The following is a 392,953-nucleotide window of genomic DNA, read 5'->3' on the forward strand; positions in this document are numbered from 1 at the left end:
ATGCCCATTCCACGCTGGACACTGAAGGCGAAACCGCGACCGAGATCATCGCCCGGTACAATGCGGACTTCACCGATGCCGGCGTCACGCTGGTGACGACGAAGGCGCTGACGGGCGACTGAACCGCCGGCGGTTTGAAGACTGGGAGACTGCCGTGCCAACCCTGACCTTGCCGGCCGAAGGCGGATGCCGCTGCGGACGCGTGCGGCTCAAGATTTCCGCAAAACCGCTTTTGACCATGGCTTGCCATTGCACCGGCTGCCAGCGCATGTCGGCCAGCGCCTATTCACTGAGCGCCGCCATTCCCTCGGACGGCTTCGAAATCATGCAAGGCGAGCCGGTGATCGGCGGGCTGCACGGCACCTCGCGTCAGTACTTCTGCCCGTATTGCATGAGCTGGATCTTCACGCGCCCCGAAGGGCTCGACTGGTTCGTCAATCTGCGTCCGACCATGCTCGACGAGCCCGGCTGGTTCACGCCGTTCATCGAGACATGGACCAGCGAGAAGCTGCCTTGGGCAACCACGCCTGCGGTGCACAGTTACGAGGCGCTGCCGGCCTTTGAGGAATATGAGGGGCTGGTGGCGGAGTTCGGTGAAACCGCAAATCTCCCCCCTTGAGGGGGAGATGGCCGGCAGGCCAGAGGGGGTCGGTGCGACTGGGCTCGACGTCCTTGCTGCAGATGGAAGGTTGGCGCTTCACGCGCGGCGACCCCCTCTGTAGCCTTCGGCGACATCTCCCCCTCGAGGGGGGAGATAAGCCCCGCTAAAAATTTGCATCGAATCGATTGCGCAAACGTTTCGATCATCCTAAGCTCCCTTGAAATCCGCCATCAGAGCGGACGGGAAACGCATAAGGGAGGAGCGCTTGCAGGCGCTGATATGTCTTGCCGACAATGGCTGAAGTGGCGCGGCGCGCCGGTGTGTCGGTGTCGACCGTCTCGCATGTCGTCAACAACACGCGCTTCGTTTCGCTGGAAAAGGCGAGGCTGATCAACGACGCCATCGCCACGATGGGCTATCAGCCCAACGAGCTGGCGCGCTCACTGAAGGCCTCGACCACCAACAGCGTCGGCCTGGCGATCTCGGCGATCTCCAACCCTTATTTCACCGACATCATCTGCGCGGTCGAGGCCGAATGCGCGCGGCTCGGGCTGATGGTCTTCCTGTCGGACACCCAGGAAGATCCCGACCGCGAGCTGCAGGTGGTGCGCGCTTTCCATCAGCGCCGCGTCGACGGCGTCATCCTGGCCCCGTCGGGCTCGCCGCAGCGCGCCATCGATTACCTCGCCGACAAGAAGATGCCATGCGTTCTGATCGACCGTTTCGCCGACGAGCGCTTCGATCAGATCGGCGTCGAGAACGAAACGTCGATGCGCGCGCTGATCGACCATGTCGCCTCCTTCGGCCACAAGCGCATCGGCTATATCGCCGGACAGCCGGGCCTGACGACGACGCGCGAGCGCATCGAGGCGTTCCAGGCTTCGCTCGCCGCCAATGGACTTGAAAGCGTGCCGCGATATCTCTCGGCCGAGAATGTCGACACGGCGGCGGCGACCGCATCCACCCACGCCATCCTGTCGCTGCCGTCGCCACCAACCGCATTGGTCACCGGCAACAACATGACGACGATCGGAGCCGTCCGCGCCATCCGCGAAAAAGGCCTCACCATTCCGGGCGATCTGTCGCTGGCCGGCTTCGACGATTTCGAATGGGCCGATTGTTTCGAGCCGCGCCTGACGCTGGTCGCGCAGCCCTGCACCGAGATAGGCAGGCAGGCCGCGGCCCTGCTCAGCGCCCGCATCGCGGCGACCGCTTCCGCGCCGCGTTCGGTGCGGCTGCAGGCGACTCTGCGGGTGCGCGCCTCCTGCGGGAGGCCGACCCACACGAGGCTAACATGACCGCCCCGCTTCTGGTGATGACGGGCGCCGTCAAACGCTTCGGCGGCGTGCAGGCGCTGCGCGGCGTCGACTTCGACCTGAAGGCCGGCGAAATCCACGCGCTGCTCGGCGAAAACGGCGCCGGCAAGTCGACGCTGATGAACCTTTTGTCGGGCGTCTACACGCCGGACGAAGGCACCATCGAGATCGACGGCAAACCCGTGCGTTTCAACAACCCGCGTGAGGCGCAAGCGGCCGGCATCGCCACCATCTTCCAGGAGCTCGACCTGGTGCCGTCGCTGGATGTCGCGGCCAACCTGTTCCTCGGCCGCGAATTGATGCGTCCGGGCGGCTTCCTCGACGTGCCGGCAATGCGCCGCGAGGCCAAGAAGCGGCTGGAAGCCATCGAGATCGCCATCGATCCGTCCGCCATGGTGGCGGACCTGTCGATCGGCCAGCGCCAGGTGGTGGCGATCGTCAAGGCGCTGTCCTACGCCTCGCGCGTGCTGATCATGGACGAGCCGACGGCCGCACTTACCGTCGGCGAAGTCGAGCGGCTGTTCGACATCATGAGAAAACTCGCAGCCACCGGCGTCGGCATCGTCTATATCTCGCATCGGCTGGAGGAAGTGCCAGGGATTGCCGACCGGGTGACGGTGATGCGCGACGGCCGCGTCGCCGGCATCACCGAGCCGCACGCGCCGCAGGCGGAGCTGGTGCGGCTGCTGGTCGGGCGTCCGCTGGACGAACTCTATCCCCAACGCGCCAAAGCGGCGGGCAAGCCGCTGCTCAGCCTGAGGAACGCCAGCTTCAAGCTCGCCCGCGGCAGCGCCGGCTGGCAGGCGCCGCAAGGTGTTTCGCTCGATGTCCATGAAGGCGAGATCGTCGGCCTGGCCGGCATTATGGGGGCAGGGCGCACCGAACTGCTCTCCGCGCTATACGGCACCGGCCTGTCCGGCCGCTGGGAGGGCGAGGTCGCCATATCGGGCAAGCCGGTGAAACTGGATTCGATCAGTGCTGCCCGCCACGCCGGCATCGCCTTCGTCACCGACGATCGCCGGGGCTCGGGCCTGATGCTGCGCATGGCGGTCGGCCTCAATCTGGTGATGTCGGTCATATCCAGAATCTCGCCGAACTGGCTGGTCTCGCCGCGCCGCCAGGCCGAGGCGGTGAAGGAATCCTTCGGTCAGTTCGACATCCGGCCGAAGAACCCTGATATCGCCGTCGGCGCACTGTCCGGCGGCAACCAGCAGAAGGTGGTGCTGGCAAAAGAAATCCTCGGCAACCCCCGCCTGTTGCTGCTCGACGAGCCGACGCGCGGCGTCGATGTCGGTGCCAAGGGCGAGATCTACCAGCGGCTCAGGGCACTCGCCGCGCAAGGGCTCGGCATTCTGGTGGCGTCCAGCGAGATGCCGGAACTGATCGGTCTGTGCGACCGCATCGTGGTGCTGCGCCAGGGGCGCAATGTGGCGGAATTTTTGGGCGGCGTCGACGAGCACACGGTGCTGGCCGCGGCTAACGGCAGGGAGGCCTGATGTCTCAGGACAACAACCCAGTGGCAGCGAGCCCGGTGATGGCGGCGCCTCAAAAGCATCGCGACCCGCTGGCGCTCATCGTGCGCTTCCAGAGCCTGATCGGCCTGGTGCTGGTGGCGATCGGCGGCATCATCTTCTCGCCGCGCCGCCACGGCGAAATCCTGTTCCTCAACCCCGACAACATCGCCAACATCGTGCGCGCCGTGTCGGAGACCGGCATCATCGCCATCGGCATGACCTTCGTCATCATCACGGCCGGCATCGACCTGTCGGTCGGCGCGGTGCTTGGCCTGTCCAGCGTCGTCACCGCCTCGATGATGATCTCCGGCGGCTTCGGCCTGATCCCCACCATCCTCGCCGTGCTCGCTTTGGGCATCTTCTTCGGCGCCATCCAGGGCACCATCTCCACCCGCTTTCGGCTGGAACCGTTCATCGTCACGCTGGCCGGCCTGCAGGCCGCGCGCGGGCTGGCGCTGGTCGTCTCCGGCAATCAGTACATCAACATTTCCTATGGCGAAGGGCCGGGCCTGGCGCCGCCGGTGTTCGCCGTGCTGGGCGAGCGGCTGTTCAACAACACCGTGCCGGTGGCGACGCTTGTGTTCGTCGTCTTTGCCGCGATCGCCACCATCGTGCTCAACACCACGCGCTTCGGCCGCTATGTCTTTGCCGTCGGCGGCAATGAGCGCGCCGCGCGCATATCCGGCGTGCCGGTGTCGATGGTGAAGATCTCGGTCTACGCCATCACCGGCTTTGCCGCCGCCCTTGCCGGCATCGTCCATGCCGGCCAGTTCAATTTCGGCAGCGCCAATGACGGCATGGGCTATGAGCTGACGGCCATCGCCGCCGTGGTCATCGGCGGCACCAGCCTGTTCGGCGGCGCCGGCTCCATGGTCGGCACCGTTGCCGGCACCATCATGCTGGGCGCGCTCGCCAACATCCTGCAGCTCAACAACATCACGCCCGCCATGCAGCTGCTCGCGACCGCCGCGATCATCGTCCTGGCGGCAGTGCTTCAATCCCTCGTTCGCCGCCGCGAGGGGTTGGGTCGTTAGTGCATGTCGCGCAAAAGGTTTTGCGATGACGACATGCACAAACAAACAAGGAGGAGACGGCAACACGTGAACGTCAAACCAAGGTCTGGCCCCCCGGCCGGACGAGGAGGAGAGTGAGTTATGAAAACGACACTAAGAGGATCGACCCTCAAGGCCGTGCTGCTGGCAGGCGCCGGCCTGTGCATTGCAGGCTCCGCTTACGCCGCCGAGCCGCTGGTGAAAGCCTGCGCCAAGGACGGCCAGTTCGTCATCGGTTTTTCGCAGGCCAACAATGCCGAGCCCTACCGCCAGCACGTCAATGACGAGCTGGAGGCGGCGGCCAAGGAAGTGCCTGGCTTCACGCTGCAGATCGCCGACGGCGCCGGCAACGTCAACACGCAGACCTCGCAGGTCGACAATTTCATCACCCAGAAGGTCGATATCCTTTTGATCTCGCCCTTCGAGGCCGCACCGCTGACGCCGGCGGTGAAGCGCGCCATGGATGCCGGCATCCCGGTCATCGAGCTTGACCGCAAGACGGTCGGCGACCCGGGCAAGGACTACACCGCCTTCATCGGCGGCGACAATTTCAAGATCGCCGAGGAAGCCGGAAAGTACACCGCCAAGACCCTGCTGCCCGATGGCGGCGAGGCGGCCGTGCTGCAAGGCCTGCCGAGCTCGACGCCGGCGGTGGAGCGCCTCAACGGCTTCAAGGAAGGCGTGAAAGGCAACCCGAAGGTCCAGATCGTCGCCGAGCAGGCCGCCGACTGGGTGCCGGACAAGGCGCAGGTCGCCTTCGCCGCCATGCTGCAGGCGCACCCCGACATCAAGGTGCTCTACGCCTCCAATGACATGATGGCCGCCGGCGCGCTGCTCGCCGCCAAGGGCGCGGGCAAGGACGTCAAGATCATCGGCACCGATGGCCTGCCGGGCCCGGCCGGCGGCATCGAAGCCGTGGCCAAGGGCGACTGGGTCGCAACCTTCACCTACCCGACGGGCGCCAAGGAAGCGATCGAGATGTCGAAAAAGATCCTGCTCGATTGCGCCACCGAGGTGGACAAGACGGTGACGGTGGAAACCACCGCGATCACGGCCGAGAATGCCAAGCAGCTGATGGGGAAGTGAGGGGGCTACGCTCAGCACTGAGGTTGAAAGCAAGGCCCCAGGAGGGGCCTTGTTGCGTTGCGGCGAGCTACGGGTGAATGGCCGCTGCCGGCCTTCAGATCAATGCCATCGCTACCCGTAAGCGGACGTTGGTCTGCTTTAAACCGTAAGTTGCGGCTGCGCCGGGGATCGTGATGTTGCCGAATCCGCGCTCGTCGAGATTGCCGGCAGAACGTGATGCGTCGTTAATCACTCAATGTCTGCTGCGATGAACCAATCGTTGATCTCCCGCAATTCCGCACGCGCCTCTTCGAATCTACCCTGTGACCGCAATAGCTTTGCCAGACTATTGGTCGCCTGCAACTCCCAACTCCTAGCGCGCTGCTGCCGCGCAAAGGCAATAGCCTCGCGGAAAGAAGCCTCTGCCGCTCTGTCTCCGACTCCATTTGCAAGTTCGATCTCGCCGCGAATGCGAAGCAAGGCAGCTGTAAAGTAATGCTCGCCAATCTTTTCGGCCTCGCGCAGACCTTTCTCGACGGTCTCTGCCGCTATATCGAATTGTCCAGAGTTAATGAAAGCTTTGGCCAGTAAGCCTAAATAACACGATTTGTCGACTTCCTGATCTTCAAGGTCACTCTCGGTCAATGCCATCATATGGCTTCCCACCAGACTGTCATCGAGGCTTGATGCAGCCAAGCCACCAAAAAAGCGCGCCACCCGTGTCCAGAGGTTGAAACCGTTTTCCTGCGCTAATGGCAGAAGTTCATCCGCCAGCCGAGCGATATCCCTGCTCTCTTCGCGGAAGGCGAACAACACACACCCGTTTCCCAAGCAGGCGGCCAAGCGATAGGCGGATTGCTGCCGAACGGTCGCCTCCGCCTCGAGGTAGAGTTTCAGCGCTTGACGGCGATACCCCAGAATATGCAAGGTCCACGAAAGGTAGATCATGGCCATACTCGGAAAGTCGCTGCCGACCTCGTCTGCACTGCCCTTGTGGCTGAGAGCGCGCTCAAGATATTGCCGAGCCTCCGCCAACTCACCCTGACAGAACAGACTCATGCCCTTAAACTGCAGACCTATAACGAGCGCGTTTAGGTAGCCGCCCTCCTCGCCGACTCGAATTAATTCATCACTGGCCGCGAGGGCCTTACCAAACTGGCCCGAGTTGAAATGGGTACCGAAAAGCCCGTCGAGTGCCCTAATCGTCGCCTCCAGTTCGCCAAGCTTCCCGCTCAGCGCTATGGCCCGCTGATACGCGGCACTGCCTTCGCCCGTCACGTAGCCGAGCGCAGCGTACAGAACGTCGCCCAGTTCCAGTTCGAAGCGAAGCAACCTGCGGCTACGATCGTCGGAGTCAGGCAAGAGTTTCGCTGCTTCAAGCCCTTTCCTGAAGATACGCACTGCGTCAACTTTCGCCCAAGTCTTGGCGGCCTTCAGCCCTGCCTGCAGCCAGTAGTCAGCGGCGCGATCGAACAGACCGGCGTCGGCGAAATGCTCAGCGAGCACTTCGGGATAGGCAAAGCCCGCGTTGGGGTCGCGCAGCTCGATCCATTCGGCAATCGATTTGTGAATCTGTTGCGCACGTTCGTGCAGCATCGTGCCTCTAGCGGCCTGCTGGAGCAGCACGTGGGTGAACGAAAAGCCTGCTCCGGCCGTCCCTCGCTCGGCTACGATCAGCCCTGTGCGCATCAGCTCACCAACCGCAGCGCGCAACTCCGCTTCAGGCCAATCACAAATTTCGCGCAGCATGTCGAAATCGAATTCGCGGCCGATCGCCGCCGCGACCTGCGCGACTTCCTTGGCGGTCCCCAGCCTGTCGAGACGGGCAAGCAACGAGAACTGCAGAGAGTTTGGAATGTTGTTCGTGAGTGACAGACGCTTGGGCTGCGATACGTCTAGGCGCAACCCTGTTTCGACCACGCTTCGAGTAAGCTCTTCGATATAGAGCGGGACGCCTTCACCGCGATCGAGCACCGCTGCTACGTCAGCAGCGAGCGCATTCGGACTAATGTCATGGACAATCGCTTCAGCGTCCGCTCGGCTGAGCGCTTCAAGCCTGATATGGTGCCCGTCAGGGCCGTCGACCCATGGAACGCTTGCGTTGTTCCTGCTCGACACAAGCAAGAGGGCGGGTGTCGAAGCCAGGCTGGCGACGATTTTTTCGAGAAGGTCGCGCGAGGTCGCATCGGCCCATTGCTCATCCTCGAACAAGATCAGGATCGGGGTAGTTCGCGCCAAATAACTGACCAGATCGATGAATGCTTGCTCGGCAATGTTGCGCTGTCGTTCGGCACTTGTCCCTTCAAGCCTGTCCGGCATTGTCGTCGGCATCCCGAGCAGGCCTGAGAAGATCGCCAGCGCGATGTCGCTGGACACCGAGCCTATCGACAATCCGTTGCGGAGCTTTCGAAGCTTTTCTTCCGTTGAGTCACCGTCCTCGATCGTTGCAATCCTCTGCAACTCTGCGAGGAATGGATAAAGGGTGCTGTTCTCAAAGGTCGGAGAACATTGCATGGTCAGTTGCGGAAAGCTGCGCAGACGCTGCTGGATTTCGTTGAGCAACCGGGACTTGCCGATTCCCGACTCCCCCGAGACCAACACTGCATTGCCACGCCTGTCGCGCACGACAGTCTCCCAGTGCTCCATCAGCAGTCGCAATTCGGCGTTGCGGCCGCACAGCTTGGTCATACGCGCCCGCTTTGCAAAGCGGGTCGGCACCATGCGCGCCCTTTGCACCTGCCAAACCTGGACTGGCGCGGCGAATCCCTTCAGCTCATGTTTGCCGAACCCGGTGAAATCAACCGCGCCGCTTGCGGCCTCGAAGGTCGCCGCGTCGACAAGGATCGTATTCGGCTTGGCCAGTACCTGCAGCCGTGCCGCTAGATGCGCGACGTGACCGAAGGCGACGGTGGATACACCGCTCGGTGCGCCGACGAACTCACCCACCACGACTTGGCCGCTCGCGATACCCATCCTCACTTGCAACGGATATCCCAGATTTGCGGAGATGGTGGCCACCGCATCAACGATCTCGAGCGCGGCCAGCACCGCGAACTCGCTGTCGTCCTCACCAGCTGTTGGATAGCCGAAATAGGCCTGAATAGCATCGCCGATGTAACTAGCCGTCACGCCCTTGCGGCGCCGGACGACGCTGCTGCAGGTCTGTAGAAAGCTCTCAATCAGGTGTTGGAAATCCTCGGGATCCAGGCGGTCGGCATATTCGGTTGACCCCACCATGTCGCAGAACAGGATGGTGAGATAACGCCGTTCCGCAACAGGTTTCGCCGGATTGCCGGGCAAAATGGGGCTAGCCAATGGAACCGGCGTGGTCACGCTCCGGGACCCTCCTTAGTGCGGCGACCATGTAGCACCCAGTCATGTTATCGCAAATCCCGGTGCTCACCAGTCGCTTTCGATCGCGTCAGGTGGTTCATTGAGGCTCGCCACACTGAACATCGGCGTAGATCAAATGGTCTGCCTCGCTAAATGCCGCTTGGCTCTGGTCGAAGCAGAACCGTTTGGGCACCAAACGAACTAAGGTGCGTCGGTTGCATTCACCGGGCAGATCGATCTGGAAGGTGCGCGGCGACATCGACGGCGCTGGATCGCTCCATTTCTTGTGACCAGCAAACGAAACGTTCTCGATCCACAAGCTGGAGCCGGCTGAACCGACTGGACCGGAGATAGCCTCGACGCTGATGCCCTTTGCCTGCTCGATGCTTGGATATTCGCCACTTTGCGGCGGATCCCCGTTTGCCGGAATCGTGCCCGCGCTGACTGCCACATTGATCCTGATATCGTCGCGCTCGGGAACACCACCGTAGCTGTTGCGAAAGGTCCAGCTTAAGCGAAGGACACGCGTCCTGACGTCCTCTCCGGGCGGTGGAGGCAAAACCCGAATCTCGGCATCGGCAAGCGAAGAGCCTTCATCCTGCGCTTCTGGCGCCGGGCAGCGCGTGTAGAGTGGGCGGTAGCCACACTCAGGACCGCCGGCTCCCCACAGACAGTCGCTCAGCTTGCGCCAGTCTTCCAAGCTCAATCGAGGCGTTCCTGAGGACAGGTCATTGCCGGACCCCGGCACCATCCAGGGATGGATGCCGCTGCTGCCGATCGCCCAGTCCGTGCGATGTGCTTCTATGCCGGCGTAGACGGTCTGTTCCTCGTGCAGCTCGAGCAATTGGACCCAGGTTGGCGATGTGACCGCCGGTTCGTACCCGACTGCGTCCGCGGCAAAACGGCGGCCGGTGATTTGTGTGGTAAGCGTGTGGCAGCTTGTGCAGTTTCCGGTCGGATCTTCGACCGTCCTGGCTTGGCTAAGTTCATTGGGATAGGTGCCGGTGTAACCGGAGCCGACCACGCGGAACGGCGCGCCCGGCAACCGCGGTCGGCGCGGTAGAAAATCTCCCAGGCTGAAGGCGGTCGATTTGGAATCGCGGGCTGAACGGAAACCGACCCTGCTCTGTTCAATGTGCGGATCTATCACATAGGGGCTTTTGTTGTCATGGCATGCATGGCACGAGATCTGGAACGTCCGGTCATAGATTTTCTCCGCCGCAACCCTTCCGATGTCATCGGAATAGTTGCGCCCGCCTGGCGGAACGAAGGGCTTTGACCAATCGAACTCGCTCCGGTCCTTGCGGCCGTCGAAGAAGATGATTTCTCCGGATTTCCGATTGAACCCGATGGTGCCGAAGACGGAAAATCTCGGATCCGACCGTGTCCAGTAGGGATCGGTGCTGACCTCGTGGCTGATATTGGACTTTCTGCAGAGGAACAGCCATTCCACGTTGCCGCGCACGACCCTTACTGCACGTGAGTTCAGCCCACAGTAGGTTGAGCTGCCAGTTAGCGAAGGCTTGTCGCATCTGGGCAATGTCGCCGTCCATTTCACCACCTCTCCGTTCTCATTGCTGTGCTCGAACTCCAGCGGAGAGCCCGGTTTTGTCGGATTGGGCTTGAGGTCGACGACATTGCCATCAACTTCCAGTGGGATGACCTTCATCTGTGGGCTGCCGCAATCGCCCTCTGGAATAGGACCGAACACCGCCCGCGCTTCATCGCCAGACCTCGTTATGACGTCGGTGCTCTTTGAGGCCGGCGCCCAAAAGATGTCAGGGTTCCATCGCGTAACGGCTTCGGCGAACGCCTTCCCATCGAGTTCAGCGGGAGCGAAAGCGACGCTGCGAGGGCGCAGCGGCTCGAAAGCGGAACTGCGTGGCAATGGTGACGCCGCGCAGTTGCCCGCCTTGCTGCAAATCATGTCGGCCTGATTGGAGCCTTGCCTCTCGCCGGCTCGCGGCGTCGACACGAAAGCTTCATGTCCGATCGTCCCGGACAACAGGAGAAACGCAACGCCGAGGACAGCAGCGATCAGCGCAACAGCACGCATCTCAGCCCAATGGAGCGTGCCAGTGAACCCATGGCCGATCTCTGGGCGTCATCGCTTCTTCGCTGCGACAGAGCCAGCGTCATAGTCAGCGTGGACAGTAAGCGATTGAAATCGCCACATGCCGTCATCGCCCTTTACAACAGACGCGCGGGCATCCGCCGAATAGTCAAGACTCGGTGCCGAAGAGTGGGAGTCCTGCATTGTCACAAGGACTATCGATTTGGTGTTCACCGTCTTGTCGTTAACCACGTCGAACAAGGTGTTGGTCACGAGATGCCGGGTCTGGAGTTTATCGGTTTCCAGTTTCTTAACTATTATTTTCATTTGCACGAGAAGATCATGTGCCGACTCTGGGCCAAGGTCGAGTGTCAGCTCGAGGACACTGCTGCCTGCATCGCAAATCTCATAGTAAGACGATTTAGGTTCCGCAAAGAGGGTGGCGAACGCGGCTGCATTTTTTTCGTCGATCGTCCAGGCGTAGCGGGACAAAAGATCTTGGATTGCCTGACGGTCTTCGGCCGGAGGATTATTATTGACGTTCCAGCCATGAGTAGCCTCTGTTCCACATGAATCAGCCAAAGCAGTGCCGCTGAAAGCAAAACAGAACCCATACGCCAGGGCAAAATACCTCAAAATCGCGCAGACTGTTATTAAGCCTTTCCAACGCTCGCTCATAATGGCCCCCTCGGATGGAGCTTGATGGGAAAGTAGCGGTTCATCTTATACCACGCCAAAAAAGGCGCCAGTGAAAATCGATGTCATTGCAGGCCGGGGATGTCGTATTCCTGAATTTGTGAATTTGTGGTAAGTGGTACTCCCCTGTCTGCAGCAATTTCATTCCTGATTGCCAGATCAGCTGTGGGTGATCCTGGTATGCGTTAGCAAAATAAAAGCTCACGTAGGCGAAACAATAGATTCTAGTCGTGGTTACACAGGAGCAAAAAATGCCAAACATTGTTCGAAATATGGTGTTTCTAATTTCAGCCCTTTTTAGTATAGTTCCTTTGGCGTTTGCGCAGCAGAATCAGGAAATTGAGATAGTTCTGCAATCGCGCCTGACTTCTTTTGGAAACGATACCCCGCTAATTATTGACTTTACTCTCACGAACCGGTCACGCAGCCCGATCAGACTGCTCAGGTGGACCACGCCGATCGACGGCGTCTCGGGCGAGATTTTTTCAGTAGCGAGAGGGTCGCAGCCAATTCAGTATATTGGCCCTTTGGTGAAGCGAGCAGAACCGACCGAGGCTGACTTTATCAATATCGAACCCGGACAATCGATTTCGGTGCCCGTCGATCTGTCATTGTACTACGCCATCTATGAAGCAGGGATCTATGCGGTTACCTATGATACAGAGAGAGTGGGTCTGCTGGTTGGCCCTCAAGGTGCCCTGAGACGCGCCCAGGTTCTGAGCAACGCCGTCACGTTCAGGCTTCTATCCGGTCGAATTCCTCCGGAACGGATACCGCTCTCGGCACCCAAATTCGACCAGTGTGACAGCTCTCAACAGGACGATATTGGCGCTGCGCTGGCTGAAGCAAACAACATAGCCTCGGCTGCCCTGCAGGTTTTGCAGGGCACGCCTTCTGCCCAGCAACCGAATTCCCAACGATATCTGACATGGTTTGGGGCGCATACCGTAGGACTGTACGCGAAGGCCACTGGAAATTTCTCGAAGATTGCGGATGCTCTTGCAAACAAAGCAATATCGTTTGGATGTCACGGCAGCGTCTGCGGACCGGGAGTTTATGCGTATGTGTTCCGTGGTCAACCTTATAATATCTTTGTTTGTCAAAAGTTCTGGTCAGCCGCTCTGAAAGGAACGGATTCAAGATCTGGAACGATTGTACACGAAATTAGTCACTTTGAGGTCGTCGTCTTCACAGACGACTATTCCTCTGGTGGTCAAAATACCGCCAAGCTACTCGCGGTTGAAAACCCCCCGCAAGCCACAGAAAATGCCGATAGTCATGAATACTTTGCGGAGAACAACCCGGATCTTCCGATGTGAGGGACACCCAGGCAACTGATCCAGCGTGGATACGGGTGCCGTATTGCCATCAGAAACGAGAAAAGATCACCGAGGGCCGGAAACATTGCGATCGCATGGTGAATGTCCGCTATCGCTCCCGCACACCGAAAGCGGTCCGGTCGCTCTCGGCCAAAATGCGACATTCAACTTTCGTCTCGTCCTGTCAGGATTTGGCAAGCCGCCCGCCGGCTGGCTCCGAAATGTAGGATCGAAGTCCTGGGCGCGCATGCTAATGCGGACAACACGAACTGGACCGGTTTGGCAGTGATCCACTGCGCGCGCCAAACCCTGGCCGATTCACGGCGCTGCCGTAAACCCGCACTGCTTCTGTTCCATCTCGATCTGCTTGGTGATGCGGATGGCGTTCTGGGCGTAGGCTTCCGTCACCGAGCCGCTGTTGACGGTCTTGTCCTTCAGCGGGCTGACGGCCGCGCAGAGGTGGAAGACATGCTCGGTGTCGGACTTGGCGGCGCCGTTTTCCGGCGCGATCCAGTAGACGATATCCTGGCCATTGGGGTGTGCCGCGTCCTTCGTCGCCGCGGCCACCGTGGTGGAGTCGGTGGCGATCGCCTGCGCCTGGGCGGCGACCTCGGGCGAACAGGCCGTGGTCGGCTGCCCCGCCTTGATCTGTTCCGCGCAGGTGTTCATGTCCTGCGTGTACTGCTCGACCGATGGCGGCTGGTAGCTGACCCCGATCAGCGTCGCCAGCACGGCGAGCACGGCGCCGATACCGCCGGCCACCTTCTTGCTCTTCGGGTCCATGGTCTTGTCGTTGAGGATCAAGAGAACCAGCGGCAGGAAGGCAATCAGCGTGATGATCGCGCCGAGTTGGTTCTGGACAAAGAACCGGAACGTGTCGGATTCGCGGGCCGGGTCCTTCCGGTTGGCCGCCTTCCAGAGCAGGCTGCCGGCGATGGCGAAGATCGCGATCCCGACCAGGATGCCGATCAGCAGCGGCAGGTTGCCCTGGTCGAACTTGTGCTTGTAGAGCAGTACGATCCCGGCGATCTCGCCGCCAATGGCGATGACCCACGACAGCACGGCAAACAGGCGCAGCCGCGTGGCCCCGGACTTCTGGCCCTGCGTTGCCTGCCAGTCCTTGGTAACGTCTACGGTCGGCTTGTTGTCGGTCATGACCAGATCCCCCGGTATCGACACGTTTGCGGGGCGGCGTCAAAGGCGCCCGGCGCAGCGTCATTGATCGAACGTCGCCTGCCCCGGCACGAAAGCGCCACGGCAGACCCCATCCTTATTGCCCATGATGGGATTCGTCCATAGCCGAGGCGGCGGACGAGGATGCGGGCGATGGTGCGGAGGAGGGCAGGGCAATCGCATAAGGCGGCGCCAGCCCCACTCCGTCCGCCGCGGCCATTTCCTCCATGTCCATGGGGAGAGGAACCCAAGCCCATCAAGGCCGCGACCTCGGTGATTGGCATTTCCTCTCCCTCCGCGGAGCGGGGCAATCGCATATGACAGGTTTGCGCTCTACGAATACCCCCACCCTTAATCCCTCCCCACAAGGGGGAGGGAGACTTGGTAGGCGCCGATCGCCGCAAATCGCCTAGGTTCGACGCCAGAAAGGGTGGCTTGCGGCAGCGTTCCCTCCCCCTTGTGGGGAGGGTTAGGGTGGGGGTCCTCTTCGTAAGAACTCATATGTGATCGCCTTGCGCCGACGGAGGGAAGGTGGGTCGCCGAACCCGAGGGAGCGCCATATGCGATCGCCCTGCCATGGGTCGGATCACGCCACCGCGGGAGCGCAACTAATTTGTATACAAATGTTTCTGGCCGGCATCGGTTTGTGAAGCGCTTCACCGTTGCCGCGCAATCGATCGGTTACAGAGGCCGTGCAAGAGCGGGCCTAAGGCAGCGCTTTGCTGCTGCATGGAGGTAACCGATGTTTGAAAGTCTCAGCAGAATTCGCGCTGCCCTGGCGCGCGCCAGCAAGCACAGGAAGACCGTGCGCGCACTGAATGCGCTGCCGACGGAGATCCAGAAAGACATTGGCTGGACGGAGTCGAGGTCGATCGACGAGATAAGGCTGCCGTTCTAGGGCCGCATCCCAGCGTCGCTAATATATCGCTCGCCATCGATTGTTCGGAAGCGTACAGTATAGCATCGTCGGCCACATCAATGGGCGCTGACGCTTGGGAGCGACCATCGCACTCCTGCCCCGACAGGAGGCATTGGAGCCATGGCGGAGCAACCGAGACAGTCCGGTCTGAGCGCCGAGGCGCTCGCGGCCTTGGCGCGGGAAACCGGGGCCTCCGAGCAGCAGATACAAGAGATCGCATCGCTGATCGGCAACGATCGCCCCTCCATCGTGCGCGAAGCGCGCATGGTTGCGGCTGACCGCCCGAAGCGCTGATCCAGGAACAAGCTGCTGGATTGATTGATGGGGCGTCGCCCCTGATTTGTCGGTTTTGTACGAAGTACAATGGCTGAATCCGAGTCAGCTATCGTCCAATGACCGTTTGCATTTGGGCAGGGCGCCGACGGCTGGGAGATGACATGTGCTCTTGCCCTTGGGGAGAGAGCGATGGACCAGTCGGTCAGCAAGGAGAAAAGCGGCCTTTTGCGCCGCATGAACCCGGCCGACTTCGCACTGCTTGCGCCGCATTTGCACCATCGTGTGCTCGATCTCAAAGCCCCGCTCGAAGTGGCGGGCGAGCCGGTCGCCTCGGTCTGCTTCCTGGAAAGCGGCCTGGCCTCGGTGGTGGCGAGGAACCGGCCGGGCCTCGACACCGAGGTCGGCATTATCGGCCATGAAGGCATGTCGGGTTCCGCTTTGGTGATGGGCGCCGACTGGGCGCCCCATGATTGCTACATGCAGATGCCGGGCGAGGCGGTGTGCATCGATTCCGAGCCGTTCAAGGCAGCGCTGCAGAAAAGCCCGACGCTTCGCGCCTTCCTGCTCCGCTATGCCCATTATCTGCACGGCCAGACCAAATCCACGGCGCTGAGCAATGCCCGCGCCAAGCTCGAGGATCGGCTGGCCAGATGGCTCCTGATGTGTGACGACAGGGTGGTCGGCCACCAGATCCAGATCACGCATGAGTTCCTGTCCGTCATGCTCGGCGTCAGGCGTCCCGGCGTCACCATCGGCCTGCAGATCCTAGAAGGGCGCGGCCTGATCCGGTCGCGGCGCGGCGAGATCGTCATTCGCGACCGGGATGGCCTGATCGCCGTCGCCGACGGCTTCTACGGCCAGGCCGAGGCCGAATACGAACGCCTGCTGGGCTGAGCCTGGCACGGGCTGGAAATGGCCGACGCGAATGCCGGTGAAAGCATGTTGCCAGAGCCGCGCCGGCCATTTGCGGCCGTCTGGGGAGAGGCCGCCCGGCAAATCTAGCATCGGCGCAAAAGCGGGCAACGAACCGCAATCGCTTGGTAAAAACCGTACAATCGAATTGTGTTGAACCTTGGTTCCGCAAGAGTATGAATCTGCTGTCGTCGACCATGTACATGGGGCGCTGGCGCCTGAGGCTTCGACAGGCTCGCGCGCCCGATGTGAACGGGGAAACCCGAAATGGCAGAACTGCTTTTCGATGTATCCGCCTTCGATTGCGACATCCTGCGCGCCGCCTTCATCAAATCGGTGATGGAAGACAATGTCCCGGAAAAGCGGTGGCGCGCGCTCGCCGCCTCCCTGGTTCGCGACCTGACCGACCACGAAGACGTCGAGCCGGATCTGCTCGGCTGGATCACGCGCAAGTAGCAATATCCTGACGGTCCGGCGGCTACCCCAGCCACCACCACAGCGCCGCGATCGCCGCAAGCACCGCCGCCACCGACAGCCCCAGCATGATGTAGCTGCCCTTGATGATGTCGCGGATGATCTTCTTGACGCTTTCGCGGTCATTGAGGTTGGGGAAAGGCTCGTTGGGCAGCGCCACGCCGAGGAAGCCGCAGAGCGGCGCCCAGCCATCGCTGACCTTGAACACCAGAAGCTTCTCCGGCGGCACGGCCGCTATCACCTCCTCGGTATAGGCGTTGTAGCGCGCCACCGCCTTGGCGCGGTCGTCCATCACGCCGGCAAGCGTGCGGCCCCAGATCAGCCTGTGCGACATGTCGCCGAATTTGCGGCCGAACGGCGTCAGCCATTCCAGCACCTTGAACTGCCACAATGTCTCGGTGAAGTGGATGGTGTCGATGGTGCTGTCGTACCAGGCCTCGGCGCCGCGCGGATGCAGGGTGAGCAGCACCTTGGCGTCGGGATAGGCGGCCATTAATTCGCGCCACACGCAGCATCCCGGATTGTCGACCGTCGCCTTGTAATTGGCAAAGACTCTGGTCCAGTCGTGCTGGCTGCCGGGCGGGCTGTTGGCCACCTTGCGCCAGAAGTCGAGATGGCCCTTGTTGGCCTTGTTGAGGATGACTTCCTGCATGTGGTAGCTGGGAAAGCCCAGCCTGTTCAGCGCGGCAAAGGTCGACCATGTGCCGGTGCGGCCGAATCCGGCCCCGATGAGTTCAAGCGCCATTTTATCCCCCCTGGTTGAGACCGCTTTTCTTTTTATGCCGGTCCGCTCGGAACGAGGTTGCATCCGCGCCCCTCGGCGCGCAACAATTTTCCCTGTGCAGCGGCCAAAATGTGTTTGCTTTTTCGTCTGGGCCACGCGGAATGACGGTCTGGCTATTCCCGCGGGTGAGGGAGCCTGATAATAGGTCAGCCAGATTGACCTAATTCGCATGGCCGGAACGGTCATGCTGGACCAGATGCCGTATCCCGGGAGGTTGGCTCGTGAGTTTGATGGACCTGTTGGCGTCGCGCGCCTCGCGCATGAAAGCGTCGGAAATCCGCGAGCTGCTCAAACTGCTCGACCAGCCCGACATCATCTCCTTTGCCGGCGGCATCCCCGATCCGGCTTTGTTTCCGGCGCAGGCGATCGCCGATGCTTACGCCTCGGTGCTGGGCGGCGCGGAGGCGAGCGCAGCACTTCAGTATCAGGTCTCCGAAGGCTATCTGCCGCTCAGAAAATGGCTGGCCGGCCAGATGGGCAAGCTTGGCATCGCCTGCGACGAGCACAACATCTTCATCACCTCCGGCTCGCAGCAGGCGCTGGATTATCTGGGCAAGCTGTTCCTGTCGCCCGGCGACACAGCGCTCGTGACGTGGCCGACCTATCTCGGCGCGCTCCAGGCCTTCAACGCCTATGAGCCGCGCTACGACCGGCTGACGCCGGATGGCGGCAACATGACGCCGGCCGCCTACCAGGCGGCGGCTGCTGCTGCAGGCGGCGAAGTGAAATTCGCCTATCTCGTGCCGGATTTCGCCAACCCGACCGGCGAGACGCTGAATCGCCAGCAGCGCGAGGCGGTGCTTGACCTCGCCGGCGAGCTCAACATTGCCGTCATCGAGGACGCCGCGTATCGCGCGCTGCGCTATGACGGCGAGGGCCAGCCGCCGATCCTGGCGCTCGACTGCGAACGCTCAGGCGGCATCGAAAACGCCCGCACGCTCTATTGCGGCTCGTTCTCCAAAATCCTGTCGCCGGGCATGCGCGTCGGCTGGGTCTGCGGGCCGCGCCGCGTCGTCGAGCGGCTGGTGCTGATGAAGCAGGCGTCGGATCTGCACAGCCCGTCGATCAACCAGCTGGTCATGCACCGCGTCTCCGAGGCCGTGTATGACAGCCAGGTGGAAAAGCTGATCGGCGCCTATCGCCAGCGCCGCGACGGCTTGCTTGCAGCGCTCGAAGCGGAAATGCCGGATGGCGTCAGCTGGAGCCGACCGGAAGGCGGCATGTTCGTCTGGCTGACGCTGCCTGAAGGTGCGGACGCCACGGCACTGCTCGCCCGCTCGGTCAAGGAAGCCCGCGTCGCCTTCGTGCCGGGCAACGCATTTTATGCCGACGGTTCGGGACGTAACACGATGCGGATGAGCTTTACGCTGGCTGATGAACGCGCCGTGGGTGAGGGCGTGCCGAGGCTGGCGAAATTGATGGGCTAATCTCCCCCCTCGAGGGGGAGATGTCGCCGAAGGCGACAGAGGGGGTCGCCGCGCGTGGAGCGCTAACCTTCATCAGTCGCAGGAGGTCGCGCCCAGTCGAGCCGACCCCCTCTGGCCTGCCGGCCATCTCCCCCTCAAGGGGGGAGATTAGCTCACTCCGCCACCACCAATTTATCCTGCGTCTTCGTTTCGAAATCGCCGGCGTCGTGGCGCTCGTGCAGTTGCATGGCCGGGTCGCCGAAGGCGCGGTTGACCATGCGGCCGCGTTGCACGGTCGGGCGGGCGTCGATCGCCTTGGCCCAGCGTTGTACGTGCTCGTAGTCCTGCACCGACAGGAATTCGGCGGAATCATTGTACATGCGGCCGAGCGCAAGGCCGCCATACCAGGGCCATACCGCCATGTCGGCGATCGAATAGAAGGCGCCGCCGAGATATTCAGTCTCCGCCAGCCGCCGGTCGAGCACGTCGAGCTGGCGCTTGGTCTCCATGGCGAAGCGGTCGATGGCGTATTCGATTTTTTCGGGCGCATAGGCGTAGAAATGGCCGAAGCCGCCGCCGAGATAGGGCGCCGAACCCATCTGCCAGAACAGCCAGGACAAGGTTTCCGCGCGCGCCGGCTGTTCGGTCGGCAGGAACTCGCCGAACTTTTCCGCGAGATAAAGCAGGATCGAGCCGGACTCGAAGACGCGGACAGGCGTCTTGCCGCTGCGGTCGAGCAGCGCCGGGATCTTGGAGTTGGGGTTGACCTCGACAAAGCCCGAGCCGAACTGGTCGCCATCGTTGATGCGGATCAGCCAGGCGTCGTATTCGGCGCCCTTGTGGCCGAGCGCCAGAAGCTCCTCCAGCATGACAGTCACCTTCACCCCGTTCGGCGTCGCCAGGGAATAGAGCTGCAGCGGATGCTTGCCGACCGGCAGCACCTTGTCATGCGTCGGACCGGCAATAGGCCGGTTGATGCTGGCGAACGTACCGCCATTGGCTTTCTTCCAGCTCCAGACTTTCGGCGGGATGTATTCGGTCATGCGGGGAATTCCTTGGGTTTGGCGGGGCGAAAACGACGGCGCGAGACTGATGGCGGAAAAGTCGGCGGAACGTAGATACTGGAACACATAGGTGCAATTCAGAAAGGTTCAACTTGTGTTGAACTATTATCGATGTCAGCGTTGCCTAAGCCCTTGCGCCCTGTGCAGCGCGGCATACCTATAGAGGATACTGCCCACGCATATCTGCCAGGATGAAAGCATGCCCATCGATCCCGTTTCCCCGCTCTTGCGCTCCGTCGTTGGCGTGCGCGCCATGGTTCCCGACGATGCCTTCACGGCCAATGCCTTGGGCACGCGCCGGGAAGGCAGCGGCGTCGTCATCCGCGGCGACGGGCTGGTGCTCACCATAGGCTATCTCATCACCGAGGCCGAGGAGGTCTGGCTGACCGACCAGGACGGCCGTGTCGTGCCGGCACATGCGCTGGCCTATGACCAGGAGACAGGCTTCGGCCTGGTGCAGGCGCTGGCGCCGCTCGGCCTGCCGGCGGTGGCGCTGGGTGACGCCTCAAAGGCCAAGATCGGCGACCCCGTGGTGTTTGCCGACGGCACCGGCCGCTCGGTCAAGGCACACATCGTCACCAAGCAGGAATTCGCCGGCTATTGGGAATATCTGCTCGACGAGGCGATCTTCATTGCCCCGGCGCATCCGTCCTGGGGCGGCGCGGCGCTCATCGGCCAGGATGGCAGCCTGCTCGGCATCGGTTCGCTGCTTTTGCAGATGAGCCGCAACGGCGAGGTCGCCGACATCAACATGGTCGTGCCGATCAACCTTCTGACCCCGATCCTCGACGATCTGCTGACGCGCGGCCAGGTGGCGAAGCCGCCACGCCCATGGCTCGGCGCCTTCTCGGCCGAGTCGAACGGCGCGGTCGTGGTGATGAGCGTCGCCGAAGGCGGCCCCGCCGCCAAGGCCGGCCTGCGCCAGGGCGACATCATCTCCGACGTGCGCGATAGCGAGGTCGACGGGCTCGCCGATTTCTACCGCAAGCTATGGCAGAATCCGGCGGGTTCGGAGATTCCTCTCAGGGTCGTACGCGGCGGCCGCGAAACCTGGCTCAGGGTAAAATCCGCCGACCGCAACAGTTTCTTGAAGAAACCGCATCTGCAGTAAAAGCCAATCTCCCCCCAAGTGGGGGAGATGCCCGGCAGGGCAGAGGGGGGGCGCGAAGGATCGCGACCTCTCGATCTATTTTCTGACAAGAATCGCGGGATAAACGTGGCTGACACTGGCCGGTGCGTTGGCGGGACAGCGGCCCCCCTGCCGGCCATCTCCCCCACGAGGGGGGAGATTGGCTGCCCCCTCAATCCCCGCATACCCTAAAAGGCGTCCCCGTGTCCCACTCCGCGAAGGGCACGACCTGGCCTTCGACAGACACGATACTGTTCACCTTGCTGTCATCATCCTGCGTCTGCATACTTTTGCCCTTGCCGGTCAGCACGTCGTAGTCGCAGCTGCTGTAGACGACAACGGACTGGTATTTGTAATGGTCATAGGCAACGCCGGCGACGACGAAGGCCTCGTTGCGCCAGGCGATGGTCAGCGTCATGTCGGTCCGCTCGCCGGGGCCGATCAGCCCCGGCAGATAGATCTTGATCGAGCCGTTGGGCAGCAAGGTCAACTCCGGTTCGATGCCGGAGCCCTCATAATGCGGCTGGTCGTAGTCGTTCCATTCGCCGTAGACCTGCTCATGCACGACGCCGGCGGGTTTCAGAAAATTGTACTTTTTGTCCCTCAGGAAGAAATGCATGTCCATGGTATCGTCTTCGGGCTCGGTCTCGACGATCATCGCCAGATCGGCGGCGCCGTCCCCATTGAAGTCGCCGGTCAGCGCGGTGATGATCTTCTGGGTTTCGATGGGTTCGGCGAGCGCCGAGGCCGGCAGCAGAAGGATGAGGCCGAGTAACATCGATCGCATGGCATTTCCCCCGAATTGCAGTCTGCCTTGCCCGGCTCGACCAGCCGGGAAACTGCCATGAGCGCCGGCTTGGGCGCAAGCCGGCTCGCAATAGGCTAGGGGGTATCGACGCCGCTGACGGAAACTGGCATCGACAGCCGATACAGCCGGCCCGGCAACAACGAGGTGATGATGGCGCCGTTCAAGGTCGATCCCGACAAGGTTCATGAATTCCCCGATCCCGACAGTTTTTACGCCTGGCTGCGCGAAAATCATGCCGGCGAGAGCGAGGTCTGGATCAAGGTCCACAAGGTCGGCTCGGGCCTCGCCTCGATCACGCCGAAGCAGGCCATCGACGTGGCGCTGTGCTTCGGCTGGATCGACGCCATACGCAAGCCGCTCGACGACAAGAGCTTTCTGCAGCGCTACACGCCGCGCGGCAAGAAGAGCATCTGGAGCAAGATCAACATCGACAATGTCGCCCGCCTGATCGAGGAGGGCCGCATGACCGAACACGGGCTGAAACAGGTCGAGGCGGCCAAGGCCGACGGACGCTGGGACCGCGCCTATGCCTCAGGCAAGGACATGAAGATCCCTGACGATCTGCAGGCCGCCATCGATGCCGAACCCGCGGCAAAAGAGATGCTGGCAAAGCTTTCCGCCCAGAACCGCTTCGCGCTCGCCTTCCGCACCCACAACATGAAGACGGAGGCGGGGCGCAGGAAGAAGATCGGGGCTTTCGTCGCGATGCTGAAGCGCGGCGAGACGATCTATCCGCAGAAGCGGTGAGGCGACGGCAAGCGGCTGCCATGGTGCGCGCAGCTAAAAACCCGCTTGTGAGGTTCTGCCCTCCCTTGCTCGACATAACCTATTGTTTCTTCGGTATTTTCCACTCGTCGCGCGGGTGATAGCTGCGATAGTGGAAATAACATAACAACATATTGTTTAATAAGAGTTTTCCACTATGCTAACGTGATCCTGGCTTAAGAGTGGAAAACGATGCTGAGAGAGTTGACCGGCGAGCAGCGGCGCCAACTCATAGATACGCAACAGGTCTACGAGGCCTGGCAGCATGCTGATGACCAGCGCCAAAGGCGCTTTGCAGGCAGCATGCGCTGGGTTGAGCGCAGCGGTGCTGAATACCTGCTGCGGAAGGTCCGGCAGGTCGAGAATTCACTCGGGCCGAAAAGCAGCCAGACGGAGAAGGCGTTCGCTGCGTTTTCCGAGGGCAGGGTGCAGAACAAGGATCTGCTGGCAGGTCTGGCCGATCGCCTGAACGGCCTGGCGAAAGTCAATGTGGCAATGGGGTTGGGCAGGGTACCGGCCATCGCCGCACGGATATTGCGGCGGTGCGCCGAAACAGACCTGCTGGGCAAGCAGTTGCTGGTCGTCGGCACGAATGCGCTGTTCGCTTACGAGGCTCTGGCGGGCGTCCAGATCACCAGCGGTCTCACGGCAACCGGGGACATCGACCTGCTCTTCGATTCCCGACGTCGCATCAGCTTCGTGACCGGCGAGAGGGTAAGCCAGTCCGGCCTGATAGGCGTGTTGCGTAAAGTGGACAGGTCCTTCAAGCCGCTCCAGCCCCGGGCCTTCAGGGCAGCGAACCGTGATGGCTATCTGGTCGACCTGATCCGTCCGCAGGCAAGACATGTCCTCAAGAACAACGCCACTACCTCGATTACACAGCTTGCCGACGACCTCGACAGCGCACCCATGGAGGGGCTGCAATGGCTCATCAAAGCCCCGAAGGTGGAGGCTGTGGCGATCGATGAGCGTGGCTATCCCGTAAGCATACCGACGGTCGACCCTCGAATGTTCGCTCTGCACAAGGCTTGGCTGGCCACGCGGCCTGATCGGTCTGCGGTCAAGGCAGTGAGAGATCGTGAACAGGCGGAAGCGGCTGCACGCATTGCCACGGGCTATCTTGCGCTTCCGCTGGACAGCGAGCATCTCAAAGGGCTTCCGGGGGCACTGCTGGACGCTGCCGCCGCAACGCTCTCTCTGCCTGGCCCGAGCGGCTTTTCCGAAGACTCTCCAATTGAGCCCGACTGGTAGCGGCCGCGCTAGCACGCCATGCTACGAAAATAGCATTCTCGCCTCGCGAAATGTGATGCTACGGTTCCCGGCGCACCCAGGGCGGAGGGGTTGCCAAGAGGAGAAGTGGCGGGCGCTGGCCCGGATTTCAGCGAGAACCGGACGGAACTGTTGAACCATTGCAAGGCCGCCGCGTTTTCCAGCGTCGGCCACAAGGGAGGAACCACCTGTGAAAGCATCCTATCTCGTCTCAGCCGCGCTGCTTGCGGCGACTGCGATGCCGGCGGCGGCCGGCGAAATTTCCGACGGCAAGGTCAAGATCGGCATCCTCAACGACCAGTCGGGCGTCTATGCCGATTTCGGCGGCAAATGGTCGGTCGAGGCCGCCAAGATGGCGGTCGAGGATTTTGGCGGCAAGGTGCAGGGCGCGCCGATCGAGATCGTCAACGCCGATCACCAGAACAAGCCCGACATTGCCTCCAACATTGCGCGCCAGTGGTACGACACCGAGCAGGTCGACGCGATCATGGAACTGACGACATCCTCGGTGGCGCTCGCCGTCCAGGGGTTGTCCAAGGAAAAGAAGAAGATCGACATCGTTACCGGAGCGGCATCGGCCGACCTGACCGGCAAGCAATGCTCGCCCTACGGTTTCCACTGGGCTTACGATACCCACTCGCAGGCGGTCGGCACCGGCGGCGCGCTGGTGCAGCAGGGCGGCGACAGCTGGTATTTCATCACCGTCGACTATGCCTTCGGCTATTCGCTGAAGGAGCAGACCTCAAAGGTTGTTGAGGCAAGCGGCGGCAAAGTGCTGGGCGAGGTGCGTTACCCCCTCGGCTCCACCGACTATTCCTCCTTCCTGCTGCAGGCGCAGTCCTCCGGCGCCAAGGTTATCGGCCTTGCCAATGCCGGCCTCGACACCTCCAATACCATCAAGCAGGCGGCCGAGTTCGGCATTGTCGCCGGCGGCCAGCGGCTGGCAGCCCTTCTGTTCACCCTTGCCGAGGTGCACGGCCTCGGCCTGCAGGCGGCGCAGGGCGTGGTGCTCACCGAAGGGTTTTACTGGGACCGCGACGACAAGAGCCGCGACTTCGCCGGGCGCTTCTTCAAGCGCACCAACCGCATGCCCAACATGATCCAGGCCGGCACCTATTCGGCGGTGCTGCAATATCTCAAGGCCATCGACAAGGCCGGCACCGACGAAACCGAGGCGGTCGCCAAGCAACTCCATGAAATGCCCGTCGACGACATCATCAACGCCAACGGCAAGGTACAGGCCGACGGCTCGATGGTGCACGACATGTATCTCTATCAGGTCAAGAAGCCCGAGGAGTCGAAGAAGGACTGGGACTACTACACCTACCTTGCGACCATTCCGGGCGACAAGGCCTTCATCAAGGCTGAAGACAGCGGCTGCCCGCTCGTCACCAAGTGACGCTGGCGCAAGCCGTGGCCGTCCAGCCGGACGGTGCCGAAATCAAGCCGCGGGTGGTGCTCTCCGCCCGCGGCCTGCGGCGCGACTTTGCCGGTTTCGTCGCCGTCAACAATGTCGACCTCGACGTCCATCACGGCCAGATCCATGCGCTGATCGGGCCGAACGGCGCCGGCAAGACGACAATCTTCAACCTCTTGACCAAGTTCCTGCAGCCGAGCAGCGGCAGGATCGAACTGTTGGGCAACGACATCACCCGCACCGCGCCGGCCAGGGTAGCGCGCATGGGTCTCGTCCGCTCGTTCCAGATATCGGCGATCTTTCCGCATCTGAGCGTCCTCGACAATGTCCGCGTCGCACTCCAGCGGCCAGGCGGGCTCGGCTTCCAGTTCTGGCGCTCGCTGGCCGCGCTTGACCAACTGACTCCACGGGCGCGCGAGCTGCTTGACATCGTCGGGCTCGACGATGTCGCGCATCGTCCGGCCGGCGATCTCTCCTATGGGAGGAAGCGCGTGCTCGAGATCGCCACCACGCTGGCGCTCGACCCGAAAGTGCTGCTGCTCGACGAGCCGATGGCCGGCATGGGGCACGAGGATGTCGGCGTCATTTCCGGCATCATCCGCTCGCTGGCAACGGACCGCGCCGTGCTGATGGTCGAGCACAATCTCACCGTCGTCGCCGACCTTTGCGACTGGATCACCGTCATGCAGCGCGGCCAGGTGCTCGCCGCCGGCGACTACGCAACGGTGAGCAACGATGAGCGCGTCAGGGTCGCCTACATGGGGACCGAGCAGGGGGACCGAGCATGAGTGAGCCGCTGCTTGCCGTGCGCGATCTCCATGCCTGGTATGGCGAGGGCCATGCGCTGCATGGCGTCAACCTCGACGTTTTTCGCGGTGAGACGGTGACGCTGCTCGGCCGCAACGGTGTCGGCAAGACCACAACGCTGCGCGCCATTATGGGGCTGGTCCGCAAGCGCAGCGGCAGTGTCACCTTCGACGGCAGCGACCTGATGCGCCTGCCGCTGCATCGTGTTGCCCATCGCGGCATCGGCTTCGTGCCGGAGGAACGCGGCATCTTCGCCACGCTCACCGTCGACGAAAACCTGATCCTGCCGCCGGTTGTGGCCAAGGGCGGCATGAGCGTCGAGGAAATCTTCGGTCTCTTTCCCAACCTCAAGGAGCGCCGCAACAGCCCCGGCACCAAACTCTCCGGCGGCGAACAGCAGATGCTGGCCATCGCCCGCATCCTGCGGACGGGCGTGCAGATGCTGCTGCTCGACGAGCCGACCGAGGGCCTGGCGCCGGTCATCGTCCAGCGCATCGGCGAACTGCTGGCGACCTTGAAAAAGCGCGGCATGACCATCCTGCTCGTCGAGCAGAATTTCCGCTTCGCCGCCCGCATCGCCGACCGCTTCTACCTGATGGAGCACGGCAAGGTGGTGGAGGGTTTTGCCGCAAGCGAGCTTGCCGCTCACACGCAACAGCTGCACGAGGTGTTGGGGGTATGATGACGACAGCCCACGGCAGTACCCCCACCCCGCTGCTGCGCAGCGACCCTCCCCACAAGGGGGAGGGTGGAGGGCCACCGCCCTTCCTCTCCCTTGTGGGGAGGTCGGACCGAAGGTCCGGGTGGGGGTACGTGCCGCACAGACGCATCCCGCTTGCAACACCCTCGGTGACGCCATGACCATGATCTTCGGCATCCCCGTCCAGGCCTTACTCGGCCAGATGCTGGTCGGGCTGATCAACGGCTCCTTCTACGCCATGCTGAGCCTCGGCCTGGCCGTCATCTTCGGCCTGCTGCGGATCATCAATTTCGCCCATGGCGCACTCTATATGCTCGGCGCCTTCATCGGTTACCTGCTGCTCGTCCATCTCGGCATCGGCTACTGGCCGGCGCTGCTCCTGGTTCCGCTCATCGTTGGCGTCTTCGGCATGGCAGTCGAGCGCGTGGCGCTGTCGCGGCTCTACCGCCTGGATCCGCTCTACGGGCTGCTGTTCACCTTCGGACTGGCGCTGGTCATCGAAGGCGTGTTCCGTTTCTACTACGGCGTGTCGGGCAACCCTTATGCCGTTCCGGCGCAGCTTGCCGGCGGCACCAATCTCGGCTTCATGTTCCTGCCCAACTATCGCGGCTGGGTGGTGGTGGCCTCGCTCATTATCTGCATCGGCACCTGGCTCCTGATCGAAAAGACCAGGCTCGGCTCCTATCTGCGCGCCGCGACCGAAAATCCCGAGCTGGTGCAGGCCTTCGGCGTCAACGTGCCGCTGCTGCTGACGCTCACCTATGGGCTGGGCGCGGCCCTTGCAGGCCTGGCCGGCATTCTTGCAGCACCCGTCTACCAGGTCAGTCCGCTGATGGGCTCCGATATCATCATCGTCGTCTTTGCCGTCGTCGTGGTCGGCGGCATGGGTTCGATTCTCGGGGCCATCGTCACCGGCTATATGCTCGGCCTCGCCGAGGGCCTGACCAAGGTGTTCTATCCCGAGGCGTCGAACCTCGTGGTCTTCGTCATCATGGCGATCGTGCTGCTCCTGCGCCCCGCCGGCCTGTTCGGAAGGGACGCCTGAGATGAGCGAGGCAGCCCTTCACGACCAGCGCACCGCCGCCTCCGTGCGGCTTGAGCGGGTATTGCTGGCATTGGCCATACTGGCGCTGATAGCCGCGCCCTTCTTCGTCTATCCGATCTTCCTGATGAAGATGCTGTGCTTCGCGCTGTTTGCCTGCGCCTTCAACCTGCTGCTCGGCTACACCGGGCTGTTGTCCTTCGGCCACGCCACCTTCTACGGCGCCGCCGCCTATTTCTGCGCCTACGCCGTCAAGGCATGGGGCTGGCCGCCCGAGGCCGGCATCCTGCTCGGCACCGCCGGAGCGGCCGTGCTCGGCCTGGTCATGGGCTTCCTCGCCATCCGCCGGCAAGGCATCTATTTCTCGATGATCACGCTGGCGCTGGCGCAGATGTTTTATTTCTTCTGCGTCCAGGCGCCGTTCACCGAAGGCGAGGACGGCATACAGGGCGTGCCGCGCGGGCATCTGTTCGGCATCGTCGATCTCAACGTCACGCTCAACATGTATTTCGTCGTGCTTGCCGTATTCCTCATCGGCGTCTTCGCCGTCTGGCGCATCGTCAACTCGCCCTTCGGCATGATCCTGCGTTCGATCCGCGAGAACGAGAACCGTGCCATCTCGCTGGGCTATTCGGTCGGCCGCTACAAGCTCGCCGCCTTCGTCATGTCGGCAGCCCTTGCCGGGCTTGCCGGCGCCACCAAGGCGATCGTCTTCCAGTTCGCGACGCTGACCGACGTCACCTGGCAGATGTCGGGCGAGGTGATCCTGATGACGCTGCTCGGCGGCATCGGCACCATGGTCGGTCCTGTCGTCGGCGCCGGCCTCGTCGTCGGGCTGGAAAACACGCTCGCCACCTCCGGCTTCCCGGTGACCATCGCCACCGGCCTGATCTTCATGATCTGCGTGCTGGTCTTTCGCCGCGGCATCGTCGGCGAGATTTACGCGCGCTGGCTGGCGCCGGCCAACGGCGAGGCGGGCCGCGATCAATAGGTGATGGTCACCACCACCGTGTCGGTGTAGACGCCGGCCGAGGGCGTCGTCTGCGGCGGCACGCGGCCATAGACGGTGAGCGCCTGGGCCGTACCGGTTCCGGTGCCGGCCACCGTGCTTCCCGGCGTTCCGGCGTCACCCCAGGGCTGCGAGCGCGCCAGATCCTTGTAGAGGCCGTAGGTGACCCTCTCGGCGCCCTTCGACATTTTGCGGGTGGTCGGCGTGCCCCCTGTCGTGCCGCCATTGAGGGAAACCGTGTACGCGGTAGACGGGGTGCAGGTGACCGTAACCTGGCCGGTGGCGTCGACATTGGCGTCGAGCACCCCCTTGGGGCCGAAATCGATGTTCTGGGTGGCGACCAGGCAGTTTGCCGCGACCGTGGCGTTGATGGTGAAGGTCGGACTGGTGCCCAAGTTGCCCGCGCCGGTGTCGCAGCTGCTGCTCAACAGGGTTGTCCGGGAGCGGAACTCGAGTTGCCCGCCCGAAAATGTCGACACATAGGTGCCCGGCGGGACGGTCGCCTGGCCGCCGGGAACCCGCCCATAGAGCGTCAGGGTGTCGGTTGAGTTGCCGAAGAGATTGGGGCTCAGCAGCAGCGGTGGCGGGCGCGAGGCATAGGCCCAGTTATGGGTGCCCCAGACAACGGTCATTGCGGGGTCCGAATAGAGTTGATAGTTGAGGCTGTTGACGCCGCTCGCCATCTGCCGGGCCGCCGCCGAGGTTGCACCGCCGGTGCCGGCGGCAATATGCGGACACACCAGGACCGGCAGCAGCAATGGCAAACTGCCGCTGCAAGTCGCGGTGAAGGTGGCTGTCGATGTCGCCGCGGTGCCCGACAGCGTGTCGATGAGGCCGAAATTCAAACTGGTGACGGTGTAACTGCAGCTTTGCGCGCGGGCGAGCGACGGCAGCAGCATAAGGACAATGATGAACGTTGCGCGCAGCACCTGGCGTCGGATGTTCATTGGCACACCACGTCCCCGATCACCACCTGCCGGCCACGCACCGCCTCGAAGGGAAACTCTGCCCGGCATGAACCGCCGTCCGCGCGCTCGACCTGCACGGAATTCTGCTTGCCGAGGCCCTTGATATAGGCCTGCCCGTCATAGCCGACGACAAAGTCTTCAGTGCCGCCATCGACGCGTCCCGACAGTCCGGCTTCGAGCGGCGTTCCGCTCGAGTCGACCAGCGTCACCAGCGCGGCCTGTGCCGCCTCGGACACGCCGAACTTCAGCACGACGCCGTTGCGGTCGGCTGGGACGACGGTCTCCTTGGTAGCCGGGACATCCGCGTCGACTGGTAGATTCTTGGGGTCGATGGAGACCGTGTTCAGCTCATAGGAGTTGAGCCCGGTGACCAGGATGCGGCCTTTGCTGTCGGTCCTGCCTACCGGCCGGTTTTGATGCAAGACCTCGACATCAGGCGTGCCGACATCGACGACGGCAAAGGCATCGTCGATGCGGTTGGTGGCGAACACCCCGCCGCCTGCGACCGCAATGGCGCCGTCCATCTGGCCGGTCACGCGAAAGTCCTTGTCGAATTGCTGGGCGCCGGCCTCGAAACGCGCAAACGGCGCGCGGTAGCTGACCGCTGCCGAACGATTGGGGACCTCGCCCTCCGAGGTGCGCAGCCGCCAGCCGATGCTGCCGTCCTCGGCCCGCTCCGATTTGGCGAGGTCGGCAGTGACATTGAGGCCGTCAGGGCCTTGCTCGACGCCTGTCGACGCCGAGATCTCGTCGTTGAACGGGATCGAAATCCCGGCAAACACGCCATAGCTGCTGTCGTCGTCGAGATCGGCGAAGGCGGTGGCATAGAGCGTGCTGCGCTTGAAGATCGCCTGACTATAGGAGAGGCCGACGATCTGGCTGGTCTCGCCTTCGGCATCCTTGAGGTGGGTATAGGAGAAGTTGAGGCTGGAGAAGTCGATCGGCATCGGCACGCTGAGCGTCACCTGGTCGACCGCCCGCGGCACGCCGGCGCTGAAACGGGTGAAATCATCGGGATCGAGTATGACCGGCTGTGCCGTCACCGAAGCGAGATCTTCAAAGCCGCCGAATGACCGCTGCATGCGGGCGTTGATCGCCCAGCCGTCATAACCGAACTCGGCCCTGGCATCGACCAGCGACCCGGTGCGTCCGTCATGATGGCTGCCGGCGACGGCCAGCGAAGCTGCGCCATATGCCCCGAGCGGGAAGGCAGCACCTATGCCGCCATTGATCAGATCGGCGCCGCCCTCGGCATGGGCTTCCAATGTCAGCCGGTCGGTCACGCCGTAACGCGCGCTGGCGACCCCCATGACGCGGCCGTCATAATCGTCGGAGGAGATGCCGAAATTGCGCCGCGCCATCCCTGCCTCGACGGAAAAGTCGAGCAGTCCCTGGCGCAGCAGCATGCTGGAGGCATAGAACGGCAAGGTGGCCGTGGTCTCGCGGCCCAGGCTGTCGCGCAGCACCACCTGCGCCTGTCCTGCGCCCGTGAACACCGACAGATTGGTGACCTGGAACGGCCCGGGCTGGATGTCGCCGGAATAGCTGCGCACGTTCTGCGTATAGACCTCGAGCGTCGACGGCACAGCCGCCGTGCCGCCGAAGGAGGGCAGGGGCAGCGTCACCAGGTCCGATCGCAGGTGGAAGTTGCGTTGCGCCTGGATGCCGCCGAGATAGACCGGACGCGTCCACGACAATCCACCGGAGATGAAGTCGCCGGCCCGATAGGTCATCAGCCGGTCGGGGTCGGAATAGCTCCATGTCGTGTTGAGCCGCGTGAAGCCGCCCAGCCTGCCGTCGGAATAGCCGGCGATGAAGGATTGGCTGAGCGTTCCATAGGGGCTGAACACGCGCGCATCGAAGCCGCCGGAAACGCCCTGGAACAGCTCGACGTCCTTGTCGAACAATGTGTTGGAGCTGGCAAACAGCGAATAGTTGAGAACCGCGCCCAAGCCCGATTGCGGCGCCGGCCGGTCCTGCAAGCGCAAGCCGAGATCCACCATGCGCGCCTCGCGGCTGTCATTGGCGGCGGTGACGTAGAGGCGCTGGGCTACCTCATCGATCCGAAACGAAACGTCGGCCAACTGGTCGAGCCTGACCAGGCCGCCGGCGTCGGCTATGTCCTCCGGCGGTTTCAGGCCGACCTCCTTCAGCTCTTGGGGCGCCGCCGCCAGCCCACCATCCGGCATCTCGATAAAATTGCCGACCAGCTTGGTCGAAACGTCGTTGATGAACACCTCGAGATAGAGGCTGCGGCCCGCTGGCAAAACGGAAGCCAGCTGTTCGAGGTTCGTCACGGCCGGAAATTCCTGCGAACGCACCGCCAAGCAAGGTGTGAAAGTCGCAACCGCGACGATGACAGCGACGCTACTTGCCCTTGACGGCAACGTTGGCATCGAAGGGTCCAAGATCGCTCTGTGCCTTCAAAAGCACGGAGCCCGCTGACAGTGATTTGCCGCTGCCGATCGGCCACTGCATGGTCGCGCCGCCCAGGACATAACCGACGAGCCCGTTTCGGTTGCCGAGCTTTTTGCCGTTCTGGGTCAGGGATAGGTTGGACAAGCGGAGACGACTTTCACCGGTATTGCTGGCTGTCAGCACAAGACTGCCGCCCTTGCGCGAAACACTCCAGGCGACTGCCGGCGCGGCCGCATCGGCGTCGCGGAAAAACACCGGCACGGAGTAGCGCAGCGCGAGCGCGACCGTACCGGCCTTCTTGCGCGACGGGTCGGGTAACTCGTCGACGATGACGCGGTAGCTTTCCTCGGCCCGCACCGGCGCCTTGCTGACGCGCACGACGCGAACCACGTATTGGGCATTGGGTCCGAGTTTGGTCGATGGCGGGCTGGCGACGACGTCCGTAGTCGGCGTCAGCGTCTCGATCCCGCCAGACTGGCTCCAGGCGAAGACGCGTATCTGCACATTGATCGGCCGCTTGGGGTCATCGTTGCTGAGGTTGAGAACCGCCGAGGCGTCGGGCGAGATCAGCTCGAGACCTGTCGGCGCCACCCTGAGCGAAGCGGCTTGTGAGAGACCGGCGCACAGCAACAGAACAGCCGTGGCTCCGATGCATGAAAGCATGGATCGCATGATCGTCCTCGTGTTGGTATCGATTGTCAGTACGTTATGGTGATCGCAACGGTGTCGGTGTAGAGGCCCGCCGCCGGTGTCGTCTGCGGTGGAACACGCCCGTAGACCGTCAGCGGCTGAATGGCGCCGTTGCCGGTTCCGCCGACCGTGTCGGTGGGGATCGTGGTGCCCCAAAGCTGCGTCCGGGTGCTTTCCCTGTAGATGGTGTAGTCGATCGTCGCCGACGCCGGCCCGGTCATCTTGCGAACAGCAACCGTTGCGCCCGCGCCCGCTCCGGCGCTCAGACCAACATTGTAGGACTTGCCGGTCGTGCATTGCACGTTGATGGTGCTGGTCTGGTCGACATTCGCATCAATGACACCGTGCGAGCCGAAATCGAGATCGCTCGCCGTCTGCACCTTGCATTCGTCGGTAATCGTGATGCGGACATTCATGCTGCCCGTCGCGGTCGCGGCGATCGCGGGCAGGATGGGAAGCAGCGACGCTCCCGCCAGCAGCGCATATTTCAGCAATCTCATGCGTGTTTCCTCCGTCGGGCAGACCGTTCCTCGCAACACAGTCTTGACCCGGATTTCACTCCTACAGCTCCTCCGTTGCATGCTTCGCAAGACATCAACGATACAGTAATGTCAGAAGCGAACTGTGTAATGATTATTACAACTTAGATTCGGATTACGACAGCGAATAACTTCGGTATGTATCGGGTAATTTTGGTTAATATTTGGTTAACAGAGATGAAATGGACATTTTTCCGAAGTGAAAGTTCGTCTGTCGAAAATTTATTTTGCTTCTCGTGCCGAAAAGGCGAAATATCTGGCAAATCATCTTGATTTTGTAGAGTCTCACCTGTCGTCCTTTGTTATCGATATTTCGCGGCGTGCACCGGCGCCAAGCAGCCATCGCCATAGCCGCGCCGGTAGCTGTTCGCGCCTGTCCAAGCCTTGCGGTCGTGCTGACAGGGCCGCATTCGCCAAAACCGTGTTCCGCCCGGCCCAAGCATGGCCGTCCCGGCTGAGATAAATCCACCGCCGTCGGATCGCGGCGAAACACATGCGAATCGTTCTTGCCACGCTGGCCCGGATTTCCTTCGGCGGCGCATCGGCCGGACGGGAGATGCGCCTGTTGTCCCTTGGAGCCATGATCCACGGCCGGCAGCCGCGCGGACCGGCTGCCAGACGTCAGAAAAGGAAGAACGATGAAGAAGATCTATGAAAAGCCACAGCTCGAAAAGCGCCAGAAGCTGTCGCGTGTGACCGCTGTCGCCGGCCCATCAGTGACCAGTGAGAGCTGACGCCGTCGACCGGCATCGAACCACCAGCGGACAAGGAGAGCAGTCATGGATCAGCATGCGAACCCGTCACCCGGCTTCAGGCGCAATCCGGGCAAGGTGATCACCGTCGAGCCCTTCAACGGGCGTGTCGTCGTGTTTGCAAGCGGCAACATCATCGCTTCCTCGGCAAAAGCCAAAATGGTGACTGAGCCGCCCCATCCCTTCTCCTTCTACATCCCGTTCGAGGACATCGACTTCCGCAAGCTCAGGAAGACGGAGCGGTCGACGCTGTGCCCCTACAAGGGCGACGCCAGCTACTGGAACGTGCTGCCGGCGTGTGAAACCGGCAACGATGCGATGTGGGCCTATGAGCAGCCCTTCGACGAGATGGCCGAGATTCGCGCCCACGGCGCCTTCTATCCCGACCGGGTCGCCATCGACGCCACGCCGCGCTAGCGCGTCATGCCTGTCGCCCAAAAGTGCCCAGCGTTTTTGGAGCCGACGACAGGCATGAACAGAGGAATTTTTCAGATCAGCCAAAGCTGTCCTCACCCGGGGGCGCAGCGGTTTTGCGGCAACGGCATGCCGAAACAAAGACAAAATGTCATGGACGAAAAGCAGAGAGCCATTCTCAACGAAATCCCGCGCCTGCGCCGCTATGCGCGCTCGCTGCTGCGCGACCGCGATTCCGCCGACGATCTCGTCCAGGACTGCCTGGAGCGGGCGCTGCTGCGGCTGGACAACTGGCAGACGGGAGAGAGCCCGCGAAAATGGCTGTTCACGATCATGCATCATCTGTTCATTGACCAGATGCGCAAGGTGAACCGGCGTGGCGAGGCCTCGATGCTGCCGCTGGAGGCCGGCGAGGTGCAGGCCTCTCCCGCCGACCAGCTGGAGAACGTCGCTGCGCGCGAGATCATCGACGCGCTGCAGGCGATCAGCCCCGACCGCCGTGCCGCGCTGACCATGGTCGCCATCGAGGGCTTTTCCTACGCCGAGGCCGCCGAGATGCTCGGCGTGCCGGCCGGCACGCTGATGTCGCGCATTGCCCGCGGACGTGAGGAACTGCGCGGCCTGCTCGAGGACAATGCGCGCCGCCGCGCGATAAGGATCGTCGAACCCGGGCCGGGCCGGGCGGCTCCAATCAGGGCGCCCATGGCATGAGGAATCCCGATCGCTTGATGGCGCAACACGGCAGGATACGATCCGATTGCAGGCCTTGTCCGCACTGTGGGCGCGGCGCACCCGGTAACGGTTTCTTCTCTGCTTGCGTGCATAGTGGCGGCGACGGAGTGAGCGAAACCAGGGCATGGCTGAAGAGAAAATACGCAACGGCGAATTCTGGGCGCTTGCGCTCGAACGCGCTCATCTCGGCGTATGGGACTGGGATATTGTGAGCGGCGACTGTTTCTATTCGCCGACCTGGTCGCACATGCTGGGTTATGAGGATGGCGAGCTTGCCAACAGCGACGACCTCTGGCTGAAGCTGACGCATCCCGACGACCGCCAGCGGGCGCTGGCCAGCGGCGAGCGGCACATTTCCGGCCTGACCGCCTCGATCGAGACCGAGCTGCGCCTCAAGCACAAGGACGGCCACTGGATCTGGGTGCTGGACCGCGGCGGCATTGTCGAGCGTGACGAGACGGGCAAGCCGGTCAGGCTGATGGGCGTGCAGACCGACATCAGCCGGCAGAAAGAGGCGGAAGCCGAACTCGAGCGGGTCAATGTGCGCTTTCGCCTGGCGCTGGCGGCCAGTGGCACCGGCATCTGGCATCACGACATCGACGCCAACAAGAGCTATTGGGACGCCCGCACCAGGGAGATATTCGGCCTGGTCGCCGACACCGACGAGGTGGCTGCCGACCTTTGGCATTCCTATCTGCATCTCGACGACAAGGATGCCGCAGAGCGCGCCCATCTGGCGCCGCTTTCGACCGACGGCGTCGTCGCCGCGCAATACCGCATCGTCAGGCGCGACGGCGAAATCCGCCATGTCGAATCGCTGGTGCGCTTTATCGCGGCGCCCGAGACGGCGGGCCAGATTCTCGGCACCGTGCGCGACATCACCGAGGACAAGAAACGCGAGCGGGAACTCGCCTACGCCGCGCACCACGATGCGCTGACCGGCCTGTTTAACCGCGCCGCCTTCGACCGGCTGCTGGCCGAACACATCGCCATGAAGCGGCTTCTGCCGCTGGCGGTGTTCTATGTCGATCTCGACTACTTCAAGGCGCTCAACGACTTTGCCGGCCACGCCGCCGGCGACCTGGCGCTGAAGGGCGTCGCCGCCGGCATATTGGGTTGCCTGCCGTCAACGGCGCGCGCCGCGCGCCTCGGCGGCGACGAGTTCGCGCTGCTGGTGCCCAATTGCCAATCGGCCAAAGCCGAGGCGCTGGCGGGCGCCATCCTTGCGGCGGTCCGTGACGCCGACCTCGGACTGCCGGCGACCTCGCGAAAGCTCGCGGCCAGCATCGGCATCGCCTTCGTCGAGGACACCACCACCACGGTTGCCGATGCGTTGGCCTGCGCCGACGACGCCTGCTATGCCGCCAAGGCGGCCGGGCGCAATCGCTTCGCGGTGTTTTCGGCCGACGCGGCGTCGGGCTCCGGCGGCCTCAACGCGGCGCGTGTCGCCGCCGACACGGTCGACGCCATGGATGACGGGCAGCTGAAACTGTTCGGCCAGGAGATCCATCTTCTGGGCCAGCCTTGGCAGGAGAGCCGCCATGTCGAGGTGCTGGCGCGGCTTGCCGGGCGCAATGGCAAGCTGATCCCACCCAACGAATTCATTCCCGTCGCCGAGCGCTTCGGCATTGCCTCGCGGCTGGACCGCTGGATCATCAAGACAGCGCTTTCGCAGCATGGCGCGGCGATGCGGTCAGGCGCCATCTTGCTCGGCTTCAACCTGTCGGCGCAGACGCTGAGCGATCCGCTGCTATGGGATTTCGTCGACGCCGTCATCGCCGAGACCGGGGCGCCGCATTCCGGCATCGGTTTCGAGATCACCGAGACCGCGGCCGTCACCAATTTCGACGCCGCCGAGCAGTTCGTGCGCAAGGCGCGCGAGCGGCAATGCCGCGTCAGCCTCGACGATTTCGGCGCCGGCATGAGCTCGTTCGAATATTTGCGGCGCTTTCCGGTCGATCAGATCAAGATCGACGGCTCGTTCATCGAGAATATCGCGGAAAGCCGTTTCGATCGCGAGATCGTCTCGGCCATAGCGGGCATCGCCAAAAGTCTCGGCTGCGCGGTGGTGGCCGAAAAGATCGAGCAGCAGGAAGCGCTCGACATTCTGCGCGGCATGGGCGTGGCCTATGGCCAGGGTTTTCTGCTTCACCGGCCGGAGCCGCTCGAGGCGATCGTCGCGCGGGCCGGCGAACAGTCACCGGCCAGCGGACAGTCGCCGGAAAAGCGCTTCGGCTGACGACTTCTCATCGCCTCGGGCTCGCGCGAGTTGTCCGGCTAACCGGCGTCGGCCTTTTCCTGCTTTCGCTGCGCCGCCTCCTTCTTGCGGCGCAACACCTCATCTGTACCGACAAGGTCCTTCGAGGCGCCGGAAATGGCGGTCGAGACGACGGCGGGCGGATCGCTGGCCGGAAAACTATCTTCGAGCCCTGATTGCAACTGCTCCTCGAGCGTCTGCGGGTTCTCGGAGCGGCCTTCGGCGCGGCGCTCGCCAACGGCTTCGACATCGCTCTTGGTGTCGGGGTGAGCGCGGGCTTCCGATATCGTCGACACCACCAGCTCGATGGCGAACTCTTTCATCGCCTCGGCTTGCGGCCCATCGACATCGGAGTCTTCGATCAAACGGATGAGCGACTTTTCCAGGGCGCCCAGTTCCTTGACGCCCTGACACCGCGCCAGACGCTTGGTGAGCGAACCGATCAGCGCCGGGGCAAAGGTCGAATAGGCAAGCCTGCGTGTGTCGTCGACCTGCTCGGGATGAAGCTTTTGCAAGGACATAGATGCCTCCAGTGAATCAGCCGTGCAGCTTCTGCCGCTGGCCCCTCCTTAGGAAACAGAGGGGAGGGCAAGAGGTTCCATACAGTCCTCGACAGGGTCGACGAGTTCAACTCCACAGCGACGCCATGGTCAGCGACGCTTCGAATATCTGCTCCCTGTTCTCGTTCAGCATCTTGACGGTGATCCGCCGGTGGTCGCCCTCCGGTATCTCGTCGCGCGCCACATCGTGCAATATGCGCAGCGCTTCGGCTCCCGCACGCTCCCGGCTGGGAAAAAGCTGCCCCTCTTCATCAATCTGGGTCTCGGCGTTGTACAAGTCGAAGTAGAACCGTTCCATGTGTGCAAGGATCCCTGCGTGAGAACGCTAAGGCGCATCGCGGTTGAAGGACGCAGGCGACGCGCTTCAGGTCTGTGTTTTTATGCATGTCGTTGTCTCAAAATCGGGGCCATTTTTGAGCGACATGGATTAAATCCCAACCCGCACCCATGGTTCCATGCGACTGTGTCCTGAGCAGATTTCCTGCCAGGAGCCGTCGCCGTGCCGGCCGATTGCAACCGCACCCGATCTCCGGCGTTTGGCTAGGCCACGAATGTCCACGAAATCTCGAACTGGATCCTCGATGCTAGAACCGCTTTATCTCAACCTTGGCCAGCATGACGCTTTGTCCGAGCAGGAAAAGGGGCTGCTGGCCGCCGCCATGACCATCGAAATGGATTTTGCCACCGGTCAGGACATCGTTTCCGAGGGATCGAGGCCAGGCTACAGCACGCTCATCATCGAGGGTCTGGCGGCGCGCTACAAGGTGCTGGAGGATGGCGGCCGCCAGTTCACCTCGTTGCAGGTGCCCGGCGATTTTGTCGATTTGCACGCCTTCCTGCTCAAGACAATGGACCATGGCATTATAGCTTTGTCGCCATGCCGGGTGATCGCCGCCGACCACAGTCGGCTAAGGACGATCACCGAACAGGCGCCTCATCTCAGCCGCTTGCTGTGGCTGGACACGCTCGTCGATGGCGCCATTCACCGGGAATGGATCGTGGCCATGGGCCGGCGGTCCAAGACCTCGCACCTGGCGCATCTTGTGTGCGAGCTGTTCGTCCGGCTCCAAGTGGTCAAGCAGACCAACGGCATGAGTTTCCGGCTTCCCCTGTCGCAGGCGGAACTGGCCGATGTGCTTGGGCTTTCGGTGGTCCACATGAACCGGGTCATCGGCGCGCTGCGCAAGATCGGTGTGATCGGCTGGGCGAATTACATGGTGACCATTCTGGACTGGCAGCAGCTGGTGGAAATCGCCGAGTTCGACCCGACTTATCTCAGCATGAATCGCGAGCCGAGATAGGCCATCCGGCGTTCGCCATGACATCGCCGGCAATCCGTCAGCCGGTCTTTCAACGATGCCCATCCAGCGACGCCAATTCGTCGAGCATGGCAAGGGCGGCACTTGGCTTGGCCGGCTTCAGCAAGCCCTGTTGGGCGGCGGCATTCTGGAAAGCGGCAAAGGCGATGTCCGGGCGGCAAATGCCGTTCAACGCGTCGTCCACCAGCCTGTCGGCCGCCTTGTAGGCCGCCGTCTGCTTGTTCTTCCATGTTCCGCCGAGCGCCCTCCTGGCGTCGGCGATCGACGACACCGTCATCGCGCTGCCGTCCACGAATCTGATCGTCAGGGGCAGAAAACGGCTCATGCGCTCACCATCCAAACCATTCGCGCCTCGCCCGGATCGATCTCATCACTTGCCTCCTTGAAAACGGGATCGCCATAAACGAGGAAATCACAAACTGGTTGCAGCCCGGCGAGCTACATGTTGCTTGCCGGCCAGATCGGCCGATGCGGACGATAAGGCGGCCGCGGCGCCGGCTTCAACGGGATGTCGGCGAGCGAGTTGCGGATCGGCCTGAACAGTATCGGCGAAGACGCGGCGCGGCGGTGCAATACCGCGGCCGACAGTTTGGCAATCAGATTTCGAACGTCCATGGGACACCTCGAGCGCGTTGAGAGTCCCCCCATCGCGATCACCTACCACCTCACGCCCAGCATCCGCATTTAACTTTGATATAGGCCGGACGAATACGCGCCGCGCGCAATGTCTGCCGCCGAGATTCTGCCGATCCTCGGCGGCGGCTGTTGAGGGCGGCGCTAGGCTGGCGGTCACGCATCCCAGCAGCGACGTCGCAGACGCTGCTGCAACCGGATGAATTTTCGTGCATTCTTGTGCATGGCCACAATGCTTCGAACCGACACGCCGGCAAAATGCTGCTCCTATTGCGGTTCGCGAGAGCATGACTACGAGGATTGTCCGAAGCGCAAAGCAGAGGCGGAGCGGCAGTGGGAAGGCCAGCCAAAGCCCGGCGCCGAATCCGAGGCGACGGCCGAAGCCTAGCTTGGCTCGAACAGCTCGATCACGTTGCCGGACGGGTCTTCACAAAGAATCTGTCGCCCGCCCGGACCTTCGACGATCTGGTTGCGGAACCCCACGCCGGCCTCGCCCATCTTAGTCACGATTGACGGCAATTGCTCGACCTCGAGCACGAAGCGGTTCCATCCGCCCGGCTCGGGTGTCCGGCCGTCCGGCATCGGCCTGGCTGCCGACGCCAAGGGACCGGCGAGCCAGAGCGAAAGGTCGCCGCGCGTCAGGATGGCCATCGCCGGACCGAATTGCTGCTTCAGCGCGAAGCCCAGATGACTCGTATAAAACGCGATGGACAGATCGACATCGCGGACCAGATATCGGACGGACACCATTCGCAGGCTCCCTCACAAACGCCCTCCCGAGAGATAGCTGGCGGGACAAGTCGGGGCAAGCCCGCGGCGCACGGTTCGGGCGTCTATGGTGCGATTGCGTGGTCGGCCTGTCTCTCTCTCACGAAGGCCGTCAGCAACTCCATTCCCGCCGGCCAGTCGCCCAGCCCGCTATTGCTGTTGATGTGACCAAGCGGCCCGGCGATGTGCAGTTCGCTGCCCCATTGTGCGGCTTTCTCACGGGCATAACCGTTCGGATCATAGGGATCGTCGGTGCTGGCCACGATCAGCGAGGGGAAGCGAAGCGGCCCGCGCGGCGTCTCGGCGAAGGGAATTCCGTAAGCGGGATAGACCGGCGAGGCCGGGTCGGGAACCGCAACCAGAAACGCCCCGCCGATCCGACGGCTCGACACCGCCTGCCAATGCGCGACCAGCAGGCAGCTGAGACTGTGGGCGATGAGCACCGGCGGGGTCTTTGCCTGTGACACCGCGACGTCCAGCGCCGCCACCCAGTCGTCCAAATCCGGCAGCTCCCAGCTTGCCGGGCTGAAGCGGCGCATCGCCGGGTTGGCCTGCTGCCAGCGTGTCTGCCAGTGGGCCTCGCCCGATCCGCCGCTGCCCGGCAGAATGATGAAGTCGGTCATGGAAAATCCTGTTTCTTCGCCGCAGATGATGCCCTAATTCTAGGTCTTCTCCTTGTTCGCGGAATGAGAGATCATCGGAAAGCGACCAAGAATTCCGATGGATTGAAGGTGTTCATGGGAAACGGCGATTACCGGCCACGGCTCGACCCCACCGACATGGCGATCATCGAGATCATGCAGGAGGACGGCCGCATCGGCATTTCCGAACTCAGCCGCCGCGTCGGCCTGTCCCAGCCCGCGACGTCGGAGCGGGTGAAGCGGCTGGAGGAGCGCGGCATCATCGCCGGCTACCGGGCCGCGATCGATCCCACCGCCCTTGGTCTCGGCACCATGGCCATGATCCGCCTGCGCACCACGCATGAGCACATCCAGACCTGCCTGAAGAAATTCGCGGCCATGCCGGAAGTGGTTGAGGTGCTGCGGGTGACCGGCGAGGATTGTTTTCTGGTCAAGGTGGTCGTCCCGTCGCCGCCCGACCTCGAAAGCATCGTCGACGCCATCGGCCGCTACGGCGCGGTGACGACCAATGTGGTGCTTCGGGCCGAGCCGCCGAAGCGGCTGGGGCGGGAGCTGATGGCGAAGCTCTGAGCGGCCACGCGCGGCAAGAGGATTGCAAGCGCCTCCTTTTGCGAGGTCCGGCTTTGCCGGGAAAGAATTTCGGGGGCTGGTGTAGGATCGGAGGCGTGGCGCCCGTCCTTGGGACGAACCCGTTGCAAACCTTTGGAGAACATCATGGAAGCCGTTCAATCGCCGTGGCAGACCGCGGCCATTCTCATCGCCCGCCTGACCCTGGCCGCCATGTTCGCGATGGGGGCAGCCTTCAAGTTCATGGATATGGGCATGACCGCCGGCTACATCGCCGCCGCCGGCTTTCCCTTCCCGCTGTTTCTGGCCTGGTGCGCCGCGATCCTCGAAACGCTGCTGGTGATCGCCTTGCTGACCGGAGCGTTCTTCACGCCGGCCGCCCTGATCGCCGCCGTCTACGTGGTCTTCCTCGGCTTTGCCTTCCACGGTCCGTCGCACTGGGCCGGCAACCAGGCCGAGTTCGGCGCCTTCATGTCCCATTTCCCGTTCGCCGCCGGCCTGCTGTTCGCCGCCGTCCATGGACCGGGCAGCGTGCTGGCATCGAAGCTCGGCCGAGGGTGAGGCCCCGCGTCGGCAGACCGCCTCACATCTGGTCGTTGTAGGGTTCCTTCATCTGGCCGACCATGCGGGCCAGTTTCGAGAAGGACGGCATGTCCGCCTCCGGCTGGCATTGATTGGCCAGTTCCAGCAGTCGGATCGGAAAGTTGACGGCGTCTCGGTTGGACTCCGACATGCCGTCGGACCGCTCCTCGCCGGTTTCGATAGCCTCGGCCTTGCGCAGCGCAATGTCGATATCCTCGACCGTGAGCAGGCCCTTGCGCACCAGCACCTGATTGATCGAAGCGACGGCCATCAGCAGGCCTTCGAGTTGCAGATTGGCGACGTTCATGGCTGTTGCTCCCATTTGGCTCACGCTCAACGCATGAGCCGCTGTTACGATCCGGACGCGGATGCAAGCGATAGGCGTCGGCCGATGGCCTGCGCTACTCTTCCATCCAGCGGCGGCCATATTCGGCCCACAGCGCCTTGACCTCCCGGCTGCCGAGGCGAGGGGCCGAGCCGTCGCCATAGGCGATCGAAACGCCGCTGATGTCGTAGTGGGGGTGGGCGTCGATGACGAAGCGGATCGCCTCGCCGAGCGGCCTTCTGCCGATGACCGGATCGGCCTGGCCTTGGCCGACGCTGCGAACGCCCGAAACAGTGGCTGGCGCTTGCCGCATCCTGAACACGGATGCCATGGCTGGTTTGTCCATCCCGCTCTCCCCCGAGTTGGAGTGGAATGATTCCATAAGAGCCAGCTAATGACCAGTCGGTCGATGCCTGTAGAAGGCTGCGTCTTGTGATCCGCCGCAAGTGCCGGCGATATGCTGCAGCCGGTTGAAGGACTGTTCAGGCCAGCGGATCCGCCGCCGGCGGCCTGGCGGGAAGGCCGAGCCTTGTCCGCTCGCCGTCGGCAAACTCCTCGGCCGCTTCCTGGGCCATGAACAGATGCTGGGTCACCGTGCCATTCTCGGCAACCAGCACCGCCCATTGGCGGCGGTCGACACGTTCCACGCGAACGTCATTGGGCTCTCCGGCCACCACGATCGTCCTCCAGCAGGCGTACGGCACGGAGGGGGCGTGCCTTTACGCCTTGGTCTTGCTCTTGGCCGGCGCCTTGGCGGCCGGGGCCTCGGGTGTCCTGATGCCGAGCCCGAACTCCTTTGCCAGCTCCGAGCGCTTGGCGGCGTAGCTGGGCGCCGTCATCGGATAGTCACCGGGCAGGTCCCATTTGGCGCGATAGGCTTCCGGCGTCATGCCATGGGCGGAGCCGAGATGACGCCGCAGCGACCTGAACTTCTTGCCATCCTCGAGGCAGTAAATGAAATTCGGCGTTACCGAGCGCTTGCGGTTGACCGCGGGCTCAGGCGCAGGTTGCGGCGGAGCAACGGGATTGTCCACGGCCGCGAGCGCTGCATTGACGCTCTCGATCAACGCCGGCAGGCTATCCGGCGGCACAGAATTGTTGCGCACGAATGCCGCGACGATGTCGGCGGTCAGATTTATATTTCGGATTTTGTCCTCAGACATGGCTTCTTTTGCCCCCTTGATGCCAAAGGGCAAGTTATCAGACAACATCCGCCGACGGCATGGCACTTTAGAACATATGCATATGACTTGACGCCGGATGTGGTAGCGCTAGCATCGCCGAGTCTCCGATCGATGTCGATGTAGGAATTCTTTCCTGACATATCTTGGCCGGTGAGGGCAGCTATGCTATGATTTGTCGATGGTGGTGATTTGCGCCACCAACCCGCCGCCGAGGCGGGTTTTTTGTTTCAGGCCGGCTTGGAAGCGATGATGGCCATTGACGCGAGTTTTCCCTCGCTCAGGCTGGTTATGTAGTTTTTTCGCCGCTGCACGAACTCGGCGCCGAGCACGATCGCATTGGCCTGCTGCTGGGCGGGCGAGGGCACGATGCCGGAATTTGCCCGTTTCAACGCCAGCTCGACGTGATCGCCGGTTTCGTCGATGACGTCGTCGACCTGGAATCCGGCTGAAGCAAACAAGACCTTCAGGGTTTCGCGGTCGACGAGATGGCTGACCGCAGCCGACACCGCCCAAGGCAAGGGATAGTGAGGCTCGCCGTCCGCCAGCACCGCCTCGGTCCAGACAAGCCTGGCCTTCGGCTTCAGCACGCGCCACGCTTGCCCAATGACCGCCGCCTTGTCAGCAATATTCATGCCGACATAGAAGCAGATTGCCGCGTCGAATGTGTCGTCCGCAAAAGGCAGCCTTGTCGCATCGGCCTCATGGAAACGCACTTTGTCGCCGAGGCCGCAGAACTCGGTCAGTCGGCGGGACGCCACGACGAACGCCTGCGTCAGGTCGACGCCGTCGACGCTGCACCCATAGGTCTCGGCAAGGAACCGGGCCGGGCCGCCAATGCCGCTGCCGATGTCCAGAACCCGATCGCCGGCGGAGGGCGCAAGACGCGCGGCATGGTCCTGCGTGGCGATCAGCTCGCGGCCATGAAGCTGATCGAACGGATAGAGTTGTTTGGCTGCGAGGCTGCCGGCCCTGGCGTCCGGCACAGCCGACAGGATGCGCTCGACGATGCCGCCGCTGCCATAGTGACTGGTCACATTGCTCATTGCGCTCTCCGACGAGACGCAGCATCCCATCGATGCTGCCCTTGCGCAATGCGCGGCCGCGCCAAGACGCGGCTTTGACCGAAGTAGGAATTAGTTCCTAATTATATACTTGAGAAAGTATGGGAAAATGTCCTATGATTCGAGCCGACAGGCCGGCACTGATCTGAAAGCGCAAATAGAGGCAGGGACGCGGAGCTAGAAGGTGATATCTTCGCGGACACCGCGAAGCGCATCCTCGACCTCGTTCTCAGTGAACAGACCGAACTTCCTGAACATGAACACAGCCAAAGCCAGCGTTAGTTTGGCGCATGATTCGCTGGTCACATGGATGAAACCCATGGTGACCTCCTTGTGTTCTATGGATTCCATGGCTGGTCGTTCGAAGCGCGACAGATTGAAGGGTTGCTCGAAGAGCGTGCCGCCAATCATGGATGCGGTCCCGTGGATGCACCAGTTTCTATCATCCAGGATTCTGAAGGCAGCGTTCGCAAGCTCCTCAGCCCGTGGAACGGCCCCAGCAAGCTCTGGTATTGCTTTGATCGCCTTTTGGAAGAATCGGATTTTTGCCCGCGCATTCAGGGGCAATGTAGTAACTAGCGAGCTAGCGCCTTTCTCATAAAATAGGATAGAAATGCAGTGGTCGAACCCGTGTTCGGCAGCAGCCCAATTGATGGCTAACTTGCCGATGGCGCGTTCAAAATCTTCTCGCTGGATAGGGTCCAATGAAAGAATCAGCCAACCGTGATAGCGACAAAACCAACGATACACGCTTCAACGAGACGGTACAGCGGATGCTGAAGACGCCGCCCAGATCGCACCATGAAGAAAAGCATAAGACAGACCAGAAGACGCAAAGTCCGAAAATAAGGCCGAAAAGCCTGAATAATTGGACTTTTAGCTTGCACTCCTCATATTGAGGCACCATGCCATATGTTGATTCGCGGGCTATAGCCAATTGGTTCATTAAGCGCGCTAGACGCGATGGCGGTCGCGCGCTTTCAAATATGCAGCTTCAAAAGCTGGTCTATTTTGCCCACGGCTGGAACATGGCTCTTCATCGCCATCCACTTATCCGCGACGAGGTGCAGGCGTGGGAGTTTGGTCCCGTCATCCCCACTCTGTATCGCGCTCTAGCGCCGTGGGGGCCTGATCCGGTTACGCAGCCAATTGACGCCCCACGCGAGAATTTGGAGCCGAACGAGCGAGATGTTTTGGAGCAAGTTTACGCGGCATATGCGGATTATCCGGCGTCAACGCTCTCATCCCTGACCCACCGGCGAGGCACACCTTGGGAGAGGGTCTTTGAGCCCGGCCGTCGCGGCGTTGTAATTCCAGACAATGTGATTGCGGACTATTTCAGTGGACTCGCCGAAAAGCGCTAAGCCAGACGCCGATATGAAGGCCCTGGTAAGGGCCGAGGTGGAGTCGTTGCCCGCAGAGACGGACGAGTCTCAGGCGATTTACGAGCTTGAGAAGGCGCGGCTGGAAAATGAGAAGCTGCGCACGCAAATCGACAGCCTAAAAGAAGGCGTGACTGACCAGCGGGCCGACCGAAATCTCAGGCAGGGGTACGCCGACAAAGCATTCCGCTTCCTAATTGTCTTCTCGGCATTCTCAGGGATTATCCTGATCGCACAGGGAATTCCGAGTTGCCCCTTCAAGCTGGACGATAAGGTCGTCATCACTCTTATTGGATCTACAGCGGTGGCTGTCGTGGGCTTGGTGGGCTGGATCGCTCGGGGCCTGTTCAAAGCCCCGAGCTAGAGCCCTTACTACTTCGAATTGCCATCAACCGGCGCGCCTTCTGCTTAGGCGTGACCGGCTTCACCAATCCGCCGATAGGTAAGGCGCTTGCCTTCGATCATTGCAAGCAACTGGTCGTGGCGTTCGGTGTCAGTCACCTTAAGAGCTGTGCGGCGATTGTAGCGGAAATCAAACTCGGCAAGGTAGCGGTGCAAGTGAGCCTCGCCGCAATGCTGGTAGACGCCAACCATGCCGCGCTTGAACACTGAGAACACGCCTTCAATCGTATTGGAGTGGATCGTCTCTGCGCCTTCGTAGCGTACGTATTCGCCAGCGGCGTGATTGTTCGTCTTGTGCGATGCATGTTCATCGCCAGTGCGCGTGTAGAGCGCGACGAGTCGGTATAGAGCGTCGTGTCGCGAGACACGTTGCGGACCAGCACATCGCGCACGGTAGAGGCCGTGGCGTCGTTCAAATGGAACATACGGGCTTTGCCGCCGCGCTCGACCAGACCAACCACAATGCGCTTATGCGCGCCGCCGCCTTTGCCCTTCTTGGTGAAGGGGCGGCCCTTGCGCTGCTCTGAAACGCGAGGCGTCTCACGCTTGCCGATGTAGGTCTCGTCGGCCTCGACGGTCTTGCCTTCGCCGCCAAGCGGCCCGGAAGACTTCACGTCTTCCTTCCGCGAATGCGGTGCGCCATAAACCAAGCGGTCTTGTAGGTGACGCCGAGCATACGGTGTAGCTGGTGAGCGGACATGCCTTTCTTGGATGAGGCATACAGATGCGAAGCCAGCACCCACTTGTGCAGGCCGATCTTGGAACGCTCGAATACAGTGCCGACCGTGACAGAGAACGGCGCACGGCATTCGTTGCATTTGTAGACACCGGGGCGCGTGGACTTGCCCGCCAGTTTGGCAATGCGCTCAGGATTGGCATTGCCGCAATGAGGGCAGAACGGGCCGTGGGGCCAATGGATAGCCTCCAAATGCTCGCGGGCTTGTCGGCGTCGTGGTAAATGGCGTTGGTCAGATCGAACATTGCGATAACTCCTGGATTCGTTATCGCAAATCCGTCTGGTACGTCCAGTATACAGTTAGGAATTATTTCTTATTGGTATTGACGGGTGAGGGCAGCTTTGCTATGATTTGTCCATGGTGCTGATTTGCGCCACCGACCCGCCCACGAGGCGGGTTTTGTTTTCCTGATGCCCACAACGTGCGGTATCGGATGTCGGCGGGACAGCACCCCCCTCTGGCCTGCCGGACGTTCGTCGTTCGGAAAGCCAAGCAATTGGCTTTCCGTCCGCTGCGCGGACCACTCCTCAACCCCCACACGGGGGGAGATCGGACTGCCGCCTTGCTTTCGCCAATCGTCAGCGCTGCAAATTGGTCGCGACCCCGGAGCTGCCAATCTCCCCCCTTGAGGGGGAGATGTCCGGCAGGACAGAGGGGGGCGTGAAGGAACGCTATCCTCGGTTCATTCTGCCTTATCCGCGAGGCCTCCCTTGTCCAACCGCTATGCCACCATCATCACCGACGATGACGGCCGCGAGGTCGTCAGCGCCATTGGCGTGTTCGAGGGCGCTGCCCCGCAGGCGCGCATCGGCCGCATCGAGCCGGTCGTGCCGGGCGTGCTGATCGGCATGGTTCGCGGTGGCCCTGTCGATGCAGTCGGCGGCTTCGGTTTTCCGCGCGGCGCGCACGACGCAAGGGCGATCGGCCTTGCAAGGGCAAGCCTGAAAGCCGTGCCTGCCGGAAAGCGCCACGCGCCGGCCGCTGATGCAGCCCGCAAGGCCGCCCCAAAACGGTCAGGGCCAAAATCGGCACGGCGCAAGTCCGGCAAGATCAAGCGGGCAAGGCCGGCAAAGCAGGCAGCGACCGCCGAGCCCGCCGGGATCTCGGATCATGGCTGACCGGACGGCGCCGCGTTCTCGTCTTGGCCGCAAGGCGACTGCCGCCGCTGCCAAGCCGAAGCGGACGAAGAAGACGCTTGGCGATGATTTCCTCGACGCGGTTCGCGCCGATTTCCGCGCCCATGGCGCCGGCGTGATTGCCGCGGTCCGGGCCGACAAGCCCGACCAGTATCTGAAGATCGTGCAATCGGTGCTGCCCAAAGATCTGGCCAAGGATTTGCATGTTTCATCTGACAATCTGGAAGCCCTGAGCGATGACGAGATCCGCCGCCGCATCCGTGGCCTCGAAGCCGTCCTCGGGCCGTTTGGCGACCAGCCTGAAGACGCGCCGCCACTATCTGGCGCTGCTGCAGGAACTGGACCGCAGGCGCAGGACTAACCAGCTTGCCGCCTACCGGCCTTATCCCAGGCAGGCGCAGTTTCACGCCGCCGGCGCGCAGAACCGGGAACGTCTGTTCATGGCCGGCAACCAGCTGGGCAAGACCAGGGCCGGCGGCGCCGAATGGGCCATGCATCTCACCGGCCGCTATCCCGCGTGGTGGCAGGGCAAGACCTTCGACACCCCCGTCAGGCTATGGGCTGCCGGCGTGACCGGCGAGGGCACGCGAGACAACCCGCAGCGCGTGCTGGTCGGCCCGCCGCAGCAGCAGGCGGCATGGGGCACCGGCATGATCCCGGCCAACGCCATTTTGCACACGACCATGGGCCGCGGCGCCCCGGGCGCGCTCGACAGCATCGTGGTGCGCTGGTGCGGCGGCGGCGGCGTGCAGGCCGATGAATCGGTGCTGTCGTTCAAGAGCTATGAGAAGGGCCGCGAAAAGTGGCAGGGCGAAACCCTGCACGGCGTCTGGTTCGACGAGGAGCCGCCGCTCGATATCTATTCCGAAGGCCTGACCCGCACCAACGCGACGGGCGGCATCACCATCGTGACGTTCACGCCGCTGCTTGGCATGAGCGATGTGGTGCTGCGGTTTTTGACGGGTGAGGTGCGCGCTCTTCCTCCCCTTGTGGGAGAAGGTGGATCGGCGCGATAGCGCCGAGACGGATGAGGGGTGTTCCAGCGGAGTGAGGCGTCGGCGTTCCCTGGAACACCCCTCATCCGTCACCTTCGGCGACACCTTCTCCCACAAGGGGAGAAGGGAAGACCCGCCGCGCTCCGGCCCAAAAATATCGTGCGCGAACAAAGCCATATCACGGCATCCCGAATCAATCCGGCAGGCCCCATGACCCGTCACGTCACCTTCATGACCATCGATGACGCCGAACATTATTCGCCGGACGAGCGAGCCGCGATCATTGCCGCCTATCCCGAGCATGAACGCGAGGCCAGAGCCAAGGGCATTCCGGTGCTGGGCTCCGGCCGCGTCTTTCCGCTTGCCGAGGAGCTGATCGCCTGCGAGCCGTTCCGGCTGCCGCGCTACTGGCCGCGGATCGGCGCCCTCGATTTCGGCTGGGACCATCCGTCGGCCGCGGTCGAGCTGGCCTGGGATACGGAGGCCGATGTCGTCTATATCTCCAAGGCTGCGCGGGCCTCGCAGCAGACGCCGGCCATGCAGGTACTGGCCCTGAAGCCGTGGGGCGAGTGGCTGCCCTGGGCCTGGCCGCGCGACGGCCGCCGCGAGACGCTGGAAGGGGCGGGCACCGCACTTGCCAGACAATATTCCGCGCATGGGCTGAACATGCTGTCGGGCCACGCCCGCTTCGCCGACGGCTCGGTCTCGGTCGAGGCCGGGCTGATGGAGATGCTCGACCGCATGCAGTCCGGCCGCTTCAAGGTGTTTTCGACGCTGCTGCCCTGGTTCGAGGAATTTCGGCTTTACCATCGCAAGGACGGCAAAGTGGTGAAACTGCGCGACGATTTGATGGCCGCGACGCGCTACCGCAAGCTGACGCTCACCTATGTCAGCGGCGCCGGCACTTTGCCAACGACGGCCAACGGCATCTGGCTGATGTTCGACCGTGCCGGCGACAGAGGCGCCGACGGGACGGGAGTAGGAGATTTTTTGGGGCCTGCGTCTTCCGTGACCGACAACATCGTCAGCTTCGCCGGGACCACGGGTAAGGCGGGGAAGGATAGTGGGATAGCGGTGTCCAGCCTGGCGCCGAAGGCCAGCCCGACATTCACCGGGACGCCAACGGGGCCGACCGCAGCGCCTGGAACGAATACCACGCAGTTGGCTACAACGGGGTTCGTCAAGGCTGGGTTGGATCTGAAACTTGATAGCCGTTCCAACCTTGGTGTCGTCGCGCAGACGATCACCGATTGGAACAACGCCCTGGACAATGGCTGGTATATGGCCTCGGCGGCGGCTAATGCGCCGGACGGCGTAAACTGGTTCCTGGGGTTTGTGGAAGCGCACGGCAGCACTGGCTACCGGACGCAGACGGTGCATGATTTCGTCAACGACACTACGGCGGCAGACCAAAAGCTATGGCGGCGCAGGCAGGCTGGCGGTGCCTGGGGAGGATGGATCAAGCTGCAATGGTCGCAGGCCGAACAGGATGCACGCTATGTCCAATCGTCCACGGCGTTGCTTCAGAAGTTTTATGAAAGCGCGCAGCAGACCATCACGAATGCCGGATCACTGACGCTAACGCATGGACTCGGCGTCAAGCCAAAAAACTACTTTGCCGTGCTGCAATGCACTACGGCAGATGCCGGGTATTCCATTGGAGACGAAGTACTGGCTAATCCGGGCGGCGGTACAGGCAACAAAGGTCTATCGCTGGTCCCGGACGCCACCAACATCAATGTGCGGTTTTCGTCCACCGCTGTTGATATCACCGCCAAAGGCACCGGCGCAGGCACCACAATTACCAACAGTAGCTGGAGGCTCGTCGTGCGAGCGTGGGCCTAATTATTAGCGGCTTCTCTCCTGGCCTGCAGCAGATCCTGCTGAGCGCAGTATTTCTCGTAAGGCGACCCCGTATACCGCGAAATGTATATGTCTACGCTTACCGATACAGGCAAAACAGCCAAAAAGAAGCCGCCTGTCGATAGCAGCCATCCGGCACCGCAACATAGGCGCCAAGAGCGACAAGTGCCACCAGTCCAATTTGCAGGGACTGATACCGGTACAGAAGCCACATCTAAAAAGCCCTTTCCAATTTTGAGGCGACACCATGACAAAATACTTCGTTGACGGCAATGGCGCCTATCTCGGCGGCTTTGATGGTGAAGACCTCGAGCTTCCTGAAAATGGCATCGAAGTGCCTGAAGCCCCGGAAGATGCGCGTCAAATATGGGATGGCTAGGCTTGCAGTGCTGCCCCGGCAGTCCGCCACATTGTGCTGAAATCCATAGTGCAAGCCCGCATCATCGACGGCGGCAAGATGCCGCAGGCCTATGGCATGCTCACCGGCAACCCGATCTATTTCGCCCGCTGGTTCGCTCCGGACGATCCCTCTCTCTACAGCGACGATCCTGATGCTGTGAACTTGGTCCGAGCGCTCGGGCTCGATCCGGCGGTAATCCTCGCCCCTAACCCACAACCCCAAAAGAGGCACAAAATGAACCGCAACTTCGCGCGGGCGCTTGCGCTCGTCCTCAAATCCGAAGGTGGCTGGTCCGACAATCCGGCCGATCCCGGCGGCGCAACCATGAAGGGCGTGACGCTGGCCAATTTCCGCCGCTACGTGAAGGCGGATGCGACGAAGGACGACCTTCGCCATATCACGGATACTCAGGTGGCGACGGTCTATCGCCGCTTCTATTGGGATGCCGCTGCGGGCGCAGAGCTTCCCGGCGGTGTCGACTATGCCGTCTTCGACTTCGCCGTGAACAGTGGGCCGGGCAGGGCGGCTAAATATCTGCAGGCGGCAGTTGGCACCGCACAGGACGGCAGGATCGGCCCGGCCACGCTCAAAGCTGTCGGCGCCAGGCCACCGGGCGCAGCCATCGACGATCTTTGCGATGCCCGCCTGGAATTCCTGCGGCGGCTGCCGACCTGGCCGGTTTTCGGCAAGGGTTGGAGCGATCGCATCCGGTCGGTCCGTTCCCAGGCGCTGTTGATGTCGGCACTACAGCCCGCTCCGGCACCTTTGCCGGGCACCCCGCCCCAGCCATCAGCGCTCTCACCGAAGCCCGGCAGTGCGATGCCGCCGGTGTCTCCCGGCGGGCGCGTCAGCCCCGTCGAACGCCTGCCGTTCTGGCGTGCGCTGCTTCAAATCCTGAAATCGATTTTCGCAAGGAGTTCGACATGATCGCCGTCTTCATCCGCATCGGCTTGCGTTACGGCGCCGGTGTTCTGGTCGTGCGTGGCCTGCTCGGCGCCGACGACGCGGCGGCATTTTCTTCCGACCCCGACATTCAAGCTGGTCTGGAGATCGCCGCCGGTCTCGCCATCGCCTCGGTCACCGAGACTTGGCACTGGCTGGCCCGCAAATCCGGCTGGGAGCACTGACATGGAAGGGTTTCAACAACTGCTCATCGCCTATCTCGAAGCCGCGAAACCCTACGCTATCGGCTTTGCCGCCGGGCTTGTCGCCGGGTGGCTGCTGTGAGCGCGCTCCTCGCCGTCCTGCTTGGCAACAAAGCGCTGCTGGGCTTCCTGGCATCGGTCATCGCCGCCCTTTGCTGGGGCGTTCACCAGCGGCTGGCCGGCGCCAGGGCCGAGCGCGGCAAACTGGCGGCCGCTGAGGCCGCGGCGCGCGCGGTCGCTGAGCAGGTGCAGAACGACGTCGGCGCACTGCCGGCGGACGCTGTTCGAAAGGAGCTGAAATCATGGGCAAGGGACTGATGCTTGCGCTGCTTGTGGCGCTTGCCGGGTGCACGACTGCTTCGGGCGGCTTCTGCGCGATTTCGAGCCCGCTGCGCCTTTCGGCCGAAGCCGCCGACGTCCTGTCGGACGCCGAGGCGAGAGCGCTCCTGGCGCACAACCGCAAGGGACAAAAGCTCTGCGGATGGAGGCCTTAGCCGATGCACGACCTATTCGACATGCTCGGCATCAAGGGGCCGGTCGTCGCCGCCGGGCTAGCCGGCGGCGTGCTGCGAGCACTGTCGCGCCATCGCTACAAGCTGCGCGAGATGATTGCCTCGCCGATCTGCGGGGCGCTGGCGGCTGCGTATCTGACGCTGCCTGCCGTCGCCTGGTTCAGGGCAACCGGCATGCCTATCCCCGATCCGGCCGACGATACCACGACGCTCGCCGCCGCCTTTTTGATCGGCGTCTCGGCCATGTGGATTTCCGACATCGTCTTCGAGGTCATCGTGCGGCGGTTCGGCTCGGCCGGCAACGAGTGATGCACTTGAGATGCTGGAAGAAGCCAGCGACAATGCCTACCTAAGGAGCAATCCAATGGAGGTATGATATGGCGACGTCCACCGAACGTGCAGTCCTTGCCGGCGGCTGTTTCTGGGGCATGCAGGATTTGATCCGGCGCTATCTCGGCGTGATCTCTACCCGCGTCGGCTATAGCGGTGGCGATGTGCCCAACGCCACGTATCGCAACCACGGCAGCCATGCCGAAGCCATCGAGATCGTTTTCGATCCGGCCAGGATCAGCTTTCGCACATTGCTCGAATCCTTTTTCCAGATCCACGATCCGACCACCAGGAACCGCCAGGGCAACGATGTCGGAATGAGCTATCGCTCGGCGATCTTCTACACCAGCGACGAGCAGAAGCGCGTCGCCGAAGACACCATCGCCGATGTCGATGCCTCTGGACTGTGGCCGGGCAAGGTCGTCACCGAGCTTGCGCCGGCGGGCGATTTCTGGGAGGCGGAGCCAGAGCATCAGGACTATCTCGAGAAATACCCCAACGGCTATACCTGCCACTTTGTCAGGCCGGGCTGGAAGCTTCCGGTCCGCGAAAAGGCTGTTTCGTAACGCAGCCGCTATCGTCTGCTTATCTGGCGGTCGAACTATTCTTCCGCGCGATCGGTATGCCGGCCGCCTCGTAGAGGTGGCCGTGCTCGGGCTCCCCATAGACGAACGCGCCGTGGACGGGTTTGCCGTCGACCTCAGAGTCTGAGAACGCGACGGCCTCGATCTTCTTTGTTCCGGTCAGGCTCTGGTTTCGAAGATAGGCGAAGGTTCGCACCGCTTCTCCAACAATTCGATCGAGAAACGGTTTTGGCCGCCTCCCGGGCCGTCGCACTAGGCTTGGAAAGCGCTCTCGTCCCGAAACAAAATGGTGCTGTGCGCAAAGCGCCGGCATGATCTGATAGATTCGGTTGAGCGAGCAGGTCATGAATCCTGGGTGAAAAAGAACGAAGTCGACCTCTCCTCTCAGATGCATGGTCCTGCGCAGCAATCTTTGCGCTGCCGATCTGGAGAGGACATAGCCTGCGGCGCCCGCGTGCAGGCCATAAAGTCTGGCAAGCGAAAACCCATCATCGAGAGCGACTTCCTTGCGTTCGACCCTCACTTTGGCAAAATGCGTTTCCAGCTTGATCACATCGGCATCGCGTGGCACCCATCGATCGGAAGCAAGCAGCGAGCCGGCGCCAGCGCCGAAAACGACGTCGTCTTCGAAAACCGCGCCATATTGATCCGCGCCGTTCGCAACGATCTCCCAACACGAGCGGTGGCTCAGGAAACAGCAAACCTCAGCAGCGCTCAGCGGGCTTTTGGCGACAGAGCAGCAATCGGGGCAATCAATGGCGGAGACACGCTCAAATGGTACTCCGATCCGGCCGAACTCGGACGCGACATGCGCCAGCCGATCGCGACAACGATCAAGATTGATCACCAGACACCTCATCAGCGCCCCCTTTGTCCGGTGATCAGTGAATATCACGTTCCCGTGATTGCAAATTTGCTTACGTGCGGGGCAGTGGGTAGCGGCGTACGTGCCGCCGGTTGATTTCGGAGGTTGGGTGGACATTGACTGCATCCCCGGCGAGGCGCGAGGCTTAACCGTGCGCGGGTAGACGAGTCGAGTCGACCTAGAAGCCGAAGAATTGCCGGCCGATCATGTATCCAAGCGCGACGACCACAAGGGGAAACAGGGCGGGCGCCAGCCGACCAAGAGCGGAGGTCTTTGGCTGTTGCCTGGAGATGGTCGTGGGCGCATTGCCGAGATTCTTGGTCATCCGGCATAGTAGCAAGCGCTGATTAACGATTCCGTAACCCAGTCGAGGCCGCCGAGGCTTTTTGCGTTTCTGGCGCGACCTTGACAATGCCCAGCCCGTGACGCAACTGGGCCGTCTTGAGAGCATTGTGAGGCAAGGTCAATGCGGGTGACGCTCGTTTTGAAGGGCGTAATACCCTGCCGAGGTTACGGTGGGATTCAGCGTCAGGTCGAATGGCTGGCCACGGAGATGGTTCGTCTCGGACACGAAGTCGTGGTGATCGCTGGCCCTGGCTCCAGCCACCCGCTCTTCGAAGTCCGGCACGCTTCGACCGATGCCGAATGCCGGGCAGCCATTCCGCGCGACACGCAAATCGTCCACACCCATAGTTGGCCCGTCGAGGTGCCATTTCCAACGCTGAATACGCAGCGCGGCTTTATGCCGGACCAGCCCATGCCAGTTGCGAACTGGAGCTTTATCAGCGCCAATCATGCCCGCCAGCATGGGCGCGAGACATTCGTCTACAATGGCTTTCCGGTGGACGCCTATCGTTTGTCGGCTGCAAAGGGCGACCGCCTGCTATTTCTCGCCGGCATTGCACGATCAAGCAAAGGCCTCAACCGCGCCGTCGATCTCGCCAAAAAATTCGATTTCGGTCTCGATATCGCCGGTGGCTCGCGTTGGAAACTGCTGGGCCGAAGTCAGACCCGCCGCGAAGGGTTGTTTTTCAAGAGCCTTGGCAGGCGATACCGTTTCCACGGAATCGTTGACGGCGAGCCGAAGCTTCGCCTTCTCGGCGAAGCGCGAGCCTTCCTCAACCCCATCGCCTGGGAGGAGCCGTTCGGCAACGCACCGGTCGAAGCCATGTTGTGCGGCACTCCGGTGCTAACGACGACGCGAGGCGCATTGCCCGAGACGGTCGATGCCGACAGCGGGCGCTTCTTTGAGACCGATGAAGAATTTGCGGCCGCTTTCGAGGCCGTCGCCGACCTTACGCCTCAGCAATGCCGCGAATCGGCCGCGACGAGATTTCCCATCCAAAAAGCGGCGCGCGGCTATCTGGATCTCTATGCCCGCATCCTTGACGGCGAAGCGCTTCCTTGACGACCGGCGATCCAATCCTCTTCGTCGGCTTCCCCGCGGTCGGCGACTTCGTCCGTTGCCATTCCGCCATCCAGATCATTGCCGCGCGATTTCCTGATCGCCCCATAGATGTCGTCACCTCGCCCGTTGCAGCGCCGCTGGCGCGCCTGATGCCGCATGTCAGGAAGGGCTGGGCGCTTGCCAAGCGTCATCAGCGCCCCGGTTTTGGCGAGCGCAGCCGCCTGGTTGGCGAGTTGCGCAAGGAAAATTACCGTACGGCCTATCTGATGACCAGCAGCACCAAGGCGGCGCTGATGGCGTTCATGGCCGGAATAGAGGAGCGCATCGGCTATCCGCAGGAGTTGCAATTCGGCCTCCTCAATCGCTTCCCCGCCGGCTGGTTGGCGCATCTATGGGCCTTCGGACCCCGCAAGACGCGGCTCTTCGAGGAGGTCTGCTCGATTGCCTCGCTTGGCGAAAAGCCGGCTGCGGGCGCAGAGTGGCCGGCGCCCCGGCTTGTGGTCGATCCGGCCGAGTTGGACGATTGGCGCCAGCACAAGAAGATCGATGCCGGGCGACCGGCCCTGGCGCTCTATACTGCCGACATTGAGAATTTCCGCTCATGGCCCGTCGAGCGCTTCATTTCGATCGCCAGAGACCATCATGATCGCGGCTGGGCAATCTGGATTGTAGGCGGACCGCGCGAGCACGCCGGTGCCGCAAAAATCCGCGCCGCCATTCCTGAGGCAATCGACTTCACCTCGACCCCGTCGATTGCTGACGCGATGTGCCAGATCGCTGCGTCAACCATGTTCCTCGGGGTTGATGGCGGGATTTCCCACGCCGCCGCTGCCCTGAACGTCCCATGCGCGCTCATCTACGGGCTGAATCGCCCCTATGTGCATGGGCCCGTAAACAACCATGTTCGCTTTATCGAACCGCCGCTTTCGACGCCCAGCTGGGTCAAGGACACGCGCGGCGTCAGCGAAACTCGGGTGAGGGAGGTTCTGGCTGACCTCTCAGCCGGTATTGCCAACTGACCGGTGGCCTCGCCGGCCCCAAGCGTCTGATCAAACGCTCCGTGGGGGCAACCATCGCCCCGTTTCGGGTTTACCCCTTGGCACTACCCCTTGGCCCTGCGGTTTTCGGGCTTGTGATTGCCGACCCAGTGGGCACGGATGCGGTCGCTGGCTTCAAGGTAGGCCATGTCGATGAGGTAGGTCAGAAGCTTCTCGCCGTCGCCTTCGGCTTTCTGCCGAAGCTCCCGCAGTATCCCTTGCGCGAACTGCAGGTTCTCCATTTTGCTCGGCTGGTCCATCGGTGCCCCCCAATGTCTGCGCATGAACTTTGTGCTGACTATGCTTGCATGAAGATTGCCGTGAAGTGGATATTGCACGTGCGGACCGCGATCCTGCGAAGGCGCTGGCTGCATGAAAGCCGCCCCATCCGGATTCAAGATTCGCTACACTATGTGACGGAAAGAAAATAAACAAAGCGTTCTTTTGTACAAGACAGGAAGATTCCTTCAGTTCACACCACGACATACTTGGACAGCATAGTTGACGTAACGATATTGCGTGGTCTTAAGCTCTCGTTTCCAAACAAAACGTAGCATCGTTGCAACCACAAGACGAATTCCAGCTGACCGGGGACGCTCCGTAGTCAATCGCCGGTTACAAACGGCATGGGTCTCAGCCCAGGGCTTTGGCCAATCCATCGTTCCACGGCAGCGCAGGCCGGATGATCTACCGCCCGCCTTGGCTTGACGCCAAGGCGGGCTTTTTTGCGTTTGGCTTCTACCGGGTGAAATGTTGTCGGACCCGGTCCTGTCGGCATCGGGCGGTTTCGAGAATGAATTTCCTGCCTGCCGGCTGTCTGCGCCGCTCGCGCTAGGCCGACTTGCGTTGCGGCAAGCTAGACGGCGTCTCGACACCGTCAGAAATCGGTTCGGCTGTCCGGTTTGTCGGCTCGTCATCGACTCGGTCGTGCTCGAATTGCCGGGCGGCAGGCAAGCGTTGCAACCAGTGCTCACGGCGATTGACCCAGAGTTCATAGCTGGGCTCCAGCCCTTCGGTGGGCACCTCATCCAGGCTGCCAATCGTCACTTCCACCTCATTCTCACGAACCAAAGGGACCCGGCCGCCGCAGGTGGGACAAAAACTTCTGTCGCCGTAGCTGCTGACGATACCCGTCGTTTCGAACGCCTCGAGCGGCCACACTGCAAACGCCGAAAAAGCCGACCCGCTAGCCTTGCGGCAGTCCTTGCAATGGCAAAGGCCAATCCGAAAGGGATCTCCCGTCACCGAAAACTGGATGCCGCCGCACAGGCAGCTGCCGCTCCGCCTTGTATCATTGGGCATGACCGCTCCTCCATCTGGTTGGGCATCACACCGCTACATCTTGCAGCGCCATGCGCACAATCAATTCACCCGCAGCGCAAGGGTTCCATGTCGCCTCGCGCAATGCATTGTCTGGACCCGGCAGCGCCTGGCTACGACCGCCGCAAGGCTGCTGGATGTGTCAGTTCGGGAAATCGAACACCGGTTCCCGGCACCAATAGACACGGCACTGGCCATCACGTGTCGGAACGGAGGCAGCGACCGGCACCTCCGGCCAGTCGCACTCGTTGCCGTATTGGCGGACATAGCGATCGTAAGTATTCCGGCCGGTCGTCAACACCGCCGAGTGATGGCTCTGGATCAGGCGCTGCGTCTCCTCGCAGGTCATCGAACGCGTGTCGGGTCGGGCGTAGGCCGTGCTTGTTGCTGCAAACAACGCCGTTCCGATGATCCATGCCATTGTTTGGGATGTCATGGCGACCCTTATCCTAAAATATGGCCAGGTATTTCAACAGCGAAATAATGCCGATAATGATGACAACGATCTGCGCGATCTGCCTCGTGCGGCCATCGAGCGGCAGACGCTGGATGAGATAGAGCACCAGGATGATCACCAGGAAGGTGATCAGAATGCCGATAAGTGCCGATGAAGCCATGTCCCTCACTCCGATTGGCCATGTCTGAAAAGAGTACGCAGCGGCAAACGCTCTGACCGTTGATTGGTTCCTGTCGATGCGAAGCCGCCGGCGCAACGTAAAGGCTCCGAAACAGCGTTCCGCGGCCTTTGAAGCTGAACGCCGATCAGGGCCTGTTTGCCGCAATGGTTGTCGTTTGCCATCGGCGACACAGTTCCAGGCAACTTGTTGCTGGCGTCAGGCGGGCTAACGGGAGAACGCCTCGGGTTGACGAGCTTCCGACAAAGACGGCCTGAGTTGCGCTTCGTTGTCGACATTTGCGCGAGCCCTGAGATCCGGCGCCGCCCGGCGGGTGATCGCCTTTTCGCAGGAGAACAATTGCCGTCCCAAGGGGACGACGGGAACCGAAACCTCGCACGTGCATCTCAGCTACCGCGGAACGGGCAAATCGAGCAGGTGGGGAATTTGGGGTAGGGGAATACGTCATCCAAACATGCGGGGATTGGAATCCCTGGAATTTGGGGAACAAGGCGTTGTCTGGACGCTCAAGGCGCCGCTGCGCTCGGTCCAAATCTCTCTCGCGGATTTTTGTCGATTGAAAGAGCGGGTCGCGCCTTAGGACAATCCCAGCAGGGGAGCGGTTTGGCCGCCTGTGGTGTCGGAATTGCCGATGCCAGGCAGTTCGTGCTTATCGTCGGCAAGCGAAGTCAATCTCCCCGCCTCGACGGAGGTCAGTCCGTCCAACTCCATCACCGCGCCGTAGAGTTGGGCCGTCTGCATCACAAGCCGCTCGACATCTTCAAGGGCGACGTTCTCGTCCAGGTTACGCAATCGTATGTCCTCGGCAACCACCGCAATATTGACCATTCCGCGCGAGCGCAGCGCGCCCAGGACCCGTGAATTGAGATCCTCCCGTAGCCGAGCCGAATATCCGTAGCGCATGGAAACCTTCCTTTCAGGAGCCGGTTGTCCCGTCGTGGTCAAGATGCGCCAACGACCTTCAGATGGCAAGAAGAAAATAAAGTATTCTCAAGTAAATCAAGTAGTTAGCAGACTGCGCGGGTTGTGCTATCGGCGTGTCTTCCTCATCGTTGGTCTTGTATGTGAGTCACCCATCAGCCTCTCTTGACGCGCTGCACGGGGACCCCTAGCTATACTGCAATTGAGACACATACTAACTCACCATATTTTTTGGTCTTGACGGTTGGAGGCGCGAATGGCCGAGCTGGAACGACCCGAGCGACTGCAGATCATGCTGACAGCCGAGGAATTGGCTGCCTTGGAAAACTGGCGCTTCGAAAAGCGCATGCCAAGCCGGTCCGCGGCGGTGCGGGAACTGCTGCGGCGCGGCCTGGATGCGGATGGATTCCTGACTGCGGGACAAGGAACTAAGTCTCAGGACTTTGGAATTCTGGGCAGCAGTGTGACTGGCGACGGCCAGTCGGGCGAGTAATTCGACGGCGGTTAGCCAACAATCGCTTTTCTGGAGTGCCGCTACCAATTTATTGCGGTGGCGGAAACGCAAAGCGGGTCTGCTCTCGGCAGGGTACTGGTCTCAGCAGGGTACTCTTGGCGTATGGTTGCAAAGCCCGCTCCGGTTCGCCGGAGCGGGCTTTTTGCGTTTTCCGAACAGGAAATAGTCGCGATCGCTTTCAGATAGGCTCAAGGTTCTCTTCGCACTCCATGCACGCGACGCTGTGACCGGGGCAACTGAGCCGGTGTGTTCCTCCGGGGCAGCAATGGCCGTTCGAGCTCGCCCACCGGGCACAGACAAACACCTTGCGGGTTCCGTGGCATTGTGGACATTCCATCGGGCGGGCCAGCAGAGCCTCGTTTTCCGAGACACGGCATTCCCTCTCAAGAACCTGGACCATCTGAAACCCCACGGCCGAAATATAGCTAAGCTATCCATACCCGGAAAGCTTAAATTAGAATTTAATTACATAAGCCACGAGCCTCCCGAGGGGGAAGTTTCGCGGATGGCAATCTCAGGCCACCGGCAGTCCGCCGCGCGTCTCTCATTCCCAATTTCGGCCGTCTCAAGATCAAGCTCCGGTTGCTCCCGGCATCGGTCGACCCGCGATTTTGCCCACCGATTTTCGCATTCGGATCGTTATAGGCTTTCGCTTTGCTGGAGCGGCGTTAAAGCTGCCCGGCAAATGCCTGAGCGGGAACAGTCCGTTCCTGCGTCGGTTCGTTTGGACAAGGATGTCTGCCAATGACATTGATGGGCGCAGCGGCACTTTTGATCCTTGTCCTGACTTATGCCGGCGTCGCAATCGGGCGTATTCCAGGCCTCCGTCTCGACCGGGCAGGGATCGCCTTGCTGGGGGGTGCGGCGATGATCGCCATCGGCGCACTCAGTATGGAAGATGCCTATCGCGCCATCAATTTCGACACCATTACGCTGCTGCTCGGCATGATGATCGTGGTGGCGCATCTGAAGGTGTCCGGCGCCTTCCGGGCGCTTGGCGCCTACGCTATCGAGCATGCACACGCGCCTTTCGTGCTGCTGGTCATGGTGACGCTGTTGACCGGCGTGCTGTCGGCGTTCCTGGTCAACGACGCCATCTGCCTGGTCATGGCGCCGATCGTCGTCCACGTTACCCGTGTCATCAACCGCAATCCCATTCCCTATCTGATCGCCACCGCCACCGCGTCCAACTGCGGCAGCGTCGCCACCATCACCGGCAACCCGCAGAACATGGTCATCGGCGCGCTGTCGGGAATTTCCTACCCAGCCTTTTCGGCCGCCCTGGCGCCGGTTGCCCTCTTCGGCCTCGTCGCGGTCGTCGTCATCGTGCGCATCGTCTACCGCGCCGAATTCGCCCGCACCGCCGATCTCAACCCGGAAGTCTATCGCGGCCGCATGCTGCCGGGACAGGTGCTGAAGGCGGTGGTTGTCTGCATTGGCCTGGCCATCGCCTTCTTCGCCGGCGTTCCGGTTGCCAAGGCAGCGCTCATCGGCGGCGCCATCCTGCTGCTCACCCGCGCCATCAAGCCGGCACGCATTTACCGCGAGATCGACGGCCCGCTGCTGTTCATGTTCGCCGGCCTGTTCATCGTTGTCGCCGGCGCCGAAAAGACGCTGCTGACGCCCGACATCATCGCCTCGGCCAAGAACCTCGGGCTGGACGACGTCTGGCGTCTATCGGGCTTCACCGCGGTGCTCTCCAACTTCATGAGCAATGTTCCGGCCGTGCTGGCGCTGCGGCCATTCATACCCGGCCTTGAAAACCCCGGGCGTGCCTGGCTGGTGGTGGCGATGAGTTCGACGCTGGCCGGCAACTTCACCTTGCTTGGCTCGGTCGCCAACCTGATCATCGCCGAACAGGCGCGGGCGGCCGGCACGCAGCTGTCCTTCTCAGCCTTCTTCAAGGTCGGCCTGCCGCTGACGCTGCTGACCCTTGCCGTCGGCACGGCATGGCTGGCGGCTGGATTCTAGAGCAATTCCAGGAAAAAGTGTGAAGCGGTTTTTCGGTCCGGAATTGCGTCAAAACAAAGAGATAGCGTGTTTCGCCGTCTCCATTAAACGGTGAACGCTCTAGCGGATAGTCGCCGACCCTGACCTTGCCCGAACCAGCGTTGCAGCTGCATGTCCGGCGGCCTCGACATAGTCGGGGTTGCGGTGGATCAGCATGATCGAGAACGCGCCGTCCATCAAAAGCACGATTTCGCGCGCCAGGGTCCGCGGCTCGTCGACACCGTGGCCTGAGAGTTCGCCGGCCAGCCAGGTCTCGAAATTCTGCTTATGCCGCGCCCCCGCTTTAACGGCCGGGTGTCCGGGCATGGAAGCGAGTTCGGCTGCCGTGCGCAGGAAGCCGCAGCCTCTCCATTTCGGGTGCTTCGCCACGCGTGCCAGATTGGTGAAAATCGCCTCGACCTTGCGCTCGACACCGCCTTCGGCCATCTCGAACCAGCCGGCCATCTGCTTGAGGTTCGGCTGGTCGCGACCGTCGAGATAGGCGGCGATCAGATCGTCCTTGCTCTTGAAGTGATAGTAGAGCGTGCGCTTGGTCAGCCCGGCTTTTTCCGCCACTGCATCGACGCTGACGCGGCCGATCCCCTCGGCATAGAACAGCTTCGTTGCGGCATCGACAATGCGTTTGCGGGTGGGGTTCGGTGCTTCGCTCATAGGGCAAGTATACCGACTAGTGAATATACATACAACCGAAAGCCTGATCCTCTCCGGTCGACAAACACAGGGAAGGAAAAGACATGACCGAGCTTGTGCTCACCGAGGCCCGCGACGGGATCGCCATCCTCACACTTAATCGGCCGGAAAAGCTCAACGCCTTGAACTATGCGCTGATTGATCGCCTGCTTGCGCTCCTCGATGCCGCCGAGACCGACGATGCCATCCGCGCCATCATCCTCACTGGAGCAGGAGCGCGCGCCTTCTCCGCCGGCGCCGACATCCTTGAATTCTCAGGCAGCGTGGCCATCGGCGTCGACGTTGCCCTGCGCGACTTCGTCATGCGCGGACAGCGGCTGACTGCAAGGCTGGAGGCATTCCGCAAGCCCGTCATCGCCGCCGTCAACGGCATCGCCTTCGGCGGCGGCTGCGAGATCACCGAAGCCGTGCCGCTCGCTATCGCCAGCGACCGCGCCTTGTTCGCCAAGCCTGAGATCAACCTTGCAATGCCGCCTGCTTTCGGCGGCACGCAGCGGCTTCCGAGGCTGGCAGGGCGCAAGCGGGCGCTCGAGCTGCTGTTGACCGGCGATTGGTTCCCGCCGCCGCGCGCCCTCGAACTCGGCCTCGTCAATCAGGTGGTGCCGCATGAGGAGCTGATGCCCGCCGCAATTGATCTCGCCCGGCGCGTGACCAGGCATTCTCCTGCAGCAATTGCCTCGATCCTCACAGCAGTGGCGCGCGGCCTGAACCAGAGCATCGCGGATGGCTTGGCTGTCGAGGCCGAGCAGTTCGCCCGCATGGCTCCGACCGCTGATCTGCGCGAAGGGCTGGATGCCTGGATCGCACGCCGCCAGCCGGGCTGTCACGGCTCGTGGACGCACATCACCCGGCCGGATGAAGCCAGGCGAGCCTCAACGCAGCAGGACGGGCTTGCGGACCGCGATCAAGGCGCCGTCACGGCCAGATGACCTTTCATGTTGGGGTGGAAGCGGCAGAAATAGTCGACCGCTTCCGCCTTCTGCAGGGTCAGGCTCGCTGTTGACTTCGGCGGGATCATCACTTCCCAGCCGCCCTTGACGGTAGCCGTGTGGGCGAACACGTCATTGTTCACCCACTTGATCGTGTCGCCGACCTTCGCCTCGACGGTGGTCGGCGAAAAGACAAGCTTGTCGATGGTGACCTGGATGGTTTCGGCCTGCACGGGTGAGGTCCCGAAGACCAGCGCCAGTGCAATCCATAGCAGCCGTTTCGACATGGCCTGGTCCTTACTTCAGCATACCTGCAACATGCTCGGCGTGCTGTTCATGGCCCTGGAAAATCTTCAGGCCGGTCTGCAGCAGGCTCTTCAACTCGGCATTGCTGGCCGATGGGATCAAAAGGGTTTCAAGCGCGCCGTCGACCTGTTTGTGGTAGGCGATCTCGTTGTCGACATAGGCTTTGTCAAAGGCTGCGCCGTCGAGTTTGGCGAGCTTCGCCCGCTCCTCGGCCGCAGCCTTGGTCAGCGCCTGGCTGGTTGCGTTGTCTTCCGGCGTCACCTTCAGCTTCTTTACCAGTTCCAGTGCCTGCGCGTTGACCGCTTCGTGGTCGCGCACCATGTCGTTGGCGAAATCCACGACCTCCTTGGTCTTCGATTTCTTGATCGCCTGCTTGGCGGCTTCCACATCGATGACGCCTGCCGTGTAGGCGATGTGGGCGATCTGCGGGTCCGTCGGCTTGTCGGCGGCTTGTGCGAGCGGGGCAGCGCCAAGCAGCAGCAAGGCAGCGAGGGCGGCGGTGTGTCGGGTAAGCATGGCATCTCCTTCGCCCGGACGCGGGATCGCGCCGGGCCATGTTTTTCAGTTGACGGTCATTGGATGCGCAGCGGCGGCAAACGTTCCCGGGGAAATCGGCCAAATCAGCCGATGATCAGCTCTCCAGGCCGAGCCGCTGCATGACGGCGCTGGTCAGCCTGTCGCAGCGCCGGCCGGCAAACGGGAAGGCGTCGAGCAGCACCGGCCCGATCTGGTCGTCGAGTGCCTTGCGTACCAGGGCGCGGGCGCGGTGTAGCCTTGTCTTGACGGTTTCCGGCCGCACGCCAAGCAGCTCGGCGGTCTCCTCGATACTGAGCCCCTCGATAACCCGCGCCACGAACACCGTCCGATAAACATCGGGCAGGCTGTCGGTCGCCCGTTCCACCAACTCGAGGATCTGCCGCTGCGCCATCGTCCGCTCCGGATCGTCGCTGGGATTGAGGGGGAACTGGATGATTTCGGCTTGCGGGTTTTTCGCCACCGTCCGCCGCCTTTTGCGCAGACGGCCGAGCGCCTCGTTGATGACGATGCGCGACAGCCAGGTGGCCAATGAGGACTCCCCGCGAAAGGCATCGAGATGGGCAAAGGCTCTGACATAGGCCTCCTGGACGATGTCCTCGGCTTCGGCATCGTTGCGCACCACCCCGCGAGCGATGCGATAGAGCCGCTGATTATGGGTCTTCATGATGATGCAGAAGGCGTTGCCCTCGCGTGCCAGCGCGCGGCGCACGAGAAGCATCTCGCTTGAAGCAGCCGTGGGCATTGGTACAGATATAGCAGGCATGGCCAGTTCCTCGATCCAATCCCCGTCCGAAACCTCGATCAAGACATTGGATGACATCGCCGGCAAAAGGTTCCCGGCCATTTTCGCCCGGCTCCGACGGCGCCTAGAATACTGCTTCCGCCAGCGGCTTGTCAGCAGCCTGCACTCGCGCCGTGGCCGCAAGCAGGTCGGTCTGCGTGATCAGGCCAAGGATGCGGCTGTCCCCGTCCACGATGATGACTGCATGGGTGCGGCCGTCGGTGAGCACCGGTAGCAGGGCCATGGCGGGCGTACCGGCGGCGGCGGTCGACGCTGTCGACGTAACGCTTCCGACGGCTTCGTCGGCTCGCGCCAATTCCCTCAATCCAACGGTGCCGACCAACCTGGCGTCCTTGTCGACAACCGGCAGCGTGCGGATATTGTGGTCGAGCAGCAGATGACGCGCCCGATCGGCGGACGCGTGTTCATCGACCGAAATCACGTCGCGGGACATGATGTCCTCGCACAACATGGTTCGGTGTGCGCGCATCGTCGCTTGCAGTTCGACCTGTCGCAGCAGCTGTTCGAGATCGTTGCGGTCGATGTCGAAGGTCTCGTCGAGCGCAGCCAGCGCGGCATCGATGTCCTCGGCCCGGAAGCCGATGCGCTCCTGAGCCGGCGGATCGATGGTTCCGTGCGTGCTTTTCGGGGCAGGGGCCGGCACATGCGGGTAGCTGCGTCGCGACAGCCTGTGGAAAGCATAGCCGAGCGCGACCAGCATCATGGAGTTCAGCGCCACCGGCACGAACGGAAACAGGAAGCCCGCACCGATCACGGCCGGCCCGCCGAGCACGGCGGTCAGTGCGGCGGCTCCGCCCGGCGGATGCAGGCAGCGCGAGAACGACATGGCGGCGATCGCCATCGCCACGGCAATGCCCGTGGCGAGAACGGGCTGATGGACGAAATGGGCCACGATCACGCCGACCAGCGCCGATATTGTATTGCCGCCGATGATCGACCATGGCTGCGCCAGCGGGCTTGCAGGCACCGCAAACAGCAGCACCGCCGACGCCCCCATCGGCGCCACCAGCAGCGGCACATGCGGGCCATTGCCAAGCACCAGCGCGCCGATCGCGCCGGTCAGCGCAATGCCGATCATCGCCCCGATGCAGGCGATGAGGCGCTCGCGCAGCGTCGCGCCGGCGAGAATGGGGACAAAGAGACGAAAGGCCATGGCAAGCTCAGTCCGGCTGGAATTGTGCGCGCAGCGCCTGCAATGGCGTTGGACCGACGATTTTGAAAGTCAAACCGATCCGAAAAAGCGCGCATTGCGGAAATAACATTGCGCTTGGTCGACCCATGAGCGGCTTTGCGACGTCGATCGCCTGCGAAAGTCGCTCGCCAATCCTTTCAACGGGTTGGGCGGACCAGCGGAATCAGCTTCGCAAGTTTGCTGGTGTCATGCCGCAGCGGCCGCTTCCAGCCCGCGCAGGATATCGGCCTTGAGGTCCTCGACATCCTCGAGTCCGATCTGCAGCCGGATCAGCGGGCCGTCATAGGGGCCCTTGGCGACGGTACGGTCGCCGAGGAAGACCGGCACGGCGAGGCTCTCATAGCCGCCCCAGGAATAGCCGAGACCGAAGATTTTCAACGCATCGAGGAAGGCATGCTGCTGTCTCTGGCCGCCGCCTTTGAGCACGATGGAAAAGATGCCGCTAGAGCCGGAAAAATCGCGCTTCCACACCGCGTGGTCGGGGTGGCTGGGAAGCGCCGGGTGCAGCACGCGGGCCACGCCGGGCTGGCCTTCAAGCCAGACGGCAATGGCAAGCGCGCTCTTTTGATGGTGATCCAGCCGAACGCCCATCGTGCGCAGGCCGCGCAGGACTTGGTAGACGTCGTCGGGGCCGGCGCAGCAGCCCATCGTGTAGAACGTCTCGCAAAGCTGCTTCCAGCAGTTGGCATTGGCAGACACTGTGCCCAGCAGCACGTCCGAATGCCCGGCCGGATATTTCGTCGCCGCATGGATCGAGATATCGACGCCGTGGTCGAGCGGACGGAAATAGAGCGGCGTTGCCCAGGTGTTGTCCATCATGACGATGGCGCCCGTTTCATGCGCGGCCTTGGCGATCGCCGGAACGTCCTGCACCTCGAAGGTGTTGGAGGCCGGTGATTCCGTAAACACGACTTTGGTGTTCGGCTTGATTAAGCTGGCGATGCCGGCGCCGGCATGCGGAGCGTAATACTCGACCTCGACACCCAGCCGCTTCAGCATCGTGTCGGCGAAATTGCGGGTCGGATGGTAGACGGAATCGACAATCAGGATGTGATCGCCTGCCGAGAGAAACGCCAGCAACGGGACGGTCACCGCCGCCAGGCCCGACGGCACGATTATGGTGCCGGCGGAGCCTTCCAGCGCGTCGATCGCATGCGCCAACGCATCGGTGGTCGGCGTGCCGCGTGTGCCATAGGTGTATTTCTGGCTGCGCGCCGCCATCGCCGACGCATTGGGATAGAGCACGGTCGAGGCATGCACGATTGGCGGATTGACGAAGCCGAAATAGTCGTGCGGATTGTTGCCCGAATGGGCAAGCCGCGTGTTGATACCCATTTCGTTGCCGTCAGTCGCCATTGCTCTTCGCCTTGTGGTGAAAGCGCTAGCCATAGAGCGGCGGCATTGGCCGTGCAACAGCGGGCGCCCGCCAGGCGGTGCCCTTTGCATAGGCCAATTCCCCCATGAATAGTCTGGAATGCGCGGCGATCCAGAGCCGCGGATTTCATGAGTGGATGTGTATTAGCGTCGACGGACTTTGCCGGTTTTATTTGCGGGGCTTGCTGCTTTCCTGATGCTGTTGTCTGCAATTCAGGCATTTGCGGCAATTGGTTTTCAAAGCTGTCGTGAAACGGTCATTTCCCTTGACCTCACAGAGATAATCGCCTTCGATGCAGTTCGTGAATGGGAGGGGCCGGGCGTCGGTTACGACGCGGGGTTCCGGGAATGAGCCGGATGGGAGCCGGGTTCACGCGGGAAAAGATCAGGATTTGCCTGAGGATCAGGGTTTACCTGAAAACAGAAAAGGGTCTGTGGGTTATGAAACACATTGCAATTGGCATTCTCGGCGCCGCTGCGCTTGGATGGATGGCTTCGGCCGCGTCGGCGAGCACGCTCGACGACGTCAAGGCGAAAGGCTTCATCCAGTGCGGTACCAACACAGGTCTTGCCGGCTTCGCTGCGCCTGACGACAAGGGTGAATGGAAAGGCATCGATGTGGATTTCTGCCGCGCGGTCGCGGCCGCCGTCTTCGGCGACGGCACCAAGGTCAAGTTCACGCCGCTCAGCGCCAAGGAGCGCTTCACCGCACTGCAGTCGGGCGAAGTCGACATCCTGTCGCGCAACACCACCTGGACCATCAATCGCGATACGGCACTTGGCCTGAACTTTGTCGGCGTCACCTATTATGACGGCCAGGGCTTCATGATCAACGCCAAGAAGCTGCCGGGCGTCAATTCGGCGCTGCAGCTTTCGGGTGCGGCAGTCTGCGTGCAGAGCGGCACCACGACCGAGCTCAACCTCGCCGACTACTTCAAGGCGAACAAGATGGAGTACAACCCGGTCGTCTTCGAAAAGCTTGAAGAGGTCAACGCCGCCTACGACGCGGGCCGTTGCGATGTCTACACCACCGACCAGTCGGGTCTCTACGGCATCCGCCTGACGCTCAGCGCGCCGGCAGACCATGTCGTGTTGCCCGAGATCATCTCCAAGGAACCGCTCGGCCCGGCCGTGCGCCAGGGGGACGACCAGTGGTACCACATTGTCAAGTGGACCTATTTCGCGCTGCTGCAGGCAGAGGAACTGGGCATCACCCAGGCCAATGTCGACGAGATGAAGACCTCGGACAACCCGGAGATCAAGCGCGTGCTCGGCCAGGAACCCGAAACCAAGATCGGCACCGATCTCGGCGTTAGCAATGACTGGGTCGTCAACATCGTCAAGGCAGTCGGCAATTACGGTGAGATGTTCGAGCGCAATGTCGGCACCGGCAGCCCGCTGAAGATCGCGCGCGGCATCAATGCGCTGTGGACCAAGGGCGGCCTGCAATACGCGCCACCGATCCGCTGATCGAAATGCGATCCGGAAGGCAGATTGTCTGCCTTCCGGTTTCTCTTTGCAGGGGATGGGCAATGGCGTCGCAGGAAGTCCTACGCGAGGAGCCGAGCCGCGGTTCCTTCATCAACGATCCAAAAGTCCGTGGAGTTGTCTTCCAGGCGGTGGTTGTCGTCTTGCTGGTGGCGAGCGTCTGGTGGATTGTCCACAACGTCATCGACAATCTGCAGCGCCTGCACATTTCTTCCGGGTTCGGCTACCTGAAAAGCCGTGCCGGCTTCGATATCTCAGTCAGCGCCATCCCCTACAACTCGGACGATACCTATGGCAAAGCCATTGTCGTCGGGCTGATCAACACCCTCATCGTCGCCGTTGCCGGCATCATCACCGCAACCATCATCGGCTTCATCGTCGGCATCGGCCGCTTGTCGCACAACTGGCTGATCCGCAAGATCTGCACGGTCTATGTCGAGATTTTCCGCAACATCCCGCCGCTGCTGGTGATCTTCTTCTGGTATTCGGGCGTGCTGGCGGTCTTGCCCGTGGTGCGTGAAAGCATCAACCTGCCATTCGGCTCGTTTCTCAACCAGCGCGGCTTCTATCTTCCTCGTGCAATCTGGGGTGATGGCTCCTGGCTGATCTTTGTCGCCTTGCTTGTCGGCATCGCCATGGCATGGTTCGTCGCCCGCACGGCGCGCCAGCGGCAGATGGCGACCGGTCAGCAGTTTCCCGTATTCTGGACGTCCCTGGCGCTGATCGTCGGCCTGCCGATTCTGGCCTATGCGCTGAGCGGCTTTCCCCTGACCTTCGATTTTCCGAAGCAATCGACCTTCAACCTGGCCGGCGGTTTCCACATCGGGCCGGAATTCCTGTCGCTCTATCTGGCGCTGTCCTGCTACACAGCCTCCTTCATCGCCGAGATCGTGCGTGCCGGCATTCTCGGCGTCTCGAAGGGCCAGTCGGAAGCGGCTGGCGCTCTGGGGCTGCGGCCGGGATCGATCCTGCGGCTAGTCGTCGTGCCGCAAGCCATGCGCATCGTCATCCCGCCGCTGACCAGCCAGTATTTGAACCTGACCAAGAACTCGTCGCTGGCCATCGCTATTGCTTACCCGGACCTGACGGCGACCGCCGGCACAGTGCTCAACCAGACGGGGCAGGCGGTCGAAAACGTGCTGATCATGATGGTCGTCTATCTCGTCATCAGCCTGGTGACGTCGGCGGTCATGAATGTGGTCAACGCCAGGATGGCGCTGGTGGAGAGGTAAGGCCATGCAGGAACATGATACCGCTTGGGTGCGGACCGAAATGGCACTGGCGCAACAGGCGCCGGCCGGCGTGCGGGGGCCTATCGCCTGGGTCCGCAAGAACCTGATCGGTTCGGTGGGCGACACCATCCTGACCGTACTGGGCATCGCACTGGTGGTGATGATCCTGCCGCCAATCATCAACTGGGCCTTCATCAGCGCCCAGTGGGTAGGGTCCGATCGCTCGGTATGCGCCACGGCGGCGCAAGGCGGGGTTCAGCCGGATGGCTGGTCCGGCGCTTGCTGGGCGTTCGTCAACGCCAAGTTCGGCCAATTCATGCTCGGCCGCTATCCTATTGAGGAGCGCTGGCGGCCGATCCTGGTCGCCATACTGTTCGTGGCGCTGCTGGTGCCGCTGCTGATCCCGCGCGTGCCGCGCAAGGGGCTGAACGCGATCCTGCTTTTCCTGGTGCTGCCGATCGTCGCTTTCGTGCTGCTGGTCGGCGGCATGTTCGGCCTGCCGCATGTCGAGACGCAGCTATGGGGCGGCCTGCTGGTGACGCTCAGCCTGGCCTTTGTCGGCATTGCAGTGTCGCTGCCGTTCGGCATCGTGCTGGCGCTTGGTCGGCGCTCGAAGATGCCGATAGTCAAGATGCTGTGCGTCATCTTCATCGAATTCGTTCGCGGCATCCCGCTGATCACCGTTCTGTTCTTTGCCAGCGTCATGCTGCCGCTGTTCCTGCCCCCCGGCGTTTCCTTCGACAAGTTCCTCAGGGCGCTGATCGGCTTCTCGTTGTTTGCCGCCGCCTACATGGCGGAGGTGGTGCGCGGCGGTCTGCAGGCGATCCCCAAGGGCCAGTATGAGGGGGCGGATTCGCTTGGTCTCGGTTACTGGCAGAAGATGAACCTGATCGTGCTGCCGCAAGCGCTGAAGCTGGTCATACCCGGCATCGTCAACACCTTCATCGGCATGTTGAAAGACACAAGCCTGGTTATCATCATCTCGATGTTCGACCTACTCGGTGTCGTCAAGCAGAACTTCTCCGATCCCAACTGGGCGACGCCGCAGACCACCAAGTCCGGCCTGATTTTCGCTGCCTTCGTCTTCTGGCTGTTCTGCTTCGGCATGTCGCGCTATTCGATGTATACGGAACGCCGGCTCGACACCGGCCACAAACGTTGATGCATGTCGCCCAAAAGTGTTTAGCGGTTTTGGGACAACGACATGCATCATAGCTAAAAGACAGAACAAAAAGGGGAACCTGCCATGGTCATAGAAAACGCCGTCAGCGCCGAAGAGATCAAGGTCGATGCCAAGAAGATGCACATCTCGACCACCGATGTCGCAATCGACATCATCGGCATGCACAAATGGTATGGCGAGTTCCATGTGCTGAAGGACATCAACCTCAAAGTGATGCGCGGCGAGCGCATCGTCATCTGCGGTCCTTCGGGCTCGGGCAAATCGACCATGATCCGCTGCATCAACCGGCTGGAAGAGCACCAGAAGGGCAAGATCATCGTCGACGGCAAGGAACTCACCAACGATCTCAAGAAGATCGACGAGGTGCGCCGCGAGGTCGGCATGGTGTTCCAGCACTTCAACCTGTTCCCGCATCTGACCATCCTGGAGAACTGCACGCTGGCGCCGATCTGGGTGCGCAAGACGCCGAAGAAGCAGGCCGAGGAAATCGCCATGCACTTCCTCAAGCGCGTCAAGATCCCCGAACAGGCCAACAAATATCCGGGCCAGCTGTCGGGCGGCCAGCAGCAGCGCGTGGCGATAGCGCGTTCGCTGTGCATGAACCCGCGCATCATGCTGTTCGATGAGCCGACCTCGGCGCTCGATCCCGAAATGATCAAGGAAGTGCTGGAGACGATGGTGGGCCTGGCCGAGGAAGGCATGACCATGCTGTGCGTCACTCACGAAATGGGCTTTGCCCGCAAAGTCGCCAACCGGGTGATCTTCATGGATCAGGGCCAGATCGTCGAACAGAACACGCCGGCCGAGTTCTTCGACCATCCGCGCCACGAGCGCACGAAGCTGTTTCTGTCGCAGATCCTGCACTGAGCATTTTCATGCGAAGCAAAAGAGCCCTGCCGTAATGCGGCCGGGCTCTTTTGCTATCTGGGGTCGGGGTTGATCTTCTCCATTGAAACACAAAGCCGCCGCCGCATGAGAAAAGCCCTGCGTTTCGTGGCCATGCTGATTATCGTGGTCGCGCTCGCTGCCACGCTCGGCACGCTGGTGCCGCGTCCGCTGTGGCCGGCGTCAGCGGCGGGTGAGGGCACGCGCCATATTCTGGTGCTGGAGAATCCGATCCACACCGACATCGCCATTCCCGTCGATGACGAGGTGCGCCGGCGCTTCCATTTCCTGGTCGCTGCCGGCATCCCTGTCGACGCCCCGGAAGTGCGCTACATCGTCTTTGGCTGGGGCGGCCGGGCCTTCTATCTGGAGACGCCGAGCTGGTCGCAGCTGAAGACAGTGCCCGTCCTCAAGGCGCTGACACTGGACGCCTCGGTCATGCATGTCGATATCGCCGGGGCCATCGCCGAGCCGCACCCTGCTGTCACCGGTTTCGACATCGATGAGGAACGTTTTGCAGCGCTGCTCGACTATATCGACGCGAGTTTCCAGCAAGGGCCGAATGGTCCGATCGTCATCGAGAACGCCGCCTATTCCAGCTTCGACCGCTTCTTCGAGGCGAACGGCCATTTCAACGCGCTTGTCGGCTGCAACACCTGGACAGCCGCCGGCCTGCGCACCGCCGGCCTGCGCACCGGCTGGTGGAACCCGCTGCCGGCCTCGCTGGGCTTGTCGATGCGGTTTTATAACTAGCAGTCCTTCATCGCACCGCGACAGTGTTGGATCTTTTGAAGTCAGCGGGACAGCACTCCCCTCTGGCCTGCCGGCCATCTCCCCCGCAAGAGGGAGATCAGCCGTTTTGCCCGCGCTCCTGCTGCAACGCCGGCGATTTTGGCGAAGGCGACGGCGACATCCAATCTCCCCCCTTGCGTGGGAGATGTCCGGCAGGACAGAGGGGAGTGGGAAGGATCGCTACGTCGACGATCTAGACTGCCGAGTGTCCGCTCGCCATCCATAGAGCCAGTCGAGGTCGGCGGCGAGCTTGTCGGGCGAGCGCATGGCCAGGAACAGATTGCGGGCGATCGCCACCGGGCCGGCAGCATGCCAGGCGAGGCGGTTTACGGCCCCACGACGCGCGGCCTTGGCGACACGCGGCCGCCGAAGATTTTCCCAGATTCGAAAACTTCTGGGCAGATCGCCAGGGAAATCGGCGATAGCGTCGGCAAGCGTGATGGCATCCTCGATCGCCATTGCCGCGCCCTGCGCGGCAAACGGCGTCATCGCGTGCGCGGCGTCGCCGATCAGCGCGACGCCCTGCGGGCTCGTCCACCGCTTCTGTTCGACGGTGTGGATCGGAAAGGCCGTCCATGGGCCGGCCAGTGCCACAAGCTTCGTCAGGCCCGGCGCGGTGCCGCGCAGGGCAGCCGTGAGGATCGCGGGATCGGCATGGCCCGACCAACCTTCGGCCATGCGCTCACCCTTGGTGAAGGCGGCGAGATTGAAGGCCTGGCCTTTGCTGACGGGGTAGGCGACCATGTGGAAGCCAGGATGCAGGAACGTGGTGACGCAGTCGGCGGCGCCGATCGCGGCAAAGGCTTCTCCGGCCGCACCGTCGGCTGCGATTGTAGCCCGCCAGGCGAGTTCGCCCGAAAAACGGCTTTTGACGAAGTCCTCGCCTGCGAGTTGCGCCCGGACCGCCGACCAGACGCCGTCGGCGCCGACCAGCAGTTTGCCGCGTGCCTCGATCTCGCGGCCGTCCACTTCGGCGGTCACGGCGACATATTGCGCGTCTTTGACGATGCCGGTCACGCGGGCGCCGGTGATGAGCTCAATCTCTGGCCGTTCGGCCATTTGCCCCAGCAGCGCTGCCTGCAGATCTGCGCGATGGGCGACAAGATAGGGCGACTGCCAGCGCGCTTCGGCGGCGTGCCCGAGCGGTACCCGCGCCAGTTCGCGCAGCGTCCCGGCGTCCTTGAGCACGACCGCTTCCGGCCGCAACGCTGCGGGCAGCAGTCGGTCGAGCACGCCGAGTTTTCCAAGAATGCGTGTTGCGTTGGGCGAAAGCTGGATGCCGGCGCCGGCCGCTTCGAGGTGCTGTGCCTGTTCGATAAGCTTTACCGGATAACCCCGTCCAGCGAAGGCAAGGGCAGCGGTCAGCCCGGCGATGCCGGCCCCGGCGATTATGACCTGCCGGGACCTGATGTCTTCCATCGGGCTTGTCGCGGAAGGATCAGGCGGCCTGGTCGATATAAAGGCAACCAGCCGGCAGCGTTTCCGTCGCCCTCAGCTTCGCCGAATAGCGGTAGAGCGTCGAGCAATACGGGCAGACCTTTTCATTGTCGTCGCCCATGTCGAGGAACACATGTGGGTGGTCGAAGGGCGGGTTGGCGCCGGTGCACATGAATTCCTTGACGCCGATGTCGATTGCCGGATGGCCCGCATCGTTCTGGAAATGGGGAATGGAACCGCCTGCCATCGTCGTCTCCTTGATCTCGTCGAAAAGCATCTGGAACATAACAGGCCTGTTTGCAAGATCGATGAAATGAAACTGTCGCAAAAGCCTGTCAGAGGATACGGTGAGCCGGTTAAGTGCATGTCCCTGAAATCGGAATGGTTTTCGCCGAAGGGCCATGCGTCACAAAAGCGTGTTAGAGGCATGGCACGTCCAGCGGCGCTCCAAGGGACGGTTGGCGGGGAAGAGCAGGAACCATGAACGAACTGAAGCCGGTGCAGAGCGAATTCATCAATGTCGAGGTGGCGAGCCCCGAGGGCGGCAACCCCGATCGGTTCGTCAACCGTGAGTTCTCCTGGCTGCAGTTCAACCGGCGTGTGCTCGAGGAATCACAGAACGAGCACCATCCGCTGCTCGAACGCGTCCGTTTCCTGTCGATTTCGGCCGCCAATCTCGATGAATTCTTCATGGTCCGCGTCGCCGGCCTTGCGGGCCAGGTGCGCGAAGGCATTGCGCTCAAGAGCCCCGACGGCCGCACGCCGGAGCAGCAGCTGGAACAATTGCTGCGCGAGGTCGAGCGGCTGCAGGAGGACCAGCAGAACAGCCTTTCGGCGCTGATGTTGCTGCTCAACAAGGAAGGCATTGAGAGCATCACCCGCGATGCACTGACCAAGGATGAAAAAGTCTGGCTGGAAGACCATTTCCAGGACCAGGTTTTCCCGGTGCTGACTCCACTGTCGATCGACCCGGCGCATCCGTTTCCGTTCATTCCCAATCTCGGCTTCTCGATGGCGCTGCAATTGCGCCATCGCAAGAATGGCGAGGAGATGAGCGCGCTTCTGCGCCTGCCGGTGGCGCTGAAGCGCTTCATCCGCCTGCCCGACCGCAAGCAGCACGTTCGCTTCATCCCACTGGAGGAGGCTGTCGGCCTCTATATCGGCAAGCTGTTCCCCGGCTATGAGGTCAAGGGTTCCGGCACCTTCCGCATCATCCGGGACAGCGATATCGAGGTCGAGGAAGAGTCGGAAGATCTCGTGCGCCTGTTCGAGACGGCGCTGAAGCGGCGCCGCCGCGGTTCGGTCATCCGCATCGAATTCGACAAGTCGATGCCCGGTGAATTGCGCGAGTTCGTCGCCGGCGAGCTTGGCGTCTCTTCGAGCCGCATCAGCGTTCTGACCGGCCCGCTGGCGCTCAGCCAGATTTCCGAGATCGTCGCCGTGCCGCGCGACGACCTGAAGTTCACCCCCTACAATCCGCGCTTTCCCGAGCGCATCCGCGAGCATGGCGGCGATTGTTTCGCGGCCATCCGCGAGAAGGACATCGTCGTCCACCACCCCTATGAATCCTTCGACGTGGTGGTCCAGTTCCTGCGCCAGGCAATGGCCGACCCGGAGGTGGTGGCAATCAAGCAGACGCTCTACCGCACCTCCAACGACAGCCCGATCGTGCGCGCCTTGGTCGACGCGGCCGAGGCCGGCAAGTCGGTGACCGCCCTGGTCGAGCTCAAGGCGCGCTTCGACGAGGAAGCCAACATCCGCTGGGCGCGCGACCTCGAACGCGCCGGCGTCCAGGTCGTGTTCGGCTTCCTCGAACTGAAAACCCATGCGAAAATGTCGCTCGTGGTGCGGCGTGAGGACGGCAAGCTGCGCAACTATGTACATCTCGGCACCGGCAACTACCATCCGGTGACCGCGCGCATCTACACCGACCTGTCCTTCTTCACCACCGATCCGACGATCGCGCGCGATGTCGCCCAGCTGTTCAACTTCATCACCGGCTACGCCGAGCCGACCGATGAGATGCGGATCGCCATCTCGCCGTTTACGCTGCGCAGCCGTATCCTCAAGCACATTGCCGACGAGGTCGCCTACGCGCTGGCTGGCCGTCCGGCGCGCATCTGGATGAAGATGAACGCGCTCGTCGATCCCAACATCATCGACGCGCTCTATGACGCCAGCCGTGCCGGCGTCGAGATCGATCTCGTCGTGCGGGGCATCTGCTGCCTGCGGCCGCAGGTGCCCGGCCTGTCGGAAAACATCAGGGTCAAGTCGATCGTCGGCCGCTTCCTCGAACACAGCCGCATCTACTGCTTCGGCAACGGCCATGGCCTGCCGTCGGACGAGGCGATCGTCTACATCGCCTCGGCCGACTTGATGCCACGCAATCTCGACCGCCGCGTCGAGACTATGGTGCCGATCACTAATCCGACGGTGCATGAACAGATCCTTGGCCAGATCATGCTGGGCAACATCATGGACAACCAGCAAAGTTTCGACGTATTGGCTGACGGAACCTCCCGGCGCGTCGTGCTGGAGGAGGGTGAGGAACCGTTCAACGCGCAGGAATATTTCATGACCAATCCGAGCCTGTCGGGACGGGGTGACGCGCTGAAGTCGCATGCGCCCAAGCGCATCGCGCAGTTCAAGCGTCGCAAGAAGAACACCGGCTGATGATTTCAACGTCCCAAGGCCGGCTGCAGGATCGCCGGCCGCTGTCCATCATCGACATCGGCTCGAACTCGATCCGCCTTGTCGTCTATGAAGGGCTGGCGCGCTCGCCTACCTTGCTGTTTAACGAAAAGATGCTGGCCGGTCTCGGCCGCGGCATCGTTTCGACCGGCAAGCTCGATCCCGAGGCGGTGACGCGCTCGATGGAGGAGTTCCGCCGTTTCCGCGCGCTCTCCGACCAGGCGGGTGCGGAGCACATGTTTGTGCTGGCAACGGCCGCGGCCCGCGAAGCGATCAACGGACCCGACTTCATCCACCGCGCCCAGGATGTGCTCAAGACCGAGATCCGCGTGCTCACTGGCCGGCAGGAGGCGCATTATTCAGCGCTTGGCGTCATTTCGGGCTTCCACCCCGCCAATGGCATTGCCGGCGATCTTGGCGGCGGCAGCCTGGAGCTTATCGACATCAATGGCGAGGCGATCGGCGACGGCATCACGCTGCCGCTGGGTGGCCTGCGGCTGCAGGACATGGCCAGGAATTCGCTCGCCCAGGCGGCAAAGATCACCCGCGACGAACTGGCGCGCGCCAAATTGTTGAAGGGCGGGCTGGGACGGCCCTTTTACGCCGTTGGCGGCACCTGGCGAAACCTTGCCCGGCTGCACATGGAAATGACCAACTACCCGCTTGGCGTCATGCACCACTATGAGATCGGTGTCGAAAGCGCCGCCAATTTCCTGAAGCAGGTGGCGAAAGGCGAGATCGAGAAGGTCAAGGGCATCGAAGGTGTGTCGAAGAACCGCCGTTCGCTGCTGCCCTATGGCGCGGTCGTGCTGCAGGAGATCATGGCGGCGATGCAGCCGTCGAAGATCATCGTCTCGGCATTGGGCGTGCGCGAAGGGTTTCTCTATTCGCTGCTCGACCCTGCCGAGCAGAAGGCCGATCCGCTGGTCTCCGCTTCGGAGGAACTGGCGCGGCTGCGGTCGCGCTCGGTCACCCATGCGCATGAGCTTGTCGAATGGACGGACAAGACCTTTGCCGCCTTCGGCATCGACGAGACGGAGGATGAGGCGCGCTATCGCCACGCTGCCTGTCTGCTGGCCGATATAGGCTGGCGCGCACACCCGGAATATCGCGGCAAGCAGTCGCTCAACATCATTGCCCACGCCTCCTTCATTGGCGTCGATCACCCCGGCCGTGCCTTCCTGGCGCTGGTCGGCCTGTTCCGCCACGAAGGCGTGTTCAACGATGCGGCGCCGGAAATCCGCGGCCTGGCGACGCCGCGCTATCTCGAGCGCGCCCGCATCCTGGCGGCGGTGCTGCGCGTCGTCTATCTGCTGACTGCGGCCATGCCCGGCGTCATGCCGCGGCTGAAATGGGAAAACCGCGGCAATGGCACGTTGGCGCTGGTGCTGCCGGCCTCACTTTCCGATCTTTACGGCGAACGCCCGGCCGGACGGCTGGCGCAACTGGCGCGGATCACCAACCGCCGGCTGGTGCTGGCGGTCGAGGGTGGGCAGAGCGTGTCGGTGAAGTAGGCGCGGCCTGACAGCAAAACCATGTCGTCGTCGAACTCGCGTTCGAGGACCGGCTTCCTCAGTCCGTCGCTGCTTCGCAGCGCCACCTTCCCCTCCGGAGGGAAAGGAAGGGAGCCTCGTTGGAAAGCGTTGGCGGCAATAGGCTCGCGCCCTTCCTCTACCCCGTCGATCGGGGGAGAGGTGGCTCGGCGAAGCCGAGACGGAGTGGGGGTCGACCTGCCTCGGGCATCGATGGTTCAACCGGGACGATATTTGACGATATCAGACCGCGGCGCGGCGCCCGTCGATCGACCAGGCCCCGGCGCCGGCCATGGCTAGCGCCAGGAATCCACCGGCGATAGCAATATCCTTCATCAGCATCTGCTGGTGCAGGAAGGTGAGCATCGGGTCATCGCCGCCCTGGCCGTAGTGGCCGATGGAGCCCGCAACGATGCAGAAAGCGGCAAGAAGTATCGCAACGACCGGCGTCTGAAAGCCGACCAGTATCAAGAGACCGGCAATCAACTCGAACAGCCCGGTGCCCCAGGCGGCAAGCGTCGGCAATGGCATGCCGAGGCCGGCGAAATAGCCGGTCGTCCCGGCAATGTCGGCGAGCGCGTGGTAGCCGGAGGGAACGAGCAGGGCGGCGAGCAGCAGCCGGGAAATCAGAAGCAATGCATCGCGGGGCATGGTGATCTCCGTTGTCTGTCCGCCGGCTGTTTCGAGACCGATCCTAGCAGGGATGGGACGAGCGTGCGCTTGGGCAGACAACGAAAAAGCGGCGTGGAAAATTCCACGCCGCTTTTTTCAGGCTTGGGAAGGGAAAGCTCAGCCGCGCTTGGCATCGATCGAGTAGGCGCCAGGGCCCGAGGAAGCCAGCAGCAGGAAACCGCCGGTGATGGCGACGTTCTTCAGGAAATGGATCATCTGGTTCTGGTCGGCCCAGCCGGTATGGGCGACAAAGGCCGAGGCGATGGTGAAGACCGCGAGCACCCAGGCGGCGATGCGGGTCTGAAAGCCAACGAGCACGGCAAGGCCGCCGAGCAATTCGATCAGGCCGACGACAATGGCCGTTACGGTCGGCACCGGCAGGCCCATGGCGCCGAAATAGCCGGCGGTGCCCGAAATGGCGGTGAGCTTGCCGAAGCCGGAAAGCAGGAAGATGGCGGCGAGCAGGATGCGGCCGAGCAGGATGGTGGTGGAACTGTTGGACGCGATGCCGGCGCCGGCAGCGGAAGTGTTGATGGACATGGTGGCTCTCCGAAAAGGGTTGATGTCCCGTCAGATAGACCAAGCCGACTGTTCACCAAAGCCGCCAGTCCGGCGACACATTGTTCACAGGACGTACATTTCGGGATCGTTCGACCGACGCAAAATTCTTGTCGCGGCCAGCAGCGGCGGGAGCAAATTGTCCCGCCACAAATTCGGATTTCTAGTTGACGCAATCCCCAAGAAGAGGGCTGCGCGCTTCCCGAGGAAACGCAAGGCACTTTCCCTGGAATGGCTTAACCCGGATGCGTCATGTCCTCCGGCCGCACCAGCCGGTCGTAGTCTGCCTCGCTGACCAGCCCAGTGGCCAGTGCTTCCTCGCGCAAGGTGGTGCCCTTCTTGTGCGCGGTCTTGGCGATCTTGGCGGCATTGTCGTACCCGATCGTCGGCGCCAGCGCGGTCACCAGCATCAGCGAGCGGTCGAGCGCGGCTTTGATGTTGTCTTCGCGAGCCTCGATGCCGACGACGCAATTGTCGGTGAAGGAGATCGAGGCGTCGGCCAACAACTGCACCGACTGCAGGAAGTTGTAGGCCATCAGCGGGTTGTAGACGTTGAGCTCGAAATGGCCCTGGCTGCCGGCGAAGGTCAGCGAGGCGTTGTTGCCGAACACCTGCACGCAGACCTGCGTCAGAGCCTCGCATTGGGTCGGGTTGACCTTGCCCGGCATGATCGAGGAACCCGGCTCGTTTTCCGGCAGCGACAGTTCGCCGAGGCCCGAGCGCGGGCCGGAGCCGAGGAAGCGGATGTCGTTGGCGATCTTGAAGAGGGCGGCGGCCGCCGCGTTGATGGCGCCATGCGAGAACACCATGGAATCGTGCGCGGCGAGCGCCTCGAACTTGTTCGGCGCGGTGACGAAGGCAATGCCGGTAATGTCGGCGATGCGCGCCGCCACCTTTTCCGCAAAGCCGACCGGCGCGTTGAGGCCGGTGCCGACGGCGGTGCCGCCCTGCGCCAGTTCCTGCAGGCCGGGCAGCGTCATCTCGATGCGCTTGATCGAAGAGGCCACCTGCGCGGCGTAGCCGGAAAATTCCTGGCCCAGCGTGAGGGGTGTCGCGTCCTGCGTATGGGTGCGGCCGATCTTGATGATGTGGGCGAAGGCCTTCGTCTTGACCTCGAGCGCAGCGTGCAGATGCTTCAGCGCCGGCAGCAGATCGTGCACGATGCGCTCGGCGCACGCGATGTGCATGGCTGTCGGGTAGGTGTCGTTCGACGACTGGCTCATATTGACGTGGTCGTTAGGGTGCACCGGCTTCTTCGAGCCCATGACGCCGCCCAGAAGTTCGATGGCCCGGTTGGAGATCACCTCGTTGGCGTTCATGTTGGACTGCGTGCCCGAGCCGGTCTGCCAGACGACCAGCGGGAAATGATCGTTCAGCTTGCCGTCGATCACCTCTTGCGCCGCCTCGATGATCGCCTTGCCGACTGCCGGATCGAGCCGCTTCAACTCCATATTGGCTTCCGCCGCCGCTCGCTTGACGATGCCGAGCGCACGCACGATCGAGGCCGGCTGCTTTTCCCAGCCTATCCTGAAATTGCCGAGGGAACGCTGCGCCTGCGCGCCCCAGTAACGGTCGGCGGCAACCTCGATGGGGCCGAACGTGTCGGTTTCGGTTCTGGTCCTGGCAGCGGTCACTTGTCTCTCCGACGATCGAATTCGGCAACGGCGTATCGCGTTGCACAATGGCCTTCAAGCAGAGATTGCGGCCGGCAGGCAGTAAATCGGTTGAAGCAGTAGCGCCGCCCTTCGGAATCCTGCACCCTCCACTTTCGTGTGAAGGAAATTGCTCCTCAGTGCGGCTTGATCCCATAAAGTGGACGGAAACTTGCGGATTTAGCTCGATGAGATCATGTCGAGCTGGCGGATTGCTTTACGCAAACTTCCCCCATCAGCAATGCGCAATTCACGTCTACCTACGAGCGACGCTGCCACACAAACTACCATCCGTGCCGGCGTCTCACTGGCAACAGCAGCGATGAGGTAGCTTATGCACTTGTCCTTCTGTTCAGTTTCCGTCCAAAATCCGGCATCGCATCCGGATCGAGCTTCGGATCGCGAAGCCGAGAATTTCAAGTCCACCCTGGGAGCGCCTCCACATGGCCTCGGAGTTTTCCAAGATGCATGGCGGCAAGGTCGAAGCCGTCTCGACGTCGCAAGTGACGCTCTTTGTCCTCCGTATTTTGCTGAAACGCGCCTGATCGCGGACCGTCAGCTCGGAACCTTTTTCCTCCAACGGCGCAGCTTTGTCCTGAGATAGGATCTATAGCCGAACGGAAGTGTTCGCCGTCCGGAAGGCGTGCTTGTCCGCGCCTCCAGACGCTGGCGCACGACGCTCATCAGTCTGCAGAACGCGGGTGTTTCCAATGATTGCACCCGTTTGACGAGATTGTCGGGCAATGGCTTTGAGCGCCAGTCGAAATAAGCCTCGTAGTCTTGCGGCGTTGCGATCAGGTGCTGGAGATAGGCTGCAAGATCGCTGGCGCTGGCGAAGGCACTGGCGTCAATAAAGGAGTGCTCCGGAACGAACTCGTCCACATTGGGAGCGCCAAGGTAGATCGGCACCGTGCCCGCCATGAACGCGTCATAGATTTTCTCGGTGACATAGTCGGCCTCGATCGAGTTCTCCATGGCCAGGCAGAATTTGTGCCGCGCAATGGTTTCGATCTTGGTCTTCGAGCCCAGATCGGGGCCAGAGACCGATCGGTTGTGGCGATATCGGCCATAAGAATCGATCTTGATGTGGCGCGCCAGTTCGTTCGCCAAATCGACACGGCCGCTATAATTCAGGCCGGCCGACTGGAAGAGTGCGACCGGCGCTTCTTCCGTTTTCGGCACGATTGGTCTGGCCAGCGCATCTTTCCACCACACCGCACGCGGAAGGTAGGGTACCCAGACATCGGACCGGGATTCATGCGTCATGATGATATCGAAGTGCCGCATGAATTTGGGGTCGGCAAGTCGCTTGTAGTTTTGGCCGCATTCCATCGACCAGGCGACCCAATATTGACCAGGGTATTTGTAGGCATCGCCAACTTCGCGAAAGTTCGGAATATGGAAGACGACTGCCGCGGCCTCGGAAATCCGTCGTTTGTCCAGTGTCCACCGCCCGGGCATTTCGCACTGTATCGACGCGATATCGACGGGTTTGCTGAAGAACGTTGTGTAGAAGAGGATCAGTGGATCGATAGACGGCATGGCACCACGAATGTCTGAAGCATTGCTCAATCTGCAGACAGACGCGGTATCGGAAGTTTGGTCAAGTGCTCCGCTTGTTCGAGGCCGAGGGCCGTCCAAACGGTCACCCCGCCGTATACCCGCCATCGATCGCGAAAATGCCGCCGCTGGTCCACGCCGCCTCGTCGCTGGCCAGATAGACGGCGATGCCGGCAAGATCGCTGGTCTGGCCGATGCGGCCGAGCGGGTAGCTGCGCTCGACATAGGTTTTCAGCTCGGCTTGCGCTGCCGCCGGCAGGTTGTCGATCGACTTGCGCCGCATGGCGGTGTCGACCGTGCCGGGCGCAATCGCATTGACCCTGATGCCGCGCGGACCAAGCTCGAAGGCCAGCGACTTGGTCAGCGAATTCAGCGCGCCCTTGGACAAGGAATACAGGCTCGACGGCCGCTTCGGGATCATCTTGTCGGCGAAGTAGGACGAGATGTTGATGACGGAGGCGTTGGCGCCGAGATGCGGCAGCAGCCGCTGGGTAAGGAAGAACGCCGCCGTCACATTGAGCGCGAAGGATTGCTGGAATTGGTGCTCGGTGACGGTCTCGAAAGGCACCAGATAAGCGACGCCGGCATTGTTGACGAGGATGTCGAGCGGGCCGGTTGCTTTCGCGCGATCGACCACGGCATCGATGCCGGAAGAGGTCGAGAGATCGGCCGACTGGGTGCCGACGTTGCCCGCCGCCGCAAGTGTCTCGCGGGCGGTCTCGAGCTTGCTGGTGTCGCGGCCGATGATCAGCACGTCGGCGCCCTCGCGCAAGAAAGCTTCCGATATGGCCAGGCCGATGCCGTCCGAGCCGCCGGTCACCAGTGCTCGCTTGCCAGAAAGTCTCATTGAAGGCCAAGTCGCATCGAATGCTCTCGCTGTTGCCCGCGTCACGAAGCAATGCCGATCGGCGAGGGCGGTCAAGCCGCCGGCCTATCGCTCAGTATGAACTTCGGTTGGCCGCGTGCCGATCCGGTTACCGCAGCAGCGACTGCGACGTCGGCGTCAGGCGCAAGGTTTCGGTCCGCCACGTCACATCGGCCGCTTGCCATTGGGGCGAAGCGGCAACTGCGGCTTCGTAACTGGCATGCGCCTCGGGACTGTCGAAACCCGTCACCGCGATAAAGACGTTTTCGCTCAAGCGCACCGGCAGGCGGGGAAAACTGTTTTCAGCGTGCTCGGTGATGAAGGCGCCAAGCAACCGTCCGCCAGCGCCGATAAGGACCGGAACGGCATCCGTTTCGAAATTGCCGGCGAAATCGGCTTCGGCGCCAGACCGCAGATGATGAATCTGGATGACAACAACACCGGTCAAGCCATTGTCTGCGCTTGGCTTTCCATCCGCCGGCATGGCGCCTCGCTGCGAGCCTGACAGATCGAAGCCGGCGCCTGGCCATGCCGGCTTCAAGAGCAGTACATCGTCGGAATCGATCATCGTCGCATTGGCGGCGTCGCGGTGCGCCGTCCACACCGGCCCGTCATAGAAGGCGGTGAGCGCCTGCTTCCGCGCTTCCATGCCATCGAAGCCGCGCAGCCAGACGAACATGTCGGGGCGGTCGAGGTCGCGGAACTGTCCGATGATGGTCATGCCGGCGTGTTCCTGGCCTTCGATGAACCGACTGTCGAAGATGTCGATCAGCGTCTCGCGCCGGCCCGGCTTCAGCGTGTACTGCCGCAACTCGACGACAGGCGAAGCGAGCAGTTTTGCCGCCGCAGGCGCATTCAGGGGTACGGTCATTGTGTCGTCTCCAAAAAACAGGATGATCATCCGGTTTATAAAACAGACCGGTTGTCCTGTTTTGTCAATCTGCTATCGTTGGCAAATGTCAGCAGAGATTGCTCGGGCTCCGAAAGGGCCGCCGCGAAAACGCACCAACGATCCCGAAGGGCTGCGCAACAAGGTGCTCGATATCGCCGAAGCGTCGTTCCAGGCGCGTGGCTATCATGCATCCGCCCTTGGCGAGCTGATGACGACCGCAGGCGTCAGCGGCGGCGCGCTGCATCATCATTTCCCGACGAAGAAGGCGCTCGCTCTGGCGGTGATCGAGGAGCGCGTGGCAGCGGCCCTCGATGAAACCTGGATCAACCCTGTACGGGCGGCAGGCTCGGCGCGCGAAGGCGTGCGCGCGGTGTTCGAGGCGGTGGCGACCGAGCTTGAGCAGCAAGGCTTCGTGCGCGGCTGTCCGCTCAACAATCTGGCGCATGAACTGTCGCTCGCTGACCCGGATTTCCGCGCCGCTCTGGACGATATCTTTGCCGGATGGCGTCAGGCGGTTGCCGACAAGGTGCGAGCCGACCAGCAGTCGGGGAGGGAGCAGGGCACCGACCCCGAGCGCTTTGCGGCACTCGCCATCGCCGCCTATTCCGGCGCCATGTCGATGGCCAAGGCGGCACAGGATGCCAGCGTGCTGCGCGATTGCCTGGCCGAACTTCAGCGCAGCTCAACGCCGCCATTCCCGAGCAGAGCGAAGCGGCGTCGCAGGATCCTGCTGCGGCCGGGAAAACCTTGAGGCCGGAACTGCGCTGTTCTAGTCGGAAAGCGGCTTGATCGTCTCGTAACCGTTCACCGATTCCGCGCTGGTCCCTTCGTCGTAGCGCCGGGCGAGGGACGCATGCAGATCGGGCGCATAAAGCGCGGTGAATGTGTCCAGCGTTTCGCCGGCGCCGTTCTTGAAGGTCTCCGTGACGGCCAGCACGTTGTATTTGCAGCCGCCGACACTGAACGTCTCCTTGCCCTTGACGACCAGGCTCAGCGTCTTGGTGCTCTTCGGCTGCTTGTTCGGCGACAGCTCGACGAATTCGATCGTGCTCTTGGCTCCCGTCTTCAGTGGAAACAGTTTTCGCAGATCGGAAAACGGGATCGTCGCCACCCGTCCGGTATCGCTGTCGCGAAACACTTCGACCAGGCCGGCAAACAGGAACTGTGTCTGCGGCGATTGCGATTCGTAGGTGTTGGCAACGGAGACCATGCCGCCGGCCACCGGCCGAAACTCGCTGCGGACGCCGGGCATTTCCAGAACGAAGCCGGCCTTGGCCGATTTTGCGTCGACACAATCGGCGGCATGCACCGCAGCCGCCGGCAGCAACCCAGCCAGCACCACGCCTATCGAAACGGCTCTCATGAAATCCTCCCCCTCTGCTTGTATTTGCTGCGCGCCAGCATGACCCAAGAAATGCCAGAGCCTCAGTGCCGTGTCGACCTGCCATTCCTGGCAACTGGACGGTGGGGCGCCGGCTGTGCTGAATTTCAGGTCATGAATCGCAAGCTCGTCCTCTCCCGTCGCAATTTCCTCGCACAGGCAGCCGGCCTTACCATGGCTGGCATGCTGCCGCGCGCCGCGCTTGGCCAGACCGGCAAGCGCATCCAGCCCATCGACGCCACCTTTCTGTTCATCGCCGATGTCCATGCCTGCCGCATGTCGAGCGGCCTCAGCCCCAACTGCCTGGAGGAAGGCAAGACCGATGCCGCGCTGTTGCGCAATGTCGCTGTCCTCAATGGCTTGGCCGGCCGGCAATGGCCAGTCGAGATCGATGGCGTTGCAACCCGCCTGCGTTCGGCCGGCAGCCGCATCGATGCGCCGCTCGGCCTCGTTGTCGGCGGCGACATCACCGACGATGGCGGCGGCCAGATCACCGAGCCCAGCGAAGGCACGCAACTGTTGCAGTTCAGCCAGCGCTATCAACAAGGCGTCGGCCCGGACCGCGTGCACATGCCGGTCTATGTCGGCCTCGGCAACCACGATCTCGACCAGAACGGCTCGCCGCCCCATGTCGACTGGTATCGGCGTGAACTGCGCGACTATGTCGAGGTCAACCACCGCCCCGGCGTGTTCTTCAAGCCCCCGGTGCCGGCCACCGAATACGATGTCGACACCGACTGCTATTCCTGGGACTGGGGCGGCCTGCATCTCGTCCAGACCCACCGGTTTGCCGGCGACACCGGCCACGGCGCGGTGAGCAGCCTGCCGTGGCTGAAGCAGGATCTGGCGACCTACGCGGCGGATGGCCGTCCCGTCATCCTGTTCCAGCACTATGGCTGGGACACTTTCTCGGTCGAGCGCTGGGACCCGGCCAAGCGCACCTATGACGATGACGGCGCAGGCGCGCCGCATTGGTGGAGCGAGGCCGACCGCCAGGCGCTGCTGGCGGCGCTGAAGGGCTACAATGTCATCGCCATCTTCCATGGCCATCAGCACGAAGTGCCGATGATCTACAAAAGCGATGGCCTCGACCTGTTCAAGCCGAAGGCCGCCTATATGGGCGGCTTCGCGCTGGTGAGGGTAACCGGGGACAGCATGGACGTAGTGCTGGGCGAGGCGGCCGGCGACCACGGCGAGGTCAAGTTCACCAGCGCCTTCAGCAAGAGCCTCAGCCTCTGACAAGAAAAAGGCGGCCTTGAGCCGCCTTCCTCATTGCCTGCGAGATCGGGTCAGAGCGCCTTTTTGATCTTGTCCTTCACGTCGCCATAGACCTTCTGCACCTTGCCGGCGGTCTTGTCTGCAGTGCCTTCGGCCTGAGTTTGCCTGTTGCCGGTCGCCTTGCCGCCGGCCTCCTTGACCGAGCCCTTGGCCTGCTTGGCCACGCCGGCAACCTGATCCTTGTTCACCATCTTTACATCTCCTAGGATTTCTGGGGATTCCTTCGCAGGAGGCAAACGGGCCGGCTTGGCTTAGGTTCCCTGGGCGGCCGATCATCGTCGCATCTGGTCGCTTATAGGTCGCCGAAACGCTTTGCCGCGTCGTATCGTGTGACTAGTGTGACGAAATTTTGGGGAGACCGCCTTGGCTGAATTTACGCTCATCATCGCCAACAAGTGCTTTTCGTCCTGGTCGCTGAGGCCATGGGTGGCGATGAAGCATCTGGAGATCCCGTTCGAGGAAGGTTTCGTGCGCCTGCGCACGCCCGAGACTTTTGCCGCTCTGGCGAAAGTCTCGCCCACCGGCCTTGTGCCAGTGTTGAATCACAATGGCAGGATTGTCTGGGAAACCCTTGCCATCCTTGAATATCTGGCCGACCTGTTTCCGGAGAAAAAACTTTGGCCGCAGGATATCGGCGCCCGCGCCTTGGCTCGCTCGGTGGCGACCGAGATGCATTCCGGCTTTCGCGAGGTGCGCTATGGCTGGCCGATGAATTTGCGCCGGCCGAAGGGCCACAAGCCGCTCGACGCCGAAGGCGAAATGCAGCGCGCGCGCATCGAAACGATCTGGCGCCAGTGCCGGGAACAATACGGCAAAGGCGGCCCCTTCCTGTTCGGTCATTTCACCGCGGCCGATGCCATGTATGCACCTGTCGTCACCCGCTTCGACACCTATGGCGGCAAGCTCGCGCCCGACACGCGCGCCTACGTCGACGCTGTGTTGGCAACGCCGGCGATGCGGCACTGGTATGCGGAAGCAGCGAAGGAGACTTGGCCGGAACCCGGCCCGGACGAATAGGACCACTAATGACATCACGGTGAGTGACCGATGGCCAGCAATGATGGACCGCGTGAGACTACCGCGCCAACAATCTTCCACTGCCGGCTGATCCCGCCTCGGCCGGACTTCGCCTTCACCCTGACGGAGGAGGAGAGGGAGTTGATGGGCCGGCATGCCGACTATCTGCGCGGCAAGCTTGCCGAGGGCACCATGATCCTGGCCGGGCCGGTCGCCGACCCGGCCGGCCCTTGGGGTCTGCTGATCCTGCGTGTCGGCAGCGAAGCCGAGGCAAGAGCGGTCACCGACGGCGATCCGGTGTCGAGCTCCGGCCACGGTTTCCACTACGATCCTGCCGCTGATCAGCGCGATCCTGTAGGCGAGCGTAAGTTTATGGATGTGAAACGGTTTTCACTTGGGAATTGTGTCAGACAACGGCACATACAAGAACGCCTCTCGCACCGTTTAATGTGCGGGAGGCGTTCTTTTGCCAGCATTACCGAGATTGTTCTCTGAATGCTGACATCACGGAAATGCGCCGGCTTGCGATTGGTTCCGGGGCGTGGAATATTTTTTGGAACGCCTTGCGCTCCGCCACCTCGTCAGTTGAGGCTTATGCCTCAGGCACCCTCAGGTTGAATTTGGGCTCCGGCCAAACCAGAAATTGACTGGGCGCTAAAAGAAGTCTATAAGAAACATGTCGATATTTGTTTGACCGACTTTTGTTATCCGCGCATGATGCGCGCCTTTGACGAACTTCCCCATCAAAAATCGAGACAAAACGCTGTTGTGCAGTCGCACGATGGTGAACGAATATTTGCCAGGGAAAGGGTTCTTCATGGCCACCGGCACAGTGAAATGGTTCAACGCCACCAAAGGTTTTGGTTTTATTCAGCCTGACGACGGCTCCGCCGACGTTTTTGTCCACATCTCGGCCGTAGAGCGCGCCGGCATGCGTGACATCGTCGAGGGCCAGAAGCTCGGCTACGAGATGACCCGCGACAACAAGTCAGGCAAGATGTCCGCCGACCAGTTGAAGGCGGCCTGATAAGGAATTCGGCCTTCCGGTGACCACGGATGTACTGGCACCGATGAAAGGCTGAAAGGAGCGCCTTGCGCATCCAACTGGATGCGCGGCGCTTTCATGGAAGGTCAGGCGGTGCCTGGCCTTTTTCATTTTGTGCGTCGTGCCGCTAAAAGTGCGCCGCACGCCGGCCGGAACGTGCTAAGGGACGCTCCAGCAATCTGAACCGCCCATACTGCCCCGCTGCCGTATTGCTTTGGTCGAAATCGAAGACCGCTCTCGCTCTATCGGCACCAGGCTCCCGACAGGAGAAAGTTTTGACCACTCAATCCAAGACCGCCGACCAGGCCGGCTCGCTGTTCAGCAAGACGCAAACCCAGTCGATGTCACTCAACCGCATCCTGTCCGAGCGTGATGCCGTCAGCGAGGCGCGCGAAGCCAAGACCGCGCGCTTGCGCGAACTGCGCAAGGAAAAGGAAGCCGACGACATGGCAGCGGCCGCAGTCCTTGCGGCGCTGCCAAAGCGGGCAGGCAAACGCTGATGGCCACCAAGCGCGTACCGCCGACGCCGATCGATGCCGATGCGACCATCGCGTCCATGGTCCCGGGCCTGGACAAGCCGGTCGAATATGTCCGCCGTGTGCTGGAAAAGCTCGAGCGCTGCAAGCGCGCGCATGGCGATGCCCAGGTGCGCGTCGGCGTGCGCGGCCGTGCCGAAGCTCCGAACTATCTGGTCGAATATGTCCGCGAGGACAAAAAGACCCAGGAGCGCGTGACCTACCAGGATGCCGCCTATAGCGGCAGCACGCATCGCGAACTGGCGGCGCACCACATTGCCGAGGCGAGGAACTGGTCGCCCGAGGAAATGAACATCACGGCGGTCTCGGCGCTGATCGGCCGCTTGCGCAATCCGCGCGCACCATCATCCCGCTTTTCCGACGAGGACTGACATGGCCATAAAGTTTTCCACCAAGGACCAGCCGGCAGCGCCGGCTGCTGCCACTGCAAAGCAGGCCAAGCCCGCTGCCGCGCCGAAGGCCGCCGAACCGTCGGCAACCGATCTGTTCGAGGCGCCAGCCGCCACGCCCAAGGGCAAGGCAGGCAAGAAGAAATAGCGCCTTGCCGCACCAAGCCGATCGCAATCTCGCAGCGCCTGGGCTGGTCGCGTTGGCCGCCAGGGATATCCGGTCGTCAAAACAGGACGGCCAGCCGGTTTTCGATTGCCAGAGCTGCGGCGCCTGCTGCTCCTACTCGGCCGAATGGCCGCGCTTCTCGACCGAGGACGATGCGCAACTTGACCGGATTCCGGAAAAGTTCGTGTCCGCCGACCTGTCCGGGATGCGCTGCGAGGGCGTCCGCTGTTCGGCGCTTACGGGCGAGATCGGCAAGCACACGGCCTGCGGCATCTACGAGATCCGCCCGGACGTCTGCCACGCCTGCATGCCTGGCGGCGACGATTGCCTGATGGCGCGCAAGGCGCACGGGATGCCAACGATCTAGCCGACGCCCACCTTGCCTCATCCCACATCCCCCGATAGCTTCCACTACGGGCAGGGCGTTGGAGGAACCATGAGCATCGAATTCCTGTTGACGTCGCTGATCGTCGTGGCTTCGCCCGGCACCGGCGTTCTCTACACGCTGAGCGCCGGGCTTTCGCGAGGCGCGCGCGCCTCGATCACTGCTGCATTCGGCTGCACGCTTGGCATCATCCCGCATATGGCCGCCGCCATCACCGGCTTGGCGGCGCTGCTGCACACAAGTGCTGTCGCCTTCGAGACGCTGAAATATCTCGGCGTCGCCTATCTCCTCTACATGGCCTGGAACACGCTGAACGAGAAGGGCGGCCTGAGCGTCGATGAAAACGCGGCACCCCGCTCGGCAGCCAAGGTCATCACCTCCGGTATCCTGATCAACATCCTGAACCCGAAGCTGTCGATCTTCTTCTTTGCCTTCCTGCCGCAATTCGTCAGCACGACCGAACCGAACGCATTTGCCAAGATGCTCGAACTCTCGAGCGTCTTCATGCTACTGACCTTCGTCGTCTTCGTCGCTTACGGCATCTTTGCGGCCTCGATCCGCAGCCATGTCGTGTCGCGGCCGATGGTGCTGACCTGGATGCGCCGCACCTTCGCTGGCGCCTTTGTCATGCTTGGCGCCAAGCTGGCGCTGGCTGATCGATAGAACAGGAGCTGCCAGGCCTCGGCCTACTCTTCGTCGGTTCCGGATCCGGTCCGGATGCCTAGACGCCAGGCCGAGGGCGGAAGGCCGATCATCTTCTTGAAGGCGCGGCTGAACGCTGCCTCGGATTCGTAGCCGATTTCAGCGGCAATGCTGGCCATGTTACTGGTGCCGGCGCTGAGCAGCTCCGAGGCGATCTGCATGCGCCATTTGGCGAGATAATGCATTGGCGGCATGCCGACCAGCCTGGTGAAGCGTTCGGCGAGCACGCTGCGCGACAGCGCGGAGTCCTTCGCCAGCGCCTCCACCGTCCAGTTATGCGCCGGCCGGTCGTGGATCAGCGCCAGTGCCCTCGCCAGGTTTGGATCGCGCAGGCCAGCCAGCCATCCCGTGGTTTGTGGCGGCAGCGATTCCAAGTAACGGCGCAACACGTCGACAAACATCAGTTCGCTCAGTTTGGTGAGCACCGTTTCACTGCCTGCGCGCTTTTGCGCCACCTCCGTGACAGCCAGGTTGATGAACTGGCTGAGCCAGCCGCCATCGCCTTTGGCATCTCCGGCCTTGATCACCGGCGGCAAAGCCTCGAGCAGGGGATTGAATGGCTGTGCATCACAGGCGAGATAGCCGCAAACCAGCCTGGCCGAGGTCGCGCCGTCGCCGGCGCAGTTGATGTAAAACGGCATCCGGCTGGATGTTGCGATGTCGAGAACGTCGGCTGTCGGCGGATCGGCGCGCAGCGCCGGATTGCTGGACATAATATGCGGGTCGCTCCTGGTGAAGACGACGACTTCGCCTGCCTCCAGCGCGATCGCTTCCTGGCCGACGATGCGCGCGAAGCAGCGACCGGCCGTTACCACATGGTAGGAGATCAGATGGTCCGCACCGGGCAGGATCTTCGGCAGGATGGACGATGGCGCCGGCGAGCAGACGGCCCACGGCTCGTGGCCCTCAATGTCAAAAAACGTCGCGCCGGTAAGGCGTACCGTCCTCAACAGGTCAGACAGAGCATCCCCGGCCATTCCGTTTCGTCCCGCACCCGGCTAGCCGGCCAGCCATCCCTTTCGAGTTCCGGACGCGCTGTCAAGCGAGGCAGACGCCGTATCATTCCGTTCGCGGCCAGAACTCCTAAACCTGCACCGGTGCTCAAGCGCTGCCGAGAGTGGGCGCTGAGTGCTGTCGAAACCAACCAGGGACAAATATCATGACGGTACATAAGGGCGGGTGTTTTTGCGGCGCTGTGGAAATCGAAGTGCACGGAGCCGCCGAGGCAATGGGCTATTGCCATTGCGGTTCGTGTCGATCGTGGTCGGCGTCTCCCGTGAACGCATTCACGCTGTGGAAGCCTCAGAACGTCAAGGTCACCGGGGGCGCGGAGTTCCTGTCCGGGTTCGAGAAGACCGAAATGAGCGATCGCCAGTTCTGCACGAAATGCGGTGGTCATCTGATGACCGATCATCCGCCGCTCGGCCTGGTCGATGTCTATGCGGCAACGATACCGGGCGTGAAATTCACGCCTGGGGTTCACGTCAACTACGCTGAGACCGTGCTGCCGATGAAGGATGGGCTGCCCAAGCTCAGGGACTTTCCGGCTGAGCTCGGCGGCTCCGGCATCGCGGTGCCGGAATAAGGCCCGGCCACTGCTCGCCATTTTTGACAACGACAATTCAAGACAGGAGATTGTTCATGGAAATCGCAACATTTCGCGCCACGCAGGAGCCGATCAAGGATCTCTATCGCAGGGATGCGAAGGCCGCGTTCCTCACCTTGAAGGCCAAAGGCGTCGCCGACGCGTCCACCGTGACCTGCAAGGTCGAGACCGGACGCGGGCTGGCGCTTGCCGGCATTCATCCGATGGCCGGGGGCAGCGGCCAGGAACTGTGCTCCGGCGACATGCTGCTGGAGGCGCTGATCGCATGCGCCGGTGTCTCGATGCGCGCGGCGGCGGCCGTGCTCGAAATTCCGATCAGGTCCGCCGAAGTTTCCGCGGAAGGTGACGTCGATCTTCGCGGCACGCTCGGCGTGACTGCGGGTGTTCCAGTCGGCTTCAAGGAAATCCGCTTGCGGTTCGACATCGACACCGACGCTCCCCAAAGTCAGCTCGACCAACTGCTCGAACTCACGGATCGCTATTGCGTGATCTTCCAGACCATCCAGAACAGTCCCAGCACCACGGTGAAGCTGCACCGCGTCATCCAGTGACCAGAAAACCGGCCCGGAAACTCGACTTGAGCGAGATTCCGGGCTGGGAACGGGAGTGCCGGGCAACGCTTCTATCCTTTGACGTAACCCATCGCCTCGACGATCAGCTCGTCCGCGACACGCATCAGGTTGACGCCGCGGATGGAGTTGCCGTCGGCCATGAAGTAGCGCCAGCGGATCGTCGCCCGTTCACCGGCGACGAAGGTTTCCTCGAGGTCGAAGCGCGTGCCGGGCTGGGTGGCGATCGCCGACCATAGGTCAATGCATGCCTCTTTGCCGGCATGGCGGGCGCCGTCCGGCGCCGGCACGGTGTTTTCGATAACGCAATCCTGCGCCACCAACTCGGCAAGCGCGGACGGATCGTGCAACTGGAACACATCGTTGAAGCGACGCATGATCTCGGCCGTCTGGCTAGAGTGGTCGCCCGGATGAATGCTCGTGATGCTGTCCTGGCCCATCTCATACCTCCTGGTTTTCATTGTTCCGTGGCAGTGGTGGCGGCCAGCTCGGCCTTGAGGGTGATGGTTGTAACGCCGGCCAAAGCGCGAGAGACAAAGCAGGTCGTCTTCGCCGTCTCCGCCATACGCTGGAATTCGGCAGGCTGAAGGCCGGGAATCTCTGCTCCGTTTCGAGCTCGATGCGGGTGATCGTCGGCCCGGCGGCGGTCGCGCCGAGATGCACCTTGGCGACGGTGCGGATGGTGCGGGCGACGTGGCCTTCCTGGCCGAGGATGAAGGTCAGCGCCATCGAGAAGCAGCCGGCATGTGCTGCCCCGATCAGCTCTTCGGGATTGGTGCCCGGACCGTCCTCGAACCGCGACGGAAAGGAATAGGCGCCTTCGAAGACGCCGCTGCCAAGCCGCAGACGGCCGCCGCCTTCCTTCAGCGTGCCTTGCCATTCTGCGGAAGCTTCACGGATGGTCATGGTCGTTCTCCTGATTCGGGGTTGAAAAGCGGGCAATTGGGTCAGGCGCAGTCGATGACAACCTTCCCGAACACGTCGCCCTGCTGGAAGTGGCGGTACGCTTCGGGGGCTTCGGCAAAGGGGAAGACCCTGTCGATAACGGGCTTGAGGCGATGCTGCGACACGGCGCGCAGCATGGCCTCAAGATTGCTGCGGCTGCCGACGAACAGGCGGCTGATGGTGGCGAGGCTGCGCTGATAAAGCGCTGCCGGCATCTCGATCGATCTGCCACTGGCGTCCTGCAGCGTCAGCAGCACGATGTGTCCATAAAGCGTGCTGGCAATCAGCGACTGCGCGAAGGTGGCCGGGCCGCCGGTTTCGACGACGAGGTCGACTCCGCCTGTCTGCTCGCGCGCCCAGCCGCCCCATTCCGGTATGTCGGTGCTGGAGACAACGAGGTCGGCGCCCAGCGCCCGCAGCCTGTCGGCCTTCTCCGCGCGCGATGTGATGGCGACAACCCGGCAGCCGAGCAACTTGGCGAACTGCAGAGCAAACAGCGAAACGCCACCCGAACCGATGGTGAGAACCCATTGACCGGGCTTCGGAATCCGGGTCCGGGTCACCGCGTTCCAGGCCGTCACGCCGGCGCAGGTCAGCGTCGCCGCTTCGTGCCAGCTCAGATGATCGGGCAGTCGCGCCGCCCATTGTTCGTCGAGCACGGCAAACTCAGTCAGCATGCCGTCCAGCGTACAGCCGAGCTGGTCGATCAGACCGGCATTGATGCGGCCATCGATCCAGCGGGCGAAGTAGCTGCCGGTGACGCGGTCGCCGACGGCAAAACGGGTAACGGCATCGCCGATTGCGACGACGTCACCGGCGCCGTCGCTCAGCGGCACGATGCCTTGCCGCGGCGGCAACGGATAGGTGCCGCCAAGGATCATCGTGTCGCGCCGATTGAGCGAGGCGGCGCGGACTCGCACCACGATCTCATGCGGTTTCGGTTCCGTCCGCGCCTCCTCGCGCATCGCCAGGGATTCGGTTCCACCAAACCCTTCAAGACGGTAGCTGCGCATGTCACTCTCCTTAATAATATATAGACCGATCTACATATTATATAGACCGATTGTCATATTTTTGGCAAGGCCTATAATGTGTCACTGCTGACAGAGGTTGACATGGCCAACGACACCCGCACCCGCATACTCGAGACCACAGGCCTGTTGCTCAGGCAGCGCGGCTATCACGGCACCTCGCTCAACGACATTCTGGGCGCCAGCGGGGCGCCGCGCGGCTCGCTCTATTTTCATTTCCCGGGCGGCAAGGACCAACTGGTCATCGAGGTGACGCGCAACAGCGTTGCCGACGTCACGAAAAGGCTGGGCGAAGCACTGGCAGCCGAAAGCGATCCTGCAGTGGCCGTCCATCACATCTACCAGTCGGTCGGGCGCATGCTGGAGGACAATGATTTTTCGCTGGGTTGCCCCATCGCGCCGGTGGTGCTGGATTCACCCACCGATGTGCCGGAACTGGCGGAACTCTGCCGATCGGCTTTCGAGCAATGGATCGGCTTGCTGCGACAGGCCTTCGTCAGGGCAGGGGTGCCCGAACGCCGCGCGCACGCTTTGGCGCTGCTGATCGAATCGTCGCTGGAAGGGCTTATGGTGATTGCGCGGGCCACCCGCGACCGTGCACCGGTGCTGGTGGTGGCCGACGAGGTGGCGGCACTTGTCGAGCAGGCGGTGCTTGCAGGCAAGGTTGCGCGGCAGGCGGACAGCGCCGCCTAACCATCCGCTTTCCAAAACAAAAAAGGGCGCCTCTCGGCGCCCTTTCCGTATGCATAAGCCAGATAGCTTGGATTAGAAATCCATGCCGCCACTCAAGCCCGCTTGCGGGCTTGAGCAACTTTAGCTCATGGGCGGCTTTATGGATTCTTAGAAATCCATGCCGCCACTCAAGCCCGCTTGCGGGCTTGAGCAACTTTAGCTCATGGGCGGCTTTATGGATTCTTAGAAATCCATGCCGCCCATGCCGCCCATGCCGCCGCCGCCCATGCCGCCAGGCATGCCGCCGCCAGCCGACTCCTTCTTGGGAGCCTCCGCGATCATGGCTTCGGTGGTGACGAGCAGGCCGGCGACCGAAGCCGCGTCCTGGAGAGCGGTGCGAACGACCTTGACCGGGTCGACGATGCCCATGGCGATCATGTCGCCATACTCGCCGGTCTGGGCGTTGTAGCCGTAGGTCGCGCCCTTGTTGTCGAGGATCTTGCCGGCAACGATCGAAGCTTCAGCACCTGCGTTCGAAGCGATCTGACGGGCCGGAGCCTGCAGTGCACGACGAACGATGTTGATGCCGGCAGCCTGGTCGGCATTGACGCCGGTGACCTTGATGTTGGCCGAAGCGCGCAGCAGTGCGACGCCGCCGCCTGCAACGATGCCTTCTTCCACGGCCGCGCGGGTCGCGTTGAGGGCGTCATCGACGCGGTCCTTCTTTTCCTTGACTTCCACTTCCGTCGCGCCGCCGACACGGATCACCGCAACGCCGCCCGCCAGCTTGGCGAGACGTTCCTGCAGCTTCTCCTTGTCGTAGTCCGACGTGGTCTCTTCGATCTGCTGCTTGATCTGGGCAACGCGGCCCTGGATCTCGGCCTTCTTGCCGGCGCCGTCGACGATGGTGGTGTTCTCCTTGGAGATCGACACCTTCTTGGCGCGGCCGAGCATGTTGAGGCCGACGTTCTCGAGCTTGATGCCGAGGTCTTCCGAGATGACCTGGCCACCGGTGAGGATGGCGATGTCTTCCAGCATGGCCTTGCGGCGATCACCGAAGCCCGGCGCCTTGACGGCGGCGATCTTCAGGCCGCCACGCAGCTTGTTGACGACCAGCGTGGCCAGAGCCTCGCCTTCGACGTCTTCCGAGATGATGAGCAGCGGCTTGGAGGTCTGCACGACGGCTTCGAGAACCGGCAGCATGGCCTGGAGGTTGGAGAGCTTCTTCTCGTGCAGGAGGATGTAGACGTCCTCGAGCTCGGCAACCATCTTGTCGGCGTTGGTGACGAAGTAGGGCGAGAGATAGCCGCGGTCGAACTGCATGCCTTCGACGACTTCCAGCTCGGTCTCGGCGGTCTTGGCTTCTTCAACCGTGATGACCCCTTCATTGCCGACCTTCTGCATCGCTTCGGCGATCATGGCGCCGACCGACTCGTCGCCATTGGCCGAGATCGTGCCGACCTGGGCAACTTCCTCGGAGGTCTTGATCTTCTTGGCAGCCTTGCCGAGAGCCGCGACGACTTCGGTCACGGCCAGGTCGATGCCGCGCTTCAGATCCATCGGGTTCATGCCGGCGGCAACGGCCTTGTGGCCTTCCTGGACGATCGACTGCGCCAGAACGGTCGCGGTCGTGGTGCCGTCGCCGGCGATGTCGTTGGTCTTCGAAGCAACTTCGCGGACCATCTGCGCGCCCATGTTTTCGAACTTGTCTTCAAGCTCGATTTCCTTGGCGACGGTGACGCCGTCCTTGGTGATGCGCGGTGCTCCGAACGACTTGTCGATGACGACGTTGCGGCCCTTGGGGCCGAGCGTGACCTTCACTGCGTCGGCGAGGATGTTGACGCCGCGCAGCATGCGCTCGCGGGCGTCGCGGGAGAATTTTACGTCTTTAGCAGCCATTTTTTAGCTCCTGGCAGGGGGCTTGCGATCAAGCCCGAAATTAGTTGACGGTGAGGCCGATGATCAGCCGATGATGCCCATAATGTCGGATTCCTTCATGATCAGAAGGTCTTCGCCATTGAGCTTGACTTCGGTGCCCGACCACTTGCCGAACAGGATGCGGTCGCCGGCCTTGACGTCCAGCGGGACCAGCTTGCCGGCTTCGTCGCGAGCGCCGGAGCCGACAGCGATGATCTCGCCTTCCTGCGGCTTTTCCTTTGCCGTATCCGGGATGATGATCCCGCCGGCGGTCTTGGATTCGGATTCGACCCGGCGTACGACCACGCGGTCATGAAGCGGGCGGAACTTCGACTTTGCCATTTTTTCTTCCTCGAATGAGAACGGTGAGAGCTGTTCCTCGATCCGGCGGTGCCGGATGTGCGTTAGCACTCTCCTGGGGAGAGTGCTAACGTCGCGCTGAAATAAGCGCGTGGCTTTCGAGAGTCAAGGCGCGCGGGAAGGGGCAATAGCGCGAAATTTATCCAAAGTTGCCTCACGATTCCGGAAAACCCGGCTCGCTGCCTGAACGCAGGCCCGAATGCCGTCCTGTCGATGGGAACTCAATGTCCGAGGCGCAGGCCGATCTCGCGCGTTTCAAAATCCAGCAACAGGCTATTCTTCTCGAAGTAGCGGATGCCGACGATGTTATGCTCAAGCCCGGGAACGATCTCCACCTCGGGATTGTAGGTGGTCTTGAAATTCCAATCGTCCTGTCCGTCGGCTTTTACCAGGACTTTCGTGCCTCGGTTCAGCGACGAATACGGCGCCGAGGCGTCGGTGGGGACCATGATCGTTGAGTTGCCCGTATCGTAAAGCGTTGGCCGGCACGTCGGTTCAAATCCCCATGAGATACAGGCGTCGATCGTGGGAAAATTGTATCGCAAGCTGGCCACTTTCCAGCTTTGCACCCTGAAGTCGTTTTTTACGTCTTTCGGCACGCCAATATGGAGCCCTTCCACTTGCGGGCAGTTGCCGTCCTCGTTTGTGCAGACCTTCCATTTGGCGCCGATCGGCGAGAGGTAATAGCCTTTGTGGAGGCCGGGCCCAAAGTTCACATAGGCAAGCGGAGATTTGATGACCCGGTCTGGTCCGCCTCCGCCAACGGGAGAGATACCGAAAGTGCCTTTGGCCCAAAGCGGGCCACCAACGATTTCGCCGGTACTTCGCCTGACTACTTTGTAGCGGATGAGGAACGGGATTGCAGTGATGGTGGCGACCGGGGATTTCGGCGACCCGAAAGCCACGCGAGCATAGGCAACGTTGCCGTACTCATCGTAAGTTCCATACGTCATCACCGCCTGTTGCGTGGTCACCATGATGCCGTCGATCTGCTGATCCTTCGTGATCTTTATTCCTGTGTCCGAACAGAGTTCGGCCGACAGCACCGATTGGCACTCGATCGTCATTCCGCTCGATCCGGTATCGAGCAGCAAAGGCTGGTTTACTGTGTGATCGCCGAGCGAAAGGATTTTCACATAAAGCATGCGAATGTTCCTTGGCTCTCCGGGATACTCCAATTTGATCAAAGGCACGATCAACGAGTGTGCATCTTCGCATTGGGCCGGTGGCAATGTGGCCCCGAGTGCCGCGGCAATTGCCATCAGGCGTGCAAACCATTGAAAGCGAATCCCCAATGCATCCCTCCCGCAGAGCTGAACTACTGGAGGAAAGTCTAGTTTCCGCATGCCAAAGTAAAGCTCTGAAGCTGGCCGACTCCGCAAATTGCGGCGAACCAAGGCCAGATGGTCATGCCGCCCTAGACTTCGACAGGCTTCGCCCACCGAGTGTCAAGCGGCAACAGCGTGCCGAAGAAATCTACCGGCGCCGCGGCGATTCAAGCACCAGAAGCGGGCATCGTTCCGCCAGCCCATAACCCCCTGTCGGCGCGAGGCGGACACTGTCAAAAAACCGGCTCGCCTCTTCGACCAGCGTCGCCGCCGGGGCGAAACTGTAGACAGTCTGCGAATTCGCATAGACATCGATGGTGCCGATGACCGGCATCTCCCATCCGGTCGTCGCGGCAAGGGCCTCCCGGTCGGCAAACAGCGCATCGAAGGCGTCGAGGATCGCCCGCACCGGAATGGCGCGGTCGGGATCGCCGCCGGCACAAGCCATGGCAATGCGCCATTTGAGTTCGTGGAAGGTCGCGACACCACCGGACAGCGTCAGCGCCCGGACCTCCTGCAGATCGTCCGGCACCTGAGGGCTTGCATAGGCGCGCAATGCAGCCCGCCCACCGGACTTCAGCACACGCGCGATCTCGGCAAGCAGCGCCTGCCGTGCAACCGAGGAGTCCAGCGCCGACAGGCAGCCGTCGCCGATCACCGCCCCGGCGCTTTCGTCGCCCAGCGGCAACTCCAGCCAGTTGCCGATCACCGCCTTGCGTGAGGCGGTATCGCCCGGCCAGATGCCCGATATCATGGCAGTGGACTCGTCGATCGCGAGCATGGTCCTTCCGAGGCCGGCAAGCTCCGGCGTGACCCCGAGCAGCACCACATCGACTGATTGCAGGCTAAGTTCGCGCTCATAGGCGGCGACAGCTTCCGGGGGCGGACACAGCGGCGACCCGAGAAGCCGCCAATGACGGCGAATTGCGTCCCAATGCTCAGTCATGCGGAACGGTTTGGGGAAAGGCTGGACATATTTCCTTCCAGGCTGTTGGTTGCCTTTTGCGAGTTACCTCATGCAGGAAAGGCCATGGCCCGCATTGCCGTCATAACGCATGAATTTGACCGCTTCCAGAGCCGGCGGGGCCTCCTGCTGCGCCAGGACAGCCCCTACATGCTGTTCGACGTCCTGGCGGAACTGAAACGGCGCGGTCACTCCGTGCAGATCATGCGTGGACCCTCGGCAAGTCATAACGCCGATATTGCCGTCCTGCATGTCGACGCGACAGTGACGCCATCGGACTATGTCGACTACGCGCGCGGATTTCCGATTTGTCTCAATCTTGGTGCAACCGACATTTCCAAGCGCCGCATCAGCGGTGCGATCCTCGATGAGGGTGCCAACTGGAGCGGCCAGGTCATCGTCAAGAGCAACCTCAATCATTGGGGGACGCCCGAGGAGCAGCTCAACCGAAAATCCGTTCGCGCCGGCAAGGCAGTGCCTTTCCCGGGCGCGCAGACCTTCGACCGTTATCAGGTGCATGCCTCGCTGGCCGATGTGGCGCCGGAGATTTTCAGGCGTGCCGACCTGATCGTGGAAAAATTCATTCCCGAAATCGAGCCCGACGGGTTTGCGGCGCGGTTCTGGATATTCTGCGGCGATCGGGAGCGCTGCACCCGCTATGTCTCGCCGCAGCGCCTGGTCAAGGGCGACGACACCGTCCGCCGGCAGCCGGTTGCGGTTCCCGACGAACTGCGCGCCTTGCGTCGGAAGCTGGGCTTCGACTATGGCAAATTCGACTTTGTCGTGCATGAGGGCAGGGCCGTGCTGCTCGATGCCAACAAGACCCCAGGTCGCGCCAGGAACCTGTCGAAGATTGTTGCCGCCGGCACCGCCAACCTGGCCGACGGCTTCGAAAACCTCATACACCAGACCGGACGGGGTCGAATCGGACGCTAGAGAAACAGTCCCAACTGCGTATGGATGATCGACCGGTAGTCCTCGATGGTGTGGCGGCTTTCCTCCTGGTCCTGGGTCAGCGCCATGCGCACGACGCCGCCGGCCAGTTGGAAGATCAGGAAAACCATACGGCCGAACTCATTGCGTCGCTCTTGCGCGAGAAAGGGGCCGACATGGTCGCAGAACATCGTCGCCTGGCGCCGGGTTTCGGCGATGTCGAGATTCTTCAGCGCCTTGTCAGCCTGGATGGCGTTTTGCAGGTCCTGAATGGCGGGGTCGCCGGCGACGCGCTCATAGTAGTCGTCGAGCAGCCGGTCGGCCGCCGCGATGACGTCGCCCAGCCCGCCAATGTCGGCAACGATCGCGGCAAGCCGGGCGCGGCTCACTTCGGAGAACCGCTCGTAGAGCATCGCCAGGATCGCCGACTTGTTGGGGAAGTAATGATAGACGGTGGCGATCGGCCCGCCGGCCTGTGCGCCGACTTCCTTCATGGTGACGGCGTCGATGCCTTTCTCGCCGATCAGCCGCATGGTCGTCGACAGGATGGCGTCGATGCGCTCGCGGCTGCGCTCCTGTTTGGGCCTGCGCCTCGGTTCGGTCGTCATCTGCACTGCTTCGTTCATGCCGCCATCCTCTCGATCGCCCAGACCATTCGATCGCCAAGACCATCCCCAGCCTTGTTGGTGCCAAGTCCCGCTACTGATTGACAAACGAATATGATCGAGTATCAGTTTCTAAATGCTGACAGACTGTCAGTTTTTTTGCCGTCAGGCAAGGACGTTGGGAGGCGACCGTGACTTCTGCTGGTAACGCGGATGCCGGGAACGGCGACTGGCTGGTCGGCAACCCCACTGGGGCGCAACTCGCCTCGGCATTGTGGATCGGCTCGGTCGGCCTGCTCATTCTCGGGCTGCAGCCGGTGCTTCTCGGCGCGCTCTACACCGAAGGGCATGTCAGCGGTGACGAACTCGCGCTGGTCGCCACGGCGGAGATGATCGCCATCGGCATCGGATCGGCGGCCATCGCCATGATGCTGTCCGCCCACAATATGCGCTTGAAAAGTGCCGTCCTTCTGCTCTTGCTGGCGCTGGCGAACGGGGCGACCGCCTATGCGCTGACCTCGACCTCGCTGATTGCCGCCCGCGCGGTGGCGGGCCTCGCCGAGGGTGGGCTGGTGGCGGTCGCCACGGAACTGATCGCCCGTTCGCGCCGGGCCGAGCGCATCGGCGGCTTCTTCGTCACCCTTCAGACCCTGGCGCAATGCGCCCTTGCCCTGCTGCTGGCGCTTTACGTCATCCCGGCCGCCGGATCGGCAGGCGGCTTCATCGTCCTTGCCGTCGTCTGCATCGCTTCGGTGGCGGTCGCCTTCATCGTTCCCGATAGCTATGCCGACCTGCCCAAGGAGGAACAGTTCAGCAATGTGCTGAGCGTTCCTTCGCTTGCCGCTTTGCTGTGCGTCTTCTGCTACTTTATGTTCTTCGGCTCGGTCTGGGCGTTTCTCGAGCCGCTTGGCGCACAATACGGCATCGATGGCCGCAGCGTCGGCCTGATCGTCTCGGCCAGCCTGGCATTGCAGGTGCTGGGCGCAATGACGGCTACCGTCTTCGAGGCGCGTATCGACTACCGCTTCGCCATCGTGGCGATCGGCGTGGTCGCCGTCGCCAGTTCCGTGGTGCTCGCCGGCAGCCCCGGCCTGACGGTTTTCTGGGTCGCGGCCTTGATCATGGGCTTCATCCTTCTGTTCATCGTGCCCTATCAGATCCGGCTGGCGATCACCGCCGACGAGACGCGCACGGCCGTGCTTCTGGTGCCGGCGGCCCAGCTTTTCGGTCTGGCGATCGGCCCGGTCGCGGCATCGCTGCTGATCGACGGCAAGGATTTTCGGCCGGTGCCGGAATTTGCCGCCGCCAGTGCTGCGGCCAGCGTCGTGCTGCTCGGCCTGTTCGTCCTGATCGCACGGCGCCGCCGCGCCATCGCCTGAGACACGACCGGGGGAGCATCTCCTCGATACTTGACTAAGTCAAATAAATGACCGATCGTTGATGGGCAGGAGGCTTCCCATGACGATCCATCATCAACCCGGCAAGGAACGCATCGACGCGGTGCGGGCTTTCAACCGCTTCTACACCCGCCAGATAGGTCTGCTCGACGAAGGCCTGCTGAAAAGCGCCTTCTCGCTGACCGAGGCGCGGGTGCTCTACGAACTGGCGCATCGCGATGGCCTGACCGCCAGCGATCTCATCCGCGATCTCGGCCTCGACGCCGGTTATGTCAGCCGGCTCCTGAAGAAGTTCGAGCACCTGCAGCTGATTGCACGCGCGCCGCTGGCGTCGGATGCGCGGCAGTCGTCGATCACGCTGACGCCGGTGGGGCGGCAGGCCTTCGCGCCGCTGAACCGGGCTTCGCACGACCAGGTCGCGGCCTTGCTGGAGCGGCTTCCTGCTGCCGAACAGGACCGGCTGGTCAAGGCCATGCAGACGGTGCAGCAACTCCTGGGCGACAGCCCGGAGTCCAAAGTGCCGTATATGCTGCGCCCCTTGCAGGTCGGCGACATCGGCTGGGTGGTGCGCCGCCAAGGACAGATCTACGCACAGGACTATGGCTGGGACGAAACCTACGAGGCGCTGGTCGCCGAAATCCTCGGCGCCTTCGTAAAATCCTTCGATCCAGAATGGGAACGCAGCTGGATTGCCGAGCGGCAAGAGGAGGTAGTCGGCTCGGTCTTCGTCGTGCGCAAGTCCGACGAGGTGGCAAAATTGCGCCTGCTCTATGTCGAGCCTTCGGCGCGCGGCCTCGGCATCGGCAAACGGCTGGTCGAGGAGTGCATCGGCTTCGCCCGCGCCAGGGGCTACAAGACGCTGACCCTGTGGACCAACGACATTTTGACCGCCGCCCGGCACATCTATGAGAGTGCGGGCTTCAGGCTGGTGGACGAAGAGCGCCATCACGCCTTCGGCAAGGATCTGGTCGGCCAGAACTGGAACCTGGAGCTGTAGCGCCTTTTCACCGGAAGAAGGCAAGATCGCGCGCAAACGCTCTCACACTCTAACCGGAATCCATATCTCCAGCCCGCCATTGCCACTGCGCGGATCGAACTCCGGGCCGTAGCGTTCGAATTCGGGGCCGTCGGCTATATCGTGCCCCGAGGCCGGCAGCCATTTGTTCCAGATCGTGTTGACGGTGCGGCGGATCGTGGAGATGTGCTCGGCATGGGTGAACACGGCGTATTTCTGCGCCGGCACCCGCACCCGCGAAAGCACCTTCGGCAGGTCCGAGAAATCCGAAACTTCGACGCCGGCGATATAGTCGAAATTGCCGGCATCGTCGCCGTTGACGCAGACGCCATAGGCGACGTCGCCGGTCTCGCCCGGAATGTTGCCGATATAGGGACCGAAGCGCTGCCACTGCATCGGAATAGCCGCGCTGGTTTCGCAGCTGTAGCGCTCGCCGAGGCCGGCAATGAGGAAGGGACGGCCGGTCTCGAAGCGCGGCGGCGGCAGTGAGGCGAGGAAGGACTGGTCCATCAGGATCGGCTCCACCAGGTCGAGATTGCTGAGGCTGCCCTGCGCGCGCACCAGTTCCGGCGTCGTGCCGAACTGATCGCGGAAGGCGCGGGTGAAGGCTTCGTGCGAGGCGTAGCCGGCATCGAGCGCGACCGCGAGGATGTCAGGCGCGCCGGAAGCCAGCTTGCGCGCCGCTTCGGTCAGCCGGCGCGCGCGCATATAGCCCATCACCGAACGGCCGGTGGCGGCGCCAAAGGCGCGCGTCACATGAAAGCGCGAGACGCCGCTGCTTTGCGCGACATCCTCAAGCGAGATCGCTTCCGGCAAATGGCTCTCGACAAACCACAGCGCTTTCTCGGTCGGGTTCATGAGTCTCCTCGCATTTGGCCACACCATGCTGCCGGCTTTTTGCGAGGCCAGTTTGATCGAAATTGCGCCTGTCGTAAAATCGAAGGGCGCTGGTCGACTGTGGCAGGTCACCATCGTGGAAAGCCGCTGCTGGGCGGCCTCGGCCTGGCTCGCTGGGACAATATCTGGGCGCGCTGGGTGCGGGCACCATCCTTGCCTATGCCCTGTGGAACCACCGCCGGCTCGATGCCTTCCCCGCCGGCGAAAATGCCGCCGAAAGCCTAGGTGTGCCGGTGGCGGGGACGCGCATGACGACCTTTCTCCTCGCGGCGTTCTCGACGGCAATTCACGTCACGGTCGGGAGGTCATCCGCAACCGTCATTGACAGCGCCGTGACCGCATCTGCATGGCTGCCATCCCTTTTTTTTGGCTCTGGCGCAATGCGGCGCCTTGAATGGTAAGCACGCTTATAATATATACCGCTCATGGTTTCCGACGGCATAGATAGATTGGGCTTTTTGATCCACGACGTGCAGCGCCTCATGCGCAAGCGCTTCGAGGCGCGCGCCAGCGGTCTTGGCCTTTCCTCGGCACAATGGCGGCTTCTGGTTCGCGTCGCCAAGGAGGCCGGTGTCGCCCAGGCTCGCCTCGCCGAACTTCTCGAAATCGAGCCGATCAGCGTTTCGCGCCTCGTCGACCGGATGGAGGAGGGCGGCTGGATCGAACGGCGCTCCGACGCAACTGACCGGCGCGTGCGCATGATCTTCCCGACCGCCAAGGCGAACGCGGCCTATGCCGAGGTCAAAAGCCTTGCCGGCGAAGTTTATGAGGAATCGCTGGTCGGCGTTTCGCCGGACGACCGCCGCGTCCTGATCCGGGCGCTGGACACCATCGTGCAAAACCTGGCGGACGGCGAGACGTCGTCCTTGAAGAGTACGGAAGGGGCAGCAGCATGAACGCGGCAGCCAAGCTAGACGAGAATGTAACCAAGATCGAGACGCCGGCACAGCCGGCTGCCGAAGCGCCCGCGCAGCCGGCCGCGGCACCTGTCGCTGTGGCTCCCCCGGTGCAGCCCGCTCCGGCTCCGGTCAAGAAGCGCCGCCTCGGCCGCCTGCTGCTGATGGTCGCCCTGCCGGCGGCACTGGCCATTGGCGGGGGCTACGTCTGGGTGACCGGCGGCCGCTATCAGGAGACCGAAAACGCCAATTTGCAGCAGGCCAAGGTGTCGATCGCCTCGGACACGGCCGGCCGCATCGTTCAGGTCGGCATCTCGGACAATCAGCAGGTCAAGCAGGGCGATGTGCTGTTTGCCGTCGACCCCGAGCCCTACCGGATCGCGTTGGCGCAGGCCGACGCGGCGGTCGCAGTCGCACGCGTCGGTATCGAACAGCTGCGCGCCGCCTACAGCCAGGCGCTGGCGCAGGAAAAGTCCGATGCCAGCCAGGTCGACTACGCGCAGTCGCAGTATGACCGCGCCGCCGACCTTGCCCAGAAGGGCATCAACGCCAAATCGTCGCTGGACGAGGCCAAGAACGATCTCGACAAGGCCAGGCAGCAACTGGCCGTTGCCGAGCAAGGCATCATCAGCGCCAAGGCGGCTCTCGCCGGCAATCCCGATATCGAGACCGACAAGCATCCGACGGTGATGGCCGCACTCGCCGCGCGCGACAAGGCCGCCTACGATCTGGCGCAGACCACGGTCAAGGCGCCGGCCGACGGCGTCATCAGCCAGGCCTCCTCGTTCAAGGTCGGCCAGTATGTCGGTTCCGGCACGCCGCTGTTTGCGTTGGTCGAGACCGGCGACACCTGGATCGATGCCAATTTCAAGGAAACCCAGCTTACCCACATGAAGCCTGGCCAGAAGGCCGAGATCGTCGTCGACACCTATCCGGGCAGAACTTTCGAGGCCACCGTCAAGGCGATCGGCGCCGGCACCGGCGCGGAGTTTTCGCTGCTGCCAGCTCAAAACGCCACCGGCAACTGGGTCAAGGTCACGCAGCGCATTCCGGTGCGCCTGGAGCTGACCGATGCCGACGCCAAAATGGCGCTGCGCACCGGTATGAGCGCCTCGGTTACGGTGGATACCGGCGTTGCCCGCGGGTTCCCCGCTATCTTCGGCCACGCCACCGCAGGCGAAGCACAATAGACTGTGAATGGACCGTGATCTCGAAAAGCAGGATCACGGCCCGGCAGAACGCCCGCCGCAGGCGAGGTGAAGTTGAGATGACAGGATCGGTCCGACGGCAGGTTGAACGAGGGGTGGATTGGACCGGGCCGCATGGCGGCCTGCCCAGAACCTGGACCACTTCGGCGCCGTCTTCGGACCTTGGCTTTCCGGGCGGCAAGCGCCTGATGTGTCGAGACCTTCGATCGATGTAACCCCCACATCGATAGATCGCGTCCCACCGCGATGAGGGTCTCTTCACCAGAGAAGGCCTCGCCGCCCGGAAACCTAATGTACACGTTTTTGTTACCTGTCGGAAGTTCCGCATCATGACCACACCAGAACCTTTCAAGGAAGTGCCGCATCGCGGCCTGATCACCGTGGCGCTGATGCTGGCGACGGTCATGCAGGCGCTCGACACCACGATCGCCAATGTCGCGCTGCCGACCATGACCGGCGACCTCGGCGCGTCGCCCGACAACATCAACTGGGTGTTGACCTCCTACATCGTTGCCGCCGCCATCATGACGCCGGTGACCGGCTGGCTGGCCGACCGCTTCGGCCGCAAGGAACTGTTCCTGGCGGCGGTTGTCGGCTTCACCGTGTTCTCGATGCTGTGCGGCATTGCCTGGAGCCTGGAGAGCATTGTGTTCTTCCGGCTGATGCAGGGCGTGTTCGGCGCAGCCATCGTGCCGCTGTCGCAGACCTTCCTGCTCGACATCAACCCCAGGGAACGCCACGGCCAGGCGATGGCCATCTGGGGCGCCGGCATCATGCTGGGGCCGATCCTGGGTCCGACGCTGGGCGGTTGGCTGACCGAGAATTTCAACTGGCGCTGGGTGTTCTTCATCAATTTGCCGGTCGGCATCATCGCCTTCCTCGGCATGGCAGCCTATTTGCCGGTCATTGCCCGGCGGATACGCAGCTTCGATTTCTTCGGTTTCGCCATGATTTCGCTCGGCGTCGGCGCACTGCAGCTGCTGCTCGACCGCGGCGGCGAGGTCGACTGGTTTTCCTCGGTCGAAATCTGGATCGAGCTTGCTCTTTCGATCACCGGCTTCTGGGTGTTCATCATCCACACACTGACGGCGGAACGTCCTTTCATCGACCCCAAGATCTTCCTCGACCGCAATTTCGTCACCGGTCTGGCCTTCATCTTCGTCATGGGCGTGCTGATCCTGGCCTCGATGTCGCTGCTGCCGCCGATGCTGTCGACCATCTTCGGCTATCCGACCGTGACCATCGGCGTCGTCCTGGGGCCGCGCGGTGTCGGCACGATGATTTCGATGCTTGTCGTTGGGCGGCTCATGAGCAGGATCGACGCCCGCATCCTCGTCGTCATCGGCTTTCTGCTCACCGCGCAGTCGCTCTACACCATGTCCTCCTTCACGCCGCAGATGGACAATTGGCTGATCCTCAGCTCCGGCGTCATCCAGGGCCTGGGCATGGGCATGGTGTTCGTGCCGCTGTCCACGGTGGCCTTCGCCACGCTCGACGTGCGCTTCCGCACCGACGCCACGGCCCTGTTCAGCCTGGTTCGAAATCTCGGTTCGTCGATCGGTGTGTCGGTGGTGACGGTTCTCATGGTGCGCAACACGCAGGTCAATCACACCGAACTGTCGGCTTTCATCAACCCGTTCAACCCCAATTTGTGGGCGGCCTCGCCGGCGGCAGCAGGCGGCGATCCGACGGCACTTTCGCAGGTGGACCGCATGGTAAACATCCAGGCGATGATGATCTCCTACGTCAACGACTTCAAACTGCTGATGGTGATGACGCTGGTTGCCATTCCGTTTGTCTTCCTGCTGCGCAAGCCGAAGACCGCTCCGGCCGGCGCGGCCGCTCCTGCCGCGCATATGGATTGAGGCGGGCGCCGGTAGCGCTGGCAGCAAGCTGGTTGCCCCTGATGATTTGTCGCTCGGATGATCGTCAAAACCCGCGTGTGCAAAAGAATATCGATAATGAGCCGTTGGAAGTTGATTTGAAATGACATTTGCACCTTTGGTATCTGGTTGCTGACGCCTCCAATTCCGTTACAGTTCATCTTGAATTAGCACATCCGTAACATTGTCAGTCGACTTTCGTCTGGCACGACAGAGGCCCTTTCTTGTTTCAGGTGCCAAACCGGAGGAGGTCTGTTTGGTCACGAAGTCATCCAGAAGATCCGTCGGGGCGCGCGGGCCGGTGGGCGTAGCCGCATTGGCAAGACTGGCTGACGTTTCCTACGATACGCTCGAGGGAGAACTTCGCACGACCATTGCGGGTCTCGAAGGGCAGACCCTGCGCTTCGAGACTGCGATCGAGAATATTTCGCAAGGCATCTGCTTTTTCGATGCCGATGAACGGCTGATCCTGAGCAACCGGCGCTATGCGGAAATCTACCGCATTGCGCCCGAGGAATTGCGGCCTGGCGTGACACTGAGCGAAATAGTCGAACGCCGCGTCGCCGCCGGCACGGCGGCGACGGCTGCCGACACCTATCTCGCAACGGCTCGCTCGATCAATTCGGGCAAGGCTTCGCGGCTGTGGACCGCCAAACTTGTCGATGGTCGCACAATCCAGATCCGTAACCAGCCCATGCCCGATGGCAGTTGGATCGCCACGCATGAGGACATCACTGAACTCCTCGCCAATCGGCAGATCGTCGACGAGCGCATTTCGCTGCAGGCGCTGATCGACTGGGTGCCCGATTATCTCTGGGTCAAGGATACGCAAAGCCGTTTCGTCGTGGTCAACAGCGCCCTTGCGACCGATAGCGGCCGCAACAAGACCAGCGACATGATCGGTTTGACCGATTTTGATCTCCACCCCCCGGAAGTTGCGCGGAAATTTCGCCTGGTCGAGCAGCGCCTGCTCAAGAGCGGACAACCAATGATCGACGCGGAAGAGTTTGTCGTCGATGCGTCGGGGAACGGCAAATGGCTTTCGTCGACGAAGGTGCCGTTGCGCAATCGCCAAAATGAAATCTTCGGCCTGGTTGGCATCGCCCACGACATCACCGCCCGCAAGCAGGCGGATGTCCTTCGCAGCGGGCAGGCGCAGATCCTCGAAATGATTGCCACGAGCGCGCCGCTGGAGGACGTGCTCGACCGCCTCATGCGCTTCGTCGAGGCTCAGTTGAAGGGGATATTCGGTTCCGTCCTGCTGCTCGACAAGGACGGCATTCATTTGCGTCACGGTGCGGCGCCGGGCCTGGCGAAAGCCTATACGAGCGCCATCGATGGGGCGGCCATCGGTCCCAAGGTGGGATCCTGCGGAACCGCCATCTACCGGCGGGAACCGGTCATTGTTACCGATATTCTGCAGGATCCGCTTTGGGACGATTACCGCGAACTGGCGGCACCCCATGGCTATCGTTCGTGCTGGTCAACCCCGATCCTGTCGCATCGGGGCGTCGTGTTGGGCGCCTTTGCCATGTATTCGATGACCGTGCGCGAACCCACCCATGCCGAGACCCGCCTGATCGAATTCACCACACACATTGCCGGCATCGCGATCGAGCGCAAACTGGCGGAAGAACAGATCCACTTCATGGCCAACCATGATGCGCTGACCGGCCTGCCCAATCGCGCTTTGCTGGAGGATCGGCTTTCCCAGGCGGTCCTCTACGCGCAGCGATACAATCGCTGGATGACGGTGGTGTTCATCGATCTCGACAATTTCAAACTGGTGAACGATACGTTTGGCCACAATGCCGGCGACGAACTCCTCAAGACCGTCGCCAGCCGTTTGGTTGGATGCGTGAAGGCCACCGACACCGTCGTGCGGCTTGGCGGCGACGAATTTGTCATCGTCCTGTTCGACCAAACCACCAATGTCGATGTGGTCTCGGAAACCCTGCAGACGATCAGGGATGCGATCGCGGAACCGGTTCTTGTCGGAGAGCATCGGCTGAGAACGACGGCCAGCATCGGCATCGCAAATTACCCGAAGGACGGGACCAGCCCGGATACGCTGTTGGCCAATGCCGACGCCGCCATGTATCGCGCCAAGGAATTCGGCCGCGACAATTTCCAGTTCTATGCCCCGGAGTTCAACTCAACGGCACATGAAAAATTCCTGCTTCAGGAGGAATTGCGAAACGCGCTCGCCCGGTCGGAATTCGCTCTGCATTATCAGCCACAGGTGGATCTGCGATCGGGGCAGGTTTTCGCCGTCGAAGCGCTGGTGCGCTGGAACCACCCGACGCGAGGCCTGGTTTCGCCGGCGATGTTCATCCCGACCGCCGAGGAGACCGGGCTGATCGTGCCGCTCGGCGACTGGATCCTGCACGAAGCCTGCCGGCAGAACAAAGCCTGGCAGCGCGCCGGTCTGTCGCCCGTAACCGTCTGCGTCAACGTGTCGGCGCGGCAGTTCCGGGAGAAGAACCTGATCGACCGCGTCGTCAACGCATTGAAGGAAAGCGGCCTGGAGGCGAGGTATCTCGAGCTCGAAGTGACGGAAAGCCTGATCATGCAGGATTTCGAGCTGGCGGTCGCAACGATGAACGGACTGCAAAAGCTCGGCGTGCAGATATCGATCGACGATTTCGGAACAGGCTATTCCAGTCTCAGCGCTCTCAAGACGTTTCCGGTGGCGCGGCTGAAGATCGACAAGTCCTTCATCAACGATCTCGCGACCGACGAGAACGATCAGGCGGTCACTGGCGCCGTGATTTCCCTGGGGCAGAAGTTGAACCTTCGGGTGCTGGCCGAAGGTGTCGAAACGGAAGACCAGGTCGCCTTCCTGCGCAAGAACAATTGTGACGAGGTGCAGGGCAATTATTTCAGCAAACCCCTGTCGGCTGGCGATATCGGCAAGCTGATCGCGAAAGGCTGACGGCTGGCTCGCGCCTTAACCGCTGGCTGCTATTTTCCGAGCACCAGGCTCCAGTAGCGGATGGCGCTGTCGCGTCCGTCGCGTACATAGGCGAGGCCGAAGCGGCTGAAATCCGGATCGAGCATGTTGCGGCGGTGGCCGGCCGAATGCATCCAGATGTCGAACAGTTTCTGCTGGTCGAAGCGGCCCTCCGCGATGTTCTCGGCGGCGGCGCCCCGCACGCCATTGTCCTTCATCCGCGACGCGAAATCCTTTCCCCAGCCAGTCGTGTGGCTCATGCGTTCGCGTGAGGCCATATAGCCGGCCTGCTGCCGAGCGGCCTGCTCGAGCTGGGCGTCCGGCACCAGCGCCGGCAGTCCGGCCGAAGCTCGGATGCCGGCCAGCGTCGCGGTGGCGGAGGACGAGACACCGGCGCCTTCGCCGGTCGGCACCGAGACCGTGCTGCAAGCAGCGAGGCCGGCCATGGCTGCAAGGCCGATCAGCAGTAGGCGCCTGTTTGGTTTTGGACTTGCTGCGCCAGAGCGGGTTTGCGCGAGCGGGTGATTGGTGGTGCAGATCATTGTCATGCCTGCCTGACTTAGCGGCGATCATGGCTTTTGCCGGGCAGGGCCGCGAAAATCTCAATCGCGGGCCTCCGTGCAGGTTCGGCCGGCCGATTCGAATGGGAAGGTTGGCGGCCGATGTAGTCTCGGCGCGTTGCGTCCGATCAGCGTTGCGCGTCGGTCGCCATTTTAAGCGCCAGCGCGGCGAGCACCGTCCCCATCATCCAGCGCTGGATGACCATCCATAGCGGCCGTCCGGCAAGAAAGGTGGCGATCGAACCGGCCGTTACCGCGATGATGGCATTGACCGTCAGGCTGATCGAGATCTGCGTGGCGCCGAGCACCAGAAGCTGCGACAGCACATGGCCCTTGCCCAGCGAGATGAATTGCGGCAGCAGCGACAGATAAAGCACCGCCACCTTGGGGTTGAGGAGATTGGTCATCAGGCCCATCGCGAACAGCTTGCGCGGCCTGTCCCTCGGCAGTTCGCGCACCTGGAACGGCGAGCGCCCGCCGGGCCGCACCGCTTGCCAGGCGAGCCATAGTAGATAGAGCGCGCCGGCAATGCGCAGTGCGTCGTAGGCAAACGGCACGGCAAGCAGCAGCGCGGTGATGCCCAGCGCAGCCGATACGACATAGAACAGAAAGCCGACCGCCACGCCGCCGAGCGAGATCAGCCCGGCCTTGGGGCCTTGCGACAGCGAGCGCGAGATCAGGTAGATCATGTTCGGCCCGGGCGTCAGCACCATGCCCAGGCAGACCAGCGCGAAGGCGAGATGGTTGGCGGTTTCGGGCACGAGCGATCTCCGGGAAGCGGTGACGATACCCATCACGCGTTTTGACTCACCGCAAGAGCATGATGGCCGGAGCCTTTGCGCCAGCGTCGAAAATGACGAAAGCGGCGAAGCCGCCAATTTCCCCCGCAAGGTGGGGAAGATCAGCAGCTTCAACCCTCAGCTCACCACGCGCAGGTTCGAGAGCTCGTTGGCGATTTCCTTGAAATTGTCGGACAGCGTGGCGCCGGTCGCGTTCCAGAACAGTTTTGCAGGCTTGCTCGGGTTGGTCGGATCCTTGCGGAAGCGCGAGTCCGACGAGCACGTCTTCAGTGCCTCCATCGCGCTCTTGTCGCCGGCGTCGGTCGTCGACATGTCGAGCGCTACCGTCATCACCATGATGTTGGCCGCCTTGGCGTTGTTGCACAGCGTCGCCATCTGCTCGTTAAGGGCGGCGGTGTAGTTGCTCGACGAATAGTTGAGCTGGCCGATGGCGCTCGACGTGCCGCCAAACAGGCGGGTGACCGCAGTGCCGTTGTAGCCGACGCCGGTATAGCCATAGCCGGCATAGGTCGACTTGTTGCCGGCCGGGTCGCTGTTCACCGTCGAATAGGTGTTCTCGCCGTCGGTGAGCACGATGACCACCTTGTCGTTGCCGCGCTCGGTCTCCGGGCGGCCCTCGGTGAAGGGCTCGGTGCTGGAGACGGTGCGCCAGCCCCAGGCCATGCCTTCCGGCACATTGGTGTTGCCGTTGGGGGCCATCAGGTCGATTGCGGCCTTGATCTTGGTCAGCCCGGCGGCGTTGGCGACGTCGGTCAGCGGTGTGATCGGCGTGGTGGTGCAGCTGTAATTCGGACCGGCACCCGTCCCCAGCACCGGCGCGTTCATCGGCCGTGGCTGGAAATATTTGGCCATGTTGGATTGCCTGGTCTTGCCGGTGGTGCTCGCCGGATCGTCGTTCCACCAGCTGTTGGCCGCGCCATAGGTCTTAGGGGCCACCTCGTCGGGGTCCTGCGTTATGTACCAATGATTGCCCGGCTCGTCCGGCGCGAACATCGGCACGAACTCGGTCGCGGGATCGCCGACGCCGGTGCCGGTGTTGTTCGGTCCGCCGGAGGCCGGCGCGTCGGTGACATTATAGGGGTAGGGACGGACCTCGACGCAGCCCTGCCAGCTGGCGAACGGTCCGTATGTGTCGTTGTAGTCGTATTCGTTGTGGCTGTCCGAGCATGTATGATTGGCACGATATTTGTCGCAGACCACGCGTTTGCTGCCGACGATGCGCTCGTGGCTGGTGACCACCTTCATGTCGCGGTAGAGCGAGAAGCGGGTCAGCATCTGCCCCTCCTGCTCACCCCAGCCAGTGCCTTTCTTGTACCAGATGCCGCCGATCTTCTGGGCATATTTGTCGGCTGCGTTAAGCGTCGACCAGGCGAAATTCTCGTTGTGGATGGGCGACAGCCCGTAGGCGTCGATCCATGACGCGTTGTCGTTGCTGGCGCCGACATTGACCGAGGCGGCGAACGGCACCAGGCTGAACTGGACCGGCTTGTCGATCTGCTTGATCATCGCGGCCTGCAACGCAAGCGTGTCGACGAGCTGCTTGGCGGCTTGCTTGAGAAGGTCGATGCGCTTTTGTCCGGCACCCGTGCCCGTGTTCGACATCGACCCCGAATTGTCGAGCACCATGGCCACTTCCAGCGTGTTCTTCAGCCGGACTTGCGAACACACGGAGTACGTGACGTTTTCCGACGTCCTGCCGATCAGCATCGCCGCTGCCGGCAGAAAATAGGGCTTGTAGACCAGGCTGGCGCACAGCTTGACGATGCCGCCGCCGGTCGTGCTGCTGGGCAGCGTAACGCTGAGCGTCGTGTCGGCGGGATCGACGTCGTTGAGGTTTGCCTTGAAGAAGTCGAGCGCATAGGCCCGCAACTGGTCGTCGGTGGCGCCTTCCACCAGCCGGCGCGCGGTGGCGAAGTTGGCGGCGTCGAGTGCGTTGACCACCCTCTGCTTCTCGCTGACCACGCCGGTGTAGTCGACGGCCATGGCCACGCCGCCCATCAGTGGCACCATCGCCACAACGGTCATCAGAGCGTAATTGCCGCGGCGGTCACGCCAGAAGTCACGCCGGAATGTGCGCCAGAGTTCACGCATGTGATGTAAGCGGCCCCGCCTGCGGATTCTTCAATGCCGCCACAGTTTCACAAAACGTTGAAGGATGGGTTTGGGAAACTGCTCGATTGCGCGGATAGCGCTTCACCAGGCGCTAACCAAATGCACGGACACGTGAGCAACGCCGCAACAAAACGCCCCGCCGAGGCGGAGCGCCGTGTTCAAAAGATCGCGCCGATCAGCTGACGATGCGCAGGTTCGACAGTTCGTCGGCGATTTCCTTGAAACTTTGCGACAAGGTGGCGCCGGTCGCGTTCCAGTACAGCTTCGCCGGTTTGCTCGGGTCGGTCGGATCCTTGCGGAAGCGCGAATCCGAGGAGCATTTCTTGAGCGCGTCTATGGCAGTCTTTTCCGCCGGCTTGGTGGTAACCAGGTCAAGCGAGACCGTCATCAAGAGAATGTTCGAATTCTTCGCATTGGTGCAAAGCGTTTGCATCTGCTGGTCAAGCGCGGTTGTGTAGTTGGCCGCCGTATAAGTTGTCTTGGGGACGGTCGTGTTGACGAAAAGGCGGGTCGCGGTTTCCCCCGTTTTCGGGCCGGTATAACCATAGGCGGCGTAGGTCGATCCGTCCTTAGCATAGCTGCTGGTCATGTCGTTTGTGGGGCCGATGCTGTAGGTGTTGGCGCCGTCGGTCAGCACGATGACGACTTTGTCGTTGCCCCTTTCGGTGTTCGGCCGGCCTTCTGTGAATGGCTCGTTGCTCGACACCGTCCGCCAGCCCCAGGCCAGCCCTTCCGGCACGTTGGTGTTGCCGGTCGGCGCCATGGCATTGATGGCGTCCGTCAGGATTTTCTTGCCGGCCGTGGTGGTTATGTCCTGCAACGGCGTGATCGCGGCGGTCGTGCATGCCGCATTGGGTCCATCATCAGAGCCTGCGGCCGCTGCGTCCCAGGGCTTTGTCAGAAAATACTTTCGCATATCCGCTTGGCGTTTGGGGACAGTCAGCGTGTCGGAATAATCGATCCACCAATTGTTGGCGTAACCCCATGTCGATGTGCTGGTGCGAGTTGTGTCGAGCCAGAAATTGCCGGCTTCGTCCGGGGCGAACATCGGCACGAACATGGTGGCGGGCGTGCTCGTGGTCGGCGATGTGTCGTCGTCATTATAGGGATACGGCCTCGCCTCCACGCAGCCCTTCCAGGCTTCGTATTGGGCGGTCACAGAGGTCTTGCAACTGCCGTTCGAGTTCTTTTTCGTACAGCTCGTGGCCTTCATGTCGTTTGCAAAGAGACTGAACCGCGTCGCCGTGGTATTTTGGCCGTATTGCCCGGTGCCCCAGCCACTGCCGCGCTTCCAGTAAGCACTGCCAACCTTTTCAATGTATTTATTCGAGTCATAACCAGATGACGCGTTCTTGTACATGAACTGCCAATCAAAGTTCTCGTGATGGATTGGCGAAATGCCGGTCGTATCCATCCAGGTTGCGTCCTTGTTGGCTGGGCCAACATTGACCGACGCAGAAAACGGGACCAGCGAGAACTGCACCGGCCTGGTGACCTGCCTCATTTGTGCGGCCTGGAGCGCCATCGTATTGACAAGCTCGGTAGCGGCCTTCTTGAGCAAATCTATTCGCGGCTGGCCGGTGCCGGAGCCGTTGATGCTCATGGAGCCGGAATTGTCGAGCACGAGAGACACTTCCAGCGTGTTCTTGAGGCGGATCTCGGAGCACGCGGAGGTTTTGGCATCGGTGGACGTTCTTCCGATCAGCATGGCCGCCACCGGCAGGAAATAGGGGTGGAACGTCAAACTGGCGCACAGCTTCAGCGTGCCGCCACCTGCGTTGTTGTTGGGCAGCGTCACCGTCAGGGCCGTATTGGCCGAGCTGACCTTTCCGAGATTGGCTTCGAAGAAATCCTTCGCATAGGCCTTGACTGCCGTGTCGGTCGCCCCGGTGACGATCTGCTGTGCCGTGGCAATCCCGGCGGCATCCAGCGCGTTCAGCATGTTCTGCTTTTGGCGCAAGAGGTCGGTGTAGTCGATGGCAAGCGCCAGCGCGCCCATCAAGGGCACCATGGTGATCACTGTCATCAAGGCATAGTTGCCGCGTCTGTCGTTCAGAAATCTGCGGATCATGCCTTCAGCACCCCTGCCAGGACCCAATATCGGTCCGAAGATGCCCACAAAATCGTTAAATTTCAGGTTGCTGAAATACATTCAACATCGGCCCATCTTTTCAAGGCTCGTTAACCACTCGGCCCTGGTGATCAGCGATGCGACATTGTTTCGATCGACCGAAGCTCGGAGAAGGGTGGTTCCTGCCCGTTGCAACCCTTTGATCAGCCCGTTGCGCAACAGCCTCGCAAGTGCCGAAAAGCTGGTGACAGGATGAAACGCTTCGGTTAATGCGGGGCCGGTTGCGGCGGACCGTCGGCTGCAGCTCTCGCAATGATCGTCACAGCAGGAAAACGGCATGGCGGATTCGCCTGACATCATCGGCTCGCTCGCGGATTTGTCGGGCGCCTACTCGGCCATCCTGTGCGATGTCTGGGGGGTGATCCACAATGGCGAATGGCATTTTCCGGCGGCTGCCGAAGCGCTCGCCGCCGCGCGTGCGGCGAAGGTCCCGGTCGTCCTGATCACCAATTCGCCGCGCCGCAATGCCGATGTGGTGGCGCAGATGAATGCGATCGGCGTTCCCGCCGCCGCCTACGATCGCGTCGTCACCTCAGGCGATGTGACCCGCGACCTTATCGCCGAAGGCCCGCGAACAATCTTCCATATCGGCGCCGACCGCGACTTCACCCTCTATGACGGCCTCGACGTCGAGCTCGTCGAGGAGTTCGAGGCTTCCGGCGTGGTCTGCACCGGGCTGTTCGACGACGAGGTGGAAACGCCTGAGGACTACGCCGATCTGCTGCGCCGGCTGCGCGCCAGGAACCTGCCTTTCATCTGCGCCAATCCCGACATCGTGGTCGAACGCGGCGAGCGCATGATCTGGTGCGCCGGCGCCTTGGCGCGTGACTATGCCCAGCTTGGCGGTCGCACGCTGATCGCCGGAAAACCCTATGCGCCAGTCTATGACGTAGCGCTGCGGGAGGTTGCCGTGCTTCTCGGCCGCGACGTCGCGCGCTCCGAGGTGCTGGCCATCGGCGACGGCATGATGACCGACGTCAAGGGCGCCGCCGACAACGGCATCGATGTTCTTTACGTCTCAGGCGGCATTCACGCGCGCGACTATGGCGATCCCATGCAGCCGGACCCCGCCAGGCTTGCAGCCTTTCTGCAAAAGCACGGCTACCGGCCGGTCGCCGTCATTCCGAGACTGCGGTAGGATTGCTGCATGAGAGCAGCTTTCGAACACATTTCAGCAACCGCGCCGCTGCCGCCGCATTTGCGCCGCGGCGTGGTGGCGATCGGCAATTTCGACGGCGTCCATCGCGGCCACCAGGCGGTGCTCGATCGCGCGCTTGCCGAAGCCAGGCGGCGCGGCGTGCCGGCGCTGGTGCTGACCTTCGAGCCGCATCCGCGCAAGGTATTCAGGCCCGATATGCCGCTGTTCGTGTTGACGCCGCCGCCGATGAAGGCGCGGCTGTTGTCGCATCTGGGCTTTGCGGCACTCGTCGAACAGCCGTTCACGCGCGCCTTTGCCGGCCTGTCTGCAGAAGCTTTCGTGACCGACGTGCTGGAAAGGAATCTCGGCATCACCCATGCCGTCACCGGCTTCGATTTCCACTTTGGCAAGGACCGGCAAGGCGGCCCGGCCTTTCTGATGGTGGCAGGCGAGCGCCACGGGTTCGGGGTCACCCTGGTCGACGCTTTTCGCGACGAGGGCGCCGAGGTGGTGTCGTCGAGTCGTATCCGCGCGCTGCTCTGCGAGGGCGAGGTGGCCGAAGCCGCCGGCCTGCTCGGCTATCGCTTCACTGTCGAAAGCGAAGTCATCGGTGGCCAGCAACTCGGCCGCACGCTCGGCTTCCCGACAGCCAACATGAGGCTTTCGCTGGAAACGACTCTGAAGGAAGGGATTTATGCCGTCCGCTTTCGCCGCGGCGACGGCACGCTGCATGATGGTGTCGCCAGCTTCGGGCGTCGCCCGACTGTCGACGACAATGGCGCGCCGCTGCTCGAAACCTTCGTCTTCGACTTTGCCGGCGATCTCTATGGTGAGATCTGCGACGTATCGTTCTTCGGCTTTTTGCGCCCCGAGGTGAAGTTCGATGGGCTCGATGGGCTGGTGGCACAAATGAAGCGCGACGAGGCGGAGGCGCGCGCGCTGCTGGCCGGCGTCAGGCCGCTTTCGGATCTGGACGGCGCCATCGCTTTTTGAGCCTTCCGGCCGCTTACCTCTTCAAGCCCCTACTTCTTCAACGCCAGTCCGAGAGCGATGAAGCTCCAGCCCTGGAAGATCAGGTCGATGGCCAGGAACAGGCCGAGCACCCACAGGCTGTTGACCGGCCAGCCCATGGCGATGGTCAGCCCCGCCAGCACGCTGATCAGGCCCGCCGCGACGACCCAGCCCCAGCCCTTTTCCGGTCGGTGGCTATAGCCGACCCAGGCCCTGAGCGCGCCTGAAGCGACCAGCGCCACCGCCAGCAGCAAGGTCAGCACCGTCGAGGCCAGCAGCGGATTGTCGAAGGCAAAGAAACCGGCAACGGCATAAAGCAGGCCGCTGAGCAGCCAATAGAAGAAGCGACTCCAGGTCTTCACGCCGAAGGCATGCACGATCTCGATGATGCCGGCCATCAGCATCAGCCAGCCCACGACATAGACCGAGGCGACGGTGGCGATGAACAGATTGCCGAAGGCAATGCCGCCGAAGATGAGCAGCAGCACGCCGAGCGCGACGAACCACCCCCATTTGTCCCGTGTCCGGCCGATCGCATCTTTCAGGGTATCACCGTGCAGGGTCATGGCTGCATCTCCTCGAAATCGCCTGGCACCTTGCCGGGAGGTTAGCCCCGGCTGTAGGGACGTCCAGCCGATGGCGACGGCTAGCAAACAAAAAAAGCGTCGGTGGCTTGAGGTTCGCGCGTACGTGTCAATTTATGGCAGCCCACCCAGTCACAAGGACGAGGACAAGCGTGACGATCGCTCCAGAGACGTAGACGATCGTTCTGACACTGCCACCCTTGGCGGCATTGCCGCCGCGTAGGTAAACCCCCAGGTGAAGCAGGCGTATCGCCACATGAACCCAGACAATGGTCGCCAACGTGGCCGACCCAACGCCAACCATCATGGCCAGCACCGCCGGGACGACAAAAGGCGCCAGCGCCTCGACCGAGTTCATATGCACGCGGTCGATCCTGTAGAGGAGATTGGCGTCGTCGGCCGGGATCACCGGACCGGAAAGCGCTCCGGCAAATCCCTTGGACGAACCCGAGTAAACCGCCAGCGCGACTGACAAAAGACAGAGGATCAGTACACCGAGGATGCTTAGCCAATAGGGTTCCATAATTGTGCTCCTTCAGGTCACCTTGCTGGCAAAAAGATCTTGGAATCGCCTGAGATACAGCGGCCAGCCTCGATCACCGTCAATCCCAAAGCGCACGCCTTCCCAGCCTTCGCCATGACGTTCGAGATTGCGATGCTCGATCTCGACGCGGGTCCGGCTATTCGTCTCCGCCGTAAACCGGACTTCCCACTCGCTGGTCCTGTCCGGATTGGTCTCGATCTGCCATTGAGGGCTGATATCCCAACTCAGAAGCAGTCGGTTCGGCGGCTCGTAGGCCAGCACCCGTGCCCAGCGGCACTCGCTGCCATCCACACCGCGGTCGTAGACGTGACCGCCAACGCGGGGTTCGAAGATCGTCTCCGCGATCGGCACCGCAAGCAGGTTATGCTCTTTGGGTTTGAAACTGCCGAAGTGCTCGGTGAAGACCTTGAAGGCATGTGCGATCGGAGCCTCGACAAGGATGGAGTGCCTCACGGGCGGTTGATGTGTGCTCATTCCTGCTCCTTCAAGGGCTGTTCGACGACCACTTTGTAGGCCGCCAAGGTCTTGCTCCAGAACCGGTCGAGTTCGGCGCGCAGGCTGGCCAAGCCTTCCGGTTCGACCCGGTAGATGCGTTGCTTGCCTAGCCGTGTGTTGGCCACGAGGCCGGCGTCCTTGAGCACCTTCAGGTGCTGCGAGACCGCCGGCCGGGTGACAGGAAGCGCACGAGCCAATTCCCCGACCGAACAGGGTTGTTCGACCAGCAGTTCGAAGATCGTCCGCCTGGTCGGGTCGCCAAGCGCTGTCCATCTGTTCATGTTAGTCTGCACTAACGCGAATTTAGGCAACCTCGCTATTTCTGCCAACTCGCCACAGGCCCGGCGGCGCCCTGTTCAAATGGGCCACAGCGCAAAAAACAGGGTCGCAGTTGCCGCCACTGCTGTAGATTTTAAGTCAAATTTTACCGAACCGGCGCCATGGCTTTGGCTGCCGGGTGTTCTCTCCGTTTTGTTTCGCGTATGGGGTGATGATGCGTATTGTCTGGACGATTCCGCTGTTTCTCGCCTCGGCGCTGCTCACTGTGTCCACCGCCAATGCGGGCGAGGGTGCCTTCGGCTGGATGTCCGGCGACTGGTACCTGACGCTTGGCGCCACCGGCATGGTCGCGCCGAAATTCGAGGGCTCCAACAGCTATCTGCTCAGCGCATCGCCGATCATCTCGCTGGGCAAGGCCGGCCCGGCCGCGCGCTTTACCTCGCGCAACGACAACATCTCGCTGGCGCTGGTCGACGATGGCGGCGTCCGCGCCGGCCTGACCGGAAAGTTCCTGTTTTCACGCGACAGCAAGGATGAACTCAAGGGCCTCGGCCCGGTGCGCTGGGGCGGTGAGGTCGGCGGCTTCTTCGAATTCTACCCGACGGATTGGTTGCGCGCCCGCGCCGAATTGCGCCACGGCATTCGTGCCCATAATGGCTTTGTCGCCGACATCGCCGCCGATGCCTTCTACGATATCACGCCGACGGTCAGGATTTCGGGAGGCCCGCGCGTGTCCTTTGCCTCATCGAGCTATTTCGACTCCTATTATGGCGTCAACGCCAAGGAGGCTGTGGCCTCGGGCCTGAGCGAATACCATCCTGGCGGCGGCCTGAAATCGACCGGACTCGGCGGCGCCATCACCTGGAAGGTCACCGACCCGATGACCGCCAGCCTGTTCGGCGAATATGCGCGCCTGATAGGCCCGGCCGCCGATTCCAGCCTGGTCAAGGAGCGCGGCGACCGTAACCAGTTCACGGTCGGCGTCTCGACCACCTATCGCTTCGACTTCGCGATGTAAGTGAATCGAACAAGAGACGCTTTATTCCTACGGCTTTCTCCGCTAAAAGCCCGGGAATGACGAGCTTTTCACGCGTTCGCGCGCTGACGATACGAATTACAGGCCCGGTGTTCCGGGCGGCCTGAGCGCCGCCGGAGCCGCCGGGAGTTTTGCGCGCCCCCTCGCGCTTTTCCAATCATGATAGTTCACGCCCGAGCTTTTACGCCCGCCGGGCAATGCATATGGCAGACCAATGACCGACACTGTTGAAACGATCGACTATTCCAAGACGCTTTATCTGCCGCAGACGGATTTCCCGATGCGCGCCGGCTTGCCTGAAAAAGAGCCGCTGCTGGTCAAGCGCTGGCAGGATATGGACCTTTACGCCAAGCTGCGCGAGGCGGCCGCCGGCCGCGAAAAATACGTGCTGCATGACGGCCCGCCCTACGCCAATGGCAACATCCATATCGGCCACGCGCTGAACAAGATCCTCAAGGACGTCATCACCCGTTCGTTCCAGATGCGCGGCTATGACTCCAATTACGTGCCCGGCTGGGACTGCCACGGCCTGCCGATCGAATGGAAGATCGAGGAACAGTACCGCGCCAAGGGCAAGAACAAGGACGAGGTGCCGGTCAACGAGTTCCGCAAGGAATGCCGCGACTTCGCCGCGAACTGGATCACGGTGCAGGGCGGCGAGTTCCAGCGGCTCGGCGTCGTAGGCGATTTCAAGAACCCCTATACGACGATGGCTTTCCACTCGGAGTCGCGCATCGCCGGGGAGTTGTTGAAGTTCGCCATGTCCGGCCAGCTCTATCGCGGCTCCAAGCCGGTGATGTGGAGCGTGGTCGAGCGCACCGCACTGGCCGAGGCCGAGATCGAATACCAGGACTATGAGTCCGACACGATCTGGGTGAAGTTTCCAGTTGTGTCAGGATTTTGGAGCGTTGAGCACTTTGCATCAGACGCTGCACCGTCCATGCGCGTTCCGGAAAGCGTTGCACTTTTGGACAACGCCCACGTCGTCATCTGGACGACAACCCCGTGGACGATCCCCGGCAACCGTGCCGTCAACTATTCGTCACGGATCGGCTACGGCCTTTATGAAGTTACAGCAGCCGAAAATTCGTTCGGTCCACAGCCCGGTGAAAAGCTGATCTTTGCAGATGCGCTTGCCGAAGACTCCTCGGCCAAGGCCAAGGTCACCTTGAATCGGCTTCGCAGCGTTTCGGTCGAAGAGCTTGGAAGCCTTACACTTTCACATCCCTTCAAAGGTCTCGGCGGCGGCTACGAATTCGCCGTGCCGATGCTGGCCGGCGATCATGTCACCGACGACGCCGGCACCGGCTTCGTCCACACCGCGCCCGGCCATGGCCGCGAGGACTTTGATGCCTGGATGGATGCAGCATCGGATTTGCGCGCACGTGGCATCGACCCTGCCATCCCCTTCACTGTAGACGACGCCGGCTTCTTCACCAGAGACGCGCCAGGCTTCGGCCCGGACCGTGAAGGTGGCGCCGCGCGCGTCATCGACGACAACGGCAAGAAGGGCAATGCCAACCAGGCGGTTATCGACGAACTGATCAAGCGCAACGCGCTGTTTGCGCGCGGCCGGCTGAAGCACAGCTATCCGCACTCGTGGCGGTCGAAGAAGCCGATCATCTTCCGCAACACGCCGCAATGGTTCGTCTATATGGACAAGGACCTCGGCGACGGCACGACGCTGCGCAGCCGTGCGCTGAAGGCGATCGATGACACACGCTTCGTGCCGGCGGCCGGCCAGAACCGTATCCGCGCCATGATCGAGGAACGCCCGGATTGGGTCTTGTCGCGCCAGCGCGCCTGGGGCGTGCCGATCGCCGTCTTTGCCGACGAGGACGGCAATGTGCTGAAGGACGAAGCCGTCAACCAGCGCATCATGGACGCATTCGAGAGGGAAGGCGCCGACGCCTGGTTCGCTGCCGGCGCCAAGGAGCGTTTCCTCGGCAATCACGATGCCTCCAAATGGAAGCAGGTGATGGACATCCTTGACGTCTGGTTCGATTCGGGCTCGACGCATGTCTTCACGCTGGAAGACCGTCCGGACCTGAAATGGCCGGCCGACGTCTATCTCGAAGGTTCCGACCAGCACCGCGGCTGGTTCCACTCCTCGCTGCTCGAAAGCTGCGGCACCAGGGGCAGGGCACCTTACGACACCGTCGTCACCCATGGCTTCACCATGGATGAGGAGGGGCGAAAGATGTCGAAATCGCTCGGCAACACCGTCGTGCCGCAAGACGTCATCAAGCAGTCCGGCGCCGACATTCTGCGGCTATGGGTGGTGACGACGGATTATTGGGAAGACCAGCGTCTCGGCAAGAACGTGCTGCAGACCAACATCGACGCCTACCGCAAGCTTCGCAACACCATCCGCTGGATGCTGGGCACGCTCGCCCATGACGATGGCGAGGAGGTGCCGCTGGACAAGATGCCGGAACTGGAGCGGCTGATGCTGCATCGGCTGGCCGAGCTCGATGAGGTCGTGCGCTCGGGCTACGACGCGTTCGAGTTCAAACGCATCACCCGCACTTCGCTCGACTTCATGGTGGTCGAGCTGTCGGCCTTCTATTTCGACATCAGGAAGGACGCGCTCTATTGCGAGGGACCCGCCAGCGTGAAGCGCAAGGCCTCGGTACAAGTGGTGCGCCACCTCTTCGACTGCCTGGTGAAATGGCTGGCGCCGATGCTGCCCTTCACCACGGAAGAAGCCTGGCTCGACCGTCATCCGGATGCTGTCTCGCTGCATCTCGACCAGTTCCCCGACATTCCGGCCGACTGGAAGAACGAGGCACTGGCTGAGAAATGGCGCAAGGTGCGGCAGGTTCGCCGAGTCGTCACCGGCGCGCTCGAGATCGCACGCGCTCAGAAGGTCATCGGTGCCTCGCTGGAAGCCGTGCCGGTCGTGACCCTCGACGATGCCGCGCTTGAAGCCGCGATCGCCGATGTCGACATGGCCGAAATGGCGATCACCAGCGATCTCGTCATCGCCCATGGCAAGGCGCCGGAAGGCGCCTTTGCGCTCGACGACGTCAAGGGTGTCGCGGTGGTGGTCGAAAAGGCCGAGGACCGCGGCTTGGTCAAATGCGCGCGTTCGTGGCGCTATACCGCCGATGTCGGGCAGGACGTGGAATTCCCCGACGTGTCTGCCCGCGATGCCGCCGTCCTGCATGAACTCAAGGCTCTGGGACGTTTGTGACTGCTCATAAGCCGGTGCACAAATGCCACGCCGCGTGGGCGAAAACCGCCCGCGCGTTGCCCTTAACGAGTGGTTGAGGTAAACACGCGAAACTCCGGAAGACAAATTGTCGCCGGAATTCCGTCGCAAGAGCGTGGACGATGGGGACCGGGCCTTTGGCCGGTGACGATCGAGAGGCTGTCTAGAGTGGGACTTTTTGGCATGATCGACAGAACTTCCGTGCGCGTTGCGCTGCTGGCGCCGCTTGTCGCGTCCGGCCTCGCTCTGTCCGGTTGCATGGGCTCGCCTACCTACGGCACCGACAAGACGGCTGGCGAGCAGCTTGCCGGAGACCTTTCCGGCGCCTTCGCGATCACGCCCAAGCACAAGGAACAGATCGACTACAGGCCGCGTCCGGAGCTGGTAAAGCCGGCGCCGGGGCAGAAGGAAGTGCTGCCGCCGCCGCAGGAAAGCATCGAGACGGCGAGCACCGATTGGCCCGAATCGCCCGAGCAGCGCCGCGCCCGCCTGCGTGCCGACGCCACTGCCCACCAGGACGACCCGTCCTATCAGTCGGGGATCGTCGATGACGTGCAGACCGATCCGGCTTCCGTGAAGAAGGCGCTGGCGGATTCGGGCTCCAGCCACCCGCCGGCCTGGTCGCCGAAGGATTCAGACAAGGGCCGCGCCGCCGAGATCCAGCGCCGCACCGCAGAGCAAAAGCAGGGCGACCCCAACACTCGCAGATATCTGAGCGAGCCGCCTCTGGCCTATCGAGCTGCCTCCGACACGGCGCCGCAGGGCGAACTCGGCGAGGATGAATACAAGAAGGAACGCCGCCTCAAGAAGGAAGCGGCCGCCAAGGGCAAGAGCGGCGGGCTCTTCGACTGGCTGCCCTCCTGGTAGGAACCGTCGCCTTCGGTAGCTGAAGGCTCTACGTTTCGCGTCTTTCCCGAAAGAATTCCCTGAGCAGCAGCGCCGCGTCGGCCTCGGCCATGCCCGGATAGATGTCGGGCGTATGGTGGCAGGTCGGCGAGGCGAAGAAGCGCACGCCGTTGACCACCGCGCCGCCCTTCTCGTCGGCCGCGCCGAAATAGAGCCGGCGCAGCCTGGCGAAGGAAATGGCGCCTGCGCACATGGCGCAGGGTTCCAGCGTCACATAGAGGTCGTGGCCGGTCAGCCGCTCGCTGGAGAGCGTTTGGCAGGCCGCGCGGATGGCCAGCATTTCGGCATGCGCCGTCGGATCGGCAAGTTCGCGGGTGCGGTTACCGGCGGATGCCACCACCGTGTCGCCGCTGGCGATGACGGCGCCAACCGGAACTTCTCCGCGCAAGGCGGCGGCTTGCGCCTCTTTCAGCGCCAGCGCCATGAAATCCGGCCGCTTCACGCGGTTTCCATTCCGATTATCTCCTCGCCACTTGGCGGTGATCCTGTTATGGAGCGCGTCAACCCGAATATCGGAACAGATTTTCGGAAATGATCATGCGCCAAATCAAAGTGCTATAGCGTCCTTTGCGCGTCCGAAAGGATGCGCCACGCTGTAGCAGCGCAACAAGGCAAAGGCCACATGGACGACAACGACAAGAAATCTCCGCGCCACAAAGGCCCGGGCAAAAGCGGCCCTGGAGCCGCAGGGCCGCGCCGCGATGGCGCCGCCGGCAAAAGCGGCAAACCCTCCTTCGGGGCCAAGAAACCCTATTCACCGCGAGGCGCCCGGCCCGCAGCGGCTGAGGGCGAGCGGCCCAAGCGCGATTTCAAAAGTGGCGACCGGCCATTCAGCAAAGGTCCGCGTTCCGAAGGCAAGCCCTTCGAAAAGCGCGAGGGACCGCGCAAGCCATATGCACCACGCGGTGACCGGCCGATGGCAGCCGAAGGCGAGCGCAAGCCGTATGAAAAGCGCGAAGGGCCGCGCAAACCCTATGCGCCGCGTGGGGATCGCCCTATGGCGGCCGAGGGTGAACGCAAGCCGTATGAAAAGCGCGAGGGGCCGCGCAAGCCTTATGCACCGCGCGGCGATCGGCCGGTTGCGGCCGATGGCGAGCGGCCAAAGCGCGATTTCAAGGGCGGCGATCGGCCATTCAGCAAGGGGCCGCGTCCCGAAGGCAAGCCTTTCGAAAAACGTGAAGGGCCGCGCAAGCCCTACGCACCGCGTGGCGATCGGCCTGCTTCCGCCGAGGGCGAAAAGCGTTTTGACCGGCCAAAGCGCGATTTTGGCGATCACCCGCAGCGCGACGCCGGAGATCGTCCCAAGCGTGACTTCAGCGATCGCCCCAAGCGCGATTTCGGTGGTGACCGGCCGCAAGCATCTGGCGGCGCCTTCAAGCCGCGCCCGCGTCCGGCAGATGCGGAAGAAGCCGGCGAGCGTATCGCCAAGCGGTTGGCCCGCGCTGGCCTGGCGTCGCGCCGCGACGCCGAAGACCTGATCGCGGCGGGCCGTGTCAAGGTCAACAACCGGGCTTTGACCTCGCCGGCCTTCAACGTCATGCCGGGCGACATCATCCATCTCGACGGCATGGAGATCCCGCCGATCGAGCGCACCCGCCTGTTCCTGTTTCACAAGCCGGCCGGCGTCGTTACCACCAACCGCGACCCCGAGGGCCGCAAGACCGTGTTCGACGTGCTGCCGGCCGAATTGCCGCGGCTGATGACCATCGGCCGCCTCGACATCAACACCGAAGGCCTGCTGCTGCTCACCAATGATGGCGGTCTGTCGCGCGTGCTCGAACTGCCTGCCACTGGCTGGCTGCGCCGTTACCGCGTGCGCGTCCATGGCAAGGTCGAGGAAAGCATGCTCGCAGGCCTGCGTGAAGGCATTGCCGTCGACGGCGTCTTCTACGGCGCCATCGAAGCGACGCTCGACCGTGAGCAAGGCACCAACGCCTGGCTGACGATCGGCCTGCGCGAAGGCAAGAACCGCGAAGTGAAGAACATCCTTGGATCGCTCGGCCTCGACGTGACGCGGCTGATCCGCATCTCCTACGGACCGTTCCAGCTCGACGATCTCGCCGAAGGCCATGTGCTGGAGATCAAGGGCCGCGTCTTGCGCGACCAGCTCGGCGAGCGACTGGTCGAGGAATCCGGCGCCAATTTCGACGCCGAGATCATCAAGCCGTTTTCCAACCAGCCGGTGCGGCGAGAGCGTGACGCGGAGCCGGAACGGCCGAAAGTCACCCGCGAGGGTGACCATCGGCCGATCGGCGAGGGCGGTCTGATCAAGAACCGCAAGCGCCGCGAAGGCAGCCGCGACGAAGCGCTCGGCAAGCTGTCGACCAGTCCCGAAAGGGGCGCGAGGCCGGAAAAGAGCTTTGGCGAACGCGGCCCGAGACCCGAGCGCAGCGAGTTTTCGGACAAGCCGCGCAGCGAGTTTCGCGAAAAGCCGCGCGGCGATTTTGGCGACAAGCCCCGTGGAGGCTTCGGCGACAAGCCGCGCGGCGCCTTTGGTGACAAACCGCGCGGCGGCAAGAAGCCCGAGCGCGAGCAGCGGCCGATCGATCCGCCGGGCCAGCGCAAGGCTAATGTCTGGATGGCGCCGGGCGCGCGTCCGATCGGCAAGGGCAGGGCGGAAGCCGATGCCGCCAAGGCGGCCGAGGCCAAGGCGCGCAAGGCGTCATTCAAGCCGGGCTATGGCAAGCCCGCCTATGGCAAGCCAGGCGGCGCCAAGCCGTTCGGCAAGCCGGGTGGCGAGCGTCCGGATGGCGGTCGGGGCGGCGAGCGGCCACGCAACGGTCCCAAGGGCCCGAGGACCAGATGATGCCGGGACTTAAATGAGATCCGGCCTTAAATGAGACCCGGGCATAAATGAGAATCGTCGGCGGCCAATTTCGCGGGCGTCCGCTGGCGACGCCGCGCGACCATGCCATCCGCCCGACGACCGACCGCGCCCGCGAGGCCGTCTTCAACGTGCTGGCGCACCGCTTTGCCGACAAGCTCGAGGGCGCGCGTGTGCTCGACCTTTTCGCCGGCACCGGCGCTCTCGGCCTCGAAGCGCTGTCGCGCGGGGCTTCCTATGGCGTCTTTATCGAAGAATCGGCCGAAGGGCGCGGCCTGATCCGCACCAATGTCGAAGCTTTTGGCCTTACCGGCCGCACCAAGATCTTCCGCCGCGACGCGACCGCCCTGGGTGAGGCCGGTACGCTTGCGGCATTCGGCCTGGTCTTCGCCGATCCGCCCTATGGCAAGGGCCTTGGCGAGCGCGCCCTGCGCTCGGCCAGGGATGGCGGCTGGCTGCTGCCAGGCGCGCTGTGCGTGGTCGAGGAAGCCGCCTCGGCGCCCTTCGAGATTGGGCCGGAATTCTCGGTGCTTGATGAACGAAACTACGGCGAGACGGTGATCCGGTTCGTCGAGCTTGCGTAAGGGTGGGGCGATCGGCGCCTTCAAAATGACGCACAATTCACTTTGCCTCCCCGGCTAACCTTGCCTATCGTCGCGCGATAACAACCGGAGCCATCAATGACATTTCATACTGAATGGCTGCGGAGAGCCTTGCTCGCCACCGCGCTGACCATGGCCGGCCCGGCCCTGGCCGCGGATGATGGCAAGGTGGCCAACTTCCTGCTCGACAATGGCATGGAGGTGGTGGTCATTCCCGATCATCGCGCCCCCATCGTCACCCATATGGTGTGGTACAAGATCGGCAGCGCCGACGAGCCGCCAGGCAAGTCCGGCATAGCGCACTTCTTCGAACACCTGATGTTCAAGGCCACGACCAACCACGCCGCGGGCGAGTTCGACCGCGCCATATCGGCCATCGGCGGCTCCAACAACGCCTTCACCTCATATGACTACACTGCCTTCCACGAGACGGTGGCGCCCTCGGCACTTGGTGAGATGATGAGCTTCGAGGCCGATCGCATGCGCAACCTCATCTTGACCGACGAGGTCATCAAGACCGAGCGCGACGTGATCCTGGAAGAGCGCCGCTCGCGCATCGACAGCAATCCGCAGGCGGTGCTCGACGAAGAGGTCGACGCGACGCTCTGGCAGAACCAGCCCTACCGCATTCCGGTGATCGGCTGGATGCAGGAGATGGAGCAGTTGAACCGCACCGATGCGGTTGCCTTCTATGACAAATACTACCGCCCCAACAATGCGGTGCTGATCGTGGCCGGCGATGTCGAGCCGGAGGTCGTGAAGGCGCTGGCCGAAAAAACCTATGGCAAGGTCGCGCGGGGTCCCGACCTGCCCCCGCGCATCCGCCCGGTCGAGCCGGAGCAGAACACCAAGCGCACGGTGACGCTCACCGATGGGCGCGTTTCGGTGCCGAGCTTTTCGACGCAATGGGTGGTTCCGTCCTACCACACGGCAAAACCGGGCGAGGCCGAGGCGCTCGACCTGCTGGGAGAGATCCTTGGCGGCGGCAGCCGCAGCCGGCTCTACCAGCAGCTCGTGGTCAAGCAAGGCATCGCATCGGCGACCGGCGCCTTCTTCCAGGGTACGATGCTCGACGCCACCAATTTCACCGTCTATGGCGCGCCGCGCGGCGACGCCAAGCTGAGCGACGTCGAGGCGGCCGTCGAGGCCGAGATCGCCCGCATCGTCAAGGACGGCGTCACCGCGGACGAGCTGGAGAAGGCCAAGGCCCGCTATATCAGGGCCATGATCTTCGCCCGCGACAAGCAGGACGAGATGGCCAATCTCTACGGCGCCGAGCTCGCCACCGGCGGCAACGTCAGGGATATCGAGGAATGGCCGGACCGCATTCGCAAGGTCACCGCCGATGAGATCAAGGCGGTCGCCGCACGCTATCTGCTGCTCGATCGTACGACGACCGGCTATCTCTTGCCGCAGCAACAGGCGGGGAATTGATGATGACGAGATTGAGCGTTAGCGCTGCCCCTCACCTGCCTGCCGGCATCCTCTCCCCCTATAGTGACGGGGAGAGGGTCGCTGTCATCGTCGATTTCGCCAACCATCAGCGTCGTAAGAAGAGCGCCAGCGTCGCGGCGAGACCCCTTCTCCCCGTCACTATACGGGGAGAAGTGCCCGGCAGGGCGATGAGGGGCGGAGCTGACCTTGGCGATCAATGGCCTGATGCGATTGCTCATAGGCGCATCGCGGTTCTCCACGCCCTCGCCACACTGTTCCTCGGCATCTTCTTCCTCATCCTGCCGGCGCTTGCCGCGCACGCGATGGACATCCAACCGGTGACCTCGTCAAAGGGCGTCAATGCCTGGCTGGTCGAGGACCACTCCATTCCGATCATCGCCATCCGCTTCGTCTTCGATGGCGGCTCGACGCAGGATCCGGCGGGGCGGGAAGGGTTGGTCAATCTGATGACCGGCCTGTTCGACGAGGGCGCCGGCGACCTCGACAGCGAGGCCTTCCAGATCAAGCTTGACGATGCCGGCGCAGAGATGGGCTTCGAAGCGGCGCGCGACGGCACCTATGGCGCGATGCGGATGCTGGCCGAGCAGAAGGACGCGGCCTTCGACCTGCTCAGGCTGGCGGTCACCAGCCCGCGCTTCGACCAGGCGCCGATCGACCGCATCCGCGCCCAGATCCTGTCCGGCATCATCGCCAGTGAGCGTGACCCCAACACCGTCGCGCAAACCAAATGGCTGCGCGCGATCTATGGCGAACATCCGTATTCCAGGCCCGACCAGGGCACCAAGGACAGCATCGCCACCATCACGGCAGCGGATCTGGCTGCCTTCCACAAGGCCAATTTCGCCCGCAGCGGCCTGCATGTTGCGGTGGTCGGCGACATAGATGCCGCGACGCTGAAACGGAAGCTCGATGAGGTCTTCGGCGATCTGCCGGAAAAGCAGGTGCTGCAACCGGTTGCCGATACGGAGCTGAAGCTCGGCCAGCAGCTCGAGGTCGACTACGACCTGCCGCAGACCTCGCTGCAGTTTGCCTATCCCGGTGTGAAGCGCGATGCGCCGGATTTCTTCCCCGCCGTGCTGATGAACCAGATTCTCGGCGGCGGCACCTTCACCTCGCGCCTCTATGACGAGGTGCGGGAAAAGCGCGGCCTGGCCTATTCCGTCGATTCCAACCTGGTCGACCACCAGCATTCCAATGCGCTGATCATCACCACCGCGACGCGTTCCGACCGCGCCGCCGAGACGCTCGGGATCGTCAAGGAGGTGGTCAAGAAGATGGCCGAGGAGGGGCCGACCGAGGCCGAACTGGACGCCACCAAGAAATACTTGGTCGGCTCCTATGCCATCAGCAATCTGGATTCTTCCAGCGCCATTGCTGCGACCCTGGTGGAATTGCAGCTCGACAATCTCGGCATCGACTACGTGCAGCGCCGCGCGGCGCTCATCAACGGCGTGACGCTCGATCAGGTCAAGGCAGCGGCGAAGAAGCTGCTGACGCCGGCGCCCGCGATCATGAGCATCGGGCCGAAGCTGGAGGCCAAATGACAGGTCCGACTTTCGGTATCGCCTTTGGCGGCGGCGGCGCGCGCGGCCTCGCCCATATCCACATCGTCGAGGCGCTGGACGAGCTCGGCATCAAGCCCGTGGCCATCGCCGGCTCCTCGATCGGCGCCATCATGGGCGCCGGCATGGCCTCGGGCATGAGCGGCAAGGACATCGAGGACTACGCCCGCTCGATCCTCGGCCGCCGCGCCGAGGTGGCGGCGCGCATGTGGCGCTCGCGTCCCGGCACCATCGCCGAGGCGATGCAGGGCGGCATCCGCGTCAGCCAGTTCAACATAGAGCGCATCTTGAAGGCGTTCCTGCCGGAAGCCATCCCGGAAACCTTCGCCGAGCTGATGATCCCGCTCAAGGTGACGGCGACGGACTATTTCGGTCACAAGCTGGCCGTCTTCGACGAGGGCGACCTGCATTCGGCGCTCGCCGCCTCGGCTGCCATTCCCGCCGTGTTCCGCCCGGTGACGCGCGACGACCGCGTGCTGATCGACGGCGGCATCTACAATCCGGTGCCGTTCGACCTCATCGAAAACGCCGCCGACATCATCATCGCGATCGACGTCGTCGGTGCGCCGAGCGAGGCCGAGCGCAAGCACCCGACCACGGTCGACCTGATGTACGGCGCCACGCAATTGATGATGCAGTCGATCATCGCCCACAAGCTGAACCAGCGCCCCCCCGACATACTGATCCGCCCGCCGGTGTCGAAATACCGCGTGCTCGATTTCATGAAGATCGACACGCTGCTTGCCGAGACGCAGGAGGTCAAGGACGAACTGAAGCGCGAGGTGGAAAGAGTGGTCGAGGCGCGTGCCAAGGGCAAGCGGGGGAAGAAAGTAGGGTGAGCTGCCGATCTCCCCCCTCGAGGGGGAGATGGCCGGCAGGCCAGAGGGGGTCGTCTCGCGTGAAGCTAGACCTCCTACTGTCGATAGGAGGTTGCGTCAGGACGGACCGACCGCCTCTGTCGCCTTCGGCGACATCTCCCCTCACGGGGAGATTACCCCACCAGCGTCTCACACCCTCCCAGCCGCATATTCCAGCGCCACCACGCCATTGCTGAACTGTACGGTCGAGATCGGCTCCAACGCCACCGGCATATCGGGCGGGAACAGCTTCTTGCCCTCCCCGACGGAGCCAGGGTAGCTCAGCAGCCTGACGCGATCGACCAGACCATGGCGCAGCAATTCCCGCGCGACGCTCAGGCTGCCATGCACATAGATGTTGCCGCCGCTGCCTTGCTTCAGCGCCCGAACCGCTTCCGGCAACGCACCCTTCAGCAACTCGGCCGGTTTCCAGTCGAGTGCCTTCGGGCTTGTCGACGCGACATATTTCGGCAGCGCATTGAACCGGTCGGCGAAGTCTCCGGTTTCCTTGGGCCAAGAGCCGGCAAAAATCTCGTAGGTCGTGCGCCCCAGAAGCATGGCCCCGCTGTCGGCAAGCTCGTCCTCCTTGAACCTTTGCATCTCATCGTTCCAGGTCACGCTGGGCAGATTCTCGACCTCGGCGATGCCATCGATGCTGATGAACTCGGTGATAATAAGGTTTCTCATGGCGCTCTCCTTCTTCTGTCAAAGGACGAACCGCGTGAGCCTTTTGCGACCGCTCTGCGAAAAAAATGCGCTTTGTTGAGCAGCTGTCGGGCGCTGGCCCATTCGCGCTTAAAGGGGGGCGCTTCGGACACCATCGACAAACGCCAGAACGACCACGCACGGAGCAAGGCAGTAAACCAGTCTCGCTCTGCGGCCCGTCTTCGTCACAGCGTCGCCTGCGTCGAGATCGACGGTGATGTCCTCATAGCCCAGCACTTCGCGATCAAGCGGGTAGGCGGCCTTGTAGACAGCTTCCTTGGCGGCAAAAAGGATGCGACCGGCAAGATACGGGTCGGTTGCGTCGATCCGGTCAGCGGGGACTGCAACCAGCGCGAAGATGTCGTCGGGCAGGGGCAAAGCGGGCTCGATATCGATGCCGAGCGAGGCGACGTGGGAGAGCGGCGCGACGGCCGCCACGGCTATCTCGTCGTCGTGAGCCAGCGACCCCGTTACTCCATGAGGCCATACCGGTGCGCCGGAGGAGCCGCGGAGGATAGCGACGTCGTTCAAGCCCATATCCGCCAGCAGCTCGTGCGCGATCCACCGCGCCGCGCCACTCGCCCGCCGCATCAGCGGCAGGCGTGACGGGATGGAGCGTGCTTCCTGCGGCAGCAAATGGTTCTCATCGCCTTCGCGGATCGTGCGGCATCCGATCTGAACGCCGGCCGGTGCCATGGCGGCCATCGCCGCCAGCAACTGCGCCGACAGGCTGCCACCGGCATCGAGCGGGCGCGTCATGGCTGGCCGCCCCGCAGAGCGAGGTCGGCGATCATTTCCCCGTCCTCGTCGGGCCCTTCTTCGACGAAACCGGCAGCGCGATAGAGGCGGCGTGCCGCTTCATTCCTAGGTTCGTAGCAGATCGAAACGTGGCTGATGTGGCCGAGCCGCATGATTTCATCCAGCACTTCGCGCAAAGCGGCCTTGCCGTAGCCTTGGCCCTGATGGACGCGATCGATCATGAAGCGGTAGATCCGCGCCTCGTCGTCGTCCTCCGGCGCCTCGTACATCAGGAAACCGACGACGCGATCCCCTGCCATGACGACGCGCGGCCGTGCGTCCCCGTCGGTTTCGGCTTCGTCCAGCGACTCCGCATTGCTGGCGACAAAATCGATCTGATCCGCGGCCAGTTGCAGGGCCGCGACCAAGGCCCGGTTGGCCGCAGTCAGCGAAACGAGACGGACGTCTGCGCCCATCAAGCCGTTGCCTTGACGCTATCCTCCGGCACCGGCTCGACGAAGCGATGCAGCTTGGCCGGGTTGCCCCGCCAGATCGAGTTGGGCTCCAGCTCTTCGCCCTTCATCACGAAGGAGTCCGCGTCGACCATCGAGCCTTTGCCCATCACTACGCCGTAGTGGACAAAGGCGGAAGGTCCGAGCGTGCAACCATCGCCGATGCGGATGAAATCGGACTTGAACGCGCCTTCTTCCAGCGAGTGGGCCTGAATGACGCAGCCCTCGTTGAGCGTGACGTCGTCGCCGATCTCGACCAGCGAGCGCTCGGTCAGGTTGCTGCCGCCATCATAGACCCGGCTGCCGACCTTGACGCCGAGCAGGCGCAGGATCATCGGCCGGAACGGCGTGCCGGCGAACAGGCGCACGATCGGCGAATCCGCCAGCTTCCAGTGGCGTTCGTGGCGCCAGAAGGCGACGTCGTAGATCGTCGTCATCTGCGGCTTCAGCCGGCTAAAGCCAAGGCTTGCCCGCTCGACCAGAATGTAGAACGGAATGGTGATCGCCGAGGTCAAAAGCACAGCGGCGAACAGGGCGACCTCCGCCCATTCCGTATAGTAGTTCAGCGCCCGGTCCCAGATCGCCAGCGTGACGAACAGCATGACCCATTGCGTTGCCAGGAACAAAAGGATGGTCACCAGATTGTGCCGGTTCTTGTGCGGGATGCGCCGGCGCCGGTCGGTCTCGTCGACGCCGGCGATAAGCTCCTTGTCGCGGTTCACCATGCGCGGGATTTCAAAGGCAGGCGAACCGAGAAGGCCGACATTCTGGCGCACCGGCCCGTCGATGGGGATCATCACCTTGGTGCCGAGCAGCACGTTGTCGCCGGTGCGGCCGTCCGGGGGATAATAGATGTTGTTGCCGAGATAGTTGCGTTCGCCGATGCGCGTCGGCTCGAGCCTGAAGGCCGAGGCGGACTTGTGCATGTTGATCATGAACAGCCCGTCCGAGACCATGGTCTCGGTGCCGATCTCGCACAGAAGCGGATTTTCGTGCTGCTGGTTGGAGCCGAAATTGGAGCCGGTCTGCACCACTCTGTTTAGGTTCCAGCCGATGGCGCGCATGTAGTGCACGATGGCCGAGCTGTCGCCGGCCAGGAGCCCGAGCACGCGGGAATTGCTGGCGAATTCGGCGACGGTCTGCAGCCAGTAGCGGAAACCGTAAAGCGTGTAGGTGCGGCCCGGCTTCAAGATGAGGCTGGTCAGGCGCGGCACCAGCGTCGCTGCCAGGAAAGCCGCCGCGATATAGCCGAAAAGCGTGACCGTGGTGCCGATTGCGACAAGGCCGATCGTCTCCTGATAGTCGTCGCCGACATATTCCCAGTAGCTGTGGAACAGGAGCGGCAGCGGGGTGACGAGGCCAAACAGGCCGACCAGCTGCAGCGCTTCATAGAGGAAGCGCCGGACCTGGTAAGGATTGACATTGCGCACCTTGCAATAGTCCGCCGTGGTCGGCACTGCCGGCGATCCATGCCAGTGCTCGCCGTCCGGAATGCTTTGCCCGCGATGCAGCGAGGACGAATGGCCGAGCTGGGCACGGTCGCCGATGCTGGTGTCGATGTCGAGCGTGGAGCCGACGCCGACGAAGGCATCGCGGCCGATGGTAAGCGGTCCGGTATGGATGTAGCCGGCCTCGGCCCTGAAGCCTAGGATCATCGATTCCTTGCGCAAGATGGTGTTGGCGCCGACCGAGATGAGATCCGTGCAGACGGGCACGGACTTCGATTCGATGACGGCGTTTTTCCCGAGTTTGGTGCCGAGCAGCTGCAGATAGAGGCTGTAGAGCGGGCTGCCGCGGAACAGCACGACGGGCGCGGTGCGGATCAATGTCTTGACCACCCAGAAGCGGAAGTAGCGCACGCCCCAGATCGGAAACGCCTCGGCCTTCCACCGGCCGATGAGCACCCATTTCGCAAGGACGGCAAAGCCCGACATGCCGAAGAACACGGCGGCCGAGAGCGCCACGCACCGGATATAGAGCTGCAGCGGATCGTCGAGCGCGTCATACATCCAGTTGAGGCCGTCATTGATCGCCCAGAGCGCCACGTAGCTGTAGAGGCCGTAGAACGAAAGCTGCGCCGCGCCGCAGGTCCAGTAGGCGAAATTCGAGGCCCGGCGGGTGAGGACCGGCTCGTTGGTTGCCGTCGTCATCTCCTCCGCTACCCCCAGATGCAGCGCCAGGCGCGCCACTGTAGGATAGAGATAGATGTCGCGCATCGACGTAGTCGCCCATTCCTTCCTGGTGCGCACGCGCGCACAGAAATGGGCCATCAGCAGCGAGTTGGCGCCGAGATCGTCGAAGAAGTGGTCCTCGATCGACACCGCGTCGAATTTCAGCACCGTGGCCAGCGCTTCCGCCAGGAATCGCTCGTCCTCATTGCCGGGCGGCACCATCGTGCGATCGGCCGAAAGCCGGACGCTCGTCGGCTTCGGCAGTTGGCGCAGGTCTACCTTGTTGGAGACGGTCATCGGGATGGCGGGCAGCTCCTCCAGATAGGCGGGCACCATATAGTCCGGCAGCCGCCGCTTCATCGTCTGGGCGAGATCTCCTCGGGAAATCGCCGCTACGCCGGTTTTAAGCGCGTAATAGGCAACCAGTTCGACGCGGCCGGGCTCGATCTCCCAGGTGGTGACGGCGGCCTGCGCGATCTCGGGCTGGTCGAGCAGCACCGCCTCGATCTCGCCGAGCTCGATGCGATATCCGCGAATCTTCACCTGCGTGTCGATGCGCCCGGCATACTCGATCTCGCCGCTATCGTTGATCCGGCCAAGATCGCCGGTGCGGTAGATGCGCTGCGACGGGTTGTTCGGCAGGCCGACGAAATCGGCGATGAATTTCTGGTCGGTCAGGTCCGGCCTGTTGAGATAGCCGACGGCGAGCCCGATGCCGGCAATGCCGATCTCGCCCAGTTCACCGGGCTCGGCAAGCTGCGGCAGCGAAGCGTCGAGAATGACGATCGAGTAGGTTGGCAGCGGCGCGCCGATGGTCACCGGACGGTCCGGCGTCAGCGCTCCCATCGTCGCGGTGACGGTCGCCTCGGTCGGCCCGTAGGTGTTGAGGATCTGCCGGCCCGGCTTCGACCAGCGCACCACCAGATTGTGGGGGCAGGCCTCGCCGCCCACCAAAAGCGTGCGCAGGCTGGGCACATCCGATGTCATCGATGACAACAATGTCGGGCTGCAGGCCATGCAGGTGATGTCATGGAGGCGCAGGAAATCCGCCAGTTCCTCGCCCACCAGCGGCATCTGGCCAGGTGCCGGCACCACCGTCGCGCCGGCGACGAACGGCACCCAGATCTCTTCGGAGGAAAAGTCGAAGGCAATGGTCATGCCCTGATACACCCGGTCGCCCGGCCGGTAGCCATAGGAGGCGGCGGCGACGTGTATGAAATTGACGAAACTCTGGTGCGTGATGACCACGCCCTTGGGCTTGCCGGTGGTGCCCGAGGTATAGAGGATGTAGCAGATGTCGTCGTTCGCCTGCTGCTTCAGCGGCGCGGGCGACTGTGCTGAGATTTCGGCGGCGGCGCTGTCGATCAGTACATGGGGAACGGGCAGTTGACCGGCGCGCGACGCATAGGCGGCGATGGTGACGATCATGCTGACGGCGGCGTCTTCGATGATCAGCGCCATCCGCTCCTGCGGAAACGCGGTGGCCAGCGGCACGAAGGCAGCCCCCGCCTTCATCACCGCCAGCAACGCCACATAGGTCTCCGCCGAGCGGTCGAGGATGAGCCCGACCCGGTGGCCCGGCCGCACGCCGTGCTTGATCAGCATGCGGGCGAACCGGTTGGCGCGGCTGTTCAGCTCCTGATAGGTCCACACGCGCCCTTCGGAGATCACCGCCGGCAGTGCGGCAAACGTTACGGCGAGCTGCTCGAACACCGTATCGAGCCGCTCACCCGGCTGCCGGGCAAAGTCGGCGCCCGTCAGGACCTGGCCGTTCCTTGCCGGGCCGCGAGCGATCCGTGCCAGCGCATCGATGCCTGGCAGGCCGCCGATCGGTGTTGCCGCGTCGCTGTCCAGTTCGGCGATATCGTAGTCCATGTCCATACTTTCTCGTCCTCGCCGGGCATTGCCCGGCTGTTCATGCCGCCGCTGGAGCAGGCACTGCGCCGCCGCTGCGATTTTGTTGGTGGAGGGCTTCCAAAAAGGAAGTGCCCGGAATCCCGACGGGGAAGCTTATGCCACCCGATCTTTTCGCCGGTTTTTCCGAACTGTTGAATTTTGTTTCTGGAGTGTGTCTGGGCGGGGATTTGCCGGGCCCCGTCGACCCTTGCGGGGCAGGGGTTCAGCCTCAGTGGCGACCCGGAAAGAGACTATGAGCGAACCTCATGCGGACGGCGCCGGCGAACTGTCTACAATGGAGCGTTACGGCGACCCAGCAGCAGAGCGATGCCCAACGCCGGAAGCGTTGCCGCCGCAACGGCGAAGAAGACGAATTGCAGCCCGGTCGACGCGGCGACCAGGCCGAGCGCCGGACTGCCGAAGCCGAGCGCCACGTCGAGGAAGACGGTGTAGAGTCCCATGGCCAGGCCGCGGCTGCGCGACGGAAGACGGCTTACGGCCTCGGCGCCGAGGCCGGGATAGACCAGCGAGTAGCCGAGGCCAGTCAGGCCCGCTCCGATCGCGGCGACAACAGGCCCGGTCGCAAGCCAGATCAGCATCAGCCCTGCCGCCTCGACCACAACGAAGATCACAGCGACGCGTGCGCCCCCAAGCCTGTCGGGCAGGTGGCCGAAGCACAGCCTTGCCACGATCAGCGACGCGGCATAGGCCGTGAACGGAAGCCATACCGGCTGCCAGCCCCGCTCGGCGAAGAGCAGGGCGCCGAAGCCCAGAATAGCACCATAGCCGAGGCTGCTGAAAGCAGCTCCGACGCCAGGAAGCCAGACCGCTTTCGCCACGCTCCTCCATGACTGCGGCACGCTGCCCGCGGCGGCGCCGGTGCCGCGCATCGGCAGGATGGCAAGCAGCGTCGCCAGCGGCAGGAGGATCGTCGCGAGCGCGATCGCGGTGAAACCGCTCGCTGCATAAAGCGCAGATCCGACCGGCGCCCCCAGCGCGAGCGCCGCAAACATCGCCGTGCCCACCCAGGCTATGACTTTTCCGGAGTTCTGTCCGCCCGCAACGGAGAGGCCCCAGGCGACGCCGCCGGTGATGATGAAGCTCTCGGACGCGCCCAGCACCGCCCGTCCGGCGAACAGCGCCGATGCGGACGCTACCGGCCGGTCGAGCAATGCCAGCGAGCCGAGGTAAAATAGCCCGGCAAGGGCAGCGGCAATGAGGCCGACGACGACGGCGCGCTTGCCGCCGCGCCCATCGGCATAGTTGCCAGCCCCGATGCGCGACAGCATCGAGGCGACGAACTGGCTGCCCGTCACCAGTCCCACTGCGAAGGGGCCGAAGCCAAGCTGCTGGTGAAGATGCAGCGGCAGGACGGGTAGCGCCAGGCCGATCAGCAGGAAGCCGGCGAAGACAGCCGCCATGATCGGCGCCAGTTCCGCCATGACGCCATTTCGGCCTGATATCCGCGCCATTTTGGTCAATCGGTAATCCAACTGTTCGGATCAGTAGCGTTCGTAGGTTACGCGCCAGCCTTCGGCCGGGTTGTCAGGCGTGAGGACCAGTTTGTTGCCCGAGACCTCGAATTTGCGTTTCATGCTCTTGCCGACAAGGTTGCGGACCAGGGAGGACTCGATCGTGATGACGAAGGTCTTGTCCTGGTCGTTGATGGCGACCGGCCCGTAATAGGCTTCGTAGCCATTCGCCGTGTAAGGCGTGTCCGGCGCCTTGGGGTCGGGGTTCTGCGCCTGCACAGAGAGGGTGCCGGCCTCGGTGAAGATGACCTGGCCGGAATAGGACACGGGCTTGAGGTTTCCCTCGGCGCCGGCCTCGAGCGAAATCATGCGCCATGCGCCGATGATCGCGGATTCTTGCGAGAAAGCCGGCGTGGCGACCGAAAGCGCAAGCGCAAGCGCGGCAATCTTCAATCTCATAGTCATATGTCGTTGTTCCTTTTCTGAGTTGTGGGTACGCACAGGCGGTCCTCGATCTTTGCTCACACCGAAAGCATGACCTTGATGGCGCGACGCTCGTCCATGGCGCGGTAGCCTTCAGCGACCTCGGCCAGCGGCAGCTTGAGGTCGAAGACCTTGCCGGGCTTGATCCGACCTTGCAGCACACGGTCCATCAGGTCGGGCAGGAAGCGGCGCACCGGCGCCGGGCCGCCCAGCATGCGTTTCTGGCCGAAGAATAGTTTTTGGCCGTCGAAGTTCACGCCATGCGGCACGCCGACATAGCCGATGGTGCCGCCGGGGCGGGAGCAGGCCAGCGCCTGGTCGAAGGATTCTCCCGTGCCGACGCATTCCAGCACGGAGTCCGCGCCGACGCCCTTGGTGAGTTCCTTGATGAGGGCCACGCCTTCCTCGCCGCGCTCAGCAACGATGTCGGTGGCGCCGAAGTCGCGGGCGAGCTTTTGGCGGCTGGCGTGCCGGCTCATGGCGATGATGCGCTCGGCGCCCATTTCCTTGGCCGCAAGCACGCCCATCAGGCCGACCGCACCATCGCCGACCACGACCACCGTCGATCCTTCGCGGACCTCGGCTGCGTCGGCCGCATACCAGCCGGTGCCGAGCACATCGGACACCGCCAGCAGGTCAGGGATGAGGTCGGCCGGCGGCACTTCGGCGGTGGCGACCAGTGTGCCATCGGCCAGGGGCACGCGGGCATAAGGCGCCTGCGCGCCCGACATGAACTCGCGCTGCACACAAGACGACTGGAAGCCGAAGCGGCAATGCGGGCAGGTGTTGTCCGAGAGGCAGAACGACCCGACGACGAACTGGCCGGGGCGGACCGTGCGCACCTCTGCGCCGACCTCGACGACGATGCCGCAATATTCGTGGCCCATATGCATCGGCCCGGCGACCGGCTGCAGCCCGCGATAGGGCCACAGGTCCGAGCCGCAGATGCAGCTTGCCGACAGCTTGATGATGGCGTCCGTCGGCCGCATGATTTTCGGATCGGCGATTTCCTCGCAGCGTATGTCGCCCGGTTTGTGAAGAACGGTTGCAAGCATGTTGGTTCCTTTCGAGGGGAGAAGATCAGGTGCCGTAGTCGGCGTCGCTGACATGTTCCAGCCAGTCCACGACCTTGCCGTCCTTGACCTCCTGGAGGGCGATGTGGGTCATGGCGGTCTGAGGCGACGCGCCGTGCCAGTGCTTTTCGCCGGGCGCGAACCAGACGACGTCGCCCGGATGGATTTCCTCGACCGGGCCACCTTCGCGCTGCACGCGGCCCAGGCCGGAGACGACGATCAGCGTCTGGCCGAGCGGATGCGTGTGCCAGGCGGTGCGGGCGCCGGGCTCGAAGGTCACCTGTGCGCCTTGAACCCGCTCGGCGTCGAAGGGATTGAAGAGCGGATCGATCCGCACCGTTCCGGTGAACCAGTCAGGCGGTCCCTTGCCGGAAGGCCTGGTGCCGGCGCGAAGAATGTCCATGGTGATCTCCTTTGCGTCCTCAAATGCGCTCGATGCGAAGCGGGAATTTGCCGCGAATGTGCAGGGCCTGCTCGCCCTCGTCGAAGCGGCCAAGCCTGATCAGCCCGGGATGGCGGTAGTCGGCGTAGAACATGGCCAGGTTGCCCCAGGGCATGAAATAGCACAGGTCATAGGGCTGCTCGTCGGCGAACGGGCCGCTTCCCTCCTCGGTCAGCTTGCGTGGCAGATAGGCGATCTTCTCGTTATGGGCGTAGTCATCGATCTCGAGGTCGAGCGGCAGCATGGAGAAGAAGTCGCGCGCCGAGGGATTGTCGTAGAGCGTGGCGGTCATGATGCGGCCGTTGAAAACCATCCTGATCTTCATTTCGGTGGGCTCCTGGCTGACGGGAGATTGGCTTTCCTGGCTGGCGGCTGTGCGAGGCAGGGCCGCCACCGCGAGCGCGACGCCGAGCAATGTCCGGCGGCTGAGCGGCGCACGTTCGATCGTCATGGCAAAGACCTCCGGGCCATATGCGCTGCGGCGAGGGCGGCGAGCGCCGATCCGCAGAGCAGCAGCGCGCCCAGAGTGAACGGTGCCCACCAGCCGACCGTATCGAACAGCGTGCCGCCGATCGCCGCGCCGCCGGTGATGGCGAGCTGGATCACGGCTACCTGCAACCCGCCGCCGGCCTCCGCGTCGTTCGGCAACGTTCGGCTGAGCCACGTGCCCCAACCGACCGGCGCGGCCATGCCGAAGAAGCCCCAGGCAACGAGCAGCAGCGCTGTGGGACCCGGGAGTGCACCGAAGGCGATGAGCGCGGCGGCCAGCGCAGCCATGACCAGCGGGATGACGGTGAGGATGCTGAACAGACGCGTGCGCAAGAGCCGGCCGACGCACCATGTGCCGAGCACCCCGGCCAGCCCCATCGCCAGCAGGACCGCCGAGAGGGCGGCGATGTCGAGCCGCGTGACGTTCTCGAGGAAGGGCCGCAGATAGGTGAAGAGCGCGAACTGGCCCATGAACAGCATCATGATCGACGCCATGCCGGTGGCGACGGGAAGACGGCCGAGCAGCGCCAGCGGATTGCCGGCACGATTCCTGCGGCGCGGCGGCAGCGGCGGCAGGCTTGTCCATTGCCAGGCCAGCGCCAGGAGACCAAACGGCACGACGAGGAAGAAAGCGCCGCGCCAGCCGACATAGGCGCCAAGAAAACTGCCCAGCGGCGCGGCGATGGTGGCCGCAATGGCATTGCCGGCGTTCAGCATGGCGAGACCCTTCGGAACCATGTCTTGCGGCACGAGGCGCATGACGATCGCGGTCGACATCGACCAGAACCCGCCGATCGCGATGCCGAGCAGCGCCCGGCCGACCATGAGCAACGCGTAGTTCGGCGCGAAGGTGACAGCCAGACCGGACACGATGAGGAGGAGGGTGAAGCCGGTCACGACCAGTCGGCGGTCGATGTGGCGCGTGAGGCCGGCGACCAGCAGGCTGGTCACGACGGCGAAAGCGCCCGAAATCGAGATCGCCTGTCCCGCCCGGCCCTCGGTGATGCCGAGATCGGCCGCTAGCGGCGACAGCAGGCTGACCGGCATGAATTCCGATGCGATGAGCACGAAAACACATAGCGCCATCGACAACACCGCGCCCCATGCGGCGCGGTTTTCAACAAGCCTTGTGTCGTATGTGGTTTCCATGATTGGCATCCTGGCAAAGCGCCGGACGGATCAGCCGCAAATTCCCGTCGCTGCCAGAAGATATTGCAGGGGAACCCATTTAAGTAGACTAAGCAATCCGCATGGACTTATCTGCTCATGATATGAATGTCCGATGGGAGGTGCCCTATGCAGCGCGATGGCATGAAGGATCTGCTCTGGTTCGTGGCGGTCGCCCGGGAGCGCAGTTTCACCAGGGCGGCGGCAAAGCTCGGAACCTCGCAGTCGACCCTGAGTTCGACAATCAAGGAGCTTGAAGCTCGTCTTGGCGTCCGCCTGCTGACGCGTACGACGCGGAGCGTCTCTCCGACCGAGGCCGGCGAGCGACTTTTCCAATCTCTCGTTCCCCGCTTCGAGGAAATCGAATCCGACCTCGCAAGCCTGGTGGCCTTTCGCGACAAGCCCTCCGGAACGGTCCGCATCACACTGTCCGACCATGCGCTCCAGACGACCGTCTGGCCGAAGCTCCAGCCCTTGCTCAACGACAATCCCGACGTGCGCGTCGAGCTCTACAGCGACAACGGCATGAAGAACATTGTGGAGGAGCGCTTCGACGCAGGTGTGCGGCTCGGCGAGAGCATCGACAGGGATATGATCGCAGTGCGCATCGGGCCGGATTGGAGGCTCGTGGCCGTGGCTTCGCCGGACTATTTTTCCCGCCATCCGGTTCCGACCGCGCCCCAGGACCTGGTTGATCATGACTGCATCAATATGCGGCAGGCGACGTTCGGCGGACTGTATGCCTGGGAATTCGCCAGGGATGGCCGCGACCTTCGTGTGCGGGTGGAAGGCCAACTCACCTTCAATTCGTCCATTCCCATGATCGAGGCTGCGACAAGCGGCTTCGGCATCGCCTATGTCCCGGAAAACCTCGTCAGCCACCACATCGCCGATGGACGCCTCAGGCTCGTGCTTGACGACTGGAGCCCGCCTTTTGCCGGCTATCACCTCTATTATCCGAGCAGGCGACAGCTCTCCCCTGCCATGGCGGTGATCATCGACGCGCTCCGCCATCGCATCTGACCCCGAGACTGTTGTGGATCATGAAGCTGACCTTGCTGAATGGCAGGTTCTGCCCCCAGGCATCCTCAATGCCTGCGATTTGGCCGATCGGCGTTGCCGCGTCGCTGTCCAGTCCGGCGATATCGTAGTCCATGTCCATACTCTCTCGTCCTGGCCGGGCATCGCCCGGCTGTTCATGCCGCCGCTGGAGCAGGCACTGCGCCGCCGCTGCGATTTGACCGTTGTTTGTGGAGGACCGACGCTGCCAAAAAGGGAAGAATCCGGAATCCCGACCGGGAAGCTTATGCCACCCGAACTTTTCGCCGGTTTTTCCGAACTGTTGAATTTTGTTTCTGGAGTGTGTCTGGGGGCGCTCGTCTGACCCGTCCCCTTGTTGGCATTTGGGGGCGTGCTGCGCTCGCGGGAGGGATCAACCCTCGCCAGCGCGCCGAGCCGGAAAATGCGAAGCTCTCTTGACGATGAAAAGGTTCCGTCCTATCTCACGTGAGTAACGTGAGTTAGGTGATGACCATGAGATACCAAATGCTGCGCTCTGATCAGGAGCCCGTGCTTGCAGGAGCCTTGAATGGGAAAATCGCATTCGCGCGCATGATACAGGGCATCGACGTCAATCCAGAGACTGCTGCTCCGCTCTTCCTGGACTTTCGCGATGTACAGGTCGCGACTGCAAGCTACCTTCGCGAGTCCGTATTCTCGTTCAAGTCTTACCTACGGTTGACAGATTCAAAGTTCTACGCAGTCGCAGCAAATGTGAATGAATCAGTTTATGATGAATTTCAGATGGTTGCAGATGCGAAGAATGATGCCATCCTAAGCTGTCAGCTGAGCGAGGACGGCCATGTTTTCGATATTGGCCTTGTTGGCAAACTTGACCCAAAACAACAGATTACATTTGACCTAGTTAATAGACTCCGTGAGGCCGACGCAAACACCTTGAAAGAGCGCTTCGGCGAAACCGAGAAGACCACCGCTTGGAACAACCGACTCGCTGGACTGGCCGCTCGTGGCCTTATCCGCGAGTTTTCAAAGGGACGTGCCAAATATTACCGGCCCGTCGTGGAGGTAGGGAACAATGGGCGTTGAGTTTCTGAGCCGGACAAAGAAAACGATCCGCAAGACCATCGACATCCAGCGGGTGGCTTTGGCGACGCCTCATCTGTTCTCGGCGGTTCCTGGGGAGAAGCCCCAGGTCTATCTTGGAACGATCCGCTCCGGCGTCGCGGTCGCGGCAGGCGAGTCGTTCATCGTGGAATCTAGGAACTCCGGTTCAATCACATTCAGGCGTGGCAACGACACCGTTGGCTCGATGGACAATCCGTCAACGCAGATAGTCTCCTCCATCCAACAGTCAGGAGGGGTTGCTCGCGCGGTTGTTCAGCGCGTCCACACCATCTCAGGCAAAGTGGATGTCACGCTGTGCTGACCCACGCAACCAAGAGTACTGAACTCCAGACGCGCATGCTCACGGACAACCCTTACGCAAATACGATGTGCCTGGGTTGCGGGATCTGCCCGGAGCGACGAGTTTGTGGTGGCCTAAGCTTGGAGGCGCAGATTGTCGATTGCCTGCATCATTGCTGCGGCACGCCCGAGTTCTGCACAAAGGTATGCGCTAACAACACCGTGCTGTTCCCCCAGCAGTCGCGGGAAATCGGAGGTTTCGACCTGAACATCACGCCCCGCGCGCCTATTCGATCCATCACGCTTAAGGGGGATATCGTGGAACTGATCTATCACGGCAGCCGTCGCTCGCAGGCACTGGACGCGGATATCGTGGCGCTGAGGTTGGCGGATGTCGTGGACTTCCGTCGCAAACGGCCCAAGCATTCCAGCGCGGAGCAACTTCGTGAGGCGTTTCGCCTGATGCCGGATTGCAAGATCATCCTGACCGGCGTGGATCACGACAACAGGATTGAGTCCTGGTGGTCGCTCGGTTCCGCCCGTCCGGCGATCATTAGGGGGCTGGTTGCGCTCGGCATCCACATGGTCACCACGCCGAATTTCAGCCTCGTCCTAGATCATCCTCGCTGGGACGATCTTCACGCCATGAAACGTATAGCGCTGGTCTTCGCCGAGTTCCAAGAGAACGGTCTAGCGTGCGCATTGCATCCGAATGGGCGAACTTTTCAGGATTTCGAACGCTGGATGTCCTTCGTCGTCGAGCGTCCAGAGGTGCAGGCGCTTGCTTACGAATTCATCACCGGACCAGATCGGACTGGGCGACGGCAATTTCATCTCGATCGCCTCGCCGAACTCGCCGCCGCTGTAAATCGTCCGCTCGACATCATCATCCGCGGCAACCCACAGGTCATTCCTTTCCTGCGCGGGCATTTCCGCGAGGTCATTTATATCGACACGACGGCCTTTATGAAGACGCAGAAGCGTCGCATCGCCGAAAGAGTCGCGAATAGTGCTCTTGAGTGGGTCCCTTTCAAAACGCTACCCAAAGCCTTCCTCGATCCATTGCTAAGGATCAATCTAGAGGAGCAGGTGGCTTACCTTCGAGCCGCCTACTATAGCCTGCCGCCGCTGGCAGCCAGAGCAGGCTGAGGTGCGCCATAGATAGTCTGACCTTCGAACTGGTTGACGATATTGGGCTGGCCGCCTCAAGTGGACCGGGATGGGCAGCACGAATTCCGCCGCAAACCGGTCACGAGCTTGGTCCTCTACTGGAGCTTTGGCGTCTCGGCTATTTGCCGGACGCCCTTGGTCGATGGCTTGAGGCGCCAGGATTTAGGGAGCAACTCGCAAACGTCATCGCGATGACGGATTGGTTTAGGGCCGACGGACAGCAAGGTGTCATCACGGTTCGTAGTGTCGTCAAGAATGCCATGAATTGGCATGATTTCTCGATCAGGGCCAAAAACGCGGCTACCAGAGTGGGCGTGGGGCAGCAAGAATCCTGGCAACTCGTCGCGAGCCTCGAGGAAATTTACACCAACACCATCGAACACAGCGAACGCGCGGATACGGGCGTGGTCGCGTATGCCGCCCGGCGGGGCAGTTTCGAATATGTGGTATGCGATAATGGGATCGGGGTTCTGCGAAGTCTTCGCAAGAACCCCCTCTATGCCGGAGTGTTGGACTCGTGCACCGCATTGGAACTGGCGCTTAGCGAGGGGATCTCAGCAAAAGCCGAGCAGGGCCGTGGAATGGGTTTTCGTCCCATCTTTGTCGGCCTCGCCAATATTAGCCGAGTAGTGCGTTTCAGGTCCGGCGACGGGGCGCGTATACTGGCGCGCCAAACAGATGGAACACTGCCCTCTACCACCTTGCAGAGGGCTTGGATCGACGGACTCTTCTGTTCGGTCAAGATCGACGCTCAAGCACCAGGAGCACCATAAATGCAGTTCAGGGTGATCTCGGCTTTAGTTGTATTCTTGGGGTCTTACCTACCCTTGAGCCTCATACTTCTCGCACAGGACTTCGAGTACGCTTTTCTAGACCGCCCGCTTTGCTGGAAGGTGTGGGAGAGCGCCTGCTCGATACCGTTGAAAAATCCGGTCTTCGCCATTGGCATTTTTGTGGCCTGCTTAATTTGTTTCGTGCTGACCTTATGGGCACTTGCCGTGGTCAAGCCGAAGGACGAGATCGTCGTGCAGGAAGCAAAACACGTGCCCACCGACCTTATGAACTATACGCTTCCCTATGTCGTTTCTTTTATGAGCATCGACTATCAGGATATTGGGAAGCACATCGGAGTGGTCATCTTCCTAGGGTGGATGTTCTGGATTAGCTACAAGTCCGGCCAGATCATTCTGAATCCTGTGCTGATCGTCTTCGGCTGGAAGCTATACGACATCTCCTATAACCACGCCGCGTCGAAGCAGGTGCATAGCGCCAATGCCCTTGCTCACGGAAACATCAAACCAGGCGCGCGATATCGCCAGATTCCGGTTCAGGACATCCTGGTGATCAAATCCAGCACGGGAGGAGACTGACCATGCCGTTGCCGCAAAGCCTGGCCAATTTCGACATACATAATTCTACGGTTTCGGTGTGGCTCTTCAAGAAGTCCATCGCGCCGGGAGGTGCGCCGCGGTTCACGGGACGTCGCGTCGATACGGACGAAGAGCTCGACAACGCCTTAAAGGTGGCCCTCGCTCAGGCGCGGGACTCGATTCAGGACGTTACTCCCTACACACTCTTGGCGGCGGCGCAGGATGGGATTGCTCTCAGGATCGACGCCTTGGAGACCCACGCCGACGCAATCACTGCGCAGATGGCGGATCCACTTGCCGAAAAGAAAGTGAGATCGTTGAAGGAGGTACAAAACACCAAGTTCTATGTCGTGAAGCTAACCCATGGCGACAGCGCGATCTACGCGGTCCGAAGCACGGATAATTCTTGGCAGTCCAGGCAGGTTCGGAGCGCCATTTCCGTTATATTCAAGGACGAACAACTTGGACTCAATGAAGAGCCAGCCTTCAGCATATCCCGCCATGTTGATTTCTTCATCGCTGGCGAGGACATCATCATGTTGAGCAAGCCATCATTTGAAAAGGTGCTGAGCTACAAGCAGGCTCATGCCGAGGATTTCGTGGCCTTGCAGGCGGAACCGGCTTTCGCCGCCATTTTCTCCGATGTCGCTCCACTCGTGACATTCGTGGGGGAGAACAAAATCCATCTGCGCCGCGCCTGCGTCATCCGCCAGAAGGGCCATTATCTGGATGCGCAGTTTATGCAGCGGCTGCGCGACAATTTCCAGAAGTGCGGACTGAACTTGGTGTTTGGCCAAGACGGCAAGCTGGTCGCGACGCCGGAGACTTGCGCGGATATTGTTCGCGCCTTGCTTGACCACCGGTTGTCGTCAATATTTTCCGAACAGAACTATGACGTGCCCGATGCTACCGCCGTAGCTTGATATCTTGAGCAGGCCAGTCACGGTCGCCATTCCCCGTTCATGATCTGGCGCCTCCCGTGCTTCTGGGCGAAACATCATAACCGGAGCATCGCGGCGCGTAGAAGAGGAGCCGTCCACAAGGCGACATCAGAATATTTGCTCGTCAATGACCGCCTCTGGTGCAAAGCGGCTATCACGATCAACCGGATCGTGTCGCATCCCGCTATACCCTCTTGCCATCCCCAAATTCTCATCCTAGTCTCGTCTGAGAAAACGTTTTCCCAAACTCGCAGCATCCGCCACCCACCCACATCAACACGCCAGAGACCCACAAAGAGAAAACCTTTTCCCAGCCCGAGGACTTACACCCCAACAATGGCCTCCGACACGCCATCACCCGCCAAACAACCCGTCACCCTGCGTGAAGTCGCGGCGATGGCTGGTGTCAGTGTGGCCACGGCCTCGAAGGCGCTGAACGGGCAGGGGCGGATGACCGCCGAGACGCGGCAGCGCATTCGCGAGACGGCGCAGCGGCTCGGCTTTCGCCCCAACAGCCTGGCGCAGAGCCTGCTGCGGCGTCGCTCCTTTACCGTCGGGCTGTTGACCAACGACACCTATGGCCGCTTTTCGCTGCCCGTCATGTCGGGCATTTCCGACGCGCTGGTCGATGCCGGCGTGTCGGTGTTCATGTGCAATGTCGAGGACGATCCGCGGCTGGCGCAGTTGCATGTCGAGGCGATGCTGGACAAGCGCATCGACGGCATAATCGCCAGCGGCAAGCGCATCGACCGCCATTTGCCGGTCGACCTCGCCAATCTCGGCGTGCCCGTCATCTACGCCTTCAGCCAGCCCGATCCCGATGCCATCGCCTTCGTCTCCGACGATGCCGGCGGGGCGCGGCTGGCGGTCGAGCATCTTTGCCGGCTCGGGCGGCGGCGCATCGCCCATGTCAGCGGTCCCGCCAGTTTTGCCGTGGTGAATGAGCGGGCGCAGGCTTTTCGCGATGTGCTGGCCGCGCACGGCCTGCCGGTGAGCGAGCCCTTGCTCGGCTCGTGGTCGGAAGCCTGGGGGCATGAAGCCGTCGGAAAGCTGTTCGACGGCCCAACGCTCTTCAACAAGAAGGGGGAGAAACCCGATGCCGTGTTCTGCGGCAACGACCAGATCGCGCGCGGCGTCATCGATGCGCTGCGCGAGCGCGGCTTAGGCGTGCCTGGCGATGTCGGCGTCATCGGCTTCGACAATTGGGAGATCGTGGCCGAGGCAACCCGCCCGCCGCTGACCTCGGTCGACATGAACCTGGCAGCGCTCGGCCGCGAGGCCGGCCTCACTCTGCTTTCGCTCGTCGGCGGCCAACCCGCCGCGCCGGGCATTCGAAAACTGCCGTGCCGGCTGGTGGTGCGTCAGTCATGCGGCCGTCCGCCGGGCGGCTAGGAGAACGCGCGGCGCGATCTGGGAGAGCGCCGCAACAGGGAGGAGGAGAAAACCATGAGGAGGAAAACCATGAAGACCATGATTACCGGGTTCGCGCTCGCCGCGAGCATCATTGCCTTGCCTGCGATGGCCGCCGATACCGCCAACATCTGGGTGCGCGCCGACGGCTCGAACTTCATGCCGCGCATCGTCGATGCCTTCAACAAGGGCCATGAGAACCAGGTCAAGCTGGACATCATTCCCAATGCCGAGATCATCCCGAAATATGGCGCCGCCGCCGCCGGCGGCACGGCGCCCGACGCGCTGTCGCTCGACCTGATCTACACGCCATCCTTTGCCGCCGCCGGCCAGCTCGAAGACATCACCGACTGGGCGAAATCGCTGCCCTATTTCGCCAGCCTGTCGCCGGCGCATGTCAAGACCGGCACCTACAAGGACCACATTTACGGGCTGCCGTTCTCGGCCGACGCCTCGGTGCTGATCTGGAACAAGAAGCTGTTCAAGCAGGCGGGGCTCGATCCCGACAAGGGGCCGGCCAACTGGGCCGAGATCGAGGCCGATGCCGAAAAGGTCAACGCGCTCGGCGGCGACATCAAGGGCTTCTACTTCTCCGGCAATTGCGGCGGCTGCAATATCTTCACGTTCACGCCGCTGATCTGGGCCTCGGGCGGCGACATCCTCTCCGAGGACGGCTCGAAGGCGACGCTGGACAGCCCGCAGCTGCGCGGCGCCATCGACCTCTACCGCTCGATGGTCAAGAAGGATCTGGTGCCGGCCGGCGCGCAGACCGACACCGGCGCCAACTTCTTTGCCGCCTTCGCCACCGGCAATATAGGCATTTCGCCGTCCGGCGCCTTCGCCATCGGCGCGCTCAACACGCAGTATCCGGATATCGACTATGGCGTCACCTTCCTGCCGGGCAAGGACAGCGGCTGGTCTTCGTTTGCCGGCGGCGACAATTTCGTCGTCACCAAGGGCACCAAGAAGCTCGCCGTGGTGAAGGAGTTTCTCGACTTCGCCTATTCGCTCGAAGGCCAGACCATCCTGGCCAAATACGGCAGCCTGCCGGTGCGCGGCGACATCGCCAAGGAGGCGCTGAAAGATCTCGATCCGCGCTACCAGATCGCCGCCGAAGCCATGGCCAAGGGCCGCACGCCCTATTCCGTGGTGTTCAACGACCTGATCAACTCGGCCAACGGTCCGTGGACGCAGATGATCAACGAGGTCGTCTTCGGCGACGACGTCGATGGCGCCATCGCCAATGCACAAGAGACCATGCAGTCGATCATCGACCAGGCGCAGAAATAAGGACTGGCCGGCGGCGAGGGCGGTGCAACGCCCTTGCCGTCGCGGGTCCTGATCCGGCCGCCCGGTCCGTCTCCCTGGACGGGCGGCCGGCGCTCCTTACCCTCCCCCTTGTGGGGAGGGTCGCTGCGAAGCAGCGGGGTGGGGGAGGTGTGTCCCACCGCCCTACGAGATCCAACGGAAGAGCAGGCATGACCCCTGGCATTCGCAATCATGGCACCGACGCCCTACCTCCCCCTTGCGGCGAGGTCGGACCGCAGGTTCGGGTGGGGGGCCGGCGCCGCACCCCCACCCCGCTGCTGCGCAGCGACCCTCCCCACAAGGGGGAGGGTAAATGACCATCACCACCACCACCCCGCCACGCGCCAGAAAACTCGTCGGCGCCGGCCGCCGGCAGTGGATCGGCCTGCTCTATGTCGCGCCGGCCGTGGCGCTGGTCGTCGTCTTCTTCATCATTCCCCTCGGCATGACCGCCTGGATGTCGCTGCACAACTGGCCGCTGATGGGCGAGCATTTTTATATCGGCTTCGACAATTACCGGGCGATCCTGCGCGACAACCGTTTTTGGAACGCGCTGAGCTTCACCGCCTACTACACCGTGATCGTCACCATCGTGATCTTCGCCGTCGCCTTTCCGCTGGCGCTGTTCATCGAAAAGCCCAGGCGGCTGACCGGCTTTTACCGGACATCCTTCTTCATGCCGGCGGTCGTCGGTTTCGCTTCTGCCAGCCTGCTCTGGTCGTGGCTGCTCAATGTCGATTCCGGCCTGTTCAGCCCGGCCGCCTACGATTTCGGCCTGACGGCGAAAAAGTTCAACCTTCTGGCGACCTTCCAGCCGGCCTTCTGGTCGATCATCGCCATGGTCGTCTGGAAGGTGGCGGGCTTCACCATGATCATCCTGATGACCGGCCTGCAGTCGATCCCGACCGATCTGCAGGAAGCCGCGATGATCGACGGGGCAGGGCCGTTCGCGCGCTTTCGCGCCATCACCCTGCCGCTGATGCGACGCACGCTGGCGCTGGCGCTGATCCTGTCGATCGCCGGTTCGATCCTGGCCTTCGACCAGTTCTACATCATCCTGCGCGGCGGCCCGCGCAACCAGACGCTGACCGCCGTCTACTGGATTTTCAACCAGTCCTTCGTCTCGTTCAAGCTCGGCTATGGCGCGGCGCTGTCGATGATCCTGCTGGCCATATTGGTGGCGCTCAGCCTGGTTCAGCTGTGGCTGCTGCGCAAGCCGGAGGGCATCGACTGATGGCGCAGGCAAGAAGCCGCAGCAGCCGCCGCTGGCTCAGGATCGCCGAGCATTCGACCGGCATGATCGCCTCAGTGCTGTTCATCGCGCCGATCGTCTGGGCCGTGCTGTCGACCTTCAAGCCGGCGCAGGAGGCGCGCCAGCCGCCGCTGCCGCCATGGCCGACGACCGGCTTCTCGGTCGAGAACTACCGCACGCTCGACACCTTTGGCGACGGCCTCTGGCTGCCGGCGCAAAACAGCCTCTATGTCGCCTCGATGACGGTGATCCTGTCGGTGATCGTCAGCGTGCTGGCCGGCTACGGCTTTTCGCGCTTCCGCTTTCCGATGAAGGATGTGCTCTTCATTGTCATCCTGTCGACGATCATGATCCCGTTCCAGTCGATCCTGACGCCGATCTTCCTGGTGCTGACCAAGGTCGGCCTGCACAACACGCTGACCGGCCTGGTCCTGGTCTACGTCACGCTGCAGCTGCCGTTCTCGATCTTCATGATGCGCAACGCCTTCGACGCGGTGCCGCGCGAGATCGAGGAGGCCGCGCGCATGGACGGCGCCAACAACGTCACCATGCTCTTGAAGGTGATGCTGCCTTTGGTCTGGCCCGGCATCGTCACCATCGCGCTGTTCGCCTTCCTCGGCGCCTGGAACGAATTCCTGGCCGCACTCGTGCTGATGACCGACCAGTCCAAATTCACGCTGCCGATCATGATGACCGCACTTCAGTCCGGCCGCTTCGGCGCCATCGACTGGGGCGCCGTGCAGGCGGGCGTCACCGTGATGATGGTGCCGTGCCTGGTGCTCTTCCTGCTGCTGCAGCGCTTCTACATCCGCGGCCTGATGGCCGGCGCGGTGAAATGACCCGCCGTGAAATGACCAATATCCAACGGAGTGACACGATGACCGTCCAACCAACCGCCAAGCCCGGCAAACTCGCCTTCCGCCCGCTGCCGGTGCCGCAGGTCGATGTCCGCGGCTTCTGGGGCGACCGTGTCGATGCCGTGGCGTCGCGCACCGCCGACATCCTCTACGAGCGCTGCGCCGAGGCGCGCATGCTGGAGCAGATCGACCCGGACCGGCCCTCGCCGGGCGTCGTCATTCCGTTCCATTCGCCGTCGCCCGACGAGGCTGCCAGCCCCGGCTTCACCGGCTCGACGGTGACCACGCAGATGTTCTGGGACTCCGATTGGGGCAAGACCATCGAGACCGCGGCCTATTCGCTCTACCGGCGCAAGAACGCGGCACTCGAGAAGAAGATCGATGCCGTCATCGACCTCTACGGCAGACTGCAGCAGGAAGACGGTTATCTCTCCAGCTGGTACCAGCGCATCCAGCCCGGCAAGCGCTGGACCAATCTGCGCGATTGCCACGAGCTCTATTGCGCCGGCCATCTGATCGAAGGCGCGGTCGCCTACTACCAGGCCACCGGCAAGCGCAAGCTGCTGGATATCATGTGCCGCTATGTCGACCATATCGCCGACACCTTCGGTCCGGAGCCGGGCAAGAAGAAGGGCTATTGCGGCCATGAGGAGATCGAGCTGGCGCTGGTCAAGCTGGCGCGGGCGACCGGCGAGCAGAAATACATGGACCTGGCCAGGTATTTCATCGACCAGCGCGGGCAACAGCCGCATTATTTCGACGAGGAGGCGCGTGCGCGCGGCGCCGATCCGAAGGCCTATCATTTCAAGACTTATGAGTACAACCAGTCGCACAAGCCGGTGCGCGAGCAGGACAAGGTCGTCGGCCATGCGGTCAGGGCGATGTACCTCTATTCCGGCATGGCCGACATCGCCACCGAATATGGCGACGACACGCTCAGGGTAGCGCTCGACCGTCTGTGGAACGATCTCACCACCAAAAACCTCTATATCACCGGCGGCCTCGGGCCATCGGCGCACAATGAGGGCTTTACCAGCGACTACGACCTGCCCAACGAAACCGCCTATGCCGAGACCTGTGCCTCGGTCGGCCTGGTGTTCTGGGCCAGCCGCATGCTCGGCATGGGTCCCAACGCCCGCTACGCCGACATGATGGAGCGGGCGCTCTACAACGGCTCGATCTCCGGCCTGTCGCTCGACGGCTCGCTGTTCTTCTACGAGAACCCGTTGGAGAGCCGGGGCAGGCACAATCGCTGGAAATGGCATCGCTGCCCCTGTTGCCCGCCGAATATCGGCCGCATGGTCGCCTCCATCGGCAGCTATTTCTACAGCCTGTCGGACGACGCGCTGGCCGTTCATCTCTACGGCGACAGCACCGCGCGCTTCGACATATCGAACCGGGCGGTCAGTCTGATTCAGACCAGCAATTATCCCTGGGATGGCGCGGTCTCGATCCGGATCGAAGCCGACGCTCCGGTGGAATTCACCTTGCACCTGCGCGTCCCGTCCTGGTGCGGCAAGGCGGCGCTCAAGATCAACGGCGCCGCGGTCGATCTGGACGGCATCACCAGCGACGGCTATGCCGCGATCCGGCGCGAGTGGCGCCAGGGCGACCGGGTCGAACTCGATCTCGAAATGTCGATCGCCCGTCTGTTCGCCAATCCGGAGGTGCGTCAGGACATCGGCCGCGTCGCACTTGCGCGCGGTCCGCTGATCTATTGCGTCGAGGAGACCGACAATGCCGGCCAGTTGCATCGGATCGCTCTGCCGCGAACGGCAACAATCGAGGCGCATGCCGAGCCGAACCTGCTCGGCGGCATCGTCACGCTTTCGGCACTTGCCAGCAAGGAAGCCCAGGAAAACTGGGAAACCGGGCTCTATCGCACCGATCCGCCGGCGGTGAGCGAAACGAAAATCACCGCCGTCCCGTACTTTGCCTGGGACAACCGTGAACCCGGTGAGATGCTGGTCTGGCTGCGGGACGGATGAGTTACAGGCTGACGAACGCCGTCAGCGGCAAATGATCCGACGCAACCCGCGACAGCGGCGTGTCATGGGCTTCCACCGACGAGACCATGCCGTGCCGGTTGGCCATGATCCGGTCGAGCGCCAGCACCGGCAGGCCTGAGGGGAAAGTCGGCACCGCCGCCGGCGTGAAACCAAAGGTGGCGTGCAGCGTCTTGAGCGCCGAGCGGTTGCCCAGCCGCCATTCGTTGAGGTCGCCGAGCAGCAAGGTCGGCCTTTCATCCTGGTTGCTCATGATGTCGAGCACGACGCGGGCCTGCTCCGAACGCGAGCGGCGCAACAGGCCGAGATGCGCGGCGATGACGCGCAGAGTGCGCGTTTCGTCGAGGTCGATCTCGGCAACCAGCGCGCCGCGGGGCTCCAGTCCCGGAAGCTTGATCTGATGGACGTCGCGCACGGTGCCGCGCTTGAACAAAAGCACATTGCCGCGCCAGCCATGGCCCTTGCCGCTTCCGGAAACCGGCACCGGCACAAGCCCGGTTTCGTGTTCGATCCGGGCAAGATCGAGCAGCCCGGCGCGATCGCCGAAGCGGTTGTCGGCCTCCTGCAGCGCGATGACGTCGGGGCCGATCTCGCGGATGACGCGGGCGGTCCGTTCGGGGTCGAACCTGCGGTCGGTGCCGATGCATTTGTGGACGTTGTAGGAGGCGACCACCATCTGGGCGCCTTCAATGTGCTTGCGCGGCGTCGCGTTCGCCTTGCGCGCTTTCCTGCCGCGGATCGACAGGAGCACTGTTTCAGGAAGGCTGCGTCCGTTTATGTCCATAGGCCTGCGTTCAATCTGTCCTGATTCTAAAGATAGGGCGATCCCAGCCATAACAACCGGTCAAAGACCCGGATGACAAATGGCCGCGCTCTTAGGGTTGCGAGTGTGACGGGTTTGGCGGAAGCGATTGCCGCTCCGATGCGCCCCTCGATCTCGGCGGCAAAGCCGGTATCCAGCACCTCCAGGTCGATTTCGAAATTCAGCCGCAGCGACCGGGCGTCGAGGTTGGAGGAGCCGACATAGGCCCAGACGCCATCGACCGACAACAGCTTCGAATGGTCGAACGACCCCTCATGCCGCCAGACGCGGCAATAGTGCTTCAGCACCTGGTCGTACTGCGCCGTCATGGCGCGGCCGACCAGGAAGAGATTGTTGACCGCGGGCACGACGATGTCGATCTCGACGCCGCGCCGGGCCGCCGTGACCAGCGCGCTGACAAATTCCCGGTCCGGCAGGAAATAGGGCGACATGATGCGGATCGATTTGCGGGCGACGGAAAATGCCCCCGTCAGCAATTTATGGTTGGTTTCGATGCTGGCGTCCGGCCCCGACGCCACCGCCCGCACCAGGATCGGCTGACCGGGAGGCGGCGAGGGCTTTGCCACGTGCCAGACCTCGTCCTTGAGGGCCTCGTTGCCGGCAAAACGCCAGTCCTCGGCGGCAACCGCGAACAGGTCGGCCACGACCGGCCCCGTGACCTGGAAATGCGTATCCGCCGAGCTGGCAGTGCCAGCGAATTCAGCCGAGAACCCCTTGCGGATGTTCATGCCTCCGGTGAATGCCACCGCGCCGTCGACGATCAGGATTTTCCTGTGCGTCCTCAAATTCGCATAGGGAAGTCTCAGGCCCATGACGATGTTGCCGTTGAACAGATCGACGGTGACGCCGGCTTCCCGGAGTGTCCCAAGAATGCTGGGCACGGAATAGCGCACGCCCACCGCATCGATCAGCACGCGAACCGTCACACCGCGCCGGACCGCTCCGGCCAGCGATCCGACAAAACGTCGTCCGATCTCGTCATTGTCGAAGATGTAGGTCTCGAGCAGAATGCTGCGCTGTGCACTGTCTATCGCCCGGCACATTGCTGCGTAAGCTTCGTCGCCGGTCCTGAGGATCGTGATCGCGTTTGCCGACGTCAGTGCGCGCCGCGCCACCCTGTCGCCTAGCGTCTTCAGGCCGGCAAAGCGCTGGCCGAATTCGGCTGAAATGAGTGCTTCGAGCGCAATGTCGTGGTCGTGTTTGGCTGTCTCGGCTTCACCGGCGACGGGCCGCATGGCGCTGATGGTGGCGCGGCGGATGCGGTTGATGCCGGCAATGGCATAGATGATCGCGCCAAGGAACGGCGACAAGATCATCACGCCGACCCAGCCGGTGGCGGCGCGCACGTCTTCCTTGGTCATGATCGCGTGGACGATGCCGATGGCGGCCATCAGCATCGGAATGATCACAAGGATCAGAGGCCAGTAGGTCACAAAGGTCTGCCACATCGGCAGGACTATCGAGCCAGCGGCCGCAGAAGGCAATGCAACGGATCAACCAGGACGGAGGCGCTCGCGCCTCAGTCCTTCGCCCGCTCCACATAAGCGCCATCGGCCGTCATCACCACCACGCGGGTGCCCGGCGCGATGTGCGGCGGCACCAGCGTGCGCACGCCGTTGGAAAGCACGGCCGGCTTGTAGGACGAGGACGCCGTCTGGCCTTTGGTCGTCGGCTCCGTCTCGACCACTTCGAAAGTAGCGCGCTGCGGCAGCACCAGGGCTATGGCGATGCCGTTGAACTGCGAGATCTGCACCGCCATGCCTTCGAGCAGGTAGGGCGCCATGTCGCCGACCACGCTTTCCGGCACCGCGACCTGGTCGTAGCTTTCCGGGTTCATGAAGTGATACCCCTCGGCGTCGGCGTAGAGGAAGGTGTGCTCGCGCTCCTCGACATAGGCGCGCTCGACCTGCTCGGTGGTGCGGTAGCGCTCCGAAACCTTCACCCCGTCGGAGATGCGGCGCATGTCGAGCTGGGTGACCGGCGTACCCTTGCCAGGGTGGATGTTTTCGGCAAAGAGGATGACGTAAAGCTTGCCGTCCTTGTCGACGACATTGCCTTTACGGAGCGAACTGGCGATGACCTTCACCACGGTTTTCAATCCTAGACTTCGTTGGCCTGAAACGATCGTTCGGCGCAAATCGGCTGCGAGAGCCGTCGCCGTAGCGCATCTTGGCCCGAACCGCCAGCCCTGTCAGCAATTCCGTTGCCCTGCAAACCCATGACTGGCGCTTCGCCCTGGTGGACGCCGGATGTTCACGCCGACCGCCGGCCGCGGCTGATGGCCCGCAACGCCATAGCTGCCGCAATGCGCGGCTGGTTTGGCGAGCGCGACTTCATCGAGGTCGAGACGGCGGCGTTGCAGATTTCGCCCGGCAACGAGGCGCATCTCTCAGCCTTCGCCACCGAGGCGATCGGCGCCGACGGCGCGCGCCGGCCGCTTTATCTCCACACCTCGCCGGAGTTCGCCTGCAAGAAGCTGCTGGCCGCCGGTGAGCGGCGCATCTTCAGCCTGGGCGCCGTCTGGCGCAACCGCGAGCGCGGCCCCTTGCACCATCCCGAATTCACCATGCTCGAATGGTATCGGGTCGGCGAAACCTATGACAGCCTGATGGCCGATTGCGCCGAACTGCTGAAGCTGGCAGCCGAGCGGGCCGGCGCCAAAACCTTCCGCTTTCGCGGCCGCGAGGCCGATCCGTTTGCCGAGCCGGAACGCGTGAGCGTGGCGGAAGCTTTTGCGCGTTACGCCGGCATCGATCTTCTTGCCACCGTTTCTGCCGATGGCGGCACAGACCGCGCCGCACTTCATGATGCTCTGGTCAAGGCCGGCCTGCGCACGGCCGACGATGACAACTGGGCCGATTTGTTCAGCCGCGTGATGGTCGAGAAGGTCGAACCGATGCTGGGGCAGGGACGGGCCACAATCCTCTATGGCTATCCGATCTCCGAGGCCGCCTTGGCCCGGCCGAGTGCGGAGGACCAACGCGTGGCCGAGCGCTTCGAGCTCTATTGCTGCGGCGTCGAGCTCGCCAATGCTTTTGGCGAACTGACCGATCCGGCCGAGCAGCGCCGGCGCTTTGCCGCCGAGATGGACGAGAAGGAGCGCGTCTATGGCGAGCGCTATCCGCTGGATGAGGATTTTCTCGCCGCCCTCGCCATCATGCCGCAAGCCAGCGGCTCGGCGCTTGGCTTCGACCGGCTGGTGATGCTGGCAACGGGCGCGACGAGGATCGATGACGTGATCTGGACGCCGGTCGCCACTCCTTGACGGAAATCGGCCTCGGTTAAACTCACAAACCGGTCAAGCCGCGCGTCTGTGGCGCCGCCGCGGATGGGCTTTGCGGGCCGCTTGGGCGCTATGCCGCAGCGGGACAATTGCCCGTGCGCCATTGCACAAGCCGCATTGGGACAATAGATGGTGCAGCAGCCGCTACCGCCCGGCGCGGCTTCAGCCAGGACCACGCGCATGACCGATACATCAGAGGCAGCGAAATTGACCGACCGCGTCGCGGCACTGGTCGAGGCTGCCAAGCGGGCCGGCGCCGACGCCGCCGACGCGGTTGCCGTGCGCGGCCGCTCGATCGGCGTGTCGGTGCGGCTGGGAAAGGTCGAGAACACCGAAGCGTCCGAGGGCGACGATGTCTCGCTGCGCGTCTTCGTCGGCAACCGGGTGGCGAGCGTCTCGGCGACGGCGGCATCGGACCCCAAGGCGCTGGCTGAGCGCGCCGTGGCCATGGCCAAAGTCTCGCCCGAGGACCCTTATCAGGGTCTCGCCGATCCGGCTTTGCTGGTCGGCAAGGTGCGCGACCTCGATCTGTTCGACGCCACCGAGGTTTCGGCCGATCAGTTGAAGGAAGCGGCCCTTGCCGCCGAGGAAGCGGCCCTTGCAGTCAAGGGCGTCACCAATTCGGCCGGCAGCGGCGCCAGCGCCGGTCTTGGCGGGCTGGTGCTGGCCACGTCGAACGGCTTCGTCGGCCACTATGTCGCATCGCGCTTTTCGCGTTCGGCCAGCGTTATTGCGGGCGAAGGCACCGGCATGGAGCGCGACTACGAATACTCCTCGAACCAGCATTTTTCCGATCTCGACGCGCCGGAGCTGATCGGCCGCAAGGCCGGCGAGCGCGCCGTGCGCCGCCTCGGCGCCCGCAAGGCGGCGACCGGTCCGGTCAACGTTGTGTTCGATCCGCGCGTCGCGCGCGGCATTGCCGGCCATCTCGCCGGCGCCATCAACGGCGCTTCGGTGGCGCGCAAGACCAGTTTCTTGCGCGAGATGATGGGCAAGCAGGTTGCGTCGGCTGCCATCACCGTCACCGACGAGCCGCTACGGCGTCGCGGCCAGGCCTCGCGCCCGTTCGACGGCGAAGGCGTCGAGGGCGAAAAGCTGTTGATGGTCGAGAACGGCGTGCTGAAGCACTGGTTCCTGTCGACGTCCGCCGCGCGGGAATTGGGGCTGACCACCAACGGACGCGGCGCGCGCAGCGGCTCGTCGGTATCGCCGTCTTCGACCAATCTCGCCATCGAGCCGGGCGACAGGACGCCGGAAGACCTGATCAGGTCGCTGAAATCCGGCTTTTATGTCGCCGAAGTGTTCGGCCAGGGCGTCGACATGGTGACGGGCGAATACAGCCGTGGCGCATCCGGCTTCTGGATCGACAATGGTGAGCTTGCCTATCCGGTGGCCGAGGTGACCATCGCCTCCAATTTGAAGACGATGTTCCTCAACATGGTGCCGGCGAGCGATCTTGACCGCGATTTCGGCACCGCCGCACCGACGCTGCTGATCGAAGGAATGACCCTTGCCGGAGCGTGACCCGGTCATATCGGCCGGGGCCTCGGACAACCTCGATCTGCTGCGCGACGCCGCCCGCGAGGCGGGCGCGATCGCCATGCGCTATTTCGGCAAGAACCCGCAAGTGTGGATGAAGGGCGGCACCTCGCCGGTCAGCGAAGCCGACCACGCGGCGGACGCCTATCTGCGCGAGACCCTGCTTGCGGCGCGGCCGGACTATGGCTGGCTATCAGAGGAAACGACTGACGATCCGGCGCGGCTTCTGGCGCGGCGCACCTTTGTCGTCGACCCCATAGACGGCACCCGCGGCTTCCTCGAAGGTCTGCGCTCGTGGTGCGTCAGCGTCGCGGTGGTCGAGAACGGCCGCACGCTCACCGGTGTGCTCGAATGTCCGGCCAAGGGCGAAACCTATTGGGCGTTGCCTGGCCATGGAGCTTTCTGCAACGGCAAGCCGATTGCCGTGCGCGGCCTGGGTAAGACGGTCGAGATCGGCGGGCTGAAGCAGTTGATCGACCTGATGCCGCCGCAATGGCAGGGCCGGGTGCGGCGGGCGGCGCACATCCCCTCGCTCGCCTACCGGCTGGCGATGGTCGCCAACGGCACGCTCGACGCAACCTTGGTCAAGCCCAACGCGCATGACTGGGATATCGCCGCCGCCGATCTCATCTTGCGCGAGGCTGGCGGCGCCGTGCTCGACGGCCATGGCCGCGCGCCGCTTTATGCCGGGGAGATCATCCGTCACGGCGCGCTGGTCGCCGGCAGCGGGCAGTTGCTGACCGTGCTTGCCGGCGTCATTGCCGATACGGAAGCGTGATCGAAGGTTCCAAAGTCGGCAGCTTTGGGCTAGACCTGTCGCAAACTCACAATATGTGAAGGACCGAAATGGCCGCGGAAGACGGAAAGAAACAGCTTTTGCACCTGGTGTTCGGCGGCGAGCTGAAGAAGCTGGGAGGCACCGAGTTCCGCGATCTCGACGCGCTCGACATCGTTGGCGTTTATCCGGACTATCAAACCGCGCACACCGCGTGGAAGGCCAAGGCGCAAGCCAGCGTGGACAATGCCCATATGCGCTATTTCGTCGTCCATCTGCACCGGCTGCTCGACCCTGAAAGCAAGGCCGCCGGTTGACAGCGATGGAGCATGAAGCGGTGAAAGGGCAGCCCACCGGCGCCGCGGTCCGAAGAAGACGCGGCGGCAGTTCGAAGACATTCTGGCGCAAGATCCGCGAGCCGTTGGCGCAGTCGCGAATCGTCAAGAGCATGATCGTCAGCCTGCTCGCCCAGTTCGTCCGCCTGGTGCGCCTGACCAACCGCGTGGTCGAAGGCTCGGCTAAATTTTCAGGCGGCGACTACGCCGAATTCGAACCCGGCATCATCGCGCTCTGGCATGGCCAGCATCTGCTGACCCCAGCCTATTATCCCAAGGGACGGCCGCTGGTCGCCATGGTCTCGCGCAGCGCCGACGCCGAACTCAACGCGCTGATGATCGAAAAATTCGGCATCGAGGCGGTGCGCGGCTCCGGCGGGCGTGAAAGCACGAAGCATCTCGACAAGGGCGGCGCCAAGGCGCTCATCGCCCTGAAAAAGTCACTCGTCGCCGGCAAGAACGTCGCCATGATCGCCGACATTCCCCACGGCACGCCGCGCGACGCGGGGCTTGGTATCGTTCTGCTGGCACGCCTTTCCGGCCGGCCGATCATGCCTGCCGCCATCGCCACCAGCCGCCGCAAGGTGCTGGAAAGGAGCTGGGACAAGACCACCATCAACCTGCCGTTCGGCCGCTCCTCGATCGTCATCGGAACGCCGGTTTTCGTGCCGGCCAATGCCGACGAGGCCGAGATGGAGCGCAAGCGCCAGGAAGTCACGGCCGCGCTCAATGCCGCAACCGCCGAGGCCTATCGGCTCGTGGACGGCAGGCCATGAGCGTCGGCTGGGCGCGCGCCTTCCTGGCGGCCTACCGCCTTGCCGGTGCAGCCGCCTATCCGCTGATGGGTCCCTATGTCGCCTGGCGCACATCGCAGGGCAAGGAAGACCGCAGCCGCAGCCGTGAGCGCTACGGCGTTGCCGGGCGGCCGCGCCCCGAAGGGCCGGTGATCTGGATCCATGCGGCAAGCGTCGGCGAGACCCTTGCGGTCGTGCCGCTGGTGCAAAGCATCCTCGACTACGGTGTCAACATCGTGCTGACGACGGGAACAGTGACCTCGGCGCAGGTTGCCGACGAACGGCTGGGCGACCGCATCATCCACCAATATGTTCCGCTCGACCTCAAGCCGGCCGTCAGCCGCTTTCTCGATCACTGGCGGCCGGACCTGGCTATCATCGCCGAATCCGAGATATGGCCGATGACGATCCTCGAGCTCGGCGCCCGCCACGTGCCGCAGGTGCTGGTCAACGGCCGGCTCTCCGACCGTTCGTTCAAATCCTGGAAGAAGCGCGCCAACATCGCCGAGGCGCTGTTCGAGAACCTTGCACATGTCGTTGCCCAGTCGGATGTCGACGGCGAACGGTTTCGCGCGCTTGGCGCCCGGCCGGTCACCGTGTCCGGCAACCTCAAGGTCGACACCTTGCCGCCGCCCGTCGACGAACGGGCGCTGGCGACGCTGAAGCGCCAGATCGCCGGCCGCCCGACCTGGGCGGCAATTTCGACCCATGACGGCGAGGAGGTGGTCGCGGCGGAAGTCCACGCCACGCTCTACAAGCGCCACCATGGCCTGCTGACGATCATCGTCCCGCGCCATCCCGACCGCGCCGAAGCGCTGGCCGCACAGATTTCCGGCATGGGCCTGAAGCTGGCGCGGCGCAGCAAGGGCGACCGGATCACCGCCGACAGCGATATCCTGCTCGGCGATACGATCGGCGAGATGGGGCTTTATCTCCGGCTGACGGAAATCGCCTTTGTCGGCCGCTCGCTGACCTCGGAAGGCGGCCAGAATCCGCTGGAGCCGGCCATGCTCGACACCGCTGTGCTGGCCGGCCGCAACGTCCAGAATTTTCGCGAGGCCTATCAGCGCCTGCTCGACAGCGGCGGCGCCAAGCTGGTGCGCGACCGCGACATGCTGGCCGGCGCCGTCAATTTCCTGCTGAGCAATGAAGTTGCGCGCCACGAGATGATGGCGGCCGGTGCCGCCACAGTCGACCAGATGCGCGGTGCGCTGGCGCACACGCTGAAGTCGCTCGAGCCTTATATCCAGCCATTGATCGTCAAGTCGCGCCTGAAGGGCGCCGACGGGCGATAGGTGGCGTCGGAAGCACCACCTTTCTGGTGGGAAGCGCCGGACTGGCGGGTCTTTGCGCTGTCGCCGCTATCAGCCGTCTATGGCATCGTCGCCGGCCGCCGCATGCATCGGGCGGTACGTGAAAAGATCGACGCGCCAGTGCTTTGCGTCGGCAACTTCACCGTCGGCGGCAGCGGCAAGACGCCGGTCGCCATCGCGCTGGCCAAGCAGGCCAGGCGCATGCAGCTCAATCCCGGATTCCTGTCGCGCGGCCATGGCGGCTCGTTTGCGCAGCCGCATGTCGTCGATGCCAGTCACGACGCCGCCAAGCATGTCGGCGACGAGCCGCTGCTTCTGGCCGAGCATGCGCCGGTTGCGGTAAGCCCGAACCGCGCCGCCGGCGCCAAGCTGCTCATGGAAGCCCATGGCTGCGATTTCCTGATCATGGATGACGGTTTTCAGAGCGCGCGCATCCATATTGATTATGCGCTGGTCGTCGTCGACGCCCGCTACGGCATCGGCAATGGCCGCGTCATTCCGGGTGGGCCGCTGCGCGCCAACGTCGTCGACCAACTGGTGTTCACCGATGGGCTGTTGAAGATGGGCGAGGGCACCGCCGCCGACCAGGTCGTGCGCCAGGCGGCGCGCGCCGGCCGGCCGATCTTCGAGGCGCATGCTGAACCGGGCGGCAAGGAGCGGTTCGCCGGCCGGCGGTTCCTCGCCTTTGCCGGCATCGGCCATCCCGAAAAATTCTTCGAGACGCTGCGCGGCACGGGCGCGGAAGTGGCGCTGAGCCGGTCGTTTCCGGACCATCATTTTTATGCCCCCGACGAACTCGCCGAACTGGCGGCAACCGCGCGCCGTGAGGGACTGGGCCTCGTGACCACCGCCAAGGACGCAGCCCGGCTGCGCCATGGCGCAGCCTCGGCTGAATTCCTTGGTCAACTCGACGTGCTGGAGATAGACGCCACGTTCGAGCTCGACAATGTGCCGGAGCGGATCATCGATGAGACGCTGGATGCCTGGAGACAGCGCCGGCTGCGAGGGTAGGGCGCTCCCGCGTTGACACAGGATATTTCTCGCCGCTTATCACAATTATAAGTCAGACCGGCTTCAGCGCGGGGGGTGGAATGGTTAGGTTGCGGGCACTCTTTGTGGGCTTTGTTCTTGTGGCGATGGCGAACCCATCTTCGGCGCAGGCACCCACCGCGACCGACAGCGAATTTCTGGTCTCGGTCACCGAAGCGGACGGTGCTACCCACGTTCGGCCCTCAAACATTGTACCGCTTATCCCCGATAGCGCCTGCTTTGAATGGCGCGTACGTCTGGCGCAAGGCGACAGACTGGTATCGGTCACCGAGGTGTTCGCGCTTCCCGCGGAGCCCAGGCAGTGGGGTGGTATCGACGGAAACGAATACAGCTTGAGCAAGCTATCGGGCGATCGAAGGGTCTCCGAGACCACCATGTTCTACAAACCGCAGGACGGATGGATCTCGCATGGGTGGTGCATGGCCGAGGGTGATCCGATCGGGCCGTATTCCATCAAAGTGCTTGTCGGAGATCGGCTTGTTCATAAATTCGACTTTTCGGTCGAAAACGCGCCGGCATCCTCAAAGCCATAGTCCTGCAGGCGTTCCAGGAAAATCAGATCGACGGTGAGCCTTGCTTTCCGGTGTGCCGATCTAGCCCCGGCTGCGCAGGTCCGGATGCGTTTCGATCTCGCGGCGCAGCGAGGCGGCGGCGCTGACATAGGGCTCCTGCCTGGCGACGCTCCAATATTTGAGCTCGTCCAGCGGAATGCTCTCACCGGTCACAGCGCAGCGCACGAATGCGCCGGGGCTGATGACCTGGAAGTCGCCGTCGAGATAGCGGATCCGGGCTTCCTTGCCGCCAGGGCCTTCGAAGCGGTTCATCATGGGGTGGTGCCAGAGTTCATGCTGATTTCATCGCCATAAATTGCCGGCAAGGTCAAGCTTGACGCAATGCTGAGGCGCTATTGTCGGCTCCAAACCATTCTTATGGGCCCGGCATGGACATTTCATCCGCCCGCCTGACTGCGCTGCTGCGCGAGGCCATGATATTGGCAGCGGTGCCGTCGGCGAAGGCCGATCCGGCGAAAGCAGCACTTATAAAGGCGCTGGTGCAGCCGCCGACGCCATCCGGCGCGCCTTTGCAGCCGGCAGCGGCGCCGGCGCTGCAGGCGCTGTTGTCCGCAGCCACCGCAAAGGGGCAGCAGACGGGTTCTGCCGAGGTCCTGCAAGCCTATCTGGCCCTTGCTGAACCTGGCGTCGAGGCGCCCGACGTTTCCGGGCCAATAGCGGCTGCGATAGGCAAGGCGACGCCAGCCAACGACGATGCACAGCGCGGTCTGCCGCTGCCGTCGGCCAAGGCCGAAGATGGCGCTGCCGCAAAGCCCGCAGGACTGCCCTGGTTTGCGCTTCTCGCACCCGTGGTTTCGCCGCAGCGCCGCGCTGCCACCACCGATATGCCAATGAAGCGGGAGCAGGCGACGTCTGGGCCGAATGATGCGGCCCAGCCGCAAGGCCGACGGCAGACGCGTGTCGGTCTGATGGCGCTGGCAACCGGGTTTCTGGCCGTCGCCATTGTCGGGCTAGCCCTGCTGGTGCTTCGCTGAGCACCGAACGATCGCCGCTATCGCTCGGCTTCGAGGAATGCTTCCATCTTGTCCATCGCCAGCCCCGCCTCGACAGCGATACGGCGTGAAAGTTCGGCGGCAGCCGTGCGTGGCCGCCCCAGCGGCCGGTCGAGCCAGTACGACACCGGGTTCAGCGCCGTGCGCTCGTCAACGGCGACGATGCGGCCTGCCTCCAACTGGTGTCCGGTCAGCGGTGGCCGCGCCAGCGCGATGCCGAGCCCGTAAGCTGCGGCGTCGAGCACCAGATTGTAGTCCTCGAAGCGGCGATCCTGCGGGCGCGGGCGGTAGTCCATCCCTTGCGCGGCAAACCAGGCACGCCACCCCGAAGCGTCGGAATCGTTGATCAGCGGAAATTTGAGCAGCCGGGCCGGGTCGCCGCGACCGATCTCGTGGGCAAGGCCGGGCGCGGCGACGGGAAAGACATGTTCCTCGAACAGCTTCACCGAGATGCGGCCCGGAATGCCGCCGCGGCCGCAGCGGACCGACAGGTCGATGCCTTCATCGGCAAGGTCGGCCTGGCGGATGTCGACGTCGAGGACGATGCGCAGCTTGGTGGGATTGTTCTCCAGCGCCGCCATGCGTGGCATCAGCCACAGCCCGCTGACGGAGGGTATCGAGGTCAGCCGCACCACGGCGGTTCCGCGCGGCTCGACCCAGCGGTCGGAATGGCTGGAGATCAGCGCAAAGGCTTCCGCCGTGCGCAGATGCAGGCGGTTGCCCTCGATGGTCAGCGAGACGCCGCGCGCGCCGCGGTCGAACACTTTCAGGCCCAGCCAGTCTTCCAGCTTGGCGATCTGCCGGCTGACGGCGCCGTGGGTGATGTTGAGCTTCTCGGCCGCGGCCGAAAAGCTCCCCGTTCGCGCCGCCGCATCGAAGGCGCGCAGGGTCTCGAGCGGCACCATTGTGTCTGAGCTGTGATCCACAGTCACAGGTGATCCTCGATTTGATCGTTTGTCAACCGCGCCGAAAAGGCGCTTTCTGCCTTTCAACACTCTGGGAACCCGAGGACAGGCAGATGAGCGCAACGACCAGCACGTCGAATCCGACACAGCGGATGGACACCACGGCGGCCATCGCCGTGGCGTTGACGGTGGTCGGCTGGGCCTCGGCCTTTCCGGCGATCCGTGCCGGCCTCGCCGCTTTCGGGCCGCTGGAACTCGGTGCGCTGCGCTTTGCCATTGCCGCGGTGCCGGCGGCGATCTTTCTTGCCGTCAAGCGCCCGGCGCTGCCGAGGCTCGACGAAGTGTGGCGCCTGGTCTTTGGCGGCGCCATCTTCGTCGCGCTCTACACTGTCATGCTCAATTTCGGCGAACTGACCGTGTCGGCGGGTGCCGCCGGTTTCATCATCAATGTCAGCCCGATCTTCACCGCCATCATGGCAATGGCATTGCTGGGCGAGCGCTTCTCAAGCTGGGCCTGGTTTGGCACGGCGATTTCTTTCGCCGGCATCGGCATCATCGCCGTGGCCGACGGCAATGGCTTGAGTTTCGACACCGGCGCGCTGCTGGTTCTTGGCTCCGCGCTGTGCTCGGCCATCAACACGATCGTCCAGAAGCCGCTCTTTGCCCGCCATCACCCGCTGACCATTTCGGCCTCCAACATGATCCTTGGCGCGCTTTGCCTGGCACCCTTTCTGCCAAGCGGCTTTGCGCAGGCCGCGGCCGCCAACACGGCCGGTATCGGCGCCGTGATCTTTCTTGGCATCGTGCCCAGCCTGATCGCCTATGCCGCATGGGCAACCGCACTGTCGCGCCTCCCGGCAGCGCGCGCGTCGAACTTCCTCTATCTGGTCTCGCCCATGTCGGCCCTGATCGGCTTCTTCTGGCTGGGCGAAGTGCCGACGCTACTTGGTATCCTCGGCGGCGCCCTGGCGCTGGGCGGCGTGATCGTGGTGAATTTAAAGCGTTAAAACAAATGATTTGAGCTGTTTTCGGACTCAAACCGAGAACCGCTTCCATCAGAATGCAGACACCCAGAGGAAGGACAGCTATGGTACGCTGCCTTCACTGGGGGACGGAATGGGAAGACTGTTCATATCGGCAATTTTTTTGCGTTTTGCTGCTGACCGGGAAAGCCGCCGCGGGCTGGTATCAGGTCGAAAACTACGAAGGCTCCATCGGACCTAACCCCGTCCACCTATCGCTGCAGAGATATGACAGTTTCGGCAGCGGGATTACCGTCGAGGGGAGCTATTTCCACGACGCGAAGCAAAGCCCGATAGCGGTGTACGGCAAGATCAGTGGCACCAGCGTCTTCCTTTGCGAGATTGCGGACGACAGGGAGTTCGACCGGGTGCTGGTCATGGGATCGAAAACGCCCGTTGGCACCACCGGATGTCCGTTTTCTCTCGACCTTGGCGAAAGCGGCGCAACAGGGACTTGGAGCAAGGGCTCGGACAAGTTCCCGATCACGCTGAAGAAGGTCGCAAACCTCGACGATACCGGTGAGGCGAAGGTTGACGGCACCGTCGAGATTCCCTTCTGGGCGCAGACAGCAACCCACAGATTTGCCGGGGTCTACGAGAAAGCGGGCTTTCTCGTCTGCATGAATAAGCTGCGGGTCATCGATAAGAAGAAAAAGAAGGTCGTTCAGGCAATCGCTTTCGATGACGACGATTGCGATGCCGGCATGCTGATGACTCCCATCTACATGAATGTTCAAAACAGGTTGGGAGAAGCTTCGAGATAATCTCCGTGAATTTTCGCGGCGGTAGCGCCGGTTACTCAAGGGATTACGTTTTCTCTCATAGGTTCAAGGATTATCGCCTGTTGGTGAATTGAGCGTGTGGCCTGACCTGGCTTGTGCTCACCGCCGCCCAAACAGCCGCTCTATGTCGGCGAGCTTGAGTTCGATATAGGTCGGGCGGCCGTGGTTGCAGGTGCCGGAGCCGGGAGTCGCCTCCATCTGTCGCAGCAGTGCGTTCATCTCCTCGGCCTTGAGCAGCCGGCCGGAGCGCACCGAGCCATGGCAGGCCATGGTGGCGGCGATCTTGTCCAGCCGCTCTTTCAGCGTCTCGACGGTATCGTTGTCGGCGATCTCATCGGCAAGGTCGCGCACCAATTGCTGGACATTGGTTTCGCCGAGCATGGACGGCGTCTCGCGCACCGCCACCGCGCCGGGACCGAAACGCTCAATGCCGAGGCCGAACCGGGCCAGCGTTTCGGAATGCACGGCCAGCCGCTCGGCGTCCTCCTCCGGCAGGTCGACGATCTCCGGCAAGAGCAGCATCTGCGAGGGCACCGCGCGCGAGTGCAGGGCATTCTTCAACGCCTCGTAGACCAGCCGCTCATGCGCCGCGTGCTGGTCGACGATGACAAGCGAATCCCTCGTCTGGGCGACGATGTAGTTCTCGTGGACCTGCGCGCGGGCGGCGCCCAGCGCGGTGCCGAGCAGCGTCTCGGCCGGCTCGGCTGAGCCGGCACGCGTATCGGCGCTGGCGAGCGGACCGGCGTCGAATGCAGCCTGGTCGTTTTCGCGGAAGCCGGCGCCGTCAAATCCCATATCCAGCGGCCGCTGTGGCGAGCGGTCAAAGCCCGAAAAGCCCGAGGCCCGGTAGGCCGCGTCATAACTGCGATGACCGTTGGCAGGACCCGCATGGGCGTATGAGGCGGCTCCCGGCCGGAACGCCGCCATCATTCCGGCGGCACCGCTGGTGGCGGCGCGTATTCCGGCATTGGCCAGAGCCTCGCGGATGGCGCCGACGATCAGCCCGCGCACCAGGCCGGGGTCGCGAAAGCGCACATCGGCCTTGGCCGGGTGGACGTTGACGTCGACGGTCGCCGGATCGAGCGTCAGGAACAGCACGGTCACCGCGTGCCGGTCGCGCGGCAGCACATCGGCGAAAGCGCCGCGAATGGCGCCGGCAATCAGCTTGTCGCGCACCGGACGGCCGTTGACATAGGCATATTGCTGCAGCGCGTTGGCGCGGGTGAAGGACGGGATCGAGACGTGGCCGGTCAGGTGCACGCCGTCCCGGCTGGCGTCGATAGCGATGGAATTGTCGGGAAACTCGGCGCCCATCACCTGGGCGACGCGGCGCAGGCTGCCCTCGGTACTGTCATCGGTCGCCGGCAATTCCAGCGTCGAGCGGTCCGAGCCGGCCAGCGTGAAGCGCACGGCGGGGAAGGCGATGGCGATGCGCTTGACCACGTCGCTGGTGGCCGAGCTTTCGGCCCGCTCGCCCTTCATGAATTTGAGCCGCGCCGGCGTGGCAAAGAACAGGTCGCGCACCTCGACCGTTGTGCCGCGATTGGCCGCCGCCGGTTTGACCGCCGAAACGCGGCCGCCTTCGATGGCGATCTCGGCGGCAGCGACGCCTGCGGTCGTGCGCGAACGGATCGACAGCCGCGCCACCGAACCGATCGACGGCAGCGCCTCGCCACGGAAGCCGAGCGAGCGGATATCATGAATGTTGTCGGCAAGTTTCGAGGTGCAGTGGCGCGCAATGGCCAGCGCCAGTTCCTGTTCGGGGATACCGGAGCCGTCATCGGTGACGCGGATCAGGTTCAGCCCGCCGCCGGCAGTGACGACCTCGACGCGGGAGGCGCCGGCGTCGAGCGCGTTTTCGACCAGTTCCTTCACCACGCTCGCCGGACGCTCGATGACTTCGCCGGCGGCGATCTGGTTGATCATCGTTTCGGAAAGCTGGCGAATGGGCATGGGGGTATTATAGGCGGATTCGAAGGGTGTGCGGAAGGCTTCAATGAATGCCGGACATTGGAGACGCCAGCGGGACAGCACCCCCCTCTGGCCTGCCGGCCATCTCCCCCGCAAGGAGGGAGATCAGATGTCACGACGGCTTTCGCCAATCTCCAATGCTTGAAGGGTGACGCGACATATGAACTGCCAATCTCCCCCCTTGCGGGGGAGATGTCCGGCAGGACAGAGGGGGGTGTGAAGGAACTCCGCGATAGTGACTACGCTGCAACCGATTTCAAGCCTGCGCCGCCAGCCAGTCCCTGACTTTCCGCGCATTCTCGCTCAACTCCCGGTTCTTCGGCCAAACCACATAGAACGCCTTGCCGGTTCTCAGCACATGGTCGGTCACCGGCACCAGCAGCCCCGACGCCAGGAGCCGTTCGGCCAGATGCCGCCAGCCGAGCGCGATGCCCTGGCCCTCCATGACGCCCTGGATCACGAGGCCGTAATCGTTGATGCGCAGGCCGCGCGCGGTGTTGTCGAGCCTGCCGCCCGCAGACTGGAACCATTCGTCCCAGCTAGCCGCCTCGCGGTAGGGCTCCTCGAGGTGGATCAGGCGATGCGTCGCCAGCTCCGCGACGCTCCTTGGCATGCCGAATTTCGCGAGATAGCTGGCGCCAACCACCGGAAAAATCTCCTCGTCGGCCAGCGGCAGCGAATGATAATCGGCCCAGTCGCGCGGTTCGCCGCCGCGAACGGCGAGCGGGATGCCCTCGGCGATGATGTCGAGATCGCGGTCGGCGGTCTGGATGCGCAAGTCGATGCCCGGCAGTTCGTCGCGGAACTGCTGCAGGCGCGGCATCATCCAGAACGAGCCGAAGGCGGTCGACGCCGCCAGCGTGACATGGCCGCCGCTCGCCTGCAGGCGCAGATCCTCGGCCGATTTGCGGATATGCGACAGGCCGAGCGAGACGTCGGCATGGAAGCGTTCGCCCGCTTCTGTCAGGACGACCTGGCGGTGGCGGCGCTGGAACAGCTGCGCGCTAAGCTGTTCCTCCAACCCGCGCACCGCATAAGAGACGGCGGCCTGCGTCATGCCGAGCTCGCGCCCGGCAGCGGTGAAGCTCGACAGCCGGCCCGCCGCCTCGAAGACGATCAGGCTGCCGGCCGAGGGCAGGAGGTGGCGCAGGCTCCGCATAAGCTGAGCTTATACAAGAGATCAGGATTTTCCAGCATCACATCCATATTTCCTCTCGCTAACTTGGTTGGACGGAATGAGGAGGCTCCATGAACGCACCGGCCACTGAACTGACCGAGCAAACCCACCGCCGCGGCGGCGGTCGCCTCGGACGCAAGGCGCTGAGGAGCGCCCCCGTCACCTCGTTCCCGACGCTGGTCCGCGAGATCCCCACCTACCAGATGGTCCCGGACGAGGCGGTGGAACTGATCCACCAGGAGTCACTCGCCATCCTCGAAGAGGTCGGTTGCGAGTTCCGCGACGACGAGGCGATCGCCATGTGGAAGGCGGCGGGCGCCGACGTGTCCGAGACACGCGTCCGCATCGACCGCGGCCTGTTGATGGAACTGGTCGCGAAAGTTCCGTCCGAATTCACCCTCAATGCGCGTAATCCCGAGCGCACCGTGAGCGTCGGCGGCAAGAACTCCATCTTCGCGCCGATGTATGGCGCGCCTTACGTGCGCGACCTCGACAACAACCGGCGTTATGGCACGCTTGAAGACCTCAACAATTTCCACAAGCTCGCCTACATGGCCCCGGCGCTGCATTCGTCGAGTTCGATCATCTGCGAGTCGATGGAGATCGCGGTGCCGAAACGGCATCTGCACATCATCCATTCGGCGCTGAAGCACTCCGACAAGCCGTTCATGGGCATCGTTACTTCCAAAGATCGCGCCGAAGACACGATGGCGATGGCGGGCATCGTCTTTGGCGAAGATTTCGTTCGCGACAATCCGGTGCTGGTGTCGATCACCAACTGCAACTCGCCGCTGGTGTGGGACGCCACCATGCTGGACGCGATGAAGGTCTATGCGCGCAGCAATCAGCCGCTGATCCTGGCGCCCTTTGCGCTGTGCGGCGCATCGACTTCGGCCTCGGCCGTCGGCGCGGTGGCGCAGGTCAATGCCGAAGCATTGGCCGGCGTCGCTTTCACCCAACTGCTGCGCCCGGGTTCGCCGCAAATCTACGGCCAGTTCATGGTGACGGTCGACATGAAGACCGGCGCGCCGATGGGCGGCACACCGGAAGCCGCCCAGATGATGTATCTGATGGGCGCGCTGGCGCGGAAATACAAACTGCCCTGGCGAACCTCCGGCTTCCATGTCGGCTCCAAGCTCAACGACGCCCAGGCCGGCTATGAATCCAACATGCTGATGCATGCCGCCATCCTCGCCGGCGCCAATTATATTTGGCACTCCGCCGGCTGGTTGGAGGCCGGGCTGACCTGCGGCTATTCGAAATTCGCCACCGACTGCGAGCAGCTTGTCGGCTGGTACAAATATGCCGGCGGCCTGCCGTTCGACGACTTCAAGGAGGCCATGGCGGCGATCCGCGAGGTCGGGCCGCAGGGCCATTTCCTCGGCACCCAGCACACGCTCGATCATTACGAGTCGGCATTCTTCATGCCCACCATCATGGATTTCAACTCCTACGAACAATGGAAGGCTGGAGGGGCGAAGGACCACGACACGCGCGGCCGCGAGAAAGCCCGCAACATGCTGGCCGACTATGAAGAGCCGAAACTCGATGAGGGCGTTGCCGAGGGCCTCAGGGACTTTATCGCGCAGCGCGAAGAGAAGCTGCCCGACAGCGTTAGCTAAGAGAACGACGAATGAGTTGATAACGGGCGAAGACCCGATGGGAACCGCAAGGGAGAAAGACATGACACTTTTCAAAAGCAATGGCGATCGCGTGCCAACGGCCATCGAGGCGATGGCGCAAGAGACGCGTGCTGGCCGTATGGACCGGCGCGAGTTTCTTGCATTGGCAAGTGCGTTCGGCGCATCGACGGCGCTGGCCTACGGCATGATCGGCCTTGCCGCGCCGGGACAGGCTTTTGCCGAGGAGCCGAAGAAGGGCGGCACGCTGCACATATCGATGTCGGTCAAGGCCCAAAAAGATCCGCGCACCTATGACTGGGTGGAACTCGCCAACATCTCGCGCTGCTGGCTGGAGCCGCTGGTCCGCTACACCAGGGAATTCACCTTCGAGCCAGTGCTGCTCGAAAGCTGGGACATCAATGACGACGCCACGGAATACACGTTGCATGTGCGCAAGGGCATCACCTGGAACAATGGCGATGCTTTCAACGCCGATGACGTGGTCTTCAATGTTACCCGCTGGTGCGAGAAGAAGGTCGCCGGCAACTCCATGGCCGCTCGCGTCGGCGGGCTGATCGACGAAAAGTCGGGCAAGGCCAGGGAAGGCGCGATCGCCAAGGTCGACGACAATACGGTCAAGCTGACGCTCAGCGCGCCCGACATTTCGCTGATCCCGAACCTCACCGATTATCCCGCGCTCGTCGTCCACCGCAATTTCGACGCCGAAGGCGCCGACCCGGTCAAGAAGCCGATCGGCACGGGCCCGTTCGAACTGGTCTCCTACGATGTCGGCCAGAAGGCGGTGGTCAAGCGTCGTGAAAACGGCAAGTGGTGGGGTGGTGAAGCGCCGCTCGACAGCGTCGAGTTCATCGACTACGGCACCGACTTCAACGCTTCGATCAACGCCTTCGAATCCGGCGAGATAGACCTCAATTTCGAGACGCCGGCCGACTTCATCGACATCCTGGATAAGATGGGGCTGGAGAAGTCCGAGGTTGCGACGGCAACCACGCTGGTTGCCCGCACGAACGTTACCCACAAGCCCTATGACGACCAGCGGGTGCGCAACGCGCTGCAGATGGCGGTCGACAACAATGCGGTGCTGGAACTCGGCTATGCCGGGCGAGGGACGGTCGGTGAAAACCACCATGTCAGCCCTATCCATCCTGAATATTTCGCGCTGCCCAAGAAGACGCGCGACGCGGCCGGCGCCAAGAAACTGATGGCCGACGCTGGGCAGGCCGATTTCGAGCACGAGCTGATCACCGTCGAGGACGATTGGCAGAAGAACACCGGCGACGCGATTGCCGGCCAACTGCGCGACGCCGGCATCAAGGTCAAGCGCACGGTGCTGCCGGGCTCGACCTTCTGGAACGACTGGACGAAATATCCCTATTCGATGACCATCTGGTACATGCGCCCGCTTGGCGTCCAGGTCCTGGCGCTTGGTTATCGCACCGGCGAGGCCTGGAATGAATTGGCCTATTCCAACCCGGACTTCGACGCCAAGCTGAAGCAGGCGCTGTCGCTGATCGATGTGGAGAAGCGGCGTGAGGTGATGAAGGATGTCGAGCAGATCCTGCAGGATTCCGGCGTCATCATTCAACCCTTCTGGCAGAAGCTCTACAGCCACATGAACAAGAAGGTGAAGAACTACGGCGTCCACCAGACCTTCGAGATGGACCTGCAGAACGTCTGGCTTGATGGCTGAGACGGTGCAGCCGGGGCTTCATGAGCCGCAAAAAAACCGATATGCAGGATGTCTGGTATTGCACCTTGCCGCCAAACGTCCGGAGATCCTGCATGAAACCGATAGTGCTTGCCGCTGTCTTTTCGATTGCCTTGCCAGCGACAGTGCTGGCCGGGCCGGCTTCCAACGCCGTCAAGTTCTTTTATGTGCCTGAAGTGAAATTCGAGGGAGACGCAAAGTACCGCGACCGCTTCACCGAGCCGGTGACCAAGCTGTTCGATCTCAACGACCAGGCAACGAAGAACAAGCCCGACGAAGTCGCCTGCCTCGACTTCGATCCCGGCCTTGACGCCCAGGATTTCGACCAGAAGTCGATTGCCAAGACATTGAAGCTGGCCGAGACCGTCAATGGCGATACGGCCGAAGTCACCGCCACCTTCAGCCTTTTTGCGGAAGGCGATGATTCCAAACGCGAAATGCTGTGGTCGCTGAAGAAAATCGACGGCAAATGGAAGGTCGCCGACATTACCTCCAAGACCAGCAGCTGGACGCTGAGCGCGCTGGAATGCATGCCCGACAAAGCGCCGGAGTGATCCCGTGCTCCGCCGTCTTGCCTTGGCGCTGTCGCCCATGTGCGTGCTGTCGGTGGGTATGAGCGCAGCCGCAGCACAAGGCCTGTTGGGCCCGCCGCCAGCCAATGCGCCGGCCGTGACGGCACCGGCCGGCGCAGCACCGCCCGCAAATCCACCCGGGACAGCGGTGGAACCGGCGACACCGCCGGTTGGGTGGCCGCCGGCCGACGCCCCACCGGCCGCACCCATTCTGCCGGGATCCCCGACGGCGGTGGTGCGGCCATTTTACGATCAGGTGGGACTGGAGATCGATCCGGCGCAGCGCAGCCACTTCATCGACCCGGCAAAAACCGTTCTCGACAAGAGCGACGCGTTGCGCACATCCGGGCAGGGAGAATGTCTCGACCCCAACATGGCGCTCGACAATGCCGACTATGACAAGACCGAGATCGATAAGAGCCTGAAGACGCTCGAAGCGATCAATGGCGACCAGGCCAAGGTCATTGTCGCCTTCGTCGTCGCCGGCAATCCACATCGCCTTGAATGGAAGTTCAGGAAGGTCGACGGCGACTGGAAGATATCCGATCTGCTTTCGGTGACCGGTGAATGGGCGCTCAGCCAGTACCAGTGCGAATAATGTTGATTGAGGATCAGCGCCTGCGATCCTTCGCGCCCCTCTCTGTCCTGCCGGACATCTCCCCCACGGGTGGGGAGATCAGCAGTTCCAACGTCTCGCCCGCTCCGCATCATTTGAGATTAGCTAAAGCCGGCGTAGCGGCCAATCTCCCCCCGTGTGGGGGAGATGTCCGGCAGGACAGAGGGGGGCGCTGTCCCGCTAAAGTTCCGCAAAATAGCTTCAGCCCCTTCCGCGATAGGGGGCAACGCCGGTGTCGGGCAACCAGGCGCCTTCGGGCGGAGCGCCGGTCTGCCAGAAGACGTCGATCGGAATGCCGCCGCGCGGATACCAATAGCCGCCTATGCGCAACCACAGCGGCTTCGTTGCCGCCACAATGCGGCGGCCGATCATCACCGTGCAGTCTTCATGGAAAGCGCCATGGTTGCGAAACGAGGTCATGAACAGTTTGAGCGACTTCGATTCCACGAGCGTGGCATCGGGTGCGTAATCGATGACGATATGAGCGAAATCCGGCTGTCCGGTTACCGGGCAGAGCGAGGTGAATTCCGGGCAGGTGAAGCGCACGATCGCCGGCGGTCCGTCGCCGCGCTGGAACGGCACGGTCTCCAGGAACGCGGTTTCCGGGCTCTGTGGCGTCTCGACGTGGGCGCCGAGCTGGGTGAGGGTTTTGGTATCGATCATCGCGGTTTTCCTGGGGATTTTCCGCGCTCATTAGCATCGGATCGAAAAGTGTGCAGCGATTTTCGGATAAATTCGATGCTTAAGACAAGAACTGGAGCAGCGCGCGCTGCTCCGACACAAACTGGAATGGCAGGAAGATGATGACCAGCAACGACCCGCTTCTCCAGCCTTACCAGCTCAAACACCTGACGCTGAAGAACAGGGTGATGTCGACCAGCCACGAGCCGGCCTATTCAGAGGACGGCATGCCGAAACAGCGCTACCGGCTCTACCATGCCGAAAAGGCCAAGGGCGGCATGGCGCTGACCATGACGGCGGGCTCGGCGATCGTCTCGCGCGACAGCCCGGCCGCCTTTGGCAATCTGCATGTCTATGACGACCGCATCGTGCCGTGGCTGGCCGAACTGGCGGACGCCTGCCACGAGCATGACTGCAAGGTGATGATCCAGATCACCCATCTTGGTCGCCGCACCGGCTGGAACAAGGCCGACTGGCTGCCGGTGCTGTCGGCCTCGCCGGTGCGTGAGCCGGCGCACCGCGCGTTTCCGAAAACTATCGAGGACTGGGACATCGAGCGCATCGTGGCCGACTATGCGTCCGCTGCGCAGCGCTGCCAGGCGGCCGGCCTCGACGGCATCGAGTTCGAATCCTACGGCCATCTGATGGACGGCTTCTGGTCGCCGGCCACAAACCATCGCGACGACGAGTTCGGCGGTTCGCTCGACAACCGGCTGCGCTTCACCGACATGGTGCTGGATGCCGTGCGGGCTGCCGTCGGTGAAAAGTTCATCGTCGGCATCCGCATGGTCGCCGATGAGGACTTTGACAAAGGCCTGTCGAAGGCCGAGGGCGTCGAGATCGCGAGACGGCTAGCCAATTCTGGCAAGGTCGATTTCCTGAACATCATCCGCGGCTCGATCGAAAGCGACGCGGCGCTCACCAAGGTTATCCCGGTGACCGGCATGCGCTCTTCGCCGCATCTCGATTTCGCCGGCGAGGTGAGGGCGGCAACGAAGTTCCCGACCTTCCATGCGGCGCGGATTTCCGATGTCGCCACGGCGCGCCACGCCATCGCGACCGGCAAGCTCGACATGGTCGGCATGACCCGCGCCCATATCGCCGACCCGCACATCATCAAGAAGGTCATGGAAGGTCGCGAGCACGAGATCCGGCCTTGCGTCGGCGCCACCTATTGCCTCGATCGTATCTATGAAGGCGGCGAGGCGCTGTGCGTCCACAATGCCGCGACCGGCCGCGAGGCCGAGATTCCGCATATCATCCTGAAGACCGAAGGGCCCAGGCGGAACGTCGTCGTCGTTGGCGCTGGCGCTGGCGGGCTCGAGGCAGCTCGCGTCATGGCCGAACGTGGCCATCATGTCACGGTGCTTGAAGCCTCCGGTCAGGCCGGCGGCCAGGTCCGGCTCGCGACGCAGAACCCGCGCCGCAAGGAACTGATCGGCATCATCGACTGGCGGCTGGCCGAACTCGACCGGCTCGGCGTCGGGATCCGCTACGATACATGGGCCGAGCAGGACGATGTGCTGGCGCTGTCGCCCGATGTGGTGGTGATCGCCACCGGCGGCCTGCCGCAGAACCCGCCGCTGACATCAGGCGACAATCTCGTCACGTCGAGCTGGGACATCATGGCCGGCAGCGTCAAGCCGGCGGAGAACGTGCTGCTCTTCGACGACAATGGCGGCCATCAGGGCATGGGCGCGGCGGAGCTGATCGCCAATGCCGGTTCGAAGCTGGAGCTGGTTTCGCCGGAGCGCTTCTTCGCCCCCGAAATGGGCGGCATGAACCACGTGCCCTATATGCGCGCCTTCCAGGAGAAGGGCGTCACCATCACCATCAACACCAGGCTGCGCTCGGTACGGCGCGAGGGCAACCAGCTGGTCGCCGAACTCGCCTCCGACTTTGCCGACGGCTGGCGCGGCGAGAGGCGGGTCGACCAGGTGGTGGTCGAGCACGGCACGGCGCCGCTCGACGATCTCTATCTCCAGCTGAAACCGCTGTCGAAGAATGGTGGCGCGGTCGACTATGAGCGGCTGGTCGGCGGCGGCGATATTTTTCCTTCACGCAATCCCGAAGGCGGCTTCGTGCTGTTGCGCATCGGCGATGCAGTCGCCTCGCGCAACATCCATGCCGCCATCTATGACGGCATCAGGTTCGGCTTGCGGGTTTGAGCCTACAAGCCGGCCTACGGCTTGTTCCAAAGCTCGATCTCACCCTTCCGGCGGGCGCAACTCGATCGATCAAAGTGATGGGTGGCGCGCAGCCAAACCTCTGTGCGGAGAGCCACCTTGCACATCCGTCCGAACTGCGCGCCGCGTACGCCACCAGCCGAGAGCCAGGCGACGCACGATGCGGAATGGTCTTCAACCGGGAGGCGACGTGCGGCAGGGCTCAAATCATCCTGGCGGTCGCCATGCAAAGCACGGTGAGCACCAGCAGCCAGGCGGCGATGCGCTCGCCGCGGGCCATTTTGGTGCGCAGCGCCGCTTCCGTTGCGACGTCCGCGCCGGCAAGCTGCCGGCTGGTCTTGCGGACGACGACGCTGAGAACGCCGGCAGCGGCGAAGGCGGCCAGGATGCCTAGCGCCAGCACCATTTCCATCGAGCCGAAATAGGCGCCGTGGAAGAAATACCAGAGCAGGGCGCCGGTCACGAACACCATGCCGGCCGAGCCCATTTGCGGTCCGATAAAGCGCTCCGCCCTGATCTCGGGGTCGCGGGCAAGCGTGATGGTGGTGCCGGCCCAGAACACACCGGCCATGACGTGAAGGCCGATAATGACGATGTAGACATATTGCATGACCGCTTCCTCCTTGCCCGCCGCCCGTCCTCGGATCCCTGTCGAATGCAGGATGATACGAACTCGGTAGATCGACACGCATGATAGTTAGGTATCAAATGGTTCGATGTCAATGTATAATGCCGCGTTCCATCGCTCGGCGCCTTGTTCTACTGTCGGCGCATGACTCCCTTTGACCGTCCGCCAATCGGCATGAATCTCGCGCGCACCTCCAAGCTGGTGGCGCAGGCCTTTGACGCCGCTTTGGTCGAGGCCGGCGGCACGCTGCCGGTGTGGCTGACCTTGCTTTCGGTCAAGTCGAGCGAGCTTGCCAACCAGCGCGAACTTGCCGGCATGATCGGCATCCAGGGCGCCACGCTCACCCACCATCTCAACGCCATGGAGGCGCAAGGCTTGCTGACGCGCCGCCGCGATCCGGACAACCGCCGGGTTCATCTGGTCGAGCTGACGCAGGCGGGCGAAACGATGTTCCTGAAGCTGCGGGCGGCGGCTCTCATCTTCGACAAGCGGCTGCGCGCGGGATTGCCGGACGACAGGCTGGCGGAGTTCGCCGAGGTGCTGGCGGCATTGCGGGCGAATGTCGCGCCGGCCAAATGACCGGCACCGGTGGGCAATAGTCTAGGCTAAATTGCCCTGAAGCACCTTCAGCTTGGCTTTCTTCGGGCTGCGCGCCAGCAGCCATTCGCGCGCTTTGTCCTGCGGCATCGGGAAGGCGATGGAATAGCCCTGCACCTGATCGCAGCCGATTGCCATCAGCGAATCGAGTTCGGCTTCGGTTTCCGCGCCCTCGGCGACGATCGAAATGCCGAGACCGCGCGCCAGCTCGGTGATGGCGCGCACGATCTTGGTGTTGTCGCCATTCTCGTTGATGTTCTGGACGAAGCGGCGGTCGATCTTCAGCCGGTCGATCTCGTTGGGATTGACGTGGCTGAGCGAGGCATAGCCGGTGCCGAAATCGTCGAGCTCAAGATGGACGCCGGCAGCGCGGATGTGGCGCAGCTTCGCCGCGATGCCCGTCTTCTCGTCGTCGAGAATGACGGATTCGACGATTTCCAGCGACAGTTTCTGCGGAGCAAGGCCGGCCTTTTCCAGCGTCGCGAACAGGAAGCGGTCGAAGTCGGGTTCGCGCAGCTCGGTGCCGGACACGTTGACGGCAAGCCGGCCGAAAGCGATGCCGGCGCGATCCCATTCGGCTGCTTGCTCGATCGCCTTGGTAAAGACGATGCGGCCGATCTCGGGCATGAAGCCGCATTTTTCGGCGACCGGAATGAACTCGCCCGGCGCAATCATGCCGCGCTCGGCATGCTTCCAGCGCACCAGCGCCTCGATGCCGCTGATGGCGCCGTTGCTCAGCGACACCTGCGGCTGGAAATAGACTTGGAAGGCGTTCTCCGAAATCGCGACCTTGATGTCGTGCTCGAGTTGCTTGCGGTAGTCTAGCTCGCGCCTGAGTTCCTCGGAGAAGAACGAGAAGCTGCCGCCGCCGAGCTTTTTGGCGGAATAGAGCGCGAGGTCGGCGTGGACGAGCAGATCCTCGGCATTGTCGGCGTCGATGGGATAGACGGCAATGCCGGCGCTGGCCCCTGGAAGGATGGTCGTGCCCTGGAAGGTAATCGGCTCGTTGATCTCCTCCAGGATGCGCCGGGCCAGCATGTTGATGTCCTCGGGGCCGCCGGCGCCATTGAGGATCATCACGAATTCGTCGCCGCCAAGGCGCGCGCAGAGATCCGACGCACGGCAGGAATCGCGCATGCGCTGCGCGGTGACGACCAGCACATAGTCGCCGGCGGCGTGGCCGAGTGTGTCGTTGATCTGCTTGAACCGGTCGAGGTCGAGCTGGATGACCGCCAGCCTCTCGCGCCGGCGATGCGCGCCCTTGATCAGCGTTTCGAAGTGGTCGGTCAGGAAGGTGCGGTTGTGCAGGCCGGTCAGCCCGTCATGTACGGCGATGAAGGCCATCGAGTTGCGGGCATCGACAAGCTCGTGCGTCTTGCGCAGGATCGCCTTCGACATCGGCCGGAAGATGAAAAGCGCCACCAGGACGATGACGCCGATGGTGGCGTAGAACAAGGTGCGATGGAGATCGAGGAGCTTTTCCGACCGCTCGTCTGCGAATGCGGCGATGCGTTGGCCGAGCGCGGCATAACCCGACAGCGTCGCATTGGCGACGGAAGCATCGAGATTGACGCGCTCGCCGCCGCCCTTGTAGGCGGCATTGCCGGAGAGCTGGGATTCGAAGGACGAGATCAGCCTTTCGCCATTGGCGACCAGCCCGACCGAGAAATAGTCGAGGTGGAACGGCTTGCCGTAAAGGACGCTCTCGATCGACTTTAGGTCGGACAATGCCGGCGACAGCGGGTCGGCTCCCGTCTGTTTGAGGAGCAGGTCGTAGTTCGCCTCGAACTCGGCGGTCGCCTGTTTCAGCGCGGCAACCAGGGCCGGCTGCTTGTCACGCGCGGCGGAGCCGGTTGCGCTGGTCAAAAAGACGATGCGCTGCGACAGCGCCTTCTGGGTGCTGACGATGTCGAGCAGAGTATGGTTGTGCTGTTGCGCCGCCATCATCTGCTGCAGCAGGATGAAGGAAGCCATCACCATGGCGGCGATGATCAGCAGCGCCAGCCAGTAGCCGCTCTTGATCAGCAGGATGAGTTTGCCCGAGACGGTTTGCGCCGGCTGCTGCGACATATTCTAGGTGACCCCTCGGTCGACGGATTTCTGCCACCGATTCGTGGCAAGAACACCATTGCCTTGAAAGGGTTAACAGGTTTGGAAGCCGGCGGAACTGTTGCTTCCGCAGAAAACGAAAGCTGCTGAAATGGTTATCATGTTCTTTCGCGGCACGGCCGTATTCGCGTGCCTGCTACTCCAGCATGCTGGCCATGCGATCGGATCGCGCCAGGGTTGAGCCCGCCGTGCCACCGAAACGGTCGCTTTTGCGATGGATTTTTAGTGCGCGTAGCGCGACAGTCGCGCCAATCTCAACAGGACTTGATCATGAGCGCGGCATTCCTCTCCCATATCGACAACGAACTGCAAGGGCTGAAATCCGCCGGGCTCTACAAATCCGAGCGGGTGATCACCTCGACCCAGTCGGCTGAGATCGAAGTCGGCGGCGACAAGGTGCTGAACTTCTGCGCCAACAACTATCTCGGCCTCGCCGACAGCGCCGAATTGCGTAACGCAGCCAAAGGCGCGCTGGACCGCTATGGCTACGGCATGGCTTCGGTGCGTTTCATCTGCGGCACGCAGGAAGAGCACAAGCAGCTTGAATCAACGATTTCATCATTCCTCGGCATGGACGACACCATCCTTTACGGCTCCTGCTTCGACGCCAATGGCGGCCTGTTCGAGACACTGCTCGGCGAGGAGGATGCGATCATTTCCGATGCGCTGAACCATGCCTCGATCATCGACGGCGTGCGACTGTCGAAGGCCAAGCGTTTCCGCTACGCCAACAACGACATGGCCGATCTCGAAGCCCGGCTGAAGGAGGCGAAAGACAGCCGCTTCCGGCTGATCGCCACCGACGGCGTGTTCTCCATGGACGGCATCATCGCCAATCTGAAAGGCGTCTGCGACCTCGCCGACAAATACGACGCCATGGTGATGGTCGACGACAGCCATGCCGTCGGCTTCGTCGGCAAAAACGGCCGCGGCTCGGCCGAGCATTGCGGCGTCGAGGGCAGGGTGGACGTCATCACCGGCACGCTCGGCAAGGCGCTGGGCGGCGCGTCGGGCGGCTACACCTCGGGCAAAAGCCAGGTGGTCGACTGGCTGCGCCAGCGCTCGCGGCCCTATCTCTTCTCCAACACGCTGATGCCGGCGATCGCCGGCGCCTCGATCAAGGTGTTCGAGCTGATCCGAAATGGCGACGCCTTGCGCAAGCGCCTCTATGCCAATGCGGCGCGCTTCCGGTCCGAGATGGGCAAGCTCGGCTTCACGTTGGCCGGCGCCGATCACCCGATCATCCCGGTGATGCTGGGCGATGCAAGCCTGGCGCAGGAAATGGGGGTGCGCATGCTGAAGCGCGGCATCTATGTCATCGGCTTTTCGTTCCCGGTGGTGCCGAAAGGCCAAGCGCGCATCCGCACCCAGATGTCGGCGGCGCATTCCACCGCCGACATCGACCGCGCCGTGGCGGCATTCGCGGCGGTCGGCAAGGAATTGGGCGTCATTTCCTGATCGCCAAAAGCGATTCCGGATCAAGGGATTCAAGGGGCAAAAGCATGTCGAACATGATGAAGGCGCTGGTGAAGGCCAAGGCCGAACCGGGCATCTGGATGGAAGAGGTGCCGGTGCCGGAGATCGGCCCCAACGACGTGCTGATCAAGGTAAAGAAGACGGCGATCTGCGGCACCGACGTGCACATCTACAATTGGGACCAGTGGGCGCAGAAGACGGTGCCGGTGCCGATGGTGACCGGCCATGAATTCGTCGGCACGGTTGCCGACTTTGGTGCTGCGGTCACCGAATACAAGGTCGGCCAGCGCGTCTCCGGCGAAGGCCACATCGTTTGCGGCCATTGCCGTAACTGCCGCGCGGGCAGGGGCCATCTGTGCCGCAACACGCTCGGCCTCGGCGTCAACCGTCCCGGCGCCTTCGGTGAGTATCTGGCGGTCCCGCAGCACAATGTCGTGCCCATCCCCGGCGATGTGCCCGACGAGATCGCCGCGATCTTCGATCCCTTGGGCAATGCGGTCCACACCGCTCTGTCCTTCGATCTGGTCGGCGAGGACGTGCTGGTCACCGGCGCCGGTCCGATCGGCATCATGGGCGCGCTGGTGGCGCAATGTGTGGGCGCGCGAAAAGTCGTCATCACCGACATCAACCCGGTGCGGCTGGCGCTGGCCAAAAAGCTCGGCGTCCAGCATGTCGTCGACGCCTCGAAGGAAAAGCTTAGGGATGTCATGCCGGCGCTCGGCATGACCGAAGGTTTTGATGTCGGCCTGGAAATGTCGGGCGCCGCGCCCGCCTTTCGCGACATGATCGACACCATGAACAATGGCGGCAAGATCGCCATTCTGGGCATCGCGCCGACCGGCTTTGAGATCGACTGGAACAAGGTCATCTTCAAGATGCTGCACTTGAAGGGCATTTACGGCCGCGAGATGTTCGAGACTTGGTACAAGATGATCGCCTTGGTGCAAGGCCCGCTGGATGTCAGCGGCCTGATCACGCATCGGATCGGTATCGATGATTTTCAGGCGGGGTTCGATGCGATGAGGAGCGGCAGTTCGGGTAAGGTGGTGATGGATTGGTGAGGGTGCGGCTGAGCGCTATCCGCTGGAAATGTCGGCGCGAGGCACCCCCCTCTGGCCTGCCGGCCATCTCCCCCGCAAGGAGGGAGATTGGCAGCTTTGACGGCTCGCCAACCTCTGCAACATTGGAGATTGGCGAAAGCCTTCGCGACATCTGATCTCCCCCCTTGCGGGGGAGATGTCCGGCAGGACAGAGGGGGGTGTGAAGGATCACGGCGGAGCAGATTCTTTATTCACCCAACGCTCCCTCCAGCGCCGCCACGCCGCTCACAATCGCTGTCCGCTCCTCTGTGCTCAGCCTCTCCAGCAACTCCCGTTCAAACGCCTTCGCCAGCGGCACCATTTCGCCATAGGCCGCCAGCCCCGCCTTCGTCAGCGCCAGATGCTCTACACGTCGATCATTCTCGTCGGTTGTGCGTACCAGCCAGCGTCGCCGCTCGAGCTCGGCCACGGCGCGCGACACCTTGGTCTTGTGCATGGCCGACTGTTCGCCAAGCGCTGTCGCCGTCATGGTGCCGCGCTGTCCGAGCCCTGACAGCGTGCGCCATTCCGGCCGCGTCAGGCCGTGGCGGTCGCGGTAGATTTTTGAAAATTCGCGGCTGACGGCGTCGGCCAGCCGGTAGAGCCGATAGGGCAGGAAGCTTTCGAGTTCGAGGATTTCCATCTGCACCATGGATGCGGCATTCGCCCGTTGATAGTTACATTTTCGATGGTTACAAATGAAACCAGTTTGGTCAACATCGCCGGCAAGCAGCGCTTCGCGGGGCCGGGTTCAGGGAGGATCGGATGAGCTTTTCCTACATGCCGGGCTTCGGCAACGACTTCGAAACCGAGACGCTGCCCGGCTCGCTGCCGCAGGGGCGGAACTCGCCGCAACGGCCGGCTTACGGGCTCTATGCCGAACAGCTCTCGGGCTCGCCCTTCACCGCGCCGCGCGGCACCAATGAGCGCTCCTGGCTCTATCGCATCCGGCCGAGCGTAAAACACACCGGCCGCTTCAAGGCGGTGAGCTATCCCTTGTGGAAGACCGCCCCCAATGTCGGCGACCACGAACTGGCGCTCGGGCAGTATCGCTGGAGCCCGGTGCCGATGCCGAGTGAGCCGACCGACTTCATCGCCGGCATGCGCACCATCACCACTGCCGGAGATGTGCTGGGCCAAAGCGGCATGGCCGCGCATGTCTATGTCGCCAACCGATCGATGGTCGACGATCATTTCTTCAATGCCGATGGCGAGTTGCTGATCGTCCCCCAGGTCGGCACCTTGCGCTTCGTCACCGAGATGGGTGTCATCGAGCTGCGGCCCGGCGAGATCGCCGTGCTGCCGCGCGGGCTGGTGTTCAAGGTCGAGCTCATCGACAAGGAAGTGCGCGGCTATATCTGCGAAAACTACGGCGCCAAGCTGACGCTGCCGGACCGCGGCCCGATCGGCGCCAACTGCCTGGCCAACCCACGCGACTTCAAGACGCCCAGCGCCTGGTTCGAGGAGAAGGAGACGCCGTGCCGGCTGACGGTGAAATGGTGCGGCAATTTCAACGTCACCGAGATCGGCCATTCGCCGCTCGACGTCGTCGCCTGGCACGGCAACTATGCGCCCTACAAATATGATCTGGCGACGTTTTCTCCGGTCGGCGCCATCCTGTTCGACCATCCCGATCCGTCGATCTTCACCGTGCTGACGGCGCCGAGCGGCGAGGAGGGCACCGCCAACATCGACTTCGTCATCTTCCCGCCGCGCTGGCTGGTGGCGGAGGATACGTTCCGCCCGCCCTGGTACCACCGAAACATCATGAGCGAGTTCATGGGCCTGATCCACGGCCAGTACGACGCCAAGGAAGAAGGTTTTGTCCCGGGCGGCATCAGCCTGCACAATCTGATGCTGGCCCACGGCCCAGACGCGCCTGGCTTCGAAAAGGCCTCGCGCTCGGAGCTGAAACCGGTCAAGCTCGACAACACCATGGCCTTCATGTTCGAGACCCGATTCCCGCAAATGCTCACCCGCTACGGCGCCGAGCTTGAAACGAGGCAGGACAATTACATCGATTGCTGGACCGATCTGAAGAAGCGTTTCAACGGCACGCCGGAGGGCGACTGGTCTTGAGATCAGCCCAATGAACGACCGGCTGGTGCTTCTCGGCTCCAAGGGCGGCCCTGCGCTGCGGCCGGGCGGGCCGTGGCCGAGTTCGTCGCTGCTGGAACTGGGCGGGCGAACCATCGTCGTCGATTGCGGGCTCGGCGTCACACGCGGCCTGGTCGATTCCGCCGTCAGCCTGAAGGCGCTCGACCTGGTCTTCATCACCCATCTGCATTCCGACCATGTGCTGGAACTGGGCCCGTTGCTCCACACCGCCTGGACCGCCGGGCTCGCCAGCCCGGTGACGCTGTTCGGACCGCCCGGCACCGGCCAATACTGGCGCCGTTTCTGCCAGGCGATCGAGTTCGACATCGAAATTCGCATCGTCGATGAGGGCAGGCCGGACATTCGCGAAATGGTTTCGATCGTGGAATTCGGCGAGGGCGAGATTTTTGCGCAGCGCGGCCTGAAGGTCTCGGCACTGCGCGTCGACCATCCGCCGGTGACCGACTGTTTCGCGCTGCGCTTCGAGCATGGTGCGAATAGCGTCGTGTTCTCGGCCGACACAGCCTTCTTTCCGCCGCTCGCAGGCTTTGCCCGAAATGCCGACATTCTCGTCCATGAGGCCATGCTGGAAGAAGGCATCGAGCGGCTGGTCGCCAGGACCGGCAATGGCGCGCGGCTGAAAGAGCATCTGCTTGCCAGCCACTCATTTGCCGAGCAGGCAGGCCGCATCGCCAGCGATGCCGGGGTGAAGAGGCTGGTGCTCAACCACCTCATTCCGGCCGATGATCCCGAGATCGGCGAGGCCGACTGGGAGGCTGCTGTTAGGAAATCGTGGGTGGGTGACTTGACGATTGCCCGCGACGGCCTTGTTGTGAACTTAGACGGCGCCAAAGCCGCATCAGGAGAGGAAACCGCATGAAGCTTGCCACATTGAGGGACGGGACGCGCGACGGAAAGCTTGTCGTCGTCTCGCGCGACCTGACGCGCTTCACCGACGCCTCGTTCCTGGCGCGCACGCTGCAGGCCGCACTCGACGACTGGCAGCGGATTTCGCCGCACCTGGCGACGATCGCCGAATCGCTGGAGAACAATGCGGTGCCGTCGGCACGCTTCCATGAGCATGACGCCCAATCGCCGCTGCCGCGCGCCTATCAATGGGCCGATGGTTCAGCCTATGTGAACCATGTCGAGCTGGTGCGCAAAGCCCGCGGCGCCGAGATGCCGGCAAGCTTCTGGACCGATCCGCTGATCTACCAGGGCGGCTCGGATTCCTTTATCGCGCCGCGCGATCCGATCCGCGCGGCGGACGAAGCCTTCGGCATCGACATGGAGGCGGAAGTTGCCGTCATCGTCGACGACGTGCCGATGGGCGCCAGCCTCGACCAGGCGCGCGCCGCCATCCGGCTGGTCATGCTGGTCAATGATGTGACGCTGCGCGCGCTCACCGGACCCGAGCTCGCCAAGGGGTTTGGCTTCTTCCAGTCGAAGCCGTCCTCGGCTTTTTCGCCGGTGGCGGTGACGCCGGACGAACTCGGCGACGCCTGGGATGGCGGCAAGGTCAACCTGCCTCTGCTCGCCGACGTCAACGGCAAGCCGTTCGGCCGTGCCAATGCCGGCGTCGACATGACCTTCGACTTCCCGGCGCTGATTGCCCATGCCGCAAAGACACGGCCGCTGGTTGCCGGCACCATCATCGGTTCCGGCACCGTCTCCAACAAGCTGGATGGCGGGCCGGGCAAACCGGTGGCGGCCGGCGGCGCCGGCTATTCCTGCATCGCTGAACTGCGCATGATCGAGACCATTGAGTCTGGCGAGCCCAAGACGCCGTTCCTACGCTTTGGCGATACGGTGCGTATCGAGATGAAGAATAAAAGCGGAAACTCGATCTTCGGCGCCATCGAGCAGAAGGTCGAGAAGTCCCAGGCATAAGAGGGGGCAATAGTGACGGGAGAGGCGTTCTACCTGCTGGCCGGCGTCTGGGCGCTGGCCATTCTGGTGGTCTTCATCCAGGCGATCCGGCTGAGCTACCGCATCGAGGCGCGCTCGCCCGATCTGACCAACCGCAGTGGCTACCCGCGCAAGTCGATGATGTTCCACACCATCACCAACACCAATGTGGCGCGGGACGAGGAGACGCAGGCGATGCGGCGGCGCATGAACCGGCTGCTGCTGATCGTTGTCGCCGGCTTCGCGGTGATGGCGGCTGGCATTGGCCTGATCAGACGAATGAACGCGTGACCCTGCTAGAGCATTTCAGCCGCATGGCCGGCAACAATCTCTGGTCGAACGACCGGCTCTATCGCGCCGTGCTTGCGCTGAAGCCCGGCGAATTCGAAGCCGAGCGCACAAGCTTCTTCCCGTCGATCAAGGCGACGCTCAACCACATCCTCGCGGTCGATCATCTCTATCTCGATTTTCTCCAAGAAGGCGGCGTCGGTGCGGCCGCTTATGACGACTACGTGCCGTTCGATGTGCCGCAGGCGCTGTTTGCCGCTCAGGTCGCGGCCGACTGGCGCCTGATCGCCTTTTGCGAGAAGCTGTCGGAGGCGGATCTCGACCGTCAGGTCATCACGGACCGGCGCGAGGACGGCATGATCCCCGAAAAGATCGGCGACATTCTCGCCCATGTCTTCCTGCACGACATCCACCATCGCGGCCAGGTTCACGCGATGCTCTCGGGCAGCTCGGTCGCGCCGCCGCAGCTGGACGAGTTTTTGCTCGATTATGATTTGAAGGTGAGGAAAGAAGAGGTCGAGCGGTTGGGCCTCTGACCTTTATCTGGTGTACTCGTTCCATTCAGGGCCGAGTTTGTCGAACGTCAGAAATCCAAATCTTGCCCTTCAGGGCACCTATGCGCGACAACAAGTCTTCTCGAACTGGTGGCACGAGCCGCGCCGCGATCTTGCCGTGATGAGTGATGACTATCTCCTCGCCGGCCTCCGCGCGGCCGACGAGTTCCGTTAGTTTGGCCTTTGCTTCGGTTATGGAGACGTTCACGGCTTGACCCCTTTTATCGAAACTTAGATCAAGGCCCATCGAGCCGCAAACGGGGGTTCAGGCCGCCTTGCCGTCGACCTTGATCACGCCGCGCTTGATCTGGTCCTGCTCGATCGACTCGAACAGCGCGCGGAAATTGCCTTCGCCAAAACCTTCGTCGCCCTTCCTCTGGATGAATTCGAAGAAGATCGGGCCGATCACGGTTTTGGAGAATATCTGCAGCAGGATCTTGGTCATGCCGCCGTCGACCACGCCTTCACCGTCGATCAGGATGCCGTGCTTCTTCATCCGCTCGATCGGCTCGTCATGCCCGTTCACCCTGTTGTACGACATGTCGTAGTAGGTCTCCGGCGGACCGGGCATGAACTTCAGCCCATTGTCGGCAAGCTTGTCGGTGGCGGCGTAGATGTCGTCGGTCCCGACGGCGATATGCTGGATGCCTTCGCCATTGTACTTCTTCAGATACTCGGCGATCTGGCTGGTGTCGTCCTTGGACTCGTTCAGCGGGATACGGATCTTGCCGCAGGGCGAGGTGATGGCGCGGCTGACGAGGCCGGTGATCTTGCCGTCGATGTCGAAGAAATGGATCTGCTTGAAGCCGAACAATTCGCGATAAAAGTCCCACCATTTGTCCATCTGGCCGCGATAGACATTGTGGGTGAGGTGGTCGAGGAAATAGAAGCCGACGCCTTGCGGCCGCGGGTCGCGTTCGCCCAGCCACTCGAACTCGGCATCATAGGCCGGGCCCTTCTTGCCATAGGCTTCGATGAAATAGAGCAGCGAGCCGCCAATGCCGACAACGGCCGGCACGTCGAGCGCCTTGTCGTTGCCGTCGTAGGGCGTGGCGCCTTTCGATACCGCGTGCTCGAACGCATGCTTTGCATCGACCACGCGCCAGGCCATCGAGGCGGCGCAGGGGCCGTGCTTGTCGACGAACTTCATCGCGTGCGAGCCGGGCTCGGCATTGACGACATAGTTGATGTCGCCCTGGCGCCAGACGGTGATGTCTTTCCTGCGGTGCTTGGCCACCGCGACATAGCCCATGCGGGTGAACAGTTCGGCGAGCTTCTGCGGCTCCGCATGCGCGAACTCGACGAACTCGAAACCGTCGGTGCCGGCGGGGTTTTCCTTGCTGATCTTTGCGGGCGGGGCGTCGTGCGGGAAGGGACCCATGGCATTCCTCCAAACGGATGGTGGCCGCATCGGACCACAACATATCAATCATAGCGCGAAGCGGCCGCACGGTGCTTGCATTCAAACGCTTGAAATGATCATCTCGTGCGTAGTTCATGCATGATTGGAGGTGAATCCATGAATGACGTGCGCATCGACCAGTTCGACCGCAAGATAATGGCTCTTTTGCAGGGGGACGCGCGGCTTACCAACAACGATCTGTCCGAGAGGGTGAACCTGTCGGCATCGCAGTGCTCGCGCCGCCGCCAGCGGCTGGAGGAAGACGGCTTCATCAAGGGCTATCGCGCCGTGCTCGACCGCGACAAGCTTGGATTCTCGCTGGTCAACGTCATCTCGGTGACGCTCGCCACCCACAACCGCGACAATGCGCGGCGCTTCGGCGAATTGCTGGCGCGGCTGCCGGAAGTGCAGGAGGCGCACGCGCTGACCGGTGAGATGGACTACATCTTGAAAGTGGTGACCCCCGATCTCAAATCATTGTCGGAATTCGTCAACGGCGTGCTCCTGCCGCACGAATCCGTGCAGCATGTGAAGACGGCGATCGTGTTGGAGACGCTGAAGGAGACCGGCGCGCTGCCGATCTAGTTTGAGAGAGTTTCAGTTGATACGTCGGCGGGACAGCACCCCCCTCTGGCCTGCCGGCCATCTCCCCCGCAAGGAGGGAGATCAGCAGCTTTGTCGATAGCGCTCATCCTGCAACGTCGGCGATTGGCGAAAAGCGAAGGCGACATCCGATCTCCCCCCTTGCGGGGGAGATGATGTCCGGCAGGACAGAGGGGGGGTGAGGGATCGCCAGCGCCTCAGATGCTCACCCCTTGGACTGCTGAATCAGCCCGTAGAGGTTGGTGCAGCGCGCGCCGGAGCGGCAATAAGCAAACACCGGTCCCTCAAGCGCGTCAAGCGCCTCGGCCTGGTCCTCGACATTCTCGGCCGTGATCTGGCCGCTGATCACCGGGATGTAGCGGAAGGCCAGCCCCGCGGCTTCGACCGCCGCCTTGACGCTGTCGGCTGAGGGTTGGCCGGGCTGCTCGTCATCCGGCCGGTTGCAGATCACGCTCTTGAAGCCGGCTTCCTTGATGGCGGCGGCGTCTTCGGGCTGGATCTGGCCCGAGACCGAATAGTCCTCGCTGATTTCGCGATATTCCATGGCTCTCATCCTCGCAATCTGGTTTGGCGCAATGTCTTGCCACTCTCACACGAGGTCGGCAATCCGCGCCGGAAAGAAATCCCTCGGCGCAGATAGACATTTGCGGCCCAAGATCCAACCCAGGCTCAAGAGGTTTCGCGCTGTTGGCCTTGCCCGGAGGCGGCAGCGACTCTAAACAGGCGCACCGACAAACGAAGGAACCATCCCATGAGCATTCGTCGCATCGATGTTGGCCCGCGCATGAGCCAGATCGTCATCCACGGCAACACCGTCTATCTCGCCGGCCAGGTCGGAACGCCCGGCGCCAGCGTTGGCGAACAGACCAGGTCGATCCTCGCATCTATCGACGAACTGCTGGCCAAGGCCGGCACCGACAAGACCAAGATCCTGCAGGCGATCATCTGGCTGGCCGATATGGGCACCTTCGCCGAGATGAACAAGGAATGGGACAAGTGGGTCCCGCAAGGCAACACGCCCGCCCGCGCCACGGGTGAGGCCAAGCTTGCAGGGCCGGAATACACTGTCGAGATTATTGTTACGGCGGCGATTTAGAGCGCGGCGCCTTACCCTCCCCCTCGAGGGGAGGGTCGGCGAGTAGTCGAAGCGAAGCGGAGACTGCGAGACGGGGTGGGGTCGGCGAGGCTGCACCGACCCCACCCCGCGTCACCAGTGCCGCCTTTTGCGGCACTTGCTCCGCGACCCTCCCCTCGAGGGGGAGGGTAATCACCCCTGCGAAGGCCTGAACCTCGCCACCAACGTGTGGCTCTCCGCGGCGTAGGTGAACCTCACCTGCGTCACCGGGTGCTCGGCGCTCCAGGTTCGGCGCTCGACCACCAGGCAGGGCGCGCCGGTTGCGATGTCGAGCGCTTCGGCAATATGTCTGTCTGCCGCGACCGCGCGGATACGGTGCTCTGCCTCGCTCCATGGCACGCGGCCAATCAGCCAAGGGCCGGGGGCGATGTCGAGAAACTCCTCCTCGGCGGCTTCCGCGACGGCGGCGAGATTGATCAGCCGCTGTTCGTGCGCGAACGGCCGCTTGCCGGCAAAATGCCGGCATTCAAGCGCCAGCACCTGTCCGGCTGCGTCCAGTTCCAGCAAGGCGCGATCCTCGGCGCTGCTGCGCCTTTTCTGCCGCGCCAAGCGCTCGTAACGATAAGCCAGGCCAAGCGACTCAACCTCGATCCTGATGTCGTGGATTTCCAGCACCGCGGCCTGCGACTGCGGCTGGCGGACAAAGCTGCCCGAACGGCGGCGGCGCTCGATCAGCCCGGCCTTGGCCAGTTGCGACAGCGCCTTGTTCACCGTCATGCGCGAGCAATTGTATTCGGCCGTCAACTCGTGCTCGAACGGGATGCGGTGACCCGGCGCCCAGGCGCCGGACATTATTTTCTCGCTGATGTCGGACAGGATGCGCTGGTGCAGCGAACCGCCGCCTTCCACCGCCGCTGTCTCTGATATGCTCATGCCGAAAGCGCCGTCATCACATGGCGAAAGCGCTCGGCGATCGTCTCACGCGCTGCATGCCGGCCGCCGCTGACTTGTTTTTTTCCGTGCACCCAGACGCAATCGACCTTGCCGCCATTGGCAAAGATCCAGGCGTCGAGGATCGCATCGCCACTTTTTCCGGCCAGCGAAGGATGGTTTTCGTCGAGGGAGACGAAATCAGCCGCGGCGCCGGCGGCGATCCGCGACGGGCCGGCGCCGAGTGCGGTGCTGCCGCCATCGAGGGCGGCGTCGAACAGAGCCCGCCCGGTCGAGCCGCCGGCCACCGCCAGCACATTGCGGGCGCGGTGTGCGAGGCGCTGCGAATATTCGAGCTGGCGCAATTCATCCGGCAGGCCGATCAGCACGTTGGAATCCGAGCCGACGCCGAAGCGGCCGCCATGTTCGATGAACAGAGGTGCTGAAAAGGTGCCGTCGCCGAGATTGGCCTCGGTGATCGGGCAAAGCCCGGCAATGGCGCCGCTTCTGGCCATGCCGGTTGTCTCAGCCTCGGTCATGTGGGTGGCGTGGATCAGGCACCAACGCTTGTCGATCCCGGCATTGGCGAGCAGCCATTCGACCGGTCGCGCACCCGACCACGCCAGGCAATCCTCGGCCTCCTTCACCTGCTCGGCGACGTGGATGTGGATCGGTCCGTCCGGCGCAATGGCGGCAACAGCGCTGAGTTCCTCCGGCGTCGCGGCGCGCAGGCTGTGCGGGGCGACGCCGACGACAGCCTGATTCAACGCACGAACCGATTCGCGGCTTTTCTCAAGCAAGCGTTCGAACCGATTTACATCGTTGATGAATCGCCGCTGGCCTTCATTGGGCGCAGCGCCGCCGAAGGAGGAATGGGCATAAAACACCGGCAGCAGCGTCAGGCCGATCCCGGTTTCGCCGGCGGCCGCGGCAATACGTTCGGCCATCTCGGCAAGGTTGGCATAGGGTTTTCCGTCGCGATCGTGGTGGAGATAATGAAATTCGCCGACGCGCGAGAATCCGGCCTCCAGCATCTCGACGTAAAGCTGTGCGGCGACCGCCTCGACCTGGTCCGGCGTCATCGACAGCGCAAAGCGGTACATCACCTCGCGCCAGCTCCAGAAGCTGTCGGCGGAGGGACCGCGCAGTTCGGCAAGCCCGGCCATGCCGCGCTGGAAGGCGTGGCTGTGCAGGTTCGGCATGCCGGGGACCAGAATGGCGTGGCGTTCGTCGTCGGCTTGCTGCGAAGAGCCCGGCTCGACTGCCGTGATGCGACTATCGTTCAACGAAATCCGCACCTTGTCGTGCCAGCCATCGGCCAGCAGCGCCTGTTCCGCAAAGATCGCCGTCACGTTTTTCTCCGCGTTCCATGAACAATGCACTTGCAGTGCGTTTCAATATGTATATACATAATCGCCATCCAAGCAACGGAAAAAGATGATGGCGGCACAGAACAAAAGCCGGGCACGGGGCCTTCAGCTTTGGCGCAATGCGCGCCTGGCAACCATGGCCGAAGGCGATGCCGGACTGGGCCTCGTCGAAAAGGGCGCGATCGTCGCCCGTGACGGCGTCATCGTCTATGCCGGTCCGGAAGCCGACATGCCGTCAGCGTTGGCTCAGGGCGGCGAGACTACCGATTGCGAAGGCCGCTGGATCACGCCCGGCCTGATCGACTGCCACACCCATCTCATCCATGCCGGCAACCGTGCCAACGAGTTCGAGATGCGGCTGGCCGGCGCCACCTATGAAGAGGTCGCCAGAGCCGGCGGTGGCATCGTCTCGACGGTCAAAGCCACGCGTGCAGCGCACGAGGATGAATTGGTCCGGCAGAGCCTGCCGCGCCTCGACGCTTTGATTGCCGAGGGCGTGACGACCGTCGAAATCAAGTCGGGCTACGGCCTTAGCCATATGCATGAGAGATGGTCGCTACGTGCGGCGCGGCGGCTGGGCACAATGCGGGATGTGTCCGTGGTCACCACTTTTCTCGGCGCACACACACTACCGCAGAATCTGGGCGATCTTTCCGTGCCGTCGGAGCCCTATCGCGACAAGGACGAATACATCGACAATATCGTCGACAATATTCTGCCCGCCATCGCCGTCGAGGGCCTGGCGGATGCCGTTGATGGGTTCTGCGAAGGCATTGCCTTCTCGCCGGAGCAAATCGCCCGCGTGTTCGACAAGGCCAAGGCGCTTGGCCTGCCGGTAAAGCTCCATGCCGACCAGCTGTCGAACCTGCATGGCGCCGAACTCGCCGCCCGCTATGGCGCGCTGTCGGCCGACCATCTCGAATACACCGATGAAGCAGGTGCCGCAGCCATGGCCAAGGCCGGCACCGTGGCGACGATCCTACCCGGCGCCTACTATTTCATCCGCGAAACCAGGAAGCCGCCGATCGGCCTGTTTCGCCAGCACGGCGTCAAGATGGCGGTCGCCACCGACAACAATCCCGGGACGTCGCCGCTGACCTCGCTGCTTCTGACCATGAACATGGCCGCGACGCTTTTCGGCCTGACCGTCGAGGAGTGCCTGGCCGGCACCACTCGCGAGGCTGCCCGTGCGCTGGGATTGCTCGGCCAGACCGGCACGCTTGAAGCAGGGAAATCCGCCGACCTGGCGATCTGGGACATCGAGCGTCCGGCCGAACTCGTCTACCGCATGGGCTTCAACCCGCTCCATGCCCGCATCTGGAGAGGACAATGACCGAACTTAACCTGAAGCCCGGCAATGCGACGCTGGCCGACTGGCGCGCTATCTATCGTGGCGCCGTGCCGAAGCTCGACGCTGCCTGCCGTCCGAAGATCAAGGCCAGCGCCGAGGCTGTCGCCCGCATCGTCGCCAAGGGTGAGCCGGTCTACGGCATCAACACCGGCTTTGGCAAACTGGCCAGCGTCCGCATTCCGGCCGAGGATCTAGAGACCCTGCAACGCAACATCGTTTTGTCGCATGCCGCCGGCGTCGGCGAGCCGATGCCGGTCGCTGTGGTTCGGTTGATGATGGCGCTGAAGCTGGCCAGCCTGGCGCAGGGCGCGTCGGGCGTGCGGCCGCAAACCATCGAATTGCTGGAAGCGATGCTGGCCAACGACGTCATCCCCGTCGTGCCGGCGCAGGGCTCGGTCGGCGCCTCCGGAGATCTCGCGCCGCTGTCGCACATGACGGCGGTGATGATCGGCGTCGGCGAATGCTTTACACCGCATGGCCGCTTCCCGGCCAAGGTCGCTTTCGTCTCGCACGGCCTGGAGCCCGTGACGCTCGGCGCCAAGGAAGGTCTGGCGCTGCTCAACGGCACGCAGTTTTCCACCGCCTACGCGCTGGCCGCTCTGTTCGAGGCCGAAGTGCTGTATCAGTCGGCGCTGGTCGCCGGGGCGCTGTCGACCGACGCTGCCAAGGGCTCGGATGCACCCTTCGATCCGCGCATCCATCTCCTCAGAAAACACCCGGGCCAGATCGAGACGGCGGCAGCGCTGCGCAATCTGATGTCCGGCAGCGCCATCCGTGAATCGCACCGCGTCGGCGATGAGCGCGTGCAGGATCCGTACTGCCTGCGCTGCCAGCCGCAGGTGATGGGTGCGGCGCTCAGCGTGCTGCGCCAGGCCGCCGATACGCTCGGCACCGAGGCCAATGGCGTCACCGACAATCCGCTGATCTTCGCCGAGGACGATACTGCGCTTTCAGGCGGCAATTTCCACGCCGAGCCGGTGGCTTTCGCCGCCGACATGATCGCGCTTGCCGTCTGCGAGATCGGCTCGCTGTCGGAGCGCCGCATCGCCATGCTGGTAGACCCCGCGCTGTCCGGCATGCCGGCCTTCCTGACGCCGAAGCCCGGCCTGAACTCCGGCTTCATGATCCCGCAGGTGACGGCGGCGGCGCTCGTCTCTGAGAACAAGCAGAAGGCCTATCCGGCAAGTGTCGATTCCATCCCGACCTCGGCCAACCAGGAAGACCATGTCTCGATGGCCGCACACGGCGCTCGCCGGCTGATCGGCATGATCGAAAACGCCACGGCCGTCATCGGCATCGAACTCTTGGCCGCCGCGCAAGGCTGCGATTTCCATGCGCCGCTGGCGTCGAGTGCAGCTCTGGAAGCGGTTCGCAAGCTGGTCCGCGCCGAGGTGCCGCATCTCGACAATGACCGGCATTTCCACCCTGACATGGAAAAAGCCATCGCCATGGTGCGCAGCGGCGCTGCCATCAAGGCTGCGAGCGCGGTGACATTGCCTTCGATCTCGGGAGTCTGACATGACCGACTGGCTGACAGTGACCGAAGGCACGGCACCCCTGTTGGTGTCGATCCCGCACACGGGTATCGATCTCGCCGGCATCGACAATCGGCTGGTCTCGCCCTGGCACGGCCGCCGCGATTGCGACTGGTGGATCGACAATCTCTACGATTTCGCCGCCGGCCTTGGCGCGACGATTGTGCATACGTCGATCTCGCGCACCGTCATCGACGTCAACCGCGATCCTTCCGGCGCCTCGCTCTATCCCGGGCAGACGACAACGACGCTATGCCCGACCGAGACCTTCGACGGCGATCCGCTGTATCTGCCCGGCGCGGAACCGACGCCGTCGGAGATAGACCAACGCCGCATAGCGTATTTCGTGCCTTACCATGAAATGCTGGCGGCCCAGGCCGTCAGGCTGCGCGGCCTGCATGAGAAGGTCGTCATTTACGATTGCCACTCGATCCCGTCGGTGCTGCCGCGCCTGTTCTACGGCACGCTGCCGGTGTTCAATCTCGGCACCAATGACGGCCAGACCGCGGATCCTACGCTGCAGGCGCTGGTTGGCCAGATCATGGCCGAGAGCGGTGAAAGCAATGTCATCAACGGCCGTTTCAAGGGTGGCTGGATCACCCGCTATTTCGGCAATCCGCAAGGCGGCTACCATGCGCTGCAGATGGAACTTGCCGATCGCGGCTATTTGCGCGAGCCCGAGGGCAAGGGCGAACCGGACAATTGGCCGGTGCCTTATGATGCCGAGTTCGCCGCGCCGATGCGCGCCATACTGACGAAAATCCTCCAATCCGCCATTGACTGGGCCGGGCGCTGAGACGCCGCCTTACTCCAAAGGGACAATGATGAATAATCCTCGCCACAACATCCGCGAAGTGCGCGCGCCCCGCGGCGACAAGCTCAACGCCAAATACTGGACGACCGAAGCGCCGCTGCGCATGCTGATGAACAACCTCGATCCCGATGTCGCCGAAAACCCCAATGAGCTCGTCGTCTATGGCGGCATCGGCCGGGCCGCGCGCACCTGGAACGATTTCGACAGCATCGTCGCCTCGTTGAAGACCCTCAATGAAGACGAGACGCTGCTGGTCCAGTCCGGCAAGCCGGTCGGCGTCTTCCGGACGCACACCGATGCGCCGCGCGTGCTGATCGCCAACTCCAACCTGGTGCCGCATTGGGCGACCTGGGACAAATTCAACGAGCTCGATAAAAAAGGCCTGATGATGTACGGCCAGATGACGGCCGGCTCCTGGATCTACATCGGCACGCAAGGCATCGTGCAGGGCACTTATGAGACCTTCGTCGAGGCCGGACGCCAGCACCACAATGGCAATCTTAGGGGCAAATGGATCCTGACCGGTGGCCTCGGCGGCATGGGCGGCGCCCAGCCGCTTGCCGCCGTCATGGCCGGCGCCTGCTGCCTGGCCATCGAATGCAATCCGGACTCGATCGATTTCCGGCTGCGCACCCGCTATGTCGACGACAAGGCCGAGACGCTCGACGAAGCGATGGAAATGATCGAGCGCTGGACCAAGGCCGGCGAGGCGAAGTCGGTCGGCCTGCTCGGCAATGCGGCCGACATCGTGCCGGAAATGTTCAAGCGGGGCATCCGCCCCGACATGGTCACCGACCAGACCTCGGCGCATGACCCGATCAACGGCTATCTGCCCAAGGGCTGGACGATGGCTGAGTGGCGCGAGAAGCGCGTCTCCGATCCCAAGGCTGTCGAGAAGGCCGCCCGCGCCTCGATGCGCGAGCATGTCGAGGCGATGGTGGATTTCTGGAACGCCGGCGTGCCGACGCTCGACTATGGCAACAACATCCGCCAGGTCGCCAAGGACGAAGGCTTCGAGAACGCCTTTGCCTTTCCGGGCTTCGTGCCGGCCTATATAAGGCCGCTGTTCTGCCGGGGCATCGGCCCGTTCCGCTGGGCCGCCCTTTCGGGCGATCCCGAGGACATCTACAAGACCGACGCCAAAGTGCGCGAACTCACCCCCGGCAACACCCATCTGCACAACTGGCTGGACATGGCACGTGAGCGCATCGCCTTTCAGGGCCTGCCGGCGCGCATCTGCTGGGTCGGCCTCGGCGACCGCCACAGGCTGGGGCTCGCCTTCAACGAGATGGTGGCCAGGGGCGAACTCAAGGCGCCCGTCGTCATCGGCCGCGACCACCTTGATTCCGGCTCGGTGGCTTCGCCCAACCGCGAGACGGAAGCGATGAAGGACGGCTCCGACGCCGTCTCCGACTGGCCGCTGCTCAATGCGTTGCTCAACACCGCGTCGGGCGCGACCTGGGTGTCGCTGCATCATGGCGGCGGCGTCGGCATGGGCTTCTCGCAGCATGCCGGCATGGTCATCGTCGCCGACGGCACGCCGGACGCCGCAAGGCGCCTGGAGCGCGTGTTGTGGAACGATCCGGCGACAGGCGTTATGCGCCACGCCGATGCCGGCTACGACATCGCCATCGAGTGCGCGAAGGAGCACCAGCTCAATCTGCCCGGTATTTTAGGCTGATTGGCTTAAATGATGCGCATCCTACGGGCCGCCGACTACCGGGTCATGCCGTGGAAGAATGGCGGCGGCACGACCACCGAGATCGCCGTCTCGCCGGACGGCGCCGGGCTCGACGATTTCGACTGGCGCGTTTCGATGGCGCGAGTCGAGGATAGCGGGCCGTTCTCGGGCTTTGCCGGCGTCGACCGCACGCTGGCCGTGCTGGAAGGCGAGGGGATCGTCCTTGACATTGCTGGCCGGCGGCCGGCCGAAGTGACGGCGGCTTCCGCCCCGCTGTCCTTCCCGGCCGATGTGCCGACCACGGCCGCGCTGATCTCCGGTCCGATCACCGACCTCAACGTCATGACCCGCCGCGGGCGGGCAACGCACTCGGTCCAGCCTCTGATGGTTTCGGTTCCGACCGATATCCGGCCGACCAGCGCTATGACCCTGATCCTGCCGTTCGACGGCGAGGTCGGCCTCAGCGGCCCGACATCGTCTCGTCTTGGACCCCTCGACACGCTGTTGCTCGGTCCGCAGGCAAAACTACGGGTTGAACCGGTACGGCCGACGACCGTGTTCGTCATCCGGATAGCCAGGCTGGGCCAGCCGCACCGCCAGCACAACGATTAACGCCTGTTGCCAAACATGATCGCACGCCGGAGAAATCTGGCGTAAGCTGTTGTCTGGATCACGAAAAAGCCCGAATCCTTCCGTCGTTCCAAGGCGGACGGGAGGGCGGGGGTGCTCGTCCTTGAGTTGTCGAAAGCCCCACTTAAAATGTCGAAGGGATAACGCCTCTGGCGTGGTGCGAAGCAAAACTTTCGGCCAGTGTAATCATGCAACCAATTGCATTTGAATCGGTTTTAGGGACATTGCCGTGGCGGTGGCGCCGCATCGCGTCCCCCATGCGGAATTTTCAATGAATATCCAGACAAATCCTGCCCAAATCGAAAAGTCCAGCGCCGGCTTCCCGGTCATCACCGAAGAGCCGATACGCTCCAATTTCCTGCCCGAAGAGCGGCTGCGCGCGCTGGGCGAAAGCCTCGCCAACGGCGACATCAAGGACCTGTTCGGCCTGACGCCGTTCGATTTCCAGGCCCGCATCCGCGACAGCGCCAAGAAAATCCTCGAAGTCTACCGCTCGACCAATGCCGCCCAGGCCAAGGGCGAAACCATCACGCCTGCCGCGCAATGGCTGCTCGACAACAATTATCTCGTCGAGGAGACCATTTTTCAGGTGAAGCGCGACCTGCCGCGCCGTTTCTACCGGCAGTTGCCGACCCTGGAAGTGGCCGATCGCGCCGCGGTGCCGCGCGCGCTGGCCCTGGCCTGGAGCTATGTCGCCCATTCCGACAGTTCGGTTTCGGCGACCATGTTCAAATCCATCGTCGAGGGTTTTCAGTCGGTCGAGCCGCTCAAGATCGGCGAGCTCTGGGCGCTGCCGTCGCTGCTGCGCTTCGTTTTGATCGAGAATCTGCGCCGCATCGCCGTGCGCGTCGACCGCACCAGGCAGATGCGCCATATCGCCAACGAGGTCGCCGACCGCGTGCTGGCGACCGACGACAATGCAGACCGCCGGAAGATCCTGTCGGGCTACGGCGCGCATGCGCAGGACACCACCTTCGCCACCCAGTTGCTCTACCGCCTGCGCGACGGCTCGCAGAATGCCGGCAGGGCGCTGGAATGGCTGGAGGTCGAGCTCGAGAAAACCGGCTCCGACGCCGAGGAAATCATCATTTCCGAGCATCGCACGCTGTCCAGCGGCAATGTCACCACCGGCAACATCATCCGCGGCCTGCGCCTCATCAACGACGTCGACTGGACGGTGTGGTTCGAGGGCGTCAGCCGCATCGACACGCTGTTGCGCGAGCGCACCGATTTCGCCGCGCTCGATTTCTTTTCGCGCGACCAGTACCGCACGTCAATCGAGCAACTGGCGCGCCGCTCCGACCTGTCCGAATTCCGTGTCGCCGAAAAGGCCATCGAGCTGGCCAGCCATGTCCCCGGCGTCACCGATGCCTCCGGCGTGCCGGATGCATCAGCCGATCCGGCCATGCATACCGATGTCGGCTTCTTCCTGGTCGGCCCGCGCCGGCCGGATCTGGAAGAGGCGATCGGCTACCGGCCGCCCTTCCATGTGACCTTCAAGCGCGCCTTCACCGCCACGGGCTGGCTCGGCATCGTTGTGCCGGTCTTCCTGCTGACGGTGCTGCTGCTGGTTGTCTCCGGCAATGCGCTTGCCCATCTCGGCCTGTCGGTGGAATCCATCACGCTGATGCTGGCGCTGTTTGCGGTGCCTGCCAGCGAAGGCGCGCTCGCCTTCTTCAACACCGTTGTTTCACTGTTCCTGAAGCCGACGCGGCTCGTCGGCTATGATTACAAGCACGGCATTCCAGCGGCATCACGCACCTTGGTCGTGGTGCCGTCGCTGATCGGCTCGCGCGATGATGTCGAGGAAAACATCCGCAACATCGAGGTGCATCACCTCGCCAACACGGCCGAAGAAATCCATTTCGCGCTGCTGTCCGACTGGCCGGATTCCAAGACCGAGATCGACGCCGCCGACATCGAGATCCTGCAATATGCGCGCGACGAGATCGCCAGGCTCAATGCCCGTTATCCCTCGGAAGGCGCGCCGCGTTTCTATATCCTGCATCGCCGCCGGCTCTACAACCAGGCGCAGGGCGCCTGGATGGGCTGGGAGCGTAAGCGCGGCAAGCTGCATGAGCTGAACCTTCTCTTGCGCGGCGACAGCGACACCACCTTCCTGCCGCTCGACGTGCCGCTGCCGGAAAAGGTCGTCTATGTCATGACGCTCGACGCCGACACGCGCACCACGCGCGACGCCGTGTCGTCACTGGTCGGCAAGCTCGCCCATCCGCTCAACCGCCCGCATTTCGACGCGACAAAGCGCGTCGTTACCGCCGGCTACACCATTCTGCAGCCGCGCATCACAGCCTCGCTCACCAGCGGCGACGACGCTTCTTTCTTCCAGCGCGTCTTCTCGTCCAACAGCGGTCTCGATCCTTACGTCTTTGCCGTTTCGGACCTCTACCAGGACGTCTTCAGCGACGGCTCCTTCACCGGCAAGGGCCTTTATCACGTCGACGCTTTCGAGGCGGCGCTGCAGGGCCGCATCGAGGAAAACACCGTCCTCAGCCACGATCTGCTCGAAGGTGCGTTGGCGCGCGCAGCACTTGTCACCGATGTCGAACTGGTCGAGGACTATCCTACCCGCTACTCGGTCGACGCCTCGCGCCACCACCGCTGGGCGCGCGGCGACTGGCAGCTGCTGCGCTTCATCTTCTCGCCGCGTTCCGGCGTGCCGGCGCTGTCGCGCTGGAAGATGGTCGACAATCTGCGCCGCTCGCTGACCCCGATCTTCTGGGTGATGGCGGCGATCGCCGGCTGGACGCTGCTGCCCTTCACGCAGGCCGCGCAGTGGCAGGCGCTGCTGATCCTGTCGCTGTTCATGGCGCCGACCTTCGATGTCGTCAACGCCGTCCTGCCCAAGAGCGGCGACCAGACGCCGCGCGGCCATTTCTCCGCGCTGGCGCACGACACCGTCTTCGGCACGGCCCTTGTGGCGCTGAAAGTGCTGTTGATGGCGCACAATGCCTGGATGATGGGCGACGCCATCGTGCGCACGCTCTACCGCCTGTTCGTCAGCCGCCAGAACCTGCTGGAATGGCGCACCGCGTCGCAGGCGCACAAGGGCGGCGACAACGATATCGGCTCCTATTACAGCATGATGTATGGCGCCGTGATCATCGGCGTCGTCGGTCTCGCTATCCCCGTGCTGGCCGATTCCACCGGTGCCTTCGTCGCCTTCTTCTTCGCTCTGTTCTGGATCGGTTCGCCGGCGGTTGCCTGCTGGATCAGCCGCTCGGCCGAGACCGAGGACCGCCTGCGCATATCGCAGGCCGACATCCACGCGCTGCGCACCGTGGCGCGCCGCACCTGGCATTATTTCGAAACCTTCGTCACGGCCGAGCACCACAATCTGCCGCCCGACAATTTCCAGGAAAGCCCGGCTCCGGTTGTAGCGCCGCGGACGTCGCCGACCAATATCGGCGTCTACCTGCTGTCGGTGGTGTCGGCACGCGATTTCGGCTGGATTGCGCTCTCCGACGCCATCACCCGGATCGACGCCACGATGACGACCATCGAGAGCATGCCGCGCAACCGTGGCCACCTCTTCAACTGGTACGACACGACGACGCTCAAGCCGCTCTATCCGCTTTACATCTCGGCCGTCGACAGCGGCAATCTCGCCGGACATCTGGTCGCGGTGGCGGCTGCCTGCGCCGAATGGGCGGAAGCCCCGTCCGTTCACCTGCAGGGCGATTTCGAAGGCGTCCTCGACACGGTGAGCATCCTTGACGAGAGCCTCGAGGAATTGCCTGACGACCGCCGGCAACTGCGGCCGTTGCGCCAGCGTCTGGCCGATCGCCTCGATGGCATGCGGCGCGCCGTCATGACCATCAAGGCGCAGCCGGAGATGGCCTCGATCCGCACCATTAACCTGGCCGTGCTTGCCGGCGAGATCCGCAAGCTCGCCACCGCCATCCACACCGAGGCCGGATCGCAGCGCAGCGACATTATCGCCGACTGGGCGGCACGGCTGGAAGCGACCTGCGAGGCGCATGTGCATGACTCGCACAGCGACGAAAACGCCGTCGAAGCCTTGCGCGCCAAGCTGCTGGCGCTGCGCGAACGCTGCCGCCGCTATGCCTTCGAGATGGATTTCTCTTTCCTGATGCGTCAGGAGCGCAAACTGCTCTCGATCGGCTACCGGGTCGAGGAGCACCAGCTCGATGAGAGCTGCTACGATCTGCTCGCCTCCGAGGCGCGGCTGACCAGCCTGTTCGCCATCGCCAAGGGTGACCTGCCCACGGAGCATTGGTTCCGGCTTGGAAGGCCGATCGTCGAGATCGGCTTCCAGGGTGCGCTGATGTCCTGGTCGGGCTCGATGTTCGAGTATCTGATGCCGCCACTGGTGATGAAGGAACCGCAGGGCTCGATCCTCAACCAGACCAGCAAGCTGATCATCAAGCGTCAGATCCAGTACGCGCGTTCGAAGAACGTGCCCTGGGGCATTTCGGAAGCGGCCTACAATGCCCGCGACCGCGAACTGACCTACCAGTATACCAATTTCGGCGTGCCCGGACTTGGCCTCAAGCGCGGCCTTGGCCAGAACACGGTGATCGCCCCTTACGCCACGATCCTCGCGGCGCAGTTCACACCGCGCGAATCCGTCCAGAATCTGGCTAGGCTGCGCTCCATCGGCGCTCTCGGCCGGCATGGCTTTTACGACGCCGTCGACTTCACGCCGCAGCGCGTGCCGGAAGGCACCGACCACGCTGTTGTCCTGAACTACATGGCGCATCACTCCGGCATGTCGATCGCCGCCGTTGCCGACGCCATCTTCGAGGGCCGGCTGCGCGACCGCTTCCACAGCGATCCGGTGATCGAGTCTGCCGAACTCCTGCTGCAGGAGAGGGCGCCGCGCGACATCCCGACCGCCACGGTCAGGACCGAAGCCGACGAGCGCTCGAAGGACGAGACCGAGGTCGAGAGCCCGGATTCGCGCATCGTCCTCGACCCGCTGAGGGCGTTGCGCGCCACCAGCGTCATGTCCAATGGCCGCTACTCCGTCATGGTCTCGGCCACCGGTTCCGGTTACAGCCGCTGGGGCGAACTCGCCGTCACCCGTTGGCAGCCCGACCCGACCGAAGACCGGCTCGGCTCCTACATCTTCCTGCGCGACGCCGGCAGCGGCGACTGGTGGTCGGCCACCGCGGAGCCGAAGCAGGCGACCGGCGAGAGAGTGCAGACGCTGTTTTCCGACGACAAGGCGAGCTTCGTCAAAACAGTGGGCTCGCTTCGTTCGGAGGTCGAATGCATCGTCATCTCGGAAGGCAATGGCGAGGGACGGCGCGTCACGCTCTACAACGACGGCGCCACTGACCGGCATATCGAGGTGACCTCCTTTGCCGAGCTGGTGCTGGGCAACGAAGCCTCCGACAATGCCCATCCTGCGTTCTCGAAAATGTTTATCGAGACCGAGATCGCTGCCAATAACGGCGCCATCTTTGCCACCAGGCGCAAGCGCGAGAAGAACGAGCCTGACGTCACCATGGTGCATTTCGTCACCGATCCGTCCGGGTCGGCGCGCGATGCCGAGGCCGAAACCGACCGCCGTGCCTTCATCGGCCGTGGCCGTACCATCGCGGAAGCGGCGGCCTTCGATCCCGGCGCCAAGCTTGGCGGTCACCACGGCTTCACCCTCGATCCGGTAGCGGCCCTGCGCCGCCAGGTGCGGGTGCCGGCCAACAAGAAGATATCGCTGACCTTCTGGACCGCCGTCGGCGCCAACCGCGCCGAACTGGACGAGGCCATCGCCAGGCTCGACCATCCCGAAAGTTTTGCTCGCCAGGCGATGCTTGCCTGGACGCGTTCGCAGGTGCAGACCCGCCATCTTGGTCTCAGCCTGACCGACGCCGCCAACGTGCAGAAGCTGGCGCGCTTCCTGATCTATCCCGATCCGTTCCTGCGCCTGCCCGGCGAATCCATCGCTTCGGGGCTGGGCAAGCAGTCCAGCCTGTGGCCGACCAGCATTTCGGGCGATTTCCCGATCTTCCTGGTCCGCATCGGCGACGTGGCCGACCTCGAAATTGTCGCCCAGGCGCTGCGCTTCCAGGAGTATATGCGCGCCCGCGGCATGATGATCGACTTCGTGGTCGTCAACGAGCAGGCATCGTCCTATGTCCAGGACCTGCAGCGCGCGGTCGAAACGCTGTGCGAAAACAGCCGCCTGCGCGGCAAGGAACTCGGGCCGCGCCAGCACATCTTCGCCGTGCGCCGCGACCTGATGGACGAGGCGACGTACAAGACGCTGCTGGCGGTTGCCCGCGTGGTTCTGCACACGCGCAACGGCACCATCTTCGACCAGATCGAACGCGCCGAGGCGGCAGCCTTGCAAGCACGCGATGGCCTGCAGCCGGCGGCCCCCGCGTCACTGCGCGAGCCGTCTCTGCCGGTGCCGGCGGCGCCTGCATACCATGCCGCGTCCGACAGCAGCGCCGACGGCAGCGGCCTCAGCCAGTGGAACGGCTTCGGCGGTTTCGAAGGCGATGGCCGTCACTATGTCACGCGTCTCACCGGCCGGCGCACGACTCCGCAGCCCTGGATCAACGTCGTCTCGAACGCCTCGTTCGGATTCCATGTCTCGGCCGAAGGCGCTGCCTTCACCTGGAGCCGCAACAGCCGCGATTACCAACTGACGCCATGGTCGAACGATCCGGTCACCAACCGGCCGGGCGAGGGCATCTACATCTACGATCAGGCCAGCGGCAAGGCATTCTCGCCGCTGGCTGCCGTGGTCCGCGATCCCTCGATGACCTATGAGACATGGCACGGCCAGGGCTTCTCGACCTTCCGATCCAAACGCGGCCCGCTGTCAATGGATCTGACGCACGTCGTCGATCCCGTCGATCCAGTGAAGATCACGCGGCTGCGCATCCAGAACTCGGGCTCGGCGCCGGCGCGGCTGCGCATCTATGCCTATGCCGAATGGGTTCTCGGCAGCCATCGCTCGAGCACGGCTGCGACCATCATCCCGTCCAGGGATCCAGCGACCGGCGCGCTTCTGGCGCAAAACCCCTACGGTCTCGATTTCGGCGACCGGGTGGCCTTCCTGGCCGCCACCGGTCCGGTGCATTCGGTGACAGCCGATCGTGGCGAGTTCATCGGCAGGCAGGGCACCAGCGCCTTCCCGCACACTGTCGTCAGCGGCGCCGGCCTGTCGGGCCGCGTCGAGGCCGGCGACGATCCGTGCGCAGCTGTCGCCAGCGACATCGACATCCCTGCCGGCGGCGACGTCACGCTGGTCTGGCTGCTTGGCGACGCCGCTACATCAGCCGAAGCGAGCGCGTTGGTGCAGACCCATTCGGGCAAGGATTTCGACCAGCGGCTGGCCGATAATGAACGCGTCTGGCGCGGCTTCCTCGACACCATCCAGGTCGAGACGCCCGACAAGGCGCTCGACGCCATGGTCAATCACTGGCTGCCCTATCAGAGCCTGGCCTGCCGCATCCGCGCCCGCTCGGCCTTTTATCAGGCAAGCGGCGCCTTCGGCTTCCGCGACCAGCTACAGGACACGCTGGCCCTGCTTGCGCATGATCCGAAACTGGCGCGCAACCAGATCCTCAATGCGGCGCGCCGGCAGTTCCCCGAAGGCGACGTCCAGCATTGGTGGTTGCCGCGCACCGACGCCGGCGTGCGCACTATGATCTCCGACGATGTGGTCTGGCTGGCGCATGCCACCAATCGCTACATCGAGGTGACCGGCGATACAGGGATCCTGAAGGAGCAGCTGCCTTTCATCGACGGGCAGGTGTTGGGCGAGGGCGAGCACGACGCCTTCTTCACGCCGGAAATCTCCAAGACGAGCGCTTCGCTTTACGACCATTGCGCGCGCGCGCTCGACCTTGCGGTCAAGCGCAGCAGCCCGGCCGGGCTGCCGCTGATCCTCGGCGGCGACTGGAACGACGGCATGAACCGCGTCGGCGAAGCCGGCAAGGGGGAGAGTGTCTGGCTCGGCTGGTTCCTTTTGAAGACGCTGGGCGACTTTACCACCGTGGCCAAGGGGCAGGGCGACACCAAGCGGGCGCAGGCCTGGACAAAACACGCCGATGTGCTGAAGCGGGCGCTGGAAAGCACCGCCTGGGACGGCCAGTGGTATCGCCGCGGCAGCTACGATGACGGCACGCCGCTTGGCTCGCACAATTCGGACGAGTGCAAGATCGACTCCATCGCGCAGTCGTGGAGCGTGCTCTCCGGCGAGGGCGACCCCGCGCGCTCGACCACGGCGATGCAGCAGGCGACGAACCTGCTGGTCGACGACAAGCTCAAGATCGTCAAACTGTTTACCCCGGCCTTCCAGAACACGAGAAAGGACCCTGGTTACATCAAGAGTTATCCGCCGGGCGTGCGCGAGAACGGCGGCCAGTACACCCATGCGGCGACCTGGTTCGTGATCGCGCTCGCCGAAATGGGCCGCACCGACGATGCCTATCGCTGCTTCTCGATGCTGAACCCGGTCAACCATGCGCTCGACGATGCATCGGCCGAGCATTATCGCGTCGAGCCGTACGTCGTCGCCGCCGACATCTATTCCGGTGAGGACAAGGGCGGTCGCGGCGGCTGGACCTGGTATACGGGCTCAGCGGGATGGCTCTACCGTGCTGCGGTCGAAGGCATTCTGGGCATTGAGCGGCGGGGCAAGCAGATCACGTTCCGGCCGAAACTGCCCAGCCATTGGGACGGCTATTCTGCCACGCTGAAGATGCTGGGGTCGGAGATCAAGGTTCGCGTCATCCGCGACAAAAAGGCCAAATCCATCTCGCTCGAAGTCAATGGAACCAAGACAAAATCTTCCGGTTTTCAGCCGAAAGCCGGCGACAAGACCGAGGTGGTCGTCAAGATACCCTCGTAAAATCAAAGGCTTCAGGTTATTGACGCGCGCCTTTCGAGGCGCGCGTTTTCTACTTCGGCATGCTCCTGGCGCAGAACGGCGTGCCTTCCCGATAACGGCGGTCCAAGCGTGCAGTGACTAAAAATGTGGCAGGGCCAGCTGCTGCCATGATTTTGCCGCAAGACTGACATTTCACCTTTTATCTCAAACCGTTAGGTGATCACGGCAGATTTCGCAACGTCGTCATCTTTTGTTCGCAGAATGGGAACGGAAGAGGTAGACGGGCATTGTTTTGCGACCCGTTAACCGGTACGTGTCAAGAAATGGTGCGGTGCACAATAATGTTTTGGGCGGAGTAGCTGAAGTGTCACTTCTGCAAATCTACTGGAGAGCGCTGGGTTATCTCGCAGCCGACAGGAAGCGCGTTGCGTTTATCTGCGGTGCGAATGTCGCGCTCGCCATTATCGCCATCCTCGAGCCGATCATGTTCGGCCGGGTAATCGACGCCATCTCCGATAAGGGTTCGGTGTTTTCGACGCTGGCGCTGTGGGCCGGTCTCGGCGCCTTTAACATCGTCGCCTTCGTGCTGGTGGCGCGCGGCGCCGACCGTTTTGCCCACAAGCGGCGCAGCGAGGTGCTGTGCCAGTCGTTCGAGCGCGTGATCACCATGCCGCTCGCCTGGCACCACCAGCGCGGCACCTCCAACGCGCTGCACACGCTGCTGCGCGCCGTCGAGACGCTGTTCAGCCTGTGGCTTGAATTCATGCGCCAGCATCTGTCGACGGCTGTTGCGCTGGCTCTGCTGATTCCGACAGCTATAAGCATGGATCTTCGCATGTCGCTGGTGCTGATGGCGCTGGGCGTTCTCTATGTCGGCATCGGCCGGCTTGTGATGAAGCGCACCAAGGCGGGCCAGGCCGCGGTCGAGCGCCACTACCATCAGGTGTTCGCGCATGTGACCGACTCGGTCAGCAATGTCGCCGTGCTGCAGAGCTACAACCGTCTCGGCCACGAGGCCGATACGCTGCGCCGCTATGTCAAGAACCTGCTCGACGCGCAGAACCCGGTGCTCGACTGGTGGGCGATGGCCAATGCGCTGCACCGCCTGTCGTCGACCATTTCGATGATGGTTGTGCTTTTGATCGGCGCCTATCTGGTCACCCATGGCCAGCTCAAGATCGGCGACGTCATCGCCTTCACCGGCTTTGCCACGCTGCTGATTGCCCGCCTCGACCAGATGTCGGCTTTCGCCAACCAGATTTCCGAAGCCCGCGCCAAGCTCGAGGACTTCTATCACCTCGAGGATTCGGCCGCCGACTCCGCCGAGCCGGACGGCTTGCGCGACCTCACCAACGTCACCGGCCATGTCCGCTTCGAGAATGTCGGCTTCGAGTTTGCCAATTCGCGGCAGGGCGTCGACGACGTCTCCTTCGAGGTCCAGGCCGGGCAGACGGTTGCCATCGTCGGCCCGACCGGCGCCGGCAAGACGACGCTGATCAACCTCTTGCAGCGCGTCTTCTCGCCGTCTCATGGCCGTATCCTGATCGACGGCATCGACACCCGCACGGTGACCCGCAAGTCGCTGCGTCATTCGATCGCCACCGTCTTCCAGGATGCCGGCCTGCTCAACCGCTCGATCGAGGACAACATCCGCGTCGGTCGTGCCGAGGCGACTTATGACGAGGTTCACGCCGCCGCCAACGCGGCTGCCGCGCAGGATTTCATCCTTGCCAAGAGCGCCGGTTACGACACCGTCGTTGGCGAGCGCGGCGGCCAGCTTTCGGGCGGCGAGCGTCAGCGCATCGCCATTGCCCGCGCCGTGCTCAAGGACGCACCGATCCTGGTGCTCGACGAGGCGACGAGCGCGCTCGACGTCGAGACCGAGGACCGCGTCAAGGAAGCCATCGACGAACTGAGGCGCAACCGCACCACCTTCATCATCGCCCACCGCCTGACCACCGTTCGCGACGCCGACCTGGTCGTGTTCATGGACAAGGGCAAGGTGGTCGAGATGGGCGGCTTCGCCGAACTGTCGCTGCGCAATGGCCGTTTCGCCAGCCTGTTGCGCGCCGGCGGCCTGCTCAACGACGAGGAAGTCCGCCGTCTCAGCCGCACGGTGAATATCGAAGCGGCGTAGGCTTTTTTACCTCCCCCATGTGGGGAGGTCGGACCCGTAGGGTCCGGGTGGAGGTAGTGCCCCACCACCCCCACCCCGCTGCTTTGCAGCGACCTCCCCACAAGGGAGAGGGTAAGCACTGCGACAACCGCTCGATTGCCCCGAACGCGCCGCCGGTCTATCTAGACCTTATGAGCGACACCTCCTCACGCCTCGCCGGCTGGACCGACCTCGCCAACCCGACGCGCTTTGTCGGGCTGGCCGACAGGCTGGTGCCGTGGCTGGCGTCGATCGCCGCGATCCTGCTAGCCATCGGTCTCTATATGAGCTTTGCCGCGCCTGAGGATTTCCAGCAGGGCATCACGGTGCGCATCATGTACATCCACGTGCCTTTCGCCTGGCTCGCCATGATGTGCTACACGGTGATGGCGGTCGCCGCGCTCGGTACGCTGGTCTGGCGCCATCCGCTGGCCGACGTCGCGCTGAAATCTGCAGCCCCGATCGGCGCCACCTTCACCGCGCTTGCGCTGGTCACCGGCTCCATCTGGGGCAAGCCGATGTGGGGCACCTGGTGGGTGTGGGATGCCCGCCTGACCTCAGTCTTCATCCTCTTCCTGATGTATCTCGGCATCATCGCGCTGACGCGCGCGCTGGATGACGCCAGCCGTGCCGCCTGGGCCGCCGCCATCATCACGCTGGTCGGCTTCATCAACATCCCGATCATCAAATTCTCGGTCGACTGGTGGAACACGCTGCACCAGCCGGCCTCGGTGTTCCGGCTCGGCGGACCGACGATCGATCCCAGCCTGCTATGGCCGCTGCTGGTGATGGCGCTCGGCTTCACCGTGCTGTTCTTCGCGCTGCACCTGACGGTGATGCGCACCGAGATCCGCCGCCGGCGGGTGATCTCCATGCGCAGGGTGGCGGCAAGGCAGGCCGACTAGCGCGATTTCAAACGGAAGGGACAGCCATGCGCCTGCCGCCAGAAACATTAGCATGCGCTGCTATGTTGCGGTGCGGCAACAAGAATTCTCAAAAGATCGTTCCCGACCTCGCTTTGCTCCTTGATCTCGTTTGCGTTCTTGACAGCTCGGCCGCCAAGCAAGAGTGATATTAGTCACTAGTTGTTGCGAGGGGATTCGACGATGAAACTGTGCCTGCTGGCTGGCGTTTCGACATTTGCATTGGCGCTTGGCTGGAGTTCGGCCTACGCCGCAGACGCGCTTGTCGACGTGCCGAGGGCGGAGGATCTCTGGTACGTCACGCTCTTCGGCGGCGCCAGCTTTGCCAACAATGTGAAGACGGACTACGATAGTGGTCGGTATTCCGTGGATCTTGACAGTGGGTTCGTGATCGGCGGCGCTGTCGGTCGGCGGATCAACGACACGTTCCGCGTGGAAGGCGAACTGTCCTACGCGCGCTACAAGGCAAGCGAGTACAGCTTCAGCTTCCCTCCTGCCGACCAAGGTTCCGGCCCAGCTTCCGGCAATCTGTCGGCCACCTATCTTCTCGCCAACGTCTGGGCCGATGTTGCGCATTTTGGTGATGCCAAACTCTATGTCGGCGGCGGTCTCGGCGCGGCCTATGTTACCGCCGATACTCATTTTGATGGCCACGCCTATGGATACGGGCCTGGCGGCTGGGGTTTCGCCGGCCAGGTGGGCGCCGGTGTTACCTACGCGGTAACGCAGAATGTCGACCTCGATTTCGGTTACCGCTTCAAGGCCGTGACAAGCGTGGATCTAGACGACAATGATGGCGGCGGCACATACGAGAACGCCAAATTGTACTCCCACAATCTCCAGCTTGGCGTTACCCTGAAGTTCTGATTGGTTCGTCGCAGGTCGCGACCGGGATCTGACGGATGCCGCTCTTGCCACGCCGGCAACCCCTGGGTCTGCCGGCAATGATCTCAGCCTCGCTGCCGACCGCCGGTGAGCCGGCGGAAAAGACATTGCAGCGCGGCATCGACCTGCAACGGCGCAAGCGTTTTCGCGAGGCCGAGTTCTGCTACCAGACGGTGCTTCGCACGCAGCCCAAAAATGCCATGGCGCTGAACCTGATGGGCACGCTCGCCATCGAGGCCGAGCATCATGACGCCGCCATTGCCTATATGGAAAGGGCGGTCAAGCTCGAACCGGACAACGCCATCTTCCGCAACAATCTCGGCAATGCCTACAATGTCACCGGCAACGTCGACAAGGCGCGCAGACATCTGAGAAAGGCGATCGAGCTCGACGGAGGGCTCATCGAAGCGCTGTGCAATCTCGGCCGCTCCTATCGTAGCCAGCTCGAGGGCGACATTGCCGAAGGGTTCTATCGCCAGGCGCTGGCTATCGACGGCCAGTCGGTGATGGCACTTGCCGGTATGGGCGATTTGCTCACCGACATTGGCCGGCCGGCCGAGGCGGTCGAATGCTTCAGCAAGGCCCTTGCCATCGACCCGGGCCATGTCGAGGCGCTGGCTGGAATGGCGCTTGCGCGCCGGGCGGTCAAGGACGATCCGACGTTGCCTTTGGTGCTGAAACGCCTGGAATTGCCGACAACCACCGATCGCGAGCGGGTAGTGCTGCACCACGCCGCCGGCAAGATGCTCAACGATCAGCGCGAGTATGGCCCGGCCATCCGCCATTTCGCGAGGGCCAAGGCGATTTCCGGCAATGATTTCGACATCGACCGGCACACCCAGCTTTACGACAGCTTCATCGACACTTTCGACGCTGGCTTCTTCAAGACGCGAGCCAGTTTGGGAAATCCATCCAGGCGCCCGGTCTTCATCGTCGGCATGCCCCGGTCGGGAACGACGCTGACCGAGCAGATATGCGCCAGCCATCGCGATATCTATGGCGCCGGCGAGTTGTCGACCATTCGTTCACTTGCCGGCGAACTTGGGTTCGACAAGCTCGACCCAGCCATTTTCACCAAGGGCATGGCGGCGCTCACTGCGGCCAAGGCCAAGGAGCTTGGATCGAAGTATCTCGACGATCTCAGCAGACGCAACAGCAAGGCGCGGCTTGTCGTCGACAAGATGCCGCATAATTTCGAGCTGCTGGCCTTCATCAGCCTGATCTTGCCGAACGCCCGCATCATCCATTGCCGGCGTGACCCGATGGACAATTGCGCGTCCTGTTTCATGCATAATTTTTCCGAGGCGCACGGCTATAATGCCGATCTGACCAAGCTTGGGCAGTATTACCGGCAGTATGACCGCCTGATGCGCCATTGGGCCAAGGTCATCCCGCTGGATATCCACGACATGCCCTACGAAGAAACGGTCGCCGATTTCGAAAATCGCGCCCGCGGATTGATCGGATTCCTCGGGATCGAGTGGGACGATGCCTGCCTGCGTTTCAACGAGACCGAGCGCACCGTGCGGACGCCGAGCCGCTGGCAGGTGCGCCAGCCGATCTATTCATCCTCGGTCGAGCGCTGGAAGCTGTATGGCGACGCGCTGGATCCGCTGAAGGCGGCGCTGGGTCCGGTTTATCAGTCCTGATTTCAGTTGGCCCGAACGACCTCGCGCTCGACGCGCGCTGGCGTAGATTAGACCTGAGTTGCATCGTGCTTTGGGGCCAAATGAAAGCCGAATGCTTTCATGACCGCCAGTGTGGTTTCCAGCGTAGGATTACCGTTTTCGCTGAGCGAGGTATAAAGATGCTCGCGAGCCAAGCCGGTCTTTCTGGCAATGTTGCTCATCCCCTTGGCGCGGGCAACGACACCGAGGGCGGACGCGACGAATTTGGCGTCTCCGGTTTCCATTGCCTCTGCCAGAAACGCCTCGATTGCCGTATCGGAATCGAGCATTTCGGCGGGATCGAAATCATAGATTTTTTCAACCATTGTCGTCACTCCATTCTACGGCCAGGCGCTTTGCTGTCCGTATGTCGGTTTCTTGTGAACTTTTATCCCCGCCGCACAGGAGCAGGATGACCGTTTCACCGCGCTTGTGAAATAAACGCGATAGCCGGGCCCATAGTGAATGCGCAATTCACTGATGCCTTCACCCACTGGGGCCACGTCGCCGGGATTTCCTACAATCAAACGTTGCAGCCGAACGGCAATTGCCGCCTTGGCTCTTCCGTCTTTCAGCTTTTGGTGCCACCTCCGAAAGGTGGCTGTCTGCTTCAGGATTGCCATGGTGACTAGTAAGTTATAAATTACAATTCGTCAATGTCGAAATAGGGCGAGCCTCCAAAACGAAAAGCCTCACCCCATCCGCCCACGCGCTTCCACCTTCAGCGTTTCCAGCACCTTGTCACCGTCGATCAGATGCACCTGGTCGAACAGGTTGGTCACGACGCAGCAATGATCAGGCACCACGCGCACGCGCTCGCCAATGCGAAGCTTCGCACCATTTCCAAGCGTGACCGTGCCATGTTCCTCGCTCAAGCTGGTGACGCGGGCGCCGGGCATGCCGAGCAGCTCGCCAAAATCGGCGAGCCCCAGCGTGTCGCTGGACAGCGCCTTGCTGCCGCTGTCCAGGATGGCGCGGGCCGGCGTCGGATGGCTGACCACGGTGGCGAGCACCGTCAGCGCACAATCGTCGAGCGTGCCGACGCCTTTGGCGACCTGGTAGCGGTCGAGGTAGATGTAGGTGCCGGGGCGGTATTCGGTCACCACGCTGTCCTCGCCCGAGCGCCACATGTCAGGCGTGCCGCCGCTGGAGATGCGTTCACAGGCGAGACCCGAGGCCGCGAGCGTTTGTTTGGCGCCGGCCAGCCACGATTCAGCCTCGGCGGCGCGGCCGGCCGCGGGGTAGGTCATCAGCCCGCCGAAGGTGAGCCCCTTGGCTTGGTCGATCAACTTCGCCAGTGCCAGCGCCTCGGCGGCGCTTTGCACACCACAACGGCCCATGCCGGTGTCGCATTCGACCAGGACGGGCAGGGGGTGCCCTGCATCGGTGAAGGTGGCGGCGAGCCCCTCCAGCGTTTCGAGGCTGTCGGCCGTCACTGACAGTGTCACACGGCCATGCAGGGCCTTGAGCCGCTCCAGCTTGGCGCGCCCAAGGATGTTGTAGGGCAGGAAAATATCGGTCAGCCCGGCATCGGCCATCACCTCGGCTTCGCCGATCTTCTGGCAGGTGATGCCGACCGCGCCGGCCGCCACCTGCTTCTTCGCCCAATAAGGCAGCTTGTGCGTCTTGATGTGCGGCCTGAGTTTCAGCCCGTGGCGGTCGGCATGCGCCTGCGCTCGTGTGATGTTGGCTTCGGCGCGGGCCGCGTCGATGAGGATCGCCGGCGTGTCGAGGTCGTCTATGCCTTGCATGAATATCACCCTGGGAAATCTGGCTGGACTTATGACCCCGATCCGCATGGATGTCATGGGGCCAGCATGCAGTTTGCGTCGACACCGCAGCGCTGTTCGGCTATGCGCTTCAGATAACTCCAGGGAACGCGACGCGAAGGGATCACGATCATGAAACGCTCCACCGTCAACGACATCATCCGCGATGCAGACGCCTTCATCCGCTCGTTCGGCTACATCATGCCGCCCTTCGCCTACTGGAGCCCGGAAGAGATGAAGGCGCGCAAGGCCGACTCCGCCGCCATTTTCACCTCGCGGCTCGGTTGGGACATCACCGATTACGGCCAGGAAAAATTCGACGAACTCGGCCTGTTCCTGTTCACCGTTCGCAACGGCGTCTACGCCGACATGAAGAAGGGCATGGGCATGCTCTATGCCGAGAAGATCATGATCTCGCGCAAGGATCAGCTGTCGCCGATGCACCGCCACAACATCAAGGCCGAGGACATCATCAACCGCGGCGGCGGCAAGCTCGTGCTGGAACTGTTCATGCACGATCGCGACGGCGGCATCGATCCGAAGGCCGAAGTGACGGTGCCGGTCGACGGCACCATCCACAGGCTGCCGGCAGGCGGGCTCCTGAAGCTCGACCCGGGCCAGAGCGTCACGCTGCTGCCCGGCGTTTGGCACGCCTTCTGGGCCGAGGGCAAGGATGTGCTGATCGGCGAAGTATCGACCGTCAATGACGATCTCACCGACAACGTCTTCCGCGAGCCGATCGGCCGCTTCTCCAACATCGACGAGGATGTCGCGCCGGTGCACCTGCTGGTGTCCGACTATGAGAAGTGGGTGGGGTAGGCGAGGGCCTAATCGCCCCAATTCAGCTGCTGAAAGAACGTCCAGATGCTGATCGTGCTGTCATCCCGATCGCTCGTGCTGTGCAGCGTCAGGACAATATCCACCGTGGGCGGCGCCTTGCTCAAGACTGTGATCAGGCGCGCGCTGCCGTCAGGCACGATACCTATGCCTGACGTCATTTCCCAATTTCCATCGGCTTGCTGAAGTCGGGAAGAAGAATCTCCGAATTGCTTCCTCATCGATGCATCGTTTAGAAACGGTTCGTCGGTGAGTTCTGCAAATTCCTTCCAGGATCCGGAGACTGCCGCCTGAATGGCGCGTTCTATTCTGGCTTTTTCCGCTTCGCTAACTTGAGCCGGCATCCCGAACTCCGATCTACAGCTGATACTTATCTGCCTTGCGGGTGCCGAGCAAAAGCTTCCGCTCAAGCTGTGCCCGCAGCTCGCCGTAATAGGCGGTGAGGAAGGCCCTGGAATCGACCGGCTCGATCGTCATGCCGATCTTGCGTCCGATCGTTTCGGCCACGGCTTTCAGCGCGAAATAGTCGTCGCGGCGCAGCACTTCCTCCAGCTTGTGCAGTTCGGCGATGCCATAGGCATCGAGCTGCGCCTGGGTGAAGCGGAATGCGCGGGTGGTGGTGTCCTGGCGTTGCGACAGGTCTTCGACCAGCGCCAGTTTCGGCGCCTCGACAACCCACGTTCCGGCCAAAAGGTCGCCGATGCGCATGCGGTCGCGGTTGAACAGCGGGAAGAGCGCAAACAGCAGCGTCCACACCAGTCCGAAGATCGTCGTCAGCGTGTCGGCGAGCCCCATCTCGCTGCGGCCGAGGATGATCGACAGCGGCAGGAAGATCTCGATCTCGCGCATCAGGTTGCGGGCAATGACCTGATCGACTGACAGGCCGGCGCCGCTGCGCGACGCCACCCGGATGCCGAGCATCCGTTTGCCGGGCGTGGCGGCGCGGCGGCCGGCTTCGAAGACGATGAAATAGGCGTTGCGCAGGAAGAAGATCAGGATGATCCAGACGATGAACAGCGGCTGCGCGCCTTCGCCTTTGAGGCCGGCCAGCCCGAACAGTGCAACGATCGAGATCACGATCGCCGTGACGATGATGATGACAAAGTCGAGCAGGAAGGCGGCGGCGCGGGTGCCGGCATCGGCGAGCTTGATCCGGAGATCGACCCCTTCCGGCGTGATCAGCGGCCGTATCGTCGAGACGGCAGCGCGCCTAGCGGTCGCCATGCCGCACCACCCTGAACACATAGAAATAGCAAAGCCACAGCGTCAGCATGACGCCGCCAATGGCATAGCGTGTCACGTCGCTGGTGATCACCTGCCTGCCGATGCCTTCGAGCAGGCCGGCAAACAAAAGCATGATCGTCACCCCGACCATGGTGGTGGCGGCCACGCGCCCGGCATCGGCAGCAGCCGTCATCCGCGTCAGTTCGCCGGGGAAGGCGATGCGCGTGCCGATGCGCATGCCGGCGGCGCCCGCCAAGGCGATCGCGAACATCTCGGTGGTGCCATGGATGGACAGCCATCCGCCCAGCTCCAGCCCAAGCCCCTTGGCGACGTAGATCTGGAACATCGCGCCAAGCAGGCAGCCATTCATCAGGATCAAGAGCACGCTCGGCACCGCGAAGGCAAAGCCCAGCGCGAAGGCCAGGATCGCCACCTGGACATTGTGCGTGAACAGATAGGCGGCGAAGCCCGACAGGAAATTGCTGTCGGCGCCGTCATAAAGCACCTGTCGCAGGACTTCGACTGAGGCGTCCGGGTTGCGCCCGCCGGCCAGGCTCGGCGGAATGATGGCGTCGAACCAGCCCTTGTCTTTGGCCACCAGCCAGTAGCCGGCGCCGGCGCCGACAAAGGTCAGGACGACCGACAGCAAGGTCTCGCGCCACAAATCGCGAATGGCATGCGGCCAGTCATGCAGGAAGAAGTCGCCGATGCGCTGCCGCAAGCCGCGACGTGCGCCATAGAGGTAGAAGTAGCCGCGCAGGCAAAGCGCTTCGAGATAGCTGACCAGCGCATTGTCGAGCGACGTCGCCCGCGCCACCGAAAGCGAGGACAGCGCCGAGCGGTAGAGCAGCGGCAGCGACAGCAGTTCGTCTTCCGATAGCGTGCGTGGCGCACGTTTCTCGACCCGGGCAAGCAGCGCCTCGAACGCCTTCCAGTCGGCCTCGCGCTCCGAACGGAAGCTCGCCAGCGACTGGCGCACCGCATCCTTGCCGACCAGCGCGTTCACAACAGATCCTCTCGCTTGAGCTCGAGATAGCGCTCGACCAGCGCCGGCCCGAGCCTCTGATGGTCGGCTTCGATGACATGCGCGCCGAGCAGCCTGAGCCTGCCGATGACGACCTGCCTTTCGCGCAGCAGCCCGCCGGCGACGACGGAGCGCGCCACATCCTCCGGTGCGTCCGGCGGCATGTCGGCCAGTGTCTCCAGTTCGACATCCTTCATCATCATGAACAGCACCAGATGCCGTTCGGTGAGCCGGCCGACGGTGCGCAGCATCAGTTCGGCGCTGATCGGATCGACGAAGTCGGTGAAGATGATCACCAGCGAACGCCGGTCGAGCCGCGCCGCCAGCGTCGTCAGCGCCAGGGTGAAATTGGTCTCTTCGGTGGAATAGTCGATTTCCGCCGCCCGCTTCTGGATCATGGCGAAGCTGGCGGAGCCGCGCACGGCGCCGCTGGAAACGCGCGGCCGCGCGTCGAAGCCGAACAGCGAGACCATGTCACCGCCCTTCAGTGCGATGAACGCCGACAGCAAGGCGGCGGTGACGGCACGGTCCACCTTCGGCACGCCGTCGACGGGCTCGCACATCAGCCGGCCGCTATCGATGGCCAGCACGATGTTGTTGTTCTCCTCGATGCGGAACTCGCGCGCCAGAAGCCTGCCGTGGCGGGCGCTGCGCTTCCAGTCGATCATCCGCCGGCCCATGCCGGGCTGGTAGTCCTTCAGCGCCTCGAACTCGCGGCCCTGGCCGGCGCGGCGTTGCGCATGGCCGTCGGGCAGCGACTGGCGCTGTAGAAGCGTGATTGCCTCGTCGCGGGCGCTGCGGATATCGGGCAGTATCGCGACCTTGTTGTCCATTGGCAGTACGACCTGGTTCCAGACCAAGCCGAACGGCCCGGGCCAGCGCACCCACAAGCGGTCGAACCTGGCAATGCCGCGCCGCAGCGCCTGAAAATTGAGATCGAGCGATGCGCTGCCGGCCTCGGCGGTCCATGCGCCGCCGGTGCCGCCCAGCGGGGCCAGCCGCTCGTCATGGCCGAGGCGCGCCTGCACCGCGCGCGACCGTCCCCTGAGCCCGGCGGTGACATGGACGGTGAACTTGCCGCCGACGCTGACTTGCGGCGGGGCATGGATGCTGGCATCCAGGGAAGCGCGTCCGCGCCCGGCGGCCGCGTCCACGGCCAGGAAAGCAAGCAGCACGCAGATCCACAACAGGCCGAGATACCACAGCGACGGCAGCGCGAGCGCGATCAGGAAGGCCGGTATTGCACCTGCCGCACCTGCCCAGACTAACCGGCCGCTCGGATAGATCAACGTGGCGCTTCCGTCTGGTCGACCAAGTCGGTGACGATCTGCTCGACCAGGCGGCCGTCGATCTGCGCCGCCGGCGACAGGATCACGCGATGGCGCAGCGCCGGCACCGCAAGCGCCTTGACGTCGTCGGGGATGACATAGGCGCGCCCGTCGAGCGCTGCCCGGGCGCGTGCGGCTCTCGCCAGCATGGCGCCCGCACGCGGGCTGGCACCGACTTCCAGATCGGGGCTGGCGCGCGTGGCCCGCACCAGCCTTGCGATATAGTCCACGACGTCGTCGACAAGCGTGACCTCGCCGACGGTCGCCAACGCCTTTTCCAGCGTCTTGCGGTCGGCCTGGGCGGTGATGCCGTATTGCTTGATATCGTGCGAGGCGGTGCCGCCGCCATGGTGGATGATGATCGCCTTTTCCTCTTGCGCGCCGGGGTAGCTCACCCGGTGCTTGAACAGGAAACGGTCGAGCTGGGCCTCGGGCAGGGGATAGACGCCCTGATGCTCGATCGGGTTCTGCGTCGCCACCACCATGAAATTCTGGCCGAGCGCATGGGTGGTGCCGTCGAAGGTGACGGCATGTTCCTGCATCGCCTCCAAAAGGGCGGCCTGGGTCTTGGGCGGCGTGCGGTTGATTTCGTCGGCGAGCAAAAGGTCGCAGAAGATCGGGCCGCGCGTCAGCGTGAATTGCCCGGTCTGGAAATTGTAGATGTTGGAACCGACGATATCGCCGGGCATCAGGTCGGGCGTGAACTGGATACGGCCATAGGCGACCCCCAGCGCCTGGGCAAAGCAGCGCGCCGTCATCGTCTTGGCCGTGCCCGGCGGTCCTTCGAGCAATATATGCCCGCCGGCGAACAATGCCGTCAGCATCAGATCGACCGTATCGTGTTGCCCGGTGATGGCCTTGGCCACCTCTTCCCTGATCTGTGTCGCCAGGGCCTTCACATCATCGACGTTCACCGAGCCTCCTTGCCGTCCAGTCGTGCAGCTTTTCGGCTGCATCATGCATTTGTGTCAGGGTCTTTGCCGCGTTCGCAGCTTGCAGGCGGGTCGTGAAACCGCCGGCTTCGTCCTTGTCGCGGGAATCGAGCCAGCGGTCGAGCGCTTCGCCCTGCAAACCGTGCGGCGCGCCGAGCAGCGCGCCGGCGCGCACGCGTGCCAGTGCTCCATAGCGGTCGCCCAGTTCCTCCAGCCGGCCAGCGCGGCGCAACAGCATCGCCGTGGTATCGACCAGCGCGCGCTTGCCGAAGGCGATGGCGCGCTGATCGGCCCGCGGCGGCCCGAACCGGCCAAGGCCATGCAGGAAGGCAAGTGCCGCCGCCGCCAGGATGGTCAGCGTCAGCGCCAGGAAGGGCGGCTCGACCAGAAGCTTGGCGAGATCGTATTTTCGCCCGACGCCATGCAGCGTCAGGTCGAACATGACGGCACCCTTTTCGGGCTGGAGGAGCTCGATCAGCTTGAGCGCCGCCGCCGCCTTGTCGGGATCTTTCAAGCCAGCGTTATTGATGAGATCGGGGTCCGTCAGAATGTAGAACCGCTCGTCTTCGATCTCGGTCAGCACGGCCTTGCCGTTGCCGGCGGCAATCAGCGGGTGTTCGTCGGCCACCCATTGCAACTGGTCGGGAACGCTGACCACTTGCCCTGAGACGTCGAGTTGCTTGACCGTGGTCTCACCTTCGCCGAGCTTGGCCTTGGCGATGCGGCCGAGCCAGTCGTTGACCACCACATCCGGCAGTCGCTGGATCTTCATCTCCCAGCCCTCATGCTGGAACAGCGGCAAGGTCGCCCATTTGGGCAGAACGAACAGCGTATCCAGGCCCTTTCGAAGCTTGATGATGTTGGCAAGCGCATCCGGGTCGCTGTCGGGTGAAATGGTGACGATCAGCAGCATTTCGGTCTCGAGATCGCTGTCGGACCGCGCCATGTCGGGCGCTTCGCCGGTCAGCTTCAGCCATTGCGCCAGACCGGCATAGCCGATGCCGCTCTTCGACAGCGGGGTTGCGCCACCGACGCTCGGCTGGCGAAAGTCGGGCGCATAGGTGGACAACAGGAAGAAGCCTGCGGCCGCGAGCAGGCTGGCGAAAATGCCCCAGAACAGCGTCCTGCGGCTGAACGGCTCCTGCTGGGCGATGTCGGCTGTCGCGTCACTCACGTCCAGGCATCCCTGAAGACGAATCGCTCATAGGCGCTGCGCGCCTCCTGCCAGCCCTCGGGCCCGACCGGCCGGCGCGCGAACAACGCCGCCTCGACGATGCGCGCGATCTGGGTAAAGGCGCCACGCGCCCGCGTTGGCAGCGACGCCGCTCCCGCGATATCGCGCGCGGTCAGCGACGGGCGCAGGAAGTCGGGCAGGCGGCCGGCAATGTCGGCAACGCTGCGGCGCAGCAGGAGATGCACCGCCTCGTCATACTCGCCCCGGGCGGCCAGCGCATCGGCTTCCGACAGCAGGACCTGCGCGGCGCCAACGTCGGGGTGCCATGTCGCTTCCGCCTCGGTCACGCTCTTTTGGCGCCACCAGGGCAGGCGCCAGGCGACGCCTTTCACCTCAAGGAAAATCAGCAGCAGAATGATTGCGGCACCTGTGATCACGGCCCCCCAGAACAGATAGATCATGTAAGGGCCGAGCTGTGCCAGGAATTCGACCAGCGGCTTTAGCCACTCAGGCGTCTTGGGCTGTACGTAGGCCGGCAGGTCGAACTGGATCGAATCGTCCGACAGCAACTGCTTGTGCAGTTTGGCCAGCCATTCGGCTTGCGCAGCGTCCGGCTGTGCAGCAGTCACCTTTTCGCCCCCATGCAACCTGCGGTTCGCGGGCCGACACTGGCAATACGCCAAGGCAATTGCAAGCGGCGGCAACCGCAAGTATCAATATCGGTGATTTATACTTTCTGATTTTGGGTATCCATTAGTCGGGGGGAATGTAACATGACGTCAATCGCGAGCGAGCGGCCGGAACGGTTCAGCGTCGGCAGGGCTTTCAGCAATACGTTTTCGGTAATCGGACGCAGCTTCGTCCCACTTGCCGCCATCGTCGGCCTTTTTTCGACGCTGCCTGCGCTGCTGTACAACATCTGGAGCTTTAGACAGATTGCAAAGATAGCAGTACCTGGGGCGAGCTTCGAGCAATCGGCTATGGCGGGCTATGGTGCCGTTTCGATGATTGCCGGCCTGGTGCTCCTGATCTTGGCCTTTCTGGCGCAGGCGGCGCTGGTACGAGCGACAATCGAAGATTTGAACGGCAAGCGCCCGTCGATTGGCGATTGCATTCAGATAGCCCTGCGCAGCTTCCTCCCCACGCTCGGAATTGGTCTTGTGATCATCGTGGCAATGTTTCTGGTGGCGATGATATTAACGGTCATCACCATGGCCATCCCCATCGTCGGCGGTGTGATTGCACTTCTGTCGCTCATCCCCATAGCCATGTGGCTGATCAGCATATCGGTGGCTGTGCCCGTCGCAGTTCAGGAAAGGCCTGGCGTCTTCGCCTCGATTTCGCGAAGCAGGGCGCTGACGAAGGGAAGCCGCTGGCGGATATTCGCGCTGTTTCTGGTCCTCGGCATTGTTGCGATAGGGCTACAAGTGGTTTTCACCTTGCTGTTTCAGGCTGCTATTGCGAGCGGCGGGATCAGCACGACCGGTCTCATTGCCGCTGCCATCGGAAGCAGCCTGCTGTCGACAATCGTTTCGGCGGTGATTTCGGTGGCGATTGCCGTCACCTATGTCGAGCTGCGCCAGGTCAGGGAAGGCACCAGCGTCGACGAACTGGCGGAGATCTTCTCGTAACGAAGGTTTTGGCCCGAGAACAGCCAGTCATGTTGGCGCGATTGGCCGGGATCTAGCTCGGGCCGGAAGGGGTAATCGTGGCATCGACGGCGTCGGCGCGGCTTGAGAAGTTCCAGATCGGCAGGGTTTTCAACAACACCTTCGCCGTGATCGACCGCAATCCCGGTCTGATGATTGCTTTGGCGGCGCTTTTCCTGGTCCTCCCAGCAGTTGCGCTCAATCTGTCGACCACTGGAATGGCGGCCCCAACGGCTACATCGCCGCACCTCCACTCGGCGCGAAGTGGGTCATTATGAGCAGCTCGTTCTTATCGCTCGTTTTAAGCCTGATCTATTTCGTTTGCGCGCTGTTGTTCCAGTCCTCGCTGGTGCAAGCGACGGTAGAGGACCTGAACGGCAAGCGCCCGGCGATCGGCGACTGCATCCAGATAGCCTTGCGCAGCATATTCCCGACGCTGGGGGTGGGGCTGATTGTCTTTTTGGCCATGATCCTTGGCCTCATCGTGATGGGCATCGCCGGAATGTTGGTGCCGATCTTCGGAGCGATCATTGCCTTCGTGGTGTTGCTCGTTGCCGGCATCAGGTGGCTGCTCGGCATATCGGTTTCCGTGCCGGTGCTGATGCAGGAGCGGCTTGGCATGTTTGGCGCGATGTCGCGCAGCCGTGCTCTGACAAAGGGCAGCCGCTGGCCGATGTTCGGTGTCTTTCTGATCCTGTGTTTGGCGGCGCTTGCCTTCCAGATGATGTTTGCCTTGCTGATCGGCCTGATTTTCGCTTTCTTCAGCGGCCTCTCGACGGTCGCCCTGATTTTCGGCGCTATCGGAAGCGTCCTTATCGCGACGGTCGTGTCCACGGTGGCATCGGTGGCCATTGCGGTCGCCTATGTTGAACTGCGCCAGGTTAGGGAAGGCAACAGCGTAGACGAACTGGCGGAGATTTTCTCTTAGAAGGCGAAGCCAACTCGGCTGGTCGGGCGGCGGGGATTTCAGTGACAACAGCTTGGCCCCGCCTCCGCGCTCGTCCGACACAGGCACGACGAGGTGATCGCCACATCCCGCGCGAGCTGGACATGGTCGAAGCAGCGTTTGGCCGCACGGTCTGCCTCGTCCTTGCCGTGCTCGTTCCAGGTGAGGTTGTAAAAAGGCCCGGCGGCAGAGGCGATGCCCCAATGCACGAAGGCGCAATCAGGATCTGTCTCCAGCGCCTTCTCGAAGCACTTTATGCCTTCCTCATGGTTGAAGCCGTAGCACCAGTTCAGCCCGATATCGAACCAGCGCTGCGTCTCGGCCGAGGCGGTGGAGATTGGACGGCGATAGGTGCCGAGGTCGAAGTGGTCCATGCGTTCTCGTGCAAAATATCGCGGCCAAAGTGTATCAGGCCTTGAACTCAATCTTGGGGTGCTGACCTAGGTAAAGTGCGAAGCAATCTGTTCGACAGGGTCCTTGTCTGGGCGCACCAAAAGCCAGAAGATCAGCCCTGTAGCGCCACCGAGTATCCCTATGAAGGAGCATGCATAGAGAACTCCGCCGATTCCCAATGGAGGACTCCACTTACTGAGGCCGAAGACAAACGCTGGAACAAAAACTGCCAGAAAGCCAACGACGACGTATACCCAAAAAAACTGCCAGCGCCGTCGGGTCAGGACATAGAAGGCCGGAATTCCTACCACCGCCTCCACAACATAGAAAACAAGGGTTACGAAGATGAAGCCCGACAACGGCCCCGTCTCAGGGTGGTTCGCATGCCAATTGTAGCCGGGCAGGATCGCCGGAATAATGGGTGCAAGAATGAAAGCCCAACGGGCGCGCATGTGTATTCTCCGGAATGACGCGAGCCCACAGCGGCGCCTCGTCGACACACCAGACCGATCCACGGTCGCCGCGTCAAGACAGACACCGTCGTAAATGCTCGGAGTGCGCTGCAGGTATCTACCTGAGCGACATACCGCTCAGGTGCCAGCCGGTATGCGGCGTCCCCGAAGGATCACCCCTCCAGCCACACCTTCTCAAAATGCTGTTCCAGCGACTGGTGCTGTTCGCAGCCTTGCACGCCCTTGCGGTAGGTGCGGTAGACCGAGCGCCAGTAGGGCTGGATGATGATGCCGGCATCGCGCAGATTCTGCTCGATCTTGGCCATGATCTCCTTGCGCTGGGCAGCATCCGGCGTTGCCAGCGCCTTGTCGAGGAGTTCGTCGAACTCTTTGTTGGCGTAAGCGCTTTCGTTCCAGGCGGCGCCCGATTTATAGGCGAGCGCCAGCACCTGGACGCCGAGCGGGCGGCCCAGCCATTCGGTGGTGGAGAAGGGGTATTTGCTCCAGTCGTTCCAGAAGGTCGCCGCCGGCAGCACGGTGCGCTTGATCTTCAGGCCGGCCTCGCGCATCTGCGCGGCGATCGCATCGCCGGTGCTTTTTTGCCATTCGACATCGACCGAGATGAGCTCGAATTCGTGGTCGGCCTTGCCGGCCTCGGCGAGCAGTTTCTTCGCCTGATCCATATCTCGCTTGGCCGGACCGATATCGGCGTACTCCGGATGCATCGGACCGACATGGTGGTTGTCGGCGGGCTTGCCGCGGCCGCCGAGGCCGAGCGCCAGCACGGCGGAATTGTCGACGGCAAGCTGGGCGGCGCGGCGCACCTTGACGTCGTCATAGGGTGCGTTGCCGACATTGAAACGGGCAACGATGGTCGATCCGGTGGCGATCTCGGAATTCAGCAAGCCCATCTGCTCGGTCTGCGACACGGCGTCGGACGCGGTTTCGTGGTCGGTGTCGATCTCACCGGATTCGAACGCCGACAGCATGGCGTTGGGGTCGGAGCCGTAATCGACCCATTTGATGCCATCGAGATGGAAGTCGCCTTTCCACCAGGGCTTGTCCTTGCGCTTCACCTCAGCACTTGTCTCGGCATTCCAGCTGACCAGTTCGCAGGGTCCGGTGGTGATCGCCAGCGCCTTCATCGGATCGTCGCCGCCCTCATAGGAGCGGTGCATGATCAAAGCCGGATAGTCGGCCATACCGGCGATCAGGGAAATGTCGGGCTTCGGCAGATTGAGTTTGACGGTGAAGTCGTCGACCTTCTCGATGCCGCCGTCGACCGGTTTCTTGGTGTCGGCATTGATCAGCGCACCCATGCGCGCGGCGACCGAGTTGCCGGCGACGGAAGCATCGCACCAGCGGGTGAGATTGTGGATGACGTCGTCGGCGTTGAAGGTGTCGCCATTCGACCAGGCGATGCCCTTGCGCACATGCAGCGTCAGCGTCTTGGCGTCGTCGCTGGTTTCCCAGCTTTCGAGCAGCCACGGCTCGAAGGTGAAGTCGCGGTTCCAGCGCACCAGATATTCGTTGCAGTGGCGCGCCACATTGGACATCTCGACACCGTCGAAGGTGCGCGGATCCTTGAAACCCTTGACGTTCATGGCGACGCGCAAGGTGCCGCCGCGCTTCGGCTCCTCTGCCCGGGCGGGCGACGCGCTGAGGCCGCCCAATGCCAGTGCTCCGGCCGCGCTGACGCCGAAGCCGGCCATGATGGCGAGATATTCGCGCCGGTTGACGCCGCCTTTCCTGAAATCATCGGCAACGGGCTTCGCCTGCGGGTGCAAATTGCGGTCGGTCAGCATGAATTTCATCGTTGTTCCCTCTTTTGTCGGGCGCCCCGACGGTCCGCCTCCGCTGGGGGGCGGATGCGATCATCGGGCGCCGTTGCCTGAGCCGGTGATGATAAAGCGGGCCGATCCCGGGAAATGTTCTCATTTCCGCAATTCTTGTGCGCCACTCCGCAGAGGTAGACGGCCAATCTCCCCCCTTGTGGGGGAGATGTCCGGCAGGACAGAGGGGGGCGCTGTCCCGCCATCCCGTCTGCCGACTGGAGTATCTTCACAGATAATCGTTGCGTTGATTTAGGATACTGAAGGGCCGCGATCCTTCGCGCCCCCCTCTGGCCTGCCGGCTTTCGTCGTTCGGAAAGCCAAGCAATTGGCTTTCCATCCGCTAAGCGGACCACTCCTCAACCCCCACGAGGGGGAGATCAGCGCTTCGCCGCCTCAATACGGCCAGTCCTTCTTGCCGAGCACGGCGACGGCGGCGATGGCTGCAAGCGTGCACACGAACGCCTCGCCGGCGCGCGGAACATTTTTGCGGGCGCGCAGAAAACTGTGCACGAGGCGGTTCTCCTCATACCACCAGGCGCGGCCGCCGGCGGCAACGACACGGTCGCGATAGGTCTCGCCGTCCGACGACAGCGGATCGCACTGGGCAGTGATGATGACAGTCGGCGGCAGGCCGGAGAAGTCGTTGTCTTTCAGCGGAGAAAAAGTCGGGTCGTCGGGCGACTGTGCCGGGGCAGCGCGAATGGTGCGGTAGAACGCGATGTCGCGCAGCGTCAGCAACGGTGCCTCGGCATGTTCGACATAGGAGCCGGCACTCTCGTCGCCGCCGAGGCCGGGATAGATCAGCACCTGGCCGGCCGCCCGGCGCAGGTGGCGGCGAGACGCGTGCGCGACCGCGGCGGCAAGGTTGCCGCCGGCGCTTTCGCCGACGAGCACGATCGGCAGGTCCGTTGTCACCGCCGCCCATTCGAACACGGTCAGCGCGTCGTCGAAGGCGGCCGGGTGGGGATGTTCCGGCGCCAACCGGTAGTCGGCCGAGACAACGTCGAAACCGGTGCCGGCGCAGATCTCGGCGCAGATGTCGTCATGGCTGTCGAGCCCGCCAAGCACAAAGCCGCCGCCATGATAGTAGACGATGACGGCGCGCAGGGGCTTGCCCGCCATCCGATAGTAGCGGATCGGGATGGCGTGCCCTGCATCGGCGGCGATGATGCCGCCGCTGGCCGAAACCCCTTTGGGATAACCCTGATGGAAGGCGCGGCACATCGCATCATAGACCGACCTTTGCTCGGCGATCGGAAGTTCGGCGATTTCTGGCGGGAACCAGTCATTGACCAGGTCGATATACTCCCACAGCGCCGGATCGAGCAGGGTGGCGTATTTCCCCCGCCTGGCGATCTTGAGCTTGTGGACCGTGCCCATCTCTCAGAGCTCGCCGTAGAGCCGTTCGGCGTTTTCAAAGGTGAAGCGCAGCGGCACCGAGCCCTCGACCCGCCATGCATCGACGGTGTCGCCCGCCATCAGCCGGCACGCGTCTATCGTGTTGGTGACGGCGCCGCCATAGAGCCGGTTGGCAAGGTTGAGGATGGCGGTCTGGTGCATGGCGGCACTGCCGCTGCCGCAGGCATCCTTGACCAGAAGCACACGAAAGCCGGATGCGACCGCGTCCTTCACGGTGGCGTCGATGCAGGCCTCGGTCCAGACGCCGGCGACGATCAGCCATTCGATGCCGCGCGCCTTGAGTTCGGTTGCGCCAGGTCCGGCGCCGAAGGCGCTGGCCTGCGTCTTGACCAGCATCGTCTCGCCGGCCGCGGGCGCCACCTCATGGCAAATCTCCGTCAGCGGATCGGTCTTGTCGGAAAAGGCAGACTTGCCGTCGGCGTCGAGCGGATGGAACGGACGCGCCTTGGCGGTATCGACGATATAGGCCCAGTGATACAGCGGCACGAAGTTGCGCCGCGCCGCCGCCTGCAGGCGCTGGACGTTGGCAAGCACCTCGCCAAAACCTTCGACCAGATAGCGCTTGTCCTGCCGATGCTCTTCCTGGAGGTCGATGAACGCCGCGGCGACCGTGCCGCGTTTGATCGAGATGGGGCTTTTCATGTGGACGGGCCTGGGTTCGCGACCGCCGCCGCCGTTCTTCTCGCAAGGGCAGCGCAAGCGATGAAGATTGGTCGGCGTCCTCCGAACTTCGTCATCCCAGGGCGAAGCAGCCGCGCAGCGGCGTCGCGGAGACCCTGGGATCCATTCCGTGACGTCGACCGTGGAGTGCAACTGTGCAGGATCTGCACACTTGCGGCGCTCTGGAGTCCATGCCGTGACATTGGCCAAGGAATGCGGCGGAGCAGAACTTGCTCCGTTGCGGCGCGGAGGAGTCCCGGCATGGATCCTAGGGTCTGCGCCGCGTCGCTGCGCTCCTTGCTTCGCCCTAGGATGACGACGGGATTGGCGTTCACGCTGGTTGCCAAGGGATGCGAAACGACCATCAAACCTGCTTCTCCAGAAACTCATCCTCGTAGGGAAAGCGCGACAGAAGCTCGGTGCCGGTGTCGGTGATCAGGATTTCGTCCTCCAGCTTGACGCCCTCGCGGCCGCCTTTCTCGCCGATATAGCTTTCCACGCTCACCACCATGCCGGGCACGACAACACCGTCGCGGCCATAGGTCTCATAGTCCATGGCATGCGCGATGAACGGCGTCTCGCCATGCATGCCCACGCCATGCATCACCGAGGTATAGCGCTGGTCGACGAAACGGTCCGGGATTTTCCACGCTCTTTCGGCGATCTCGCGAAACGCCATGCCAGGTTTGACAATCGAAATGTTGTGCTGAACCTGGTCGTGCGCCATGCGGTAGAGCGATTTCTGATAGCCGGTCGGCTTGCCCGGCCCGCAGCGGAAGGTGCGCGAAAAATCGGAATAATAGCCATAGCAGCCGATCGTATCGGTATCGAGCGCCAGAAGCTCGCCCGGCCGGATCTTGCGGCCGCTGGCCTCGTTGAACCACGGATTGGTGCGCTGTCCCGAGGTGAGGAGCCGCGTCTCGATGAACTCGCCGCCCTGGCGGATCACCTCGCCATACATGATGGCGAACAGCTCATTTTCGGAGACGCCGGGTTTTATCGCCTCGCGCACGGCGTAGACGGCGGCTTCCGCACCCGCCATCGACACCTGCAGGCATTTGACTTCCTCGGGCGTCTTGACCGCCCGCACCGCCAGGATTTCGCCCTGGCAATCCCTGACGTCGCAGCCGCGCTTTTCCAGTGCCAGCGCCTGCAAATGGCTGCAGCGGTCGAGCCCGAGCTTCATCGAGCCGCCGCCGTGCTTCGTCAAAAGCTCGGCGATCTCGTTGGCGAAGGGGCCGGCGGTTTCGTCGTCGCGGCCCGACACCGAAGACCATACCAGCTTGGACGGCCGCGCCTCGTCGATCGTGTCGAGCACCATCGAGACATGGTAGCTCTGCGGGTATTCGAACAGCACGATCGGCCCGTCGGTCGGGATGAAGAAATACCGCGTCGAGTTGCGCAGGAAATAGCCGAACATGTTGCGCGAGCCGGTGGCATAGCGCTGGTTGTAGGGGTCGAACAAAACGACGCCCCCATAGCCCGCCTCGCGCATCCAGCCGCGCAGTTTCGCCAGCCGACCCTTGCGCAGCGCGTCGGCATCGATGAAGGACGGCTCGGTGTCCGACAGCCACATGCCACCGGCCGAGTCAGCCGCGACCGGGTGGCGCATGCGGTCCTTGAAATCCACATCCTCGGTGCTGTCGGGGTCGAAAACGACGATGCTCATTGGGTGCGCCTCCTGAAGGGCTAGACCATAGCCATGCGCCGAAAAATGTCTGTGCGAGAATCCGCAGGTGTCGTGCGAAATGCCGCAAGAAGGGCATGGATACAAAGGGCAATGTTGCGATCCTTCGCGCCCCCCTCTGTCCTGCCGGACATCTCCCCCACAAGGAGGGAGATTAGCAGCTTTCGCGTCCCGCTCGCCCTGCAACGTTGGTGATTGGCGAAAGCCGAGGCGACATCTGATCTCCCCCCGTGTGGGGGAGATGTCCGGCAGGACAGAGGGGGGCGCTGTCCCGCCAGCATCTCACCGCGTTAGCGCGCAGCGCCCTCTAATGCCGCCGCATCGCCTTCGGCGCGTGCCCATGCTCCTCGCGAAACGCTCGGGCAAAACTTGACATGGACGCGAAGCCGCAGGCCAGCGCCACGTCTCGCACCATCAGCGTCGAATGCGCCAGAAGGTCGGCGGCGCGCCGCAGCCTGAGGCGACGGTAGTAGCCGTTGGGCGAAATGCTGAGCTCGGTGCGGAAATTGCGCTCCAGCTTGTCGGAGGAGACACCGAGCCTTGCCGCCAGCTCCGTCATGCCGAGCCGCTCTTCCACCGCATCCTCCATGATGGCGATGGCCGACAGCACCAGTTCGTTCTGGACGCCGGTGCGCAGCCTGAGCGGCATCAGCTTGCGGTCGACGCTCGAACGCAAGGGGCTGTGCACGAACCATTCGGCAACGCCCGCCGCGAGCTCGCCGCCATAATCGTTGGTGATGATCTCCAGCATCATGTCGAGGCTGCCGACGCCACCGGCCGAGGTGAAGCGCTTGCGGTCGATGACGTAGAGATCGCGCCGGAGCTCGATATCCGGGAAGGCCTCGGTGAATGCCGCCTGGCTGGTCCAGTGCAAGGTGCAGGCATGGCCGTCGAGCAGGCCGGCCCTGGCGAGGAAGAAGGCGGCGTCGGCCACCGCGCCTATGTGAGCGCCGGCGCGCAGGCTCTTGCGCATCCAGGCAACCGCATCGTCGGCGACAAGCAGGTCCGCATTGCCGCCCGAGCAGACGACGATGCGATCGACCTTCGGCGCGCCGAACGCTGAGAATCCCGGTTGTATGACAACCCCATTGGATGCCTCGACCGTGCCCTGGTCGGCGCCGACGATCACCCAGCGATAGCATTCGCGCTTGGCCAGCACGTTGGCGGCGCGCAATGGCTCGATCACCGAACTGAACGCCATCATCGGAAAGCCGGGAAAGACCAGAACGGCGAAGGTGAGGGGACCTTCGCTCGCTGCGGGTTGCGCCCGGTCGTGTGTTTGGCTGGCACGGTCGGTATTCACAATTGTGTATTTCCTGGGAGCGTCATTGGTGGCAGACAGGAAATGTAACGGGCTTTTTGGCCCGCCGGCAATGGAGACGACGCCATGTTTGCGGCCCAGACCATCGACAGCACCGACAAGCCGGCCTTCTACCGCGAACTGGCCACCCAGTTGAAGGCGCTGCTGGAAGGCGAGAGCGACTCCGTCGCTAACGCCGCCAACACATCGGCGCTGATCTTCCAGATGGTGCCCGATCTCAACTGGGCCGGCTTCTATTTCCTGGCGTCGGACGAGGAGCTGGTGCTTGGACCGTTCCAGGGCAAGCCGGCCTGCGTGCGCATCGCCGTCGGCAAGGGCGTGTGCGGCACCGCGATCGATCTCGAAATGTCGATGCTGGTCAAGGATGTGCACGAGTTTGCCGGCCACATCGCCTGCGACGCCGACTCGCGCTCGGAACTCGTCGTGCTGCTGAGGGACAGTGACGGCGTCTTCGGCCTGATCGACCTCGACAGCCCGACGCCCGGCCGCTTCGACAAGGACGACCAGGCCGGCATCGAGGCGCTTGCCGCGATCTATGTCGCGGCGAGTTCGTTCGAGGACTAAGCGAACTTCACCAGCATCAGGCTGAAGCCGCCGATGAACAGGAAGGCGCAGAAGGCGAGCGCCAGCGGGCGAAGGCCGCGCGAGCGCAGTTGCGAAATGTTGGCCTGCAGACCCATGGCGGCGAGCCCCATGGTCAGCATGATGGTGGTAGCGAACGCCATGGCCGACTTCACTTCGGCCGGCACGGCAACCAGGCTGTTCAGCGCCACGACGGCGATGAAAGCGGCGACGAACCACGGCATCGGCGGCCGCGCACCGGATTGGTCGCTTGGGCGATCGCCATTGCTCTTGCGGCGCGCCATCAGGCCGAGCGCGATGACCATCGGCGCCAGCAGGGCGACGCGGGTCAGCTTGGCGACGGTGGCGATCTCGCCGGACTGGGCGCCGTTCTGGAAGCCGGCGCCGATGACCTGTGCCACCTCGTGGATCGAGGCGCCGGCCCACAGGCCGAATGCGTGCTGGTCGAGGCCGAGCACCGGCGCCAGCAGCGGAAAGCCGAGCATGGCGACGGTGCCGAACAGCGTGATCGAGGCGACGGCATAAGTGACGTCCTCGTCGCGCGCATCGGTGACGATGTTGGTGGCAACGATCGCCGAAGCGCCGCAGATCGAGGTGCCGGCGGCAATCAGCTGCGCCAGCTTGGCGTCGACGCCGATCAGCCGGCCAAGCGTAATGGTGAAGACGAAGGTCGCTCCAAGGGTCAGCGCCACGATGCCGACGCCGCCGGCGCCGATGGAGACGACCTGGCCAAGCGTCAGCTGGAAGCCGAGCAGCACGACGGCAAAGCGCAGCAGGCGCTTCTGCGAGAATGCAATGCCGGCCTTGGCGTGGGCGGGCGTGCCGAGCACGTTGGAATAGATCATGCCGGCGACGACGGCGAGGATCATCGGGCTGAACAGCGCGAAGCCGGAGACATTATGGGCCGAGAAGGCCACAGCCGTGATCATCGCCACCAGCACGATCCCGGGGATGACGCCATTCCACACGGAACCGAGCCGCTTCCGGCCCACGGCCAGATCGGCGGAAATCATGCTGATCGGAATATCGTTCGCTAGCTGGGCGGCGGAAGACAATGCAATTCTCCACACAAGTACCTCAGGAGAATGTCATTCCAGAATCGATCTTTCCAACGAATTGTTTTTGTTGAAATGATCGGTTTTTGTGAACGTTTAGGGCGGCCGAGGTCAGAATGAGAAAGAGCGGCCGGGCGAAACCTGGAGCCGCCCTAGATCATGATGAATTCCCATCACGATCTAACCCCACTTTTTGGGATCATGCCCTAGTATTTCATCCCAATTCGCGCGGCGATCGTATGGTCCTGGCTGTCGCCGTTGCTGCCGACCGCGGTGCTGTAGTTCAGCCCGAAGGCAATACCGCCGATTTGCGCATCGACGCCGAGCCCGATTGACAAATAGTCGTTGGAAAAGGCATCTGCGTCCAGCGCGTAGGGCGTGGTGCCGATATCGGCATAGCCGAGGCTGACGCGGCTGGAGCCGGCAAAGTCGTGCGTATACTCAAAGCGCGCGCGCGGTGTGAGCAGACCCCAGCTGGTAGGAATGTTGTTCTCGATGCGCAGGCCAAGGGTGCCCGACAGCGTGTCGACGGTCTGCTTGCCGAAGGTCAGATTATAGATGTCGCCACCCGTCTCGGTGAAGCCGTCAAGCGTGGAGTGGGACCCCGACAGACGTCCATAGGGTGATATCAGAGAGTCCGGCCGGCGAAATTCGTAGCCCGCCGTCAGCGACCCGAAGACCTGGCTTCCGTCGCGCGTTCCAGACGCGAAATCGCCGGTATCGGTCACATAGCGCTCACTGTCGAAATTGAGGGCGCCATAGCCGGCAAGGCCATCGACAAAAAAACCTGGCGCCGGGCGGTAGCTGCTATAGGCGGCGACCGAGATGGTATGGGCGCGGCTTTCGGTGCCGTTGCTCCCGACGTCGGTGACGTCATGGCCATAGCCAAACCCGAGACCGGCGGTGAAGGTCGGGGAAAAGCGGTAGTCGGCACCGACGCTCACGCCGACCAGCGTATGGTCGAGCTTGATGGCCCCATCGTCATCTGTGCCGAAATTGACGTAGCCGCTGCTCCAGAAGGCCAGTTCGCCAAATGGGTTCTCGGCCGGCAGTGACGACGTCTGGGTGTCCACGTCCGTGCCAGTTGAAGACTGTCCGGTCTTCATCGGCGACGCGCCGGTCGAAGTCCCGTCCTGCTTTGCGTTGGCGTTGGGCTGAATGCGCTCCGGATTGGGCGCTCCGTAAGTGGACTGCGACGATGCCGTGGCGATTGCGGCGAGCGCCGGATCGTTCGCTGCATTCTGCTGCTGAGCGTATGCGTCGGGATTGTCCGACGATTGCTGGACGGCAACGCTGAGGCCTATCGAATTGTGGCGCTGGTCGCCCTCATTGTGGAGCTGTTCCAGCCTCTGTCCAAATCCCTGGATCTGAATGTCGGCGAAGTGCTTTGCCGCCTCCACCTGTGCCCGAATCAGGCCGATCACTTCCGGATCGCGCGAGGGGTCGGGCCGCGCCGTGACGTTGATGGTCACGGTTGCCGGAGGTGACGTTCCGTCGGCATTCGAGAGCGTGTAGGTCAGGCTGGTTGTGCCGGCAAAGGTGGCTGCCGCGACAAACTGCAGGATATAAGCGCCGCCATCGGGCACAATGGAAGCCGTGCCCGCTTCGCCCGGCGGCGGCGAGGCAATCGTGGCGCTGGTAAACGGCCCATTCGTCGCCCCTTGCGTCAGGTCGAGGGACCCGGTCGTTCCGGCCATCACGTCCAGCGTGTGGTCCTGTGCCGACGGCAAGTAGATCTCGACGGCCACAGTGTAGTCACGTTGGCCCGTAACGCCGTTGCTGTCCGTGGCCCGCACCGTAAAATCGTAATTGGCCGCGACAGTGGGTGTGCCAGCCAGCGTACCTCCAGGCGAGAGCGCGAGGCCGGGAGGCACTGAGCCGGAAATCACGGTGAAGGTGTAGGGTGCGGCGCCGCCATTGGGGCTGCTTGCCGTGATGGTCTGGCTGTACGGCGTGCCAATATGCGCATTCGGCAATGTTGCCGGCGACAGCTCCACCGTGACCGTGGTGCAGGACAGGACAAGATTGGTCACGTCGGCTCCCGCCACCGTGCCCGAGGCCGTCGTAACCGTGCATGTCTGGTCGGCCGGCTTGGCAGTAACCTCAACGCTCCAGTTGGAGCCGGTCAGCAGGCCATCCGCAAAGGCAAAGGTGATATCGCCGACATTCACGTCCCTGGTTTGCGTCCCTGCCGGCGAGCTTGATGTCAATTTCAAACTCACCGTCCCGGTCTGACCGCTCGCTGTGCCGCTGATCACATAGAGCGGCTCATCAAAACAGATCAATGCGGACCCATCGCCGGAATTGACGCCTTCCGCCACCGCAGCCGATTGCAGCGAGCCGGCATCCGATGATCCGCCGCCGCCGCCGCCGCCGGCGCCGTTCCAGTTCTGCTGGCACGAGGTCGTGCCGACGCCTGCGCCGCCACCACCGCCGCCGACAGTAGCCCCGCCACCGCCACCACCAGCATATCCGGCGCCCAGGAAAGACCCTGAGAAATTTCGTGCAGTTCCGCCTTGGCCATTTGCCTGACCGGCCGTGCCAGGAAAACTATCGCACCCAGCGCCGATCGCGCCACCGGCACCTACAGTGCCACCTTCACCGCCGAAGGGGCCAAGGCCGCCCGAAACATCGGTTCCTGCCGAGCCGGATCCCCCGCTCTTGCCACCGGCGCCACCAGCTATCGAATTTGTAGTGTGCCAGCCCCCGTTGCCACCGCCGCCACCGCCGCCAGCAATTGCCAGGCGGGTTCCGCCCAGCCGCAGGTCGGTCGCCCCTCCACCATTGCCGCCGTCGGGAGTACCGCTCGCGCCACCGGGATTGACCGCGAGCGAGCCACGGCCGCCAACGCCGACAGAAAGGATGTCACCCGGCGCGACAGTCAAGGAACCGCTCACCTGGCCGCCGAGCCCGCCGGCGCCGCCTGGGCTCAATGGGCTGCCCCCGATGGTGCCGGCGCCGCTCTTGCCAACCCCGCCTTGCGCTCCCTTGAGGTATACTGTGGCGGAATGGGTGTTGCCAGGAACCGAGATGGACTGGTCGGCGCCAGTAAAGCTAAAAGCATGAGCTGTCTGTGTGGGACTACAAGACTGCCCGAGCGCTGACGTCGTGCCCGCGAGCGCGTAGACGACCGTCATCGCGCCTAACAAACGTGAGATTGTACGCTTTGCCAGCCCTCGATGCATGGCCCCCCCCCGTCAGCCCGTCCAGTGCTTCTCCGCTTATATTATGATGCCAAGACTAGATCAAATAGAAATTTGAACCAGTGGTAGGTTGAATGTCCAACAATATTAGCTGTTGCTGTTTTTTTGTACGCGTACGAGAGCCCTACTCGACGGCAGCAGTTTAGGGCGAGCAACCACCGCGCAAGGTGACGACTGGCGTTGCCTGGCAGTACACTTATGGCCTTGCCGGCGCCGGCCGCTCTGCCGCGCGGGTCAACTCGGAGGCTGGGCCAACGCCAAAATCTTGACAGCGCCGCGCTTCCTGCTCCAGCGTGGCGTCATGTTCGTTTTCTCGTTCGCCATCGCCAAGCGACGCCGTTCCTGCACCACGCAGTGTGGCAAGCTGTTTGCGCGACGAAAAGGACCGGCCCAATAAAATTCCGGTTCGTTCGTTCCAGCCCCGCCCGCGATGTCTGCCGGCGGGGTTTTCATGTCTGGAGCCTTTGCCATGTCCAATTCTTCCATCCTGTTTCGGCCGGCTGAGCCGGCAGACGCGGCCGCCGTCCGGGACATTGTGCGTGCCGCCTATGCCAAATGGGTGCCTCTGATCGGCCGCGAGCCGCTGCCGATGCGCGCCGACTATGACAAGGCGGTCGCCGAACATCCGTTCGATCTCGCCATCGAAAATGGCCGCATCGTCGGCATGATCGAGACCATGCTGGCCGACGATCATCTCTGGATCGAGAATGTCTGCGTCGCGCCAGAGGCGCAGGGCAGGGGAATCGGCCGGCTGCTGCTGGAACGGGCGGAGCAGAAGGCGCTAGAGGCCAGTTGCTTCGAGCTGCGCCTGCTGACCAATGGCGCCTTCATGGCCAATGTGTTGTTGTACAAACGGCATGGCTATACGATCGACCGGGAGGAGCCGTTCATGAACGGCATCACGGTCTATATGAGCAAGAAACTGGGGTAATGGCCGATAACAGGGAGGATCGGATGGCAGTCAGGGTCCGGTTGAAGCCGCTCTCGGGGCGGTATGCCGTTTCGCGCCTCGAAGCAAAAGACAGCATTCCCGGCTGGGCGGACGGGCCGGGCTTCGTCAGCATTACCAGGACCGACGACGAGCTTTCGGTTGTCTGCCTGCAGGATCGGGTGCCGGACGGGGTGAAGCATGACAGGGACTGGGTCGCCCTGAAACTCCAAGGTCCCTTTGCCTTCGACGAAACAGGCATCGTCCTGTCGGTGATAAAACCATTGTCGGAAAACGAACTCGGCATTTTTCTGGTATCCACCTTCGATGGTGACCATCTGCTCGTCAAAGCCAAGGATGAAGCCGCGGCAAGGGGGCTTCTGGTCGCGGCGGGGCACACGCTTCTGTAGCCGTAGGCTCAATCGCCCGCCCTTGCGTTTGACATCGCTCTTGCCCCATCGCTATTCCTGAACCGATACGACGATCCGGCGATCGCCCCCCATCAATTCAGAAATCCCCCGAGGAGAAGCCCGTGTCACACAATCTGCAGTTCTATATCGACGGCGTGTGGGTCGATCCTGTCGTGCCCAGCACACTCGACGTCATCGACCCGTCAAACGAAGATGCTTTCGCGCAGATTTCGCTCGGCTCAAAGGCCGATGTCGACAAGGCGGTTGCGGCCGCCAAGCGCGCCTTTGAGACATTCGGCTTCACTTCGGTCGAGGAGCGCCTGGATATCCTCAACCGCATAATCGAGGTCTACAAGAAGCGCAGCGCCGATCTGGCGCTGGCCGTATCGCGCGAGATGGGCGCGCCGCGCCAGATGGCACTCGACAGCCAGGTCGGCATCGGCCTGGCACATCTGCGGAAGATGGCCGAGGTGCTGAAGTCGTTCGAATTTCGCCAAGTCAAGGGCTCGTCGCTGATCGTCAAGGAGCCGATCGGGGTCGTCGGCCTGATCACGCCGTGGAACTGGCCGCTGAACCAGATCACCTGCAAGGTCGGTCCTGCGCTCGCCGCCGGCTGCACCATGGTGCTGAAGCCCTCGGAAATCGCGCCGCTCGACGCCATCATCTTTGCCGAAATCATCGACGAGGCCGGCGTTCCCAAGGGCGCCTTCAACCTCGTCAATGGCGACGGCCCGGGCGTCGGCCAGGCGCTGTCCAGCCATCCCGATGTCTACATGATGTCGTTCACCGGTTCGACCCGCGCCGGCATCCTGGTTGCCAAGGCGGCCGCCGAGACGGTCAAGCGCGTGCATCAGGAACTCGGCGGCAAGTCGGCCAACATCCTGTTTCCCGATGTCGATCTTGAAAAGGCGGTGAGCAAGGGCGTCGCCGGCTGCTTCAGCAACTCAGGCCAGTCCTGCAACGCGCCAACCCGCATGTTCGTGCCGCGCGACCGCCATGATGAGGCGACCGGCTACGCCAAGACGGCGGCCGAAAAATTGACCGTCGGCCCGGCCGATGCGGCCGGTACCAAGCTCGGCCCGGTGGTCAGCCAGATCCAGTTCGACAAGATCCAGGACCTGATCCAGGCCGGCATAGATGAAGGCGCGACGCTCGTTGCCGGTGGCCCCGGCCGTCCGGCCGAACTCAACCGCGGCTACTATGTCCGCCCGACCGTGTTCGGCGATGTCACATCAGACATGCGCATCGCACGCGAGGAAATCTTCGGACCGGTGCTGGCGATCATGCCGTATGACACAGTGGAAGAGGCGATCGGCACCGCCAACGACACTGTCTATGGGCTGGCGTCCTACATCCAGGCCAAGGACATCCAGAAGGCCCGCGAAGTCGCCGCCCGCATGCGCACCGGCAATGTCTACATCAACTATCCGCAATGGGACGCCGGCCTGCCATTCGGCGGCTACAAGCAATCCGGCAACGGCCGCGAATACGCCGAATACGGGCTGGAGGATTTCCTCGAGATCAAGGGCATCGCCGGCTACGAGGCGGCGGAGTAGGCCTAACCCTTGGGGACCGGCAACCAGCCGGTCTCGAGGCTTCAGCTCTCAAAGGTGCGGCTTCATTCTTCGCGGAAGGCTTTCTGGATCTGATCCGACAGCGGCTTCACCAGATAGGAAAGCATCGTCCGGTCGCCCGTCGGGAAGAACACCTCGGCCGGCATGCCCGGCGCCAGCGCCAGCCCCCGCAGCTTGGCGACCTCGGTTTTCGGAAGCGTCACCCGCGCCACATAGAAGGCTGCCCCGGTACGCTCTTCGATGGTGAGATCCGCCGAGATCCGCGACAGCGTCCCGGTCAGCTCCGGCGTGGTTTGCCGATTGAACGCCGACAGGCGCAAAATCGCATTCTGGCCCATCGTCACCTGGTCGATATCCTGCGGTGCGATATGCGCTTCAACGGTCAGGTCGTCCGTCACCGGTACGATCTGCATCACCTGTTCGCCGGGGGTGATCACCCCGCCGATCGTATGCACGGCCAACTGCAGCACCACGCCATCCTGCGGGCTGCGCAGATCGATGCGCTTCAACTGGTCCTCGGCCGCCACCTTGCGTTCGACGAACTCGGAGATCTTCCCTTGGGTTTCGCGTAAGTCGGTTGCGACCTCGCTGCGAAGGTCCTGGTCGATCTGGATAATCTGCAGTTCGATCTCGGACGCCTTGCCTTTCACCTGGGCAATTCCGGCGGTCAACTGGCCATGCTCGCCTTCGAGCCGCACCGCGTCCCGTTCCAGCGCCGTCATCCGCTCGATCCCTATCAGCTTGCGACGCCAGAGCGACCGCACCCCTTCCAGCTCGATCCCTATCAGCTCGATCTCGCGGCGTTTCGCCTGCCGCTGCTCGGTCAGGCCGGCGGTCTCCTGCGTCAACTGGGCGATCCGTTCGCGCAATTGAGATCGCTGGCCGGATCGCGCCTGGTGCCGGAAATCGAACAGCGATTGTTCTCCGGCCATCGATGCGGCGACACCGGCTTCGTCGCGCCGCGATGTTAAAACGTCCGGAAAGCTGATCGTGTCCTTGCCGTCACGCTCCGCCTCCAGGCGCGCCAACCGTGCATAAAACTCATCCAGACCTTTTGAGACGATCGCCAGATTGGCGCGCGTTGTCGTCTCGTCCAGCCGCACCAGAATATCGCCCGCCTTGACCCGGTCGCCTTCACGCACCCTGATCTCGCCGACCACGCCGCCCGTCGGATGCTGAACCTTCTTTACATTGGAATCGACCACCAGCCGGCCAGCTGCGATCACCGCACCCGACATCTTGGTCACTGCCGCCAGGCCGCCAACACCTCCGACAAGCAGCAGACAGGTAGCAACGCCAGCCACGAGATAGCGGCGGACCTGCCGGTGATGCAAAGCGCTTCTGTCCTCGCTCATGCCGGAACGCCTCGCTCCGTGGCGGCAACGACCTTGAGCGGCGCTGCCGATCGGAAGACCTTGTTCAGCACCTCGTCCTTCGGACCGAAGGCCTGCACATGGCCATTGGCCATCACCAGCACCGTATCGACATTGGCCAGCACACTTGACCGGTGCGCGACGACGATAACGATGCCGCCGCGGTCCCTGATGCCCTGGATCGCTGCGGACAAGGCCACTTCACCCTCCGAGTCGAGATTGGAATTCGGCTCGTCCAGGATGACCAGGAACGGATCGCCATAGAGAGAGCGGGCAAGGGCGACACGCTGCCGTTGCCCCGCCGACAGCGAGGCGCCGGCTTCGCCAACCTTCGTGTCGTAACCGTCGGCCAGATGCACGACGAGATCATGCACGCCGGCGGCCTTGGCTGCCGCAAGCACCATGTCGGATGACGCATCCGGGTCGAAGCGGGCGATGTTCTGCGCAATCGTGCCGTCGAACAACTGCACATCCTGCGGCAGGTAGCCGATATGTTTGCCCAACTCGTCGGCCGGCCACTGGTCAAGCGTCGCTCCGTCCAGCCGCACGGCGCCGCGCGCCGGCAGCCAGACACCTGCAAGCGTACGCACCAGCGATGATTTGCCGGAAGCACTCGGGCCGATGACCCCCAGGCCTGCTCCCTTGGCCAGTGAAAAACTTGCATCCCACACCACCGGCGTGCGTTCGCCCGGCGGCGCGACACTGACATTCTCGACCGCCAGCGCGCTGACAGGCGCGGGCAGGGTCACGCCGGTTGCGCCTTCCGGCAGCGCGGACAGAAGCTGCTTCAGGCGTGCCCAGCTTTGCCGCGCCGAAATGAAACCCTTCCAATGCGCTATCGCCAGTTCGATCGGAGCCAGCGCCCTGCCCATCATGATCGAGCTTGCGATCATGATGCCGCCGGTCGCCTCTTGCTTGATGACCAGATAAGCGCCGATCGCCAGCATTGCCGATTGCAGCATCAACCGCAGGATCTTGGAAATCGTGCCAAGCGTTCCCGCGACATCGCTGGCCGCCGCATGGGCGTTCAGGTACTCGGCATTGACGGCAGACCACCGCTCGGCGATACGCCCGCCAAAACCCATGGCCTGCATGGCTTCGGCATTGCGCCTTGTCGCCTCGGCCAACGTGCTGCGAACGGCCGCGTGCTGTCCGGCGATCCTTGTCGGGCCGCGGGTCCGGAACTCGGCCAGAAGCGTCAGTGCAAACAGGACAACGGCGCCGGCAAGCGCGGTAACGCCGATCCAGAAATGAAAAATGAAACAGATGCCGATATAGAGCGGCATCCATGGCAGGTCGAACAAAGCGGTCGGTCCGGCACTGCCGATAAAGGAGCGGACCTGATCGAGATCCCGTAGGGGTTGCAGCCCGTCGCCGGAAGGCTTGGCGCGCAGCGGCAGGCGCATCAGCGCCGAATAGACCGACGGGCTCAGCTTTGCGTCCAACCCCTGTCCCAGCCGCACCATGAGGCGAGAGCGGATCAGCTCCAGCACTCCCTGAAACACGAACAATGTTCCCGCAAGCACCGCCAGGCCGACCAGCGTCGGCACGCTGCGACCCGGAACGACGCGGTCATAGACTTGCAACATGAAGAACGAGCCGGTCAGGGTCAGCACGTTGACGACCCCGCTCATCAGGACGATGCCCGAAAACGCACGTCGAAAGGACGCCAGGATTCCGACCAGCGTAAGCGGCGTCGATGGCGTCAGCTGCATGCAGGCTCGCAATCAGGATATGGCATCTCGTCCTTCAATAGATAACTGCCTTGAGTGTGACATGGACGGGCAAGCCCGCCTCGAACTGCGCGCTGCCCCGCGCCACCAGCCAGCCGTCCGCACGCTCCAGGCGCACAACGACCTGCAGCGTTGGTGAAGCGGTCGAGCTTGCGGGCAGGGGCAAGGAAAATTCTATCGTCTTTGAGCCGCCCTCGCTCTTGAGGCTGGTTTTGGCGGCGCGGCGTCGCCCACTGTCCTGAATGGCGGGATCCTCAAGATAGATCTCGAGATGACCTTCCGGGATAGCCTTGCCGCCCACAAAGGTGACGGCGCCGCGAATATCTGTTGCGCGAATATCTGGCGCGCGAATATCTGGCGATTGCGCTGCCGCTGCCCCGGTGGCCGCGGCGACTGCCGCAACTCCGGCGGCCATTAACACTGTGCGGCGGTCGGTCATCGCGTCCTCTCCCTTTTCACTGCGCTGGGGTATGCGGGAGGGGAGCCTGACGGCACCCCTCCCGGCAACGCGTTAAATGACGATGAAGTCTGCAGCCGAAAGATCCAGATTTGTGTTCAGGTGTGCAAACTGAACGGCCGCTCCCTGTCCGGAACCATCGGCGTCGTAAGACAATATTCCACTGTCGGTGTCGTAGATGATGCGGTCGTCGGCATCATGAGCAGCGCCGGCTGCGCTCTTGTAGAATGAGCCCAAAGCGAGGGCGCCGTCGCCGCCAACGCTGGCAAAGATGAGGTTGTCCAGCAGGATCGTATCGTCGGCGACCTTGAAGTCCTTGATCCAGTCGATATTGCCGTTCCCGAGTTCTGTCGAGAAGCGGAAATAGTCGTCGCCGGCGCCGCCGGTCAGCGTATCGGCAGCCAGCTCGCCATCCAAAAGGTCGCTGCCGCCGCCGCCGTTTAGCGTATCGGCGCCCGCAACGCCCGGCTGAGCTGGTGCCGGCGGGAATTCGACCGACACGTTCAGCTTGTAAGTCGAGCCCTCCGGCACGGATTCGACCCAGCCATCGCCAGGAGCCGAGTCCGACCATTCGCCCTCCACAATATAGTAGGTTCCGGTTTCCTGAACGATGAAGCTGGTGCTCGAATCGCGGCCGTTGTTGGAGCCGGGGTCGTTGCCGCCATCGTCGTTCTGGGCGACGATATTGCCATCGCTGTCCAGCACCCTGACGATGCTGTCATGGACATTGGGGTCGGCAATGCCATCGATGTCGATGGTGATGATCGTGCCGGCCGCCAGGTTGATGCTGTAATATCCGCCCAAGCCGTTTCCGGTGGCATTGACGGTGGTGTGAAGGGTGGTCGTCGAATCGAAGATGTCGGGGTCGGCGGTCAGCGAGAAGTTGTTCGAGATGTCGAAGGCGGTCGAGACCGAATTGTTGGTCGCGTCCGGTCCGAGCGTGGCGTAGCCGGTGCCCATGCCCGGGCGTGGCGGAGCATCGCCCTGATAGGCGAAATCGCCGAGCAGGGTGTCATCGCCGCCGCCGCCGTCGATCTTGTCGGCGCCGCCCTGGCCGGTCAGCACATTGGCCGCGCCATCGCCGGTCAGGTGATCGTTGAAGCCCGAGCCAGCCAGATTTTCGATCGAGATATAGGTGTCGCCGCCGGATTTGCCGCCACCCAGCTTGAGGTTTTGCCCGCTGGCCGCGTCGGCGTAGTCCGCCGTGTCGCTGCCGGCGCCGCCATTCAATATATCGGCGCCGCCACCGCCGGTCAGCGTGTCGTTGCCGGCGCCGCCGGAAAGTTTGTTGGCCTGGGCGTTGCCGATGAGATGGTCGTCGAAGAACGACCCGACGGCGTTTTCGAAGCCGACCAGGATGTCGTGCCGGATAACGGTGCCGCGCCCGACGATCTGCACCGGGCCATCGCCGTCGCCGCCATTGGCCGTGCCATTGGCGAGGTCGATCGTCACGCCGGCGGAGCTGCCTTCGTAGACGACCGTATCAATGCCGGCGCCGCCATCCAGATAGTCTTGGCCGGCGCCGCCGATGATCGTGTCGTTGCCGGCTTCACCGTACAGGATGTCGCCGTCATTGCCGCCATCCAGTATGTCGTTGCCGCCGCCGCCGTTGAAATAGTCGCCGCCGCCCCGGCCCCAGAAATGATTTGCCGCCGACGTACCGATGAAACGGTCGATGCGGTCATCGGAGCCGATCAGGTTCTCGATGCTGTAGAAGGTGTCGCCCGTGGCGGTTCCGCCGCTGGCCACGTTCGTCTCGAGGTTGACGAGCAGTTGGAAGGGGCTCTCCTTGCTGAAGTCGACCGTGTCGACGCCGGCGCCGCCCCTGAATATATCGACGCCATCCTGGCCGCTCAGCGTATCGTCGCCGTCGCCGCCGTCGAGGATGTCGTTGCCCTGGCCGCCGAGGATCGTGTCGTTGCCGCGGCCGCCATAGAGCGTGTCATTGCCGTCGTCGCTCTCGGTCTGGTCTGGAAGGTCGGCGACATCGATGGTGTTGTTGATGTCGCGGCTGGCGAGCGAGTCGCGGCCGCCGATGATGAGATCATCGCCGCCCTGGCCGAAGATCGTGTCGTCGCCGGCGCCGCCGTCGAGCGTATTGTTGCCATTGTCGCCGAAGATGACGCTGGTCATCGTGTTGTCGCCGATGGTCGGTGCGGTTTCGGTGCCGCCGTCTCCAGGCTGGAGTGTCGACTCGTCGGCGTAGATGATGTGTTCGACGTTGGCGATTTTCCGGATATTCAAGTTCCGGTTCAGCAGAACGACCGTGTCATTCCCGCCATTCGCTTCCTCGCGCACGATGTCGTCGAGGGAATCGACGAAGTAGGTGTCGTCGCCGCCATTGCCGGCCATGCGGTCGCCGCCGCCGCGGCCATCCAGCACGTTGGCTCCGTCATTGCCAATCAGGACGTCATCATAGCTGCTGCCGATGCCGTTCTCGATGTAATAATCGGTGCCATCGGCGTTGTGCCCGGCAAAGATCGACACATTGTTGCTGTGGCCGTTGACGCTGGAGAACTGTCCGGCGCGCAAATCGAGGATCGTGCCGGCCGTCGAGCCGGAGAAGTCGATCGTGTCGGTTCCGCCGGTGTCATGGATGACAAAACCGATATCGTGCTGCATGCCCGAGGAGGTCAGCCGGTAGCCGTCCACGGCACTGCCGAAGCCGTAGACGTTGTCGCCCGTGTTGAGATCGATATGCTGATAGGTGCGCACGCCGTTCTCGTCGACGGTGGAGAAAAAGCGGCGGATGACAGCCTCGATGTCGGCCATCATCGGCGTTGACGCCGACCAGCGGCTGGTTTCACCGACATCGATCCCGTCGAAATAGGACATGACGCTGTATTGCTGACGGTCGTAGGTCCAGGTTGCATTGTTCAGATAATTGATCTGTACGCCGCCGGGGCCGCTGTAATTGTAGAGCCCGGGGTGGTTCAGGCCGAACTCATGACCGAATTCATGGATGAAGGAATCGAAGACATAGCCGCCAATATCCGTCTTGTTGACCTCGGTGTCGTGGAAACGCTGGCCGATGCTGACATAGCGGTCGTTGGAATAGGCGCTGCCGTCGTCCTCTTCGCCCAGTTCGGGGCTGACAACCTGCATCCAGTCCGTTGCGCTGTTGTATGGTGCATTGTCGACGATTTCGAACTTCAAAGGGGTGACACTGGCCCACATCTGCAAGGCGCCGATCGCGGCGGCCTTGTACTCGGGGTGGTCATTGAGCTCAGTGACATTGATCCTCAGCGTTCCCGCCGCGATCGCCGGCGTTATCGACCGGTCCAGCGCTCCAAGGTAGGTGAGGAAGGCCCCGTAATCTTCGCTTTTGCCGTACGGGTTGTCCGGCGTCTGGTCGTTGACCCACCATTGATCGCTGGTTTGGCTTGGGTTCGGCATCCTTGGGACTCCTTGGTCTCGCAGCCGTGGCAATTACGGCTGTATGGTTTAGCAGTTGCCAACCACCGACAAGCATCGTTTGCGCTTGCCGGTCGAGCCCCGTCCCAGTGCCAACAATGCTATTGGAATCTTCACTTGTCTAGCCTCAGTTCGCGCTCGGTACATATGAAGGTTCTTGGGCGCGCTTGTACCGGCGGGTTTTGAGATACTGGTTTGGTGTTAATTGAGCTATCGCTAATCTATGGTCGTACCTCGCCCGTAGGCACGAGGGGCTGAATGCGCAAGCGTGCTTCAGGAACCCGTCCGGCGCGCGAAATGTTCATATGTCACGCGCCAGGGGTCGCTCTCCGCTCGTCTCTCCTCACCGATCCAGTGAAAGCTGGCGGCGGTGATCTCGGTGAACCGCCACCGCGCCTGCAGGCCGCGCGAGTCGGCGCCCATCTGGACGATGTCCTTGCCTTCGGCCCGCCCGATCTGGCGCGAGTAATCCTGGTTGAGCGGATCGCTCCAGATAATGTGCCAGCCACCGATCCCGGGATCGAAGACGCGCAAGGTCGTGCCATACATGGTGGACGGGGCAGGGCGCCTGGGCCTGATCCAGATGTCCTGAATGGCGCGGCCTTCGAGCACCCAGCCAAAGTGACACTCGCCATCCGATTTCTGGATTGTGCCGTCGTTGCGGTGGTGAACCGTCTCCATGTCCCAGCTGCCAATCAACCATCCATAGAGGTCCATGTCTTTCGCCCGGTCGGCTGGCGGACCTTCGGATGCGAGAGCGGTGAGAAACGTCGTCATGATTGTCTCCAGGGCAAGCCTCGCGGAAACGCTGGGCGCCACAACCCTTGCAGCGTTGCGGGCCCGGGTCTTGGGAAAAATTGCTGTAGTGCCGCGGCTGCCGACCTTCCGCGTTCGCGCCATATCGCATCTATGCACCAATGCTAATGTAGCGTCGGCGGGTACCCCAATGCCCGCCTGGCCGGCGCCTCCTCAGGCAATCTCTTGGATGAGCGGCGCCGGCCGCTGGCTTGGGCGCAACCAAACTCCTGCCGGAGAACGCCAGCTGCCCAATCGCGCAGTTCTGGAGAAGCATCGCCCGATTTCATGATCGACACGGCCAGCGCCGCCATGTCTGCAGGCGGCTTGTTGTGCGAGGTCACATAGGTGAAATAGCCGGCCATGATGAAATGACCGGCGGGACGATCTGGAGTGCCGCCAAAGCTATTGCGCGCCAGCGTTTGGGCGGGCCGGGTGCTGGAACGTCATCCTTGTCCACGAAATCGACCATTCTGCTCTGTCCAAAAGCCGGGAGAACACAATCCGAAAGGATGATCTACATTAGTTAAAATGCGGATAAATCCTTATGGGAGATGCTGTCGCTGCCCTAGTCGGTCCCTTCCGGCGGCGCCTCATCTTGCCAGCCGGCCAGCTCCGGCAGGTCGTCCAGCCAGCTTTTCTCCGTCATCAAGATTTCGCCGGCCTGTGGTGCCGCCTCAGTGGCGTTTTGAATAAGCCAGTCCATCCACTTTCGATAAGCGGCTGGGGCCAGTTCGGGCGGCAGCACCTTGGCCTTGGCCAGCATGCGTTTACGGAAGCTGAGCTGCCTGCGCAGTTTGGTCGTCGTGAATTTTGTCGCCTTGCCCTGGTATTCCACTGTCCAGCGCCCATCGCCGTGGCTGGTCAGCCTGTCGATGGCAAAACCGGCATCGACCGGCCTGTCCCGCCAGGGAAGCTCGATGGCGTTCCGCCTCAGATCGAGAGCCCATCGCCTATAGTCCGCCCCGGCACGCTGCGGCGGCAGAACGCCGGCCTGTTCGAGGATTTTCCTGCGAAAGGTAGGCTGCTTCTTGATCTGGCCGGTTGTCAGCTCGATGCGATGCCCACGGAACTCGACATGCCAGCGGATTCTCCCGTTGCCGACATATTTTGCCAGCCTGTCGATGGCGAACTCGTCGTCGGACAACTCCACGCATCCCTGGCGGATGCGTTCGAGGATGTACTGGCTGTCAGTGGGCATGACGTGCCTTGGCTGGGGAACCTGGATTCGAACCAGGACTAACGGAGTCAGAGTCCGTGGGTCTACCGTTAACCTATTCCCCAGCAGGCGCTGTCGCGCTGGTGGGCCGCCGAAGCAGCCGCGCGTGCCTTGTAGCCGCCGCCGGAAAATAGTCAAGCCTAAGCTGCATTTCAATCACAGCGTTTCATAGGGGCAATTACGCCCGGGTGGCGCGCCGCACCCAATGATCCTCAGCTCTCCGTCCGGCTGTATTGCGAATGTTCGAAGAACAGCACCACGCCGAGCGCGATCAGCAGCGGGATGATCAGGTAAAACAGCCGGAACACCAGAAGTGCCGCCAACACGCCGACCGGGTCCATATCAGACAGGCCCGCGAGGAACACGACCTCGAACACGCCGAGCCCGCCCGGCGCATGCGAGATCTGCGCCACCGAGAACGAGACCAGGAACACGCCGAGGATGACGAAAAAGCCGGGATTTCCGGCCGCCGGCAGAGCAAAGAAGATGATCGCCGCTGCTGCCAGAAGCTCGATCGGGCCGATCAGCAATTGCCGCGCCACGATCGGCAGCGCCGGATAGTGCAGCTGGAAGCCGGCGATTTTCAGCGGCTTCAGATGCAGCCAGCTGCCGAAGATGTAGGCGCTGATCAGGATCAGCAAAGCGATGCCGGCGGCGATCGCCAGGCCGTGGTGCGGGGCGCCGGAAAAGCGGTCGATGATCGCAGGCTCGAACACCAGCACCAGGCCGCCGACCAGAATGCTGGAGAGCACGAAGGTGATCCAGCAGATCGCCACCAGAATGCCGACATCCTGGCCGGTCAGCCCCCTGGTGCCATAGGCGCGATAGCGGATCACGGCGCCCGAAAACACCGAGCCGCCAATGTTGTGCGACAGCGCATAGGTGGTGAAGGAGCAGAAGGTGACGAACAGCCACGAGACCTTTTTGCCGATATGCAAGAGCGCTATGTGGTCGTAGCCGGCAAGCGAGGCGTAGGCGACCACCGAGCTCAGCGCCGCCAGCACCCAGCCGCGCGTCGGGATGGCTGATATGCCGTCCCAGACATCGTCGATCGAGATGCCGCGCAACTCATGCCACAGCAACAACAGCGACCCGATGACCGCCGCGACACCGATGACCGGCCACAGATAGCGCTTCCAATTCGTGCCCCCCCAATTCATGGAGTTGTCGTCATGTGTTGCTGCCCATCGCCCAGGCGGGCGTTAAAACGTCCGCGATTCACCAATTCCCCCTCATTTCAGAAATGCCTCATTGAAGCCGGCTATTCAACCGGCAAGGGTGAGCAGCCGGTTCGCCAACGGCGAATTCGTCGTGCCAGTGGCAAGATGAAAAGGCTAGCGAACGCCGGGACGCTGCAAAGCAGCGGGGACGTGGCAGGACGCAGCCGGCAAAATTTGGCCCCTTGCTCTTGGTGATCCGGTCCGGCGCTGCTACTCTGGCGGCAACTTAAAATTTTTAAGCGCCTGCTGCGTCCGGTTTTCCGGTTCGCGCGGCGCCGGAAGGAACTGAAGTGGAAGACCACGACACCGGCGCTGGCGCGCCGGAAGTGGGCGTGTCCAGGGCTTCGCCGCCGTCAGGCGGGCCAAGCCCATCCGCCGGGCGGCCCCGCCAGGCGGGGCCTCAGTCCGGTAACGGACAGGCCGGCGAAGCCCAGCATCAGCGAGGCAAGGCGAGAAAGCGGCGCAAGCGCCGGCGTGGGCGCAAGGTTTTTGCGCGCGACGACAGCCCTCTCGCAACGGCCGAAGCGGTTAGTGCGCCGGCCTCAGTCGGCCCGGCCGCTCCAGCGCCGGTGCCTTTGCCCTCGGCGCCACAATCCCGACCGGAACAGCCAATGCATCGTCCGCCGATGCAGGAACTGCCGGTGTTTGCCGCGCTCGATCTCGGCACCAACAATTGCCGGCTTTTGGTCGCGGTGCCGCAGCGCCATGGCCAGTTCCGCGTCATCGACGCCTTCTCGCGCATCGTCAGGCTGGGCGAGGGGCTGACGGCGAATGGGCACCTGAGCCAGGCGGCGATGGACCGCGCCGTCGAGGCGCTGAAGATCTGCGGCGACAAATTGCGCAACCGCAAGATCCGCAAGGCACGGCTGATCGCCACCGAGGCCTGCCGCACCGCCGACAATGGCGTGGAATTCCTGCAGCGCGTCGAACGAGAGGCGGGGTTGAAGCTGGAAATCATCGATCGCCAGACCGAGGCGCGGCTTGCTGTATCCGGCTGCGGCTCGCTGGTCGAGCGCGACACGCAAGGCGTGGTCCTGTTCGACATCGGCGGCGGCTCGTCCGAAATCGCGCTGATCGACCTCACCGGCCAGCGCTCGCCGCGGCTTGCCAACCACATCGTGTCGTGGACGTCGCTTCCGGTCGGCGTTGTCTCGCTGGCCGAGCGTTTTGGCGGCCGCACGGTGACGCGCGAGATCTTTGCCGCCATGGTCGACGACGTCGCGGTGCGGCTAAAATCCTTTGATGGTCGCGACCGGTTGAGCCACGTGCTGACCAGCCCGAAATTCCATCTGCTGGGCACATCCGGCACGGTGACGACGCTGGCCGGCGTCCATCTCGACCTCGAACGCTACGACCGGCGCCGCGTCGACGGGCTGTGGATGGACCGCGACAGCGTCGACCGCATGGTCGAAAAACTGGTCGGCTGGGATTTCCAGCAGCGCTGCGCCAACCCGTGCATCGGTACGGACCGCGCCGACCTGGTGCTGGCCGGCTGTGCTATCCTGGAAGCCATCCGTGCGGTGTGGCCGTCGGAGCGGCTGCGCGTCGCCGACCGGGGCTTACGCGAAGGGATTTTGAGCGAGCTGATGGCCGATGACGGCGTCTGGCGCAACAGTGGGCGGGGCCGAGCATGATCCGCATTGCTTTGGTGAACGGTCGACCCCCACTCCGTCGAGCTTCGCTCGACACCTCTCCCCCGATCGACGGGGTAGAGGAAGGGCGCGAACTTATGCAGACCAGCGCCTTTCCTCTCCCTCCGGAGGGGGGAGAGGTGGCGCCGCGAAGCGGCGACGGAGTGGGGGAAGCCCTTCGCGAAACGCGAAGCCGCCGAAAAACGGCGGCAACTCGGCGAGTGCAAAAACTCAAACAAGAAAAAAAGTCATGACCAAGAAGCCGGAAAAGCCGGGCTCCGCCAGCATTCGTGTCCTCAAAACGCGGATCAAGAAGAAGTCGGGCCTGAAAGAATCGTCGCGCCGCTGGCTGCAACGCCACATCAACGATCCCTACGTTCAGCGCTCCAAGGCCGATGGCTATCGCTCGCGCGCGGCTTACAAGCTGATCGAGATCGACGACAAGCATCATCTGCTGAAACCCGGCATGAAGGTCATCGACCTCGGTGCGGCCCCCGGCGGCTGGTGCCAGGTGGCGGCCGCGAGGACCAAGTCGACGGCAGAAAATCCGCATGTCATCGGCATCGACTATCTCGAAATGCCCGCCGTGCCCGGCGCGCCGGTGCTGCTGATGGACTTCCTTAACCCCGAGGCGCCGCAAAAGCTCGCCGAAGCGCTGGGCGGCGACCCCGATGTCGTGCTGTCCGACATGGCGGCGCCGACCACCGGCCACAAGCGAACCGACCACATCCGCACCATGCATCTGTGCGAAGTGGCCGCCGATTTCGCGCTGTCGGTGCTGAAGCCGGGCGGGCACTTTCTGGCCAAGACGTTTCAGGGCGGCGCGGAGAACGAGCTGCTGTCGATGCTCAAGAAGAACTTCCGCTCAGTGCATCACGTCAAGCCGCCGGCGTCGCGCGATGAGTCGGTGGAGTTGTATCTGCTGGCGAAGGATTTTAAGGGCAGAGACGGCACGGCGTGAAAGACGCTTCGTAGCGTTCCGTCCCTCTGTCCTGCCGGACATCTCCCCCGCAAGCGGGGAGATTGGCAGTTGCGACCGCCCCCGCCTCGCCGTTCCTTCAAAGTTGCAAGATTGGCGAAAGCCGCGTGATATCCGATCTCCCCCCTTGCGGGGGAGATGGCCGGCAGGCCAGAGGGGGGGTGTGAAGGATCGCCGACGTCGACGATTTTCGTCGCGCCGCCCCTTACTTCCCAGTCGTGCTCACCGGCTCCAGTGTCTTCGGCGTCGTCATCCGGCCATGACCCGACACGGCGTTGCCGGCATCCGGCGCCAGCCGCATGAACGATACCGACGCCGCCGCTGACACTGCCGCCACGATGAAGAAGGCAATGTGGAAATCGCCGAGCATCAGCGGGCCGCCATGGATCGAGGTCGAGACTTCCAGGATGCCGCCGGCCAGCGCCACGCCGAGCGCGATCGACAACTGCTGGAACACCGCCGTGATCGGCGTTGCCTTGCTGGTGTCTTCGGCCGACACCTCGGCATAGGAGAGCGCGTTGACGCCGGTGAAGAACATCGAGCGGATGAAGCCGCCGACCAGCAATATGGCCAGCATCAGCGCGTAAGGCGTCTCCGGCGTGAACAGGCCGTATATGGCGATCGATGCCGCGGCGATCAGCGAGCCCCAGATCAGCACCCGGCGGAACCCCGCAAGCCGGAAGATCAGCGCGGTAACGAATTTCATGCCGATGGCGCCGATAGCCGAGACGAAGGTGATCATGCCCGACTGGAACGGCGTCAGCCCGAAGCCGATCTGGAACATGAGGGGCAACAGGAACGGCACCGCCCCGATGCCGATGCGAAACAGCGAGCCGCCGAGCACCGAGGAGCGGAACACCGGGTTGCGGAACAGTTCCAGCGCCAGCAGCGGGTTCTTGGCGCGCCGCGCATGCAGGAGATAGAGCACGCCGGAAATCAGCCCGACCGCCACGGTGATGAGGCCGGTCGCCGGCGGCAGATAGGGCAGGCTGACCACCGACAGGCCGAAGATGACGCCGGAGGCCGCCAGCCCGCTCAGTACGAAACCGACGAAATCGAGCGGCGGCGTCTCCATCGAGTCGGTTTGCGGCAGGAAGCGCGTCGCCAGCCAGATGCCGATCAGGCCGATCGGCACGTTGATCAGGAAGATCCAATGCCAGGTGAAATAGGTGGTGATGAAGCCGCCGATCGGTGGTCCCACAAGCGGGCCGACCAGCGCCGGCACCGTCAGCCACGACATCGCCGCGACCAGCTCGCTCTTCGGCGTCGCGCGCACCAGGACCAGCCGGCCGACCGGCGTCATCATGGCGCCGCCTATGCCTTGCAGGAAGCGCGAGACGACAAAGGCCGGCAGCGAGTTGGAGACGGCGCAGCAGACCGAGCCGACGATGAACACGCCGATCGCGGCGCGAAAAATGGTCTTGGCGCCGAACCGGTCGGCCATCCAGCCGCTGATCGGAATGAAGATCGCCAGCGCCACCAGATAGGCGGTCAGCGCCAGCTTGAGCGCGATCGGGCTGGTGTGGATGTCGACGGCAATCGCCGGCAGCGATGTCGCGATGACGGTCGAATCCATGTTTTCCATGAACAAGGCGACCGCCAGAATGAGCGGAATGATGCGGTTCAACGAACGCGTCCGAACTGGTCTAAATGTGCCTGCCGGCCAATCCAAACAATGAAAAGGCGGGCAAGCCGATACAAACGGGCGGTTATCACGCCTCAGGCGCGATGTCGCATTAATTTGCTGTCACTTTTGTGCGACCATGGGCGGACAAGAGGCGTCGCTGCGTTTCGCCACATTGAATGAACTTGCGAAAATTGACCGGGTTCACTATGCTGTAGTGAATATAACTACTATATGGACAATGCCATGGAAGAAGCCGTTTCCGCAGCCGACGCCAACCGCAAATTCTCGCTCCTCCTGCGCGGTGTCCGCGAAGGACAGAGCTATGTCGTGACCAGCCATGGGCGCCCCGTGGCGCGGATCGTGCCTGCAGGGCAGCCCGACCCTGCAGCGTCTCGTTCGCGCACAGCGCTGCTGTCGCGCCTCGAACGCCAGCCTGTTGTAGAACCCGGGCGCTGGAGCCGCGACGAGCTTTACGAGGACGAGCGGTGAAGGTCGCGCTCGATACCAACATCCTTGTTTATGCCGAGGGGATCAACGGAGCCGAGAAGCGCGACATCGTTTTCGGCCTGCTGCACGACATTGCGCAAGAGGCAGCCGTCATTCCAGTCCAAGTGCTCGGCGAATTGTTCACCGTTCTCACACGCAAGGCCGGACGATCACGTGCACAAGCGCGCGACGCCCTGTTGAGCTGGCGCGACGCGTTTCCGGTTGTCGGCACGACGCCGGAGGTGATGACGGTCGCGGCTGATCTTGCGACCGATCACCATTTCGGCATCTGGGATGCGACCATCCTGTCTGTTGCCTCGCAAACCGGTTGCCGGCTGCTGCTGTCGGAAGATCTGCAGGACGGCTTCACCTGGGGCGGCGTAACGGTCGTCAATCCTTTCGCGTCACCGCGCCATGTCTTGCTCGATGCCCTGTTGGGCAAGTCCGCCGAATAGGCCACGACCGGCTTTTCATCGGCGCCGCGACGTGTTACCAGCCAGCGCCAATCCTGAAAGGGAAGAAACGAGTCGGCGCTGTCCATTTCGGTCCAGCGCTTTTTTGTATTCTCCCAGCGCTTTTCGTATCCGAGGACTGGCCATGGCAAAAATCATCGAAACGTCCACCGGCGCGCTGGCGCTGACCTTTGACGACGTGCTGTTGCAGCCCGGTCATTCCGAGGTCATGCCCGGTGAGACCGACATCCGCACCCGCATCGCCACCGACATCGACCTCAACGTGCCGATCCTGTCGGCCGCCATGGACACCGTCACCGAGGCGCGGCTCGCCATCGCCATGGCGCAGGCCGGCGGCATCGGCGTCATCCACCGCAATTTCTCGCCGGCCGAACAGGCCGAGCAGGTGCGTCAGGTCAAGAAGTTCGAATCGGGCATGGTCATCAATCCGGTCACCATCGGCCCCGACGCCACGCTCGCCGACGCGCTGGCGCTGATGCGCACCTATTCCATCTCGGGCATTCCGGTTGTCGAGAATGGCGGCACCGGGGGCCAGAAGATCGGCCGCCTGGTCGGCATCCTGACCAACCGCGACGTGCGCTTCGCCTCCGATCCGGGGCAGAAAGTCTACGAATTGATGACCCGTGAGAACCTGATCACGGTCAAGGAGAATGTCGACCAGGACGAGGCCAAGCGGCTGCTGCATCAGCACCGCATCGAAAAGCTCGTCGTCGTGGACAAGTCCGGCAATTGCGTCGGCCTGATCACCGTCAAGGACATCGAGAAGTCGCAGCTCAACCCGCACGCCACCAAGGATGCGCAGGGGCGCCTGCGGGCGGCGGCCGCCACCAGCGTCGGCGATGACGGCTTCGAGCGCGCCGAGCGGTTGATCGATGCCGGTGTCGACCTCCTGGTCATCGACACCGCGCATGGCCATTCGCAGCGCGTGCTCGATGCGGTGACGCGGGCCAAGAAGCTTTCCAATTCCGTCCGCATCCTGGCCGGCAACGTCGCCACCGCCGAAGGCACGCAGGCGCTGATCGACGCCGGCGCCGATGCCGTCAAGGTCGGCATCGGCCCGGGCTCGATCTGCACCACGCGCATCGTCGCCGGCGTCGGCGTGCCGCAGCTTTCGGCGATCATGTCGGCGGTCGAGACGGCGCATAGATCAGGCGTGTCGGTCATCGCCGACGGCGGTATCAAATATTCGGGTGACCTGGCCAAGGCGCTTGCCGCGGGCGCCAGTGCGGCCATGATCGGTTCGCTGCTGGCCGGCACCGACGAAAGCCCGGGCGAGGTCTATCTGCATCAGGGCCGCTCCTTCAAGGCCTATCGCGGCATGGGCTCTGTCGGCGCCATGGCGCGCGGCTCGGCCGATCGCTACTTCCAGGCCGAGGTTCGCGACACGCTGAAACTGGTCCCGGAAGGCATTGAAGGGCAGGTGCCCTACAAGGGACCTGTGTCTGGCGTGCTGCACCAGCTTGCGGGCGGGCTAAAAGCCGCTATGGGTTATGTCGGTGGCCGCGACCTTGCCGATTTTCGCGAACGCGCCACCTTTGTGCGCATATCCAACGCCGGACTTCGTGAAAGCCACGCCCATGACGTCACGATTACCCGCGAAAGCCCGAACTATCCTGGCGGAGCCTGACCGGCAGCCAGAGCGGTACATGCTCTGGCGCCACCAGGCGACGATCGTGCTGCGGCTGGCGCGCCATGCCGGCGCGCTGTGCTTTGCCGCCGCGGCGGTTTTCATCATCATGACGCTGCTGGAATTCTTCTATTTCCGCCGGCTGAGCGGTGGCCTGCCGTCGCTCGACGTGCGCCTTGGCGGGTTCACGCCCGACGAGGGCATGGCCTGGCTGACGGCACTCGGCCGACGCGGCAGCGAGATCATCCTGGTCTGGCACTATTTGACTTTCGACCTTCTCTTCCCGGCGCTGCTGTCGCTGACCATGGTCAGCCTGATCCTGGCAACCGGGCGGCGGCTGAAGAATTTTCGTGCCATGCCGGTGCAGCTTCAGGCGCTGTTCGCGCTGGTCATCGTGCTGCCCTACACATGCGCCGACTATGCCCAGAACATTGCGGTGGCGCGGCTTCTGTCCGATGCGCTGTCGGCCAATCCGGATTCGCTCTCCTTGGCCTCGTCGCTAATCGTCACCAAATTCGCGTTTCTGGCGATACCTGTCGCCGTCATCGCGGTCTTGATCCTTGCCGCCCAGCGGCGTCCACAGGCATGAACCACAGAGCAGGGGCAACGCCATGAGCCAGACCGCGATTTTCTGGCCGATGCTGGCGCAGGTGTTGCTCGTCTATATCGTCTATGTCGTGATGGGCCGGCGCCGCTACGGCGCGGTCAAATCGGGCGAGGCCAAGGTCGGTCAATACAAGGTGCGCACGACCGAGCCCGGGTCGAGCGTCACGGTTGCCAACAATCTCATCAACCAGTTCGAACTGCCGGTGCTGTTCTATGTGCTGTGTCTGGCGCTGCACGCGACCAATGGCGTCAATTATCTGACCCTGGCCTTGATGTGGATTTTCGTGATTTCCCGCTATGGCCACGCCTGGGTCCACCTCACCAGCAACAATCTGCGGTTTCGCAGCCGCGCCTTCTACGTCGGCGCGATCATTCTCTTGCTGGCATGGATCTGGTTCGCGCTGCACCTGCTCGGAGCGGTGTAGGGCAGTTGTTTACCCTCCCCCTTGTGGGGAGGGTCGCTCCGCGCAGCGGAGCGGGGTGGGGGTCTACAAATCGAACACCGCGATCTTGCGCTTGTCAAACTTGATGCCGATTTCGCCGCGCACCAGCTTCAGTGCGGCTTCGCCGAACACGGCGCGTCGCCAGCCCTGCAGGGCCGGCACGTCGGCATCCTCGCCCTCGGCGGCGATGCGGTCGATGTCGTCGCTGGACGCCAGCACTTTCGAGGCGACGCCTTCCTTCTCGGCGACGATCCGCAACAGCACTTTCAACAGCTCGGAGGCGGCATTGGAGCCCTCGGGCGGCTGAAAGCTCTTGGGCAGCTTCGGCATCTCTTCGCGGGGCAAAGCGAGCGCCGTGTTGACCGCGCCGAGCAATGCGGTAGCCGTCGACGAACGCTCCCAGCCTTTCGGCGTCGTGCGCAGCTTGCCAAGGGCTGCCGCATCGCGCGGCGCCTGCTGGGCGACCTCGTATATGGCGTCGTCCTTGAGCACCCGGCCGCGCGGCACGTCACGCTCGCGCGCCTCGCGTTCGCGCCATGCCGCCACCGTCTGCACGATCGCCAGCTCCTGCGGCTTGCGCAGCCGCATCTTCAGCCGCTTCCAGGCGTCTTCGGGGTGCGGATCGTAGGTTTCGCGCGAAGTCAGCACCTCCATTTCCTCGTTCAGCCAATGGGCGCGGTTTTCCCGCTCCAGTTCGGCGCTGAGATGCTTGTAGACGTCGATCAGATGGGTGACGTCGGCCAAGGCATAATCGAGCTGCTTGTCGGACAGCGGCCGGTGGCGCCAGTCGGTGAAACGCGATGACTTGTCGAGCCGTGCGCCGGTGATGCGCTGCACCAGCTGATCGTAGGAGACGCTGTCGCCGAAGCCGCAGACCATGGCCGCGACCTGGGTGTCGAACACCGGATGCGGCACCAGATCGCCGAGATGGACGATGATTTCAATGTCCTGGCGCGCGGCATGGAAAACCTTGACCACCGCCTCATTGGCCATCAGCCGGAAGAACGGGGCGAGGTTGATGTCGGGCGCCAGCGGGTCGATCAGCGCGGTGACGCCGGGCGCCGCCATCTGGATCAGGCACAGAATCGGCCAGAATGTCGTTTCGCGGATGAATTCGGTGTCGACGGTGACGAAATCCGACTTTTCAAAAGCGGCGAGAACGGACTCGAGCTCATTTTGGGTGGTGATGACGTGCATCAAATCGCTTTTTAGTAACGGGTAAGGTTCTCTTTCAATTTCAGCCATGGGCGCTTTCGTCAAGCCGCCCTTCGGTCAAGTATCAGCCGATCCGTCGGAATCGCCATTTCTGCGCGCCAGCCGCGCGAAGACGGTTGATGTGCGCAGCAGCGCCGTGAAGCGGCTGCGCTTGCCCGCCGGCACGCTGCCGCGCACCTGCATGCGGTAGAGAATGACGGCGATGAGGGTAGCGTAGACGACTGCGCTGAAGACAAACAGGGCGCCCGGTCCGAAATGTTGCATCACTGCGGACGCCGCGAAGGGGCCACCAATGGCGCCGAAGGAATAGAACAGCATCAAGGCGGCGTTGATCAGCACGAACTCGCCCTTGTCGGCGCGGTCGTTGGAATGCGCCGCCGACAGCGAATAGAGCGGCATGGCGAAGCTGCCGAAGATGAAGACGATGATCAAATTGAGGGTCGGATCGGCGCCGGCGACGAAGACCAGCGCCAGCGCCGCGAACATGGCGCCGCATGTCGTGGCCAAAAGCACCGCGCGCCGATCCCAGCGGTCGGAGAGGTAGCCCAGCGGATACTGGATGAGGGCGCCGCCGAAGATGCCGACGCTGACGAAGGTGACGACATCGGCCACCGACATGCCGATCTGCTCGGCATAGACCGGCGACAGCGTGCGGAACGCGCTGTTGGTGACGCCGACGCAGATGCAGCCGAAGCAGCCGAGCGGCGAAATCCGCCAGACGCGGGCGAGATCGAGCTTGACGTCTTCCGGCGGCGTCGGGTTGGAGCGGTCACCGAGCGACACCGGAACCAGCGACAGCGTGATCATCATCGACATGATGGCGAAGATGGCAAAGCCGCCGGGGCCGAAGATCGGGATCAGGAACTGCGCGCCGGTTACCGAGCCGATATCGACCATGCGGTAGATGGCGAGCACCCGCGCACGATCCTTGTTTTCGACGCCGGAGTTCAGCCAGGCTTCCATGACGGTGAACAGGCCGGCAAAGCAGAAACCGCCGGCAAAGCGCACCGCGCACCACATCACCGGATCGATCACCAGCACCAGGAGCAGCGTACTGGCCGCGGCGATGGCGGCCAGCGCTGAAAACGTCCGGACATGGCCGACTGCCTTGAGGATGCGGGTGACTGCGAGGCAACCAAGCAGGAAGCCGGCGAAATAGAACGTGCCCATCAGGCCGATGTCGGAGGCCGAAAACCCTTCCTGCGCGCCGCGCAACGCGATCAGCGTGCCCTGCAGCCCGTTGCCGCCAAGCAGGATGCCGGCGGCGATGAGGAGCGGGATCAGCGGGCGGATGGAGGACATACGGAACCGTTGCTTAGGTGGCTCCACAGTTCTGAACCATCGGTGTGGCCAATGCCAGTGGCTTGTCCCGCCGCCAACAGGTGTGTGGCTTCAGGTGCGGCCGTTCAAGCTCCGTCGGCCCTCGCCAAAGCTTCGCTCGCCGGCGCAGGCTTGCCCCGGGCAGCCCTTCGGCCAAGCGAGCCGGCGGTCAGCAGGCTGAGCATGATGAACGGGATGCCGATACCGAAGGCCGAGCGGATGCCCCAATGGTCGGAGACGAAACCGAGCAGCGGCGGGCCGAGCAGGAAGGCGACGAAGGAAATCTGCGACAGCGCCGCGACATTGATCGTCGCGGAGCGGTCCGTCCGCTGGGCTGCCGCCGAGATCGCCAGCGGAAAGAGCACGCTGCTGCCGATGCCCAGCAAGGCAAAGCCCAGCATCGATACGAGCGGGGCAGGCGAGAAGAAGACAAGCAGCACGCCGACCGCCATCGTCGCCAGCAGCACCCGCGCCACGACGCTCGGCGAGTGGCGGTCGACAAAGGAGTCGGCAAAGAAGCGCGTGCTCGCTTGCGAGAATGCAAACAGCGCCACTGTGAAGCCGGCGACGAAAGGGCCCGCATCGAACACGGTGCGCATGTAGATCGCCGACCAGTCGATGCTGGCGCCTTCCATCAGCATCGCCGACAGCGTCACCGCGACGAGGACGAGGATAGGCAGCGTCGGCCGCGCCAGCCTTGGCGCCGTCTCGTCATTGCCGGCGAAGCGGCTCGGCGCCGGTTCGTAACCGCCGAGAAACAGCGCTATTCCTGTCGCCACCATCGGTACGACGATCGCCAGGTGCAGTTGCGGCGATATGCCGAGATGCGCAAGTGCGGCGCCGAACAGGCCGGCGCCGAAAAAGCCGATGCTCCAGAACGAATGCGCCCGGTTCATGATCCGGCGCTTGAGCAGGAATTCGGTTCTGTCGGCCTCGACATTGAGAATGATCTCGACGCTGCCGATCATCAGGCCGACCGGAAACAGCATCAGGAACAGCGCAAGCGGCCCAGGCGCATGCACGGCAATGGCAAAGACAACCGACAAGAGCGGCACCAGCCCGAGCAGCGCGCGGCGGAAGCCGACGCGCTCCAGGATCGGCGCCGCCAGCGTCAGCGCGGTCAAGGTGCCGATGGGCGTCCCGATCAGGCTGAGCCCGAGCGTGCCGTCTCCTATGCCCATGGCATGCTTGATGTCGGGCAGCCGCGGGAAGATTTGGCCCATGGCGAACGAATAGATCGCAAAGCCGGCGTAGACCCGGTGTTGCGGAGCGAGGCGGAGGCCAAAGGTCATGACGATGCTTTCAAGGCAAGAGAGTCGACGGTTGTCACTGTTTGATATCCCTACATCTTGCACAAACATGCAAATCGTGCAAGAACGTGCATGAAGAAAACAGGATCATGCAATGCTGACCGATGAGCGGCATCAAATTATTCGCGATCGCCTGGCCGTCGAGGGAAGGGTGCTGGCCGGCGAGCTGGCAGGCCGCTTCGGCGTTTCGGAAGACACGGTTCGCCGCGACCTCAGGGAGTTGGCCAAGGCCGGGCAGTGCCGCCGCGTCTATGGCGGCGCGGTCGCGGCCGCACCCTTCGCGGCCACGCCGGTCGGCCTGCGCGCCGGCCATGCGGTCGAAGAAAAGACGCGGCTGGCCCGCGCGACCGTGGCACTGCTTTCGCGCGGACAGACCCTGTTCATCGACAGCGGCTCGACCAATGCCGCGATCGCCAGGGCCATCCCGCGCGACATCGATCTGACCGTCGCCACCAATTCGCTCGAAATTGCCTCCGTCCTGTCAGACAACGCTTTGGTCGAACTGATTGTGCTGGGCGGGCGGTTCGACCGCCATCTCGGCGCCTGCGTCGGCGCCGACACGCTTGCCGCTGTCGCGCAACTTGGCGCGGACCTGTTTGTTCTCGGCTCCTGCGGCCTCGATGCGTCGCGCGGCGTCACGGCCTTCGATTCGGCTGAGGCCGAGGTAAAGCGGGCGATGGCCAAGAACAGCGCAGGCATCGTCATCGCTGTAACCAACGACAAGCTAGCCACAGCCGCACCCTACCGGGTCGCCAGGCCAGAGGCGATCCGCCATCTCGTGGTCGAAAAGACCGCGCCGGCCGCAATCCTCGCCGACTTCGAGCGTCAGGGCGCCGAAATCCACTTCGCTTGAACAATGGGCCTGCGCCCGATCGCCCGGCTTGCCTTGACAAATCCGGCCTCCCATGCGCTTTTCGCGCAAATTTTGGACCGTGCTTTGATGCTCGGGCCACAACCCAGCACCCCGGAATTTTGACATGACAATGCATCGTTACCGCAGCCACACCTGTGCCCAGTTGAGAAAGAGCGATGTCGGCTCTTCGGTTCGCCTGTCGGGCTGGGTGCATCGCGTGCGCGATCATGGCGGCCTGCTGTTCATCGATCTGCGCGACCATTACGGCCTGACCCAGATCGTCGCCGATCCGGATTCGCCCGCCTTCAAGGTGGCCGAGACGCTGCGTGGCGAATGGGTGATCCGCGTCGACGGCGAGGTCAAGGCGCGCCTGCCGGACACCACCAACGCCAACCTGCCGACCGGCGAGATCGAGATTTTTGCGCGCGAGATCGAGGTGCTGTCGGCAGCCAAGGAATTGCCGCTGCCGGTGTTCGGCGAGCCCGACTATCCCGAAGACATCCGCCTGAAGTACCGTTTCCTGGACCTGCGCCGCGAGACGCTGCACAGGAACATCGTGGCGCGCACGAAAATCATCGCCGAGATGCGCAAGCGTATGACCGATGTCGGCTTCACCGAATTCTCGACGCCGATCCTGACGGCCTCGTCGCCGGAAGGTGCGCGCGACTTCCTGGTGCCGTCGCGCATCCATCCCGGCACCTTTTACGCGCTGCCGCAGGCGCCGCAGCAGTACAAGCAGCTGATCATGGTTTCGGGCTTCGACCGCTATTTCCAGATCGCGCCCTGCTTCCGCGACGAGGACCCGCGCGCCGACCGTCTGCCCGGCGAATTCTACCAACTCGACCTCGAAATGAGCTTCGTCGAGCAGGACGACGTGCTGTCGACCATGGAACCGGTGATGCGGGGCGTCTTCGAGACTTTCGCCAACGGCAAGCCGGTGACGCAGACATTCCAGCGCATCCCGTACGATGTCGCGATGCGCAAATACGGCTCCGACAAGCCGGACCTGCGCAACCCGATCGAGATGCAGGCCGTCTCCGACCATTTCCGCGATTCCGGCTTCAAGGTCTTCGCCAACATCCTGGCCAACGATCCGAAGGCCGAAGTATGGGGCATTCCGGCCAAGACCGGCGGCAGCCGCGCCTTCTGCGACCGCATGAACTCGTGGGCGCAGGGCGAGGGCCAGCCGGGACTGGGTTACATCTTCTGGCGCAAGGAAGGCGACAAGCTTGAAGGCGCCGGTCCGCTGGCCAAGAACATCGGCGAGGAGCGCACCGAGGCGATCCGTCAGCAGCTCGGCCTTGCCGATGGCGACGCCGCCTTCTTCGTCGCCGGCGATCCGAAGAAGTTCGTCACCTTCGCCGGTGCCGCGCGTACGCGTGCCGGCGAAGAACTGAACCTTGTCGACCGCGAGCGCTTCGAATTGTGCTGGATCGTCGACTTCCCGTTCTTCGAATGGAGCGAGGAGGAGAAGAAGATCGACTTCGCCCACAACCCGTTCTCGATGCCGCAAGGCGGTATCGACGCGCTCAACGGCGACGACCTGCTCGGCATCAAGGCCTTCCAGTACGACATGGTCTGCAACGGCTTCGAGATCGCCTCTGGCGGTATCCGCAACCATTTGCCGGAAACCATGGTCAAGGCGTTCGAGACGGTTGGCCTCGACCGCGCCACGGTGGAAGAACGCTTTGGTGGCCTTTACCGCGCCTTCCAGTATGGCGCCCCGCCGCATGGCGGCATGGCGGCCGGCGTCGACCGTGTCGTCATGCTGCTGGTCGGCGCCAAGAACCTGCGAGAGATCACCATGTTCCCGATGAACCAGCAGGCCTACGATTTGTTGATGAACGCGCCTTCGGAAGCCTCGCCGCAGCAGTTGCGTGATCTGTCGCTGCGTGTCGCGGCAGTGAAGAAGGACTGACGGCAGCGTTGAAGCTGCCCTTTCTCCCCGTCTCTATACGGGGAGAAATGTCCGGCAGGACAATGAGGGGCAGCACGCATGCAGGCGATTGGCGAACGGCCTTAGCAGTTGGCGCCTTCTGACAATCGGTTCAGCATCGAACTACAATTTGCAGGCGTTGGCGCCGCCCCTCATCCGCCTGCCGGCACCTTCTCCCCGTATAGTGACGGGGAGAAGGGGGCGAACTTCGATCAGTCTTCGTTGGCCTTGACGTGGACGCCCAGCGTCTTGGTCAGGTCGGCCGGGTTGGACATGGCGCCGGCCATGATCAGCGCGAACGGCACCGCTGCGGGCGGCTCGGCCGAAATCTCGAGGCTCTTCGGATCGTCGAGATACTTGCTCACCGCGGCCGTCACTTCGGCGGTCAGTTCGGGATTGTTGAGCTGCGCCATGCCGAACGGCACGATCGCCTTGGCCTGGTTGGCGATGTCCTTGCCCGACATGCCCTGCTGCTTGCCGACATACTCAAGCACTTTGCCGGTGAGCGAATCGTCGTCGAAGCGGATCGATGCGCTGTTGAAGGAGAGCTGCTGCAATAGTCCGAGCAGGGCCATGCCTTGCGCCGAATTGTCGGCGCCTTCCGGCTGCGCCGCCATCTTCTTCTGCATCTCCTGCAGCGACTTGACGAAGTCGACCGTGTAGCCGCCGAGGCCGAAGGTCATGCCGAGCGTGCCGGCATTCTCGACCGAGATGTCGTATTTCGACAGGTCCATCTTGCCGTCGCTCGGCTGCCAGGTGCCGCCGATTTCGATATTGCCCGAGATGTTCTGGTAGCCGAGGGCCTCGATGGCTTCCTTGGATTTCGCATCGTCGACCAGGGTCAGGTCGGCGTTGAACTTTTCCGTGGTGGCGGAAAACTCCATCGCCTTGCCGTCGGCCGGCGGCGTGATCTGGACAGCAAGCCCATCCACCGAGAAGGCGGTCTTGTCGGCAACCTTGACCGTCAGGTTTTCGAGTTCGGCCGACTTGTAGATCATCATCGAGCCGAGCGGGCCTGTAGCGCCCTCAGCCGGGATGTTGGCGTCGTGGATGACGAAGGGGGTGAGGTTGAGCGTGACGCCGTCCTTGCTGTGCTGGAAGGCCGAAGTCGTGATGGTCGCGACATCGAAGCCGCCATTGGCTTCGGTCACGCCTTCGAGCTTGACGTCGCCGATCGGCAGCGCCTCCTTTTCGGCCGCCGGTTTGACCGACACGCCCTGCAGCACCATGCTGGAATTGTCGCCGGTAACGCCGGTCCAGGTGATATCGACGCCCTGGACGGCAAGTGCGGCCTTCAGTCGGTCGGCAACCGCCGTGTCTTGCGCAAAGGCGGCATTCAGCGGCAGCGTCAGCAAAAAGGTCGAAAAAGCAAGTTTCTTGAGTGTCGAACGTTGGATTGTCATCGCGAGTTCCCTGAGAGAGTCCTGAAAAAGTGTTTTCTCAATTCTACGCCATCACCATTCCGTGACGAACTGGACGGGAAAAAGGCGCTTTCCCGCAGAGTTGTCGAAAATCACGGCGAAAGGCAAATCGGAGCGGGAGCCTTCGCCCGATGCGGTGAATATGTCATGAAGGTCGGGCTCCCCTGCGTACCGTCTCCTGCCTTAGAGAGGGCGTGTAACAGATTGATGTTGGTTGGCAACAGCACTGCTACCGCTGCTGTTGCACAGGGACGGCAAGGGGGGACATGAAGTCCGTCACATCCATTGTCGGACCTTGAGCCGCCCTCGTCAGCCCAAAGGCTGCAAAGTGCGGATTTCCGCAGCCCCGCCTTGCCGCGAATCACCCGCTCGGCTAGTCCAGCCGCATGGGAAAAAGGATTTTGCCGCCTGAAAATGGCGGCGGTGACCACATCGAACCGGTCGATCTGAAGAAGGCGCTGGAAGAGCGCTATCTCGCCTATGCGCTGTCGACCATCATGCACCGGGCGCTGCCTGACGTGCGCGACGGGCTGAAGCCTGTGCATCGCCGCATCATGCATGCGATGCGGCTGCTCAGGCTCAACCCCGACCAGGGCTTTGCCAAATGCGCCCGCATCGTCGGCGACGTGATGGGCAAGTTCCATCCGCATGGCGACCAGTCGATCTACGACGCGCTGGTGCGCCTGGCGCAGGATTTCTCCATGCGCTATCCCCTCGTCGACGGGCAGGGCAATTTCGGCAATATCGACGGCGATAATGCCGCCGCCATGCGCTATACCGAGGCGCGCATGACCGAGGTGGCGAGCGATTTGCTTGCCGGCATCACCGAGGACGCCGTCGATTTCCGGCCAACCTACAACGAGGAGGACGAGGAGCCCGTAGTGCTTCCCGGCGCCTTCCCGAATCTGCTCGCCAACGGTTCCTCCGGCATTGCGGTTGGCATGGCCACGTCCATCCCGCCGCACAATGCCGCCGAGCTTTGCAACGCAGCGCTGCAGCTGATCGAGCAGCCGGACGCGCCGGTGACAAAGCTGATGGAGTTCGTCCAGGGGCCGGATTTCCCGACCGGCGGCATCATCGTCGACAGCCGCGCATCCATCCTGGAGGCCTATGAGACCGGCCGCGGCGGTTTTCGCGTGCGCGCCAAATGGGGCCAGGAGGATCAGGGCAGGGGCACCTGGAGCATCGTCGTCACTGAAATCCCCTACGGCATCCAGAAGGCCAGGCTGATCGAGAAGATCGCCGAGCTTTTGATCGCGCGCAAATTGCCGCTGGTTGAGGATGTCAGGGATGAAAGCGCCGAGGACGTCCGCATTGTGCTCGTACCGAAGAGCCGTTCGGTCGATCCCGGCATTCTGATGGAATCGCTGTTCAAGCTGACCGAGCTCGAAAGCCGGTTTCCCCTCAACATGAACGTTTTGTCGCGGGGCAAGGTGCCTAACGTCCTGTCGCTGAAGGGCGTGCTGAAGGAGTGGCTCGACCATCGGCGCGATGTGCTGATCCGCCGCTCGAAGCATCGGCTTGGCGAGATCGAGAAGCGGCTGGAAATCCTTGCCGGCTACCTGATCGCCTATCTCAACATCGACGAGGTCATCAGGATCATCCGCGAGGAGGATGAGCCCAAGCAGGTGATGATGGCCCGTTGGTCGCTCACCGACACCCAGGCCGAAGCCATCCTCAACATGCGGCTGCGGGCCCTGCGCAAGCTGGAAGAGTTCGAGATCCGCAAGGAGTTCGACGGTCTCACCACCGAGAAGAAGCAGATCGAGGCATTGCTCGCATCCGACGCCAAGCAATGGTCGACGATCAAATGGGAAGTCACGCAGGTGCGCGACAAGTTCGGCCCCGAGACCGAACTCGGCAAGCGCCGCACCCAGTTCGCCGACGCGCCGGAGCACGATCTGACCGACATCGCGCACGCCATGATCGAGCGCGAGCCGGTCACCGTGGTGGTCTCGGAAAAGGGCTGGCTGCGGGCGATGAAAGGCCATCTGGCCGACCATTCCACGCTCACCTTCAAGGAAGGCGACAGCCTCAAGCTCGCCTTCCATGCCCAGACCACCGACAAGATCCTGGTCTTCACCACCGGCGGAAAATTCTACACCATCGGCGCCGACCGGCTGCCGGGCGGCCGCGGCCATGGCGAACCGATCCGCATCATCGTCGACATGGACAACGACCAGGACATCGTCACCGCCTTCGTCCACGACCCGAAGCGCAAGCTGCTGCTCGTCTCCTACGATGCCAATGGTTTCGTCGTGCCGGAGGAGGAGGTCGTCGCCAATACCCGAAAGGGCAAGCAGGTGATGAACGTCAAGGCGCCCGACGAGGCCAAGGCCTGCGTCCCCGTGTCAGGCGATCATCTCGCCATTGTCGGCGAGAACCGCAAGATGCTGGTGTTTGCGCTCTCCGAAATTCCGGAGATGGGCCGCGGCAAGGGCGTTCGCCTGCAGAAATACAAGGATGGCGGTCTGCTCGACCTGAAACCTTTCACGCTGGAGAGCGGCCTGTCCTGGCAGGATTCCGCTGACCGCACCTTCGTCAGGTCGCGCGAAGAGCTGGCCGAGTGGATCGGCGCGAGAGCGTCGGCCGGACGGATGGTGCCGAAGGGATTCCCGCGGACGGGGAAATTTGGTTGAAGCTGCTGATCTCCCCCCAAGTGGGGGAGATGGCCGGCAGGCCAGAGGGGGGCGCTGTCCCGCCAGCGCATCAAATGGTCATGGCTCGCCACTCGGTCGCAACTCTTGGGTCTTCAATGTCGGGTGCCAGGCTGGCGATCCTTCGCGCCCCCCTCTGTCCTGCCGGACATCTCCCCCACAAGGGGGGAGATTGGCAGCTTCACCAGCCATTTGGACTATCGTCACGATTGCGGCACTATGACAGTCCACAAACGCTGTGTAGGCCGGGGAGAATTGACCGTTTGAAGGAAGCGAAGATCCAGAAGCCGGCACGTCAGCAGCGCCTGTTCGGCCTGTCGACACCGCTCAGAGCCGCCGTCATTCCGCCGCTGTCGGCGGCGCGCTGGCTGTTGGTGCTGATCGTTGCCGCCGGCGTCTATTTCTTCCACGGGTTCCTGTTTCCCGTGCTGGCAGCCCTCGTCATTGCTTTTGCCAGCTGGCCGCTCTACCGCCGGCTGCTTGCCGGTGTCGGAGGCAACCGCACGGTCGCCGCGACGCTCGCCATCCTGTTCATCCTCGCCTTCCTGGTGGTGCCGATAGCGCTTGCCGGCACCTACGCCATCAACGAGGTCCGCGAATGGGTCGGCTGGGCGATCGAAACCAACAGGCACGGTGCGGTCACACCGCACTGGATCACCTCGCTGCCGGTCGTCGGCGAGTGGCTGAACGAACAGTGGATCGACAATTTCGGCCATCCCGGCGGCATCGGCGAGCTGATCCAGCTGGTCAGCGGCGCCAATATCGGCAGCATCTATCGCGGCGTGCTGGCTGCCGGCGGCAGCGCCTTCGGTCTGTTGCTGACGCTGCTGTTCATGATGATCGCGCTGTTCTTCGCCTATCGCGACGGCGCACACTTTGCCGGTCAGATCGACCGCCTCGGCGAACGCATCCTGCCGGCACGCTGGGAGCGGATTTCGCGCGTCGTACCGGCAACGATCTCGTCCACCGTCACCGGCATGACCGTGATCGCCATCGGCGAGGGGCTGGTGCTGGGCATCGCCTACTGGCTGGCCGGGGTGCCGTCGCCGGTGACGCTGGGCGCATTGACCGGCGTGATGGCGCTGATCCCCGGTGGCGCGCCGCTGTCGTTTACGCTTGTGTCGATCTACCTCGCCGCCAGCGGCTCGCCGATGGCGGGTCTGGCGCTGTTCATCTGGGGCGCGGTGGAACTGTTCATCGTCGACAAGACCTTGCGCCCGAAGCTGGTCGGCGGACCGATCAAATTGCCCTTCCTGCCGACCTTTTTCGGCCTGATCGGCGGCGTAAAGACAATGGGCTTTCTCGGCCTGTTCATCGGCCCGGTGCTGATGGCGCTGCTGGTCGCGATCTGGCGCGAATGGCTGCGCGAGGTGGAACTGGCCGAAGACACCGTTCCCGACGCGGCGGCCGAGCTCGAAGGCGGGCCGCCGCAGATCGAGATTGTCGCCGGCCCGGCGAAGAAAAGTCAGGCTGGGTAAGCGACGGCGAGCGCTGCCCGGCGCTTGCGCCCTTCATGCAACTGCCACAGGGAATGGGCAACCAGCGTGACGATCAGGATCACGCCGCCGATCAAGCTGTTGCGCGACGGCGTCTCGGCAAAGATCATCCATATCCAGACCGGCGCCAAAACCGTTTCCAGGAGATAGAACATCGCCACTTCCGGGCCTGAAATGTATTTCGGCCCGTTGGCTAGGCAGAAGAAGGCGAACGGCATGATGACGGCGCCGTTGAAAACGATCCACCATGGCGCCTCCACCTGAAAACCGGTCTTGGAGACCATGAGCGCCGCCAGCCCGAACGGCAGCAGGACGCCGGTCAGCGCGGTGAATCCCATATCCCTGCCGCTGGCGCGTGAAACGGTGATGGCGCAGGCAATCGCCAAGGCCGAACACAGCGCCATCACATCGCCGAACAGATTTCCCGTGCCGACGGAATCGCCGACGATGATCGCGATGCCGACGATCATCAGCGCCATTGCCGCAAGCGTCAGCGGCTGCGGTCGCTCCTTCAGGAACAGCCACGACAGCAGCGCCGAGAACATGGTGGAGAAGGCGAGGATGAAAACCAGATTGGCGGTCGAGGTGTTGTAGACGGCGGTGATGAAGGCGATTGCGCCGAGCCCGTAGAGTGTGGCGACCACGAGCCCCGACCAGCCGGGTATCAGCTGCGGAGCATTCTTGCTGAACGAGCGCCAGATGGCCCATACGATCAGCCCTGCCACGAAGGTGCAGCCGGTGCGCAGCAAAAGGATCGTCCAGGCTTCGCCATGGGCGAGCCGGATCAGGGGAATGTCGATGGTCAGCGCCAGCCCGCCAAGCGCGGTGAGCAGGAGTCCTTTGGTGTGGGCATTGTGAGAGGACATGCAACGGCTTTCGCAATGATTTGAGCAGATGCCGGTCGGCGCAATCGCCCCGCCAACGGGCGGAAGACCAGCATCGTCTCGGCTGAAAATGTTTAGATCAGGATCTGGTAAGAAGAAAAATCAGCGCGTGACCGCTTCGTGGTCGTAGCGTTCCCAGCCCTTCGGGCCGAGATGCTCCTGCGGCATGAAGCGCATTTTATAGTTCATCTTGCGCGAGCCGTTGACCCAGTAGCCGAGATAGACATGGGGCAAGCCCATGGCCCGGGCGCGGGCGATATGGTCGAGGATCATGAAGGTGCCGAGCGAACGGTCCTCGAACTCGGGATTGAAGTAGGAATAGACCATCGACAGGCCATCGGCCATCTTGTCGGTCAGCGCCACGGCGATCAGCTCGCCCTGGCCCTTGCCGGTGATGAATGTGTCGGGGCCGCGGCGCCGGTATTCGATCACCTTGGTGTCGACATGGGTATCCTCGACCATCATGGCGTAGTCGAGCACCGTCATGTCGGACATGCCGCCGCGGCGATGGCGAGCGTCGAGATAGCCGCGAAACAGCGAATACTGCTCGGTCGACGGCTGCGCGTCGTGCATGGCGCCGATCAGATCGGAATTGCGCTGGATCACCCGCTTCATGTTGCGGCTGGCGGTGAACTCCTGCGCCAGGATGCGCACCGAGACGCAGGCGCGGCAGGTCTCGCAGGCGGGACGGTAAGCGATGTTCTGCGAGCGCCGGAAACCGCCTTGCGTCAACAGGTCGTTCATCTCCGGCGCCTTGTCGCCGACCAGATGCGTGAACACCTTGCGTTCGAACTGGCCCTCGAGATACGGGCACGGCGATGGCGCGGTCAGGAAGAACTGCGGCGACTGGGTCGGATGGTGCGTCATCGAACCTTGGGAACACTCCTGCGAATCGCTCTACCTTTGGCTTGGCTGGCGAAAAATTCAACAGGATTGTGAAGGCGGGGTTGAACGGACCCCTTCACATTTGCGCACAAATGCCTGTTGGCGTCGGTTGGACGCCGGTTCAACGGTCGCTGCGGCTGACGACCGTGCCAAGCAGCAGGTCGTGCAGTGTGCGCTTGCGATCGGAAAACAGCGTCACCAGGAGGACGAGCGGCGTCAGGATGACCGTGCTCGCCCAGAACAGCACCGAATGGACAACGGCGGTGAGGCCGTCGATACGGCTGCCGTCGAGACGATCGAGCCGAATGCCCATCATCTTCATGCCTGATGTGGCCTGGTTGCGACCGCCCAGCGTGTTCCAGATGTAGAGAATGGCGACCGCCGGCACGAGGATGGAATACAGCGCCCAGCCAAGACCGAATGTCAAAAGGCCAAGCACGGCCACCAGGATCGCGAACGGAATGGTGAGCAGCGCCACGATGCAATAGTCGATGATGAAGGCCAGGATCCGCCGCGTGCGCACACCGTCATAGGCCCTGACGTCGTCGAGCCTGCTGGTGATGATTTCGCCGTCAAGTACGCGCGCGTTCATGTCATGTCCTCGCAACAGGCGCCACGCTAGGGTGCGCCGCCACTGAAATGGTGAAGACCGCGGGCGGAATCAAGATCGGTTCGTCCATCCGGTCCTGCTCGGCAGTGTGACGCGGTTGAGCCGATTGAATTTGGTGGACGGATGGCGTTAGCTTGCTGCGGCGCAACAAGACGCCGAGGGGACGGGGTTACATGGATTACGACATGCTGGTCATCGGCAGCGGCCCTTCCGGGCGCCGCGCGGCGGTGCAATCGGCCAAGCTCGGCAAATCGGTGCTGGTGGTCGACAGGGGCCGGCGCCTCGGCGGCGTCTCGGTGCACACCGGCACCATCCCGTCGAAGACGCTGCGCGAGACGGTGCTGAACCTGTCCGGCTGGCGCGAGCGGGGCTTTTACGGCCGCGGCTACCGGGTCAAGCAGGACATCTCCATCGCCGACCTGGTCGAGCGGCTGCACAAGACGCTCGACCACGAGGTCGAGGTGCTGCAGCACCAGTTTATGCGCAACGCCGTCAAAAGCGTGCGCGCCATGGCGAAATTCGTCGGCCCAAACAAGGTCAGCCTGACGGCAGACAATGGCGACTACTCGGAGGTTGGTTTCACCAATGCGCTGATCGCGGTCGGCACCAGGCCGCACCGGCCGCGCGACGTGCCTTTCGACAAGATCCGCGTCTTCGACAGCGATGAGATGCTGGAACTCGACCATCTGCCGCGCACGCTGACGGTGATCGGCGCCGGCGTCATCGGCGTTGAATATGCGACGATCTTTTCGGCGCTCGACGTGCCGGTGACGCTGGTGGAGCCGCGCAACACCATCCTCGATTTCGTCGACCGCGAGATCGTCGACGACTTCATCCACCAGATGCGCGACCGCGGCATGACCATTCGCCTCGGCAGTACGGTCAAGGAAATCGTCTCAAAACCCGACTATGCCGAAGTGACGCTCGCCGATGGCCGCACCATCCGCTCCGAGATCGTGCTTTACGCCGCCGGCCGCAGCGGCAATCTCGGCAGCCTCGGCCTCGACGTGGTCGGCATCGAGGCCGATTCCCGGGGCCGCATCAAGGTCGATCCGCAGACCTTCCAGACCAGTGCGCCCAACATCTATGCCACCGGCGACGTCATCGGTTTCCCCAGCCTTGCCTCGACATCGATGGAGCAAGGCAGGGTGGCCGCCTGCCACGCCTTCGGCGTGCAACTGCCACCGCCGCCGGAAACCTTCCCCTATGGCATCTACGCCGTGCCGGAAATCTCCACCGTTGGTCAGTCGGAGGAGCAGGTGCGTGAGAGCGGCGCTGCTTATGAAGTCGGTCTGGCGCGGTTCCGCGAAACCTCGCGCGGCCACATCATGGGCGTCAACTCCGGCTTTCTGAAGCTGCTGTTCTCGGTCGAAACGCGCCGCCTGCTCGGCGCCCACATCGTCGGCGAAGGCGCCACCGAACTGATCCATATCGGCCAGGCGGTGATCAACCTCGGCGGCACGGTTGATTTCTTCGTCAACAACACCTTCAACTATCCGACGCTGGCCGAAGCCTACAAGATCGCCGGGCTCGATGCCTGGAACCGGATGGGACAGGGCTAGGCGACGAGCATCTGCTCAGCCGTTCCGCCGGGCGCCGATGCGGTCTACCAAGGTCTCCTAGCCTGCCTGGCGTGCGACCAATGCTGGTCCCGCAAGCCATTGCCGGACGATGGCGGCATCCGGGTCGCCGATTTCGTGACCTGAAGGCACGATGCGCGCATCGACCTCGGCGCCATGTTTGTTGAGCAGCGTCACCAGTGGCGGCGCAAACGGCCCGTAGGTCTCGTCGGCGGCACCGGCGACAATCAGGACGCGCGTTCCGGTCAGATTGGTTGCCGGCGCATCGTCAAGCACGGGCATTGCTCTCAGCAACGCCGCTTTTCGGACGAGGCCGGAGTTGAGCAGCATCAGGCTGGAAACCAGATTGGCGCCGTTGGAATAGCCGAGGAAAGTCGCCCGGGCGAGGTCGAGCCCGTGGCGCTTTGCGGCCTCGCTTGCGAAGGCGGCAAAGTACGATGTTTCGGCACGGATGCTCGCCTGTTCGAAACTGGTCGGCGTGATCCGCTCGAACCAGCGGAAGCCGTCTTCTTGGCGGATGCGGCCACGCACCGCGACCAGCGTGGCGTTAGGGGCGATCTGCCTCGCAATCGGGACCATCGTCGTTTCGTCGACACCCGATCCGTGCAGTAAAAACAGGCTCTCGCCGCCGGCATTCTCCGGCTTGAGGAGGCGGTAGGGAAAGGCCAGATCCTGGTGCAGAAAGGCGTTCTCGTCGCTATATCGATGCACGCTCATATCTCGTTGTTTTCACGGAGACATTGGTCCTTTGCCAGCTTCAAAACGGAATATTTTCACGCTCCGCCAAATGTGATTGCAACAGGCTCATTTCAGACCGTTTCTGCGCCGATATGCTCCCTGCGGGAGGAATCGAAGCGGTGTGCGCCGATGGTCGCATCCCGGCATGAACAACGCGAGCATCCTTGCTCTCCTTTGAGGCCTTTTGTCGATGACCCTGCCAGTCCCGCCCGATCGCGCCCCGCGTATCGCCGATCGCGCTCCGCGTATCGCCGATCGCGCTCCGCGTATCCCCGATCGCGACACGCGCATTGACGTGTTCCGTGCGCTCGCACTCCTGACCATCTATATCGACCACGTGCCGGGCACCGTCTTCGAAACGCTGACCTACAAGAATTTCGGATTCTCGGACGCGGCGGAAGCCTTCGTGCTGATTTCCGGCATGTCGGTCGCACTCGCCTATGGCAACAAGTTCCAGCCGGGCGGCCGGCTACTGGCGACGTTGAAGATGTGGCGCCGGGCCGGCGTGCTTTACAGCGCCCACATCGTCACCACCATGGTTGTGATGGCGTTATTCTGCGCCGCGGCGGTGTTCGGCCGGCGGCCGGAACTGCTCAAGCTGATCAACATCGAGCCGCTGATGAAGAACACGCCGGAGGTCATGATCGGCATTGTCACGCTCGGCCACCAGCTTGGCTACAACAACATCCTGCCGGTCTATGCGGCGCTGCTGTTGATGGCGCCGCTCTTCCTGCTCTTCGTCAGCTACCGGCCGCTGCCGGCGCTGGTCTTTTCCGGCGCGCTGTGGCTCGTCGCCGGCCTCTGGCAGATCGCGCCGCCGAACTATCCCGAGCCCGGCTTCTGGTTCCTCAACCCGCTGTCCTGGCAATTCCTGTTCAACATCGGCCTTGCCGGCATGCTGCATGTCAGGCGCGGCGGCACAATTCCCGTCAATCGTTGGCTGGTGGGCGCCGCGGCGACCTATGTCGCGGCAGCGGCGGTCTGGGTGCACAGCCCGCTCTGGGGCGAGATAACGTGGTTTAACCTGCCCGTGGTGATCGGCGGCTTCGACAAGACGTTCCTGTCGCTGCCGCGGCTCCTGCACATATTGGCGGTGAGCTATCTGATCGTCGCCCTGCCGGCTTTCTCGAACCTGTTCCGTCTCAGCCCGGACCATCCGCTTGCCCTGCTCGGCAAGCGCTCCTTGCCGGTGTTCCTCGCCGGCACGCTGATCGCCATGGCGGCGCAGGTGATGAAGCTGATCAATCCGGGCGGCTTTGCCTATGACGTCTTGCTGATTTCGGCCGGCATCGCCATGCAATTCGCGCTCGCCTTCTATCTTGAGTGGCTGTCCGGCATCGGCTTGGGCAAAAAGCCGGTTCGCAAAGAAGCGCCAGCCGTTCACCAGACCTTCGGCATGCCCGCGATGCCAAGGCTAAGCCGGTGATCCCACATCAGCCGCCTAGCTAGCAGGCGAGGGGCCGGACGACCCCCGCACCACAAGATCGACCGGCAGCAATTGCCGGTGCTGCGAGCCGTCATTTTCGAGGATCGCCTTGACGGCCAGCCGGCCCATCTCGGCGATCGGCTGGGCGACAGTGGTTAGTGGCGGCTCGGAGTCGGCGCCTTCCGGCACGCCGTCGAAGCCGACGATTGACACATCGCCCGGCACGGCAATGTTACGCTCGCGCAGCCAGTCGAGCGCATGCAGCGCGATCTTGTCCGACATGGCCAGGATTGCCGTCGGCGTCTGCGGCAGCGCGAAAATATGATCGAGGCCGGCCCGCACGCTCGCCTCGTCATTGAGGGTTTCGTAGATTGGCACTTGCGAGACGTCGATGCCGAAGCGGGAGAGCTCGCCGAAATAGCCACGCAGACGGTCGCGTGTGCCCGAGTAGAGGGATGTCGTCTCGACTTGCTCCTGCGTGACGGGACCAAAGCCAGCGTCGGCAGATTCCAGGGCGAGCACGGCAAAGCTGCGATGGCCGAACTCGGCCAGATGGCGCGCCGCCAGACCCGCGCCGGCGACGTTGTCGACGCCGATCGCAGCGACCGCCTCATTTTCCGAATCGAGATCAAGCGCCACGAAAGGCAGTTTGCGTTCGCGCGCCAGTTCGACCAGCCGCGACCCACCCTCGATGCAGAACACGATGAAGCCGTCGACCAGGGCGCTCTGGATGTTCCAGGCGAGCTGCTCGCTGTTGGCGGCCGAGACCAGCGAAATTCCGGCGCCGGTGGCGTCGCAGGCCTGCGAAATGCTGGCCATCATGACGCGGGCAAAGGGATCGTCGAAGAAATAGGACAATGGTTCCGCCGTTGCCACGCCGATGGCGTTGACCTTGCCGGCGCGCAGCAGCCGGCCCTTGGGATCCGGGCCGGCATAGCCCATCGCTTCCGCCGCCGCCTTGACCCGCTCGCGGACCTCTTCGCGCACGATTTCCGGGCGAGCGAACACGTTGGACGCGGTACCGTGCGAGACCCCGGCCGCCTTGGCGATGTCGGCAAGCCGCACTGGTCTCGTCTTGCCGGAGGTCAATGCCGTCATTTTCGTCTCCTGAACCGGAGCCTGTTTAGCACTTTCGTTGGATCGGTTCAAATTTTCCCTTGATCGGACGGCGGAGAGAGTCTATATTTGAATCGATCCAAGGGATTCACCAAGTACAACTTGGATCGATTCAAGAGGAGGGTGCCATGCATCCCGTGAATTATCTGTTCGAAGACATCTATGGCAATGATTGGGGCATAGTCTCCGACGCCGCCACCCGCAGGCGCCGCGACAAGGTCGGGCCGTGGAGGCGTGACCTGCAATACCTTGTGAAACGCAAGCGCAGCTGATCGGCCAGACATTTTCGTGCCAGCTGATTGGATCGATTCAAGTTCTTGAAGAGGAGAACGAACATGCATCCCGTGAAACATCTGTTCGAAGACATTTATCGCAATTACTGGGGTATCTCGCCTGCCACGGAGCAGCCGCAACGGCGGCGGCCGACCAAGCCTGCCAAGCGCAACCGCGACCTGCTGCCGGAAAACCGGCAGGATTAAGCCTCGTGTGATATCTGATGGGACAGGGTTCTTGGCTCGTCAGGACCGTTGCCGCACGAGCGCCGAGGCCGCGATCACCAGCCAGCCCGCGATGAGCAAGGTGCCGCCGATCGGCGCCGACATCGGGAACAGCCGCGATCCCACGAAATCCCGTGCCAGCAGATCGCCGCAGAACAGAACAAGCCCGACGAGCAGCACCAGGCTGCCGATCCGCAAGATCCGGTTTGCGCCGGCGAGGCCGACGGCCAAAAACACCGGCGCATGCATGAGCAGGAAGGATGCGGCCGTGCCGACGAAGGCGCCGCCGAGATGCGCTGATGCCGCCGACAGCGCCACGCCCGCCGCGCCGGCAATGCCGCCGGCGAAAACGAGGATGCGCGCGCTGTTTGCTGGTGCTGACTCGGCGATGCTCATGTCTCGGGCTCCGTGATTGACGATAGGCGGCGCGACCTGTCTGTCAGGATTTTTCCGATATCGCCAGCATGTCGCGCGTGCGGCGCGCCTGGGCCAGCCAATTATACGCGGCACCGCCCGCCATCAGCAACGACGTGCCGAGAAACACCGCGCGCATGCCGAAATGGCCGCCGACGAAGCCGCCCAGCAGCGGCCCCGCAACCTGGCCGACATATTGCGCCGAGATTGCCAGGCCCAGCACATTGCCGCCGACCCCATCGGGAACATTGTGGCGGATGACGCTGGTGATGCAGGGCAACAGCCCGCCCAGCACCAGACCCATAAGGAACCGCAGCCCGACCAACTGCCAGCTCTCGGTGACGAAGGCCTGCGGTATCAACAGCAGCGCCGAGACGGCCAGCGATGCGACGATGACGTTCCAGTGGCCGATGCTGTCGGCGAGTTTGCCCAGCCGTGACGCCGACAGGATGGCGCCCAGCGCCGCCGCCGACATGACGACACCTGAGACCAGGGTCACCCGGCTTGCCTCCGCGACCAGTTGCTGGACGTAAACGGTGATGATCGGCTCGATCGACATGTTGGCGAAGGTGAACAGCATGCCGGTCGCCAGCATGCCCACGACAGGGCGTTTGTCGGGGATCTGCGCCCAACTTCCCTTTGGTTTCTCCTCGCGTTTTGCCTGTACTGGCGGGCGAGGCATCTCCTTTATCAGGAACGTCGTCGCCAGCGCCGCCAGGAAAATGACGCCGCCCGCGATGAGGAAGGTGGCGCGAATACCGATCAATGGCGGCAGCGCGCCGCCAAGCAACGGGCCGACCAGGGAGCCTGCGGTGATGCCGGCCGACAGCACGCCAAGCGCCCAGCCGGAGCGCTCCTTCGGCGTCTGCATGGCGACAAGGATCGTCGAGCCTGAGGAATAACCGCCGGCAAAGCCGATCAACAGGCGCAAAAGCACCAATTGCCAGACGGTCTGCACCATGCCGGTCAGCGACATGCAGATCGCCATGCCGAAACTGGCACGCACCAGCATCACCTTGCGGCCATAACGGTCACCCAGCCGTCCCCACAGTGGCGCGACAAGGGCGGCGGCAAGGAAGGTGGCGCCGAAAGCGATGCCGGACCATTGCACGATCGCCGCGTGGCCCACGGCGCCCAGCTGTTCGACATAGAGCGGCAGGAACGGCAGCAGCAACGTCATCGCCACAAGCGTGCTGAACGATCCGGCAAAGCACACGAACAGGTTGCGCCGCCAATGAATGTTGTAGGTGGAAGGCGCTTCGGCGGCCCGCGCTGCACTGTCCTGCGGCATGTCCTGTCCTGTCCGCTTGCTGCGAATACCATTTTGGGATACCAAGTTGGTACCCTCATGGACGCAAAGCCCGGCTGCTGTCAATCAGGCGCTCTCAATGTGATCGGCAAGACCAACGGGCAAGGCCGATCGCCAGCAATGGAAGCAACTATGTCGCAGATGCACATCGTCGAAAAAGCGCTTCGCGAGATGATCCTTGGCCTCGAGGTCGGTCCTGGCGAGCGGCTGACGGAGCGCTGGATCGAGAGCCGCTTCGGCGCCTCGCGCACGCCGGTCAGGGCAGCCCTGCTGCGGCTGGAGACGGAAGGGCTGATCTGCCGCGACGGGCGCGGTTGGACCGTGTCGCCGATCAACCTTGCCGAACTGGAACAGATCGCGGTGTACCGCGAAGCCGTCGAGGTCGCGGCGGTCAGGCTGACTTCGGCGCTGGCCGACAGGAGCGCAGCCGATGTCATCAAGGCGATGCTGGACTCCTGCGACACTGCCACGCCGCGCGAGGAATGGCACCGCGTCGGCATGGATTTCCATATCGAACTGGCGCGGCTCTCCGGCAACGAGTTCCTGTTCCGGGCCGTGCGCGATGCCATGACGCGCCTGTCGCGGGCGCGCTGGCTGGAGGTGCGCGACGAGGCAGCGCTCGGCCGCGCCTGGAGCGAGCATCACGCCATTCTGGCAGCGGTGCGGGCCGGCGATGCCGATGCGGCGGCGGCGCGACTTTCCGCCCATATCGCCGGCAGCCGCGCCCGCCTGGTGACGTCGCTGCACAATGACCGGCGCGGCCTGCGCGCCAGGGGTTTTGCCGTCGTCGCCGCTTGATACCGGTCACGAAAACGAAAGAACGCCGTCGCGATCCGCTTTCGGCCTCGCTTCGCGGACGCCGATGGCGTAAGAGGCGGCCATGGAAAACAACCGATTTGAAACACCCGTGACCGTTAAGTCGGGCACGGAGGGAAGCACTCAGCTCTTACGTACGGTGCGCGAGGCTTCCGATTACCTGCTCAACAGCTGGCCCGGCAAGCGCAGCCCCAAGCACCGCGAAGCGCTGCAGGCCTGCCATGACGCGCTGGCCGGCGACAAGCCGGCGATGATTGCAAGACGCGCCTTCATCGCCGCCGCGCGCGAGGTCAACGTCTTCGTCAGCGACAAGGCCCCGGCCTGATCACATCGGCCTGATCAGACCGGCATTTTGCCAGGATCCGGCCCGTTTCGCGGGCCGGTGATCCTGTCTTGCCTATTTTTCTGTCTCGGTGTCGGTTTTGGAACTTGCCTCGTTCTCAGGCTCGGCGCGCTCCTTGGCCGCGACCTTGGCGGCGAGCTTCTCCGCCTTCTTGGCGGCCTTCTGCCGGTCGCGCTCTTTGCGTTCCTGACCGTAATTCGGTGGTCGAGCCATATCGTTTCCTTTCGCTGTGCCTGATCCTGCCTAGAAGCATTGGCCGGCAAACACAACAGCGCCGCGAGGGCAGATGCCAGCGGTTCTGGACTTGCGTGATGGCGAACACAATGGTTTAGAAAAGGCTGCGGGACAGTTGCTGGAGCCGCCGCCGACCGATTTCGAATCAAAACGACCGATGGCCACGCTTCAAAGAAACGCACAGAAGCTGATCTACTATGCGCGCAACGCCATGCGCGACATCGCGCCGCCGGTTCTTTTCCGGCGCCGGCTCGGCCGGCTGCTCGATCAGGCCAGGCTTTCCGACGCATCGGTCCGCCAGCGGCTCAATTACTACAACACGCTGCGGGAGCCTTTTAGCCCCAGCCCCGAGGCCGTGCCGGTCAGCCGGCTGCCGTCGGACCGCAGCATGTACTATTACGATCTGAAGGAGTTCACCCGTTATTTCGACCCAGATCTGCGCATCGACCTGGAATTCGGCGACGTCATCGAAGTGCCGAAGATGCCGTCGATCGTCAAGGACCGGCCGATAGCGGGCGACAACGGCAACGGCGTCCTGTTCAAGCTGAACAAGTTCCGTCATTTCTACATGCCGGCCGACGATGTCGCCTTCGCCGACAAGCATCCGCTCGTCGTTTGGCGCGGCGAACTCAACAATCCGATCCGCACCTTGTTGCTGGATGCAGCCCGCAATCTGCCGTTCTGCGATGTCGGCACGCCGAGGGCGACAGCACCTGCGGAATACCGCAAGCCCTATCTCAGCATCGATCAGCAGCGCCGCTACCGCTATATCATCTCGCTCGAAGGCAATGATGTCGCGACCAATCTGAAATGGATCATGAGCTCGAACTCGCTCTGCCTGATGCCGCTGCCGACTTACGAGACCTGGTTCGCCGAGGGGCAGCTCGAGCCCGATGTCCATTATGTGCCGCTGGCGCCCGACTTCAGCGATCTGGCCGAGCGCGTGCACCATCTCGAGAAACATCCGGCCGAGGCCCAGCGCATCGTTGCGGCGGCCAACGCCTATTGCCGCAAATTCGCCGACGAGCGGGCCGAGCAGGCGATCTGCCTGCTCGTGCTCTACAAATATTTCGTGCTCAGCGGCCAGATCGAGCCCGATCCGCAGGTCTGGCGGTTTATCGCGGCCTAGCGGCTTCCGGCGCCCTTAAGTCAGATGACGCTGCGGTCCATAACCAGATCGGCCGGGCCGAAGCGGTCCCTCGCCGTAAACTGCTGGTGCCAGTAGGGATAGAGCACCGGCGGCCGGCTGACGGCATCGAGACGCTGGCGTTCATCAAAGGACAGCGTCAGGCTTGCCGCGGCGAGATTGTCTTTCAACTGCGCCTCGTTGCGTGCGCCAATCACCAGCGAACTGACGGCTGGTCGGCCGAGCAGCCAGGCCAGCGCCACCTGCGCCGCCGAGACGCCGCGTGCCGCACCGATGTCGACCAGCACGTCGACAATCCGCCACAGCCGGTCTTCGTCGCGGATCGGCGGTTCCGACCAGCCGCCGATCTGGCGCGCCGTCGGACTGTCGCGGCGGTATTTTCCCGACAGCAGGCCGCCGGCGAGCGGGCTCCACACCAGCACGCCAAGGCCCTGGTCGACCGAGATCGGCAAGAGCTCATACTCGGCCTCGCGTGCTTCCAGCGTGTAGTGGATCTGCTGGGTGACGAAGCGCGGCTGGTGCTGGCTGTCGCTGATGCCCAGCGCCTTCATGACCTGCCAGCCGGAAAAGTTGGAGCAGCCGACATAGCGGATCTTGCCCTGGGCAACCAGCGTGTCGAGCGCGGCGATGGTTTCCTCGAGCGGCGTCGCGCCGTCCCATTCGTGAAGGAAATAGATGTCGATGACATCGGTCCTGAGGCGCTTCAGGCTCTTCTCGCATTCGCGGATCAGATGATGGCGCGACAGGCCTTCGTCATTGGGGCCCTTGCCGATCCGCATGCGCGCTTTGGAGGCGATCAGCACGTCGTTCTTGCGCTTGCCGCCGAGCGCCTCGCCGATGATCTCTTCCGACAGACCGTTGGAATAGACATTGGCGGTGTCGATGAGATTGATGCCGGCATCGATGCAAGTGTCGATGATGCGCGAGGCCTCCGCGAGATCGGAATTGCCGACGGCAGCGAACGGCCCGCTGCCGCCGAAGGTCATGGTTCCCAAGGTCAGCGCCGAAACTTTCAAGCCGGAACGGCCAAGCGTGCGGTATTCCATGTCTGATCCTCGTAGTTTTGGTGGGGAGGCGGTTTTAGCAGGAAAGGGCGGGGAAGCCCGAACGGGTCCGCTATTTGTAGGACAATTTGAGCGGCTTGTCGCCATGCCAGGGCGCTGGATCGGCAATGCCTCGCTGCTTTGCAGTGAAGACCGGCTGGCCGGCGGCTTGCAATAAAACCGTCATTGCCGGCCTATATCGAGTCGGCTCAGGGTTTCATGTCAGCCGGCAAGCGGAGCAGTGGAAATGAATGAGCTAAAGCAGAATTCTGCGGCCAGGGATTGGCTGGAAGCCGAACTCGCCGACACGCTCGACGAGGACTATGAGCTGGAAATCTCGGAGCCGGCGCTGTCGCTGGAGATCGCCAAGATCTACAAGAACGCGCATCCGCCGTCGATCGATCGCATGCAGTATTTCCGCGACCTGATCGGCTTGCAGTCGGAACTGATCAAGCTGCAGTCCTGGGTTGCCTACCACAAGAAGAAGCTGGTGGTGGTTTTCGAGGGCCGTGATTCCGCCGGCAAGGGCGGCGTCATCAAGCGCATCACCCAGCGCCTCAACCCGCGCATCTGCCGCGTCGTGGCGCTGCCGGCGCCGACCGAGCGCGAAAAGTCACAATGGTATTTCCAGCGCTACGTGCCGCATCTGCCGGCCGGCGGCGAGATCGTGCTGTTCGACCGCTCCTGGTACAACCGCTCCGGCGTCGAGCGGGTGATGGGCTTTGCCGAACCCGATCAGGTCGAAGAGTTCTTCCGCGATGTGCCGGAGTTCGAGCGCATGCTGGTCCGCTCCGGCGTCACGCTGGTCAAATACTGGTTCTCGATCACCGACGAGGAACAGCAGATGCGCTTCATGATGCGCATCCACGATCCGATGAAGCAGTGGAAGCTGTCGCCGATGGACCTGCAGTCGCGCGTGCGCTGGGAGCAGTACACCAAGGCCAAGGAAGAGACGTTTGCCCGCACCAACATCCCAGAGGCACCGTGGTACATCGTCGAAGGCAACGACAAGAAGCGGGCGCGGCTGAACTGCATCGACCATCTCCTCAAACAGCTGCCCTATGAGGACGTGCCGCACGAAGAAATCACGCTGCCCGAGCGGGTGTTCAACCCGGAGTACGAGCGCCAGGTCCTGCCGCGCGAGCTTTACGTGCCGGAGAAGTATTGAGCGTCTTCGCAATTGAAGACACGAGAGGACGGCATTCTTTCGCGCCCCCCTCTGTCCTGCCGGACATCTCCCCCACAAGGGGGGAGATTGGCAGCTTCGCCGATGGCGCCCTTCTTGCTACGTTGATGAGTGGCGAAAGCCGGCGCGACATCCGATCTTCCCCGGCGTGGGGGAGATGTCCGGAAGGACAGAGGGGGCGCGACGGATCGCAATTTTCCCAAATGAGGCTTACACCCGTTTGATCGTCACATGCGTGGCGAGCGCCGTGGCCACCTGCTCGGTGCACTGGTAACCCAGCTTCAGCATATCCAGCCCGGCAAACAGGCTCTCGCCCCTCCCGAGCAACACCGGCGACACCGCCAGATGCAACTCGTCGATGAGCTTCTCTTGCAGATATTGCCGGATGGTGGAAACGCCGCCGCCGACGCGGACATCCTTGCCGCCGGCCGCGGCCTTTGCTTGTTCGAGCGCGGCGTGGATGCCGCCGGTAACGAAGTGGAAAACGGTGCCGCCTTCCATCACAATGGGGTCGCGCTTGTAGTGGGTCAGCACGAAGGTCGGCACGTGATAGGGCGGGTTGTCGCCCCACCAGCCTTTCCAGCTCTCGTCTGGCCATTCGCCGCGGATTGGGCCGAACATGTTGCGGCCGAGGATCCAGGCCCCGACATTGTCGAAGCTGCGGACAGTGAACCGGTCGTCCACATCGGTGGTGCCGCCATCCTTGCCGACCATCTCATGGAAGGTGCGGGTGCCGGTCATCCATTTGTGCAGATATTCGCCACCAACGCCGAGCGGATTTTGCAGGTCCTGGTCAGGACCGGCGCCGAAACCGTCGAGCGACAAGGTGAAGGCATTGACGCGAAGTTTGGACATGGGGACTCCCTTTCGGTGACCAGTTGTGATTTGCAATCAGTATTCAAACTGATTGCATTTTGCAACTAGTATTTTTAGAGGCAAGCCGATCTGTGGAATGCGCAGGGACCTCAAGCCGCCACGCGCTTCGGCATCACCGCAAACGGGCTGAGCCCAAGCCAGATCTGCATCTTGCCGGCGACGTCGAGATCGCCGGTCAGGATGATCTTGTCGCGTTCCTTGTGAACTGTCGTCAGCCCCATCCAGATCGAGGTCATGGTGCACAGATCGGTCGAGACGTAGAGATCGACGTCGAAGCCCGGATCGTACCAGCAAAGATCGACCTCGCCCTGCTTTTCGACGATCAGCCACCACGATCGTTTTGACGCCGGCAGGTCATGGTACAGGAATTGTATCACGGTGCGCCCGTCCGGCAGCGGACTGGGGTTCAGATTGCGCCGCATGTCCCACATCAGCAGCGACGGATCGAGGTTTTTGAGCGACAGCCTGGCCTCAACCCATTTCTGGCCCCAAAACCCCATCGCCTCGACAACCGGGCGCAAATCCCGGCCCGCCTCGGTCAGCCGGTATTCGAACACGCCCTTCTCGGTCGCGATCTCGGTCCGCTCGACGATGCCTCCCGCTTCGAGATCCCTAAGCCGTTGCGACAGAAGGGTTGGCGACATTTTCGGCACGCCGCGGCGCAAATCGTTGAAGCGGGTCGATCCCGCCACCAGTTCGCGCAGCAGCACCATGGTCCAGCGTGTGCAGAGCAGCTCGGCGGCCATGGAGAGCGGGCAGAATTGCTTGTAACCGGCTTGTGTCATGTGGTGAGCTCCAAAAGATGTTGCCGGACCTTATTCAGAAAACCTGAGTTCAGCCAGTACAGAAGCTGTACTGGCACCCCCGGTACAGTTCTGTGACTGGAGCGGTCCGGCGCCGCCATGCGAGGCAGCGGTCACGTCACCGGGCAGTCCGGTGCCGATCCATGAGGAGTTGGACAATGACCGCTTACGTGATCGCAGACATCAAGGTGAAGGACGACAAATGGGTGCCGGCCTATGCCGCTTCGGTGCATGACCTCGTCCACAAGCATGGCGGCAAGTATCTCGCCCGCAGCGGCAATGTGAAGACGCTGGAGGGCAAGCCGCTCGACACCAGCCTGATCGCCATCATGGCGTTTCCGTCGGCAAAGGCAGCCGAGGCCTTCACCAACGATCCGCAATACGCCCCGTTTGTGGCGGAGCGCCGGAAGGGCAGCGACAGCCGCTTCCAGCTGATCGACGATACCGATCTCGCCGGAACGATTCCTTATTTGCCAAAGGCGTGAGGAAAAGCCGGAACCCGGAAAGTCCGGGTTCCGGCTAGCCCTTCAGCATTTGCGCCACTTCGGGCGCGAAGCAGGTGGACGGGTACTCTCACGCGATTTAGTCTTGAACTCGAAAGTCGGTAGACTGAGCAGGCGCGCACGTGACCATTATTTCACTCATTGCAAAACTGTTTGCCAACCGGAACCGCCCGCAGAATAGGCCAGCTCAAGTCCCAGAGCGGGTTTTCCGCAAAGAGGCGAAATTCAAGAAACATGGAAAATTCTTCCAGATCGGACCGACATATCGCGGCGGGTCCCATTGTCTTCAGCTGGAAAACGCCCAAGCTTTGGTGCCGCCATCCCGCATACTGCTCGGGCCGACGGAGTTTGGGGGATACGGCTTTCCTGAGTACCCGGAGACGCCCAGGCTACGGCCTGAAGCGACAGACTATTGCAGGCCACCAAAAGACTTAGAAGATTTTCATTGTTACTGGCTTGTATCCGAGCGCCTGAAGGACGTTCTGCAGTCAGTCGACCCCGATGGGGTCGTGTTTAACGACTGCGACGTATTCTATTTGAGCGGAAAGCCGATCGAACCAAAGCACTACCTTTGCGACATCGTTCGCAAGATTGATGCCGTGGATCTCGAATCGTCGAAGTTTAGGCTTTTGATCGGCGAGAATGGAGGCGTCCACTACGACCGCGCCGGAGGCGCGTGCTTCTATTTCAAGGAGGAGATTGTTGGCGATGCGCATATCTTCAAACAGAAGAACATGGGCATCGTCATTTGCACCGCCAAATTGAGAGAAGCCTGTGTCGAAGCAGGCATCAAGAATCCCGACGTGTTCCAAGACATGTCGGTTTGCGGGCGTGGTCGGCTGGACTTCGAAACAAGAAATGTCAAAGAGAGTTATGTGCTGGAGTGAATTTATCCCTTCAGCATTTGCGCCACTTCCGGCGCGAAGTAGGTCAGAATGCCGTCGCAGCCGGCGCGCTTGAAGGCGAGCAGGCTCTCCAGCATTGCCTTTTCGCCGTCGATCCAGCCATTGGCGGCCGCCGCCTTGATCATCGAATATTCGCCTGACACCTGGTAGGCGAAGGTCGGCATCTGGAACTCGTCCTTCAGCCGGCGGATGATGTCGAGATAGGGCAGGCCGGGCTTGACCATCAGCATGTCGGCGCCCTCGGCGATATCCTGCTCGGCCTCGCGCACCGCTTCGTCGGAATTGGCGTGGTCGAGATAGTAGGTCTTCTTGTCGCCCTTGAGCAGGCCCGCGGTGCCGACCGCCTCGCGGTAGGGGCCGTAGAAGGCGGAGGCGAATTTCGTCGCATAGGACATGATCGCCACATCCGAAAAACCGTTGGCGTCGAGTGCGTCGCGGATGGCGCCGATGCGGCCGTCCATCATGTCGGACGGCGCGATGATGTCGGCGCCGGCCGCTGCCTGGATGACGGCTGCGGCGGTCACCTGTTCCACCGTCTCGTCATTGACGATGATGCCGTCGCGCAAGATGCCGTCATGGCCGTGCGAGGTGAACGGATCGAGCGCGGCATCGGTGATGATGCCGATCTCCGGCACCGCGTCCTTGATGGCGCGGGTTGCGCGGTTGATGATGTTTTCCGGGTCGAGGATGTGCGATCCCGTCAGGTCGCGCAGGCTGAGTTCAACATTGGGGAAGGTGGCGATCGCCGGAATGCCGAGCTTAGCGGCCCGCTCGGCCTCCTTGACGGCGAGGTCCAGCGACAGGCGGAATACGCCGGGCATGGCGGCGATCGGCTCGCGCGTGTTCTTGCCGTCGATGACGAAGATCGGCCAGATCAGATCGTTCACCGTAAGCCGGTTTTCCTGCACCAGGCGGCGCGACCAGTCGGCCTTGCGCATGCGCCGCAAGCGGCGGCTGCCGGTGATCTCGTCGACGCTGCGCGCACCGCCGGGCTTTGCCGGCGCGAATTTGTTGCTCGTCGCGGGGGTGAATTTGTTCATCGCAAAAACTCCGGGTCGAGGCGGCTTTTACCACGAGGCCTTGCCGCTGACCAATGCGACACGATTGTGCCAGTCGATAACGCGCTGCTTACGGCTTCGGCGGCCACGCCAGTTCTGGGCCGGTTTTGAAGAACGACACATTGTTGGTGAAGGTGCTCTCCGGGGCGAGCCGGATCAGGCGCCCGTCCGGATGGCCGATGTCGGCGACATTGTCGATGAACCAGCGGTTCCAGGTCGCCTCCGGGCCGAGATATTTGTGCAGCAGCCGTTTGAAGCGGTTCGGCGCCATCGCTTCTATGGTGGCGACGCCGCGCAGGCCGAGATGCAGCAGGATGCCGGCCTCATTGTCGAAATGGACGATCTCCACGGCGCAGCGCGGGTCACGTTCGAGGTGTTTGACAGCACTTGCGCCGGTCGAGCCGAGTAGCCAGATCGCAGCGTCCTCCCAGATGAACCACATCGGCGCGTTGCGCGGCGCGCCGTCAGCGGTCACGGTCGCCAGATTGGCCATCAGCGGGCGGCTGAGAACATCATCCGGGTCGAACTTTTTCGGCATCTCCCAGCCATGGCTCGGCGCTGCGGTTTCATGCGTCATGCGTTTGTCCCTGCATCAGAAGAAAGGCTGTTTTGCCCGGCAATTTTGCGCGCATTTCTGTCGGAGGCACAGCACGGTCGCGTTGCCTTGCGAAAATCCAAACCGCGCCCGCCGGTTGACGCACCCATGCGCCACCTTTAGCACTTCAGTCCCGCAGGCGCGGGGAGGGGATTCTCTGACGATGGACTTTGGCGGCGGCGACGAGATCCGCTTCGAACGGTTGGGCAAGGCAGGCGTCGTCACGCTGACGCGGCCGCAGGCGCTCAATGCGCTGACACATCGCATGATCAAGGCGCTGGACAAGGCGCTCGACGCTTTTGAACGCGATACCGGCGTCGATGTCGTCGTCGTCAAGGCCGAGGGCAGAGCGTTTTGCGCCGGCGGCGACATCATGCACGTCTACGAGGCCCGCGCCGGGAAGCCGCCGGTCGAGTTCTTCGCCGACGAATACCGGCTCAACGCCCGCATCAACAGTTACAAAAAGCCCTATGTCGCGCTGATCGACGGGATCGTGATGGGCGGGGGCGTCGGCATCTCTTTCCACGGCTCGCAGCGCGTGCTGACCGAGAACGCCCAGTTCGCCATGCCCGAAGTCGGCATCGGTTTCTTCCCCGACGTGGGCGGCAGCCATCTGCTGCCCGACCTTGGCGGCAGCTTCGGCATGTATCTGGCGCTGACCGGCAACCGCATTCGCTATGGCGATGCGCTGTGGTCGGGCCTGGCCACCCACACCATCAAGGCCGCCGACCAGGCTGCCTTTCTCGACCGGCTCTGCGCCAATGGCGATCCGGAATCGGTGCTGCGCGGCTTCTTCGTGCCGGCCCGGCGCGAAACCGCCCAGCCGGTGCTGGAAGCCATCGCCCGGCATTTTTCCCAACCGTCGCTCGCCGAAATCCTTGAGAGCCTGGAGCGGGCGGCAGGCGCCGACGAGTTTGCCGCCAAGACGCTGGCCACCATCCGCACCCGCTCGCCGACCAGCCTCAATGTCGCGTGGCGCCAGATCAGCGCCGGGCTGACGCTGTCGATGGAAGCCTGCATGAAGATGGAGTTCCGTATCCTCAACCGAATGCTGGCCGGCCACGACTTCTATGAAGGCATCCGCGCCGTCCTCGTCGACAAGGGTTCGACGCCGCAGTGGCGGCCGGCAAGCCTGGCCGAGGTCGACGCTGCTTCGGTGGACGCCTATTTCGCGCCGCTCGAACGGGAGCTCGAACTGTGAGCGAGGTCACGTCGCGGCGTATCGTGCTGCAGCCCTCGGGCGTCGAGATCATCTTCGCCTGGTTCCAGCGCGTCATAGCGGGCTACTGCCTGCTGTTCGGCATCCTGTACTGGATCCGGCTGATCGGCTTTTATCCCGGCCCGCTGTGGCGCTTCGACCTGATGCCGGTGCACTGGCAGGTCGTGGCGGTGATGCTGGCCGTGTTCTTCCCCTTCGCCGCCGCCGGCCTCTGGATGCTGGCGTCGTGGGGCCCGGTGATCTGGTTCATCTGCGCGGTGACCGAGACCATCATGTATGCCGGCTTCCCCAATCTGTACGGCCACCGGCCGCTGATCGTCTTCTCGCATGCCGCGGTGGCGCTGCTCTACATCGCCTTCCGCGTCGTTATCTGGATGCGCAAGCGCCCCGCGCGCGCCTGAAACGCCGCCCCGCAGCCATTGGCTAAATCTTTAGGTTAATTATCCTTGCTCGGGTGACCGTTCGTTAAGCGTCTTGCGAAACCTATTACCGGTAAGCTCTTGTTAGCCCTAGCGTTTAAGTCGAATTTTATGAGTATTCGATAGTGTCGCAATCAAGGTGAAAAACAAAAAATCACCAGGGCGACAAACGAGAGGCAAAGACAATGATCAATTCGCGTCCGGCGGCGAAGACCGCCAACGTATCCGACGATCGCCGCGAGGCTATCCGTTCGCTTTACATGGAATCGCTTCAGCTGGTGGAGCGTTTGCATCGCCGTCTGCTTGACGTGATCAAGGACGAGTTCGACCGCAACGGCCGTTCCGACATCAATGCCATCCAGGCGCTGCTTCTGTTCAATATCGGCAATTCCGAACTGACCGCCGGCGAGCTGCGCTCGCGTGGCTACTATCTCGGCTCGAACGTCTCCTACAATCTGAAGAAGCTGGTCGATCTCGGCTTCATCAACCACCAGCGCTCGCGCATCGACCGCCGTTCGGTCCGCGTTTCGCTGACGCCGAAGGGCAATGAAGTGGCGGAAGTCGTCGCCGGTCTCTATGAGCGCCATGTCGGCTCGATCGAACAGGTCGGCGGCATCAACAGCGAAGAGTTCAAGCAGATGAACCGCGCGCTGCAGCGCCTCGACCGCTTCTGGAACGACACCATCGCCTACCGGATGTAATCAGCGGGCCATTGAATAGCAGCTGCGCCGGAAGAAGCGCGGCCGGAGGAAAGTCTCAGCCAACAGGCCGGTGCCGAAAAGCACCGGCCTTTTCTTTTCGAGCCGCCGGCGTTCCAAATTCGGCGCAAAGCCACGTTGCCGCCATATTCGCGGTGGAAGCGAGGGGTGTGGGTATGCGGCGGCGAAAGCTGTTCGCGCGCCTGTAAGGTCGCATCGCCGTCCGGTTTTTACGGCCAGGTGACGCAGGTCATGGTTGGCTAATTCTTAACAATGCCAACTTTAAAGTGCGGGCGATATCGCCCAAAATCGAGCACGTAGCCGAACGCTGCAACAGCCAAACGCTACAAGCCAACACGACAAGAATGTCTGGAACGTCCATGAGAACCAGCCGCCGCTTTTTCCTTTCCGGAGCTTCAGCGCTCGCCGTTGCCATGGTTGCCAATGCCGCCAGCGCGCAGGATGTCATCGACGACATCCTGAAGTCTTCGAACCGTGGCAATTGGGACGACCAGTTCGACGCCCGCGCCTCCGAAGGCGGCAAGGTCGCCTCGACGCTGCCGATCTTCAGCCTACAGACGGTCGCCTTCACCGAACAGGCTGTGGCGCAGTATCAGAACATCGTCGCCCAGGGCGGTTGGGGCGAGGTGCCGGCGACAAAGAAGCTGCAGCTTGGCGTCGACGATCCGGACGTGGTGCCGCTGCGCAAGCGGCTGATGGTTTCGGGCGACCTGGCGCAGAGCGCCGGCATTTCGACGTCGTTCGATTCCTATGTCGACGCCGCGGTCAAGCGCTTCCAGGCGCGCCATGGCCTGCCGGCCGACGGCGCCATGGGCAAATACACCTATGCCGCGATGAACGTTTCGGCGCAGATCCGCCTCGGTCAGCTGCAGACCAATCTGGAGCGCCTGCGCGAAAAGGCCGGCACGCTGGGCAGCCGTTATGTGCTGGTCGATATCCCGGCGGCACAGATCGAGGCGGTCGAGAACGATCGCGTCGTGCTGCGCCACACCGCAATCGTCGGCAAGATCGACCGCCAGACCCCGGTGGTCAATTCCAAGATCAACGAGATCATCGTCAATCCTTACTGGAACGCGCCGGTCTCGATCGTGCGCAAGGACATCATTCCGCTGATGCGGAAGAACCCCGACTATCTCAAGGACAGCCACATCCGCCTGTTTGCGCCGGATGGCAGCGAAGTCGATCCGATGACTGTCGACTGGTCGACGGACGATGCCGCAAAATACCGCTTCCGCCAGGATCCGGGCTCCGGCAACGCCATGGCTTCGGTCAAGATCAACTTCCCCAGCCCCGACGGCGTCTACATGCACGACACGCCGCAGCAGAGCCTGTTCGGCAAGATGATGCGCTTCGATTCCTCGGGCTGCGTGCGTGTCCAGAACGTGCGCGACCTCGTCACATGGATCCTGCGCGACACGCCCGGCTGGGACCGCCAGCATTTCGAGGCGACCATCAAGACCGGCGAGAACACGCCGGTGCAGGTCGTCAACCCGGTCCCGGTCCACTTCCTCTATGTGTCGGCCTGGTCGACGGGTTCGGGAGTCGTGCAGTTCCGCGACGACGTCTACGCGCTCGATGGCGCCAGCGAACTGCAGATCACCTCTTCGCTTTAAGCGGCTGATCTCAGTCAGGAAAGGCCACCGCAAGTGGCCTTTCCGTTCGAAGTCCCACGAGGCGGGGCTGGTGGCGCCGGCCATGCGCCAGGCTTGCCGCCGCCGAGAACATCGTCGCCGGCTACCGGCGCCGCATCGCCACCTCGGACGAGGCCGACGACGCCCGGACGGAGGCCCGCGAAGCCGGGCGGCTGGAGCTCGAAATGCGGCTTGCCGGCATCGAGGCCGAGCGCATCGCCGTGCGCGACATGTTAAGCAGCGGCGCGATCAACGACCATACGGCGCGGGCGCTGTTTACCGAGATCACGCTCACCGAAGCCTTGCTGCAGGGGCGGCAGGAGCGAAAATAGCGGTTCAGGGCCGCTCTGGCGCAATCCGGCCAGCAAATTTCGCGCTGCAAACGTGGCGAGGCGAAAACAACTGTGTTAATGGCGCGGCAATGCATGTCGCCCGGAACCGTGCAGCGGTTTCGGGGCAACGATATGCATAGATAAATGCCCCGAACCGAAGGATTTCAGGCCATGGCAACTGCAGCGGCAGCGTCGAACAAATTCGAATCCTTCTTCGAAACCACGCTGGAAGATGCCGATCCGGAGATCTTCGGCTCGATCCGCAACGAGCTTGGCCGCCAGCGTCACGAGATCGAGCTGATCGCCTCGGAAAACATCGTTTCGCGCGCCGTGCTCGAGGCGCAGGGCTCGATCATGACCAACAAATACGCCGAGGGTTATCCGGGCAAGCGCTATTATGGCGGCTGCCAGTTCGTCGACGTCGCCGAGGAACTCGCTATCGAGCGCGCCAAAAAGCTGTTCGGCTGCAACTTCGCCAATGTCCAGCCGAATTCCGGCAGCCAGATGAACCAGGCGGTCTTCCTGGCGCTCTTGCAGCCCGGCGACACCTTCATGGGCCTCGACCTGAATTCCGGCGGCCACCTGACGCACGGCTCGCCCGTCAACATGAGCGGCAAATGGTTCAAGGTCATTTCCTACGGCGTGCGCAAGGACGACCATCTGCTCGACATGGACGCGATCGAAAAGACCGCGCATGAGACCAAGCCGAAGCTGATCCTGGCCGGCGGCACCGCCTATTCGCGCATCTGGGACTGGAAGCGCTTTCGCGAGATCGCCGATGCGGTCGGCGCCTATCTGATGGTCGACATGGCCCATATCGCCGGCCTGGTTGCCGGCGGCGTGCATCCGTCACCGCTGCCGCACGCCCATGTGGTCACCACAACCACGCACAAGTCGCTGCGCGGCCCGCGCGGCGGCATGATCCTGTGCAATGACGAGGACATCGCCAAGAAGATGAACTCGGCGGTTTTCCCCGGCCTGCAGGGCGGGCCGCTGATGCATGTCATCGCCGCCAAGGCGGTCGCCTTTGGCGAGGCGCTGAAGCCGAGTTTCAAACTCTATGCCGAGAGCGTCGCCGCCAACGCCAAGGCGCTGGCGTCGAGCCTCAAGGAAACCGGCCTCGACATCGTCTCCGGCGGCACCGACAATCATCTGATGCTGGTCGATCTCAGGCCCAAGAACGCCACCGGCAAGCGCGCCGAGGCAGCGCTCGGCCGCGCCAACATCACCTGCAACAAGAACGGCATCCCGTTCGATCCGGAAAAGCCTTTCGTCACCTCTGGCGTGCGTCTGGGCACGCCGGCCGGCACCACGCGCGGCTTCGGCCATGCCGAGTTCCGCGAGATCGGCAAGCTGATCGCCGAAGTGCTGGACGGGCTGAAGGTCGCCAATTCCGACGAAGGCAATGCGGCGGTCGAGGCGGCGGTGAAGGCCAAGGTCGTGGCGCTGACCGATCGTTTCCCGCTCTATCCCTATCTCGGTTGACCGCCAGCGGCGCTTCGTCTTTTATCCCGCGCTCTGCGCCGGTTGCTGTTCGGGCGGCGCGGCCTGTTGGAGATCTGACGATGCGCATGTTCCATCCTGCCGTTCTGGCCTTTCTCGGCTCGCTTGCCGCTGTCGCCGTGTCGGGCGCGATCGCCCAGGAGCAGACGCAGCCGGGCACGGATATCCCGGGCACCAACACCTTTCGCAGGTGGACCACCATCATTGATGCGCTCGACACCGGCCAGGATTCGCACAAGACCTGTGCGGCCTCCACGGCCTTTCTCGACGGCAACGGCAATGCCGGCACGCTGACGCTTTCGATCTCGACTGGCGACGCCCTGCCGCCCGATGCCTATCCGGCGATCATGTTCACGATCGCCAACAAGGACCTGCCGACCGGCAAGAAGATCGCCGCGACCTTTGGCGACCCCGGCGTCAAGGTTTCCGCGACCGTCTATTCCAATGATGCCGGCCGCCCGAGCTGGACCGTCGACAACCAGGTCAAGACCAGTCTCGCTTTGTTGCGGGCCATGCGCCAGGTCATCTCGCTCGATGTGACGTTCGGCAAGCAGGCTGTCGCCAGCATCCCGATGGATGGCTTCACCAAGGCCTACCGCAACCTCGGAACGTCCTGCGGCTTCCCGACCAAGGACGTCGCCCCCTGACATATCTGGCGCGGCTGGCAATTTTCCTCCCGCCTCGCTATCTCTGAGGGCGCGAGCGGCCGTTGCCGAACCTTTGCCGTCCCGGCAAAAACCTCTAAGCCTATCGTTCCGCCAGCAACCTGAAGGCTCTCCATGCGCTGTCCCTATTGCCAGTCCAAAGATACGCAGGTGAAGGATTCGCGCCCCGCCGAGGATGGCGCCGCGATCCGCCGGCGGCGCGTCTGTCCCGATTGCGGTGGCCGTTTCACCACTTTCGAGCGCGTCCAGTTGCGCGACCTCGTGGTGGTGAAGAAGTCCGGCAGAAAGGTGCCGTTCGACCGCGACAAGCTCTTGCGTTCGGTGGAGATCGCGGTGCGCAAGCGCAATGTCGATCCCGAGCGCATCGACCGCGCCGTCACCGGCATCGTGCGCCAGCTCGAAAGCTCCGGCGAGACTGAAATCGCCTCGGGCGAGGTCGGCCGGCTCGTCATGGAAGCGCTGAAGTCGCTCGACGACGTCGCCTATGTCCGCTTCGCCTCTGTCTATCGCAATTTCCGTGAGGCCAAGGATTTCCACGATGTGCTGGGTGAGCTCAAAGGCGACGAGCTCAAGGGCGACGAGCTGAAGAGCGAAGAGGACGCCGGCTGAGCATGGCAACCCAAACGTCAGGGAAGGCCGATCAGCAGGCTCTCGATCGCGGTTTCATGGCGGCAGCGCTGAGGCTCTCGCGCAGAAATGCCGGCCGCACCTCGACCAACCCTTCGGTCGGCACCATCATCGTTCGCGACGATGGCCCCGGCCCGATGATCGTCGGCACAGGGGTCACCGCCGTTGGCGGCCGGCCGCATGCCGAGACCGAGGCGCTGACTGAAGCCGGCGAGTTGGCGCGCGGCGCCACGGCCTATGTCACGCTGGAGCCCTGCGCCCACCATGGCCGCACCCCGCCTTGCGCCAACGCGCTGGTCAATGCCGGAGTGGCGCGGGTGGTGGGCGCCGCCAGCGATCCCGATCCGCGCGTCTCCGGCAAAGGCTATGCCATCCTGCGCGCCGCCGGCATCGAAGTGGTCGAAAAGGTGCTGGCCGAGGAAGCCGCCGAGCAGATGGCCGGCTATTTGATTCGGTCCCTGAAAAAGCGCCCGGAAGTGATTCTGAAGCTTGCGCTTTCCAGCGACGGCAAGATCGGCAGGCATGGCGCCGGCCAGGTCGCGATCACCGGCGATATCGCCCGCCGCGAAGTCTATCTGATGCGCGCCGAAGCCGATGGCATACTGGTCGGCATCGGCACGGCGCTGGAGGATGATCCCGCGCTCACCGTGCGGCTGCCGGGGCTGGAGAACCGCTCGCCGGCGCGCATCGTGCTCGACCGCCAGATCAGGCTGCCGGAAGCCTCGAAGCTGGTCTCCGGCACCGACCGGGTGCCGCTCTATGTCGCCGCGAGCCTGGAGGCTGATCCGCTACGGCGGTCGGTGCTGGAGCGTGCCGGCGTGCGCTTCATCGGCACCGAAACCCATGAAGGCGGCGTGGCCTTGCCGGAACTGCTCGAGGATCTCGGCGCGCTCGGCATGGCCAGCGTTCTGGTCGAAGGCGGCGCCAAGGTGGCCAGCGCCTTCCTCGCCGAAGGACTGATCGACCGCATCGTGCTGTTCCAGGGACCGGAAGCGATCGGCGAGGGCGGCATTGCATCGCCCATCGACGCCAACCATATCCCGGCAGGCTTCCGCAAATTGCGCGAGATGCGCTTCGGGGAAGACAGCTATGCCGAATGGGTGAGAGATATCTGAAATGTTCACTGGAATTGTCACCGATATCGGCACCGTCGCGGCCGTCAAGCCGCTGAGCGAAGGCGTCGGCCTGCGCATCGACACCGCCTATGACCCCGCGACGATCGCCATCGGTGCCTCGATCTCCTGCGGCGGCGTCTGCCTGACGGTGACGGCGCTGCCAGATGGCGGCTCGAACGCCCGCTGGTTCGAGGTCGAAGCCTGGGAAGAGGCACTGAGGCTGACCACGGCGTCGGGCTGGAAATCAGGCACCAAGGTCAATCTCGAGCGGGCACTGAAGATCGGCGACGAACTCGGCGGCCACATCGTGTCGGGTCATGTCGATGGCATGGCCGAAATCGCCGAGCGCAAGGATGAAGGCGATGCCGTTCGCTTCACGCTGGAGGCGCCGCGCGAACTGGCGAAATTCATCGCGCCCAAAGGGTCCGTCGCACTCGACGGCACCTCACTCACCGTCAACAAGGTCGAAGGCGCCCGTTTCGACGTGCTTTTGATCCATCATTCGCTGACCGTGACCACCTGGGGCGAGCGCAAGGTCGGCGACAAGGTCAACCTCGAGATCGACACCATGGCCCGCTACGCCGCGCGGCTGGTCGAGGCCGCGAAGGAAGGTTTGTGATGACAAGAGACGAAATTCACTTCGGGCAGCGGGAAGAGCTCCACACTGAGGACGCGCTCGGCCTCAGTTTGTCGGTCAACGATCGCAAGGTTTTCCCTGAAGCTCTGATCAATGCTCAGCCCATAAACGATCGTCTTCGCGATACAGTGCGTCGGTATCGCGAGGCTACCGGTATCTGACGGCCTCACCTCCAGCAATCTTCCGCTTGCGATCAAACCGGCTTCGGCCTAAGTCACCGGCTACCCCCGGAGACATTCATGGCAGGCACATCCCAACACGGCAAAGCGTTCATTCGCCCGAAGAAGAAGGCCCACCTTCTGATCATCGAGGCGCGCTTTCATGACGATCTTGCCGACGCGCTGCTCGACGGCGCGACGAGCGCGCTCGACGAAGCCGGCGCGACCTATGACGTCATCACCGTTCCCGGTTCGCTGGAAATTCCAGCAGTGATCACTTTTGCGCTCGACGGCATGGGCGAGGGCGGCAAGGACTATGATGGTTTTGTCGCGCTCGGCACCATCATTCGTGGCGACACTTATCATTTCGACATCGTCGCCAATGAATCGAGCCGCGCGCTGATGGATCTCTCGGTGCAGGAAGCGATTGCGATCGGCAACGGCATCCTGACCACCGAGAACGACGCGCAGGCCTGGACGCGCGCCAAGCGCTCGGAGGGCGACAAGGGCGGCTTTGCCGCGCGCGCGGCGCTGACCATGATCGCGCTCAAGGAGAAGCTGGGAGCGCAATCGTGAGCGAACCCGCTTCGCCCGGCCAGCCCGCGACACGCCATGCCAATAAGCGTGGCGCCGCCCGTCTGGCCGCCGTGCAGGCGCTTTACCAGATGGACGTGGCCGGCAGCGGCGTCTTCGAGATCACCGCCGAATACGAGGCGTTCCGGCTCGGCAAGGAAGTCGACGGCGCGCTTTATCGGGAGGCCGACGCGCAGTGGTTCCGCGCCATCCTGGCCGGCGTCGTCGAGAACCAGACGACCATCGATCCGATCATACGCCAGGCGCTGACGGAAGACTGGCCGCTGTCCAGACTCGATTCGACGTTGCGCGCCATCCTGCGCGCTGGCGTCTACGAACTGATGAAGCGCGACGACGTGCCGGTGGCCGTCATCGTTTCGGAATATGTCGACATCGCCAAGGCCTTCTACGAGGAAGACGAGCCGAAGCTGACCAACGCCGTGCTCGACCGTGTGTCGCGCCGGGTGCGGGGCGAGGGGCGCGGCAAGGACGCATTGTGACCGGCACCGTCCCCGGCGCAGCAAGGGAAGCGCGCCGCACGGCGATCATCCTGGCGACGTCGCAGGCGATTATCGGTTCGGCCGCGCCGATTGCCATTTCCATGGGCGGGCTGGCCGGGCAATATCTGCTTGGCCCCGATAAGTCGCTGGCAACGGCGCCAATCACCGGCTTCAACATCGGCGTGGCGCTCGGCGCGTTGCCGGCCGCGGCCATCATCCGCTGGCTCGGCCAGCGCGGCGGCTTCATGACCGGCACCATCGTGACCGCGCTTGGCGGCGTCATCTCCACGCTGGCACTGTTCCACGCCAGCTTCTGGCTGTTCGCTTTCGCGCTGCTGGTGATCGGCGTCGGCGGCGCCTTCGTCCAGCAGTTCCGCTTCGCCGCCGCCGATAATGCTCCGCCCGAATTCAAGGCGCGCGCCATTTCCTTCGTGCTGGCCGGCGGCGTCATCACCGCGATCCTCGGGCCGCAGATCGTCATCTTCACCCGCGAATTGCTGGCGCCGGTGATGTTTGCCGGCTCGTTCGTGGCCATTCCGGTTCTGGCGGCGGCCGGCGCCATCATCCTGTCATTCCTGCGCATCCCGGCCAAGGCTCCCGGCCACGCGGAAGTCGCGTCAAGCGACGCGCGGCCGCTGTCCGAGATCGTCACCCGGCCGCGTTTCGTCGCGGCACTGTTTTGCGCCGTCGGCAGCTATGCGCTGATGAGTTTCGTCATGACCGGCGCGCCGCTGGCCATGGTCGGCTGCGGCCTGTCGACGGACGACGCCACGCTCGGCATTTCCTGGCATGTGATGGCGATGTTTGCGCCGAGCTTCTTCACCGGATCGCTGATCCATCGCTTCGGCGCCGAACGCATCGTCGCAACCGGCCTGGTCCTGCTCATCGGCTGCGCCGCGGTGGCATTGTCCGGCCTGCATCTATGGCAGTTCTGGACGGCGCTGATCCTGCTTGGCCTCGGCTGGAATTTTGCCTTCATCGGCGCCACCTCCATGGTCGCCGACAGCTACCATCCGTCCGAAAAGAGCAAGGTGCAGGGCTTCCACGACTTCGTCCTGTTCGGCTCCGTCGCCTTCGCCTCGCTAATGTCGGGCGCCATCTACAATGCGTGGGGCTGGGAGATGCTGAACTGGCTGGTTTTCCCGGTCGTCGCCCTCTGCTTCGTCGCCCTTGGCGCGCTCAAACTGACCGGATCACGCAAAGCCCGCGCCTGATCCGGTTCTATCTTTGGCTTGGCACGACCTGTCAGCATGGCGTCGGCCGAAATCGCGGCGACCGCACAAAATTATTGCGTCTGTACCCATTGTTATGAAACCGTGTGCCCCGACGGGGCGTTGGAGCCATGCTCATATGCGGCCACCGCATTTCGGTCCAAAGCAAGGGGTTTTCACAATGTTTTCAGTCAAGATTCTGGCCGGGGCGGCGTTGGCGCTCGGCATCACGGCCGCCTCCGCCAATGCCCAGGTGGTCGTCTCCTCGAAGATCGACACCGAGGGCGGCGTGCTCGGCAACATCATCCAGCTTGTGCTCAACGCCAACAACATCAAGACCACCGACCGCATCCAGCTCGGCGGCACGCCGGTCGTACGCAAGGCGATCACTGCCGGCGAGATCGACATCTATCCCGAGTACACCGGCAATGCCGCTTTCTTCTTCGAGAAGGCCGACGATCCGGTCTGGAAGGATGCCGCCAAGGCCTATGAGACCGCCAAGAAGCTCGACTATGATGCCAACAAGATCGTCTGGCTGTCGCCGTCACCGGCCAACAACACCTGGGCGATCGCGCTGCGCAAGGAGGTTGCCGAGACCAACAAGCTGGCGACCCTGACCGACTTCGGCAAATACGTCGCCGGCGGCGGCACGGTGGTTTTGGCGGCGTCGGCTGAGTTCGTCAATTCGGCGGCAGCCCTGCCGGCGTTCCAGACCACTTACGGCTTCACGCTGAAGCCCGAGCAGTTGATCACGCTTTCGGGCGGCGACACCGCCGCGACAATAGGTGCTGCCGCCAACCAGACCAACGGCGCCAACGCCGCCATGGTCTACGGCACCGACGGCGGCATCGCGCCGTCCGGCCTGGTCGTGCTCGCCGACGACAAGGGCGTGCAGCCGGTCTACCAGCCGGCGCCGATCATCCGCGAAGCGGTGCTGAAAGAGCATCCGGAGATCGAGACGCTGTTGAAGCCGGTGTTCGCCAAGCTCGACCTCGTCACGCTGCAGGAACTCAACGGCCGCGTCCAGGTCGGAGGCGAGCCGGTCAAGGGCGTTGCCGAGGACTTTTTGAAGAAGAACGGGTTTTTGAAGTAGTCAGCGCATAGCTGATCGTGACGCTGGTGCGAGACACCCCTCTCTGGAAGCTGCTGATCTCCCCCCTTGCGGGGGAGATGTCCGGCAGGACAGAGGGGGGTGCTGTCCCGCCGACCTCACAACCGGTAGCAGGTGCGTGCCTCGACAGGGTTGCTTCTGAACAGGCCGACGCTCGAAAGCTGGCGATCCTTCACACCCCCCTCTGGCCTGCCGGCCATCTCCCCCGCAAAGGGGGAGATCGGATTTCGCGTCGGCTTTCGCCGATCACCAGCGTAGTCTGCGCAACGTGGAAAATCGCTCCTCATGAGGGGCATCCATGACCCTGCGTTTCGACAAGCTCGGCATGGTTATCGCGGCGATCGTTGCCAATGCGGCGTTTCTGGCCCCGTTCGCCACCTTCCGCGCCAATCGTATCGTCCCCGGTCAGGCGCGCTCGATGCTGGAGGCGTTGCCCGCAACGATCGGGCCGCTGCTGCTGGCAGTCGTCGTCGTGGCCGCAATTGTTGCCTTGCTGAAGACCCCGCTTGTCCTGCGCCTGGCCGCAAGCGTCGTAGCGCTCGCCGCCCTTGCCATCCTGATCGGTGTCGCCGGCACCTTCCTGACGCCGGCCGGCAACACCTTCGCCCGCATCTCGCCGGCTTCCGGGTTCTGGCTGTTGATCTTTGCCTTCACATTGTTGCTCGCCGACGTGCTGACCAGGCTCAACCTGTCGCCACCTGCCCGCATCGGCGTGCTCGTCCTCGCGGCGCTGGCCATCGGCTCGTTGCTGATATCGGGGCAGTGGGACAGCCTGTCGCTCCTCAAGGAATATGCAAACCGCGCCGATAGTTTCTGGGCCGAAGGCTCCAAGCACATCACACTGGCGCTGGGTTCGCTGGCGGCGGCGGTGATCGTCGGCCTGCCGCTCGGCATCCTGTGCCACCGCGTCGAACGGTTGCGGGCCGGCGTGCTCAATGTGCTCAACATCGTCCAGACCATACCCTCGATCGCGCTGTTCGGCCTGCTGATCGCGCCGCTAGGCTGGGTCGCCGCGCATGTTCCGGGTGCCGCAGCGCTCGGTATCAGAGGCATCGGCACCGCGCCCGCCTTCGTGGCTTTGTTCCTCTATTCGCTGCTGCCGGTGGTGGCCAACACCGTGGTCGGGCTTGCCGGCGTACCCCGCGCGGCCAATGATGCAGCGCGCGGCATGGGCATGACCGATGGCCAGCGCCTGTTCGGCGTCGAGTTTCCGCTGGCCTTTCCGGTGATCCTCACCGGCATCCGCATCGTGCTGGTGCAGAACATCGGCCTGGCCACCATCGCCGCACTGATCGGCGGCGGCGGCTTTGGCGTCTTCGTCTTCCAGGGCGTCGGCCAGACCGCAATGGACCTGGTGCTGCTCGGCGCCGTGCCGACGGTAGCGCTGGCCTTCGCCGCGGCCATCATCCTCGACGCAGTGATCGAAATGACCGCCACCAGGCGCAGGGTTGAAACGGCATGATCGAGATCGAAGGCATTACCAAGCGCTATGACGCGACGACCGTGGTCAACGACGTGTCCATGGTCGTCGAGCCGCGTACGGTTTGCGTCATTGTCGGTACCTCCGGTTCCGGCAAGACGACGCTGCTGCGAATGATCAACCGGCTGGTCGAGCCGACCGCCGGCGTCATCAAGCTCGACGGCAACGACAACCGCACGCTGCCCGGCTACGAGCTGCGCCGCAGCATCGGCTACGCTATCCAGGGCCACGGCCTGTTCCCGCACCGCACCGTTGCGCAGAACATCGCCACCGTGCCGGTCCTGCTGGGCTGGGACAAGGACCGCATCAAGGCCCGCGTCGATGAGTTGATGACACTCTACCAGCTCGACCCCGAGGCCTATGGCCCGCGCTACCCGCACGAACTGTCCGGCGGGCAACAGCAGCGTGTCGGCGTCGCCCGCGCGCTCGCCGCCGAGCCCAATGTGCTTCTGATGGACGAACCGTTCGGCGCACTCGACCCGATCATCCGCACCAAGGCGCAGGAGGACCTGCTGGCAATCCAGAAGCGCTTCGGCACCACCATCATCCTCGTTACCCACGACATGGAGGAGGCGGTCCACATGGGCGACAAGATCGCCGTCATGGATGCCGGAAAGCTGGTGCAATACGCCAAGCCGGAAGAGATCCTGGCGCGGCCGGCGAACGCCTTCGTCGAAACCCTGGTCGGCGCCAGCGAAAAGCCGTTCCGGCTCTTGTCGCTCGGCCGCGTGCGCGACGCCGTGGAAAAGGGGACTGCCGAAGGCGAGGCGATCCCAGGCGACGCCAGCCAGCGCGACGCGCTGGCCGAGCTTCTGTGGTCGGGCCGGCCGGCGCTGCCGGTCAAGGGCGAAGACGGCAAGCTGCTCGGCCGCGTCACCGTCGACGGGCTGGTGAAGCGCGCGGCGAGGCCGGCATGAAAGGGGCCGGTCTAAAAGCCTGGCTGCCTTCGCTGCTCAGGCTTGCCCTGGTGGTGCTTCTCATAGCCTTCGTCACCAACCCCGGCTGGTTCGAGCCGCTGTTGAAGCCGCTGACCGAAAACAATGCGCCGGCGATCTACAATCAGGGCAGCCTGCTGACGCTGACCCTGCTGCATCTCAGGACCGTGCTGATCGCTACCGTCGCCGCTGCCATCGTTGCCGTGGCGCTTGCCATCCTGGTGACCAGGCCGGCGGGCGCCGAATTCCTGCCGCTGTCGCGCAGTCTGGTCAATATCGGCCAGACCTTTCCGCCGGTGGCGGTGCTGGCGCTGGCGGTGCCCGCCGTCGGTTTCGGCGAGAAGCCGACGCTGATTGCGCTGTTCCTCTACGGCCTGCTGCCGATCTTCGAGAACGCGCTGACCGGCCTCACAACGCTGCCGGGCAACATCATGGAGGCCGCGCGCGGCGCCGGCATGACGGGCTGGCAAAGACTGGTCAAGGTCGAATTGCCGCTGAGCGCCGCGATCATTCTGGGCGGAATAAGGCTGTCGGTGGTGATCAGCCTGGCCACGGCGACGATCGGCTCGACGGTTGCCGCCAAGACGCTGGGCGAGGTGATCATCGCCGGCCTGCTATCCAACAATCTCGCCTTCGTCCTGCAAGGCGGCCTGATCGTCGCGGCGCTGGCGGTGCTGATCTATGACGGACTGTCCGCCATCGAGCGCTACACCGCGCGCAAGATGGGGCAGGAGACTGGCGACTGACCTTCGCTGGACTGCGGGCAAAGCATTGACTGACGCGGCGTCATTTCAATCGATCTAATAGCAGGGCATCGGCAATGGGAATGTTGTGGCCTAAACCTTTTGGCTGAAAGCGGGGCAAAAACCGAACAATATCTTGACGTTCCGAGCCCTGTTTCGCATACACCGCTGCGAAGGACGGATTCCGCCTAGGCTTATCCGCTCCCCGCACCAACGGCCCAGGGAGGGGTTCTTTTGGGCCATCAATCGAGGAAAATTCGGCAATGACCATCATTTCTGCCGTCATCGCCTGCGGCTTGCTTTCAATTCTTTACGCCATCTGGGCGACACGATCGGTTCTTGCAGCCGATCAGGGCAATGCACGCATGCAGGAAATCTCCGCCGCCATCCGCGAAGGCGCGCAGGCCTATCTGGCGCGCCAGTACACCACCATCGCCATCGTCGGCGTGGTCGTGCTGGTGCTCGCCTGGTGGCTGCTTTCGATCACCGCCGCGGTCGGCTTCCTGATCGGCGCCGTGCTTTCGGGCGCCGCCGGTTTCATCGGCATGCACGTCTCGGTGCGCGCCAATGTGCGCACCGCGCAGGCGGCGTCCAACAGCCTCGCCGCCGGTCTCGACATCGCCTTCAAGTCGGGCGCCATCACCGGTATGCTGGTGGCTGGCCTGGCGCTGCTCGGCGTGTCGATTTACTACTATATTCTGACCGGCCCGATGGGCCTGCAGCCCAATGACCGCATCGTCATCGATGCGCTGGTTTCGCTCGGCTTCGGCGCTTCGCTGATCTCGATCTTCGCCCGTCTGGGCGGCGGCATCTTCACCAAGGGCGCCGACGTCGGCGGCGATCTCGTGGGCAAGGTCGAAGCCGGTATTCCCGAAGACGATCCGCGCAACCCGGCCACCATCGCCGACAATGTCGGCGATAATGTCGGCGACTGCGCCGGCATGGCCGCCGACCTCTTCGAAACCTATGCGGTGACCGTCGTTGCCACCATGGTTCTGGCCGCCATCTTCTTCGGCGGCACCGCGGCTCTGGGTGCGGCGATGCTCTACCCGCTCGCTATCTGCGGTGCCTGCATCCTGACCTCGATCGTCGGCACCTTCTTCGTCAAGCTCGGTTCCAACGGCTCGATCATGGGCGCCCTCTACAAAGGCCTGATCGTCACCGGCCTGCTGTCGATCGTCGGTCTCGGCGTCGCCACCTCGGCAACTGTCGGCTGGGGCGAGGTCGGCGCCGTCGCCGGCATGACCATCATCGGCAAGAACCTGTTCATCTGCGGCCTGATCGGTCTCGTTGTGACCGGTCTCATCGTGGTGATCACCGAATACTATACCGGCACCAACAAGCGCCCGGTGAACTCCATCGCCCAGGCCTCGGTGACCGGTCACGGCACCAACGTCATCCAGGGACTTGCGGTGTCGCTCGAATCGACCGCACTGCCGGCAATCGTCATCGTCGGCGGCATCATCTCGACCTATCAGCTCGCCGGCCTGTTCGGCACGGCGATCGCGGTCACCACCATGCTCGGCCTGGCCGGCATGATCGTCGCCCTCGACGCCTTCGGCCCGGTCACCGACAATGCCGGCGGCATTGCTGAAATGGCCGGCCTGCCCAAGGAAGTGCGCCACTCCACCGACGCGCTCGACGCGGTCGGCAACACCACCAAGGCGGTGACCAAGGGCTATGCCATCGGTTCGGCCGGCCTCGGCGCGCTGGTGCTGTTTGCGGCCTATTCGAACGATTTGAAGTTCTTTGCCGCCAATGGCGACAAATATCCGTACTTCCAGGGCATGGGCGATGTCTCCTTCGACCTCTCCAATCCCTACGTCGTCGCCGGCCTGATCTTCGGCGGTCTGATCCCGTATCTGTTCGGCGGCATCGCCATGACGGCCGTCGGCCGTGCGGCCGGCGCCATCGTCGAGGAAGTGCGCAAGCAGTTCCGCGAGGATCCGGGCATCATGGCCGGCACCTCCAAGCCGAACTATGCGCGCGCCGTCGACCTTCTGACCAAGGCGGCGATCCGCGAAATGATCATCCCCTCGCTGCTGCCGGTGCTGGCGCCGCTCGTCGTCTATTTCGGCGTGCAGCTGATCTCGGGCTCCAAGGCGTCCGCCTTTGCGGCGCTCGGCGCCTCGTTGCTCGGCGTCATCGTCAACGGCCTGTTCGTCGCCATCTCGATGACTTCGGGCGGCGGCGCCTGGGACAATGCCAAGAAGTCGTTCGAGGACGGTTTTGTCGACAAGGACGGCGTCAAGCACCTCAAGGGGTCCGAAGCGCACAAGGCTTCGGTCACCGGCGACACGGTTGGCGATCCCTACAAGGACACCGCCGGCCCGGCGGTCAACCCGGCAATCAAGATCACCAACATCGTGGCGCTTCTGCTGCTGGCCGTGCTCGCGCACGGCTAAGGCAACGCCACTGCTTCAGGAACAAACCCGCGGGAGCGATCCCGCGGTTTTTGTTTGAGATTTACGCTGGTGGCAGTCAACCCTCATCCGGCTCGGTCCCGGCATCGCCGCGCTTGCTGTAGCGATCCAGCAATTCGCTCACGCCAGGTTCGCGCTCAGGCATCGGCGCCAGGCCACGCAGGCGCCGCAGCTTGGCAAGGAAGGCGCCTCGCTTATACTTGCGGCGGAAGGCGCGGGCGCGGGGATGGATGCCAAGAGCCGCCATCAGCCTGCGCCTGAGATAACTCGATGCCGCCAGGCGAATGGGTTCGCCCGCGCAGCCAAGGATTTTCACGCGCAAGGCGTCTGGCGTCTGCATGGCATCCAGAAGATCCTTCTGTTCCTGCGCATTGTCGCCGAGATAGGAACCCTTGCGTATGCCGGAATGCAGCTTGATCACCGTGAGGTGCGGCATCGTCGCGATCACCGCGCCCTTTCGCCATGCCCGAAACAGCCAGTCCTGCGAGCTTTCGCAAAAGCACTGGCTGGCGGGTCGCCAAGGTCCGAGCAGGCTGAACGAAGCGCGGCGAAACATGTGTGCCGAGCCAAATCCTTCCGTCGTGACGGGGTCGTAAAAACCATCCTTGCCGATCCCGAAGATCGAATTGACAGGATTGCCGGCCGCCGACGGCGGCTGGATGACGGCACCGCGCGCCAGCACCACGTCGGCGCCCGAGGCGTCGATCCAGCCGGTCATCGCCGCCAAATGGTCGGGAAACCACAGATCGTCGTGGTTGAGCAAGGCGACGAAGCGGCCACGCGCCCTGGCAAAGCCGATATTGTTGGGACCGGACTGTTCGCCGAAATTGACGGGAAGATCGATGTAGACGATGCGGGCATCGTCAAATTCAGCGACAACGGCCGCCGTATCCGGCCTGCAATCGTCCCCGATGACCAAGGCTTCCCAGTCTTGCAACGTCTGGCGCATGACGCTGGTCAATGCCTGCCGCAGCGCTGCCGGCCGGTTGTGCGTCGCGATCACGATCGAAACCAGCGGTTCGCCGCCGGCCTGATCGCGCTTCGCCGATGCTTCCACGCTACACCAGTCTGTAGGGAATGTGGTCGGTGTCTGGCGGCAGGCGCCAATGGTCGGGCTGATCGTAGGCATAGGCCTTGTCGACGAGATTGAGCAGCACCGCCGTCTCCGCTCCGAGCGAAACAACACCGTGCCATATTCCGGGTGGAATGATGACGACCGCCGGGCGCAACGGGCCGATAATCTTGTGCCAGACGGCGCCGAAGGTCGGCGAGGCCTTGCGTCCGTCAAACAGCGAAATGCGAACGCTGCCGACGCAGCAGAACAGCCGGTCGGTGGTCACCGCGTGTGCATGCCAGCCAGTCACCGCGCCGGCATACAAGGTCCGTTGGAAGACCTGGCCGACCGGCTCCGAATCGAGCTCCCACTCCTCGCGAAAGATCTCGGTCAGATAGCCGGTGGAGGTTGCGACCGGCCTGATCTCCTTGACCCTCACGCCATCGATCGCCACCGGCTCGATGGGTATCCAGTCAGGCGTGACCACCTGGCCGTCAGCCGTTCCGGTCGCCATCCAGCCTGTCGGTTTTGTCCGGGTTTTTTCCGGCACGGATGCTCCTCCCAATTCAGCGTGATGCGCCATTGGCCAGCACGGTCTGATACGAATTTGACCGGTCGCTGGCAAGTACGCGTCAATGTTTGCTGATAGCTTTCGACCTCACGGCACTTGATGTTTCCGACGCAATCGGAGGGCCGCATTGCCCAAAACATCGTTCCATCCTACCCAAGCCCGGACCGTCCGCCTGCTTTAATACCCCGGCCATTGGCCAGGACATTGCAATAGGCGCGGTGTCGGGCTCGCCTCTGCGGCGATTTTGGCCAGGGAAACGACATTCGGACAGGGAAAAGACATGGACATTTTCTTGATGGCGGCTTCGCTTGCGCTGGCTGGAATTATTGCCGGCATCTACGTCTCGGGCGTAATCCACGATTTTCGCATCGATGATCTTACCGCCGGCCAGTACATGGCCATGCATCAGATGCGCGACCGGACGTTTACCCGGGTGATGCCGGTCGTCAGGCTGACGACGCTGGTGCTGATCGCGGCGATGGCGATGTTTGCGGTCGATGCCGGCCTGCCGCGCATCCTGACCATCGTCGCCGCGGCGCTGGTGGTGATCGACATTGGCTTCACCGTCAGCACTCAGGTGCCGCTCAACAAACAGGTGCAGAGCTGGACGCCGGTGACCATCCCCGATGATTGGGCGCAGACCCGCGACAACTGTGCGGCCAACCACAATTTGCGCCTTGTGCTTGGACTGGCCGAATACGCCTGCTTGTTTGCCGCGGTCATCCTGACGCTCAGCCGGTGATTCAGTTTTCGCGGAACGCCGCGGCATGGGTCGGCACTTCTGCCGGCCGCCGCCGTTGAAAACAGGAGTATTGCCATGCTGCACCACGCTTCATTCAACGCCCGCGATCCGCAGGCCGTCGCCAGCGTCCTTGCCGAAATGCTTGTCGCCACCGCGGTTCGTGCGCCGTCGCCGCCATTTCCTGAGGGAGCATGGTTCGTCTGCCTCGGCGACGATTTCGGCTCGCTGATCGAAATCCTGCCGTGCGGCACGGTTCTGGACCAGCAAGCGCCGCTCGGCATCGGCTTCGACCCGAACATGCGCCTGCGCTCCGGCTCGCATGTGCTGCTCAGCACGCCCAATTCGACCGAAACCATCCAGGGCATTGCCGCCCGCATGGGCTGGCATAGCGAGCTGATCGATGCGCGCCTGTTCAAGGTGCTCAAGGTCTGGGTCGAGGACGAAACCCTCGTCGAATTCCTGACGCCCGAGATCGCACAGCTGTACCGCGCGACATTCGCCTGGGGCGGCATGGCGACACTCGACGCCAAGCTGCGCGAGCTGGAGAGCCAGATGGCGGCAGCGCTTGCCGCCAAGGCGGCGAACCAGTCGGGCCGCAAGGATGAGCAAATGGCCGATACGATGAGTCCGTGAGCCCCGACGCCTTCCGATGAGAGCTCCTGGACGGCCGCCGAGGTCAACCGGCGCCGGTGTTGTCGCCGGCTTCCGCCTTCAGCCAGTTGATGAACGATCTGGCAGGCTCCCAGGCGGAGATGGACGGGTGGACGACGACGTAGTGGTTCCAGTTCGTCGGTATGTCCGTGGTTAGGAGGCGCACGAGCCTGCCGGTGCGCAAATCGCTCTCGACCAGCGACTTCCTCGCGATGGCGACGCCCAGACCGCTCGCCGCCGCTTCGACCGCCAACAAGGTGCCATTCAGATTCATGCCGTCGCCAACCGTATCCAGCGGCAGATTGTTTCTCTCGAACCAGTGGCGCCAATTGGCGCCACTCTCGTCATTTTCGGCCGTCGTGTCGAGGATGCGGAACAGTCGCAGCACATCGTGCTGGTCTCTGACCGGGCCGTTGGCGGCGAGATAGTCGGGACTGACGACAGGAAAGATCGCATCTGCCATCAGCCATTCGGTCTCGACGGCCGGATAGTGTCCGCCGCCGAAGCGCAATGCGATGTCGACTGTTCGCTGCGAAAGGTCGACGACTGCAAGATCCGCATTGATGTCGATCTCTGTTTCGGGATGCTTTTTGCGAAACCTGTGCAGGCGCGGGGCCAGCCAGCGTACGGCATGCGAAGGAATGGCAGTGACCCTCAGCCTCGTGCGCTCGTTGCGCGCGACACTCGCGACCGTGCTCTGGATTTCCAGCAGTGCGCGTCGCACGCCCGCGGACAATCGTTCGCCTTCAAGCGTGAGTTCGACGCGGCGGACATGGCGGGTGAACAGAAGCACGCCGAGATCGGCTTCGAGATCGGCGATGCGGTGGCTGAGCGCGCTTGGCGTAACATTCAGCTCATCGCCGGCGCGCTTGAAGCTGCCCAGCCGGGCAATGACCTCGAAAGCACGAATGGATTCCAGTTGTGGAAGCCGTCTTGTCATTTGCCGTTACCCGATCCTGCCCATGGGTTCCTTAGCATGAATGAACAAAGCTCATCCATAGCTTCGTAAATAGTCTTTTGTCCAAGTGCGCAAATCATTGTAGCCATCCAGTGCCCCCCGATTGCCGCCGTCGGATGAGAGGCCGTTCATGGAACGAGCCTCGACTACGAACGATAGTGAAATGAAGACAATCGCTTGGGAGTACCCCATGACTATTCGACCCCCCGAGTTTGCGTATGCGCGCTTTTCGACCGCCATGTGGCCGCGAGCGGAATGGCGAAACGTCTATTGCGACCTGTTGCGCCGGATGGTGACCGACATGGATTTTAACGTCACGGAGGAAAAGCTCTCCGTCGACGCGACCATCCTGCGGCTGCCGGGCGTCGGCATTGCCGATTCGAGGACCACCGCCTTCCGCACCATCCGTTCCAGCGCCATGGCCAAGGGGACCGATGACTACATTTTCTTCATGTGTCTGGAGGGCGCTGCCACCTTCTCGCATCTCGGCCGCGAGGCCAGCATCGAGGCCGGCCAGGCAATCCTTCTGTCCTCCTCTGATCCGCATGTGATCGAGCGGGCGATGTCGCATCATCTCTTCATCACCATCCCCAAGGCAGCGCTCGGGCCCATGGCTGCGAATGCGGATGCCGCCCTGATGACGCCGATGTCATGCGTGGGCGAAAAGTTCTTGCTGCTGACCAGCTATGTCCGTCTGCTGATGCAGGAGCCGAACCTGGCCGCGTCCGAATTGCGCTGGCTTGCCGCCAAGCACATACAGGACCTTGTCGCGGTCGTGGTCGGGGCAACGCAGGACGCCACTGAGGTCGCCGCAAGCCGCGGCATACGCGCCGCGCGGCTGCGCGCCATCAAAGCCGATATCGAAAGCAATCTGGCTTCCGGCGATGTCGGGTCCGACGCGCTGGCCGGGCGCCACCGCGTCAGCGCGCGCTATATCAGAAAGCTGTTCGAGGGTGAGGGTACCTCGCTGTCGCAGTTCGTGCTTGGCCGGCGGCTGGCGCTGGTTTGCAGCAAGCTATCCGACCTGCGCCTGGCACACCGCACCATCGGCGCCATCGCCTTCGACGCCGGCTTCGGCGATCTCTCGACCTTCAACCACGCCTTCCGCCGGCATTTTGGCATGACGCCTTCGGAAGCGCGGCAGAGTGCGGCTGTGCACCGCGCCTCGCTGGAGCCCGGCGGCCGAACAGGCCACGCGCGGCAAAGCGCGACGGGTGTTGCGGCCGCATGACCTCAAAACAAAAGCCCGCAGGATCGCTCCCGCGGGCTTTTGGTCGCCTGAGATGGTGTCGCTTCGGGGGAAGCAAAAATCTAAGGAAGGCGGTCGCTTCTTAGGCGCCGCCGCCAGGAATGGGGGGCGCCAGTTTGCTGGCGCCTTTGATGATCTGGCTGAGGAAGTTCTGGTCCTTGCCGCCGGTCGGCGTGGTGCGCGAGATGAAGTCGAAAATCTTGCCGTCCTTCAGACCGTAATTGGCAATCTGGGTGACGCGCCCGTCCTCGCCAAAATACACCGCGAGCACCTTCTGGTCGACCAGGCGCGGCTTGTCGAAAGCGACATAGCGCTTGCGCGTCTGCGAAATGTAGTAGAACGCCTCATTGTCGAAGGTGGCTTTCGTCGATGGCGTGCCGAGCGCCAGAAGCACCTGTTCGCGGCTGGAGCCCACCGGCACCGAATCGACCGCCTGCTGGTCGATAACATAGCCCTGCGTCAGCGTCTCGCTAGGGTTAAGGTCGCCGAACATCTTGGACGAATTGCAGCCCGACAGCGCGGAAGCCACCAGCACCAGCGAAACCGCGGCGGTGGCCCCAGGCAGAAAAGTCGACTTGAATTTCAGCGCGCGCAACAACAACTCCATTAGCTGGCCGCAACTTGCGCTGGGCGGCAAAACCGGTAAACCAGCTTGCTTGCCGATGCAACAAGGCCCATTCAAACAATCGGTCCCCAGGAGACCACCCTCAATGTTCCAGCGCCTTTTTGGCCGCGAACGCAACGCCAACCGCGCTATCACCGAGGCGCTTTACGCACAAATCGTGGCGGCGGCGCGGCAGACCGTGTTTTATTCCCACTGGAATGTGCCGGATACGCCGCTCGGCCGTTTCGAGATGTTGTCGCTGCACATGTTCCTGTTTCAGCACCGGCTGCGCGGCGAAGAGGGCGTCGCGCAAGAGGTCGCGCAGGTGCTGATCGACGAGTTCTTTCTCGATGTCGAGCATTCGCTGCGGGAACTGGGCGTTGGCGATGTCGGCGTGCCCAAGCGCATGAAGAGGCTGGCCAAAATGTTCTACGGCCGTACCGCCGCCTATGACGACGCGCTGGGACGCAGCGACCGCGACGCGCTTGCTGCCGCCCTGGCGCGCAATGTCAGACCCGATGCCGGCGCCTGGCCGCAAGCCTTGCCGCTGGCGTCCTATGTAATCGATGCCGCCAGGCAGCTTGAAGCACAGCCGTCCGAATCGATCGTTTCCGGTGCCGTGGCGTTTCCCGTCGCGAAAGCGGAGTGAGGAGGGGAGACCAAGATGAAACATGTGGACACGCCTAGCCCGGTCTCATTCGCGGCCAATGTCGGCCGCCTGCCGCACAAAGGTTTGCAGGTGGTGATCGACGCCGACGCCGCGCAGCGCGCAATGCTTGCGCGCGAGCACGAGCTGCTTTCGGTCGAAAACTACCGTGCTGAGCTTTTGGTGGCGCCGTGGAAGCGCAATGGCGTCAAGGTCAGCGGCCGCGTCGAGGCTGATATCACCCAGGCCTGCATCGTCACCCTTGAGCCGGTCGCGGCCCATATCGACGAGGAGGTCGAGGCGCTGTTCCTGCCCGAACAATCCAAACTCGGACGGCAAGGTTTCGAAGGCGGCGGCGAGATCCTGCTCGACGCCGACGGGCCAGACGGCCCGGAAACATTCTCCGGCGACACGATCGACGTCGGCGCGCTCGCCGAACAGTTCTTCGGGCTGGCGATCGATCCCTATCCGCGCAAGGCAGGCGCCTCTCTCGATGCCGCCGGCCCGGACGAGCCCGTCGAGAATGAATTCCAGCAAAAGCTGCGATCCTTGCTTGGAAAATCCTAAAACACGAAGCGATCGGAGAAAAGCCGGTTGTGCGGCAGCCCAAAACCGCTATTTTCGCCGAACCTTCGCGAGCCCCCGAATTTCGCGAGTTTAGTATTTCTTTCGCGGGCCATGTGCCCTGGCCCAAGCTAGTGAGATAAAGACCGCGTGATCAGGATTTCCATCGATGCCATGGGTGGCGATCACGGGCCAAACGTGGTCATCCCGGCACTCATGACGGTCGCCGTCAGGCGTCCCGACATCCGCTTCGTCATATATGGGCGCGAGGAATTGGTGCGCCCCGAACTCGCCAAATTTCCCAAACTGGCCGAGGTCAGCGAGTTCCACCATTGTGAAGTCGCGGTCAGGATGGACGACAAGCCGAGCCAGGCGCTGCGCCACGGCCGCTGGAAGTCGTCGATGTGGAAGGCTGTCGAAGCAGTCAAGAGTGGCAGCGCGCAGGCCTGCATTTCGGCCGGCAATACCGGCGCGCTGATGGCGATGTCGAAATTCTGCCTGCGCACGATGGCGACCATCGACCGTCCGGCGATCGCGGCGATCTGGCCCACGATGCGCGGCGAGAGCGTGGTGCTGGATGTCGGCGCCACCATCGGCGCCGATGCGCACCAACTGATCGACTTTGCCATTCTCGGCACCGGCATGGCGCGCTCGGTGTTCGGCATCGACCGGCCGAAAGTCGGCCTGCTCAATGTCGGCGTCGAGGAGATCAAGGGACAGGAAGAGGTCAAGGAAGCCGGGCGCATGCTGCGCGAGGCCAATATGGCCTCGATGAATTATCATGGCTTCGTCGAGGGTGACGACATCGGCAAGGGCACGGTCGACGTGGTCGTCACCGAGGGCTTCGCCGGCAACATCGCGCTCAAGACGGCAGAAGGCACTGTGCGCCAGATCTCAGGCTATCTGCGCGCCGCGATGAACCGCACGCTGATGGCCAGGATCGGCTATGTCTTCGCCAAGGGCGCTTTTGACCGCCTGCGCGAAAAGCTCGATCCGGGCCGCTCCAATGGCGGTGTTTTCCTGGGTCTGAACGGCATCGTGGTAAAGAGCCATGGCGGCGCCGATTCGGACGGTTTCGCGGCGGCCATCGAGCTTGGCTACGACATGGTGCGCAACAATCTGATCGACCGCATCGAGGCCGATCTCGACCTGTTCCATGCGCGCAACCCGCATGCCCAGGCAAGCAGGAAATCCGACGCCACCGTCGACGAAAAGGAGTAGGAAAGAGCTTTGATCAGATCAGTCGTGCGCGGCACCGGTGCTGCGCTGCCCCGCCGCATCATGAAGAATGCCGATTTCGAAGGCATGGTCGAGACCTCGGACGAGTGGATCGCCCAGCGCACCGGCATCCGCCAGCGTCATATCTCCGCCGATGACGAGACGACGGCGTCGCTGGGCGAGGCGGCGGCGCGCGCAGCGCTCGACAATGCTGGTCTTACGCCTGCCGACATCGACCTGATCGTGCTGGCGACCTCGACGCCCAACAACACCTTTCCGGCGACCGCCGTCGAGATCCAGAACCGGCTCGGCATGCATCACGGCTTTGCCTTCGACCTGCAGGCGGTGTGCTCGGGCTTCGTCTATGCGGTGACCACCGCCGACCTCTACATCAGAGGCGGCCTCGCCAAGCGCGTGCTGGTGATCGGCGCGGAGACCTTTTCCCGCATCCTCGACTGGAGCGACCGCTCGACCTGCGTCTTGTTCGGCGACGGCGCAGGCGCGCTGGTGCTGGAAGCGGATGAGGGCACTGGCGGCATTGCCGACCGTGGCGTGCTGGCGATGAGCCTGCGCTCCGACGGCGCCCACAAGGACAAGCTTTTCGTCGATGGCGGTCCCTCGACCACCGGCACGGTCGGCCATCTCAGGATGGAAGGTCGCGAAGTGTTCAAGCACGCCGTCGGCATGATCACCGACGTCATCGAGGCGACGTTTTCGCAGGCCGGCATAACCGCCGACGACCTCGACTGGTTCGTGCCGCATCAGGCCAATAAACGCATTATTGACGCTTCGGCCAAGAAGCTCGGGATTGCTGAGCAAAAGGTGGTGGTCACCGTCGATTTGCACGGTAACACCTCGGCTGCTTCCGTGCCGCTGGCGCTTTCGGTGGCCGTCGCCGACGGTCGCATCAAGAAGGGTGATCTCGTGCTCCTGGAAGCGATGGGCGGCGGCTTCACCTGGGGCGCGGTTCTCGTTCGCTGGTAAGTGCCGAACGGTCCGGTTTCGGTCCTTGACCTTGCCGGATCAATTACTTAGGCTCTGCCTTTACCTGTATCGATTTATGTTTTTTGAACTGATGGGACGGTCGCATGGGGGGAAAGACACTTACGCGCGCCGACCTTGCCGAAGCTGTTTACCGTAAGGTCGGCTTGTCACGCACTGAATCGGCAGAACTCGTCGAAGCGGTGCTGGACGAAATCTGTGAAGCCATCGTACGCGGCGAGACGGTGAAGCTGTCGTCCTTCGCCACCTTCCACGTCCGTTCCAAGAACGAACGCATCGGCCGCAATCCCAAGACCGGCGAGGAAGTGCCGATCCTGCCGCGCCGGGTGATGACCTTCAAGTCGTCGAACGTGCTGAAAAGCCGTATCCTGCGCTCGCACCAGAACAGCAAGGGCAAGGGCGGCAAATAGGTTCTGCCGCAGGCTTCGGTTGAAAACGCCGGGCCGTTTTGACGCCGGGCTTGAATATTGTTTCATAAACCGCTGAAATGATACCCGATTCGGCAGACTGGGCCGGATCGCCGTCCAGCGTGAGGATTTCGCCCATGGACAAGAGCCCCGACGCTTTCCGCACCATCAGCGAGGTCGCGGAGGATCTCGATCTGCCGCAGCACGTGCTGCGCTTCTGGGAAACCCGTTTCAACCAGATCAAGCCGATGAAGCGCGGCGGCGGCCGCCGCTACTACCGGCCACAGGATGTCGAACTGATCAAGGGCATCCGCCACATGCTCTACGACCAGGGTTACACGATCAAGGGCGTGCAGAAACTGCTGCGCGAGAACGGCAACCATTTCCTGGTCGCCATCGGCAATGGCGACATGGCTGCCGTCGAAGCGATCTCGCAGCGCAGGCAGGCCGATCAGGTGCCGCTGACGCCAGCCGCCCAGCCGCGCGGCATGGATGACGAGATGCTGGTTGGTCAGCCCAAAGTAAAACCCAGCCGCCGCTTTTTCGGCCTGGGCAAGACCGAGGAGGAAGGTCCGGTCCAGCCCGGCGCATCGAAACTGTCGCGCGACAACCGGGCCTTGCTGCAGGAGGCGCTGTTCGACCTCCTGGAGTGCAAGCGCCTGCTCGACCAGGTGCGCTAACCTTTCCGCTGCCCTCGGGCAAGCAGACCGGAACCGGTTCTGCGGCCATGCGTTTGGCCTTCTCTCAAAAGAAGGAAAAACAATCATGGTATCGCTTTCGACCCTCTCCGATCTCGATCTCGAAAAGCAGGTCGCGACCCTTTCCAAAGAGCTCGCCGCGTTGCGCAAAGTCGTGGCCAAACGCGGCGGTGCTTACTACGAGGACGGGCGCGATGCCGCTTCGGACTATTATAGGCAGCTTGCCGACCTTGTCAGCGATGCGCTGCCGGCGATCAGGAAGCAGGGCAGGGCGATCGAAAAGACGGCGCGCGATCGTCCGGCAACAGCCGCTGCTGTTGGGTTGGTCGTGGTTGGCCTTCTCGCCAGCTTGTTGCTCAGCCGGCGCTAAAACAATTCACGAAAACAAAAAGAAAATGGCGGCCGTCCCGCGGACGACCGCCATTTCCCTGATCTGCGGCCGATTACTTGGCGAGCTTGATCTTGGCCTGCGGCGAAACCTGCGCGGTCTGGCTGCACTTGCCATAGACAGTACCATTCTTGTCCGTGGCGTCGGTATAGGTGCCTTTGCACTCGATCGAGAGCACCAGGCAATGACCGGAGCCCTTGCAAACCGCGCCGCCGTCGCCCGTGGGATGCGTGCCGTTGGCGAAAGCCGAGGTCGGAACGGAAGCCGAACCGAAGGCCGAGACGATGAGGGCCGCGGCGAGCGTGATGCGCTTGAAGTTGGTCATTTGAGCATTTCCTTCTCTGGATCGAGGATCGCCACCATGGCGTCCTTCTGTGTTGGGATCGCCTTCTCGGCGTCCATGCCGGTTAGTGCGGCCTCCAAAGCAAAGGTTCATGCGTGGTTCGAATTTTCTTCGCCTTTTTTCGCGACGTCGATTTTTAGCCTTCGCCAACGGACGGCGCCTGGCGGGGCGGGCATCGATCATGCATTACGCGTGAAGGGCGCTGACGTAGCAGCGCGGCATCCCATGCGAAGGTCACACGGTGGCGTGCCCAAATGGCCAGCCAAGACCTAGTCCGCCCCCGGCTCTTGTCAGGTGGCGGCAGCAGTCATTGCCGCCACTTGGCACCGCGCTTTCTGCCACTCCCGGCTGCGACTATAACGCCAGTCCAAAGGTACCGGCGGAGGAGACGGGCGTGGTCGCAAATTACATCGACGAGTTCATCATGTTCTGCGCTGGGTTGTGGATGACAGGCGTTGGTTTTGGGCTGCTCCAAAGTCCTTTTCAGGCCCAGCAAGGTCAGCAGCCATGGTGGCTGCAGGTCGCGAAGCATTTCAAATGGATGGGACCGCTTTTGATTTTGATCGCAATAGTGCTCGCGTTCGCGGCGCCGTCCTAGCGGGTTCCGACAGCATTGAGAGACCCGTGGTGTCCTGCAACTGGCAACCGCTGTGTTGTCGGCCTTGCGCCTGATACGTTCGTTGGGGTGCGCTGTGGTTGCTCGCGTTCTGGCGCATCGGCGCCATCGAATCCTGCCTTCAGCTTTTCCACGTGTCGCCTGGCAAAAACCAACGGGAAGGCGGCCTTGGCGAGGACTCCAGGGCCAGCCTTCCCCGTTGGGCAAGTCGGCCGTGTCAGGCCTTCTTGGCCTCCACCTTCTTGTGGTGGTGGTGGTGGTGGTGGTGATGGTGATGGCGGTGATGCTTGTTGTGATGATGATGATGGTGGTGATGCTTCTTGTGCAGCGGTGCTGCGTCGGCGCTGCTGGCGCCGATGAGCGGCAGAGAGACAGCCAGGGCAAAAGCCAGCCCGAGAGCCGACAGGAGGGACTTCTTCATGACTTCGTTTCCTTTTCTGCGCGGGCTGAATTTGGCCGTCACCGAGCAAGATCGGTGCCGGTGAACCCCGCAGTCATGACTATCGCCTCCGAACTTTTCGACAGTTTTTCCGGACTGTAGAATTTTGTTTCTGGATTGTGTCTGGCGGCTTCGTCGGCAACTTACATCGGCGGAATGACGCCGTTGGTGCCGACAACGACCCGGCCCGCGGTCAGCTTGCCGTCACTGCCGCGCTCGGCGTTGATGAACACCACAGCGCCAGGCTTGAGGTCGGCGGGCGTCGCCGGCGCGAAGGTCACCACCGGCGTCGTCTGCGGGATCGCGATCTGCTTTTTCTGGCCATTGTCGTAGGTCAGCGTCACCGTGCGACCTGCAATCTCGGTGACATCGGCGACCGTGCCGTTGGTCATCCGGCTGTTGGGCTCGAGATCCCACGGGCGGTCGCCTTCGCCGGCGCCCTTCAGCGCGGCCGGGAAGATCACCACCTCAAGCGCGCCGCTGCCGCCATCGGCCTTCGAAACAGAGGCAATGCCGAGGAAATCGCCTTGCTTGATATCCCCGGCATCCGCCTTGGCGACGCCGGAAATCTTCCACCCTTCAGCCAGGGCGATGGCGTCGGTAGCGCCTTCGCGGGTCTTCACCGTCAGCGTCGCTCCGGCAAAGGCGGTCACCGTGCCGCGAATGCGCACGGCCTCGGCGGCTTGCGCCGCGACCATGCTCGCGCCAGCGAGGCCTGAAATCGTGGCGAGCACGATGGCTGATGTCTTGAATGTCATGGATCTGATCCTCTTGGGAAAAGCTGGCCCGATGCGGCTGCCAGCAACATCAGGCTAACGCGCGAGCGGCGCAAAACCGCTGAACACTTCGGCGTGCGGCCCTTCAAAAGAACTTGATTGGGAGATCGGGGCGGAGATCCTATATGTGCCCTGGCGCCTGCGGTTTTGACGCCGGTTCACGATGCTGTGACGGTCGGTTTGGGCCTTGGCAAATCGCCGTCAAGCGGGCATTGTCCCGGCTCTCAGGCAACACCCTATCATTTGATCCAAAACTCTTTAGCCCCATGGAGTTGCCAATGCCCCAAACTGCAAAACACGAACCCTTCTCCAGGCTGGCGGCCGACGTTGCGCTCGAGCACCCCGGCCTCAAAGCCATCCGGGAGACAAAGGGATACAGTATTGAAGAGCTTTCCCTGACCTGCGGTCTGTCGACCAGCGAGATTGCCGACATAGAGAGCGGCAAGGACACCGATCCGACGAAACTTCGCCGGATCGCCGCAGCATTGCAATTGCCGGAAACGGCCCTGATCGATGCCCCGGCGCCCACGGCGCCTGTGGAAAACCGGTCCGTTTCATAAACAACGGCCAAGCGTCGTTCAACAAGCCCGCCATGGTTTGCCCTGGCGGGCTTGTTGCATTCGCCCAACGGCGAATGTCACTTCTTGCTCGGATCGTCCGCCGGGTTGACGTAGGTGATCGCGAACGGCCCCTCGCCATGAACCTGGACGATCGTAGCGCTTGTCGTCCAGGCGTAATGGTTCATTCCCTGTGGGGCTACGCCGAAGCCGCTGGCGGTCAGTTCGATGCCCTTGGTCTCGTCGAGCTTGTCGCCCATGCCGATATGAAAATTGCCGGAAATCACCGTCACATATTCCGAGGTGGGATGGTTGTGCGCGGCAATCCTGTAGCCGGCCGGCAGCTTCAACCGCAGCACGTAGATGCCATCCTTCGAGGGGTCCCCGGCGATGACAGCCATGTCCGCGCCGGCGGGCAAGACAGCAGGAGCAGGGCCCCATTTGATGGCGCCCGCGTTTATCGGCATGTCGTCGGCAAGCAGCGGCGCCGTCCCGATAAGCAGCAGCGCCAGAGCCGAGGCGAACTTGAGCATGATGATCTCTCCGGTTGGTCGTGGGAGCACAGCATCAGCGCCGGCCCTGATCCATTGCGACCTACCAATGCAGCAGCCCGAACACATCTCCCGCACGGGGGATGCGCCTTGTGTTGCTGACATGCGGCGCGACCCGCCCGGCCTGGTACCGCTGCAGCCGTCGAGGGGCGGGGAGGTTGCCGCCGACCGAGCGTGAAGCTATCCAGTGTGAACGCTAACCGTTTTCGAATGGGACAATGCCGAGATGAGCCTTGAATCCGTGCGCGCCTTCCTGGCTGCCCATGCGCCCGATGTCGAAGTGCTCGTCACCGAAGCGAGTTCGGCGACGGTGGCGCTGGCGGCTGAGGCGCACGGCGTGGAGCCGGCGCAGATCGCAAAGACCATCTGCCTGCGCGTCGGCGGTGCGACGATGCTGATCGTGGCCGGCGGCATGTCGAGACTCGACAACCGCAAATTCAAGGACCGCTTCGGCGGCAAGCCGCGCATGCTTGACGCCGACGAGGTTGTCGCGATTACCAGCCATCCCGTCGGCGGCGTCTGCCCATTCGGCCTGCCGGCGCCGCTGCCGGTCTATTGCGACGTCTCGCTGCGCGCCTTCGATGAAGTCGTGCCCGCGGCCGGCGCCACCAACGCCGCTGTAAGGCTCAGCCCGCAGCGCATGGCACAGATTGTCGGGGCCGAATGGGTCGACGTGTGCCAGTAGTAATCGTCGGCTGATTTCAGCAGGAGATTTCTGGGAGCAAAACGACTGCGAGCGCAGCTAGTAGAAGATTGAACGACCCATTATACGTGGCGGAAATGAACGACGTTTTTGGTTACATCGCCTATGGTGAGAACGAGCTTTACCATCGCGGCGCGCTACTCAGCGCCCTCAAGCTTTTGCACCATTGCCCGACCGCCAGAATAGTCGTCGCAACGGACAGGACTGACCTATTTCGCGCTTATCCTGTTGAGACAATGCTCATAACGGCCGAACAGAAAGACCAGTGGTCTTTCGGCGGAAGCTACCATTTCGGTATCAAGGCCGGGGCTATGTGTGAGCTTTTGCAGCGAGCAGATCGGCTCCTTTTCATGGACACCGACATGTACCCGGTGGGTGACCCGTCGAAGGGCTTCCGCTCGATCTCTGCGACCCATTCCACTATGCGCCTGTGCGAAGGGCCGCATCGCATCTATCAGAACGCGCTGCCGGGCAAGAACATCAGCGTCGGCGGCCAGGTCCTGACCGGCCAGGAACCGATGTGGAACAGCGGCATCGTCGGGATCCACCGGGACAACCTCACAGCCATGGTGGACGCCTTCGCCGCTATCAAGGCCGTTCATAAGGTGACCGACACTTGGGCGCCCGAGCAGTTCTGCCTCGGGGTAGCCCTTTCTCAAAACGGCCGAACCATAAGCCCTCATAGCCTGCCGATCCGACACTACAATACCCGAGGCAAAAAGCAGTTCGCTGAGCCGCGTGTTCATGCGTTCTTTAACGCGTACGGCATGGCGCCAGTCGGCCAGCAGGTTGCAAAGGCCAGTCGATATCGTCTATGGCGGACTCCCGCGGATCTCTTGCTCCAGAAGCTTAAGAGGTCACTGTGACGGGCTGGCTGCGCATGAGGAATCTGTTTCGATCCAAGCTGCCCCCAAGCGTGACCGTTGGACGTCACACCTATGGGGTGAGCCGGAAGAAGGTGCTTGGAGCGTCTGCCGCCACTCCGTTGGCCCTTGGGGCGTTCTGTTCGGTCGCCGGCAACGTGAGCTTTGAATGTTCCGGGGGAAGCCACGTGCCTTGGGCTGCAACCACTTTTCCGATCCACAGCCGCATGATGAACGCGACCGATCTCAATTCGCACGGCGGCAAACCCGTCGGCATTACCATCGCCAATGATGTCTGGATCGGCCGCCAAGCGCTGATCATGCCAGGCGTCCACATCGCGGATGGCGCTATTGTTGCGGCCGGCGCCATTGTCACCAGGGATGTGCCGCCATACGCGATCGTCGGCGGAGTCCCGGCCAAGCTTATCCGGTATCGCTTTTCACAGGATGTTATTGCGAAATTGCTGGCGATCCGGTGGTGGGAATGGAGCGACGAGAAGATCAAGCAGGAGGCTGCTTTTCTCACAGGTCCCATCGAACTCTTTATCGAGCGGCACGCCAGCATGACGGCTTAAGAATGCATCTTGTTTGCGGGAAGTCGAAAAGACGGTAGCCACCTTGGGGGAAGCGGCCAACTATTTGTTTGGTCGGAGTGGCCGGATTCGAACCGACGACCCCTTGACCCCCAGTAAAAGGCCATAGGCTAAAGCGGCCTAACAAGTCATAACATCGTTGGACACCGCAGGCCTTGCTTTCCATGGATTTGTTATGCATTGATAGCTCCTGATAATAACACGGGGTAACACGACCTAACACATCGTTTCTGTTACCCCCTGTTACCCCAAAGGAGCTTTTGACCAATGAGCGCTGTAACTGATCAGGGTAACGCCGAGCCTCGAAACCCGTCGAAAGTCCTTACGGCAAAAACTGTTGAGGCGGCGAAGCCTGAGGCGAAGATCCGCCGTGAGATTCCTGACGGTGCTCTGCCGGGTCTTTATCTGGTTGTGCAACCGAGCGGCGTGAAGTCATGGGCGCTGCGATACCGGTTCGGCGGTAAGCCGAAGAAACTCACCATCGGGCCAGTTCTATTGAAAAGGGAAGGGGATGAGATCGAGGGCGCCATGCCTCTTGGTCAGTCAATGACACTTCAGGAGGCCCGCCGGGCCGCGCGCGATGCAATCCAGACGCTCGGAGAAGGGCGCGATCCTGGCACTTTGAAGAAAGAGGCCAAGGCTCATCGAGCAGCCGATAAAAGTGAGGATCGCGATTCAGTCGAGAAACAGGGCGAGCGTTTCATCACTCGCTACTGCAAGCCTCGCAACCGGTCTTGGCCAGAGGTGCAACGCCAGTTCAAAATCGAGATCAACCCTCATTGGGGCAAGAAGCAGGTTCATGACATCACCAAGCGTGATGTGCTGGACCTTCTCGACGCCGTCATCGACAGAGGTTCGCCGGTTACCGCCAACAGGATTTTCGCGACACTGAGGCGATTCTTCGGATGGCTGATTGAACGGGATATCTTGAAGAGTTCGCCCTGTGCCGGCGTGAAGAAACCGACACCGGAAATCTCACGGGAGCGAATCTTGACTAGTGATGAGATCAAACTCTTCTGGATGGCTACGGAAGGATTCGATCATCCGTTCGGCCCTATGTGGCGCCTGCTCTTGCTGACCGGCCAGCGTCGCAACGAGATAGCCGGTATGAAGCGCGGTGAACTCGTCTTGGATGACGACGCGCCGGCCTGGACGATTCCCGGCGCCAGAACAAAGAACGGCAAGGAACATTTCGTTCCATTGGCGCCGATGGCGGCCACGCTCATCAAATCCCTGCCCAGGATAGGGGACAAGGGCTTTGTCTTCACCACTACCGGCGAAACTGCGGTGTCGGGTTTTAGCCGCTCAAAAGGCCGCTTGGATGCGGCCATGGTGGCCATCCTTCGCAACACGGCAGAGAAGGCCGGCGGCGATCCGGAGAAAGTGACTCTTACAGCCTGGACGCTTCACGATTTGCGTAGAACCATGGCATCCGGGATGGCGGCCCTAAACATCAGTCTGCCCGTGGTTGAAAAGGTACTGAACCATACCTCTGGCAGTTTCGCCGGCATCGTCGGGGTCTATCAGCGTTTCGATTTTGCCAAGGAGAAGCGGGCCGCCCTTCTGGTGTGGGCGGATTTCGTTGACACGCTTGTCACCGGCAAGCCGGCCGGGAACGTCATCCCGATGCGGGAGGAGGTAGCTTGACTCATTCGATTACCCCGGCGCTCGCCCTGGCCGCAAAGGGGTGTGCCGATCTGGCCGAAATCGAGCCCGATAGGTTACTGGCAGAAGGCCTGCGCGCGGTCGGCGCTATGTTGGATCACCTTGGGAAAGGTAAGTCTTCAGCGCTCTTTGAAGAATTGTCGAAACGCGTAGTCCAAACCGACAAACGGGAATTGGACGACATCACGGGAACTTTAGCCGTCTACCTTATCCTTTGCGGTCGCGGACAGAATGCTGCCGCGAAATTGGCCGCGCTGAAATGCGGCCATGCCGCTGCATCGACAATCAAGAAGATGCTCCTGCATGGAGCGACGAATGCAGAAAAAGTTAGGTCGATGAAGGCTTGGCCAGAATTCGAAGTGCGGATCAAGTCGGCCGAGAGAAGAGCTTACTACCTAGGGCTCGCGGGCGAGCAGGACACCGCCGACGATTGGGAATCTCGCGTGGTGGATGTGATGGTGCGACAGGCCCGCGAAGTGAAGGCTCGAAGCGCTCAAATATCCCCTGAAAGGTTTTAGGTTATGGCATGGTCTGACCTTCTTTTCTTCTCGCCTGTGATCCTTGGTCTTGGCGGCATGGCGTTGGCCAAGCTCCCCGATCTCCTGGACCTGATCGAAGGCACACCGGGCCAAGCCGATTTCGAAAGGTTCGTTTCAGATGCACACCGGCGCGGCCTGGACTACAGCCAGACCATGCGCGAACTCGATATCCGCACCATCTTCGCCCGGCTCCGGCGCGAGGCGTCGGGCGCCGTCGCCGTCGATGTTCAGAACTGGGCGACGATCCTTGAAGCCGCCGTCCAGAAATGCCTTGCCGACAACCCACAACATGATCGCGAGCTCAAGGCCATGATGCAGGGCCTATCCTACGCGCATATCTTGTACCCAGCGGAGGCCGCCATGGTCGATGATCTGTACAGCCGCTTCCGGCGGCACGGTAGCGGCTTCACCATCGACCAGCAGGCCGCACTGCGAATTTCCCGCTGATCGTTAATACCGGCCAATCGATTCCCAAGTTTTAAAATACGGGTAAGGCGTCAGGGTGGCGGGATCTCTCTTAAAGTCGCCGCTACGGGACGAGCCATCCTCAAAGATCCATTCATGCCCGGCCGCCAACAAGCTAGCCAGGTAGGGCCACAACGTTTCTTCTCTATGAACTCGATAAAGGTTGCGGTGATAGCGGACCGGACCCCTATCGAGAACGCGAAAGAGGAGGCTTATCTGGATCACGGGCAAGCGGTCACCGGTAGGGAAACTGTGCAACGCATAGACGTTGGTCTGAAAATCGGAAATCCAGTCACGCCGCCTTGGCATACTCCGCCCCCTCTCGCGCGGTTAACCTGCCTCAAAATCGTAGCATCAACCATTGTTATATCCATTTTTGCTAAACTATGCGGAACCGATCTTAAGCCTCGGGCTTGAATCGCGGTTTGGTGAGTCATTGCATGCGTCTCAAATTCATTCCGCCGCTCATGCCGACGCTGATGGAAAAGCCTCCTGACGGCGACGCCTGGATTCACGAAATCAAATTCGATGGCTATAGGACTCAGATCATAATCGATGATGATGGAATTCGCCTTCTCACCCGGCGCGGTTTGGATTGGACATCGAAGTATCGTGATCTGGCCAAGGCCGCCGCAGGCCTAAAGGTAGACAGCGCCATCCTCGATGGCGAGGTCATCGTCACCAATGAGGCTGGCCTGTCCGACTTCAGGGCACTGCGCAGCGCAATCACACGGCGCCAGCATGATCTCTATTTCGTCGCCTTCGATCTCCTGCATCTCAATGGTCATGATCTCAGAAACATGCCCCTTCAGGACCGCCGCGAAATCCTGGAAGCCATGATCCCGGCCGGCGGCAGGATTCAGTTCAGCCAAGCCCTTCCCGGTGACGCCAATGCCATCTTCAAGCTTGTCGATGATGCCGGTCTCGAAGGCATGGTCTCGAAGCGGAAAGACAGTGTTTACCGATCCGGCGATTCAACGGCATGGCTGAAGACCAAGGCCTATGCCGTTGATGAATTCGATCTCATCGGCGTCGAACGCGAACAAGGCAAGCCAGCCTTTGCCCTGATGGCGGAACGCGGAACCGGGCGATATGTCGGCGCCGCCTTCATCAACGCCAATCGCGCGATGCGGGAACGGCTATGGGAACGCGTCCAGGCCAATCCGGGGACGCCGCCGAAGGACATGAAGCGGCCGGCGACGAAGTGGGTCAAGCAGGGCCTAGTCGGGCGCGTGAAGCACCTGCGCGGCGAGGAAGACTTGCGTCACGCGTCATTGCAGGATTTCCGGGAAGAGACCTGATGCCCCCCCGGCCTGCTTCGCGCTCGTTCCTGCTGAATGCAACAAGCGTTCTTCCGTTGCGGCATCTCATGACGGGAACCTAATAAACCCGCTGGGCTTATCCTCCCATGAGCAAGCGCGGCATAGAGTTTGGTCGCAGCAGAGCATCTGCCCAACCGCTTCACCGATGATCCGGCCGCTCAACAGCGACCTGGCGCACCAGGAGATGAAGGTCGCCGACAGAAAGGCATCCCCCGGCGACGAGATCGCCGATGCGGTCGGCAGCAGTGTCTTCAGGTTTGCTGACCCATGCAGCCCTGTGAAGGCGGCAGTCCGGCTTCTGCTGCGGCGGCGCCGTTCTTGGCGCGCGGCGGATTCTGGTAAACGGCTTGGCAAGGTCCGCCATGCACTATATCGAGAACAGAGCGATCCGGAATTGGATATTGTAATGTGGAAACCTCTCACACCCAGGCACGCTATCGATACCATGGCTATGGTGGTGACGTTTGGGGAACCGCTCAGCAGTCTGGTTTTTCGCAGAATCATCCGCGAACTTGAGCCAACGACGTTCTCCAAGGGCCTCAATAATCGCCAGCCCATGCAGACTGTGTCAATGAATTTCAGTCCGACGGGTCCACAGATCAAGCCTTCGGTTGCACCCGGCATGCAATTTCAAAAGCTCTCATTGGTCCGCGTCAATGAGGAGATGGTCGCGAATAAAGTGGTTGAAGAGTTAATTTTCGATCCGACGCACATTCTATATCGCAATATGAATTATTCGAGATGGGAAAATGTGTCTGGCACATATTGGGATATGTGCTCGGATGCCCTAAGAGCGATCATAGAAAATGTCCCGATCATTACTATCCGCCTTGAATATCTAGATCGTTTCGTTTTCGAAGGTGATTTGGCTAAAGCCACAGCTCGGGGACTGATCAAAGAAGGCTCCAGTCTTGTCGCCCCGCATATTTTTGATCTGACGGAACTCTGGCACTCACATACCGGGAAACTGGAAAAAACTGATGGCGAGAACCTCAGGCTGTACCAAGTCAACGTTGATATGGTAGATATGGCCAATGCTGACTCTAGCGCAACGCGCTCGATCCAAATCATTAGCGCTGTGGAAGAACGATATGCGGGGAGCGGTATGGAAGGCGGAACCACAAACAGTTTGCGTGTGATATTTGACGACCTACATGAACGAGTGAAAGAGTTGTTCAAAAGTATCGTTGATGCAAAATTGCTCGCGGCAGTAGGGTTAAAAAATGGCTGATCGAACTTCCTTCGCTAAAACCTATATCAGCGTAAGCAATTTCATGAAGTCCACCGCCTTGGTCGCCGGCGAGATCGCTTGTCCGCTTCCGGCCTTGCCTCCGGCCATAGTGAGTTCTTGCCGCCAGAATGTGATGGTCCCAGCTAGTTACCCTGGAATCGTTCAACTTGAGTTGTTCCCCGCTGTTGTAGCGAGGTTGGAAGAACTGCGCGGGCTTGATGAGGACCATGATGGGGAAGGAGCACAGGCGCCGGTCCAGGAAACGCTGGATATTGCCGTTGGATTCGTGCGGGCGCTTCCGTTCTATGCGCCCACGGTGGCCGTGGGCTTATCCCGGGAAGGGTATGCCGTGGCGGAGTTCCATGACGGCGACGAATTTGGTCAGGTCATCTTCCAGCCAGATTGGTCGATCGAAGCCTACCACAATAAAAACGGCAAATCGGTACTGATCGAAGGCGGCATCGGTGAGCAGAAGACGTCCGACGAGTTTCATCGTTCATTTGGATTTCGGTTAGAGGCGTGACGCTGGATTCCTGTGTCGAATGCGCGAAGTTGCTCGATGGAACCGCTTCTGACGACAAGCAAGCCGTTCGGGTGGATGATGCATTTCCGCATTGCCAATGCGAGGCACACTCGGTCGGAGAGGGATCTCCGGGACCGGTAGATTCGAGTGAGTTCATTTATCGAATGGTCGTAAGCCCGGCCTCTGTCGACTGGAACGCCAAAAAGCTCATTGAGGACTCATTTCGGGACACAACCTTGAACGGCTTCAGTGTGTTTCGGGATATTGCCACCGATGACGACATCAACGCTATTGCAATTGATCGATTGTCTCGGAAGTCGACTGCTAAGCCAAGAACCGTACAAGCTCTGATCAGATTCAAGGTCGAAAGTGTGCGTAGCATCGAATCCGAAGATGTTGGCGGCCGCCTTTTCTGCGTTTATGATGAAACGGTTCCTAGACGTGATGAAACGCTCCCACGCGTTCCGACACATGTCACGATCCTCCAGAGGCTTCCTCCGGCCAAGGTCGAAGATCGCAAAAGGCTGATGAAGGACGGCACGCTTGCCTTATACAGGCTCGCAGAGATGGACCTCGTGAAAGTGGAGAACTTTCGAGACGGAATGTTGGTTGACCTAAACAGCCGATCACTAGGCGGTGACTTCGTTCTGCCGGATCCCGTCGCGCAAGCGTGACGTCCAGACGTTAGACTCAGCTCAGCGCAGGGCCGCCTTGAGCCGGTCGACAAGCCTGACAATCAACCTCGCCGTGCTGTCGGCCTGCCTGATTAGCGACAAGACCGCGGGCACCGCTATGCGGGAAGCGGCCTCATCTTCCATCTCGCCGGCAAGCATTCCCTTCAAGATTTTGGCCCTAGCTTTGGCCTCGATTAATTGCCGCACGAGCCCGGCATCGTTGGCTGAAACCGCATCGTTTTCACCGAAAAACTGCCGAATAGCTTCATGATACAGCTTCTTTTCGGCGCCGGTTAGGCCCTTCGCGGCGTCTTGGATTGCCGGTGATTTCAGGGTTTCGGACATGTCGGGAAGCCTTTGCAAATACGTTGTGGCATGGCTGGCGGCAATTAAATCGGCGCATTCGCCCGGCCCCCGAACTTTAAAGTTGCGGCTGAGGCTTCGTGCGGTCCTGTGGCGCCGGTCCTGCGCCGATCCTTTGATACCCCCCGCCAGATCTCTGGTGGGTTGGCGCCGGCCGCGGCGTCACGCTGCCGGCGCCTTGCACTGCTTAGGAGGTGATGATGGCCAGCAGTGCAATTCGTCAGTTCAGTCCGGGCGCAGCCTCAGGATCGGCAACGAACCTTTCGACATCGCCCATCAGGCCCTGTTTCCAGAGCGAGAGGGCCTCGCGCTGATGGGCCATGGCGGATTCGATTTCTTCATCGGTCCCGCCATGTTCGGCCACGATCCTGGCGATCTGTTCCACGGCGTTTTCAATGTGGCGATCCGCCAGCGCCTCTGCGGCCGCGACGGCCTGTTCACCCGTCATCTTCATTGGTTAGTCCTCCTGGTTGCTGCCGGGACGCGAACGCGCTTCTCGGCCTTGGTGGCGTCGCCGACGATGGCCTCGAGCACCATCAGGCGTTGGTGCACCGGCGCTACGGCCTTCTCTATCGCCGCGCGCACGATGTCGCTGATGTCCTCGAGCAATTGCTTCTCTTCCTCATCCATGCGTCGCCTCCCTTAGCTCGACTCTTCCGTGCCCCATTCGGCACCATCGAGGACGGCAACGGCATTGGCGCGAAGGCGTTCGACACCGATCCAGCGCAGGACACGCAGTGCGGCCGCGTTGCTCTGCCAGAGCGACAGGAGGGCAGCAGCGCCGCCGCTTGGCGTGGTCGACATCTGCAAGCTTGCATCCGTAGCGATGTCGGCGACGATCTCGGACCTGTCGGCGGCGATCTGGCTGGCATCGAGGGCGACGACACGGCCGGCGGCGAGTTCCGCGACATAAGCCGGCACACCAAGCAAACGGCCGCCGGTTGGGGTCATTTCCGGGAACGCGGCGGCACCGTCATCCGTAGCCAATCCCGCCAAAGCCTTGGCCAAGTCGCCATTCATCGCGAACGCGTAGTTGCTTTCGGCATCGCCAGCGATGGCGGTGAGAATCGCCGTCAGGTCTTGGCGCGCTTCAAATGCGCGGTTGCCGATGGATGCCAGTGGAGTAAGGCCATCCAAGATGACGCCGAAGAAGGCGCGGTCGGTGGCACGCGTTGCGGCCTTGCGGAGTTCGATATCGATAAGACGCTGTCCGGCAGTCGAAACGGAATTGATAAGCTCGCGGCTCATGACGATCACCGCTTCGACACGGCGCGGTTGCATTTCACCAAGGCCGAATTGCAGCGCGCTAATCGGGGCCGGCACAAACTCGCCCACTTCCGCGCCTTCGATTCCAGCCGTGGAAATCGCGACGCTCTCGCTCATCGGGACAGGCAAAAAGGCGGGGTAAATCGAATCGAAAAAGCCACGGCCGGCGAGGCTGTCCAGGAATGCGCCAGACATGATCTTGTAGGGTTTCAAATTGCCGGCCCAGGCCGGGGCTGAGGTGGTTCCGGCGGCAACGGCGGCCTTCAGAACCGTGATCACGCGTTCATTGGCGCCGCGCGTTTCCGCGATCTGTAGGGCCTGATAGGCATCCTTCGCCGAAGCAAGGTAACGGACATAGACTGAGAAATCGGACGCGGCGCGCTGCGCTTCAAACTGGATGGTAAGGTCTTGAACACGAGTCATTTCGAGATTCCCAAATTGCGATCGGGAACCTAAGAATCTTATCCAGGAGATGAAACCGGCTTAGTGAGTTTGCGAGCCAAACCTCAGCGGCGCTGGATTTGCCATTGCTTCCCCGCCGCCTGATCACCTCCAGTAATTACCGTAAGTCCTTCGATATCCTTTTCTCGGATGCTACTAAGAAATTTTCCGATCTGTCGTGGGTTTGATACCCCACAACCAGCCAGGGCGTCTTTCAACTCGGGTGATGGATGCGCGTCGGCCAACCGCCGGATTTCTGCGGAGGTAAACCATTCGGTTTCCAGGACGGCGAAGATCGCGGCCACCAACCTCGCCGGGGCGCGCTCGGGATCCGCATTAAGCAACAGCGCCTCAAACCGCTCGAACTGAGCAGCCGACTTTGCGCGCCACGTTTTGAACTCGGCAAGGATTTCGGCGCGGTTCATATCAGCACCAATCATCAGCGATGCGGGCGAGCAGCCTGCATTTTATGTAGCGCCTCTCATCGTCGCGAAGCGGGTTATCGTATTCACCTAGCCAATGGTCATTTACCCAATGCATGACCAGCGCATTTTCGGCATGCCCGCGATTCCAGCCCTTCTCCTCCATCAAGCGTTTGATTTCCAAATCGGTGAGCGCAAGCCCGTCGATCAACCACTCCAGGCGGACATCATCGAAGTCTTCAGGCACAGGCACTGACGGTGATGACGGCTCTTCAAAATCAAAATTGGAAAGACCGCCGCTAGGCGGAACCTCTTTTTCTTCTTTCAATTGTCCTTTTTCAAGAGTCTCGTTTTCACAGGTCTCACTGTCCAAGGTAGAGGAAGCGACAACGTCTGACGTTGCCCCCTCAGTTTTGTCACTGCCCTCCCAAGTCTGTCGCTGCTCCCCCAGATTTGTCACTGCGCCGACAGACGTTGTCGCTTCAGCAGCGTCAATTTTCTGAGGGGAATCAGTCGGAAAGCACAGCGTAACAACGCGCTCAACGAGCCGAATTTTCCCATCGACCGTCTCGTAGATCGGCTTGAACCTGGTAAATCCAGCAACCTTCAAATCCTCAAAGGCACGCTGCAACGTCCGCTGATCGATCTCGAATTCGTCAGCGAGAAATTTGTCGGTGCGGTGCATGGATAACGATTTGACCATGAATTGCTCATCGAGAATGCAAGCGCCTTTCAGAGCCCGGCCGCTCAACTTGCGAACGGCGGTCCTCAGCCATTCCGACTTGACCTGGCGGCGCCCGCCAAGGTCTGGAGGCCATACAGCAGGGGTGCCCGCTACCGGGATCACTTCCCTTCCGACGCCCTTGAGCTTATCTGTGATTTGTTCTGACTTGCTTTTCGCCCGGCCGCCCTGGTCGGGCGTTTCTTTTTGCGGCGTGGTGACCAATTCGGATAACGCGGTCAACGCTTTTACTCCTTCAATTTTCCCAGCGTTTTACGAATGATGCACTCGATCAAAATGACCGCTCCGTCGACCGGTCCACCGGTGACGCCGTGCCGCCTTTTGGCGATGCGGCGGAATCCTGAAATTGTCTGTTTGATCGCGGCCTCGCGATCATAGGTTGTAGGCATCTTGGCAATGACTGCCGCTGCGGCGCGGGCGCCGGATATATTGACGATATCGATGCGCGACAGGTCCACGACTTCACCCGGCGCCGCTGGCATCGGCCTGGATGATGGCAAGCGATGGAAGGGAAGAGGCAGAACAATAGCCATCACTCATCGCCCTGCTCTGAGGCCGGATCATAGCCAGCGAGAACGGCCTTCATGATCGGCAGAGCAGCGACGATGGCGTCGAAGATCATTTGTCCCCTCTCTTGCTTTCTGACGATCTCCCAAAAGGCGGCGACGACATCCTCGCCAGTTCCCTCAAAGGCGGCCGTCACCATGATTCCAATGCCTCCTCACGGCGACGCATGGCAAGGTTGCGTTGGTGAGGCGCTGGCGAAGGAGACAGCGCGCGCTGCTGGGCATCGAAATTATCAAGGGCCTCATCCGTCCAGAGGCGGCGCCGGTTCAAAATCATGGGGGGAGGGAAGCGGAGGCTTTTGTCGCGGATCATCCTCCACAAAGTCATATCCGAGCAGCTATAGCGCTGGCAGACTTCGCGCGCGGTGCGATATTGAATTTGCATTGAGAGGCCTCACAACAGCTAACGAGGCCTAACCAAATATGCCGGGACGGGTGGTTCACTCCAGAGGGAAACTGGAACCACCAGAGAATCGAAAAACCAATTTTGGGGGAAAGCGACAGTTTTTTGTTACCCGGACGGGTACCCTGAGAAAACGTTCCGGGCTAGCAGGGTAAGGGACTTTGGGGGTAAGTCCTTGTTTTTGTTTGGTCGGAGTGGCCGGATTCGAACCGACGACCCCTTGACCCCCAGTCAAGTGCGCTACCGGGCTGCGCTACACTCCGGACCGCGCAAAGCCATATATTTTCAAGGGTTATGGTGCAAGCGCTAAAACGGCGCGTTGGACCGGAAAAATCGCGAGGCATCCGGCCTTGTCGGCGCAACGCCAAGACGGTATGGCTCGCCCAATACCGAGACGGTATGGCTCGCCCAATACCGATAAGAAGGATTGCGCGTGGCAAATTCCTGTTTTTTTCTAGCGGCCGACGCCAACTATTTCCCATATGCATGCTTGGCGGCGCGCAGAATTCTGGACGTTTCGGGAGACGCAACGCCAGGCTTCATCCTGCATTTCGGCGCACGCGATGCCGATATGCGTGTTGCTGAACGCCTGCTGAAGAATCGCCTTCGCATAATGGACGTATCGGCGTTGTTTGCGCAGGCCGGTCATACTTTCCGGCCAAGCAATGTCGGCACTTTTGTTCGGCTTTTCGCCGACCAACTGCCTCAGTTCGCGGACTATGACCGCATCGCCCATGTTGATTGTGATGTCCTCTTCAATCGGGATATAGGTGACCTGGTGGGCCAGACACTTCATGCCCCATTGTTGGCCGCCCATGACGATTATATGTACTTCCGCCCAGGCTACCGGCACAAATTGTCGATGCAGCCGGGAGCGCCTTACTTCAATGCCGGTATCATCGTCTTCAACATGCCGCTGGTGCGTGAACAGGGACTTTTGCACCGCGCCAGAGATGTCGCCGTTGCCGGGCAGATGAACGATCAGAACGCGCTGAACATCGTCTTCGAGGGCAAGTGGCAGACGATGCATCCGAACTGGAATTTGATGTCCAACGATACGAAGGAATTTCGGTTCGCCCAAGCCTATGCCCGGCATTTCGCCGGCGGCAAGCCGTGGGGGAGCCAGGTCGACGTGGAACTTGAGGCGCTTGCCGTCTGGCGCGGTCTGGCAAGGGATACGCCTTGGCTCCAGCCCTTCCGGCAGCGCATTCCCTTCGAGCGAGGCGTCATGAGGCGATTCGCTCGCAGATTCGACGGCATCATGGGGATGTTGCCTGCCAAGGATCGGTATCGGCGGCGGGCAAGGTATGATGGAAGCAAGGTGCATAGGATTTATGCCGAGCATGCCCTTGCCGGTGCGATGGCCGTGCAGTTTCCTGAAATACTCGGCGGTTTCGCTTGAGATATTCGCGACTTTGATCCGTAAGGCGCAGGGCAGGAGAATTAGACTGTGTCGCAAAAGCCATGCTTCTTTTTCGCCGCCGATCAAAGGTATTTTCCGTACACCTGCTTGGCGGCGCGCCGTGTGTTGGATTTGTCCGGCGCCGTCGACGGCTTTATTTTGCACACCGGCGTCATTCCCAGTGACGACCGGTCTGCCGGTGAGCGTTTGCTCGAGGGGAGGATCGGCATCATCGACGTAACGAAGTTCATGGAGGCGACGAACTTCAATCGTGGAACGCATCCCACGCTTGCGACCTACATCAGGCTGTTCGCCGATCAATTGCCTCAATTCGAGCCATACGACCGCATCGCCTATTCAGACGCCGATGTGCTTTTCAACCGATCGATAGCAGATCTCTGCAACACCCCGCTCAACGCTCCGCTGCTGGCCGCACACGACGAGCAGACCTATTTCGACGTAAAGTATCGACAGCATTTGCCGATGCAGCCAGGGGCGCCGAAGTTCAATGCCGGCGTGCTGGTGTTCAACATGCCGCTGGTCAGGCAGGAGGGGCTTCTGGAGAGTACCCGACATCTGGCGTCCGAGCATATCTACGGCATGGATCAAGGCGCGATGAACTTGGCCTTCGAGGGCCGGTGGCAGACGATGCACCCGTTCTGGAATGTGATGACCAACTACACCAGCCAGATCCCTTTCAACCGCTGCTACGCCCGCCACTTCGCCTGGGGCAAGCCCTGGGACCGTCCGCCGATCGGTGTCGAGGTCGACGCCATGGCGATCTATCGCGATCTGGCGAGAGGCACGCCCTGGGCCGGCCGTTTCAGCCGCAACTGGCCGATGAAGAGAGGCCTGTTGAAGAACCTCGGCCGCAAGTTCGATGCTGTCAGCGGGATCTTGTTGAACGACGAGAAGCGCAAGAGACGGGCGAGGTTCGATGCCGAAAAGGTCAGCGCCGTTTTTGCCGACCATGCGGATCGTCTGATGATGGCCGTGCAATACCCCGAACGGGTGGCCGGCATCGCGAGATAAAACGAAATCTGCTACCGCAATTGGGTGCGGGTCACCTGGACTCGGCGGTTTTTCTATTGGTTCGGATTGCCGCTGGCCACCGCCCGCAACCCGCGCTGATGCCTGTATTCCAGCGCGATCGCGCCCCAGATCAGGCCGAGCAGCAGGTAGACATGGCGCCAGTGGTCGATGTCGATGAAGGTGCCGAGCCCGATATTGCCGATGAAAGCGACGTAGGCGCAGAGCAGATAGGGCTGCCATGGCCGGTCGCGCAAAAGGATGCGGAAGCCGGCGGCGATCGTCCACAGCGTCAGCGACAGGAACGAGACGAAGCCGAGCCAGCCATAATCCATCAACGTCTTCAGCCAGATGTCGTGCGTGTCTTCGCCAAAAATGGTGCCGAACACCAGCGGGCCGATGCCGAGCGGATATTCGAGCGCCATCTCGAAGCCGATCGTGTAGCGGGCGAAGCGGCCAAGGCGCGCCGTGTCGTAGCTCTGTTCCAGCTGGGCGCGGCTGGAAAACATCTCGCCGACGCCGGGCAGCTGCAGAATGACGATCATGGCGACCACCAGCAGGGTGACGGCGGCAATGGTCATGATGATGACGCGCAGCCGGAACTTGCCGCTGTTGCTTTGCAGGAACAGGGCGCCGGTGAGCAGGATGGCCGAGACGGCGAACATGCCCCAGGCGCCGCGCGAGAACGAAAAGAAGATGCCCGCGGTGATGATCAGCAGCGGCACCGCCAGAAGCGGCATGCGCGCGATTGAGCCGGTCAACAGCAGATAGAGCAGATAGATGCCGGGCAGCACCAGGAACGGCCCGAACACGTTCGGATCCTGGAAGGCGCCCTGGGCGCGGTCGTATCTGGTGAAGATTTCAGCGCCCGGGAAAGCGTGGAAATAGCCGGCAATGCCGAGCAGCGAGGTCACCACCGCGGAGACGACATAGGCGATGAAGATCAGCCGGTAGAGGCCGGGCTGCACCGCCGTCACCGACGAGAAGAACACCGCGGTGAACGCGAGAAACAGCGAGACGGCGAGATAGAGCGGTGTGTTGGCGAGATCGGCCATCTGCGTCATGGCAATCATGCCGCCGATGTTCATCGTGATCAGCAGCACGAGCAGCGGCACGGCGGCGCGCGATATGCGCAGGCCAAACAGCACCCACACCCCGATCAGCCCGAGCATGAAAAGATCGTAGGGCGCCGGTTCGTCGATGACGAAGCCTGACAGGAAGACGCCGAAAAACACCGCGCCGGAGGATATCAGCCCGATCAGCTTGGCATTGACCGCAGCCTGCGGCACATCATGGGAAATCGCGCTCAATAGGCGTTTTCCGTGTTGAGCAGCCGCAGCGGCGTCATGAGCAGGATGCGCAGATCGAACAGCATCGACCAGTTCTCGATGTAATAGAGGTCGTATTCCGTGCGCATGCGGATCTTCTCATTGGTGTCCATCTCGCCGCGCCAGCCATTGATCTGCGCCCAGCCGGTAACGCCGGGCTTGACCTTGTGGCGGGCGAAATAGCCGTCGACCACCTCATTGTAGAGAAGGTTGTGCGACTGCGCGGCAATCGCATGCGGGCGCGGACCGACCAGTGACAGCGTGCCGAACAGCGAGTTGAAGAACTGCGGCAGCTCGTCGATCGAGCTCTTGCGGATGAAGCGGCCGACGCGGGTGACGCGCGGATCGTTCTTGGTCACCGTCTGCTTGGCGGTCGGGTCGGAGCGGTCGGTATACATGGAGCGGAATTTGTAGACTTCGACGATCTCATTGTTGAAGCCGTGCCGCTTCTGCTTGAACAGCACCGGACCCTTGCTGTCGAGCTTGATGGCGATGGCAGTCGCCAGCATCACCGGTGAAAACAGGATGATGCCGATCAGCGAGAAGACGATGTCGAAGGCGCGCTTGGCGACCGAATCCCAGTCGTTGATCGGCCTGTCGAAGATGTCGAGCATCGGCACCGAGCCGATGTAGGAATAGGCGCGCGGGCGAAACTGCAGCGCGTTGGAATGCGCCGAGAGCCGGATGTCGACCGGCAGCACCCACAGCTTCTTCAGCAGTTGCAGCACGCGCGTTTCGGCAGTCAGCGGCAGCGACACGATCAGCATGTCGATGCGCGCGATGCGGGCGAATTCCATCAGCTCCGAAATGGTGCCGAGCTTGGGATAGCCGGCCACGATCGGCGGCGAGCGCTTGTCGCCGCGGTCATCGAAGATGCCGCAGATACGGATGTCGTTGTCTGGCTGCTTCTCGACCGAGCGGATCAGCATCTCGGCCGCCTTGCCGCCGCCGACGATGACGGCGCGGCGTTCCATGCGGCCGTTGCGCGCCCAGCGCCGGATCAGCTTCGACATCACCAGCCTGAGGCCGAACAGCAGAAGCAGGCCGACGACAAACCAGGTGCCGAACAGCAGACGCGAATAATCCTCCGACATTTTCATGATGAAGGCCGTCAGCGCCATCAGCGCGAAGGTGCCGGCCCAGACCATCAGCACGCGGCCGAGATTGGAGATCGGTCGCATCAAGGCGGAGATCTGGTAGCAATCGCTGACGTCGAGCAGCACCACGGCCACGAATGACGCCGAGGCAATGGTCAGCGGATATTGCCAGGCGAGATAGTTGAAGAAGCCGACAAAGTGGAAGTAGAGCGCGAGCCCCGACAGGAACAGCAAGCCGAATTCGCCTATGCGCAATACGCCGCTGACCATGACCGGCGACATCGTATCGCGCCGGTATTGCGAGGCGACCTGGCGGGCAACACTGTTCATGCCGCCGGGCGTGGGGCTCTCGGCAGGACTGTCGAATTTGCGCACCGCATCGGCCGAAAAGCGGCGCGTGGGGTCGGTCTCGTTCATCGGGTTTCCCACAAGCTTCCGCGATGACGATAGCAGAAAGAGAGCTAAAAAAACCTTGAGACAACTTGTGGTTTTGGAGGGTCGTCTATCTGTTAAGCGCGGCGAAATAGGCCTTTTCGATTTCGGCGGCCATCACATCGGCGCCGAATCGCGCCTTGAGGCTGGCCGTATCGGGCATGACGCGCCGGTAGGCGTCGAGATCGCGCAGCGCTTCACCCACCTTGTCGCCGAGTTGGCGCGGATCGGGACGGATCAGGGCAGGGGATCCCTCACCGAAGATTTCGGGAATGCCGCCGACGGCCGTGGCGATCATCGGCCTGCCGGCCGCCAGCGTCTCCAGAACGATATAGGGCATGGCTTCCGCGCGGGAGGGGACGACGACCAGATCGGCCAGCGAAAATGCCTCCCTGGCTGGCATAGGCGGCAAGAAGCGGACCTGTTTTTCGAGGCCCAGCCGTTTCACCTGCGCATGGTAGCGCGGCAGGTCGTCGCCATCGCCGACCATGACCGCGGTCAAGCGGCGCTCAAGCTGGGACCCGGCCAGCACCAGCGCCTCGATGAAAATGTCAGGCCCTTTGAGGTCGCGCATCATGCCGATGTAGAGCAGGTCGGCTGCGTCGGGCTGTGCGACCACCGGTTCGAACTCGGCGGCGCGCAGGCCGTTATAGACCAGCGTGTTCGGGATAGGCGGTTCGCCGACCTTCTTGCGATAGGTGCGCCGCTCATAGTCGGAGACGAACAGCAGGCAGTCGGTGAAGCGCGCCATGAAGCGCTCGAGCGCGAAGAACAGCTTCCCGGTCGTCGTCGTTTCGTCATAGTGGAGGGAGCCGCCATGCGGCGAATAGAGGCGGGCTACGCGAGACCTAGATACCCGCAACAATGAGCCGAACAGACGGGCATAGGCGCCACCTTTGGCGCCGTGCCCGTGCAACACGTCCGGCCGCAATTCCTTGATGATTCGATAGGTACGCCAGGCCGAGGCGAAGTCGCCCGGCCCGACATGGCGCTGCATCGGCGTGCGATGGATGCCGAGCGCCAGGCTGTCCTTCATCTGGTCGAACAGGCGTTCCTCGTATTCGCCGCCGGTGGTCGAATCGCAGACGATGCCGACAACATGTCCGGCGGCGAGCTGGGCCTCCGTCAGGTCGCGCACATGCCGGAAGATCCCGCCGACGGGTGAGCGAAAGCAGTGGACGATCCTGAGCTGGTCCGCCACGTTGATGTCAGAACAGGCGTTCGCGAACGTAGACCGTGTCGCCCGGCAGCAGCGGATCGGAGGTAACCACCCGGCCTGTCATCACCTTGCCGTTGATGTCGCGGGTGATGTCGACGCTTTCCTGGTTGGCGCGCGGCGAGAAACCTCCGGCAATCGCGATGGCCTTCTGCACGGTGAGGCCCGGCACGTAGGAATACTGGCCGGCGGCGCCCACTTCGCCCATGACGAAGATCGGCCGGTAGCGATCGATCTCGACCGACACGTCGGGGTCGCGCAGATAGCCTTGGCGCAGTTTGTCGGCGAGCGCTTTTTCCAGCTGCTGGGCCGTGTGGCCGCGCGCCGGCACCGCGCCGACCAGCGGGAAGGACATGTAGCCGGACTGATCGACACTGTAGGTGTTGGTCAGACCGTCCTGTTCGAACACGGTGACGCGGACACGGTCGCCGGCGCCGAGCCGATAGGGCTGGTCGAGTACCTCGTGGAAGGCCGCCGGCGTCGGCCGGTAGCTGGAGCAGCCGGCGAGCATCGACACGGCCAGCAGAGCGCGAAACAGACCAGCAGCGCTTTTCATGATCGGACACACACCTTCGTCGCTATGGCCGCCAGGACACGGCGGCAAACCTTAAGGATCTGGGTTCGTTATCATCCTGTTAGGGTTAATGGCCGGTAAAGGGACGCGGCCGATTTGGCGGCAATCGACAAAAAGCCGTATAGTTTTGCTGGCTTTGTTTACCGGATGTCAGCAAACCCTAACAGCTGCTTACCGCGATCTTAACGGCTGAGTTACCATAGTTGTTTACGCTACCATCTAGCCTCATGTCCGGAGCAGGAATGCATGTCCGACCAGTCCGCGGCCGCAGATGTCGATGTCGACCTGAGACAGCTCTTCGCCAGCCTGGCGCGGAACTGGCTGCGCATTCTTGTGATCACGCTTCTCGTCACTGGTCTCGCCTTCGCGTTCGCGTGGCTTGCCACGCCACATTATAAGGCCACGACGCAGCTGAAAATCCAGTTGAGCGAATCGGCCTATACGCGGCCTGCCGGCACCAATGAAGACGACAAACCTGTGCTCGATGCGGAAGGTGTAGCAACCGAGGTTCAGGTCATTTCCTCGTCCAACATTCTCAAGCAGGTGGCTGCCGACCTTAAGCTGGGCGACAAGCCCGAGTTCAACTATGCGCTCGGCATGTCGCCGGTCACCCGGCTCCTGGTCATTGCCGGGCTGAAGAGCGATCCGGAAGAAATTCCGCTCGAAGAGCGCGTGCTGACGAAGATGCGCGACAAGCTCAATGTTTATGGCGTGGAAAAGACCCGCGTCATCGCCGTCGAATTTTCCTCTGAAGATCCCCAGCTTGCCGCTGACATTCCGAACGCCATCGCCAAGGCCTACCTGGCCTATCAGGCGGACGCCAAGACCAAGTCGAACGCCGCCGCGACCGCCTTCCTCGGGCCGGAAATCGACGATCTGCAGAAGCAGGTCAGGGATGCAGAGGCCAAGGTCGCGGCCTTCCGTTCCGCCCAGTCGGACCTGTTGATGGGCGGCAACAATTCGGTGCTGGCGACACAGCAATTGTCCGAGCTATCGACCGAACTGTCGCGTGTGCGCGCCAGCCGCGCCTCGGCCGAGGCGACGGCCGAAAGGGTGCGCCAGGCTTTGCAGAATGGCGGTTCGCTGGACGCTGTACCCGAAGTGCTGTCTTCCGATCTGATCCAGCGGCTGCGTGAGCGTCAGATCGAGCTCAGAACCAACATCGCCGATCTTTCCACCACCTTGCTCGACAACCATCCCCGCCTGCGGGCGATGAGGTCGCAGCTTGCCGATCTCGACGGCCAGATCCGCAACGAAGCGCAAAAAATCATGCGCGGGTTGCTGACGCAGGCGCAGACCGCCCAGGCGCGCGAAAACCAGCTGATATCGGACGTCAACAAGCTGAAAGCGGCGTCGTCGCGGGCCGGCGAGGAGCAGGTCCAGCTGGATGCGCTGCAGCGCGAGGCGAACGTCCGGCGCCAGCAGCTTGAATCCTATATGGCGAGCTTCCGCGAAGTGTCCTCGCGCAAGAATTACCTGCCGGTCGATGCCAGCGTGTTTTCCGAGGCGCGCGTGCCGTCGGAACCCTATTTCCCCAAGCTCGTGCCGATCGTCGGCGCCGCCTTAGTCGGCTCGCTGCTGCTGATGTCGGTCATCACGCTGCTGCAGGAGCTGTTTTCCGGCCGCGCCATGCGTCCGGCCCCAGGGGCGCGCTTCGAGCGTATCGAGCAGGTTGCGATGTCGGCAATGTCGGCGCCGGTCGTCCACCCGGAACCGGCTCCTGAGGTCGTGGAAGTGGACGATCAGCCGACGACCGTGGAGTCTGAACTGGTGCCAGAGCCCGAGCCGGCTCCTTCAGTGCTGGAAGGAGCAGCGGCTGCCGGTTCCGAACCGCAAGCCGAACCTGTCCGCTCCAGCCTTGGCGAGATCGATGTCGAGAAGGCGGCGGAAAAGCTGATCGCCAGCGGTGCTGCGCGCGCCATCTTCGTGTCGCCCGAAGGCGATGAGGCGGCTGCATCGGCAGTGCTGGTAGCGCGCGAAGTCTCCGACGCTGGCCTGCGCGTGCTGCTGCTCGATCTCACGGCGTCAGGTGCCGCCTCGCGGCCGATGCTGGACAGCGGACTTTTCCCCGGCATCACCAATCTGCTGGCTTCGGAAGCGCAGTTCAGCGACGTCATCCACGCCGACCTCTATTCGGACTGCCATGTCGTTCCCGTCGGCACCGCCGATCCGGTTCGCGCCATGCGCGCCGCCGACCGGCTGCCGATCATCATGCAGTCGCTGACCACCGCCTATGATCTGGTCATCGTCGAATGCGGACCGGCCGATGCGCAAGGCATCAGCCGACTGGTCGGCGACAGCACCGAGGTCTTCATGTCCATGCTGCAGGCGGACGATGAGGTGGCGCAGGCCGCCGTCGAGCTGATCGAAAGCGGCTATCCCGACCTCACTCTGGTGACGCCGATCGGCCACGAGACGCCGGGTAACCCCGTGCCGGGACGACGTAGCGCCGCCTGAGACATCAGACAATTCGACTTAGGCGGCGCTACTACGGATCGGCTCGTCCATCGCCCGCCGGCTCCCGAAAAACCAAGCCTGTCAGTCGGCGCCGGGATCTACCCCAACTCCAGGGTCGTCACGCCAAATATTCGGCGCGAGTCGACCTTCGGAGGCGGGCCCTTGTACATGCGCGTGGTGGTGAAGGTCGGCCTGAAACCAATTGCTGAAAGCGCCGTGGTGAAATCGAAATTTTCGGCAGGAACGTCGATATGCAGGTCGCCACCTTCGCATGCGGCAGCCAGACTGCCCATGAGCTGCATCGCCGTCTCGGTGTCGTCGGCAAACAGCGGGCCGATCTTGTAACCCGAACGGCAGGGACGAGCCACGGCGTAGCCTATGGTGCCGAGTGAACTGATCGCGGCGAACCCGCAATGCGGCGGCTGCGCCCAGCGGTGCAGGAAGGCTCGTCGAGGCGCGGGGAAACAGCGGGCGTCATAGACGATGATGTCGGGCACGAGTTGCGTGGTTATCATGCGCACCCCTTCGCTTCGGACGGGCGGGGTCGCGATACGGCCGCTGAAGCGGATGGTTTCGTACGCCGAGCTGAATCCCGTGCGGCGATAATTCGCCAGCTGCGCGGCGACCCCGTCGAGGCCGACCGTTCGGCCGGCCAGCCTGGCCATGCCCGCATTCCAGACTGCTTTGCCATGGCCTTTGCCGCGCATGTCTGGTCGGCAGATGTAGAGACCGATGAAACCGAAGTTGCCGCCATAGGCGACAGCCGAGATGGCGGCGGTCATCTCGTTGTCGACAAAAGCGCCGATGAACCCTTCAGGATCGGTTGGCCGGAACGCCGCGGCATCGTCAAGGCCAGGGTTCCAGCCTTCAGCCGCCGCCCAGTCGATGAGAACGGTCAGTTCCGGCGGAGACAATGCGCGGACGGTAGGCTTCATAGCGTTCACTCCGCGGCGACCACCCCCGGCGAGAAGGATTTCAGCACGCCGCGATAGGGCTTGGCCAGCGGACTGGCATAGGAGCCGCGCTTCGAGGTCGACAGGCCCAATGCGATCAGCGCCTCGGCCTGTTTGAGGGCGGCGCCGACGCCGTCGATGACGGGCAGGTCGAACTCTTGCTGCAACCGGTGTGCCAGGTCGGCCATGCCGGCGCAGCCGAGCACGATGGCCTCGGCGCGGTCTTCCGCTATGGCGCGGGCGATCTCGGCGCGCAGTTTCTCGACAGCGCCGGAAGCAGCGTCTTCAAGCGAGAGTACGGGAATGTCGGCGGCGCGCACGCGGGCACGCCCGGCCATGCCATAGCGCTGCACCAGCCCCTCGACAGGGACACGCGAGCGTTCGGTGGTCGTCACCACTGTGAAGCGCTGGGCAATGTAGGAGGCGACACTGAGTGCGGCCTCGCAGATGCCGATGACCGGAATGGAGGCCATGGCGCGTGCCGCATCCAGGCCGGTATCGTCGAAGCAGGCGATGATGGCGGCCTGAGCCCCGGCACGTTCGCCGGCGGCGATCTCCATCAAAAGGCCGGGCACGGCCAATGCCTCGTCATAATAGCCCTCGATCGAGGCCGGGCCCATCGAGGAGGTGACCGCGATCACCTCGGTCCCGGCGCCGGCAACGCCGCGCGCCGCCGCCGCGATCGTCTCGGTCATGCTCGCCGTCGTGTTGGGGTTCACCACCAGTATCTGCACAATCAAACCCTGGCCCGCCTGCGGCCAACATAGAGGATGGCGCCCAGTGTGGCCAGGATCACCAGGAAGGAGAACACGGTGGTCACCGTGCCCAGCGCGTAGAGCACCGGCGTCGTGACATTGGTGGTCATGCCGTAGATCTCGAGCGGCAGCGTGTTGAAGGTGCCCGACGTCATCAGCGTGCGGGCGAACTCGTCATAGGACAGCGTGAAGCCGAACAGGCCGACGCCGATCAGGCTCGGCGCGATCATCGGCAGCACGACATGGGCGAAGGTCTGCCAGGAGTTGGCGCCCAGGTCACGCGCGGCTTCCTCATAGGCGGGCGAGAAGCGGTTGAAGACGGCGAACATGATGAGCACGCCGAAGGGCAAGGTCCAGGTCAGGTGCGCGCCGAAGGCCGATGTGTACCAGGCTGGGCGGAAGCCGACCTGCTGGAAGACGACGCCGATGCCGAGCGAAATGATGATCGAGGGTACTACGAGGCTGGCGACCGCCAGGTAGAACAAAGCGGTGGCGCCACGAAATTTTTGCCGGAAAGCGAGCCCTGCCAGCAGCGACACGACGACGGTGACGATCATCACCATAAGGCCGAGCACGAGCGAGCGCTTGAAGCTGCCGCCGAAATCGCCGACCGCCTGGCGCTCGAACAGATTGGCGAACCAGTGCAGCGACACGCCATTGAGCGGGAAGGTGAGGCCGCCGGTCTCGCCTTGGAAAGAAAGGATCAGGATCGCCGACAGCGGGCCGTAGAGGAACAGCACGAACAGAGTGAAGAAGACCGCAAGCACATAGAATTCTAGGGTGCGTTTTTCGTGGCTCACCTCAAAGCTCCTTGCGGATGTCGACGATGCGCAGGATGCCCGCGACCATCAACAGTACCAACACCAGCAACACTACGGCATTGGCGGCGGCTGCGGGATACTGCAGCAGCGACATCTGGTTCTTCATCATCAGTGCGACCGACGCGCTCTGGCCGCCCGACATCACCTGCACAGTGGAGAAATCGGCCATCACCAGCGTGACGACGAAGATGGTGCCGATCGCCATGCCGGGCTTGGCCAGCGGGATGACGACGTTCCACAAGACCTGCCAGCCGGACGCGCCGGCATCGCGCGCGGCCTCGACCAGCGAGCGGTCGATGCGCATCAACGTGTTGAAGATCGGCGTTACCATGAACAGCGTGTAGAGATGCACCATGGCCAGCACCACGGCGAATTCCGAATAGAGCAGCCATTCGATGGGTTTTGGCACCAGCCCCAATTGCACCAGCGTCGAGTTGATCAACCCGTTGCGGCCAAGCACCGGGATCCACGAGATCATGCGGATGATGTTGGAGGTCAGGAACGGCACCGTGCAGACAAGGAACAGCACCATCTGCATGGCGGTGGTGCGGATATGGAAGGCGAGGAAATAGGCGACCCAGAAGCCGATGAACAAGGTCAGAGCCCAGACGATGGCAGCGAATTTGATGGTGTTGAGATAGGTCTTCCAGGTGACCCATGATCCCAGCACGTCGGAATAGTTCGTCGTCAGGAAATCCGGATACATGGCGGCGAAGTCGTAGTCCCAGAAGGAGACGACGACGATCATGATGATTGGCAAGAGCAGGAACGCACCGAGGATGACCGCCAGCGGCGCCGATTGCAAATAGGGCGTGACGGCGCCAAGGGAGACGCGGCGGCGTCTGGCGGGCTTGGCTGCTGCGATGGCGGGGCGTTCGAGCGCGACTGTCATTGGGAAAATCCTCCGCGTGATCGCGATGACTTGCGATCCTTCGCGCCCCCCTCTGTCCTGCCGGACATCTCCCCCACGAGCGGGGAGATCGAACTCTCATAACGGCCTTCGCCAAACTCCAACGTTGCTAACGAAGAGCCGGCCATGACGCTGCCAATCTCCCCCCAAGTGGGGGAGATGTCCGGCAGGACAGAGGGGGGCGCGAAGGATCGCAACATCACAGTGAACGCGTCCGCTCTACGCCGCGATGAACTCGTTCCAGCGCTTCACCATGTAGCGGTCCTCGTCCATGACCGAGTTCCAGCAGGCGACCTTGCCCATGCGCTCTTCGAACGAGCCGCCGTCGCGCACGGCGCCGGCCTTTTCCATGACGGTGCCGTCCGGCGCCTTGATCTCGCCCTTGGCCGGCTTGCCTTCGATCCAGTAGCCCCATTCGTCGTCGGACATGAACTTCTTGGCCGAGACCATATTGGCGGAATAGTAGCCCTGGCGGTTGAGATAGCCGCCGACCCAGCCCGACGTATACCAGTTGATGTATTCGTAGGCCGCGTCGAGTTCGGCGCCCTTGAGATGGGCGGCAAGGCCAAGGCCGCCGCCCCATGAGCGGTAGCCCTCCTTGAGCGGCTGGAAGCGGCAGGCGATGCCTTTGGAGCGCACGGCAGCGACGGCCGGCGACCACATCGACTGGATGACCACTTCGCCCGATGCCATCAGGTTGACGCTCTCGTCGAACGACTTCCAGAAGGCGCGGAACTGGCCGGCCTGCTTGGCCTTGATGAGGAAGTCGATCGTCTTGTCGATCTCTTCCTTGGTCATGTTGCCCTTGTCGGCATATTTGATGCTGCCTGTGGCCTCCATGATCATGGCCGCATCCATGATACCGATGGACGGGATGTTGAGGATCGCGGTCTTGCCCTTGAAGGCCGGGTCCATGATGTCGGCCCAGGTGGTGATGTCGCGGCCGACGAGGTCGGGCCGGATGCCTAGCGTATCGGCGTTGTAGATCGTCGGCACCATGGTGAACCACTTGGTCGGCGCCTTGGCGAAGGTCTTTGAGTCCTGCGCTTCGACATAGCCGACCGTGTGCGGCGCGGTGCCCTGGGCAATGATGCTGTCGGGCGTCAGCTTGCCGGTTTTGAACAACGGCACCAGCTCGTCGTAGTATTTCAGCTTACTGACATCCATCGGCTGCAGCACGCCGCTCGGGAACACCTTCTTGCAGATCCAGTATTCGATGTCGGCGATGTCATAGCTGTCGGGCTGGGTCACGGCGCGCTGGGCGGCCGCGTCCGAATCGGTCGCCGTCATTTCCAGCGTTATGCCGAGGTCGGCCTTGCACTTGTCGGCGATCGCGTTCAGGTTCGACACGCCGGTGCCGAACTGGCGCAGCGTGATGTTGGACTGCGCCCAGATGGTCGGGAAGCCTGTAATGGCGCCCGAGCCTGCGGCGAGGCCGACGGCGGCCGCACCTGTCTTGAGCAACGAACGGCGCGAAATTCCGGTCTTTGTTTCCACTGTTTTTGTCATTCCTATTCCCCTGTTTTGTTTTGCTTCGTTGAATTCATGAATGAAGGCGGCCGAGGACGATGGCGTCCTCGGAATCCCAGGCGAGCGGTACGGCGTCGCCAAGGGCGACGGGTTTGGCGAAGAAGTCGGAATCGTCGATGATGACCGTGAAATCGTCGATGCCGCCGCCGGTGACCGACAGCTTCACCGTGGCGCCGCGATATTCGATGTTGGAGACGATGCCGGTGAAGCCGAGGCCGGGAGAGGGTGCTTCGCCGATGCGCACATGGTCGGTGCGGATGGCGATGTCGATCGGCGTGCCCACCTCCTGGCCCGCCTCCCGGCCTTGCCCGCGGGCGGCGAGCGAGGCGCCACCATTGACGTCGAAGACGACCATGCCGTCGCGCGCGCCGGTGACCCGGCCGGAGATGACATTGTGGTCGCCCATGAAGCGCGCGACGAAGGCGGTGGCCGGCCTTTCGAACACATCTCGTGGCGGTGCCGCCTGTTCGATGCGGCCGTCATTCATCACCACGATCAGGTCCGCCAAGGCCATGGCCTCCTCCTGACTGTGGGTGACGTGGACAAAGGTGATGCCGAGCGAGGTCTGCAATTTCTTCAGCTCGGCGCGCATGCGTATCTTCAGGAACGGGTCGAGTGCCGACAGCGGCTCGTCGAGCAGCAGCGCCTCGGGATCGGTGATCAGAGCGCGGGCGAGTGCAACACGCTGCTGCTGGCCACCGGAAAGCTGCGCCGGCCGGCGCGTCGCATAGGCCTCCATCTGCATCAGCTTGAGCATGTCGAGCGCCTTGGCACGGCGCTGCTCCTTGTCGACGCCCTTCATCTTCAGGCTGAAGGCGACATTGTCGACAAGGTCGAGATGCGGAAACAGCGCATAGGACTGGAACATCATCGCCGTGCCACGCTTTGCCGGCGGCAGGTCGGTGACGACAATGTTGCCGAGGCGGACATCGCCCGACGAAATGCTTTCGTGGCCGGCGATCATGCGCAGCGTCGAGGTCTTGCCGCAGCCGGAGGGGCCAAGCAAGCAGCAATAGGTGCCTGCCGGTATTTTCAGGCTGATGGCCTCGACGGCAGTCGTCGTTCCGTACACTTTCGAAACGGACACGATGTCGATCTCGGCGGCTTTGGACATTCAGGCTTCCCCGTTTGGTCGCATTACCCAATGCATTATGCGTGCCAATCGGCGGCAACCGGTCCAAGCGTTTGAATCGACAGAAAAATCGGGGTTCTTGCCCACTGCCTAGCCGGTAGGCTATCTTGTGCATTGCACAAATTATGGGCGATTGTGCGCGATCTGCACAAGAATCGTATGCAATCTTTTTTGGCTTCGTGTCCACTTGCCTCTCGTGCGCAGGCGACGAGTTGCGCTAGAAGAGGCTGGGAACCATCATCGCCATGAACATTGCCGATCAGATCCATTCCGCCGACAGCGCCAACCAGGATCGCGCCCAGGCGATTCGCGACAATCTGCGGGACGCCATCGTCGACCGTCGGCTGACGCCCGGCACCAAGCTGTCGGAAGGCGAGGTCGGCACGCTGTTCGACGTCTCGCGCACCGTCGCGCGCGCGGCGCTGCAGATGCTGTCCTTCGAGGGGCTGGTGCGTACCGAGCGCAACCGTGGCGCCTTCGTCGCCAACCCTTCGCCCGAGGAAGCGCGCCAGGTGTTCGCATCGCGCCGGCTGATCGAGCCGGGCATAGCCATTGCCGCCTGTGGGCGGGTCACAGCCACCGATATCGCTGCGTTCCGCGCGCAGCTCGACGAGGAAGGCCGCTTCATCGCCGAGCGCGGCCCAACCGCGCGGCGCTCCGAAATCAAGGCGTCGGGCGATTTCCATCTGCTGCTCGCCTCCGTCGCCGGCAATGCCATCCTGCAGCGCTTCATGGAGGAGCTGGTGGCGCGTTCGTCGCTGGTGATCGCCCTTTACGGACGATCCGGCGTGTCGGCCTGCGGGCACAGTGAGCACACGGAAATGGTCGGCGCGCTGGAGAGCGGCGATTGCGGGTTGGTGAGCCGGCTGATGCTGCACCATATCGACCACATCGAGGCGGATCTCGACCTGCGGGTCAGGGCCGGCCCGGCGCTCCGCGAAGCGCTGAATTTCTGAACGCTAGTTTTCGTCGTCCGTGGGAGCGGGCGCTGCCTGTCCGGCGGCCTTGCGGCGCAGCATCTTGGTCAGCTTCCAGACCGTCGGGTTGTTCTTGATGAAGGCTTTCGCCCGTGCGCCCTGCCGCAGCGCCGACGCCAGGGCGCGTCCCTTCAGCGTCAGGGGCGCCAGCACCTCGAAATGCTGGGTCTCGATATCGCACCAGAGCCGCTTGTAGGGCTCGTCGCCGACCGAGAAATCATAGACATCGAAGCCTGTTTGGCAGGCTTCCTCGATGATGTCGAAGAAAAGGAAATCGCCGGGGCTGGTGTGGCCGAGATCGTCCTCGGCGATGGCGCCGAATTCGCAGATCAGGCGTTTGCCCGAGCGGCTCGAGCCGGTGATTGCACGCAGCTTGCCGGCCACTTCGAGCCCATGCAGCACAAAGGCCGGTTTCTCCTCGGCCAGCGCGCCGGCGAAGAGGGCACGGAAGAAAGCCCGCACCTCCGGCTCGCCGAAGACATTGGCGATGCCCATCTTGGCGAAGCGGAACTCCTTCATCTCGAAGAAAGCGTCGAGCAGCCGGTTCACGTCTTCGGGTGTCTGCGCCTCGATGCGGCGATGAACGCCGACCGCCTCGAACTTGCGTGTCTGCGAACGGTGCTTCTTGCGCTTGCGCTTGCCGCCCACACGCGACAGCAGCACATCGAAACCACCGTCGAGATTGACGGCGAGCGACAGGTTTGGGCTCGGAAAGTTGGAGAACGCCGCCAGCGGATTGGCAACGCCATCGAGGTCGGGGAGCAGCCTTTCCAAGGCAACGAGATCGATGTCGGGGCGCGCCTTGCCGATCGCCGTCACCAGCCTGCGGATCCCCCCGGCATCGGCCTTTGCCAGCCATGCCGGATCGGCGGCGGCGAAATTGCCGTTGGCATGGCGCCCGCCCATGAAGCGGGCGACGCGGAATGGACCAGTTCGCGTGATTTCCAGTGCCAGTGCAAAGACCGGCCTGTCCTCGATTGTCAGCGTGGCGACGACCGCATCGGGATTGGCCTGCGCCGTCCAGGCATGAACCCAGGCCGCGCTTTGCGCCGGCGCAAACAGCGCCGAACGGCAGAATTCGCCGTAAGAGGCGAGCGCGGCAGCATCTGCGATCGACACCGACAGACTGGTCTGGTCGGCAGCCGGCGCACGCGCAGACGCCTTGCTTGCGGCGAGCCGATTGCCGTCAAATGACGCAGTGGCGTCAACCATACCTCAATCCTTAAGGCGTATTCGTCGCGATCAGGAGTTCGCGTCGGCGCGTTCCGTGCTTGGATCGAGCCTAGGCGCAAAAGGTGAATGAATGATCGACGGTGGTGAGGCAGTTCGGAAACTGGCGCTTAATATCGCCCGCTTTACCGGCCTTGCACCGCTGGCCAAGCCGTTCGTCGGCGGCATTGGCGCAATCCTCATGTTGCATCGGGTCACCGCCACGCCGGAGAAGCCGGACGGCGTCAACCGCCACCTCAACATCGCCCCGCGATTCCTCGACGCTCTCGTCGCCGACATGAAGGCGAGGGGCTATGCCTTCGTCACCCTCGACGAGGCGATCGAGCGCATCAAGGCCGGCGGCAAGGACGGCCAGTTCGCCACCATCACCGCCGACGACGCCTATCGCGACAACATGACCGAAGCGCTGCCAGTGCTGGAAAAGCACGACGCGCCGATCACCATCTATGTCGCGCCGGGTCTGATCGACGGCAGCGCCGATTTATGGTGGGACGTGGTCGAGGATATCGTCAACGCGCGGGAGCGTTTGACGCTGGCGACGCCGAAGGGGCCGGTGACCATCGACTGCTCGACCCACGGCAAGAAACTCCACGCCAATGCGCGTCTGCATGCCTATCTGACGCTCGAGGTGCGCGAGGAGGATCAGCGCGCTGTGCTGCGCGATCTGGCGCGCTCGAACGGCATCGACCTCGATGGCTTGCGCCCAAGCACGCTAATGACTTGGGACGATATCCGCGCCGTGGCCGGGCACAGGCTGGTGACGATCGGCGCGCATACGGTCAACCACCGCAATCTGAAGCGGCTCGACGAAGCCGATGCGCGCCATGAAATCGTCGACGTCAGGCGCCAGCTGCAGGCGCAGCTCGGCGAAGACCCCCGTCATCTCGCTTACCCCTATGGTTACGCCAGCGCTGTCGGCTGCCGCGAAGTGGGCTTTGCCCGCGACGCCGGCTACGCCTCGGCGGTGACCACTCGCCACGGCGTGCTGCACGCCGAACATGCCGGCTTCCTGCACGCGCTGCCGCGCATTTCGATCAACGGCCGCTACCAGAGTGTCGCCCATATCCGCACCATGTTGTCGGGCGTGACGACGCCGCTGGCAAATGCCGGCAAAATGGTCGTCACCATCTGACCTGGGTCGGGCGCTTCAGCCTTTCGGCGGCGGCTCCAGGATCAGCCATTTGATGATGCCCATCGCAGGCAGCACCCAGAACAGGCCGCTGAACAGGAAGAACAGGAAATGCACCAGCGGGCTGGATTGCGACAGCTGCGCGACCGCTATGATCGACGCGACCAGCGCATAGATGATGACCAGCGCCACCAGTAGGAAGGTTCCGATCAGCTTTTTCAGGCGGATGGGCATGAGCGTTCTCGTTGATCGCCTCCGCTTAGGCCCAACCGGGGGCGCGTGCAACCCGTGACTTGCGGCGCGACGGCGTGCCGCGCCGTCCGGTCTTGTCAGCCGGGTTGCGATGGTTCACCAATCCGCCACGTCAACCTGCCGGGACCAACCCATGGCCGCCATATCAGCCGCCGCGCCTTACATTGACCGCGATCGCGATCTGCAAAACCGGGCTCTGCTGCGCGGCTGGCTTTATGTCGTGCTTCTGGTGCTGTTTGCGCTGGTGCTGGTCGGCGGCGCCACCAGGCTCACCAATTCCGGCCTGTCGATCACGCAGTGGAAGCCGATCCACGGCGTGATACCGCCGCTCAACGACGCCGAGTGGCAGGAGGAGTTCCAGCTCTACCAGAAGATTCCGCAATATGCCGAGCTCAACAAGGGCATGAGCCTGGACGCCTTCAAATCGATCTTCTGGTGGGAGTGGGCGCACCGTATCCTGGCGCGCAGTGTCGGCCTGGTCTTCGGCCTGCCGCTGCTGGTCTTGTGGGCGACGCGCCGCATCGAGCGCGGCCTTGGGCCAAAGCTGGTCGGTATTCTGCTGCTTGGTGGCCTTCAAGGCGCCATCGGCTGGTGGATGGTGGCCTCCGGCCTGATCGACCGGATCTCCGTCAGCCAGTACCGCCTGGCCACGCATTTGACGCTTGCCGCCCTGATCTTCACCGCCACCATGGTGGTCGCGCGCGGGCTGGCGCCGCATTCGGAGCCTGCCGCCGACCGGCCGACACAAAGGCTGGCCGGCTTCATCGTGCTGCTGGTGCTGGTCCAGATCTATCTCGGCGGCCTGGTCGCAGGGCTCGACGCCGGCCTGAGCTACAACACCTGGCCGCTGATGGACGGCAAGATCATCCCCGGCGAGCTGCTGCTGCTCGAACCGGCCTGGCGCAATTTCTTCGAGAACCCGAAGACGGTGCAGTTCGTCCACCGGCTCGGCGCCTATACGGTCTTTGCCATCGCGCTCTGGCATATGATAGCGACGCGCCGGCGGCTGCCGGGCACGACACACGCACGCCGCGCAACGCTGCTGTTTCTGCTGGTGCTGGTGCAGGCCTCGATCGGCATCGGCACGCTGCTGATGCAGGTGCCGCTGCACATGGCGCTGACCCATCAGGCCTTCGCGCTGGTCCTGCTGGGATTTGCCGCCGCCCACTGGCGCGGCAACAAGGGCGCCTATCCACTGCCAACGCGGCCGCCCATGAACGCAGGTACATCGTCTACGGTGTCTTGGCCGTCGCAATAATCTATTTCGCGAACGAACTGCCTCGCTACGTCTAAAGCGCGAGGCTGCGCCGGTCAGAAGCTGAGCCGCACCTTTCGGATCACTCCCGCAACCGACAGCTCGCGGTTCTCGTCGACCGCATTCTCGTCCTCATGATGCCATGCGGCCGACAGGCAGCCATAGGCGATGGCATGGTCGAGAATGGCAGCCGGCGTCTGGCCGAGTGTCCTGGCGAAGATCTCAGCCATATGCGCGATGCGCTCGGGATCGAGGCAGAGGTCGTCGCGCCCCAGTGGGTTGTAGAACAGATTGGCGGCGTCGAAGCCGGGATCGCCGAGCACGCCCTTCTGGTCGATCGCCAGCCAGCCGCGCGCACCGTGCAAAATGTTGTCGTGATGCAGGTCGCCATGCAGCGGCTTGACCGCATGCGGGGCATCGAGCAGCCGGTCCGCGATTTCGGCGGCCTCGATATAGAGGCTGTGCTCTCCGGCGTCGCGATCGGCTCCGGCCTTTTTGAACAGGCTGGCAAACCGTGTCCGCAGCGGCTGCAGGTCCGGCGGGGCAGGGTGTCTTGAGGGCGAGAACAGTCTCCCCATCAACTCGGCCGCGATTGCGGTCGCGGCGTTGTCGCCTTCTTTGGCCAGAACGTCGGAAAGCAGGGTGTCGCCGGCATATTCGAGCAGCATGCGGTGGCCGTCCCGGCCAAGCAGCCGCACCGCGCCTTCGCCGCGCCGCCATGCGAGATAGTGCTCGCCGCGCAACTCGTCCTCGACATCGTCGAATGGTTTGAGCGCCTTGACGATGGCCGGCGAGCCGTCCTCACGCCGCACCTTCCAGATGCGGCTCGAAAACGTCTCCGCAATGAGCTCGGGCGCGCTGATCTTCCAGCGCTTTGGAAATGCAGGCGCGTCCATTCAGAGCGTGATGCCGAAAAGTGTTAAGCGGTTTTCGGGCAACATGCTCTCTCCAACTGAATTAAAGGCCGAGCATCAGATCCATGTTCTGAACGGCAGCACCCGAGGCGCCCTTTCCGAGATTGTCATAGACCGCAATCAGCAGCGCCTGCGCCCTGTCGTCATTGGCAAAGACATAGACCTTCATGCGGTTGGTGCCGTTATAGACCTCGGGATTGATCTCGGGCAGGCGCTCCACGTGCTCGTAAGGAGCTACCTCGACCACGCCGCCCTTGATGGCGGCAAAATGGTCGGCGATTGCCGCGTGCAGTTCGGCGCCGACCGGCACATGGTCGAGCCCGCCGAGCTGCAGCGGCACCACTGTGATCATGCCTTGGGCGAAATTGCCGACCGCCGGCTGCATGATCGGATCGTGCGACAGCTTCGCATAGGTGCGCAGCTCCGGCACATGCTTGTGCTGCAGGGTCAGCCCATAGACCTGGAATTCAGAGGCATCCTCGCCCTTGGCGACATAGTCCTCGATCATCGGCCGGCCGCCGCCCGAATAGCCCGAAATGCCATTGACGGTGATCGGGAAATCCGCCGGCAGCAGGCCGGCGGCGACCAGCGGCCGCAGTGTCGCGATCGGTCCTTGCGGCCAGCAGCCGGGATTGGCGACGCGTTTTGCATTGGCGATGATCTTGGCCTGGCCCTTTTCCATCTCGGCAAAGCCATATTCCCAGCCCTCGGCTACGCGATGCGCCGTGGAGGCGTCGATCACCTTGGTGGTGTCGTTGGCAATCAGCGATACGCTTTCCTTGGCAGCCGCATCCGGCAGGCACAGGATGGCGACATCGGCTGCATTGAGGAACTCGGCGCGCGCCGCCGTTTCCTTGCGGCGCTCGGCCGGGATCGAGATGATCTCGAGGTCGCCGCGCTCGGCCAGCAGCGCCCGGATCTGCAGGCCGGTGGTGCCGTGTTCGCCATCGATGAAGATTTTCGGTTTCATGTGCCCGTCAATTCCCTGCTAATTCAGGCCTATATGCCCTGGCCATGGTTTGCCGCGCCATGGTTGCCGCTGTTCAGCTCTTCCGCCCGCGCTTTTCGCTCGGCCACCAGGCCGAGATAGTGCATGGCCACCATCGAGCCGGCGATCGCCGTTATATCGGCGTGATCATAGGCCGGCGCAACCTCGACGACGTCGGCGCCGACAATATCGACTTGGCCGAGCTGGCGCAGCGTCGACAGGATTTTCGCCGAGGACGGTCCGCCGGCAACCGGCGTGCCGGTGCCGGGCGCAAAGGCCGGGTCGAGGCAGTCGATGTCGAAGGTGAGATAGGTCTTCCTGCCGCCGGTGCGGTCGACGATCGCATAGGCGATGTCGGAAGCCCGCATCTCCTCGATCTCGCGACCGTAAAGGATCTTGATGCCGAACGTATCGGGGGCATGCGTGCGGATGCCGATCTGGATCGAACGATCAGGATCGATGATGCCCTCATTGACGGCGCGCCCGACGAACGAACCGTGGTCGATGCGCTTGCCATCGTCAGGCCAGGTGTCCTGATGCGCGTCGAACTGCACCAGCGCCAGCGGCCCATGGATGGCGGCATGCGCCTTGAGCAGCGGCCAGGTGACGAAATGGTCGCCGCCGAGCGACAACAGGAAGGCACCCGATTTCAGGATCTTCGCCGCCTCGCGCTCGATCGTGCCTGGTGTCTTCTGGTGATTGCCCGAATCGAGCAGGCAATCGCCATAGTCGATGACGGCGAGATGCTCGAACAGGTCGCGCGAGAACGGATATTGCGGGTCGTTGTCGAGGATCGCCGAGGCGCGGCGGATCGCCTGCGGCCCGAAGCGCGCGCCCGGCCGGTTGGTGACGGCGGCATCGAACGGAATGCCCCACACGACGGCGTCCGCGCCCTTTGCATCCTTGGTGTATTTGCGCCGCATGAACGAGAGCGCGCCGGCATAGGTCGGCTCGAAGGAAGGCCCCGTCTTGGAGCGGGCGGTGAACGCGTTGTCGATGGTCTGGTTCGCCATTACGGGTCCTTCTTTGTTCATCGGGCTGCCACAACTACAGAACCGGCACGCAAGATGCCAGTCACAGCTTGGCGAAGGACTTGTATCGCCAAGGTGCAAGGCCCGGCGGCTTCCTCTCCGGCGGCTGCGGCGATGAACTGGCGGTGCAGGCCGGCATGCCGGCCGAGACCACGGTTTCTGGGCCGAACGCGGCGCCACCATCATCCAGACCGACGAACCGAAGGCTGCCATTGGCTGGCTGGGGGCCAACGGGTTTAGGGTGCCTTATGTGGATGAGGCGAAGCCGGCCGAGCCGCGAATACGGCGAGTATCAATTAGTAATCGTACGTCGGCGCCATCACCCCACCCGGCGCTGCGCGCCGACCTCCCCATCGAGGGGAGGTAGGGCGTTGGCGCTTTAGATTCCGACAGTCGTAGCGATTGCGAGGCATGCAAGGCTGCCGCGACCTCCTACCTCCCCTCGATGGGGAGGTCGCGCCGAAGGCGCGGGTGGGGTGACAGCGCCGCCCGCAAAATCTTCACGCCGCTTTCGCCACCCCATCCAATTCCCTTAGCACATCGGCCGACAGCTCCAGTTCCGCCGCCGCCAGGTTCTCTCTCAAATGCCCGATCGACGACGTCCCCGGGATCAGCAGGATGTTCGGCGAGCGGCGCAGCAGCCAGGCGAGCGCAACCTGCAAGGGTGTGGCGCCGAGCCGCGCGGCCACATCCGACAAGGTCGACGACTGCAGCGGGCTGAAACCGCCGAGCGGGAAGAACGGCGTGTAGGCGATACCGGCGCGCGCCAGTTCATCGATCAACCCGTCGTCGTCGCGATGCGCCAGATTGTACTGGTTCTGCACGCAGACGATCTCGGCGATCCCACGGCCTTCCTCGACCTGCGCTGGGGTGACGTTGCTCAGGCCGATATGGCGCACCAGACCCTTGCGCTGCAGTTCGGCAAGCGCGGTCAACTGCGGCTCGATCGAGCCCTCGGCGGGACCCATCACCCCGAACATGATGCGCAGATTGACGACATCCAGCACCTCAAGACCGAGATTCCTGAGATTATCGTGCACGGCCTGCTCAAGTTCCTTGGCGGAATAGGCAGGCAGCCATGAGCCGTCGCTGCCGCGCCGCGCCCCGATCTTTGTGACGATGACGAGGTCTTGCGGATAGGGCGCCAGCGCTTCGCGGATCAGCTGGTTGGTGACATGCGGGCCATAATAGTCGCTGGTGTCGATGTGGTTGACCCCGGAGGCCACCGCTTCGCGCAGCACTGCAATGGCCGCGTCATGATTCTTCGGCGGACCGAAAACGTGCGGGCCGGCAAGTTGCATGGCGCCGTAGCCGAGCCGTTTCACGGTGTGGCTGCCGAGGGTGAATGTGCCGGATTTTTGGATGGTGGACATGGTCGGTCTCCTTTGAGGAGGCGAAGATAGACGCTGCTCAACCTCGGGATAATAAGGTACAATCCGTACAGCTTGTGCGGAATGGCGAACAATGATGGACCTTGGCGATCTGAACGCTTTCGTGACGGTGGCGCGTGCCGGCGGCTTTCGCGAAGGGGCTCGCGCCGGCGGCGGCAGCGCGTCGGGCCTGAGCGAAGCGGTGCGCCGCCTGGAGACGCAGCTCGGCGTCAGGCTGTTCAACCGCACGACACGCAGCGTCGTTCCGACCGACGCAGGTCTCAGCCTGCTCGGACGGCTTGGCCCGGCGCTGTCGGAGGTGGAGGCGGCCCTCGACGTGGTCAATGGCTTTCGCGACAGGCCGGCTGGTTCGCTGCGCCTCAACGTCCCGGTCAGCGCCGCGCGGCTGATATTGCCCGACATCGTTCCGGGCTTCCTCGCCGCCTATCCCGGCATTCGGCTGGAGGTCATCGCCGATGAGAACTTCGTCGACGTGCTGGCGGCGGGCTGCGACGCCGGCATCCGCTATGACGAGCGACTGGAGCAGGACATGATCGCGGTGCCGATCGGACCGCGCGTCCAGCGCTTCGCCACTGGCGCCAGCCCCGCCTATCTCGAGCGCCATGGGCGGCCGCAGCACCCGAGCGACCTGCTTGGCCATGCTTGTCTGCGCGGTCGTTTTGCCAGCGGTGCGATGCTGCCGTGGGAATTCGAGCGCGACGGCGAGGTGGTGCGTGTCGACACGACGGGGCCGTTGATCGTGCGGATCGGCGGGGCGAGCGATCTTGCCGTCCATGCGGCCATTGCCGGCAGCGGCATCGTCGCTCTCTTCGAGGGCTGGCTTCGCCCTCACTTCGAAAGCGGCGCCCTGGAGCCCGTGCTCGAACCGTGGTGGCAGAGTTTTCCCGGACCATTTCTGTACTATCCCGGACGGCGTCTGGTTCCAGCGCCGCTACGGGCGTTTATCGATTACATCAAGGCCGGAAGTTCTGAGACTTGAACCGAGGCCGGCGCCATCACCCCACCCGGCGCTTCGCGCCGACCTCCCCATCGAGGGGAGGTAGGGTGCCGCGTTTTTATGGTCGAACTGGTTTGCTAGCCGCTGGACCATCGTGGATTGTCCGGGCGGCAAAACTGCCGCGACCTCCTACCTCCCCTCGATGGGGAGGTCGGCGCGAAGCGCCGGGTGGGGTGACTGCCGAGACCCAAAAGAAAAGGCCGCCCGGAGGCGGCCTTTCGATGTCTGGAACGTCGCAGCGCTTAGCGCTTCGAGAACTGGAAGGAACGACGGGCCTTCGCCTTGCCGTACTTCTTGCGCTCGACGACGCGGCTGTCGCGGGTCAGGAAGCCGCCCTTCTTGAGCACGGCGCGCAGTGCCGGCTCATAGTAGGTCAGCGCCTTGGAGATGCCGTGACGAACGGCACCGGCCTGGCCGGACAGGCCGCCGCCGATGACGGTGGCGACGATGTCGTACTGGCCGGCGCGGTTGGAAGCGATGATCGGCTGGTTGAGGATCATCTGCAGGACCGGACGCGCGAAATAGGTCGCGAATTCCTTGTCGTTGACGACGATCTTGCCCGAACCCGGCTTCACCCAGACGCGGGCGATGGCGTTCTTGCGCTTGCCGGTGGCATAGGCGCGGCCCGACTTGTCGAGCTTCTGGACATGGACGGGTGCTGCCGGCTGGGTGTTGGTGTTGCCGGTGGCGGCGCCCAATTCTGCGAGCGAGGAAAGCTCAGCCATCTTATGCAACCTTCTTGTTCTTGGCGTTCAGCGCGCCGACGTCGAGGGTGACGGGCTGCTGGGCGACATGCGGATGTTCCGTGCCTGCATAGACGCGGAGGTTCTTCATCTGACGACGGCCGAGCGGCCCGCGCGGGATCATGCGTTCGACGGCCTTCTCGACGACACGCTCGGGGAAACGGCCCTCGAGCAGCTGGCGCGCGGTGCGCTCCTTGATGCCGCCGGGGTGACCGGTGTGCCAGTAATAGACCTTGTCGGTGAACTTCTTGCCGGTGAACACCACCTTGTCGGCATTGATGACGATGACGTTATCGCCGTCGTCGACATGCGGGGTGAAGGTGGGCTTGTGCTTGCCGCGAAGATGATTGGCGATGACAGTGGCGAGACGGCCGACGACGAGACCCTCGGCGTCGATCAGCACCCACTTCTTCACCACATCCGCAGGCTTCTGCGAAAAGGTTGCCATGGATTTTCTGCTTTCGATTTTGACCTTCCGAAGAAGGCGTTTCTTGTTGCTTGGATTGGCGACAAGGCACTTGCCCGCCGCCAATAACAAAACGGCGGCCTTTGCGGGCCGCTGCTTCGTGACGGCTTATAGGCGAGGGGGTGGTGCACGTCAAGGCGCGGGAAAAGCACGTCTGCTCGTAAAGTGTAATAAAAACAAAGGTTTGATCAAAAGGTATTATTTTACCACATCGGCGGCGCGCTTCGGCGGGATCGAATAGGTGCCGGTCGCATGCGCTACCGTGTGTCCCTTCGGTCCGGCGACGATGTCGATATCGAACACCATCAGGCTCTTGCCCAGCTTCAGGATGCGGCAATGGCCGTCGATCGGCCCGGCTTCGGCCTTGCGGACAAAATTGATGTTGAGGTTGACGGTAACCGAAAGCGCATCCGGCCCGGCATGGCTGAGCACGCAGACATAGCCGCCAATGTCGGCCAGCGTGAACAGCGAGGGCCCGGACACCGTGCCGCCGGGACGCAAATGCCGTTCGCTGGCGTTGAGCCGCACCGTGCAGCCGCCGGGAAACACATCGAGCGCCTCATACGACGTGAACTCGTCGTTGAGCTGGGGGTAGACGCTGGCCATCAGCGCATTGACTTCAGCCGCCGTCAGCACCGGCTTGAGATTGTCCTGGGCGGGCATGTCGGTCTCTCGTTCTATGCCGGGCCTGTATGAACGCAATGATGCGCTTCTGGCAACACCTCTGGCGCAAGCGATGGGTGTTGATGAAACTCGATCCGATATTAGATAGTCTGGCGGCGCCCGGCGGAATCGCGGAGACCCTTGTCATGGCCGAAATCCTTTCGATCAAACCTGTTGCCATAGACGGGCCGGTCATCGCCGGGCTGGACAAGGGCGTGCTGCGCCTGACGCTCGCCAATCCGCCCGCCAATGCCTTGTCGCTTTCCGTCATGGCGGCATTGAGCGCCGAGCTCGACCGTGCCAAGGCCAACAAATCGGTCCGCGTCATCGTCTTGGCGGCCGCCGGGAAAGTCTTCTGCGCCGGTCACGATCTCAAGGAAATGACCGCGCGCCGCGCCGACGCCGACAAGGGCAAGGGGTTTTTCGAGCAGACATTTTCGGCTTGCGCGGCGTTGATGCAGCAGATCGTGCGCCATCCGCTCCCGATCATCGCCGAAGTCGATGGCCTAGCCACCGCTGCGGGGCTGCAACTGGTTTGCAGTTGCGACCTCGCCATTGCCTCGCATGAAGCGACCTTCTGCACGCCGGGCGTCAATATCGGCCTGTTTTGTTCGACGCCGATGGTGGCGCTGTCACGCAACGTGTCTCACAAGCACGCCATGGAAATGCTGCTCACCGGCGAGACCATCGATGCGGCAACCGCCAAGGAATTCGGCCTGGTCAACCGCGTCGTGCCGCGCGAATACCTGAATCAGATCGTCACCAAATACGCGCAAACCATTGCCTCCAAATCATCTCTGGTGGTCAAGACCGGCAAGGAAGCCTTTTACGCGCAGGCCGAGATGGGATTGGCGGACGCGTATGCCTATACCGGCCGCGTCATGGTCGAGAACATGCTGGCCCGCGACGCCGAGGAAGGCATCGGCGCCTTCATCGGCAAGCGCAAACCGGAATGGACGGACGAATAGGTTTTCGATCCATGGAACCGCGCATCTCCATCATCACCATCGCCACCGACGATCTCGAGCGCGCCGTGCGCTTTTACGAAGGCATGGGCTTGAAGCGCCACGCCGGCATCACCGATGGCGTCGCCTTCTTCCAGATGGGCGGCGCCATTCTCGGCCTGTTCCCGAGGCCAAGCGCCGAGGAGGATTCAGGCATTGCCTTCGCCGCAGCACCGTCGGCGGTCTACCTCGCCTACAACACCCGCTCCGATGCCGAAGTCGACGACGTGCTGGCGGCCGCCGAGAATGCCGGCGGCAGGATCGTCAAGCCGGCAGGCCGCGCCTTCTGGGGCGGCTGGTATGGATATTTCGCCGATGCCGACGGCCATGTCTGGGAAGTCGCACACAATCCGGCCTTCCCGATCGCGGATGACGGCACCATCTCGCTGCCGGACTGAGCGTCCGCATGGGCTATCGCAAGCAACTGACCCGGCTTAAGGCGCCTTATCTCAAACGCATCCTGATTGACCCCGAGCGCGTGGAAGATTGGGACAAGTATCCCTGGAACCTGCCGCTTTTTCGCGGCCGTGAATTCGAGCTCGAATTCACCACGCCGATCACCATCATTGTCGGTGAAAACGGCACCGGCAAATCGACACTGCTGGAAGCATCGGCGCGCTGGCCGGTTACGACGAAGCCGGCGGCGGCAAGGGCTACCGGCCGGTCGACCATTCCACTGCCATCGACAAAAGCGGTGCGGCACTGGCGAACACGTTTCGCGGCCACTGGCTGCCAAAAGTCACCGCCGGCTGGTTCTTTCGCGCCGAATCTTTTTACTCCGTCGCCCGCTATCTCGATCAGGCGGCGCTGGAGGACCCGTTCAGGCCACCGCCACCGGACTTTCTATCGTGGTCGCATGGTGAAGGGTTCATCCGCTTCTTCGAGGAGCGCTGCCGCCGGCAAGGCGTCTACATCCTCGACGAGCCCGAAAGCGCGCTGTCGCCATCGCGGCAGATCGAGCTGCTGAAGATGCTGCGGCGCATGGACCGGTCCGGCACGGCGCAAGTAATCATGGCGACGCACTCGCCGCTGCTGATGGCTTGTCCCGGCGCGCGGCTCTTCCGAATCAGCCGTTTCGGCCTCGATCCGACCGATTTCACCGACACCGATCATTTTCGCATGATGCGCGACTTCTGCACGGACCCGCAGTCCTTTATGGAGGAAGCACTGAGGGAGACCGACGAGTGAATCACGATAGCTACGACAATGCCTATATCGGCGGCATCCTCAATTCTGTGAAGACCATCGCCATGGTCGGCGCGTCGGCCAACGATGTCAGGCCGAGCTTTTTCGTGCTGAAATATCTGCTGGCCAAGGGCTTTTCGGTGTTTCCGATCAATCCTGGGCAGGCCGGCAAGGAAATCCTCGGCCGCATGACCTATGCCAGCCTTGCCGATCTGCCGGAGCCGGTCGACATGGTCGACATCTTTCGCGCCTCTGCATCGGTGCCCGGCATTGTCGATGAGGTGCTGAAGCTCGACCCCTTGCCGAAAGTCGTCTGGATGCAGCTTGGCGTGCGCGATGACGAGGCGGCCGCGCGTGCCGAGGCGGCCGGTATCAAGGTGGTGATGAACCGCTGCCCGAAGATCGAATATGGCAAGCTGTCGGGCGAGATCGGCTGGACCGGCGTCAACTCCGGTGTGCTTTCGTCGAAGAAGCCGCTGATGCGGTCGGGATTCCAGAGTTTCGGTGTGCGCCAGAAGTAAGGCAGTGAATGGTGAATGGTGAATAGAAGGATTTTCCTGGAAGCCGGGTAAAGCCGCATATGAGCGGCTTGCAATCAAGGTGGGACTGGCCGACTTTGCGACCACCATTTATCGCTCACCATTCATCATTTCACCATTCACACGTTTACCGCTCAGGGAGGTTTTCGATGACCCGCACGCCCGGTTTCAACACGCTCGCCGTCCATGCCGGCGCCAAGCCCGACCCGGCAACGGGCGCACGCGCCACGCCGATCTACCAGACGACCTCCTTTGTGTTCGACGATGCCGACCATGCCGCCTCGCTGTTCGGGCTGAAGGCCTTCGGCAACATCTACACCCGCATCATGAACCCGACCCAGGCGGTGCTGGAAGAGCGGATCGCGGCGCTCGAAGGCGGCACGGCTGCACTTGCCGTTGCTTCCGGCCATGCCGCACAGGTGATCGTGTTCCACAATCTCATGCGGCCTGGCGATAATTTCGTCGCCGCCACAAGGCTTTACGGTGGTTCGATCAATCAGTTCGGCCATGCCTTCAAGAATTTCGGCTGGGAGGTGCGTTGGGCCGACACCAACGACATCTCCACTTTCGAAAGCCAGATCGATGGCAAGACCAAGGCGATCTTCATCGAGAGCCTGGCCAATCCCGGCGGCACCTTCGTCGACATCGAGAAGATCGGCGACATCGCCCGCAAGCACGGCTTGCCGCTCATCGTCGACAACACGCTGGCCTCGCCCTATCTGGTGCGGCCGATCGAGCATGGCGCCGACATCGTCGTCCATTCGCTGACCAAGTTCATCGGCGGCCACGGCAATTCGATCGGCGGCGCCATCGTCGATGGCGGCACGTTCGACTGGTCGAAATCCGGCAAATATCCGATGCTGTCGGAGCCGCGCCCCGAATATGGCGGCCTTGTCCTGCACGAAACCTTCGGCAATTTCGCCTTCGCCATCGCCGCGCGCGTGCTTGGCCTGCGTGACATCGGCCCGGCCATTTCGCCGTTCAATGCCTTCCTGATCCTGACCGGGCTGGAGACCTTGCCGCTCAGGATGCAACGCCATTGCGACAATGCGATCACCGTAGCCGGCTGGCTGTCCAACCACCCCAAGGTCGCCTGGGTCAACTATCCCGGCCTGCCCAGCGACAAGAACAACGCGCTGCAGAAGAAATACTCGCCGCAAGGCGCCGGTGCTGTCTTCACCTTCGGCCTGAAGGGCGGCTACGAGGCCGGCATCAAGTTCGTCGAGGCGCTCGAACTGTTCTCGCACCTCGCCAATGTCGGCGACACCAAGTCGCTGGTCATCCATCCGGCATCGACCACGCATCGCCAGCTTTCCGACGAGCAGAAGGTCAAGGCGGGTGCGGGACCGGACACGGTCCGGCTTTCCGTCGGCATCGAGGATGTCAACGACATCGTCGCCGACCTGGAACAGGCTTTGGCCAAGGTTTGATTTTTTTAGTGAGTAGTGAGTAGTGAGTAGTAGTCGGTATTCACTAGTTAGCAGTGATTAGTGATCAGCCACCCGCTCAAGGGAGCGCTTTCCGCTCACTACTCACTACTCACTACTCACTACTCACTACTCACTACTCACTACTCACTAGTCACTACTCACTGCACTACTCACTACTCACTAATCTGTTGGAGGCAAACCCTGTCCGCGCATTACCTGGCCATATTGACCGACAGCGTCGACGCCGAACATGGCGCCCCGGCGCCGGATCGTCTGATTGCGGGCGATCCGAAGTTCCGCACCTGGAATGTCGAGGAGCGCGATGGCCGCCTCTATGCCGGCATCTGGGAAGCGACGCCGGGCAAATGGCGCATCGAATATGACGAATGGGAGTTCTGCCACATCCTGTCCGGCGTCTCGGTGGTTGCCGAGGATGGCGGCGAGGCGCGCACGGTGCGCGCCGGCGACAGCTTCGTGCTCAGGCCAGGCTTCAGGGGCAGCTGGGAAGTGCTTGAAACGACCCGCAAGGAGTATGTGATCAAGCTCTGACCGCTCGGTCGCGCTTGGACTTCACAAAAGCCGATCGATGTCAGTGTCGGAAAAGCCGTATCCGCTCATCATCTCCCTGTGCCAGGGACTTCCAAGCAAATCACTGAGACATAAATCGACGCGCTGGAGTAGGGTGGCACTGCCTTTGGCGAGAGCGAAAGCGCCGGGCGCTGGCTGTTTTTCGACTGCCGGGACGTCGACGACGTCGAGAGGCGCGTTGGGTCGCCGGCTCAGATAGCCGCGATGCGCGAGCGCTGCACTCGCATAGGCATGCACCACGCCGGCCGCGACGGCGTTAGCTGCTTCGGCCTGAGTGGCAAATATCCTTAGCCGTTCGGGCTGAATAGCGTTTTGCAGGGCCGTCCGGTGCTGGATCTGGCCCGATATGACGCCGATCAGCGCCGTCCGATCATTGGCGACGGACCGATAGCCATCGAAGGCGCGGGGATTGTCTTTCGCGACCAGCAATCCATCCGCCAGCATCCAGATCGGCCTTGTGAAGTCGACCAGCTTCCGGCGGTCGTCGGAAATGAACAGGCCGGTGGTTATGTCCCACCGATCTTCGGCAAACCCAGGCAGCAGCTCGGCAAACTCGGTCTCGATGGGCAAAAGTTCCAGCCCGAGCGTCAGGCAGACCCTCTTGGCCAGTTGGGCATCGCTGCCGCCCAGACGTCCCGATCCGTCGATAAAGCAGAAGGGTGGTTCCTGTAGAAAGGCGAATCTCATTTTCTCGGGCATGCGTCGGCTCCGCCGTCCTCACAAGCTCACAATGAGCTTTTCCAGCCCATGGAAATGATAGGTGTCGCGGAAGCGCGGCTGCTCCGCAAGATGGAGTTGCGGCTGCCGCTCGAACAGGGTTTTCAGCGACACCTGCAATTCCAGCCGCGCCAGCGGCGCACCAATACAGAAATGGATACCGGCGCCGAACGAGACATTCTTCTGGTCTGGTCGGCCGGGCCGGAAGGCGCCAGGTCCGGCAAAGGCAAGCGGATCATGATTGGCCATGCCGAGCAGCAGGCCGACCGTCTCGCCCGGTTGTACGACAACCCCGGATGTCACCTCGACCTCCTGATAGGCGTAGCGGGTGAACATGTGCAGCGGCGCGTCGAAGCGCAGGCACTCCTCGACCGTCGCAGCGGTTGCTTCCGGCGAGGTGAAGAAACGGCCGGGGTCGCCGCCTTGCGCCAGCAACGTGCGCACGGCGTTGCCGGTTTGATGGACGGTCGCCTCGTGGCCGGCATTGAGCAACAGGATGGCGGACGAGACCAACTCGTCTTCCGACAGCTTCTGGCCATCCTCTTGCGCCGCGATCAGCAGCGATAGCAGGTCGTCGCCAGGCTTCTTGCGCCGCTCGGCGACATAGCCGCGCAAAAAGTCGGAAAAATCGCGCGCGGCGCGATTGGCCGCTTCCTCGGTCTCGCGCGTGCGGCCATGCATGTACATGGCCACCATCCGGTGCGACCAGTCGAGCAGTTGCGGCCCCATTTCGACCGGCACACCGAGCATTTCGGCGATGATGGTGATCGGCAAAGGCGCGGCGAAGCTGGGCATTAGATCGACCTGGCGCGGTTCGAAACGGTCGATCAGTTCATTGGCCAGCGCTTCGACGCGCGGCCGCAGCCGCTCGACCTGGCGCGAGACGAAGGCGCGGTTGACCAGGGTTCTGAGCCTGGTGTGCACCGGCGGCTCCAGCTCCAGCATCGAATTGCTCTCGATGCCGTCGAAAGCGGCCAAATGCGAGCGATCCTCGCCGATGCCGCGGCTGTCGGGAATGCCGGCCGGGTTCTGGCGACCGAAGCGGCGGTCGCGCAACAGCCGGTTGACGTCGTCGAAGCCGCCAAAGCACCAAAAGCCGAATTCCTCCCAGAAGAAGGCATTCGATGCGCCATGCAGGACGGCATAGGCGTCGTAGGGGTTCTGGAAAAACGCCGGTTCGTGCGGATCGAGCTGCAGGCGGCGCGTGGCTGGATCAAAGGCGAGGTAGGGCGGCATGGATGTGGTCATGCCAGACCATTACCGCGGCTTGCCGGCTTGGTGCCAGACCGGATGTTGGCACCCGACGGCCCTATGGATTGAGCCAACCGAGGCGGACCTCGGCGAAGTACCGAAGTCTAATCCTCGCAATGCCTGGCAATATGCACGCGGCGCCAGCTGGTCGAGCCTTCCTGCACCACCACCCGGCGCGCCATCCTCTGGTATGACGGCGCTATCTGGGTGACGTGCCGCCGCTCGGGCCGCACCAGCACTTCATGGGCGACGCTCTCATATTCGGCCGGCAGCACAAGCCGGCGGGTGCGCTCCGGTTCAACCACCACCGTTTCGGCCACACGCGCGTAGCGGGCCTTGCGCCACACCTTGCACAGCACCTTGCGGCCGTGGATGACGCGCCATTCCCAGGCATAGCCGCCATCGTCGACCTGGACCGTGCGGTAAACGGTGCGGGTTCTCGCCGGTACGATGTCATAGGTGACTCGGGGCGGCGCGATCTGCTCGACGCGCTCCATGGTGCCATAGATCGGCGGATCATAGTCGACCAACTGCCCGCCGGGACTGACCATGACGTCTTCATAGACGGTGTCATAGAGCGCCGGCCTGTGCACCGGCTCATAGCATTCGGCGGCCCGGCCGCCGGCAACCGCATCGGACACCATGCCGAGACCGGCAAGGCCGGAGATGGCGAGGCAAGCAGTTTTCCTGATCATGGCACTCCCCTGTTTGAACCCGAAACGTGAGGTTCAATGTTGAATTGTAGGGGAAGGTTCTCCGGGGGAAAGCGGTTTCGCCGCATTTCGTTAAGCGACGCGGTTAAGGAATTGCTACACCGCAAAAACGCCGCTGGCCGCGTTCGGACTTTCCCTTGCGCGGAAACCTTGATTCGACTTAACCAGATGGCTAGGAGGAGGCGGCCTTGCGCTAGGGTGAGCCGGCATCCTATTTACATTCTAACCGTCAAGAACCGATTCTGCCCGATGTTCCGGCGCCGGAATCCCCATCTCCAAAAAGGGTAGTCCATGAAGAACCCCGTCGAAACCTACATGAACCTCGTTCCGATGGTGGTCGAGCAGACCAATCGCGGCGAGCGGGCCTACGACATTTTCTCGCGCCTGCTGAAAGAGCGCATCATTTTCATCACCGGCCCGGTCGAAGACGGTATGGCGACGCTGGTTTGTGCACAGCTTTTGTTCCTCGAGGCCGAGAACCCGAAGAAAGAGATCAATCTCTACATCAACTCGCCGGGCGGCGTGGTGACCTCGGGCATGGCGATCTACGACACCATGCAGTTCATCAAGCCGGCGGTGTCGACGCTGTGCATCGGCCAGGCGGCGTCGATGGGCTCGCTGCTTCTGACCGCCGGCCACAAGGACATGCGTTTTGCCACGCCGAACGCCCGTATCATGGTTCACCAGCCTTCCGGCGGTTTCCAGGGCCAGGCCTCCGACATCGAGCGGCACGCGCAGGACATCATCAAGCTGAAGCGCCGCCTCAACGAGGTCTACGTCAAACACACCGGTAAGAGCTACGAAGACATTGAAAAGACGCTTGACCGCGACCATTTCATGACAGCCGACGAAGCCAAGGATTTCGGCCTCATCGACAAGGTCATTTCGTCGCGCGAGCCGGTCGAAGGCGCTGCGGCATAAGCGCTGCATGGCAGTTGCGTGGCTGGATAACGCGCTTTTGCTGGGATTTGCGGCATTTCGGCCACAATTGGCTGTTCCCTCGGTGGATGGGATTGCCTACGTTAAGGCTATGTTGATTTTCGACGGCTTAGCTTTGTGCAGGGTTGGCGCGAATCATTGCGACGTTTTCTGATTTGTGTTTCGTACGGAATGCGTTGCGGGAGCCGGGACACTGGCGGCGGCGAATTCCCGCGATAGATAGAATATGCGCCCTTTCAGCCAGACCATCGGCGGGCGGCCATGAAAGGACAGGAAAATGAGCAAAGTCGGCAACAACAGCGGTGATTCGAAGAACACGCTTTATTGCTCGTTTTGCGGCAAAAGCCAGCACGAGGTGCGCAAGCTGATCGCCGGCCCAACGGTGTTCATCTGCGACGAGTGCGTAGAGCTGTGCATGGACATCATCCGCGAGGAGAACAAGACCTCGATGGTGAAGTCGCGCGAGGGCGTGCCGACCCCGCAGGAGATCCTGAAGGTTCTCGACGACTATGTCATCGGCCAGCCCTACGCCAAGCGCGTGCTGTCGGTGGCTGTCCACAACCACTACAAGCGCCTGGCGCATGCCGGCAAGAACAACGACGTCGAATTGGCGAAGTCCAACATCCTGCTGATCGGCCCGACCGGCTGCGGCAAGACGCTGCTTGCCCAGACGCTGGCCCGCATCATCGACGTGCCCTTCACCATGGCCGACGCGACGACGCTGACCGAAGCCGGTTACGTCGGCGAGGACGTCGAAAACATCATCCTGAAGCTGCTGCAGTCGGCCGACTACAATGTCGAGCGCGCCCAGCGCGGCATCGTCTACATCGATGAAATCGACAAGATTTCGCGCAAGTCCGACAACCCATCGATCACCCGCGACGTGTCGGGCGAGGGTGTGCAGCAGGCGCTTCTGAAGATCATGGAAGGCACCGTTGCCTCCGTGCCGCCGCAGGGCGGCCGCAAGCATCCGCAGCAGGAGTTCCTGCAGGTCGACACCGCCAACATCCTGTTCATCTGCGGCGGCGCCTTCGCCGGGCTGGACAAGATCATCTCGGATCGCGGCAGGAAGACTTCCATCGGCTTCGGCGCCATCGTCGCTTCGCCCGAGGATCGCCGCACCGGTGACGTGTTCCGCCTGGTCGAGCCCGAGGATCTCTTGAAGTTCGGCCTCATCCCCGAGTTTGTCGGCCGTCTGCCGGTCCTGGCGACGCTGGAAGACCTCGACGAGCCGGCGCTGATCCAGATCCTGACCGAGCCGAAAAACGCGCTGGTCAAGCAGTATCAGCGGCTGTTCGAGATGGAGAGTGTCGACCTGACCTTCCATGAGAATGCGCTGTCGGCGATCGCCAAGCGCGCCATCGAGCGCAAGACCGGCGCCCGTGGCCTCCGCTCGATCATGGAAGCGATCCTGCTCGACACCATGTTCGAACTGCCCGCCCTGGAAGGCGTGCGCGAAGTGGTGATTTCGGAAGAAGTGGTGACCGGCAGCGCCCGGCCGCTCTACATCTATTCCGAGCAGAAGGAAAAGAAGGGCAACGTCAGCGCCTGATCTGGCATCTGGCCTAACCTTTTTATGGAACGGCGCCCGCGGGGCGCCGTTTTGCTGTGGTGAGGTACCGATCCTTGTGACGGAGTGGATGAACGAACGTGTCGACCCTTGATCTTTGCCCCTCGTGCATCCAACTAACATCGGAAGGCCGTGGTGCCGAATTCTGTGCTGTAAAACTCCCGTCACAAACGGTGGTAGGCGGAACGATCCCCGGTCGTTAATATGAGATTCGCGGTTGGCTCAATTAGCGGCCGCGACATGAAAGGTTGGACAATGGCCAAAATATCCAAGGCTCCCAGCGACGGCGTCTTCGCAGTCCTCCCACTGCGCGACATCGTGGTGTTCCCGCACATGATCGTTCCGCTCTTTGTCGGGCGTGAAAAGTCGATCAAGGCGCTGGAAGAGGTTATGGGTCAGGAAAAGCAGATCCTGCTTGCCACCCAGATGAATGCCGCCGATGACGATCCCGAGCCCGATGCGATCTTCGACATCGGCACGCTCGCCAATGTGCTGCAATTGCTGAAGCTGCCCGACGGCACCGTCAAGGTGCTGGTCGAAGGCGCTTCGCGTGCCAAGATCGTCTCGTTCACCGACCGTCCGGACTTCCACGAAGCTACCGCCACGGCGCTGGTCGAGCCGGAGGAGGAAGAGGTCGAGGTCGAGGCGCTCGCCCGTTCGGTCGTCACCGACTTCGAAAACTACGTCAAGCTGAACAAGAAGATCTCGCCTGAAGTGGTGGGCGCCGCCAGCCAGATCGACGACTATTCCAAGCTCGCCGATACGGTTGCCTCGCACCTCGCCATCAAGATCCCCGAGAAGCAGGAGATGCTGGCCACGCTGTCCGTCAAGGAACGGCTGGAAAAGGCGATGGGCTTCATGGAAGCCGAAATCTCCGTCCTGCAGGTGGAGAAGCGCATCCGCTCGCGCGTCAAGCGCCAGATGGAGAAGACGCAGCGCGAATATTACCTCAACGAGCAGATGAAGGCGATCCAGAAGGAGCTCGGCGAAGGCGAGGACGGCCGCGACGAGGCCGCCGAGATCGAGGCGCGCATCAAGAAGACCAAGCTCTCCAAGGAGGCCCGCGAAAAGGCGGAAGCCGAGTTGAAGAAGCTGCGGACGATGTCGCCGATGTCGGCGGAATCGACCGTGGTGCGCAATTATCTCGACTGGATCCTGTCGATCCCGTGGGGCAAGAACTCCAAGGTCAAGCAGGACCTGGCGTTTGCGCAGAACGTGCTCGACACCGATCATTTCGGCCTCGACAAGGTCAAGGACCGCATCGTCGAGTATCTCGCCGTGCAAAGCCGCCAGAAGAAGCTGAAGGGGCCAATCCTGTGCCTCGTCGGCCCTCCCGGCGTCGGCAAGACCTCGCTCGGCAAATCGATCGCCAAGGCGACCGGCCGCGAATTCATCCGCATGGCGCTTGGCGGCGTGCGTGACGAGGCCGAGATCCGTGGTCACCGCCGCACCTATATCGGTTCGATGCCCGGCAAGGTCATCCAGTCGATGAAGAAGGCCAAGAAGTCCAACCCGCTCTTCCTGCTCGACGAGATCGACAAGATGGGCCAGGACTTCCGCGGCGATCCGTCATCGGCCTTGCTCGAGGTGCTCGATCCCGAGCAGAACTCGACGTTCATGGACCATTACCTCGAGGTCGAATACGATCTGTCGAGCGTGATGTTCGTGACGACGGCGAACACGCTGAACATCCCTGCGCCCCTGATGGACCGCATGGAGATCATCCGTATCGCCGGCTACACCGAGGACGAGAAGATCGAGATCGCCAAGCGTCACCTGATGCCCAAGGTGATCCGCGACCATGCCCTGCAGCCGAAGGAATTCTCCGTCGGCGAGGACGCGATCCGCGGCATCATCCAGACCTACACCCGTGAAGCGGGCGTCAGAAGCCTGGAGCGCGAGCTGATGAAACTCGGGCGCAAGGCGGTGACCGAGATCCTGAAGACGAAGAAGAAGACGGTGAGCATCACGGCGGCGAACCTCGCCGATTACCTCGGTGTTCCGCGCTTCCGCTTCGGCCAGGTCGAGGCTGACGATCAGGTCGGTGTCGTCACCGGTCTTGCCTGGACGGAAGTCGGCGGCGAGCTGCTGACGGTCGAAGGCGTCATGATGCCCGGCAAGGGCCGCATGACGGTGACCGGCAATCTGCGCGACGTGATGAAGGAATCGATCTCGGCGGCGGCCTCTTATGTCCGCTCGCGGGCCATCGATTTCGGCATCGAGCCGCCGCTGTTCGACAAGCGTGACATCCACGTCCACTTGCCCGAAGGCGCCACGCCGAAGGACGGTCCGTCTGCAGGTGCTGCCATGGCGACAGCCATCGTGTCTGTCATGACTGGTATTCCGGTCCGGGCCGATGTGGCGATGACTGGCGAGATAACGCTTCGCGGCCGCATCTTGCCGATCGGCGGCCTCAAGGAGAAGCTGCTCGCCGCATTGCGCGGCGGCATCAAGAAGGTGCTGATCCCGGAAGACAACGCCAAGGATCTGGCGGAGATACCGGACAATGTGAAGAACGGTATGGAGATCATTCCGGTCTCACGTGTCGGCGAGGTTCTGAGGCACGCGCTGGTGCGCATGCCGGAGCCGATCGAGTGGGTCGAGCCGGTCAATCCGCCGGCTTCCACCGATACCGTTGACGATGCTGGAAAGTCGCTTGCACATTAGAAACTACTAAAGTTGCAGTGCACAAAGAGAGAGCCGGGCCTTGAGCCCGGCTTTTTCATGTGAAAAACCCACCTTTTCCGGGCTTTTTTCAACTTATTTCCGGCTTTTTGACTTGGGTTTGCGAGCGCTTCTTTCTAAAGTCCCTCTCCTGCCGGATGAGTCGAAAGTTCCGGTTTTCTCATGGAAGGGAATTTTTATGAACAAGAACGAACTGGTTTCCGCTGTCGCTGAATCCGCGAGCATTTCGAAGGGTGACGCACAGTCGGCGGTTGAGGCGGTGTTCTCCGTCATCACTGGCGAACTGAAGAAGGGCGGCGATGTACGGCTCGTCGGCTTCGGAAATTTCACCGTCTCCAAGCGTGCGGCATCGACTGGCCGCAACCCGCAGACTGGCGCGGAAGTGAAGATTCCGGCGCGTACCGTGCCGAAGTTCTCGGCCGGCAAAGGCCTCAAGGACGCGGTCAACTAAAAATTTTTTCAGAGAATGTTGGAAAGCCGGGTTCGCCCGGCTTTTCTTTTGCCTCGATCGCGGCAAGCCGTCAGCCCGCTGAGGCGAGCCTTCAGCCCACCGGCGCATCCGCGCGCATCAGGCCTTCCTGCTTGAGGTCCGCCCACAGCGCCGCGGGCAGCTTGGCATCGAGCAGGGCGCGGTTGCTTTCGACTTCGCTCGGCCGCTGGCCGCCGGGGATGACCGACACCACGGAGGGGTGCAGCAGCGGAAACTGCAGCGCCGCCTCGATCAGCCTGACGCCATGGCGCTGGCAGACGGCCTCGATGCGCCCGACGCGATCCATGATGTCCCTTGGCGCCTCGGAGTAATTGTAATAGGCGCCTGGCTTCGGCCCGGTCGCCAGGATGCCGGAATTGTAAGGACCGCCGAGAACGATGCCGATGCCGCGTTGCTCGCAGAGCGGCAGGAAGGTGGCAAGCGCTTCCTGTTCCAGCAGCGTGTAGCGCCCGGCCAGCAGGAACAGGTCGAAGTCGCCACGCTCCGCCAGCGTCTGGCAAACCTCCCATTCGTTGATGCCGCCGCCGAAGGCCTTGATCACGCCCTGGTCGCGCAGCGCAACCAGTCCGTTGTAGCCCGAGGCCATGAATTCCTCGATGCGCTGGTCTGACGCCTCCTTGCTGCCATGGGTGAAGATGTCGAGGTCATGGACGAAAAGGATGTCGATGCGGTCGACGCCAAGCCGTTCCAGCGACGCCTCGAACGAGCGCATGACGCCGTCATAGCTGTAGTCGTAGACCTCCTTGCGCGTCGGTGTGTCGAAGAACTTGCCGATGCCGGTTCGTTCCTCCGGCGGGCAGGCGCGCAACAGGCGACCGACCTTGCTCGACAGCACATAATCGTCGCGCTTCCTGCCGCGCAGGAAGGCATTGAGCCGTGTTTCGGCAAGGCCCAGGCCATAGAGCGGCGCGGTGTCGTAGTAACGGCAGCCGGTCGCCCACGCCGCCTCCAGCGTCGCGTTGGCATCCGCGTCGGGGACGGCGCGGTAAAGGTTGCCGAGCGGCGCGCTGCCGAAGCCAAGCTCGGTGAAGTCGAGGCCGCCATTGCCGATGCGGTCGAAATGCCGTGTCTTCATGTCGTGCTGATTTCCTGGATTGATTGTCTGACATGACACTATCACGCCGCTGGCTCAGCAAAAGCCGCCATGGCCGTTGGACAGGCATTTTCCCGATGATAGCATGAACAAAAACAAGCCTTTTCCGAAAGCGCGCAACCGGAAATCACCGGCCACAAACCCGGCCCGACAGATGGGACTCTCATGGCGAATGCCGGCTCGGATATGTTTTCGACCGCCCTGCAAGAGCTGGGCGCCGTACTGGCGCGCGTCGACGAAGCCGGCATCGACATCGCCTGCGAAACCCTGGCCCGCGCGCAAAAGATCGGCGTCTATGGCTGCGGCCGCGAAGCGTTGCAGCTCAAGGGTTTCGCCATGCGCCTCTATCACCTTGGGCTTGAGGTGTCGGTGGTCGGCGACATGAACACGCCACCGCTTGGCGCAGCCGATGTCTTCCTGGTCAGTTCCGGCCCGGGCGAGACGACGACGGTGCTCACCTTGATGCAAGTCGCCCGCCAGGCCGGCGCCACCGTGCTTTTGCTCACCGCCGAGGCAGGCAGCAGTGCGGTCGCGCTTGCCGACTTCACCTTGCTGATCCCGGCGCAGACCATGGCGCGTGACCAAGGGCCGCAAAAGACATCGCTGCTGCCGATGGGCTCGGTCTTCGAAGGGGCGCCGTTCCTGCTGTTCGAGGTCATGGTGCTGAAGCTCAAGGCGCTGACCGGCCAGTCGTCCGAGGCCATGCGCGCCCGCCACACCAACATGGAATAGATCATGCGCTACGAACTGATGCTGCCGCACCAGATCCGCAAGGCGATCGCCGAGAACTGGCCGGTCGCTCTCCCGCTCGGCGTGCTCGAATATCACGGCGAGCACATGGCCGTCGGCATGGACACGCTGGCCGTCGTCAAGACGCTGGAGCTCTACGAGAAGGAGGCCGACGTCGTCATCCTGCCGGCTTTCTACTACGGTGCGGCGAGCTATGTGGTGGCAGCACCCGAAGGCAACGGCTCGGTGCAGGTCGGCGGCAACCAGCTGGCGCCGTTCGCCGAAGAATTGTTATACAGCCTGCTGCGCATCGGCTTTCGTAACATCAACGCCATCATCCACCACCAGACCGAGAACTTTGCCGCCGGCATGCCGACCGATCTCGCCTTCAAGGCCGCCGGCCGCCAGGCGATCTTCCGCTTCCTCGAGAAGCAGCGCGGCGAGGGCTGGTGGGGCTCAGACGAGATGGCCGATTATTATTCCGGGCACGCCGCCGGCGAGAATTTCTTCAACTGGGTGCAGGTGCACCCGCTAATGTCGGCTGCCATGAACGGGAAGTATCCGTTCGATCACGCCGGTGTTGGCGAGACATCATTGATGCTGGCACTGTGTCCGGAAGCGGTCGATGCCGGGCGTTTTGGCGAGAATACCGCGTGGTATACGGCCAGTGCGCCGGAGGCCTCGGCGGAGCTGGGGCGAAAGGGTGTGGCGATGATCATGGATCACCTGAGGGCGATATTGGGGCGCTAGCAGACAAAGTCGCTCTGTAGCGATCCTTCACACCCCCCTCTGTCCTGCCGGACATCTCCCCCGCAAGGGGGGAGATCAGATGTCATTTCCGCTTTCGCCAATCACCTACGTCGCAAGAAAAGCGATGCAGCCAAAGCTGCCGATCTCCCTCCTTGCGGGGGAGATGGCCGGCAGGCCAGAGGGGGGTGCTGTCCCGCCGAGGTCAACAGTAGAGGGGCACGCCGCCTCTCGCCTACTTCACCGCCCCCGCCGTCATGCCCATGATCAGATAGCGTTCAAGCGCAATCCCGATGACCGCCAGCGGTGCGATCGCGGCGGTGGCAAGCGCCGCCATCGACCACCAGTTGATGCCTTGCGAGCCGGTCTGGCTCGCCACCATCACCGGAATGGTCTTGGCGTCGGTCGACGTCAGGAGTGCCGCAAAAAAGTACTCGTTCCAGCACAGCACCATCGCCAGGATGAAGGCGGCGACCATGCCCGGCAGCGCAATCGGCATGACGATGCGGAAAAAGGCGCCCCAGATCGACAGGCCGTCGACCAGCGCTGCCTCCTCCAGTTCGACAGGGATCGAATTGAACTGGTCGCGCATGATCCAGATGACGATCGGCAGCACCATGAGCGTGTAGAGCAGGATCAGGCCGATGCGTGTGTCGAGCAGGCCGACCTCGCGGTAGAGCACCAGGAAGGGCAGGGCGAGCACCACCGGCGGCAGGATCAGCTGCGACAGGAAGAAGAAGGAGATGTCCTCGTTCTTGAACCAGGCGAACTGATAGCGGTACCGGGTCAGCCCATAGGCGGCGAGGCTGCCGATGACGATGGCGAGGCTCGATGCGCCGACCGAGGTGATGACCGAATTCATGAAGCGCTTGAAAAACTCCTCCCGCACCGTCGAGGTCTGGAAGATCGAATCCGGCGACAGGCCGAGCGAGCGCCAGCCCTTCCAGTCCGGTTGGAAGTCGACGAACGGGATGAGGTGTCCTTGCGTGACGTCGACCGCAGTCTTGAACGAGGTGGTGATCGTCCAGTAGATCGGGAACAGGCAGATGAAGGCCCAGAACGCCAGCGCGCCATAGATGAAGATGCGATTGGCCAGAAAACCTAGCGGTGAGCGGATTTCCGAGGCAGTATAGTCGGTGGTCTGGACGCTCATTGTGCCTCGTCAGTTCACGTTGCGCACGAAGCGATTGGCCAATTTCAACAGCCAGGTCACGAACACGACGATGATGACGAGATAGGCCATCGCCAGCATGGTGCCGTAGCCGACATTCGAGCGGTCGCGGTATTCGCGGTAGATGAAGCTCGACACCGAATCCGTGGCGCCGCCAGGCCCGCCGGAGGTCACGGTGATGATGATGTCGGCAAGCTTCAGCTTGAAGATGATGCGCAGGATCACCGCCGTCACCGACACCGGCAGCATCAGCGGGAAGGTGACCTGCCAAAAAGTCTGCCATGGCGTGGCGCCGTCGACGCGCGCTGCCTCCAGCACGTCGCGCGACATCGCCTGCAGGCCGGCAAGCAGCATGATCATCATGAACGGGATGAAGGTCCAGGCGTCGAGCACCATGATCGAGATGCGGGCGGTGATCGGGTTGGAGAAGAAGGCGGGGTTCTCCCAGCCGAGATGGCGCGCCAGCGTCGCCGCCGGCCCGAAACGGTATTCCATCAGCGATTTGCCGATCATCCAGGATACCGCGACCGGCGACAGCATCAGCGGCATCAGGAAGACGACTCGGAAGAATTTGCGCGCCCGGATCTGCGCGTTGAGCAGCAGCGCCAGGCCGAAAGCGATGACATATTCGACCAGCACGGCGAGCACATAAAGCACCATGTTGAACAGCGCGTTGCGGTAGTAGGGATCGGCCAGCATCTGCCAGAAATTGTCGAGCCCGTTGAACTTGCGGCCGGAAAAGGACGACAGGTTCCAGTCGGTCAGCGCGATATAGAAGCCGAACAGCGTCGGGAAGATCACCATGGCGATGGTGAACAGCAGCGCCGGCAGCAGGAACAGCGCGCGCTGGCCGTCCTCGCCGCGCGTCAGCACCTGGCCGATGCCGAGCGCCACGCCCCACAGAACATAGGCGTAGACGATCGGACGCCAGGTCTCGAAGCCGAGCGTGGTGATCTCGTTCTTGTAGAGGATCTCAAACGCGATCACCGCCAGCAGGCCAAGCGTGGCGGCCGCCATCAGGGCAAAACCCGCCCGCTTGCGGGCCGGCGAGATCAGATCGGCTGGGCCGGCGTTGGCCGGCCATGCATTGGTGGTCTGGTCTGCCACGCGTCCCCGTCCGTTTAAAAAATCAAGCCTGCGACCGGCCCGAGCCGGTCAGGTCCGGCGGCTTGCACCGCCGGACCTGTTGTCACGATAGGATCAGCCTACACGCCGAGCGAGGCCTTGTAGAGCTTGATCTGGTTTTCGCGGCCGATCTGGTCGGTCAGCTTCTCCCAGGCCGCGGCAATGGCGTCGGCGCCTTCCTGCGCCTTCATCTTGCCGGCGAATGTGTTGGCCAGAATGTCCTCGGCAGCCGAATAATACTGGAAGATGCCGGGGATGCGCGGCTCGATCGCCGCGTTCGGATGGTTGTAGCTGTCGGCTTCCGACTTCAGATACGAGGTGATGAACGCCTCGTCGTAGCCTGCCGCCACCCATTCGGGAATGTCGAAATGCGAGTTGCGGTAGGGCTGGAAGCCGGACGGATACATCGCCGTCCAGATCGACAGGTCCTTGCCGCCGAGATGAGCGGCGGCCGACCATGCCGCTTTTTTCTTCTTTTCGTCCGTATCGACGCGGGCCATGACGTAGACGCCCCAGCCGAGATAGGCGCAGTTCGGCGCATAGTTCGGGCCGCTGGCGAGTTTGTCCCAAGCGCCGGTCTTGGCATTGTAGACGTCGTCGGACCCCGGCAGGATCGAGAAGCCGGTGACGTCGCCGATGACCGAGCTATCGTTGGTCTTGACGTTGGAGCCGACGTCGCCCCACCAGGTGACCATCGAACCGGTGCCGGCCAGGAACTGCTGGAAGGCTGTCGTGTTCGGGTCGGCGTTGATCTGGTCGGCGGGCTCCGACGGCAGCGCGTCGATGACGTCCTGGATGGCGCGCACCCAGGCCGGATTGTTGATGCGCGGCTTCATCGTGTCGGCATCGAACAGCCAGGCCTTGTCGTCGGGATGCTTGGCATAGGCGGTGGCGCGGCTGCCGAGGAAGTAGAAGCCGAAACCGCCCCAGGCCTTGGGCGCATCGAGATAGCCGAAGACGTCCTGGTCCTTGAACTTCTTGCCCTTGAGGAATTTTGTGACGGCCTGGACTTCCTGCCAGGTCTTCGGCACACCCCATTCGGTGGTCGCGCCGCCGTCCTTCCACGCCTTGGCGAGGTCGGCATCGGCAAAAACGTCGGTGCGGTAATTGAAGTTGTGCGCATCGCCATCGACGGTGATCCGGTACTGCTTGCCGTCCCAGGTGCCGACCGGCGGCTGCAGATAGGCCACGACATCCTTCATGTCGATCTGCTCTTTGACCCAGTCGGGCATCTCGGACGTCAGGCCCTTGCCGCAGACATCGCCTTCGAAGGGCGCGCCCATCTCGATGATGTCGAAGTCGACGGTGCCGGTTGCGATCGACTGCTGCAGGCGGGCATTGTAGTCGGCCTGCGCCAGGTCGATCCAGCTGATCTTGGCGCCGGTATAGGCCTCCCACGGCTTCAGGAAGCCGCGGAACAGCACATTGTGCAGGTTCTGGTTGTTGAGGCCCATGAAGGTGAGCTCGACGCCGGCGAATTCGCCTTCCTTGACGTTGGCCTTGGTGGCTTCCAGGCAGAGTTCGCCGACCTTCTGGAAATCGGCATCCGTCGGCTGACCCTTGCCGACGCCGGGGATCTGAAGAATTTTGGAGCGTAGCTCGCTGGCGGCTTCAGCCGGGCGGGTGAAAGCGCCGAGCCCAGCGCCCGATGCGGCGGCGATCGCGGCCATCGAGGCCGCGCCCTTGAGTATGTCACGCCGGGTGGCACCCGCGCGGACGAGTTTTTCGTACAGACCGACTCTCATCTATTCCTCCCAGAACAACAGTCGTGAATTAAAATGCCAATCCCTCCGACGCCGAAACGTCGGCGGTTCTCCTTTATCATACGGGGACGTGGGACCCCACCCTGCGTCGCCTGGAGCTCCGATTTTCGGATAAAAATCCGACTGCCGGATTGGCAACAGCTAATATTTGCGTAATCGATTACCTTGTCAACACGAATGGCTTTTTATCGATAACATACCGACTTGCCCTTGCCGTTGGCAATGGCTAGCTTCACCGCGAGAAAAGGGGGGACGATGGCTCAAGTCGCGATCAGCAATGTGGCCAAGGCGTTCGGAACCGTCAAGGTCCTGCACGAGGTCAGCGTCGATATCGCCGATGGCCAGTTCGTGGTGTTGGTCGGCCCGTCGGGCTGCGGCAAGTCCACGCTGCTCAGGATGGTGGCCGGGCTGGAGACCGTCTCCGGCGGCACGATCGCCATTGGCGAGCGCATCGTCAACAATCTGCCGCCGGCCAAGCGCGACATCGCCATGGTGTTCCAGAACTACGCGCTCTATCCGCACAAGACGGTGGAGCAGAACATGGCGTTTGCGCTGAAGCTGCGCAAGACCGATCCAGCCGTGGTCGCCGAGCGGGTCAAGCGCGCCGCCGACATTCTCGACCTCAATCCGTACCTGAAACGTTATCCGCGCCAGCTCTCCGGTGGCCAGCGCCAGCGCGTCGCCATGGGCCGCGCCATCGTGCGCAATCCGCAGGTCTTCCTGTTCGACGAGCCGCTCTCCAATCTCGACGCCAAGCTGCGCGTGCAGATGCGCACCGAGATCAAGGAACTGCACCAGCGGCTGAAGACCACCACCATCTACGTCACCCACGACCAGATCGAGGCCATGACCATGGCCGACAAGATCGTCGTCATGCGCGACGGCCGCATCGAGCAAGTCGGCGCGCCGTTGGAATTGTTCGACCGGCCGGCCAATCTGTTTGTCGCCGGCTTCATCGGCTCGCCGTCGATGAACCTGCTCAAAGGCGTGGTGCGCAAAGGCGACAAGGTCGAGATAGCAGGCACGCTGTTCCCGATTGCGGCCGGCAGCGCCGCCAAGGAGGGCCAGGCCGTGGTCTATGGCGTGCGGCCCGAGCATCTCGAAATCCATCCCGACGGCGTGCCGGCAAAGATCTCGGTAGTCGAGCCGACCGGTTCCGAAACGCTGGTCTTCGTACGTTTCGGCGAGGGCGAGATGGTGGCGCTGTTTCGCGAGCGCCACGACTTCAAGCCCGGCGACACGCTCAATCTCAAGCCGCGCCTCGACCAGGTCCATCTCTTCGACGCCGAGACCGGCAACCGGCTCTGATTTCCAATCGACTTTGACCAAACCTGTTTGACGAGGACTGCTATGCTCAAAGGGATCAACCCATTGCTCAATGCCGATGTGCTCCAGGCGCTCAGGGCAATGGGACACGGCGACGATCTGATCATCGCCGACACCAATTTCCCCGCCGATTCGGTGGCAAAGCAGACCGTGCTCGGCAAGCTGCTGCACATCGACGCCTCGGCGGCCGATGTGGTCAAGGCGGTGCTGTCGCTCTATCCGCTGGACACTTTCGTCGACGATGCGGCCGCGCGCATGGAGATCGTCGGCAAGCCGGACGAGATCCCGCCGGTGCAAAAAGAGGTGCAGAAGGAGATCGACAAGACGGAAGGCAAGGCCTGGCCGATGATCTCGGTCGAGCGCTATGCCTTCTACGAGCGCGCCAAGAAAGCCTATTGCGTCATCCAGACCGGCGAGCGCCGCTTCTATGGCTGCTTCGCCTTTCGCAAGGGCGTCGTGCCGCCGGACGCCGAGTAGGGCCATGGCGTCGGGCAAGCCTGTCGTCATTCTGGGCGTTTTCGTCGCCGACACCGCTTACCGGGCCGATCGACAGCCGCGCATGGGCGAGACCATTCTTGGTAATTCCTTCAAGCTGGGACCTGGCGGCAAGGGCTCGAACCAGGCGGTGGCGGCAGGCAAGCTCGGCGCCGACATCACTTTCCTGACCCGGCTTGGCGTCGATGCTTTCGCCGACATGGCCAAGGCGACCTGGGCAGAGGCGGGCGTGAAATCCGCCGTCATCGACACGCCGCAAAGCTATACCGGCGCGGCCTACATCTTCATCGAGGAGACGACCGGCAACAACGCCATCATCGTCAGCCCGGGTGCGGCGATGCTGATCTCGTCTGAAGACATCGAGGCCAATGCCGGCCTGATCCGTGGAGCCGGCGTCTTCGTCACCCAGCTCGAACAGCCGATCGACGCGGCACTGCGCGCACTCGAGATCGCGCGCGGGGCAGGGGTGACCACCATTCTCAATCCGGCGCCGGCGGCCAAGCTGCCGGACCGCATCTACACGCTGTGCGACTATGTGACCCCCAACGAAACCGAGGCGGAGGAACTGACCGGCATCAAGGTTTCTTCGATCGACGACGCTCGCCGCGCCGCCGACAGCCTGCTCAAAAAAGGCGTCGGCTCGGTCATCATCACGCTCGGCGAAAAAGGCGCGCTGCTGCACACGGCCGCTCGGTCCGACCATGTCCCGGTGGTCAATGCCGGCGCAGTGGTCGAAACTACCGGTGCGGGCGATGCCTTCAATGGCGGCCTGGCCGCCGCACTCGCCAAAGGCGTGGAGCCGCTGCAAGCCGTCCGCTTCGCCTGCGCCGTCGCCGGCATTTCGGTGACAAGGCCGGGTACGGCGCCCTCCATGCCGACGCTGCAGGAGGTCGAGGCGCTGCTGGCCAAGGGGTGACGTCGTTGCGGGAGAGACCGAATTCAGATCCGACCGGATCTGAATTTCCACATGAAAGACCATGTTCTAGACGATTATGTCACATTTCTCCTGAGGAGAAATGGCGCGAGTGACGGGGCTCGAACCCGCGACCTCCGGCGTGACAGGCCG

Annotated in this window: 398 protein-coding genes, 2 tRNA genes and 8 pseudogenes (1 of these 408 only partly in view); 225 read left to right on the forward strand and 183 right to left on the reverse strand. The window is 62.7% G+C overall.

Translation table 11 applies throughout. From position 1 onward, the window contains the following. The 6 genes from AC3CCE_RS29955 to AC3CCE_RS29980 all read left to right on the forward strand — a co-directional run. A protein-coding gene (locus AC3CCE_RS29955; protein ID WP_352510850.1) for an isochorismatase family protein crosses the window boundary here: on the forward strand, positions 1 to 122 show its final stretch. The gene continues 415 nt to the left of window position 1, outside the view; the window shows 122 of its 537 coding nt (coding positions 416-537); the start codon falls outside the window, past its left edge; it ends in the stop codon at positions 120 to 122. A 32-nt stretch (positions 123 to 154) separates the two neighbouring features. Further along, positions 155 to 619, forward strand: a complete 465-nt coding sequence (locus AC3CCE_RS29960) for a GFA family protein (protein ID WP_352625859.1) — start codon at positions 155 to 157, stop codon at positions 617 to 619. Positions 620 to 885: 266 nt separating this feature from the next. Further along, a complete protein-coding gene (locus tag AC3CCE_RS29965; RefSeq protein WP_352510848.1) occupies positions 886 to 1,899 on the forward strand; it encodes a LacI family DNA-binding transcriptional regulator in 1,014 nt (337 codons plus the stop codon). Further along, entirely contained in the window at positions 1,896 to 3,413 is a 1,518-nt protein-coding gene (locus AC3CCE_RS29970) for a sugar ABC transporter ATP-binding protein (protein WP_352510847.1), read from the forward strand. Before AC3CCE_RS29965 ends, AC3CCE_RS29970 begins: the two co-directional genes overlap by 4 nt. Further along, on the forward strand, positions 3,413 to 4,465 hold the full coding sequence (locus AC3CCE_RS29975; protein ID WP_023735417.1) for an ABC transporter permease: 1,053 nt from the start codon (positions 3,413 to 3,415) through the stop codon (positions 4,463 to 4,465). Before AC3CCE_RS29970 ends, AC3CCE_RS29975 begins: the two co-directional genes overlap by 1 nt. Before the next feature lie 120 nt (positions 4,466 to 4,585). Further along, a complete protein-coding gene (locus AC3CCE_RS29980) occupies positions 4,586 to 5,569 on the forward strand; it encodes a substrate-binding domain-containing protein (RefSeq protein ID WP_023689831.1) in 984 nt (327 codons plus the stop codon). Between the two features lie 94 nt (positions 5,570 to 5,663). On the opposite strand, the gene AC3CCE_RS29985 is transcribed toward AC3CCE_RS29980, so the two are convergent. From AC3CCE_RS29985 to AC3CCE_RS30000, 4 genes are all read right to left on the reverse strand, one after another. Next, positions 5,664 to 5,801 carry a hypothetical protein gene (locus AC3CCE_RS29985; RefSeq protein WP_155921578.1) on the reverse strand — a complete coding sequence of 46 codons (138 nt, stop codon included), beginning with the start codon at positions 5,799 to 5,801 and terminating at the stop codon, positions 5,664 to 5,666. Then, entirely contained in the window at positions 5,798 to 8,881 is a 3,084-nt protein-coding gene (locus AC3CCE_RS29990) for an ATP-binding protein (protein ID WP_155921577.1), read from the reverse strand. The genes AC3CCE_RS29985 and AC3CCE_RS29990 overlap by 4 nt, the downstream gene beginning before the upstream one ends. Positions 8,882 to 8,978: 97 nt before the next feature. Further along, the gene (locus AC3CCE_RS29995; protein ID WP_352510846.1) at positions 8,979 to 10,937 is read right to left on the reverse strand and encodes a hypothetical protein; all 1,959 of its coding nucleotides are present in this window, start codon (positions 10,935 to 10,937) and stop codon (positions 8,979 to 8,981) included. Positions 10,938 to 10,985: 48 nt separating this feature from the next. Beyond that, on the reverse strand, positions 10,986 to 11,612 hold the full coding sequence (locus tag AC3CCE_RS30000) for a nuclear transport factor 2 family protein (protein ID WP_023831038.1): 627 nt from the start codon (positions 11,610 to 11,612) through the stop codon (positions 10,986 to 10,988). A gap of 269 nt (positions 11,613 to 11,881) precedes the next feature. Between AC3CCE_RS30000 and AC3CCE_RS30005 the strand changes: the two genes are divergently transcribed. Further along, a complete protein-coding gene (locus AC3CCE_RS30005; RefSeq protein WP_352510845.1) occupies positions 11,882 to 12,949 on the forward strand; it encodes a M35 family metallo-endopeptidase in 1,068 nt (355 codons plus the stop codon). Between the two features lie 318 nt (positions 12,950 to 13,267). Here AC3CCE_RS30005 and AC3CCE_RS30010 read toward each other — a convergent pair whose 3' ends face one another. Then, the gene (locus AC3CCE_RS30010; RefSeq protein WP_352510844.1) at positions 13,268 to 14,104 is read right to left on the reverse strand and encodes an SLC5/6 family protein; all 837 of its coding nucleotides are present in this window, start codon (positions 14,102 to 14,104) and stop codon (positions 13,268 to 13,270) included. Between the two features lie 760 nt (positions 14,105 to 14,864). On the opposite strand from AC3CCE_RS30010, the gene AC3CCE_RS30015 reads away from it, so the two are divergent. The 4 genes from AC3CCE_RS30015 to AC3CCE_RS30030 all read left to right on the forward strand — a co-directional run bounded on the left by AC3CCE_RS30015 (position 14,865) and on the right by AC3CCE_RS30030 (position 16,685). Continuing rightward, positions 14,865 to 15,020: a DUF1127 domain-containing protein gene (locus AC3CCE_RS30015; RefSeq protein ID WP_023671409.1), complete on the forward strand. Its 156-nt coding sequence runs from the start codon at positions 14,865 to 14,867 to the stop codon at positions 15,018 to 15,020. Positions 15,021 to 15,161: 141 nt separating this feature from the next. Next, positions 15,162 to 15,335 (forward strand): hypothetical protein, encoded by a 174-nt coding sequence (locus tag AC3CCE_RS30020; RefSeq protein ID WP_023754596.1) that lies wholly within the window; start codon positions 15,162 to 15,164, stop codon positions 15,333 to 15,335. A gap of 171 nt (positions 15,336 to 15,506) precedes the next feature. Next, positions 15,507 to 16,211 carry a Crp/Fnr family transcriptional regulator gene (locus AC3CCE_RS30025; RefSeq protein ID WP_352510843.1) on the forward strand — a complete coding sequence of 235 codons (705 nt, stop codon included), beginning with the start codon at positions 15,507 to 15,509 and terminating at the stop codon, positions 16,209 to 16,211. A 285-nt stretch (positions 16,212 to 16,496) separates the two neighbouring features. Beyond that, the gene (locus AC3CCE_RS30030) at positions 16,497 to 16,685 is read left to right on the forward strand and encodes a hypothetical protein (protein WP_352510842.1); all 189 of its coding nucleotides are present in this window, start codon (positions 16,497 to 16,499) and stop codon (positions 16,683 to 16,685) included. Between the two features lie 22 nt (positions 16,686 to 16,707). On the opposite strand, the gene AC3CCE_RS30035 is transcribed toward AC3CCE_RS30030, so the two are convergent. After that, positions 16,708 to 17,448 carry a sulfotransferase family protein gene (locus AC3CCE_RS30035; RefSeq protein ID WP_352510841.1) on the reverse strand — a complete coding sequence of 247 codons (741 nt, stop codon included), beginning with the start codon at positions 17,446 to 17,448 and terminating at the stop codon, positions 16,708 to 16,710. A 269-nt stretch (positions 17,449 to 17,717) separates the two neighbouring features. Between AC3CCE_RS30035 and AC3CCE_RS30040 the strand changes: the two genes are divergently transcribed. Then, positions 17,718 to 18,914, forward strand: a complete 1,197-nt coding sequence (locus AC3CCE_RS30040; RefSeq protein ID WP_352510933.1) for an aminotransferase-like domain-containing protein — start codon at positions 17,718 to 17,720, stop codon at positions 18,912 to 18,914. A gap of 152 nt (positions 18,915 to 19,066) precedes the next feature. Here AC3CCE_RS30040 and yghU read toward each other — a convergent pair whose 3' ends face one another. Then, positions 19,067 to 19,936, reverse strand: a complete 870-nt coding sequence (gene yghU / locus AC3CCE_RS30045) for a glutathione-dependent disulfide-bond oxidoreductase (protein WP_352510840.1) — start codon at positions 19,934 to 19,936, stop codon at positions 19,067 to 19,069. Between the two features lie 220 nt (positions 19,937 to 20,156). Between yghU and AC3CCE_RS30050 the strand changes: the two genes are divergently transcribed. After that, positions 20,157 to 21,068, forward strand: coding sequence for a S1C family serine protease (locus AC3CCE_RS30050; RefSeq protein WP_352510839.1), 912 nt, complete (start codon positions 20,157 to 20,159; stop codon positions 21,066 to 21,068). Between the two features lie 190 nt (positions 21,069 to 21,258). On the opposite strand, the gene AC3CCE_RS30055 is transcribed toward AC3CCE_RS30050, so the two are convergent. Beyond that, positions 21,259 to 21,873 (reverse strand): hypothetical protein, encoded by a 615-nt coding sequence (locus AC3CCE_RS30055; RefSeq protein WP_023715162.1) that lies wholly within the window; start codon positions 21,871 to 21,873, stop codon positions 21,259 to 21,261. A 171-nt stretch (positions 21,874 to 22,044) separates the two neighbouring features. Here AC3CCE_RS30055 and AC3CCE_RS30060 point away from each other — a divergent pair, with 171 nt between their 5' ends. The 7 genes from AC3CCE_RS30060 (at position 22,045) to AC3CCE_RS30090 (ending at position 28,885) form a co-directional block, all read left to right on the forward strand. Further along, positions 22,045 to 22,641: a YdeI/OmpD-associated family protein gene (locus tag AC3CCE_RS30060; RefSeq protein WP_352510838.1), complete on the forward strand. Its 597-nt coding sequence runs from the start codon at positions 22,045 to 22,047 to the stop codon at positions 22,639 to 22,641. A gap of 210 nt (positions 22,642 to 22,851) precedes the next feature. Continuing rightward, on the forward strand, positions 22,852 to 23,910 hold the full coding sequence (locus AC3CCE_RS30065) for a GSU2403 family nucleotidyltransferase fold protein (RefSeq protein WP_352510837.1): 1,059 nt from the start codon (positions 22,852 to 22,854) through the stop codon (positions 23,908 to 23,910). Positions 23,911 to 24,118: 208 nt separating this feature from the next. Continuing rightward, positions 24,119 to 25,327 carry an ABC transporter substrate-binding protein gene (locus AC3CCE_RS30070; protein ID WP_023743303.1) on the forward strand — a complete coding sequence of 403 codons (1,209 nt, stop codon included), beginning with the start codon at positions 24,119 to 24,121 and terminating at the stop codon, positions 25,325 to 25,327. Between the two features lie 14 nt (positions 25,328 to 25,341). Beyond that, positions 25,342 to 26,133, forward strand: a complete 792-nt coding sequence (locus AC3CCE_RS30075) for an ABC transporter ATP-binding protein (RefSeq protein ID WP_352510836.1) — start codon at positions 25,342 to 25,344, stop codon at positions 26,131 to 26,133. Next, a complete protein-coding gene (locus AC3CCE_RS30080; RefSeq protein WP_023743305.1) occupies positions 26,130 to 26,834 on the forward strand; it encodes an ABC transporter ATP-binding protein in 705 nt (234 codons plus the stop codon). The genes AC3CCE_RS30075 and AC3CCE_RS30080 overlap by 4 nt, the downstream gene beginning before the upstream one ends. A gap of 175 nt (positions 26,835 to 27,009) precedes the next feature. Continuing rightward, positions 27,010 to 27,897 (forward strand): branched-chain amino acid ABC transporter permease, encoded by an 888-nt coding sequence (locus tag AC3CCE_RS30085; protein ID WP_023693757.1) that lies wholly within the window; start codon positions 27,010 to 27,012, stop codon positions 27,895 to 27,897. A gap of 1 nt (position 27,898) precedes the next feature. Further along, positions 27,899 to 28,885 carry a branched-chain amino acid ABC transporter permease gene (locus tag AC3CCE_RS30090; RefSeq protein ID WP_023743307.1) on the forward strand — a complete coding sequence of 329 codons (987 nt, stop codon included), beginning with the start codon at positions 27,899 to 27,901 and terminating at the stop codon, positions 28,883 to 28,885. On the opposite strand, the gene AC3CCE_RS30095 is transcribed toward AC3CCE_RS30090, so the two are convergent. Genes AC3CCE_RS30095 through AC3CCE_RS30110 form a run of 4 tightly spaced genes read right to left on the reverse strand, consistent with a single transcriptional unit; the run spans position 28,879 to position 33,479 of the window. Then, on the reverse strand, positions 28,879 to 29,832 hold the full coding sequence (locus AC3CCE_RS30095; protein ID WP_031246640.1) for a Csu type fimbrial protein: 954 nt from the start codon (positions 29,830 to 29,832) through the stop codon (positions 28,879 to 28,881). The genes AC3CCE_RS30090 and AC3CCE_RS30095 overlap by 7 nt on opposite strands. Positions 29,833 to 29,846: 14 nt before the next feature. After that, positions 29,847 to 32,267: a fimbria/pilus outer membrane usher protein gene (locus AC3CCE_RS30100; RefSeq protein ID WP_352625860.1), complete on the reverse strand. Its 2,421-nt coding sequence runs from the start codon at positions 32,265 to 32,267 to the stop codon at positions 29,847 to 29,849. Next, positions 32,239 to 32,961 carry a fimbrial biogenesis chaperone gene (locus tag AC3CCE_RS30105; protein ID WP_352625861.1) on the reverse strand — a complete coding sequence of 241 codons (723 nt, stop codon included), beginning with the start codon at positions 32,959 to 32,961 and terminating at the stop codon, positions 32,239 to 32,241. Before AC3CCE_RS30105 ends, AC3CCE_RS30100 begins: the two co-directional genes overlap by 29 nt. 26 nt (positions 32,962 to 32,987) lie before the next feature. Then, a complete protein-coding gene (locus AC3CCE_RS30110; RefSeq protein WP_023685937.1) occupies positions 32,988 to 33,479 on the reverse strand; it encodes a Csu type fimbrial protein in 492 nt (163 codons plus the stop codon). Positions 33,480 to 34,297: 818 nt separating this feature from the next. Between AC3CCE_RS30110 and AC3CCE_RS30115 the strand changes: the two genes are divergently transcribed. The 3 genes from AC3CCE_RS30115 to AC3CCE_RS30125 all read left to right on the forward strand — a co-directional run bounded on the left by AC3CCE_RS30115 (position 34,298) and on the right by AC3CCE_RS30125 (position 37,655). Next, positions 34,298 to 34,687: a DUF427 domain-containing protein gene (locus tag AC3CCE_RS30115; RefSeq protein ID WP_352625862.1), complete on the forward strand. Its 390-nt coding sequence runs from the start codon at positions 34,298 to 34,300 to the stop codon at positions 34,685 to 34,687. Between the two features lie 150 nt (positions 34,688 to 34,837). Continuing rightward, positions 34,838 to 35,395, forward strand: a complete 558-nt coding sequence (locus tag AC3CCE_RS30120) for an RNA polymerase sigma factor (RefSeq protein ID WP_352625863.1) — start codon at positions 34,838 to 34,840, stop codon at positions 35,393 to 35,395. Between the two features lie 145 nt (positions 35,396 to 35,540). After that, positions 35,541 to 37,655 carry an EAL domain-containing protein gene (locus AC3CCE_RS30125; protein WP_352625864.1) on the forward strand — a complete coding sequence of 705 codons (2,115 nt, stop codon included), beginning with the start codon at positions 35,541 to 35,543 and terminating at the stop codon, positions 37,653 to 37,655. Between the two features lie 38 nt (positions 37,656 to 37,693). Here the strand turns inward: AC3CCE_RS30125 and AC3CCE_RS30130 are convergent, their stop codons facing one another. Together AC3CCE_RS30130 and AC3CCE_RS30135 are read right to left on the reverse strand one after the other, a co-directional pair. Beyond that, positions 37,694 to 38,194 (reverse strand): hypothetical protein, encoded by a 501-nt coding sequence (locus tag AC3CCE_RS30130; protein ID WP_023693749.1) that lies wholly within the window; start codon positions 38,192 to 38,194, stop codon positions 37,694 to 37,696. Between the two features lie 106 nt (positions 38,195 to 38,300). Next, a complete protein-coding gene (locus tag AC3CCE_RS30135; RefSeq protein WP_023671435.1) occupies positions 38,301 to 38,531 on the reverse strand; it encodes a DUF6894 family protein in 231 nt (76 codons plus the stop codon). A 283-nt stretch (positions 38,532 to 38,814) separates the two neighbouring features. On the opposite strand from AC3CCE_RS30135, the gene AC3CCE_RS30140 reads away from it, so the two are divergent. Then, positions 38,815 to 39,534 carry a Crp/Fnr family transcriptional regulator gene (locus tag AC3CCE_RS30140; protein WP_023671436.1) on the forward strand — a complete coding sequence of 240 codons (720 nt, stop codon included), beginning with the start codon at positions 38,815 to 38,817 and terminating at the stop codon, positions 39,532 to 39,534. A 49-nt stretch (positions 39,535 to 39,583) separates the two neighbouring features. Here AC3CCE_RS30140 and AC3CCE_RS30145 read toward each other — a convergent pair whose 3' ends face one another. The 4 genes from AC3CCE_RS30145 to AC3CCE_RS30160 all read right to left on the reverse strand — a co-directional run bounded on the left by AC3CCE_RS30145 (position 39,584) and on the right by AC3CCE_RS30160 (position 41,576). After that, a complete protein-coding gene (locus AC3CCE_RS30145; protein WP_023685943.1) occupies positions 39,584 to 39,877 on the reverse strand; it encodes a DUF982 domain-containing protein in 294 nt (97 codons plus the stop codon). Positions 39,878 to 39,990: 113 nt separating this feature from the next. Continuing rightward, positions 39,991 to 40,167, reverse strand: coding sequence for a hypothetical protein (locus AC3CCE_RS30150; protein ID WP_023671438.1), 177 nt, complete (start codon positions 40,165 to 40,167; stop codon positions 39,991 to 39,993). 402 nt (positions 40,168 to 40,569) lie between these two features. Next, positions 40,570 to 40,935 carry a VOC family protein gene (locus AC3CCE_RS30155; protein WP_023753167.1) on the reverse strand — a complete coding sequence of 122 codons (366 nt, stop codon included), beginning with the start codon at positions 40,933 to 40,935 and terminating at the stop codon, positions 40,570 to 40,572. 83 nt (positions 40,936 to 41,018) lie between these two features. Then, positions 41,019 to 41,576, reverse strand: coding sequence for an RBBP9/YdeN family alpha/beta hydrolase (locus AC3CCE_RS30160; protein WP_352625865.1), 558 nt, complete (start codon positions 41,574 to 41,576; stop codon positions 41,019 to 41,021). 114 nt (positions 41,577 to 41,690) lie between these two features. Between AC3CCE_RS30160 and AC3CCE_RS30165 the strand changes: the two genes are divergently transcribed. After that, positions 41,691 to 42,164: an Lrp/AsnC family transcriptional regulator gene (locus AC3CCE_RS30165; RefSeq protein WP_352625866.1), complete on the forward strand. Its 474-nt coding sequence runs from the start codon at positions 41,691 to 41,693 to the stop codon at positions 42,162 to 42,164. Between the two features lie 144 nt (positions 42,165 to 42,308). After that, a complete protein-coding gene (locus AC3CCE_RS30170; protein ID WP_352510831.1) occupies positions 42,309 to 42,722 on the forward strand; it encodes a DoxX family protein in 414 nt (137 codons plus the stop codon). A gap of 22 nt (positions 42,723 to 42,744) precedes the next feature. Here the strand turns inward: AC3CCE_RS30170 and AC3CCE_RS30175 are convergent, their stop codons facing one another. The 6 genes from AC3CCE_RS30175 to AC3CCE_RS30200 form a co-directional block, all read right to left on the reverse strand. Continuing rightward, positions 42,745 to 43,050 (reverse strand): hypothetical protein, encoded by a 306-nt coding sequence (locus tag AC3CCE_RS30175; RefSeq protein ID WP_023671444.1) that lies wholly within the window; start codon positions 43,048 to 43,050, stop codon positions 42,745 to 42,747. A 94-nt stretch (positions 43,051 to 43,144) separates the two neighbouring features. Next, entirely contained in the window at positions 43,145 to 43,414 is a 270-nt protein-coding gene (locus tag AC3CCE_RS30180) for a hypothetical protein (protein WP_023697755.1), read from the reverse strand. A 136-nt stretch (positions 43,415 to 43,550) separates the two neighbouring features. Then, the gene (locus tag AC3CCE_RS30185) at positions 43,551 to 43,745 is read right to left on the reverse strand and encodes a hypothetical protein (RefSeq protein WP_023689866.1); all 195 of its coding nucleotides are present in this window, start codon (positions 43,743 to 43,745) and stop codon (positions 43,551 to 43,553) included. Between the two features lie 42 nt (positions 43,746 to 43,787). After that, positions 43,788 to 44,231, reverse strand: a complete 444-nt coding sequence (locus AC3CCE_RS30190) for a Ros/MucR family transcriptional regulator (RefSeq protein ID WP_023671447.1) — start codon at positions 44,229 to 44,231, stop codon at positions 43,788 to 43,790. Between the two features lie 248 nt (positions 44,232 to 44,479). Further along, positions 44,480 to 45,295 carry a class I SAM-dependent methyltransferase gene (locus AC3CCE_RS30195; protein WP_352510829.1) on the reverse strand — a complete coding sequence of 272 codons (816 nt, stop codon included), beginning with the start codon at positions 45,293 to 45,295 and terminating at the stop codon, positions 44,480 to 44,482. A gap of 195 nt (positions 45,296 to 45,490) precedes the next feature. Next, positions 45,491 to 46,018, reverse strand: coding sequence for a hypothetical protein (locus AC3CCE_RS30200; RefSeq protein ID WP_023740019.1), 528 nt, complete (start codon positions 46,016 to 46,018; stop codon positions 45,491 to 45,493). Positions 46,019 to 46,218: 200 nt separating this feature from the next. Here AC3CCE_RS30200 and AC3CCE_RS30205 point away from each other — a divergent pair, with 200 nt between their 5' ends. Both AC3CCE_RS30205 and AC3CCE_RS30210 read left to right on the forward strand, forming a co-directional pair. Then, positions 46,219 to 46,677, forward strand: coding sequence for a Panacea domain-containing protein (locus AC3CCE_RS30205; RefSeq protein ID WP_023819037.1), 459 nt, complete (start codon positions 46,219 to 46,221; stop codon positions 46,675 to 46,677). 13 nt (positions 46,678 to 46,690) lie between these two features. Continuing rightward, complete coding sequence (locus tag AC3CCE_RS30210) at positions 46,691 to 47,059, forward strand: hypothetical protein (RefSeq protein ID WP_023749530.1); 369 nt, start codon at positions 46,691 to 46,693, stop codon at positions 47,057 to 47,059. Between the two features lie 44 nt (positions 47,060 to 47,103). Here the strand turns inward: AC3CCE_RS30210 and AC3CCE_RS30215 are convergent. Then, positions 47,104 to 47,711, reverse strand: a pseudogene (locus AC3CCE_RS30215) (IS1595 family transposase). Beyond that, complete coding sequence (locus tag AC3CCE_RS30220) at positions 47,708 to 48,025, reverse strand: transposase (protein ID WP_352573680.1); 318 nt, start codon at positions 48,023 to 48,025, stop codon at positions 47,708 to 47,710. Before AC3CCE_RS30220 ends, AC3CCE_RS30215 begins: the two are co-directional and overlap by 4 nt. Positions 48,026 to 48,544: 519 nt before the next feature. On the opposite strand from AC3CCE_RS30220, the gene AC3CCE_RS30225 reads away from it, so the two are divergent. From AC3CCE_RS30225 to msrA, 11 genes and pseudogenes are all read left to right on the forward strand, one after another. Continuing rightward, entirely contained in the window at positions 48,545 to 48,952 is a 408-nt protein-coding gene (locus tag AC3CCE_RS30225) for a hypothetical protein (RefSeq protein WP_352510828.1), read from the forward strand. Next, positions 48,945 to 49,331 carry a hypothetical protein gene (locus AC3CCE_RS30230; RefSeq protein WP_352510827.1) on the forward strand — a complete coding sequence of 129 codons (387 nt, stop codon included), beginning with the start codon at positions 48,945 to 48,947 and terminating at the stop codon, positions 49,329 to 49,331. Before AC3CCE_RS30225 ends, AC3CCE_RS30230 begins: the two co-directional genes overlap by 8 nt. Next, positions 49,258 to 49,929 (forward strand): annotated as a pseudogene (locus AC3CCE_RS30235) (terminase large subunit domain-containing protein); the annotation flags it as partial. The gene AC3CCE_RS30230 and the pseudogene AC3CCE_RS30235, both read left to right, overlap by 74 nt. Before the next feature lie 246 nt (positions 49,930 to 50,175). Next, on the forward strand, positions 50,176 to 51,810 hold the full coding sequence (locus tag AC3CCE_RS30240; RefSeq protein WP_352625867.1) for a phage terminase large subunit family protein: 1,635 nt from the start codon (positions 50,176 to 50,178) through the stop codon (positions 51,808 to 51,810). Positions 51,811 to 52,075: 265 nt separating this feature from the next. Continuing rightward, positions 52,076 to 52,207, forward strand: coding sequence for a hypothetical protein (locus AC3CCE_RS30245; protein WP_280790706.1), 132 nt, complete (start codon positions 52,076 to 52,078; stop codon positions 52,205 to 52,207). Between the two features lie 255 nt (positions 52,208 to 52,462). Then, positions 52,463 to 53,155, forward strand: a complete 693-nt coding sequence (locus AC3CCE_RS30250) for a glycoside hydrolase family 108 protein (protein WP_488377249.1) — start codon at positions 52,463 to 52,465, stop codon at positions 53,153 to 53,155. After that, positions 53,152 to 53,355, forward strand: a complete 204-nt coding sequence (locus AC3CCE_RS30255; protein ID WP_352625869.1) for a Pam3-gp28 family putative phage holin — start codon at positions 53,152 to 53,154, stop codon at positions 53,353 to 53,355. The genes AC3CCE_RS30250 and AC3CCE_RS30255 overlap by 4 nt, the downstream gene beginning before the upstream one ends. 96 nt (positions 53,356 to 53,451) lie before the next feature. After that, the gene (locus AC3CCE_RS30260) at positions 53,452 to 53,691 is read left to right on the forward strand and encodes a hypothetical protein (RefSeq protein ID WP_023808298.1); all 240 of its coding nucleotides are present in this window, start codon (positions 53,452 to 53,454) and stop codon (positions 53,689 to 53,691) included. Beyond that, on the forward strand, positions 53,676 to 53,867 hold the full coding sequence (locus AC3CCE_RS30265; RefSeq protein WP_352625870.1) for a hypothetical protein: 192 nt from the start codon (positions 53,676 to 53,678) through the stop codon (positions 53,865 to 53,867). Before AC3CCE_RS30260 ends, AC3CCE_RS30265 begins: the two co-directional genes overlap by 16 nt. Positions 53,868 to 53,870: 3 nt before the next feature. Beyond that, complete coding sequence (locus AC3CCE_RS30270; RefSeq protein WP_023689880.1) at positions 53,871 to 54,194, forward strand: hypothetical protein; 324 nt, start codon at positions 53,871 to 53,873, stop codon at positions 54,192 to 54,194. 68 nt (positions 54,195 to 54,262) lie between these two features. Continuing rightward, positions 54,263 to 54,781 (forward strand): peptide-methionine (S)-S-oxide reductase MsrA, encoded by a 519-nt coding sequence (msrA, locus tag AC3CCE_RS30275; RefSeq protein ID WP_352510825.1) that lies wholly within the window; start codon positions 54,263 to 54,265, stop codon positions 54,779 to 54,781. A 19-nt stretch (positions 54,782 to 54,800) separates the two neighbouring features. On the opposite strand, the gene AC3CCE_RS30280 is transcribed toward msrA, so the two are convergent. Next, complete coding sequence (locus tag AC3CCE_RS30280; RefSeq protein WP_352510824.1) at positions 54,801 to 55,781, reverse strand: glycosyltransferase family 25 protein; 981 nt, start codon at positions 55,779 to 55,781, stop codon at positions 54,801 to 54,803. Between the two features lie 349 nt (positions 55,782 to 56,130). On the opposite strand from AC3CCE_RS30280, the gene AC3CCE_RS30285 reads away from it, so the two are divergent. Both AC3CCE_RS30285 and waaF read left to right on the forward strand, forming a co-directional pair. Then, positions 56,131 to 57,072: a glycosyltransferase gene (locus AC3CCE_RS30285; protein WP_023808296.1), complete on the forward strand. Its 942-nt coding sequence runs from the start codon at positions 56,131 to 56,133 to the stop codon at positions 57,070 to 57,072. Then, positions 57,069 to 58,091: a lipopolysaccharide heptosyltransferase II gene (gene waaF / locus AC3CCE_RS30290; protein WP_023824483.1), complete on the forward strand. Its 1,023-nt coding sequence runs from the start codon at positions 57,069 to 57,071 to the stop codon at positions 58,089 to 58,091. The genes AC3CCE_RS30285 and waaF overlap by 4 nt, the downstream gene beginning before the upstream one ends. An 83-nt stretch (positions 58,092 to 58,174) precedes the next feature. Here the strand turns inward: waaF and AC3CCE_RS30295 are convergent, their stop codons facing one another. The 5 genes from AC3CCE_RS30295 to AC3CCE_RS30315 all read right to left on the reverse strand — a co-directional run bounded on the left by AC3CCE_RS30295 (position 58,175) and on the right by AC3CCE_RS30315 (position 60,967). Further along, complete coding sequence (locus AC3CCE_RS30295; protein ID WP_352510823.1) at positions 58,175 to 58,369, reverse strand: hypothetical protein; 195 nt, start codon at positions 58,367 to 58,369, stop codon at positions 58,175 to 58,177. A gap of 571 nt (positions 58,370 to 58,940) precedes the next feature. Beyond that, positions 58,941 to 59,411, reverse strand: coding sequence for a GFA family protein (locus AC3CCE_RS30300; protein WP_023705683.1), 471 nt, complete (start codon positions 59,409 to 59,411; stop codon positions 58,941 to 58,943). A gap of 160 nt (positions 59,412 to 59,571) precedes the next feature. Beyond that, entirely contained in the window at positions 59,572 to 59,865 is a 294-nt protein-coding gene (locus AC3CCE_RS30305) for a hypothetical protein (RefSeq protein ID WP_352510822.1), read from the reverse strand. A 13-nt stretch (positions 59,866 to 59,878) separates the two neighbouring features. Further along, positions 59,879 to 60,046 carry a Thivi_2564 family membrane protein gene (locus tag AC3CCE_RS30310; RefSeq protein ID WP_023689889.1) on the reverse strand — a complete coding sequence of 56 codons (168 nt, stop codon included), beginning with the start codon at positions 60,044 to 60,046 and terminating at the stop codon, positions 59,879 to 59,881. A 594-nt stretch (positions 60,047 to 60,640) separates the two neighbouring features. After that, a complete protein-coding gene (locus AC3CCE_RS30315) occupies positions 60,641 to 60,967 on the reverse strand; it encodes a hypothetical protein (protein ID WP_023712723.1) in 327 nt (108 codons plus the stop codon). A gap of 274 nt (positions 60,968 to 61,241) precedes the next feature. Between AC3CCE_RS30315 and AC3CCE_RS30320 the strand changes: the two genes are divergently transcribed. Beyond that, entirely contained in the window at positions 61,242 to 61,478 is a 237-nt protein-coding gene (locus AC3CCE_RS30320; protein WP_023671471.1) for a hypothetical protein, read from the forward strand. A 765-nt stretch (positions 61,479 to 62,243) separates the two neighbouring features. Beyond that, a complete protein-coding gene (locus AC3CCE_RS30325; RefSeq protein ID WP_031246522.1) occupies positions 62,244 to 63,470 on the forward strand; it encodes an anion transporter in 1,227 nt (408 codons plus the stop codon). 99 nt (positions 63,471 to 63,569) lie between these two features. Here AC3CCE_RS30325 and AC3CCE_RS30330 read toward each other — a convergent pair whose 3' ends face one another. Then, a complete protein-coding gene (locus tag AC3CCE_RS30330) occupies positions 63,570 to 64,160 on the reverse strand; it encodes a TetR/AcrR family transcriptional regulator (protein WP_352510821.1) in 591 nt (196 codons plus the stop codon). Positions 64,161 to 64,243: 83 nt separating this feature from the next. Between AC3CCE_RS30330 and AC3CCE_RS30335 the strand changes: the two genes are divergently transcribed. Continuing rightward, entirely contained in the window at positions 64,244 to 65,128 is an 885-nt protein-coding gene (locus AC3CCE_RS30335) for a crotonase/enoyl-CoA hydratase family protein (RefSeq protein ID WP_023743016.1), read from the forward strand. Here the strand turns inward: AC3CCE_RS30335 and AC3CCE_RS30340 are convergent. From AC3CCE_RS30340 to AC3CCE_RS30360, 5 genes are all read right to left on the reverse strand, one after another. Continuing rightward, positions 65,104 to 65,415 (reverse strand): cupredoxin domain-containing protein, encoded by a 312-nt coding sequence (locus AC3CCE_RS30340; protein ID WP_023743015.1) that lies wholly within the window; start codon positions 65,413 to 65,415, stop codon positions 65,104 to 65,106. The genes AC3CCE_RS30335 and AC3CCE_RS30340 overlap by 25 nt on opposite strands. A gap of 10 nt (positions 65,416 to 65,425) precedes the next feature. Next, positions 65,426 to 65,950, reverse strand: a complete 525-nt coding sequence (locus tag AC3CCE_RS30345) for a DUF4142 domain-containing protein (protein WP_023697729.1) — start codon at positions 65,948 to 65,950, stop codon at positions 65,426 to 65,428. A gap of 115 nt (positions 65,951 to 66,065) precedes the next feature. Continuing rightward, positions 66,066 to 66,734 carry an RNA polymerase sigma factor gene (locus AC3CCE_RS30350; RefSeq protein WP_050588467.1) on the reverse strand — a complete coding sequence of 223 codons (669 nt, stop codon included), beginning with the start codon at positions 66,732 to 66,734 and terminating at the stop codon, positions 66,066 to 66,068. A 103-nt stretch (positions 66,735 to 66,837) separates the two neighbouring features. Next, positions 66,838 to 67,926, reverse strand: a complete 1,089-nt coding sequence (locus tag AC3CCE_RS30355) for an HPP family protein (RefSeq protein ID WP_023727878.1) — start codon at positions 67,924 to 67,926, stop codon at positions 66,838 to 66,840. A 225-nt stretch (positions 67,927 to 68,151) separates the two neighbouring features. Further along, positions 68,152 to 69,321, reverse strand: a complete 1,170-nt coding sequence (locus tag AC3CCE_RS30360; RefSeq protein ID WP_023824488.1) for a cystathionine beta-lyase — start codon at positions 69,319 to 69,321, stop codon at positions 68,152 to 68,154. 178 nt (positions 69,322 to 69,499) lie between these two features. Between AC3CCE_RS30360 and AC3CCE_RS30365 the strand changes: the two genes are divergently transcribed. The 6 genes from AC3CCE_RS30365 (at position 69,500) to AC3CCE_RS30390 (ending at position 74,880) form a co-directional block, all read left to right on the forward strand. After that, positions 69,500 to 69,691 (forward strand): hypothetical protein, encoded by a 192-nt coding sequence (locus AC3CCE_RS30365; protein WP_023684328.1) that lies wholly within the window; start codon positions 69,500 to 69,502, stop codon positions 69,689 to 69,691. An 89-nt stretch (positions 69,692 to 69,780) separates the two neighbouring features. Continuing rightward, on the forward strand, positions 69,781 to 70,809 hold the full coding sequence (locus AC3CCE_RS30370) for an amino acid ABC transporter substrate-binding protein (protein ID WP_023684327.1): 1,029 nt from the start codon (positions 69,781 to 69,783) through the stop codon (positions 70,807 to 70,809). A gap of 62 nt (positions 70,810 to 70,871) precedes the next feature. Then, on the forward strand, positions 70,872 to 72,059 hold the full coding sequence (locus AC3CCE_RS30375) for an amino acid ABC transporter permease (RefSeq protein ID WP_023684326.1): 1,188 nt from the start codon (positions 70,872 to 70,874) through the stop codon (positions 72,057 to 72,059). Between the two features lie 4 nt (positions 72,060 to 72,063). Then, on the forward strand, positions 72,064 to 73,221 hold the full coding sequence (locus AC3CCE_RS30380; RefSeq protein WP_023684325.1) for an amino acid ABC transporter permease: 1,158 nt from the start codon (positions 72,064 to 72,066) through the stop codon (positions 73,219 to 73,221). Between the two features lie 84 nt (positions 73,222 to 73,305). Then, a complete protein-coding gene (locus tag AC3CCE_RS30385; protein ID WP_023671483.1) occupies positions 73,306 to 74,109 on the forward strand; it encodes an amino acid ABC transporter ATP-binding protein in 804 nt (267 codons plus the stop codon). 105 nt (positions 74,110 to 74,214) lie between these two features. Then, positions 74,215 to 74,880 carry a TIGR02117 family protein gene (locus AC3CCE_RS30390; RefSeq protein ID WP_352460565.1) on the forward strand — a complete coding sequence of 222 codons (666 nt, stop codon included), beginning with the start codon at positions 74,215 to 74,217 and terminating at the stop codon, positions 74,878 to 74,880. Positions 74,881 to 75,099: 219 nt separating this feature from the next. Here the strand turns inward: AC3CCE_RS30390 and AC3CCE_RS30395 are convergent, their stop codons facing one another. Both AC3CCE_RS30395 and AC3CCE_RS30400 read right to left on the reverse strand, forming a co-directional pair. After that, complete coding sequence (locus AC3CCE_RS30395) at positions 75,100 to 76,338, reverse strand: FAD-dependent monooxygenase (protein WP_352510819.1); 1,239 nt, start codon at positions 76,336 to 76,338, stop codon at positions 75,100 to 75,102. A gap of 19 nt (positions 76,339 to 76,357) precedes the next feature. After that, positions 76,358 to 76,603, reverse strand: a complete 246-nt coding sequence (locus AC3CCE_RS30400; RefSeq protein WP_023705697.1) for a zinc-finger domain-containing protein — start codon at positions 76,601 to 76,603, stop codon at positions 76,358 to 76,360. Between the two features lie 233 nt (positions 76,604 to 76,836). Between AC3CCE_RS30400 and AC3CCE_RS30405 the strand changes: the two genes are divergently transcribed. Then, entirely contained in the window at positions 76,837 to 79,029 is a 2,193-nt protein-coding gene (locus AC3CCE_RS30405; RefSeq protein WP_023700662.1) for an RNA degradosome polyphosphate kinase, read from the forward strand. Continuing rightward, a complete protein-coding gene (gene ppx / locus AC3CCE_RS30410; RefSeq protein ID WP_023697723.1) occupies positions 79,029 to 80,561 on the forward strand; it encodes an exopolyphosphatase in 1,533 nt (510 codons plus the stop codon). The genes AC3CCE_RS30405 and ppx overlap by 1 nt, the downstream gene beginning before the upstream one ends. Positions 80,562 to 80,822: 261 nt before the next feature. On the opposite strand, the gene AC3CCE_RS30415 is transcribed toward ppx, so the two are convergent. From AC3CCE_RS30415 to AC3CCE_RS30440, 6 genes are all read right to left on the reverse strand, one after another. Beyond that, positions 80,823 to 81,230, reverse strand: a complete 408-nt coding sequence (locus tag AC3CCE_RS30415) for a DoxX family protein (RefSeq protein WP_023712732.1) — start codon at positions 81,228 to 81,230, stop codon at positions 80,823 to 80,825. Positions 81,231 to 81,368: 138 nt separating this feature from the next. Further along, a complete protein-coding gene (locus AC3CCE_RS30420) occupies positions 81,369 to 81,791 on the reverse strand; it encodes a DoxX family protein (RefSeq protein ID WP_023694684.1) in 423 nt (140 codons plus the stop codon). A 254-nt stretch (positions 81,792 to 82,045) separates the two neighbouring features. After that, complete coding sequence (gene fumC, locus AC3CCE_RS30425; protein ID WP_023712733.1) at positions 82,046 to 83,443, reverse strand: class II fumarate hydratase; 1,398 nt, start codon at positions 83,441 to 83,443, stop codon at positions 82,046 to 82,048. 573 nt (positions 83,444 to 84,016) lie between these two features. Beyond that, on the reverse strand, positions 84,017 to 85,102 hold the full coding sequence (locus tag AC3CCE_RS30430) for a glycosyltransferase family 10 domain-containing protein (protein ID WP_245260232.1): 1,086 nt from the start codon (positions 85,100 to 85,102) through the stop codon (positions 84,017 to 84,019). Positions 85,103 to 85,106: 4 nt separating this feature from the next. After that, positions 85,107 to 85,868, reverse strand: coding sequence for an SDR family NAD(P)-dependent oxidoreductase (locus AC3CCE_RS30435; RefSeq protein WP_023727885.1), 762 nt, complete (start codon positions 85,866 to 85,868; stop codon positions 85,107 to 85,109). A 127-nt stretch (positions 85,869 to 85,995) separates the two neighbouring features. Next, positions 85,996 to 86,757: an NIPSNAP family protein gene (locus tag AC3CCE_RS30440; protein WP_023727886.1), complete on the reverse strand. Its 762-nt coding sequence runs from the start codon at positions 86,755 to 86,757 to the stop codon at positions 85,996 to 85,998. Between the two features lie 85 nt (positions 86,758 to 86,842). On the opposite strand from AC3CCE_RS30440, the gene AC3CCE_RS30445 reads away from it, so the two are divergent. Then, positions 86,843 to 87,529, forward strand: coding sequence for a TetR/AcrR family transcriptional regulator (locus AC3CCE_RS30445; protein ID WP_023727887.1), 687 nt, complete (start codon positions 86,843 to 86,845; stop codon positions 87,527 to 87,529). 18 nt (positions 87,530 to 87,547) lie between these two features. Here AC3CCE_RS30445 and AC3CCE_RS30450 read toward each other — a convergent pair whose 3' ends face one another. Next, positions 87,548 to 88,141 carry a hypothetical protein gene (locus tag AC3CCE_RS30450; RefSeq protein WP_352625871.1) on the reverse strand — a complete coding sequence of 198 codons (594 nt, stop codon included), beginning with the start codon at positions 88,139 to 88,141 and terminating at the stop codon, positions 87,548 to 87,550. A 132-nt stretch (positions 88,142 to 88,273) separates the two neighbouring features. Here AC3CCE_RS30450 and AC3CCE_RS30455 point away from each other — a divergent pair, with 132 nt between their 5' ends. Further along, on the forward strand, positions 88,274 to 89,398 hold the full coding sequence (locus AC3CCE_RS30455) for a metallophosphoesterase (RefSeq protein ID WP_352625872.1): 1,125 nt from the start codon (positions 88,274 to 88,276) through the stop codon (positions 89,396 to 89,398). A 50-nt stretch (positions 89,399 to 89,448) separates the two neighbouring features. Here the strand turns inward: AC3CCE_RS30455 and AC3CCE_RS30460 are convergent, their stop codons facing one another. Next, the gene (locus tag AC3CCE_RS30460) at positions 89,449 to 89,628 is read right to left on the reverse strand and encodes a CsbD family protein (protein ID WP_352460571.1); all 180 of its coding nucleotides are present in this window, start codon (positions 89,626 to 89,628) and stop codon (positions 89,449 to 89,451) included. Positions 89,629 to 89,800: 172 nt separating this feature from the next. Here AC3CCE_RS30460 and AC3CCE_RS30465 point away from each other — a divergent pair, with 172 nt between their 5' ends. From AC3CCE_RS30465 to AC3CCE_RS30500, 8 genes are all read left to right on the forward strand, one after another. Further along, positions 89,801 to 90,454: a glutathione S-transferase family protein gene (locus AC3CCE_RS30465; RefSeq protein ID WP_023684314.1), complete on the forward strand. Its 654-nt coding sequence runs from the start codon at positions 89,801 to 89,803 to the stop codon at positions 90,452 to 90,454. 30 nt (positions 90,455 to 90,484) lie between these two features. Next, on the forward strand, positions 90,485 to 90,949 hold the full coding sequence (locus tag AC3CCE_RS30470) for a YciI family protein (protein WP_023697714.1): 465 nt from the start codon (positions 90,485 to 90,487) through the stop codon (positions 90,947 to 90,949). Between the two features lie 322 nt (positions 90,950 to 91,271). Then, on the forward strand, positions 91,272 to 91,481 hold the full coding sequence (locus AC3CCE_RS30475; RefSeq protein WP_023671502.1) for a cold-shock protein: 210 nt from the start codon (positions 91,272 to 91,274) through the stop codon (positions 91,479 to 91,481). Positions 91,482 to 91,774: 293 nt separating this feature from the next. Further along, positions 91,775 to 91,999 (forward strand): hypothetical protein, encoded by a 225-nt coding sequence (locus AC3CCE_RS30480; RefSeq protein WP_023689917.1) that lies wholly within the window; start codon positions 91,775 to 91,777, stop codon positions 91,997 to 91,999. Next, positions 91,999 to 92,406, forward strand: coding sequence for a hypothetical protein (locus AC3CCE_RS30485; protein WP_023671504.1), 408 nt, complete (start codon positions 91,999 to 92,001; stop codon positions 92,404 to 92,406). Before AC3CCE_RS30480 ends, AC3CCE_RS30485 begins: the two co-directional genes overlap by 1 nt. Position 92,407: 1 nt before the next feature. Next, complete coding sequence (locus AC3CCE_RS30490) at positions 92,408 to 92,572, forward strand: hypothetical protein (RefSeq protein ID WP_023671505.1); 165 nt, start codon at positions 92,408 to 92,410, stop codon at positions 92,570 to 92,572. A 52-nt stretch (positions 92,573 to 92,624) separates the two neighbouring features. Then, entirely contained in the window at positions 92,625 to 92,957 is a 333-nt protein-coding gene (locus tag AC3CCE_RS30495; protein WP_023697712.1) for a YkgJ family cysteine cluster protein, read from the forward strand. Positions 92,958 to 93,026: 69 nt separating this feature from the next. Then, positions 93,027 to 93,638, forward strand: a complete 612-nt coding sequence (locus tag AC3CCE_RS30500; protein ID WP_023671507.1) for a LysE family translocator — start codon at positions 93,027 to 93,029, stop codon at positions 93,636 to 93,638. A 23-nt stretch (positions 93,639 to 93,661) separates the two neighbouring features. Here AC3CCE_RS30500 and AC3CCE_RS30505 read toward each other — a convergent pair whose 3' ends face one another. Beyond that, a complete protein-coding gene (locus AC3CCE_RS30505; RefSeq protein ID WP_023671508.1) occupies positions 93,662 to 94,654 on the reverse strand; it encodes an AraC family transcriptional regulator in 993 nt (330 codons plus the stop codon). A 182-nt stretch (positions 94,655 to 94,836) separates the two neighbouring features. Between AC3CCE_RS30505 and AC3CCE_RS30510 the strand changes: the two genes are divergently transcribed. Further along, complete coding sequence (locus AC3CCE_RS30510) at positions 94,837 to 95,262, forward strand: GFA family protein (protein WP_352625873.1); 426 nt, start codon at positions 94,837 to 94,839, stop codon at positions 95,260 to 95,262. A gap of 56 nt (positions 95,263 to 95,318) precedes the next feature. Further along, positions 95,319 to 95,834, forward strand: coding sequence for an OsmC family protein (locus AC3CCE_RS30515; RefSeq protein ID WP_023671510.1), 516 nt, complete (start codon positions 95,319 to 95,321; stop codon positions 95,832 to 95,834). Positions 95,835 to 95,905: 71 nt separating this feature from the next. On the opposite strand, the gene AC3CCE_RS30520 is transcribed toward AC3CCE_RS30515, so the two are convergent. From AC3CCE_RS30520 to AC3CCE_RS30530, 3 genes and pseudogenes are all read right to left on the reverse strand, one after another. Then, on the reverse strand, positions 95,906 to 96,292 hold the full coding sequence (locus tag AC3CCE_RS30520; protein WP_352625874.1) for a nuclear transport factor 2 family protein: 387 nt from the start codon (positions 96,290 to 96,292) through the stop codon (positions 95,906 to 95,908). Positions 96,293 to 96,309: 17 nt separating this feature from the next. After that, positions 96,310 to 96,758, reverse strand: a pseudogene (locus tag AC3CCE_RS30525) (OsmC family peroxiredoxin). Positions 96,759 to 96,799: 41 nt separating this feature from the next. Next, positions 96,800 to 97,810 (reverse strand): zinc-dependent alcohol dehydrogenase family protein, encoded by a 1,011-nt coding sequence (locus tag AC3CCE_RS30530; protein ID WP_352625875.1) that lies wholly within the window; start codon positions 97,808 to 97,810, stop codon positions 96,800 to 96,802. A gap of 102 nt (positions 97,811 to 97,912) precedes the next feature. Here AC3CCE_RS30530 and AC3CCE_RS30535 point away from each other — a divergent pair, with 102 nt between their 5' ends. Next, complete coding sequence (locus AC3CCE_RS30535) at positions 97,913 to 98,521, forward strand: TetR/AcrR family transcriptional regulator (protein ID WP_023684303.1); 609 nt, start codon at positions 97,913 to 97,915, stop codon at positions 98,519 to 98,521. A 222-nt stretch (positions 98,522 to 98,743) separates the two neighbouring features. On the opposite strand, the gene groL is transcribed toward AC3CCE_RS30535, so the two are convergent. From groL to AC3CCE_RS30555, 4 genes are all read right to left on the reverse strand, one after another. Then, the gene (gene groL, locus AC3CCE_RS30540; protein ID WP_023709705.1) at positions 98,744 to 100,399 is read right to left on the reverse strand and encodes a chaperonin GroEL; all 1,656 of its coding nucleotides are present in this window, start codon (positions 100,397 to 100,399) and stop codon (positions 98,744 to 98,746) included. A gap of 63 nt (positions 100,400 to 100,462) precedes the next feature. Next, positions 100,463 to 100,759: a co-chaperone GroES gene (groES, locus tag AC3CCE_RS30545; RefSeq protein WP_006203049.1), complete on the reverse strand. Its 297-nt coding sequence runs from the start codon at positions 100,757 to 100,759 to the stop codon at positions 100,463 to 100,465. Between the two features lie 239 nt (positions 100,760 to 100,998). Continuing rightward, positions 100,999 to 101,922: a hypothetical protein gene (locus tag AC3CCE_RS30550; protein ID WP_352625876.1), complete on the reverse strand. Its 924-nt coding sequence runs from the start codon at positions 101,920 to 101,922 to the stop codon at positions 100,999 to 101,001. Positions 101,923 to 102,253: 331 nt separating this feature from the next. Next, positions 102,254 to 103,051 (reverse strand): class I SAM-dependent methyltransferase, encoded by a 798-nt coding sequence (locus AC3CCE_RS30555; RefSeq protein ID WP_023734265.1) that lies wholly within the window; start codon positions 103,049 to 103,051, stop codon positions 102,254 to 102,256. A gap of 84 nt (positions 103,052 to 103,135) precedes the next feature. Between AC3CCE_RS30555 and AC3CCE_RS30560 the strand changes: the two genes are divergently transcribed. Then, entirely contained in the window at positions 103,136 to 104,005 is an 870-nt protein-coding gene (locus AC3CCE_RS30560; RefSeq protein ID WP_352625877.1) for a hypothetical protein, read from the forward strand. Here the strand turns inward: AC3CCE_RS30560 and AC3CCE_RS30565 are convergent. Then, a complete protein-coding gene (locus AC3CCE_RS30565; RefSeq protein WP_352625878.1) occupies positions 104,002 to 104,628 on the reverse strand; it encodes a TetR/AcrR family transcriptional regulator in 627 nt (208 codons plus the stop codon). The genes AC3CCE_RS30560 and AC3CCE_RS30565 overlap by 4 nt on opposite strands. 170 nt (positions 104,629 to 104,798) lie before the next feature. Between AC3CCE_RS30565 and AC3CCE_RS30570 the strand changes: the two genes are divergently transcribed. Beyond that, positions 104,799 to 105,986 carry an MFS transporter gene (locus tag AC3CCE_RS30570; RefSeq protein ID WP_352625879.1) on the forward strand — a complete coding sequence of 396 codons (1,188 nt, stop codon included), beginning with the start codon at positions 104,799 to 104,801 and terminating at the stop codon, positions 105,984 to 105,986. Positions 105,987 to 106,065: 79 nt separating this feature from the next. Continuing rightward, positions 106,066 to 107,001, forward strand: coding sequence for a bifunctional helix-turn-helix transcriptional regulator/GNAT family N-acetyltransferase (locus AC3CCE_RS30575; RefSeq protein ID WP_023805003.1), 936 nt, complete (start codon positions 106,066 to 106,068; stop codon positions 106,999 to 107,001). A 42-nt stretch (positions 107,002 to 107,043) separates the two neighbouring features. On the opposite strand, the gene AC3CCE_RS30580 is transcribed toward AC3CCE_RS30575, so the two are convergent. Continuing rightward, positions 107,044 to 107,877 (reverse strand): AraC family transcriptional regulator, encoded by an 834-nt coding sequence (locus tag AC3CCE_RS30580; protein WP_352625880.1) that lies wholly within the window; start codon positions 107,875 to 107,877, stop codon positions 107,044 to 107,046. A 129-nt stretch (positions 107,878 to 108,006) separates the two neighbouring features. Between AC3CCE_RS30580 and AC3CCE_RS30585 the strand changes: the two are divergent. From AC3CCE_RS30585 to AC3CCE_RS30605, 5 genes and pseudogenes are all read left to right on the forward strand, one after another. Continuing rightward, a pseudogene (locus AC3CCE_RS30585) lies at positions 108,007 to 108,215 on the forward strand (iron chelate uptake ABC transporter family permease subunit); the annotation flags it as partial. A 126-nt stretch (positions 108,216 to 108,341) separates the two neighbouring features. Then, complete coding sequence (locus AC3CCE_RS30590) at positions 108,342 to 108,812, forward strand: MarR family winged helix-turn-helix transcriptional regulator (RefSeq protein ID WP_023705728.1); 471 nt, start codon at positions 108,342 to 108,344, stop codon at positions 108,810 to 108,812. Then, positions 108,809 to 110,002 (forward strand): HlyD family secretion protein, encoded by a 1,194-nt coding sequence (locus AC3CCE_RS30595; protein WP_352625881.1) that lies wholly within the window; start codon positions 108,809 to 108,811, stop codon positions 110,000 to 110,002. The genes AC3CCE_RS30590 and AC3CCE_RS30595 overlap by 4 nt, the downstream gene beginning before the upstream one ends. Positions 110,003 to 110,349: 347 nt before the next feature. Beyond that, positions 110,350 to 111,885, forward strand: a complete 1,536-nt coding sequence (locus AC3CCE_RS30600) for a DHA2 family efflux MFS transporter permease subunit (RefSeq protein WP_023694754.1) — start codon at positions 110,350 to 110,352, stop codon at positions 111,883 to 111,885. 334 nt (positions 111,886 to 112,219) lie between these two features. Next, positions 112,220 to 114,838: an EAL domain-containing protein gene (locus AC3CCE_RS30605; RefSeq protein WP_488377238.1), complete on the forward strand. Its 2,619-nt coding sequence runs from the start codon at positions 112,220 to 112,222 to the stop codon at positions 114,836 to 114,838. A 29-nt stretch (positions 114,839 to 114,867) separates the two neighbouring features. On the opposite strand, the gene AC3CCE_RS30610 is transcribed toward AC3CCE_RS30605, so the two are convergent. The 4 genes from AC3CCE_RS30610 to AC3CCE_RS30625 all read right to left on the reverse strand — a co-directional run bounded on the left by AC3CCE_RS30610 (position 114,868) and on the right by AC3CCE_RS30625 (position 120,399). Next, entirely contained in the window at positions 114,868 to 115,302 is a 435-nt protein-coding gene (locus AC3CCE_RS30610; protein WP_023700638.1) for a CAP domain-containing protein, read from the reverse strand. Between the two features lie 242 nt (positions 115,303 to 115,544). Beyond that, the gene (locus AC3CCE_RS30615; RefSeq protein WP_352537586.1) at positions 115,545 to 116,177 is read right to left on the reverse strand and encodes a LysE family translocator; all 633 of its coding nucleotides are present in this window, start codon (positions 116,175 to 116,177) and stop codon (positions 115,545 to 115,547) included. A 156-nt stretch (positions 116,178 to 116,333) separates the two neighbouring features. Beyond that, positions 116,334 to 118,307, reverse strand: coding sequence for a pilus assembly protein TadG-related protein (locus tag AC3CCE_RS30620; RefSeq protein WP_352626788.1), 1,974 nt, complete (start codon positions 118,305 to 118,307; stop codon positions 116,334 to 116,336). A gap of 196 nt (positions 118,308 to 118,503) precedes the next feature. Next, on the reverse strand, positions 118,504 to 120,399 hold the full coding sequence (locus tag AC3CCE_RS30625; protein ID WP_031246514.1) for a TadE/TadG family type IV pilus assembly protein: 1,896 nt from the start codon (positions 120,397 to 120,399) through the stop codon (positions 118,504 to 118,506). 337 nt (positions 120,400 to 120,736) lie between these two features. Here AC3CCE_RS30625 and AC3CCE_RS30630 point away from each other — a divergent pair, with 337 nt between their 5' ends. Both AC3CCE_RS30630 and AC3CCE_RS30635 read left to right on the forward strand, forming a co-directional pair. Then, positions 120,737 to 121,597, forward strand: a complete 861-nt coding sequence (locus AC3CCE_RS30630) for a TIGR01459 family HAD-type hydrolase (RefSeq protein WP_023745459.1) — start codon at positions 120,737 to 120,739, stop codon at positions 121,595 to 121,597. A 9-nt stretch (positions 121,598 to 121,606) separates the two neighbouring features. After that, positions 121,607 to 122,590: a bifunctional riboflavin kinase/FAD synthetase gene (locus AC3CCE_RS30635; protein WP_352626791.1), complete on the forward strand. Its 984-nt coding sequence runs from the start codon at positions 121,607 to 121,609 to the stop codon at positions 122,588 to 122,590. A 29-nt stretch (positions 122,591 to 122,619) separates the two neighbouring features. Here the strand turns inward: AC3CCE_RS30635 and AC3CCE_RS30640 are convergent, their stop codons facing one another. The 4 genes from AC3CCE_RS30640 to AC3CCE_RS30655 form a co-directional block, all read right to left on the reverse strand. Then, positions 122,620 to 123,174 carry an HdeD family acid-resistance protein gene (locus AC3CCE_RS30640; RefSeq protein WP_023671535.1) on the reverse strand — a complete coding sequence of 185 codons (555 nt, stop codon included), beginning with the start codon at positions 123,172 to 123,174 and terminating at the stop codon, positions 122,620 to 122,622. Positions 123,175 to 123,301: 127 nt separating this feature from the next. After that, positions 123,302 to 123,715, reverse strand: coding sequence for an MAPEG family protein (locus tag AC3CCE_RS30645; RefSeq protein WP_023671536.1), 414 nt, complete (start codon positions 123,713 to 123,715; stop codon positions 123,302 to 123,304). Positions 123,716 to 123,727: 12 nt separating this feature from the next. After that, the gene (locus AC3CCE_RS30650) at positions 123,728 to 124,210 is read right to left on the reverse strand and encodes an SRPBCC family protein (RefSeq protein WP_023739215.1); all 483 of its coding nucleotides are present in this window, start codon (positions 124,208 to 124,210) and stop codon (positions 123,728 to 123,730) included. Further along, on the reverse strand, positions 124,207 to 124,512 hold the full coding sequence (locus tag AC3CCE_RS30655) for an ArsR/SmtB family transcription factor (protein ID WP_023689559.1): 306 nt from the start codon (positions 124,510 to 124,512) through the stop codon (positions 124,207 to 124,209). The genes AC3CCE_RS30650 and AC3CCE_RS30655 overlap by 4 nt, the downstream gene beginning before the upstream one ends. Before the next feature lie 212 nt (positions 124,513 to 124,724). On the opposite strand from AC3CCE_RS30655, the gene AC3CCE_RS30660 reads away from it, so the two are divergent. The 3 genes from AC3CCE_RS30660 to AC3CCE_RS30670 all read left to right on the forward strand — a co-directional run bounded on the left by AC3CCE_RS30660 (position 124,725) and on the right by AC3CCE_RS30670 (position 129,627). Continuing rightward, positions 124,725 to 125,528 carry a MipA/OmpV family protein gene (locus AC3CCE_RS30660; RefSeq protein ID WP_352626855.1) on the forward strand — a complete coding sequence of 268 codons (804 nt, stop codon included), beginning with the start codon at positions 124,725 to 124,727 and terminating at the stop codon, positions 125,526 to 125,528. Positions 125,529 to 125,760: 232 nt separating this feature from the next. Continuing rightward, complete coding sequence (gene ileS, locus AC3CCE_RS30665) at positions 125,761 to 128,742, forward strand: isoleucine--tRNA ligase (protein ID WP_352626795.1); 2,982 nt, start codon at positions 125,761 to 125,763, stop codon at positions 128,740 to 128,742. Between the two features lie 201 nt (positions 128,743 to 128,943). Continuing rightward, entirely contained in the window at positions 128,944 to 129,627 is a 684-nt protein-coding gene (locus AC3CCE_RS30670) for a hypothetical protein (RefSeq protein WP_023682973.1), read from the forward strand. Positions 129,628 to 129,655: 28 nt separating this feature from the next. Here the strand turns inward: AC3CCE_RS30670 and AC3CCE_RS30675 are convergent, their stop codons facing one another. Continuing rightward, positions 129,656 to 130,108, reverse strand: coding sequence for a nucleoside deaminase (locus tag AC3CCE_RS30675; RefSeq protein WP_023694762.1), 453 nt, complete (start codon positions 130,106 to 130,108; stop codon positions 129,656 to 129,658). A 180-nt stretch (positions 130,109 to 130,288) separates the two neighbouring features. Between AC3CCE_RS30675 and AC3CCE_RS30680 the strand changes: the two genes are divergently transcribed. The 5 genes from AC3CCE_RS30680 to AC3CCE_RS30700 all read left to right on the forward strand — a co-directional run bounded on the left by AC3CCE_RS30680 (position 130,289) and on the right by AC3CCE_RS30700 (position 136,948). Continuing rightward, positions 130,289 to 132,472: a pseudouridine synthase gene (locus AC3CCE_RS30680; RefSeq protein WP_352626797.1), complete on the forward strand. Its 2,184-nt coding sequence runs from the start codon at positions 130,289 to 130,291 to the stop codon at positions 132,470 to 132,472. Positions 132,473 to 132,519: 47 nt separating this feature from the next. Continuing rightward, positions 132,520 to 133,074, forward strand: a complete 555-nt coding sequence (gene rsmD / locus AC3CCE_RS30685; protein WP_352626799.1) for a 16S rRNA (guanine(966)-N(2))-methyltransferase RsmD — start codon at positions 132,520 to 132,522, stop codon at positions 133,072 to 133,074. A gap of 96 nt (positions 133,075 to 133,170) precedes the next feature. After that, the gene (locus AC3CCE_RS30690; protein WP_023805020.1) at positions 133,171 to 134,526 is read left to right on the forward strand and encodes a M16 family metallopeptidase; all 1,356 of its coding nucleotides are present in this window, start codon (positions 133,171 to 133,173) and stop codon (positions 134,524 to 134,526) included. A 188-nt stretch (positions 134,527 to 134,714) separates the two neighbouring features. After that, on the forward strand, positions 134,715 to 136,091 hold the full coding sequence (locus AC3CCE_RS30695) for a M16 family metallopeptidase (RefSeq protein WP_352626801.1): 1,377 nt from the start codon (positions 134,715 to 134,717) through the stop codon (positions 136,089 to 136,091). Then, positions 136,088 to 136,948 (forward strand): patatin-like phospholipase family protein, encoded by an 861-nt coding sequence (locus tag AC3CCE_RS30700; RefSeq protein WP_023816285.1) that lies wholly within the window; start codon positions 136,088 to 136,090, stop codon positions 136,946 to 136,948. The genes AC3CCE_RS30695 and AC3CCE_RS30700 overlap by 4 nt, the downstream gene beginning before the upstream one ends. A 168-nt stretch (positions 136,949 to 137,116) precedes the next feature. Here AC3CCE_RS30700 and AC3CCE_RS30705 read toward each other — a convergent pair whose 3' ends face one another. The 10 genes from AC3CCE_RS30705 to AC3CCE_RS30750 all read right to left on the reverse strand — a co-directional run bounded on the left by AC3CCE_RS30705 (position 137,117) and on the right by AC3CCE_RS30750 (position 148,096). Further along, positions 137,117 to 137,653: a dihydrofolate reductase family protein gene (locus AC3CCE_RS30705; protein ID WP_352626804.1), complete on the reverse strand. Its 537-nt coding sequence runs from the start codon at positions 137,651 to 137,653 to the stop codon at positions 137,117 to 137,119. A 108-nt stretch (positions 137,654 to 137,761) separates the two neighbouring features. Beyond that, positions 137,762 to 138,430 (reverse strand): 4'-phosphopantetheinyl transferase family protein, encoded by a 669-nt coding sequence (locus AC3CCE_RS30710; RefSeq protein ID WP_352626806.1) that lies wholly within the window; start codon positions 138,428 to 138,430, stop codon positions 137,762 to 137,764. After that, positions 138,427 to 138,885 carry a GNAT family N-acetyltransferase gene (locus AC3CCE_RS30715; protein WP_352626808.1) on the reverse strand — a complete coding sequence of 153 codons (459 nt, stop codon included), beginning with the start codon at positions 138,883 to 138,885 and terminating at the stop codon, positions 138,427 to 138,429. Before AC3CCE_RS30715 ends, AC3CCE_RS30710 begins: the two co-directional genes overlap by 4 nt. After that, a complete protein-coding gene (locus tag AC3CCE_RS30720) occupies positions 138,885 to 142,973 on the reverse strand; it encodes a Pls/PosA family non-ribosomal peptide synthetase (protein ID WP_352626810.1) in 4,089 nt (1,362 codons plus the stop codon). Before AC3CCE_RS30720 ends, AC3CCE_RS30715 begins: the two co-directional genes overlap by 1 nt. Positions 142,974 to 143,278: 305 nt before the next feature. Then, positions 143,279 to 144,460: an arabinose transporter gene (locus AC3CCE_RS30725; protein ID WP_352626858.1), complete on the reverse strand. Its 1,182-nt coding sequence runs from the start codon at positions 144,458 to 144,460 to the stop codon at positions 143,279 to 143,281. Between the two features lie 30 nt (positions 144,461 to 144,490). Beyond that, entirely contained in the window at positions 144,491 to 144,925 is a 435-nt protein-coding gene (locus tag AC3CCE_RS30730; RefSeq protein ID WP_352510796.1) for a lipocalin-like domain-containing protein, read from the reverse strand. A 56-nt stretch (positions 144,926 to 144,981) separates the two neighbouring features. Beyond that, positions 144,982 to 145,998: a zinc-dependent alcohol dehydrogenase family protein gene (locus AC3CCE_RS30735; protein WP_352626812.1), complete on the reverse strand. Its 1,017-nt coding sequence runs from the start codon at positions 145,996 to 145,998 to the stop codon at positions 144,982 to 144,984. Between the two features lie 25 nt (positions 145,999 to 146,023). Beyond that, entirely contained in the window at positions 146,024 to 146,419 is a 396-nt protein-coding gene (locus tag AC3CCE_RS30740) for a (R)-mandelonitrile lyase (protein WP_352497283.1), read from the reverse strand. 19 nt (positions 146,420 to 146,438) lie between these two features. Then, the gene (locus AC3CCE_RS30745; protein WP_352460531.1) at positions 146,439 to 146,909 is read right to left on the reverse strand and encodes a cyclophilin-like fold protein; all 471 of its coding nucleotides are present in this window, start codon (positions 146,907 to 146,909) and stop codon (positions 146,439 to 146,441) included. Further along, positions 146,906 to 148,096 carry an MFS transporter gene (locus AC3CCE_RS30750; RefSeq protein WP_352497284.1) on the reverse strand — a complete coding sequence of 397 codons (1,191 nt, stop codon included), beginning with the start codon at positions 148,094 to 148,096 and terminating at the stop codon, positions 146,906 to 146,908. The genes AC3CCE_RS30745 and AC3CCE_RS30750 overlap by 4 nt, the downstream gene beginning before the upstream one ends. Before the next feature lie 147 nt (positions 148,097 to 148,243). On the opposite strand from AC3CCE_RS30750, the gene AC3CCE_RS30755 reads away from it, so the two are divergent. The 13 genes from AC3CCE_RS30755 (at position 148,244) to AC3CCE_RS30815 (ending at position 160,834) form a co-directional block, all read left to right on the forward strand. Beyond that, positions 148,244 to 149,137: a LysR family transcriptional regulator gene (locus AC3CCE_RS30755; RefSeq protein ID WP_352462987.1), complete on the forward strand. Its 894-nt coding sequence runs from the start codon at positions 148,244 to 148,246 to the stop codon at positions 149,135 to 149,137. Positions 149,138 to 149,150: 13 nt separating this feature from the next. Continuing rightward, positions 149,151 to 149,498: a hypothetical protein gene (locus AC3CCE_RS30760; protein ID WP_352626815.1), complete on the forward strand. Its 348-nt coding sequence runs from the start codon at positions 149,151 to 149,153 to the stop codon at positions 149,496 to 149,498. Between the two features lie 161 nt (positions 149,499 to 149,659). Further along, positions 149,660 to 150,220, forward strand: a complete 561-nt coding sequence (locus tag AC3CCE_RS30765; RefSeq protein WP_352626817.1) for a hypothetical protein — start codon at positions 149,660 to 149,662, stop codon at positions 150,218 to 150,220. Beyond that, complete coding sequence (locus AC3CCE_RS30770) at positions 150,210 to 150,560, forward strand: hypothetical protein (protein WP_352626818.1); 351 nt, start codon at positions 150,210 to 150,212, stop codon at positions 150,558 to 150,560. The genes AC3CCE_RS30765 and AC3CCE_RS30770 overlap by 11 nt, the downstream gene beginning before the upstream one ends. A gap of 119 nt (positions 150,561 to 150,679) precedes the next feature. Next, positions 150,680 to 151,687 carry a hypothetical protein gene (locus AC3CCE_RS30775; protein WP_352626820.1) on the forward strand — a complete coding sequence of 336 codons (1,008 nt, stop codon included), beginning with the start codon at positions 150,680 to 150,682 and terminating at the stop codon, positions 151,685 to 151,687. 212 nt (positions 151,688 to 151,899) lie between these two features. Beyond that, a complete protein-coding gene (locus tag AC3CCE_RS30780) occupies positions 151,900 to 152,481 on the forward strand; it encodes an ATP-binding protein (RefSeq protein WP_352626822.1) in 582 nt (193 codons plus the stop codon). Next, on the forward strand, positions 152,482 to 153,078 hold the full coding sequence (locus tag AC3CCE_RS30785; RefSeq protein ID WP_352626824.1) for a hypothetical protein: 597 nt from the start codon (positions 152,482 to 152,484) through the stop codon (positions 153,076 to 153,078). It abuts the gene before it with no gap. A gap of 2 nt (positions 153,079 to 153,080) precedes the next feature. Next, positions 153,081 to 154,001, forward strand: a complete 921-nt coding sequence (locus AC3CCE_RS30790; RefSeq protein ID WP_352626826.1) for a Kiwa anti-phage protein KwaB-like domain-containing protein — start codon at positions 153,081 to 153,083, stop codon at positions 153,999 to 154,001. 354 nt (positions 154,002 to 154,355) lie between these two features. Beyond that, entirely contained in the window at positions 154,356 to 155,411 is a 1,056-nt protein-coding gene (locus tag AC3CCE_RS30795; protein ID WP_352626828.1) for a LacI family DNA-binding transcriptional regulator, read from the forward strand. Between the two features lie 69 nt (positions 155,412 to 155,480). Continuing rightward, the gene (locus AC3CCE_RS30800; RefSeq protein ID WP_023715223.1) at positions 155,481 to 156,719 is read left to right on the forward strand and encodes an ABC transporter substrate-binding protein; all 1,239 of its coding nucleotides are present in this window, start codon (positions 155,481 to 155,483) and stop codon (positions 156,717 to 156,719) included. 331 nt (positions 156,720 to 157,050) lie between these two features. Then, positions 157,051 to 157,971, forward strand: coding sequence for a carbohydrate ABC transporter permease (locus tag AC3CCE_RS30805; protein ID WP_023682952.1), 921 nt, complete (start codon positions 157,051 to 157,053; stop codon positions 157,969 to 157,971). Continuing rightward, positions 157,971 to 158,828: a carbohydrate ABC transporter permease gene (locus AC3CCE_RS30810; RefSeq protein WP_352626830.1), complete on the forward strand. Its 858-nt coding sequence runs from the start codon at positions 157,971 to 157,973 to the stop codon at positions 158,826 to 158,828. Before AC3CCE_RS30805 ends, AC3CCE_RS30810 begins: the two co-directional genes overlap by 1 nt. A gap of 38 nt (positions 158,829 to 158,866) precedes the next feature. Next, entirely contained in the window at positions 158,867 to 160,834 is a 1,968-nt protein-coding gene (locus AC3CCE_RS30815) for a glycoside hydrolase family 127 protein (RefSeq protein WP_352626832.1), read from the forward strand. A gap of 1 nt (position 160,835) precedes the next feature. Here the strand turns inward: AC3CCE_RS30815 and AC3CCE_RS30820 are convergent, their stop codons facing one another. The 3 genes from AC3CCE_RS30820 to efp all read right to left on the reverse strand — a co-directional run bounded on the left by AC3CCE_RS30820 (position 160,836) and on the right by efp (position 163,764). Then, positions 160,836 to 161,636, reverse strand: a complete 801-nt coding sequence (locus tag AC3CCE_RS30820) for an endonuclease/exonuclease/phosphatase family protein (RefSeq protein ID WP_023671569.1) — start codon at positions 161,634 to 161,636, stop codon at positions 160,836 to 160,838. Between the two features lie 26 nt (positions 161,637 to 161,662). Continuing rightward, a complete protein-coding gene (locus tag AC3CCE_RS30825; protein ID WP_352626835.1) occupies positions 161,663 to 163,123 on the reverse strand; it encodes a phospholipase D-like domain-containing protein in 1,461 nt (486 codons plus the stop codon). Between the two features lie 71 nt (positions 163,124 to 163,194). Further along, positions 163,195 to 163,764 carry an elongation factor P gene (gene efp / locus AC3CCE_RS30830; protein ID WP_023682947.1) on the reverse strand — a complete coding sequence of 190 codons (570 nt, stop codon included), beginning with the start codon at positions 163,762 to 163,764 and terminating at the stop codon, positions 163,195 to 163,197. Positions 163,765 to 163,893: 129 nt separating this feature from the next. On the opposite strand from efp, the gene epmA reads away from it, so the two are divergent. From epmA to AC3CCE_RS30870, 8 genes are all read left to right on the forward strand, one after another. Next, positions 163,894 to 164,940: an EF-P lysine aminoacylase EpmA gene (gene epmA / locus AC3CCE_RS30835; protein ID WP_023700603.1), complete on the forward strand. Its 1,047-nt coding sequence runs from the start codon at positions 163,894 to 163,896 to the stop codon at positions 164,938 to 164,940. Between the two features lie 198 nt (positions 164,941 to 165,138). Beyond that, entirely contained in the window at positions 165,139 to 166,482 is a 1,344-nt protein-coding gene (locus AC3CCE_RS30840) for a TldD/PmbA family protein (protein ID WP_031247166.1), read from the forward strand. Next, positions 166,469 to 167,275 carry a 3'(2'),5'-bisphosphate nucleotidase CysQ gene (locus tag AC3CCE_RS30845; RefSeq protein ID WP_488377239.1) on the forward strand — a complete coding sequence of 269 codons (807 nt, stop codon included), beginning with the start codon at positions 166,469 to 166,471 and terminating at the stop codon, positions 167,273 to 167,275. Before AC3CCE_RS30840 ends, AC3CCE_RS30845 begins: the two co-directional genes overlap by 14 nt. Positions 167,276 to 167,343: 68 nt before the next feature. After that, positions 167,344 to 167,589: a DUF4170 domain-containing protein gene (locus AC3CCE_RS30850; protein ID WP_023682943.1), complete on the forward strand. Its 246-nt coding sequence runs from the start codon at positions 167,344 to 167,346 to the stop codon at positions 167,587 to 167,589. A 5-nt stretch (positions 167,590 to 167,594) separates the two neighbouring features. Then, complete coding sequence (locus AC3CCE_RS30855; RefSeq protein WP_023682942.1) at positions 167,595 to 168,383, forward strand: lysophospholipid acyltransferase family protein; 789 nt, start codon at positions 167,595 to 167,597, stop codon at positions 168,381 to 168,383. After that, on the forward strand, positions 168,380 to 169,696 hold the full coding sequence (gene waaA / locus AC3CCE_RS30860; protein WP_023689593.1) for a lipid IV(A) 3-deoxy-D-manno-octulosonic acid transferase: 1,317 nt from the start codon (positions 168,380 to 168,382) through the stop codon (positions 169,694 to 169,696). The genes AC3CCE_RS30855 and waaA overlap by 4 nt, the downstream gene beginning before the upstream one ends. Continuing rightward, complete coding sequence (gene lpxK / locus AC3CCE_RS30865; protein WP_023742950.1) at positions 169,697 to 170,725, forward strand: tetraacyldisaccharide 4'-kinase; 1,029 nt, start codon at positions 169,697 to 169,699, stop codon at positions 170,723 to 170,725. 89 nt (positions 170,726 to 170,814) lie between these two features. Then, positions 170,815 to 171,297 carry a hypothetical protein gene (locus tag AC3CCE_RS30870; protein WP_155922435.1) on the forward strand — a complete coding sequence of 161 codons (483 nt, stop codon included), beginning with the start codon at positions 170,815 to 170,817 and terminating at the stop codon, positions 171,295 to 171,297. A gap of 60 nt (positions 171,298 to 171,357) precedes the next feature. Here AC3CCE_RS30870 and AC3CCE_RS30875 read toward each other — a convergent pair whose 3' ends face one another. After that, complete coding sequence (locus AC3CCE_RS30875) at positions 171,358 to 171,591, reverse strand: DUF2093 domain-containing protein (protein ID WP_352626841.1); 234 nt, start codon at positions 171,589 to 171,591, stop codon at positions 171,358 to 171,360. Between the two features lie 113 nt (positions 171,592 to 171,704). On the opposite strand from AC3CCE_RS30875, the gene AC3CCE_RS30880 reads away from it, so the two are divergent. Then, complete coding sequence (locus AC3CCE_RS30880) at positions 171,705 to 172,310, forward strand: hypothetical protein (protein ID WP_352510784.1); 606 nt, start codon at positions 171,705 to 171,707, stop codon at positions 172,308 to 172,310. Positions 172,311 to 172,327: 17 nt separating this feature from the next. On the opposite strand, the gene AC3CCE_RS30885 is transcribed toward AC3CCE_RS30880, so the two are convergent. Continuing rightward, the gene (locus AC3CCE_RS30885; protein ID WP_352514946.1) at positions 172,328 to 173,233 is read right to left on the reverse strand and encodes a LysR substrate-binding domain-containing protein; all 906 of its coding nucleotides are present in this window, start codon (positions 173,231 to 173,233) and stop codon (positions 172,328 to 172,330) included. 113 nt (positions 173,234 to 173,346) lie between these two features. Here AC3CCE_RS30885 and AC3CCE_RS30890 point away from each other — a divergent pair, with 113 nt between their 5' ends. Both AC3CCE_RS30890 and AC3CCE_RS30895 read left to right on the forward strand, forming a co-directional pair. Further along, positions 173,347 to 174,240: a DMT family transporter gene (locus AC3CCE_RS30890; protein WP_352514942.1), complete on the forward strand. Its 894-nt coding sequence runs from the start codon at positions 173,347 to 173,349 to the stop codon at positions 174,238 to 174,240. Between the two features lie 80 nt (positions 174,241 to 174,320). After that, positions 174,321 to 175,019 carry a hypothetical protein gene (locus AC3CCE_RS30895; RefSeq protein ID WP_352626844.1) on the forward strand — a complete coding sequence of 233 codons (699 nt, stop codon included), beginning with the start codon at positions 174,321 to 174,323 and terminating at the stop codon, positions 175,017 to 175,019. Between the two features lie 117 nt (positions 175,020 to 175,136). Here the strand turns inward: AC3CCE_RS30895 and mutL are convergent, their stop codons facing one another. Continuing rightward, positions 175,137 to 176,990 (reverse strand): DNA mismatch repair endonuclease MutL, encoded by a 1,854-nt coding sequence (gene mutL / locus AC3CCE_RS30900; RefSeq protein ID WP_352514943.1) that lies wholly within the window; start codon positions 176,988 to 176,990, stop codon positions 175,137 to 175,139. A 274-nt stretch (positions 176,991 to 177,264) separates the two neighbouring features. Beyond that, positions 177,265 to 178,167 carry a LysR substrate-binding domain-containing protein gene (locus AC3CCE_RS30905; protein WP_023671586.1) on the reverse strand — a complete coding sequence of 301 codons (903 nt, stop codon included), beginning with the start codon at positions 178,165 to 178,167 and terminating at the stop codon, positions 177,265 to 177,267. 89 nt (positions 178,168 to 178,256) lie between these two features. Here AC3CCE_RS30905 and AC3CCE_RS30910 point away from each other — a divergent pair, with 89 nt between their 5' ends. The 4 genes from AC3CCE_RS30910 to AC3CCE_RS30925 all read left to right on the forward strand — a co-directional run bounded on the left by AC3CCE_RS30910 (position 178,257) and on the right by AC3CCE_RS30925 (position 182,706). Further along, positions 178,257 to 179,807 (forward strand): trimethylamine methyltransferase family protein, encoded by a 1,551-nt coding sequence (locus tag AC3CCE_RS30910; protein WP_352626846.1) that lies wholly within the window; start codon positions 178,257 to 178,259, stop codon positions 179,805 to 179,807. A 61-nt stretch (positions 179,808 to 179,868) separates the two neighbouring features. Then, the gene (locus AC3CCE_RS30915; protein WP_488377240.1) at positions 179,869 to 181,518 is read left to right on the forward strand and encodes an ABC transporter substrate-binding protein; all 1,650 of its coding nucleotides are present in this window, start codon (positions 179,869 to 179,871) and stop codon (positions 181,516 to 181,518) included. 92 nt (positions 181,519 to 181,610) lie between these two features. Beyond that, positions 181,611 to 182,090: a DUF3828 domain-containing protein gene (locus AC3CCE_RS30920; protein ID WP_023694426.1), complete on the forward strand. Its 480-nt coding sequence runs from the start codon at positions 181,611 to 181,613 to the stop codon at positions 182,088 to 182,090. Positions 182,091 to 182,094: 4 nt separating this feature from the next. Next, positions 182,095 to 182,706 carry a hypothetical protein gene (locus AC3CCE_RS30925; RefSeq protein WP_023682932.1) on the forward strand — a complete coding sequence of 204 codons (612 nt, stop codon included), beginning with the start codon at positions 182,095 to 182,097 and terminating at the stop codon, positions 182,704 to 182,706. Between the two features lie 219 nt (positions 182,707 to 182,925). On the opposite strand, the gene queF is transcribed toward AC3CCE_RS30925, so the two are convergent. Further along, complete coding sequence (gene queF / locus AC3CCE_RS30930) at positions 182,926 to 183,387, reverse strand: preQ(1) synthase (RefSeq protein WP_352510780.1); 462 nt, start codon at positions 183,385 to 183,387, stop codon at positions 182,926 to 182,928. A 140-nt stretch (positions 183,388 to 183,527) separates the two neighbouring features. On the opposite strand from queF, the gene AC3CCE_RS30935 reads away from it, so the two are divergent. Beyond that, positions 183,528 to 185,573: an oxidoreductase gene (locus AC3CCE_RS30935; RefSeq protein ID WP_023835128.1), complete on the forward strand. Its 2,046-nt coding sequence runs from the start codon at positions 183,528 to 183,530 to the stop codon at positions 185,571 to 185,573. A gap of 220 nt (positions 185,574 to 185,793) precedes the next feature. On the opposite strand, the gene AC3CCE_RS30940 is transcribed toward AC3CCE_RS30935, so the two are convergent. Then, positions 185,794 to 186,201 carry a hypothetical protein gene (locus AC3CCE_RS30940; RefSeq protein WP_352510779.1) on the reverse strand — a complete coding sequence of 136 codons (408 nt, stop codon included), beginning with the start codon at positions 186,199 to 186,201 and terminating at the stop codon, positions 185,794 to 185,796. Between the two features lie 192 nt (positions 186,202 to 186,393). Between AC3CCE_RS30940 and AC3CCE_RS30945 the strand changes: the two genes are divergently transcribed. Then, positions 186,394 to 186,798, forward strand: a complete 405-nt coding sequence (locus AC3CCE_RS30945; protein ID WP_023672921.1) for a MarR family winged helix-turn-helix transcriptional regulator — start codon at positions 186,394 to 186,396, stop codon at positions 186,796 to 186,798. Between the two features lie 21 nt (positions 186,799 to 186,819). Here the strand turns inward: AC3CCE_RS30945 and AC3CCE_RS30950 are convergent, their stop codons facing one another. Beyond that, positions 186,820 to 188,886 (reverse strand): putative bifunctional diguanylate cyclase/phosphodiesterase, encoded by a 2,067-nt coding sequence (locus AC3CCE_RS30950; RefSeq protein ID WP_352626849.1) that lies wholly within the window; start codon positions 188,884 to 188,886, stop codon positions 186,820 to 186,822. Between the two features lie 309 nt (positions 188,887 to 189,195). Between AC3CCE_RS30950 and AC3CCE_RS30955 the strand changes: the two genes are divergently transcribed. Further along, a complete protein-coding gene (locus AC3CCE_RS30955) occupies positions 189,196 to 190,383 on the forward strand; it encodes a glycine C-acetyltransferase (RefSeq protein WP_352510778.1) in 1,188 nt (395 codons plus the stop codon). Between the two features lie 44 nt (positions 190,384 to 190,427). Then, positions 190,428 to 191,462 (forward strand): L-threonine 3-dehydrogenase, encoded by a 1,035-nt coding sequence (tdh, locus tag AC3CCE_RS30960; RefSeq protein WP_352510777.1) that lies wholly within the window; start codon positions 190,428 to 190,430, stop codon positions 191,460 to 191,462. A gap of 226 nt (positions 191,463 to 191,688) precedes the next feature. Here the strand turns inward: tdh and AC3CCE_RS30965 are convergent, their stop codons facing one another. Beyond that, a complete protein-coding gene (locus tag AC3CCE_RS30965; RefSeq protein WP_031203942.1) occupies positions 191,689 to 192,123 on the reverse strand; it encodes a MarR family winged helix-turn-helix transcriptional regulator in 435 nt (144 codons plus the stop codon). 122 nt (positions 192,124 to 192,245) lie between these two features. On the opposite strand from AC3CCE_RS30965, the gene hmgA reads away from it, so the two are divergent. The 5 genes from hmgA to AC3CCE_RS30990 are packed head-to-tail and all read left to right on the forward strand — an operon-like array spanning position 192,246 to position 196,309. Beyond that, positions 192,246 to 193,559 carry a homogentisate 1,2-dioxygenase gene (hmgA, locus tag AC3CCE_RS30970; RefSeq protein ID WP_352627455.1) on the forward strand — a complete coding sequence of 438 codons (1,314 nt, stop codon included), beginning with the start codon at positions 192,246 to 192,248 and terminating at the stop codon, positions 193,557 to 193,559. A 10-nt stretch (positions 193,560 to 193,569) separates the two neighbouring features. Next, positions 193,570 to 194,457, forward strand: a complete 888-nt coding sequence (locus AC3CCE_RS30975; RefSeq protein ID WP_352510775.1) for an MBL fold metallo-hydrolase — start codon at positions 193,570 to 193,572, stop codon at positions 194,455 to 194,457. Further along, a complete protein-coding gene (locus tag AC3CCE_RS30980; protein ID WP_352510774.1) occupies positions 194,454 to 195,467 on the forward strand; it encodes a fumarylacetoacetate hydrolase family protein in 1,014 nt (337 codons plus the stop codon). The genes AC3CCE_RS30975 and AC3CCE_RS30980 overlap by 4 nt, the downstream gene beginning before the upstream one ends. A 12-nt stretch (positions 195,468 to 195,479) precedes the next feature. Further along, the gene (locus tag AC3CCE_RS30985) at positions 195,480 to 195,776 is read left to right on the forward strand and encodes a hypothetical protein (RefSeq protein WP_352510773.1); all 297 of its coding nucleotides are present in this window, start codon (positions 195,480 to 195,482) and stop codon (positions 195,774 to 195,776) included. Next, positions 195,773 to 196,309 (forward strand): DinB family protein, encoded by a 537-nt coding sequence (locus tag AC3CCE_RS30990; RefSeq protein WP_352627452.1) that lies wholly within the window; start codon positions 195,773 to 195,775, stop codon positions 196,307 to 196,309. The genes AC3CCE_RS30985 and AC3CCE_RS30990 overlap by 4 nt, the downstream gene beginning before the upstream one ends. Before the next feature lie 25 nt (positions 196,310 to 196,334). Here AC3CCE_RS30990 and AC3CCE_RS30995 read toward each other — a convergent pair whose 3' ends face one another. Together AC3CCE_RS30995 and hppD are read right to left on the reverse strand one after the other, a co-directional pair. Continuing rightward, the gene (locus tag AC3CCE_RS30995; RefSeq protein WP_352510771.1) at positions 196,335 to 196,535 is read right to left on the reverse strand and encodes a type II toxin-antitoxin system Phd/YefM family antitoxin; all 201 of its coding nucleotides are present in this window, start codon (positions 196,533 to 196,535) and stop codon (positions 196,335 to 196,337) included. A gap of 57 nt (positions 196,536 to 196,592) precedes the next feature. Next, a complete protein-coding gene (hppD, locus tag AC3CCE_RS31000) occupies positions 196,593 to 197,708 on the reverse strand; it encodes a 4-hydroxyphenylpyruvate dioxygenase (protein WP_352510770.1) in 1,116 nt (371 codons plus the stop codon). Between the two features lie 138 nt (positions 197,709 to 197,846). On the opposite strand from hppD, the gene AC3CCE_RS31005 reads away from it, so the two are divergent. Next, a complete protein-coding gene (locus AC3CCE_RS31005; protein ID WP_352510769.1) occupies positions 197,847 to 198,314 on the forward strand; it encodes an Lrp/AsnC family transcriptional regulator in 468 nt (155 codons plus the stop codon). Positions 198,315 to 198,537: 223 nt separating this feature from the next. Here the strand turns inward: AC3CCE_RS31005 and AC3CCE_RS31010 are convergent, their stop codons facing one another. Further along, positions 198,538 to 198,876 (reverse strand): protein tyrosine phosphatase family protein, encoded by a 339-nt coding sequence (locus AC3CCE_RS31010; RefSeq protein ID WP_352592462.1) that lies wholly within the window; start codon positions 198,874 to 198,876, stop codon positions 198,538 to 198,540. Between the two features lie 207 nt (positions 198,877 to 199,083). Between AC3CCE_RS31010 and AC3CCE_RS31015 the strand changes: the two genes are divergently transcribed. Further along, positions 199,084 to 199,428 (forward strand): RidA family protein, encoded by a 345-nt coding sequence (locus AC3CCE_RS31015; RefSeq protein ID WP_023672906.1) that lies wholly within the window; start codon positions 199,084 to 199,086, stop codon positions 199,426 to 199,428. A 171-nt stretch (positions 199,429 to 199,599) separates the two neighbouring features. Here AC3CCE_RS31015 and hutC read toward each other — a convergent pair whose 3' ends face one another. Together hutC and AC3CCE_RS31025 are read right to left on the reverse strand one after the other, a co-directional pair. Continuing rightward, the gene (hutC, locus tag AC3CCE_RS31020) at positions 199,600 to 200,340 is read right to left on the reverse strand and encodes a histidine utilization transcriptional repressor HutC (RefSeq protein WP_023724862.1); all 741 of its coding nucleotides are present in this window, start codon (positions 200,338 to 200,340) and stop codon (positions 199,600 to 199,602) included. Continuing rightward, positions 200,337 to 201,689 (reverse strand): formimidoylglutamate deiminase, encoded by a 1,353-nt coding sequence (locus tag AC3CCE_RS31025; protein ID WP_352510767.1) that lies wholly within the window; start codon positions 201,687 to 201,689, stop codon positions 200,337 to 200,339. The genes hutC and AC3CCE_RS31025 overlap by 4 nt, the downstream gene beginning before the upstream one ends. A gap of 88 nt (positions 201,690 to 201,777) precedes the next feature. On the opposite strand from AC3CCE_RS31025, the gene hutI reads away from it, so the two are divergent. The 10 genes from hutI (at position 201,778) to AC3CCE_RS31075 (ending at position 222,160) form a co-directional block, all read left to right on the forward strand. After that, a complete protein-coding gene (gene hutI, locus AC3CCE_RS31030) occupies positions 201,778 to 203,040 on the forward strand; it encodes an imidazolonepropionase (protein WP_352510766.1) in 1,263 nt (420 codons plus the stop codon). Continuing rightward, positions 203,037 to 204,575: a histidine ammonia-lyase gene (gene hutH, locus AC3CCE_RS31035; RefSeq protein ID WP_352510765.1), complete on the forward strand. Its 1,539-nt coding sequence runs from the start codon at positions 203,037 to 203,039 to the stop codon at positions 204,573 to 204,575. Before hutI ends, hutH begins: the two co-directional genes overlap by 4 nt. A 1-nt stretch (position 204,576) precedes the next feature. Then, the gene (gene hutG / locus AC3CCE_RS31040; RefSeq protein ID WP_352627203.1) at positions 204,577 to 205,389 is read left to right on the forward strand and encodes an N-formylglutamate deformylase; all 813 of its coding nucleotides are present in this window, start codon (positions 204,577 to 204,579) and stop codon (positions 205,387 to 205,389) included. Between the two features lie 28 nt (positions 205,390 to 205,417). Next, positions 205,418 to 207,088: a urocanate hydratase gene (gene hutU, locus AC3CCE_RS31045; protein WP_352627201.1), complete on the forward strand. Its 1,671-nt coding sequence runs from the start codon at positions 205,418 to 205,420 to the stop codon at positions 207,086 to 207,088. 12 nt (positions 207,089 to 207,100) lie between these two features. Beyond that, on the forward strand, positions 207,101 to 207,700 hold the full coding sequence (locus AC3CCE_RS31050; RefSeq protein ID WP_352627206.1) for a HutD/Ves family protein: 600 nt from the start codon (positions 207,101 to 207,103) through the stop codon (positions 207,698 to 207,700). A 289-nt stretch (positions 207,701 to 207,989) separates the two neighbouring features. Then, positions 207,990 to 216,569 carry a glycoside hydrolase family 94 protein gene (locus AC3CCE_RS31055; RefSeq protein WP_352627199.1) on the forward strand — a complete coding sequence of 2,860 codons (8,580 nt, stop codon included), beginning with the start codon at positions 207,990 to 207,992 and terminating at the stop codon, positions 216,567 to 216,569. 343 nt (positions 216,570 to 216,912) lie between these two features. Next, complete coding sequence (locus tag AC3CCE_RS31060) at positions 216,913 to 218,685, forward strand: glucan ABC transporter ATP-binding protein/ permease (RefSeq protein WP_023672897.1); 1,773 nt, start codon at positions 216,913 to 216,915, stop codon at positions 218,683 to 218,685. Between the two features lie 170 nt (positions 218,686 to 218,855). Next, positions 218,856 to 219,608: a heme ABC transporter permease gene (locus AC3CCE_RS31065; protein WP_023672896.1), complete on the forward strand. Its 753-nt coding sequence runs from the start codon at positions 218,856 to 218,858 to the stop codon at positions 219,606 to 219,608. 201 nt (positions 219,609 to 219,809) lie between these two features. Continuing rightward, on the forward strand, positions 219,810 to 220,493 hold the full coding sequence (locus tag AC3CCE_RS31070; protein WP_023672895.1) for an outer membrane protein: 684 nt from the start codon (positions 219,810 to 219,812) through the stop codon (positions 220,491 to 220,493). Positions 220,494 to 220,570: 77 nt separating this feature from the next. Beyond that, positions 220,571 to 222,160 carry a tetratricopeptide repeat-containing sulfotransferase family protein gene (locus AC3CCE_RS31075; protein ID WP_352627196.1) on the forward strand — a complete coding sequence of 530 codons (1,590 nt, stop codon included), beginning with the start codon at positions 220,571 to 220,573 and terminating at the stop codon, positions 222,158 to 222,160. 47 nt (positions 222,161 to 222,207) lie between these two features. Here AC3CCE_RS31075 and AC3CCE_RS31080 read toward each other — a convergent pair whose 3' ends face one another. The 3 genes and pseudogenes from AC3CCE_RS31080 to AC3CCE_RS31090 all read right to left on the reverse strand — a co-directional run bounded on the left by AC3CCE_RS31080 (position 222,208) and on the right by AC3CCE_RS31090 (position 223,929). After that, positions 222,208 to 222,504, reverse strand: coding sequence for an addiction module antidote protein (locus tag AC3CCE_RS31080; protein WP_023672893.1), 297 nt, complete (start codon positions 222,502 to 222,504; stop codon positions 222,208 to 222,210). Then, a pseudogene (locus AC3CCE_RS31085) lies at positions 222,497 to 222,801 on the reverse strand (type II toxin-antitoxin system RelE/ParE family toxin). Before AC3CCE_RS31085 ends, AC3CCE_RS31080 begins: the two are co-directional and overlap by 8 nt. 69 nt (positions 222,802 to 222,870) lie before the next feature. Beyond that, positions 222,871 to 223,929 carry a D-TA family PLP-dependent enzyme gene (locus AC3CCE_RS31090; RefSeq protein WP_352627194.1) on the reverse strand — a complete coding sequence of 353 codons (1,059 nt, stop codon included), beginning with the start codon at positions 223,927 to 223,929 and terminating at the stop codon, positions 222,871 to 222,873. A 150-nt stretch (positions 223,930 to 224,079) separates the two neighbouring features. On the opposite strand from AC3CCE_RS31090, the gene AC3CCE_RS31095 reads away from it, so the two are divergent. After that, complete coding sequence (locus tag AC3CCE_RS31095) at positions 224,080 to 224,766, forward strand: D-lyxose/D-mannose family sugar isomerase (protein WP_023694398.1); 687 nt, start codon at positions 224,080 to 224,082, stop codon at positions 224,764 to 224,766. 8 nt (positions 224,767 to 224,774) lie between these two features. Here the strand turns inward: AC3CCE_RS31095 and AC3CCE_RS31100 are convergent, their stop codons facing one another. From AC3CCE_RS31100 to AC3CCE_RS31130, 7 genes are read right to left on the reverse strand one after another with little or no spacing between them, the layout of a single operon-like run. After that, positions 224,775 to 225,128 carry a hypothetical protein gene (locus tag AC3CCE_RS31100; RefSeq protein ID WP_023724873.1) on the reverse strand — a complete coding sequence of 118 codons (354 nt, stop codon included), beginning with the start codon at positions 225,126 to 225,128 and terminating at the stop codon, positions 224,775 to 224,777. A 13-nt stretch (positions 225,129 to 225,141) separates the two neighbouring features. Beyond that, positions 225,142 to 226,008 (reverse strand): RDD family protein, encoded by an 867-nt coding sequence (locus AC3CCE_RS31105; protein WP_023694396.1) that lies wholly within the window; start codon positions 226,006 to 226,008, stop codon positions 225,142 to 225,144. Beyond that, positions 225,995 to 227,014 carry a stage II sporulation protein M gene (locus AC3CCE_RS31110; RefSeq protein WP_023694395.1) on the reverse strand — a complete coding sequence of 340 codons (1,020 nt, stop codon included), beginning with the start codon at positions 227,012 to 227,014 and terminating at the stop codon, positions 225,995 to 225,997. The genes AC3CCE_RS31105 and AC3CCE_RS31110 overlap by 14 nt, the downstream gene beginning before the upstream one ends. Beyond that, a complete protein-coding gene (locus AC3CCE_RS31115) occupies positions 227,011 to 228,321 on the reverse strand; it encodes a DUF58 domain-containing protein (protein WP_352627191.1) in 1,311 nt (436 codons plus the stop codon). Before AC3CCE_RS31115 ends, AC3CCE_RS31110 begins: the two co-directional genes overlap by 4 nt. Next, positions 228,318 to 229,274, reverse strand: coding sequence for an AAA family ATPase (locus tag AC3CCE_RS31120; protein ID WP_352510755.1), 957 nt, complete (start codon positions 229,272 to 229,274; stop codon positions 228,318 to 228,320). Before AC3CCE_RS31120 ends, AC3CCE_RS31115 begins: the two co-directional genes overlap by 4 nt. Continuing rightward, entirely contained in the window at positions 229,261 to 230,466 is a 1,206-nt protein-coding gene (locus tag AC3CCE_RS31125) for a DUF4350 domain-containing protein (protein ID WP_352627189.1), read from the reverse strand. The genes AC3CCE_RS31120 and AC3CCE_RS31125 overlap by 14 nt, the downstream gene beginning before the upstream one ends. Next, positions 230,463 to 231,095 carry a DUF4129 domain-containing protein gene (locus AC3CCE_RS31130; protein ID WP_352510753.1) on the reverse strand — a complete coding sequence of 211 codons (633 nt, stop codon included), beginning with the start codon at positions 231,093 to 231,095 and terminating at the stop codon, positions 230,463 to 230,465. Before AC3CCE_RS31130 ends, AC3CCE_RS31125 begins: the two co-directional genes overlap by 4 nt. A gap of 144 nt (positions 231,096 to 231,239) precedes the next feature. Between AC3CCE_RS31130 and AC3CCE_RS31135 the strand changes: the two genes are divergently transcribed. The 3 genes from AC3CCE_RS31135 to AC3CCE_RS31145 all read left to right on the forward strand — a co-directional run bounded on the left by AC3CCE_RS31135 (position 231,240) and on the right by AC3CCE_RS31145 (position 233,043). Then, the gene (locus tag AC3CCE_RS31135; protein WP_023672536.1) at positions 231,240 to 232,097 is read left to right on the forward strand and encodes a hypothetical protein; all 858 of its coding nucleotides are present in this window, start codon (positions 231,240 to 231,242) and stop codon (positions 232,095 to 232,097) included. Between the two features lie 77 nt (positions 232,098 to 232,174). Continuing rightward, positions 232,175 to 232,393 (forward strand): hypothetical protein, encoded by a 219-nt coding sequence (locus AC3CCE_RS31140; RefSeq protein ID WP_352510752.1) that lies wholly within the window; start codon positions 232,175 to 232,177, stop codon positions 232,391 to 232,393. Further along, a complete protein-coding gene (locus tag AC3CCE_RS31145) occupies positions 232,390 to 233,043 on the forward strand; it encodes a hypothetical protein (protein ID WP_352627186.1) in 654 nt (217 codons plus the stop codon). Before AC3CCE_RS31140 ends, AC3CCE_RS31145 begins: the two co-directional genes overlap by 4 nt. Positions 233,044 to 233,081: 38 nt before the next feature. On the opposite strand, the gene AC3CCE_RS31150 is transcribed toward AC3CCE_RS31145, so the two are convergent. The 7 genes from AC3CCE_RS31150 to AC3CCE_RS31180 form a co-directional block, all read right to left on the reverse strand. Further along, positions 233,082 to 233,435, reverse strand: a complete 354-nt coding sequence (locus tag AC3CCE_RS31150) for a hypothetical protein (RefSeq protein WP_488377242.1) — start codon at positions 233,433 to 233,435, stop codon at positions 233,082 to 233,084. Positions 233,436 to 233,501: 66 nt separating this feature from the next. Further along, positions 233,502 to 233,906: a hypothetical protein gene (locus AC3CCE_RS31155; protein WP_023742726.1), complete on the reverse strand. Its 405-nt coding sequence runs from the start codon at positions 233,904 to 233,906 to the stop codon at positions 233,502 to 233,504. A 173-nt stretch (positions 233,907 to 234,079) separates the two neighbouring features. Then, complete coding sequence (locus tag AC3CCE_RS31160; protein WP_488377243.1) at positions 234,080 to 235,720, reverse strand: ABC transporter substrate-binding protein; 1,641 nt, start codon at positions 235,718 to 235,720, stop codon at positions 234,080 to 234,082. A gap of 414 nt (positions 235,721 to 236,134) precedes the next feature. Beyond that, entirely contained in the window at positions 236,135 to 237,121 is a 987-nt protein-coding gene (locus AC3CCE_RS31165; RefSeq protein WP_352513329.1) for an alpha/beta hydrolase, read from the reverse strand. A 3-nt stretch (positions 237,122 to 237,124) separates the two neighbouring features. Continuing rightward, on the reverse strand, positions 237,125 to 237,802 hold the full coding sequence (locus AC3CCE_RS31170) for an isochorismatase family protein (protein WP_023821142.1): 678 nt from the start codon (positions 237,800 to 237,802) through the stop codon (positions 237,125 to 237,127). 382 nt (positions 237,803 to 238,184) lie between these two features. Next, positions 238,185 to 239,489, reverse strand: a complete 1,305-nt coding sequence (locus AC3CCE_RS31175; protein WP_352625409.1) for a M24 family metallopeptidase — start codon at positions 239,487 to 239,489, stop codon at positions 238,185 to 238,187. 325 nt (positions 239,490 to 239,814) lie between these two features. Then, positions 239,815 to 240,711 carry a GlxA family transcriptional regulator gene (locus AC3CCE_RS31180; protein ID WP_352625420.1) on the reverse strand — a complete coding sequence of 299 codons (897 nt, stop codon included), beginning with the start codon at positions 240,709 to 240,711 and terminating at the stop codon, positions 239,815 to 239,817. A 183-nt stretch (positions 240,712 to 240,894) separates the two neighbouring features. Here AC3CCE_RS31180 and AC3CCE_RS31185 point away from each other — a divergent pair, with 183 nt between their 5' ends. Then, positions 240,895 to 241,392, forward strand: coding sequence for a GAF domain-containing protein (locus AC3CCE_RS31185; protein WP_023730524.1), 498 nt, complete (start codon positions 240,895 to 240,897; stop codon positions 241,390 to 241,392). Here AC3CCE_RS31185 and AC3CCE_RS31190 read toward each other — a convergent pair. Continuing rightward, a complete protein-coding gene (locus AC3CCE_RS31190; protein WP_488377250.1) occupies positions 241,389 to 242,423 on the reverse strand; it encodes a YeiH family protein in 1,035 nt (344 codons plus the stop codon). The genes AC3CCE_RS31185 and AC3CCE_RS31190 overlap by 4 nt on opposite strands. Positions 242,424 to 242,671: 248 nt before the next feature. Further along, the gene (locus tag AC3CCE_RS31195) at positions 242,672 to 245,398 is read right to left on the reverse strand and encodes an autotransporter domain-containing protein (RefSeq protein ID WP_352625407.1); all 2,727 of its coding nucleotides are present in this window, start codon (positions 245,396 to 245,398) and stop codon (positions 242,672 to 242,674) included. A gap of 739 nt (positions 245,399 to 246,137) precedes the next feature. On the opposite strand from AC3CCE_RS31195, the gene AC3CCE_RS31200 reads away from it, so the two are divergent. The 3 genes from AC3CCE_RS31200 (at position 246,138) to AC3CCE_RS31210 (ending at position 248,562) form a co-directional block, all read left to right on the forward strand. Next, on the forward strand, positions 246,138 to 246,599 hold the full coding sequence (locus tag AC3CCE_RS31200; RefSeq protein ID WP_352625406.1) for a GNAT family N-acetyltransferase: 462 nt from the start codon (positions 246,138 to 246,140) through the stop codon (positions 246,597 to 246,599). A gap of 23 nt (positions 246,600 to 246,622) precedes the next feature. Next, the gene (locus AC3CCE_RS31205) at positions 246,623 to 247,006 is read left to right on the forward strand and encodes an ACT domain-containing protein (protein WP_023700600.1); all 384 of its coding nucleotides are present in this window, start codon (positions 246,623 to 246,625) and stop codon (positions 247,004 to 247,006) included. A 122-nt stretch (positions 247,007 to 247,128) separates the two neighbouring features. Further along, the gene (locus tag AC3CCE_RS31210) at positions 247,129 to 248,562 is read left to right on the forward strand and encodes an aldehyde dehydrogenase family protein (protein WP_352625405.1); all 1,434 of its coding nucleotides are present in this window, start codon (positions 247,129 to 247,131) and stop codon (positions 248,560 to 248,562) included. 62 nt (positions 248,563 to 248,624) lie between these two features. On the opposite strand, the gene AC3CCE_RS31215 is transcribed toward AC3CCE_RS31210, so the two are convergent. The 9 genes from AC3CCE_RS31215 to AC3CCE_RS31255 all read right to left on the reverse strand — a co-directional run bounded on the left by AC3CCE_RS31215 (position 248,625) and on the right by AC3CCE_RS31255 (position 258,731). Next, the gene (locus AC3CCE_RS31215) at positions 248,625 to 249,935 is read right to left on the reverse strand and encodes an HlyD family type I secretion periplasmic adaptor subunit (protein WP_023705800.1); all 1,311 of its coding nucleotides are present in this window, start codon (positions 249,933 to 249,935) and stop codon (positions 248,625 to 248,627) included. Further along, entirely contained in the window at positions 249,932 to 251,668 is a 1,737-nt protein-coding gene (locus AC3CCE_RS31220; protein WP_352625403.1) for a type I secretion system permease/ATPase, read from the reverse strand. Before AC3CCE_RS31220 ends, AC3CCE_RS31215 begins: the two co-directional genes overlap by 4 nt. Positions 251,669 to 251,702: 34 nt before the next feature. Then, positions 251,703 to 252,125, reverse strand: a complete 423-nt coding sequence (locus AC3CCE_RS31225) for a hypothetical protein (RefSeq protein ID WP_352625400.1) — start codon at positions 252,123 to 252,125, stop codon at positions 251,703 to 251,705. Between the two features lie 72 nt (positions 252,126 to 252,197). Continuing rightward, entirely contained in the window at positions 252,198 to 255,539 is a 3,342-nt protein-coding gene (locus AC3CCE_RS31230) for a M10 family metallopeptidase C-terminal domain-containing protein (protein ID WP_352625398.1), read from the reverse strand. 291 nt (positions 255,540 to 255,830) lie between these two features. Next, positions 255,831 to 256,334, reverse strand: a complete 504-nt coding sequence (locus AC3CCE_RS31235) for a hypothetical protein (RefSeq protein WP_023682882.1) — start codon at positions 256,332 to 256,334, stop codon at positions 255,831 to 255,833. 143 nt (positions 256,335 to 256,477) lie between these two features. Then, positions 256,478 to 256,717 (reverse strand): hypothetical protein, encoded by a 240-nt coding sequence (locus AC3CCE_RS31240; protein WP_023682881.1) that lies wholly within the window; start codon positions 256,715 to 256,717, stop codon positions 256,478 to 256,480. 203 nt (positions 256,718 to 256,920) lie between these two features. Continuing rightward, entirely contained in the window at positions 256,921 to 257,553 is a 633-nt protein-coding gene (locus AC3CCE_RS31245; RefSeq protein ID WP_023682880.1) for a hypothetical protein, read from the reverse strand. A gap of 9 nt (positions 257,554 to 257,562) precedes the next feature. Beyond that, positions 257,563 to 257,636 (reverse strand) — tRNA-Gln (locus AC3CCE_RS31250). A 147-nt stretch (positions 257,637 to 257,783) separates the two neighbouring features. Further along, the gene (locus AC3CCE_RS31255; RefSeq protein ID WP_352625395.1) at positions 257,784 to 258,731 is read right to left on the reverse strand and encodes a lysylphosphatidylglycerol synthase domain-containing protein; all 948 of its coding nucleotides are present in this window, start codon (positions 258,729 to 258,731) and stop codon (positions 257,784 to 257,786) included. Positions 258,732 to 259,081: 350 nt separating this feature from the next. Here AC3CCE_RS31255 and AC3CCE_RS31260 point away from each other — a divergent pair, with 350 nt between their 5' ends. Continuing rightward, positions 259,082 to 260,425 (forward strand): Ppx/GppA phosphatase family protein, encoded by a 1,344-nt coding sequence (locus tag AC3CCE_RS31260; RefSeq protein ID WP_023694901.1) that lies wholly within the window; start codon positions 259,082 to 259,084, stop codon positions 260,423 to 260,425. Between the two features lie 247 nt (positions 260,426 to 260,672). Then, entirely contained in the window at positions 260,673 to 261,383 is a 711-nt protein-coding gene (locus AC3CCE_RS31265) for an RlmE family RNA methyltransferase (protein WP_023700576.1), read from the forward strand. Between the two features lie 223 nt (positions 261,384 to 261,606). Here AC3CCE_RS31265 and AC3CCE_RS31270 read toward each other — a convergent pair whose 3' ends face one another. After that, on the reverse strand, positions 261,607 to 263,028 hold the full coding sequence (locus AC3CCE_RS31270) for an MFS transporter (protein ID WP_352625393.1): 1,422 nt from the start codon (positions 263,026 to 263,028) through the stop codon (positions 261,607 to 261,609). A gap of 243 nt (positions 263,029 to 263,271) precedes the next feature. Between AC3CCE_RS31270 and AC3CCE_RS31275 the strand changes: the two genes are divergently transcribed. The 5 genes from AC3CCE_RS31275 (at position 263,272) to AC3CCE_RS31295 (ending at position 266,645) form a co-directional block, all read left to right on the forward strand. Then, positions 263,272 to 263,517: a type II toxin-antitoxin system Phd/YefM family antitoxin gene (locus tag AC3CCE_RS31275; protein WP_352625391.1), complete on the forward strand. Its 246-nt coding sequence runs from the start codon at positions 263,272 to 263,274 to the stop codon at positions 263,515 to 263,517. Next, a complete protein-coding gene (locus AC3CCE_RS31280) occupies positions 263,514 to 263,969 on the forward strand; it encodes a PIN domain-containing protein (protein WP_023673035.1) in 456 nt (151 codons plus the stop codon). The genes AC3CCE_RS31275 and AC3CCE_RS31280 overlap by 4 nt, the downstream gene beginning before the upstream one ends. A gap of 142 nt (positions 263,970 to 264,111) precedes the next feature. Then, complete coding sequence (gene guaB, locus AC3CCE_RS31285; protein ID WP_023734161.1) at positions 264,112 to 265,614, forward strand: IMP dehydrogenase; 1,503 nt, start codon at positions 264,112 to 264,114, stop codon at positions 265,612 to 265,614. 19 nt (positions 265,615 to 265,633) lie between these two features. Then, positions 265,634 to 266,203 (forward strand): hypothetical protein, encoded by a 570-nt coding sequence (locus AC3CCE_RS31290; RefSeq protein WP_050588093.1) that lies wholly within the window; start codon positions 265,634 to 265,636, stop codon positions 266,201 to 266,203. 22 nt (positions 266,204 to 266,225) lie between these two features. Beyond that, a complete protein-coding gene (locus AC3CCE_RS31295) occupies positions 266,226 to 266,645 on the forward strand; it encodes an MAPEG family protein (RefSeq protein ID WP_023673032.1) in 420 nt (139 codons plus the stop codon). 63 nt (positions 266,646 to 266,708) lie between these two features. Here the strand turns inward: AC3CCE_RS31295 and rnd are convergent, their stop codons facing one another. From rnd to AC3CCE_RS31310, 3 genes are all read right to left on the reverse strand, one after another. Next, a complete protein-coding gene (gene rnd / locus AC3CCE_RS31300; protein ID WP_023682426.1) occupies positions 266,709 to 267,860 on the reverse strand; it encodes a ribonuclease D in 1,152 nt (383 codons plus the stop codon). 75 nt (positions 267,861 to 267,935) lie between these two features. Next, complete coding sequence (locus tag AC3CCE_RS31305) at positions 267,936 to 269,180, reverse strand: MFS transporter (RefSeq protein WP_023750462.1); 1,245 nt, start codon at positions 269,178 to 269,180, stop codon at positions 267,936 to 267,938. A gap of 104 nt (positions 269,181 to 269,284) precedes the next feature. Continuing rightward, positions 269,285 to 270,490 (reverse strand): MFS transporter, encoded by a 1,206-nt coding sequence (locus AC3CCE_RS31310; protein ID WP_023697474.1) that lies wholly within the window; start codon positions 270,488 to 270,490, stop codon positions 269,285 to 269,287. 112 nt (positions 270,491 to 270,602) lie between these two features. On the opposite strand from AC3CCE_RS31310, the gene AC3CCE_RS31315 reads away from it, so the two are divergent. Both AC3CCE_RS31315 and aspS read left to right on the forward strand, forming a co-directional pair. After that, positions 270,603 to 271,361, forward strand: a complete 759-nt coding sequence (locus AC3CCE_RS31315; RefSeq protein WP_352513184.1) for a DeoR/GlpR family DNA-binding transcription regulator — start codon at positions 270,603 to 270,605, stop codon at positions 271,359 to 271,361. Positions 271,362 to 271,491: 130 nt separating this feature from the next. After that, positions 271,492 to 273,279 (forward strand): aspartate--tRNA ligase, encoded by a 1,788-nt coding sequence (gene aspS, locus AC3CCE_RS31320; protein ID WP_023682421.1) that lies wholly within the window; start codon positions 271,492 to 271,494, stop codon positions 273,277 to 273,279. A 230-nt stretch (positions 273,280 to 273,509) separates the two neighbouring features. Here the strand turns inward: aspS and AC3CCE_RS31325 are convergent, their stop codons facing one another. Then, positions 273,510 to 274,700, reverse strand: coding sequence for a hypothetical protein (locus AC3CCE_RS31325; RefSeq protein ID WP_023705086.1), 1,191 nt, complete (start codon positions 274,698 to 274,700; stop codon positions 273,510 to 273,512). A gap of 404 nt (positions 274,701 to 275,104) precedes the next feature. Between AC3CCE_RS31325 and parC the strand changes: the two genes are divergently transcribed. Together parC and AC3CCE_RS31335 are read left to right on the forward strand one after the other, a co-directional pair. Further along, positions 275,105 to 277,357, forward strand: a complete 2,253-nt coding sequence (parC, locus tag AC3CCE_RS31330; RefSeq protein ID WP_352513182.1) for a DNA topoisomerase IV subunit A — start codon at positions 275,105 to 275,107, stop codon at positions 277,355 to 277,357. Between the two features lie 281 nt (positions 277,358 to 277,638). Then, positions 277,639 to 278,853, forward strand: coding sequence for an AI-2E family transporter (locus tag AC3CCE_RS31335; protein WP_352511391.1), 1,215 nt, complete (start codon positions 277,639 to 277,641; stop codon positions 278,851 to 278,853). Here AC3CCE_RS31335 and AC3CCE_RS31340 read toward each other — a convergent pair. From AC3CCE_RS31340 to AC3CCE_RS31350, 3 genes are all read right to left on the reverse strand, one after another. Beyond that, positions 278,841 to 279,737 (reverse strand): DMT family transporter, encoded by an 897-nt coding sequence (locus AC3CCE_RS31340; RefSeq protein ID WP_023829426.1) that lies wholly within the window; start codon positions 279,735 to 279,737, stop codon positions 278,841 to 278,843. The genes AC3CCE_RS31335 and AC3CCE_RS31340 overlap by 13 nt on opposite strands. 120 nt (positions 279,738 to 279,857) lie before the next feature. Continuing rightward, positions 279,858 to 280,622, reverse strand: a complete 765-nt coding sequence (locus AC3CCE_RS31345) for an arginyltransferase (RefSeq protein ID WP_023682417.1) — start codon at positions 280,620 to 280,622, stop codon at positions 279,858 to 279,860. A gap of 139 nt (positions 280,623 to 280,761) precedes the next feature. Next, positions 280,762 to 281,232 (reverse strand): RDD family protein, encoded by a 471-nt coding sequence (locus tag AC3CCE_RS31350; RefSeq protein ID WP_023673020.1) that lies wholly within the window; start codon positions 281,230 to 281,232, stop codon positions 280,762 to 280,764. A 191-nt stretch (positions 281,233 to 281,423) separates the two neighbouring features. On the opposite strand from AC3CCE_RS31350, the gene sthA reads away from it, so the two are divergent. Then, complete coding sequence (gene sthA / locus AC3CCE_RS31355; protein WP_023682415.1) at positions 281,424 to 282,812, forward strand: Si-specific NAD(P)(+) transhydrogenase; 1,389 nt, start codon at positions 281,424 to 281,426, stop codon at positions 282,810 to 282,812. 57 nt (positions 282,813 to 282,869) lie between these two features. Here sthA and AC3CCE_RS31360 read toward each other — a convergent pair whose 3' ends face one another. Then, on the reverse strand, positions 282,870 to 283,541 hold the full coding sequence (locus tag AC3CCE_RS31360) for an alpha/beta hydrolase (RefSeq protein WP_245260287.1): 672 nt from the start codon (positions 283,539 to 283,541) through the stop codon (positions 282,870 to 282,872). Positions 283,542 to 283,758: 217 nt separating this feature from the next. Between AC3CCE_RS31360 and AC3CCE_RS31365 the strand changes: the two genes are divergently transcribed. Continuing rightward, a complete protein-coding gene (locus tag AC3CCE_RS31365) occupies positions 283,759 to 284,994 on the forward strand; it encodes an OpgC family protein (protein WP_023711549.1) in 1,236 nt (411 codons plus the stop codon). 15 nt (positions 284,995 to 285,009) lie between these two features. Here the strand turns inward: AC3CCE_RS31365 and AC3CCE_RS31370 are convergent, their stop codons facing one another. Further along, positions 285,010 to 286,092, reverse strand: a complete 1,083-nt coding sequence (locus tag AC3CCE_RS31370) for a LacI family DNA-binding transcriptional regulator (RefSeq protein WP_023682412.1) — start codon at positions 286,090 to 286,092, stop codon at positions 285,010 to 285,012. A gap of 146 nt (positions 286,093 to 286,238) precedes the next feature. Here AC3CCE_RS31370 and AC3CCE_RS31375 point away from each other — a divergent pair, with 146 nt between their 5' ends. Both AC3CCE_RS31375 and AC3CCE_RS31380 read left to right on the forward strand, forming a co-directional pair. Beyond that, a complete protein-coding gene (locus AC3CCE_RS31375; protein WP_023673015.1) occupies positions 286,239 to 286,382 on the forward strand; it encodes a hypothetical protein in 144 nt (47 codons plus the stop codon). A gap of 63 nt (positions 286,383 to 286,445) precedes the next feature. Further along, positions 286,446 to 286,589: a hypothetical protein gene (locus tag AC3CCE_RS31380; RefSeq protein WP_023689522.1), complete on the forward strand. Its 144-nt coding sequence runs from the start codon at positions 286,446 to 286,448 to the stop codon at positions 286,587 to 286,589. Positions 286,590 to 286,628: 39 nt separating this feature from the next. On the opposite strand, the gene AC3CCE_RS31385 is transcribed toward AC3CCE_RS31380, so the two are convergent. Together AC3CCE_RS31385 and AC3CCE_RS31390 are read right to left on the reverse strand one after the other, a co-directional pair. Further along, positions 286,629 to 287,003: a DUF423 domain-containing protein gene (locus AC3CCE_RS31385; RefSeq protein WP_023673013.1), complete on the reverse strand. Its 375-nt coding sequence runs from the start codon at positions 287,001 to 287,003 to the stop codon at positions 286,629 to 286,631. Positions 287,004 to 287,046: 43 nt separating this feature from the next. Continuing rightward, entirely contained in the window at positions 287,047 to 288,312 is a 1,266-nt protein-coding gene (locus AC3CCE_RS31390; protein ID WP_352625384.1) for a multidrug efflux MFS transporter, read from the reverse strand. Between the two features lie 150 nt (positions 288,313 to 288,462). Between AC3CCE_RS31390 and AC3CCE_RS31395 the strand changes: the two genes are divergently transcribed. Both AC3CCE_RS31395 and AC3CCE_RS31400 read left to right on the forward strand, forming a co-directional pair. Continuing rightward, a complete protein-coding gene (locus tag AC3CCE_RS31395; protein ID WP_023730845.1) occupies positions 288,463 to 289,128 on the forward strand; it encodes a GntR family transcriptional regulator in 666 nt (221 codons plus the stop codon). A gap of 82 nt (positions 289,129 to 289,210) precedes the next feature. Beyond that, complete coding sequence (locus AC3CCE_RS31400) at positions 289,211 to 289,471, forward strand: DUF982 domain-containing protein (RefSeq protein ID WP_023682408.1); 261 nt, start codon at positions 289,211 to 289,213, stop codon at positions 289,469 to 289,471. 72 nt (positions 289,472 to 289,543) lie between these two features. Here AC3CCE_RS31400 and AC3CCE_RS31405 read toward each other — a convergent pair whose 3' ends face one another. After that, positions 289,544 to 289,702 carry a hypothetical protein gene (locus AC3CCE_RS31405; RefSeq protein WP_023673009.1) on the reverse strand — a complete coding sequence of 53 codons (159 nt, stop codon included), beginning with the start codon at positions 289,700 to 289,702 and terminating at the stop codon, positions 289,544 to 289,546. Between the two features lie 178 nt (positions 289,703 to 289,880). Between AC3CCE_RS31405 and AC3CCE_RS31410 the strand changes: the two genes are divergently transcribed. Further along, positions 289,881 to 290,852 carry a glycosyl transferase family 90 gene (locus tag AC3CCE_RS31410; protein ID WP_352625381.1) on the forward strand — a complete coding sequence of 324 codons (972 nt, stop codon included), beginning with the start codon at positions 289,881 to 289,883 and terminating at the stop codon, positions 290,850 to 290,852. A 20-nt stretch (positions 290,853 to 290,872) separates the two neighbouring features. Here the strand turns inward: AC3CCE_RS31410 and AC3CCE_RS31415 are convergent, their stop codons facing one another. After that, positions 290,873 to 291,916, reverse strand: coding sequence for an aldo/keto reductase (locus tag AC3CCE_RS31415; protein WP_352625379.1), 1,044 nt, complete (start codon positions 291,914 to 291,916; stop codon positions 290,873 to 290,875). A 244-nt stretch (positions 291,917 to 292,160) separates the two neighbouring features. Here AC3CCE_RS31415 and ppk2 point away from each other — a divergent pair, with 244 nt between their 5' ends. Next, a complete protein-coding gene (ppk2, locus tag AC3CCE_RS31420) occupies positions 292,161 to 293,081 on the forward strand; it encodes a polyphosphate kinase 2 (protein ID WP_023689516.1) in 921 nt (306 codons plus the stop codon). Between the two features lie 228 nt (positions 293,082 to 293,309). Here ppk2 and AC3CCE_RS31425 read toward each other — a convergent pair whose 3' ends face one another. Continuing rightward, on the reverse strand, positions 293,310 to 293,954 hold the full coding sequence (locus AC3CCE_RS31425; protein WP_352625377.1) for a dihydrofolate reductase family protein: 645 nt from the start codon (positions 293,952 to 293,954) through the stop codon (positions 293,310 to 293,312). 110 nt (positions 293,955 to 294,064) lie between these two features. Next, complete coding sequence (locus AC3CCE_RS31430; RefSeq protein WP_023805093.1) at positions 294,065 to 294,760, reverse strand: winged helix-turn-helix transcriptional regulator; 696 nt, start codon at positions 294,758 to 294,760, stop codon at positions 294,065 to 294,067. A 176-nt stretch (positions 294,761 to 294,936) separates the two neighbouring features. On the opposite strand from AC3CCE_RS31430, the gene AC3CCE_RS31435 reads away from it, so the two are divergent. Beyond that, positions 294,937 to 295,263, forward strand: a complete 327-nt coding sequence (locus AC3CCE_RS31435; protein WP_023673003.1) for a DUF1330 domain-containing protein — start codon at positions 294,937 to 294,939, stop codon at positions 295,261 to 295,263. A gap of 140 nt (positions 295,264 to 295,403) precedes the next feature. Next, positions 295,404 to 296,168, forward strand: coding sequence for an imm11 family protein (locus tag AC3CCE_RS31440; RefSeq protein ID WP_352625374.1), 765 nt, complete (start codon positions 295,404 to 295,406; stop codon positions 296,166 to 296,168). Between the two features lie 2 nt (positions 296,169 to 296,170). On the opposite strand, the gene hemB is transcribed toward AC3CCE_RS31440, so the two are convergent. Further along, on the reverse strand, positions 296,171 to 297,226 hold the full coding sequence (hemB, locus tag AC3CCE_RS31445; protein ID WP_027049604.1) for a porphobilinogen synthase: 1,056 nt from the start codon (positions 297,224 to 297,226) through the stop codon (positions 296,171 to 296,173). Between the two features lie 88 nt (positions 297,227 to 297,314). After that, on the reverse strand, positions 297,315 to 297,821 hold the full coding sequence (locus tag AC3CCE_RS31450) for a pyridoxamine 5'-phosphate oxidase family protein (protein ID WP_352625372.1): 507 nt from the start codon (positions 297,819 to 297,821) through the stop codon (positions 297,315 to 297,317). Between the two features lie 181 nt (positions 297,822 to 298,002). On the opposite strand from AC3CCE_RS31450, the gene AC3CCE_RS31455 reads away from it, so the two are divergent. The 19 genes from AC3CCE_RS31455 (at position 298,003) to AC3CCE_RS31545 (ending at position 315,822) form a co-directional block, all read left to right on the forward strand. After that, positions 298,003 to 299,040, forward strand: coding sequence for an enoyl-CoA hydratase/isomerase family protein (locus AC3CCE_RS31455; RefSeq protein WP_023689512.1), 1,038 nt, complete (start codon positions 298,003 to 298,005; stop codon positions 299,038 to 299,040). Further along, the gene (locus AC3CCE_RS31460) at positions 299,037 to 299,459 is read left to right on the forward strand and encodes a DUF6163 family protein (protein WP_023689511.1); all 423 of its coding nucleotides are present in this window, start codon (positions 299,037 to 299,039) and stop codon (positions 299,457 to 299,459) included. Before AC3CCE_RS31455 ends, AC3CCE_RS31460 begins: the two co-directional genes overlap by 4 nt. Positions 299,460 to 299,662: 203 nt before the next feature. After that, complete coding sequence (gene ldtR / locus AC3CCE_RS31465; protein ID WP_023672997.1) at positions 299,663 to 300,178, forward strand: transcriptional regulator LdtR; 516 nt, start codon at positions 299,663 to 299,665, stop codon at positions 300,176 to 300,178. A 377-nt stretch (positions 300,179 to 300,555) separates the two neighbouring features. Continuing rightward, on the forward strand, positions 300,556 to 301,809 hold the full coding sequence (locus tag AC3CCE_RS31470; RefSeq protein WP_023693255.1) for a L,D-transpeptidase family protein: 1,254 nt from the start codon (positions 300,556 to 300,558) through the stop codon (positions 301,807 to 301,809). Positions 301,810 to 302,012: 203 nt separating this feature from the next. Next, on the forward strand, positions 302,013 to 302,159 hold the full coding sequence (locus tag AC3CCE_RS31475; RefSeq protein WP_245265594.1) for a hypothetical protein: 147 nt from the start codon (positions 302,013 to 302,015) through the stop codon (positions 302,157 to 302,159). A gap of 171 nt (positions 302,160 to 302,330) precedes the next feature. Further along, positions 302,331 to 303,644, forward strand: a complete 1,314-nt coding sequence (gene glyA / locus AC3CCE_RS31480) for a serine hydroxymethyltransferase (protein WP_352511375.1) — start codon at positions 302,331 to 302,333, stop codon at positions 303,642 to 303,644. An 80-nt stretch (positions 303,645 to 303,724) separates the two neighbouring features. After that, positions 303,725 to 304,309: a hypothetical protein gene (locus tag AC3CCE_RS31485; RefSeq protein ID WP_023819340.1), complete on the forward strand. Its 585-nt coding sequence runs from the start codon at positions 303,725 to 303,727 to the stop codon at positions 304,307 to 304,309. Between the two features lie 132 nt (positions 304,310 to 304,441). Next, on the forward strand, positions 304,442 to 304,936 hold the full coding sequence (gene nrdR, locus AC3CCE_RS31490; protein WP_352625368.1) for a transcriptional regulator NrdR: 495 nt from the start codon (positions 304,442 to 304,444) through the stop codon (positions 304,934 to 304,936). A 2-nt stretch (positions 304,937 to 304,938) separates the two neighbouring features. Continuing rightward, positions 304,939 to 306,069, forward strand: a complete 1,131-nt coding sequence (gene ribD, locus AC3CCE_RS31495; protein ID WP_352511373.1) for a bifunctional diaminohydroxyphosphoribosylaminopyrimidine deaminase/5-amino-6-(5-phosphoribosylamino)uracil reductase RibD — start codon at positions 304,939 to 304,941, stop codon at positions 306,067 to 306,069. A 1-nt stretch (position 306,070) separates the two neighbouring features. Beyond that, positions 306,071 to 306,688 (forward strand): riboflavin synthase, encoded by a 618-nt coding sequence (locus tag AC3CCE_RS31500; protein ID WP_023708666.1) that lies wholly within the window; start codon positions 306,071 to 306,073, stop codon positions 306,686 to 306,688. Beyond that, positions 306,688 to 306,867 carry a hypothetical protein gene (locus AC3CCE_RS31505; protein WP_352511371.1) on the forward strand — a complete coding sequence of 60 codons (180 nt, stop codon included), beginning with the start codon at positions 306,688 to 306,690 and terminating at the stop codon, positions 306,865 to 306,867. Before AC3CCE_RS31500 ends, AC3CCE_RS31505 begins: the two co-directional genes overlap by 1 nt. Positions 306,868 to 306,945: 78 nt before the next feature. After that, a complete protein-coding gene (ribH, locus tag AC3CCE_RS31510) occupies positions 306,946 to 307,440 on the forward strand; it encodes a 6,7-dimethyl-8-ribityllumazine synthase (RefSeq protein ID WP_023669354.1) in 495 nt (164 codons plus the stop codon). Next, on the forward strand, positions 307,437 to 307,937 hold the full coding sequence (gene nusB / locus AC3CCE_RS31515) for a transcription antitermination factor NusB (RefSeq protein WP_023669355.1): 501 nt from the start codon (positions 307,437 to 307,439) through the stop codon (positions 307,935 to 307,937). Before ribH ends, nusB begins: the two co-directional genes overlap by 4 nt. Beyond that, on the forward strand, positions 307,934 to 309,151 hold the full coding sequence (locus AC3CCE_RS31520; protein ID WP_023705069.1) for an MFS transporter: 1,218 nt from the start codon (positions 307,934 to 307,936) through the stop codon (positions 309,149 to 309,151). Before nusB ends, AC3CCE_RS31520 begins: the two co-directional genes overlap by 4 nt. 178 nt (positions 309,152 to 309,329) lie before the next feature. Then, positions 309,330 to 310,241 (forward strand): glycine betaine ABC transporter substrate-binding protein OsmF, encoded by a 912-nt coding sequence (gene osmF, locus AC3CCE_RS31525; RefSeq protein ID WP_023689505.1) that lies wholly within the window; start codon positions 309,330 to 309,332, stop codon positions 310,239 to 310,241. Positions 310,242 to 310,557: 316 nt separating this feature from the next. Beyond that, positions 310,558 to 311,721, forward strand: coding sequence for an ABC transporter permease (locus AC3CCE_RS31530; RefSeq protein ID WP_352625364.1), 1,164 nt, complete (start codon positions 310,558 to 310,560; stop codon positions 311,719 to 311,721). Then, the gene (locus AC3CCE_RS31535; RefSeq protein ID WP_023819344.1) at positions 311,718 to 312,656 is read left to right on the forward strand and encodes an ABC transporter ATP-binding protein; all 939 of its coding nucleotides are present in this window, start codon (positions 311,718 to 311,720) and stop codon (positions 312,654 to 312,656) included. Before AC3CCE_RS31530 ends, AC3CCE_RS31535 begins: the two co-directional genes overlap by 4 nt. Further along, on the forward strand, positions 312,653 to 313,420 hold the full coding sequence (locus AC3CCE_RS31540; RefSeq protein WP_031196635.1) for an ABC transporter permease: 768 nt from the start codon (positions 312,653 to 312,655) through the stop codon (positions 313,418 to 313,420). The genes AC3CCE_RS31535 and AC3CCE_RS31540 overlap by 4 nt, the downstream gene beginning before the upstream one ends. 260 nt (positions 313,421 to 313,680) lie before the next feature. Continuing rightward, the gene (locus tag AC3CCE_RS31545; protein ID WP_352625361.1) at positions 313,681 to 315,822 is read left to right on the forward strand and encodes a sodium-translocating pyrophosphatase; all 2,142 of its coding nucleotides are present in this window, start codon (positions 313,681 to 313,683) and stop codon (positions 315,820 to 315,822) included. 76 nt (positions 315,823 to 315,898) lie between these two features. On the opposite strand, the gene AC3CCE_RS31550 is transcribed toward AC3CCE_RS31545, so the two are convergent. Beyond that, positions 315,899 to 316,897, reverse strand: coding sequence for a glycosyltransferase family 2 protein (locus tag AC3CCE_RS31550; RefSeq protein ID WP_352625360.1), 999 nt, complete (start codon positions 316,895 to 316,897; stop codon positions 315,899 to 315,901). 1 nt (position 316,898) lies between these two features. Next, complete coding sequence (locus AC3CCE_RS31555; RefSeq protein ID WP_245259899.1) at positions 316,899 to 317,444, reverse strand: dTDP-4-dehydrorhamnose 3,5-epimerase family protein; 546 nt, start codon at positions 317,442 to 317,444, stop codon at positions 316,899 to 316,901. A gap of 301 nt (positions 317,445 to 317,745) precedes the next feature. Here AC3CCE_RS31555 and AC3CCE_RS31560 point away from each other — a divergent pair, with 301 nt between their 5' ends. Continuing rightward, entirely contained in the window at positions 317,746 to 318,207 is a 462-nt protein-coding gene (locus AC3CCE_RS31560) for a hypothetical protein (protein WP_352625359.1), read from the forward strand. Between the two features lie 75 nt (positions 318,208 to 318,282). Further along, positions 318,283 to 318,840 (forward strand): hypothetical protein, encoded by a 558-nt coding sequence (locus AC3CCE_RS31565; RefSeq protein ID WP_352625357.1) that lies wholly within the window; start codon positions 318,283 to 318,285, stop codon positions 318,838 to 318,840. Between the two features lie 43 nt (positions 318,841 to 318,883). Here the strand turns inward: AC3CCE_RS31565 and AC3CCE_RS31570 are convergent, their stop codons facing one another. Further along, positions 318,884 to 319,798, reverse strand: coding sequence for a LysR substrate-binding domain-containing protein (locus AC3CCE_RS31570; RefSeq protein WP_023700544.1), 915 nt, complete (start codon positions 319,796 to 319,798; stop codon positions 318,884 to 318,886). Positions 319,799 to 320,006: 208 nt separating this feature from the next. Here AC3CCE_RS31570 and AC3CCE_RS31575 point away from each other — a divergent pair, with 208 nt between their 5' ends. After that, entirely contained in the window at positions 320,007 to 321,047 is a 1,041-nt protein-coding gene (locus AC3CCE_RS31575) for a helix-turn-helix domain-containing protein (protein WP_352625355.1), read from the forward strand. 100 nt (positions 321,048 to 321,147) lie between these two features. On the opposite strand, the gene AC3CCE_RS31580 is transcribed toward AC3CCE_RS31575, so the two are convergent. Beyond that, on the reverse strand, positions 321,148 to 321,660 hold the full coding sequence (locus AC3CCE_RS31580) for an outer membrane protein assembly factor BamE (RefSeq protein WP_023669368.1): 513 nt from the start codon (positions 321,658 to 321,660) through the stop codon (positions 321,148 to 321,150). A gap of 115 nt (positions 321,661 to 321,775) precedes the next feature. Between AC3CCE_RS31580 and AC3CCE_RS31585 the strand changes: the two genes are divergently transcribed. From AC3CCE_RS31585 to AC3CCE_RS31615, 7 genes are all read left to right on the forward strand, one after another. Next, on the forward strand, positions 321,776 to 322,318 hold the full coding sequence (locus AC3CCE_RS31585) for a ubiquinol-cytochrome C chaperone family protein (RefSeq protein WP_023689497.1): 543 nt from the start codon (positions 321,776 to 321,778) through the stop codon (positions 322,316 to 322,318). A gap of 15 nt (positions 322,319 to 322,333) precedes the next feature. Further along, a complete protein-coding gene (locus AC3CCE_RS31590) occupies positions 322,334 to 322,882 on the forward strand; it encodes a YceD family protein (RefSeq protein ID WP_023669370.1) in 549 nt (182 codons plus the stop codon). Between the two features lie 147 nt (positions 322,883 to 323,029). Next, positions 323,030 to 324,100 (forward strand): phosphate acyltransferase PlsX, encoded by a 1,071-nt coding sequence (plsX, locus tag AC3CCE_RS31595; protein WP_023700539.1) that lies wholly within the window; start codon positions 323,030 to 323,032, stop codon positions 324,098 to 324,100. Between the two features lie 9 nt (positions 324,101 to 324,109). Beyond that, complete coding sequence (locus tag AC3CCE_RS31600) at positions 324,110 to 325,081, forward strand: beta-ketoacyl-ACP synthase III (RefSeq protein ID WP_023669373.1); 972 nt, start codon at positions 324,110 to 324,112, stop codon at positions 325,079 to 325,081. A gap of 104 nt (positions 325,082 to 325,185) precedes the next feature. Beyond that, complete coding sequence (locus AC3CCE_RS31605) at positions 325,186 to 325,509, forward strand: integration host factor subunit alpha (RefSeq protein WP_023815657.1); 324 nt, start codon at positions 325,186 to 325,188, stop codon at positions 325,507 to 325,509. 134 nt (positions 325,510 to 325,643) lie between these two features. Beyond that, positions 325,644 to 326,186 carry a MerR family transcriptional regulator gene (locus AC3CCE_RS31610; RefSeq protein ID WP_023669374.1) on the forward strand — a complete coding sequence of 181 codons (543 nt, stop codon included), beginning with the start codon at positions 325,644 to 325,646 and terminating at the stop codon, positions 326,184 to 326,186. Positions 326,187 to 326,271: 85 nt separating this feature from the next. Beyond that, positions 326,272 to 326,574, forward strand: coding sequence for a hypothetical protein (locus AC3CCE_RS31615; protein WP_352625351.1), 303 nt, complete (start codon positions 326,272 to 326,274; stop codon positions 326,572 to 326,574). A 73-nt stretch (positions 326,575 to 326,647) separates the two neighbouring features. Here AC3CCE_RS31615 and AC3CCE_RS31620 read toward each other — a convergent pair whose 3' ends face one another. Beyond that, positions 326,648 to 326,917: a hypothetical protein gene (locus tag AC3CCE_RS31620; protein WP_023669376.1), complete on the reverse strand. Its 270-nt coding sequence runs from the start codon at positions 326,915 to 326,917 to the stop codon at positions 326,648 to 326,650. Positions 326,918 to 327,329: 412 nt separating this feature from the next. On the opposite strand from AC3CCE_RS31620, the gene AC3CCE_RS31625 reads away from it, so the two are divergent. Further along, on the forward strand, positions 327,330 to 327,533 hold the full coding sequence (locus tag AC3CCE_RS31625; RefSeq protein WP_023697438.1) for a hypothetical protein: 204 nt from the start codon (positions 327,330 to 327,332) through the stop codon (positions 327,531 to 327,533). A 235-nt stretch (positions 327,534 to 327,768) separates the two neighbouring features. Here the strand turns inward: AC3CCE_RS31625 and AC3CCE_RS31630 are convergent, their stop codons facing one another. Together AC3CCE_RS31630 and AC3CCE_RS31635 are read right to left on the reverse strand one after the other, a co-directional pair. Then, complete coding sequence (locus tag AC3CCE_RS31630; protein ID WP_081731016.1) at positions 327,769 to 327,972, reverse strand: hypothetical protein; 204 nt, start codon at positions 327,970 to 327,972, stop codon at positions 327,769 to 327,771. 161 nt (positions 327,973 to 328,133) lie between these two features. Then, on the reverse strand, positions 328,134 to 328,748 hold the full coding sequence (locus AC3CCE_RS31635; RefSeq protein WP_023815655.1) for a hypothetical protein: 615 nt from the start codon (positions 328,746 to 328,748) through the stop codon (positions 328,134 to 328,136). Between the two features lie 296 nt (positions 328,749 to 329,044). Between AC3CCE_RS31635 and AC3CCE_RS31640 the strand changes: the two genes are divergently transcribed. Next, positions 329,045 to 329,326, forward strand: coding sequence for a helix-turn-helix domain-containing protein (locus AC3CCE_RS31640; RefSeq protein WP_023689492.1), 282 nt, complete (start codon positions 329,045 to 329,047; stop codon positions 329,324 to 329,326). Between the two features lie 77 nt (positions 329,327 to 329,403). On the opposite strand, the gene AC3CCE_RS31645 is transcribed toward AC3CCE_RS31640, so the two are convergent. Next, entirely contained in the window at positions 329,404 to 329,856 is a 453-nt protein-coding gene (locus tag AC3CCE_RS31645) for a cupin domain-containing protein (protein WP_023815654.1), read from the reverse strand. A 244-nt stretch (positions 329,857 to 330,100) separates the two neighbouring features. On the opposite strand from AC3CCE_RS31645, the gene AC3CCE_RS31650 reads away from it, so the two are divergent. The 10 genes from AC3CCE_RS31650 (at position 330,101) to AC3CCE_RS31695 (ending at position 338,452) form a co-directional block, all read left to right on the forward strand. After that, on the forward strand, positions 330,101 to 330,559 hold the full coding sequence (locus tag AC3CCE_RS31650; RefSeq protein ID WP_352625348.1) for a YbaK/EbsC family protein: 459 nt from the start codon (positions 330,101 to 330,103) through the stop codon (positions 330,557 to 330,559). Between the two features lie 95 nt (positions 330,560 to 330,654). Continuing rightward, the gene (locus AC3CCE_RS31655; RefSeq protein WP_352511354.1) at positions 330,655 to 331,443 is read left to right on the forward strand and encodes a hypothetical protein; all 789 of its coding nucleotides are present in this window, start codon (positions 330,655 to 330,657) and stop codon (positions 331,441 to 331,443) included. Then, on the forward strand, positions 331,440 to 332,015 hold the full coding sequence (locus AC3CCE_RS31660; protein ID WP_488377244.1) for a CatB-related O-acetyltransferase: 576 nt from the start codon (positions 331,440 to 331,442) through the stop codon (positions 332,013 to 332,015). Before AC3CCE_RS31655 ends, AC3CCE_RS31660 begins: the two co-directional genes overlap by 4 nt. Positions 332,016 to 332,300: 285 nt before the next feature. After that, a complete protein-coding gene (locus AC3CCE_RS31665; RefSeq protein ID WP_352625346.1) occupies positions 332,301 to 333,680 on the forward strand; it encodes a tyrosine-type recombinase/integrase in 1,380 nt (459 codons plus the stop codon). Next, positions 333,677 to 334,216, forward strand: a complete 540-nt coding sequence (locus tag AC3CCE_RS31670; protein ID WP_352625344.1) for a hypothetical protein — start codon at positions 333,677 to 333,679, stop codon at positions 334,214 to 334,216. Before AC3CCE_RS31665 ends, AC3CCE_RS31670 begins: the two co-directional genes overlap by 4 nt. A 57-nt stretch (positions 334,217 to 334,273) precedes the next feature. Then, entirely contained in the window at positions 334,274 to 334,684 is a 411-nt protein-coding gene (locus AC3CCE_RS31675) for a hypothetical protein (RefSeq protein ID WP_352625343.1), read from the forward strand. Positions 334,685 to 335,142: 458 nt separating this feature from the next. Then, entirely contained in the window at positions 335,143 to 336,003 is an 861-nt protein-coding gene (locus AC3CCE_RS31680) for an ATP-dependent DNA ligase (RefSeq protein ID WP_352625341.1), read from the forward strand. A gap of 205 nt (positions 336,004 to 336,208) precedes the next feature. Further along, positions 336,209 to 337,255 carry a hypothetical protein gene (locus AC3CCE_RS31685; RefSeq protein WP_352625339.1) on the forward strand — a complete coding sequence of 349 codons (1,047 nt, stop codon included), beginning with the start codon at positions 336,209 to 336,211 and terminating at the stop codon, positions 337,253 to 337,255. Next, positions 337,248 to 337,778, forward strand: coding sequence for a hypothetical protein (locus AC3CCE_RS31690; RefSeq protein ID WP_352625337.1), 531 nt, complete (start codon positions 337,248 to 337,250; stop codon positions 337,776 to 337,778). The genes AC3CCE_RS31685 and AC3CCE_RS31690 overlap by 8 nt, the downstream gene beginning before the upstream one ends. Next, positions 337,775 to 338,452: a hypothetical protein gene (locus tag AC3CCE_RS31695; RefSeq protein ID WP_352625335.1), complete on the forward strand. Its 678-nt coding sequence runs from the start codon at positions 337,775 to 337,777 to the stop codon at positions 338,450 to 338,452. Before AC3CCE_RS31690 ends, AC3CCE_RS31695 begins: the two co-directional genes overlap by 4 nt. A gap of 21 nt (positions 338,453 to 338,473) precedes the next feature. Here the strand turns inward: AC3CCE_RS31695 and AC3CCE_RS31700 are convergent, their stop codons facing one another. The 10 genes from AC3CCE_RS31700 to AC3CCE_RS31745 all read right to left on the reverse strand — a co-directional run bounded on the left by AC3CCE_RS31700 (position 338,474) and on the right by AC3CCE_RS31745 (position 342,918). Continuing rightward, on the reverse strand, positions 338,474 to 338,797 hold the full coding sequence (locus tag AC3CCE_RS31700) for a hypothetical protein (protein ID WP_352625334.1): 324 nt from the start codon (positions 338,795 to 338,797) through the stop codon (positions 338,474 to 338,476). 238 nt (positions 338,798 to 339,035) lie between these two features. Continuing rightward, positions 339,036 to 339,269: a hypothetical protein gene (locus AC3CCE_RS31705; RefSeq protein ID WP_352625332.1), complete on the reverse strand. Its 234-nt coding sequence runs from the start codon at positions 339,267 to 339,269 to the stop codon at positions 339,036 to 339,038. Then, positions 339,266 to 339,445: a hypothetical protein gene (locus AC3CCE_RS31710; RefSeq protein WP_352625330.1), complete on the reverse strand. Its 180-nt coding sequence runs from the start codon at positions 339,443 to 339,445 to the stop codon at positions 339,266 to 339,268. The genes AC3CCE_RS31705 and AC3CCE_RS31710 overlap by 4 nt, the downstream gene beginning before the upstream one ends. 12 nt (positions 339,446 to 339,457) lie before the next feature. After that, positions 339,458 to 340,504, reverse strand: coding sequence for a phage major capsid protein (locus AC3CCE_RS31715; protein WP_352625328.1), 1,047 nt, complete (start codon positions 340,502 to 340,504; stop codon positions 339,458 to 339,460). 83 nt (positions 340,505 to 340,587) lie between these two features. Beyond that, the gene (locus AC3CCE_RS31720; protein ID WP_352625326.1) at positions 340,588 to 340,947 is read right to left on the reverse strand and encodes a hypothetical protein; all 360 of its coding nucleotides are present in this window, start codon (positions 340,945 to 340,947) and stop codon (positions 340,588 to 340,590) included. A 1-nt stretch (position 340,948) separates the two neighbouring features. Further along, complete coding sequence (locus AC3CCE_RS31725) at positions 340,949 to 341,908, reverse strand: hypothetical protein (protein ID WP_352625324.1); 960 nt, start codon at positions 341,906 to 341,908, stop codon at positions 340,949 to 340,951. A 5-nt stretch (positions 341,909 to 341,913) separates the two neighbouring features. After that, on the reverse strand, positions 341,914 to 342,219 hold the full coding sequence (locus tag AC3CCE_RS31730) for a hypothetical protein (RefSeq protein ID WP_352625322.1): 306 nt from the start codon (positions 342,217 to 342,219) through the stop codon (positions 341,914 to 341,916). Beyond that, positions 342,219 to 342,392, reverse strand: coding sequence for a hypothetical protein (locus AC3CCE_RS31735; RefSeq protein ID WP_352625320.1), 174 nt, complete (start codon positions 342,390 to 342,392; stop codon positions 342,219 to 342,221). The genes AC3CCE_RS31730 and AC3CCE_RS31735 overlap by 1 nt, the downstream gene beginning before the upstream one ends. Then, positions 342,386 to 342,637, reverse strand: coding sequence for a helix-turn-helix transcriptional regulator (locus AC3CCE_RS31740; protein WP_352625318.1), 252 nt, complete (start codon positions 342,635 to 342,637; stop codon positions 342,386 to 342,388). Before AC3CCE_RS31740 ends, AC3CCE_RS31735 begins: the two co-directional genes overlap by 7 nt. Positions 342,638 to 342,841: 204 nt before the next feature. Next, positions 342,842 to 342,918: transfer RNA gene (locus AC3CCE_RS31745), tRNA-Pro, on the reverse strand. A 170-nt stretch (positions 342,919 to 343,088) separates the two neighbouring features. On the opposite strand from AC3CCE_RS31745, the gene AC3CCE_RS31750 reads away from it, so the two are divergent. Then, on the forward strand, positions 343,089 to 344,057 hold the full coding sequence (locus AC3CCE_RS31750; protein ID WP_084013644.1) for a glycosyltransferase family 8 protein: 969 nt from the start codon (positions 343,089 to 343,091) through the stop codon (positions 344,055 to 344,057). A 48-nt stretch (positions 344,058 to 344,105) separates the two neighbouring features. Beyond that, positions 344,106 to 345,089: a glycosyltransferase family 8 protein gene (locus AC3CCE_RS31755; protein WP_352511353.1), complete on the forward strand. Its 984-nt coding sequence runs from the start codon at positions 344,106 to 344,108 to the stop codon at positions 345,087 to 345,089. A gap of 53 nt (positions 345,090 to 345,142) precedes the next feature. Here the strand turns inward: AC3CCE_RS31755 and AC3CCE_RS31760 are convergent, their stop codons facing one another. The 4 genes from AC3CCE_RS31760 to AC3CCE_RS31775 form a co-directional block, all read right to left on the reverse strand. Then, positions 345,143 to 346,396, reverse strand: coding sequence for an O-antigen ligase family protein (locus AC3CCE_RS31760; RefSeq protein ID WP_352625316.1), 1,254 nt, complete (start codon positions 346,394 to 346,396; stop codon positions 345,143 to 345,145). Then, the gene (locus AC3CCE_RS31765) at positions 346,393 to 347,928 is read right to left on the reverse strand and encodes an undecaprenyl-phosphate glucose phosphotransferase (RefSeq protein ID WP_352625314.1); all 1,536 of its coding nucleotides are present in this window, start codon (positions 347,926 to 347,928) and stop codon (positions 346,393 to 346,395) included. Before AC3CCE_RS31765 ends, AC3CCE_RS31760 begins: the two co-directional genes overlap by 4 nt. An 85-nt stretch (positions 347,929 to 348,013) precedes the next feature. Continuing rightward, positions 348,014 to 349,144 (reverse strand): glycosyltransferase, encoded by a 1,131-nt coding sequence (locus AC3CCE_RS31770; protein WP_023669389.1) that lies wholly within the window; start codon positions 349,142 to 349,144, stop codon positions 348,014 to 348,016. 7 nt (positions 349,145 to 349,151) lie between these two features. Continuing rightward, complete coding sequence (locus AC3CCE_RS31775; RefSeq protein WP_023669390.1) at positions 349,152 to 349,715, reverse strand: polysaccharide biosynthesis/export family protein; 564 nt, start codon at positions 349,713 to 349,715, stop codon at positions 349,152 to 349,154. A gap of 264 nt (positions 349,716 to 349,979) precedes the next feature. On the opposite strand from AC3CCE_RS31775, the gene AC3CCE_RS31780 reads away from it, so the two are divergent. Next, on the forward strand, positions 349,980 to 352,190 hold the full coding sequence (locus AC3CCE_RS31780) for a GumC family protein (RefSeq protein WP_352625311.1): 2,211 nt from the start codon (positions 349,980 to 349,982) through the stop codon (positions 352,188 to 352,190). A gap of 98 nt (positions 352,191 to 352,288) precedes the next feature. On the opposite strand, the gene AC3CCE_RS31785 is transcribed toward AC3CCE_RS31780, so the two are convergent. The 6 genes and pseudogenes from AC3CCE_RS31785 to AC3CCE_RS31810 form a co-directional block, all read right to left on the reverse strand. Beyond that, the gene (locus AC3CCE_RS31785; RefSeq protein ID WP_023669392.1) at positions 352,289 to 353,125 is read right to left on the reverse strand and encodes a GNAT family N-acetyltransferase; all 837 of its coding nucleotides are present in this window, start codon (positions 353,123 to 353,125) and stop codon (positions 352,289 to 352,291) included. Between the two features lie 5 nt (positions 353,126 to 353,130). Then, positions 353,131 to 353,877 (reverse strand): aspartate/glutamate racemase family protein, encoded by a 747-nt coding sequence (locus tag AC3CCE_RS31790; RefSeq protein WP_023669393.1) that lies wholly within the window; start codon positions 353,875 to 353,877, stop codon positions 353,131 to 353,133. 2 nt (positions 353,878 to 353,879) lie between these two features. Further along, positions 353,880 to 354,698, reverse strand: a complete 819-nt coding sequence (locus AC3CCE_RS31795; RefSeq protein WP_023669394.1) for an ABC transporter permease — start codon at positions 354,696 to 354,698, stop codon at positions 353,880 to 353,882. A gap of 1 nt (position 354,699) precedes the next feature. Beyond that, positions 354,700 to 355,527 (reverse strand): annotated as a pseudogene (locus AC3CCE_RS31800) (ABC transporter permease); the annotation flags it as partial. Positions 355,528 to 355,848: 321 nt separating this feature from the next. Then, a complete protein-coding gene (locus tag AC3CCE_RS31805; RefSeq protein ID WP_023715413.1) occupies positions 355,849 to 357,138 on the reverse strand; it encodes an ABC transporter substrate-binding protein in 1,290 nt (429 codons plus the stop codon). A gap of 34 nt (positions 357,139 to 357,172) precedes the next feature. Next, entirely contained in the window at positions 357,173 to 358,273 is a 1,101-nt protein-coding gene (locus AC3CCE_RS31810; protein WP_023689478.1) for an ABC transporter ATP-binding protein, read from the reverse strand. 263 nt (positions 358,274 to 358,536) lie between these two features. On the opposite strand from AC3CCE_RS31810, the gene AC3CCE_RS31815 reads away from it, so the two are divergent. After that, positions 358,537 to 359,247, forward strand: a complete 711-nt coding sequence (locus AC3CCE_RS31815; protein WP_023669398.1) for a GntR family transcriptional regulator — start codon at positions 358,537 to 358,539, stop codon at positions 359,245 to 359,247. A gap of 3 nt (positions 359,248 to 359,250) precedes the next feature. Here AC3CCE_RS31815 and AC3CCE_RS31820 read toward each other — a convergent pair whose 3' ends face one another. Further along, positions 359,251 to 360,480, reverse strand: a complete 1,230-nt coding sequence (locus AC3CCE_RS31820) for a GNAT family N-acetyltransferase (protein ID WP_023682322.1) — start codon at positions 360,478 to 360,480, stop codon at positions 359,251 to 359,253. A 91-nt stretch (positions 360,481 to 360,571) separates the two neighbouring features. Between AC3CCE_RS31820 and AC3CCE_RS31825 the strand changes: the two genes are divergently transcribed. Beyond that, a complete protein-coding gene (locus AC3CCE_RS31825; protein ID WP_023682321.1) occupies positions 360,572 to 361,630 on the forward strand; it encodes a polysaccharide deacetylase family protein in 1,059 nt (352 codons plus the stop codon). Between the two features lie 15 nt (positions 361,631 to 361,645). On the opposite strand, the gene AC3CCE_RS31830 is transcribed toward AC3CCE_RS31825, so the two are convergent. Next, complete coding sequence (locus tag AC3CCE_RS31830) at positions 361,646 to 361,861, reverse strand: DUF2842 domain-containing protein (protein WP_023669401.1); 216 nt, start codon at positions 361,859 to 361,861, stop codon at positions 361,646 to 361,648. Positions 361,862 to 362,012: 151 nt separating this feature from the next. Here AC3CCE_RS31830 and AC3CCE_RS31835 point away from each other — a divergent pair, with 151 nt between their 5' ends. After that, positions 362,013 to 363,137: a COX15/CtaA family protein gene (locus AC3CCE_RS31835; protein WP_352625307.1), complete on the forward strand. Its 1,125-nt coding sequence runs from the start codon at positions 362,013 to 362,015 to the stop codon at positions 363,135 to 363,137. Between the two features lie 53 nt (positions 363,138 to 363,190). Here the strand turns inward: AC3CCE_RS31835 and AC3CCE_RS31840 are convergent, their stop codons facing one another. The 3 genes from AC3CCE_RS31840 to speB form a co-directional block, all read right to left on the reverse strand. Beyond that, positions 363,191 to 364,030, reverse strand: coding sequence for an aminoglycoside phosphotransferase family protein (locus AC3CCE_RS31840; protein WP_352625306.1), 840 nt, complete (start codon positions 364,028 to 364,030; stop codon positions 363,191 to 363,193). 61 nt (positions 364,031 to 364,091) lie between these two features. Then, the gene (gene argC / locus AC3CCE_RS31845) at positions 364,092 to 365,018 is read right to left on the reverse strand and encodes an N-acetyl-gamma-glutamyl-phosphate reductase (protein ID WP_023700521.1); all 927 of its coding nucleotides are present in this window, start codon (positions 365,016 to 365,018) and stop codon (positions 364,092 to 364,094) included. 29 nt (positions 365,019 to 365,047) lie between these two features. After that, positions 365,048 to 366,049: an agmatinase gene (gene speB / locus AC3CCE_RS31850; protein WP_352625304.1), complete on the reverse strand. Its 1,002-nt coding sequence runs from the start codon at positions 366,047 to 366,049 to the stop codon at positions 365,048 to 365,050. Positions 366,050 to 366,147: 98 nt separating this feature from the next. Between speB and AC3CCE_RS31855 the strand changes: the two are divergent. Beyond that, positions 366,148 to 366,367 (forward strand): annotated as a pseudogene (locus tag AC3CCE_RS31855) (glycerophosphodiester phosphodiesterase family protein); the annotation flags it as partial. 200 nt (positions 366,368 to 366,567) lie between these two features. Here the strand turns inward: AC3CCE_RS31855 and AC3CCE_RS31860 are convergent. After that, positions 366,568 to 367,440, reverse strand: coding sequence for an aldo/keto reductase family oxidoreductase (locus AC3CCE_RS31860; RefSeq protein ID WP_023689475.1), 873 nt, complete (start codon positions 367,438 to 367,440; stop codon positions 366,568 to 366,570). Between the two features lie 91 nt (positions 367,441 to 367,531). On the opposite strand from AC3CCE_RS31860, the gene AC3CCE_RS31865 reads away from it, so the two are divergent. Next, entirely contained in the window at positions 367,532 to 368,437 is a 906-nt protein-coding gene (locus AC3CCE_RS31865; protein ID WP_352625302.1) for a LysR family transcriptional regulator, read from the forward strand. Positions 368,438 to 368,697: 260 nt separating this feature from the next. Here the strand turns inward: AC3CCE_RS31865 and rpsI are convergent, their stop codons facing one another. The 3 genes from rpsI to AC3CCE_RS31880 form a co-directional block, all read right to left on the reverse strand. After that, the gene (gene rpsI / locus AC3CCE_RS31870; RefSeq protein WP_023669408.1) at positions 368,698 to 369,180 is read right to left on the reverse strand and encodes a 30S ribosomal protein S9; all 483 of its coding nucleotides are present in this window, start codon (positions 369,178 to 369,180) and stop codon (positions 368,698 to 368,700) included. A 1-nt stretch (position 369,181) separates the two neighbouring features. Then, positions 369,182 to 369,646, reverse strand: coding sequence for a 50S ribosomal protein L13 (rplM, locus tag AC3CCE_RS31875; protein WP_023669409.1), 465 nt, complete (start codon positions 369,644 to 369,646; stop codon positions 369,182 to 369,184). Between the two features lie 216 nt (positions 369,647 to 369,862). Next, positions 369,863 to 370,327 (reverse strand): PaaI family thioesterase, encoded by a 465-nt coding sequence (locus AC3CCE_RS31880; protein WP_023693292.1) that lies wholly within the window; start codon positions 370,325 to 370,327, stop codon positions 369,863 to 369,865. Positions 370,328 to 370,473: 146 nt separating this feature from the next. Here AC3CCE_RS31880 and AC3CCE_RS31885 point away from each other — a divergent pair, with 146 nt between their 5' ends. From AC3CCE_RS31885 to AC3CCE_RS31910, 6 genes and pseudogenes are all read left to right on the forward strand, one after another. Continuing rightward, positions 370,474 to 371,295 carry an enoyl-CoA hydratase gene (locus AC3CCE_RS31885; protein WP_023689473.1) on the forward strand — a complete coding sequence of 274 codons (822 nt, stop codon included), beginning with the start codon at positions 370,474 to 370,476 and terminating at the stop codon, positions 371,293 to 371,295. An 11-nt stretch (positions 371,296 to 371,306) separates the two neighbouring features. After that, entirely contained in the window at positions 371,307 to 371,729 is a 423-nt protein-coding gene (locus AC3CCE_RS31890; RefSeq protein WP_352625299.1) for a VOC family protein, read from the forward strand. A gap of 8 nt (positions 371,730 to 371,737) precedes the next feature. Then, positions 371,738 to 372,519 (forward strand): annotated as a pseudogene (locus AC3CCE_RS31895) (AAA family ATPase). Next, positions 372,516 to 373,037, forward strand: coding sequence for a CoA-binding protein (locus AC3CCE_RS31900; RefSeq protein ID WP_352625297.1), 522 nt, complete (start codon positions 372,516 to 372,518; stop codon positions 373,035 to 373,037). The pseudogene AC3CCE_RS31895 and the gene AC3CCE_RS31900 overlap by 4 nt, the downstream one beginning before the upstream one ends. 167 nt (positions 373,038 to 373,204) lie before the next feature. Continuing rightward, positions 373,205 to 374,485 carry an O-acetylhomoserine aminocarboxypropyltransferase gene (locus AC3CCE_RS31905; RefSeq protein ID WP_023711524.1) on the forward strand — a complete coding sequence of 427 codons (1,281 nt, stop codon included), beginning with the start codon at positions 373,205 to 373,207 and terminating at the stop codon, positions 374,483 to 374,485. A gap of 222 nt (positions 374,486 to 374,707) precedes the next feature. Further along, a complete protein-coding gene (locus AC3CCE_RS31910; RefSeq protein WP_444849045.1) occupies positions 374,708 to 375,034 on the forward strand; it encodes a cupin domain-containing protein in 327 nt (108 codons plus the stop codon). Positions 375,035 to 375,055: 21 nt separating this feature from the next. Here AC3CCE_RS31910 and AC3CCE_RS31915 read toward each other — a convergent pair whose 3' ends face one another. The 3 genes from AC3CCE_RS31915 to AC3CCE_RS31925 all read right to left on the reverse strand — a co-directional run bounded on the left by AC3CCE_RS31915 (position 375,056) and on the right by AC3CCE_RS31925 (position 377,736). After that, complete coding sequence (locus tag AC3CCE_RS31915; RefSeq protein WP_023689468.1) at positions 375,056 to 375,772, reverse strand: transporter substrate-binding domain-containing protein; 717 nt, start codon at positions 375,770 to 375,772, stop codon at positions 375,056 to 375,058. Positions 375,773 to 375,790: 18 nt separating this feature from the next. Further along, entirely contained in the window at positions 375,791 to 377,038 is a 1,248-nt protein-coding gene (locus AC3CCE_RS31920; RefSeq protein WP_352625294.1) for a cytochrome P450, read from the reverse strand. 107 nt (positions 377,039 to 377,145) lie between these two features. After that, positions 377,146 to 377,736, reverse strand: coding sequence for a hypothetical protein (locus AC3CCE_RS31925; RefSeq protein WP_023831022.1), 591 nt, complete (start codon positions 377,734 to 377,736; stop codon positions 377,146 to 377,148). 309 nt (positions 377,737 to 378,045) lie between these two features. Between AC3CCE_RS31925 and clpP the strand changes: the two genes are divergently transcribed. The 4 genes from clpP (at position 378,046) to AC3CCE_RS31945 (ending at position 383,399) form a co-directional block, all read left to right on the forward strand. Then, on the forward strand, positions 378,046 to 378,675 hold the full coding sequence (clpP, locus tag AC3CCE_RS31930) for an ATP-dependent Clp endopeptidase proteolytic subunit ClpP (protein ID WP_023682306.1): 630 nt from the start codon (positions 378,046 to 378,048) through the stop codon (positions 378,673 to 378,675). A gap of 295 nt (positions 378,676 to 378,970) precedes the next feature. Beyond that, positions 378,971 to 380,245, forward strand: coding sequence for an ATP-dependent Clp protease ATP-binding subunit ClpX (clpX, locus tag AC3CCE_RS31935; protein ID WP_023682305.1), 1,275 nt, complete (start codon positions 378,971 to 378,973; stop codon positions 380,243 to 380,245). A gap of 273 nt (positions 380,246 to 380,518) precedes the next feature. Continuing rightward, entirely contained in the window at positions 380,519 to 382,930 is a 2,412-nt protein-coding gene (gene lon / locus AC3CCE_RS31940) for an endopeptidase La (RefSeq protein WP_023682304.1), read from the forward strand. A 196-nt stretch (positions 382,931 to 383,126) separates the two neighbouring features. Beyond that, positions 383,127 to 383,399, forward strand: coding sequence for an HU family DNA-binding protein (locus AC3CCE_RS31945; protein WP_023669423.1), 273 nt, complete (start codon positions 383,127 to 383,129; stop codon positions 383,397 to 383,399). Positions 383,400 to 383,490: 91 nt separating this feature from the next. On the opposite strand, the gene AC3CCE_RS31950 is transcribed toward AC3CCE_RS31945, so the two are convergent. After that, positions 383,491 to 384,513, reverse strand: coding sequence for an aldo/keto reductase (locus AC3CCE_RS31950; protein ID WP_023669424.1), 1,023 nt, complete (start codon positions 384,511 to 384,513; stop codon positions 383,491 to 383,493). 183 nt (positions 384,514 to 384,696) lie between these two features. Between AC3CCE_RS31950 and AC3CCE_RS31955 the strand changes: the two genes are divergently transcribed. Both AC3CCE_RS31955 and AC3CCE_RS31960 read left to right on the forward strand, forming a co-directional pair. Further along, positions 384,697 to 385,263 carry an SIS domain-containing protein gene (locus AC3CCE_RS31955; protein ID WP_352625291.1) on the forward strand — a complete coding sequence of 189 codons (567 nt, stop codon included), beginning with the start codon at positions 384,697 to 384,699 and terminating at the stop codon, positions 385,261 to 385,263. Between the two features lie 3 nt (positions 385,264 to 385,266). Further along, entirely contained in the window at positions 385,267 to 386,010 is a 744-nt protein-coding gene (locus AC3CCE_RS31960; RefSeq protein ID WP_352625289.1) for a creatininase family protein, read from the forward strand. A 232-nt stretch (positions 386,011 to 386,242) separates the two neighbouring features. Here AC3CCE_RS31960 and AC3CCE_RS31965 read toward each other — a convergent pair whose 3' ends face one another. The 3 genes from AC3CCE_RS31965 to AC3CCE_RS31975 all read right to left on the reverse strand — a co-directional run bounded on the left by AC3CCE_RS31965 (position 386,243) and on the right by AC3CCE_RS31975 (position 390,048). Then, the gene (locus AC3CCE_RS31965) at positions 386,243 to 387,160 is read right to left on the reverse strand and encodes a carbohydrate ABC transporter permease (RefSeq protein ID WP_023739336.1); all 918 of its coding nucleotides are present in this window, start codon (positions 387,158 to 387,160) and stop codon (positions 386,243 to 386,245) included. 9 nt (positions 387,161 to 387,169) lie between these two features. Beyond that, on the reverse strand, positions 387,170 to 388,285 hold the full coding sequence (locus tag AC3CCE_RS31970; RefSeq protein WP_352625287.1) for a carbohydrate ABC transporter permease: 1,116 nt from the start codon (positions 388,283 to 388,285) through the stop codon (positions 387,170 to 387,172). Between the two features lie 98 nt (positions 388,286 to 388,383). Continuing rightward, complete coding sequence (locus tag AC3CCE_RS31975; RefSeq protein ID WP_023705031.1) at positions 388,384 to 390,048, reverse strand: ABC transporter substrate-binding protein; 1,665 nt, start codon at positions 390,046 to 390,048, stop codon at positions 388,384 to 388,386. A gap of 273 nt (positions 390,049 to 390,321) precedes the next feature. Here AC3CCE_RS31975 and AC3CCE_RS31980 point away from each other — a divergent pair, with 273 nt between their 5' ends. From AC3CCE_RS31980 to rbsK, 3 genes are read left to right on the forward strand one after another with little or no spacing between them, the layout of a single operon-like run. After that, positions 390,322 to 391,374 (forward strand): ABC transporter ATP-binding protein, encoded by a 1,053-nt coding sequence (locus AC3CCE_RS31980; RefSeq protein ID WP_352538792.1) that lies wholly within the window; start codon positions 390,322 to 390,324, stop codon positions 391,372 to 391,374. 42 nt (positions 391,375 to 391,416) lie between these two features. Continuing rightward, on the forward strand, positions 391,417 to 391,869 hold the full coding sequence (locus AC3CCE_RS31985; RefSeq protein WP_352625285.1) for an RbsD/FucU family protein: 453 nt from the start codon (positions 391,417 to 391,419) through the stop codon (positions 391,867 to 391,869). 4 nt (positions 391,870 to 391,873) lie between these two features. Next, positions 391,874 to 392,803 carry a ribokinase gene (gene rbsK / locus AC3CCE_RS31990; protein ID WP_352625283.1) on the forward strand — a complete coding sequence of 310 codons (930 nt, stop codon included), beginning with the start codon at positions 391,874 to 391,876 and terminating at the stop codon, positions 392,801 to 392,803. Positions 392,804 to 392,953 lie beyond the last annotated feature (150 nt).

Source organism: Mesorhizobium sp. P160187 (genome assembly GCF_057766425.1).

Coding starts and splice junctions, on each gene's coding strand:
- AC3CCE_RS29970 (WP_352510847.1), top strand. CDS start 1,896: ATGACCGCCCCGCTTCTGGTGATGACGGGCGCCGTCAAACGCTTCGGC.
- AC3CCE_RS29975 (WP_023735417.1), top strand. CDS start 3,413: ATGTCTCAGGACAACAACCCAGTGGCAGCGAGCCCGGTGATGGCGGCG.
- AC3CCE_RS29980 (WP_023689831.1), top strand. CDS start 4,586: ATGAAAACGACACTAAGAGGATCGACCCTCAAGGCCGTGCTGCTGGCA.
- AC3CCE_RS29995 (WP_352510846.1), bottom strand. CDS start 10,937: ATGCGTGCTGTTGCGCTGATCGCTGCTGTCCTCGGCGTTGCGTTTCTC.
- AC3CCE_RS30000 (WP_023831038.1), bottom strand. CDS start 11,612: ATGAGCGAGCGTTGGAAAGGCTTAATAACAGTCTGCGCGATTTTGAGG.
- AC3CCE_RS30005 (WP_352510845.1), top strand. CDS start 11,882: ATGCCAAACATTGTTCGAAATATGGTGTTTCTAATTTCAGCCCTTTTT.
- AC3CCE_RS30010 (WP_352510844.1), bottom strand. CDS start 14,104: ATGACCGACAACAAGCCGACCGTAGACGTTACCAAGGACTGGCAGGCA.
- AC3CCE_RS30015 (WP_023671409.1), top strand. CDS start 14,865: ATGTTTGAAAGTCTCAGCAGAATTCGCGCTGCCCTGGCGCGCGCCAGC.
- AC3CCE_RS30020 (WP_023754596.1), top strand. CDS start 15,162: ATGGCGGAGCAACCGAGACAGTCCGGTCTGAGCGCCGAGGCGCTCGCG.
- AC3CCE_RS30025 (WP_352510843.1), top strand. CDS start 15,507: ATGGACCAGTCGGTCAGCAAGGAGAAAAGCGGCCTTTTGCGCCGCATG.
- AC3CCE_RS30030 (WP_352510842.1), top strand. CDS start 16,497: ATGGCAGAACTGCTTTTCGATGTATCCGCCTTCGATTGCGACATCCTG.
- AC3CCE_RS30035 (WP_352510841.1), bottom strand. CDS start 17,448: ATGGCGCTTGAACTCATCGGGGCCGGATTCGGCCGCACCGGCACATGG.
- AC3CCE_RS30040 (WP_352510933.1), top strand. CDS start 17,718: ATGGACCTGTTGGCGTCGCGCGCCTCGCGCATGAAAGCGTCGGAAATC.
- yghU (WP_352510840.1), bottom strand. CDS start 19,936: ATGACCGAATACATCCCGCCGAAAGTCTGGAGCTGGAAGAAAGCCAAT.
- AC3CCE_RS30050 (WP_352510839.1), top strand. CDS start 20,157: ATGCCCATCGATCCCGTTTCCCCGCTCTTGCGCTCCGTCGTTGGCGTG.
- AC3CCE_RS30055 (WP_023715162.1), bottom strand. CDS start 21,873: ATGCGATCGATGTTACTCGGCCTCATCCTTCTGCTGCCGGCCTCGGCG.
- AC3CCE_RS30060 (WP_352510838.1), top strand. CDS start 22,045: ATGGCGCCGTTCAAGGTCGATCCCGACAAGGTTCATGAATTCCCCGAT.
- AC3CCE_RS30065 (WP_352510837.1), top strand. CDS start 22,852: ATGCTGAGAGAGTTGACCGGCGAGCAGCGGCGCCAACTCATAGATACG.
- AC3CCE_RS30080 (WP_023743305.1), top strand. CDS start 26,130: ATGAGTGAGCCGCTGCTTGCCGTGCGCGATCTCCATGCCTGGTATGGC.
- AC3CCE_RS30085 (WP_023693757.1), top strand. CDS start 27,010: ATGACCATGATCTTCGGCATCCCCGTCCAGGCCTTACTCGGCCAGATG.
- AC3CCE_RS30090 (WP_023743307.1), top strand. CDS start 27,899: ATGAGCGAGGCAGCCCTTCACGACCAGCGCACCGCCGCCTCCGTGCGG.
- AC3CCE_RS30100 (WP_352625860.1), bottom strand. CDS start 32,267: ATGCCAACGTTGCCGTCAAGGGCAAGTAGCGTCGCTGTCATCGTCGCG.
- AC3CCE_RS30105 (WP_352625861.1), bottom strand. CDS start 32,961: ATGCGATCCATGCTTTCATGCATCGGAGCCACGGCTGTTCTGTTGCTG.
- AC3CCE_RS30110 (WP_023685937.1), bottom strand. CDS start 33,479: ATGAGATTGCTGAAATATGCGCTGCTGGCGGGAGCGTCGCTGCTTCCC.
- AC3CCE_RS30115 (WP_352625862.1), top strand. CDS start 34,298: ATGGATCAGCATGCGAACCCGTCACCCGGCTTCAGGCGCAATCCGGGC.
- AC3CCE_RS30120 (WP_352625863.1), top strand. CDS start 34,838: ATGGACGAAAAGCAGAGAGCCATTCTCAACGAAATCCCGCGCCTGCGC.
- AC3CCE_RS30125 (WP_352625864.1), top strand. CDS start 35,541: ATGGCTGAAGAGAAAATACGCAACGGCGAATTCTGGGCGCTTGCGCTC.
- AC3CCE_RS30130 (WP_023693749.1), bottom strand. CDS start 38,194: ATGTCCTTGCAAAAGCTTCATCCCGAGCAGGTCGACGACACACGCAGG.
- AC3CCE_RS30135 (WP_023671435.1), bottom strand. CDS start 38,531: ATGGAACGGTTCTACTTCGACTTGTACAACGCCGAGACCCAGATTGAT.
- AC3CCE_RS30140 (WP_023671436.1), top strand. CDS start 38,815: ATGCTAGAACCGCTTTATCTCAACCTTGGCCAGCATGACGCTTTGTCC.
- AC3CCE_RS30145 (WP_023685943.1), bottom strand. CDS start 39,877: ATGAGCCGTTTTCTGCCCCTGACGATCAGATTCGTGGACGGCAGCGCG.
- AC3CCE_RS30150 (WP_023671438.1), bottom strand. CDS start 40,167: ATGGACGTTCGAAATCTGATTGCCAAACTGTCGGCCGCGGTATTGCAC.
- AC3CCE_RS30155 (WP_023753167.1), bottom strand. CDS start 40,935: ATGGTGTCCGTCCGATATCTGGTCCGCGATGTCGATCTGTCCATCGCG.
- AC3CCE_RS30160 (WP_352625865.1), bottom strand. CDS start 41,576: ATGACCGACTTCATCATTCTGCCGGGCAGCGGCGGATCGGGCGAGGCC.
- AC3CCE_RS30165 (WP_352625866.1), top strand. CDS start 41,691: ATGGGAAACGGCGATTACCGGCCACGGCTCGACCCCACCGACATGGCG.
- AC3CCE_RS30170 (WP_352510831.1), top strand. CDS start 42,309: ATGGAAGCCGTTCAATCGCCGTGGCAGACCGCGGCCATTCTCATCGCC.
- AC3CCE_RS30175 (WP_023671444.1), bottom strand. CDS start 43,050: ATGAACGTCGCCAATCTGCAACTCGAAGGCCTGCTGATGGCCGTCGCT.
- AC3CCE_RS30180 (WP_023697755.1), bottom strand. CDS start 43,414: ATGGACAAACCAGCCATGGCATCCGTGTTCAGGATGCGGCAAGCGCCA.
- AC3CCE_RS30190 (WP_023671447.1), bottom strand. CDS start 44,231: ATGTCTGAGGACAAAATCCGAAATATAAATCTGACCGCCGACATCGTC.
- AC3CCE_RS30195 (WP_352510829.1), bottom strand. CDS start 45,295: ATGAGCAATGTGACCAGTCACTATGGCAGCGGCGGCATCGTCGAGCGC.
- AC3CCE_RS30205 (WP_023819037.1), top strand. CDS start 46,219: ATGCCATATGTTGATTCGCGGGCTATAGCCAATTGGTTCATTAAGCGC.
- AC3CCE_RS30210 (WP_023749530.1), top strand. CDS start 46,691: ATGAAGGCCCTGGTAAGGGCCGAGGTGGAGTCGTTGCCCGCAGAGACG.
- AC3CCE_RS30230 (WP_352510827.1), top strand. CDS start 48,945: ATGGCTGACCGGACGGCGCCGCGTTCTCGTCTTGGCCGCAAGGCGACT.
- AC3CCE_RS30240 (WP_352625867.1), top strand. CDS start 50,176: ATGACCCGTCACGTCACCTTCATGACCATCGATGACGCCGAACATTAT.
- AC3CCE_RS30245 (WP_280790706.1), top strand. CDS start 52,076: ATGACAAAATACTTCGTTGACGGCAATGGCGCCTATCTCGGCGGCTTT.
- AC3CCE_RS30250 (WP_488377249.1), top strand. CDS start 52,463: ATGAACCGCAACTTCGCGCGGGCGCTTGCGCTCGTCCTCAAATCCGAA.
- AC3CCE_RS30255 (WP_352625869.1), top strand. CDS start 53,152: ATGATCGCCGTCTTCATCCGCATCGGCTTGCGTTACGGCGCCGGTGTT.
- AC3CCE_RS30265 (WP_352625870.1), top strand. CDS start 53,676: ATGGGCAAGGGACTGATGCTTGCGCTGCTTGTGGCGCTTGCCGGGTGC.
- AC3CCE_RS30270 (WP_023689880.1), top strand. CDS start 53,871: ATGCACGACCTATTCGACATGCTCGGCATCAAGGGGCCGGTCGTCGCC.
- msrA (WP_352510825.1), top strand. CDS start 54,263: ATGGCGACGTCCACCGAACGTGCAGTCCTTGCCGGCGGCTGTTTCTGG.
- AC3CCE_RS30280 (WP_352510824.1), bottom strand. CDS start 55,781: ATGTCCACCCAACCTCCGAAATCAACCGGCGGCACGTACGCCGCTACC.
- AC3CCE_RS30285 (WP_023808296.1), top strand. CDS start 56,131: ATGCGGGTGACGCTCGTTTTGAAGGGCGTAATACCCTGCCGAGGTTAC.
- AC3CCE_RS30295 (WP_352510823.1), bottom strand. CDS start 58,369: ATGGACCAGCCGAGCAAAATGGAGAACCTGCAGTTCGCGCAAGGGATA.
- AC3CCE_RS30300 (WP_023705683.1), bottom strand. CDS start 59,411: ATGCCCAATGATACAAGGCGGAGCGGCAGCTGCCTGTGCGGCGGCATC.
- AC3CCE_RS30305 (WP_352510822.1), bottom strand. CDS start 59,865: ATGACATCCCAAACAATGGCATGGATCATCGGAACGGCGTTGTTTGCA.
- AC3CCE_RS30310 (WP_023689889.1), bottom strand. CDS start 60,046: ATGGCTTCATCGGCACTTATCGGCATTCTGATCACCTTCCTGGTGATC.
- AC3CCE_RS30315 (WP_023712723.1), bottom strand. CDS start 60,967: ATGCGCTACGGATATTCGGCTCGGCTACGGGAGGATCTCAATTCACGG.
- AC3CCE_RS30320 (WP_023671471.1), top strand. CDS start 61,242: ATGGCCGAGCTGGAACGACCCGAGCGACTGCAGATCATGCTGACAGCC.
- AC3CCE_RS30325 (WP_031246522.1), top strand. CDS start 62,244: ATGACATTGATGGGCGCAGCGGCACTTTTGATCCTTGTCCTGACTTAT.
- AC3CCE_RS30330 (WP_352510821.1), bottom strand. CDS start 64,160: ATGAGCGAAGCACCGAACCCCACCCGCAAACGCATTGTCGATGCCGCA.
- AC3CCE_RS30335 (WP_023743016.1), top strand. CDS start 64,244: ATGACCGAGCTTGTGCTCACCGAGGCCCGCGACGGGATCGCCATCCTC.
- AC3CCE_RS30340 (WP_023743015.1), bottom strand. CDS start 65,415: ATGTCGAAACGGCTGCTATGGATTGCACTGGCGCTGGTCTTCGGGACC.
- AC3CCE_RS30345 (WP_023697729.1), bottom strand. CDS start 65,950: ATGCTTACCCGACACACCGCCGCCCTCGCTGCCTTGCTGCTGCTTGGC.
- AC3CCE_RS30350 (WP_050588467.1), bottom strand. CDS start 66,734: ATGCCTGCTATATCTGTACCAATGCCCACGGCTGCTTCAAGCGAGATG.
- AC3CCE_RS30355 (WP_023727878.1), bottom strand. CDS start 67,926: ATGGCCTTTCGTCTCTTTGTCCCCATTCTCGCCGGCGCGACGCTGCGC.
- AC3CCE_RS30360 (WP_023824488.1), bottom strand. CDS start 69,321: ATGGCGACTGACGGCAACGAAATGGGTATCAACACGCGGCTTGCCCAT.
- AC3CCE_RS30370 (WP_023684327.1), top strand. CDS start 69,781: ATGAAACACATTGCAATTGGCATTCTCGGCGCCGCTGCGCTTGGATGG.
- AC3CCE_RS30375 (WP_023684326.1), top strand. CDS start 70,872: ATGGCGTCGCAGGAAGTCCTACGCGAGGAGCCGAGCCGCGGTTCCTTC.
- AC3CCE_RS30380 (WP_023684325.1), top strand. CDS start 72,064: ATGCAGGAACATGATACCGCTTGGGTGCGGACCGAAATGGCACTGGCG.
- AC3CCE_RS30385 (WP_023671483.1), top strand. CDS start 73,306: ATGGTCATAGAAAACGCCGTCAGCGCCGAAGAGATCAAGGTCGATGCC.
- AC3CCE_RS30390 (WP_352460565.1), top strand. CDS start 74,215: ATGAGAAAAGCCCTGCGTTTCGTGGCCATGCTGATTATCGTGGTCGCG.
- AC3CCE_RS30395 (WP_352510819.1), bottom strand. CDS start 76,338: ATGGAAGACATCAGGTCCCGGCAGGTCATAATCGCCGGGGCCGGCATC.
- AC3CCE_RS30400 (WP_023705697.1), bottom strand. CDS start 76,603: ATGGCAGGCGGTTCCATTCCCCATTTCCAGAACGATGCGGGCCATCCG.
- AC3CCE_RS30405 (WP_023700662.1), top strand. CDS start 76,837: ATGAACGAACTGAAGCCGGTGCAGAGCGAATTCATCAATGTCGAGGTG.
- ppx (WP_023697723.1), top strand. CDS start 79,029: ATGATTTCAACGTCCCAAGGCCGGCTGCAGGATCGCCGGCCGCTGTCC.
- AC3CCE_RS30415 (WP_023712732.1), bottom strand. CDS start 81,230: ATGCCCCGCGATGCATTGCTTCTGATTTCCCGGCTGCTGCTCGCCGCC.
- AC3CCE_RS30420 (WP_023694684.1), bottom strand. CDS start 81,791: ATGTCCATCAACACTTCCGCTGCCGGCGCCGGCATCGCGTCCAACAGT.
- AC3CCE_RS30435 (WP_023727885.1), bottom strand. CDS start 85,868: ATGAGACTTTCTGGCAAGCGAGCACTGGTGACCGGCGGCTCGGACGGC.
- AC3CCE_RS30440 (WP_023727886.1), bottom strand. CDS start 86,757: ATGACCGTACCCCTGAATGCGCCTGCGGCGGCAAAACTGCTCGCTTCG.
- AC3CCE_RS30445 (WP_023727887.1), top strand. CDS start 86,843: ATGTCAGCAGAGATTGCTCGGGCTCCGAAAGGGCCGCCGCGAAAACGC.
- AC3CCE_RS30450 (WP_352625871.1), bottom strand. CDS start 88,141: ATGAGAGCCGTTTCGATAGGCGTGGTGCTGGCTGGGTTGCTGCCGGCG.
- AC3CCE_RS30455 (WP_352625872.1), top strand. CDS start 88,274: ATGAATCGCAAGCTCGTCCTCTCCCGTCGCAATTTCCTCGCACAGGCA.
- AC3CCE_RS30460 (WP_352460571.1), bottom strand. CDS start 89,628: ATGGTGAACAAGGATCAGGTTGCCGGCGTGGCCAAGCAGGCCAAGGGC.
- AC3CCE_RS30470 (WP_023697714.1), top strand. CDS start 90,485: ATGGCCAGCAATGATGGACCGCGTGAGACTACCGCGCCAACAATCTTC.
- AC3CCE_RS30475 (WP_023671502.1), top strand. CDS start 91,272: ATGGCCACCGGCACAGTGAAATGGTTCAACGCCACCAAAGGTTTTGGT.
- AC3CCE_RS30485 (WP_023671504.1), top strand. CDS start 91,999: ATGGCCACCAAGCGCGTACCGCCGACGCCGATCGATGCCGATGCGACC.
- AC3CCE_RS30490 (WP_023671505.1), top strand. CDS start 92,408: ATGGCCATAAAGTTTTCCACCAAGGACCAGCCGGCAGCGCCGGCTGCT.
- AC3CCE_RS30500 (WP_023671507.1), top strand. CDS start 93,027: ATGAGCATCGAATTCCTGTTGACGTCGCTGATCGTCGTGGCTTCGCCC.
- AC3CCE_RS30505 (WP_023671508.1), bottom strand. CDS start 94,654: ATGGCCGGGGATGCTCTGTCTGACCTGTTGAGGACGGTACGCCTTACC.
- AC3CCE_RS30510 (WP_352625873.1), top strand. CDS start 94,837: ATGACGGTACATAAGGGCGGGTGTTTTTGCGGCGCTGTGGAAATCGAA.
- AC3CCE_RS30515 (WP_023671510.1), top strand. CDS start 95,319: ATGGAAATCGCAACATTTCGCGCCACGCAGGAGCCGATCAAGGATCTC.
- AC3CCE_RS30520 (WP_352625874.1), bottom strand. CDS start 96,292: ATGGGCCAGGACAGCATCACGAGCATTCATCCGGGCGACCACTCTAGC.
- AC3CCE_RS30530 (WP_352625875.1), bottom strand. CDS start 97,810: ATGCGCAGCTACCGTCTTGAAGGGTTTGGTGGAACCGAATCCCTGGCG.
- AC3CCE_RS30535 (WP_023684303.1), top strand. CDS start 97,913: ATGGCCAACGACACCCGCACCCGCATACTCGAGACCACAGGCCTGTTG.
- groL (WP_023709705.1), bottom strand. CDS start 100,399: ATGGCTGCTAAAGACGTAAAATTCTCCCGCGACGCCCGCGAGCGCATG.
- groES (WP_006203049.1), bottom strand. CDS start 100,759: ATGGCAAAGTCGAAGTTCCGCCCGCTTCATGACCGCGTGGTCGTACGC.
- AC3CCE_RS30550 (WP_352625876.1), bottom strand. CDS start 101,922: ATGCTTTATGTGAAAATCCTTTCGCTCGGCGATCACACAGTAAACCAG.
- AC3CCE_RS30555 (WP_023734265.1), bottom strand. CDS start 103,051: ATGACTGAGCATTGGGACGCAATTCGCCGTCATTGGCGGCTTCTCGGG.
- AC3CCE_RS30560 (WP_352625877.1), top strand. CDS start 103,136: ATGGCCCGCATTGCCGTCATAACGCATGAATTTGACCGCTTCCAGAGC.
- AC3CCE_RS30565 (WP_352625878.1), bottom strand. CDS start 104,628: ATGAACGAAGCAGTGCAGATGACGACCGAACCGAGGCGCAGGCCCAAA.
- AC3CCE_RS30575 (WP_023805003.1), top strand. CDS start 106,066: ATGACGATCCATCATCAACCCGGCAAGGAACGCATCGACGCGGTGCGG.
- AC3CCE_RS30580 (WP_352625880.1), bottom strand. CDS start 107,877: ATGAACCCGACCGAGAAAGCGCTGTGGTTTGTCGAGAGCCATTTGCCG.
- AC3CCE_RS30590 (WP_023705728.1), top strand. CDS start 108,342: ATGGTTTCCGACGGCATAGATAGATTGGGCTTTTTGATCCACGACGTG.
- AC3CCE_RS30595 (WP_352625881.1), top strand. CDS start 108,809: ATGAACGCGGCAGCCAAGCTAGACGAGAATGTAACCAAGATCGAGACG.
- AC3CCE_RS30600 (WP_023694754.1), top strand. CDS start 110,350: ATGACCACACCAGAACCTTTCAAGGAAGTGCCGCATCGCGGCCTGATC.
- AC3CCE_RS30610 (WP_023700638.1), bottom strand. CDS start 115,302: ATGGCCGGCCTCGCTGCTTGCAGCACGGTCTCGGTGCCGACCGGCGAA.
- AC3CCE_RS30620 (WP_352626788.1), bottom strand. CDS start 118,307: ATGCGTGAACTCTGGCGCACATTCCGGCGTGACTTCTGGCGTGACCGC.
- AC3CCE_RS30625 (WP_031246514.1), bottom strand. CDS start 120,399: ATGATCCGCAGATTTCTGAACGACAGACGCGGCAACTATGCCTTGATG.
- AC3CCE_RS30630 (WP_023745459.1), top strand. CDS start 120,737: ATGGCGGATTCGCCTGACATCATCGGCTCGCTCGCGGATTTGTCGGGC.
- AC3CCE_RS30635 (WP_352626791.1), top strand. CDS start 121,607: ATGAGAGCAGCTTTCGAACACATTTCAGCAACCGCGCCGCTGCCGCCG.
- AC3CCE_RS30640 (WP_023671535.1), bottom strand. CDS start 123,174: ATGACCCTGCACGGTGATACCCTGAAAGATGCGATCGGCCGGACACGG.
- AC3CCE_RS30645 (WP_023671536.1), bottom strand. CDS start 123,715: ATGGAACCCTATTGGCTAAGCATCCTCGGTGTACTGATCCTCTGTCTT.
- AC3CCE_RS30650 (WP_023739215.1), bottom strand. CDS start 124,210: ATGAGCACACATCAACCGCCCGTGAGGCACTCCATCCTTGTCGAGGCT.
- AC3CCE_RS30655 (WP_023689559.1), bottom strand. CDS start 124,512: ATGAACAGATGGACAGCGCTTGGCGACCCGACCAGGCGGACGATCTTC.
- AC3CCE_RS30660 (WP_352626855.1), top strand. CDS start 124,725: ATGCGTATTGTCTGGACGATTCCGCTGTTTCTCGCCTCGGCGCTGCTC.
- ileS (WP_352626795.1), top strand. CDS start 125,761: ATGACCGACACTGTTGAAACGATCGACTATTCCAAGACGCTTTATCTG.
- AC3CCE_RS30670 (WP_023682973.1), top strand. CDS start 128,944: ATGATCGACAGAACTTCCGTGCGCGTTGCGCTGCTGGCGCCGCTTGTC.
- AC3CCE_RS30680 (WP_352626797.1), top strand. CDS start 130,289: ATGGACGACAACGACAAGAAATCTCCGCGCCACAAAGGCCCGGGCAAA.
- rsmD (WP_352626799.1), top strand. CDS start 132,520: ATGAGAATCGTCGGCGGCCAATTTCGCGGGCGTCCGCTGGCGACGCCG.
- AC3CCE_RS30690 (WP_023805020.1), top strand. CDS start 133,171: ATGACATTTCATACTGAATGGCTGCGGAGAGCCTTGCTCGCCACCGCG.
- AC3CCE_RS30695 (WP_352626801.1), top strand. CDS start 134,715: ATGAGGGGCGGAGCTGACCTTGGCGATCAATGGCCTGATGCGATTGCT.
- AC3CCE_RS30700 (WP_023816285.1), top strand. CDS start 136,088: ATGACAGGTCCGACTTTCGGTATCGCCTTTGGCGGCGGCGGCGCGCGC.
- AC3CCE_RS30705 (WP_352626804.1), bottom strand. CDS start 137,653: ATGAGAAACCTTATTATCACCGAGTTCATCAGCATCGATGGCATCGCC.
- AC3CCE_RS30710 (WP_352626806.1), bottom strand. CDS start 138,430: ATGACGCGCCCGCTCGATGCCGGTGGCAGCCTGTCGGCGCAGTTGCTG.
- AC3CCE_RS30715 (WP_352626808.1), bottom strand. CDS start 138,885: ATGGGCGCAGACGTCCGTCTCGTTTCGCTGACTGCGGCCAACCGGGCC.
- AC3CCE_RS30720 (WP_352626810.1), bottom strand. CDS start 142,973: ATGGACATGGACTACGATATCGCCGAACTGGACAGCGACGCGGCAACA.
- AC3CCE_RS30725 (WP_352626858.1), bottom strand. CDS start 144,460: ATGGCGCGGATATCAGGCCGAAATGGCGTCATGGCGGAACTGGCGCCG.
- AC3CCE_RS30730 (WP_352510796.1), bottom strand. CDS start 144,925: ATGACTATGAGATTGAAGATTGCCGCGCTTGCGCTTGCGCTTTCGGTC.
- AC3CCE_RS30735 (WP_352626812.1), bottom strand. CDS start 145,998: ATGCTTGCAACCGTTCTTCACAAACCGGGCGACATACGCTGCGAGGAA.
- AC3CCE_RS30740 (WP_352497283.1), bottom strand. CDS start 146,419: ATGGACATTCTTCGCGCCGGCACCAGGCCTTCCGGCAAGGGACCGCCT.
- AC3CCE_RS30745 (WP_352460531.1), bottom strand. CDS start 146,909: ATGACGATCGAACGTGCGCCGCTCAGCCGCCGGACATTGCTCGGCGTC.
- AC3CCE_RS30750 (WP_352497284.1), bottom strand. CDS start 148,096: ATGGAAACCACATACGACACAAGGCTTGTTGAAAACCGCGCCGCATGG.
- AC3CCE_RS30755 (WP_352462987.1), top strand. CDS start 148,244: ATGCAGCGCGATGGCATGAAGGATCTGCTCTGGTTCGTGGCGGTCGCC.
- AC3CCE_RS30765 (WP_352626817.1), top strand. CDS start 149,660: ATGCTGCGCTCTGATCAGGAGCCCGTGCTTGCAGGAGCCTTGAATGGG.
- AC3CCE_RS30770 (WP_352626818.1), top strand. CDS start 150,210: ATGGGCGTTGAGTTTCTGAGCCGGACAAAGAAAACGATCCGCAAGACC.
- AC3CCE_RS30780 (WP_352626822.1), top strand. CDS start 151,900: ATGACGGATTGGTTTAGGGCCGACGGACAGCAAGGTGTCATCACGGTT.
- AC3CCE_RS30785 (WP_352626824.1), top strand. CDS start 152,482: ATGCAGTTCAGGGTGATCTCGGCTTTAGTTGTATTCTTGGGGTCTTAC.
- AC3CCE_RS30790 (WP_352626826.1), top strand. CDS start 153,081: ATGCCGTTGCCGCAAAGCCTGGCCAATTTCGACATACATAATTCTACG.
- AC3CCE_RS30795 (WP_352626828.1), top strand. CDS start 154,356: ATGGCCTCCGACACGCCATCACCCGCCAAACAACCCGTCACCCTGCGT.
- AC3CCE_RS30800 (WP_023715223.1), top strand. CDS start 155,481: ATGAAGACCATGATTACCGGGTTCGCGCTCGCCGCGAGCATCATTGCC.
- AC3CCE_RS30805 (WP_023682952.1), top strand. CDS start 157,051: ATGACCATCACCACCACCACCCCGCCACGCGCCAGAAAACTCGTCGGC.
- AC3CCE_RS30810 (WP_352626830.1), top strand. CDS start 157,971: ATGGCGCAGGCAAGAAGCCGCAGCAGCCGCCGCTGGCTCAGGATCGCC.
- AC3CCE_RS30815 (WP_352626832.1), top strand. CDS start 158,867: ATGACCGTCCAACCAACCGCCAAGCCCGGCAAACTCGCCTTCCGCCCG.
- AC3CCE_RS30820 (WP_023671569.1), bottom strand. CDS start 161,636: ATGGACATAAACGGACGCAGCCTTCCTGAAACAGTGCTCCTGTCGATC.
- AC3CCE_RS30825 (WP_352626835.1), bottom strand. CDS start 163,123: ATGTGGCAGACCTTTGTGACCTACTGGCCTCTGATCCTTGTGATCATT.
- epmA (WP_023700603.1), top strand. CDS start 163,894: ATGACTGGCGCTTCGCCCTGGTGGACGCCGGATGTTCACGCCGACCGC.
- AC3CCE_RS30840 (WP_031247166.1), top strand. CDS start 165,139: ATGACCGATACATCAGAGGCAGCGAAATTGACCGACCGCGTCGCGGCA.
- AC3CCE_RS30850 (WP_023682943.1), top strand. CDS start 167,344: ATGGCCGCGGAAGACGGAAAGAAACAGCTTTTGCACCTGGTGTTCGGC.
- AC3CCE_RS30855 (WP_023682942.1), top strand. CDS start 167,595: ATGGAGCATGAAGCGGTGAAAGGGCAGCCCACCGGCGCCGCGGTCCGA.
- waaA (WP_023689593.1), top strand. CDS start 168,380: ATGAGCGTCGGCTGGGCGCGCGCCTTCCTGGCGGCCTACCGCCTTGCC.
- AC3CCE_RS30875 (WP_352626841.1), bottom strand. CDS start 171,591: ATGATGAACCGCTTCGAAGGCCCTGGCGGCAAGGAAGCCCGGATCCGC.
- AC3CCE_RS30880 (WP_352510784.1), top strand. CDS start 171,705: ATGGACATTTCATCCGCCCGCCTGACTGCGCTGCTGCGCGAGGCCATG.
- AC3CCE_RS30885 (WP_352514946.1), bottom strand. CDS start 173,233: ATGGTGCCGCTCGAGACCCTGCGCGCCTTCGATGCGGCGGCGCGAACG.
- AC3CCE_RS30890 (WP_352514942.1), top strand. CDS start 173,347: ATGAGCGCAACGACCAGCACGTCGAATCCGACACAGCGGATGGACACC.
- AC3CCE_RS30895 (WP_352626844.1), top strand. CDS start 174,321: ATGGTACGCTGCCTTCACTGGGGGACGGAATGGGAAGACTGTTCATAT.
- mutL (WP_352514943.1), bottom strand. CDS start 176,990: ATGCCCATTCGCCAGCTTTCCGAAACGATGATCAACCAGATCGCCGCC.
- AC3CCE_RS30905 (WP_023671586.1), bottom strand. CDS start 178,167: ATGCGGAGCCTGCGCCACCTCCTGCCCTCGGCCGGCAGCCTGATCGTC.
- AC3CCE_RS30910 (WP_352626846.1), top strand. CDS start 178,257: ATGAACGCACCGGCCACTGAACTGACCGAGCAAACCCACCGCCGCGGC.
- AC3CCE_RS30915 (WP_488377240.1), top strand. CDS start 179,869: ATGACACTTTTCAAAAGCAATGGCGATCGCGTGCCAACGGCCATCGAG.
- AC3CCE_RS30920 (WP_023694426.1), top strand. CDS start 181,611: ATGAAACCGATAGTGCTTGCCGCTGTCTTTTCGATTGCCTTGCCAGCG.
- queF (WP_352510780.1), bottom strand. CDS start 183,387: ATGATCGATACCAAAACCCTCACCCAGCTCGGCGCCCACGTCGAGACG.
- AC3CCE_RS30935 (WP_023835128.1), top strand. CDS start 183,528: ATGACCAGCAACGACCCGCTTCTCCAGCCTTACCAGCTCAAACACCTG.
- AC3CCE_RS30940 (WP_352510779.1), bottom strand. CDS start 186,201: ATGCAATATGTCTACATCGTCATTATCGGCCTTCACGTCATGGCCGGT.
- AC3CCE_RS30945 (WP_023672921.1), top strand. CDS start 186,394: ATGAATCTCGCGCGCACCTCCAAGCTGGTGGCGCAGGCCTTTGACGCC.
- AC3CCE_RS30950 (WP_352626849.1), bottom strand. CDS start 188,886: ATGTCGCAGCAGCCGGCGCAAACCGTCTCGGGCAAACTCATCCTGCTG.
- AC3CCE_RS30955 (WP_352510778.1), top strand. CDS start 189,196: ATGAGCGCGGCATTCCTCTCCCATATCGACAACGAACTGCAAGGGCTG.
- tdh (WP_352510777.1), top strand. CDS start 190,428: ATGTCGAACATGATGAAGGCGCTGGTGAAGGCCAAGGCCGAACCGGGC.
- AC3CCE_RS30965 (WP_031203942.1), bottom strand. CDS start 192,123: ATGGAAATCCTCGAACTCGAAAGCTTCCTGCCCTATCGGCTCTACCGG.
- hmgA (WP_352627455.1), top strand. CDS start 192,246: ATGAGCTTTTCCTACATGCCGGGCTTCGGCAACGACTTCGAAACCGAG.
- AC3CCE_RS30975 (WP_352510775.1), top strand. CDS start 193,570: ATGAACGACCGGCTGGTGCTTCTCGGCTCCAAGGGCGGCCCTGCGCTG.
- AC3CCE_RS30980 (WP_352510774.1), top strand. CDS start 194,454: ATGAAGCTTGCCACATTGAGGGACGGGACGCGCGACGGAAAGCTTGTC.
- hppD (WP_352510770.1), bottom strand. CDS start 197,708: ATGGGTCCCTTCCCGCACGACGCCCCGCCCGCAAAGATCAGCAAGGAA.
- AC3CCE_RS31005 (WP_352510769.1), top strand. CDS start 197,847: ATGAATGACGTGCGCATCGACCAGTTCGACCGCAAGATAATGGCTCTT.
- AC3CCE_RS31010 (WP_352592462.1), bottom strand. CDS start 198,876: ATGGAATATCGCGAAATCAGCGAGGACTATTCGGTCTCGGGCCAGATC.
- AC3CCE_RS31015 (WP_023672906.1), top strand. CDS start 199,084: ATGAGCATTCGTCGCATCGATGTTGGCCCGCGCATGAGCCAGATCGTC.
- hutC (WP_023724862.1), bottom strand. CDS start 200,340: ATGAGCATATCAGAGACAGCGGCGGTGGAAGGCGGCGGTTCGCTGCAC.
- hutI (WP_352510766.1), top strand. CDS start 201,778: ATGGCGGCACAGAACAAAAGCCGGGCACGGGGCCTTCAGCTTTGGCGC.
- hutH (WP_352510765.1), top strand. CDS start 203,037: ATGACCGAACTTAACCTGAAGCCCGGCAATGCGACGCTGGCCGACTGG.
- hutG (WP_352627203.1), top strand. CDS start 204,577: ATGACCGACTGGCTGACAGTGACCGAAGGCACGGCACCCCTGTTGGTG.
- hutU (WP_352627201.1), top strand. CDS start 205,418: ATGAATAATCCTCGCCACAACATCCGCGAAGTGCGCGCGCCCCGCGGC.
- AC3CCE_RS31050 (WP_352627206.1), top strand. CDS start 207,101: ATGCGCATCCTACGGGCCGCCGACTACCGGGTCATGCCGTGGAAGAAT.
- AC3CCE_RS31055 (WP_352627199.1), top strand. CDS start 207,990: ATGAATATCCAGACAAATCCTGCCCAAATCGAAAAGTCCAGCGCCGGC.
- AC3CCE_RS31065 (WP_023672896.1), top strand. CDS start 218,856: ATGAGCGACACCTCCTCACGCCTCGCCGGCTGGACCGACCTCGCCAAC.
- AC3CCE_RS31070 (WP_023672895.1), top strand. CDS start 219,810: ATGAAACTGTGCCTGCTGGCTGGCGTTTCGACATTTGCATTGGCGCTT.
- AC3CCE_RS31075 (WP_352627196.1), top strand. CDS start 220,571: ATGATCTCAGCCTCGCTGCCGACCGCCGGTGAGCCGGCGGAAAAGACA.
- AC3CCE_RS31080 (WP_023672893.1), bottom strand. CDS start 222,504: ATGGTTGAAAAAATCTATGATTTCGATCCCGCCGAAATGCTCGATTCC.
- AC3CCE_RS31090 (WP_352627194.1), bottom strand. CDS start 223,929: ATGCAAGGCATAGACGACCTCGACACGCCGGCGATCCTCATCGACGCG.
- AC3CCE_RS31095 (WP_023694398.1), top strand. CDS start 224,080: ATGAAACGCTCCACCGTCAACGACATCATCCGCGATGCAGACGCCTTC.
- AC3CCE_RS31100 (WP_023724873.1), bottom strand. CDS start 225,128: ATGCCGGCTCAAGTTAGCGAAGCGGAAAAAGCCAGAATAGAACGCGCC.
- AC3CCE_RS31105 (WP_023694396.1), bottom strand. CDS start 226,008: ATGGCGACCGCTAGGCGCGCTGCCGTCTCGACGATACGGCCGCTGATC.
- AC3CCE_RS31135 (WP_023672536.1), top strand. CDS start 231,240: ATGACGTCAATCGCGAGCGAGCGGCCGGAACGGTTCAGCGTCGGCAGG.
- AC3CCE_RS31145 (WP_352627186.1), top strand. CDS start 232,390: ATGAGCAGCTCGTTCTTATCGCTCGTTTTAAGCCTGATCTATTTCGTT.
- AC3CCE_RS31150 (WP_488377242.1), bottom strand. CDS start 233,435: ATGGACCACTTCGACCTCGGCACCTATCGCCGTCCAATCTCCACCGCC.
- AC3CCE_RS31155 (WP_023742726.1), bottom strand. CDS start 233,906: ATGCGCGCCCGTTGGGCTTTCATTCTTGCACCCATTATTCCGGCGATC.
- AC3CCE_RS31160 (WP_488377243.1), bottom strand. CDS start 235,720: ATGAAATTCATGCTGACCGACCGCAATTTGCACCCGCAGGCGAAGCCC.
- AC3CCE_RS31165 (WP_352513329.1), bottom strand. CDS start 237,121: ATGGGCACGGTCCACAAGCTCAAGATCGCCAGGCGGGGGAAATACGCC.
- AC3CCE_RS31170 (WP_023821142.1), bottom strand. CDS start 237,802: ATGAAAAGCCCCATCTCGATCAAACGCGGCACGGTCGCCGCGGCGTTC.
- AC3CCE_RS31175 (WP_352625409.1), bottom strand. CDS start 239,489: ATGAGCATCGTCGTTTTCGACCCCGACAGCACCGAGGATGTGGATTTC.
- AC3CCE_RS31180 (WP_352625420.1), bottom strand. CDS start 240,711: ATGATGGCGTTCAGTTCGGTGATCGAGCCATTGCGCGCCGCCAACGTG.
- AC3CCE_RS31185 (WP_023730524.1), top strand. CDS start 240,895: ATGTTTGCGGCCCAGACCATCGACAGCACCGACAAGCCGGCCTTCTAC.
- AC3CCE_RS31190 (WP_488377250.1), bottom strand. CDS start 242,423: ATGATTTCCGCCGATCTGGCCGTGGGCCGGAAGCGGCTCGGTTCCGTG.
- AC3CCE_RS31200 (WP_352625406.1), top strand. CDS start 246,138: ATGTCCAATTCTTCCATCCTGTTTCGGCCGGCTGAGCCGGCAGACGCG.
- AC3CCE_RS31205 (WP_023700600.1), top strand. CDS start 246,623: ATGGCAGTCAGGGTCCGGTTGAAGCCGCTCTCGGGGCGGTATGCCGTT.
- AC3CCE_RS31215 (WP_023705800.1), bottom strand. CDS start 249,935: ATGAGCGAGGACAGAAGCGCTTTGCATCACCGGCAGGTCCGCCGCTAT.
- AC3CCE_RS31220 (WP_352625403.1), bottom strand. CDS start 251,668: ATGCAGCTGACGCCATCGACGCCGCTTACGCTGGTCGGAATCCTGGCG.
- AC3CCE_RS31225 (WP_352625400.1), bottom strand. CDS start 252,125: ATGACCGACCGCCGCACAGTGTTAATGGCCGCCGGAGTTGCGGCAGTC.
- AC3CCE_RS31230 (WP_352625398.1), bottom strand. CDS start 255,539: ATGCCGAACCCAAGCCAAACCAGCGATCAATGGTGGGTCAACGACCAG.
- AC3CCE_RS31235 (WP_023682882.1), bottom strand. CDS start 256,334: ATGACGACGTTTCTCACCGCTCTCGCATCCGAAGGTCCGCCAGCCGAC.
- AC3CCE_RS31240 (WP_023682881.1), bottom strand. CDS start 256,717: ATGGCCGGCTATTTCACCTATGTGACCTCGCACAACAAGCCGCCTGCA.
- AC3CCE_RS31245 (WP_023682880.1), bottom strand. CDS start 257,553: ATGCCCACTGACAGCCAGTACATCCTCGAACGCATCCGCCAGGGATGC.
- AC3CCE_RS31255 (WP_352625395.1), bottom strand. CDS start 258,731: ATGAATTGGGGGGGCACGAATTGGAAGCGCTATCTGTGGCCGGTCATC.
- AC3CCE_RS31265 (WP_023700576.1), top strand. CDS start 260,673: ATGACCAAGAAGCCGGAAAAGCCGGGCTCCGCCAGCATTCGTGTCCTC.
- AC3CCE_RS31275 (WP_352625391.1), top strand. CDS start 263,272: ATGGAAGAAGCCGTTTCCGCAGCCGACGCCAACCGCAAATTCTCGCTC.
- guaB (WP_023734161.1), top strand. CDS start 264,112: ATGGCAAAAATCATCGAAACGTCCACCGGCGCGCTGGCGCTGACCTTT.
- AC3CCE_RS31290 (WP_050588093.1), top strand. CDS start 265,634: ATGCTCTGGCGCCACCAGGCGACGATCGTGCTGCGGCTGGCGCGCCAT.
- AC3CCE_RS31295 (WP_023673032.1), top strand. CDS start 266,226: ATGAGCCAGACCGCGATTTTCTGGCCGATGCTGGCGCAGGTGTTGCTC.
- rnd (WP_023682426.1), bottom strand. CDS start 267,860: ATGCACGTCATCACCACCCAAAATGAGCTCGAGTCCGTTCTCGCCGCT.
- AC3CCE_RS31305 (WP_023750462.1), bottom strand. CDS start 269,180: ATGTCCTCCATCCGCCCGCTGATCCCGCTCCTCATCGCCGCCGGCATC.
- AC3CCE_RS31310 (WP_023697474.1), bottom strand. CDS start 270,490: ATGACCTTTGGCCTCCGCCTCGCTCCGCAACACCGGGTCTACGCCGGC.
- AC3CCE_RS31315 (WP_352513184.1), top strand. CDS start 270,603: ATGCTGACCGATGAGCGGCATCAAATTATTCGCGATCGCCTGGCCGTC.
- aspS (WP_023682421.1), top strand. CDS start 271,492: ATGCATCGTTACCGCAGCCACACCTGTGCCCAGTTGAGAAAGAGCGAT.
- AC3CCE_RS31325 (WP_023705086.1), bottom strand. CDS start 274,700: ATGACAATCCAACGTTCGACACTCAAGAAACTTGCTTTTTCGACCTTT.
- parC (WP_352513182.1), top strand. CDS start 275,105: ATGGGAAAAAGGATTTTGCCGCCTGAAAATGGCGGCGGTGACCACATC.
- AC3CCE_RS31340 (WP_023829426.1), bottom strand. CDS start 279,737: ATGTCCTCTCACAATGCCCACACCAAAGGACTCCTGCTCACCGCGCTT.
- AC3CCE_RS31345 (WP_023682417.1), bottom strand. CDS start 280,622: ATGACGCACCATCCGACCCAGTCGCCGCAGTTCTTCCTGACCGCGCCA.
- AC3CCE_RS31350 (WP_023673020.1), bottom strand. CDS start 281,232: ATGAACGCGCGCGTACTTGACGGCGAAATCATCACCAGCAGGCTCGAC.
- sthA (WP_023682415.1), top strand. CDS start 281,424: ATGGATTACGACATGCTGGTCATCGGCAGCGGCCCTTCCGGGCGCCGC.
- AC3CCE_RS31365 (WP_023711549.1), top strand. CDS start 283,759: ATGACCCTGCCAGTCCCGCCCGATCGCGCCCCGCGTATCGCCGATCGC.
- AC3CCE_RS31370 (WP_023682412.1), bottom strand. CDS start 286,092: ATGACGGCATTGACCTCCGGCAAGACGAGACCAGTGCGGCTTGCCGAC.
- AC3CCE_RS31375 (WP_023673015.1), top strand. CDS start 286,239: ATGCATCCCGTGAATTATCTGTTCGAAGACATCTATGGCAATGATTGG.
- AC3CCE_RS31380 (WP_023689522.1), top strand. CDS start 286,446: ATGCATCCCGTGAAACATCTGTTCGAAGACATTTATCGCAATTACTGG.
- AC3CCE_RS31385 (WP_023673013.1), bottom strand. CDS start 287,003: ATGAGCATCGCCGAGTCAGCACCAGCAAACAGCGCGCGCATCCTCGTT.
- AC3CCE_RS31390 (WP_352625384.1), bottom strand. CDS start 288,312: ATGCCGCAGGACAGTGCAGCGCGGGCCGCCGAAGCGCCTTCCACCTAC.
- AC3CCE_RS31395 (WP_023730845.1), top strand. CDS start 288,463: ATGTCGCAGATGCACATCGTCGAAAAAGCGCTTCGCGAGATGATCCTT.
- AC3CCE_RS31400 (WP_023682408.1), top strand. CDS start 289,211: ATGGAAAACAACCGATTTGAAACACCCGTGACCGTTAAGTCGGGCACG.
- AC3CCE_RS31405 (WP_023673009.1), bottom strand. CDS start 289,702: ATGGCTCGACCACCGAATTACGGTCAGGAACGCAAAGAGCGCGACCGG.
- AC3CCE_RS31410 (WP_352625381.1), top strand. CDS start 289,881: ATGGCCACGCTTCAAAGAAACGCACAGAAGCTGATCTACTATGCGCGC.
- AC3CCE_RS31415 (WP_352625379.1), bottom strand. CDS start 291,916: ATGGAATACCGCACGCTTGGCCGTTCCGGCTTGAAAGTTTCGGCGCTG.
- ppk2 (WP_023689516.1), top strand. CDS start 292,161: ATGAATGAGCTAAAGCAGAATTCTGCGGCCAGGGATTGGCTGGAAGCC.
- AC3CCE_RS31425 (WP_352625377.1), bottom strand. CDS start 293,954: ATGTCCAAACTTCGCGTCAATGCCTTCACCTTGTCGCTCGACGGTTTC.
- AC3CCE_RS31430 (WP_023805093.1), bottom strand. CDS start 294,760: ATGACACAAGCCGGTTACAAGCAATTCTGCCCGCTCTCCATGGCCGCC.
- AC3CCE_RS31435 (WP_023673003.1), top strand. CDS start 294,937: ATGACCGCTTACGTGATCGCAGACATCAAGGTGAAGGACGACAAATGG.
- hemB (WP_027049604.1), bottom strand. CDS start 297,226: ATGAACAAATTCACCCCCGCGACGAGCAACAAATTCGCGCCGGCAAAG.
- AC3CCE_RS31450 (WP_352625372.1), bottom strand. CDS start 297,821: ATGACGCATGAAACCGCAGCGCCGAGCCATGGCTGGGAGATGCCGAAA.
- AC3CCE_RS31455 (WP_023689512.1), top strand. CDS start 298,003: ATGGACTTTGGCGGCGGCGACGAGATCCGCTTCGAACGGTTGGGCAAG.
- ldtR (WP_023672997.1), top strand. CDS start 299,663: ATGATCAATTCGCGTCCGGCGGCGAAGACCGCCAACGTATCCGACGAT.
- AC3CCE_RS31470 (WP_023693255.1), top strand. CDS start 300,556: ATGAGAACCAGCCGCCGCTTTTTCCTTTCCGGAGCTTCAGCGCTCGCC.
- AC3CCE_RS31475 (WP_245265594.1), top strand. CDS start 302,013: ATGCGGCTTGCCGGCATCGAGGCCGAGCGCATCGCCGTGCGCGACATG.
- glyA (WP_352511375.1), top strand. CDS start 302,331: ATGGCAACTGCAGCGGCAGCGTCGAACAAATTCGAATCCTTCTTCGAA.
- AC3CCE_RS31485 (WP_023819340.1), top strand. CDS start 303,725: ATGCGCATGTTCCATCCTGCCGTTCTGGCCTTTCTCGGCTCGCTTGCC.
- nrdR (WP_352625368.1), top strand. CDS start 304,442: ATGCGCTGTCCCTATTGCCAGTCCAAAGATACGCAGGTGAAGGATTCG.
- ribD (WP_352511373.1), top strand. CDS start 304,939: ATGGCAACCCAAACGTCAGGGAAGGCCGATCAGCAGGCTCTCGATCGC.
- AC3CCE_RS31500 (WP_023708666.1), top strand. CDS start 306,071: ATGTTCACTGGAATTGTCACCGATATCGGCACCGTCGCGGCCGTCAAG.
- AC3CCE_RS31505 (WP_352511371.1), top strand. CDS start 306,688: ATGACAAGAGACGAAATTCACTTCGGGCAGCGGGAAGAGCTCCACACT.
- ribH (WP_023669354.1), top strand. CDS start 306,946: ATGGCAGGCACATCCCAACACGGCAAAGCGTTCATTCGCCCGAAGAAG.
- osmF (WP_023689505.1), top strand. CDS start 309,330: ATGTTTTCAGTCAAGATTCTGGCCGGGGCGGCGTTGGCGCTCGGCATC.
- AC3CCE_RS31530 (WP_352625364.1), top strand. CDS start 310,558: ATGACCCTGCGTTTCGACAAGCTCGGCATGGTTATCGCGGCGATCGTT.
- AC3CCE_RS31535 (WP_023819344.1), top strand. CDS start 311,718: ATGATCGAGATCGAAGGCATTACCAAGCGCTATGACGCGACGACCGTG.
- AC3CCE_RS31540 (WP_031196635.1), top strand. CDS start 312,653: ATGAAAGGGGCCGGTCTAAAAGCCTGGCTGCCTTCGCTGCTCAGGCTT.
- AC3CCE_RS31545 (WP_352625361.1), top strand. CDS start 313,681: ATGACCATCATTTCTGCCGTCATCGCCTGCGGCTTGCTTTCAATTCTT.
- AC3CCE_RS31560 (WP_352625359.1), top strand. CDS start 317,746: ATGGACATTTTCTTGATGGCGGCTTCGCTTGCGCTGGCTGGAATTATT.
- AC3CCE_RS31565 (WP_352625357.1), top strand. CDS start 318,283: ATGCTGCACCACGCTTCATTCAACGCCCGCGATCCGCAGGCCGTCGCC.
- AC3CCE_RS31570 (WP_023700544.1), bottom strand. CDS start 319,798: ATGACAAGACGGCTTCCACAACTGGAATCCATTCGTGCTTTCGAGGTC.
- AC3CCE_RS31575 (WP_352625355.1), top strand. CDS start 320,007: ATGACTATTCGACCCCCCGAGTTTGCGTATGCGCGCTTTTCGACCGCC.
- AC3CCE_RS31585 (WP_023689497.1), top strand. CDS start 321,776: ATGTTCCAGCGCCTTTTTGGCCGCGAACGCAACGCCAACCGCGCTATC.
- AC3CCE_RS31590 (WP_023669370.1), top strand. CDS start 322,334: ATGAAACATGTGGACACGCCTAGCCCGGTCTCATTCGCGGCCAATGTC.
- AC3CCE_RS31605 (WP_023815657.1), top strand. CDS start 325,186: ATGGGGGGAAAGACACTTACGCGCGCCGACCTTGCCGAAGCTGTTTAC.
- AC3CCE_RS31610 (WP_023669374.1), top strand. CDS start 325,644: ATGGACAAGAGCCCCGACGCTTTCCGCACCATCAGCGAGGTCGCGGAG.
- AC3CCE_RS31615 (WP_352625351.1), top strand. CDS start 326,272: ATGGTATCGCTTTCGACCCTCTCCGATCTCGATCTCGAAAAGCAGGTC.
- AC3CCE_RS31620 (WP_023669376.1), bottom strand. CDS start 326,917: ATGACCAACTTCAAGCGCATCACGCTCGCCGCGGCCCTCATCGTCTCG.
- AC3CCE_RS31630 (WP_081731016.1), bottom strand. CDS start 327,972: ATGAAGAAGTCCCTCCTGTCGGCTCTCGGGCTGGCTTTTGCCCTGGCT.
- AC3CCE_RS31635 (WP_023815655.1), bottom strand. CDS start 328,748: ATGACATTCAAGACATCAGCCATCGTGCTCGCCACGATTTCAGGCCTC.
- AC3CCE_RS31640 (WP_023689492.1), top strand. CDS start 329,045: ATGCCCCAAACTGCAAAACACGAACCCTTCTCCAGGCTGGCGGCCGAC.
- AC3CCE_RS31645 (WP_023815654.1), bottom strand. CDS start 329,856: ATGCTCAAGTTCGCCTCGGCTCTGGCGCTGCTGCTTATCGGGACGGCG.
- AC3CCE_RS31650 (WP_352625348.1), top strand. CDS start 330,101: ATGAGCCTTGAATCCGTGCGCGCCTTCCTGGCTGCCCATGCGCCCGAT.
- AC3CCE_RS31655 (WP_352511354.1), top strand. CDS start 330,655: ATGAACGACGTTTTTGGTTACATCGCCTATGGTGAGAACGAGCTTTAC.
- AC3CCE_RS31665 (WP_352625346.1), top strand. CDS start 332,301: ATGAGCGCTGTAACTGATCAGGGTAACGCCGAGCCTCGAAACCCGTCG.
- AC3CCE_RS31675 (WP_352625343.1), top strand. CDS start 334,274: ATGGCGTTGGCCAAGCTCCCCGATCTCCTGGACCTGATCGAAGGCACA.
- AC3CCE_RS31680 (WP_352625341.1), top strand. CDS start 335,143: ATGCGTCTCAAATTCATTCCGCCGCTCATGCCGACGCTGATGGAAAAG.
- AC3CCE_RS31685 (WP_352625339.1), top strand. CDS start 336,209: ATGAAGGTCGCCGACAGAAAGGCATCCCCCGGCGACGAGATCGCCGAT.
- AC3CCE_RS31690 (WP_352625337.1), top strand. CDS start 337,248: ATGGCTGATCGAACTTCCTTCGCTAAAACCTATATCAGCGTAAGCAAT.
- AC3CCE_RS31700 (WP_352625334.1), bottom strand. CDS start 338,797: ATGTCCGAAACCCTGAAATCACCGGCAATCCAAGACGCCGCGAAGGGC.
- AC3CCE_RS31705 (WP_352625332.1), bottom strand. CDS start 339,269: ATGAAGATGACGGGTGAACAGGCCGTCGCGGCCGCAGAGGCGCTGGCG.
- AC3CCE_RS31710 (WP_352625330.1), bottom strand. CDS start 339,445: ATGGATGAGGAAGAGAAGCAATTGCTCGAGGACATCAGCGACATCGTG.
- AC3CCE_RS31715 (WP_352625328.1), bottom strand. CDS start 340,504: ATGACTCGTGTTCAAGACCTTACCATCCAGTTTGAAGCGCAGCGCGCC.
- AC3CCE_RS31720 (WP_352625326.1), bottom strand. CDS start 340,947: ATGAACCGCGCCGAAATCCTTGCCGAGTTCAAAACGTGGCGCGCAAAG.
- AC3CCE_RS31730 (WP_352625322.1), bottom strand. CDS start 342,219: ATGGCTATTGTTCTGCCTCTTCCCTTCCATCGCTTGCCATCATCCAGG.
- AC3CCE_RS31735 (WP_352625320.1), bottom strand. CDS start 342,392: ATGGTGACGGCCGCCTTTGAGGGAACTGGCGAGGATGTCGTCGCCGCC.
- AC3CCE_RS31740 (WP_352625318.1), bottom strand. CDS start 342,637: ATGCAAATTCAATATCGCACCGCGCGCGAAGTCTGCCAGCGCTATAGC.
- AC3CCE_RS31765 (WP_352625314.1), bottom strand. CDS start 347,928: ATGAACGAGACCGACCCCACGCGCCGCTTTTCGGCCGATGCGGTGCGC.
- AC3CCE_RS31775 (WP_023669390.1), bottom strand. CDS start 349,715: ATGAAAAGCGCTGCTGGTCTGTTTCGCGCTCTGCTGGCCGTGTCGATG.
- AC3CCE_RS31780 (WP_352625311.1), top strand. CDS start 349,980: ATGTCCGACCAGTCCGCGGCCGCAGATGTCGATGTCGACCTGAGACAG.
- AC3CCE_RS31785 (WP_023669392.1), bottom strand. CDS start 353,125: ATGAAGCCTACCGTCCGCGCATTGTCTCCGCCGGAACTGACCGTTCTC.
- AC3CCE_RS31805 (WP_023715413.1), bottom strand. CDS start 357,138: ATGACAAAAACAGTGGAAACAAAGACCGGAATTTCGCGCCGTTCGTTG.
- AC3CCE_RS31810 (WP_023689478.1), bottom strand. CDS start 358,273: ATGTCCAAAGCCGCCGAGATCGACATCGTGTCCGTTTCGAAAGTGTAC.
- AC3CCE_RS31815 (WP_023669398.1), top strand. CDS start 358,537: ATGAACATTGCCGATCAGATCCATTCCGCCGACAGCGCCAACCAGGAT.
- AC3CCE_RS31820 (WP_023682322.1), bottom strand. CDS start 360,480: ATGGTTGACGCCACTGCGTCATTTGACGGCAATCGGCTCGCCGCAAGC.
- AC3CCE_RS31825 (WP_023682321.1), top strand. CDS start 360,572: ATGATCGACGGTGGTGAGGCAGTTCGGAAACTGGCGCTTAATATCGCC.
- AC3CCE_RS31830 (WP_023669401.1), bottom strand. CDS start 361,861: ATGCCCATCCGCCTGAAAAAGCTGATCGGAACCTTCCTACTGGTGGCG.
- AC3CCE_RS31835 (WP_352625307.1), top strand. CDS start 362,013: ATGGCCGCCATATCAGCCGCCGCGCCTTACATTGACCGCGATCGCGAT.
- AC3CCE_RS31840 (WP_352625306.1), bottom strand. CDS start 364,030: ATGGACGCGCCTGCATTTCCAAAGCGCTGGAAGATCAGCGCGCCCGAG.
- argC (WP_023700521.1), bottom strand. CDS start 365,018: ATGAAACCGAAAATCTTCATCGATGGCGAACACGGCACCACCGGCCTG.
- speB (WP_352625304.1), bottom strand. CDS start 366,049: ATGGCGAACCAGACCATCGACAACGCGTTCACCGCCCGCTCCAAGACG.
- AC3CCE_RS31860 (WP_023689475.1), bottom strand. CDS start 367,440: ATGTCCACCATCCAAAAATCCGGCACATTCACCCTCGGCAGCCACACC.
- AC3CCE_RS31865 (WP_352625302.1), top strand. CDS start 367,532: ATGATGGACCTTGGCGATCTGAACGCTTTCGTGACGGTGGCGCGTGCC.
- rpsI (WP_023669408.1), bottom strand. CDS start 369,180: ATGGCTGAGCTTTCCTCGCTCGCAGAATTGGGCGCCGCCACCGGCAAC.
- rplM (WP_023669409.1), bottom strand. CDS start 369,646: ATGGCAACCTTTTCGCAGAAGCCTGCGGATGTGGTGAAGAAGTGGGTG.
- AC3CCE_RS31880 (WP_023693292.1), bottom strand. CDS start 370,327: ATGCCCGCCCAGGACAATCTCAAGCCGGTGCTGACGGCGGCTGAAGTC.
- AC3CCE_RS31885 (WP_023689473.1), top strand. CDS start 370,474: ATGGCCGAAATCCTTTCGATCAAACCTGTTGCCATAGACGGGCCGGTC.
- AC3CCE_RS31890 (WP_352625299.1), top strand. CDS start 371,307: ATGGAACCGCGCATCTCCATCATCACCATCGCCACCGACGATCTCGAG.
- AC3CCE_RS31905 (WP_023711524.1), top strand. CDS start 373,205: ATGACCCGCACGCCCGGTTTCAACACGCTCGCCGTCCATGCCGGCGCC.
- AC3CCE_RS31915 (WP_023689468.1), bottom strand. CDS start 375,772: ATGCCCGAGAAAATGAGATTCGCCTTTCTACAGGAACCACCCTTCTGC.
- AC3CCE_RS31920 (WP_352625294.1), bottom strand. CDS start 377,038: ATGACCACATCCATGCCGCCCTACCTCGCCTTTGATCCAGCCACGCGC.
- AC3CCE_RS31925 (WP_023831022.1), bottom strand. CDS start 377,736: ATGATCAGGAAAACTGCTTGCCTCGCCATCTCCGGCCTTGCCGGTCTC.
- clpP (WP_023682306.1), top strand. CDS start 378,046: ATGAAGAACCCCGTCGAAACCTACATGAACCTCGTTCCGATGGTGGTC.
- clpX (WP_023682305.1), top strand. CDS start 378,971: ATGAGCAAAGTCGGCAACAACAGCGGTGATTCGAAGAACACGCTTTAT.
- lon (WP_023682304.1), top strand. CDS start 380,519: ATGGCCAAAATATCCAAGGCTCCCAGCGACGGCGTCTTCGCAGTCCTC.
- AC3CCE_RS31945 (WP_023669423.1), top strand. CDS start 383,127: ATGAACAAGAACGAACTGGTTTCCGCTGTCGCTGAATCCGCGAGCATT.
- AC3CCE_RS31950 (WP_023669424.1), bottom strand. CDS start 384,513: ATGAAGACACGGCATTTCGACCGCATCGGCAATGGCGGCCTCGACTTC.
- AC3CCE_RS31955 (WP_352625291.1), top strand. CDS start 384,697: ATGGCGAATGCCGGCTCGGATATGTTTTCGACCGCCCTGCAAGAGCTG.
- AC3CCE_RS31960 (WP_352625289.1), top strand. CDS start 385,267: ATGCGCTACGAACTGATGCTGCCGCACCAGATCCGCAAGGCGATCGCC.
- AC3CCE_RS31965 (WP_023739336.1), bottom strand. CDS start 387,160: ATGAGCGTCCAGACCACCGACTATACTGCCTCGGAAATCCGCTCACCG.
- AC3CCE_RS31975 (WP_023705031.1), bottom strand. CDS start 390,048: ATGAGAGTCGGTCTGTACGAAAAACTCGTCCGCGCGGGTGCCACCCGG.
- AC3CCE_RS31980 (WP_352538792.1), top strand. CDS start 390,322: ATGGCTCAAGTCGCGATCAGCAATGTGGCCAAGGCGTTCGGAACCGTC.
- AC3CCE_RS31985 (WP_352625285.1), top strand. CDS start 391,417: ATGCTCAAAGGGATCAACCCATTGCTCAATGCCGATGTGCTCCAGGCG.
- rbsK (WP_352625283.1), top strand. CDS start 391,874: ATGGCGTCGGGCAAGCCTGTCGTCATTCTGGGCGTTTTCGTCGCCGAC.